Source organism: Streptomyces sp. NBC_00273 (assembly GCF_036178145.1).
GTDB lineage: Bacteria > Actinomycetota > Actinomycetes > Streptomycetales > Streptomycetaceae > Streptomyces.
The window spans coordinates 1-461373 of the sequence record NZ_CP108067.1; the positions used below are offsets into that span (position 1 = coordinate 1).

The window sequence follows — 461373 nt, forward strand, 5'->3', positions numbered from 1 at the left end:
CTTCGGCGGCAAGCCGCCGAAGAGCGACGCCCTCCGCTGCGCTCCGGGCAGGCTTCGCTGACGCTTCGCCAGATTCCCGCGCAAGCACGGGAATCGACGGCCGCAAGCGGCCGTCAAAGGAAAGGGCCGGCGCAAGCGCCGGCCTGGTGGCGCTGACGCGCCACCAGTTGTCCGCGCAAGCGCGGACAATGAAGGGATGTCCGCTGACGCTCCCACCCCTTCAGGTCCTTCCGGCTCCGCCTCCAGGACCAGGCCCGCTCCCGCGGGTCAGCTAGCGGCGGTGAAGGGCCTGGGTGGTCTGTCGGGTGCCGGCGGCGGTGTCAGTGGCCCCGGCTAAGGTCCACTTCGACGGGGTCGGTGGCGAAGCCTCCAGCACGGGAAACCCAACGGCATAAACCTCCCGGTCTGCGCTGGGGTGGTCACGGCCCAACCGGCGGCCGGGGAAAAAGGGCCGTGCAAACGCCTGCCAGCACCGACCCCGTCCCAACCCAGCCCAGAAAGCAGCAGGCGGCTACGCCTGCCCTCTCCAGGCTTGGGTCTCCGGGGCGGTCTGTCGGGTGCATGCCCTGATGGCGGCCATGCACCCGACAGACCGCCCCAGGGCTACATCCGCTCCCCGCCAGGGCAGGGAGTCTTAACTGCTTCTGCCACTGCGCACCAGCGCGGCGATAGCACCAGGCGCCACAACGATCGCTGCCCCGAGCGTCGCCAGCAATACAGGTGACGGCCCCTCATAGCCGATACCCACATCCGCCGAGGCACCGAAAAGAGCCGCGGCCAGCACGATCAGAACAGAGACACCCAGGACACCCCTCCCCCACGCCCTACGGGCGGAAGGACTCCGCATCGGTACCAACGCGATCAATAACCACACCACCGCGAAACCCAGCACCACGGGCAGACTGCCCATTGACCCTCCCCAAGTCACCTTCAAAACAAGCTAGATGACCATGTCACGCTCCCCGCCCGACGTCACCACCTCCACCCGAAGCCTCCAGAGCGCACCCCCAGGCCTGGACCCGCGGCAGCGCGCCAGCCAGGAGTAGTGGAGGGGGCGGGGCCGACTGTCGGCTGCAGGCGCTGCATGATGGACCGGCAGATGAGATGAAGAACAAGTGGGGGCGCCATGAGCCGGATCAAGCGATGGACGATCATCAGCGCGACACTATGCGTGGTGATATGGGCTGCCGTCGCCGTCATCATGCTCAGCTCTGCCGCCCAAGGCATCCAAGACGCCCTGGGGAAATGGATCAAAGCCCTGGCCGTGGCACCCGCAGTCATCTCACTGACCGGCTTCTGGGTCATCGGAGCAAGCGGCGGACCCCAAGACGGCACATGGGGCAGCACCCCCGGCCCCACCTACGACGGCAACGAGGGCACCCACTGACCGTCGCTGACACATCGTCCGGTGCCACGAAGAACTCAAGGGTGACAGCCATGACGGGATCATGGCAGGCGTGAGCGTACAGGTGTCGGGAGCGTCGATCGGCCTACCGTCCTCCTGCTGCTTCCTTCCCTCAAAACTTTCCGGGAATCTGGATGCGGAGGCCGTGCCTCTGTGGGAGGGGGGCCTGTTCATCGTGGGGCCGCGCAGTCCGGACATTGCTGTCGGCGGGGTCAGGCGAAGGCCGGGGCAGGGTCTTCGTCGGTCCATTCGCCGTCGAAGAGTGCTGCGACGAGTTGGGCGTGTTCGGGGTCGAGTTGGCCGGCGCGCATCTTGGTGCGGGTCTTGGCGAACCAGGGGCCGATGTTGACGGTGTCGCCGTCGACGGTGATGGTTTCGCGGGCCGTGGGGGCGCGGTGTTCTCGGTGGAGGAAGAGTTCGAGGAGCTGGACGGTCTGGGGGAAGGTGCGGCGGGCTGTCGGGCGGGGGGCCAGGCTGGTGGTGGTCGGGGTGATGCCGAGGGCTTCGAGGAGCTGGCGCTGGCCGGTGGCCAGGGTGGTCCAGTGGGTGAGCTGGCGGATGGCCCAGCCGCCGAGGTTGATGCTGCCGGTGGTGGTGTCGGGGGTGAGGGGGCGGCCGGTTTCGAGGTGGTGGCGCAGTTGGTGGTATTTGCGGTGCCAGTCGGGGCCGTGCGGGAGTTGCCAGTGGGGGTCGAGTGCGGTCAGGTCGGCGGCCCGCTGGGGGGCGAGCTGGTCCTTGGCGGCGTGGGAGCGCTGCTCGGCGAGCCAGGCGCCGATGGGGGTGGTGGCGGGGGCGGCGAGGTGGCCGTGGGTGTGGTGGTAGTCGGCTGCGGCGGTGAGGCGGGCGCGCCAGGCGGCCTGGTGTTTGTCCCAGATCATGCCGAGCGCGTCGAGTTCGGCGATCCACTCCGGGTCGAGGCGGCCGGCTGTCGCGGCTTCGCGCATCGTGTTGATGAAGCGGCCCAGTTCGAAGCCGGTCGGGTCGGTGTGGTCGGCGGGGACGTCGAGGTGGCCGTAGTCGTCGTGGAAGGCCTGTGCGGCGGCGAGGCCGGCGCGGCGTGAGCGGGTCAGCGGGCCGTGGGGGTTGAACGCGATCAGGTCCATGGCGCGGGCGATGCGTTCGGGGTGGAGGGTGAAGTCGAAGTGCCAGCGCTTGGCGACCAGCGTGCTCGTCTCTTTGGGGAGCCGGTTCGCTTTGTCCGGGAGGCGTTCGACGATGCGGTGGTCGTGGCTCGCCAGGGCTGTGGTGATCGCCCACACCGGCTCGTAGGCGGTGCCGAGGATGTCTTCGGGGTCGGCGCCTGGTGGGAGGTAGACGGGGACGATCAGGGAGGCGGTCTTCCCGGAGACGTCCAGGCGCAGGGCGCGGCCGAGGGCCTGGACACAGCGGATGACGCTGCGGGTGGGATCGGCGAAGACGATGGCGTCGACGCTGGGGATGTCGACGCCTTCCGAGATGAGCTTCGCGTTTGTCAGGATGGCGTGGTCGGCGGCGGCGAAGGCTGCGAAGGTGGCGGCCCGTTCGTCGGGGGTGTGGTCTCCGTGGACGAAGAACAGGGCCGGGTCGAGGTCCGGGCACAGGTCTGGGGCGTTGCGTTTGAGTAGGCGCAGGGTGTGGCCGAGCTCGCGGGTGAAGCGTGTGGCGTCCTCGACGAGGTGGAAGTACACCAGCACTCTGCGCAGGCTGTGCTGGGTCATGGCCTTCAGGACGGCCAGGTGCAGCGCGGTGGTCCGTGCTGCACCGTCCCCGGATTCTCCATGGGCGGTGCCGGTGTCCCTGGCCGCGGCATCGGTGTTGCCGGGCGTGGGAGGGTTGAGGGCGGCGCGGAGGTCGGTGTCGGTGATGGTGGGGACCACGATTTGGTAGTCCGCGGCTCGGCCGTCCGCGATGGCGGTCGCCAGGGGATATTCGAAGATCTTCCGGCCGTAGACGGCCTCGTTGTTCATCGAGTTGGCGGACGCGTCGGCCGGCTCGGCGGCGGGACGGTGGCGGCGCGGGCGGATCAGGCTGGCGGACTCCGCCACCTCTGGGGCAGCAAAGCTGCGCGGGGTCGCGGTCATGTAGAGGCGGCGGTCCGTGTGGATGGCCGAGGCGTCGTTGATGACCGTCCACTTCTTGTCCGCGCGGCCCGCGATCCGGTGTGCCTCGTCCATGATCGCCAGGTCGAACGGCGGCACCGGGCGGCCGGTGTGCTGGGCGTCGCGGATCTTGTCCAGGGAGTCGTAGGTGCACACCACGGTGAGAAACGGGATCCGGTCCGGGCCCGGGCCGACCACCGACAGCAGCGCCGCGAGCGCGGTCGGGCTGCCGGTCGAGCCGACCTGTGCGGCCGCCAGCTTCGTGTGGCCGGCGGTGTCCATGGAGGACACGATGATCAAGTGGCGCGTGTAGCCATCCGCCCGCCACGCCAACGCCGTCTGCGCCGCCAGGTCCAGCGTGGGCACCACCACCAGGACCAGGCGAGCAGACAGCGCGAGCGCGGCCCGGATCCCGACGACCGTCTTGCCCGTACCCGTCGCCGCCACATACAGGCCACGGGTACCGGGGCGCTGCAGGTGCCTGACCACCGACTCCAGCCCCCGGACCTGATCCGGGAACAGTGCGCGACCGGGCTCGTGGGACACGGACGACTTGACGACGGCGGTGGTACTCACCAGCCCATCATCACGCACACCCCACCCTGCACACGGCCAGATCCGGCAAACGCCATCCGGAACTCCCCATACGTCTGCGGGACTCCCCTCTAACCTGCGGCAGCACAGGTCAGGCCCGCTGGCCACCCACTGAAGCGACCACGCGGTGTCTCATCCGCTTGCGGCACCGCGAGTCAGAGCGACGGCTCCACCACAACATGAATGAGAACTGACATCACGCAACGACGGAACTGGGACGGTCTGACCGCGTCGGCGGCCGCGGGTGCCGGTTGCTGCCGGGTCGTGTCGGCGAGGCCGGCTGGTCGTTCATCGTGATGGTCGGCATGAGAACGACGTGGCCATTCGTCACTCGTGTCAGCACCAATGCGTCATGGCCCGTCAGTGTGAACTACCAGATCGCTGGGGCTACACCGCTGACAACCAGCCGACGAATCTCCACTGACACTCCCCCGCAGACCATCACCACGGCATGGGCATCGGACGATGGCTCGCCAAGCAGTGCCAGCACACGGTCTGGGCACGGCTCATGGACGGGCAACGCGAACGCCTGGAACAACTCGGCATCCAGCCCCTACCACCGGAACAGGAGACACCCGCAAAAGCCCGCAAGGGCGGTCCCGGGGCCTTCGAGCGCGGCGTTGCAGCCTTCGCGCAGTGCAAGGCCCGCACGGGCTCCCTGACCGTCCCCAGGGCACACAGAAGCCGTCGCCGTCGACGGCCAGGAGTATGCCGTGAAGCTCGGAGTATGGCTCACCAACACATAGACCAGGCGCGCCAAGCTCACCCCCGAGCAGCTCGCAGCGCTGGCCCGCCTTGGTTTTGAGTGGGCAGCGGTGTGACACTGCTCCATTTCCTCAACCCCAATATTCGTCATCGTGAGAAGGCCCCCGTGTCGGACTGCAACGATGAGGCCATGTGGGAAGGCATGGCCGCTTTGGCCAACTATGAGGCCGGCCGCAGGGACGACTCGTGAGCAGCGCAGGCGAGGTCGTGGCTGTCGGCTCGCCCCGGTTTACCCTGCACACTTTGGGCTGGCGGGCCTTCCAGGACTTGTGCGCGGCTGTCCTGCGGGAGGTATGGGGGCAGTCGGTGCAGGCGTTCGCCGACTCCAACGACGGGGGCCGGGATGGCGCGTTCTATGGCACCTGGCAGCCGCCTACCGCCCCTAATGGTGTGCGAGACATTCCACCCGGGCCGTTCGTGCTGCAGTGCAAGCACACCAAGAAGGCCGACGCCACGCTCGCCCCGTCCGAGCTTGAAGACGAGTTCGATAAGGTCAGCGCCCTGGTGAAGCGCGGCGTGTGCGGAACGTACGTGCTCCTGACCAACGCGAGGGTCACCGGCACCTCTGAGGAGGAGATCCGCCGTCGGCTGCTCGCGTGTGGGGTCGCGCATCCGCTGGTTCTGGACGGCCAGTGGCTGAGCGACATGATCGCCATGCACCGCGGGCTACGGATGTTCGTTCCCCGCGTCTACGGGCTCGGCGACCTGTCGCAGATCCTTGACGAGCGTGCATACGCCCAGGCTTCGGTGCTCATGGCGTCCGCGCCCGAGCAGGTGACCACGTTCGTCGTCACTGGTGCTTACCGCAAGGCTGCTCGTGCGCTGCGTGACCACGGCTTTGTGCTGCTGTTGGGCGACCCGGCGGTCGGCAAGTCCGTCATCGCGTTGATGCTGGCCATCAGCGCGGCTGACAACTGGGGCTGCGCGGCCATCAAGGCCCGGACTTCCGAAGAACTTGTGCAGCGCTGGAATCCGCATGAGAAGGGGCAGTTTTTCTGGCTCGACGATGCCTTCGGCGCTGTCCGCCACGAGGAACACCTCACCCATGCTTGGGCACGTGATTTGCCGCATGTAATGAGCGCGGTCAAGAACGGCGCCCGCGTGGTGCTGACCTCCCGCAGCTACATCTACAACGAAGCCCGGCCGCTGTTGAAGCCGTACGCATATCCCCGGCTAGACGAGCAGCTCGTCACCGTGGACGTCGCCGACCTCACGCCCACTGAACGGCAGCAGATCCTGTATAACCACCTCGCCGCTGGCGACCAGCCCGCAGACGTGCGCGCTCGGATGAAGCCCCACCTGGAAGCAGCTGCTGACGCCGCACCCTTTCGCCCTGAGGCCGCGCGTCGCCTGGGGCTGCAGGTGTTCACTTCCGGTCTGTCTCTGACTCAGCAGGGCATCACAACGTTCATGGTCCACTCTCAGCAATTGCTACGCGATGTATACGACCAGCTGGACACCCACGCCCACGCAGCGCTCGCGCTCACCTACGCCACGGCCCGAGACAAGGCGCTAACTGGCCTTCCGAACCCGATCGTCTTCGATGCCGGCAACAGTGACATCGTCGAACGGGCTGGATCCACGCCGGCTGGCGTCAGTCGAGCCTTAACCGCGCTCACGGGCTCTTTCCTCCGTCTCAACACGTCTTCCGACGGACAGGAGTACTGGACGTTCCATCACCCCACTCTCCGGGAGGGCTTCGCCGCCTGGCTGGCCACCCAGCCCCACCTCATGCCCATGGTCCTCATCGGCATGACCGATCAGGCTCTTCTGTCACGCACCGACTGCCTCACGCCCGACAGCGAACAGCATCGAGGCACCCTGCTGCGTATCCCGCCCGCGCTGTACGCGGATGTAGCCCGCCGCGTGGCCGCCCTCCGCCAGCAACCCCGGGGACGCGAAGAAAACTGGCAGCAGTACCACGACCGCGAACGAGCGGTTTTCGCCTACCTACGGCAAAACACCGGTTCGGGATTCTTGCGTGTATACCTGACAGCTGATCCTGACATTTGCGCGACGCTCGTGAACTTCGATGCCCCGACCGCGTACGATCCTGGCCCGCCTGTGCTGGCCCGCCTCCACGAAGCGGGCCTACTGCCCGAAGACATCCGGCAGCAGACCATTGCTCGAATGACGGAGTTGGCTGTCGCGGCGCCTGACGCCGATTGGGCCGATACCGGAGGCGGCGTAGGACCATGGGACGTCCTCCTTACCGACGGGGATCGCGAGGCCATGTTGGAGCATGTGCGCCAAGAGCTTGTCCCGCACCTGAATGTCATGGTGGATGACTGGGCTGAGGAGTTCGCCGGTGACGAAGACAACGATCCAGTTGAAGATGCCCTGCGGTTGTATGAAGAGGTGTTCAAGGAAAGGCACGACACCGACACGGCCTCAAAAATTGACTGGGCGATCGACAGTTACCAGCAGATGCGCCAGCCGCCAGAAGAAGCCAGCGACTGGACGCCCAGCAATACCCAGAGCCTTCGCGAACGCATGTCACAGCTCCGTCAGCGTGCCGGGGAACAACGCAGCCTCTTCGACGACATCGACCAGTGACCGGCCCCAGACCACAACGACGCCCAAACCTGTGCTCGCACGGCAGGCCCGTTGCTCAGTCGACGAGGGCTACCAGGGCGGTAGCTGTGACCGGCAAGGCGGGCACTCCCGGCCCGGCAGCTCCGCCACCGCCTTCTGGCGCGTCGAGCACTCCCGCCACTGCACGGCGTCCGAAGCGGGATGAAGCGGACTGCGGAACGTTCACGCACGGGCCGCACCACCACCCCCGCCAGCAGGCTGACGATCACCGGGCGGGGACTGCAGCGCGGACCAGGCGCAGCAGGACATATCGCTGGAACTCTGGACGTGGGTCGACAATCAGCGCCGCCAGCCCGCGTCGCTGACCGCCGGAGCAGGTGGCGCAGCTGTCCAAGGTCGGGATGAGGTCGGCATATACGACGGCCAGCGGGGCCGGGCAGGGTGTTCCTGTCCGGCCCCACTGCGGTCGTCAGGCGCCCGCTCACTCATCTGGCGGCGCGTCTGCAGGCTGCGCGTCACCAAGTTCGGCAGTGGGCATGGGGACGAGTCGGTCTGTGTCGGACAGCTCCAGCGGCCGGTGAATGCCCTCGATCGGAGGGGAGTCGTTGTCGGTGACGATAAACCTGCAGGCGGTCGACGTGTTCGGTGGCAGTGCGTAGGAGGCTGGCGTACATCTTGCGCAGGCGTTCAAGGTCGACGCCTTCCTACCAGCAGGCCCACCGTCTCGCCGAGCACAGAGTCCTCGATGCCGCAGGCGGCTTTCCCGGCGCCGATGACCGGCTGGCCGCCTGGCTGCATGCCCAGTGCCTGCTGTTCGGCGAGCTGCGGAACCACTCCGCAGGTCTCCTGCTGACCCTGCTCCTCGCCGAACAGAGCAGCTCACACCCGTCCCTGACCGTGCCGGGCGAAGCGGCCGGGGAAGGAGCCGCCGGTCTGCACACCCGCATCCCCGCCCACCGCTGACGGCAGCATCCGGTCCGGGCGGGCACCCTTCGGTGCTCGCCCGGACCGGACCCACCCCGGGGCAAAGCCTCTTCAGGAGGCGCGGCACCGCGCCCTGGCCGCCTCACCGAGGACACCGGCCGCACGAGGACAAGGCCCACCGGGAGCCGGCCGACGCCACGCGCCGAAGCCCGTAGCTCTGCACCACGGCTTCGAGAACATCGCGTACCGGCAGCCGCAGCCCAGACCGGCGTACGCCCGGCCGCTGCCGGCTACGGGGACCCCCGGTCGCCGGCCCGCTCGGGCTCACCTTCGGTACGCCTCCGCGCCCGCGCCCACCGACCCCGCAGCGTGCTGCCCCACGACGCCCGGCACCTCGGGGAACTCCAACCACTCCACTCCAAGACCACCACCCTCGAACGCCCCAGTGAGGTTCAGCGTGCCCCGCATCACCACCGACCCCACCACCATCCAGACGCCCGCCACCCCTGCCGCCCCGCAGGAGACCGCCCCCGCCACGAACACCCCCACGAGGACCGTCAAGGTCATGGCGATCCTCATCGCCGTCCTCTGCGGAGCTCTCGGCGCACTCCTCGCCTTCGTCCTCACCCGTCACCTCGGAGCGACCGCGCTCGTAGCGATCGGCTCGGCCGGCGTCACCTTTCTCGACGTCACCAGCACGGTGAAGCACATCGAGGAGAAGCTCAACCTCTTGTGACGGTCCCTCAGAAGGCCGCCTGCAGGGAACGGGCGGCCCCGAATCCGGAGATGGGGCCGGGACCAACATGTCCGTACCCCCTTCGGTGGATCCTGGTACGCGGCCGGACCTCTCGGGGCAGCCTGGATGTCGCGGGTCGGCTGATGAGCGGCCGGTCGCACAGCTGGGAGCGAGGTGATCGTGGTGGACAGGGTGCTCTAGGCGTTGGGAGCCGCGCACGAGGGGTCGGTGGGGGTGCTGCTGGCCGACGGCAGCGAGCCCGGACCGGTCTACTTCGACGTGGGCAGCGGCCCGCATGTGCCGTCGTCGACCGAGTGGCACGCCTACGACGGCCGGTTCGGCCGACCGCGGGCCGCGGTCCTGCGGGGCAGCTGCTCCTGCGGCTGGCGGGGAATGGCCGAGTACCCGCTCGACTGGACCGTCCTGACCGCGGACGAGCCGCTGTACGAGGCGGACGTCGACCTGTCCGGGCCAATATCGGACTACGGCGCGCACCTGTCGGTGATCCGCGACGCCGCCGTCCCACTCCCCACGGAGCTCACCGGGCTCCTGACCGTACTCCTCCGCCGGCTCGACGGCCTGGCCGCCGAGCAGCCGCTGGTGGCGTTGAAGGCGCTGGCGGACCTGCGGTACGTCATCGCCCAGGTCGGCCAGGACGCGGCAGGCGAACTCGCCGCCCAGCAGGTACCGATCGAGCAGATCGCAACCGGGTTCGGCCCCAGCGAAGCCGCGGCCCGTACCTACCTCAACAGCTACCTCCGGCTCTGATCCACGCCCCTACGGTGGCCTGCCGCGCCTGACAGGGCGAGAGCGGACCCGACGCGAGCCAAGGCCCTGAAGCATCCGGACCGGCGCGAGGCCTCCTGCCCCGATCCGCCCCCGGCACCACGAACTGCCGGTCCTCGCGGTTCGGGGGCAGCCCGTCAAGCGACTGATCCGTGCGGGGCGTCCTGTCACGGGGGCGGGTGCTGCGGGGTGCTCGGCGACGTCGACAACGGTCACGTCCGGGCAAACGATCATGTTCCAGGGGGTGGGGCAGGCCGGCTCGACCGCGCGGGCGCGCACGGGTCGCCCCGCCAGGGCCGCCTGACGCGACGCCGACGATTCCACTCCCGCTGTCATCGCGGACGGGGCGGTTGACGGCGCAACGGGCAACACCAAGAGCATTGTTCGAGGGGCTGCAGCGTCTGGAGGTGTGTCGGACCAGCGGGGCTCCCAGGGGGCCGAGGGGTGCTGCGGTGATGCGGGGCCCCGCCACCGTCGTCCGGCTGCCCCCTCGGCCAGGGCCCTGCCTGGTCAGGCTGCTCGGGCGACGGCCGGGCCGAAGACGTTGTCGAAGGAGTGGGCGCGGTGGGTGCTGACCAGGTGGTAGGCGCCGCTTGAGTGGCGCAGGGCGTGGTCGGTGTAGTGGAGGACTTCGGCGGGGGTGAGGACTTTGAGGTCGCCGAAGACGTAGTAGAGCGGGGTTGGTGCGTGGGCGGCGGTTAGGAGGAGACCGGCGTTGAGGGTGGCGGTGCTGATCGCGTAGCGGTCGGAGTGGGTACTGGGCATGCGGTCTTTGGCGTCGATGGTGATGAGTTCGCTGCCGCGGGCGGCGATCAGGTCGGGGAACTGCCGCAGGGCGGAGCGGGTCCGGCGCAAGGCTTCGCGGACTGCATGGGGATAGGTGCCCTGTCCGCAGGGATGGACGGTCCAGCCTCTGGCGTGCAAGGCGGCGGCGACTCGCTGTTCGTGCAGGTCCCCGACAGCCTTGCGGTGCTGCCACTGCGTCACGGTGGTTTCCCCTCCGACGAGTTCCGCATGCGTGATACGAACAGCTGTCTTTTCGTATTCCCTCATCTCTGGCTATGATGCCGCACATGGCGGCATACGTTGACCCACGCTTTCGTCCCACGCTATGGCCCGGAACACCCGTTCCCGCACCGCAGTTGAGCCCCCTCACCGACGCGCGGGTGGATGGCGAGTGGATCGTCTGGAGCCCCCAGCTCCGCTCCCCCGGCGATGGCACCGTGTCACTGCCCGAGGACTTCTACCTGCGCGAATTCATGGAGCTCGCCCCTGCCGACCTGGAGGCGGTCGCCGCCATGATGCGCGCCTACGGGCATCTGGGAGGCCGCGTGGGGGCGTTGAGCCTGGACGTCGAGGAACACGAGCACTTCACCGCGCTGGCGGACAGCCTGCACCCCGAGCGCGGGCCGTTCGCCCTCTACGGCGAGCTGGCGACGCTGTTCGTCTCCGAGGCCCAGGACGCCATCGCCACCTGGCTGGCTCTGCGTCACGAGGGCGGACTGGACGCACTCGTCGAAGCCGAGGCCACCGAAGAAGAGCTCGCCCAGTGGCAGGCCGCCAACAGCGACAAGGCGGAGACGTGGCCGCGCGACCTGGACCACATGCGTGAGGAGCTGCTGGCGCTGAAGGTCAGCGACCTGGCCAGCACCCTCAACGCGGCCCTGGAGCCTTTCAGTATCGGCATCGGCGGCCTCGAGGACCGCTACCCCACACTCCTGGCCGTGACGTTCCTCCAGCTCTACAACCACCTCGCCGAGAACGCCACCATCCGCGAATGCGCCAACGAGAACTGCCGGCGGGCCTTCGTCCGCCAACGCGGACGCGCCGAATATGGACAGAACCGCACCACCGGCATCAAGTACTGCACCCGCGAATGCGCCCGCGCCCAAGCACAACGCGAACACCGGCGCCGCCGCAAACTGCAGACCGCCCCACACAAGCCCAGCTGACTACGAGATTCCGGCTGAACCCCTGAACTCCATGTCACCACCGACCGCCAGATGACCCCCGGGGCTGCTGCGGCCGGTCCCGGCCGTACCGGAGGAGGACATGGCGGGCCTGTTGTGGCCTCGTCGCGAGACCGCGTCACGCCTGGTGACAGCTCTCGTTGGGCATCTGTGCAGCCCTCGACACCCCCAGTGCCGGCAGCAGGCTTCCGGCTGATGGCCTGCGTTCGTTGCCTGGCACCGCTGTCAGGCTGCGGCGAGGGCCAGGAGTTCTGGGACTCCGGCTGCGGTGCGGTAGGGCTGGAATTCGGGCACGAGCTCCTGGACGAGTCGTTCGCAGCGCGGGGCACCGATTCGGCGGGAGAGTCGGATGGCTTCTCCGGCGGTGTGGGCTGCCAGTTCGGGTTGCTTGAGCTTCAGGTGGCTGGCTGCCTGATAGGCGAGGAAGACTCCTCGGGTCTTGTCACGGGTGGCAGGCAGAAGGGCTTGGCCCTCGCCGATGAGCTGGTGGGCGCGGGCGGCGTCCCCGAGGTCGAGGAGGGCTTGGCCGGAGTCGACGGCGAGGTCGGCTTCGGACATCCACGCGCACCATGCGGGCAGAGGCAGGCCGGACGATGCGCCGAGGTGGTGCTCAGCTGCGGCAAGGGCATGCAGGGCGGGCTGCTTCTCTCCCTGCGCGGCGAGGGTGCGGGCGAGGCGGAGGTGGAGGAGGGAGCGCGCGGCGGGGTGCTGGGTGCGTTTGAGGGCGTGCTGGAGGATTCCGGCGGCTGTGGTGTGGTCCTTGCGCCAGGCGGCTTGATAGGCGAGGTCGCCGAGCATGGCAGCGCCGAGGTCGGGGTCGTCGGTGGCGTGGGCGCTGTGGAGGCCGGCGATCCAGAGTTTGCTGGCGGCGGTGTGGTGGCCGTGGTCGAAGCGGTGCCAGGCGACGGTCTGGGCGAGGGTTGTGGCCAGGGTGTGGAGGCGTAGGCCGGTGATGCGGTCGTAGCGGCTGTGGGCGATGAGTTCTGTGACGGTCGTGAGGTGGGCGTCCAGCAGGGCTGATACGTGCTGGCGTTGCTCGGTGACCAGGCTGTTGAGCTGTCGGCTGGTGTCCTCCAGCAGGCTGACCGTGTCCTCGCCGACGAGTTTGCTGCCCTCCGACTGTGCGGCGAGCGCGATCCCTCCGCTGGTGGCCCAGGCGGCGGCCAGTGTTGTGAGGGCGGTGCCGGAGATGGTGAGGAAGGTGCGGCGTTCCATGGCGGTGTTGAGGGCCTCTCGCAGGGCGGTGACGGTGCTGGACGGGCCGAGGGGAACGACGCCTCCGTCGCTGCCGGGCAGCCAGTTCGGCCAGTTGCCGGGGTCGACCAGCTCGACGGGTAGCCCCAGCGCTTCAGCGATGTAGATCTGCGTTTCGGGTTCCGGGGTGACCCCTAGAACTTCCCACTTGCGGACCCGGTGCTTGTCGGTGCCCGAGCGCAGTCCCCGGCGCTGCGCCGCCGCGGCGATGAGGTTCGCCAAGTCGACCCGGGTCAGGCCTTTGAGCGCGCGCCGGTAAGCCAGCGGATGCGAATGCTCGGTCACGTAATCAGTCAAGCACTCCCTGTGGTTTCCCAGGGGCCGTTCCGGCGGGCGGGACCCCCGCGGGACCCCCGTCTGGCCATCGCATCGGACGTGCTGGTGCCCGAAACTCGATCCTCTGATCGGCCGAACGATCTGCTCGGCCTGGTGCCTGGCCTTGGCACCTGTCCCCCGACCCCTCGCAGATGAAGGGACCTCTCATGCCGTTTCGCGCTGGTGCCCGCTCGGGCGCCTTGTCACTCGTGCACGACGGTTGTCCGGACGGGACTGCGGCAGCCTCAATGCTGCAGACCTCCCCGTACCTTTCCAGCGTTCGTCCGAGCACCCGCTCCGACCTGGTGTATCTGTCGGACACCGCCGGGCCTGAGGCCCCCACGGGCTCTCCGCCTCTGGAGAGCACTGTGTTCGGGGTCGTGGGTCTGGACCGGGTGATCGTGTGGCAGGACGACGCTGAGGTACTCCAGCTCCTGCGGTACGCCTCCGAACGCCCTCACGACAGCACTGAGCTCTCGGCCCGGTTCGGGGCCAGCCGGGTGGCGGCGGCGGTGGCACGAGAGTGGCTACAGGATCCTGTAGAGCTGTGCCGGTCGTACCGGATCGAATCCGGGGAGATCGAGGTGACGGCCCACTGCAACTGGGGCTGCGTCTCCTGCCCGGTGGCGACCGACCCCAAGCCGCGTCGGACCATGCCGATGAGCCTGTTCGAGGAGATCGTCGGCAAGCTCACCGCGGCCGGCGCCTCGTACGTGACGTTCCAGTTCTTCAACGAGCCGACCCTGGACCGGTACCTCTCACAAAGGCTGGAGGTCCTGGCCCATCACGGGATGCCACTTGCTCTGTACACGAATGCTTCCGCGCTGACCACGGCGAAGATCGAGGATCTGAAGCGCACCGGGGTGCTGAAGGACCTGATCGTGAACATCCCCGCGGTCGACGAGGCCGAGTTCGCCAAGCTCACCGGGTCACGGAGCTACCACCACACGATGGGCAACACCGAGGCTGCCCTGCGCGCCGGGCTGCCGGTGCACGTCGTCGTCAACGGGGTCGGCGCGCGTCGGGAGCGCAACCTCGAAGAGGTCGAGCGGCACTTCGTTCCGCTTGGCGCGCAGGTGTACCCGAGCCTGACGTGTGACCGGGCCGGTGAGCTGGGCGGCGAGTACGCCCAGGGCGTCCGGGTGGAAGGGCGGCTGACCGGCTGCGGCTGGCCGGTGCAGCACGTGAACATCTCCGTGACCGGGGCCCTGTTCCTGTGCTGCAACGACTACTACCAGCGCGAGGTGTTCGGGCACGTCGGGGACGGTTCGATCGACGAGCTGCTGTCCGGCGAGCCGGCGGTCGCGCTGCGCCGCAAGGTGTTCGGCGTCGACGAGGCCCCGGAGGACTTCCTGTGTCGACGCTGCCACAACCAGCTGCCCGACTTCCCCGCCAGGGACTTCAGGCCGATCGCGACCTTCGGATAGAGGGAGGGCTCCCATGCGTGATCCGGTGCGGATCTGGTACGTGGCCGGCCAGCGGCTGTGCAATCTGGCCTGCGACTACTGCGTGTCCATCGGCGACTGGGCCAAGAGCCGTCGCCACGACTGGAAGAACCCTGAGGACCGCAAGGTCTACGAGAGGGTGGTGACCTGGATCGGGACGCGCCCCTACCCGGTGAAGGTCCGACTCGGCACCCTCGGCGAGCCGTTCGCGAGCCCCTTCTTCCTGGAGAGGGCTGCCTGGCTGACCCGGCAGAACGGCGTCGAGCATGTCGAGCTGGTCTCCAACGCGATCCTGATGCCCCGTCGGCTACCCAGGCTGGAGGCAGCGGCCAACTTAGGCAAGCTCTCCCTGTGGCTGACCTGGCACGATGGCCAGGCCGACCTTGGCCGATTCATCGCCGCAGCCTCCTTCGCACAGGAGACCTTCGGCTGCTTCGTCGTCGTCAACGCCCTGCTGTTCGAAGACAACGCGGACGCTGTGGCCCGCGCCGGGGAGGCCGCCCGCGCAGCTGGGTTGCGGTTCAACGTCGACCTCGGCTACGACCCGACCACTGCCACCGACCCGCAGGATCCGTCCAACGCGGTGCCCGCGCTCAAGGCCGGTAGTGCCCTGGAGACGCTGGCCGGCCTCGGCGGAAACCGGGCGCTCGCCGAGACGGCCCTGATCGCACTGACGTCCTGCCAGGGGATGTCCTGCCGGGCCGGCTACGACGCTGTGTTCATCGACATCCATGGCCAGGCCTACCGCTGCTCCAACTATTCAGCCCAGGAGCGCCCGGCTCTGGGCAGCGTCCTGACCGACGGCTTCGAGCTGCCGCTGCGTCCCGACCGCTGGGCTCCGTGCGCGGCCGCTGGCGGCTGCGGCAATAAGGAGGACTTCCTCAACCTCCAGATCGCCGCCCCTCTACGTCCTGAGACGGTCCCCAGCCTCGGCTGGACCGACGCCTGATCTACCGACCCGCTCTGGAAGGGAATCCGCTCTCGTGCTCATCAGCGACCTGGCCTGGCCCGACCTGCAACCCGGCCCGGAAGACCACGTCATCCTCCCCGTCGGCGCCCTTGAACCGCACGGCCCGCACCTGCCACTCGGCTCCGACACCATGATCAGCGACCACTTCGCCCGCCGGCTCGCTCACGACATCGGGGGCCGCGTCGCACCCACCCTCGGCTATGGCGTGGCCACTCCCTCCCAGCGGCTCGGCGGCACCTTCCCCGGCGTCATCAGCATCAGCGGCGACACCTTCACGGCCGTGGTCACCGAGGTCCTCGCCTCTCTGGTGCGTCACGGCTACCGCCGTCTGCTCCTGGTCAACTCGGCCATCGACAACATCAGCTTCCTGTGCGAGGCCGCCCGCGACCTGACCGAACGGAGCCCCGGCGTGCGGGTGATGATCGTGAACTGGTGGGACGTCGTCGGCGAGGACTTCCGTAACGCCCTCGCCCGCGAGAGCGGCACTGCCCGCCAGGATGACCACCATGCCGGGATGGTCGAGTCCAGCCTCGTCATGCACATCAGCCCGCACGCCGTCCGCACCGACCGGCTAACCGCCGACGGCGGCGTGGAGCAGCCCCGCCGGATCAGCTACCACCTGTACCCGCAGCCGGCCGACACCGCGACCAGCAGCGGCATCGTCTACACCGCGGCTGGGGCGGGCGCCGGGGTCGGTGAGCGGGTGGCCGACCAAGTCGCCCGGCGGCTCGCCGACGCCGTGCGCCGCGAGTTCGCCGCACCCCTTCCGTCATGACCCCGGACAGCGCCCGGGCCCGCCCGGGGACGTCTCGCAGAAGGAGAGCCACTTCGATGCCGTCTTCCGTCGACCAGCTGTACGTGTTCTCACCGTCGGCTTCCTACCCCCGCCCGTTCGCGTGCGTCATCGACAACCGGGCGCGGCTCGTCCACGCTTGGTCCAGCCCCATCGGCCAGCCCGACATCGAGACCAGCCCGCCCTCCTACCTGCGGGGCTGGAACCACGTCGAGGTCGGGCCCGACGGCAGCCTGTACGCGATGGTGCCGCTGCACGCGCTGCTCAAGCTCGCCCCGGACTCCACCCTCACCTGGCGGGCCGACCTCCCTGCCCACCACGACCTCGCCCTCAGCCCCGCCGGTGAGATCTACGTCCTGACCGAGGAACCCCGCCCCGTGCCCTGCACCGGCGGCTCCCACGTCCTGCTGGACAACTCCGTCACCGTCCTCGGCCCGGACGGGCTACTGCGGGCCGCGTATTCCCTGTACGAAATCCTGACCACCGACCCCCGGCTGGAGGCTCTGATCACCGGCGTGATCGACGAGCATCGCGTGGCCGGACGGACCGCTGATCCTGCCGTCCTCGCCCTGCGGCTGGAAGGAGCGAACGGTTGGAGGCGCGGCCGCGACGTCTCCCGCCTGCTGCGGGCCCGGCCCGGATCGCCCAGCGACATCCTCCACGCCAACACCGTCGAGATCCTCACCACCGCCCATCCCGCCGGGCTGTGGGCGGCTGGGAACGTCCTGGTCTCGCTGCGCAACCTGAACCTGATCGCCGTTTTGGACCTCGGCGCCCGTGCGGTGCGCTGGTGGTGGGGGCCCGGCGAACTGTCCGGCCAGCACCAGCCCTCCGTGCAGCCTGACGGCACGATCCTGGTCTTCGACAACGGCCGGGCCCTCAGCCGTTCCCGGGTCCTGGAGATCGAGCCGCTGACCCAGTGCGTCACCTGGCGGTACGAGCCGGGCCTGTTCTGCGAGATGGCTGGCGGCTGCGAGCGCCTGGACGACGGCGCGGTCCTCATCAGCGACGCTCAGGCCGGTCGCGCCCTGATCGTCGACCGCGACGGCCGCGAGCGGTGGACCGTTCATGTCTCTACCCGCGCCAGGTCCGCCGGGCGTTCCCGCGCGGAGTTCTACCGCCTGTCCGCCATACCCCGCCCCGCCGCCCGGTTCCTGGGTGCAGGTGACCGGCCGGCCCGTACCCTGGCCGAGTCCCAGGTCAGCTGCCACGTCGGCCAGAGCGTCCGGGGTGCCCTGTGATCAGCGTGATCGTCCCGACGCGGGACCGCCCCGGGCCGCTGCACCGCGCCCTGCGCAGCCTCGCCCGCCAGACCTACCGCCGCTTCGAGGTGATCGTCGCCCGCGACGGCGGCATGCCCGTCGGGCAGGTCATCGCCCGCTGGCAGCGCGAGATGCCCATTACTCTCCTCGACGGCGACACCCCGTACGGGGTCTCCCATGCCCGCAACCGCGCTCTGGCCGTGGCCCAGGGCGAGAACGTCGCACTCCTGGACGACGACGACGTGTTCCTGCCCCACCACCTTCAGGTCGCCGACGACGCCCTGCGCACCGGCCGGGCCGACACCGTCTACGGCCAGGCCCTCGTCAGCCCCACCTGGATCGAGGACCTGCCACGCGGCACCCACAGCCTGCCACGCAAGGACTACCCCTTCGACGCAACGTTCCTCGGGATCGCGAACACCATTCACACCGGCTCGATAGTCGCCCGCAACCCTGCGGCCTCCCCGGTTCGCTTCGACGAGACGCTGCAGCACTGCGAGGACTGGGACTTCCTCCTCGCCCTCCACCACACCGCCGGCCATCGCTTCGCCCGCCTCGACAGCATCACCAGCGTCTACCACCAGGTCCCCCGCCCCGGCGCGGTCACCTCCGCCTACCGGACCAGCCCCACCCCCTTCACCCTCGCCCGGGACACCCTCTACCGGCGCTGGCCAGCCGTCGGAGACCTCGCGGAGGAGTACCGGCAGTGGTTCCGCCACTTCGACCAGCGACTCGACGGCCGCATCGCCCTCGGCCTGCCCGCGCCGGCCCACGTCTACGAACAAGCCGTCCGCGGCCTGCACGCCACCTTCACCGCACACCGCCCGCCCGACCATGCCCTCCTCGACCGTCTACTCCCCAACGACCTCGCCTCCCGGACCGGGCAGATTCCCGAGGCCGATATCCCGCTGAAGGGAGCCGTTCATGCAGCCCGCTGACGCACCGTACGACGGCTTCGCCGACACCTTCGCCCGCGAGGCCGCCATCAGCCCTTACAACGCGCACTACGACCGCCCCACCGTCCTCGAACTCCTCGGCGACGTGAACGGCCTGCGCATCCTGGACGGCGGCTGCGGCCCCGGCCTGTACCTCTCCGAGCTCGCCGCGCGCGGAGCCGACACCGTCGGCATCGACCAGAGCGCGGACATGGTCCGCCTCGCCCGCGAGCGCCTCGGTTCGCTCGCCCGCATCCGCCAGCATGACCTCGACGAGCCTCTCACCTGGGCCGCCGACGCCAGCTTCGACATCGTCCTGCTCGCCCTGGTCCTCCACTATGCCCACGACCGTGTCCGCGCCCTGACAGAGATCGCACGCGTCCTACGGCCCGGCGGGAGGATCATCATCTCCACCAGCCACCCCACTGCGGACTGGCTCGCAGACGGCGGCAGCTACTTCGACGCCCGCCACGTGGAGGAATCCTGGTCCGACGGCATGACCCACCGCTACTGGCGTCAGCCCCTCCAGACATGGTTCGACGAGTTCACCGCCGCGGGCCTCGCCGTCGACCGCCTCGTCGAACACCGCCCCGCCCACTCGATGACCCGCCACCACCCGACCGAGTACGAGAAACTGGCCCACCAGCCCGGGTTCATCGCCTTCCAGCTCCACAAGCCGCCAGGCGCCCCCGATCTCCGTCCCGCCCAGCCGTGATTGCCTGCATCGGAGTGCCGCCCATGCAAAACCGTCCGACCCTCGTCGTAGTCAGCGGCCCTCCCGCCACAGGGAAGACCACGCTCGCCCGCACCCTCGCCCAGCAGCTGGGCTGCCCGGCGATCATCCGCGACGAGATCAAACAGGGCATGGTCATGAGCACCCCACATCACCAGACCGCCGGCGACGACCCCCTCAACATCCCTACGCTGGACCTCTTCTTCAAGACCATCACCGTCCTCCTTCAGGCAGGGGTCACCCTCGTCGCGGAGGCGGCCTTCCAGGACCGGCTCTGGCGACCAGGCCTGGAGCCCCTCCTGGACCTCGCCGACCTCCGCATCATCCGATGCACCACGCCCACCTCGACGATCACCGAACGCATCACCGAACGCGCCCGCACCGACAGCCACCGGGCGGCCCACGGTGATCAGGCCCTCCTCGCCGACATGGCAGCCGGCGCCTACGACCCCGAGCAGTTCAAGGCCATCAGCCTCGACGTCCCGACCCTCGTCGTGGACACATCGGAGGGCTACGCGCCCGGAACCGACGAGATCCAGGCATTCCTGCGGACACCACAACCGTCACTCAGCCCTCGGAAATAGATCCTCGGCAGAAGCTGACCAAGCGCGGGCACGGCTGCCGACGGCGCTCGCGCGTACGTTCATACCTACACGTTCTGAGCCCCTCGACCGATTCCAGTGATCTAGATCCTCGTAGAAGCGGCGCTCATCCGGGATCCACTGGCTTCCCGGTTTGTGGGCAGCTGGGTCGCACTGAACATCCGCGGCGCCGCCGCCTCGTTGGAACGCCAGGCGGCGGCCCACGCCGAGCTCGCGATGCCCGCACGAGGGGAACTGGGTTCGCCCAGGCGAGTGGCGTCAGCCGGGTTCTACCGGTTCATGGGCGCCTTGATCGCTCTGTGCGGGATCGTCCTCACCTGAGCGGCCTGCGTCTGCCCGGGGCGTGTGGGTGGTGGCGGTGGTAATGACGGACGGGGCGTGATTGGCCCGGGCTCGGTGGTCGATGCGGTGCGATGCTGTCGAGGACGCCGAAGTCGGCTGCGCCCTGCTAGGAGTGATGGGACACAGCAGCACTGCGTTGCCGCGCGAGTGCCGCACACGACAGGGCCGACCCGTACCCGCCGGGCCGAACCTGTCGCCATTCCCGACTCCCTGAGCCGCCCAGTCGCTCCGTAAGGCGCCTTACGGACCTTAAACCGATTACCCGTACCCGCCCAGGCTCCCGGGCGGCACGAGGACCCGGCGGGTGTGCGTACGGACGGTGCTCCGCCGCGCTGACCTTGGCGCACCTCGTCACAGCACGAAATGGGCAGCCAGAGCATCATGCGTCCGGCCCACCCTGGATGCAGCAGCTGCCGTTCTCGATGACGATCACATTGATGGGTGGCCGCGGGCGAAGGAGGAGCCTTGACTTACTTGGCTCGGATTGCCTTGGCGGACGGTGGCTCCCTGCTGGTCGAGGCTCCTACGGCGGCGTAACTGATGGGGATATTTGGATTTCCCCACTTGTCGCTCTGGGGTGGGGCAAACCTGCTCTCTTGATCTCCCCATCCATTGTGTGATCCTCCCGGCGTGTCGAGCTGGTGTCGGCGTGTCGTGGAGAGCCTGCGTGAGCTACGAGTTCGGCCTGTTCGGGGGCCTGAATGCTCACTCGGGAGGAAGACCTGGACGCTCATGCTCTGCGTCGTCAGGGATGGACGATCTCGGCGATCGCTCGGCATCTGGGCCGTGATCGCAAGACGATCCGTGCCTATCTGAACGGCGAGCGAACCCCCGGCGAGCGACGCGAGGGCCCGGACGCGTTCGTGCCGTTCCTGCCCTATTGCCGCCAGCGCCTCGCCGACGATCCGCATTTGTGGGCCTCGACGTTGTTCGACGAGGTGTCCGAACTGGGTTATGAAGGCGCGTACTCGACCTTCACTCGGGCCCTGCGCCGGTATCAGGTCCGGCCGCATTGCGAGCCCTGTCACGCCTCCACCGGCAGGAACGTCGCGGTGATCGCGCATCCGCCCGGCGAGGAGATCCAGTTCGACTGGCTGGAGCTGCCGAGCCCGCCGGAGGGGTGGGGAGTGGGTGAGGTGATCCCTGTGGTGTGGACACGCCTGACAATGGATCTTGTTGATCCTGGAAGGTGTAGATCCACGTGGCAAGGCCCTCGAAGTACGGTGCGGAGTTCCGGTCCGACGCGATCGCGTTGTGGCGGGCCTCGGCGGGCAGGCGGACGTATCGGGACGTCGCGGCCGATCTCAATGTCAACCCCGAGACTTTGCGGACCTGGGTGCGTGATGCCGACGCATCGCCGGCCGGCGCCGGAACGTCACAGGACACCGAGGTCGAGCTGACCCGACTGCGTGCGGAGAACGCCCGGCTGACCAAGGCGGAGAAGGAATGGCAGCTCGAGCGGGAGATCCTGCGCCGGGCAGCGGCGTATTTCGCCCGGGAGATGAAGTGAAGACCGCCGCTTGGGACTTTGTCTCCGCCCACGCCGACACGTTCGGCATCAAGCGGATATGCCGGGTGCTGGGAGTCTCCCGCTCGGGCTACTACCGGTGGATTGCCGGCGCCCAGGCGAGGGCGGAACGGCAGGCTGCCGAGGATGCCCTGGTCGAGGAGATCCGTGAAATCCATGCCGAACACCGCGGGAACTACGGCGCGCTTCGCGTCCATGCCGAACTGCGAGGCTTCGGCCACACGGTCAACCGCAAGCGGGTAGCCAGGCTGATGCGCAAGCACGGCATCGTCGGCCGTCACCTGCGCAGGAAGAAGCGCACTACGGTTTCGGACCGGCTCGCGCCACCGGTGGCGGATCTGGTCCAGCGGGACTTCACCGCCGGCGCTCTGGACGAGAAGTGGTGCGGTGACATCACATACGTGCAGGTCGGAGTGGCCTGGCTTTACCTCGCCTGCGTGATCGACATCCGCTCGCGCCGGGTGCTCGGCTACTCGATGGCCCCGCACATGCGCGCCGGGCTCGTCATCGAGGCGCTCCAGTCTGCGGTCGCGGCCCGCGGAGGTGACGTCGCGGGAGTGATCTTCCACGCGGACCGCGGATCGCAATATACGTCGGCCGCGTTCGCGCAGGTCTGCGACCGGTACAGCGTTCGCAGGAGCATGGGCAGGGTCGGCTCGAGCTATGACAACGCTCTGGCCGAGAGTTTCTGGCAGGGCCTGAAGCGAGAAACGATGCACGGGAAGCTGTTCTCGACGTTCCGTCAGGCGAGGCTGGAGATCTTCGAGTGGCTCGTCTACTACAACGCCCGCCGACGCCACAGCGCGCTGGGCTACCTCTCCCCGATCGAGTTCGAACAGCAGCACTACAAGACAGCTAAACTCTCACTCGCAGCATGAACCCTTGTGTCCGCACTCCGGGGGTCACCTCATCAGAGCTCGTAACACGATCTTGGTGAGATGTCCTGGTTGGGCGTGACCGGTGTGATGATTCGGCCGTTTGGGAGGGTGTGAGTACTCGGCCGTGGATCGTGGACGACGACTTGTGGGCACTGATTGAGCCGCTGCTGCCGCCCTGGCCGACGAGGTCACCAGGGCCTCGACCGGTAGCTGACCGGCTGTGTCTGCAGGGCATCCTGTACGTGCTCTGCAACGACATCGCCTGGCAACTCCTGCCGCCTGAGCTGGGATTCGGGTCCGGACAGACCCGCTGGCGAAGACTGGAGCGTTGGCAGCAGGCAGGGGTCTTCGACCAGCTGCACCGGATTCTCCTTGCCGAGCTGAACGCGGCAGGCCGGCTCGACTGGTCCAGGGCCTGCGTGGACGGCTCCCACATCCGGGCGAAAAAGGGGGCGCTGACACCGGTCCGTCACCGGTCGACCGGCGGAAGACGGGCAGCAAACACCACCTGATCTGCGACGGACGCGGCACCCCGCTCAAAGTCATCACCACCGCGGCGAACGTCAACGACGTCACCCAGACCCTCGCCCTGGTCGACGGCATCCCGCCGGTGGCGGGTCGGCCAGGCCGGCCCCGCAGGCGTCCCGAGGCCCTGCTCGGAGACAAGGGCTACGACTCCAACCCCAACCGCGATGAGCTGCGCAAACGCCGGATCCTGCCCGTAATCTCCCGCAAGGGCTCCCCGAACATCAAGGGCATGGGCAAGCTCCGCTACGTCGTTGAACAGACCTTCGCCCTGCTCCACCAGTTCAAACGACTCGCCGTCCGATGGGAACGCCGCACCGAACTCCACGACGCGTTCGTCTCCTTTGCCTGCAGCCTCATCTGCTGGAGACGCCTCAACAAGCCCGACTCATGATCGTGTTGCGAGCTCATAGCCGCGTGACCCGGACGGCACCGAGGCTGCAGCCCGCACCGACTGCGCGTCGATGATGCCTGCCGAAGGCTCCGCCTGGCGGCCCTCGCGCTCCCTCACCCGGCCGCGGAGCCGGTCGTGGAACTCGGTGATCAGTCCGTGCTCGCGCCACCGGCGGAAGAAGGCATAGACCCGGCCCCAGGCGGGGAAGTCCGCGGGCATCGCCCGCCAGGAGATCCCTCCCGCGACCAGGTAGCGGATCGCGTCCAACATCTGGCGGTGGCAGTAGCCCTCGGGCTGCCCGCCTCGGCCCTGAAGCCACGCTGGCACCGGTAGCAGCGGGCGGATGGCCGCCCACTCCGCGTCCGTCATGTCCGACGGATACCAGCGTTCCCGGTCCGGATGATCAGCCGCATTGCCGTACACGTGCGCGAGGCAATCGCACGACACGGCGGACGAGTTGAACTCGGTAGGCGCGGGCGAGTACAACAACGACAACAGGGCCTCCCGGCATCGCTCGGTCAGATTCGCATCCCCGAGCTACCGAGAGGCCCTGCCTTCATGCGCGTACAGCCGGAAGATCACCCGACCAGGAACACTGTTCGACCTGCACGTTCCATGATCGGTTGAGATACGGCTTCTCAGCTGCATCGTTCGCCTCACCACGGACTACGAGCCCCGCCATCATCATCGGCTGCTCTGATCGACGACCGGGGAGCACTGGTAGTTCAGAGAAGTGACCAGGCCAAACGAGATGGCGCCGCTCCAGATGGGTCGCACGTCGGAACCTTCCGCCTGGGCCCCTGAACCCAGGGTCGCACCAGCGGAAGACGGCTGCGGGGCGCGTACGCCCAGGTGAGTGCGGAAGCGGATGGGGGTGCGCGGGGTGCGGCCCCGTCGCGGCCTGGATGGCCAGGCCGCACCCCGCACCAGGGAACCTACCCGCCCGCCTCTGTCCCACTTGTGGTCGGGTAGCCGGGCCGCGGGCACTCGGTCGGCTCAGGTTTCCAGCATCCCCAGCCCGGAGTCGGCCCGGCAGATCGCACACGCCTCCACCCCTTGGGCGAGGGCCTGGACGGCCTGCTCGCGGGAGGCGGGGCGGGAGCGCGCCATGTCCATGGAGCAGTCCCCGGTGTGCACCATCACGGGCCGGCGTACCGCGCCGATGCCGTACTGGATCCGCCACTCGACCTCGGGCACGGGACGGTGCTCGGTCTCGGCCAGGCGCTGATCGCGGCGGGCCTCGGCGATCAGCGTGCGGACTTCGACGAGCAGCGCCTGGAGCTGCCGCTCCACCACCTCGAGCCGGGCCAGATCCGGTGGGAAGAGCGCGCGCGGATCACGCCCGGCCACGGCAGCTACCCCGCAGCCGGCTCGTGAGCCCGCTTGAGCGCCATCCGCGCGGCCACGACCTTCTCGCGTTCGACGCTCTGCCAGAACGCGTCCGTCATCACGACGCCGGTCAGCCGCCGCAGTCGTCCCTCCAGTTGCCCCAGCGCCGCCTGCTGCTCCGGGGTGTAGCCGGGGCTCGGCGGTACGTCGCCGCGCGGGGAGTAGCGGCCCTCCTGGACCGTCCAGCCGGGGAGGGGTTCCGCCGACCAGGGCAGGGTGGAGCACAGGGCGGTGTGCTCGGCGCGGACGCGGTGGAGCTGTGCCTGCAGGGCCCGCAGACGGGGAGGGAAGTCGAAGGACATGACGACATCGTACGTCTGTTCGAATTGACGCGGCCACACGCCACACCCGGACCGAAAATCGAACAAATGATGTAATCAAGCCATGGCGCAAAACCGTTTCCCGGAGGATTTGATCAAGCTCAAGCAGCAGCAGATCCGCACCTTCAACCGCCTGGCCCTGCAGCCGGCGACGGGAACGGCCGAGCTCCGGAGCGAGCTGACCAGGCTCTTCTGCCTCATCGGCTCCCACCCCCACTGGCGATGCGAGCCCCTGACCGGCCGGGCGCGCTCCGACCTGCACCACCAGGCCGTCGCCGCGCCCGGCGGGGAACCCGAGCTCGTCGTGGAGTACCGCGACGGCGAGTTCACGGTGCGCAAGCCCGAGACCCGCCCGCACTCCTGCGACTGAGTTCTCCCAGCACGCCGGGAGCGTCAGGGTGCGCTCTCGTAGACGACGGTGGTGTTCGGGCAGTCCTCCGCGACGCCGAGCAGGGCCTGGCGTTCGGCGTCGTCGGCGGCGAGGTTCCAGCGCAGCTTCGTCGCGGTCCACTGGGCGACGTACTCGCAGTGATAGCCGCCGGCCGGGGGAAGCCACTGCGCGGGGTCCTTGTCGGCCTTGGACCGGTTCGACTTCGCGGTGACCGCGATCAACGTCAGCGGAGACGCCTGGTCGTTCGCGTACGCCTCACGCCGGGCTGCGTCCCAGGCGTAGCCGCCAGCTGGCGGGGAGCGTCATTCGAGGTGTGCGGTATGCATGCCGGATGGTCGCCATCTTCCCCGTGGTGGCTCTTTGAGCCGTCGAGGGCAACTCCGTCCTCTTGCTGGCAAAGGCGCATGACCGGTGTCGGGGGTTCAGGAAATCTATCGAGCCGAGGAAACCGCCACGGCCCGGCTGGCGGCGACGGTCGGTAGGTCGTCGTCGTCGTCGTCGTCGAGGGAGGGGAGCCCTGGTGGAGGCTCCCCTCATACGCGGGTAGTCGGGAACCGCGCTTAGGGGAGGCCGGGCCAGTTGCCAGCGATCGGCTTCGGGTAGCCCTCGTCGACCTTGTCGGCCGCGATGTCATACCGCATGTACTCGGAGCCGCGGAAGAAGAACGCCTTGCCGTTGTTCCACACCACGCCGCCGTCGAGGTCCGACGCCCACAGGCCGGGCCAGTTGCCGGTGATCGGCTTCGGGTAGCCCTCGTCGACCTTGTCGGCCGCGATGTCGTAGCGGACGTACTCGGAGCCGCGGAAGAAGTACGCCTTGCCGTTGTTCCACACCACGGAGGCGTCGATGTGGTCCGGGAACAGTCCCTTCCAGTTGCCGGTGATCGGCTTCGGGTAGCCCTCGTCGACCTTGTCGGCCGCGATGTCGTAGCGGACGTACTCGGAGCCGCGGAAGAAGTACGCCTTGCCGTTGTTCCACACCACGCCTGCGTCGACGCGGGATGTGAACAGCCCTGGCCAGTTGCCGGCGATCGGCTTCGGGTAGCCGGGGTCTACCTTGTCCTTGGTGACGTCGTAGCGGTAGTAGTTTCCGCCGTCGAACAGGTACGCCTTATCTTTGTTCCAGAGCACTGGTGCGGTGACCATTTGCCGAACACCTCCTGAGTGTCGCGGTCGCGTTTCGGGCTTGCGCTGACAACGTTCCACACCCGTCGAGCGTGAGCAGGGGCCGCCCGGAGCTTGATCGTTCCTGCAATGGACATGACCACCCGCGCGGCCCAGTAGTCCGCCCGGATCGCCACGCTGTAGCACGTTCTTGATCACGCAGTGGGTTATAGCGGTACCCCTGCGGCCAGGGACAGGCCCGGAGGCCACAACTTGCCCGGCCGAGGGTCGGGTTTCACCGCAGAAACGATCAGGGGATGGGTCGATCGGCACCGGACAGCTACAGCGCGCTGCCTCCTATTACTGACCTCGGCTCATCAGGGTGAGGCCGGGTTGTCGAGGGTGAGGCCGGTGCCGGCTATGAAGCCGTCGAGGGTGTGGGGCCGGTATTGAAGGCGTTTGAGGCGGTTGCGGACAAGGGCTTCGAGGCGGTCGAGGGCCATGACGGCGAGGTTGGCGAGGCTTCGTTTGACGTGTGCCCATACCCACTCGACCGGGTTGAGATCGGGTGAGTAGGCGGGCAGCAGGAACACGGTCAGCCACTCCCGCTCGGCGACGAAGCCCTGCATCCTGCGGGAAACGTGGGTGTTGAGGCGGTCCCAGACCAGCACGATCGGGGCCTTGACCAGCTGGTGGACTCCGTCGAGGAGTGCGATGAAGTCCTGCTCGCCCATGCTGCGACGTGCACCCTTGGCTGCCGGGTGGGTCCGCAAGCGGTGACACAGCCGGGTCCTCGAGCCTGGTCGCATCGCGATCAGGCCGGCCACCGAGAGCCGGCCCGAGCGTCGTCCGCTGACCGTCACGACCGGGGTGATCCCTCGCCGGCCCCAGGTCCGTCCCCGGGGCGGCCTGCGGGTGAAGCCGGCCTCGTCCTCGAAGCAGACATAGCCCCCGCAGGCCGCCCTCGCCCTTTTACCTCCGCCCAGGTCGCCTCCTTCCACACGGCGACGGCCTGCTCGTCGCGTTCGGCAACCCGCCGGGCGGGGACCTGCGGACTGAAGCCCAGCCGGTGCATCAAGCGCGTGGCCCCCGAGACGCTGTAGGTGATGTGGAACTTCCGGCCGATCAGCGTGGCCACCCTCGAGGCAGTCCACACCTGGTCCTCCACCCAACCGTGCGCGGCCGGCCCTTCCTCCAGATACGCGGCCAGCTTCTCCAGAGACCGCGGAGACAGACGGCAACGCGACCCGCTCGGACCACGAGAGGCCAGGGCCTGGACACCACCATCCCGCCACAGCTGGTGCCACTGGTAGGCCGACTTCACACTCACCCGCAGCCGCCCCGCAACCTCCGACGGCTTGATCTGCTGTTCAAACAGTTCCGCCGCCTGCATCCGTACTGACTCCCGACGCCGGCGCCCCGTCGAAGTCAGCCCGCCCCCATCCGCATATCTCACACACCCACGGATACAGCCACCCGCCCACACCCGTCAGCGACTTCACACAGATTCACCCCGACGAGCTGAAGTCAGTAATAGAGTCTGGCGGTCCAGTCGGATGGTGAGTCGCGGCGCCAGACCGTTCTCACCCCGAGGCGACGGCTCGGCTGTCGCTGGGGCAGCTTGTCCGCATCACCTTGAACGTCACGTTAAGTCCAGAACCGGACACTTCCGGACACGAGTGCCTCATCGTGCCTGGAATACCAGCAGATTCCACGCCCGCTCCATGGTTGCAGTCGATGCAACATCGTGGCTTCAGGTACCACCACCCCAGGCGAGAGACGTTGTCGTCACCGGAGCAACCGACGGCGGAACGTCACTGACCAGGTCAGGAACGGTCAGGAGGCCGAGCGAAATAATGGCGTGCACCCCAACACCGCCCACTTCGAATCCCAGGCCTCGGCAAGCGGCACCATGTGGTCGATGTCCAGCGCACCGGCCGGCGTCACCTCCCGCTCGTCGTAGTAGCTCCACCACACCCCGCCGGTCAGGGTGCAGCCCGGCCCGATCTCCGGATACACGACAGCCTCGGCCAGGAGGACCTCCTGGCGGGTGTTGCATCCGTCGGCGGGGATGTCGCCGGCGTTCCAGTGGCGGAAGGAGGTCCGCTGGTAGCCGGTGCGGTCCTCGACCGCAAGGGGGAGCGCGGACACCGCGACCCCGATCGGCAGCACCTGCGGCACCAGACTCTCGGGGGCGGCGTGAGCGGGAGCAGCGGGAAGGGACAGGGCAAGGGCTGCTGCGGCCGCGGTGGCGGCCCGCACGATCATGATCATCACTCGGCGGTTCTACCGGCCTCAACCACGGCACAGCCAGGCCGCGAGGGGACGTTCACTCGTCTGAGGCGCTCGATTCACCGGCGAAACGCCACTGCACCCGCCACCCGCCCTTCGATAGATCCGTCATGGGGTGCGTGGCTGGTGTTGGCATCGGGCGAGGACATCACCAGCCGACGGCCTGCGGGCCCTGCACGCGTGAGTTGCCCCAGCTCGGTGTGGGGAGTAAGAAGGGGCAAATCTCCCACCCGGTACCGCGCGTCCGCAATGGACGACCTTCCCCGGGGGGCGACTACGACCTTCAGGCGAGCACGTGTGCACGCGACTGTTACTCGGCCCTCGCGATGTCCTCGGCGAATGCATCCATGTACACGCGGTGTTCCACGTGGATCATGGATTCTGGGATTTCTCCCAGTGGTGACAGGTCGACACCTTCGAGCTTCCCGCATCCGTCGAGATCGCTCAGCGCGTGCAGTAGGGCCTCTAGGGCCACTCGTGACTCTTCGCGCGGGGCCAGCATGGCGATCAGGTCCCCTACTACTCTGGCTTGGGTGACGGAGAGCAAGTTCACGAAGTCCTGAACGCAATTACTCGCTTGCGTGCGCACCGTTTCGTCGAGGCTCAGAAGGTCCCGGAGGAAGTCGACGTAATCCCTATTTTCCACATTTCCTACTTTCCGGATCAGTGCGGATATGGTAGCGGAAGGTGGCTGGGCCACGGAATGTGAGTATCATTGACCGCCGCCTCATCAAAGAAATCACTGTTCGGGTTTCCGATTTTCCTGTGGTAGAGCTGGCCCGCCTCGTCCTGGTATTGATTCCCGATCTGGATGCGGTAGATAGGTCCACTGCTGGCGTTGGGGCCAGCGTGTGGGCCGAGGTCGGCCTCGTGGACGCGCAAACGCGCCGTCAGCCCTGTGACAGGGTCCTTCCAGCTCCACTTGATGCCGTGCTCGACACCACCGGGGATCGGCCTCCACGCTTCCTGCACAGCGTCCTTCGGAAGGATGCTCAGCGGGTCTGCACCCCCACGGAGGTCCCAGCCTCCACCCGGGATCCGGGGCGGACAGGGACTGAGCCCGAGCGGGTCGCTCCACGTGTGTGGGTTGTGGACGTACGTGACCGGGTTGTCGGCGGGGCCGAGGCCGAGGGGGTCCTGGCTGAGGTAGCGGGCTGATTCGGGGTCGTAGTAGCGGAAGTAGTTGTAGTGGAGGCCCGATTCGGGGTCGAAGTGCTGGCCTGGGAAGCGGATGGGGGTGTATGTCGTGGCGTCGCGGTTCCACGTCGTCGTGCCCCAGAGGGTGGTGCGGGTTCGCCAAGCCAGCTCACCAGACTCGTCGACGAGTTCCGTCGGGGTGCCGATCAGGTCGGTGATGATGGCGAAGAAGCGTTCGTCGTCCGTGTCCGTGCGGCGTTCCGTCTGGGACAGGGGCCGCTGGCCCGCGTGGTCCCAGGTCAGGACGACGTTCGCGGTCGTCTGCTCGCAGAGGGTCGTGCCGTCCCAGGTGAAGTGGACGGTCTCGGAGGGGCACTGCTTGGATATTCGTCGACCCAGGGGGTCGTACGCGTACTGCCAGAGCGTGCCGTCCGGTGTCGTCACCGCGGTGAGACGGTCCTCCGCGTCCCACTCGTAGCGCCAGGTGTCGGGCTTCCGGGACAGCCGGGTCCTCTGGCGCAGCACGACCCGGCCCTGGCCGTCGTGTTCGTAGCGGACTGCACCCGCGCTGGCGATCCGAGTGCCCTCGTAGGTGCGGGCACCCGTCGCGGAGTGCGACGGGTGGGTCGCCGGCCACGAGGCTTCCGTCTGGTTTCCGGCGTCGTCGTACGCGTACCGCTCGGTCCATCCGTGCGCGTGGACGGCCGTAACGCGACCGGCCGAGTCCACGTCGAAACCGCGGGCACCGGACAGTGCGTCGCTGACGCCGACGAGACCGCCACCCGCGCCGTAGGCGTAGGCACGGTGCTGGAGGCGGCTGCCCCCGGATGTGATGGTCTGGGCCTTCAGCCGGTTCATCTCGTCGAAAGACGACGTCAGCGCCACGAAGTCGGATACGGTGCGCCCCACCTCACGGCCCAGGGCGTCGAAGGAGAAGGAGATGTCGCGCCCGGACGTGGTGAGCTTCGTCCTGCGGCCCGCGGCGTCGTACGACCATTCGCTGACCGCACCGCCGGGCGTCGTCCTTCCCACCCTGCGGCCCAGTTCGTCATATTTGTATGTCAGCGTCCGGCCGTTGACCGTCTCGGACTGCAGGTGGCCGTAGCGGTCTCGCAGGCGTTCCAGTTCGGCGTCCGGGCTGGTGGCCACCGCGAGTTCGTCGAAGATGTCGTATTCGAAGGTCGTGGCCCCGGTGCCTTCGACCTCTTTGCGGATCACCTGGCCGAGCGCGTTGTGCGTGAAGTCGATGCGCTGGCCCAGGCCGTTCGCCCGGGAGACAAGACGGCCCGAAGGGTCGTAGTCGTAGCTCAGCGCCCGGCCGTCGAAGTCCGTCTCCGTGACCAGCCGGCCTGCCGCGTCGTAGGTGTATTCCCAGGTCAGGCCCTGGGGGTTGGTCACGCGCGTGAGCCGCAGGTTGGTGTCGTAGGAGAACTCGTGGCGGATACCGTCTGGGGCCGTGCGGGCCGTCAGCAGGTCGAAGTCCGTGTACGCGAAGCGGGTCGTGCCACCCGTCGAGTCGGTGTGGCTGAGGCAATTGCCCTCGCCGTCGTACGTCCAGGACTCCACCGTGCCGTCGGGTGCGGTGCGCCGCGACGGCCAGCCCTCTACCGTCCACTCCGTGTGTGTCTGCGCGCCGAGGGCGTCGACGACCTGGACCCTACGGCCGAAGCCGTCGTGTTCGTATCGGGTCGTGGCACCCGACGGATCGGTGACCTCGACGGGCAGACCCCGGGGGTCCAGGACCAGTCGGGTGATGGACCCGAGAGGATCGGTCACCGCGGTGAGCCGGCCGGCCGCGTTGTAGGCGAACTGCGTCGTCGCCCCCGAGGGGTCGGTCACCGAGGTGCGGTTTCCGCGCTCGTCGAAGGTCTGGCGCGTGACGTTTCCATCGGTCCCGACGATGCGTATCGGCATTCCGTTGTCGTCGTATTCGGCGCGTGCCTGCCGTCCGTCCGGGCGTTCCAGCACTGTCATACGGCCGCGCTCGTCATGGGTGAAGCGGCTGATGTGGCCCAGCGGATCCGTTCGCGACAGCAGTCGGTTGTGGCGGTCGTACTCGAACTGGGTGACCGCTCCTAGGGGGTCGAGTTCGGCGACGATCTGGGAACGCTCGTTGACCATGAAGCGCTTCGTGTGGCCGAGGCCATCGGTGGTGGAAGTCATACGCAGGCCGGTCGCAGGGTCCGTCTCGTCCCAGGTGAATCGGGATTCGACGTGGCCGTTGGTGCCGGTCTGGTAGGTGCAGCGGTCCTGGTCGTCGTAGACGTAGTCGTAGCGGCTACCGTTGGTGTCGGTCCACGCGGTGATGCGGCCGTGTTCATCGCAGTCGAAACGCAGCGGGCGGCCGGAGGAGTTGGTGACCTCGGTCAGGTGGCCGTCGGTGTAGCCGTAGCGGAGGATCTCCTGGTCGGAACCGTCCGCAGCCGCTCCCGCGAGGTGGAGGGCCGTCACTCGGCCGTCACTCGTGGTGAGCTTCAGGTGGTAGCCACCATGGTGGACGATCGCGGTCGGCGCGCCCGCTTCGTCGTGTTCGAAGCTGATCGAGCGGCCGTTGCGGTCCTCGATCTGGGCCAGGAGCGCGAGCTCGTCGCTGTGATCGACGAAGCGCCAGACCCTACCGGTGTCTGGATCGGTGAGGGTGTAGCCGTCTTGGACCCGGTCCAGCGGCCACCGTCGGCCGTGTGTGGGCATGACCGGGACGCCGGGGGCCGGGTGAGGGTACGCCAACAGACTGCCCTCGTCGCAGCTGAAAACCACGCCTTCGGTGTCGATCTCCAGCCGCTGGTCCACCGTGCTCGACCAGGCCGGACCGAACCAGCGGCCCGAACGGTGCGAGGAGTCGAAAGTACGCTGGAACACGAGGGGAAGTGATCCGGGAAGTGTGATGTCCGTCTGCGGCAGCAGCATACGGCCGGTCGCCATGTCCACCGGGTCGCCGTGGCAGACGTTGTCGCGACACTTGTTGCTGTTGTGGTTCGGATCCTTCTCGTGATCCCCGCGGCTGCCGCCCGGCTTCGTGTCGTCCAGGTGCTTCGCCTCTGAGCCGAACCGTTTCCCGGCGCCCATGCCCTTGCCGCCGAGGAAGTCCGGGATCATCCTGCCGACGCCCTCGTTCGAGTCCTTCATGAACTCGTCGAGCATCTGCATGCCCGCGCCCCATGGGTCGTTGGCCATGGTGATCAGGCCCATGGCCGTCGAGTTCAGGTTTGTCCGGTACTCGGCGGGATGCGTGATGTTGTAGAGGTCAAGCGGGTTGATCCCGCGGGCGAAGTTGAGTGTGCCTGCCGTGCCCTTGAGGACACCGCCCACGAGGTGTGTCTTTGCGAGGTCGAAGTAGTCCAGGCCGTCGCTGAGCTGCTCCGCGTACGAGGGCTTCTTCGGGGCTTTGTCGCGGGCCGCACAGACGGCTGTACGGGTCGTCTCGGCGACCTCGTCGCGCTGCTTGCGGGCGCTGGCGAGTTTATCCCTGGCCGCGGCGATCAGAGGCTTGCCGGGGTCGACGAAGTCCTCCGGGTCGACCGGCCTCGGCGGCAGATGGTCCTTCTTCGCCTTCACCGCATCGCGGTAGGCATCGGCCTGCTTGCTGTAGGCGTCGCGAGCGTCGGTCGAAACCTTCTGCGCGTGGGTGTAGTCCTCTAGGGCCTCCTTCGCCTGCCCCTGCGCCCACTCCACCGTCTCGGCGAAACGGCCCATCGCGTCGGCGGCCTTGCCGAAGGCCTCCGCGGCCTCGAACCAGCGCGGCGGCTCCTTGGCCACCGCCGTCCGGAAGGCTTCCGCCGACTTGCCCTTGAGGCCGTCGGGCTCCCCGATGCCCTTCAGACCGTTGCCGACCTGCTCGAAGGAAGCCTTGAAGTCGTTCAAATGTGAGACCTGGGCGCGTATCTTGGCCACACTGCCGTAGACCAGCTTCTTCGGATCCTCGGTCTGGCCGAGCTCGAGTTCCCCCACGTCCGCGCCGAGCCGGTTGGCGGCGGAGCGGCTCTTGTCCCGGATCCAGTCGCCGGCATCGTCGAGGCCTACTTTCTCCGCCACGCCGGCCGTCTTGTTGCCGCCCCACTCGATGGCGTCGCCGGTCGCCTCGACGAAATCCTCGGCCAAATCCTCGGCCGAGTCGGGTATGTAATCGCGCCAGCCCATCAGTTACCGCCCCCGTTACCGTCCACCTGGTCCAACAGATCCCTCAAGGAACGCACCCTGCCGGTGGAGGTCACCGTGTCCTTGGTTTCCGACCAGGTCTTCCTCATGTCCTGATCGCCCTTCTCGAAGGACTCGGCGCTGTAGTCCGGCTTGTAGACGTCCCACCGGAAGAGGTCACCCCAGGCCTTCTTCTCGATCTCGTCCTCACTGGCATAGGGATTGCCGTACGCGGAGTTCACGACCACCTTGAAGGCACCCTGCGTGTACTGGTCCTCCTCCCAGACCGTGCCCGCGGCGATCCCGAGGGACTGGGCGAGAGTGCTCGCATCCTGTACGAGGCTGCGCACACCCCACTCCCAGCGCTCGCAGAAGTCCTCGAAGTCGGTGGCCAGCCCCGCGTGCCCGGCTTCCATCCCCGTCATCGACAGGTCGCTGAAACCCGCGCCCTGCGCAGCGCCCGCCGCGTCCGACGACTCACGCAGCTCCGAGATCGCCGCACGCAAACCGTCCTGGATGCTCTTGACCGCTGCCGGCGAGACCTCAAGGTCCCCGTCGCCCGCCATCAGGCCACCACCACTGCGTCAACAGCGCACGCATCGGGGACGATCCCCACAACCGGCGGGAAAAACATCGAACCGGCCTCGTCGGCGACGTCGACGGCTATGCCCGCAGGGCCGTCAACCATCGGGACCACGGCATCAACGAGTCGCGCGCCCAGGATGGAGAGGTATGTCCACTCCCGGTCGGCGTCGCCACGCGCCTCGGCAAACCGGGCCAACGCCTCCTCGTCCGTGAACGCGTACAGCCAGCGAATACCGCCCCGGACAGCGGACATCAGGCCACCATGGGAACCGGCAGAGGCAGCGGAACCTTCCGCAGGAGCAACGAGAGGCACGAGCAACACAGCCCGCCGGAACTCACCCATCAACCGCGCCGGATCACCCTTGCCATCCCGAACGGCTGCTATCTCCCCAGTCAATTCCATGATCCTCATCCCCCAAGTGCTGCTCAGCGCCCTACAAGAAACCCTAACTTGGGTGTTTGCTCCGCCTTCAGGGGGATCTCTGCCATGTTCCCGACAGCAGGCTGAATATCAGTCAGCAGTCCACGCCGCCGTACCCGGCGTAGCCCGCGCCCCGCCGCACCCTGTGAGGACCGACCGGCCAGAGCGCCGCCCCGCAGCCCAGGCCACCGTGCGCCCTACGGTCGGGTCAGGTGGCCCCGAACCGAAGGACGTACAGCTCACCCGTGCTGATAGGCCGCGCGTCGGTAAACCGGGCAGTGCGCGATGACAGCACCACCGAGCGGTAGAGCGGCCGTGCAGCTCCGTGCCGCCGGGGCTGAGCCGACGCGTGACATCGCAGGCACCCTTGGCGGGCAGGAGCCATCCGAACCACACCCTCAGCTGTCGGACGGACTCAGGCCCCCGGCTCACCGCGCAACCAGGTGGGGAACGCGAGCCGCCCTAAGCAATTTTGACGAATTCTCATCGCCCTGTCGTCGCCACCCAGTGCGGGCATGCTGGTCCTCGGCGACCACTGCGCTGGAGCACCCCGGTGGGCGCCGCGACCGTGCTGGCGGGCGACGCCCTCCCCCAGACCTGCCCGACACAAGGAAGGCTGCTAACCTCCGGGCGATCATCACACCACTCGGAAGCACCTTGAGCACAGCTCTCGTCCTGCTGATCGTCGGACTAACGCTCTTCGCCGCGGGCAGCTGGGTTGCGCTGAACATCCGCGGTGCCGCCGCCTCGCTGGAACGCCGGGCGGCGGCCAACGCCGAACTCGCGATGCATGCCCGGGGGGATCTGGGTCCGCCCAGGCGGGTGGCGTCCGCCGGGTCCTACCGGCTCGTGGGCACCTTGATCGCTCTGTGCGGGATCGTCTTCACCCTGGGCGGCCTGCTCGAGTCCCTCTGACGGGTCCAGGCTCCCGGATTGCCGGCACGACCGCGGCTCGGCACGAGCCCCGTCAGTCGTACCGCCCGCCAGCCACACCCGGCCGAACCACCATGGCACGCCAGCACGTGCGGTGCCCCTCGCCCCACTCGGCGCACGCTGTCACCTCCTCTCCCTCAGCAAGGTGGCCGGGGCGGGCAGAGCCGCCCCTATCCGGCCCTCCGCCCGTTCTACTGGACCCGGAGATAATTCCCGATTGCCTTGACGGCCTCAACAATGACTGCGGGGCCGACTGCGCCCTCTGTTAGGGGGCCTGCGTCTGCCCGGGTGGTGTGGGTGGTGGCGGATGGTACTGACCATTGGCCGTCCGGATATCGTGTCGCGCCGCGGACGGGGCTGATCAGCCCGGGCGCGGAGGTCGATGCGATGTGATGCTGTCGAGGACGCCGAAGTCGGCTGCGCCTTGCCAGGATTGATCTCCTGGCAAGGCGCTCGCGGTCACCGCTGTTCGTCCCGGCTATCCGATGGTCAGGAAGGCGTTCCAGCCGTCCTCGTCACGACCGGTGGGGTTCCCGATGGTGTTGGTTCCGCCCTGGAAAAGCCATTGGTTTCCGTTGTCTCCAACGGCCCAGATGTCGGGGACGCCGTCACCGTTGGCGTCGGGAGTGCCGAGGATCTTGGGGTAGGCGGCTCTGCCCCAGCCGGTGGTGCCGTAGGTGTAGTCCTGGCCTCCTTCAGAGTCGGCAGAGGAGGCAATGGACTTGAGGTCCACTCCGCCGTTGGCGCCAGGCTTGCCCTTGCGGAGGAGGAGGCCGCGGCTGGCGTTGGCGTTGTCGCGGAAGAGGAGGTCGGGGACCTTGTCGCCGGTGACGTCTCGGACTCCGATGAGGTCACGCGGCGTCCAGACCACACTGGCCAGCTTCTTGTAGGAGGTGAAGCTGGCTCCGGTGTAGCCGGAGAGGATCCAGAAGCCGCCGTCGGTGTCGAGGGCGAACATGTCGGCGAACCCGTCACCGTCGGTGTCTTCGCTGACGACGATCTGCCGGAATGTGGCTGGGTTGGGTGCGCCTGTCGGCAGCAGGATCTCCATGCGGCGGTCGACGTCGAACTGGCCTGTGCCGAGGCCTGGGTAGGCGTACAGCTTGCCGTCGGGCATGCGTGCGATGAGGTCGGTCAGTCCGTCGCCGGGGAACCAGTCGGTGGAGTGGCCGATGAGTGCGGGCGGCTTGCCGTTCTCGGACTTCCAGTAGCCGTTGATGGGCACGCCGTTGTGGACGGCGCCGAGGATGTAGTGGTCGGTGTCGCCGACCTGGTCGCCGCCGTAGGTGAGGAGGTTTCCATCTGCGTTGATGGCCAGGATGTCGGGGTATCCGTCACCGGTGACGTCGCCTGGCTTGTCCTGGCCCGGTCGTGGCTTGACGAGGAACTTGTAGAGGGTCGGATTGGAGATGTTGCCGAACTTGCTGACAGTGCGGGCGTAGATGATGTTCGGTCCGGCCGTGTCCACCTGGATGGATGGCTGGGCCTCGCCGGTCGCGTCCGGGACGACTTTCTGGTCGAAGACCGGCCGGTTCAGGCTCCACTGGTACTCGCGGATGTCCTCAGGCTTGGCGCCGTTGCCCTTGAACGTGATCGTCTGCCCCGGCGTACTGGCCGGCTGCACGCTCCACTCGGTGTAGTCGTCGCCGTGTGGGGGAAAGGCGGTGGAGCTGACTGCTGGGTTCTGCGGGACAGTGTGGCTGACGGTGAAGGTGCACCAGCCGCCGCCTCCGGAGTCACGTGGCCCGCTGCCGGGCGCCCCCCAGCCGTCCTTGTCTCTGGCACGGGCGAGCCAGTAGTACGTCTGCCCGTCGGTGAAGGTGTCCATTGGTACTTCTGCGGTGACGACGCCTTCGCTGTTGACCGGGAACCACTGGTCGTAGACCGGCGGTCCGCCGGCCGCATTCCATACCTCGATCTGGAGCTGGTCGAGGTTCTGTTGGCCGGGGAGATCGTCGCGGTCGGTGCCCTTGACCTGGAAGGTCACGTTCGTCTTGCCGATGCTGGTGCCTGAGCCGCTGGTCAGGCACGGGCCACCGGGGAAGGTCTGCATGTTCGCCGCGATCGGGGTGTCCGGTGGGGTGTGGTAGACGACCTCGATGTAGGGGGCGGTCTCGCCGTTGGCGATGAACTTCTTCCAGTAGTACGGATCCGACTCGTTGGGGGCGGCGAAGCCGAGGGACAGTGCTCCCCAGCCGCTGTTGGCGGCGTCGGTGACGAGGCCCTTGATGTCGGGTGCGATCCAGTTGTCGGGGCACGAGCTGTTGTAGCCGTATCCCGCGTACTCCGACGCGACCACTCTGCCCCAGTGGGCCGCGTCGTTGGTGCTGTTCCAGGTGCTCGACGACGTGATGTACGGGGTCGAGAAGATCAGCATCTGTTTGCGGTCGCACGACCACGAATACGTCTGCAGGGCCCGGACGACGGCCGAGTCGATCCCGACTCCATGCAGTTGGCTGCCGAAGTCGAAGTTGAAGATGGAGCGGGAGGTGCCTCCGGTCGTGGACTCGTAGCCGACGCGGGCTTCGTTCGTGCCGCTCGCGTTGTAGTTCTGCCCGTTGTAGAAGCTTGAGTTGCCCTCTGTCTTGTAGAGCAGGGTCCAGGCGTGCTTGCGCCCCTTGAACGAGGGGTCGATGAACACCGGGTACACCGTCTCCGCAGCGTTCAGCAAGGACACGTCGGGGGTGATGGAGAGGGTGTTGTCGGTGAGGGCCGCTGTGGCGGGTTTCAGGCGTGCGCCTTCCGCGCCGGCGAGGCCGGGCAGTGCCAGTGTCGGGTGCTGCTTCGCGGTATCGGTCGGTTTCCAGGCCGGCTCGTTGTCGGTGGTGGCGACCTTGCCGCTGGAGTCCCACATCATCGGGGTGGGCGAACCGGCGACTTCCTCGTTCTCGCCGTCGCGGGCGCTGACCGCACTGGACTTGGTGTCCAGTTGGAAGGTGAGGTCGGGTGAGGCGAGGCGGTACTTCAGCTGTTCGAGGAGCGGATCGGCTGCCACCTGCTTGTCCTTGACGACTAGCAGGTGTGAGTAACCGCCGTCCTGTGCGGTCATCAGCAGGTCGATGCCGGGGCGGACGTTCTCGTAGAGGGCGCGCGGGCCGTCGACGACGGGCGGTGGCAGGGTGCCGGGCCAGCTGACGACCAGGTCGTGACCGTCGGTGTTCAGTCGGACCAGTTCAGTCCATTCTTCCGTGGGGGCGTCCTGCCTCAGTGACACCCTATTTACGCCACGTGTAACGCGTTCCTGGCTGCCTGCACGTTGCGAACCTGCGCTGAACACCACGCGACCGTTGACCGCTTTGGCCGCATAGCCGTCTTTGACGCGTTCCAGGGTGGTGTCAATAGGCTTCCACCGACCGTCCACCTTGGCTCGAAAGGCTGAGCTGAAGATTTGCTTTCGGAAGGTGCCGTCAGGCAGGGCGTAGGTGGTGGTGTTCGCGCTGCGCTCTGCGGTGGCTTCCACCTCCTTGCCGGTCTTCTCTGCTGCACGCCTCGCTTCGTTAGCGGCGACGGGTACGTCTCTGTCTGGCTGGACCTGCGGTTTCGCGCTCCCGGTGACGTGGACGCCGACGGGTATCGCGACTGCTGCGGCCAGCAGAGCGGCGAGGCCGCCCAGGGCTCGGCGACGTCTGAACCACGGACGGGCCAGCATCGCAACATCTGGCGTCCTAGCAGCTGTTGGCGGTCTTTCGTCCATGGATTCACTGGCTGACACAGCTGTACTTCTCCCCCCTCGGGCAGGCTTCTGCGGCCCTCGGCACTCACACGTGGTCTCGGTCACTGGCCTGACAGCGTGAATGGGAGGTTGCCCTCCCCATCTGCCGGTCCCTCAGATGACTCGTGCCCCGAGCATGGACTATCCGTCCGGCATCCTCACCACTCCGCCGGCTGCCTCACCTGCCGCCAGAGTGCGATTTGTATCGATTGCCCTAAGGTATGCGGGTAGCAAAGTGATTAATTGCACACCCGATATCAGAACCGTGGTATTTCTGGTCCGGTGGCCGCAGAATCAGCTGGCTATTTGTCAGTTTCCTGTCGTCCGCGTGCCGTTGCCGCGGCGGCAGATCTTGGGGGGGTCTACATGTCGCCGTTTTCGGCGAACAACTTCCGCCTGCCCGGAAACAGAAAGGCGCGCGCAGCACGCGCGCGCCTGGCCGGGCGCGCCGGCATCACACTCTCCGTGGTGCTGGTGGCGACTCTTTTGCCATCACAAGCCTGGGCGGCGCCGCCAGACGACCGCGGCGGGATCACCCTGCCTGGTCTCCAGAAGGACCTCAAGGTCAAGCTCGACCAGATCGCAGCGGCTCGGATGGACGACTGGGCGCCGCCCATTGATCCTCCCCCGGAGTACGAGCCCAATGCGGTGGCACCACCCGGTCCCGCCTCCGTCCCGGTGCCGCTCAGCGGCAGTGAGCTCGTCCAGGTACCCAGCCTTCCGGTGAAAATCGGCAAGGCCACGGGGGCGACGACGGATCCGTCTGGAACCTGGACCGTGGCGCTCGATGCGCGTACCGCCAGTGAGGCCGCGGACATCGACGGCGCCCTCATCGTGCTCACCCCGCCGGCCGGCAGCGCCACACCGGTCGATGTCCAGCTGGACTACACCAAGTTCAAGGACATCTACGGCACCGAGTGGGCCTCGCGCCTGAAGTTCCGGCAGCTCCCTTCATGCTTCCTAGAGAAGCCTGTCCGTGACGAGTGCTCGGCTGCCAACTCCAAGACGGTTCCGAGCCGCAATGACCGGTCCTCGGGCACTGTCAGTGCGACTGTGGATCCGGCGACGTCTCCGGGCCAGGGCCTGCGCACCATGGCTGTCAGTGGTGGTGGCGGCCCCGTGGTACTGGCGGCCTCCGACAGTGGTTCCGGTATGGCCGGCAGCTACAAGGCGACTTCGCTCTCGCCTTCCGGTTCCTGGACCGCGGGAACCAGCGGCGGTGGCTTCTCCTGGACGTATCCGCTGAGCGTGCCGGCTCCGCCGGCCGGTCCCGCGCCCAAGATCGCCTTCTCGTATTCCTCCCAGGCAGTCGACGGCAAGACGTCCGTTGCCAACAGTCAGGCCTCCTGGATCGGTGACGGCTGGGACTACGAACCGGGGTTCGTCGAGCGCCGCTACCGTTCCTGCTCCGACGACGCCGAAGCCAACCCCGCTGGGGCGAACAACACCAACGCCGCTGACAAGAAGAAGGGCGACCTGTGCTGGGCCGGTGACAACGTGGTGATGTCGCTCGGCGGCTCCACCACCGAGCTGGTCCACGACGTCGCGACCGGCAAGTGGATCCCGGCCAACGACGACGGCTCCCGGGTCGAGCTCAAGACCGATCCCGCCGAAACCAACGGAGCCCGGGGCGGCGAGCATTGGGTCGTCACCACGCGCGAGGGCACCCGCTACTTCTTCGGACGCCACGACGTCGACGGCCCGGGTGGCAGCCGCCCCGTCACCAACTCGGTCCTGACCGTCCCCGTCTTCGGTAACCACCCCGGCGAGCCCTGCTACACGCCGACGTTCGCCGATTCCGCCTGCAACAAGCAGACCGCCTGGCGGTGGAACCTCGACTACGTCGAGGACGTCCACGGCAACGCCATGATCATCGACTGGGCCAGGGAAGACGGCCGCTACGCCAAGAACGAGAAGTTCAAGGCACCGGTCACCTACCACCGTGCGGGCTACCCCACGCAGATCACCTACGGACTCCGCAGCAGCAACCTGTCCGGTGCACCCTCCGCGAAGATCGAGTTCAGCGTCGATGAGCGCTGCCTCGAGGAGGGCAAGTGCAATGCGGCAAAGTTCGAGTCGAAGAACTACGGGGACAAGCAGTACTGGTGGGACACCCCCTCCACGCTGCACTGCAAGGCTGGCTCCGACTGCTTTGTCGGCTCGCCGACGTTCTGGACCCGCAAGCGGCTGACCGCCGTCACGACCTCCGCGCAGCGCACTGAGGGCTCCACAGCCCTGTCGTTCGTCGACAGGTGGACCCTGGCTCACTCGTTCCCCGAGCAGCGAACGGACACCTCCCCGCCACTGTGGCTGGACTCCATCTTGCGTACGGGCTACAGCACCGAGCGCGATAGCCAGAACAAGCAGCTGAGCGCGTCGCTGCCTCTGGTCTCCTTCCGCCCCAACGGGAAGGACATGCCGAACCGTGTCAGGGACGGGGAGGACGACCGCAGGCCCGACTTCGACCGTCTGCGGATCGAGACCATCGCGACGGAGACCGGCGGGGACATCCACGTCACCTACTCCGCGCCCTGTTCGGTCAGCGCGCCACGCCCGCAGCCCGCTGCCAATACCAGTCTCTGCTACCCCGTTCACTGGTCGCCAGACGCTGGCCTGGAGAACCCGCCTCTGGCCTGGTTCAACAAGTACGTCGTTACCGAGGTCACCGAGAAGGACCGCGTTGCCCTCCAGCCCGACGTCACCACCAAGTACCGCTACGAAGGTGACGCGGCCTGGGCCAAGGACTCCGATGAGTTCTCCATCCCCAAGATGCGCACCTACAGCCAGTGGCGTGGTTTTGCCTCCGTCGTCACTACGCGAGGTGTCACCACGACGGGCAAGTACGACGCGACCGAGCAGGCCGAGACCCGGACTCGGTACTTCCGCGGCATGTCCGGCGATGCCGGCCGCGCCAAGATCACGGTCACGGACTCCTCGGGTGCCGCAATCGCCGAGGACCTTCCCCAGTACCAGGGGATCCCGGCCGAGACCACGACGTACACGAAAGCGGGCGGCAGCCCCGCCTCGCGCATCCTGACCTGGCCGTGGCACCAGAAGAGCGGTGAACGGTCCAGGCCCGAGAACACCCCGCTCTACGCCTACCGCTCCGGTACCTCACGTACGGACGAGATCACATGGATCAGCGACGGCTCCACCCGTACGGTCCGTAAGCGCAACACCTTCGACAAGACCTACGACCCTGGCTTCGATACGTCCTACGGGCTCATCCAGGCCGTCCAGTCCGAGGTGGTGACGCCCAATGGCACGGGCGGCGAGAAGAGTAGCGACCAGAGCTGCGCCAGCACCACCTACGTCCACAACACCGGCGCGCACCTGATCGGCCTGGTCGCCGGCGTCCGCACGACTGCGGGTGACTGCTCCCAGAAGGCCACCGGGGCGCTGCTCTCGGAGACCCGTACCTCCTACGACGCACTCAACGCGTTCGGATCAGCCCCCAGCAAGGGGCTCGTCCACCAGGTCGACACCAACGACGGGGCCGGGACCGGCTGGATCACCACTGCGCGCACCGAGTACGACGCGCTCGGCCGCCCCACCAAGGCCCTCGATGCGGCAGGTAATCCCGTCACGACGACGTACAGCCCCGCCGCCGGTCCTGCGTTCACCGTGAGCAGCACCAATGCTCTGGGGCACACGGCCACCACCAAGAACGACCCCGGACGCGGAGTGCCGGTGGAGCAGGCCGACGCCAACGGGCGGAAGGTCACCATCGCCTACGACAGTCTCGGTCGGACCACGGCCGTCTGGACGCCCTCGCAGAAGCCGGGGAGCGACAAGGCAGCCCGCACTTTCGCCTACGAGATCAAGGAACATGTACCGCCGACCGTCATCAGCTCCACGCTGGAGGACGACGGCACGTACAAGCAGTCGATCGCGATCTATGACGGTCTGCTGCGCCTCCGCCAGGGACAGACCGAAGCCCTGGGCGGCGGGCGTCTGATCAGCGACACCTTCTATAACGCCAACGGCGCCGTCCGCCAGGCCAATAGCGCCTATCTCGCCGATGGCCAGCCCGAGAAGAAGATCTTCGTCCCTGAGTCACAGACCGCCGTGGCCAGCTCCACTCAAGTGGCATACGACGGTCTCGGCCGGGCGGTACGTAGCACCACCTTCCACGGAGCGACCGCGAAGGACTCCAGCACCGTCGAGTACGGCGGTGACTGGACGAGATCCCGAACCGGCATGTCGGCCGACGGCAAGACCCCCCTCAAGGGCAGCCGCGCGGTCAAGACGACCACCGACGCCCTCGGCCGTACCTCACAGGTCGAGCACTACACCACCACCAAGCTCGACGTACCCACACCCGCTTCGACCAAGACCAGCTACACCTACGACCTGCGCAACAAGCTGACCAAGGTCACCGACACAGCCAACAACACCTGGTCCTACACCTACGACGCTCGCGGCCGGATGACCTCGTCCGACGACCCCGACACGGGAACGACCAGCTTCACCTACAACAACCTCGACTTGCAGGTCTCGGTAAAGAACCAGGCCGGCCAGGCCCAGTTCACGACCTACGACGTACTCGGCCGCAAGACCGAGCTGCGGGACACCTCCGCCACGGGCCCCAAGGTCGCCACGTGGACCTACGACACCCTGCCCGGCGCCAAGGGCCAGCCGGTCGCCTCCATCCGCTGGGCAGGCACCAACGCGTTCACCAGCGAAGTCACCAACTACGACAGCGAGTACCGGCCCACCGGTTCGAAGATCACGATCCCGGACACCACGGGCACCCCGGAGTTCCCCAGCACCAAGGGGCTCGCCGGCACCTACACCTACAGCACCACCTACACGCCCACGGGCAAGGTCCAGTCGACCACCCTTCCGGCCACACCCGGCGGGCTCGCCGCCGAAAAGCTGATCACCCGGTACAACACCGACGGCATGCCCCAGACCATGTCAGGCCTGGCCTGGTACACCGCCGAAACCATCTACAGCCCCTACGGCGAGATTCTGCGCACTGCGTCGGGTAGCGCCCCGAACCGGGTGTGGACGACCAACACGTTCAACCCGAACACCGGTCGGCTCAGCGGTACCCAGAGCCACCGCGAGACCGCGCCGAACCTCCTGTCCAGCACCGCCTACACCTACGACACCGTCGGCAATCCCACCTCCATCACCGAGGCCCGGCCCGACACGCGGTCCGGCTCGACGGCGCAGTCGCCACCGGTCACCGATCGCCAGTGCTTCACCTACGACGCCATGGGTCAGCTGGTCAAGGCCTGGACCGGCAAGACGGAATCCTGCACGGAACCCACGGATCTGGATCCCACGCACGCAACCGCAGGCCCGGACGGCGACGGCTACTGGCAGGAATACCAGTTCGACGCGATCGGAAATCGAACCCAGCTCCTCGACAGGGACCCCTCCAACGGGTCCACCCGTGAGAAGACGACCTACACCTACGGCATAAGCCTCGGAGCCGGCGCCAAGAAGCAGCCCCATGCCCTCGCCCAGGCCGAGAAGACCACGACCAAGCCAGGCCTGACGGTCAACTCGCTTGCCACCTACGCGTACGACACGGCCGGGAACACCACGACCCGCCGCATCGACGGCGACACCCAGACCCTGAACTGGGATGCCCGCAACAAACTCACCTCAGCCACCAGTCCGGGCATCGGCGCTGTGGCCGTCACCGGCCTCGCAGGCAAGTGTCTCGACGTTGACAGCGGCGCCGCCCCTGACGCCGGAGGCGGTCTCCCCGTCCAACTGCTGACCTGCAACGAGTCCAAGACTCAGCAGTGGCGCCTCACCGGCGGCACCGTCCAGGCTCTCGGAAAGTGCCTCACCGCCGAAGGCGACAAAGCACTCCTGAAGCCCTGCAACAGCAACAACGAGGCCCAGAAGTTCACCTACCGGGCCGACAAGACCCTCTACAGCGACCAGGCCAAGGCCTGCGTCACCGTCCCCAACGACAACCCCGCCGAGGGCAACGACCTCGACATCTATACCTGCGCCGCGGGTTCCGCAGCCCAGCAGTGGACCTTCAGCAACACCACCCAGTACCTCTACGACGCTTCCGGCAACCGCCTCATCGAGGAAACCGGCAGCTCCCGCACCTTGCACCTCGGCGAAGCCGAGATCACCGTCAACAAGGCCGGCCAGGCCATGGATGCCGTCCGCTACTACAGCAGCCCCGGCGCCCCCACCACCGTCCGCCGTACCAACGGCAAGACCACGGGCCACAGCCTGTCCGTCCAGCTCACCGACCACCACAAGACCGCCACCACCAGCGTCGATCAGGCGGCTGGTCAGACAGCCACCCGCCGCAAGTCCGACCCCTACGGCAACCCCCGAGGTGCCCAGCCCGCCGACTGGCCCGGCAGCCGTACCTTCCTCGGCACCGGCAACGACGACAACACCACGGGCCTCACACACATCGGTGCCCGCGAGTACGAGCCCACCACGGGCCGCTTCATCTCCATCGACCCCGTCATCGACATCACCGACCCGCTCCAAATGAACGGGTACACCTACTCCAACGGCAACCCGATCTCCAACTCCGACCCAAGCGGCCTCAAATACTTCGAAGGTATGAGCGACGGCGGATTCCAGTCCGCCCCGCAGAACGTCGTCCAAGCCGCCACCCGATACGGCCACTACAGCGACGGAAGACAAGACGGACCAGTCAAATCAACTGGACCAGTCAAATCAACTGGACCAGTCGCATCAACTGGACCAGGCAAGACTGGCAAGGGCAAAGACTGCGGCTTCTTCTCGAAGTGCAACATAAATAAGGCTGTCAAGGGCGTCCAGGAATTCTGGAACGAGAACAAGGTGATGATCGTCTCGGTCACCACTGAAATCGTCGTCGGAACCGCATGCGTGGCCACAGCAACCGCAGCAGGTGTCGGAACAGGCGGAGCCGGATTCGCCCTGGCAGCCGGCTGCGGGGCCCTCGCAGGAGCCGCAGGCGCATCAGCAGCAAACTGGATGGACGACGACGCCGACCACAGCACGCTGGGCGTGCTCTCGGACATGGCCGAAGGCGCCATTTGGGGCGCCGCAGCCGGAGCAGCAGGCGCGGCGGCAGCACCCACTGCAAGGGCAATCGCTTCCAAGATCAAGTGCCTCGTCAACAGCTTCACCACCGGCACCCTCGTACTGATGGCGGACGGCACGACCAAAGCCATCGAAGACGTACAGCCGGGGGACAAGGTACTGGCCACCGACCCCGACACAGGTGAGACCGCAGCCAAGGAAGCCACGGCTACCATCTTCGGCGAGGGGGCCAAGAACCTTGTTGAACTAACCGTTGACTCCGACGGGAACGCAGACACGCCCGCTGAAAAAATCACCGCGACGGATAAACACCCGTTCTGGGTCGTCGATGACACCAAGTGGAAGAACGCTACTGACCTCCAGCCCGGCGAGTGGCTGCGCACCAGTGCTGGAACGCACGTTCAGGTCGCAGCTATCAAGCGGTGGACAAGCCAGCGCACGACCGTCCACAACCTCTCTGTCGCCGACCTCCACACGTACTATGTGCTCGCGGGAGCCACTCCGGTTCTCGTGCATAACTGCGGCACTAACCCGGTGCCAATTCAGGCTATTGAGTCCGTCGCGGATGATCTCGCTGGCAAGAAGATCACTACCGGACAGGTGATCGATGAGGCAGGCGCGAAGGTGGGGCCGACGGTAGAGAGCGGGGAAAAGGGATCCTGGTCGAATATCGCATCGTTCCTCAGATCGACCGGTTTGCCGCATCCGCCCAATGGACAAGCTTTCCCGGCCGCATCTCATGTTGAGCCAAAAATCGCCTGGGCCATGCGCAATAGACGCATCCAACGGGCAAGCGTTGTCATCAACAAAGACGATGGAGTTTGCTCTGTCGGCCCAGGAACCTGCTCCGCCGCCGTGCCCGAGATCCTACCGGTGGGATCGAGTCTGACAGTGTGGTGGCGAGGGACCTCGGGAGAAATCGAAGGAGTTACCATCCTAGGTAAAAATTAAGTGGCGATGTAACTCGTACACGAAATTTTCCCCACCCACCAGAGCAGACCCCAATGTCCGACCCTCGATAGATTCGCTAGCGATGTATTCCCTGCGGCAATCAATGCCGTGAACGTGTCGGGCCCCGTTTTCAGAAAGGGGCCCGACACGTCCGGCCGGAAGTTACTCACTTCGAAATGATAGAAATGAACGCAACTTGCAGATGTATAGTGGGATACTGTTGAAACATGCAGCACGCGAGCTTCGATGACCCCCAAGTCGCGTCTCGCATGGAACTAGGTTTCGAGGAGTTCGATTTGATTCTAAATATATTCACAAACGGCCAGGCCTACTATGCGGCGGAATGGTCAACTATTCGAAAAGTCCTTGATGAGCTTTTCGGAAGTTTCCAAGAAGTGCAAGAATACGACGCCATCCCGGCAAGTCTGCGCCTGACCGCCGGGTTCACTCTGTCCAGGAACCGGGAAAATGGAATCGAGGCAGCGCAGAGATTTGACAGCTACCTTCACGTCGCAGTCAATAATCAGACAGGATATGGGGCTCTAAAGTGGATGCTGTCTCCAGATTCCGCGGTTTCGGTCGATACCAACATCGCAGAATATGTTTGGATCTCCAACAATCCGACACCACCCGGCGACGATCCGTACGTAATTTCAGATCCAGACCTAGGCCGCTATCATGACCGACTGAGCACACTGCCAATTTCTACAATCCGTGACGCCGTGGAGGATTTCTGTCGGGCTGGAAATGGAAAGCGCCCTTCACGCATTGACTGGACTCCTGGCGACCTGAGCGGTAAGCGCCATGATTCCCTTAGGTCGGAAATCACTGCTGTCTATTGCGACGATCCGTGGTGTGAGATCGCGGAGTCCGATCACCTACAACACTGAGCTTCTTCAGGGTTGCCGCTCCAGCGCGAGGATGGGCCTTGGCGATTGACGTCATGCGGTTGGGGCTGCATCGGGACCTGCGGAAGATCCGCCAGGACTTCAGGCGGGCGACGCTGCGTTCGACGGGTGCCCGTGTCACGGCCAAGGCACGGTTGCGGGTCTTGTCGGTGGGAGTGAGTTCCTGCAGGGGCCTGCGTTTGATGCCTGTGGTCAGCCAGGGACCGCCGCCCTGGTAGGCGAGATCGGCCACGATTGGAACGCCCTGGCGCTCGCAGATGCGGATGATCCGGTGGGTGCCGAACCGGCCCTCATCGACCCCTGAACTCTCCTGTGTCGGGCCGGAGCTCGATACGCCACCCACCGGTGAGGCGGGAGGCTAGGCGGTAGTTCACCCCCTCTTTGCCGATTGCCCGTTGCAGGTGGTCAGCAGGCACGATGGCCAGAGCGGAGCGGGCCGCCACATCGATGATCTCCACCTTGCTGACGTGAGCGGGGGAAAGCGCGTTGGCCACCATCTGGGCCGGGTCGTCCGACCAGTCCACGACGTCAATCTTCTCGCCGTGCAACTCAACGAGCACTTTGCGCACGCGGCTGCCCATCGGCCCGATGCAGGCGCCTCTTGCGTCTACGCCCGACCGCATCGACCGCACGGCGATTTTCGTGCGGTGACCAGCTTCGCGGGCGATGGAGGCGACCTCCACCGAGCCATCTGCGATTTCAGGAACCTCCAGCGCGAACAGCTTTTTCACGAGATTTGGGTGAGAGCGGGAGAGCCAGACGGCTGGCCCCTTCGTGCCCTTCGCCACTCGTACGACGTACGACTGCAGATGCATGCCAGGCGTGTACTTTTCGTCGGCTTGTTCTTGTGTGGACAAGATGGCCACCAGCGTCCCGATGTCCACGAGGACGCCATTCGGGTCCTTGCTCTCCACTACACCGGCGACGAGATCGCCCTCTTGCGGGACGCTGTTCGGGAAGGACGGATCGCTTCCGGCCACGGGCAGGTGCCCTTCTGCGGTCGACGTGGCCAAGCGGGCAACCTGATTCCGTGGCTTTGGTGGCTCCGCTGCCTTGATCAATGAGGCCGGGAAGGCGGCCGGCTGATCGGTCTCGGCATGCGGGGGCAGCGGGTAGTCAAACAGTCCAGCTACCACTCGACGCCAGAGCGAGTAGCCCTCTACATGCCGCTTAGCCGACTCCGGGGCTGGCCCGAGCAAGGCATCCCAGGACCGCCGCAGCAGGGAGCCGTTCACGAGGCTCCCTCCTCTCCCGACGTTCCGGTTTCCACGCCGTCTGTGTTCAGCATGCCACTCGGGCTCTGCTCGGACTGTGTCTTGGCCTCACCGAGTTTGCGCAGCGTGGCTGGTGCAGCAGCGCCCGCCGCGATCATGGCGGCAAATCCGGTCACCTGCGTGTGGAACGCCCATCCAGCGATGCACCCGAGCAGCGCCCGCCAGAACATACATAGGGCGTCGCTTGGCGGGTCGTAGTAGTCCATCAGAGGCGGGCGATCAAGCTTTGTCGCTGCCTTCTGGCGAGCCTTCTGCCAAGCAAAGGCCTGGCTGCCCAGACGAAGAAGTTCGACGATGGCCCCTCCGGCGGCTCCGTAGAGCATGCCTGCCCACCAGTCCATAGAGCTCGTAACACGATCATGAGGTGGGCTTGTTGAGGCGTCGCCAACAGATGAGGCTGCAAGCGAGGGAGACAAACGCGTCGTGGAGCTCGGTGCGCCGTTCCCACCGGACGGCGAGTCGTTTGAACTGATGGAGCAGGGCGAAGGTCTGTTCCACGACGTAGCGGAGCTTGCCCATGCCCTTGATGTTCGGGGATCCCTTGCGGGAGATGACGGGCAGGATCCGGCGTTTACGCAGCTCATCACGGTTGGCGTTGGAGTCGTAGCCCTTGTCCCCGAGCAGAGCATCGGGACGTCGGCGGGGCCGGCCGGGGCGGCCCGCCACCGGTGGGATGCCGTCGACCAGGGCGAGAGTCTGGGTGACGTCATTGACGTTCGCCGCAGTCGTGATGACTTTGAGCGGAGTGCCGCGTCCGTCGCAGATCAGGTGGTGTTTGCTGCCTGTCTTCCGCCGGTCGACCGGCGACGGACCGGTGTCGGCTCCCCCTTTTTCGCACGGATGTGGGAGCCGTCCACGCAGGCCCTGGACCAGTCGAGCCGGCCGGCCGCATTCAACTCGGCGAGCAGGATCCGATGCAGCTGGTCGAAGACCCCGGCCTGCTGCCACCGCTCCAGGCGCCGCCAGCAGGTCTGCCCGGACCCGAATCCCAGCTCAGGTGGTAGGAGTTGCCAGGCGATGTCGTTGCAGAGCACGTACAGGATGCCTTGCAGACACAACCGGTCAGCTACCGGCCGCGGCCCTGGTGACCTCGTCGGCCAGGGCGGCAGCAGCGGCTCGATCAGTGCCCACAAGTCGTCGTCCACGATCCACGGCCGAGTACTCACACCACCACGAACGGCTGAATCGTCACACCGGTCACGGCTGACCAGGACATCTCATCAAGATCGTGTTACGAGCTCATAGGACCTCCTGGCCACAATCGAGATATTCCCCTCATTAGTATCTGATCTATGAAAAAGTTCGCGACCCAGATGGTCGTCGCACGGACTCTCGGCACCTGCTGCGGCGAACCGGCGACACCAAGACAACCGAGCTCCTCCTGCGTCACTGCTGGGACCAAATCACCGAGCGCGAGCTCGCCGAGCAGCAGAGGGAACTGACTGGGATGGGCCGGGCGCAGTAAGGTAGCCGCCCTGCGCGATCGTGCCTGGATCAGGGTCAAGGTGAGAGACCGTGAACGGGAAGTCCGACGGACCGTGCGGCCTCACAACAGGCGGCAGATCGGCAAGATCGACAAGGAAGGGCCACCCATCAAAGGCGCCAGCACCACCAGGGCTGGGGGGTTCGACGAAGATGCGGGGCGGGGTGCCCCGTGATTCCACGCGTACTTCCAGCTTGCTGATGATCACGGCACGATCAACCGTGGCCTCGACAACAAGATCCACAGTCGTTGACTCCAGGCAGACCTCCGGGGAGCCGAATTCCACCCAGTCCCGCACGCTCATCTCAGACCGAAGTCTGAGGTCTCCCCTCAAACCGCCGGACTGGTGAGCCTTCACGATGATGGGGGCCGGCGATGCGGGGTCCAGCACAGCGTCACGGCCCCGCTTGATGGCCTTATCGGCGCTGCGGGCCACGAGCCCGCCGAGAGCTGAGGCGAGGCCCGTGAGGACTGCTGCCACGATCCACTTGCCGACTCCCGGCACCGCGACAGCCACAGCAACTGCGGCAATCAGCAAGACAGCAGCACCAGCTCGAAACCAGTGTTGACGAGACCCCACGGCTCCCTCCTCGCTCCCCTTCCAAGCCCCATACTGCCTGGGCACCCAAGCCAACGACTGGATTGGAGGAGACACGCCTGGTTTCAATGAGAACGGACACCCGGCCGGAGAAGGAGCGGTCGCCCCGCTCCGTGTCCTGTGCCATCGAACCTTGACTTCGTGCCACCGAACTTTGAGTGCCCGGCACGGCAGAGTGGCCGTAGTCTGCTCCGCAATAGGGGGACGCGACAGGCATGGATGTGGAAAAGACTTTGATCCCGGCGCTCGCCATTCTCGCAACAACGGTGATGTCGATCGCCACGCTCTGGCACCAGCGGCGTTCAAGCGAGCAGGCGAGGCTCTGGGAGCGACGTACCCAGTTGTACGTTGACTTGCTTGCCAACCAGCATCCCTACCTTGCTGAGTCGGACATGGATCCAGCCATACGTTCCTACTTCGGCCCGCAGACGTGTGAGGAGCGGGAGCTTCTCGAGTCGCTATCCGCGCGTGCCGATGCGTTTGCCACTGAGCCAGTGGCCAGGCTGTGGCGCGACGCAGTGTTTCGCGTCCACGTCGTGAGCACATTCGTCACCGAGGGGATGGGCGACCCGCGCTCCCCGACCCCAGAGGAGAGAACGGAGATTGCGCCGCTGTTGGAGCAGAGAGCTGCCGCCAGCGACGCCCTGCGAAAGCAGATCCGCACCGACCTGAAGACCTACAGCAGGCGACGAAGTCTGTGGGGCCGTCGATCGAGAGCACTCCCTGATGGGTGACCAGGCACCAGGATCAAGATTCAGGGGCACAGACTCGCGGCCGTCATCGGTGGCACGAAGTCAAGGTTCGATGGCACAGGACACCTCCGCGTGAACACGCCGTTCCGGTTTCGCTTGCATCGAAAATCGAACAAATGGCCTAATCTGGGTATGTTGCGCTCCTTTCCCTCACGACCTACTCCAGCTCGAGCTCGACGCGATCCGCACGTACGAGGACCTGGCGCAGTTCGCCACGCTGTCCGAAGAAGATCTTCCGGGCGAGGCGGTGGGGGGCCTCGGTGATGTTCAGCTGCTTGCCGATCATCCGGCGGTAGCCGTCGTCGGAGATGAACTGCAGCAGGTGCAGGGTCTTGAAGATCCGTCCGTAGTTCGCGAACGCGCCCAGGCCGGTCGGGCGCCCGTCCCGTGACAGCATGCGGATCAGGTCGTGGCCTCGGACCTCGCCCAGGGTCAGGGAGCCGGCCACGCGCAGCATATCGCCCCAGTGCGCGCGGATCCGGTCCAGGCGGACCGTGTGCCGGGAGATGTCCTGCAGCGGCCCGTAGTCGGCGCTCGCGTGGGTGCGCCACAGGCGGGCGTCGGAGATGTCAGCGATCCGCGGGGAGAACTGGTAGCCGCAGATTACGAACAGGCCGAACACGATGTCGCTGTAGCTCGCGGTGTCGGTGACCACGGTCTCCGGCTTCGGCCCGCCGTCACGGCCCAGCAGCGCGTCCAGGATGAACAGCGAGTCACGTAACATGCCGGGCACCACCACCCCGCCCAGGCCCATGACCTGGTCGTTGACCACGTTCAACCAGGTGGCGCCCTTCTTGCGCAGCCCGAAGTGCAGCGGGCTGTAGCCGGCGTGCAGCGTCTGCACCGGCACGGTGAAGCGGACCCCGTCCGCGGAGGCGACCAGCCCGCCTCCCCAGGCCCGGGCGATGTCGACCTTGGCCTGCGCTGCGATGAGCATGCCGTTGGCGGCGCTGATGGTCTCGGCCCGCAGGCATCCCTGGTCAACCTGGATCAGGCGGGCGCGGGTGAGCGCCGATACGTTCGGCTTGGCCACCGGGGTCAGGCCGACGTTGCAGGCCTCCGCGAGCAGCAGCGCGCAGACGCTGACCTCGAAGTCGTCCATGTGCGGATCGGCGCCGGACATGTGGGTGAACGCGGTCGTCATGCCGGTCAGCTCGGCGACCTCCAGCAGCAGCAGCTCGGGGAAGTCGGCCTTCGGCAGCATGCCGTTGACCAGCTGGCGGAAGGCCTGCATCAGGTGCGGCTCGGGGGCGGGGCCGAGGCGGTCCAGCAACAGCCTGCCGTCCTTCACGATCACCGCACTGTTGGTCGGCAGCACGGCGACGACCTGGTGGTAGGCGCCGTGCAGGGCCGAGGCGAGTTCGGCCAGATGCGCGGCCAGCTCCGTCTCCAGCCCGAGTGCGGTCGGCTCGGCCGTCTCCCAGCGGTCGCCCGTCAGCAGCTTGGTCCGCGGGTCGCCCCACCGGTCCCCGTCCCTGGCGAACACGTCGCGGAGCCGAAGAGCGCGGTGCAGGTGCTCCAGCACGCAGAACGAGTACGCCGCCTTCTCCACGCAGCCCGGTTCGACGTCTGGGTTGGCGAACACCAGGCGCCGCCACGAGCCGGTCACCAGCTGCTGGTCCACCTCGGAGGCGGCGACCTTCCGGCGGCCGACCAGGTGCGGCAGCTGCTTGAGCGCCGTCACCACCGGCGCCCCGGCTTGGACCGCGCCGAAGTCAACGGTGTCCACCAGCAGGTCACGGCCAAGTCCAACCGGGCCAAGGCCGACAAGGACCCGGCGGAGTGGCTGCCCCCGACGGCCACCTACCACTGCACGTACGTGACGGGCTGGGTCGAGACCAAGCTCCGCTGGGGCCTGGCCTCTGACGAGCGGGAGCGCGAGGCGCTCCTCGGGCTGGCGGAGGACTGCCCCGGCGCCACCGTCACCTACGAGACCGTCCCGGTCGACACGAAGTAGACGCGTTTGCTCTCACATGGGCAGGGCCAGCCGGGACCCGATTCGGAAGCGCATCTCCCCGGCAGCGTGTCGAACCTTCTCGGGATGTGCGGCATCGTCCAGCAGCCCGAGGAGAACCATCAAGGCCCTGGCCTCATCCTCACTGATCAGCTTCAGGCGCGGCTCGGTAAGCCCGTCGAGGAGCACGTCCAGCATCTCGTCCATGCCGGGAACAACGCGGGACCGAGCCGCGCGTCACCCGCACGGCGCGGGGACTGGCGATGATGCTGTCCGGGATCGAATGCCATGGAGTGAATGGTGGAGGCGTCGCAGTCCCAGGACTGCCGCTCACCCGGCCGGACACACTCTTTAAGTGCGCAGCAGTACTTCGTTCGATCTCTGCTCGGCCGTCCTGTTCGGGTGGTGAAGGGCGGCTGCACGTGGTCTTGGATCCACGAGTGCCGAGGGCGTGTCACATAGGGTTGCCGGCGGGGTGGTCGTGGATCCACGCCAGGCCGCCGAGGTCGAGGCAGCCCCTGGCCCGGGTCACAGCGACGTAGGCCAGGCGTGCTTCTGCATCGTCGATGGGGCCGGGTACGGGGCGGCCTTGGGCATCGGGTTCCTCGGCGTCTTTAGGTGGCCTGAAGTCGTTGCCAATCTGGACCGTTGGCCATTCACGGCCCTTGGCCTTGTGGGCCGTGGACACAGTGACCTGCGCGTGTTGTTCGTCGACGAGTTGGCTGACTGCGGCGAGGAGTGCGTCGGGGGTGTGGGTGTCGATCAGGTCGACGAAGGGCTGGAGGTCGGCGCCGGCCGGGTCGTAGGCGGCGTAGTCCTGAAGTTCGCCCCAGGAGGAGAACAGGAGGAGTTCTGGGTGGCTGGTGGGACGGCCGTTCTTGAGGTCGCGGGCGGCGAGCGCGAGGCTGCGCAGGCCTTCGCCTCCGCCGGTGAGGGCGACCTGCCGGCCGGCCTGGAGGTGGGTGAGAACCTGGGTCATGGCGCCGATGTTGGTACGGCACAGGACGGCGTCGGGGGTCTCGACGGTGTCGAGCCGGGTGGGGATAGTGTCTGTGCCTTGGAGGCGGATGGGTGCGCCGGCGAGGGCGAGCCATCGGTTGGCTTCGCGGGCGAGGTGGGGGCCGAAGCGGAAGGACTGCGTCAGGGCCAGGGGGGTGCCGTCGAAGCGGGTCATGACATCGGTGGCGCCGCGCCAGCCGTAGATGGCCTGGGCGGAGTCTCCCACCATGACGAGCTGGGCGTGTCCGCGCTGGGCGGTGAAGACCTGCTCGAGGACGGGGTTGGTGTCCTGCGCCTCGTCCAGGAGGAGAAAGTCGGCGTCGATCTTCGGCTCGGACAGGGCCCACATCTTCAGGTAGTGATCGTGTTCGAAGCGGACGACGCCCTGTTCGGGGCGCTGCAGGTCCTTCCAGGCTTTACACGCGAACGGGAGGACGGCGGCGGCGAGTTGTTTGTGGTGGTCGGCGTTGTCCAAGCCGCGCAAGTGCGGGATATGCCGGCTGGTGATGGCGGGGTCTGCTGAGTAGCAGAAACGGGTGAGGGTCTTCAGAACGGTGTGGGAGAGGACTTTGACCGAGAGGTCGTTGTCTCCGACACGGACAGGTTTGGTGATGCCGAGGGCTTGTCCGGTCTTCCAGCTGGGCCAGCGTGCGCTGCCCAGACGGGACCGGTAGCGGTGGCCGACCGCGGCGTAGGCGAGGGAGTGTGCGGTCTTGCACGTGACGTGGGCGGGGAAGCGGCTGGCGGCGTCCAGGGCGATGGCTCTGTTGAAGGCGAGGTAGCGGCCGCAGCGTCTGGTTCCTGTGGCGAGCAGGGCCAGGGTGGTGGTCTTGCCGGTGCCCGCCCCTGCTTGGAGAGCGATGTGGTCGCCGGCGCGGAAGCGGTCGGCGGCGTGGGCCTGTTCGTCCGTGGGGTTGAGCACGTGGTCGCTCCATCGCGTGGGCAGGGGCGGTTGGGTGGGGGTGGTGCGGATTCTCACCGCAGGTCAGGGTCTTCCCCGTTGGCTGTGGTGCACGGCCTCGGTGTGGCCTTCACGCTCGTCCTCGAGGCCGGCCCTGAGCGCCGACTGGCAGCCGGGTGGCGACGTGCTGACGGTGGAGCAGGGGATCGAAGATCTCCCAGTCATCCCGGGCCATGTCTGCGGCTTTGGGAATCAGGGCGTGGGTGGGGCAGCGCTGGGCGCGCCAGCGCTGCTGCTCGGCGTGGGCCAGGTGCCCGAGGTCGTAGACGGCGATCTCGACTGCGGGCAGTACCGGTGGGCGGCCTGGTAGGAGGGTGGTGAGCCTCCAGGTGCCGTGCGGTTTCCGCGATGCGAGGACACGGTTCAGGCAGCGGGTGCCTCTGTGGGTCCGGGCCACGCATCGGATCTCCTGGATGGGCTGTTTAGCGAGGTAGCGGCTACCGAGGACGTCCACGACGGGCCTGGCGGGCCGACACGGCGGCATGGGCCGGGACCCTGCAGGGGCGTGTTGGCCGGGTGGTGTGAAGGCGCCGTCGTCGAGAAGGCGCCGGGTCTGCAGGGCAAGGCGCTGGCGCAGCCTGACGAGGGGCTGCGTCAGGTGTTCGGGGGTGTCGTGTGCTGGGCAGAGGGTGCGGTGGGCGATGCGGCACCAGGGGCTTCCGTCGCCCGCCGGATAGGCGACGCCGGCGCCGATGTGCCAGCGGTGGACTTCGGGGACGGCTGCGGTGGGCAGTTCGTGTGGGTGGAGGCGGACGGGCTGGTGTTCGATGCCTCGGTACCAGTGGACCTGGTTGCCACAGTCGGGGCACAGGCCGCCCTCAGCCGTTCGGAGCAGGCAGCTGGGACTGTCCGTGGCGATTCGCAGAGCGCGGTGGCGGTGCCGGGGTGAGCTACCGTCCCGGAGGTGGCCCAAGTGGGTGTTTGTGGAGCGCATGGCCGCGAAGATTCCAGCCGACACGCTGCGATTGTGGGGCCGCACCGCTGCTGTCGCCCGACCGGCCCAACCGTGGTGGGCATACATCCGAGCATCGCTTGTTCGTTCCCGCTGCGTCACCGGTTCGGGTGGTCTGCGGGCAGGAGCAGTCGGCGCCTAGGGGCTCTTGCCGCCGGGCGGTTCGTGGCCGTCGCAGAGTGCTACGAAGAGGCCGCCGAGCGGGACATCGAAGGCATGGCCGAGGGCATGCCAGGTGGGCAGGGAGCCAGTGGTGCGACCTTGCTCAATTTCGATGAGGGTGCGCCTGGACAAGCCAGTCCGGCTGGCCAGTTCGTCATAGCTCCAGCCGCGCTCACCCCTCAGGCGCGCGAGTTCCTGGCGCAGCGCTTCGAGGTTCGGTTCGGGCGGCAAGATCGTCACCACACCATCGGACGGTGCAGACCCCTGCCCTGTCAGTGCAGACCTCTGCCCTATTTCCGCAGGTGACACCGACCTCGCGCAGGGCAGATGTCTGCACTACGGTGCGGCCGTCACCTCGAGTCCCCGGTGGTGTCCCGTCTACGGCTCAGGCCTGGCGGTCGATAAGGAAGGCCGGCCGATGAGGCTCTGGACGCCCCACCTGGCAGTGCGGCGCACGTGGACCGTGGAACTGCGACCGCAGCCCCACGGCCCTCAACTCGCCTGCCCCCAGTGCGGTCCCGCTGCCGCGCGTGTGCGTAGTGCGACAGCCCGCTCGGCAGCACTCGCTCACCTGGCCGGGCACGCCAGACTCGAGGCTCTACCGCGACATCTGCGGACCTGCCAGTGCCACGAACGGGGCTGCCGCTGGCACCCCCGCCATCGCGGCTGCGGTGGCCCGGTGGTGCTGGCCTTGGCCCGCGAACGCGGCGGCCGCCTATGGCGGCTGGCTGACGTCTGCACCAGCTGCGCCGCCGTTACTCACGATGCCGCCGTTGTCCCCGAGACACCGGCTGGCACCCCGCCTCCACGGAGCGGGCGGCGCCGCTCCCCCGCGCCTCCGGGCCTCAGCCCTCATGAGCGAATCCGCGACATGCTCTCGTACCTCGCGGCCGCCCTCCCCCCGTCCACCGACCCTCAGGCCCGCCTGCTCGCCCTGCAGTGCGCACTGCGCGCGGACCGGCACGGACGCTTGCGTATGCCCAACGGTCTCCTGCGCGGCATGCTCCTGGCCGGCCGGGAGACCGGAGCGTGGCAGCAACTAGAGCAGGCCTACTGGCTACATCACACGCAGGAGCCTTCGGGCGACCGCCAGGCGCAACTGCTGGATGCGACGGTCCTCACCCAGGCCCCGGGGCGTGCCCTCCGTTCGCGGGCAGCCGGCCTGGCCCTGTGTTGGGCACACTGCCCTGCCATGCGCGCGCAGCCAGCCACGGTGCGACTGATTGCTGTCACGTTGGCTGCTCACCGCTCCCCCGGAAGTGCCTGCGGCACTGCCGATCTTGCCGACCTGGCCCGCATCTGCGCCCTTTCCGAAGCGCGCTTCAGGGCGGAAGTGGAGAGTCTGGTCGCCATCGGTGCGTTGGCTGCCTGGTCGTTTGACTCGGCTTCTGGAGAGCTGCAGTGGCGGGACGGCCGGCACGGATGCCTTCGAAGTGGCGGTGGAGCCCACCCAAACCCGGTCAGCCCGTCGACCCATCGGGTCCACGGCGCGATGGGCTGAGATCGGTCACGTGCGCGCTCGGCCGGGAGGCTTCCGGCGCAGGGATGCGACCGGGTCCCGATCCGCATCTGCCGCGTTCTTCCCGCGGACCATCAACTGGGCCTGCAATGACGTCAGATGGTCTTCTGCAAGGTCGGGACCCGGGCCCATACTGTCTTGCCTCCCGTTGGGGAGAAGGTCCACCCCCAAGCCGTGCTCAGCACGGAAACGAGCACGAGTCCTCGTCCGCTCTCGTCCATGATGTCGGGGCGGACCGGACGGGGAGGCTGGGGGTTCGGGTCCGAGATGGCGACCAGAATGGCGCTGTCCTTGCGGACCAGGCCGAGCCAGGCTCCGCTGCCCTGGTGGCCTTCACGAAGTGCGTGCCGGATCGCGTTGCCCACGAGCTCCCACGCAACGGTCAGCGTGGCGTCACGGCTAGGGCCGGGTCCAATGCCCCATTCACCCAGTACGGCCTCGATGAAGCCTCGGATGCGACAGCAGGTCCGATCGGAGTCGGTGAAGCTACGGGCAGCGAAGCCCGCGGTGCTGAGCCCCAGCGCAAGTCCCCAGTCCGGGGCGCCCGACACGGCCAGATTACCAATTTCGAGTGGGATCATTCCGGCCAGGTCCCGCGCCATTCGGCCATCGCTCCCGTCGCACTGCGTAATCGCGGCTGGTGTACGCACTGCCCATCTCCCCAGTCGGTGCACGTTTGTTCAGAGTCGGCGGCTGCCTGGTGCGGCTAGTATCCAGCCCACTCCACCGCCCGTGCAATTGCATCGGTAATTGCATGCACGAAAGAGGGATGTCAGATCTGCCGCCCACCGTGATGACCGCCAGGCATTGCAGTGGGACCGCACCAACACCGAAGGGGCATAGCGTCATGGCGAGCTACAGCAATGGAATTCCGGCCGATTCACTCGAAGGTGTGACGTGGGTGAAGAGTCGGCACAGTGGACCGACGGGTAACTGCGTAGAGTTGGCGGCGCTTGGGAACGGTGGGATCGCGATGCGCAACTCGCGCTTCCCTCAGGGGCCGGCCCTGGTCTACACGCGCGCGGAGATCGTTGCCTTCCTCGATGGAGCACGGGAAGGGGAGTTCGACTCCCTGATTGCATAACAGCCCTGGGAAAATAGGGGCGTTCGGATGTTGCGCTGGCTCCTGCGTGGGATAATTCTTGCACTCGTCACCGCGCAGGAGACCCAGTGTCCGCCGTTCCAGATCCTCTTGGCCATCCGCCGCTTGAGCGCTACCTCACGCTTCCCGGCTTCACCCCGACCGTATTGACGATGATCCTCGGCTATCGGCTGAGGGCGCTTCGTGAAGCGGCAGAGATTTCAGCCAAGGACGCGAGCGAGGTCCTCGACTGCTCCGAAGCGAAGATCAGCCGTCTTGAGCGGGGCGAGTCCCCACTCCGCGAGGGCGACATCGAGGTCATGCTGCGGATGTACGGCGCGCAGCATGAGCTGGAGACGGTCTGCGAGCTGGCCCGGCGGTCGAAGGAGGCGGGCTGGTGGGAGCGGTACGGCTCGGCGATCATCCCGAAGTGGTTCGACAAGTTCGTCGGGCTCCAGGAGGGTTCGAAGGTCATCCGCACCTTCGAGGTGCAGCTGGTTCCCGGGCTTCTGCAGACCGCGGAGTATGCGTACGCCGTAGCTCAGGGTGGTTTCCCGGCCACGGCTGAGGAAATCCGGGCGAAGGTGGAGCTGCGGTTGCGCCGGCAGGACCTCCTGGAGCGGCCCGATGCCCCTCACCTGTGGGCGGTGCTCGACTGGCCCGTGCTGCAGCGCCCCGTGGGCGGCCGGGAAGTGATGCGGGGCCAGATCCAGCACCTGATCACGATGTCGCGCCGGCCGAACATCAAGATTCAGGTCCTGCCGCCGGGCTGTGTGGCGATCGGCTCCCCTGTGACGCTGCTGCGGTTCGAGGAGTACGGCCTTCCCGATGTCGTCTATTTGGAGCATCCCACGGGAGCCAACTACCTCGACAAGCCGGAGGAGACGGGCCGGTATCGGCTCATGCTCGACGACCTGGCGGTGATGGCGCTCAGCCCGGCGCAGACGCGCAAGGAGCTGCGGCGGATCGCGCGGGAGCTCGAGTAGGACCTGGCCGGGCACTGGTTGAGAGCCCGATTCCGTGGGCCCTGTTCCAGGATCACCCTCGTTCTTGGTCGCGGTGGGGTGACCCGACCGCGCCGCAAGGTGCCGCAGCCCGCGTCCCCCGGCCAGGTCGCCTGGGCGGGTCTAGCTGCGTTTGCGGGCTACAGCCCCGAACTCGAGGAGTGGGCCGGGGACGACCCGGTCGAGTTCGGACTCGGACTGCCAGGCGGTGACGGGGCCCGGTGGCGGGCCGATGATGTCCATGTCTTCGAAAAAGGCTGCGGCTTCTCCTGAAGTGCGGACCCGGCCCCAGTGGCCTCCGGTGGAGTCGCGCATGAGACGGGTAACGCTTTCGCGCAGCAGGGCGTCTTCGCTGACGAGATGACTGGCGATGAGGTAGCTACCGGCTGGTAGCTGCCTCATCAGGTCGTTGACCAGGAAGTGGGGTTCGTCCCTATCGGGCAGGCAGTGCAGCACGGAGACGAGCAGGAGGGCCACGGGCTTCGTGAAGTCGATGAGGTCGGTGGTGTCTGGGTGGGTCAGGACGTCTCGGGACTCGCGTAGGTCGCCGTGGACGACCGCGCTCGTTCCCTCTTCTTCCAGCAGTGCCTGCCCGTGCGCTACGACCGTCGGGTCGTGGTCCACGTAGAGGACGGTGCTCGCAGCATGGGAGCGCCGTGCGACTTCGTGGGTGTTCTCCCAGGTGGGCATGCCGCATCCGAAGTCGATGAACTGTGTCACCTGGTGGTTTCGGGCCATTTCCCGTACGGCCCTCAGCTGGAACCGTCGCTGTGCGCGGGCCAGTGTCTGAATCTGGGGCGCGATGTCCATGAGCCGGTGGCAGGCTCTCTGGTCGGCCGGGTAGTGATCCTTCCCGTCCAGGAAGAAGTCGTACATGCGTGCCGTGCTGGCCACGAAGGCGTCTGTCCCGCGAGATGTGCGGGCCGGAGGCATTTCGACGGTCTTCGACAACGGTCTCTGCCCCAGGCCCATTAAGTGCTTCACCCGCGTATCCCGTTCGCCGACCCGTGATGGGAAAGCATCCCATGTCCGGTACACGGTGCGCAGCAGGTAAGCGGATCAATCCGTCTCCGATGGGGGCGGATTGACGATATCCATGTGTCTTTGGCATATGGCGTGCGCCGGCAGTGCGCCGGGGCTTACGTGAACACGGAGGTGCTGCCGCTCTCAGTGTCGGCGTCGGTGAGCCGGCTGATGCCCCTGGCGAGTTGGAATGCCACCTCTGATTCCTCCAGGCCCATCAGTTCGGCGGTCTGTGCCCAGCTCAGGTTGAGCCGGTAGCGCAGCAGCAGGACGTCGGCCTGTTCGGCGGGAAGCGTCGAGTGCATGGTGTCGCGGACCCGGTCTTTGCGCTGGCGTCGTGCCTGGCGGGTGGCGGCGGCGACCTGGGTGCTGAGCATTCGCCATGCCACTGAGGCCGGTCGGTCGCTGGCGATCACGGTGGGCCAGATGACGACCAGCGCGCTGAGCACCGACTCCACGATGCGGCGGGCCAGCTGTGCATCCTGCGAACGGGCTCGGGCGTAGGTGATGTATGCCTGCTGGTTGCGTACGCAGAAGGCGGTGTAGTCGGCGGGGAGGGTGACGGTGAGCGGGGTGTCGCGGATGGGGACCCCCGCCGCGGGGACCGCGATGGGGGCGGGCGGTGCGCTGTGGTGTGAGCTGGTCATCGCGTTTCCTCTTCAGGGTCGATGAGGCCGTGATGTTGGGAGGGCGGTTCGGGGTCGCAGGCGGTGAGGAAGGCGTTGTATACCGCCTCCCACAGAGGTCTGAAGTCTGCGGGGCAGCCGCCGACGGCGGAGATGAAGATGCCGGTCTTCTCCCATGTCGGGATCTGTCCTCCATTGAGGATGTCGGCGATGTCCTCGGCGTCGAGGTCTCCACGGGTTTCATCGCAGATGTCCTTTACGGGGGGACAGCCTGCCGACAGGTGCAGGCCGCGCAGCGCGCCGTTGAGGCGGACGGTCGTCTCCACCAGGTCCTGCGGCTGAGCAGCGAGGCCCTGGGTGTTCTCCCACAACACCCGCAGAGCCTCCGGGTCACCGCCGAACAGTTCGGCCAGCTTGCAGACGACCTGCCAGGACGGGGTCCGCGCCACCGACAGGATCCTGGAGACATAGGAGGGAGATCGTTCGATGTTGTCGGCGACCTCACGGATGCTGAGTCCGCTCTCCTTGTAGAGGTAGGACAGCGCGCCGGCTAGCTGGCGGGAGGCGCGGCTGACGGCCAGGGGCTCTCCTTCCGTGCCCCTGGATGGGGTCAGCACCGGCTGCGCCTGCCGTCGCATGGTGTTGCGTTCTCGGGAACGGGCTGCCATGCGCCGCATGACTTGAGCTTCGTTCCAGCGGGAGCGTGCGGTGGTCTCCCCGACGACGGCGGCGCGTGCGACCTCCTGCCAGCTGGCGCCGGCCAGGCGAGCGTCGTGGACGGCCGCGCTCGTGTAGTGCTCGGTCTCTCTGGCGATCGCCGATGCCTTGGTCATCAGTTCCTGCAGGGGGATTCCTTCGTACTCCGCGTCCAGCAGGTCTAGCGCCATGTTCACGAGCTCCTCGGCAACGGAGCGGGCGATGGGTCGTGACCCGCGGGGTGTCGTGTCCGCCTGCTGGGGGGCTCGTCCGGTGCGGTGGCGCTGTGCCCTGCTGCGGCAGAGCCGTCCGCAGTACGTCTTCCTGCGGCCTCGGCCGCTCTTCTGTTCAAGTTCCACGCCGCACTGCCTGCACAGAGCCTCGTGGGGGGCTTCTTTGCTTGCCACTTGCTCTCCCGCTATGCCTGATCGATTCGTTTTCTCTCCGCTGCCGCCGACCTGACCACCCCTCGACAGGGAGGAATCGGGCCTTTCGAAACGTGATGAGCGGACTGGCCGGACGCTGGTCCGGTTCCGGCCCGTGTGGGAGCGGGAACCGGACCAGGGCATGGTCAGCTGAGGCGAATCCGCTGGTAGCGGAAGTGGGAGCGGCGTACGGCCATGAAGACCATGCCGCAGAGTCCGACCGCGGCCGGGGCCTGCCAGGCTCCGGTGATCATGATCAGCGGAACGATGACGATGGCGATGAAGGCGCCGACCTGGATGGTGACATCCCAGGCACGGAAGGTTCGGGTTTCACCCACTGCAAGGTGAGGAATGTTAGCGTCGGGACCTGCCGCGGCCTGGAGACGGATTGCGGCGGGAATACGGTCGAGCCACATGTCTGGCACTTCCTTCGTGAGGTGTCGATCGGCTTGGTCAAGTAGTACGAGGGGGCCCTGTGTTGGTTCCTAGCCCGTCCGGGGCCCCACTCGCATCACGAAACGCTACTCCCCCGAAGCCCTCGCCTTGCCATTGATCCACGGAATCCGCAGAGATCTGGCCGCCGGGGCAGACAAATTAGCGGGAGTCCCTGCGGTAGCGATCCCGGAAGGCTTCGAAAGCGAACAAAATCGATCAACATTGCATGAGCGCTAAACACTCTCCGATGAATTCAGCAACTCATGCAATTGCACGCGCATGACGGCGTGTTGGAATTCGAAGTGACGAAGATCTCATCCGGCACTGAGTGCCTCGCATCGCACAGCACCACGTTCCCCCACCTGCACATTAAAGGGATGAAGAGGCACTGCGTGCCGCACCCGACGACTTCGGATGTCTGCTTGTCGGCTACTCGGCCACCGCAACCGCCCGGACCGGTAGATGCACATGACTGATCAGTCATGGCATCGCAGATCACGACGGGTAGCCGCCCCACCTATCCGACTTCTTAACTCACCTATGCACAACGGTAGTTCGCTGACGAGTGCGTCTGGAGAGCCTTGAAAGCACACCCGATGTCGCTGAGGACGAAACCTGCCGGTCGCAGAGGTAGGCCGGCCGATGAGACATTGGCCGGCCTACCTGGCGATGCAGCGCACGTGGCCCGTGGAGATGCTCCTACAGCCCCACGGGCCTCAACTCGGCTGCACCAATGCGGTCCGCGTGCTGGAGGCCACATCCTGCGGCCGCACTCGTCCGTCTGATTGGGTGTGCCAGGGTCGACGCGCTGCCGCCGCCTCTGCGGATAAGCGGCACGGCGTCATTGGCGAAGCGTCGGCTTCGTTCGTTGGCTCGGGACGTCGGCCGCAGTCACGCTGGTGTGGTGGGGCTCTGCGCGAATGATGCTGCGTTGCCTGATCGCAGGGGGTCGGTGCGGCTGGGGCCAAGCAGCATGTCGATGATGGCGATGTTCTCTTGGAAGACTCTGCCCTCTCCGCCGCCACGGCCGTGAGGGGTTTCGTGGTCTTTGTTTTCGCTGCTGGCGCATGGGAGTCGGCTCCAGTCGGGCTCGGACTCAACAGCGCTGCGATGTGCGGCATCGTCCATGGCGACAAGCGTGGCGCGGTAGCGAGTGTGGACGGTGGCGGCAATGGCGTGCCCCCATGGGTCGTGGTCCCCGGCGTAGTCGATGGAAAGGCCCCCGGCGTGGGCGAGGGCGAGCAGGGTGTGGTCGACGGCGCTGAGGGTTCCTCGCGTGCAGGCAATCGGTTTGGTGAAGCCGCGTTCCAGCGCTTCGTCGATGAGAGAGACGTTCTCGACCACGAGCAGCCTCTGGCTGGACTCAAGAGTCGGAGGATGTGCAGTGAGGTCGTGCAGTGTGAGGTGGACAGTGCGCCGGTCCTCGTAGGCAAGGTTCAGTGCTCGATCGCTGGGGCCGTCGCCGATGGCCTGGATGTTCAGCAGGAGAACGGTCTGGGACAGGCGGTCGGCGAAGATGCCGAGGCGGGCCAGGAGTCCGCGTTCACCCGCTGGAGTGTCGGGGTGTCCTGCGTTCAGGAGGTCCCGGGCAAGGAGAACGAGTAGCGAGCCGCGGCCGTTGTCGTTGAGGTCGAAGTAGTGGGAGTCGCGGGCGCAGTGATAGGCGAGCCGGGCCAGCGAGAGCGGCCTGGGCAGGGGCAGGAGTGCGCGAGCGCGCGCCAGGGCGTCGATGAGGAAGCGTCGTTCCACAATGCTGTCTTCGCTGATGCCGTAACAGCGCAGGCGTTCTTGGAGGAGCGGGGTATCGGGCAGGGAGCGTACGGCGTGTGCGTCGATTTCTCTTCGCAGGCGGCGGGCTGCTGTTCGCGTGTCGGCAGTGTCTGGGATGTGGAGCCCTGCAGCCTCAACGAGGTTGCGCAGGTCGTGGTGTGTGTATCCGAGGGCGGCCAGGAGTTGGGGTACGGGAATCGTCGTGCCGTTGGCACCGGTCCGAAGAGACCGGAGGCGTCCTCGGCTCGTGGTGTGGGCGAGCCAGCCAGCAACGCGTGCGCGGGCTGGTCGGGCGAGCGGGACGGTGACAGTCTTGATTGTCTCGGGGGCGTCTCCTTGGCCTAGGCGGTTTGCCAGGGACTGCCACAAAGGGCGGATGTCGGGGTCGAGGAGATCTGAAGGCATCAGACGCTCCCTTCGGTCTCAGACTGGTCGTGCGTCCGCGGCGTGGGAACGCTTGCGCAGATGCGAGTGGTGTGGGGCGTGCCTGCGCCGGTCCAGATGCTCGGGATGGTGTAGCGGGCGGTGCGGGTCTTGTGGATGCGGTGGATGCCGATGGACTGGGTCTCGGCGACCAGGAGCGGGCGCATGGAAGGCAGGGTGACAACGGCGTCGAGGTCCCAGGTCCGCAGCAGTTCGAGGAGCTTGCGGAGGTTGTTTGAGTCGAGGGCGGCATCGAGTTCGTCGATGAAGACCATGTGAGGTCCCTCGTAATCCTCGGTGGCGTAGAAGGCGTGTGCCGCTGCGAGCAGCGGCAGCATGGTGACCAGTCTCTTCTCCCCTCCGGAGAGGCTGGCGAGGGGGTTGTTGCGGGTGGTCAGCGTGCGGAAGACCTCCGTGTCGCTGCTGGGGTCGTCCCGGAAGTCGTTGTGGGTGAGTGCGATCTCCCATGTGAACCAGTTGCGGTAGTTGAAGACATGTTCTACTCGTTTGGCCCATGTGGGGTAGTTTGCTTCTTCGTTCTTCAGCTGCTCGATGAAGAAGTCGTACATGCGATCGAAGTTGCCGGTGAGGTCGGCTGCCTGGATGAGTTGGAGTGCTTTGGCAGCGACAGGGTCTTTCTTGGGCAGCCACTGGAGACGGATTCCGACGTTGGCTACGCCTGTCCGGACGCCGTCGAGGGTTCTGGTGATGTCGTCGACGATGCCTTGGGCCGTGTGGATGCGGGTGTTGATGTCTCTGCGGAGCTCGGAGAAGACGACGCCCTTGACTTCGTTCTGCACTTGTTCGCTGAAGTCGTTTTCCAGCTTGGTGATGGTGTGTGTGAGGCTGTCCAGAATGGCGCTGAGCGGCTGGATGTGGGGTTGAGCGGTGCCGGTTTCGCTTGCGTGGCCGAGGTGGGTGACGGTGATGCGCCGCCAGGTGGTGCCGGGGATGTCCTCGGAGACGACGTGCCGGTTGATTTCCAGGAGTCGGTTGAGGTTGTAGCGGATGCGGCGGTCGAGTTGTGTTCTGGCTTCGCTCTCGGCTGTGCTTGCCTGTGCGCGGGTCGGCGCGTTGCCAAGGCCTCGTTGCTCTAGGACGGCCCGGGCGATGTCGAGTGCCTCTCCGGGTTGTTCGGGTCGGTGGAGGCTTTCATTGTCTGGGAGTTCAGCGATCAGGCCGTGGTCAAACAAGGCTTGCAGTTGAGTTAGGGCCGCTGCTCGGTCCTGTGTCGCGGCCGCGAGACGCGTAGCGCAGGACTGAGACTCATCACCCTTGCGCGAGTGGTCAAGGCGGGCCTGGTGATCAGCATTGCGGCGCGCGGCAAGGTGGGTGTGAAGGTCGCTCTGTTCTTTGAGGCGTTGTTCGAGTTCGACGGAGAGCTGCTGGTATGGGCGCTGATGCTGGCGTACCTCCTCGTCATGGCGGTGGCGCGCGCGGTCGGCGGCGCGTTGATCGTCGTTGGCGCGCCGGCGAAGGCGGTCCGCCTGCGCTTGGGCGGCGGCTGCGTGGCGGAGGCTGTCTGCGGCGGTCTGGGCTGTGAACTGCGCGCGCAGGGCGGCATCGCCCCAACCGCTGAGGGAAGCGACGAGCGTTTGTAGGCGGCTGCGGTAGCGCCCCAGGGCTTCTGGTTCTACCGGGAGCTGGGCGAAGGCGTTGTGTGCCTGGGCGTGCAGGCGGGATGCTGATCCACTGAGCAGGTGTGTCTGCCGGCCGAGTGCTTCCTCGGCTGAGGTGGCTTCCTTCGCTGTCTCTTGTGCACGCCGGTGCGCTCGATCAGCCGCTTCCTGGGCTGGGCGTACGAGGTTGAGTTCGTTCGGGAGGTTTCTCTGATCTTCTTCCGTTTCGTGTGCGGCCTGACGTGCCTGGTTGAGCGCGTGGTGTGCTTGGACGGCCTCGGCCTGGGCCTTGGCTGCGTGCTCGTTGGCTGCGTGCAGTGTGCGGGTGGTTGTGATCGCGGACTTTGTGGCGACTGTCGTGGTGGTGATCTGTCCGGTCAGCTCGGTGCACAGTGTCAGGGCGGCTTCCGCGGCCTGCTGGCTCATGGTGAGGCTTGCTTTGGCGCAAGTCTGCTGTGCGGTGCGGGACGTGGATTGCCGGTCCTCCTCCGCGGCGGCGGCGGTTCGTGCCGCGTCGATGGCGGCGGAGTTCTTGGCATTGGCTTCGAAGACGGAGTTGGAAGCGGCTTCTTCAGCGCTGCGCCATGGTGTCGGGTCGGGGCTGGCCTGTTCGCGGTCGGCGTTGATCAGGTCGTGCTTGAGGGTGTCAACAAGCGTGCGGGAAGCGGAGAGTACCGTCGCCGCGTGGTGGCGCTTCTCGTTCAGGTCTGTGAGGAGTTGCTGACGAGCGCGTTCGCGGGCTGCGGCACCGATGTGACAGGCGTCCCAGGTGGCGGGGGACGTGGCGGTCAAGGGGCCGATGTATGCGGTGCCGTCCACACAGACAGCTGCCTGCCCGGGTAGAGGTCGTTCGCCGGGCTGCAGGAGGCGGATCCCGGCCAGGAGCCGGCGGACCAGTGCCGGGTCTACCGGGGTGTGGGAGTCGGGCACGAGGACGTCGGCCAGGGACGGTCCTTGGTGCTCGGGGGTGAGGGCGAGCGTGGTGTCACCGGCTGCCAGTTCGCCCGTGGGCGAGATCCAGGCGTCCAGGAGGCCGGCTGCGAGCAGTGCTCCTTCGAGTTGGCTGGCTTCGTCGGGCTGGAGGTGCTGGGCGAATTCGACGGCCTCCCATAGGGGCGTCCCGGCCCGGCCGTGTCGGGAGTCCCTCCAGTCCGGTGGGGTGGGAGGTGTGCTGCCCTGCTGGGCGTGGCGGATCTTCTCGTCAAGGTTTTCCAGGGATGCGCGGTCTGCGTTGAGGCGCAGTTCTGCTTCGGCGAGGCGGCCGGAGAGGACCTCCACGGCGCTGCGGTGAGCTGTCGCGGCGTCCTGGGCGAGATGGTGCGCCGCGTTGAGGTCAAGGGGAACGCCCGCGAGGTCCGGGAGGCGCAGGCTGGCTGGGTCGAGAACCTTCAGGTTGTGGGCCCATTCGTGAACATGGCGTGCCCAGGTGTGTGCTTCCTGGTCCGCGCTGCTTCGTGCGTCGTGGGCTGTCGCTTCTGCAGTGTCTGCAAGGGCTTGTGCCAGCTGGGCCTGGGTGCGTGTGGTGGACGCCCGGTCCTGGGCGCGTGCGGCGTCGGTGAGGTCGCGGGCGGCTTGCTGGATCAAAAGCCGACGGCGACTGAGGTCGCTGTGAGCAGTCTCCACAAGGGTGTCGAGGAGATGCTCCTCTTGCTCGCCGGGCTGCGTATGTGTCGTCGAGTTGGGGCGGGGAGATGCGATGCGGGCAGCCTGGCGGGCGGCGTGTACGAGGTCGCGCAGGGAGCTGGGCGTATCAGTCAACGCGTCGGCTTTGTCGCTCAGGCCGTCTGCGATGGACATGGCTTGCTGGGCTGCGTTGGCGGCGAGCTCGCTTGCTGCCGCGGCACGCTCGGATGCTTCATCTGCGGCCTGGGATCGGGCATCTGCTCGTTCCTGGCAGGCCCTGACGCCGAGCTTCGTGAGTGCGTCGGCGGCCTGGTCACTGACCCAGGTACAGATGGCGGCTGGGTCGAGCGGGGTCACATTGTACAGGTCGTCTGGGAGCGCCGGAAGTCGCTTGAGGTGGGTGCTGTAGTGCGATAGAGCGGCGCGGGTGACCTCTTCGGCTTGTTCAAGTGCGTCGGTCGCATCCTGTGCGCGTGCGTCTGCTGCTTCGGCGTGCTGCCGCTTGTTCTCGTAGGTTTCTTGAGCGGTGCTGTGCTTGTCCTGCTCATGCGTGAAGTGGTCCAGCGCTGCCTGGACACGTTCAGCTGCCTGGGACTGTGCCTGGCCCCAGGCGGCTGCTTGCTCGCGGGCGGCTACGGCGGTTCCGTTGTCGGCAGAATCCGGGTGCTGCCGGGTGCCGCCGAGGGCCCTGGCCAGCGGCTCGTGAAACGCTGCTGCACCCAGGTCCCGAGCGAGTGCGCCTAGGTCATGTGTCGTCTTGGCCCAGGCCGCCAGGGCTCGGTCGGCCGTCTGCTGGTCGGCCGCGCTTTGTGCCAGGCGCTCTTGGCAGTTGGCCCCTGCTTGTTCGGCGTACTGCAGGCTGTCGGTAGCCCGGTCTTCACACTCCTGGGCCTGGTGGCTGAGGTCTGCCAGGTTCGTTCCGGGATGCTCGGCGATTCGATTCTCAAGGCTGCGGACCGTGTCACGTAGGAGTTCTGCTCGCTCCTCGTCCTCCTGAAGGGCTGCGGTAGCCTCGTCTTGCCGCTGTTTCGCGTCAGTCTCTGCGCGCAGCGCCTGGGCGCGGGCGGTGACGGTGTCGGCGTGCAAGGTGTGAACGGTCTCGTATGCGGTGGCCGTCGTGGTGGCGGCAGCGGCGAGGTAGCGGCGGTAGCTCCCTCGGATGTCGGACAGGATGCCCCGCTCGGTGTGTGCGGCTTTCAGATGGCCCTGCAGCTGTTCGGCCTTACTCAGAGCTTCGGCAAGGCTTTGGACGCGGCGGGTCTCGAGGGCGGGCAGCGCGGAGGTGAGGGTCTCCTCCATGATCCGAGGACTGATCTTGTCTCCCGCCTGAACGCTGCGCAGGGCGCGCAGCACTGTGGCGAGGGCGTCGGTCTGTGTGCCGTCCAGCGGCTGGTACATCAGCTCTCGAACTGTCTCCGGATAGTCCTCTTCCTTGCGCAGCACGGAGGGGTGGTCCCGGCATTGTTGTTCCAGGCGGGGCGATGAAGTGAACAGCAGGCCGTCGAATGCCGCCAGCTGGGCGGCGAGGTCGGTGATGGTGACGGGCATGCCGTCCCGTTCGAGGATGAGCTGAGCGTGGACTCGGGCGGGGACGAGGAACCAGGCCCGGTCCAGGGAGTTGCGCTGGCCTCCCCCGCTGTGCAGCCACAGGCCGGCTGTGAGCCATCGTGTGCCGGTGTGCTGGCCGTCGGGGTCGGTTCGTCCGTACTCCTGCCACCAGGTGCCGCTCTTGGGTGGTCCTGGCCTGCCGAGAGTGTGGATGGCGGTCAGTGTTCCTGCGGCCTCTGCTGCCGCAGAGAGGTTCTTGGCGGTGACGTTGCCGTCGATGAAGGTCGGGAACAGCACGGCGCTGGTTAGGGATTTCCCGGAGCCGTTCATGCCGACCAAGGCGAGGCTGCCGTTGGCGTAGGCGAACTGCTCGTTGGTCCAGAGCCATGAATTGACCGCTCCGGCCCGGGTGGGCTGCCACCGCCCGCGGGCGGTGGGATGCGGGTCGAGGGTCGGTACGTCGGTGAAGGGTCCCGCCGCGTCGGCGAGGTGGCGGTGGCGGGGGGTGTCACTCATCTCGGCTGTGTTCCTCAAGGGCTTCGGTGGCCGGGTTCGGGCGGGGAGCGTCAGTGATGCTGAGTTGCCAGAGGTGGATGGCGGGTGTGGGCTGCCAGCCGATGCCGGGCGGCGGGTCGGCGGTGCAGGCGCCGATGGAGAGCAGGTGGTGTACCGCGGTGGTGGCAAAGTTTCTGGTCTTGCCTGTGCCTTGGTAGTTGCGGGCCCACCACGGCCGCTGTCTGAGGTGCTCGGCCAGTACGTCAGTGGCCCAGTGGAGGCCGAACCAAGCCATGGGGTCGTCCCGGCATGTCAGGGCCTGGAGCAGGAGCAGAGCCGCTTGCTGCTCGACGGTGCGGCTACGGGGGAAGGCCAGGTCTGTGGTGCGGCCGGCCGGGTCGGCGATGATCCACCAGTCCTGGCGGACCGTGCAGGCGAGACCGGCGGCCGCGGCAACATTCAGAGCCTGCTCGCGGCCGCTCCAGGAGGAGAGATAGGCGCCTGGCCCGGTGGCAGGGTCGGGCGCGAAGCCGGGATTGTCCAGCACGGCGCGCAGTGCCGTGTGGCGGTGGTGGCGTGCCGTGTCGACGGGGAGTGCGTCTGGGTGCGGGGGTGCCTGGTCTGGGCACAGGGTGGCGACGTGGCTGTCGGGGTCGTCTAGGTCGATCGGGAGGAGCGAAGGTGCTGGGCAAGCGATCAGCAGGGCGAGACGTTCACGACGTGCGGTGATGGCGAGGTCTGCGTCGGTGTCCTGTTCAAGGGCGTTCAAGGGCTGGTCGAAGGTGAGGAAGTGCCAGGACTCCAGAAGGCGCAGCGCGTCGATGAATGCCATGCGGTGTGCTGCGGCAGTGGCTTGCTTCTGTCCTGTGGTCGCGACCGGCTGGAATCGGGGTAGCCGGCCGGTTGGGGCTTCGGTGCCGCATGCCTGGATGACGGCGCGCTGGAGGTGGTTGAAGGTGGTCTGGGCGACACGCCACATCTGCTCGCAGATCAAAGCGGTCAGGACCTGAACGAGAGGTGAGACGGGTGTGCGGGCGGAGGGCTTTCCGCGGTGCAGGAGAGGGACGCGGCCGGCCGGGGGGTCGGAGTCGCGTTTGTAGAGGCGGCCGATGCCTGCCTGGCGTTCGACGTGGAACCGCCAGCCGGGGTACTCGCTGAACCAGCGGGTGATCTCGTGCCGGTGGTGGCAGACCAGGCGGAACTGTTCAGGGTCGGCCTCCTCTGCCAGGATCTGGTGGTTCAGCAGTGCTGCCACGACCGGCTCTACTTCGGGGCTGAGCGGTGGTTGGTTGCCGGTTAGGGCGGTGTGTGTGGTGGTCATGCCGCTTCCTCTGCGTCTCGCGGCGGGGTGCATCGGATGCGGATGCGGAAGTCGGGGGCGATGAGCTCTCCTTCTTCCAGCACGACGCTCACCGCGTGTCCTGGTGAGCCGATCCACAGCGTGAGCTCTGCTCCCACCGTCGCAGCTGTCCCCTTGCCTGCCGTGTCGTCGAAGCTGTTGAGAGCTTCCTCAAGCAGGTCCACGAGGACTTCGGCGTGCGCATTGCTCAGCCCGGTGAAGTGGGTCAGCGGGACCACGCCGGGCGTGGCCAGTGCTCTGGCGATCGTTTCCGTGCGCGCGATTTCGGCTTCGTTGGCGGCTTCTGCCGCGCGCCGCTGCTCGGTGAGATCGGCGACTTTGCGGGGTGCGCCAGTGGAGCGCGCACCTCGGTCATGGGGCCGCAGGACCAGCTTGATGGTGTGCCTGCCTGCGCTGTCGGCGGTGTGATGTGGGGCGAGAGACTCTTCGACGGTTTCCACGGGATGGCGAGCGGGCCAAATCCCGAAGGCTGCGGCGAAGACCTTCTGCGTGCCGGCCTCGGTTGGCTGTGCGTGGAGCATCCGGGCGATCTGGCGGAAGTCCTCGCCAACGTCGCTGCCCCGAGCACTCGCGTAGAAGCGTCGGTCGATGGCTCCCAGCAGGGCGTGGATGGCGTCCGCTGCGGCGTTGACCAAGCGCTCGACCGAGCCGTGGGGTACGAACCATGCCTCGAGGTCGGCTAGGTCCCGCTCTCGGTCGGCCGTCCATGCTTGTCGCTCGGCCGGGTCGAGGATGCCGGCGCCGGCAATCGCGCGATGGACGACGTTCTTGGTGCCGACCTCGTCCAGTGCGTCGAAGGCCGCCCGGACCTGGGTGAGGGACTGTTCGGTGCGGCGTGCGAAATGCTGCAGGGCCAGGAGAATATGCCGGCGGCTGGTGATGAACACAGTGTCATCGGTGACGTCTCCCTGTGCGAGGGAACCGACTGCACTGTAGAAGTCCCCGCCTGCTTCCTGTAGTTGTTCCAGGTGTGCGCGGATCTGGTCCAGGGTCGGGTCCAACATTTCAGCGTCCTCGTGGTACTGCTGCAGCAGGGCCTGCAGGGTCTGCTCGACGGCGTCGAGCAGACGTGGTGGAAGCCGCAAGGATCGGTTCAGCCGGCGGGCGATGTCCCGGATGCCAGCCACAACTACCCGGCCCTGTCGTGTGAGCGCCCACGCTTCACGGCGCCGGCGTCCGTCGCTGAGGCATTCCACGGCTGCGCTGTGGTCAACGCTCGGCGTGACGTACCCATGGGTCTTGAGGACCTCAAGTACTTCGACAAGGTCTTCATTGCTGACCGCGTTCTCGTAGTCCACCTCGGCCAGCAGCTTCCTGATGTCGGACAGCGTCCACATCGGGCCGCGGCTGCTCGCCACCAGCAGAGCCGCTAGAACAGCGCCGGTCAGGCGTTGTTTCCCAGCCTGTTTGTCGTCGGTGAAGACATCGAAAAGGCCGGTCTCCAGAACGCTCCACCAGTCTTCGGCCACCTGAGTTGCCCTTCTCCCTGAACACGTCCTGCTACGGGTGCCGTTCGCAGCTGTTCGCACCCCCTTCGGGCAGGGCAGACAGCCCCGTCCGGCAGTCCGGACGCGACGACTGCAACGACGGTAGACGAGAGGTCTGACAATCCATCTGAATGGAACATAATCCCGACATTTAGATCAGACGTGCGACGCATAGTTGAACTCGCTTTGCGGGCCAGGAGGCTCTGCTCTGCCTCCTGATGCCTACCGAACGAGTCCGGGTCAGTGGGCGCCGGCGCCGCTCGTAAGCGCCACGCCCTCCATCAGCGCCTTCCCGGGAGCACCGTTTCCTGGAGCACTGCAGCCATTGACCTGGAAAGAACTCCCTGGCCGTGGCGAGCAGCTCGATACCGCCACCGGCAGGACGCTGAGACGCGGACAAGGAAGGTTGGGAACTCCCTTGGAGGGATAGCGGCGAACCGCAGCAAGAAACGCCAGGGCCCACTCGCTATATGAGGCTGAGCGGATGGAGAGGGGTGGGCGCCGGCGGGTGACCCATGCAGAGCAGCGGCTGGCACGATTAAGCAGTTGGAAGCGCACGAACCCAGACCTGATAGAGGCGGCCCAGCTGGAATTGTGTCGGTCACAGCACGACCTCAAGATCGCAACCAATCTTGTCTTTGCCCTGCTGCACAGCGACGACAGGGAATCGGAGCGGCGGCTGCGTGAGCGCGAACGGAGCGATGAAGGTGAGGGCTTGGCCGTCTTCCGCAGGCCGACCATCGGGGTGGTCGATATGCGGGTGGTGCTGGCCGGGCCTACCGAGCAGTAACCAGGCGGACGGCGCAAGGTGTATCGAGGGGACCGAGCCGGCTGGCGAGAAGGGGCGGGCAGTTGGCTAGCAGCCTGGGAAGAGCCCCACAGCCACGTGTGGCGGCCAGTCCCGATGTCACGTACATCCGAGCGTAAGAGGAAGAGGCTGCGTAACCGTTGATCTGGCGCGAACCCCAGCCTGATCGGTGTGCACGTCAGCCGGTCTCCATCGGTTCCTCCCATGACTCTGCACTGGTCCACCATGGTTCATTCGCGTCGCTCGAAGTGGAGCTGGGGGGCAGTTCCCGGAAGAGGGGATCGGTGTCGATCCCCAGAGCGGCCAGGGCTGAGATCTGCGCTCCGGTCAACAGCGCGGTCTGTTCACGGCATTGAGAGATCCAACGCCCGAGACGGACAGGGTCTCCGTGAAGGTCTTCGCGGTGGGTCGACGGGACCTGGAGGTGGCCTTCCCGCTGCAGATACTGACGCGCCGCCCGCAGCCCACGGTGAAAGGCTCGCATGCGCGGGCTTGGGGCATGCCTGAGCAGCAGCGCGTGGGGGTGGGGGTCGGGATGCTGGTTGACGAGCTGGACGAGCAGGGCGACCTGTTGTGGGTGCAGTTCGCGCTGTTGGGTGATCTGCCGGTCGAGCCACGTTCGCGCGTCTTCGCCGGAGCTGGGTGTGGGGGCGAGGCCGGCGTTTCCACGTAGGGCGGTCTGCACGCAGACATGGGTGTAGTCGTGCTGCCAGTCGATACCCCAGAGTGGGTTCCACCAGGGGTCGACGGCGGTCAGGGCGTCCAGGCGAGCGGTGTGCATGCGTCCGCTGTCGTGGAGGGCTCTTTGGCGGTTGAGCCAGCGGATCAGAGAGCCGTCGCTGCTGCTGGGCGCCTTGGCGACGGCGAGAGTGCCGTGGGCGTCGGCGAAAACGGCAGCTTGCGCGAGGCGGTCTTCGAAGCTTCCCGGCGGGTGGGGCCAGGCGATGCGAAGGCTGGACAGGGCCAGAGCACGGTCGGGAGCGAGGATACCGTCGGCGTAGAGGGAGCGCTGTTGACCGATCCAGAGGCCGAGGGGGTAGCCGGAGGAGTCTTCGTATTCGCTGGGAACGTTGAGGTGCTGGTGGTGCTCGTAGTATCTGATGGCGGCGGTCCAGCCGGTTGCCCATACGTGGGTGTTGACCTCGTGGGCTCGCAGGCCGGTGAGTGGGGCGATCTCGGCGGCTCGCTCAGGTGCCGGAGGAAGCGACTCCTTGAATCTGACACGCTCTGAGGTGCTGCCGAGGCGCCGCCAGACTTTGGTGTCATGGTCACGCAAGCCGTTGAGTACCTCCCACAAGATCTTGAACTCGGATGATTCGAGGGCCTTCTCTGTGGTTTGCCGGCGGCCGACGTAGATGGGGATGATCAGAAGGGCAACCTTGCCGGATCCGAGTGGCTGGCGGAGCGCACGGCCGAGGGCCTGGATGATGTCCGAGGGGCTGCTCTTGGGGTCAGCGAACAGGACCGCGTCGGCGTCAGGTACGTCGACGCCTTCTCCTAGCACTCGGACGTTGGACAGCACTGCGCCGTCGACGGCGCCGGGGATTCTCGTGTGGTTGGCGAGAAGGGGAACGTTTTCAAACTCGGTAAGGCGGCTGGTGCGCTCGCTCAGAGGTTGGCGGCTGTGGAGGGGGTAGGTCCACAGCTTGCGAATACCCGTACTGCGCGCGGCTGCGGTAACGGTGGTCGGCAGGGTCCGGCTGAACTGATGGGCGTTGGCAATGCGGCTGTGGAAGCTGATGACGCGGCGCACTTTGTGGGTGGCCATGGCACGTAGAAGGCTTACCTGGAGAGCGGACAGGCGCAGTCCGTCGATGTGCTGTGTGGCGCCGCGGCGTTGGAGCACTTCGCGAAGTTCTTCATCATTGATGACCGGGACGACGATGCGGTAGTCGGCCAGAATGCCCCGGTCGATGGCGTCGGCCAGACCTAGGCGGTAGACAACGGGGCCGTAGATGGTGGGGTCGTCCATGGAGACGAGTGGCTCGGGTGTCGTCTGCGGGCCGGTGGTCGGTCGACGACGCTTCTTCTTGGGGTCGGGGAGCGTCCAGGTGCGGGGGGTGGCGGTCATGTAGAGGCGCCGCCGGGCGGGTATGACACTGTCTTCGTGGATGGCTGTCCACTGTTTGCTGCTGCTTCCGCTGCTGCGGTGCGCTTCGTCGATGATCACGATCGACCAGGGGGGCACCCGGTGCTGCTTGTGTGCGCGGGCGAGTGCCGGCAGGGAGTCGTAGGTAGCGAAGACAACCGTGGATCCGGTGTTGGACGTTATGTGGTGGGCAATTCGGCGGGCGTCGGTGGTCAGGGGGAGCCGGATGGTGCGTGCCTGGCTCGGAGGGAGGGAGCAGACACCGAGCATGTTCTCGATGACGCTATGCCTGGCCCAGTGGGATGCCGTCTGGCTGATCAGGTTCAGTGACGGTACAACGACGAGGATGTTGCCGAGCTCGGCAAAATACTCGCCGACCCGCATGGCAGTGAGCGTCTTACCGCTTCCGGTGGCGGAGTACATGGTCACGCGAGGCATGTGAGTCAGTCCGCGCACGACGGCTGTGTACGCCTCACGCTGGTGATCCCGCATTTGGATGCCAACGCGCTTCATGAGGTGCGGCCTTCGATCGGTTTCCTGCAGAGTCGGGCGTCTGGGGTTTGAGGACAAGATACTTCCCTGAGTGCCACGTTCGGGTTGGTCTCAGCGAAGTACTCTGTTCCATATTGAGCCCACCATTGCGGAGTTCACAGGACACGGGACCATAGATGGTCTGCGAGCGGAAATAGGAATGCATTTGGTGCACATACGTCCACTGCCACTGCAGATCCGGTTCATCGTCGGAGAGTCCACGGGTTCGTATCTGACACGACTCGCGTCCCGCAATGGGTTGACGGTAAGCCGGCTGCTGGACAGCCTTGGTAATGGCCGTTCCTCACCAGAGGTGGATCCACGCTATACAGAGCTGTACGTGAACCGGGCCGCCCGGGACCGTCTTGCCGCGCTGGTGGCACGGTCCGTGAAGGAGCTGGTCAGAGCACTGCCCAGCACTGGAGACGAGCACCTGCTGCGAGAGGGGGGTGGCCCGGCGTGGAGGTGGCCGTGGGCACCACACGGCGGGTTCCTGGTGAGGGGGTGTGCGCTGTGCGCCGCCTCGCGGGAGGCCGACGCACCTGTGTGGCTCATACGCCCCGACATGTGGCATATCTGTGTACGGCATGGTCGCTTCAGTGACAATTCGCGCGATGACAGTATCCCCTTCATCGATCTTTCCCCCGGCCCGCAGGTGGTGGCGGCAGAACGCCAACGCCAGGACCTCATCCGGCAGCTTGGGCCGGCGGGGCGGGTCCTGATGGCCGATGCCTTCGGCGTCCTCGCCCACGGCGCGACTCATCTGCCGCGCCTGGGAACCGACCGCACCACGCCCCTGCGCCTACTGCCCGCTGCAGTGAATCTGGCCGCTGCGATGGCATCGGTCGAGCGCCGCCGCCTTGAGGGACGCATCACGCCCAAGGACTACGCGCAGTGGGTTGAGCAGGCCCCGTCGCGGTTCGGTCTGTTCGTGGGCAGGGTCCTCGGAGTGTGGGCTGCGAAGCACCCCCTCCTCGACACGCCGGTTCCCAAGGAACAGCCCGGAACGTACCTGCCTCTTGCTGCTCCACACGAGCGAGTGGGCGGCATGCAGTCCGTCGACGAACTCACCTGTGTGCCGTGGGATGTCCTCGCGGCTGGCGAGCGCCCTTATGGCTGACCAGGGCAGTCCCGGCGCCCGCGGACTGGAGAAGCCCGGTCCGCTCGCATCGGACGAGCAGGGAGATCTGCCAGTGAGCATGGAAGTACGGGTGCGCTACCGCAGTGCGGCGGGTCGCACCGTTGTTAATGACCCGAGTGTCTTGCGCGGTGTCCCGCTCGAGGAGGGCACCCCCTTGTCCGAGCCGCGTGCTTACCGGGGGCGGCGGTCCATCCTGACTGACTGGTTCTCCTCAACGAGCGGACTGACTGTGTGGTGTTCGAGTACGGTCCAGATGGACGCGGCCATGCTCCTCGACTTTGATGCGGACATCGTCTGCTTCCAGTCCGGGGTCGCCGAGCTGCACTGGCGGCATGAGGGACAACAGGGAACGGTCCGGCCTGCGTTCTTCGCTCGCACACGCGATGGCCGGCGGCTCGTCATCCCTCATAGCTCCGTGGCCAGGCAAGCCGGTCTGGAGGAGCGGGTACTGCATCAGGCAGCTGCCGCGGCGAACTGGCAGATCCGTCCGCTTCAGGTACGCGAAGGAGTGCTTCAGTCCTCGCTTCGGTGCGCTGCCCACTTCCGCGGTGCCGAGTTCGCTCCTGGGGTCCAAGCCCGCCGGACGCTGCTGGACGTCTTCGCCGCGCCGCGCCCGCTGCTGGAGGGCGCGACCGCCGCAGGCCTGGGTCTCCAGGCTGCCGGTCATGTGTGGCACTTGCTGTGGACGGGAGCTCTGGACTTCGACCGGACCCTGCCGCTGCTCCCCACCTCGCGTATATGGGCTGCCAGCATCGGAAACGACTCTTCAAAGGACGACGGATGACCACGGCTGGACCGCAGACCGCAGCGGCGCAGCAGAATCGGCTACCGCTGGGTGCCCGGGTGCGGTGGCAGGGCGGTACGTACCAGGTCCTCGTCCTGCAGGGCGCGGAAGTGCAGCTGGGTTGTCTGGACGGACAGGGACACGACGCCCGTGCCCTGGTGGCTACTGTGGTCGGCGCTGACGACTACGCCCTGCTGGACGAGGGCGGGCAGGTGCAGGACGCCGTGCAGGTGGCGGACACCAGCGGACTGTCGTTGTTGTCGAAGGCCGAGCTTGCGGCGGTACGAGACTGGGAACGTCACCTGCGGGAGATCGACGACGGGATACCGCCGGATGCCGCAGAGGGCACGCTGCCGCGTCCCGGCTACGATCCGGCACGCTTCACGGTCCGCCAGCGCATCGCAGCCAAGGCCGCCGAGCTGAAAGCGCTGGGTTTCAAGAGCTCCTCGGTCAGCACGATCGAGCGTCGTCGGCGTGCCTACCAGGCACGTGGTGTATTCGGCCTGGTCCGTGACATCGTCCCCGGCTCGCCCTGGGGGCGTACGGACGAACGAGTGGTGCGGCTCCTGCTGGCCGAGGTAGAGGCGGGACGGGACGAGTCCGACGGACACGGCACCCGCCTGTACGAGCGGGTGCAGGCGGCCGTGGAGCGGGAGCATCCCGAGGAGTACGACCGGCTGATGATCTCCCGTGCCACCTTCTACCGGCTGCTGGAGCGGCTGGGTATCTCGGTGGACTCGCTGCGGTGGCCGACCCAGCGGCGGATGGACACGGCGAACGGCGCTACTGCCCCATACACGCCGACGTGGGCGCTCCGGCTGGGCGAACAGGTCCAGATCGACTCCACGGGTCTGGACATCATCGCGATCGGTGACGACGGCCGGCCTGTGCAGGTCGAGCTGACCGCGGCGATCGACGTGGCGTCGCGGTCCATCATCGGGGCGATGATCGTGCCGAAGGTTCCCGGTCGCGGCCCCAGGGGCCGGCGGCTGGGCGGGCGCGGCACCCGGTCCTTCGACGCGGTGCTGATGCTGGCGCAGGCCCTCGCGCCGATGCCCGGTCGGCCCGGCTGGTCGACATCGGCCATGGCAGAGAGATCTGAGATGCCTTATGCGGACCTGGTGGCCTGCGATCCGCGCATGGCCGGCGCCGCGGCCCGGCCGGTGATCCGGCCCCGGATGATCGTCGTCGACCACGGCAAGATCTTCAACAGCGAGCACTTCGACGATGTGTGCCGCATGCTCGGCATCAACGTGCGCCCGGCCCGAACTCGCACCGCCACCGACAAGGCCGTCATCGAAAGCACCTTCGGCGCGGTCAAGAAGCGATTCTCGCAGTACGTCGCCGGATACACCGGTTCCGATCTCGCCCGGCGCGGCAAGCACGTCGCCGAGGGCCCGCTGTGGAGCCTGAACGAGCTACAGGACCTGCTCAACGAGTGGATCGCCCTGGACTGGCAACAGAATCCGCACGACGGACTGCGCAGCCCCTTCCTGCCGGGGATCACGATCAGCCCGAACCGGATGTACGCGACGCTGGTAGCCGCCGAGGGCCACGTGCCGCTGCCGCTCACACCCCGCGAGAACCGCAAGCTGCTGCCATTCAAGCGGCTGAAGGTGACCGACAAGGGCATCACCATCGACAACCGCACCTACAACAGCGAAGCCCTGCAGGAGTACAGGAACCGGCACAGCCAGATCCCCGGACAGGGCATGAAGTGGCAGATCCGCTACAGCCCTTACGCCCCGCGGTTCGTGTGGCTCTACGACCACACCATCGACGACTGGGTGGAGGCCGAATTCATCCATCAGCGCCTGATCAGTGATGCCTGGACCCAGTGGACCTGGGAGCAGGCCACACTGCGTGTGCTGGAGGACGGCGGCCGCAAGGAGGACCAGCGACGCATCTCGCGTGAGGTGTCCGCGCTGCGTGAACGCGCCCGGCGCGGCCCCGACCCGAGGGCGAAACGGGTGCCTCACCTGTTCACCGGCCCCGTCCTGGACCTGAATGTGGACGTCCCCGATCCCTACGAAGGGATTCCGGACCCGGACCCGGCGACGGTCGTACGGGCACCGTCGCTGGCCATGGACGCCAAACACGTCCTGGCCGCGGGAGACACCACTCCCCCGGCTGCCCCGGCTATTTTGGAACAGTCGCAGGCGGCTGTACTCGCCGTCCCTGACAGCAGCGACAACGACAATCACGAGGACGAGCAAACCGACTGGTCTCGTCCGTCCGGTGCGGACCCGCTCAGCCTGCGCGGCAGTGCGGCCGACATCTTCGCCTTTGGCTACAGCCAACCTGCAACCCAGCCCATGACCAACAGCCCGAGACCCCACAGCAACGCATCCGACGATGACGCCGAGGACGGAGAGGTCTTGTGAGCCGAGAAGAACTGATCCGGGCTTTCAGCCCGGAGGTCGCTCATGCCGTGAGCCGGCCTATCGAGGCACCACTGCTGACCACTCGGGAGGGCTGGGACGCCGCTGCCTCACGCACGCTCAAAGCACCCGACCTCACGGACTGCGCTCCCAAAGGCACCCGGGTAGGGCCCCGCGACCCGCGGCTGATGTACCACGGCGAGATGCTGCCGGTGATCACCCCTGCGCTGCGCCGCGGTCTGCTCGACGCGCGGCGTCAGCTGCGCAAGAACCGCTTCAGCAGTGTCGGCCGCAGTACCAACATAATCATCGACGGGGACCGTGGTACTGGAAAGACCACCCTGCTCGTCCAGATCGGCCGCGGCTTCCAGGGGCTTATCGAGGCTGACCTCGGGCCCGACTCCAACCGCATCCCCGTCATGTACATCAGCGTCCCGCCCGAGCGGGAGACCAACCTGCACTGGTCTCTGCCCTTCGCCGAGTTCCTCGGCCTGAGCCACACCCTCAACCCAGGCGACCGCACCCGCCGACCGGCCGACATGACCGAACCCATCGCCCACGTCATGGCCCACGCCCGAACCCAGCTGATCCTCGTCGACGGTGTGGACCGCATCCAGGACCACGAGATCGTCGGCGCCTTCGACTACTTCGAGGCTCTCCAGGACCGCACCCGTACGACCTTCATCTTCTGCGGCACTGGGGCTCGAGAGATCGTGCACGACGCGCGCAACAGCAAGCGGCGCAAAAGCCTGCCGCCAGACGTCAAGGGCAGGAGCTCCTTCAGCGACCTTCCTGTGCTGTGGGCTGGCGCCATCCCCTACGGCGAGGACTGGCACAGCTGCGTCAAGGGGTTCGAAGAAGACCTGCGCCTACACGACCACCAGCCTCGCACCCTAGTCAGCCTCTCCCGCTACCTCCATAAGCGCACCGGCGGCTACATCGACTCCCTCAACGACCTGATCTGCCAGGCCGCCCAGGAAGCCATCGAAACCGCGCACGTGACTGGAACCGAAGCCATCACCAAGCATCTCCTCGACGACATCCGCATTGGCCGCGGCGACAGCCGCTGACCGCCCGGGTGCCGCGGGGAAACCGGCGGTACGAAAGACGATCGCGTCCGCTCTACTCCAGCCCCGATACGACTGCCGGCCGTGGGAGACAATCTGATCTGCTGGCCTGCCCAGAGGCCAACCCCCGGTGCCTGCCGACATTCTGGGTCATGAAGTGAAAGCTAGCCGTCTTCACTGGTGAGGGACCGATGCAGGACGAACATATCTACATGATCGGCGTCGTCCGTCCAATAGCCGTATCGGTCACCGAGCACACGGAGCAGTACTTCAGGTTTAAGGCTGCGTCGGCGGATAACCAGACCCAAGTTGCTGGCCGTAGCCAGGGCGGCACCGTGAAGATGTGATCTTAGAGCGCTTACCGTGAAGGCGTGGACCGGCACGGGCTCGTCATCGGGACGCTCGGCCGCCATCATGACGGCCCTGAGCCGCGTGCGGCATTCAGCGGAGTCGTTGAGGCCCGGCCGAAGGCCCTGCTGCTGAAGACGACGGTTGCCGACGAGATTGGCGATGGCAGTCAGAAGGTGCCAGTCCTTCCAGCCCTCTTCGCGTAGTAGCGCCGCAGTGCGGTTGAATTCCGGGTCAGCGCTCAGGCCCGGCAGTGTGTAGCGGATGATGGGCACCAGGGCCGCATAGCGGTGGCGGACATCCTCGATCGCGGCGCTGTGGTCGTATCCAGGACCCGGACCGGTCTTGGCTTCGAGGGCAGCAGACTTGGGCCGACTGTTGAGAGGTGCGTCGGCGCCGACGGCTAGATCAGGCAGTGCCGACATGGCTTCGTAGTCATCAGGCTTGAGGAAATCTGCCAGTTCGCCATAAGGGCGGCCGGCGACGAGCTTGTGCCACAGACCGCCTGCAAACCCCTCCTCAATGAGCTTCATGAACGCCTCGTCCGGGAGCAGCGACTGGGAGAGAAGCACACTCACGGTTACAGCGGTCAACTCCTTAGTAAGTGTTTCCAGTTCCTGGCTGCCGGCTGCGGCAAGTCGCACGATCCACCGATTGGCATCTGGGTCGGCGACCTGTTCACAGTCGGGATGCTGGTCGCGTGTCGCGACGGAATCAGCATGCACGTCGACTGTAAGACGGCCCGGCAGAAGCAGGGGGTCACGGGTAGCGAGCTCGGCAACGAGTACCTGCACCGCGGCGGTGAAGCCCTCGGCAGCCAGGACCGACAGCCGATCATTGGCACACGTGATCTCCCAATCGACACCGAGCGCGCTCCAGGCGTAGCGACGCCTCGGGCCGGCGTCGCTGAACGGCCTCCCCACTCCTTGAGTGTCGGCTTCGTCGATGTACACGCTCTCGGCCTCAGCGGACTTGCCGGGAATCGAGGCGACGATCTCGTCGATGGCGGCGTCGAAACCCACTGACGCCATGACTTCGCGGAGGAAGGGAGCGAAACGTGGGCGTACGGCGAGCGCAGCGCTCATCGTCAGGGCCTGGTTGGCCATCACGTCCCAGACGTACGGATAACGCTCAACGTTGAACGGTTCGTCAAGGTAGGCGTTTTGTGCCATCAGACCGATACGGAACAGATGGGTCGCTGACAGCGAGTTCCCGGCCTGATGGTCGTATTGGGCAGCAAGGATGATGCCTTGCGGGACGAAACGCGTCAGTTCCTGGTCTGGTGCAGACCCCGATGCAGCGGCGGCGGCCAGTGCGCATTGTTTGGCCGCCACTGCCAAGCCGAGCTCACTGTAGATCCGTGAGCACAGCAGCAGCATCGTCAGTCCCCCCTCCAGGGTTTCGCCGTGCCACCAGTTGATCTTGGCATCGTGGATCTCCCGCAGCGCGTCGAGGAGGCGGTCGCTCTTGGCCAAGGCCAGGCCGCGGGCCTGCGCCCGCTCACCTCGCGCCGACTGCCCGGCAACCCGGTCGGTTGCTGTATCGAGCAGGTCGCGAACCTCCCGGTACAGCGGATGGTCCACCAGCAGAGGTGCAAGCAGGTCAAAGAAGTCCGCGACATGCTCGACGGGAAACAGCGGGGCATCGTCCAGGTGCCGTCCCAGCCGTGCCAGCGTCTGCATGCCGGTTTCGATGTCGGCGAAAGCCGGCCGAGTGGTCTCAAACTCGGGCATACACTGCCTGCCCGCCATCGCCTCGCGAACTCGAGCGGTGACCTCTGCAATGGTAGGCAGATCCTGCGGGATCTCTCGCGGCTCAGCAGGCACCTCCGGATGCAGGGCCAGCCGCGCCCGCAGCGCGAGAAGGTGCGCTGTGGCGTTCGGTGCGGGGCTAGCCTCCAGCAGGCGGTCGGTCTTCTCCTCCAAGTTGCTTTGCAAAACCCGCAGTTCATCCGAGGTGATAGTGGTCAGGGCGCGTCTCAGAGCCCCGAAGGTGTACCCGAGGAGTACGACAGCATCCTCGAGCAGCCCGGGGTCGTCGAGCGAGTCGTCCGTTATCACCCCGGTGAAAAAGTCGCGGGCCAGATCATCCACCGGCCGCATCGTCTCAAGGCCGCGCAGTGTTGCGACCACGATCTCGTAGCGGGTGCGCAGCGCAGTATGTCCCCCGGACGTGGCATCAAGCAGAGCACGGGCGTGGCCGAGCCAGTCCGGCAGATCAGCACGGGCTTCGGCGTGGAACGTGGCGTGGCGCAGTGGCACCTTCAGGTCGATCAGGTCACCCAGAGTGGAACCTGGCTCCTCGCGCTCGTGCCACCGCTCGCGGGCCTGGATGTACCAGTCGGGAAGGGCCCCGGCGCTCTCCGGTCGGGCAGGGGCAAGGTCCGACGACAGATGCAAGTACTGCACGGCGAGGTAGAAGAGGTCGTGGTCGGCAAGATGCGCAGCGAGCGCAGGTGCATCCCAGATGTCCAGCTCCACCCGGTGTGCCCGCGCCGCCTCCTCGATCAGTTTGTGTTTCTTCCCGGAAGGGATAGGAGCCACCGTGAAGTAGATGACACGGTGAACAGCCGTGCCCTGGCCGCAGATCGACGCAAGGTCGTTGCGGATCTTCGACGGCACCTCAGCCTTCTGGATCGTGCAAGCCATCACGACACGCTCCATCGAAGCCAGTGCTTCGAAGACAGAGGTTCCCGGCAGCTCGCGAGGAATGTTCGTCCAATGGCTCTCAGCGTCCCGGCCCTGGTCGCCCCCGCTGCTGACAGGCCCCGTCGCAGGATGCATGTTGCTGGTGATCCGCCGACGCGCCAGGCCAAGGCACAGCAACTCGAACTCGTGGTGGCTGTTGGTCTCAGCAAGGGTGTCCAGTTCGAACCGGATACGTCGCTCGAGCTGCACGGCATCGTCGGCCATACCCCTACCCCCACATCGAACCAGTCACAGCACCGCTCCCCAGTGTCAGGCACGACACTGACAGCGCCTGAATCAGCATCGTCCGCTGACGCCGAACCCGCCCGGGACCCTAGGCGCCAAGGTAACGCCCCGCCCGCCTCAAGCCTCGGTGTTTGGCAACGCTCAACTAAAGAGCGAGGCACGTCAGGGGCGCTTACCTGTCTCTTGGACGAAACTGCACTTCAAGCCTGCGCTCCCTCCCGCCGTCAGCGCCCCGCCAACGGACCGCCACGGCTACACTCCCAGCATCCTGCCCAAACTTCTTCGACACATAAGGTCATCTCAACCGAGATGACGAGGCCTCTCATCCTTTGAAGTCGTGCAGTTCATGGGCACATTGCACGCGGCAAGCCCAGCAAATCACCCTGGCAACGCCAGAATTACGAACAAAGATCATCTTCTCAGTTTATGAAGTGTCGCAGGTCAAAGGATTAGAGCTCGGGAGGCTGCTTCAATCTCATTGAGAGGACACACCCGATCAGGGAACGCCGGGGCTCGTCGGGGGCTGTCAGCTTCCCGTTCGCCGCAGTGCAGGCGATCCACTGGAGCAGGGTGGTCTTGCCGCTGCCGGCCAGCCCTTTGATGAGCGTCGGGCCGCTGCGCCGCAGGGCCCGCTCGGCGCGCTCCACCCGCTGGCCCCGGCCGTCGGGCTCGGACAGTTCCAGGGAGAGGTATGCGGCGTCAAGCGGCCAGCTCGACGCGGCGGGCCCGCGGAGGTCCAGCCCGACCACGGTGAGGCTGCCGTGCCGGGTCTTGAGGTAGTTGCGGTAGCGGGTCTCGAAGTCGGCGTCCCCGGCGGGGGCCCGCCGGGCGGGCCGGGTCCGGTCTGGCGGCGGGACGGTGAGGCATGCCTGCCGCATGGTCAGCAGCGCCTCCAGGCTCAGGCCGAGCACGGGGGCGAGGGCGGCGAGCGTCTCCTTGCTGGGCACCGACTCGGAGTTGAAGGCCTGGCTGACGGTGGTCCGGCTCAGCCCGGACAGGGCGGCCACGGAGGTGGCCGTCTGTCGCTTGCGTAGCTTGGCGCTCTGCAGGACCGCGCGCAGGTTGGCCAGCGGGCTCTGTTCGTCCATCGGCCCTCGAACCTCCGGGTGTTCAGGACTGTTCATTCTGGACCGCCCGCACAGCAGCGCACAGCGGAACGCGGAAGGTGGTGGTCACGGGCGGTGCCGGACAAGCCGGAACCGCCCTCCACAGAAGGAGAGTTCCATGATGATGGTGACCTTCGGCGCCCGGGACGTGCTCTTCGGCATGGCCGTCCTCGTCGCACTGCTGCTCGCCCTTCTCGCGGCCGTCGCGGCTGGGGTGCTCGCCCGGTCGGACGGGGCCACGGTGCCGGCTGCGGTCTCCCGGGCGGGGGTGGCCATCGCCACGACCCTGGGGGTGGCGGCGAGCCTGCTCGCGCTCTTCAGGCGGTGAAGCGCCCAGTTGCCAGTGGGCGCCAGCGGGGGCGTCCGCCACCGCCGTACGGCCAGCATCCGAAGCGGAGCTCGCTTCCGCACGCTGACCAGAAATGACACGCCCCTGTACTGATCCCGGGATCAGCAGGGCGCGATGTCCTCAGAACCGCTGAGAAACAGGGCGTTTGGGTAGGAGGCGCCGGGGTCAGACGCGTGGGTGCCGCAGGCCGCCTCTGAGCACCCTCAGATGTCGGTGTACGGGGGGATCACGCGGACAATGGCGATGAGGTGGAGGCGGGGCAGGGGAAGGGCGTAGAACCATCCGTCGGTCAGGAGGGGGATGCGGCGCAGGCCTCCGGGGACGCCTTTGCGAGCCCCGTCACCGATGTCGGTGACGTCCACGCCGACGTCGGCGAGTGCGACGAGTTCGTGGGCCAGGCGCTCGACCTCGGCGATGACGTGGTGGGGCAGGCCTTTGACGACGTGTTCGGCATCCGGGTCGTACTCCCACCGCCAGCTGCTCAAGACTCCCCGCCGTGTGGCAGGCCGGCCTCGGCCGCGGCTTTGTCGAGGATCCGGCCGATTTCGGCCGCGATCATCCGCCCGTCCTCTGGGTCGGTGACGTGCGCGGCGCGGGCTTCAAGGTGGCGCAGCCGCGCGGCTAGTTCCGGATGCCGCTCGATGGCAATCTGCAGGGCCCACTGCCGTAGGAAGCGGTGCATGGGGGCGGAGCTGACCTGTTCGCGGGCGCGAGCGACGGCGGCTGCTCGTTCGGCGTCGAAGGTGGCCACCGCGTCCGGTGCGATGCGGGTCAGTGTGGCCCGCAGTTCCTCGACCGTGGTCGGCGGCTGCGGGGCCCAGCCGTGCGGATGCTCGGCTGCGGTACTCACGCGGCATCCTGCTGGTCGTCGCAGTCTCGGCGGCGGTGAGCTGCAGCGAGTGTGGACACGTGCTGGCGGGACCACCCGACCTGGGCGGCGACCGCGGCAGGTCCGCCCCGCTCGTAGCCGGCAGCAATCCGTCCAGCGGCCTCGCTCAGGGCAGCGCGTGCCTGGTCCAGCGTGGCCGCAGCCTCTTCAACTTTTTGTGTGAGCTGGTCCAGCTCACGTGTTTCATCCGGATCCAGCGCCAGGCGGGGCGGCCGGGGGGCAGTCGTCATGGACCGAGCCTGCCTCACCCCACCCACAAACGCAAGCGCACTTGACATTGACCGCATGGTGGCACCTTCCTCCGCACACGGTGCCATCCACCATGCTGCCGCGATCCACCCCGTCCAGGCCGCCCTCCTCAAGGCCGGCCCTCCCCGGACCTCCCCACAGCCGCCAACTACGAGCTCGGGCAGCACCACACCCGCCGCGCCCACACCGCACCGGACCCGGCACAGCCGGCCGCCGGGGGCCGCCGGCCGCCGATATGCAAGAACCGCAGCCCCCGCCAAGACCGACTGACTGGCAACCGGCTCGGACAGCGGCGGGTATCCGGACGTCATCAGCAAGGACTCCCTGGGGGTGGTGGTCAGCGGGTGTGGGCGGGACCCGGCCGGTACGGCGGACTCTGACCGGGACGCGGGCGGGCCGGTGCACCGGTATCGGGTCCGGCCGTCTGCAGGCCACGGCCCGCGGTGCGCGTCACCCGGCCGGTACGGGACTTCGTCCCCGGCGGCCGGGGCGGGGTACCCGCAAGGCCGGCGGCCTCGCGCACCCGCACGGCCGCCTCGGCGGCGGCTTTCGCCTGCGCCCGGAACTCCTGCGCGCGATGCCAGGCAGCGGCCCTCCACCGCCTCCACGAGCGCGATCAGGAGCGTCAGCACCACCGCGGCGCCGCCACCCCGGGCCACACGCGGCGCGTGCTCCAACGCCCGTGTGGAGGCCCGCCAGCCGGGGCGCGGCCCTCCAGAGCCCGGGCGCCGGGGGCGCGGGCGGCCTGCTCGAAAGCATCGGCAGCCGCCCGGACCCGGTCTCGGACAAGCGCCGGGAGTGTGCGGCTGCGACGGCCAGGAGGTCGCCGAGTGCGGCGACATCACCGGCACCCTCCGCTTGTCCGGCGCGGCCCAGCAGTGCGGAGGCCTCCCGGATCCGGTGCTCCGCTCGCGCCCAGTCCGCGGGGGGGCGACGTGTGGGGTGAAGCGCTCGCGGACCCGGGGCAGGGACAGGTCGTAGGCGAGGGTCGAACCGGCAAACCACACCGGACGGGAACCGCGGTCCGCCCGGTCACCGGGCAGGGCCACCGAGTACCCGACGAGGGTGCCGTCGTCGCCGTGTCGCTCGCGTACACGCAGGCCCGCGTCGCGCAGCCGGTCGAGGAAATCGGAGTCGCTCTGCGCGAGGGCGGCCGCCGTCCGGACGGTGCGCTGCAGCACCTCCCGGGCGGCCCAGGCGTGGACGAGGTTGGGCCAGATCTACCGGACGGTGATGGACCGGTCGCTCAGGGGGCGGCTGTACTTGGCGTCGACATGACTCTGGTCGACCGGGTAGATCTCCATGCGGCTGCCCCGGCCGTCGTTGTCAAGGTGGCGGACAAGCCATCCGGAGCGGATCAGGTTCTCCCGCCGGCGCCACCAGTACGCCCCCGTCCCTGGTGAGTCGGGAGCGGATCGACGCGGATGCTTAGACCGTGTCCTACATGGTGAGGTTGAGGAAGCGTTTGTAGCAGCAGATGGCTGCGGCCAGGCCGAGGAAGGCCAGGTAGTTGCGGGGATGGCGTTCGTAGCGGTGGTTGAGCCGGCGGTAGCCGGTCAGCCAGGACATCGTCCGCTCGATCACCCACCGCCGACGCCCTAATCGTTCGCTCGACTCGATGCCCTTGCGGGCGATGCGGACGCCGATCCGTTTGCCGCGGAGCCATCTCCGCAGTTCAGGTATGTCGTATGCCTTGTCGGCATGGAGGCGCTGGGGCTTGAAGTGGCGGCCGCGGTGGGGGTCATGTCTCGTTTGGTGACCGAGCACCATGGGCTTCAGCGCCTGGCTGTCGTGGGCGTTGGCGGCCGAGACGCCGACGACCAGGGGCAGTCCGGCCGCGTCCGACAGGACGTGCATCTTGGAGCCCGGCTTGCCCCGGTCCACGGGACTCGGGCCTGTGAGTTCGCCCCCTTTTTGGCCCGTACGTGGGCGGAGTCGAGGACGGCTCGGGACAGGTCGAGCAGACCGGCGTCGTCGAGCCGGTACATGATCTCTTCGTGCAGCTGGCCCCAGACTCCGGCGGTGAGGTCGACGGTCATGGGGCGACGCTGGCTGTGGCTCGGCGTGGCTGGGGACAGGGTGTACGTCCGATGGGTAGTGCCGTCCTGGTCACCCGTTGCTTTGTGGCAGTGAGTTGCCTGGCACGTTGACGCCTTCGATACCCCGTGACATCGGCATCGCCATCGAAGATTCTTATTCCTGAGAGGGCGCCACCAAAACGGCGCACTGCCACAACTACGGGAAGAGGTGTCACGGATGAACGAGAACGTGATTGTCGAGAACGAGATGGGGACCATCGAGATCTCCGACGAGCAGATCGAGGCCCTGCTTTGGCCGCGCTGCCTGTCGGCGATCCCGGCGGACGTCCTCTCTCGGATTTCCTAGCCTCATGATATGACGCTTGAAGGCGTCCTGAATCGGAAGGATTCTTCCTGATGCGCGTCACATACAGTGACAACACCTGTTTGGTGGTGGATGACTTTCTTGATCAGGACGCCTTTCGGCGTTTGAGCAAGAGCGTTCAGTACATTGATTACTCCTCTATCCATGGCACTGGATGGAACAAGCCGTATGGCCCGCCGGGACTCCCGATTATTCAAAGTGCGGGGGTGCTGCGCGGCGAGAAGGAGTCGACGCCTGCGGGCCTGGGGCTCATTGGCTCGTTCGTCGAGAACCTGCGCAGCGCGCAAGCGCCTCTGAGTAAGGGGCCGGGCGCTGACGTGGTGGGGAGCCGCATCCTGACGGGGAAGGTGGTGGCCATGGGGGCTGGTGCCGGCCTGTTCTGGCATGCAGACACCGATCAGGTGAGCGGTGCGTACATCTACTACCTGCATCCGCGCTGGGACTCGTCCTGGGGTGGCGAGCTCATGGTCATGGATGGCGACTCCCAGCTCGGCGTCGCAGCCCAGACCCAAGCCGCGGTCGACGACGGCGGCCAGCCGGACTACGAGGCCGTCGGTGCCGTGATCGGGCCGGACTTTCGCACCGATCCGGCCGAGGAGCGTCGCATGCAAATAGGTGCTGGCCGCTTCTACGCCGCACGCCCCAACCGTCTGGTAATCATCAACGGTCAGGCGGAGCACCGCGTCAATCCGGTTCTCCCCGCAGCCGGGGATAATTTTCGCTGCAGCCTCGTCGGATTTGCAATCAAGTGAACCAAACGACACTCGTCACGCGGCATGACCGTCTGCCGGTTTTCGACCTCACCGAGGATCCTGGTGATGTGTTCGCGGAAACTGCCTATCAAGCTCTCGCGTCCGCGCCGCCCATCGCGCGTACTTCGCGGGGAGAGTTCTTGGTGACCGGGCATCCCGAGGCAGTTCGGATTCTCCGTGACCCTCACGCCGAGCCGCGGTTCGACTATCCGACCACCGGAAGTCGGTGGAACCAGCTCGCAGAACGGTTCTTCGTCTTCCTCGACGGCCCTACTCATCGGCGCCTGCGGTCCGCGTTCGATGTGGAGTTCACGCGTCGGGCGATCGAGAAGGCGCCGCTGCAGACGATCAGTGAGTTTCGAGCCGCAGCGTTCATGGCACAGCTCGGCCGGCAGGGGACGGCTGACGCCATCACGGATTTCGCCGTGCCGTGCACGGTGGAGATTCTCTGCCGTGTTCTTGGCGTCGAGGACGCGGCGGTCCCGGGTGTGGTGGACCTGGCTGCCCGTGTTCGCTCGACTGGAGACCAGGACGGTGGCTTCCTCGATCGAGTGGCTTCCGAGCTGGAATCGGTGGCCGATCTCCTTGTGGAGGCAGGCCGAATCAATCATCGGATGTTGACACGTATCGAGGAGGCGTGCGGAAACGATCGCGCGCTCGTGCGTGCGACTGTTTCTCTGTTGCTTCTGGCAGGGTTCGAGACCAGCGCCAACCTGTTCGCGAACATCGTGTTCGCGCTCCTGTGGGACCCGCGCCGCGTGCGGACGCTCGTCAGAGCGGGGCCGGAGGTCCTGCATACGGCTGTCGAGGAGTTGCTGCGCCTGTACTCCCCCGCCCATGTGGTGGCACGCACGGCGCGCCAGCCCATCGAGGTCAATGGCACTGTGCTGCCGGAGGGAGCGCGCATCGCTGTGTTCCTGCGGCTGTGCAACACGGACGGTCGTGTCTTTCCCAACCCTCACCTGATGGACCTGCAAAGAGCCCCGAATCCTCACCTGAGCTTTTCCCACGGCCGCCACTACTGCCTTGGGGCGACGTTGGCGCGCATCGAGATGGCGGAGATGCTCCGGGCCCTCATGCCGTTTCTGGCCGGACTGGACCTCGCTGGATCCGCCCCTGCGTGGACCGAACAGGCCCTGGGGCGCTCGCTCGTCACCCTCCCTGTCCGGCTGAGGACGCCGGACACCGACGCATCGTTAGGAGATGGGCCGTGAACGTCGCTACGCACGTCACCATCGGCAACTTGCGGTCGGTGTATCGCGTCGGGCTGGGCGGCAACAAGCTCTGTGGCCCCGACGTCTGGGGTCCCCCGCGTGATGTCGACGGCGCGGTCGCCATGGTGCGTGTGGCCTGCGACAGCGGGATCGAGCTCATCGACACTGCGGGCTCCTACGGTCCCGGTTGGTCCGAGGAGATCATCGGCCGGGCATTGGACGGTTGGGCCGACCCGCCGCTCGTGGCGACGAAGGTGGGGAAGCACCGCGGGGCCGACCGCGGCTGGGTTCTCGACGCCACGCCGTCCAGACTCGTCGGGGAGGTCCATGCGTCGCTCGCCCGCCTGAAGCGGGAGCGTCTCGACCTTGTGCAACTCCACGGTGTCGATCCCCGGGTGCCGCTCGACGAATCGCTCGGCGCTCTGTGGGACCTGCGTGCCAAGGGCTCCATCGGTGAGGTCGGCGTCTGCAACGTATCGGCCGGGCAGCTGACGCATGCATTGGGCACCGGGCCCGTGGCGTCGGTGCAGAACCGGTTGTCCCCGCAACAGGTGGACTCGTCCACTCTTGCGGTACTGGACACGGCCGCTGCCGCCGGAGTCGTCTTCCTGGGGCACCAGCCGTTCGACCACGGGCGTGTCTTCTTGTCGGACGTCTTGGGGCACGTACCCCACCGATTGGGGCGTAGCGCCCCTGGACAATTGCTTTTGAGGCTGCTTCTGCAGCTCGGGCCCCATGTCGTCCCCCTACCCGGTTCGGGCGACGTGGCGCATGTCCGGGCCAATCTCGGTGCGCTGCGTCTCGCGCTGGCCGAGCCCGAACTGATGGGCATCCTCCATGAGTTGCCGGACTCGGTGGTGTTCCGGGAGCGGATCGGGGGAGGTCGCGGTATAACCGATCCCCTACCGCCTCGGTTGGGCGCGGTCCCGCGCACGACCCTCGAGGTGCCGCAACAGCAGATATCCCAGAACGGGGATCCTCGGGCCCGCGACGAACTCATCCGGCGCACGGAACAGCTGCCGGGGGTCCGTGTCCAGCGCACACTTCTGGCGATCCCCGGCAGCGTCGCCTTCCATGTGACCGGCGATCCCGGGCAGCACGGGCTCATGGCAGGGACGGAGTTCTTGCACTTCCACCCTCCCCACGATGGCTCCCTCCATGCTGTCTTCAGCCCCGAGGACCATGCCGAACTGCTCGCCAAGGGGTGGGCTCTGCCCCATCTCCTCGCCCGGCACGTCGTCCACGAACGGTCGCTCCTGATCTGGGCGCCCCGGGATGCGGCCGAGCTGGAGGTCTGCTGGCACATCGTCCAACGCGCTCATCGGTACGCCATGTCGGTCACGCGCCGGCAGGAAGCAGGGGCACTGCCATGAATGTCGGCATCATAGGAGCCGGCCCCTTCGGGTTGGCCCTGGCGGCCCGCTCGGCACGACACGGGATCAAGGTGCGGGCAACGACTCGGGACCTGGAAGGCGCGGCAGCACGCGCCCACGTCCATCCCGAGTTGGCCGGGTGCTCCTCGTTCCTCACCAGCATGGCCGAGCTGTTGGCGACGAGCGATCTGCTGGTACTGGCAGTTCCCCACCCCGTGGCAGTGCGTCTCAGCCGGCGCTTCCCCGCTTTCGCCGCAGGACGGACGATCGTCGATGCGACCAACCCCTGGAGCCCGGCGCCAAGCGCCCCCTTCACGGCGGGGGCCGGCTGCCTCGACATAGCCCGTGCCCTGCCCTACGCCCGGGTCGTCAAGGCGTTCAACACGGTGAGCGTCGCGAGCCTGCGGTCCGACACGGTCAGCACCGTTCCCTATGCCACGGACGAGGCCTCAGCCGCCCGGGCCGTCGAGGATCTGGCGCGCCGCCTTGCACTGCGTCCGGTGCCCGTGGGGCCGCTCGTTCATGCCACCCACCTCGAAAGCTCGGCCTTCATCCGTCACTTGATCTCACAGGAGTCACCGTCATGACCTCAACAGCGCCCGGGCGGCCGACCGACTGCACCCGCCGGATCATCGTGGTGGGGACCGGAATGCTGCCTCCCCGAGACCTCACCGCCGCAGGAGCGGAGGCTATTCGTTCGGCCGATGCCGTCGTGTACTCGGCCACCTGGCCGGGCATCAAGCAGTGGCTGTCGAACGTGGGCGGACGACAGATCATTGACATCTCCCACCTCTACCAGCTCAACGAAGTCGACATGGACAACTACGACGCCATCCTTCGCGCCCTGCTCGACCTGGCTCGTGAGCACCGGAGCGTTGCCTACCTCGTGCCGGGCACCCCGCACCTCGGTGTGTCGAACACCAGCACCCTCGTGCAGATCGCGCGCGACACCGACGGCTTGGAGGTCGAGGTGATCCCCGGTGTCTCCAGCTTCGACACCATCGCCACGGACCTCGATGTCGACTACCTGTCCCGCGGCACGACCGTCATCGATTCCAACCGTCTTCTGATGTACCGGGTCAAGCTCGACCCGACTTTGGGCGTCCTGATCTACCACCCCGCCTCGGTCGGCAACGCCCGCGTCGACTACGAGACGCCGTGGAGCTCGAACAACCTGGTACTGCTGCAGGACTACCTGCTGAACGCCTTCGACGCACAGCACCCCTACTACGCCGTGCTCTCCGCCTCTGCCCCCGGGCGCCACGCGGAGGTCACGCGGGGAGAGCTGGGCCGGCTGGCCGCTGATGCTCGGGTCTTCCAGTACGGTTCCTCGCTGTACCTTCCCCCGTCCACGGACTTCGACTTGGATGAGGAGTTCGTCCGTCGCCTCGCGCAGACCATGGCCGCCTAGTTACGGACCGGTCCTTCCCGCCCGTCCTGCGGCCACGACCCCATCGCCGGGACGCAGCTGTGCGATCACTTTCGTGGACCTGTGGCCACCGCCGTTGCGCAACCAGCAGTAGCCGTTCCGGGTCCCTGCGCCTCCCGGAACGGTCGTGCCGCAACGAAAGCCTTAGGCCAGCAGGCACCTGACGCTTTCGGTGGTCCCGAAGAGCCGCGTGTAGCGTCACGGCACGACCGTACAAGTTCGTCATGGGAGAACGACGATGTCAGACTCGACACACGATCAAGCAGCCTGGCGCGGGTTCCGGCGATTATGGGCATCCACGGCCACGTCGAACCTCGCCGACGGGATGCTGCTGTCCGCCACGCCACTGGTCGCCCTGACCATCACCCGCGACCCCCTGGCCATCACCACGATCACCGCCATGCAGTACCTGCCGTGGCTGCTGCTCTCGGTACCGCTGGGAACTCTGGCGGACCGTGTTGACCGCGTGCTCCTGCTCCGCATGGCGAGCACCGCCCGGGCCCTGGGCGTCGGCTTCCTGGCCGTGGCCCTGGCCACCGGGCACGTGCACATCCTCCTGCTGTACGCCTTGTCGTTCCTGTTCGGCCTGGCCGAAACCCTGTATGACAACACCTCCTCGGCGCTGGTGCCCACCCTCGTCGAGGACCATCAGCTCGAACGGGCCAACGGCAGGCTCCAGGCGACCTACACTGTCGCCAACAACTTCGTCGGTCCCCCGCTGGGCGGCAGTCTCTTCGCGCTCGCAGTCGCCGCTCCCTTCGCCCTGGGCGCGGCTGGGTATGCCGTGGCCGCAGTGCTGTTGACCGTGCTTCCCCTCACGCGCAGCAAGCGGGCGCACGGCAGGGCCACGACCACCTTCGCGGAAGACCTCAAAGCGGGAGTGCGTGGCTTCACCGGCTCGCCCCTACTCGTTGCCCTGTGTGTGCTGTTCGGCGTGGGGAACCTGGCAAGCTCGGCCACCTACAGCCTCATCTCCCTGGCCGTGGTCGAACGTCTCGACGCGAGCCCTTCCGTCTTCGGTTTCGTCCTCGCCGGCGGTGCGGTCGGAGCCTTCCTCGGCGGCGTGTACGGCGACCGCATCGGCAAACTCACGCGCCCCGGTACGACCCTGCTCTGGACCACCGTCGTGTCCGGCGTGGCGACCGTCGCCCTGGGGCTGGCCGACCATGTCGTCGTCCTCAGCGCCCTGATGGCGCTGGACGGATTCGTCGTGGTGACCCAATCGGTCATCGCCGTGAGCCTGCGGGCCCGGCTCATTCCGGACCACTTGCTCGGTCGAGTCATTGCCGTCTTCCGTACGCTGTCGACCGGCGCATCCGCCCTGGGAGCGGTCCTGGGCGGTCTCTTGGCCCGCGCACTCGGCTTGTCCTGGCCCTTCATCATCGCCGGCGCCGTCGTCGTCGCTCTCGGGCCGGTCCTTTTCCACTGGCTCAGCAACGATCGCATCGCAGCAGCCCTCCCCATCAAGCAAACGGTTGAGGAGAAGGTCTGATGTTCGAGGGTGCACCACCACGCACGCGCCCTCAGCAGCCACCGTGCCGCAGCGTTCACGCGCGGGGTCACTCGTACGTCGTCCGCCCCTCATACGCCTCCGCCGTCACGATTGGCTACCGCTGCGCCCAGTGACGCTTCACGTGCTGCTGGGCCTGCACCACCGCGTGTGGCGGAGCGCAGGCGGTGTCGGGAGCCGCCGACGGGACGTAGGGCAGCCGTGCGGCCGGGCCGCTGACGGGGTCTATCCGCACCGGCGTCCGCCACCACAGCTCGCACCTCAGGCACGATCCGATGGCCCCCGCTCCCACGCTGGTACACGGGACTTCAGGGGTGGGTGCCTGCCGCGGCGCCATGGGGCGCAACCCAGCCGGCGTCGCGCCATGCGCGGCCGCTGGCCCCCAGCAGCTGTTCGGATCAGGGGCTCAGATCCAGCCTCGTTTCGTGGCCTGGGCCCCGGCCTGGAACCGGCTCGTGGCCTCAAGGCGTTCCATCAACGAGGCCATCATGCGCCGGATCGTGCGCAGCGACACCGCCAGGCTGCGCGCCGCCACCTCATCCGTGTCGCCAGCGGCGATGATCTCCAGCAGCTGACGTTCCATCGGGGTGAGGCCGTGGTCGTCCTCCTGTGCCGACTCGCCAAACGGAGCAGCGACGTTCCAGAGCTGATCGAAGAGGGCCTGGGCAAGTGCCACCACACCGGGACTGCGGACTTCAAGGGCCCCGTCTCGGGGCTGCTGCGGGTTCAGAGGGAGTACCACGGCTTTCCGATCGATCACGACCATCTGCAGCGGCACGATCGGTACGGTACGCATCCGCCCACCATGATGCGTGAGCCAGTGCACATAGGCGAGTGTGCCGCTGTCGTTGCGGAAGCTATCCCGGCATATTGCTCTGATAGCAACACCTCGACGCAATGCCTCCTCGTTGAGAGGCGTCGCTGCAGCCCTGGCGTCCGGTCGATGGGCGCCCCCCGGATTGAGCGAAAGGCACTCGAACTGTGCTGAACGCTGCAGTTCCTCTAAACGGGCTCGAACGGCATCGATTCCCTGCAGGACGACGGCTCCCTCTCCGCTCTGCTCCATCTGGTGATCCGCTGCAATGACGGCTATGGCGGCACGCGCCGTCTCCACCTGTGCCTGCCGCATGGCCACGTCCGCTTCCATCGAAGCGAGGAGGGAAGCCAGTCCGACGCTCGGGCTCACCGGGCGCACGCCCCCCGCCACATCATCCGACGGGCGCAGCAACGCCAGTTGCCCCAACTCGTCCAAGGCTGCCCGAAGGTCTGCCTCGCGCAGGCCCGTTTCCGCCGCCAGTCCAGCCACTCTGTGCTTCGGATGACGGAGCATCGACAGGTAGACGGTCTCTGCCGTTTTCGACAGCCCCAGCAAGTGAAGCAACGTGCCCCCAAAGAGGTGATCAACAAACCTGCCCGATGAGGATCACTTGTAAGTGAAGGAGTCTTCAAGAGCAGATGGAGCCAGGCACCAGCCTGGCCTTAACACCTTGTTTCGGGTCTGGCACGAGTTCCGTGGTGGGGACACGTAGCGGCCGATGGGCTGCTTCTTCCACTGGTCCAGGGTTCCGGTGCCGGACGAGCCACGGTGTCGGCGTTTCGGTGTCCTGCCGGGCAGTAGGTCCGGCACGGAGTGCGTCTCGGCGTCGATCACCACCGTTCCGTAGGCATGGCTCCTGCGCAGAGCGAAGTCGTCAACGCCCACCGCCCGCGGCTGGACGGCCGGCGGGTCGGGCTGGTTTCTCTTCTCGGCGTAGTGGTGTCGTGCGGGCCGTGATCCTCGTCTGCCGTGCGAGCCGGGCCCCGGTGGGCCGGCAAGGGTGGCCCGATCGCACCCAGTAGCGAGCGGAGCCGCTCGGTCGCCCGGCCATGACGATGAGTCAGGCCCTCCGGGACCTGCTCAGAGGATCTCCGCCTCTGGCACGAGGCATCAGCGCAGAGGAATCGTCGGACGCTCGGCTCGTCCTGGCCGCATGGGGGTACTGGCCCGGACTGATGCACCACGCGCCCAGCCTCAATGGTTGGCTCGCGTCTCACGCCGGATCCTCGACAGTGTCTATGGCGACCCAGCCGGGGCGGCTCACGCCTCCCGTCATGCCTCGTTGTGCGACGCCGCCGCCCGGATCTCCCCCGCGCTCACCTTCCCGGCCTTGGGGAGGTCGGGGATCTCCTGGTGGGGGTCGGGGATCTCGTCCGACCAGTGCAGCGTGTGCACCGCCAGGAGCTCTTTGTCCACCTTCAGGGCGAGGAGGTACTCGCGGCCGCGCATGACGAAGGTGGCGATCCCGGCCAAGGGCAGGGCCCGCCAGGCCGAGGAAGACTTCAAGGACGCCTTCCGCCATTGACCGAACACGGTATGCGGCCGTCGCGTCGGCGGGCCCCGACCTCCTCACCCCGGGTCGGGGCCCGGCCACGTTCCGCGCCGCAGCAGCTCGGGTTCAGCCCAGACGGGAACTGAGGCGCAAGCGCATCTCCCCCGCAGCACGACGGACCTCCTCGGACTGCGCGTCGTCGTCGAGCATCCCGAGGAGAATCATCAAAGCCCTCGCCTCGTCCCCGCTGATCAGCTTCAGGCGCGGCTCGGTGACTCCGTCGAGGAGCACGTCCAGCATCTCGTCCATGCCCGGCACAACGCGGTGCCGGCCGGGGCGTCACGAGTGGGCACAGTCTCGGCCTCTGGTTCCGCATCGCGGCCGCACTCCGATCGCCGCCCCGTCAACTCAGGTGCCCCTTCCTCGCGTTCACCCGCGGACACGGAGTTCACAGGGGGTATGACGTCCGCCACATGGGCTTAGGCAAGCTTCACAGGGGTCGACGGCGACTCACCGCCTATCCGAGACCCACCCGCCGCCCGCAACCTTAGAAGAGAAGGGCAATGTCAACCCTTGACGGGTGGCGGCTCTCTGTCATCGTCTCCATCGCGTGAAGGAAACGACACGTCCGATCCTACTGCGGCCGCGCCGCAGACCTCGGCGTCCCCTACCTCCGGCCAGCGGTACCGGCGGCGGGTGAAGGCGTTGGTCTGGCGTGCAGCGCTCAGTGCTGCCGGCATGGTTGGTGGGCGTGGTCGTCGTGACCGCGCTCGCGAACAGGTTCGCCCCCCTCTTCTGAACCGCTTGACCTGCGGGAACGGGGCGCAGGGGTCCGTTCCTGATGGTCGTGAACCGGGCGGTCGGACGGGGTCGGGGTTGCCTGCGCGGGCGGAATCGGTGACCGGTCCGCGGCGGGGGTGGTGGCCGGTGGGCCAGATGTCGGGGTCGGCGGGGGCCGATGCGGGTGAGGATGTCGCCGACGGTCTCGGCGTCGAGTCCGCCCTGCAGGAGGGTTTCCCATCGGTCGTGCAGGCGCCGGTACGGGAACCCGTCCGGGTCGTCGTCGAGCCGGGCGTCCTCTTTCCAGCGGCGCCACGCGCGGACCGGGCAGAAGTGCGCGCGGGAGCCGAACGGGACCTCGGCCATGCGCGGGGGGCCTTCGAGACCCGCACGTCCACGATGAGTCCCCGGTCTTCGGGGTCCTCGGCGACGTCGCGTCCCCGGTCAGCGGCCGCCCGTTTCGCGTCGTTTATCGCGTTGGATCAGGGGAGCTCATCCGACGCGATCCACAACCTGGCGGGCCGGCGCCGCGGCTCGCCCCCGACTGGGCCGGATAGTGGTTGCCCGGGGGCCACCCAGCCCGGCATGCATGCCAGGACTGGGACGCCGTCGCCGACCTCGGCGCGGTGCTCAACCGTGGCCGACGAAGCGGCTCACCGGCGTAGACCTTTACGGGGCGGGGGCGGGGTGCAGGGGGGTCGAGCCGAGGTTCTGCTGGTCCTGGGTGCCGAAGGTGGACCAGAAGGCTGCGGTGAGCAGGAGGAGCGTGCCGAAGGCGAGGTAGACGGGCCTGCCTCCGAAGCGGTCGAAGAGGAAGCCGGTGGCGAGGATCGCCCCGGCACTGACGACGCGGATGACGGCGTCGAGGAGCCCGTGCCAGGTGCCGAGCAAGGCGGCGGGGGCGCGAAGCTGAACGAGGAGTCCGGCCGACCTGAGGTACACGGTGAAGCCGAGACCGAAGAGGACGAGGGCGCCCGCGAGGATCCACTGTGTCCCGCCGAGTAGTGCCGCCGTCAGGGTGCCGGCGCCCGCGAGGGCGGTAGCCCAGCGGAGGCTGGAGTAGATGCCTTCCGGGCCGGCCTTCGCGACGACGAGGCCACCGATGATGGCTCCGATGGTGGAGAACGCCAGGAAGGAGCCGGCGCGGGCCGGCGACATGTCGAAGGTCTCCCTCATGAGGGACAGCAGGGAAAGGATGACCGTCGAGAGGGCGAGCACGGTCAGGGCGTGGAAGGTGAGGAAGCGGCGCCAGGCCGGGCTGGTGGCAAGGGTTCGCGCCACCGCGCGGCGGGACGGGAGGGGGGCGGGGGCGGGTTCCTCTTCGGGCGCAGCGCTGGCGGTCTTCACGCTGGTCGCGGCGTCAGACCCCTGCGCGTGGACGGACTTCGGGTGCGCGGATCCTGGCTGTCGGGCCACGACGGTGATGAAGGTAGCGAAGACGGCTAGGGCGATGACCTGGAGGCCAGCGGCGACGAGGAGGGCCTGGGACCCGGGGAGCAGGGCGATGACCAGGCCCGCCACGACCGGGGAGAGTAGTTCGGCGGACGAGCGGATGGTTGCGCCGATGCCCTGCACCCGGACGAGGGTATTGGCGTCGAGGATCCGCGGCATGAGCACGAACAGGGCCATTTCCCCGATGTGGTGGACCATGTCCACCGTGGCCGCCGCGACGACGATCGCCCACAGGTGGGAGGAGAGGAACGTGGAGCCGATGCCGATGAGGACGAACACGCCGATCTTGACGAGGTAGGCCACGACCAGGACGGTCTTCGGGTTACCTCGGTCTAGCAGGGGGCCGGCCGCGATAGAGGCGATGACCTCCACGCCGTAGCCCACGCAGTACACCAGGCCGACCGTGCTGACCAGGCCGGAGAGGTCCAGGGCCAGGTTGGCGAACGCGATGTCGTAGATGCCCTCGCTCATGGAACGGGAGGTGACGAGCACCGCGAAGACCACGAGTAGCAGCGTCAGCCAGCGTGACGCGGTGGGGAGCACGGCGCGGCCGGTCTTCGGCTCTTGCTGGGTCGTCGTCACTGGTAGGCCAGCTCTCGGACGACGTTGCCCGCGAGAGCGGCACCCGGCGCGTCAAAGGTCGGCAGTAATCCGTCGGCGTGGACCGGGACGAAGAGCTCGGGCAGGCGCGCGCCGCGGGAGTCGTGGACCTCGTACTCCACCCGGTAGTGGAGCGTCCCCCTGCCTCGGGCCCGCATGAGCACACCCGGTTCGATGGTCAGGACGGCCCGCGAGTCCTGCGGGAAGGGGAGGATCTGGCTGGCCCCGAAGGTGGGAGAGTCCGCGCGGCGGTCGACGAGTTGGAGGTCCATCTCGGGATTGTCGTACAGCAAGGGGGATAGCTTCAGAGTGAGATGGGGATGGGAGCTGAAATACTGCGGCCAGGATGCCGGAATGTCGTAAACCATGGTGTCGGCCAGCCCGTTCTCGACGTTGGAGCCGATGCCGTACGAGTCATCACGGATCGACTGGTATGAGCCGATCCCGGTGGTGACGGTGGCGAGTTCCGACGCGGGCAGAACGGGTTGCTGCCCTGTGAGGTCCCGGTCGATGAAGTAGCGGTGGAGCTCGCCGCCGATCTCGGCGGAGGCGACGACGCCCTGCTCGGTCGCGCCGCCGAGCCAGCTGCGGGACACCACTTTGGAGATCAGGAACTGGGCCGCCGTCGGCAGCTCGACGGTGTTGGCGACGGTCCGGGGGCGCGCGCGGTCCATGTCGGCGACGGAGTAGGTGGCGTTGTCGTCGAGCGGGGACCACTTTGAGGCGGGGTCCTGTGGCGCGTGGAGGGAGTAGTCGTTGCGGGTGGTTACGGTGCCGAGCTGCTCGAACCAGTGCGCGTAGCCCGGCGGGATGGCCAGTACGCACGATCCGTCGGCCGGGACATCGATCTTCAGCTTCCGGTCGTACTCCGGTGAGTCCGCCCGGCAGTCGTACATGTGGACGGTGACGGGTCCGGCGCCCGCCGGGCCGTAGAAGGAGAGCCGGTCGTACTGGCCGAGGTGCACCGCGTACTCCTCGTACGCAAAGTGCGGGCTGTGCACCATGTAGTGGTACGGCCGGTCGTTGCGGGAGGACCGGATGTGCCGCGCTCCCGGGAGGCCGGAGTCCGCACCCATCGTGCGAGTCTTGGTCATGATCAGGTGCGGCTTGGGGAAGGCGGACATGGACGTTCCTCTCTGCAGTGCTGGGATCCGAAGTGGTCGCGCGTGCCTGGGGCGGGTACACCGGACCGGTGCACCCGCCCCCAACGACTACCGCGGTGATCAGACGGTGGTGACGACGACACCCTCCGGGAGGGCGGCCTTGAACTCCGCCAGGTCGCCGAAGGAGCGCGAGGTGATCTGCTCCTCCGTGTCGGCGTCGATCATTGCCGAGGCGATCTTGCCGAGGATGCTGCGGAAGTACTCCGGGGTCTCGAAGTAGGGCTCCAGCGCGGAGCTCAGGCTCTCCAGGGCAGCGCGGGCGGCGGGGTCCGTGACGTCACCGGACATGGCGGCGAGCTCGGTCTTCCAGGCGGCGGTCTGGACACTGGTGATCGACATGATGTGTTCCCTTCGGTGGGTTCTTCGGTGGGGTTTCAGCGGGTGAGCGATATTGCTTTGGCTTCCATGCGCGCCAGCGCATGGAGAGCCGGTCCGGGCAGGTAGCGGTCGCTGTCCTGCTCGGGCCTGCTGGCGCCGGCATCGGACGGATCGGTGGTGGTGACGTCGCGGCCGAGAGGGTGGTCCAGGGCCCAGGGTTCGAGGTCCAGGAGTTCCATCTCGGAGCGGAGCCAGACACGGCCGGTTCCGGTGAGCCGGTACCAGGTACTAGGGGGGACGCGGACCCCGATGGTGGGGTCCCCGAGGCGGATCACGGAGTGTTCGCCGTCCGCGGTCACCACCTCGATCTGCGCGTCCGTGCTGCCCGCCAGCCACGTGAGGCGGCGGCGGGAGTATTCGTGGCGGACGAACCGGCCGCCGGCGCTGCCCTCGCCTGCGTCGGGGCTGTCCTGGGCCCGGCTGCCGTCCAGGTCCACTTCGAGGACGTCGGAGGTGCAGCTGTCGGTGGAGGGCACGACGGTGAAGGACTCGGGGCCCGTCAACACGAAGTTGTTGCGTGAGGCCCACGGGTGGATGTCGCTCCCCGTTTCGGCGGCCCGCCACGACGGCCTGAGCGTCGCGTAGGTGGTGTTGCCGCCGATGGAAACGCGGTATCGGGCGGCGTAGGCGCCCTGATCCTGCGCGTTGGTCTGCTGGGACATCCGGGAGAGCAGCAGGTGCGCGGCGACCGGCAGCTCGTGGCGGTTGGTGCGCACCACTGGAGCCTGCTGCGAGGAGCGTAAGAAGGACACGAGATCGTTGTCCGGTTCCCAGTCGGGGTTCTGGTCGGCGTACCAGACGGGTTCGTCGCGGGTCACGACTCCGCCCAGGCCGTCGAGGGTGTGGGCGATGCCCTTGGGGATGATCAGGACCCGGTAGGGCGAGACGGCCATCTTGATGGTGATCTCGTCGCCGAGCTGGGGCGAGTCTTCGCGGCAGTCGATCAGGTGCACGGTGATGCGCTGGCCCTCGCCGAAGAAGGTGAGTCGGTCGTCCTGGCCTACGTGGATGCCGTAGGCGGAGTAGGCGAAGTCCTTCTCGTGGGTGACGTAGTCGGTGATGCCCGGCCCGTTCGAGATGCGGGTCACCCGGACGACGCCGTTCGTGCCATCGCTCTCGCTCACGTTCGTGGTCTCCAGCCGCGCTCCTGGCAGGCAGAACTCCATGGAGGTGACGTCGTCGGGAACCTGGAAGGTCCCGATGTGGCGGCGTTCGGTGGTGCGGTCGAGCGCCGTACGTGACCCTGCGTCAGCGGTTTCGAGCATGGTGGGTTCCTCTCTCTTGCCTTCGTGGTGGTGGCCGACGCGCGGGCCTGGGGGGTGGAGAAGGGTGGAGGCATGCGTAAGGGCGGGGCGGGTAGGCAGGCGGGTGTCCTGCGCCGTTACCAGAACTCGCGGCCGTCACCGGCGTCGGCGGTGTCCGACAGCCTCCAGGCCGCGAGCCGTGGTGTGTGGGCGATGGCCCGCAGACACGCCGCGCGAGCGGTCAGTAGGGCCTCGGCCTCGCATCCGGCCAGGACGAAGAAGACCAGGTCGATCCGGTCTCCGTCGCCGCGTGTCCAGAGGTGCTCGATCCGGTCCACGGGATCGAAGTGGGCGGTGAGGAGTTCCCTGAGGTCGTCGGGCGCCGCAGGCGTTCCGTGGGAACCGACCAGCCGCATTGTGATCATGTACATGGCGCTCTCGCGTGACCTGGCACCGTCGGACTCCGGGTGGGATCGGCGTCAGATCAACTGGCCTGTGCCAGCTCCCTGACCGGTGTCGGTTCCGCCCTGGGGTGTCACCCAGCCAAACCCATCGTCGGCCCTGATCTGGTGCGTCACCCATCCGAACCCGTCATCGGCCACTACCTGCCCCGTTCCCCAGCCGAACCCGTCGCCGGCGGACGCACGTCCCGCGTCCTGCGCTCCATGAGAGACGGCTCCGGAGGTTGCGACGGCGACGATGAGAGCGGCGGATGCGAGCAGGACTGCGGCGATCCGGGACATGGAAAACTCCACCCTTCAGAATCAGCTTCTTTGTCTTCGTTGTCGCGTCCACCCCGTTCTGCGGGGTGTTGCGTTCGATGGCATAAGGCTGTCCCACGGCGGTGGCGGTGTCACTAGCCGCAGACGGGCGTCAAAACGCCAGGCGACTAGACGCCACCTCGGATCGCCTGCGGGCTTGAACACGTCCTGTCATATGCGGAAGGTTGCGCTCATGGGTGATCCTGACCAAGTCCTAACCAAAGGGGGACCACATGCTGCAATTACTCGGGCTCTCGCCCCATGCCGAGACCGTTTACCGGGCGACCCTGCTGCACCCCGACCACGGGGTCACCGATCTGATGGCGGACACCGGACTTCAGGAGAGGGTGATCCGCGCCGCGTTCGACGAACTGGCCGCGCTCGCCCTGCTCAAGCCGTCCGACCAGCGCGGGGGAAAACTGCGTCCCGTCAGTCCGGAAGTCGGCCTCACTACGCTGCTGGCCTCTGCCGAAGCCGACCTCGCGGCGCGCCTGGCCCAGGTGGAGACCACCCGGGCCGAGATCGCGGCGATATCCGCCGAACACCTCGGCACACGCATGTCGGACAGTGCCACGCGACTCGAAGGTCTCGACGCCGTCCGTACCCGGCTGGAAGAACTCCAGCGGACGACCGAGTTCGAGTGCCTATCCCTCAACCCCGGTGGCGCGCACAGGCCCGACGCCCGCAATGCCGCAACCCCGCTCAACGAGGAGGCTCTGCTGCGGGGCGTGGCCATCCGGGCCGTCTGCCGCGACAGCTTCCGCAACGACCCCGACACCCTCGCCTACGCCCGCTGGCTCATCGAGCACGGCGGGCAGATGCGTACCGTCCCCACCGTGCCCATCCAGATGATCATCGTCGACCGCCGGGCCGCGATCCTGCCCTTGGACCCGGATGACCCGCGCAAGGGCGCGATCGAGGTACACGGCTCCGGCATCATCACCGCCCTGTGTGCCCTGTTCGAGCTGTGCTGGTCAGCGGGGACGTCCTTCGGCGAACAGCCGCCCGCCAACGACAACGGGTGCACCCCGACGGAACGCGCGCTGCTGGACATGGTCGCCGCCGGAGACACCGATGAGGCCGCGGCCCGCAACCTCGGCATCTCGGTGCGCACGGTCAGCCGGATGATGTCGAGCCTGATGGAACGACTGGACGCGGCCAGCAGGTTCCAGGCCGGTGTAAACGCGACGAAGCGCGGGTGGCTGTAGAGCCACACCCCGATCCCATCAGAAACCCGCCACGGGATGGTCTCGGAGCCCGAACAGCTCGCCCCGACTCGGAGGGCAGCCGGAATGCGCCGGAAGCAGGCGATCGGCGGGTTGCGGCTCAGTTCCCTTCTGCCTGGACGTCGCGCACGCTCACGCCGCCTCGCCGAGGACTGCCCCACCACCACCGTCGTCTACGAACCGGCGCCGTAGGAGCCGATCAACCGCACCGGGCGGTCAGCGAAGTGACACAGCCAGACCCCGGGGCGCGCGTCCCGGGGCCCCGTGCTGCTCGGGGAATGCAATGGGGGCTCCGCAACGACGTCAGCCCGAACAAGGACCGCATCTAGGGCCTCACGGCTCCCCCACGCCGAGGAGAACGTCACCCGGCCCACAGATGCTCCGGACCGGCCGCGGTGAAGTGCTCGGCAACCTACTGGGCCGCATCCGGGCGCAGCGGAACCGTCCGGCATCAGGCACTTGCAAGTACGGCCTTGTCCGGCGCCCCTCACCCCTTCCGTGCCGCCTTCGTCGAGCAGCGACCAAGCGCAGGCAGGGCACGACCATTGCACATCGGCCTCGAACCGGGGTGCGACGCCAGCGTGTTCCTGATCGCCGCTGCACGCTTCCTCGCCAGCGCCTACCAGGGGTGCTCTGCGGCACTCGCCAATCGGCAGCCCTCACCGTTCCAGCAGATGCGATCGAGGGCTCCGACCCCCGTTGGGGCTCGCGTCGTTGCACGGGAACGTCACGCGACGTCGAGCGCGGCCCCGCCGCCCACCCGCCGGACACGCACCCCGACGCGCCCGTTCCCCCGAAGCACGGGCGACCGGCCCCGAACCTTGGCAGACTATTCCGCAGGCACAGTGCGCATTGGGGGTGCGGATGGCGGGGATCGGTCTTGCCGCAGCGATCGAGGAACTGCGGCAGGAGCTCTATCGGGCGCAGGATCAGGGGGCAGAGCAGCAATTCGCGTTCGGCATCGAGGAGGCCGAACTGGAGCTGCAGCTGGAACTGCGCAACAGCGGCAAGGGGGACGGAAAGGTCAGCTTCGGTGTGGCGACCGTCGGCGCGGGCGGTGAGCACTCCACCATCCGCACCCACAGACTGACGCTGAAACTTTCGGTCCGGGACCGAGCCCGCGGCGGCTCCAGTCCCGAGATCAGCGACACCGAAACCGGGTCCTGGGACGAGGAGTGATGGACCCGCACAGACTGGTGCTGATCCGCAGCGGTACCACGGGGCTGCGCCATCGCGTCGGCTCTGGTTATCTCGTCGCACCCCGCCTGGTGCTCACCGCCGGACACGTCCTCCGGGACGGCGAGAGCGGCGCCTACGGGGAGGAGATCCAGGTCAGAGTGGGACACCCGGGCCGCGGTCAGACGCTCCGCACCAAAGCGGAGCTGATCTGGACCCATCCGCAGGACCTGGACGTCGCCCTGCTGCTCACGGACGACGAGATCGACGTACCGGGGCCGGTTCGATGGGGCCACCCCGTGGACACGGCCCCACTGCGCTACGAGGGACTGGGCTTTCCGCTGGCATCCGCGGAAGGTGGTCGTGACGCCGAACACCTCCGCGGCGTCCTGCCTCCGCTGTCCTCCGGGGCCCGCGGCCTCTACGTGCTCGACCAGGAGCCCGCGCCCGACCTCCGCGACGACGGCCGCAAGGCCTGGGGAGGCGCCTCGGGAACCGCAGTGTTCTGCGAGGACCACCTGGTGGGCGTGGTGATTCGCGATGACCGGTCCTACGGCAACCGCCGCCTGCGGGCCCTCCCGGCGCATCGCTTCGTCCAGGACGGCGGCTTCGAGGCACTCCTGCGGCAGTACGCCGACGGTCCGCCCCGCCTGACCGAGATTGGTGCCGCCCTCCCGACGGCCCAGCCCGCGGCGGAACGCAGCCCGGCCGAGCAGGAGACCGAGCGGCTCCTGTGGTCGCTGCTCGGCGGCCGGACGGCCTACGCGGCACATGCCCGCGCCCTCGTACGGCGGCTCGGATACGCCGTCCCCGACAGCCATGAACCGACCATGCCCGACCTCGCGGCACTCGTGGCGGCCCATCCCCGCGCCCTGCCTTCTCTGAGCAACACCCTGGCCCCGGCCCTCACGGGCCATGACGAGCGCACACGCCTGACGGACGTCCTCACCCGCGCCCGTGCCGGCGGACTGTGCCTGCTCCTGTCCTTGGACGAATGCGAGCACTTACTGGAACTGCTCCGCGGCATCTGCAAGGGGCAGCCCACGCTCATACCGCGCGCCGCCCGCGAGGCCCTGCGCTACGCCTGGCTGCCCGAACCGCTGAACCGCACGCATCTCTGCGCCGACGACCTCGAACACGTCGTCGAGCACCTGGAGTCCGTCTCCGACAGCGAGCGCGTACCGGACTGCACACCGCCCGTACCGGCCCTGCTCCGCCTGGTCGAATGCGTGGCTGCCGCCCTGGGAAGCGAAGCGGGAGCGGAGCTGCGCAGCTGGTCCGATCAGGTGGCCGCCCGGACCGGCATCCACCCGGCGGCGCTCGCCGAACGGCGCACCGACGCTGGCCGCTGGGCCGCCCGGCAGACGTCCCCCTTCTCCCGTGTCGTCGTCGAGGTTTCCCGCGCGCGGACCGAAGCACGCGAGAGTTACTACTGCCGCATCCTGCTCGCCCGCGCCGACGGCACGCACACCCCCCTCCACGAGGCGGAGAGCTCGCCGAGGACACCCGAGGAAGTGGCCCGGCGGGTCCGCGACGCCGTCGAGGTCGTCGCGGACGAGCTCGGCCCGACAGCCGCGCCCCACGCGACGGTTCTGGTGGCCCGCGACAGCCTCCATCTGCCCATCGACGAATGGAACCCCGGGGCACCCAACGAGTTCGTGCCCGACCAGCCGATCGGCGCCGAGTTCTGCATCACCCTGAGCTGCCCGGAGATGAGCGACCTGGTGCGCGGCAGAGAACGTGAGCACCGGCGGCGCTGGGAAAGCGGACATGCGGCCCCCTTGGTGGTCGACGACGAACGTGTCACTCGGCCACGGCTTAGGCGGCTGCTGCAGAGCACTCACCGTGACGTTACCCAGGTCGTGCTCCACGGTTCCCCGGATCAGCGGGACGCACTGCTCGAACTCTGCCTGGCGCTCGGTGTCCCGGTCGTCCTCTGGGACCGGCGGGCCGACTCCCCCGCGAACGCGGCCGGTCTGCAACAGCTGGACCCCACCGGGCCGCTCGCCGATCTGCCTGAGCGGGTCCGCGTCTTCCGCGGGACGGCGTTCGACGAGCCGGAGACGCTCCCCGCGCGCCCCGCGCTCGTATGGGAGGAACACGGCCTGCGACCGCGGCCCGGATCGCTGACCCTGCAAGACCCCCCAGAAGGAGCCCACGCGTCATGACTGCCGCAGAATCCGCTGCCACCGGCCAGCCCACCCCGTCCGGCGACGGGGACTGGCGGCTCTTCCGGGGCAATGGGGTGCCCCGCTCTGTCGTCTTCCCGCCCGCCCCGCCCTGGCGACGGCTCCACCCGCAGGAGCCCGACGGCTCGCGGACCGCACGCCCGCGCCCGTACCTGATCGGCCCCGACGACGCGGACGTCGTCAGCGCCGCCCTCCACCTGCGCCGGCCTCTGCTCGTCACGGGACACCCCGGTACCGGGAAGTCCTCCCTGGCCCACGCGATCGCCCACGAGCTCGCCCTCGGCCGCGTCCTGTACTGGCCGGTCAATAGCCGTTCGACGTTGCAGGACGCCCTCTACCACTACGACGCGATCGGCCGGTTGCGGGAAGCGAACCTCCGCCGGGACGCGGTCGGCTCCGAACCCGGCATCGGCCAGTACGTCCGGCTCGGCCCCCTGGGCAACGCGCTGCTTGCCCGGGACCGGCCCAGGGTCCTGCTCATCGACGAGTTGGACAAGGGGGACGTCGATCTGCCCAACGACCTGCTCACCGTGTTCGAGGAGGGCGAGTTCGAGATTCCGGAGATCAGCCGCCTCCCCGAGGAGCACTCCACGGTCCACGTGCGGACTGACGACCCGGACGCGCCGGCACCGGTGGTCCGCGGCCGCGTCCGCTGCCATGAGTTCCCCGTCGTGGTCATCACCAGCAACGGTGAACGCGAGTTCCCGCCCGCTTTCCTCCGACGGTGCGTCCGTCTCGACCTGCCCGAGCCCGACGAGGAGCGGCTGCGGGACATCGTCGCCTCGCACCTCGGCCACGAGGCGCTCCACGACATCGACGACCTGCTGGAGGAGTTCCTCGGCCGCCGCGCGCCCGGAGAACTTGCGACCGATCAGCTCCTCAATGCGGTCTTCCTACGCGCGGGCGGCATCGATCTGGACGCTGGCCGACTGCTCGACGCCGTCCTGCACCAACTCGGCGGGGCGGTATGAGTGCATGTTCGGACGTCTGAGAGAGATCCTGGCCAGGAGCGGCGTCGACCTCGCCGACGAGGAACTCCTCGACGTCCTGTGGCTGGCCAGGAACCTGCCGAGCGACGTCCGTCCGCTGGCGCGACGTCCGGCCCCGGCCGCCCTACGGCAGAGCGCCGGGCAGGGTGAGCCCCGGGCCGACGGCGCCGACGATCCCGCGCAATGTGGCGCGCCCCCGCCGCCGGACCTCGCCCCGTACCGTCTGTTCCCCCTGCACGCGGCCCCGCAGGGGAGGGGGAACAGCAGGCCGGAGCCGGTCCCGCGCCGGGCGCACGCCGTACGCACCCCGGGCCCCCATGTCCTGCCCAGCCGTCATCTCACGCTCGGCAAGGCGTTACGGCCGCTGCGGCAGCGGCTCCCCGACCGGCGCCGTCAGGAACTGGACGTGGCACGGACGGTGGACGCCATGGCTGAAACGGGTCTGCCCGAGACCGTGACGAGCCCCGCCGGTAGCCGCTGGCTCTCCCTCGCTCTGCTGATCGACGACGGCGTGTCCATGTTGCTGTGGAAGCGTCTGGCCTCGGAGATCCGCACGCTGATGGAACGGGCCGGGTCCTTCCGCGACATCCGCGTGTATGGACTGAACACCCGTGGTCCCCGAGCCCCGTTTCTGAGCAACCGTCCCTACCGGCAGCAGGGTCCCTACCTTCCGCCGGCCGCGCTCTGCGACCCCACCGGCCGCACCCTTGTCCTCGTGGTCAGCGACGGCGTCGGCGACGCCTGGTGGGACGGCCGGATGAGCGAAGCGGCGGCCATGTGGGCCCGACGGCAACCCACCGCGATCCTGCAGGCGCTGCCCGCCCGGCTGTGGGTGAACTCGGGCATCACGACTGGGCCGTGGCACGTCACCAGTGTCCGCAGGGGCGGTCCCACCACCGCCTGGCGCGTCACCGACCCGAGACTGCCGGCGGATCTCGTCGGCTTCGACTCCGTCCCCGTCCCGGTGCTCGAACCCACACTGGCCGCCGTCGGCGACTGGGCCCGGTTGGTCGCCTCACCGAGCGCGACCGCGGTGCTGCCGCTGTGGAACATCGGGCGGTCCGTCACCCAGCCCTGGCGCGCCGAGAGCCGGCAGGGTCCGGACGCCGAAGCCGTTCTGCGCTTTCGCGGCGCGGCCAGCCCGGAGGCGTATCGGCTCGCCGCCCACCTCGCGGCCGTGGCGCCCGTCACTCCGCCCGTCATGCGCATGGTGCAGGAGGCGCTGGGCCCTCCGACGGACACCGGGCACCTCGTGGAGGTCTTTCTCGGCGGCCTCATGCACAACGCCGCCGTGGACACCACCGGCCGGTTGCCGCGGCCGGAGTTCTTCGACTTCTCCGACGACGCACGGCGTATCCTCCTCGGCACGCTCCCCGCCCGCGAGTTGCTGCGCACCACACGACTGATCGCCGACCGCCTGGCAGCGTGTGTCCGGCACTCGCCGAGCTTCACCGCCTGGGTGGCGCATCCGGGAGGCGCCGCCGCCGTCGGCGCACCCGAACGGTCCTTCGCCCAGCTGGAGGAGCGGCTGCTGAAACGCCTCGGCGTCGCCACGCACATCGGCGCCCCACCCGCCGACTGGCCTCCCCCGGCCCCGGAACCTCGGGAACGGGCCCTGTCACAGCCACCTGTGGCTCAGCGGACGGATGCCGGGTCCCCCGCGCCGTCCTTTGCGGCGGGCGGGAAGGCCAAGATCCTTCTGGTCGACGACCAGCCGGAGAACGTGCTGGCCATGGAGGCCATCCTGTCCACGCTCGACCAGACGCTCGTCGCTGCCTCGTCGGGGGAGGAAGCGCTCAAGGCGCTGAACGTCCACGAATTCGCCCTCGTTCTAATCGCCACCCAGATGTCGGGAATGGACGGCTACGAGACCGCCGCACACATCAAGCGTCGTGAGCGGACCCGCGACACACCGATCATCTTCGTCAGCTCGTACGGGATGGGTCCCCACGCCATCTTCCGGGGGTATGCGGCCGGTGCCGTGGACTTCGTGTCGCGGCCGTACGATCCTTGGGTGCTGCGCGCCAAGGTGACCGTCTTCGTCGACCTGTACCAGAAGAACGTGCAACTGCGCGAACAGGCGGTTCTGTTGCGCACCGGGGCCGCGAACGATCTGCTGGCGCAGCTGTCCACCTTGTTGTCCGGTGTCGAGACGCAGGCACGCGACCTGGCCAGAGAGCTCCAGGCACAGGCATCGAGCACGAGGGTGGGGACCACGACCGCCCGTCTGGATCGCGCGATCAGGAGCCTGCGCCAGGTGCTGCAGGGTGCGTTGGAGCTGCGGGAAGAACCTGGTGCTCCGCCGGCCTCGGCTTCCCTGCACTCACCACGACATCGAGACCAGTGAAGGCAGCCCGGCCGTGCGTCATCGTGCGCCGCTGTCCCCGCTCCCCGCTCCCGGCTGCCCGCCGGGTCGGCCGGGGCATGGGTCTTCCAGTACTCCAGCAGACTGTGGAAGGGCGGGGTCGGCGGCCGGGAGGGCCAAGAGGGCGGCCGGTTCCAGTTCACCGGCCGGGATGGTCTGTAGGAGCCGGGCGGCCCGCTCGGTGGTGGCCGGGTAGGGGGTGACGGTGCGGACCAGGCCGGGCACGGCTGCGTTGTGTTCGGTCGGGTGGGCCCCAGGCGGGGTGCGCTGGAGGCCTCTGGAAGATGGTCGGTCCGTGCCCCATGAGTTGTGCGTACCACCATGGGGCATGCGGTGCGGGCACGCCCTGCTCAGGGCCGGTGAGCTGGTGGCTTCGCAGCGCGGCGAGCAGCACTACGGCTAGGGCAGAGAGTTCTTCGGGGGACGGAGAGCCGGCCTTTACCACTATCAGCGGCTCGGGAGTGGGCCCGTCGTGCCTGGTGGCGTTCATTGCGGTTGGTTGCCGTGCTTGCGGGTGGGTAGGGGGGCGTTCTTGGCGCGCAGCATGGCGAGGGCGTCGATGAGGCGTGCCCGTGTCTCGGCGGGGTCGATCACGTCGTCGACGAGCCCGCGTTCGGCTGCGTAGTACGGGTGCATCAGGTTCTCGCGGTACTCCTCCATGTACTGCTTGCGGGCGAGTTCCGGGTCACCGGCGGCGGCGATTTCACGTCGGAAGATGACGTTGGCCGCACCTTCCGCGCCCATCACGGCGATCTCGTTGCCCGGCCAGGCCAGCGACACGTCGGACCCGATCGACCGCGAGTCCATGACGATGTAGGCACCGCCGTAGGCCTTGCGCAGGATCAGCTGGATGCGGGGGACCGTCGCATTGCAGTACGCGTAGAGGAGTTTGGCGCCGTGCCGGATGATGCCACCGTGCTCCTGGTCCACGCCGGGGAGGAATCCCGGCACGTCCACCAGCGTCACCAGTGGGATGTTGAAGGCGTCGCAGGTCTGCACGAAGCGTGCGGCCTTCTCGCTGCTGTGGATGTCGAGCACCCCGGCCAGCGCGGAGGGCTGGTTGCCGACGATGCCCACGACATGGCCGTCCAGTCTCGCCAGGGCGCACACGATGTTGCCCGCCCAACCCGCGTGCACCTCGAAGAAGTCCCCGTCGTCGACGAACTCCTCGATCACCTGGCGCATGTCGTACGGGCGGTGAGGGTCGGCCGGCACGAGTTCCCTGAGGGCCTGCGTGCGGCGGTCTGCCGGATCGGATGAGGGCTCCACCGGGGGCAGTTCGCGGTTGTTGGCCGGCAGAAGCGACAGCAGGTAGCGGACGTCGCCCAGGCATTCGGCCTCGTCGTCGTAGGCGAAGCCCGCCACTCCCGACACAGTGGTGTGCGTGTCGGCTCCGCCCAGTTCCTCCTGGCTGATCTGCTCTCCGGTCACCGCCTTCACCACGTCCGGCCCCGTGATGAACATCTGCGAGATGCCGCGGACCATGAACACGAAGTCCGTGAGGGCGGGCGAGTAGGCGGCGCCGCCCGCGCACGGTCCCATGATCACGCTGATCTGTGGGATCACTCCTGAATTGCGGACGTTGCGCTGGAAGATGCCGCCGTAGCCGGCCAGCGCGGTGACGCCCTCCTGGATCCGGGCTCCGGCACCGTCGCAGAGTCCCACCACCGGGGCACCCGCCGCGGCCGCCATGTCCATGATCTTGTGGATCTTCTCGGCGTGCGCTTCGCCCAGGGAGCCGCCGAAGATCCGGAAGTCGTGCGCGTAGGCGAAGACCACGCGTCCGTAGACCTGCCCCCAGCCGATGACAACGCCGTCGGTGTACGGGCGTTTGTCCTCCAGTCCGAAGCCGGTGGCCCGGTGTCGGCGAAGGCCCTCGACCTCGGTGAACATGCCGTCGTCGAAGAGCAGGGAGAGGCGCTCGCGGGCGGTGAGTTTGCCTTTGGCGTGCTGGGCCTCGGTGGCCCGCTCGCTGGGGCCGCGCCGCACGTGCGCGCGGATGTTCTCGAGTTCGGTGATCCGGCCGTCGACGGCCCGGAACGGGTTGTCCTCCAGAATGGTCATGCTTCCCTCTTCTCGTAACCGATGTCGCCAGCTTGGGACGTGTGCGTCGAGAGCTCTTCGAAGGACGTTGAGGTCCCGACGGTCACGGTGGTCACGACCAGGCCGTTGCGGATCAGCCAGCGGCCGGCGAACCGTCCGACGGGGCCGCCTTGCGGCAGGCACGCCGTGAACGTCCCGGCCCGCTTTCCCGTTGCCCGGGTGAGGGTCACGACCACATCCTGAAAGCCGAGCGGCAGCCCGGTCAGCGGCGACCACGCCTTGTACACGGACTCCTTGGCGCTGAACAGCAGGCATCCGCCGTGCAGTTTGGGTTCAGTGCGGCGGAGCCGTTCCAGCACCGGATGCTCCTCGGGACGGGTGATGCGCTCCAACAGTGCGGGCGGCAAGGGCCGATGCGGCTCCGCGTCGATGCCCAGGCCCATGAGGTCCTCGGCGCGGGCGAGCGCCGTCGCGGCGTAGCCGGTGCAGTGCGTGATGCTCCCTACCGTGCCCGGCGGCCAGGTGGGCGCCCTGTCACGTGCGGGCAGGATCGCAGCGGGGGGAAGGCCGAGCGCGGCGAGCGCCGCCCGCGCCTGCTGCCGAGTTTGGGTGAACTGCTGGCGCCGCTTCTTTGATGCGTGGCGCAGAGCTGCCTCCTCCTCCGGGAAGAGACCGCCGCGGGAGCCGGGCCATTGGCCGTCCCCCGGGCCGTTCGCGTGCGTCACAGTTGCCCGGTCCGGCGACCCCTCCCGTGTGGTGATCGAGTCGAAGGCCGACACGGTCGACGGCAGGATCTCCTCGATCACCGCATCCTCCCCGGTCAGGCGTGGCAGATGGGGAGACCACCGTGGAACTCCAGCATGTGCCCGAACGCGCCCATCTCGTCGATCTGTTCACCCAGCACACCGCCCCGGTTCTCTGCGTACGCCCGTACGAGGTTGGGCACCAGCCGCTCCGCGTCGATCAGCTCTGACCACTCCCCCAGGTCCGTGTCCCGCGCCACCTCGAGGGGCGACAGCTCGGCCGAGATGCCGTCCTCGGCGAGCCTTTGGACCCAGCGCAGATAGCGCGTACAGGTGTCGAACACTTCGGGGCCGCAGACCGCGCCGTGGCCGGGGACGACGACCGCGGGATCCAGCGCCCGCAACTGCTGGATGACACGCAGTGTTCCCTCGACGGAACCCATGAGGCAGAAGGGCGTGACGCCGTTCATCACGATGTCGCCTGTGAACAGGACCTTCTGTTCCGGCACCCAGACGACGGTGTCTCCGGTGGTGTGCGCGGGGCCGGGGTGGAGCAGTTCGACCGTGCCCGGGTCCAGATGCAGCGTCATCCGGTCGGTGAAGGTGATCTGCGGCGGCGTGAGGTGGACCTCTCCCCAGTGCACGTCGGGCCACAGCTGCTGCAGTCCCAGACCGGACTTCACGATGTCGCCGCGTGCGGTCTCGTGTGCGATGAACAGGGCCTGCGGGGCGAAGACACAGTTCCCGAACGTGTGGTCGCCGTGCTGATGTGTGTTCACCACGACCTGTCGGGAGTTGTTCCCGAGCCGGTCGACCTCCTTGCGCAGCAGGTTCGTCCGCTTGATGGTTGCCGCGGTGTCCACCACGAGGGTGAACTGCCTGCCGGGTACCACCCCCGCGTTGCTCAGGCACCACCCGCCGTCCGGCTGCACGAAGGCGTACACGCCGTCGGCGACCTCCTCCAGCCGGGTCTCGCGCACTCCTCGCAGGTCCGCGCCCGTCACCCCTCGCATGCCCACTCCCTCCAGCGCCGCTGCCCAGACCACACCTTCGCGGCCCGATGCGCGTTAAGCCTGCGACAACCGGGTCGAAGGCGGTTAGAAGTCCGGGCTGCGATACGTCCAGCGGGGACGGGAGGTGGTGGAGCCGGCCACGCGATTACTTCTCGTTCTCTTGTCGACGAAGGTGCGCGAGCCTCACCTGGAGCACGTCGTACAAGGCCTATCCGTCGTGCGTGTCATAGGAGTTGTGCGCGTCCCAAGCGGCGTACGCGCCAACGCAGTCGCCGCACATACGAAAGGAGGGCCCGCCATGAGCAGCAGCGCAGTCATCACGGGCGGAACCCGTGGGGTCGGGTTGGCCGTTGCGCGCAAGTTGTGTGCGAACGGCGCCGACGTACTGCTGGTGTACGGCCACGACGACACGGCCGCCAAGCACGCTGTCGACTTGCTGTCCGGGCTGCCGGGCACCGCATGCACGGTGAAGGCGGATCTGGCCGTCCCGGGCAGCATCAGCTCGGTACTGGACGTGGCGCGGGAACGATGGGGCGGGCTGGACGTCCTCGTCCACTCTGCCGCCGCCTGGCGGCCGTCGCTGACTCTGGAAGCCACGCTGCGCGATGCACGCGACGGCCTCACCGTGGCCCTCGCACCCCTGCTCGCCGCCGCACCGGCCCTCGTCGAGCTGATGTCCGGCCGGGCGGGCAGGATCGTCGCGGTCTCCAGCAGCGGTGCGCGGCAGGTGGTCAACCGCTACGCGACCCAGGGAATGGCCAAGGCCGCCCTGGAGAGCCTGGTCCGCTACCTTGCCGTCGATTTCGCCCGCTCCGGCATCACCGTGAACGCCGTGTCCAGCTCGAAGCTCGACAAGGGGGCCGCCACCGCGGGCCCGTCTGAGGTGGCAGCGGCGCTGGCCGCCCGTACGCCTGCCGGTCGGCTCACCACGCCCGAGGACATCGCGAACGTCGTGTCCCTGCTCTGCCACGCCGACGCCGGCTGGATCCATGGTCAGGTCATCACCGTCGACGGCGGGCTGTCCCTGCTCGGCTGACCTGCCCGCTCCATGAACTGGCCCATCAGCGCTCTCATTCCCCCAAAGGGCGCTGATGGGCCCTCTGCTGCCCCGAAAGCGATCAGGGCCGACTCCAACCCGACCCACCCCTGCGCACCCGGAATGCCGATGGGGACAACCGACTGGAAGCCTGGCGAAACCTGAGGATGTTGTTGCAGGCGGCCACGACGTTGGTAATGCCTTTGCGTAGACGTGAGGCGGGTGGTTCGTCGTCGGCAGCGATGCGCGAGCGGTGGTTGGCCGTCGATCAGGAAGTGGCGGCAGCCTTTCTCCGAGGCAAGCTGGGGCCACTTCTGGGGGTTCTCGCCCAGGGTGCGGTTGAGGAGGGTGAGGATGTGGGCGTACTCCTCGGAGTACGCCGTCGACGGGTCCAGGGGTCGGCGATCGTGACGGCTTCGATAGCCACTGGCTCGGCCTTGCTGATCGCGTACGCGACCTGGACCTCGCAGCGCGCGGCGAGACCCGCGGCCACCACGTTCTAGGCGACCTCGCGCATCGCGTACGCGGCCGAACGGTCCACCTTTGACGGGTCCTTGCCCGAGAAGGCGTCATCGCCGTGACGGGCCGTACCGCCGTACGTGTCGATGATGTTCTTGCGGTCGGTCAGGCTTGCGGCGCCCATGGGACCGCCGCTCTCGAAGCGGCCGGTCGGGTTGACCAGCAGGCGGTGGTCGTCCGTCTCCAGCGTGATGCCGTCGTCGGCGAGCTGTGCCAGTAGACGCTCGACGAGGTGTTCGCGGATGTCCGGGGCGAGCAGCCCCTCAAGGTCGTTGTCGCCCGCGTGCTGCGAGGAAAACACGACGGTGTCGAGGCGGACAGGGCGGACTTCCCAGGTACTCGACGGTGAGCTGGGTCTGGCCGGCGGGTCGCAGGTAGGGAACCGTTCCGTCCTTGCGTACCTCGGTTGGGCGGTGCGAGAGACGGTGGGCCGGCTCGATCGGCCGCGGCTGCGCACCGATGGACACCGATACGCTGCAGGAGGCGCCGTCGAAGCCAGGCGCAGCAGCGCATCGAGGATCGTGTCACTGGTCTGGTCAGCGATTTTGTCGGGGTGGCTCTCGGTCACGGATTCCGAGGTGAGTAGACGGCCGGGCATGATGGTCCCTCCTAGCGTGGGGTGAGGACTGCCTGGTGGGACAGCAGGCGATGGGGTACGGCGGTCGGCGGTCGTCAACGGGTGACGCAGTCAGGGTGGTGAGAAGGCGGCTCGTACCGGCGTCGGGTTTCGTCCGTGCCCTCTCCGGTATCTCGACGAACCCTTGAACCGGTTTCGCGACCATCGGGGCTGTCATCCGAATTCCCGAAGGGATGTGAGGAAGCTCCATGACCATCAGTGACACCACCGCCCGTCCTCTCGACGCCTTGGCGATTTCCCGGCTGAGCGCGTCGTACGCCGAGGCCCGTATCCTGCACAGCGCGGTCGAGGTGGGCCTCTTCGAGTTGCTCGGCCAAGGGCCGTTGGGGCTGGACGAGATCTGCGCGCGTCTTGGCCTGCACCCGCGCCTGGCCAGGGATTTCCTCAGCGCGGTGACCGCGCTCGGACTGCTGGAGCGGGACGGTGCGGTCTTTCGCAACGCTGTGGCGGCCGAACAGTTCCTGGTGCCCGGCGGTCCGGTCTACCTGGGTGCTCGCATCAAGACGGCGGCTCAGCGCCACTACCAGACCTGGGGCCGGCTCACCGAGGCGCTGCGCGACGGTGAGCCCAAAGCCGATGTAGGGGCTGACGCGTTCGCCACGCTGTACCGCAACCCGGAGGCCACCCGTAACTTCCTGATCCACATGGATGCCAACAACGCCCTGGTGGGCCCCCAGTTGGCGGCTGCCGTCGACTGGTCGCAGTACTCCTCGTTCGTCGATATCGGCGGCGCGCGCGGCAATGTCGCCTCGCAGCTGGTCAAGCACCATCCCCACCTCACCGGTGGGGTGTTCGAGCTCCCGGCAGTCCAACCGTTTTTCGAGGAGTACATGGAGGAACTGGGCCTTGTCGAGAAGGTGCTCTTCCACGCGGGTGACTTCTTCACGGACGCGATGCCGGAAACCGATGTCCTGGTCTTCGGCCATGTACTGCACGACTGGTCGGCCGTGCAGCGTCAGGAACTCCTGGACCGGGCGTACGCCGCGCTGCCGGCGGGCGGGGCCGTGGTGATCTACGATCAGATGCTCGATGAGGACGCGCCGGACCTGCGCAGTCTCATCGGCAGCCTGAACGTTGCGCTGATCACCCCGGGCGGTGCGGAGTACACCGTGGCCGAGGGGCTTTCCTGGGTGGAGAAGGCCGGTTTTACCTTCCGGTCCGCCACCCGGCTCAGCAGCGGCAACGACACCGTGCTCGTCGCCACGAAGGGCGTGTGAGGCGTCTGCAGCATCATGGCTCGGCCCCGGAACCAGGACGGTTCCGGGGCCGAGCGTTGGTGGACGCGCACCGATGGGGGTCCGGCCCGCGCTGTCATCGGATTGCCTCAGCGGACCGGCGCATACGGGCCGGACCGCGCAAACCGGGCGATCTGGTCGCGGACGTCGGCTTCGAGCTGCTCACGTGCCCGGGCTGCTTCCTGGGGCGAAGGCCTCCCGGAGAGCGTCACCGTCCTTCGGAGCCTGACGGTGGTGCCGTCCGCCTCCTCTGTGCGCCGGTATTCACCAGTGGAGGTGTGGAGGTGTGGCTCCAGTCCCGCGTGCTGCTTGAACACCAGCAGCCCGTCGGCGAGTTCAAGCAGCGCCCATTGCGCAGGGTCGCCGAGGGAGCTGGCCGCATTCTCGGCAAGGGAGGCGGCGGGCGCGTCCACGCGTACGGCCCGCTCGCTGGTGAAGGTGTTCGCGCGCAGCACGTCGATGTGGCAAGCCAGTGCGGCAAGGTTGTCCAGTTGCGCCGGCACATTGTCGTCCAGTTTCGCGCATACCTGCTCGGCTGCTTCGGCCGGGGTTGTGGTGGCGAGCTCGAAGGTGTGGCGGACGCGGACGTGGGTCCCGCCGTCGGCGAGTGCCTCGAAGGTCCAGTTGCCGCGCATGCGGGTCAGCGGCGGCTTGGGGGCCTCGTGTTCGAAGCTGATGGCCAGCGCCTCGGTGTCGCGGGTGCGCCACAGTCGCCAGCCCCGGACCGTGCCGTTGTCGACCACCCATCGGCCGACCAGGTCGCGGTGCGCACTTTCGATGCTGGCGATCTCTGCGTACAGGTGGGTGGGAAAGTACTGGGGGGCTTCGACCACGTCGGCGATCAGGTCGAACAGCTTTCGGGCGGGGGCCGGCACAACGATCTCATGGAGCAGTTCCGTCATCGGGTTTCCTCATTCCTCTCGTTCGGACGGCTCTTGTGTCTGGCGGGAATGTCGCGCGGTGCTCCCCTTCACAGGCGTGCGGCCGAGCCGAGTGGGTCAAGCGTGAGCGAGGGATCGCTGCGTACGACGGGGGTGACGGCGGCGTCGATGCGCTGGAGGAGGTCGTCGTCGAGAGTCACCTCGACCGCCTTGACGTTTTCGAGGAGCTGCGCGGCACGGGAGGCGCCCATGACCGTTGCGTTCACTCCCGGCCTGCCCAGCACCCAGGCGATGGCCAGTTGCGGCAGGGTCAGCCCGGCGTCGGCCGCGACCGGCTCCAAGTCGGCGACTGCCGCAAGTACCTTCTCGTTGAGGTAGTCCCACCGGCCGATGGACTTGGCGCCTCCTGCCGTGGCCTCGGCCCTGCTGCCGGTAGGAAGTGCCTGGCCTGCCCGGTACTTGCCGGTGAGCGCACCACCTGCCAGGGGCATCCACACGATCTGGCCGACGCCGGACTCCTGGCTGGCCGGCAGCACCTCGGACTCGATGACGCGCCACAGGATCGAGTACTGAGGCTGGTTGGCGATCAGTGGGACACCGAGTTCGCGGGCGAGCCGGGCTGCCTCGCGGATCCTGTCTGCGGGCCATTCGGAGACACCGATGTAGAGCGCCTTGCCTGCGCGCACGACGTCGGCGAAGGCCGTCAAGGTCTCCTCCAGCGGGGTCTCCGCGTCGTGGCGGTGTGCCTGGTAGAGGTCTACGTGGTCGAGACCGAGGCGGCGCAGGGAACCGTCGATCGACTCGCTGATGTGCTTGCGGGACAGACGCCCGGTGTTCGGATCGTCCGGCCTGGCCCACCGTCCCACCTTGGTGCAGATGACGAGGCTGTCGCGGCGCTCGCCCGCGAGTGTGCGGCCAAGGATCTCTTCCGCCCGGCCCCCGGCGTAGGCATCGGCGGTGTCGAAGGTGTTGATGCCGCTGTCCAGCGCGGCCCGTATGCATTCCTGGGCGACCGACTCGTCGACCTGGTCTCCGTGGGTAACGGCGTTTCCGTAGACGATCCGGCTCACCAGGAGGCCACTGTCGCCGACCCGCGAGTACTCCATCACGAGGATCCTTTCGTTTCGTTCATGGGGGTTGTCACTTGCGTCAGCGCCGATCGAGCTCGGCGGTGACGACGTGCACGGGCAGCGGGTCGACACGGCGGATCGAGATCTCTCGGTATCCGCTCGCGGTGAGCATCCGACGTGAGGCGGCACGGGAGTGCGCCTGTCCTGCGGGTGTGGCGACCAGCATGAGCAGAGACAGCACATGTGCCGCGTGCTCCTCCACCGGGTGCTTGTCTTCCACGGTGAAGCCGACGGTCACCAGACGTCCCCCAGGCTTCAGGGCTCCTGCCAGCCGGCGCAGCAGGCGTGTGCCTTGCTCCTCGGAGAACATGGGGAGGACGTTCGCGACCACGATCAGGTCGTACGGTCCGTCCAGGGGGGTGGTGAAGGCGTCGCCGGGGAGGAAGGTGGTACGTGCGGTCAGTCCCATGCGCTCCGCGTGGGCCTTTGCTTGGACGAGCACCTCGGCTCGATCCAGGCCGTGAAGCTCGGCCTGCGGGTGCTGCCGGGTGACTTCGAGACCGAACAGGGCGTGTCCGCAGCCGATGTCGAGCACCCGCAGATCGGGGCGTCCTCCGGCCCATTCGTCGATGTCTTCGAGCAGGGCCGCAGTGGCCGCACGGGTCACGAAGGTGCCTTCTGCCGCGAAATCGGTCCAGTAGGAGAAACCTTCTTCTGTGGCGTCGGGGACGAGTCCGGTGCCGCCCTTGCGGACCACACCGGCCAGATCGCGCATCGCTTCCCACTCCCACTCGCTGGTGTTCACTTTGACGGCGTGTCCGGCGTACTGGGGGCTGCTGCTCACCAGCAGGTCAGCGGCGCCTGGTGGCAGGGAGTACCGGGCGCCGTCGGTATCAAGCAGTCCGATGGCGGTGATGGCACCGAGCAGGATGCGTACCGCCCGGGCATCGCCGTCGATGGCCTCGGCCACTTGGTGGGCGTTCCTCGGTCCGTCGGCGAGGGCGTCGAAGAGGCCCAGTTCGACGGCTGCCTTGAGCAGGCTCGTCCGCTTGAATGCCTGGAGTGTCTCCAGCAGGCTGTTCTTGGTAACGGTGGGTGCGGGATGGGTCATCGCTTGATCCGTTCGTCCAAGTCGTCTCATGAGGGCGTCCCGGGTCAGATGTCGAGGAACCCGTGGGTGTGGTCTGCCGTGGCAGGTCCGGTCACTGGCGCGGGACGGAGGTCTGTTCCTGGTCCGGGACCATGGCTGGTGCTTCGTCGGTGGGCTCCATGCCGAGCCCGCCGAGGGTGTGGAGCAGTCCGTGCCGTCCGCTCAGCGGCCCCTTGCCGGCGAGGTGGCCGTCGGGCCTGATCAGGGCGAAGCCGCCCGCCTCGATGCCCAGTTCTCGACGTAGCGTGCCGTGCGGGTCCGGCAGTTGGTTCGGGCCGCCGCGGTCGTCCACGAGGTCGCGGACGGTACGGACGGAGACGGCGGTGCCGTATCGGCGGTCGACGTGGTCGAGGAGTTCTGTGGTCTGCGCGGGGCAGGGGTCTGCGGCGACGAGGAGGGTCCAGCGGGGATCGCGCAGTTCCTCGTGCAACCCGCGCAGGCCCTCGTCTTCGCTGGCGTCCTTCGAGGGTGCTGCGGCGCTCACCCGCTGCCCCGGCTGCGGTCCCCGCCGTGCGGGTTCCGTGCCGGAGGGGGCTGCGGCTCGAAGGCTCAGGGGGCTGCTGGCGTATTCCACGGTGAGGCCGCAGAAGCTGCGGATCATTTTCCGTTCAATCCGGTGCTTGAGCGGTGCGATGCTGTTGACGAGCCGGAGGGCGACCGGCAGGAGCACGGGCCCCACCGCGTTGCGCAGCGCGACGAGTGCGGTGGCTGTTCTGGTCGAGCGGAGCAGGCGCGCGCCGACGGGCACGCGCTCGGCGCTGTAGCTGTCCAGGAGTGCTTCGGTGGCGTGGCCGCGTACCACGTCGGCGAGTTTCCAGGCCAGGTTGTACGCGTCCTGGATGCCGGTGTTCATGCCCTGTCCCGAGGCGGGACTGTGTATGTGTGCAGCGTCTCCGGCGACAAAGCAGCGGCCTACCCGCATCTTGTCGATCATGCGCTGTTGGACGGTGAAGACCGAGATCCAGGTGGGCGCGGACACTGTGGCGGGGCGGCCGAGGGCTCTGGCGACCTTGGCTTCCAGGCGGGCTCTGACGGCTTCGGGGTCGTCTGCGTCGCCTGTGTCCTGGGTGTCGACCACCCTCCACTTGCCGGACTCGGGAAACGGTACGAGCAGGAGGGTGCCGCTGCCGGTATGGAGGAGGTGGTTGCTGTCACCCGGCAGGTCGATGTCCAGTTCCACGTCGGCGTTCAGCCAGGTCTCGGTCGTGTCCCCGGTCAGGTGCAGACCGAGGTTCTTGCGCACCGTGCTGTGGGCGCCGTCGGCGCCGACCAACCATGGGACCGAGAGGGCAGCGGGGCCGTCTGGGGTGGCGAGGCGGACGTCCACTTGGTTCTCGTGCGGGGTGAAGGAGTCGAGCCGTACGCCCCATTCCACCGTAACGCCGAGGGTGGCCAGCCGATCCCGTAGCACCTTTTCGGTCACTACTTGGTCGACCATGAGGCTGAAGGGGTAGCGGGTGGGCATGTCGGAGTAGTCGGTGTCGAACCTGATGAGGGTGCGCCCGCGTAGGTGCAGGGTGAAGTGCTCGACCTTGCGGCCCTGCGGCAGCAAGAGGTCCAGTACGTTCATCTGGTCGATGATCTCCAGCGTGCGCGCGTGCACGGCGAGCGCGCGGCTGGTGGTGGCGGGGCCCGGGGCGCCGTCGATCACACGGACCGCTACTCCGCGGCGGGCCAGTTCGTGGGCCGTGGTCAGGCCGACCGGCCCGGCGCCCACGACGAGCACCTCGGTGCCCGTCGTCGTCGGCGCGTCGGTCGAATCGTCAGCCATGGTGCTGTTCCGCGAAGGTCTTGGCGAGGGCGAGGGTCGCCGCGCTGTTCCCGCCGACCGCCCTGCGGATGAACTCCTTCGCTTCGTGCACGGTGGCGTCGGCCCCGAGTACGCCAACGATGGCGTCTTCGTTCAGCTGGACCCGGTGCCAGGAGGTCGCCCGCGCACCCTTGTCCGTCGGCACCACCGTCCACTCACCGATGTGGGTGGTCATCAGCGGGGGCGTGACCAGTTGCTTGTAGACGATGCGTCGGGAATCGGGGAAGCAGATGCGGACCGATTCTGTGGTGTGGGCCGAGCCGTCCTTGGTGACGGTGTCCATCACCATCCACTGGATGTTCTCCACGTCCTCGGTCAACCGCATGCGGGAGACGTGCGGCAGCCGGTCCGGCCAGGCTGCGGCCTCGTGCAAGAAGCGGTAGACCGTCTCCGGGTCGGCGTCCGCCACCAGGGTGGAGTCTTCGAAGTCGAAGACGAGTCCGTCGGCGGCGCCGATCCCTTCAGCGAGCGTCTTGATGTTCGCAAGTTCGGTGCCACTGTTGCGGTCGGTGGCCTTGGTGATCCACTCGATTCCGGCCGGATCGTCGTCGACGGCACTGAACTCATGTCGCAGGGTGAGCCGTACGGTGCCCGCAACGTCCCCGGGCGTCACGATCCACTCGCCGCCCATCGAAGAGACCGGGGGCGAGGAGACCTCCTGTTGGAAACGGATTCGGGCGTTGTGCGGGTCGAGCTCCCTCTGCGAAGTCCACGTCTTGACCTCGCCGTTGGCGGTGGCCCAGATACGCAGCCGTTCCCGTGCCTCGTGAGCGGTCTGTCCTGTCTGGGACTCCCCCGCTCCTTCGACGCGTTCAACGTGGAGCGTGGGGGCGAAGCGGACCGGCCAAGCGGGGGCGTCCGCGATGATTGCGTAGACGGTCTCGGCGGGCGCGGCGATGTCGATCGAGTGGGTGGTGCGGTGGGTTCCGGTACGCAGCATTGCTCAGCCTTTCTCGCGCCGGCCTGGGCCGGGGTCTGGGGTCAGAAGATGCCGAGTCCGCCGCAGACGTTGAGTGCCTGCGCGGTGATGGAGGCGGCGGTGTCCGTGACGAGGTAGTCCACGAGGCCGGCCACCTCTTCGGGTGTGGAGTAGCGGCCCAGCGGAATCTTGGCGTGGAATTCGGTGAGGACTTCTTCTGTGGAGATGTCGCGAGTGCGCGCGTAGGACTCCCGGACGCGGACTGCCATCGGTGTCTCCACGTACCCGGGGCAGACCGCGTTGACGGTGATGCCGACGCCGGCCAGCTCTTTGGCGAGAGCCTTGGTGAAGCTGATGACTCCGCCCTTGGCCGCCGAGTAGGGGGCTCCGAAGGGAACTCCCTGCTTGCCGCCGGTGGATGCGATGCTGATGATGCGTCCGTCGCCGCAGTTCTCCAGGCCGCCGTTGGCGAGTACCTCGCGGGTGACGAGGAAGACGCTGTTCAGGTTGGTGTCGATCACGTCGTACCAGAGTTCGTCGCTGATCTGCGAGGTGCGGCCACCGCCGCTGCGGCCCGCGTTGTTCACGAGCACCGTGATGGGCCCGTAGCGTTCGACGGCAGCCCGCACGAGGGACTCGACCGACTCCGCGGACCGTACGTCCGCCGCCTGGCCGTCGACCTCCAGGCCCTGTTCGCGGAGCTCCTTGACGGTGGCCGAGACGTTCTCGGCGCTGCGTGCGCACAGGAACACCCGGACTCCGCTGCGGGCCAGGCTGGTCACCACCGCGAGGCCGATTCCGCTGGTCCCCCCGGTCACGAGGGCGACCTTCGTGGACCGGGCCCGCTCCGCTGGGTCGGAAAATCCTGCACCTGTCATCTCGTCCTCCTCCGTGGAATGGCTGGAGCTTCCTGGAGCGGGTTCGAGATCGGGCCGAGGATGGTTCGAGGCTTCTGGGCGGTGTGGACGGGTCAGTGAAGAGGTCTCCAACGGTTCTCGAAGCCCTGGTGTCAGCCTCTGCGGAACACCACGTCACCGTGACCGGAGGGAAACCGTCATGCAGTTGTCGGAACCGCTCGTGGACAGCGCTCAAGGGAGTGTGCTGTACCAGGAAGTCCTGCACTTCTACGCCCGACAGATGCGCCACCTCGATGAGGGGAGGGTCACCGAGTGGGCTGAAACCTTCACCGAGAACGGCGTGTTCGCCGCCAACGCCCACCCGCTCCCGCAGACGGGCCGTGCGGCCATCGAGCAGGGGGCGGCGGAGGCCGTCCAGCGGCTGGCGGAGCAGGGAGTCCAGCGCCGGCACTGGCTCGGCATGCTGCAGGTGACGCCGAACGTCGACGGATCGGTCACGGCACTCTCCTACGCCCAGGTGCTCGCCACCGCGCAAGGTGGCCGGACCGCGCTGGAACTCAGCTGTTCCTGCGAAGACCTGCTGGTGCGTGAAGGTGACCGGCTGCTGGTGCGTAGGCGCCAGGTGTATCGCGACGACCTTCCCCGACCGTGACCGCGCCTTCCACGTCCGCGACGGCACAGCCTTCGCCGAGGTTCACAGGCGGACCTGGCTTCGAGAAAGGCCCCAGGCCATGACACCCTCCCCGTCGGATTCCGTGTCGGACGGCATCGCGACCGGTGCTTCGCTGGACACCCTGGCGGAGCTACTCGGCCCGGTGCAGGTCGGTGACCTGCTGCGGCGCGCCGCGCGCTCCGCCCCCGACCGCACCGCCGTACGCGTCCCCGAAGGGGACATCAGCTACGCAGAGCTGGCAGGTCTCGCCGTCAGCTATGCCGCCGCCCTGCGCGTGCTCCTGGACGGCCCGGGGGCGGTGGTGGCGCTGACCACAGCGCTCGACCGGCACTTCCCGCCGGTCTTCTTCGGCATCTCTCTGTCCGGGAACACCCCCGCTCTGGTCAACCCGCTGCTCAAGCAGGATGGGCTGGCGCATGTCCTTCGCATCAGCGGGGCGAAGTGCGCGGTGATTCCGCCCGCGCTGTACGAGCGGCTCAGTGCTGTTCGCGACCAACTGCCCGCGCTGGAGCACATCGTCCTGACCCACCGCGCCCCCGACTCTCCCGCCGACGTGCCGACCCTCGACGACCTGGCCGAGCGGCTGGGCACACGGCCCGGGCTCCCGGAATGGGACGCGACCTCGCAGCCGGGCACGGGCCCCGAGGAGGTGGCATGCATCCAGTTCACCAGTGGAACCACGGGGGCGCCCAAAGCGGTGCTGCTCAGCCATCGCAATCTCGTGGTCAACGCCGCGCAGTCCGCACAGGTGCACAGGGTGAGCGAGTCGTCGGTGGTCTTCGACTATTTGCCGACGTTCCACCTGATGCACCTGACCATTACGGTCGTGGTGGCGGGCACCCTCGTCCTGTGCGAGGAGCCCGACCCGGCTGAGGCAATGGACGTGGCTGAACGCTACCGGGCCACGCACTTTTACAGCTTGCCGGTGCGGCTGGCTCGGCTGGCCGTGCACCCCCGGTTGAAGGAGCTGAAGGGGTCCGCCCTGCGGGCCGTGCTCTCCGGCGGCTCGACGCTGCCGCCCGCAGCGGCCGCCGCGCTCAGCGCGCACTTCGGCGTCCCGGTGGTCCAGGGGTACGGGCTGCAAGAGACCTCGCCCTCCACTCACTTCAACAGCCTGGACGCCCCGCGGCCCCGTTCGTCAGGCCAGCCGGTGGCCGGTACCCAGTGCCGGATCGTGGAGGTCGGTTCTCGCACCGTGTGCCCGGTCGGCGAGAAGGGTGAGATTCAGGTCCGCGGACCCCAGTTGATGATGGGGTACCTGGGACGGAGCCTTTCAGAGGACACCGATGCCGAGGGGTGGTTCTCCACGGGCGACATCGGGCTGATGGACAACGACGGTTACCTCTACGTCGTCGACCGGATCAAGGACGTCTTCAAGCGCGACAACTGGCTGGTGTCACCGACGGAGATCGAGCGGGTCCTGTTGCGGCACCCCGCGGTCGCCGACTGCGCCGTTGTCGACCGTCCCCACGAGTTCAGCGGCGCCGTGGCGTACGGATTCGTGGTGCGGGATTTCGGCGCCGCTCTCGTCGATGCGGCCGACGTGGCAGCCGACGTGGCGGCCGACGTGGCGGCCGAAGTCAATGCCCAACTCCCCTATTACGAGCACGTCGAGCACATCGAGTTCGTCGACCGCATTCCCCGCTCGCCCACCGGCAAGGTGCTGCGCCAGGAACTCCGCGCCCGACTCGCGGGCGCCTCAGCCCCCCATGAACCGTCCCAACCCAAGGAGCAGGTCCCCATGCATCACTTCGTCAACCGCTTCACCGTCACCGGCGACACGGAGGAGTTCGAGCGTCTGCTCGACAAAATCACCGACTACATGGCCGAGCAGCCCGGGTTCCGCTCGTACCGCCTCTACCGGTCTGTCGGGGCCCCCAACATCTATGTGGAGACCGCCGAGTGGGCGGATGCCGCCGCGCACAGGGCTGCGGTCGGCGGAGAGGGCTTTCGCGGCCCGGTTGCGGAGATCAAGAAGCTGGCGCAAGCCGAGCCGGGCCCGTACGCCCTCGTCACCGAGCGGAAGACGGACGCGGCCGCGTAGCCGCCTCGGCAGCACCGCAGTCGCCAGCCCCGTTCCCGATGTCGGTGCGACGTTCCGTGCCGGCATCGGGAACTCCCCAGGAGGATCTCGTGTCATCAGCCGGTACGTCCGCGCGTTCCACCGCCCCCTCGGCAGCAGTGGCCCCGCCTCGGCCCGTCGCGCTGCTGCTGCCCGGCCAGGGCTCCCAGCACCCCAGCATGGCGCGGGGGTTGTACGGACACGAGCCGGTGTTCACGGCCGTCATGGACGAGTTCTTCATGTTGATGGAGCATGAGGGCAAGGAGCTGCGCGAGGACTGGCTGAGCGAGGAGCCGCGAGTTGCGTTGGACGACGCCTCGCGCGCCCAGCCGCTTGTGTTCGCCATCGGGTACGCCGTGGGCCGCACTCTGCTGGACCGGGGCATCGTGCCCTGCGCCGTGCTCGGGCACAGCGTCGGAGAGCTCGCGGCGGCGGCGCTGGCCGGTGTGTTCGGCCTCGCCGACGCCGCGAGGATCATGTCGGCGAGGTCGTCCGCGATGGCCACCACCGCGCCCGGCGGCATGCTGGCGGTGGCGGCAGGGCCGGAGGAGCTGGCCCCTCTGCTGCCTGCCGGGCCGGACGGGCGCCCGGGTGCGGTGGCCGTCGGGGCGGTCAACGCACCGGCACAGACCGTGCTGAGTGGTCTGGAGGCCGATCTGTCGGCAGTCGAACAGGTGTTGAGGGAAGCCGGGGTCATGTGGCGCAGAGTGCCCGCCCTGCAAGCCTTCCATTGCCCGGCGGTCGCGGGGGCCGCCGATGCCTTCGAGGTGGCACTGCGCGAGACGCCGCTGCAGCGCCCCTCGATCCGGCTGTGGTCGACGAGGACGGGCCTGCCGGTGCGGGGCCCCGAGGCTACCGATCCCGCTTTCTGGGCGCAGCAGCTGGCCGCGCCGGTGCTGTTCTGGCCTGCGCTGGACCACCTTCTGCGGCACGGGGACTTCACGCTCGTGGAGACTGGGCCTAGCCAGGGGCTGTCGATGCTGGCACGTCGGCATCCGCAGGTGCGGGCGCGACGCAGTGACGTCGTTCCCCTGCTGCCGCCCCGTGCCGGCGCAGAGCTGGAGTTCTTCGGCGCCGCAGTGTCCCGTCTGGGCGCCTGACCAGGGGTTCGGCCCCGTCAGGATCTGGTCGCCGACAAGTGCAACCGGCTGTACTTATTGACTGCGTCGATCCGGGAGACCGCACCCAGCTTGCCGAAAATGCTGTGTACGTGCCGTTTCACGGTCCCTTCAGAAATGGATAGACGACTGGCTATCTGACTGTTGGTGAGACCGTCCGAGATGCGCTTGATGACATCCTCCTCGCGTTCAGAAAGCTCGCCGCCACCTTCGGTCCGACCGAGTCGGGTAATGCTGGAACGGGCTACGGAAAGAACCACGCAGCCATCACGCGCAATGACGGCTCGAATAGCAGAGACAAGCTCAAGAACGGTAACCGCCTTTGCTAGAAAGCCGCTTATGCCGCACTGTAGTAATTCTTGGAGAAGCGCCGGGTGGTCCTGCGAGCTGAGCACCAGGAAGCGAGAATCGCTGGAGGCGTCCCGGAGTAGCGCAAATGCTTCCATCACTTCTTCTGGACGGTCCGCGTCCAGGATTATTACGTGTGGCTCCACGCTCTCCGCGATGCTCACGGCCTCGGCACCGAAACCGACGCAGCCGACGACCTGCATATCAAATTCACCGTTCAACGTCACGCCGAGTGACTCGCGAAACAATGCTTGATGATCGACGAGTAAGACTTTGATGTCCCGCGCGGTCATCCCTACGCCCCCCGTTGGCATATGAAGTACGTGCATCAGTCAATCAGACGGATCGCGCCCATCCTAAGCAGGCAGGGTTCAGATCAAGCAAGTCCAAGACAATGGGTTTGTAAACCTTTCGCAAAATACCTCATCCACCTAACGGTAGGTGCACAGAAAGATGGTTGGACACCACGCAGCGCACTCTCTCTAAATATCGAGATAGTGCTGTTGGACTTCGAGAGCTGGGCTACCTGAATATACGTGTGCGGGCAGCCGGTGCGCGGTCGCGCTCTCGGATGACATGTGAATGGCTCAAATGAGTGGTCGTCAATTCATCGTCTCCGGTTTAATGCCTGCGGGTGCGGTAGAGGCGTACGGCGAGCGGAGCGAAGACGGCGAGCATCGCCAGCGAACAGATCATGGTTGCGGCCTCGGGGTGTTGCATGGGCCATGCCGGGGCCGCGTCGGCCGGGTGAGGGGCGCCGAGCTGATTGCGGACCGCCACGGTCAGTACGTTGAGGGGATTCCAGTGCGCCACCGTCTTCAATGCGGACGGCATGTTGGCAGTGGGGACGAACGCGCTGGACAGGAGGGTCGATCCGAACGTCAGGAGGAGTCCGAACTGCTGCAGCCCCTCGGCGCTGCGGAACAGCATGCCGAGACAGGACATCCCCCAGTTGAGCGCGTACGCGAACAGTAGGATCAGGCCGAATGCGGCCGCGACGTGAGGGGCACCGGCGTGGACGCGCCATCCGATGGCCGTTCCGGTGACTGCCAGCAGAGCGGCGGCGACCGCTGTGGTGAGCAGGGCGGCCAGGCTCTGCCCGACAAGCACACCGGCCCCCGACATGGGTAGTGACCGGAAGCGGTCGATGATGCCGTTGGTCATGTCGCTGTTGACGGCAACCGCTGTGCCCGTGGCCGCCGAGGCCACGGTCATGGCGAACATGCCGGGCACCAGGTAGTCGTGATAGTCGATGCCCCCTGGCAGGCTGACCGTGTCGCCCAGGACAGCCGCGAACAGCAGGGTGAGGGCGACCGGGGTGAGGGCGATGCCGATGAGCGTCTGCGGCCGACTGAGCGTACGGGCCAGGAACCGGCGCGCGAGGACGAGAGCGTTGCTGATCATTTGACGTACCTGGCCCGCCGGAGGGCGGGGGTCCGGGTCAAGTCCGGTGCCGGATGGGGCGAGAGCAGACATCTGTGCGGCAACTCCCTTGGCGTGACGAGGTCAGTGGATGACAGCCGCGGCACCGTCGCGCGCCGTCGGATTCCTGTGCTCAGCGGTGAGGGCGAGGAAGGCCTCGTCGAGGGAGGGTCGGCGTAGCGCACAGTCGTCCAGGCTGATACCGGCTGCCTGCATCGACAGCACGACGTCCGTGGCCAGTTGGGGCCGTTCGTCCACGTGGACGAGAATGCGGCGGGTCACCGAGTCGATGGTGGCCGGCCCGGTGGTGAAGTCACCGAGCACGAACGCCGCGGTGGGCAGGTCGCCACCCGACGAGACGCACACCTCCAGTCGGCCGGGGCCGGCCGCGGCCTTCAGGCGGGCCGGAGTGCCGTCAGCGACGACGCGGCCCCGGTCGAGGATCACAAGGCGGTCGGCGAGTCGGTCGGCCTCTTCCAGGTGTTGCGTAGCCAGAACGAGGGTCGTGCCCTCGGCCACCAGTTCCTTCACTGCGTCCCACATGGCGTGCTGGCTGCGGGGGTCGAAACCAGCGGTCGGCTCGTCGAGAAGCAGGATCCGGGGGCGGGCGACCAGGCAGGCGGCCAGGTCCAGCCGACGCCGTGCAGCACTCGAGTACGACTTCACCGGCCGTTCGGCCTCGGCCGTCAGGCCGAATTCCCCGAGGAGCTCATCGGCCCGGTTCCTCGCCGCCGTACGCCCCATCCCGGAAAGCCTGCCGATCATGGTCAGGTTCTCCCGGCCGCCCAGAAACTCATCCAGGGCCTCCCGCTGCCCGGCGAACCCGATGGCCCTGCGCACCGCCGGTGCAGCACGGCACACGTCGTAGCCGCCGACGGCGACCCGGCCGCTGTCCGGCTTCAGGAGGGTGGCCAGAACTCGCAGCGTGGTCGTCTTTCCAGCTCCACCGGGGCCGAGTACCCCCACCACGCTGCCGGTATCCGCTGTGAAGCTCACGCCTCGCAGCGCCTGCGTTCTACCGAAGCGCTTGGTCAGTCCTTCGACACTGATGGCAATGTCCTGCCGGGTTGCATCAGACATAGCGGTTCCTTTCCATGCACGCCGTGTGCGGCACCGGGGACCTCGTAGGCCTGCGATGCGACCCGCTGACAACGGTGTGCTTCGCGATGCTGCGGCCCGCCCTGGATTCACGCGATGCGATCGTTGCGACCGGCCATCAGGTAGCAGGCTGGGGCTTGCCTTTCGGCAGCAGGAGAGCCGGGACGACAGCGAGCGAGGTCAGTGCCAGGGCCCACGTGAAGGTGTGAGCGAAGGCGGAGTCGGGGGTCGCAGCCGTGCCGACGGCCTGCTGGAGGAGAACGGCGAGGAAGACGGTTCCGAGAGTGCCGCCGACTTGCTGGAGGATCCGGCTGGCGCTGGTGGCGGGGGCGATCTGCGCCGGGGAGAGTCCGCGGTAGGTGCTGGTGAAGGCGGACAGGGTGACCGTGCCGAGCCCCAGGCCGGTGACGAACGTCGCCGCGCCGAGCAGAAGGGCGCTGGTGTGCGGTCCCACCAGAGCGAAGGGCACAATCCCGCCGGCAGCCAGCACCATGCCGGTGAGGGTGATGGTGCGTTCGGCTCCGGTCCTGTCGATGAGCTTGCCCACCTTTGACATGGCCAAGGCCATGCCACATCCGAGCGGCGCCAGCAGCAGGCCCGCGTGCAGGACGGAGGCGCCTCGGGCCTGCTGGTAGTAGAGCGGGAGCAGGAACAGTGCGCCGTAGAACGATCCGCCGAAGAGGAACAACATCATCGAGGAAGCGGTGAAGGAACGTACCTTGAACAGCCTCAGGTCGAGGATCGGGGTGATCTTCGTCTGGAGGGCGTGGAAGGTGTAGCAGACCAGCAGGACCGCGGCGGCGGCCAGGCCGATCAGCGCGGTTCCCGAGAGATCACCGCCGTTGTTGCCGATCTCGGAGATGCCGAACACCAGGCTGCCCAGCCCGAGCGGCAGCAGGATCAGACCCAGCCCGTCCAGACGGACGGTGGCGGTGTGCTCGTGGTCCCGGGGCAGCATGCGCCAGGACAGGGCCAGCGCGAGGAGGCACAGGGGGGCGTTGATGTAGAAGGCCCAGCGCCAGTCGAGCGAGTTGATGACCAGGCCGCCGAGCACGGGACCCAGAACGGGGGTGAGGCTGCCGGGGACCGCTACGAAGACCATCGCCCGGCCCATGCGTTCCTTGCCGGCGGCGCGGGCGAGGATCGTGCGGACCAGCGGCAGGAGCATGCCACCGCCCAAGCCCTGCAGGACCCGGAAACCGATCAGGCTGCCGGTCGACCAGGCCATCCCGCACAGCATCGAGCCAGCAAGGAAGACCGTCAGCGAGGTCAGCCACATCCTGCGGGCACCGAAACGGTCCACCGCCCAGGCGGTGAGCGGCACGATCATGGTCAGTGCCAGGAGGTACGCCGTACTGACCCACTGAATGGTGCCGACTGCGGCGTGGAAGTCGGAGCGCAGTGAGTCGATCGCGACGTTCACGATCGTGGTGTCCAGGCCAGCGGCGAAGCTGCCCAGCATCAGGACCAGCGCGAGGCGGACCAGGGCCGGGTCCAGGGGGTCCTGGTCGGGCTGTCGGCCAGCGGTTTTCCTGCGAGGGAGGAGTCCGGCACGGTTCATTGCGTCTCCAGGTTTTCAACTAGACCGTCTAGTCTTCTCACAAAGTAGACTGGACCGTCTGGTCTAGGCAAGTGGTACGATCAGGCCATGTCAGAGACGAGCGCCACCACCGACACGGGCCGCTCGCCGGCCAAGCGCCGAGCAATCCTCCAAGCGGCGAGCAAAGTGTTCGTGCGCGAGGGCTACAAGGGTGCGAGCGTGGATTCGATCGCCGCTGCGGCCGGGGTGGCCAAGCAGACGGTCTACGGCCACTTCGGCAACAAGGAACAGCTCTTCCTCGCCGTGGTCGAACAGGCCCGCAACTCCGGCGGTATCGGTCCGGAACGCCTGGCCACGCTCATCGCGGACACCGGTGACGCGCGCACGGACCTGGAGGCCGCGGGTGAACGCCTACTGCGGGCCATCACCTCGCCCGAGCAGGCCGCCCTGCACCGCCTGACGATTGCGGAGGCCCCGCTCCACCCCGAGCTGCAACGGTCCTGGCGGGACGACGGGGCCACCCAGGCGATCGCGGTGGTCGCCGCGTACCTGACTGCCTGCGCGGCACGGGGGGAGCTCAGCATGCCCGACCCGGCCCGCGCGGCACGCCAGTTCACGATCTTGCTCAGCGCGGAAGGGCAGGTGCGCTCACTGCGCGGCCTGCACCAGCTGACCGATTCCGAGCTCCGTGACATCGCCCGGGACACGACGGATCTCATCATCCGCGCCTACCGCCCGTAGGCACGGAGAGCAGAAGAGCACAGAAGACGGCCGGGGGCGTCTTCTGTGCGAGCCGACCGCGATGCGGGGCCGGAATGCGCGTCCACCGCGGAGCGGATCATTCCAAATGCTTGGCCGAAAGCGGACCATAACGGTCAATCGGCCTTATTCCACAGGGCCCCGTTACATCGAAAGGTACACAGGGGGGTACACCGTGCGATCGCCCACCGCACAACCTTCAGGACCTCCCATTGCTGGTGATCCTTGAAGAAGGTTAGCGTTCCGGGCACACCCCCCAGCAGAAGGACACCCGGAATGGAATTCAAAATTCTTGGCCCTCTCGAGGTCTCGCACAACGGGCATCTATGCACGCCACGCGCCCCCAAGGTCAAGCAGGTCCTCGCTCTTCTGCTGTTACGGGCGAACCAGGTGGTGAGTCTGGATTCGTTCATCGAGGAACTCTGGGGAGAAAAGTCTCCCCAGACCGCTGTCACCACCACCCAAACCTACATCTACCATCTGCGCAAGGCCCTGATCCGTGCGAACGACAAGAATCAGACGGAGGAGAAAATCCGGACTGCCGCACCCGGCTATATCCTGCGGGCGGAAGAGGAGAATCTCGACATCAAAAGATTCGATTCCTTCATCGCTCGTGCTCAGTCGTCCATGGCGGTCGGAGAGTTCGGACGCGCTTCCCAATACGCCAGCCAGGCACTCGCCCTGTGGCGCGGGGCCCCCCTCGCCGGAGTGGATTGCGGAAACATACTGCGCGGCTACACGGTCAACCTTGAGGAGCGGCACATCGCCGCGCTGGAACTCCGGGTACGGGCCGAGATGGAGCTCGGCAACTACCGCGAGATGATCGCCGATCTCCGCTCCCTGGTGACCGTCCACCCGCTCAACGAGTGGTTGCACGCCCAGCTGATCATCGCGCTGAACAAGTCGGGACGGCGCAGCGAGGCCCTGCACGCCTATCAGACGGTGCGGGACCTGTTGCGTCGCGAACTCGGGCTGGAGCCTTCGCTCGAGCTGTGGCGGCTTCACCAGGAGATCCTCGCAGCAAGCTCACGGTCCCACCCTGCGCACGGTCCGGTCCCCTCTTCGCACGGTCTGGTCCCCTCAGCGCCCCGGCGCAGCCCGGCGCATCGAGCGTCCGTACCCGCCCTCTGAGCGAGGGAGAACCGGCGGGCAGCAGGAAGCAGCGCAACGCCGCGAGGGGAAGGCGGCTGCAGCATGCGACCCCCGAGATGAGCGTGTGGATCGGTCTTCGAGTCAGCCTCGATCCCGCCATCGCATTCTCTGATCCAGCCCGTCAATTTGACCGCTGGAAGGCGTGGCCTGGGAATAGTCAGCGGAGGGAGTTATGGTGACTGGAATACCCGAGGGGCGCCGCGTCGTCATCACGGGAATCGGCGTGGTGGCCCCTGGTGGAATCGGCAGGAAGCAGTACTGGGAACTGCTCACGTCAGGACGTACGGCGACCCGCACCATCTCGTTGTTTGACGCGTCGCCCTTCCGTTCCCGGGTGGCGGCAGAGTGTGATTTCGACCCGCTCAGTGCAGGCCTCAGCCGTCGGCAGATCCGACAGTGGGACCGCACCACGCAATTCGCGGTCGTGGCCGGCAAAGAGGCGTTGGAGGACAGCGGAATCCTGGGCCAGTCAAATCCGCACCGGACCGGCGTGATGATGGGGACGGCTTGTGGCAGCACCATGAGCCTCGACAGCGAGTACGCCCTCGTCAGCGATGAGGGCAAGTCGTGGCTGGTGGACGAGTTCCACGGCTCGCCCTATCTGTACGACTACTTCGTGCCGTCCTCCATGGCCGCGGAGCTCGCCTGGATCACTGATGCGCAGGGCCCGGTGGGCGTGGTGTCCACCGGTTGCACCTCCGGCATCGACGTTCTGGGGCACGCGGCGGACCTGATCCGCGAAGGCCACGCCGACGTGATCACTGCGGGCGCGTCCGATGCGGCGATCTCGCCCATCACCGTGGCCTGTTTCGACGCCATCAAGGCGACCTCCGCGCGCAACGACAGCCCGGAGACCGCTTCCCGGCCGTTCGACCGCACGCGTAACGGCTTCGTGCTCGGTGAGGGCTGCGCGGTGTTCGTCCTGGAGGAGCTGGAGCACGCGCGGCGACGTGACGCCCATGTGTACGCCGAGCTCTCCGGCCATGCCTCCCGGTGCAACGCGTACTCCATGACCGGGCTGAGCGACGAGGGTCTGGAGATGTCGGACGCCATCACCGCCGCCATGGACATGTCCCGCTTCAACCCCGGCGACATCGACTACGTGAACGCCCACGGGTCGTCCACCAAGCAGAACGACCGGCACGAGACCAGCGCGCTCAAGCGCAGTCTGGGACATCACGCCTACCGCACGCCGGTCAGCTCCATCAAGTCGATGATCGGGCACTCCCTGGGCGCGATCGGCGCCCTGGAGACGGCGGCCTGTGCGCTGGCCGTCGAGCACTCGGTGATCCCGCCGACGGCCAACCTGCACGAGCCGGACCCGGAATGCGACCTCGACTACGTGCCGCTGGTGGCCCGTGAGCGCACAGTCGACACGGTGCTCAGCGTGGCCAGCGGCTTCGGCGGCTTCCAGAGCGCGCTGGTGTTGAACAAGCCGGAGCGGAGGATGGCGTGAGCAGCGCCACCGGCACGACGGTACGGTCCGTGATCACCGGGATCGGCGTCGTCGCCCCTACGGGGCTCAACACCTGCGACTACTGGTCGGCCGTGCTGCGCGGTGAGAGCGGCATCCGCCGGATCACCCGCTTCGACCCGTCCGGCTACTCAGCTGAACTCGCCGGTGAGATACCGCAGTACGAGCCCTCCGCGCACCTGCCCAGTCGGCTGCTGCCGCAGACCGACCGGATGACGCGACTCGCGCTCATCGCGGCGGAGGAAGCCCTCACGGATGCGGACGCAGCGCCCAGGGACATGCCCCCCTTCGCGTGCGGGGTGGTCACCGCGGCCTCGGCGGGGGGCTTCGAGTTCGGGCAGACGGAACTCCAGGCGCTGTGGGGCAAGGGCGGCAAGTACGTGAGCGCCTATCAGTCGTTCGCCTGGTTCTACCCGGTCAACAGCGGCCAGATCTCCATCCGGCACGGGCTGCGCGGCCCCGGCAGCGCCATCGTGTCCGAGCAGGCCGGCGGTCTTGACGCCATCGCCAAGGCCCGGCGCCATGTCCGCTCCGGCACCCCGCTCATGGTCACCGGCGGGGTCGACGGCTCGCTGTCGCCCTGGAGTTGGCTGTGCATCATCCGCTCCGGGCGCCTGAGCCTCTCCCGCGACCCGCGCAGCGCCTACGTCCCCTTCGACCGGCGGGCGCAGGGTTCGGTCGTCGGCGAGGGCGGTGCCCTGCTGATCCTGGAGGACGCCGCACAGGCAAGGGAGCGCGGCGCGGCGCACCGCTACGGCGAGGTGGCGGGCTACGCCTCGACCTTCGACCCGCGCCCCGGGTCCGGCCGTGAACCGGGTCTGCGTCGGGCGATCGAACTGGCCCTGTCGGATGCGTCGATGGCGCCCGACGACATCGACGTGGTGTTCGCCGACGCGTGCGGCGTCCCCGAGCTCGACCGGATCGAGGCCGAGGCCCTGGCCGCGGTCTTCGGCCCGCGCGGGGTGGCGGTTACCGCTCCCAAGACCATGACGGGCCGGCTGCTTGCGGGCGGTGGGTCCCTCGACGTCGCCACTGCCCTGCTCGCCATCCGCGACAAGGTCATCCCCCCCACCGTCCACGTCGATGCCCCCGCTCATGGGGAGCTGCTCGACCTGGTCCGTGACGTCCCGCGCGAGGGAAAGCTCTCCAACGCGCTGGTTGTCGCCCGCGGCCTGGGCGGTTTCAACTCCGCCCTGGTCGTACGCCGGGCCACCTGAGACCGGCTCCGCCTGGCCTCGGGACTACTCGAGGGCCACCTGCCACGGGCTCCCTGACAAGAGCCGCTTTCCTACCCCCCTTGAAAGGAACTGATTGACATGGCCGCGTTCGAAATCCAGGAACTGGTGCGGTTGCTGAGGGAGTGCGCCGGTGAGGAGGAGTCCGTCGATCTGGAGGGCGACATCCTCGACACCACCTTCGAGGACCTCGGCTACGACTCGCTCGCGCTCTTCAACACGGTGAGCCGGATCGAGCGGGACCACTGCGTCGAGCTGCCCGACGAGGTCGTCACAGAGGCCAGGACGCCGGGCGAGCTCCTCGGTCTGATCAACGCCCAACTCGCCCAGCGGGTGTAGGCGTCCACCTCAGTCGAATCGCTGTCGCAGGCACCGGCACCAGCACCGGCACCAGCACCAGCACCAGCACCAGCACCGAGCAGGCGCCGGTGCCTGCGGCCGGCACTTCACCCGAAGGAGAGATATCGCGATGTGTGGCATTGCAGGATGGGTCGACTTCGAGCGGGACCTCTCCCGGGAAGAGGCCACCGCGACGGCGATGACACGGACCATGTCGTGCCGGGGCCCGGACGCGGAAGGGCTGTGGATCCGAGAGCACGTGGCGCTGGGCCACCGCCGGCTGGCCGTGATCGACCTCGAAGGCGGCGTACAGCCCATGACTGCCGAGGACGGCGACAACCACACACTCGCATCGCTCACCTTCTGCGGTGAAATCTACAACTACCGTGAACTGCGCGCTGAGTTGACGGCCCTGGGGCATACCTTCCGCACTTCCAGCGACACCGAAGTGGTGCTGCGCGGCTACCTCCAATGGGGCGCGGACCTCGCCGTACACCTCAACGGCATGTTCGCCCTCGCCGTCTGGGACCCCCGCACCGAGGAACTGCTGCTGCTGCGCGACCGCATGGGCGTCAAACCGCTCTTCTACCTGCCCACTGAACACGGTGTGCTCTTCGGCTCGGAACCCAAGGCCATCCTGGCTCATCCGCTCGCGCCGCGCCGCGTCGGCGCCGAGGGCCTGTGCGAGCTCCTCGACATGGTCAAGACCCCCGGCGTCGGCGTGTTCAGCGCGATGCACGAGGTCCGCCCGGGGCACCTGGTCCGCATCAACCGGCAGGGGCTTGCCACCCGCGCCTACTGGAAGTTGGAAGCCCAGGAGCACACCGACGACCTGGACACCACGATCGGCACGGTCCGCGGCCTGCTCGAGGACATCGTCGCCCGGCAGATGGTCTCCGACGTCCCGCTGTGCCTGCTGCTCTCCGGCGGCCTCGACTCCTCGACGGTCACCGCGCTCGCCGCCCGCTTCTCGGCGGCGCAGGGCCTCGATACCGTGCGCTCGTTCTCCGTCGACTTCGCGCAGGCCGCCGACCGTTTCCTGCCGGACGCCGTACGCGGCATGCGCGACGCACCGTTCGTCCAGGACGTGGTACGCCACGTCGGCTCAAACCACACCGAAGTGGTCCTCAACAGCGGCGACCTCACTGATCCCGTGCTGCGCGGCGCCGTGCTGCGCGCCGTCGATGCTCCCCCGGCGTTCTGGGGCGACATGTGGCCCTCCCTCTATCTCCTGTTCCGGGCCGTCAAAGAGCACTCCACCGTCGCGCTCTCCGGGGAGGCCGCCGACGAACTCTTCGGCGGCTACCGCTGGTTCCGCAACCCCCACGCGGTACGCGCCGACACCTTCCCCTGGCTGACCTCGGGCTCGACCCGCTACTTCGGCGGACTCGGCCTTCTGGACAAGGGATTCCTCGACAAGCTCGACCTTCCCGGCTACCGCCAAGACCGCTACCACGAGGCCCTCGCCGAGGTGCCGGTACTACCCGGCGAAAGCGCCGACGAGCGTGTGATGCGCAAGGTCAGCTATCTCAACCTGACCCGGTTCGTCCAGACGCTGCTGGACCGCAAGGACCGGATGAGCATGGCCGTCGGCCTCGAGGTTCGAGTGCCGTTCTGCGACCACCGCCTGGTCGAGTACGTCTTCAACACCCCCTGGGCCATGAAGTCGTTCGACGGCCGCGAGAAAAGCCTGCTACGGGCCGCCGCGTCCGACCTGCTGCCCGCCTCCGTCACCGAGCGGATCAAAAGCCCCTACCCCGCAACCCAGGACCCCCTCTACGAGCAGGCACTGCGCGCAGAGCTCGCCGACATCGCCGCCGACGCCAACTCCCCCGTCCTGCCACTGCTCGACCGGGCCCAGGTACGCAAGATCGTGGACCGTCCGCTGGGCGACGTCAGCCAGCCCTACGACCGGGGCGGCCTGGAGATGGCCCTGTGGCTCAACGCCTGGCTGACCGAGTACGACGTCAGCCTCGATGTGTGAGGTGCGGCAATGAGCGAAATACCCACCGACTTCTGCATCGTCGGCGCCGGCCCCGCCGGCCTGACGCTCGCCCTGCTCCTCCTCCGCTCCGGAGCCCGGGTCACCGTCCTGGAACGCTCCCGATCCCTGGAACGCGAGTACCGCGGCGAAATCCTCCAGCCCGGCGGCCAGTCACTCCTACACGACCTAGGAGTCCTAGACGGCGCCCGGGCCCGGGGCTGCTACGAGCACGACCGGTTCCTACTGGAGGAAAACGACCGGATCCTGATCAACGGCGACTACCGCAAACTACCCGGCCCCTTCAACTGCCTCCTCAGCATCCCCCAGCAGCACATCCTCCAGGAACTACTCGAACAGTGCCGCACCCACACGAAGTTCAAGTACCTCGAAGCAACCAAATGCTCCACCCTGATCACGGACAGCGCAGGGCAGGTACGCGGTGCGATAGGCCGCGGCCCCGCCGGAGACCAGGTGGTGCACGCACACTGCGTCATCGGGGCGGACGGCCGCTACTCCAAGGTGCGACGGCTGGCTGGCGTGGAATACGACCGGATGGAAGCCTTCGACCAAGACGTGCTCTGGTTCAAGCTCCCCACCGACAGCAACCTGCCCCACGACGTACGCATCTTCCGGGCGGGCGGCAACCCCGCCCTGGCCTACGCCTCCTACCCCGGGAACATCCAAATCGGCTGGACACTCCCCCACAAGAGCTACCAACAACAAGCAGCTCTAGGACTCGACCACATCAAGGCCCAACTGTGCAATGCCCTACCCGAACAAGCGGACCGCATCCAGGCCGAGATCACCAGTTTCAAAGACCTCTCACTGCTCGACGTGTTCTCCGGCACGGCCCGCGAATGGGCCAAGCCCGGTCTACTACTGATCGGGGACAGCGCACACACACACGGGCCGATCGGCGCCCAAGGCATCAACGTAGCCATTCAGGACGCCGTCGCCGCCCACCCCGTACTACTGGCCTCACTACGGGCCGGCAACGCCAGCACCGACTTCCTGAACCGGTTCGCCACCCCCCGCCGACACGACATACACCGCATGATGAAAATCCAGGCAATGCAGGGCAAGACGATGCTGTCCACCGGCACGATCTCCTCGATGATCCGCCCCCGAATGGCCAAGCTGGTCTCCCACACACGCCTCTACCACACCGTGCTAAACCAACTCGCCTTCGGCAACCAAACAATCCGCATCCGCCACGAACTATTTGAGCCCGGCCAACAAACACCCCAGTAACAACACCTGGACGACACACCACCAGGCCCCAGCCGCCGTCGGGGCGGCCCGGACCCGACGCAAACACCACTACGCAGTACAGCCGAACAGGTACCGACCCGTTCACTAGGCGCTACTCCGGACGCGAAAAGAGCAGTGCGCGGGCCAGTTCACGCTCCACCGCACTGAACGGCACATCAGGGCACAACCACTCCGGATGCCCGCCGGACGGCCCACACGGCATGCTCCGCAACACCTTGACCTTCCCCCGCCAGCGAGGACTCACCGAGCAAGCGGCCACTTCCGCGGTCGACCAGGCATGCAGGATGCTCCGGTTGCCCACCATCCGGTCCCAGTTCCCCGAGCTCGCCGCGACAGCCGAACGCGAGCAGATGTCCTACCTCGGCTTCCTCGCCGAACTCCTCCTCGCCGAGTGCGACGACCGGGCCCGTCGACGCTCCGAACGCCGCATCAAGGCCGCCGGTTTCCCCCGCGACAAGTCCCTCCGAAAGTTCGACTTCGATGCCAACCCCAACATCGACGCAGCCATGATCCACACCCTCGCCAAGTGCGAATGGATCAAGAAGAGCCTGCCGCTCTGCCTGATCGGCGACTCCGGAACCGGCAAGTCCCACCTGCTGATCGCCCTCGGCACCGAAGCCGCAATGGCCGGCTTCCGAGTTAAGTACGTGCTGGCGACGAAGCTGGTCAACGAGCTCGTCGAGGCTGCCGACGAGAAGCAGCTGACCAAGACAATCGCCCGCTACGGCCGCGTCGATCTTTTGTGCATCGACGAGCTCGGCTACATGGAACTCGACCGCCGCGGCGCCGAACTCCTCTTCCAGGTTCTGACCGAACGGGAGGAAAAGAACAGCGTGGCGATCGCCTCGAACGAGTCGTTCTCTGGCTGGACCAAGACCTTCACGGACCCTCGGCTCTGCGCGGCCATCGTCGACCGCCTCACCTTCGGCGGCAACATCATCGAGACCGGCACTGACTCCTACCGCCTCGCCACCACCCGCGCCCGCGCCGAACAACAAGCCGCAGCTGTGTGATCGCAGTTTCCGAGAGCATGCCAAGTCGGGGGTCTCTATCGGTCAGCGCTCTCGGATTCGCCACCACCACCAACGACCCGCCGTCCACTCGCTCATCCGGCCAGGGTTCGGCAGGGTGCGGCGCTCGAACTCGGCATCTATTCGCTGCACCAGTCGGCCCAGGTCATGCCGGGCCCCGCGAGGCAGGCGACGCATCGCTTCTTCCAAGGTGTCACGCGCATCTTCGACCTCCAGGCCGGGCTCCCACACCTGAGAAGCGTTCAAGTAGCGACCAGGCTGCTTGAACGCCCACTCAAACCGGGACAGTGCCTCGGCGACGGCATCCCGCTCCATCCGCTCGTCTTCCAGGCGCCGAACGGCAGCACGAGTAAGGGCGGAGACACCAGAGATCCGTGGCACCGGAACATATCTACGTGGCCGCCATCGCTCAGCGCGGACAGCCTTCGGACGCCTACGCGGCATCGGCCTTTCGGATCAACATGCCGTCATCCTGCCACGGGCTGGGCTACCTCCGCACGTGATCATCGAGAGCCTGCACCACTTCCGGTGCTCTTACTTCTCACCGACATTCATGCACTCTCGGGACGCCGAGTGATGCTGGAACCCACTGACAACTGCTCTCGCTTGAGACCTACGCAGCCAGCCACCAGACAGCGCAACACCACATACCAGCAACCCCGAAACACTCGACCACACCAACCGAAAGCATCCATCCCCAACTCCTCCGCCAGCTACCGACCGTGTCATCACACACCGCGCCAACCAACGTTCGGAGACAGATAGACGATCATCCGCACGTCGTTAGAGGGAGGAGCCCACATGCACGAGACATGCACCTCGAAAAACGAGCGGGTCAACGGCCCGGAACCATACGGACACCCGCCCCTCATCCCCGGCGAAGACGAGGAAGACACGGAGCCCGAGCCACACATCTGGCGCGGCATCGACTGACTGACACTCCCCCACACCGGCCGGAACCAGGCACCCACCGCGCCCCCAGCCCTACAGCAACGGCAAACCCACCGGCAGCTACAACCCAGACCACCACCCCAAGTCGCCTACCTCGGCGACGCCCTGGTCCGCTGCAGCACCGTGCGCCCGCCCACCGGCGACAACGGCGCGACCGCCACAGTCATCGCCCGCGTCCTGCCTGAGTACCGCCGCCGCGGCCTCGGCACCCGCCTCTACCAGCGTGCCCTGGGCCAGGCCCGCGCGCTGGACGCCCAGGTCATCGAGACCGTGGTCCTGGCTTCCAACCCGGACGGACTGCGCTTCGCCAAGCAGCACGGCTTCACCGAAGTCGAACGCTACCTGCTGCGCGAAGACAACACCGTGCCCTGGATCGACCTGCGCCTGACCTGACCCGCAGGACCGGAGCGCGGCGCTGGACGCTGCCGACCGGGGCGTTGCCGGCGCCGTGTGACGGCAGCCGGGCCTGCCCGCGGTCGACAGCGTCACGGGGGCCGGGAGCAGCCCGTCCGAGGGCGGCTCCACAGCAGTCGCCATTGCATCCTGTGTCCGCGTGGGACCGGGCGTTGCCGCGCGGGGCGACGGATGAGCCCCACCCGGACAGAGTGCTTCCTCGGCCGGTCGGGGCGACGCTCCGCAGATGTTCGATGCCTCCGCACCCGTCCGTGTTCCCCGCCCGCAGGGCGTCCGCCCTCACCCCGGCCCGGCCGGCCACGCATCCGCCGGCTGACGGCCCTGGGGCACGGCGGGCGCCGGTCAGCCCGTCGGCGCATCGACGTCCTCACACGCACTGTTGGCGGCCGTCTCGGGCGCAGTGGCGATCGCCTCCTGCCAGTGCTGCCGCTCCCCCGCCAGGCCCCGCGCGGCCGGTTCGGCGTACCAGGCCCACGCCTCGGTGCCCGCGGCACCGGCCGTCGATCCGGACTGGACCGCGATCACGTACCGGCGGCCGGGCTCCAGCACCGCGTAGCGGTCCGGGTCCTCGGTGGCGTACCGGCCCGGGCTCCCGCCGTTCTTCACCCCCTGCGTCACGTCCAGGACGTCGCCGAACTCGCCCTTGAGAGCCTGCAGGGTCTTCACCCGGGTCGTAAGGTAGGCGCTGCCACCGTCCTCCCGGTAGCGGGTGTTCTCGACCGCCTCCACCACGGCCACGGCCTGGGACCGGGCCGCGACGACGTCGTCACGGCCCAGGTCCGGGCCGCACACCTCGTGCGTGGTGCTCCCGGCGTCCGGGGCGATGGTGAACCAGGCGGCGCCCGCCGCGGCGACGGCCGCGACGAGGCAGCCGCCGACCCACACCTTCACGCTCATGATCATCCCCACAGCTTCTTCAGGCTGGCCTTGTCGACGTCCGTCGGGGCATCGGGGTACTGGGCGACGTCCGGCCACATCACCGAGGAGACCGCGCTCTTCCCGCTGCCCGACTTGTGGCACAGCCCGAGCGCGTGCCCGAGCTCGTGCGCCGCGACCATCCGGCGCGTGGCCGGGTCATAGGTGTCCATGCGCGCCTTGTTGAAGCGGATCAGATCCGTCGCCGCCAGCCCGGGACGTCGCGACCACACCCCGGCCGCAGAGCTCCGCGGGTCGGAGAAGTCCTCGTAGTCCAGGTCGTTGACGGTCGTCGCCGCATCCGGCGCAATCCTGATCCTCGCCCCCGGATACGACCACGCCCTGTTGGCGTGGGAGTACTCGGCCTTGTACTTCGTGCTCGCGGTCCACCGGATCTCACCGTCATCGACCGAGCTGTCCTCACGCGTCTCGGTGGCGTCACTCCCCGACCTCGCGATGCACGGCGCCGCCACCGCAGCATGCGCCGGGGCCGGCGCGAGAAGCAGCACCGCGGCGCAAACCGCCGGGCCGAGCAAGAAGTTGCGCATCCCATCAACGGTAGGACAGCCCCCGCCGAGGACGATCGTTTCAGCACCGCCACCGGCCACCCGAACATGCCTGCGCAGGGGCCCCTCGTGGGTGTCGGCTCCGCCGGAGCGCAGGCGGGGCCGCCTGGTGCGGCGGACTGCGGGTACGGGTGCCGGTGCGGTCAGTCGAAGATGCCGGTGACCACCAGGACGCCGGGGACCACCGTGAGGGACGGGCGGACCTCGGGCACCAGTGGCGGCCAGGCCGTACGCTCGGGCTTCTCGTTGATCAGGACGGGATCGTCGCCGATCTGGACGCCCAGGCCCGCGGCGGGCGCGCCGACGTGCCAGCCCCAGTGCTGGTAGAGGGATCCGGGATCCTCAGGCGGCCACGCCGGCGATCAGCTGCCTGCGGAGAGGTCCCCGTCAAGGAGCCGTGCCGTGAGTTCCATGCACCGCGTCCGGGCCGGAGAGAATCCGTAGGGCATCTTGGTTACCGCTTCGAAGGCACTCATCTGGGCGTCGTCCTCGCCGTTCGCCTCGGAGTCGTAGATCTCGAAGAGCTTCTCCTCGGCCACGTCCAGTCCGGTCGCTTCAATGGCCTGGAGCAGGGCCTTGTGGTGGGCGCAGTGTTGCGCGGCGAGTTCCTCGACCTGCGGGTCGTGGGCATCGACGGTGTCGTCGAGGGCGGCGTCGACCGCGTCAAGGCCGTCTGCCTCGGCCCGTAGGCCGGGATGGGTCGCCAGGGTGATGAACATGCTGGCCTGGATTGCGGCTCCCAGCGGCCCGAGGCTGGTGTTCAGCCGGTAGAGAGCAAGTGGATGCCTCTGATCTGGACCATCGCCACGTCGACCTCGGAGAGCTCTTCCCAGCCGTACTCGATCGACAGCCTCGAACGGTGCGCCACAAGCTCCAGCGGAGGCGCGAGGCAGGCGACTTCACGGAACAGGCCTGCGACGTACCACCACACACTCGTCTGCCACGCAGGGTTCGGGTTCGAGCACCCCGAGACGGGCGCCTCTAGCCAGGCGTCTTCCGGGTGTCGGCTTCGAGCTGGCGGGGCATGGCACCCCACCCGAAGTTCCTGGAGGTCGTAGAGGGGTGCGCGGGGAGACGCCCAGCAGCATGGCGATCGAGGTGATCGAGCGCCCCGAGTCGGACCCCTTGGGGCATCACCAAGACCCGCCAACGCGAGACGAGTCGTCTCGTATTGACATTCCCCGACTCTCGGGCCATGCTGATGCAGCAATAGCGAGACGGTTCGTCTCGCCACAAGTCGAAGGAGCGGCGCGGTGCAACAACGGATCATCCGTATCGACGACGAAGTGCAGCTATGGGCGCAGGAGCTCGGCGATCCGCGCAACCCCGCACTGCTGCTGGTCATGGGTGCCGGGGCCTCCGGCCTTGGATGGCCCGACGAACTGGTCGCGGCCCTCACCAAGGAATACCGCGTCGTCCGCTACGACCACCGCGACACCGGACGCTCAACCTATTCCTTCGACGACCACCCCTACAGCGTGCTCGATCTCGCCGCGGACGTGGTCGCCGTCCTCGACGCCTACGAGATCCAGCGCGCCCACGTGGTGGGCATGTCCATGGGCGGCATGCTGACCCAGCTGCTGATGGCCAATCACCCCGAGCGAGTGATCAGCGCGACCCTGATCGGAACCTGTGCCCTCAGCGGCCGCCCGCTGACCAACCCGGACGGCAGCAGCACCCCCGCTGATCAGCTTCCCGGCATCGACCCAAAGGTCCTCGATCTCTGGGCACGCCCCGTGGAGGATCACGGGCTGGAAGCGGAACTCGATCGCAGGGTCGAGCACTGGCGGCTGCTCAACGGCAACCAATCCACCTTTGACGCCGAGGAGTTCCGGGCACTGGAACGCCGCATCATTGATCACGCCGGTCGGTACGACTCCCCCATGACCCACGGCCGTGCCGACCACTCGGGCATGGACCGCACCGCCGAGCTGGGCCGCAACCAGGTGCCCACTCTCGTCATCTCCGCCGGCGCCGAACCGGTGTTCCCTCCGGCCCATGCCCGCCACATGAGCCAAGTGATCGGCAACTCGCGGATCGTCGAAGTCCCGGCGATGGGCCACGCCCTCCCCCTGGCCGTACTGCCCCGACTGGCCGACGCGATCCTCACACACACCGCCCAAGCGGACGACACACCGTGATCGACCCAATCGACCGGCCCAGAACGCCTGATCGGTCTTGTTCACGAGCCGCGATCGTGAACAAGACCGCCCGCCCCACACCAGAGCTCAACCGAGCGCCGGGTCGCCCGGGCCGCCGCGGCGACCTCGACGTCCTCGGCCGCCCGGTGGAAGGTGCCGTACTTGTCGATGACGGCGGCCGCGTATCCGGGGGGGGTGGAGCAGGCCGGGAACGACGTGGGAGCAGTACACGCGGAAGGCGCGGGTCCGCTCGACCAGGTGTCTCCTCCCCGGCCGCGATGTTCACCACCGCCCCGGCGTGGCTGTAGCAGGAGCACTCCAACACGATCCGGACCCGGCGCACGGACACCCCCCGCGCCGTGGTACGGCGCACCAGACCGGTCCAGAACACCCAGTACCCCGAGTCCGAATCCGTGTTCCGCCGGCCGGTGGCCAGCCAGCCGGCAAACCCCGATGACTCCCGAGCAGACCACCACCAAGCCCCGCCCGCAGGTCGCCACCTGGGCAGCCGGCAAGACCGGCCCCTGCGCCCGGTGGTCGGTTGACTGCACCAACTCGGTCATCGGGTCAGGGTCCGGCACCTTCGACCGTGCTATAGAACCACAGGTCGTCCAGTCGTAACCCTCTGGAACGATCAGTAAGAGAGCAGTGCCATCAGAGGTCTGGCCTGAGACCCAGATCCGGATGATGGGCCTCGACGGCCCGCCGGAGCCGCTCGCGGAGGTGGGGATGGGCCAGTACGCCGCGGGCGAGGGCGAGGACCGTGTCGCTCGGGAGGGCTGAGCCGTCTCTGCCGAGCATGTCGGCGAGCAGCCGGGTCACCGGTTCCCGGGCGGGTGAGTCGTCGGGCAGGAGCGCCACGGCGTGATCCACCCTGAGGTACAGCGCTGCCAGCTCATCGCCCGCAAGTCCGGCGCTGCCGCCGATCAGCAGCCGCAGCACATCGTGGGCTAGTGAGGTTGCCTGCTGTCCCTCACCGAGGGAGGTGAAGACGGTCACGGCCGGCCCCAGCCACTCCATGACCGGATCCATCGCATGCCGTACCACCAAGTCGTTCGTGCCTCCGGACACATCCATCTTGTGCCACACCGCCTCCCAGTAGGGCCGGGACCACTGCACGATGTCGCGCCGGGGGAGGCGGTACAGCCAGTACATGTCTAACGGGGGCGGCGGGGACAGCTCCCCCGTGCGCAGACGGATCTCCAGTCGTCGGCCGCCCTCCGCACGGCTACGGTGAACCGAGACCGACAGTGCGAAGTCCGCCCACTGCTGCTCGTCGAACGACGACCGCCAGAGCAGGGCATGCCGGTGCCAGGCATCGCCCGGATCCGATGAGTCCGGGAATAGCCTGTCCGCGGTGATGCCCTCCGACAGCAGCAGTAACACGACCAGGACGAGGTTGGCACCGTAGACGCCGTGTCGTGCCGACGTGCGGCTCTCTGCGGGCCGGTACGCAGGGTGGGGGTGGTCCGTCCGTGTTGCGTGCTGCTGGAAGACACGTACGAGCAGCTGACCCAGCCGCTCGCGTTCGCCGTCCGGCAACCGACGCACCATCGATTCCCCGAACCGCAAGATCTGCCGTGAGGAGAGCGGGGCGTACGACAGCAGCGCGTAGGCCAGGTCGTCGTTGACGCGGCTCGTGCCGAGCGACAGGGCCGGCCGGTCCGTGAGCAGGCCGGTCAGGACGTGCAGCGCCAGCCGTACGACCAGGTACTCGCCGAACGTGGCGTGCAGGAATTCGTACGTGGACAGTACGCGGCCGTCACGGACGGACTGGGCGCGCTGGACGAAGAAGAACCGACCCAGCGCCACCTCGGCCGCACCCAGGGGGGCACGGAATCCGAAGGTGCCGGTAGAACGGCGGCCTAGGAGCGCCGTGAGGTCCTCGTCGAGCTCCGCCGCCGACACCCACTGCCGACGCCGGTTGAGCTGGGCGAACGCGATCAGGGAAAGGCGCTGGAGCTCCTGCTCGACGCGCTCCGCCAGTCCGTCCTCCGGCGTGGCCCCGAAACCGGTCTTGTCCACCTCCCGGCGGGCGAACGAGGTGAGCAGTGCCTCGTACAGCTCGGCCTCGTCGAGCGGGGCGTCCCCTTCGTGGCCATCGCGTCCCTCGCGCCTGTCGCGTCGTAGGCCGTTGTCCGTGGCGTCGTACAGCGCCATCATCAGCAGCAATAGCGGCTGCGCGGCCAGCGACTCGTGCCGGGCGATGGCATCCCAGGGCAGCGGTTGCAGCCCCCGGGCCGCGAGGCTGCTCGCGTTGGCCTCGTTCCACAGCTCCAGCCAACGGCGGATCTGGGCGGGACGGAACGGTTCCAGGCGGAGGGCGACGACTCCCTCCGGGTACCGGGTGCGATCGGCGACGGCCGTACGGCTGGTGACCAGCGCTCGCACCGGGCGGCCCTGCTCCGCTTCGCGCTGCTGGAAACGGGCGACGCGTACGAGGAAGTCGCTGTGGTGGACGCCGGTGGTCTGCAGCAGCTCGTCGAAACCGTCCAGGAGCAGCACCGGGACCACACCGCCGGCCGAGCGGACCAGCTCCGGCCAGGACACCCGCTCCCCTGTGGCCGCCCGTACCGCCTGCTCGAGTTGCTCCTGCAGGTCGTCCTCGGCGCGTACGTCGCGCAGCGGCACCCGAACGGGAAGGAATCCGGCAGACGGCAGCCGGGCAGCGAGGACCCGGGTCAGGACGGACTTGCCGGCGCCGGGCTGGCCCAGCACGAGCAGCGGGGAGCCGACTCCGGCGGGGGAGGTGAGGGCACCTGCAAGGTAGCCCGTCAGGTCGCGGCGTACGGGCATCTCCTCCCACCAAGCCTCGCTCGACGGGGCGTCGGTGCCGGCCACTGCACGCACTCGGAAGTCCGGATCCAGGTACATGTCCTGGAGGGCGGGCACACTGATGCCGTCGGGCGCGGTCGAGGCGTCCAGCACGGGCCGGGTGAGCGCGGCCTCATGGGCGAGGGCGAGGGCGGCCGCGACGTCTGTCGGAGGGCGCATCGCCCGGGCTACTTCGGACAGCAGCTCCTCCACGCCGACCAGCGCGAGCCGTACCCGGTCTCGGGTGGCCTGGTGCTCAACCTGTGCCACCCAGAATCCGAACTCGGGTGCCTGCTGGGCCAGCTGCGCGTAGAGGCCCTCATATTGCTGGACCGCCCTGCGGGGTAGCTCGGTGGCCAGCACCCGCCGTGCCGAGGTCCGGTCGAAATCCGTCAGGTCGCCCCAGACCCGCAGCCCTTCGACGAAGCCGAGGAACCTCTCCGACAGCCCTCCGTACCAGAGCCGCATCTCCGCCGTCACGTCCTCGAACGGGCGGTGGGGTGCGGGGTGGGGCGCGTCGACCGCAGCGAGCGACTGCGCGAACGCCGCACCGCCCGGCGGATCCGGGGCGCCCGCGAGGGCGAGCTGTTCGCTGCGGGTCAGTTCCAGGTCATCGACGCCGAACGGCAGGTCCGACTCACCAAGCGCTTGGAACCATGCAACGACGACGATCACGGTATGGGCGGCCTGCAACAGTTCCGTGCGCTCGGAGCGCCCTTCTGACCGGCCCAGGCGCCGCCCCAGATTCCGTACTGCGTCGCGGCCCAGGCCGACGATGCGGCCCCGGGCGTCGGCGATTCGTAGCACCCCGTCCCCGATACCGCCCGTCGCGGCGTTCAGCGCTCCGCCCAAAGCCCGGTCCAGTGCGGCGACGGCGGGCGGATCGCCGCCGAGCAGCACCAATGCGTCCGAGAACGACAGCAGTCTGCGCACGCTCATCCTGCCCCCATGAAGACCCATCCGTCGCTGACACGCCCGCGCTGATCTCCCCACCTACGTGCAGGGGCGCTACCGCGTGGACCCTGCCCGGACACTCTCGCATGGGGGAGTCCGGGGGACCTGCGGTTCGGGACAAGACACCCACCACGGGGCTCGCGTTCGTGCCGGCTGGCACGCTGGGGAGGCGCTGGCTCCGAGGGGTGGAATCTGCGCCGGCCCCGGAGCCCGGTGGACGAGCCACTCTGCGACTCACCCCCTCGATGTCCTCCAGGGGCGGCATCTACAACGCGGGCAGGTGATCACCATGCACGAGGACCAAGCCGTGTGTGGCACGGCATTCATTGTCAAGGCTCAGCACCCTGCTGCTACACCCAGCTCATGAGACGAGCCGCACTTCCTGGTGCCGTGGTGCAGAGAAGGGTGCTGTGGGCGGTGGATGTCGGCTGGGAACAGGCGACCGAGGCGGAGACGACCGCTATAGCCGGCTGGCTGCGTACGGCGCCGAATCCGCAGCGGCGCCGCTCGCGGCCGGACTCGATGCCCGCGGGTGTGGCCATCCAAAGTCGGGCAAGTCCACGCTGCTGGATGGGTACGCGCCGAGGACGATCGCGCACGCGTTTACCGTGGTGCACGGCTTCTACGCCTTCCACCAGCACTACGGCCGGGGGCCGGCGGTCAACCCGGTGCCCAGAAGCCGGGACCGTCGGGCCCGGCTGCGGCCGAAGGTGCGCGAGCGCCAGCCCCGGGCGATTCCGGATCGGCTGTGGGACGAGCTGTTCGCGCAGATAAGATGCGATCGGGACCGTGCCCTGCCGGCCTGCTACGTCGGCTCCGGCGCCCGCGCCAGCGAACTGCTCGGGGTGCGCCTGGAGGACGTGGACTGGTCGGCCGGGCGCCTGTGGGTGATCACCAAGGGCACGGGTCAGCAGGGCTGTTGATACGCCCTTCGGGTGATGCGGTTGTGATGGGTGTGTCGCGGACGGTGCAGAAACGTTGATGCCTGCGTGGAGCCACGTGAACAATGGGAACGCAACGCGCTGCTGGCCGAGGCGTTCTGCAGCAGGGACGATCGGGTGCGTGAGGCGCAGGCAGTGATGGACGAGGCGCTGGCGAGCCGGACCAGGGCACTGGCCGCGTTGGCCGTGACGGTCGGCAGCGACGCCGCCGTGGCCGACCTGATGGGGTTGAACGAACGCGAGGTACGAGTCGCACGCCGCACGGTTGGCAAGGACGACGCCCGTACCGTCGCCGACCAGCTGCTCAACCCTCCTGCTTCGCCGGTCAGCCCTCCGGCTGAAACGTCTCCCCAGCCGTCCCCAGCTGAAACGTCTCCCCAGCCGCCCCCACCCGTCAGCCCTCCCGCTGAAACGTCTCCCCAGCCTCCCCCACCCGTCCCGGATTCCGGATGGGCGCCGTACACGGAAGCAGTGCGCGCGCATATGCCCCAACCGCGCCCGGAAGCGGTGGCGCCGGCCCATAGGCCTGTGATGGAGAGCGGTACTCCTGCTGCCGGGGTGACCTGGACGACCGGGATGGACTCCGTATTGCAGTGGAGCTGGCAGTCCGGCCTTGATCTTCAGACCGTGGCGGAAGAACTCGGCCTGAACCCCAAGGACCTGCTCCTGCGGGCACAGATGCTTGCCACCGAAGGACGACTCCAGCCGAAGGCCCCGGCGTACGACGTGAGCCAGCCCGGCCGCCACCGTCGGCACGACTCCATGCAGTACAGCTTCATCCCCGACAGCCCGGAGACCCTGTACACCTCGTACAGATCGGCAAGCCCCTACATCTGAACCGCCACCGCATCGCCGCCTCGGAAGGACCTGCCTCTTCGGCTCGCGCACCGCTTGTCTCGACCGCCCCGGCGCGACCGGCTCCGGACTATCGGACACCGCCACCGGGCACCCTCAGCTCACTTCGGCGACAATCCTGTTCCTCACCGCCCAGCCGAGGTGCACTCGGCTGGGCGCACCCAAAGACGTCGCAAAGCACCGCCAGCACCGGCAGCGACCGCCATGAGGGTTCAGGTGACGAGCACAGCTGCAGGCGCCTCGCGGACCTTGACGGCTTGGTGCAGAGAAGTGGATCTCCCTGCGCACGGTACGGCGCTCCGGCGTCACCGCTCTGCGTTCCCTGTAGGCAGGCCCGGCAAGAGCTGCTGGCCCGCCCCTGACCGTGTCCGATGCCTCTCCGTCGGCCCCGATCACTCTGGTCCTCCCCGACGGGCAAGCCATCGAGCGGGTACCGCTCTACGAACGCCAGCAGCTCGACACCGGACTGTGGATGTACCGCATAGGCGTTCCCCTGTGGTAGACGGCCGCCGGCGGCGGGGTCGAGCCGGCCGAGTACAGCACGTGGGTCACCGCCGCACAGCTGCGCCTGCTCCCCGGAACCGACCTCGGCCGTATCCCCGCCCACCCCCGCACCCACACCTCGACGCCGACCCGATGGGCGTGGCTGCTCGACGGCCGCACCCACGGCCGGCCCTCCACCGTCCACGCCGAAGGCTGCTCCGGCGCCACCGACCGCGCACCCGCTGGGCACCATGCAGGCACTCGACGCGCTCGCGCGGCCCGGCACCATCGCCTGCACCGTGTGCGACGCCGCCGAGGCGCTGCTGCCGATCCTCACCCACGGCCAGAACGAGGGACCGGCCTCCGGAGACTGATCAAGTCAGACGGTCGGGGAAGCGGTGTAGTCGTGGCGTTGGTAGCCGCGTCCGTCGCCGTGCCAGTCCAGGAACAGAACCGAGTCACCGACGCCGCGCCGGCCCGGCCGCTGACAGTCTCGGGCCGGTAGGTATCGGACCGCGACCCGCCAGACGTGCTGTCCTCCAGCCGCGCCTCCAGGCCCGGGAGATCCCGCTCGACCACCACGGGGTCGGTGCCCTGCCAGAGCATCTACCGGGCGCTGATGGTTGCCGACCAGCCGCTGCGGCTGAGATGGCAGGTGCCGTCCGGGTCGATGCGCACCGCCGCGCCCGCTACGGGCAGGTCGCCGTCGATGACGAGCCAGGTGCGGATGCGGTCCAGTTCGTCCCAGAGCCGGCGCGGGCCGCCCTGGTGAACGGTGGGGACCTTGCGGGCCCCGGGGGCCGTGGCGCGGGCCCAGGAGCCGTCCGGGTGCAGCATGTAGGCGGTACGGGTGCCGTCCGCGGCCGTCTCCATGCGGTGCTCGATGCCGGGGACCGTGAGTTCGAGGGTGGAGCGCACGTCCCAGGTGCGGCTGACCCGGATCACGGGGTAGCGGCCGGTGGTGACGGACTCGCCGTCGGCCTTCCGTGCGGTGGCCCACAGGTCGGCGTTGTCGGGCGTGGGGGGGTAGTCGTCGCCGTGGCGGGTGCTCATGAAGGCGGCGGGCTCGGGGGCGACCTTGCCGGTGGCGCCGCCGTCGGTGGTCTTGTCCGCGACGATGAGCAGTCCGGTGCCGGACAGGGCGGTCACCATGCGGCCGCTGGGGGCGAGCGCGGTGAGCCAGGAGGCGGGGACGGCCGGGACCGAGACGGTGGAGACGATGCGGTCGTAGACGCCGGGCAGCTCGCCGGTTACGTCGCAGACCTCTAGCTGCGGCCGGTGCCCGGCCGTGGTCAGGCGGTCCCGCGCCGCCTGGATCAGGTACGGGTCGACGTCCACGCTCGTGACCCGCGCCTCGCCGAGGCGTCGGCACGCCAGCGCGGTCGAGTAGCCGCTGCCGCAGGTCACCATGAGGCGGGAGGTGTCGGTGAGGAAGGCGTGCTGGTACATCTTCACGACCAGCGCGGGCAGCGTGGCCGACGAGGTCGGCCACGCCTCCGGGACCACGGCTGCGTGGTCAGCGTGGTCGGCGTGGTGGGGGCCGACGCGGGTAATCACGCTGAGGCTCTTGTCGTAGGCGCTGCTCATCCACACGGCGGGGTCGTCGGCCCCGTCGTGGAGCTTGTAGACCCATGTGCCGTCCTGCTCGGCCGGCGTCCACCAGCGGGGCACGAACAGGTGCCGGGGCACGGTGGCCAGGGGCCCGTGCCAGCGGGACTCGGGTCGTACGGTCGCGTTGGCCATCCGTGCGGCATGGGTGTCCCAGCCCGCCGGTGTCCTCTCCATCAGCAGGGCCCCTTTCAGAGGAGCGTGGGCACGGCGGCCGCGGGCGCGCCGAGCGTCGCGGGTGCGTAGCCCATCGGGTCGCAGGGGTCGTTCTTGCCGGGGTCGCAGGAATCGGAGTTGGAGGGCTGGCAGTCCGGGTGGCAGGCCGTCGGGTCCGTCCGCCGCGGGATGCTCGCGCTCGCCTCGGCCCACCGCGGGCTGGACAGAACCGAATCCAGGCCGGCGTTCAGGACGTTGCCCGCGGTCAGGAAGCGCCCGATCTCGCAGACCGCCACATCCCCGCCCGGCAGGACCGTGGCCCGTTGGTCCCCGCACCGCCCGCACAGCTCGGCGGTGGACGGCAGCGCGGTACCCGCCGCGTTGCCGACGGCCCGCACCGTTCCGACGTGCACGTCGCGGACGCCGAAGGCCTCCAGCTCCGCGCGGGCCCGCTCGGCCCGCTCCTGGTCGCCGGCGTGAAGGACAGCGACCTTCAACGCGATGCCGCGCTTGACCGCCTCGACGATGTTGGCGCGCGTCGCCTGGTGCGAGCCTGGGCGGCCGGTGACCTCGTCGTGCTCGGCCGCGACGCTGCTGTGGTACGTCGTCGCCAGCCGGACCCTGGGGTGCTCCAGCAGCCGCCAGTGCTCGTCGCGGATACGGAAGAGGTTGCTGTAGACCCGGACCCGCAGGCCGGAATCGACCGCGTGCCGGGCGATCGAGGCGAAGCCGGGGTGGAGCGTCGGCTCGCCGCCGATCATCTGGACCTCCTCGACGCCAAGAGCGACGGCCTGGTCGATGGTCCGGAACCAGTCGCCGTCGCTCATGCTGGCGTGGCTGCGCGTCGGCCCCGAGCCGGCGTAGCACAGCGACGGGCAGGAGAGCTGGCAGCGACCGGTGATCTCCAGCGACAGAAACCGCAGCCTGGTAGGGGCCTCACGGGTGCTCGTCATGCTGCGATCGTAGGCCGCGGGCCGTCAACCCGTCCTGCAATGTGGCTACTTCGACCGACAGGCGCCCTTCCCCACGCCCAGACCAGATACCGGCTCATCGTGCGGTGCCGGGAGACGCGGCCGCCTCCGGCCCCCGCCACGTCAGCCCGTTCACCAACCGCGACCACGATCCGCGGAGGTCAGCCGGCGGCCGTCCGGGCGGCGTCGACCTCGCCCGTGGGGCGGGGCAACTGGCGACTGTGGAGCCCTCGCGATCACGGCCCTTCCAGATCGAGTACACAACGGTTCAGACGTCCTCGACCGCGGTCGTCACTCGGGTGGTTCTACGAACGAGGCGATAGGACACCGCGGGCGGGGCGTGCACCCGGCACCACTCAAGTCGTTCCAAAGCCTCGTCCCGCTCATCACAGGCCCCTGAAACCGAACGCCACTGCCCGTCTAAACCAGACTCGACCGACCAGACAACCTGGCAGTCCGTCTCGGTCTCTCCCCCGTCACCTCCAACCATGCAGCAAGGCTATCCCCGCTCGACCGGGCCCAGTTCGAGAAATACTCGCCAACGAGCGGCTCGCGTGACGCGATGTTCTACCGATCCTCCGAGCACGTACGGGGCGCGAGCAGAGGCCGGAGTCCGGGTGGGCGGATGGGTGGATGGGCTGGATGCTGCCGACCGGGGCGGTGTCGGCGCGGGGCTGGGACCGGCTGGGCGAGGAGCAGCGGAGCCGGCTCGCCACGCTCGGCGTGAAGCCCCAGAAGGCCTCACAGGCCCGCAAAGCGGCGGCGAAGACGACGACGGCGTCCCGGCCGCGCGCGGGCGGGGAAGCCTTTCAGAAGGGCCTTCAGGCCCTCCAGCAGTACGTGGCGCGTACGGGGTCCGTGGCGGTCCCCAGGGGCCACGTCGAGACCATGGACGTCGGCGGCCAGGAGCACGCCGTGAGGCTCGGAGTCTGGCTGAGCAACACCAAGAGCAGGCCCGACAAGCTCGACCCAGCGCGGCTCGCCGCCCTCGCCGAACTCGGCATCCACTGGGCCCGGCGAGGTGGCGCTGTTGCGTGAATCCGGTACTGATCCGGTGCTCCGGCCGCCTGAACGGCCCCCTGGTGGAGGCGGCCGGTCAGGCGGCACGTAGGGCTCGGCTATCGCAGGATCACGTCGCAGGTGGACAGGAAGAATTCGCCCGTCTTGCCGCCGTTCTCGCCGTTCGGGGTGTCCGGTCCTCCGTGGCCGCCCCAGATACTCACGATCGCCGCGCGCCCGGTTCGGCGCGGGAGTGACGCGAACTCCCAGCTGGTGGATTCGTCTTCACGGGGCGCGCCGTGCACCTCGACCAGGAACGGAATGGGCTCCAGGTCGTGCCAGCTCAAGTGCTCGGAAGGCACCCAGTCGGCACGGGTGATGAACCACCGGTGGGACCAGCTCTCGCCCTGGTGGTACGCCATGTAGTCATAGGTGAAGGTCTGGGTGGGGGCTGAGGTGTCCAGCTCCGTCAGGGGCCAGTCCCCGAGCGTGTCGTCCGGTGCCAGATCCAGACCGCGGAACGCCGGGTTCCCCGCGGACGCAAGGGTGCCCTCTCCGAAGAACTTGCGGTACTCGAGGTACTTCTGGGCGTCGTTCCACGGATAGTCGGCGAGCATCCGGGCAGCCCCCGGCACCACTTCGTGCCAGTCGGTACTGGTGTTGACGCGGCGCGCCTCGACACAGATCCGTGAGGGGTCCTCGTCTCGGATTGCGGCGCCGGCCCTGCTGCGCGGGTCGTTGGCCGTGCCGTGCCGCGGGTCCGCCATGGCGGCGGCCCTGGGGGCCCGCCGGCGAGGCTGGCGCGCCGCCCACTTACGGGAGTAGACCTGATCCGAGCCGATGGTGACCAGGTTGGTGAACGGGGTGAACTGATCGCCCACCTTGGCGCGGATCTTCACCTGGAACTGCCCTTCCGGCTCCTCGTCGCCCAGGTCCACCCAGTGGGAGTTGGACTGGATCCAGTTCCATGCGGACCAGTGGAGGAAGACCGTCTGCCGTAGCTCGTTGTTGAGCCACACCTCGTACTGGTGCGGGTAGGGCGCGTTGCCCTCTTCCCAGTCCGCCGGAGGGGGCCAGGCCCCCTGATCGGGGGCGTTCTCCCCGATCTTCCATCGCAGACTGATCCCGTACATCGTGTACTTGCCGTCATCGCGGTACCTGATGTCCGCGCGAAGGTCGGACGGAGCAGACAACCGGGTTGCGCTCACAGCGTCCCCTTCTCCTAGATCGAATCTATCCCTGAGGCCATCAACCACGGAGCAACGCGCACAACCGATAGTTACAGGCCGTGACAGAAAGTCACTGTAGATCATGCGGGGCACCCGGACAGACGGATCGCAGCCACCGCGCGCCGGTCGTCCAGCCCCAGCGGGCGGCTGTTCCAGAAGTCTGGAACAGCCGCTCTCGTCCCGGGCCGGACGACCTGTCAGCGCCCGCGCCCCGCTCCCTTGGTGGGCGCGGCCTGCTGTCGGTGGGCGGGGACGGCGGCTTCGGCCGGAGCCGGCCGGCCGCGACCGCGGGGGTGGTGGAGCGGGAGCGGGCCGCCATCGGGGAGACCCACAGCCGGGAAACGGACGCGGGCGACGCGGACGGCGGCGTGGTCAGAGAGTGGTGGGCCGCGTCCACGACGCGTCCCACCAGAGCCGTGCCCGTGGCCTGCTTCCAGGAGGTGTCGGCCGTCAAGCGGTTCAGGTGCCGGGCCACAACGTGTGTGCCCTCGCTCTCGCCGATCTTCTGCATGCAGGCGGCCAGCAGCGGCCACTGACGTGAGCTGACCAGGAGGCCCGCTTCCCGCTCCGGCAGGATGTCCATGACCACAGTGAGCCGCCCTCCGCCACCCCGAACAGGCCAGCAGCAACCCTCACCACGTCAAGAACTGGGCACGTTCATTGGCTCTGTCGCTGATCTTGTGATGCTGTGCGGCTGAACTGGGCAGCCTCCCGGTGTGCGGTTCTGGGGGTTTGGTGCGGTTGTTTCCGCATCTGTCGGGTGTGGTGGTGGAGTCGATCTCACGGGACGCGGGTGTGGTCACGTTTCGTACGCGGGCCCGGGCCGACGCGGTGAGATGCCCGAGGTGCAAGTCGCTGTCGTGGCGGGTGCACGGCCGATACGAACGGCGTCTGGCGGACGCCGCCGTGGGGACCACACCGGTGGTGATCCGGTTGGTGGTCCGCAGGTTCAAGTGCCTCAGCTCCGGCTGCCCGACGGTGACCTTCGCCGAACAGATACCGGGACTGACCAGCCCTCACGCCCGACATACCCCGGTCCTCCGCAAGCTGCTGGCGCGGGTCGCAGAGGCTCTGGCCGGCCGGGCCGGAGCCCGCCTGGCCCGACGGATGGGGATGCCGGTGGCGAAGGACACCCTGCTACGGCTTCTTCGAGCCTCTGACCTCGAGGAACCCGGCGCGGTGCGGGTCCTGGGGGTGGACGAGTTTGCCCTGCTCAAGGGGCACAACTACGCGACGCTGCTGGTCGACCTCGAAGCCCGCCGGCCCATCGACGTCCTGCCTGGCCGGGAGGCCGGGACGGTCGCTCGGTGGCTCGAAAGCCATCCGGAGATCGAGATCATCTGCCGCGACAGGGCCTCCGCCTACGCCGAGGCAGCCAGGGCAGCCGCGCCTCAAGCGGTCCAGATCGCAGACGTGTGGCACCTCTGGAACAACCTCGCCAAAGCCGTCGAGAGGACCCTCACCAGCCATTACGCCTGCATCCGCGCCGGCCACGAGGCCGCCAGGCAACCTGACGAGGACGCTCCCGTGGCACCACCGGACGGAACGCTCGACGTCAACGGGCGCCCACGCCGGATCGTCGGACGGATCCGCGAACGACACCGCCGCGTCCATGAACTTCTCGCCCAAGGCCGATCCCTCCGTGGCATCAGCCGGGACCTCGACCTGGACTACTACGCCGTCCGCCGATACGCCCAAACACCGGACGTCGACCAACTGCTGGTCAAGGTCACCCAGCGCCGCACCCTGCTCGACGACTACAAGCCCTACCTCTACGAACGCTTCACCCAGGGCTGCCGCAACGCCAGCCAGCTCTTCCGCGAAGTCCGTGACCAGGGATTTCGCGGCGAACGCACGGGGGTCAACCGATACATCCGTCAGCTGAAGCAGGGCATCGAGACCGCCCCTCCAGCACCCGCCCTACCCAAACCGCGGCGGGCACTGCGTTGGGTGATGACGCACCCCGACCGGCTTCGGCCACATGAAGTCCTCGGCCTCAAGTTGGTCCGGGCCGCCTGCCCTGAGCTCGACACGGCCGTCGAGCACGTTCGAGACTTCGCCGCCCTCATACAGGAACGACGCGGCCAGGACCTCTTCGACTGGATCGAACAGGTCCACAACAGCGGCCTTGCATCGCTACAGCAGTTCGCCCGCGGCCTCCTCCATGACCAGGACGCCGTCGTCGCCGGCCTCTCCTCAACCTGGAGCTCAGGACAAGTCGAAGGCCAGGTCACACGCGTCAAGTTGATCAAGCGAGCCGGATACGGCCGAGCCAAACTCGACCTCCTGCGAACCCGGATCCTCCTCAGAACCTGACCACCAGCCGATCACAAGATCAGCGACAGAGTCCGTTCATGTGTACGCCGACACCGTTCGATGGAAGCCTGCCTCAGTCCACGACACGAGCCCTCGGCGCCTGGCCAGCAACAGCCAGCGCCTGCGGAGCACCCAGAGCGACCCACGGCAGTGAACACACCCCGAACTCGCCCCCATCTCTCTTCCTCTCCCACGCACAGGGGTAAGTCAGCGCAGTCACCACCCGCCGGGCGGGTGGTGACCTGCAAGAACGGTCAGCCGCCGGCGGCTGACCTTCCCCCTCAACCTCCCCCTCAGGTTCCCCCCGAGTTTCCCCCCCAGCTTCCCCGTCAGTTTCCCCCACCGCGATACGAGGCTTCAGCCCCTTGCGATCTCTCGCTTCCATGTCAGTACGTGACCTGCACGTCTCTCACCCGATGACAGTGGACCGATCCCGGATCCCTCACTTCGTGACAGTCAAAGCGGCAGCCAGCACCTGGCCCTGACCAACGCCGCAGGCCCCTACCGGACACACCCGCCGCTGACACTCAACTCACTGACACGAAACCGAGAGATCGCACCCAGTGATCGGGGTGGCGCCGGTCGCCGCGGCGGACACTTCCCAGAGCCGTGCTGCCGCGTCCGGGTCGATGGCGTACGCACGGACGCCGCCGGCGTCCATGGGCTCGTCGGGGGCGCAGACGCGGGCGACGTCGCAGTCCTCCAGGTAGAGCCCGCCATGGCCGTCGAGGAGGGGGGACGTGGCTGCCCAGAGCCCGGTGGCGGCACCTTGGGAGGGTGTCTTGAAGCCGGCGCCGATCACGTTGCCGTGCTCGTCCACCCAGCCGCGTTCGATCTGCTCCCGGAGGGTCATCTCTCGCTGGAGACCGGCGATGATCTTCCCCGGGTGGAGGGCGAACGCCCGGACGCCGTCGTTGCGTCCGAGGACGTCGAGCTGCACGGCGAACAGGGCGTTGGCCGTCTTGGACTGGCCGTAGGCCAGCCACTTGTCGTAGCCCGTGCGGAAGTGCGGGTCGTACCGGCGGATGCCGGTCAGTGCGTGCCCTGCGGAGCTGTTGACGACGACGCGCGCACCGTCGGCGGCGGCCAGGAGCGGGTAAAGCTCGCAGGCGAGTGTGAAGTGTCCGAAGTGGTTGCCGGCGAGCTGGCCTTCCCAGCCAGGTCCGACGCGTCGCTCAGGGGTGGCCATGACTCCGGCGACGGCCATGAGGAGGTCGAGCCTGTCGATGGAGTCGCCGATGTGCGCGGCGGCGGCACGCACGCTGTCGAGGTCCGTCAGGTCCATGGGGACGACTTCGCAGCCGTTCACGTCCGCGAGAGCGGCGCGGGCTACCCCGGGTCGCCGTGCCGGAACGACGACCCGGGCCCCGGCGGCTGCCAGGCCCCGGGTGGTCTCCAGGCCGAGTCCGGAGTAGCCCCCGGTCACGACGGCGGTCGCGCCGGAGAGGTCGAGGCCGGCCAAGACCTCCTCGGTGGTGCTGGTGGCGGAGAAGGGCGAGCCGAGCGGTTGCTGAGCAGTGGTGGTCATGCCGACGACGCTAGGTTCTAGAGCGAGGTCTAGAACAAGTCCTAGGCTGGGCAGCATGACGACTGCCGAGACCCGCGCGGAATTGGCACCTCCCACCGGACCGTCATCCAGTAGTTGAAAGGCCGGGTCGACGGTCCGTCACCCCCCGGCCTCCCAGCAGCTGTACGTCGCTCTGGTAAGCGTTCCGAACTCTACTCCGGCCGGGTGACAGATCACGGGCACTGACCGGTACGGTCGGGCGTTGCAGAACCCGGAGTCCGGACCAACCACAGGTCTCTGACGTCAGGTGCGGGGGCCGACCCCGAGGCTGCGCCGTACCGTCACGGGCTCAGCCTCGATCTGAGGGGCGGGCGGGGGTAGCTATTCCCTCACCGCGCCGGCCTGGCAGGCGTACTTCAGCACCAGCACGCCCCAGCACCTGATCGCAGCCTCCGCAGGATTTTCGGCGTCGTGCCCTACGAGCCAGCCTGCAGGCGTCATGCTGGTCGTTGGGACAGCGCGAAGGGAACGATGTTTTGCGGGGAACGAGTGCGCGGGCCGGGTCGGCGGTCGCGGTGGGCGCGGCGTTAGTCGCGGCTGGGATGGGCGTGATCACGAACTACGTGACGGCAGTGGTTCCCACATGGGCCCAAGATCCCCGGCTCGTGTGGCCCGCATTCGGTGTTCTGATCGTTGCGGCGGTCGTACTTCAGTTCTGGGCCAAGAGCCTGGACGCCAGCGCGGGACGCGCGAATCCGCGGCAGCTTCCTCTGGAACGGGTACTGCCCAACAGGCACGGGTCTCTCGCACCCGCGCACACCGGGGGGCCGGTGCGCGGCCGGGACGCCGACCTCGCCACGCTGAGAACGATGTTGCGTCGTCCCGACGGCCGGTTCGCGGTGCTGTGCGGCACGGGGGGAATGGGCAAAACCACCTTGGCCGCCCTGCTGGCTGACCAGGCCATTGCCGAGGGGACGCCGGTGTTCTGGGTACCCTGGCGCGACGAACGGGACCTTGCCGAGCAGATGACCCGGGTTGCACTCGCCTGCGGGCTTTCGGAAGAACAGCTGGAATCGGTCCGGTCGGGCCGGGCAAGCCTGCCGGACGTGGTGTGGCAGCAGCTCGCCCTGGAGCGTTCATGGCTGCTGGTCGTGGACAACGTCGATCAGCCCGCTGCCGTGGGTCCCGACAGGGAGCTCGTTGCCTCCTACCGGGGGTGGATCCGCCCCGGCGGCAGCGGCCTCCTGCTGATCACCAGCCGCGACACCGACCCTGACACCTGGGGCGGCCGCGCCGTACTGCACCGCCTGGCCCCGCTCGACCCGGATGCCGGCGCCCGCGCTCTGCTCGACGGCGCACCCGAGGCGGGCACCCTGGAAGACGCACGGCTCTTGGCCGACCGGCTCGGCGGTCTCCCCCTCGCGCTCCACACCGCCGGTCGCTACCTGGCCGCCGTCGCCAGCCGACACCGTACGTTCACCGCCTACAGGCAAGCCCTGGACCACGAACTGTCTACCCTACTCGGTGCCGAACACCCCGACGCCGCCGACCCCGACGTCGCCCGCAGCCTCGTCCGCCATACCTGGGACCTCTCCCTGGACCAGCTCACCGCCAGGGGCACCACCCGGGCACGCCACATCTTGCGCCTGCTCTCGCTGTTCGGCACTGAGCCCATTCCGTTGTCGCTCATCACGCCGAGCCTGGTTACGGCGGCCACCGGCCAGGCGACGACCGCGACCGACGTCGAGGCGGCGATCAACGGCCTGCACACCTACGGTCTTGTGGACACTCCCGCAACCGGTCCGGCCAGCTCGGACATCGCCCAGGTGTCACTTCATCCCCTGATCCGTGAGATCTCCGCCCTTGCCCTGACCAGCGAGTCCCCTGACCCGAGCCGCTGGTACCGGGCTCTCGCCGATCACATGGTGACCACAGTGCGAGGCCTGAACGACATGGGACGTACGGGATGGCCCATCGGCAGGCTTCTGGCACCCCACGCACTGGCCCTCGCCGAGCTCGAGGGATGCCGTGACGACCTCGAACTCGCCGGCGCACTGTACTCGTTGGCACGTCTTCTGGACGATGCCGGCGAGGCGACCGAAGCCCTGCGTCTGGATCGTCAGGCAGTAGCCACACGCACCCGGCTCCTGGGACCGGACCACCCCGACACGCTGAGCAGCATCGACGGCCTCGCCGTCACACTGCAAAGTGTGAGACAGCACGCAGACGCCGTCGAGCTGCTCGAGCAGAACGCCATCGATCGCGCACGCGTTCTCGGACCGGACGACCCGAACACCCTCCGCAGCCGCCACAATCTCGCGAACGCGCTGGGCGGTATCAACCGTCATGCCGAAGCAATCGATCTGCATCGGCAGAACCTCACTGACCGAGCACGCGTTCTCGGGCCGGATCATCCCGACTCCCTGGAGACTCGCAGCGGTCTGGGGCGTGAGCTGGGCTGCCTCGGCCAGTACACCGAGGCGTTCGAACTGTTTGAGGTGAACCTCAACGACCGGACCCGGGTGCTGGGTCCGAATCACCCCGACACCCTGGAGAGCCTCGACAACCTCGCAGCCGCGCTGGTCAGTCTCGGTCGACTCGAGGAAGCGGCGAATCTGTACGTGCGGATTTCGCTCCACCGTATGCAGGTGCTGGGACCGGACCATCCAGACACCCTGCTTAGCCAGAGCAAGCTCGCTCTCGTACTAGGCCTCCAGGGCCGGCATGCGGAAGCAATCGACTGGCACCGTCGAAGTCTCACCGACTGCACACGGGTGCTGGGACCGAACCACCCCGACACCCTGAGCAGCCGCAACAACCTCGCCAACGCCCTCAACGAACTGGGACGGCACGCGGAAGCAGCTGATCTGCACCAGCAGAACCTCACCGACCACACACGCGCTCTGGGCGCGGACCACCCCCTCAGTCTGACCAGCCGCACCAATTTCGCCATGGCACTGAACCACCTCGGCAGGCACACGGAAGCAGTCGAGCAGTTCCGGCAGGTCCTCGACGACCGCACCCGTGCACTGGGCCCGGACCACCCCGACACCGCACGAAGTCGCAACAATCTGGCCGTCGCGGAGAGGCACCTGGCATGGTCGCGCCGCTGGTACGTCAGGCCGTGGCGCCGCCTCGGCGCCAGCTGACCGTCACCGGTACGAATGTCGAGGCAGCCGACGCCTGCGCCGCTTATCCGCCCGTGAAGCGCCGAACTTCACGCCCGTCCACGGGTGTCCGGGCGCGGCCGCAGTGAGATGTTCGGCGACCAGCCGGGCAGCGTCCGCGCGCAGCGGTACGGTCCGGCCGACCGCGCGGAGCCGGCCATCATGGTCGCGGCGGCCGAGGACAAGGAGTTGCGGGCGGGTCAGGGTGCCGGTGATCGCGCCGACGACGGCTTCGGTGGTATCGCGTCTTCTGATCTTGGTCCACCCCCGGTACCCGGGCAGGTAGCGGCCGTTCAGGGGCTTGACCAGGATCCCCTCCACCCCGGACACGTCCGTCCAGGTCTCCAGCCACTCGCGCGCCTTGGCCAGGTCCGTCGTCTGCGGGCAGAGCGTCCAGGGGGCGGTCAGGGCATGTTCGGAGAATAGGTTCTCCAGGAGGGTGCGCCGCTCGGCGTACGGGCCCGCGAGGAGCTCCTGGCCGTCGTGCTGCAAGAGGTCGAAGGCGACGAAGTAGGCCGGCCACCGGGCGGCCAGGACAAGGCGCCGCGCGCGCGGGTGGCGGCCCGGCGCTGCAACGCCTCGAACGACAAGCGCTCCGCTTCGGTGTCCCAGACGACCAGTTCGCCATCGAGGACCAAGCCATACGGCAACTGCGCCTCGGCGGCCGCCACCAGGTCCGGCCACCGGTCCTGCACCAGCGCCCCGCGCCGGGTCTGCACCACCACCGTGCCACCCGGCCCAGCCGCAGTGAACAGCAGCGCCCGGTGACCGTCCAACTTCTGCTCGTACGCCACCCCCGCCCGCACAGCGGCCGGGCCGGGCACGCCTTCCGCAGCCTGCGCCAGCATCGGCTCCACCGGCGGCCTGAGCATCACGAGGGCCTCCCTCACAACGTGCGCGTCCCCCTTCCAGGGTCCGCCAGACCAGCCGGAGGCGACTACCCGCGCGTGATCAAGTTCGCCGGAACAGGGCCGATGACAGGCGTGGGCACTCGCCGAGAAAATCGAACACGTGTTTCACTTGAGGTGTGAGACCACCGTTCCGCTTCCCCGAGGACCTGATCACGCTCCAACGGGCGTGGCAGCAGACCTACGCCGAACTCGCGCAGGCACCCGCCGGGGCCGGTACGACCGCGCTGCGGCGCCGGCTGATCACCCTCTCCGGGACCCTGTGCACCCATCCCCACTGGGCGGCCCCCGCCGCCTGGCGGGCCGGCGGCGTCGAGCTGCGGCGCGCCGCCCGCACCCACACCTCCGCACCAGCGGAAGGGGAGGCAGCAGCATGAACGAGCAGACCACCACGCCCCGCCCGCAGGTCGCCACCTGGGCAGTCAGACCGGCCCCTGCGCCCGGTGTCACGTTAACTGCACCTTTGGGCGCGTCAGAGCCGTCAGCTGACCAATGGGCCTCCGGACGATCTCTGACACTTGATCGTCAACGCCGGTGGTGCTTGGGGCGGGTGTCTGGGTGGAGCCACCTCTCGGTGTCACACTCCTCGGGTGCTGTCTTTTCTGGAATGTTCAGCGCACCTTTGAGGTCTGTCTCAGAGAAGCTCGCGCAGTCCAGGTTCGCGCCATCTAGGTTCGCGCCGTTTAGGTTCGCGCCGTACAGGTTTGCATCTCGCAGGTCCGCGTCGTACAGGTCCGCGTCTCGCAGGTCCGCGTAGCCGAGGTACGCGTCACGCAGGTCCGCACCGCCGAGTGTCGCCTGGCGCAGGTCCGCTCTCGCCAGGATCACGCCACGCAGGTCCGCTCGGCTCAAACTCGCGCCGGACAGGTTCGCGTCGCCCAGTGTCGCGTCGTACAGGATCGCTTCACGCAGATTGGCTTTGCGCAGGTCCGTCAGGTTCAAGTTGGCGTTGCTCAGATCACCACCAGTCAGGTTGACCCTATGCAGGTCGGCTTCAAATAGGTTGACGCGCGTGGTGCCGTCATTGCGGCTGTCTCTGGATGCGAGGACAGCAGCTGCCGCGGTGACGTCGCTGGTCAGGATCGTCTTCAGGCTCGTCTCACGATCTCCTGACTTCGGCTTCTTGCTGTGGGCACGGATGAAGGATGAGAGGACGTCGATCACGGTGGCCTGGTCACGCGGGGAGTCCTGCATGAGGCGTTGGAGAGCGTAGACACCACCGAGACGCATATCTTCGGATCCCTTGTTGCCGAGGTCCTCGACGGCATCGGTGTACCGATCGGTGATCTGACCTTCGCGGGTAAGGGCCTGCTCGTTGTTGACCTGTGTGATCGATTTCCAAGTGAAGCCGACAACGGCAATTGCACTCAAGGCCGCCAGAAGGGTGGCGGACCGCTCCAACCGCGTCAACCAGGTCGTACGCTCGCGGGGCGCGGCGCTTATGGTCGGCCTGCCGGAGACGGCAGGCGCCCGTTCGGCTGCCCCTCGGCGCTGTCCGCGTTGCCTTGACCCCAACGGAGCACGGGCGCGGGGAGGCGATCGCCGCCCTTTCCGGTCCGCGATCCGATGTAGCTGCTTGCTGCGTGCTCCGGCCCGGGTGGCCCCCGTAGTAGCCATATGGTCATTTGACCTAACTGATACAGGTCGCGCGATTTGAGACAGCCTGAAAGTGCAGAGAAGCCACACCCCCACGTGTCGATACGGGGTCGGCGCGTCCCCTCTCTGCACGTCGTGCCGGCAGGCTCGGCAGGAGCTGTTCGCCCGCCCCTGACCGTGACCGAACCCCCGCCACCACCTGCACCGATCACGCTGCTCCTGCCCGACGGACAGGAAATCGGGCACGTACTGCTCTACGAGCGACAGCAGCTCGACTCCGGACTGTGGATGTACCGCATCGGCGTCCCCCTCTGGCAGACAGCCACCGGGGGCGGGGTCGAGCCGGCCGAGTACAGCACGTGGGTCACCTCAGAGCAGCTGCGGCCGCTGCCCGGGGTCGACCTCGGCCGTATCCCGGCCCACCCCCGTACCCACACCTCGACGCCGACCCGGTGGGCGTGGCTGCTCAACGGCCGCACCCACGGACGGCCCGCCACCGTCCACGCCGAAGGCTGCCCCAGCGCCACCGACCGCGCACACCCGCTGGGCACCACGCAGGCACTCGACGTGCTCGCACGGCCCGGCACCATCGCCTGCGCCGTGTGCGACGCCGCCGAGGCGCTGCTGCCGATCCTCACCCACGGCCAGAACGACGGGCCCGCCCCCGGCGACTGATCAGGTCAGACGGTCGGTGATGCGGTGTAGTCGTGGCGTTGGTAGCCGCGTCCATCGCCGTGCCAGTCCAGGAACAGCACCGAGTCACCGAGGGCGGACGGACCGGCCCGGTGGCTGATGGTCGCGGTCCGGTAGATGCCGGAGCGCGCCCCGCCGGCCGTGCCGTCCTCCAGCCGCGCCTCAAGGCCAGGGAAGTCACGCTCGACCACCACGGGGTCGGCGCCCTCGCGGGACTGTTTGATCTGCACCCGGACCTTCGCACCGTCGAAAATCGTCGGATCGTCCACGGGGTAGAAGCTCGCCCCGTCCCAGCGCACTTCGGCGTACGCGTACACGGTGCCCCCGGCCCGGGCCGCGCACGTCTTCACCGTCACCTTCCAGTTGTCCGGCCACGGCCCGTCATAGCTGGTGTCGTCGATGTCCTTCGTGCTGGACGCGCACTTGTAGGCGTGGCGGCCGTGGCAGTGGGGGCGGCAGGCGCCGCCACCGCCGCCACCGCCAGCGCGGCCACCGCCGCGCGAGCCGCGAATCGGGATCTGACCCGCGCCCTGAACCAGCGCGGATATCCCGACACGGGTGAACCCGGGCACGGTCCGCCGCATCCTGTCGGCCGGCGATCCGTGCCCGGGTTCCGTGGCTGGTCTGGCGGTTCAGGCCAGGGCTTCGGCCGCGTTCTGCACCTGGTCGCTGAGGGCGGCGAGGTAGCGCTCGGAGTCGAGGGCTGCGGCGCAGCCGGAGCCGGCTGCGGTGATGGCCTGGCGGTAGGTGTGGTCGACGACGTCACCGGCGGCGAAGACGCCGGGGATGTTGGTGCGGGTCGAGGGCGAGGCGACCTTGATGTAGCCCTCGTCGTCGAGGTCGACCTGTCCGGTGAACAGCTCGGTGCGCGGGTCATGTCCGATCGCGATGAACAGGCCGGTGACGTCGAGGTCGCGGAGTTTGCCGGTGAAGGTGTCGCGCAGGACGACACCGGAGAGCATGTCGTTCGTGTCCTTGATCTCGGCGATTTCGCTGTCGAAGGCGAAGGAGATCTTGTCGTCGGTGAACGCCCGGTTCTGCATGACCTTGGAGGCGCGCAGGGTGGAGCGTCGGTGGACGACGGTGACGGAGCGGGCGAAGCGGGTGAGGAAGGTGGCTTCTTCCATGGCGGTGTCGCCGCCGCCGACCACGACGATGTCGCGGTCGCGGAAGAAGAACCCGTCGCAGGTGGCGCACCAGGAGACCCCGCGGCCGGAGAGCTCGTCCTCCTTGGGCAGACCGAGCTTGCGGTAGCCGGAGCCGGTCGCGATGATCACCGTCTTCGCGCGGTGGACGGTGCCCTCGGAGTCGGTGAGTTCCTTGATGTCGCCGGTGAGGTTCACGGAGACGATGTCGTCGTCGATCATCTCGGCGCCGAACTTCTCGGCCTGGGCCCGCATGTCGGCCATGAGGTCCGGGCCGTCGATCCCGTCGGGGAAGCCGGGGAAGTTCTCCACCTCGGTGGTCGTGGTGAGGGAGCCGCCAACGAAGATGGAGCTGCCGAACAACAGCGGCTTGAGCTGGGCGCGGGCGGTGTAGAGGGCGGCGGTGTATCCGGCGGGGCCGGAGCCTATGACGATGACGTCGCGGACGTCGTCGGTCGGAATCGTCTCGGTCACGTCAGGTGCCTCAAGCCTTCGACTTGGCGTCGATCTCGGCGATCAGGCCCTCAATGAGGGACTTGATCTCGTCGCGGATGGGGCGGACGGCCTCGACGCCCTGGCCGGCCGGGTCCTCCAGCTGCCAGTCCAGGTAGGTCTTGCCGGGGAAGTACGGGCAGGCGTCGCCGCAGCCCATGGTGATGATGTAGTCCGATGCCTGGGCGGCCTCGGGGGTGAGGACCTTCGGCTTCTGGTCGGAGATGTCGATGCCCAGCTCGGCCATGGCGGCCACGGCGGAGGGGTTGATCTGCTCACCGGGCACGGAGCCGGCGGAGCGGACCTCGACGCGGTCGCCGGCGAGGTGGCGGAGGAACCCGGCCGCCATCTGGGAGCGGCCCGCGTTGTGGATGCAGACGAACAGGACGGAGGCGGCAGGAGCGGAGGACATCTGTTCTTCCTTGGGGTGAGGCGACTGCGCTGGGGATCTGTGGGGCTTCAGGGGGCGAGCTGGGTGAGCAGCTCGGTGATGCGGGCGTCGATGTCGTCGCGGATGTTGCGGACGACGGCGATCGGCGCCCCGTCGGGGTCGGCCACGGGCCAGTCGAGGTAGCGGCGGCCCGGCACCACGGGGCAGGCGTCGCCGCAGCCCATCGTGATCACGATGTCGGCGGCCTGGACGACCTCTTCGGTCAGCGGCTTGGGGTAGGCGTCGGCCAGGTCCACGCCTGCCTCGGTGAGAGCCTGCGCGATGTGCGGCGCCACCTCGCCTGCGGGGTGGGTGCCCGCGGAGGAGACGGTGACCCGCTCGCCCGCGCGGTGGGCGAGGAGAGCGGCGGCCATCTGGGAGCGGCCGGCGTTCTGGCTGCACACGAACAGCACCCGCATCGGCCCGCTCACCAGTCCCTGGGTGTGGGCGAGGGCGCCGAGGCGTTCGGCGGTGAGCCGTTCCGCGAGCACGACCAGGTGCGTGTGGACCCGGGCGTGCTCGGCGAGACGCGTGTAGGAGTCGGCGAGCAGGCCCAGCACGGTTTCCGGCGCGAAGTGGCCGGCGTATCGGGTGGCGAGACGGGCGGCCCCGGCGGCCAAGCGTTCGTCCGGCAGGAGGGGCGAGGAAGGCGAGGGCATGGCGATCCCGTCCAAAGGAGCCAATAGGATCAGCTCGGGCTGGTGTCAGCCCCAACTGATGTGACAGTATCAGTCCATGATGACGTCAGTCGACACTGATCTGATCCGGGTTCTAGCCGACCCGCTCAGGCTCCAGATCGTGACCCTGCTCGCCCGCGAGACCCTCTGCACCACCCACCTCGTGGAGGAAACGGGCGCCAAGCAGACGAACCTCTCCAACCACATGAAGGTGCTGCGGGAGGCGGGAGTCGTGGATACCGAGCCGTGCGGGAGGTACATCTACTACCGCCTGCGCCCGGAAGTCATCCAAGCCCTCGCCGGTCAGTTCGCCGACCTCGCCCAGACCGCGCGAGCCACCGCCGAAGCGAACCTCAAGCGGTCCTGCCCATAGCCTTCCGCGCTTTGCTCACCTGCCCGAGGAGAACCCGCCTTGACCGCCACCGAGCCCGTCGCCGCCCCCGCAGCGGAGAGCGACATAGCCGCCGACGCGCCCCAGCCCGCCCCAGGCGCCACCCCGCCCCGCACCCCGCTGATCGCCCGCGCCGCCGCCGAGCTCGTCGGCACCGCAACGCTCGTCGCGGTCGTCGTCGGCTCGGGCATCCAGGCCACGAAACTCACCCAGGACGTGGCCCTCCAGCTCCTGGCCAACTCCACCGCCACCGTCTTCGGGCTCGGCGTCCTCATCGCGCTCCTCGGCCCGGTCTCCGGCGCCCACTTCAACCCGGCCGTCACCCTGGCCGAATGGTGGACCGCCCGCCGCGGCGGCGCCGGAGTCACCGCCCGCGAGCTCGCCGTCTACGTGCCCTCGCAGATCGCCGGCGCTATCGCGGGCGCCATCCTGGCGGACGCGATGTTCGGCGAGCCCCTGGTCAAGTGGTCCACCCACGACCGCTCCGCCGGCAACCTGCTGCTGGGCGAGGTCGTCGCGACCGCCGGCCTGATCCTGCTGATCTTCGGCCTGGCCCGCACCGACAGGCTCCGCTTCGCGCCCGTCGCCGTCGCCTCGTACATCGGCGCCGCCTACTGGTTCACCTCCTCCACCTCCTTCGCCAACCCGGCCGTCACCATCGGCCGCGCCTTCACCGACACCTTCGCCGGCATCGCCCCGGCCTCCGTGCCCGGCTTCATCGGCATGCAGCTCGTCGGCGCCGTGGTGGGCCTGGCCCTGGTGGCGGTCATCTTCATGCGCGGCAAGACGGACAGCGGGACGCCTGCGGCATGACGCAGCGCACGGACGTGGTGGTGATCGGCGGCGGCCAAGCAGGGCTCGCCGCCGGATACCACCTGCGCCGCCTGGGCATCGAGCACGTCATCCTCGACGCCCAGGCGGCGCCCGGCGGAGCCTGGCAGCACACCTGGCACTCCCTGCGCCTCTTCTCCCCCGCCCAGTACTCCTCCCTGCCCGGCCGGCTCATGCCCGTCCAGGAGGGCGAGCTCTACCCGGACGCCGCCCACGTCGTCGACTACCTCACCGACTACGAGAAGCGCTACGAACTCCCCGTCCAGCGAGGCACCTGGGCCGAGAGCGTGCACCGCGACGGGCCCCGCCTGCGGGTCGAGACGGACTCCGGATCCTGGACCGCGCGGGCCGTCATCAGCGCCACCGGCACCTGGACCCGCCCCTTCCTCCCGGCAGTTCCCGGCCGGCGCGACTACCAGGGCCGCCAGCTGCACACCGTCCAATACCGCAGCCCGTCCGAGTTCGCCGGGCAGCGCGTGATCGTGGTCGGGGGCGGCAACTCCGGAGCCCAGATCGCCGCCGACCTCACCCACGCCGGCATCGACCTGACCTGGGTCACCCAGCGCCCGCCCCGCTACCTCGCCGACGACATCGACGGCCGAGCACTCTTCGACGCGGCGACCGCCCGCCGACGCGCCCTCGACGAAGGCCGCACCGACACCGGCGGCGTCGCCTCCCTCGGCGACATCGTCGCCGTCCCGCCCGTACGCGCCGCCCGCGACACCGGACTCCTCAGCGCCCGGCCCATGTTCGCCCATCTCACGGCGACCGGGGTCGAGTGGGCAGACGGCACCCGGGCCGAGGCGGACGCGGTCATCTGGTGCACCGGCTTCCGTCCCGCGCTCGCGCCTTTCGCCTCCCTGCGCCTGCGCGGCACACGCGGCCGCATCGCGACCGTCGGCACCCGCGCCGCGGACGAGCCGCGCCTGCACCTGCTCGGCTACGGCGACTGGACCGGCCCGGCCTCCGCCACCCTCATCGGCGTCGGCCGCCCCGCCCGCGACGCCGCCCGCGAGATCGCCGAGCTCCTTCGACCATGAAGACGGGCTCCCCGGTCAAACGGCCCGCCGACCTGCTGGGTATCAGCATCGACGTTCCGGAGCCGGTCACGGTCGCGTGAGGATGGTGCAGATCTCGCCTTCGGAGCAGGTGTCGGGGTCGGTGACGGCGGCCCGCCGGGCGAGCTCGCGCAGCGCGGTGCGGGTCTGGCGGAGCTCGGCCATCCGCTGCTCGATATCCCCCAGCCGCTGACCGATGAGGCGTGTGACCTGCCCGCACGGGGCCTGCCCGCTGTCTCTGATCTCCAGGACCGACCGGATCTCGGCGAGCGTCAGGCCCGCGCCCTGGGCGTCGCGGACATCGACGCCCTCGGTATTTCCGCGATGCTCGGCCAGGACGTGACCGTCTCCTCCACCGATCCCGTCGACGGCCGCCCAGTGACAGTCACCTTCAGCAACGGCGCGCCAATCTGGGAGCCTGCCGCGGCGGTCGTATTCGTCGGGCGTCGCAAAGGTGCAGGCCCGGCCGCCACGGTGTGCTGCGACGCCCTCAACTTCTTCACCGGCCAGTCCTCGGCCGAGCAATGGCAGCTGGCGCACCCCGAGGTGCGCGGTGAGATCGTCGGCCAGTCCCGCGCCACCCAGATCGGGCAGCAGACCTTCGGCCCGCTCCTCCAGGACGGCTGACCATTCGGCCGCATCCGCCTCCGTTACGCCCCGGCCTGCAGTGGGCATCATTGCCACCCCGGCCGACTCGTCGAGTGCGGCCCAAAATGGCAGGCCATGATGAACGCGATCGCGATGGACCGGCAGGCCGTGCACGAGGACTATGAGCGTGCCCGCCAGACCTTCCACCGCCTGCTCGACAGTGCCTCCGAGGAGGAACTCTCCAGTGCCACCCACGACACCAGGTGGACCAACGAGCAGCTGCTGTGGCACATGCTGTTCGGCTACATGCTCATCTTGCGTCTGCTGCTCCTGGTCCGCGTCTTCGGCCGGCTGCCACGGCGCGCGAGCAGGGCTTTCGCCCGAGTGCTGGACGCGGCGACCGTGCCGTTCGACTGGGTCAACTACGTCGGCCCACGCGGGGCGGTGAAGTTCTACGGGCCGCAGCGGATGGGTGCCGCATTCGATCGCATCATCGACTCCCTGCACCGCCACCTGATCTCGGAGCCGGATGCCCGGCTCGCCCGGGGCATGCACTACCCCGTCCGCTGGGATCCGTTCTTCAAGGACTTCATGACCCTCGCGGACATCTACCGCTACCCCACCCAGCACTTCGACTTCCACCGCCGCCAACTCACCCTGCACGACGCTGACTGACGCCCGCGGCCAGACCGGCAGTGTCAGACAATCTGTGGACTGCGGCGCTCCAGCAACACCACGTCCCGCCACGCCCCGTGGTGCCGGCCGATGCGCTCACGCGTGCCGATGACACGGAACCCGGCTCGTGCGTGGAGGGCCAGGCTGGCGGTGTTCTCGGGGAAGATCCCGGACTGGATGGTCCAAATGCCGTCCGCCTCCGTCGAGGCGATCAGAGCGTCCAGCAGGGCGCGGGCGACGCCGCGGCCACGGCCATCGGGGTGGACGTAGACGGAGTGCTCGACCACGCCCGCGTACGCGCACCGGTCCGAGACGGCACTCGCCGCGACCCAGCCCAACACCCTGCCGCCGTCGTCGAGGGCGACGAAACGGTGGCCAGGCAGCTTGGCCTTGTCGAACACGGCCCACACGGGGGCCTGCGTCTCGAAGGTCGCTTTGCCCTCGTCGATCCCCGCCTGGCAGATACCCAGCACCTGCTCGGCGTGCGCGGCAAGCAGCGCCTCGATCCGCACCACGGTCACGCCGTCTTCGCGGCGCCGGCCAGCAGCGCGCCCATGGCAGCGAGCACGGACGGCTCGACCCGGTAATAGACCCACGTCCCCCGGCGCTCGGAGGACAGCAGACCCGCCTCCTTCAGCTTCTTCAAATGGTGGGAGACGGTGGGCTGGGAGACCCCGACGTCGGAGATGTCGCACACACATGCCTCCCCGCCCTCGTGGGAGGCGACAGCGGAGAACAGGCGCAGGCGCACGGGGTCACCGAGGGCCTTGAACATCTTCGCCGCGACCTCGGCCTCCTCGGCCGACATCGGGCGCTCGTTCAGCGGCGGGCAGCAGGCCGCGACGACGTCGGGCTCCAGCAACGGCAGAACCTTCACATTCGACATACGTCTATGTTGACACACATCGAACTAAGAGGGGAGTGGGTCAGGCGCGGGCCAGGTGGGCGGCCAGTCGGCGGGCCGCCCGGGCGGCATCACGGCCGACGCCGCGCAGCGTGTTCGAGGACAGGCTGCGCTGCCACTCCAGCCCGACGAACGCCAGGCTCGAATAGGCAGGGGAGGCGCCGCCGCGGTGGTGGGGGTGTCCGGCCGGGTCGAGGGCGCCTTCGAGTCCGGCGAGGTAGGGCAGGTGGGGGCGGTAGCCGGTGGCGAGGATCAGCGCGTCCAGCCGCTCCGTGATGCCGTCGGCCCACGTGACCCGGTCGTCGGCGAGGCGGGTGAACATCGGGCGGCGGTCGGGGGCGCCGGCGGTGAGAGCGGCGCGGTAGCGGCCGTCGTCCAGGACCGGCGGGGCGGGCGGAGTCTTCAGCAGCCATCCGAGCGGGGCGGTGTCCAGGCCGGTGCGGGTGAGCCAGAAGTGCAGGTCCTTGCCCAGCAGGTGCTGTCGGGTGAACCTCACCGGCGCCCGCATGGCCAGGCTCGTGCGGCTTTCGAGGGCGAGCTCGGCGGCGATCTGCACCGCGGAGTTCCCCGCCCCGATCACCACCACACGCTGCCCGGCAAACTGGGCCGGGCTGCGGTAGTCGGCCGCGTGCAGGACCTGGCCGGCGAAGGTCTCCAGGCCCGGCAGGTCAGGGCGGTGCGGGCGGCCGAAGCTGCCCGAGGCGGCGACCACCGCCCGCGCCCACAGCTGCCCGCCGCCCTCCAGCTCGACTTTGAACCCGGCACCGTCGGCCCGGATCGCGGTCACGCGCCGGCCGGTGCGGATGTCGGCCTGTAGGCGGGCGGCGTAGACGGTCAAGTAGGCGACGACCTCGTCCCGGTGCGGGTAGCGGTCCGGATCCCCGCCGAACAGCAGGCCGGGCAGAGCGCTGAACCGGGCCGGCGAGAACAGGGTCAGGCTGTCGTAGTAGTGCGGCCATGAGCCGGCTGCCCGCCCCGACGCCTCCAGCACCACCGGCTTCAGTCCCGCCCTGACCAGCGCATGCGCAGTGGCCAACCCCGACTGCCCGCCCCCCGATGACGACGGCTTCCACCTGCTCCACGGCAACCCCTAAGAATTAGATGAACGTCTATGTTGACGTCCATCGATACAGATGCCATGCTGATCACGCAAGCCATAGACAAACTTCGAAACACAAGGGAGTCGTCATGAACGAGCCGATCAGCCCCACCAGCCCGAACCGCGCCGCGACGACGGGCTCCTGTTGCGGCACCGCCCCCGTACCCGCCGCCGAAGTGGCGCCCGCCCAGTCCTCACCCTGCTGCGGCACCAGCGAGGGCGCGGAGGCGGCCGGAGCCTGCTGCGACCCGCAGGCCAAGCGCGAGGCCGTCGCCACCGGCGCCGGCTGCTGCTGACCATCCGAAGTCCCCACCCGCCCGCCTGCACGAAGACCCGGAGACATGCCATGAGCGAGACCACCACCGAGCTGCCCGTCGTCGTCATCGGGGCCGGCCCCGCCGGACTCGCGGCCGCCGCCCACCTCCTCGACCGCGACATCGCGCCCCTCGTCCTGGAAGCCGGCCCGCTCGCCGGGGCCGCCGTGCGCGAGTGGGCTCACGTACGGCTGTTCTCCCGCTGGGGCGAACTCGTCGACCCGGCCGCCGAGAAGCTCCTGGCCCCGACCGGATGGACCAAGCCCGCCGAGGACACCTACCCCTCCGGGGGTGACTGGGCAGAGCGCTACCTCCAGCCGCTCGCCGACGTACTCGGCGAACAGATCCGCTACGGAGCACGCGTCACCGGCGTCTCCCGCACCGGCCGCGACCGCATCGTCGACGCCGACCGCGACACCCAGCCCTTCGTCGTCCACTACGAGAACGCCGACGGCCACGAGCACCGCCTCTTCGCCCGCGCCGTCATCGACGCCTCCGGCACCTGGTCCACCCCCAGCCCCGCCAGCGGCAGCGGACTCGCCGCCCTCGGCGAGAAGGCCGCCGCCACCCGCATCACCTACCGCGTCCCGGACCTGAAGGACCCCGCCATCCGCGCCCGCTACGCGGGCAAGCGCACCGCGGTCATCGGCTCCGGCGCCTCCGCCTTCACCGCCCTCGCCTACCTCGCCGATCTCGCCACGTCCGAGCACGGCCAGGGGACTCACGCCACGTGGATCCTCCGCCGAGGGATCTCCGGCTCGACCTTCGGCGGCGGCGAGGCCGACCAACTCCCCGCCCGCGGCGCCCTCGGCCTGGCGGCCAAGGCGGCCGTCGACAACGGCTACGCCGACGCGATCACCGGTTTCCGCACGGACGCCTTCGAGCGTGACGGGGAGGGCCTCGTGATCCTCATCGGCGAGGACGGCCGCCGTCTCGACCCGGTGGACGAGGTCATCGTCCTGACCGGCTTCCGCCCTGACCTGTCCTTCCTGGACGAGCTGCGCCTCGGCCTCGACGAGCGCCTCCAGGCCCCGACCGCGCTCGCCCCGCTGATCGACCCCAACCAGCACTCCTGCGGCACCGTCTACCCCCACGGCGTGAACGAGCTCTCCCACCCCGAGAAGGACGTCTACCTCGTCGGCATGAAGTCCTACGGCCGCGCCCCCACCTTCCTCGCGATGACCGGCTACGAGCAGGTCCGCTCCATCGCCGCCCACCTCGCTGGCGACCAGGAAGCCGCCGAGCGCGTCGAACTCACCCTCCCCGAAACCGGCGTGTGCGGCGGCGCGGGCCTCTTCGACGAGCCGGAAGCCTCCGAGCAGAACGACGGTGGTGGCTGCTGCGCAGCTCCGGCCACCCTCACCATCGGCGCCGCTCCCGCTCCCGCTTCCTCGGGCGGCTGCTGAGGTGAGCGACCTTCAAAGCGGCCTGGCCGCGGCCGGGACGGGGGTCCGGTCGCGGCCACGCGCCGTCCTGCCCGCCCTGTGCCTCACCCAGATCACCAGCTGGGGCATCGTCTACTACGCCTTCATCGTCCTCAACCCGGCCATCACCGCCGACACCGGCTGGAGCGCGGGCGCGACCACCGCGGCGTTCTCCGCCGCCCTCGTCGTCTCCGCCATAGCGGGGATCTACGTCGGCCGCGTCCTGGACCACCGCGGCCCCCGCACCGTCATGACGGCTGGCTCCGTCCTGGGTTCGCTGAGCCTGCTGGTGATCGCCGCGGCCCCCAACCTGGCCGTCTTCTTCGCCGGATGGCTGCTCGCCGGAGCGGCGATGGCCGCGATCCTCTACCAGCCCGCCTTCGCAGCCCTCACCCGCTGGTGGGGCCCCGACCACATCCGCGCGCTCACGATCGTCACCCTCGCCGGCGGGCTCGCCTCCACCGTCTTCGCACCCCTGACCGCGATCCTCGCCGACCACATGTCCTGGCGCGCCACCTACGTCGTACTCACCGGCATCCTCGCGGCCCTGACCGTCCCGGCCCACGCGATCGCGCTGAAGGCCCCGTGGCCGCAGGCCCCGCCGAGCCCGCCGCACGTCACCGGCGGCCACGAGCAGGTCGTGCGCAGCCGGGCGTTCTGGATGCTGGCCGTCACGTTCACCCTGTCCGCGTTCGCGATGTACGCCGTCGTCATCGGCCTCGTCCCCCTCCTCCTCGAACGCGGCTACACCATCACCCAAGCCGCCTGGGCCCTCGGCCTCGGCGGCGCCGGCCAGACCCTCGGCCGCACCCTGTACGCCGCCCTCGCCCGCCATCTCGGCGTCACCGCCCGCACCGTCACCCTGATCGCTCTCGGCGCCCTCACCACCGCAGCCCTCGCCACCGTGGCCGGCCCCTACACCCTGCTCGTCGCCGTATCCGTCCTCGCCGGAGTGATCCGCGGCAACCTCACCCTCCTCCAGGCCACCGCCGTCACCGACCGCTGGGGCACCACCCACTACGGCCGACTCTCCGGACTCCTCGGAGCACCCGCACACGCCGCAGCCGCCCTCGCCCCCTTCGCCGGCGCAGTCCTGGCCAGACCCCTCGGCGGCTACCCCGCCCTGTTCACCCTGCTCGCCGTCCTCTCGGCCGCGGCTGCTGCCACCGCGCTCGGGGCACGCCCTGGGTGTGGGTCCGTAAAGTTAACGGTGGTTTTGGAGTTGTTGGGGTTTCAGCGGCGGGCGGCTGAGAGCCGGCCGTCGAAGGTGATGTCGAAGGCGTTCAGAGCGGCCTTCCAGCGCTGGGTCCAGCGTTTGCCTCCCTGGCCGGTGGGGTCGAGGCTCATGATGGCCATGTAGACGCACTTGATGGCGGCCTGCTCGTTCGGGAAGTGCCCACGGGCCCGGACGGCCTTGCGGATCCGTGCGTTCACGGACTCGATGGCGTTCGTCGTGCAGACGATCCGCCGTATCTCGGTGTCGAACTGCAGAAACGGCACGAACTCGGCCCATGCGTTCTCCCACAACCGGACGATCGCGGGATACTTCTGGCCCCATTCCTCCTGAAACTCCAGGAACCGTTCCATGGCGGCGTCCTCGGTCGGCGCCGTGTAGACGGGCTTGAGCGCCTTCGAGATCTTGTCCCAGTCCTGCCGGGCCGCGTAACGGAACGAAGCCCGCAGCAGGTGAACGACACACGTCTGCGTGATCGCCTGCGGCCAGACGGCCCCGATCGCTTCAGGCAGCCCCTTCAACCCGTCACAGACGACCATGCAGACGTCTTCCGTGCCGCGGTTCTTGATCTCCGTGAGGACCTGGAGCCAGTACTTGGCACCCTCGCCCCCGTCGCCGGCCCACAAGCCCAAGATCTCGCGAGTGCCCTCGACGGTGACCGCCAGGACCACGTAGACCGGCCTGTTCGCGACCTTCCCGTCCCGCAGCTTCACGTGGACACAGTCAATGAACAAAACCGGATAGACCGAGTCGAGCGGCCGGTTCTGCCACTCGTTCATGCCGTCGATCACCTTGTCCGTGATCGTGGAGATGGTCGTCTTGGAGACCTCGGCGCCGTAGACCTCCGCTAGACGAGTAAGTCCGAAGTGCTGGTCAGTGGTCGTAGGCGATCAGTGATCGTGCGACCGGTGTTTCGTTGGATCGGTTGTGCCAGATGGCTGCGGTGAGGGCGAGGATGCGTTGTCCGACGCGGGCCAGGACTCCAGCTGGGGTTCTGGCCCCGTGTCGTTCGAGGTCGAGCTGGCCTTTGAGGGTGTCGTTGACCGACTCGATGAGCTGCCGGATCGGCTTGAGGAGGTGCTCACCCGGCCGGGGCTTCTTGTTGCGGTAGCTGGGCCGCAGCAGGGTCAGGCCGTGGTCGGCCATGAAGGCGTCCAGGTGCTTGGAGACGTAGCCCTTGTCGCCGACGATCGTCTGCCCGGGATGGGTGGCCAGCAGGTCCTGGTCGCCTGTGAGCATGTCGGCCAGGACCTCGCGTTCGTCGGTTTTAGGGTTGGCCAGGGCCCAGGCGATTGGCAGGCCGCCGGGTGTGCAGAGCAGGTGCAGGCGCAGGCCCCAGAAGAACCGTGAGTGCGAGGGGCAGTAGGAGTAGGCGGCCAAGCCGGCGAGGTCGGATCGTTTGACGGTGGGCCGGGAGCGTGCACATTCGACGGGTGTGGAGTCCACGACCCATACGTCGTCGTGCCACAGGTCGGTGTCGCGGGCGAGGGTGCGGATGAAGCGGCTGAGCAGGGTGTTTGCGGCCCGTAAACGCTTGTTGTAGCCGGACTGTTCGGGCAGGTAGGGGAATTCGGCGGCTAGATGGGTGCGGGCGAACCGCAGCCAGCGTGCCTCAGAGACGAAGCCGAGCAGGGCCTGCATGACCGCGAGTGTCAACAGTTCGGCGTCCGTCAGCCTCGGCGGACGGCCTGTCCGCCGCGTTCCTGCCAGAGAGTCATCGATCCTCACGTACAGTGCAGTCGCGAGGGTCTCCAGGTTTGTCGTCACAAACGAACCAACGAGACCCTCGCTTCATGCGCCCGAAGACTTCGGACTTACTCGTCTAGGTGAGCGGAGATCTCCCCGTGGGTCAGGCCGCGGGCCGACAGCGAGAGCACCATCTCGTCGACGCCGGTCAGCCGGCGCTGTCGCTTCTTGACGATCTGCGGCTCGAACGAGCCCTCCCGGTCCCTCGGGACTTCGAGAACGACCGGGCCGACCTCGGTCACCACGGTCTTGGACCGGGTCCCGTTCCGGGTGTTGCCCGAGCCAGCCTTCTCATGCTTCTCGTGCCCGAGGTGGTCGGTGATCTCGCCTTCCAGGGCCGACTCGAGGATCCGCTTCGTCAACTGCTGCAGCAGACCACCCTGGCCCGTCAGCTTGATCCCGTCAGCCTTGGCCCGGTCCACCAGCTGACTGATCAGCTGGTCGTCCAGAACATCCGGTGCCAACCCGGACGGCTGCACCTCCGCCACGGCCTCCGCCGACACGGTCACGTCTGTCATCAGGTGTCACTTCCTGTTCGAAGATCCACCGTTGACCGTACAGACCCCTGAAGGGTTCTCGGTAGGAACCCAGGGGTCCGGCAGCTGATTCTGCGCGAGAAGGCCTGGGTTCACGACGAACCTGGGTGCGGGTCCGCCTACAGGGGTCGGTAGGCGCCGTAGTTCCCGGCAAGGGAGTTCGTGGCGGCTTCGGCGACATCGGATCGAGGGCTGGAGACGCATGAGGTGAGGAAGTGGTGGACTCGCTGCCCCGTCCAGCCGGCCGCGGCAACAGTGGGCCAGAAGTAGATCCCATCCTGTGGGGACCTAGCTTCGATGAAGTCGATGATGTCGGTCACGGTTTCCTGGTTGAGGCCAAGCCGGAGCATGGCCACGGCCTGCAACGCTCCGCCCACAAGAGTCTCGTTACCGGTATTCAGGCACCAGCGAATCGTCTCAGTGTGGGAGTGCTCCATGTAGCTCAGCCGGACGATGGCGTCGCCCCCGGCAGTGTGAACCGCATGGAGAGTTTCGCGCTGAAGGACGAGATCTCGCAGGTAGGGAAGGTCGGAGGGGGAGCCGCATGTACCGAGCGCCATCGTCATCTGGTACTGGGTTTCCCAGGTCCGTGAATCCCTCACCTCGTTCTTCAGGGCTTCTAGCAGGGCAGGGCCTGCATATGAGTCGCCCAGTTTCCGAAGTCGCTTCGCGGCTGAGCGGCGCTTGGCGGAACTGCGGTCTTGAAGCTGGCGGATCGCCTCAACGGTGTCGAGAGCCACGGTCTCTCCTACTGGATACGGACGTCACTGGACCCTATTCGGCTCCTCTGACAGTTCCGCCGAGGGTCTCGCCGGGTGAGACCAGAAGCAGCTGACGGGCCGAGTCGGCGTAACGCATCGCGGTCTTCTCGTCGAGGCCGAAGACCTCGGCAAGGTGGAGTGGGTCAGGGCCGTGAACCATGGCCTCTTCAAGCTGTCGGTCGACGCGGAGCCGCTCCAGGGTGGCGTCCTGTGTCCGCGCATCGGCGCGCTGATCCAGTGGTTGCTGGCCCGGCTGGTCGTGTTGGCGGTCTGGTTGTTGATCAGCAGGTGGAGGTTCGCGGTGCTGGGCCACCGGCAGCGCCGGTGGCCCAGCCAGTCCGTCAGGAGCTTCAGGGTGAGGTCGTCAAGAGGCCGGACGCGTCCGGCGATGGTCAGCCGGCGGTTGCCGAGGTCGACGTCGTCGAGCGTGAGGGTGGCGATCTGGGCGACCCGGGCGGCGTGGACCGCCGCGAGGGCGAGGACGAGCCGTGCCGCCGGGGTGGTGGCCGCCGCGACAGAGCTCTCGACCTGCTCCGGAAGGAGCGGTTGGAGCACGCTGTACTCGTTCTGCCCGACCTTGATGCGGCTGGTGGGGTCGCGGAAGACCAGCCCGTGCCGTTTGGCCCAGGTGAACAGCGAGCGCAGGGCGACGTGTTGGTCACGCCGCTGGTGACCGTGCAGTGTCTTGACGTAGGTGAGGACGTCGTCGCGGGTTACTTCCCGCAGGTGGTGATAGCGGTTCGACCACTCCAGCAGGGCAGGGCGGACCTGGTTGAGGGAGAGCCAGACCGTTCCTTCGCGTCGTGGGAGACTGCGGGGGCCGCCGTCGCGCAGGACGCGGGTCCAGCGCTCGGCTTCCGAGCGGATGCCGGGTGCGAGTCCTTCCAGGCGCCCGACGAGCCAGCGTTCGAAGGACGGTTCGCTGTCGTCCTCAAAGATCCCCATCTCCTCCAGGACCGTGACGACGTGGCCGACGGGCAGGTCCAAGGCCCGTAGCGGGGCGAAGATCTCCGTATGCCGGATCACGTCGCCTTCGACGTGGCCGGTGAGGACGACGGCCAGGCCCCGGTTGACGGCGAAGCGGATGTTGCGTCCCCAGCCGCGGGCCTCGGCGAATCGGTGGGCGAGGTACTTCGCCCAGGCCAGCCACGGGCTAGCCAGGTCGGCGTCTGCCGGATCGAGTCGGCCGAAGTCCCGAGGGATCTGCTCGAACAGCGGCGGCTGCCGCCAGCCGGCATCCGGGCGCCAGGCCGGCGCGGGAGGTGGTTTGCGCGGGGCTCCACGCCGTCCTCCCTTCCGCCGGGCCGGGGGCGTCGGTCTCCTGCGGTAGTGCATGCCGACGAAGAACAGCTGGTGATGTCGGACGACGGCGAGCCGGTCCCGCACGTCCGTCTCGTCGGTGGGATGGCCGATGACGGCCTTCGCGCTGAGGCGGGCCTGGCACCAGCACAAGCGGCAGTAGTCCCACTTCAGCGGCTGGACGCGACGGCAGCCGGTGCATTCCGCCGCGTCGTGTCCGCGGCCGAACATGTAGCAGGTGTGGCAGAGCCGTCCGCGGAAGTCGCCCCAGGCCAGGCAGCCAGGGCAGGAACTGGTGGGCTTGACGTAACCCTTCGGGAAGCGTGTCACCGGATCACTCCGGGGGCAGCGACCGGCCGTCCCGGCGCTTGGGGATCACCTTCGGCGCGGCGGTCCCCGAGCCGACAGCCGCCCGGACCGTCTCCTCCTGACCGGGGCGGTGCACCTTCTCCGGCTCGGGGATCAGGAGGTCGCCGATCTCGCAGCCGAGGACGACGCAGATGACGTCCAGGTCCTCCAGCTTCAGGGAGACCGGCTGGCCAGACCACAGCCCGGACATCTTCCCGGCCGAGATCACCAGGCCGTGCTCGGCGAGGCTCCGCTGGAGCTCGGAAGCTTTCCAGATCCCCTGGTTCGCGGCGGTCAGCCGCAGATTCCACTTCATTGCAGAAGTCCTTCCAGACGCTTCGCGGCCCGCTGCTGCCCGGCCACCCAGGCGTCCTCGACCCGGGTCTGCTGGACGTGGACGTATCGCATGGTCGTGGCGATCCAGGAATGTCCGAGGACTTCCTGGATCGCGATGAGGTCGAGTCCACCCAGGTAGAGCTCGGACGCGCAGAAGTGCCGCAGGACGTGCGGGGTGAGCTTGTCGCCCCAGCCCGGCAGGTGCGCCGTGGCCGCGGCCTTGAGCCCACCGCGCAGAGCATCGTCGCCGACCCGGCCCGAGGAGCCGTCAGCGCATCTGCGTTCGGAGGGGAACAGCGGGGCGCCGGGGCGGGTGTGGTCGTCGTCGAACTGGCCCCAGACGTCCTCGATGAACCAGCGGAGCGTGCGGTCAGCGCCGTTGATCAGGGGGACCATCCGCTCGCGCGGGCCCGAGCCCCGGGCGCCCTTGCCGTGGCGGACGTGGAGCTTGCCGAAGCGGCCCAGGTCCCACTTGATGTCCGCCAAATCGAGCTTGCACGCCTCGCTGACCCGCAGCCCGACCTGGGACATCAGTTTGGAGGCGGTGTAGTTCCGGGCGGTCGGGGCGAACTTCCGGCAGGTCGCCAGCTCGCCGCCCCACGCGGTGAACAGCGTCCTGACCTCCGGCCCGGACGGCGGAATCCGCAGTGCCGCGTCCTTCGACCCGCGCGGCCGGTTCATCTCGTCGATCGGGCACTCGATCACCCGACCGGTCATCCGGTGGATCTCGACCTTGTGCCGCAGCTCCAGGAACAGGAAGTACGTGGTCAGCGCCTGAGAGCGCCCCAGCCGGGTGCCGCTCGGCGATGCCCGCAGTACCTTCCCGAAGTACGCGTCGGCGTCGGGCGGCTCCATCTCCCACAGCGGTCGGCCGAACCAGGACCGCATCTGCTCCAGGTGCCCGACGTCCCCGCGGATCGTGCCGTCCGCCAGCCCGGCCGAGGCCCGCGCCAGCACGAACCCCGCCAGCACGTCGGTCTCGAACTGCTCCAGCTCCTCCGCCGTGGCCAGCGGCCGGACATCGCGCAGGTCCCGTACGACAGCCAGCGCCAACCCGAGCCCCCTCACCTTCACCCCGATCGTGAACCGATCAGGCATGGTGAGAACGCTTCAGGAATCCCGAAGTTACGTCAGCCCGCGAACCGCTGCCGGAGAGAAGACGAATCCCCTGGCCACGAGGTCGAGGACTCAGCGCGGCTCAGAGCAACCCACGGGATGTCGCACACCTCAACCAGACAAAGGAGCGACTCACCCGAACCGGCGATAGCACCACACCTGTTGCACCAACTACGGTGAGCAATCCGCGCGTCGAGCTGCACAAACGCTCCGTCCGCTGCCTCGTGCCACAGTCGTAGCCCCAGAGAACCCCCTTTGTACGGCTTGTCGAGAGGCCCGGCAGGAGCAGTTCACCCGCCCCTGACCGTGACCGAACCCTCCCCTTCGGCCGCGATCACGCTGGTCCTTCCCGACGGGCAGGCCATCGAGCGGGTACGGCTCTACGAACGCCAGCAACTCGACTCCGGCCTATGGATGTACCGCATCGGTGTTCCCCTGTGGCAGACGACCTCCGGGGGCGGCGTGGAGCCGGCCGAGTACGGCACCTGGGTCACCTCCGAGCAGCTGCGCCCGCTCCCTGGGGTCGACCTGGACGGCATCCCGGCTCACCCGCGTACCCGTACCGCGCCGGCCCGGTGGGCGTGGCTGCTCGACGGCCGCGCCCACGGCCGGCCCGCCACCGTCCACGCCGAAGGCTGCTCCGGCGCCACCGACCGCGCGCACCCGCTGGGCACCATGCAGGCACTCGACGCACTCGCGCGGCCCGGCACGACGGCGTGCACCGTGTGCGACGCGGCCGAGGCGCTGCTGCCGATCCTCGCGCATGGCCAGAACGACGCGCCCGCCCCCGGCGACTGATCACGGGTCAAACGGTCGGGATGCGGTGTAGTCGTGGCGTTGGTAACCGCGTCCGTCGCCATGCCAGTCCAGGAACAGCGCCGAATCGCCGAGCGCGGCCGCGCCAGCCCGGTGGCTGATGGTCGGCGTCCGGTAGATACCGGACCGCGCACCGCTGGACGTGCTGTCCTCCAGCCGCGCCTCAAGGCCAGGGAAGTCGCGCTCGTCCACCACGGGGTCGGTGCCTTCGCGGGATTGCTTGATCTGCACCCGTAGCTTGGCCCCGTCGAAGATCGTCGGGTCGTCCACGGGGTAGAAACTCGCCCCGTCCCAGCGCACTTCGGCGTACGCGTACACAGTGCCCCCGGACCGGGCCGCGCACGTCCGTACCGTCACCTTCCAGTTGTCCGGCCACGGCCCGTCAACGGCTGACAGTCCTGGCAGCCCCAGGGGCCTCGAACGGGCGTGCGGGGCAGGATGGCGCGATGGCACAGCAAATCTTGCCCCCGTGGAGTCCTGGGGCGTGCTGCGGGAGATCGCCCGGTACCTGCTGCTGACGTACTGGGGGTAGCAGGACCCGGAAGGAGGTGTGAACGGCAAGGGCGACGGTGGCCCCACCGCAAGCCCCGGCATGCGCTGGCGTGCACCTTTGCAACGGCTGCTGGCCAGGCTGATCACGGCGGTGGTACGGCGGGGAGCCGGGTTGGCGGTGACGTCCGGTGCGAGAGAGCGCTGGCGGACGAGGTGTAGGCCGATGCGCAGCGGCCTGCTGACCTGGCCGAACGTCGACGCTCGGGGGCGGAGAAGCAGGGGTACAACCGAGCCCACCTCCTTGCCGCGCAGCTCGGCGGATCCAACTGGGATCCGGCGAATTTCGTCACCATGCACGCCTACGCAAATTCCCCCGTCATGCGGAAAATCGAGAACCAAGTAAGGGCCGCAGTGGAAGCCGGGGAGACAATCCAGTACAGCGTCACCCCCCGATACAACGGGACCGATAAAATCCCCACCGGGGTATACATCGAGGCTTATGGATCGAACGGCTCACGTTCACCCAGCACTGGAGCACCGGAATAACTGAATCAGGCAACACCGCATTCATTCCCAATCAGCCGAAGGAATGACGAGAGTAGTCGAGTAGGTGCGACTCGCCGCCACCTGCCCGCCTACTATCATCCCGTCCGTCCGGACTCGCCAACCTTTAGAAACAGGACCCCCGCCGTGAACAACGCCCTTGCACGTCTTCTCGAAATCGCCCCGGCGCCGAGCCAGCCCCGCGACAAGGATTGGGGCGAGGTCGAACGCGCCCTCGCAGTCGAGCTCCCCGACGACTACAAGGAGCTCATCGGCGTTTACGGGGGAAGCTACTGGGACAACTACCTTTACGTCCTGGAGCCCGACTGCCCCAACAAGCACTACGACCTCCTCAAGTGGGCCAAATACCAGTTCGAAGACCTGCAAGACCTGTGGACGGTCGAGAAGAAGCCGGCGGAACTGGAGACCGAGGAATCCGTGCTCATCCCGTGGGCGACCACGGACAACGGGGAATGCCTGTACTGGCTCGTTCTTCCGGGCCTTGCGCCGAACGAATGGACCGTCATGGTGAACGAGGTGAGCGACCGATGGGAACATTACCCCGTATCGTGCACGCAATTCCTCGCGTCCGCCCTCACCGGAGAGCTGCAGTCGAACATTCTCTCGTCACTGTTCCCCCTGGCAACCCATGAATTCAGCCGCCTCGATGAAGTGTGATGATGCGACGCTCGGCCGACACGGGCACGCGCGGCCTGGCGGGACATCAACAAGTGGTTCAACCGGGACGTCTGGACGGCCGCCCTCAACGACACGGGATACGGCGTCACCCGAACCTGATACCCGTGCCCTCATGAGTCACGTGCCAGAGCGTCCGTCTGCCCTGCGAAGACTCGCCGGATGGGCCCCTTGTTCTCAGCCCCGCGAGCGACGCTGACGGTGGGCGCGGAGGGGCGGCGGTGCCCCGGTGAGGGATCAGGAGCGGCCTCCGGTGAGGAGAACCCGCCGGGCACCGCGGCGCGCTGCGCCGGCTGCTCCACGGCCGGGGCCGCGGGGATGAGGGCGGCCAAGGGCCCCGACAGGGCGGGCCGAGGGCTGGGGGCGGCGACGCCTAGTGTTCTGCGCCAGAAATCTCAGGGTTAAGTCTGCGCCTGGTTGCCCGGGTTGGATGGGGTGATCTTGGTGAGGTAGTCGGCAACGGACTTGAGAATCTCGTCGGCGGTCTTCGTCCAGGCAAAGGGTTTCGGGTTCTCGTTCCAATTCTCGATCCAGGCCCGGATGTCGTCTTCCAGTGCTTTCACCGAGGTGTGGACTCCGCGGCGGATGAGCTTGTCGGTCAGCAGACCGAACCACCGCTCGACCTGGTTGATCCAGGAGGAGCCTGTGGGGGTGAAGTGGACGTGGAAGCGGGGGTGTCTGGCCAGCCACGTCTTGATCTCAGAAGTGTTGTGAGTGGCGTAGTTGTCGCAGACCAGGTGCACGTCGAGCTCGCGGGGCACGGCTTTGTCTATGGTGACCAGGAACTTCTTGAACTCGATCGCGCGATGGCGGCGGTGGAGTTCGCTGATGACGGTTCCGTCGGCGACGTTGAACGCGGCGAAGAGGCTCGTGATGCCGTGCCGCAGGTAGTCGTGGGTGCGTCGCTCGGGCATGCCCGGCATCATCGGCAGCACCGGCTGTGAACGGTCCAGCGCCTGGATCTGGCTCTTCTCATCCACGCATAACACCACCGCCCGCTCAGGCGGGTTGTGATACAAGCCGACGACGTCGACGACCTTCGCCACGAACTGCGGGTCGGTGGACAGCTTGAAGGAATCCTGCAGATGCGGCTTGAGTTCGAACCGTTTCCAGATTCGGCCGACGGTCGACTTCGATAGCCCCGTCCGAGCTGCCATCGAGGCCCGCGACCAGTGAGTATCCTTCCCCGGCGTGGACTCCAGCGTCGCCACGATCACGTCTTCGACCTGGTCAAGGAGAATCGACGGCGGCCGGCCCGGACGGGGCTCATCGACCAGGCCTTCAAGACGATGGGCGATGAAACGACTGCACCAGCGGTCGACGGTCGAGGCATCCACACCGAGCTCGACCGCGGCCTGCCTGTTCGTCCCGCCCTCCGCGCAACGCAGCACGATCCTCGCCCGCAGAGCCAGAAACTGGGCGGTCTTCGCGCGCCGGGCCCATCGGACCAACTGGCCCCGTTCGTCCGCACTCAGAACCAGATCGGCCTTCGGCCGACCGATTCGGGCGGCATCCTCAAGTCCGGCCAACCCATCGGCGGCGAACTTCCCGCGCCACTTCCTCACCGTCGCTACGGTCACCCCGACCTCGACCGCCACCTGCGCGTTCGGCGCCCCGCCTGCACACGCCAGCACGATGCGCGCCCGCTCCGCGAACCGCGGCGCCACCACCCCACTCACCCAGCGGGACAACTCAGCGCGTTCCTCATCGGACAGGCGGACTTCAACGGCACTAGGACCCGGCGACATGACAACAGGCTACAGACTTAACCCTGAGATTTCTGGCGCAGAACACTAGGTGGTGGGGAGGAGGTCGGCGACGAGGACGGCGAACTCCTCGGGGTCGAGGATGCGGATGCCCAGTTCTTCGGCCTTGGTGCGCTTGGAGCCGGCCTTCTCGCCCGCCACCACGAGGGTGGTGCGCTTGGACACCGACGATGACGCCTTTCCGCCGGCCCGCTCGATCAGTTCGTTCATCTCGTTCCGGGACAGCACCGCGAGGGGGCCGGTCATGGAGCCGGTGACCACGACGGCCTGTCCGGCCAGCGGGCCGCCCGCCTGGTCCGCGCCGTCGTCGTTCGCGTCGGTTGCGGGCTTCTGCGGCTCGGCGACCTGGATGCCGACCTGCTGGGCCTGGAGCTTGTCGAGGAGCGGGGCGAGTTCGACGAGTTCGGCCGCGATGACGCGGGCCTTCTCGGTGCCGATGCCGTCGACCCCGGCCAGCGTGTCGGCGTCGGCGGCCCGGATCGCGGCCATCGAGCCGAAGTGCGCGGCGATCCGGCGGGACATCGTGCGCCCGGTGCCGCGGACCCCGAGGGCGCAGAACACGCGGCTCAAAGCGGCTCCGCGGGCGGTCTCGATCGCGGCCAGGAGGTTGGCGGCGCTGGTCTGACCCATCCGCTCCAGGCCGAGGAGCTGCTCTCGGGTCAGTGTGAACAGGTCGGCGATGTCCCTGACGAGACCGGCCTCCACCAGCTGGATCGCGCGCGTGCCGCCGAGACCTTCGATGTCGAGCTGGTCCCGGCCGGCGGCGTAGATGACCGAGGCCACGGCCTGGCAGCTCCGGCCGCGTACGCAACGCCACCGCTGCTCGGAGGTGTCGATCGCGTCGCCGCAGCGGGGGCATACCTCGGGGAAGACGATCGGGGTCTCGGCGCCGGTGCGCTGGTCGACCAGGGGTGCCTCGACGCGGGGGATCACGTCGCCGGCCCGGTACACGAACACCTGGTCGCCGATCATGAGCCCGCGGCGGGTGATGTCGGACGGGTTGTGGAGGGTGGCGTAGGTGACTGTCACCCCGTCGATGATCACGGGCTCCAGGACGGCGCGCGGGGCGATGATTCCGGTCCGGCCGACGTTCCACTCCACCGCCAGCAGGCGTGTCACCTTGTGTTCGGCCGCGAGTTTCCGGGCCACGGCCCACCTCGGGGCGCGCGAGCCGTTGCCGGCCTGGCGCTGGTCCTCGGCCGTGTCGGCCTTGACGACGACACCGTCGATCCCGAACGGCAGGTCTGCGCGCAGGCCGGCGATCACGTCGATACGTTCCTGCACCTGCTCCACGGTCTCGCATCGCATCGGGGCGGCGGCCGTGCTGGCCGCCGTGTTCGCGCCGAGTGCGGCCAGGTTCTCCAGCAGAGCGGCGTGGCCGAGGTCGTTCAGGCCGATCGCGCTGTAGGCGAAGAAGGTCAACTCGATGCGGTAGGGGCGGTCCTTGGCCCGCAGGGTGCCGGCCGCGCCGCTGCGCGGGTGCGCGAAGGGCGTGGCCTCGTGGGCGAGCCGGATTCGGTTGGCTTCCTCGAACTGCGCAGTTGTCAGCAGTACCTCGCCGCGCAGTTCGACGTCGATCGGCTCGGTGAGGACTGGTGGCAGGCCGAGGACGGCGTCGGCGGCGTGGGTGATGTCCTCGCCGGCCAGGCCGTCGCCGCGGGTGAGGACCTGAACGAGCCGGCCACCCCGGTAGCGGGCGACCACCGCGAGGCCGTCGAGCTTCGGCTCCACACACCACCCGGCCACGGGGTGCCCGAGACGCCGTTCCAGCCCCGCGGCCCACTCGGCGAGCTCGTCGGCGTCGAAGACGTTGTCGAGGGAGAGCATCGGCACCGAGTGCGGCACGTCGCCCTGCACCGCCCCGCCCGCCACCTTCCCGGTCGGCGAGTCGGCGAGCACCTCGTCCGGGTGGGTCGCCTCGTAGGCCGCGATGGCGCGCAGCAGCCCGTCGTACTCGTCGTCACCGAGCGGGGTGGTCCCGTCGCCGTAGTACGCGGCCGACGCCGCCACGGCAGCGTTCACGGCCTCCGTGTAGGCGGCAGGAGAGAGCAGGGCACTATTTTCGGTCATGAAGGTCATCATCGCGCCCCGCACTGACAACGCCGCCAGTGCGTCGGTTCAGTGGACACGGACGACCGTGGCCAGTGCGTGCCGCGTCGTCCCGCCCGCTGCTTCGACCACCAGGCAGGCGGCGGCCTGCTGGTACGGCCCCTGTCCACGGTGTGGGCCACCGCGCCACCGTCTGCCGCACGGCGGTACCGGGAGTGGGGTTTCAGCGGCGGTGGGGCGGTTGTCGCCCGGAGGGGAATATCGGTGACGGTCCACAGCGCCGAACTCCACCGCCGGGTCCTCGCCGCTGTCGCGCCCTACGCCGATCAGGTCGTGCTCGACACCCGGATCGCGGAGGAGAAACCCAGCGGGGCCGGCTCAGAGCATTCACCGAGGAGTGACCAGCCGGGCGAGAGGCCGCGAAATGGCTGACCGCCGGCCGGGGAGAGCAGGGGCCGTCTCGCCTGACTCAGCCCCGAGACCGCCGAGGACGGTTGGGTCGGTGCGGGCGACGCTGTCCCGGTACGGGATCAGGTGCAGCCTCAGGTGAGGAGAATCCACCCGGCACCGCGACGCGCTGCGCCGGCTGCTCCACGGAAGGGGCCGCGGGGGTGGGGCGAGCTGGCTTGCCCGTGGCCAGGATGGTGATGTGCGGGATGTGGCGGGCGCAGGCCTGGCAGACGTCTGCCAGGGTCCAGACCTGGCCGACGGCCGGGTTGTGGACAAGCACCAACAGGCTGGTGCCGGCACAGTGGACGGGGGTTTCGTGGAGGGCGCACTGCGCGTTGCCACAGCTGCAGGCGGCGTTGGGGCGGGCGCCGGCGAGGCGTCCGTGGGCTTTGATGTGCTCGGCGGCGAAGCGGCGCATGCTCGCGGCGTCCTTCGAGCGGGGCGGCATCCGGCACGCGGCGGTGCTGCAGGTGACGGACACGGTGTGATCGGGGTGGCCAGTGATGCGGACCGTCCAGGTCCGTCCCGGCACGCGTGCTCCTGGCATCAGGGTCAAGTCGGGTCCTGTCATCGCGCTGGTTGTGGCTGGGCTTCCTGCTGGCTCGTGAAGGAGCTGGGTGCGTGCCCCGTGTCGCGGAAGGCTCGCCAGCGGCGCGAGGTGCTTTGGGCCAGCGCGCCCGGGACGGCGACCACCTTGCCGAGAATAGGGACAGTAACCCGCATCCCACCTGGCGCGGAACATCATTTCGACAACAGGGTGTGGTGACCTCACAGCGGGTGGTGAGGAGGATCAGGGGTGGCGGCCGCCCCTGGCCCGCGGCTTGCAGTAGAGGTTCCGACCGCTCATGATCCGCATGTGCCGTTCCACGTCAGACTTCGCTCGGCCCCCATCCCTCCCCCGCCGTCACCGACACCTGGGACAACTCCGAGACCGCCGAGCGGAAGTTCAGGGGACTCATCGGCCGCTATGGCAGTCAGGCGGAAGTTCGAATCGAGCTGGTCGAGGACGGGCCCCAGGGAGAGCACACCGTGCGGTCCTGGACGCGGGAGGGCGGCGAGGTGGAAGGGCCCTGACAGCGCCCCGGCGAGGGCTTCCCTGCCCCATCGGAAGGCGGCCGGCGGCACTGCGGTCTGGCTGCCGTTGCCGGTGGGGGTGATGGGGCGCAGGGTGGGAAGACGCCCAGGTCGAAGGGTGGTGCGGGCGATGGCCAGACCGGTGTGGACGGGGGTCTTGGGGTTCGGGCTCGTGAGCCTTCCCGTGGGCCTCTACACGGCCACGGACAGCCACACGATCCGCTTCCACCAGCTCCAGCGCGGCACTGCGGACCGGATCCGCAACCGGCGCGTGAACGAGCGCACCGGCGACGAGGTGGACCTCGCGGACATCGTGAAGGGCTGCGACACCGGGTCCGAGTACGTGATCGTCGAGCCGCAGGAGCTCGACGAGATCGCTCCCGGCCGATCCCATTCGATCGACGTAGCCGGTTTCGTCGACCTGGACACCGTCGACCCGGTCTTCTTCGACAAGACGTACTTCCTCGGGCCCCGGGGAGCCCAGTACGGGAAGCCCTACGCTCTCCTGGAGCGCGCCCTGGCCGAGTCGAACAAGGCCGGCATCGCCACGTTCGTGATGCGCGGGCGGGAGTACCTGGTCGCCTTGAAGGCGGAGGAGACGGAGGGCCTGCTCACGCTCCACACACTGCACTGGGCCGATGAGCTGCGCGATCCGCACGCCGAGGTGCCCGACCTGCCGGGGACGGTCGAGGCGACGGCGGCGGAGGTGAAGATGGCCATGCAGCTGATCGACGCCCTGGCCATGGAGTGGGAGCCGGAGGCCTTCCACGACTCCTTCTGCGAGAAGGTCGAGGCCCTGGTGAAGGCGAAGGCGGCCGGGGAGACGGTCGAGAAGGCCGAACCGGCGACGGAGCCGACTGGCGCCGTCGACCTCATGGAAGCCCTGCGCGCCAGTGTCGAGCGGGCCCGCAGTCCTAAGGACACCGGCGAGAAGGCCGCCTCCCCCGGCGCCCGGGCGGCCGGCGGCAGGAAGGCGCCGGCCGCGAAGAAGCGGGCGCGCTCCGGGCCGGCGGCCAAGGGCGGGGAGCTGGCGGCGCTGACGAAGGCCGAGCTGTACGAGAAGGCGGCCGCGGCCGGCACCCCGGGCCGCTCGTCCATGAATCACGACCAGCTCGCCGACGCCCTCGCCCACACCGGCCGCGACCGGCGCAAGGCCTGACCTCCGCGTGGTGGGAGGTCTGACGGGCACAGCCGTGGTCAGGCCACCGTGACGCGCAGGACGTACGGCTCGCCCGTACTCATCGCCTGCGCCTGTTCCCGGAGGTCCGCCTCCGTGAAGCCGAGCAGCGCCTCGTCCGCGGCCCGGCGCAGCAGCGGGAGGATCTCGGCGACGGGCTGGCCTCGGTGCGCTGCGGCGAGCTGGGCGAAGGCCCGCTGGTAGGGGGCTCCGTACGTGCTCGCGCTGTCGGCCAGCAGGTGGTCAAGGTGCTGTCGCTCGATGCTGATCTCGCCCATGGCCCGCTCCTTCGGTCCTCCGGGGCCCCGTCCGGTCCGGGGCCTCGTCTTCGACGCTACGAGGCCGGTCTGACATCGCCCCCTACCCGGCAGAGGGCGCGTCCCGGCCGATGAGCTCTTGGAGCTGCTCGCGGACGGGTGGCGGCAGCAGCCCCTCGGTGGCGAGGAGGTGCCACTGGCAGCCGGGAATGAGCCGGTCGAGTCGGTGGAACTCCCCGAGCTGGTAGAGCAGCACCAGGGCGTCGAGGGCGTGCTGGACGGGGGGCCGGTCGCGCTCCTTCAGGGTGCTGAGCACGGCCAGGCCGGCCATCGCGTAGCGGCCGTTCATCCACTCCAGGGCCGCCTCGCCCAGCTGCCCGGTGGCGAGTTCCCCATCGACCCGGTCGCACAGGTCCAGGGCCCACTGCCGTACGCCGGCGGCGGTCTTCCAAGTCCGCGCCAGGTCCTGAAGCGGAGCGGTGGCGGCCAGGTCGCGCAGATGGTCGCGGGCATCGCGCACGGGGCCAAGGGCCAACTGGTGGTCGTCGGTGAGGACCGCGTCGGCGAACTCGGGGACGTCTTTGCGGGTGGTCTCGACGAGGGACGCGATCGGGTTGGCCGTCGCGGTGGGGTTCATCGCGCGCAGCAGGTCGCTGATGTCCTCCAGGGACATCGTCCCGTTGATGGCCGCGGCGGCCGCGGCCAGCGCGGCGTCCTTGGGTGTGCCGGTCGGCGTGCCGGGGTTCTCGTCGAAGGCAGTGAGCTCAGCCGGGGGCCAGGTGTGTCCGCCGGCTCGGGCAAGGCGGGCGATGCCTTCGTCGATCCGCCGGGCCCGGGCGGGGACCAGGGTCACGGTCAGGCCGGCGTCGGCGATGTGGTCGGCGAGGTCGTCGAGCCGTTGTTCCGGGTCGGTGTCCGGGTCGTCGTCGCCGGGGACGGTGAGGGTGTCCACCGCGGCGGTGAAGGCGGCCCGTACCGTCTGCTCGGGTACGGGGAGCTCTTCGTCGAACAGGAGCAGTGCCACGTCGTTCGGGCGCTTGCCGCGGCCGGCGTGACGGGCGAGGCCGAGGACGAGGTCGAAGCTCTCGGGCGCCGGAGTGGAGGTGCTGCCCCTGCCGCGGCCCAGGCCTCCGCCGGGGACATTGCCGGGCAGCAGGCGGCGGCTCCTCCAGACCTCCAGCATCTTCGCGGTCACGGTGAAGCCGTGGCGGTGCGCGTGGTCGAGCAGCAGCTGATCGGCCGCGCTCGGGGTGTCAGTGGACATGCCAGGGAAGGTACCGACGCCCTTCAGGGCCATGACCGAGCTTTCACCTCATCCGGTGACTCCCCGCGGAATTGAAGCCAAAGGGCTACCCCATGACGTAACGGTGGCGTCCTTTTAGAGCCCCCCTACCTCCGCCCGGTCACCGCGGAGATCGTCCGCTCAAATGGCGTAGACCTGAAGGGGGTTGCGTGGCTAACCCCCCGCACCAGCACTGTCCCGCCCAGGACGCGACGTCAATGCGCGGCGCTTCATGCTCCGCCCCGTCATCACACAGAGACAAGGACACCACCATGCTCACCGACGTGCTCACCGGCTGGACCACGGAGACCCTGGGCGGCCTCACGCTGCTGGCGGGGGCCACAGCCTGGGGCTGGCTCCGCCGGCGCCGGAACCAGGCCAGCCCCGGCGCGACCCCGGCCATCGCGGCCAGCGAGGCCGTGCGGCCGGTCCGCACCTACACCCTGCTCGGAGCCCGTGCCGCCGACGGCCAACCCGTCCACTTGCCCAGCAGCCGGCTCGCCGGCACCCGGGTCACCTGGAATGACCCCACAGGCAAGCGGGAGCAGTTCGAGTTGACCGACGCGGTGCTACCGGACGGCACCTACGCGGCGGAACGCGTATCGGCGTACCTGGAGCGCGGCGCCCTGTGACTCGACCATCGGATCGCCGGCCGGGATGGGGCTGGGGTCGTGATCTGGGGCAGTCAGGGACGGCCGACGGAGGTGTACCGGAACCCGATCTCGCGCATATGGGCGGGGTCGAGGAGGTTGCGGCCGTCGAACATGACCGGGGTGCGCATGGCGCTGTGGGCCTCGGCCCAGTTGACTTCGGCGAGTTCGGGCCACTCGGTCACGATCACCACCGCGTCCGCTCCGGCCAGTGCCTGCTGCGGGGTCGAAGCGCGTGTCACGGAGTCCCACGGCTCCCCGGCGGCCGGGCGGGCAAGGGGGTCCCAGGAGCGTACGTGTGCGCCTTCGGCGAGCAGGCGGCCGGCGAGCACGGTCGAGGGTGCCTCGCGCATGTCGTCGGTGCCGGGCTTGAAGGCCATGCCCAGGAGGGCGATGTGCTTGCCGGCGAGGTCGCCCAGTTCGTCCTTGAGGTGTTGGATCGCGCGGCGCTTCTGGATGTTGTTGACGTTGATGACCGCGGTGAGGAGCTGGGGGTGGAAGCCGGTGTTGGAGGCCATCTGGCGCAGGGCTTCGCTGTCCTTGGGGAAGCAGGAGCCGCCCCAGCCGATGCCCGGGCGCAGGAAGTGGGCGCCGAGGCGGTGGTCCATGCCGACGGCTCCGAGGACTTCGGTGACGTCGGCGCCGGTGTTCTCGCAGAGGGTGGCGATCTCGTTGGCGAAGCTGATCTTCGTGGCGAGGAGTGCGTTGGAGGCGAGTTTGACCATCTCGGCCGACTTGACGTCCATCGTGGCCACGGGGGCGTTGATGCCGGTGTGCAGGGCGGCGACGAGGGCGCCGGCGGTGTCGTTGTCCTGGCCGATGACGATGCGGTCGGGGGCCATGAAGTCGGTGATGGCCCGGCCTTCGGCGGTGAACTCGGGGTTGGAGACGTAGCCGACGTGGGCCAGTCCGATCTCGTCCAGCAGGAGGCGGGCGCGGGCGCCGGTGCCGACGGGGACGGTGGACTTCATGACGACGGCGCGCAGGTCGTGGGCTGCGGTCAGGGAGCGGACGACGGCCCATACGCGGGTGAGGTCGGCGTCGCCGGAGGCGGAGGGCGGGGTGTCGACGCACACGTAGGCGATCTCGGCGCCGGTGAGGGCCTGGTCGAGGTCCTCGGTGAAGGTGAGGCGTTCCTTGTTCCGGGCGATCATGTCGCCGAGTCCGGGTTCGTGGATGGGGACGTCGCCGGCGCGGAGGATGCGGACGCGTTCGGGGTTGATGTCCCGGACCGTGACGTGGTGGCCGAGCTCGGCGAGGCACGCGCCGGTCACCAGGCCGATGTATCCGGCGCCGAACACCGCGATGCGTCGCTCTGCCATGGTCTGTCCATTCTCTTCGTGCCGGTTCAGGCGGGTTGTTCTGGTCTGCCCGGATGCCGCCCTGATCACGGGCGACACCCTACTCGGCTGTGCTCGGACTGCCGGAATCGCGTCGCAGGGGGTGGGACGTCAGGGCGTGGCGCGGGCTGCTGGGTGGTTCAGGGCCGGTCGGCGAGGACGCGGTCGTAGATGTCGTGGTAGCGGGGGGTGAGGGAGCGCCAGGAGTAGTGGTCGTGGGCGAAGCGGCGGGCGGCCTGGCCGCGGCGGGTCAGCTCGGCGGGGTCGGTGAGTGCCTGCTCGATGGTGGCGGCGAGGTCGCCGGGGGCGGGGAGCCAGCCGGTGGCGTGGGGGCCGGTGGTGGTGACGTAGCTGAGGGGGCCGCCGCTGGCGGAGGCGATCACGGGGGTGCCGGAGGCCATCGCTTCGAGGTAGATCAGGCCGAAGGGCTCGTCGACGGACGGGGCGGTGAGGAGGTCGGCGCAGTGGAGGCCGTCGATGAGGTCGTGGTGGGGGCGCCATCCGGCGAAGTGGACGTCGTCGGTAATGCCGAGTTGGGAGGCGAGGGTGTGGGGGTGGTCTCCCTCCCATTCGCCGGGGTGGCCTCCCAGGATGAGCAGCGCGGGGCGTACGGCGGTGCGGTCGCGCAGGACGGCGACGGCCTGCAGGAGGAGGTTGAGGTGTTTGAAGGCGAGGAAGCGTCCCATCCACAGCAGGAGCGGGCGGCGGCGGCCTTGGTCGTCGTGGAGGATGCGGCGGACGTCGGCGGTGGTGTATCGGATGGTGCCGGGGCCCTGGCCGGGGAGCCATCCCTGGGGGTCGTCGACGAGCCACCGGTGAAGGATCTTGTAGCGGTCGGTGTCGTCGAAGGCCGAGGGCGGGGTGAACCGGTCGGTGTCGACTCCGTTGGGCACGAGGTCGATCCGGCTGTCGGGGATCTCCACCAGTGACTGGGCCAGGGCGCGATCCTGTTCGGAGATGACCACGATCCGGTTGCTGGTGCGGGCGTATGCGCGCATGCGGTCGACCCAGTGGCGGGCATGGGTCCACATGTGCCAGTGGTCGGTGAGCAGGGCCTGGGCCTCGTCGAGGTCGGGGGTGCCTGCGGTCCGGGTGATGCGCCGCAGGGTGGCCTGGGGGGCGTCGCGGTAGTGCCGGCCGAGGTCGGCGATGGACAGGTCCAGGCGCTCGGCGAGGTGGAGGCGGCGCAGGGCGTTGTCGAGGAATTTCAGTTCGGTGCCGTGCAGGGTGGTGACCACCGGCCGGTCCCGGCCCTGGGCGATGCCGTGCAGGGGGGTGAGGTGGTGCAGGTGGAGCAGGCCGGCTTCGCCGGCGTGGTGGGTGGTGAGGTGTTGCCGCCAGTAGGCCTCGATGGCGTCGGCCGTGGCCGGGTCGACGGCGGCGAAGACCCGGTCGGGGGCGGCGGTGCGGTCCTCGTAGCTGGGGTGGAGGGGCACGGTCTGGGCGAGGGCGTCTGCCCCGGCCGCGTGGGCGGTGGCTGCCGGGCTGTAGTCGGAGACGACCAGGGGCAGGTCGCCGTAGAACGTGGCGGCGTGGGAGGTGGTGCCCGGCTCCCCCAGGGACCCGCAGAAGATGCGGGCGGGGCGGCCGGCGGCGATCGTCTGCTCGGTGAGGTTCTTGACGACGAGGGAGGAGCCGCCGCGGGGGAAGAAGAGGATGCCGTGGTCCACGGCCGGGAGGGCGTTCATGCCGGTGTCCTTCGGGTGGTGGGCGTGTGGGGTCAGCGGGGGATGTCGACGAGGACTGGCGGCGTCGCGGTCCTGTGGGCGGCGGTGTCGGCTTCGTGGCGGGCTGCGATCAGCCGGTACATCGCCGCGTAGATGCGCTGGGTGAGGGTCTGGCCTGCGAGGTGGGTCATGCGGCGGGCGACGGACTGGTCCGGGGTGCATCCAGCCGCGGCGCGCAGGAACTCGGCGGTCATTGCCTGGGGGGTGACCTTGCTGGCGCTGTGCGCGTTCTCGTACAGCGTGTCCGCGTGGCGTCCGCCGGAGGGGTCGATCAGGGGGTTGCGGCGGTGTTCGAGGCGGATGCGGTAGCGGTCGCCGACGACGTCGTTCTTGCTGACGCGCACGTGCTGGAGCGGGCCTTGGTGGATGTCGATGACGAACTGGGACATGCGGCCCTTCTCCCGGAAGGGCAGGTGTCCGGCGCGGTCGGCGTCGAGGAGGCCGATCTGGCGGTGGGAGTAGCTGTTCGAGGTGAAGGTGTAGGTGAGGTATCCGTGGACTCGCCGGGCGTCGTCGAGGAGTTCGAGGGTGAAGGCGAAGTCCATCTCGGCGAGTGCGGTGCGCCGGTCGAGGTCGGCAGGCAGGGCCGGCGCCTCGGATCGGGGGCGCAGGAGGGCTTCGAGGGCCCGGTTCTGGCCGGTGCCGAGGTAGTCGCCCACGCGCCGCACGTAGTGGTTGGTGATGCGCAGGGCGGTGACGGGGCCTTGGGCCAGGCGCAGGTACCAGGCCATGAGGTCGATGTAGTGGTAGCTGGAGAAGGCGAGCGCTCCGACGCCGTTGGTGTAGCCGTGGGCGTTGCCGAGGGCGTATTCCTCGGGTAGGCGGAAGTGGCCGCCGGTCACGGTGAAGTTGCCCATGGTCAGGGGCTGCTCGTGGTTCTCGTAGACCTCGGCGATGAGCTGGGAGGAGTCGACGAAGGCGTCGTTGGCTCTGCGTCGCATGGGCAGGGCGAACAGGTGGCCGGGGCTGTCGAGGTGGGCCTTGAGCAGGGTGTCGAACTGGGTGTCGATGGTGGCGGCGGCGTGTACGTCCCAGGCGGCGTCCGCGACGGCGATGATCGGCTTGTCGCACAGGACGTGGATGCCGCGGCTGGTCGCCCAGTGCAGGTAGGGGTGGTGGGCGACGGGGTCGCAGGCCACGATCGCCACGTCGAAGGGCCGACGGGCGTGCGCGGCGTCCAGGCGGCGCTCCAGGTCCTCGGCCGGCTCGCCGGGGCGGGGCTGGATCCACTGGGGCCGGTCCCAGCGGAGGAGGTCCAGCAGGTCGGGCATGTGGCGCAGCAGGTTCTCGTCGTAGGGGTCGCGCAGGTCGCAGATGGCGCCGACCCGGGCGGGAAATCCCTGGCGTTGCAGGGTGAGGATGGCTGGGATGTGGTTCTCGGTGGCGGCCCAGTGGCCGCAGCCGCCGATCAGCAGGACGTTGATCGGGCGGGGCGTGGTCGAGGGCATGACGAAGTCGACCCTTCCGGTCAAGGTGTCGGGATCAGGCCCGGGGCACGCGCCGTGCCGCGGGCCCGGGTGTGCGGGCCTGGTCGGTCAGAGGCCCAGGAGGGCGGTGACGTGCTCCGTGAGGCGGGAGGTGCCGCCGGTGGTGAGGGCCTCGTGGCGGATCGCCTGGCGCGCGTCGTGGTCGAGGCGGGTGAGGGCCTCGTGGACGGCGGGGAGTGCGGGGAGCGTGACGGTCAGGCCGCTGATGCCGAGTGAGGCCAGTACTGCGGCGCCCACGGGGCTGGCCGCGAGGCCGCCGCAGGCGGTGACCGGCACACCGGCCGCGTGGGCGGTGTCGGTGACGTGGCCGACGGTGCGGCTCACCGCGACGTGCAGGGGGTCGATGTCGCGGGCGAGGGCAGGGTTGGTGCGTGAGGCCGCCAGGAGGTACTGGGTCAGGTCGTTGGTGCCGATGCTGAGGAAATCGACGTGCTCGACGAAGCGGTCGACGGCCAGCGCGCAGGCCGGCACCTCCACCATCACCCCGAGCGGCACCCTCGGCGCCCGGATCCGGGCCCGGACGTCCTCGGCGATCTCCGCGGCCCGGGTGAACTCCTCGGCGGTGGTGACCATCGGGAACATGATCCGCAACCGTCCCCCGGCTGCGGCCACGCGGTAGAGGGCCCGCAGTTGGGGGATCAGGAGGTCGTCCGGGCGGCGCAGGGCCAGGCGGATACCGCGGACTCCGAGGAAGGAGTTGTCCTCCTTGGGCAGGTTCAGGGCGGGGACCGGTTTGTCGCCGCCGATGTCGAGGGTCCGGACGGTGATCTCCGCGTCCCCCACCGTCCGGGCCAGGTCGCGGTAGGCACAGTGGTGGGCGGCCTCGTCGGTGATGTCGGCCTCGCGTCCCAGGAAGAGGAGTTCGGTGGCCAGCAGCCCGATCCCGCTGGCGGCACTGCGCGCGAGTTGTTCGGCCTGGGATGGCTTCACGAACGTGGTGGAGAGGGTGACCCCGCCCGGGGCGGGTCCTGCGGCCAGGGCGGCTTCGCGTCGCAGCCGGTCCCGCTCGCCCCGCTCGCGTTCGCGGGCCGTCGCCGCCTGGAGGTCCGGGCCGTCCAGTCCGGCGTGCAGGAGGCCTCCGTCGCCGTCGAGCGCGCACAGGGTTCCCGGCCGCAGGGTCAGAATCCCGGAGCCCGCCGCGACGACGGCCGGGATGCCCAGGCCGTGCGCCACCTGCACCGTGTGGGAAGTGGGTCCCCCCTCGGCGGTGCAGAACCCGGCCACGAGGGCGAGGTCGAGGGCGGCGGTGTCCGTCGGGGTCAGGTCCTGGGCGACCAGGATGTACCGCCCTTGCGGCGCCGGGTCACCCAGGCGCCCCAGGGGCGCGACGACCCATCCCCGAGTCCCGGGGACGCCGCGGTGGGACTCCGCATTCTCGAACAGTCGCGTCACATCAGGCCTCCGGGGCGGTGTGGTGGCGGAACGCCCCGAGCCTTTGGTGGTCCCACCCGGCGGCCCGCCAGCGGTTGGGGTCCAGGCAGCGGCGGGCGTCAATGACAGTCCGGGTGGTGCTGTCGACGAGGGAGGTAGGGTCCAGCGCGGTGTAGCGCGGCCAGTCAGTGGCCACCACCAACACACCCGCGCCAAGGAGAGCCTCCGCAGGAGCGTCGACCACCGTGAGGTCGGGGTGACGACGCCGCACCAGGTCATTGACGCTTGGGTCGTGAACACGGACGTCCGCTCCCGCACGGCGCATCCGCAGGGCGACGTCGAGCGCAGGCGAGTCGCTGATGTCCCCGACGAACGGTTTGAACGAGGCCCCCCAGACCGCCACGACCGCCCCGTCCAGACCACCAGGCAGTACGACGGCGGCGTGCTCGACAGCGAGCATTCGGCGCCTGGTGTTGGTGGCGTCCACGGTGGACAGGAACTCGGCAGCCGAACTCTCGCCCAGATCCGCGGCGCGCTCAGCGAAGGCACGGATGTCCTTGCCCAGGCACGAACCGCCCCAGCCGAGGCCTGCCGTCAAGCCAAACGACCCGATCCTCGGATCCAGCGCCATCGCTCTGGAGACGATCCCGAAGTCCGCGCCCGCCGCCTGGCAGACGTCGTCCACCAGGTTGGCGAACGACATCTTCGTGGACAAGAAGGCGTTGGAGGCCGCCTTGGTAAGGTCGGCGGTCACAAAGTCAGTGCTCAGGAGCTCCACTCCCGCCTCCAGCCAGCCGCCCCACACCCGTCGGACGACGCCCTCCACCACGGCCCGGTCGGCGTCCGACGATCCCAGCACGAGCCTTGCCGGGTGCAGCGTGGTCTCCATGGACAGCGCCTCGCGCAGGAAATCCGGGCTCCACCCCACCCTCAGCCGTACGCCCTCCGGGGCCTCGGCGGCCGCGAGGGCCGCCAACCGTGCACCGGCCCCGACCGGCACCGTCGACTTCCCGATCAACACCGCGTCCCGACTCAGGCGGCGGGCGATGGAGATGATGGCGTCCTCGACCGCGCTGAGGTCCATGCTCATGGCCCCCTCGCGCTGCGGCGTCGACACCGCGAGGAAGAAGGCCTCGCCATGGGCCGCGGCCTCGTCGTAGGAGTCAGTGAAGCGCAGCCGGCCCGCCGCGGTGTGCTTGGCGATGTAATCCGTGACGCCCGGCTCGTCGAACGGGCAGCGTCCAGCCCGCAGCTCCTCCAGCGTCTCGGGATTGATGTCGACGCCGAGAACGTCGTGCCCCAGCTCGGCCAGGGCGGCCAGATAGGGCACACCCAGACGGCCCATACCGATGACGATGACCTTCATCCTGTTCCTCCCGTGATCCCGCGCCGTGCGCGGGGTTGTGGTTGCGGCGATACCGGATCCGGCATCGCCGGGCGGCCGCCATACGCGGGCGCGGTCTCAGCCCGCGGCTGGGCGGCGGCCGACGATCACGGCGGCCTGGAGGTCGGCTTCGAAGACGCCGTCGGGGCGCGCGGCCATCAGCGTCCGGCGCATGTCCTCCTCGAACGCGCCCTGCCGGTCACCGAGCGTCGCCGCCGACGAGTAGGCGTACGTGCTCTGCAGGCCGACCAACTCATCGAGGGTGTAGGTCCGCCGGTAGTCCGCGCGCAGGACGGACAGCTGACGGAAGACGGACCGGCGGATGACCTCCTCGTGGCCACCGGCCGGCTCCACGTACGCGGTGGCCGGGCCCGCGAGGTTCACCGATCCCAGCCAGCGCAGGCGCAGCTGCTCAAGCAGCGGATGCCACCACTCGCGCTGCGTACCGGGAGCCCGGTACCCCACGACGGCGACGAACCCGCCCGGCCGGACGGCGCGGTCGAGGGCCGCCAAGACGCGCGGCCGGTCCATCCAGTGGAACGCGTCCGCGACGGTGGCCCCATCGAACAGCCCCGTGTCCGTCGCCAGGTCCGCCGCTTCGGTGGCATCGGCCTGACACCAGGTGACCGACCGGACGCCGCGTACGTCCGCCCAGTCGCGGCCGGCGGCCAGCATTTCCTCCGACACGTCGACTGCGGTGACGGAGGCGCCGCGTTCGGCCAGGTCGAGGGCCAGAGTGCCCGGACCGCATCCAAGATCAAGGATGCGGGGCACCGTCGCGCTGCCGAACTGGCTCGCGATGTAGTCGACGACGGCTGGGGGGTGGGGGCGACGGTAGGTGACGTACGGCGCACCGCACGAGGCGAAGATGCCGCCGGCGTTCGTGTAGCCGGCGGTGCTGTGGACGTCCTGATTCACGGAAGCCTCCAAGGCCCGCCCGTTTGCAGCGGGCAGGCTGAAGCAGGTGTGCAGTGACAAGGGGTGGTCGCGCCCGACCGCGCGGCCGAAGGAGAACTCCTGAAGGACGGCCAGCGCCGGGGACACCGACCAGTACTGGCCCGGGACGTTCCGTGAGCGTGTCCCCCACAGGGGTCGTGCGGCGGGCCGCTCCTTACCGGTGCGGGACGATCCTTCTTAGCCGTCGACAGGCGCGCCGGGAGTGGGACGCGTCCTCGAAGCGCCGCACGTGGCCCCGGGTCCGTCGCCTTGTCCCACTGCCTCCTCGTCCGCAGTCAGCGGGTCAGGGTCGTCGAGCGTGAGGAAGCGAGCCCATCCGGCCTCGGCGCGGGCGAGCAACTCCGGGCTGGGACCTAACGGAGAGGGAAAGGGCGGTCCGGGCATGGGTGTCCCTCCGCGGACGAAAAGGGGGTGCAGCGGACCTCGGCGCCTTGGGTCCAGCGGCCGACTGCATCAGGGGGAGGCCATCCGGATCCGGCGGCCGACAGCCAGTGAACGCCTCCGCACACCGTGCAGGAGACTCCAGCAGGTGACTCCAACCCGGAGTCGGCTGTCGGCGCCGGGCCCTAGCATCGAACCAGCCGCGTGAAAGGGGCCCATGATGGGCAGTCAGGGACTGGATCCGCCGACTGTCGCCGCCGGCCTACTCGACGACGAGCGCATGCTCAAGGCCCTGGCCGAGCGGGACATGGGCACCCTGTTCACGCTCCTCAACACCCGCGGCGTGAGCACACGCAAGCTCGCCGCCGCCGCGGACATCAGCCAGGGCCGCCTCTACGACTACATGAACGGCAACTGCCGCGTGGAGAAGCTCTCGGTATTCGAGCAAATCGCCGACGGACTCCGCATCCCCGGCCACCTCCTCGGCCTTGCCCGCAGGCCCTGGGAACCCGCGCCCGAGCCCTCAGCGCCGGCCATCAGCGATCTGCCCGCGGACACCAGTGATCTTGAGGCGATCGACGCGTTCCGCGACGCGGACCGCCGAAGCGGCGGCGGCCTTCTCTACGCGGCCGTGACCCGGCACCTGACAGACCAGATCGCACCCCGCCTCGTCGACACCGCCAGCGGTCCCGGCGTCTTCGCGGCGGCCGCGGCCATCACCGAGATGGCCGGCTGGATGGCCCACGACTCCGCCCACGACGACCTCGCCGTCAAACACCTCACCCGCGCGCTCCCGCTCGCCAGGGTCTCCGGCGACGCACCGCTCGCCGCCAACATCGCCGCGAGCACCAGCCACCTCACCCTGCACACCAACGACCGACCGGGAGCAGCCCGCTGGGCCAGGACCGGTTTACACCTTGCCGCCCAGGGTCCCCGCATCCCCGCCCTCACCGCGCGCCTGCACACCATGACCGCCCGCGCCCTGGCCGCAGCAGCCCAGCACTCCCCCGCCCGGCAAGCCCTCGACCAGGCCGAAGCGGCCATCGCGGAACCTGCGGACGCTGTACACCCCTGGCTCAGCCCGTTCGACACCGCCGCGCTGGCCAGCGAATCCGCGCTGATCCTCAAAGACCTCGGCCGCTACGATCAGGCTCTCGGCCAGGCCGAGTATGCCCTCGCCCTGCGCGAGGCAGGCCGTGCCCGCTCCCTGGCCCTGACCCGGATCACCCTGGCCGACATCCATATCCGCCGCGGCGACCTCACCGCCGCTGTGAAGGTCGGCCACGACCTCCTCGCCACCAGCCCCACTCTCAGCTCCGTACGCGTCATCCAACAGCTCGACGACCTGCGCCGCCGCCTCGAACCCCACACGGCGTACGGGCCGGTCGGCCAGTACCTGGTGCGATTCGACGACGCGCGCCGGGCCAGAAGCTCCTGATGGCCGACATCATCACCGCGCCCAGGAGAAACGCCGCCCATGAGGCCCACGCCCGATGACCCCGATGCCTGGTACGCCTACCTCGCCGAGGGCAACCGCACCCAGGCCCGCAAACGCGTCGCGGCCGACGCACTGATCCGCAATCGGGCTGGCCACGTGCTCCTGGTCAAGCCCACCTACAAGCCTGGCTGGGACCTGCCCGGCGGAATGGCCGAGGCCAACGAGGCGCCCGAAGCCGCTCTCGCACGCGAACTGCGCGAGGAACTCGGCCTGGACGCAGCTCTCCGCGGACTCCTCGTCGTCGACTGGGTGCCACCCCACGGCCCGTGGGACGACCAGCTCTCCTTCGTTTTCGACGCCGGAACCCTGGATGACGACGAAGCCGCCCGAGTCCGCCCGCAAGACGACGAGCTCTCCGAAGCCGCTTTCCTCCCCATCGATAAAGCCCTCGTACTTCTTCGCAACCGGATGCGGAACCGGCTCGCCGCCGCCGTCCAGGCCCGCAAGGCCGGGCGTCCCGTGTATCTGCACGACGGCCACTCAAACCTCCCCACGCAGCTGGATCCCAGCTGAGCCTTACCGTCCCATACCTGGCACAACGGCCGCCTGACCCACCGTGACCGGCCTGGAGACCATCCGCGGCGGAACCGCGGTCACGAGGCGAGGGCAACAGCCGAGCTGGAACCGCCAATGTACGCCCCGCACGCCCGGATCCTCGCGTCCGGGCACGTCATCGCCGGCCTCACCCCGACAACGGCCCAGCAGGTGACCGAAGCGCTGAACACCCGCCCGGCGCCCGCTGCTCCGCCGCTGCGGGCTCGGGCACGGCTGGAAGGCATCGAGGCCAGCCGCTGAACGGCCCGGACTGCCGGACTCATTCAGTCCGTACTGCTTGACGTGCTCCGTCACCGCGTCACCGAAGACGACCGCCGCCTCCAGCCAGTGGCGCCACTGCTCCGCCGAGTACGGCTCCTGCAGCGCCTCGATGCGCGCTGCCTCGCTGGCCAGCTTGAGCTCGACGAGTCTCTGCCGGGCCGTCGGTTCGTCTACTTGTTCGTCTGCCACGCCCGGATCCAAGGCGCCGGGTACGACAGTGCCCCGTAGCCACTCGCCGAGGATCTCCTCCTACCCAGGTGTCCCCGTGCGGCCAGCCACCACGAGCTCCGAATCGCATCGCTGATCACGGGGAGATACCTTCTCCAACGACATCGTGCCCACCGCGATGATCGACCGGCTCGTCCACCACGCCGAGGTCCTGACCCTCACCAGCTGCTCCTACCGCACCCGCCAGTGACGTGAACTCCTCGCCAAGGAGAACCGCGTGCCCGCCGCGGCTGATCCAGTCCACACCGCTGCACACCGCTGGTCACAGGGACCACTGGCAATACAGGCGAAGGCCTGCAGCCCCAGCGCGCCGGGCCAGGCCCGCCAAGGCCTCCAGGACGCCAAGTGCCGTCTGAGCGTCAACCTGGCACTGCTGCAGTTCGGCCGTCATGGACCACGACTCGGCAGCGCGCGCCAAGTCGGCGGGCGCTGCCGCAGCGAGAGCCCCGCCCAGGGAGTCCGACAGGCTGAACACCAGCGAGACGTCGTCCTCCGGAGAAGACAGCAGCTGCCCTGACCGGGGGCGTTGGCTGGCTTCCTCATAGCCGCAGTCCGTGAGGATCGCTTCGAGCTGAGCGACGACGACCACCGGGTCGATGTTCTTAGAAGCGATTCCCAAACCGAAGGTAGCGTCACGTTTTCCCAGGTGAGGTGGTGTGTCCGTCGCCCGGTAGGCATGCTCGTGCCGTCGTGTCGGTGCGGGGTGTGCCTGGAGGTGGCGGATACCGTCGGTGCTGGGGGTGTTGGAGAGGCGCGAGCGAGTGGCGCTGGCCCAAGCGGAGGAGTTGCGGGCCGAGCTGGAGCGGGTTCAGGCTGCCGTGGTCGAGGCGGATGAGGCCGCACGGCGCGCGGTCATCGCTCGCGAGGAGATCGTCGCGGCCCTGGCCGAGGCGGCCGAGGAAGCCGGCGCGTCTGGTGCGGCGGTGGATGTGCCGGCCATGGGGGTCGCCGGGTCGCGGGTGGAGGTCCCTCTGTGGAGCGAGGGGTTGGAGATCGAAGTGCTTCCGCATGACTGCGCGCGGATCGTGGCCCTGGTCGAGGAGGACGCCGCCGGCGGCGGGCAGGGGGTGCGGGCCCGGGCAATGCGCGAGCATCTGGGCTGGCCGGCGAGTGACGCGAAGGAGCAGGCCGCGCGGTTTCGGGCGAAGCGGTTGGTCGAGCGGGGCTGGCTGACCGAGGGGCGGCCGGGGCTGTTCAGGCCGCGGACCGCTTGACGCGGCGGGGCGCCGGCCGGCCGGAGCGGGCCAGGCGGCGGGTGGCCGGGATGCTCGCGGCCCACCAGGCCATCGCCTCGGCGCTGTCGATGCGGGTCTCGTAGTCCCGGGCGAGGCGCCGGGCCCGGATCAGGTGGGAGAAACTGCGCTCCACGACCCAGCGGCGCGGCAGCACCACGAACCCGGCGGCGTCGTCACTGCGCTTGACGACGGTCAGCGCGAGGGCCAGGACGGTGTGGGCGAAGGCGACCAGCCAGCCGGTGTAGCCGCCGTCGGCCCAGACCAGGGTGATGCGGTGGTGGTCGGCGCGCAGGCGTTCGAGGAGGTCTCGGCCGACGTCGTTGTCCTTGACCGAGGCGGCGGTGACCAGCACGACCAGCAGCAGACCCAGAGCGTCCACCGCGATGTGCCGCTTCCTTCCGTTGATCTTCTTCCCGGCGTCGTAGCCGCGGGTGGCCGCGCCGACGGTCGCGTCGGCCTTGACAGACTGGGAGTCGATGATCGCGGCGGTCGGCTCTTCCTTCTTCCCGGCCAGCTCGCGCAGCATCTTGCGCAGCCGGCCGTAGAGTTCCTTGATGTAGTCGTTGTCGCGCCAGCGGCGGAAGAACCGGTAGACGGCCCGCCATTTGGGGAAGTCGATCGGCAGACTGGCCCAGCGCACGCCCTCGGCGACCAGGTAGCGCACCGCATCGAGCAGTTGGCGGTGGCAGTAGCCCTCGGGGCGGCCCCCTTGTCCGTTCAGCCAGGCCGGGACCGGCAGCAGCGGCCGCACGATCGCCCACTCCGCGTCGGTGAGGTCGGAGCCGTAGCGGCGGGTCCGGTCCGGCTGGTCGGCGGCGTTCCCGAGCCGGTGTGCGAGGCAATCGCACGACATGCCGGAGCTGGACGCGGACGGAGCAGGCACGCCAGAGTGGGACACCAGGGCCTCCTGATGGTTCGTTGACTCGACATCACCGAACTGTGCGGGAGGCCCTTCTCCTATGCGCCGGCTGCGGAGCGATCACCCGAGCGAGGCTGATGCGAGCGGAAGTTCGAGCAGCCGCCGTATCCCTCGGTTTGGGAATTGCTTCTAATGCATTCCGCGGTCGGAATGGAAGATCACCGGGTCTTGGGGTCGCCGTTGGCGGCAAGCGGCTTTGAGGGCGTCGGCGGCCAGGGAGGTGCCCAGGTGGTCGGCGGTGGCCCAACCGATGACCTTGCGGGTGGAGATGTCGATGACGGTGGCGAGGTAGAGCCAGCCCTGGCCGGTGGGGATGTAGGTGATGTCTCCGCACCAGCGGGCCGTGGCAGTCTCCCGGCCCGGAGCGAAGTCGCGTTGCAGCAGGTCAGGACGGTCAGCCGCCCGCGGATCGGGGACGGTGGTCGAGCGGTGCCGCCTGCGGTGAAGGCCCTAAAGCCCGACTGCCCTCATCAGGCGTGCAACCCTGCGCCGGCCGCAGGCCTGGCCCTGGCCTTTGAGAACGGCGTGGACGCGTGGGGCGCCATATGTGCCGCGTGAGCGGGCGTGCACCTGGGTGATCTGCTCGGTCAGTTCCCGATCGCGGACAGCCCGAGGCCCTGGCGCGCTGTTCAGGCGCATAGAAGGCGGACCGGGAGACCTTCATCAGCTCACACACGCGTTTGACGTTGTAACCTGCACGCTTCTCCGCCTCGATGAACAGGTGGACCGTCACCGGGCCTCCCTCGCGAAGAAGGCCGTGGCCCGCTTGGGGATCTCGACGTCATCTCGTAGACGGCGGTTCTCCCACTGAAGAGCGGCCAGCTCGGCGCGCTCATTCAGCTCCAGATCGCTCTCCTGGGCCCTGGGCTCGCTCTCCTGTCCCTGCGCCTGAGCCACCCACAACCGCATGGCTGTCTCGGTGAGATCGAAGTCCTTGACGACCTCGGGCACCGACCTGTCACCACTCCGGCGCAACTCCACGATCTCCGCCTTGAACTCCGGCGTGAACTGCCGCCGCGGCCTCCGCGGCTTCCTGTTCGCCATGCTCTCCATCACGGACATCCCTCCCGGGCACACACCCAGGTCACCAGATGTCCGCCAAACCGGAACAACCTCACAGGGCCGTTGCCCCGGGGCAACGGACGGCAAAGCCCCACCTCTCATACATGGAGAGAGGTGGGGCCTTATGGGTCAACTTCCTTCGGCTACCACATGCCAGGTGCGGCGTACCAGGATGCGCGGACGCCGTCGAAGCCGCCGTCGGGTCGGCTGGTCAGGGTGAAGGCCCTGGTGTCGCCGGCCGCGTAATTATACATCATGACGATGTCCGCCCGGCCGTCACCGTCGGTGTCCCCGGAGATCGGGGCGCCGCTGCTGATGGCCCACCAGTTACCGTCACCGGACTTCCAGCTCGCGAGGGGGACGTTGAAGCCTCCGTCGGGCTTGGCGGTGAAGGTGTGGGTGCCGGTGGCGCCGCTGTAGTCATAGACGATGGCCAGGTCACCGCGGCCGTCGCCGTTGTAGTCCCCTCCGGTGGACTCGATGCGGGCGGACTGGAATGCCTGGCCTGTCGCGGACCAGGACTTGAACGGCGCTTCGAAGCCGCCGTCCGCCTTCGCCTTGAAGGTCCACATCGCCGTCTCGACCGTGCCGTTGAAGTACACGGCGGCGATGTCGGAACGACCGTCGCCGTTGGAATCGACCACTTGGTACTGCGCGGCGGCGTTGTGCCAGCCGCTGGCCGAGCGCCAGCTGTCGAGCCCGGCGTTGAAGGTACCGTCCGGCTTGCTCGTGAAGGTGGTCGTGCCGGTGGATCCACCGCCGTGGTCATGGACGACGGCCACGTCGGCGCGCTTGTCGCCGTCGAAGTCGCCCGCGAGCACGGCCACCTTGTTCCAGTCCCACTTGCCAGACGGGATCTGCAGGGGCGTACCGGGTGTGGTCAGACCGCCGTCGGGCGTGCTGAACCAGGTGAAGAGGGCGTTGCGTCCGTCGCCGTAGGCGTAGAGAGCCGCGACGTCGGTGCGCTTGTCACCGTTGAAATCGCCGGTGGCCCACTTCGCATTGCCGGCGTTGAAATTCCCGGCACCGCTGGTCCAGAGCTCTCGGGGTTCGGCGAGCCCACCGTCCTGCTTGGCGTCCAGGACGTAAAGGCCAGTGGTCTCGTTGCCGTAGTCGTAGACCGTAACGAGATCGCTGCGCTTGTCGCCGTTGACGTCACCGCCGAGGTCGGTGCGCAGGTGTGCCGTGCGATCGTTCGGCTTGTGGGCCGTAGTGGTGTAGCTGCGACGGTTCCACTTGATGTAACCGCCCTCGAAGTCCGACCGGATCGATGCGTTGTTCGTTCCGTACTCGGCTGAGGTTGGAAAGCCGAGCCAGCCGTTCTCCGAGTTCTCCGCGGAGTACTTGGTGCGGTTCGCGTTGCTGACGGGCCAGGCGCCCGTGGAGCTGCTCCAGAAGAAGGTCGTCGTGACCGCCGAGGCACCGACTGCTTTGAAGTGCTGGTGTGCGCCGGCCTTGGGGCTGGTCGGGGCCTCCGCGTCCATGGGGAACCCGAACACGCTTACTCCGCCGAGCCTGAGGAATGACTCGTAGATTGCACCCCTGACCGGCTGACTGCCGGTTGCCGTGGAGCAGTAGAGGGCGCTCTTGGCGCCGTTCTTGCTGAAGGTGTTGACCCACCCGGTTCCGCCGGGGGTCACCATCTCGTCGGAGGTGGGGTATCCCAGGGTGCCGGACTCGCGGAGCATCTCGGACCACTTGTTGCGAATACCGCCCTGGATAGACCAGGCCCCGGTTTCCGGGCTCCAGTAGATGGAGCGGTCCTCTGTGCCACCGGAGTTCTTCAGGTGGATGTAGCGACCCTTGCCGTCCGGTGTGACGACGACGTCGGAGGTCGGGTGCCCGAAGGTGAGCCCGCCAAGTGCCTTGAACTTGGCCAGGACGGGACCGCACAGGCTGCGCTTGCCCCCGGTGTGCGTGCCCTCGATGGCCTCGCACTCGTTCCAGGGGGTGCCAATCTTGGCCAGGAGGCGCGGCTCGCCGAAGGCAGAGCCGTTCTGCATCGCCCGGCCCGGGAACTCGTACAGCAGGCCGTCGGTGCTCAGCGCGTAGAGATCTGCGAAGCCGTCACTTTCGAAGTCACCGTTGCTGAGCGGCATCGGGTAGGTGCCGGCGGGGACGGTTCCGAGGGAACTCGTGCGTACTGCTGCATCGGCGTAGACAGTGAGATCGGCGCTGACGCCGCCGAACTCGTCGGTGCTCTTGCGGCTGGTGTACTGATGCACCTTGCCCGTGATCTTGTCTCGGGCCCAGATTTCGGAGAGACCGTCACCGTTGAGGTCGCCGGGAACTGACAGGGTCATGTTCTGCCAGTCGGCGTTACCCAGGGGGACGGGGGTGATGCCGTCCAGGTGGCTGTCCGCCCGGGAGCCGAAGAAGAGATACAGCTGACCGTCCTTGCGAATGAGGAGGTCAGGGTCGTCGGCCTCGTTGATGACCAGATCGTTGTTGTCGTCGTTGGTGCTGGCGATTGCCAGTACCTGGTCGGCATTGGTCCACAGGCGGTTGGTCTCGTCGTAGACGCTGAACTGGAAGGAACTTGAGTCACCGCGCAAGCGGCCGGATCCGTCGTTCTTGTAAAGCCAGAGTTCCTTCTCCTGCGGGTTCTGCGCGCTGGGGCGCAGTGCGATGAGGTCCTCGTAGCCGTCTTCGGTGTTCCAACTGCCGCGGTGGGTGATGACGGAGCTGGCAAAGCTGCTCTGTGCGGCAGGGACGCCCGCGCCGAGGGTGCCGCCGGTCGCACCGTCCCGCTGCCACGGGTAGGTGCGAAGGGTTCCGGTGCTCGGGTCCACGGCCCACAGGTCGACGGTGGCGTCACCGTTGAGGTCGCCGGGCTTGTCCGGGCCGGGGGTGCGTTCGGGCTGGAAGTGGTAGGCGTACTGGTCCGACTGGTTGCCGGCCGCGTCGACGCTGCGAACGTAGAGGTACTGGGGACCGGCGCTGTAGGGCTTGAAGGTCACAGGCTCGGACGGGCCGCCCTTCCTGGTGGCCTTGACCTGGCGGAAAGTGCTGTCCTGGTCGGACCACCACACGTAGCCGGTTACGTCGTCAACGCCGTTCGTGTCGAAGATGAAGGTGCCGTTGGTGCGGGCTGGTTTGCTGGGCTTGTCGCTGCCGGTTGGCGGGAATTCTACTGAGCTGACGGAGGGCAGTTCGGAGGGCCTGGAGCGATCGATGGTGAACGCACACTGGTCTGACGTCGGACTATTGGCTGTCCAGTCCGTTGTGGCAACTTTCCACCAGTACGAGCCGTCCAGTGTCGAAGCGTTGATCCGGACGACGGCGGTTCCGTCGCTGCTGACGTCCACGTGCTGCGACCCGGAAGCTGCGGCGCCGGCCTTGCCCCATTCGAAGTATGCGCGAAGGTTGTTGTCCTCGTCGTCGTGCACGCGGGCGCGGAGCTCGACTTCGCTGGTCAGACCGAAGACGCCGCCGGTGCAGGCCACGGAGGGGTTGGTGGCGAGGTCCGAAGGCTTTGCCGGTGCGGTGTTGTAGCGGGTGGAGACGCGCGCTGAGTTCGGGTCGAACTTGCGCCAGGAGGTATCGACAGCGTTCGAGACCGAGCGCAGGCCGAAGGACCAAGTGCCCCAGTTGTTGGCTGCTGCCTTGCTGACTGCGGGCAGAACGTCGAACTCGATCAGGCCGTCGTTGGCGTTGGGGCAGTTGCGTCCGCCGAAGGATTGGCCGGAGCGGTCCACGGTGCCCCTGTTGGCGGGCTGACGGTTCCAGGTGATGTTGTTCGGCAGGTCAGGGCCGATGTCGAACAGCTCGACATCGCCGGAGTTGCAGGACCAGGAACCGGCGTACTGCTGCTTGATCCGCATGACGGATTCCAGGATCTGCTTGCCCTGGAGGTTGCTGGTGCCGACCCGGAAGTATGAGTTGCTCGATGCGGTGTTGCCTTTGTTGTCCTTGGCGACGCCTACGCGGGCGAATTCCTTCATCGTCGACCCGCCGTTCCAGAACACCATGTCGGCGCTACCGCTGATGCCGGTGTTCTTGTAGGCGAGGGACCAGGCGTTCCGTGCTGCGTCAGGGGCCCACTTGGGGTCGATGACTACCGGGAACACGGTGTCCGGTGCCTTCAGTAGGGCGGCGTCCGTCTTCAGAGAGAGTGTCTCACCGTGTAGTTCGACACCGAGGTCGGCCTGCTTGGACCCCTCGGTCGTGCCGGACAGTACGTCGTCCAGAGGGCGCGGGGTGGGGGCGGCCGGCGGCGCCGTCGCGTCGGATGCCGATGAGGCAAGGCTCCGGGCAGCGGGGACGCCGTTCTTGATACCGGCGGTCTTGCCCTCAGCCGGCACCTTCGCCTCGGGGGGTTTCTGGCCGGGTCCCGAGGCCCCGACAGGTTGTGTGGCGGAGGAGTCCCACATGGCGGGCTCGGGCGTCGAAAAGACGGACCGACCCGTCGGGTCGAGGGCGCGCAGCCGGCCGTCAGGCTCGGCTTTGACCGTCAAGCCCATACCCTTGAAGCCGAAGTCGATCTTCGCGAGAGCGGGGTTCTTAGCCGCCTCGGCAGACTTGACGACCAGCGAGTGACTGAAAGAGTCCGCAGTGGCCTTGACCGCGAGGTCGACGCCCGGCAGTACTTCCGGGTACACGGCGGTGTCCCCGGAGAGCTTTGGCGCGGGCAGCTTGGCCGGCCAACTCAACTGGATCTCACGGCCGTTCTCGCGCATGACGGCGAGCGGACCGGAGCCGCCGCCGGAGAAGGTCACATCCGTACGGGCCGCCTTGGGGGCGATGCGGCCCTGCGCCTTCACCTGGAGGGTGGCATCGACGGCGACGAGGGCAGCTCCCTGCCGCACCCGGACCGGGAACAACGCCCGGTCCAGTGTCATGGTGCCGTCGGGATTGGCATAGAGCTCATCGGTCTCGGTGCGCCCACTGACGACTTCGACGCGCTTCCCCGACTTCTTCGCCGACCTCTTCGCCGACTCGAGCTCCTCCGCCTGCCGCACGCTAGTGGGCCGGCTATCTGATTTAGGGCCAGAAGGTACTGGTGGTGCGGCCATTGCTATGGGGGCCGCTGCCAGCGATCCGCCGGCCAGGGCGGTGGATATCACAACTGAGATTGCTCTCAGTCGACCTTGGCCGCGTCTGCGACGCGGCTTTTCTACCTGCTTCACTCTCATCCTTCACTCGCACCAGCGCCGTCCCTGAGCAGACGCCAGTGGCTCCTGTAGTGGCTCGCCTACACCCCGGGGTCACCCAATGTCCGAATCGATACGTTTATGACTTTAGGTTCACTTCGCCCGCCATGGCGTGGTCGAAACCCGCGGCGATCAAGTCAAGTTACTCTCTGGTAGTAATACACGATGTCACATTCGTTCCTGTCAAGGAGGTACGCTTGATACGCCGTCGTCCGCTTTCCCGTAAGGGGAAACGGCACAGAAGCTGGGCGGGAGCAATCTCGCCAATCCGGCCGGGCTGGACCGCGTCCGCCGTCATCACCGCACTACTTGTGACAGGCCTTCCGGCCATAACGTCAAATGCCTCGGCAGCATCACTCCCTGGCACGCAGAAGCTGACCAACGTTCCCGGCAAGAAGCTCTCAGGCTCAACCACTTCCAATGCCTCGGAGAAGACCGGTGCAGCCAAACGGACGTGGAAGGGCGCTCCGCTTGTAGAACTGCCCAAACCGGGGGAGGTGGAAGTCTCCCTGCCCGTCAAGGGCGGGAACACTCCGCCCGCGTCACCCGGATTCAAGGTCTCGCCGTTCCTTGCGCCGCCTGCGCCGCAGGTTTCCGCCGGAAAGCTGCCGGTCAAGGTACAGGCCGTACCGAAGGCGACCGACCCCGCGCCGGCCACCGTCTCGGCCAAGGTCGAGGTCAAGAACGAAGCTACGGCCAAGTCCCTCGGCATCGACGGCGTCGTCATGGCCGTCAAGCCCGCTGACGAGGCTTCCGCCTCCGTTCCCCTTGCCGTCGAGCTGGACTACCGAAAGTTCCGCAACGCTCGCGGCGGCGACTGGGGTTCGCGTCTCCAGTTGGTCGAGCTCCCCGCATGTGCCCTGACCTCCCCGAAGAAGCCGGAGTGCCAGAAGCGCACCCCGATTGCATCGACGAACAACTCGGTCAGCGGTACGGTCACGGCCACGCTGACCTCAGCCTCAGGCATGCGGTCTCGCTCGGCCGCCTCTGCACCGACGGTACTCGCAACGACGTCCAGCGCGAGCGGCAGCAACGGCAGCTTCACCGCGACCTCGCTGAGCCCGACTGGCTCCTGGGAGGCGGGAGGCAACTCCGGTAGCTTCTCGTGGTCGTACCCGATGGAGATCCCTTCATCACTCGGCGGTCCGGCGCCCACCCTTGGCCTCGGCTACTCATCGGACGCAGTCGACGGCCGCACCTCCGCCTCATCGGGGCAGTCCTCTTGGGCCGGTGACGGCTGGGACATTGCCGGGGGCTCGAACTTCATCGAGCGCACCTTCGTGCCCTGCATCAACGACAAGAAGGCCGGCTCCGGGTTCAACAACCCCAAGCAGGCGACCGGAGACCTGTGTCACGGTCCTCCGACCATGACAATGTCCCTCAACGGGGCCTCGACCCAGCTGGTCCTTGCGGACGCGGACGCCAGCAGGAAGACGTGGCGGCCCGCCCAGGACGACGGCTCCCGCGTAGAGCTGCTGGACGGCGCTGTCAACGGTGACACCGGTGGTCAGCACTGGCGCGTCACCACGGTCCAGGGCATCCAGTACTACTTCGGCCTCAACCGGGTACCGGGCTGGACCTCGGGCAAGGAGGAGACCAACTCCGCCTTCACCGTGCCCGCCTACGGCAACCACCCCGGCGAGGAGTGCTACAAGGCCTCCTACAGCGACTCGGTCTGTGACCAGGCCTGGCGCTGGAACCTCGACTACGTCGTGGACCCGCGCGGGAACGCGATGACGTACTGGTATGGCAAGGAGCGCAACCACTATGGCTCCAACGTCCAGGACGACGGCAAGTCCACCGCTCGCGGATACGACCGTGGCGGCTGGCTCAAGCACATCGACTACGGTCTGCGGTCCGACAACCTGTTCACGCCCGCCCCGGCGCGCATCGACTTCGCCGTCGACGAACGCTGTATTGCCACCAAGACCTTCGACTGCGCCCCGGGCAAGCTCGTCGACGGTGCCCCGTGGGACGTCGCCAAGAACTGGCCCGACGTTCCCGCCGACCAGATCTGCGACAGCGGCAAGGTCTGCAAGGACCGCTACACCCCCACCTTCTTCACCCGCAAGCTCCTCAAGGACGTCACCACCAGCGTTCTGAAGAACGGCAAGCACGACCCGGTGGACACCTGGGCCCTCACCCAGGACTTCCGCCCCACCGGCGACGGCGGGGTCGCGCTCGAGTACCCGATGTGGCTGGCGCAGATCCAGCACATCGGCAAGAACGGCGACAGCGACGACGTACCCATGCCCCCTGTCGTCTTCGAAGGCATCCAGCTGGAGAACCGGGTCGACAACAACGACGACGGCAGCCCTCCGTTCCTGCGCTGGCGCGTCGAGAAGATCCGCACCGAGACCGGCGCGGTCATCGCGGCCAAGTACGCGCCGACCGAATGCAGCGCCAAGGAGCCGAAGAAGCTCCCCTCATCCCACGAGAACAACGGGCTGCGCTGCTACCCAGTGATCAAGGAGATCCCCGACCCGGCAGATCCCAAGGGCGAGAAGAAGCTCTACGTCACCGACTGGTTCCACAAGCACCGCATCGACCAAGTCCGCGAGGAACAGCCCAACGCGATCTCGCCGACCAAGGAAACCAACTACGAGTACATCGGCGCCCCTGCCTGGGCGTACGACGATGACAGTGAGCAGTTGCCGGAGAAGTCCCGTACCTGGTCGCAGTGGCGCGGTTACGAACGCGTCCGCACCGTTGTAGGCTCAGCCCCCGATCAGCGCTCCCAGGTCGAAGCAGTCTTCTTCCGTGGCTTGGACGGCGACAAGGCCCCTTCCCAGCCTGGCGGCAAGCGTTCCGTCAAGGTCAAGGACTCCGAGGGCGGCGAGATCGCCGACAACAAGCTCTTCGCCGGCCAGACACGGGAGACGCTCTACTACCACGGCGTGGACGGCGCTCTCGAGTCTGCCTCCGTCAACACCCCCGTGGCCCGCGGCCCCACAGCAACACGAAAGCGCGCCGACGGCGCGGCACCACTGGAATCGTGGATCATCGGGACCGATAGGGTCTCCTCACGCTCGGTCCTGTCCGACAACCGCGGACAGCGCCGGACCGCCGTGGAGCACGCCTACGACGACCGCGGCCGCATCACCAAGACGACCGACCGCGGCGACCTGTCCAAGACCACGGACGACACCTGCACGCTCTACGAATACAAAGACGACGCCACCAAGTGGATGTTCGACTTCCAGAGCCGGGTCGAAACACTCAGCAAGGCCTGTGACGCAACCGGCATAACCAGGCCCGCAGACGTCATATCCGACACGCGCGTCGAGTACGACAGCATCGGCAACGTCGTCAAGGGCGAGTCCCTCGCCTCCTACGACGGGGCCACGCCCAAGTACACGCTCACCGGCACCAGCACCCACGATGCCTACGGCCGCCAGACCTCCACCACGGACGTCTACGGCAAGACCACCCGGACCGAATTCACCCCCGCCTCCGGTGGCATCGTCACCCAGGTCGTCACGACCAACTCGCTCAACCACACCTCCACCAACGAACTCGACCCCGGCCGCGGACTACCCCTGGCCAAGGAGGACGCCAACAAGAAGCGCAGCACCTTTCAGTACGACGCTCTCGGCCGACTGGTGAAGGCCTGGTCCGCCGAGCGCAACCCGGCCACCCAGATCCCGAACGCGGAATTCTCCTACGACATCCGCCCCGGATCAGCCGACGCCCCCGTCGTCATCACCAACAAGTACCTGATGGAGAGCGGTACCTACCGCACCCGGTACGACCTCTACGACGGCTCCCTGCGACTGCGCCAGACCCAGCAGCGCGCGCTGGACAAGGGACGTGTCATCACCGACACGTTCTACGACAGCCGCGGCCAGGTCCGCATGCAGAACGGCGGCTACTACAACGACCAGGACCCCTCGAACCAGATCTGGCTACCGGTCGAAAGCAAAATCCCTTCATCCACCGCCACCACGTACGACGGCATGGGCCGCCCCGTGGCGACCATCGCCCGCAAGAACGGACAGGAAACCTGGCGCACCACCACCACCTACGGTGGTGACTGGGTCGCCGTCGACCCGCCGAAGGGCGACACCCCCACCAAGGCATTCCTGGACGCCCAGGGCCGCAAGACCGAACTCCACCAGTACGCCGGCGACGGCCCCACCGGCACAGTCGCCAACGCCATCAAGTACGCCTACACCTCCAAGGGGCAGCTGGACAAGGTAACCGACCAGGCCGGCAACGTCTGGTCCTACAAGTACGACCTGCGCGGCCGACCGTACGAGGTCAGTGACCCCGACAAGGGAGTCACCACCACCACGTACGACATCGGCGACCGGCCTCAGACCGTCACCGACGCCCGCGGCAAGACCGTCGCCTTCGCCTACGATGCGCTCGGCCGTGGCATCGCCACGCATGAGGGATCCCTCCAGGGACGCAAGCTCACCGAGCAGACTTACGACACACTGCCTGGCGCTTTGGGCCTCCCCGTCTCATCGGCACGCTACGACGAACAGGGCAACGCCTACGTCCAGGCCGTCACCGGCTACGACACCGGCTACCGTCCTCTCGGCAGCAAGGTCGTCATCCCTGCCAACGAAGGCAAACTCGCCGGCACATACAACTACAGCAACACCTACACCAAGACCCTCGGCATGCCCTCCTCGGTGCTGCACCCCGCCACGAGCGGGCTGCCTGCCGACCGGGTCAGCATCACGTACAACGGGCTTGACCAGGCCTACATGGCCGCCATCAACGGGCGCGCCTTCCTCACCAGCTCCGAGTTCAGCCCGCTGGGCGATCTCACCCGCACGCATGTGGGTGAGGCGAACAAGCAGATCGTCTCGACCTTCGAGTTCGACGAGCAGACGCGGCGGCCGACCCGCTCCTACATCACTCAGCAGTCGGGAACGACTGGATATCGCCAGATCAGTGACGTCACGACGAAGTACGACGACACCGGCAATGTCCTGAAGATCACCGACAAGCAGGACGGAACGCCGGCAGCAGCTGACACACAGTGTTTCGCCTACGACCATTTGCGCCGGATGACCGGCGCATGGACCGCAACGGACGACTGCACCAGCCAGCCGGGCAGCAACGGTCCGGGATCCGCTCCCAAGGTCGGAGGCCCGGAAGCCTATTGGCACTCCTACACCTTCGACGCCGTCGGCAACCGCACGTCGGAGACCAAACACGACCCGAGCGGCAACACGTCCAAGGACGTCACCCGCTCCCACACCTACTCGACCGCAGCCGGAACGAAGAACCAGCTGCTCAAGGTCGACACAAAGGGACCCGAGGGCACCCGAACCGAGAGCTACGCCTACGACGCCGCAGGCAACACCACCCGCCGCGACCTCTCCCACGGCGCACAACAGCTTGACTGGGATCTCGAAGGCCGCCTCAAGAAGGTGACCGCGGGTGAGGGAACCTCGGCGAAGGACACCGAGTACCTCTACGACGCTCAAGGCAACCGGCTCATCCGCCGCGACCCCACCAGCACCACCCTCTACCTGCCCGGCACCGAACTTCAGATCACCAAGGCCACAGAAGCAGTCAAGGCCACCCGCTATTACTCCGGCCCCAACGGCGCGGCCATGGTCCGCACCGTCGAAGCCGGCAAGACAACCAACTCCTACCTACTCGGTGACCACAACGGCACCGCCACCACCGCGGTCGACGCAGCAACCCAGACCGTCACCCGACGCAAATTCACCCCGTTCGGCGAGGCGCGCGGAGCAAGCCCCTCCTCATGGCCAGGCGAGAAGGGATTCGTTGGCGGCACCCTTGACGAATCAACCGGACTGACACATCTCGGGGCCCGAGAGTACGACCCGGCCATCGGCCGGTTCATCTCAGTCGACCCCGAGATGAACATGGCCGAGTCACAGGCCATGAACCCATATGGGTACGCCAACAACAGCCCGATCACCTTCAGCGACCCCACCGGACGCTCCTGGCTCGGCAACATCGGTGCAGTGCTGGGTGGTGTGCTCGGCACGGTCCTGAGTGCAGTGGACCTCGCCCTTTCGAGCTATCACAAGTACAAGAACCAGCTTCGCGGCGGCAGCGCGCCAGCCCCGGCCAAACCCGTATCGACTGTCTCGACGGCAGACGTAGAACGCGCCAAGCAACTCAAGGCGCAAAGCAAGGCCGACATCGCCCTATCCATCGCCAAGGAAGTATTCAAGGGCGTCACAGGCTACGACGACATCGTCGCCTGCATCGGCGGCGACCTGGGCACCTGCGGCATGCTCGCCCTCGAGCAAGCCTTCGGCATCTTCGGCAAGGCCAAGCGCTTCGCCAAAGCCATGGCCCGCGCCGTCAAAATGTTCAGCAAGTGGGCCGACGACATCGGCTGGGCCACCCGAACCCTCACACGCGCAGACGACGAAGCCAAAGCACTCGCCAAATACAACGACGACCTCTCCTCGTGGCAACGCCGCGCAGACGCAGACGCAGCGGCAGCCAGAAAAGCAGACGAGGTAGAAGCCCCAGCGTCCGGAAAGTCCGACTCCGGAGGTAGCGGAGGTAGCGGGGATGGTGCGGGTGCTACTGGCAGTGGAAGCGGGAAGCCCGAATTTGTCGAAAAGGCACACAGTGAGCTCGCCGACAAACGCCCCACCACCGGCCGCATATTCGATTCCTCCGGAAACGCTCTAGGTGGGGCTGACGGTGTGCACGAAATAACCAGCGGCACGTCGAAGCTTTCCAAGCAAACCACCGCATACTTGCACCAGGCGGCAAGGGAGAGGCGAGGAGTCAAACCGATTCACCCGAAGTTCCGCTACCCTCAGGACACTCACGTAGAATCTCAGTACGCCACCTACATGCGCGACAACGGAATCACGAGCGCGGATGTTGTGATTAACCACACAAAGATGTGCGATGATTCGCTGAATTGCTTCACCGGGGTACCAGCCATTCTCCCTCGGGGTTCGGTGATGCGAGTTTGGGTCGCCGGGCGAGAAAGTCCGATCATTCGAAGAGGTACAGCTTGATTCTCAACGTTCAGTCCGGAAATACCTACCGTCACGCCAAGACTCTGCCGGAAATGCTGCGCCTGATCGATTCGGTCGTGAGTGAGCAGCGCGTCTCTATTCCAGGTATTGGTGCTGGCGACAATGATCTTTTCTCGTTCTCTGAGAGGCCGCACACGATTGATGCCACCGACTGGTGGCCGGACAACAGCCTGCACGTTTCCGTAAACCTGGAAACGGGATACGGTGGACTCGTCTGGTACGTCAGTCCCGACCGGGCCGACCAAAGCCACGATGAAGTAGACGAGCACATTTGGGTTTCCAGCAACCCATCGCCGCCGGGTTTTGACCCCATGGTCCTGTCTGATCCAGGGAGCCCCCTGTGCCATGCGCCAGAAAGCACCCTACCGTTGGCGCAGATCCGGGCGGCAGTGGAGGAATTCTGCCGCACGGGAACCGGAGATCGACCCCGCTGCATTTCATGGGTTAAGGGTGAAATCAATGGCGAGATTCTTTAGCGGATCCCGTCTAACATGATCAGATGCACCCGTAAATAGGTAAACCGCAGCCCCCACGACACATGCGTGGGGGCTGCGGTGCTACGCAGCGCGATTCAGCGGACCGTCCATGCTTGCTGGGGGAGAATGCGCTGCGGGTCATCCAGTACATGCTCCGCGAAGAGCACAGGACGGGTTACCAGGTGATCGCCGAAGCGTTGAACGTTCGCGACAAGACCGAGACTCCACGGGCTCGGAACGCCAATCCCCAAGTAGCCGAACTCGTCCTCATCTTCCGGGAACCGAGTCTTCGCTCTATCAATAATCCAGCACTCCACCTCGGAAGGCACCTGTCCCGTCAATGCCACGCCTTCTGCGAGAACCTGCGGCCCAATCAGGGTTCCCGTGCACCACCGGCCTGCCTACCAAGAGCTCGTAACACGATCTTGATGAGATGTTCTGGTCAGCCGTGACCGGTGTGACGATTCGGCCGTTCGTGGTGGTGTGAGTACTCGGCCGTGGATCGTGGACGACGACTTGTGGGCACTGATCGAGCCGCTGCTGCCGCCTTGGCCGACGAGGTCGCCAGGGCCGCGGCCGGTAGCCGACCGATTGTGTCTGCAGGGCATCCTGTACGTCCTCTGCAATGACATCGCCTGGCAACTCCTGCCGCCTGAGCTGGGGTTCGGCTCGGGCCAGACCTGCTGGCGGCGCCTGGAGAGGTGGCAGCAGGCCGGAGTCTTCGACCAGCTGCACCGGATCCTGCTTGCCGAGCTGAACGCGTCCGGCCGGCTCGACTGGTCGAGGGCGTGCGTGGACGGCTCTCACATCCGGGCGAAAAAGGGGGAGCCGACACCGGTCCGTCGCCGGTCGACCGGCGGAAAACAGGCAGCAAACACCACTTGATCTGCGACGGCCGTGGCACCCCGCTCAAAGTCATCACAACCGCGGCGAACGTCAACGACGTCACCCAGACCCTCGCCCTGGTCGACGGCATCCCGCCAGTGGCGGGCCGCCCCGGCCGGCCCCGCAGGCGCCCGGACGCCCTGCTTGGCGACAAGGGCTACGACTCCAACCCCAACCGGGAAGAGCTGCGCAAACGCCGGATCCTGCCCGTCATCTCCCGCAAAGGAGCCCCGAACATCAAGGGCATGGGCAAGCTCCGCTACGTCGTCGAGCAGACCTTCGCTCTACTCCACCAGTTCAAACGACTCGCCGTCCGATGGGAACGCCGCACTGAACTCCACGACACCTTCGTCTCCCTTGCCTGCAGCCTCATCTGCTGGCGACGCCTCAACAAGCCCGACTCATGATCGTGTTACGAGCTCCAAGGCAGCCCGTCCGGGAATCCCTTCGAGGAGTCGCCGGGTGGCGGGTCGTGGTCCACGGGGAAGAGGGGCAGGGCGCCGGTCATCTCCAGGAGGCGCTGGAGCTGGTGGTTGGGGGCTGCCAGGCGGACGACGGTTCCGGCCTCCTGCGCCGTGAGCCGCGCGGCGAGGAGTGCGTTGAGCGCGGAGGAGTCGCAGAAGGAGACGCGGCTGCAGTCGACCGTCTGCTCACCAGACACAGCTGATCACTCCCTCTTCGGTGGAAACGCCTGATGTGCAGCAGACCGTTCGACTCCAGCGTGGATAAGGAGCTGATCAGGTTCGACCACCAGTGCCGTGACCTCGTGTCCGCCCATGGCGGATCTGCCAGGGGCAGAGGAACGGCGTTCGGGGGGTTCCCGAGGTCAAGAGTGGAGTCGACGGCATCCCGCCTCGACAAGGAGAAGAGATGACTCCCCTCACCATGCTCGCGCCCCGCGCGGAGGAGGGCGACACACCGCCCGGCCACTTCGACGACCACCTCGCGGCAAGGCTGCTCGACCAGCGGATCGTCCTCCTGGGCACCCAGGTCGACGAGGTGTCGGCCAACCGGGTGTGCGCACAGCTACTGCTGCTGTCGGCGCAGGACCCGCGCTCCGACATCGGCCTGTACGTCAACAGCCCCGGCGGATCGGTCACCGCAGGTCTCGCCATCTACGACACGATGCGGCTCATCCCGAACGACGTCTCGACGCTGGCGATGGGCTTCGCCGCCAGCATGGGCCAGTTCCTGCTCACCGTGGGGACGCCCGGCAAGCGGTTCGCGCTGCCGAACGCGCGGATCATGATGCACCAGCCCTCGGCGGGCATCGGCGGTACCGCCGCGGACATCGAGATCCAGGCGGAGAACCTCCAGTTCACCAAGAAGGCCATCGAGCGGATCACCGCCCAGCACACCGGGCAGAGCGTGGAGACGATCGCGCGGGACGGCGACCGGGACCGCTGGTTCACGGCCGAACAGGCCAGGGAGTACGGGATGGTGGACCGGGTGGTGGAGTCGCTCGCCGACATCCGCCCGGCCACGCCGCGCCGACGGACGGGGCTGTGACATGGGGTCGTACACGGTTCCCTACGTGATCGAGCGGACCGCGCAGGGCGAGCGGTCCTACGACGTCTTCAGCCGGCTGCTGAACGAGCGGATCATCTTTCTCGGCACCGAGATCGACGACGGGGTCGCCAACGTGGTCATCGCGCAGCTCCTGCACCTGGAGTCGGCGAGCCCGGAGCAGGAGATCTCGATCTATCTCAACTCGCCCGGCGGATCGTTCACTTCGCTGATGGCGATCTACGACACGATGACGTTCGTGCAGGCTCCGATCTCCACCTTCTGCGTCGGTCAAGCGTCGTCGACGGCGGCGGTGCTGCTGGCGGGCGGAGATCCCGGGCGGCGGTTCGTGCTCCGGCACGCGCGGGTGCTGCTCGGTCAGCCGGCCAGCGGCGGCCGGCAGGGGACGGTCTCCGACCTCAGCCTCGCGGCCAAGGAGATGGTCCGTATCCGCTCGCAGGTGGAGGAGGTTCTGTCCCGGCACACGCACCACGACGTGGCGACGCTGCGCGCGGACATGGACCGGGAGAAGGTGTTCACCGCCGAGGAGGCCGTGGCCTACGGGCTCGCCGACGAGGTGCTGAGCCGACGGTTCGCGTTCGTCTGAGCCCGCGCGGTCGTGGCCGAGGGCCTGCGAGGCGGCCCGTACGGCGGGGGCGCGCCCCGTCGTACCGGCCGTCGGCCCGGTCCGGTCAGGCGGCGAGGCAGAAGCCGTCGTACCGCGCCGTGGGCGACGTGGGTGACGTGCGGGCCCGGACCACCCGGCTCCGGGCGTGCCGGGCCAGCTCGTCACCGGCGAGCAGGAGCAGGTCTGCGAGGCCGAGCCCGAGGGCCTGGGCGGCGGCCGCGAGCACCTCGGAGGATGCCTCCTTGCGTCCGCGCTCCACCTCCGACAGGTACGGCATCGAGATCCGGGCCGCCTCCGAGACGTCCTTCAGCGTGCGCTCCTGGGCGAGCCGCTCGCGCCGCAGCACGTCGCCGACGAGGTCACGCCACAGCGGCTCCCTCGGCGCGCGTGGCTGTGGACCCCCCATGGGGCGCCGCGGGGCGCCGGCCGCCCCGCCGGAACCGGGCGACGGGGCCTGCGGGCGCAGGGAGATGACGCGGGACTCGTTCGGCGCATGAGTGCTCACCCCCTCACCCTAGGGATCCGGGGCGCGGGGGGAAGGGAGTGGCCTTCTGCCCTGGGTGAAGCCGCGCCAGTGCCTGGGGCGACTCGGGTTCGGCGCTAGAGCGTGTCCGCAACGCCGGAAGGAACCAGAGAGCCGACCGGGCGTACGGCTCCCTCCCGGGCATGGTGCCGGTCAGTCCTTCTGTCGCGGACAGCACGGTCAGGGCGGCCAGAACGGTGGAACGATGCGCCGGGGGTTTGAGGCCGACTCGGCATCGAGGTCACAGCCCTCGGGCGCGGCACACGCGAGGCCCAGTCGGTTTCGGGGCGTGCGCGTTCGTAGCGGCGGTGGAGTCGGCGGTAGCCGGCGAGCCAGGCCATGGTCGTTCTATGGTCCAGCGGTGGCGTCCGAGCCGCTTCGAGGACTCGATTCCCCTGCGGGCGATGCGGTGGCGGATGCCGCGCTGGCGCAACCTCGCGGGCGCACCTTGTGGTGCTGCCGTACATCCTCGCCCGGGCCGCGACCGGCAGTCAGGCCGGAGGCGGACCGGGCCGCGGCCGGTACTCGGCAGCACCACAAGGTGCAGGGTGACTGCCGATGGCTCGCCACGGTGGTCATGGACGGAGCGCGGGCCCGGTCAGAACACGTCGGTGGTCCACAGGACGTGCATATCCCATGCGATGTCCAGGGATTCCTTCGCTCCCTGATACCACGCACGTTGCGCGGTGTCGTCCGGCACGGTGTGAAGGGCCGCGAGCACATCGGCCGGCATCCATGCTCCACCCCAGTGGCCCAGCCAGGTCCCCGGCGTCTCGGCGGATTCTGGGGTTCGCGGTATGGAGTAGCCCTCGCTCCGGAGAATCTCCAGAGCGGTATCCCGTTGATTCCTCATCAGATGCTTTGGGGAGAAGATCCCGTAGGCATCTAGACTGATTCTGTTCCCGTTCAGGTAGGCCTCCCATGCCGCCTCCGCCGTGGGCTGATCGCGCCAGTCGACCACGGGGATCTCCACGGAGGGCCGCGCCGCCCAGGGGCCGCCGGTACTCGCGCGCACCTCCTGCGGTGTGGATCCCACCACGACGAATGCGAGCTCGTGGCGCGGGACAGGGAGCTCGATGCTCTGTCCCGTCCCGCTGTCCCAGCTGGTCGTCATTCCCGCCGCGATCCGGACGATGTACTCGCCATCGTCAAGCCCCTCATGCGCGTCGAACAGAGCGCCCTCGCGTATCTCGTCCGGCACGCCGTCACAGTTGAAGAACCTCTGGATCGGAGGGCCCCCCGTCGCGGAAACGATCTCGAAGTCGTAGTTGCCCGGGCTGCCCAGGTCGCGGCCGAGTGCGTAGGACGAAACCCGACAGGCAATACCGTCCTTCACCACGTACGTCTTCCGGGCCAGACCGCAGGTGATGAACTTGCGACCCTCAGACGTAGGAACTCTCACCTCCAAGCGCGTCTGCATCAGGTGCAGGCCGTCCTGAGACACCGTCTCCACCCAGTCGGTGCGGATCTTCCCGTTGGTCATGCTGCTCTCCCTGCCGTTCGGTGCGAGTGGATTCGATGCCCGGCCGCGGGCAGGGCCCGATGCCGCCCGGCCCGGAGGTGGGCGATCACGGCGTGCCGGACGTCGGTCTCCGGGGTGAGGGACAACGCGACGGTGGCCTTGCCGCTGCTCAAGGCACATCTACGGGCTCGTAGAGCACGTCGGTTCTGAGTATTGTTTTCGTACCCTCAAGAAGCGGGGCCGAGTCGTGAAGTGTCCGATGCCAGAAGAGGAGCGCATCGCCCGGTTCGGGGCGGTGGGCACTCAATATTTCCTCAGGCTTCGCGAGCCGCGGCCAGTCAGAGAAGTCACGTTGCGCAAAGGGAAGATCGTTCTGCTTATCGGCGATGAACCGCGTTTCTCCGCCCACGGCCTCATACGACAGGTAGATGACGACCGTCAGGAGAGTGCGCCTTCCGTCGGGGGCGAAATAGGGCGAATCGTAGTGCGGGACAATGAATCCGCCGTGTTCGTACGTGATGAAGCGCATACGCGGATTGACGGCCGTCGGCCTCCAGGGCCTTCCGTCCGAATCCGTCGGATCGCCCGATCCCACTTCAAGCGATAGAAGCGTCCGCAGCCTGCGGTAGAATTCAGCCGCCAGGAATGTGGATTCGGCCGTGGCGCGGAGATGAGCGACCGGATCTCCCTTTGCATAGTTGGCGGCAATGCCGTCTCGGCCGACCGGGGCAAAGCGCTGGGCGGCCAGTTCGGTCGCGAATGCCTCCACTTCGGCCGGAGTGAGGAAATGGCGAATCACCTTGGCGTTGGCCTTTGGGATCTCCGACTCGATCGGGGTCCATGAGTCATCGGCAGATATTCGGCTCAGCGCTTCTTCGGAGAGCTCAAAGGGATTTACCGGCATTTCGAACATGATCACTTCTCCGTGCTGAGGCCGCCGTCGATCCCAACGTGGTCGTGGGCCCCACCGCCCGGAACGGCCGCGGGCAGCATTGAGGTGGACGGCGGGACCGCGGGCCACGTACTTGTGCGCTTCGAGTCCGTGGAGGGACTCGAAGCCCCTGGAGTCAATGCCTGCAGGGAGGGGGCCACTGGGCGATTATCGTCATGATGACGATATTAGGCCGGGGTGAGCCCACAAAGCAAGCAGGACGACCCAACGCGGCGGAAAGGGCCGGGAGACGGGGCGGGGACCGGCTCAGGGGACTACCGAGGCGAGGTAGTCCCACGCGGCGCTGGGCCGCTCCGTACCGGAGCGGCTGACGCCTTCGAGGGCGTCGACCTTGCCGGGCACCGACCAGGTACGAGTTCCCTCAGCGGGCGCCCTTCGCGCGCTAAAGGTTGTCCCGTAACCGCCCCCTCGCTTCCGCGTTGGTCACGGCATGGGTGGGGTGATCTCGGCGAGCGATCCGATGTGGATCGAGCCGTTCTCGGGGTTGAGTGAGGCGCAGTTCCGCAAGCTGGTCGCGCTGGTCCGCCGTCGTGGCGGTGACGTCCAGCGTGGCCGGCCGTGGCGGCTCTGCTTGGAGGATCGGGTGCTGCTGGTGGCCACGTACTGGCGAACCAACCTGACGTTGCGGCAGGTCGCGCCGCTGTTCGGGATCTCGAAGTCGGCTGCGGACCGGGTGCTGGACCACCTTGCACCGCTGCTGGCGATCTCGCCTGCGCGTCGGCCGCGGCAGGACACCGTGCTGATCGTGGATGGCACCCTGGTGCCCACCCGGGACAGGACGATCGCTGCTTCCAGCAAGAACTACCGGTATTCGACCAACCAGCAGGTGGTGATCGACGCCAACAGCCGGTTGGCGGTCGCTGTCGGCCTGCCCCTGCCTGGCAACCGCAACGACTGCCGGGCCTTCACCGAGTCGGGCGTCGACCGGGCCTGCCGGGACGCGCCGGTCCTAGCGGACGGCGGCTACCAGGGAACCGGCGCCCTGATTCCGCACCGGCGCCGTCGCGGGCAGGACCACCTCACGCCCGAGCAGGAAGCCGACAACGCCGTCCACCGCAGGGCTCGGGCCCGGGTCGAGCACGTCTTCTCACGGATGAAGAACTGGAAGGTCCGCCTGATTCGCTCTGGAACCTGACTTTCTGACCGTCCACCGCGGCCGACGAGGCCCCAGATGGCCGTGCCGCGATGCTGGTCGGCTTGGTTGCTCACAGGCCCTCGGGACTGGTAGGCCCGCATGTTCCGGTGTCGCGTATTCGGGGTAGATGCCCACGGCTCATGACGCTGGGTGAGCAGTCGGGCCGGTTGATTGAGGTCTGGCATGATCGCGCGGTGATGATGCGAGGGTGGTGGCCGCAGAGGCCGTTGAGGCACATGTCCGGGCGTTCTTCGAGGGGCATTCTGTAGAGGTCGTTGTCCGCGACCTTGGGTCGGACCGGCGCGAGATCGTGTCCGACCTGCGGGTTCTCGTTGTGGGCCCTGGTCCGCGTAGCGACAGTTGGGCCTATGTGACCGCCGGATGCTGGGCCGCCATGGAGAAGGACGGTCACGGGCTTGAGTTCGTCTTGACGGCTCACGTCCGCGACCAGCGGTTCATCGACCTCATGGCCATGATCGCCTATTACCTGGCTTTGTTCATGAGAACGGGGTTCTGGCACAGATCTTGGGGAGCGGTCGCGGAGGGCGACGGTGTCGTTCGATTACAGGGGGAGGGTCACGAGCCCAGGGCCCCTGTTTCAGTGCACGTTGGTCGCTCGTCCGGCACTCGTCGGTCGCATGGGCACAGGATCCGGTGTGCGTCGATCAGTGTGAAGGTGTCTTCGTTCCAAGAGCAGACCTCGAGCCACGCCAGATACCCGTCCTCGGCGAACACCAGAACCTCGCCGACGGTCTCGCCGTCCGCGCCGAACAGTTCCATGTCGACCACTACCTGCGTGCCCGTAAGCGCGGGTGCGGGTGAAACACCGTCCGCATCGAGACTGAAGTACGTCGAACCGCAGCCGCACGCACAGCACTTCTCCACTCGGAGATGCCGCATCTGCCGATGCAGCGCGAGACCTGGGTCCACCACCATGCTCAAAGCGGTGTCCAGTACGTGAGCAACGTCGGTAGGCAACGCTCTGGTCATGTCTGCAAGGTATCCGACCTGCGCAGTACTTCTCGGTTCTCGCGCAGCTCTTGGGGAGCGTCTCGTAGTGCTACTGGAGCAGGATCATCTTTCGGAGAAGTTCGAATCCGGCGCGGCCATAGAGCTGCCGCTTGATCTTCTTGATGCGGTTGACGGCTCCCTCGATACTGCCGGAGCTCCAGTTGAGAGTGAGACCGGCTGTCACTGCGTCGAGGTCTCGGAGCAGATGGAGTGCGAAGCCGGTGAGGCCGGGTAGCTGGCTGGCGTCGACGGCATCGATCCAGGTGGGGAGTGTGGCGCCGAGGCGTCCGGTGAGGATCTCGCCGAACTCGCGGACATGCCTGGAGGCCGTGTCAAGTTCAGGGCAGCGGGCAAGGATGCTCTTCAGTCCGGCGCGGTCATCTTCGGTCAGGGCGGTGGGGTGGCGAGTGAGCCAGCCGGTCACCTGCCGCACCGACGGCGGCCGCGGTGCCGCGTCGGCCAGAGTCCTGCGGAGGGTCGCGATGTGGGCGCGGACCATCTGGTAGGTGACGGGCGCGTTGGCGGCAATGAGTTCGCCGTGCAGTCGGGTGACGCTGGTGCATCCCTCGGCGAATCGCCGCTCCAGGTAGGGCTTGTAGGGGTCCAGCTTGCTGGACCGGGGCCGGTTCTCGCGAAAGGTGTCCTGCCAGCGTGCGGCGTTCGCGTACCGGAGCACGGTGTTGAGACCCCAGCCCAGGTGCCGAGCAATCGCCCGGCGTGAGTGGCCTTGGGCGAGGAGCTCGTGGACCAGGGCGTGTGCTGCCTTCTTCCGTTCAGCCCGCCGGCCGACAGGTGCCGAGTCGTCCTGCGGCCGACTGGGGTCGGGACGGGATTCGCCTGACAGTGTGCTGGTGGGCGACGGGCTGCGCAGGCAGTCGCGGTGGGCGGCGACGCAGGTCTCAACGGCTCGGCCGAGGCCCTGCCACAGATGGAACCGGTCGGCGACCTGCAGAGCGTCGGGGGCGCCGCGGCGGGCGCCCTCGGCGTATGCGCCAGCTCGGTCCCGGCAGATGATCTCCACGCCTGGGTGCTGGATCAGCCAGGCGGCCAGTGGCCCGGCTTCGCGGGTCGGGAGCACATCGACCACGCGATGGTCTTCGACGCTGGTCAAGACGGTGGAGTAGGTCTGGCCGCGACGGATCGCGAAGTCGTCCACGCCCAGCACACGCGGCGTGCTGAACTGTGGATCGGGCAATGCCATGACCCTGCGTAACAAGGTCATCCGGCCGGCTCCGAAGCCCAGCTGGGCGGCTAGCCGGGCGCCGGCCCGCCCGGCCAGCGCGAGCCCCACTCGCTCCAGGGCGTGGTTGAGCCGCGTGGTGAACCGTGCGTGAGGGACGGCCGGCCGTGAGAACGGCTCGGCGAACGTCCGGCGCGGGCAGTCCGCCGCTCCGCAGATGAAGCGCCGGACCGTCAGCAGGATCACGAAGCCCTGTTCAGCGAGCGGAAGGTCTTTCAGCCTGCGTTGGTACCGGTCGTGGACTCGGTCCGAGAAGCGACCACAGTCCGGACATGCCGCCCCCACCGCGCGGCCTCTCGCCATCACCTCGACTGTGCCGAACGCGGCCGTCACCGCCTCGACGTCCACATCGCCGATCCCGTCGAACACCAGCGAGTCCCACAACGGTGCATCGGTCTGTATAACCAGCACCATCACCGCCCACAACCGAGCGCAGCAGCGGCAGGCAAGCACCTGAGGGAGCGTCAATTCCGATCGACGGATGACAAGGCGTACGCGGTCTCACGCGAAGCGTCTCCTCGCAATCGAACAACGGGGTAACGCTCCGCGACGACTCCCCAAGATCTGTGCCAGAACCGAGAACGGACAGCAGATGTTCACGACTTCGGAAGGCACCAGAGCCTACTCGGAATTCGCACGCTGTCTGAGTTGCGACCCGAGAGGCCGCCTGGACGCGCTCAGTGATCGCTTGCGTGTGGGGGCACGGCACGTGGCAGTGGCTGACGCCAGTCGCCCAGCCTTGTCAGGAGGACCTGGCGGGCGAGAGATCGTATGTCGTCCCACGCTGGATCCGTGGTCAGAGCGTTGTCCCAGAGGCCGACGCGGCAGGTGGCATCGATCTTGCCGAGGCGACGTTCGATGGCCCGAAAATTACGCAGATCCTCGGGCTCGAAGGCTCCGCGCCCCGTGAGTTCTTCGGAGACACGGCAGAGCAACTCCACCTCTTCGACGACGTCCTTCGTCTCCAGTTCACGCTCACCCAGCCAGGCAAGCTGATCTTGGGCCTCGGCTGCCAGGAGAGCCATGAAGTACAGCGTCCAGGTGCGCAGGTGCGCCTCGCCGAGATGGTTCATGGGTCCAGGATCGCATCCAGCCGCCGCAACCGTGTTCGATGGTGTGGAGGGGCGGCATCGGCCGGCGCGACGCCTGCGGAGGTTGAGGCGCGAGCACTGCTGCCGCGATCGAACAGGGCCGGACCACAGTGCCTTCCGAAGTCGGGTTCTGGCTCACATTCCGGGCTCTGTCGCTAATTTGGGGGTAACGGCCTCTTGATCATGGTGAGAGCAGGATGCGGCGTCGTAGGAGATCGAAGTTGGCGCGGCCGTACATCTGTCTCTTCAGGAGCTTGACCCGCGTGACGTTGCCCTCGACCGCTCCGGAAGTGTAGGTCGTGGTGAGGGCGGCCTGGATGGCCGCGCGGTCGCGTCGCATGCCATTGGCCAGGGTGCGGAGTTCGCGTTGTCCATCGAGGCGGACGTCGGCCATCCAGACGTCGAGAGCGAGGTGTTCACTGCGGCGGTCGCGGACCATGAGTGCCAGGCGGCGTGCGTAAGCGACGGTCGTCGCCAGCGCTGGGTTCCGCTCGCACAGCTCGTCGAGACCCTTTCGCTCAACATCGTTGAGGCGCTCGGGTCGGCGCATGATCCAGTCGGTGACCCTGCGGACGGTCAGGTGTGGCAAGGGGGCGGTGAGTGGGATCGCGCCGTGGCGGTAGGGCTTCAGGTGCCGGCGGACGGTGTTGACGTTGCCGCGGTAGCCCAGCCGCTGGATTTCCCGGGTGAGCGCGGAGGCGTTGGTGCAGCCTTCCATCCAGCGATGGTGCAGGTAGAGGCGGTAATCATCGATCAGCGCGGGTCGATGAATGGCCGCGAGGAGAAGCTCATCGACTTCTGCGGCGTGCGCGAAGCGGTTGACTGTGCCGCGGCTGAGCCGCAGGTCGCGTGCGATGGCGCGAAGGCTGTCGCCACGTTGGATGCGTTCGTGGATCTGTTGGTGGCGTTCGCGGGTGCGGGCGACCAGAGGTCGTGGCCGCCCGTTGAGGTCCAGCTCTTCGCGGTCGCGGCCCTCGGAGGCCGGGCCGTCGTCGGTCCGGTCATCGTGTGAGGTGAGAGGCTGTCGCAGGTCAGCGCGATGCCGTCCGATGACCCGTTCGACTGCTTGCGCCAGGTTGTTCAGGAGGTGCCAGGCATCGGCTACCTGCATGGCCTGCGGGGCACCGACCTGGGCCCCGTCTCGGTAGGAGCCTGCACGGTCACGGCAGACGATCCGGACCTCAGGATGGTTTTGCAGCCAGGACGCGAAAGTCGCTGCGGCCCGGTCGGCCAGGACGTCGATCGGGCGGTGGGTTGCCATGTCGATGAGGATCGTCGCGTAGGTCCGTCCCCTGCGAACGGCGAAGTCGTCGACGCCGAGATGCGGCACCGATCCCGACGAGGGGAGCGGCAGCTTACGGATCAGCCGGAGCAGAGTGTCCTTGCAGGTGTCGATGGTCATGCGCTGGAACAGGCGAGCGCCTGGCCGGCCGCCCAGGAACAGGGCCACGTCGGTGAGCTGGGCGGTGAGTGCGTCGGTGCGGCGTGCATGGCGATGCGTCAGGCCCGGTATCTGTTCGGCGAACGTCCGGCGGTCACACTGCTCGTTCCCGCAGACGAGTCGACGCGCCCGTAGCTCGATCCGCACACGCCGGCCGGCGACCGGACGATCCGCCAGAGTCCGCTGGTAGTAGCAGTGCACTCTCGAAGATCTCCGCCCGCATCCGGGACAGGCCGCCGACACGGCCCTTGATCGCACGGCGACCCGGACCTCCACATCCGTCAGAACCAGCTGGTCGATCTCCACTGCGACACCCGGCAGAAGAAGATCCCCGACCTGAACCCCACCCATCACACCGGATAGTTGCCCAACTACCCCCAAATTAGCGACAGAGCCACATTCCGTGGAGTTGTTACGGAGAGTCAGATCTTCGGGGCCATGCGATGGCGGTTGGGGTGGGCGCGGAGCCGGGGTGAGGTGAGTTCCAGGGCCCGGTTGTCGCGTCCGGCACTCATGTGGTTGAGCCAACGTTCGTACCAGTCGAGGAAGTCTGTGGCGGAGGAGACGTTGGGACCCCAATACCCGTCGCCGTTGCCGATGAGGACGCGGCCGGTGAGGGGACCGGTCACCGCGATGACGCATACGTCGGTGCAGCCCATTTCGATGATGTGGAGGAAGAAATCGCGCCCGTGGGTCTCAGATCCTGTGCCGCTGAAGCCGCGTGGTGCCCCTGGTTCTCCGCGCGGATTCATGACCAGCAGGGAACACCGCTCCAGCGGCATGAGGCCGTAGAACGGCGCCGCGCCTGAGCCTCCGAGGTGCATGAGGAACTGCCGATAGGTGTCGGGTAGGACGATGTTGTGCTCGGCCTCAAACCCAGCGACGCGTGCTTCCGCCAGCTTCGGACCGAGGCGAAACTCGTGTTGCTCTTCCCCGAAGGAATGGCTGCGCAACGGTTGGAACGGGATCGCGGCCAGCTTGCGACGCAGGCGGGATATGCGGGGATCCATGGTGCATCTTCTCTCGTCCCCGTCACCCTATGAGCTCGTAACACGATCTTGATGAGATGTTCTGGTCAGCCGTGACCGGTGTGACGATTCGGCCGTTCGTGGTGGTGTGAGTACTCGGCCGTGGATCGTGGACGACGACTTGTGGGCACTGATCGAGCCGCTGCTGCCGCCTTGGCCGACGAGGTCGCCAGGGCCGCGGCCGGTAGCCGACCGATTGTGTCTGCAGGGCATCCTGTACGTCCTCTGCAATGACATCGCCTGGCAACTCCTGCCGCCTGAGCTGTGGTTCGGCTCGGGCCAGACCTGCTGGCGGCGCCTGGAGCGGTGGCAGCAGGCCGGAGTCTTCGACCAGCTGCACCGGATCCTGCTCGCCGAGCTGAACGCGTCCGGCCGGCTGGACTGGTCGAGGGCGTGCGTGGACGGCTCTCACATCCGGGCGAAAAAGGGGGAGCCGACACCGGTCCGTCGCCGGTCGACCGGCGGAGAACAGGCAGCAAACACCACTTGATCTGCGACGGCCGTGGCACCCCGCTCAAAGTCATCACAACCGCGGCGAACGTCAACGACGTCACCCAGACCCTCGCCCTGGTCGACGGCATCCCGCCAGTGGCGGGCCGCCCCGGCCGGCCCCGCAGGCGCCCGGACGCCCTGCTTGGCGACAAGGGCTACGACTCCAACCCCAACCGGGAAGAGCTGCGCAAACGCCGGATCCTGCCCGTCATCTCCCGCAAAGGAGCCCCGAACATCAAGGGCATGATGGGGATATTTGGATTTCCCCACTTGTCGCTCTGGGGTGGGGCAAACCTGCTCTCTTGATCTCCCCATCCATTGTGTGATCCTCCCGGCGTGTCGAGCTGGTGTCGGCGTGTCGTGGAGAGCCTGCGTGAGCTAGGAGTTCGGCCTGTTCGGGGGCCTGAATGCTCACTCGGGAGGAAGACGTGGACGCTCATGCTCTGCGTCGTCAGGGATGGACGATCTCGGCGATCGCTCGGCATCTGGGCCGTGATCGCAAGACGATCCGTGCCTATCTGAACGGCGAGCGAACCCCCGGCGAGCGACGCGAGGGCCCGGACGCGTTCGTGCCGTTCCTGCCCTATTGCCGCCAGCGCCTCGCCGACGATCCGCATTTGTGGGCCTCGACGTTGTTCGACGAGGTGTCCGAACTGGGTTATGCGGGCGCGTACTCGACCTTCACTCGGGCCCTGCGCCGGTATCAGGTCCGGCCGCATTGCGAGCCCTGTCACGCCTCCACTGGCCGGAACGTCGCGGTGATCGCGCATCCGCCCGGCGAGGAGATCCAGTTCGACTGGCTGGAGCTGCCGAGCCCGCCGGAGGGGTGGGGAGTGGGTGAGCACGCCCACCTGCTGGTGGGGGCGCTCGCTCATTCGGGCCGGTGGCGGGCGGTTCTTTCGGAGTCCGAGGACTTCCCGCACTTGGTCCAGGCCCTCGACGAGGTCATGCGCAAGCTCGGCGGGACGGCCCGTCGGTGGCGTTTCGACCGGATGGCGACGGTCTGTTACCCCTCCAGCGGGCAGGTGACCTCCTCCTTCGCTGCCGTCGCCAAGTACTACGGAGCCGGCGTGGATATCTGTCCGCCCCGCCGCGGCAACCGCAAGGGAGTGGTGGAGAAGACCAACCACTCCGCCGCCCAGCGCTGGTGGCGCACGGTTCCGGACGGGTTGACCGTCGTCCAGGCCCAGTCCGGCGTCGACAAACTCGCCGTCCGGATGGACGAGCGGCGGCGCCGCATCGATGGCGTGGCCACCACGATCGGTGAGCTCGCCGTGGCTGAGCCGATGCTGGAGATCCCGGTGCGGCCGTTTCCTGCCGAGCTGGAAGTCGAGCGGACGGTCAGCCCGCAGAGCCTGGTCCAGTTCGACGGGAACTTCTACTCCGTCCCTCCCGGCCTGCCAGGAGTCCAGGTCAAGGTGCTCAACCGCCTGGGCGACGACGTCCTGCGGATCGCCACCGCGGGCCGGGCGGTCATCGCCCAGCACCGCCGGGCCCCTCGGGGATCCGGGCAGACCATCCGGGACGACGGCCACGTCATCGCGCTGGAGCGAGCCGTGCTCGCGTCGTTCTCCGACCGGGCCCCCTGCAAAACCAAGGTCCGAAGGCCGCCCTCGGCCGCTGCTCTCGCGGAGGCCGAGCGTCTGCGCGGGCTTCCGGCGGCCGGGGATCCGGCCGAACGGGTCGTGATCGACCTGTCCCACTATGCCGCCGTGGCCGACCGGCTGCGGACAGCTCCCTCACCGAAGGAGGAGAACGAGGAGTGAGCACGCCATCGTCGCCGATGCAGATGAGCGAAGCACGCCGCTTCCAGCAGCTGCGAGGCCACCTGTCCTACCTCAAGCTCAACGATGCCGCCGAGGCCCTCAACCGGGTCCTCGACCAGGCCCGGACCGAACGGATGTCGCTGACCGCGGCCCTCGAACGGCTGCTGGAGATCGAGGTCGAGGCCACCGAGGCCCGCCGACTGGCGGCCCGGCTCCGGTTCGCCTGCCTGCCCGAACCTTGGACACTCAACGACTTCGACTTCGCCGCCCAACCGGGCGTCGATGAGAAGCTCATCCGAGACCTGGCCACCCTCCGCTTCCTCGACGACGCCTCCAACGTCCTGTTCGTCGGCCCGCCCGGAGTCGGCAAAACCATGTTGTCCGTCGCACTCGGCCGGGCAGCGGTCGAAGCGGGGCACCGCGTCTACTTCACGACCGCCGCCGAGCTCTCGGCCCGCTGCCACAAGGCCGCTCTCGAAGGCCGGTGGAAGTCCTGCATGAACTTCTTCGCCGGCCCGAAACTGCTGGTCATCGACGAGTTGGGCTACCTCCCCCTGCCCGAGGACGGCGCGTCCGCGCTGTTCCAGGTGATCAATCAGAGGTATCTCAAATCGTCCACGATTTTGACCACAAATGTCGGCATCGCGGACTGGGCAGGCGCCTTCGGTGACGCCACCGTCGCCGCAGCCATGCTCGACCGGCTCCTGCACCGGGCCGCCGTCGCCGGCATCGACGGCCCCTCCTACCGACTGCGCGGCCACCGGAACCAGGCCGAAACGCTCCGAGCCGGGGTGAACGCTCGTGTCTCCTGACAGCTCCAGCCCCGACACCACCGAGGTTCCATCCGAGATGGCCCGGCTCTGCCCGCAATGCGAGACCATCTTCACCGTCGCCGAGCGCACCAGCCGCCAGGTGTTCTGCTCTCCCACCTGCCGCGAACAGAACCGCCGCCGCATTCCCGTCCAGCGGACCTGCCCGCAGTGCAAGAACGAGTTCACCACCGACATCAGCCCCCGCCGGATCTTCTGTTCCCCGGAGTGCCGGACCGCGGCCCGCGCCAGCGAGAACGCGATGGAGAGCCGGACCTGCCCGGTCTGCGACGGCACCTTCGACTCGCCCAAAACCATCCGGAAGGTCTACTGTTCCCCGACCTGCCGCAGGGATGCCGAACGCTACCGTGACCAGGCCCGAGAGCAAGACCGAGCCCGCCGCCTCGGCGAAACGCCTCACCCGGCCACGGCCTCGCCTCCCGTGCTGCCCGGCCTGCCGGCGACACCCAAACCCGCGGCACGACCCGCCTACCGCCAGGCTCCGGAACGGGACCCGCTGGAGCCCACGGCAACCCGCAACTGCCCCCACTGCCAGCAGCCCGTCACCATCGTCGCTCTCCTGGCGACACCGGAAGCCGCCCGTCCTTCGGTTCCCACCGGCCTCCCCGATGTCGTCCCACTCCGCAGGGCTCCGTGACAGCACCATCAACCGGTCGGCAGCCGGGAAATCCGGCTGCCGGCCGCAAGGCCCTGATGGCAGAGTCTGCCCATGGTCTTCTTGCGCTGTGAAGCGGTCCGATGGGTCGATGACGAACCCCAGCCCGGCCTGGTCGAGGTCCGCTTCACAGACGCCCACCACCAGCAGTGGGCCTTCATCGACAAGTGGCCCGTCTTCTCCGGAGGCGACGACCTGGCCCCCGACTCCCGCTACCCCGTCGAGGTCGGCATCCTCTGCGACATCCTGACCACCAGCAACACCGCGGACACCTCGGACACGGTCAAGATCTCCGTCACTCCTTGGGGAATCGAATCCCTCGAAGGACGCGTCGAGTTCGAAGTGCGGGCTGATCAATTGACCACCAGCTGAGGTTCACGATCACAGGGGCCCCGCCGACCTGACGGTCGGCGGGGCCCACGCATGCTCTCGGGCTCCCCACCTTCCCCACACCGTTCAAGCGGCAACGAAGTGAGGCGAAGAGCGCCAGCGGCCGTTTTCAAGGCTCTGACCGGAGTTTTGTGATTTCCAAGGTCAGGGCTCGCGTGCGGGAACGTTCCGCCAGGGCATGTCTGGCTGGTGGGGGTCTGCTCGCTGGATGATGTGTTGTTCCCGGACGTCGATGTTCGCTTGGAGGCCGTGGAGTTCACGGCGGAGGTCCTGGTCGTGGTGGCGGCCGCGTGCGGTCCGCCACCCAGGTGCCCGGGGTGCCGTGCCCGGGCCCGGAAGGTCCACTCCTTCCTATGTCCGAAGCCTGGCCGAGCGGCCCCTGGCTGGGAAGAAGCTGCTGGTCAGGCTGAGGGTCCGGCGGTTCTTCTGCGAACGGCAGTCATGTCGGCGACGGACGTTCGTCGAGCAGGTCAGCGGGCTGAGCGAGCGGTATCGCCGCTCCAGCCTCGGGCTGAAGGTCTGGTTGCGCCAGGTCGCGGTCGAGCTTGGCGGGCGGGCCGGCGAACGGTTGTGCCGCCGGATGCATCTCGTCGCGGGTCGCACGCGGCTGCTTGAACTCTTGGACCCTCCCACCGCGCCCGAACGGTCCCCGCGGGTGCTGGGCGTCGACGAGTTCGCCTTTCGAAAGGGCCGCACCTACGGAACCCTCCTGGTCGACGTCGAGGCCGGCCGCGTCGTGGACGTTCTGCCCGATCGCACTTCGGAGACCTTTGCCGCCTGGCTGCGCGAGCACCCCGGTGCCGAGATCATCTGCCGGGACCGAGCCACTGCCTACACCCGGGCGATCAAGGAAGCCACCCCCGACGCGGTGGAAGTCGCCGACCGCTGGCACCTGCTGCAGAACCTCGCGGCCGCGGTAGAGAAGACCTGTCACCAGCATCGTTCCTGCCTGCGCAAACGAGCCGACGAAGAGACAGCCCGCATACCCGAGGCACCCCCGCTGATGCAGCTTCCGCTGCACGAGCTGCCGCGAACGCAGATCATCGAACGGACCCGCCACCGTTACGCCGACGTGCACAAACTGGTCGCGGCCGGCTGGACCGTCAGCGCAATCGCCCGTCGGCTCCACCTCGACCGCAAGACCGTCCGGCGGTTCCGCGACACCGATCTTGACCAGCTCCTGGCCTCCGCTTACGAACGCCGTCCGGTGGGAGTGCTGGAGCCGTTCAAGCCGTACTTGAACAGCCGCTTCACCGAGAGCCTCGGCCAGGTCAGCGGCAGCCGGCTGTTCCTGGAGCTCCGCGAACGCGGCTATCGCGGCAGCCGCCAGGTCGTCCGCAAGCACCTCGCCGCACTCCGCGCCGGCGCCGCCGAACCCGTCCGCGCGGACATCCCCAGCCCTCGCAAGATCACCGGATGGATCATGCGGCCGCAGGACACCCTCCCGCCCGACCTCGTCCGCCGTCTGCTGGACGTGCGGATCGCTTGCCCGGACATCGCCCGAGCCTGTGACCTGGCCCGTGCTTTCGCCGAACTCCTCCGGCACCGGCGGGGCTTCCTGTTGACCGAGTGGATCCGCCAGGCTGAGCAGGACGCACCGAAGCCCATCAGTGGATTCGCCGGCTTCCTCCGCGGCGACCTCGCCGCCGTCACCGCGGGACTGACTCTCCACTGGAGCTCAGGAGTCGTCGAAGGCCACGTCAACCGCGTGAAAACACTCAAGAGGGCCATGTATGGGCGCGCGTCCTTCACCCTCCTCCGGACCCGCATCCTCATCCAGGATGAGCAGTGGTCAGGTCACCGCAGCGGTTCGAGAGTCCGGCGAGCTTCTCTGCTCACGTCGCTGTCCACATCCGATGTCAACGCTGAGCACAGTTCCGCGAGCCGTCCCTCGTCCTCCTTCGACTGACGGCAGACATTGAGGATCGCAGCATCAAGGTGATCGCCAGTGTCGTCATCCGCGCTGGCCAGCGCGGCCAGCACCATGCGCAGACCAAGAACGTCCCAGCGTTCGAGCAGAGCCTCCGCGGTCTCTTGGGTCACGAAGGTGTCGCTGCCATCCAGCAACAGCCGGCGCAGGACCTCGGCTGCTTCGGGAACCTCCGCGACGGCTGCCAGACTCCGGCCTGAGGCTGCTCTCACGGACCACGACGCCGAAGCGGACCCCTGAAGGAATGGGGTCAGGTCGGCATCAAACTCGGAACCCGTCATGGTTCTCACTCTGGCACACCCCCTTTTACCTCCTCCTCTCGACCATCACGCAATCGCGGTCAGAGCCGTTTCCAAGAATCGCCATCAGGCATGGGCAAGCTCCGCTACGTCGTCGAGCAGACCTTCGCTCTACTCCACCAGTTCAAACGACTCGCCGTCCGATGGGAACGCCGCACTGAACTCCACGACACCTTCGTCTCCCTTGCCTGCAGCCTCATCTGCTGGCGACGCCTCAACAAGCCCGACTCATGATCGTGTTACGAGCTCGTAGCGAATGAATAGCAGATGCCGGATGCGCCCTCTGGTCGTACGCACACGACCCAACTACCACCGCAGCCGGACAGCGAGGTTTCAACCCGCCCTACGCGTCTTTGCCGAGGAAGTCCAGGAGGATCTGGCGGCTGGTCTGTGCGGTCAGGCTGCCGTAGACGTCGTCGAACGCGTGCTCGGCGAAAGGCAGTTCCTCCACCGTGACATCGACGCCTTCGGCTCGGAGCGAGGCGCCGAAGTCCTTGATGGTTTCGGGGCGGGAGCTGCGGTCGCGGTCTCCCACGACGAGCAGTGTGCGCTGCAGACCCCTCCGAACGTCGGTGGTTGGGGAGACATCGCGGTAGCGCTCGGGGTATTGGGCAGGCGTACCGCCCGTGAACAGCTCTGCGGCCTCGCGGGTGCCCGCGACGTCGTCCTTCCACATGTTGTCGACGTCGGTGCCGGGGTAGAAGCCGACCACCGAGAATGGCGGCTTCGGGGTGGTCCCGTCGGTGGCCTGCATGGTGCCGTTCTGAAGGCGGTAGGCGGTGTTCATGGCGAGGGTGCCGCCGGCCGACATGCCACCCAGCGAGATACGGGAGCTGTCGATGCCGTACTGGTCGGCGTGGTGCTGCACCCAGCCCAGGGCGGTCATGAGGTCGTGCGGGGCCTTGTCCCACGTGGGGCGGTCGGGGGAGGCCAGCCTGTAGTCGACCGCTATCACAGCCACACCGTGGTCCGCCAGCCAACGGCCGGTACCACGCAGGTCGCTCTTGTCGAAGGTGTGGAAGCCTCCGGCATGGGCGAGCACTATGGCCGGCGCCTTGTTCCCCCGGCCTTTCCCGGCCAGGTATACATCCGCTTCGAGTGCCTCGCCGTCACGGGTGGCATAAATCTGGGTTGTGTCCGGCGTGGCACCCCCGGAGGAGGCGAGCTGGCCGAAGACCTGGCTGAAGGAGATCTTCGTACCGGCGTCGCGAGCGGCAACGAACTGAATGCTGCTGATGACCAGACCGGCGGTAGTCGACAGAGTGGTCACCGCGGTGAGGACACACCCCCAGCGCACCAGGCCGCTGCGCCAAGCCAGGGCTCCCAGGGCAGCGCCGGCCAGGGCGAGGAGCGCCAGGTGGAAGGGGTACTGTCCGCCGATGACCGGGCCGATCACGCCGGCCTTGGGGATGGCCGGAAAGTACGCGCCCAGCATGATCGCGCCTGTGAGGAAGGCCAAGATCGAGGCGATCGAAGCGGCGACGACACTCAGGAACCTCTTGATCTTGCCAGGAGGCGTGGCCTGCGAGGCAGGTGATGGGCGCCGGGCTATGGACATGGTTGCGTTCCTTGGGGTGGGCGTGGTGCGGGAGGCGGACGGTGCCTCCGGACTGGACGCCACAAGGTTCGCTTTCAGGGCCGGTGATCTACGTCCCCCGGAGGGGCCAACCTGCCGCGTAGCTCTCCAGGGCTACGCCGACACCCGAGGAGCCGTTCCGGCTGTCGGCAGGCATGACCGCATGCCGTCGCAGGTCGGGACTGTCCAGGGGCCGGGAGCGGCATGGGCACGCCGGTCTACGGGGCGGCCCGAAGCGACGGTGCCCAGCGGGCACCGTCGCCGGGGGCGACCAGGCCGGATTCGTAGGCGAAGACGGCGGCCTGGGTGCGATCGCGCAGCTGCAGCTTCCGCAGGATGCGGCCCACGTGAGTCTTGACCGTCTCCTCGGCGACGACCAGCACCTGGGCGATCTCCGCGTTGGAGAGGCCCTGTGCCACCTGTGCGAGAACTTCGGTCTCGCGGTCGGTAAGGGCATCGATACGCACGCCGGTCGGCCGCTTGGCACCAGGACTCACGCGGGAGAACTCGGCGATGAGCCGCATGGTGATGTCGGGTGCAAGTAGAGCCTCGCCCCGGGCCACCACCCTTACGGCTTCCGCGAGCTGGATGCCGGAGGCGTCCTTGAGCAGAAATCCGGAGGCCCCGGCGCGCAGTGCCTCGTAGACGTACTCGTCGAGGTTGAAGGTGGTCAGGATGAGGATCTTCGCTGATGTTCCGGGCGTCGACGTGATCTGGCGGGTGGCCTCGATGCCGTCCAGGCCGGGCATCCGGATGTCCATCACGATCACGTCGGGTGCCAGTTCCGCGGACCGGGCGACGGCGTGCGTGCCGTCCTCGGCGGTGGCAACGACCTCGATGTCGGGCTGGGCACCGAGCAGGACGGAGAAGGCGTCCCGGACCATGGCCTGGTCGTCGGCGATGAGCACGCGGATGGTCATGCGCAGGTCTCCTTGCCGACGGCGGGCGCGATACAGGTGGGCAACGCCGCGCTGACCTCGTAGCCGCCGTCGAGGGTGGGGCCGATGGCCAAATCACCGCCGAGCATTGCGATGCGCTCCCGCATGCCGATGACGCCGTGCCCGGCCCCGGGTGAGGGGGCAGCGGGGAGCGCGGCAGGCCCGTTGACGACCCTCAGACCCAACGCATCTCGTGTATAGGTGAGTTCGATGCTCGTCTCGGCACCGGGGGCATGGCGCAGAATGTTGCTGAGGGCTTCTTGGATGATGCGGTAAGCCGACAGTTCCACGCCCGGGGGCAGATGGCGGGCAGTGCCTTCGATCCGGGTGGTCGCGGGAAGGCCGGCAGCGCGTACGTTGCCGAGCAGCCCGTCAAGCTGTGCCAGGGAGGGCTGCGGGCTGGTGCCGGTCGTGCTGTCGCCGGGGCCGTTCGACCGCAGCAGACCCAACATGTGGCGCAGTTCGGCCAGTCCTTCCAGGGCGTTGGCGCGGATCGAGGCCAGCTCAGTGACCAGTTCTGGTGGTGGAGCCTGGACCCGATAGGGCGCGGCATCGGCTTGGATGGAGATGAGTGACAGGTGATGGGCCACGACGTCGTGCAGCTCGCGTGCGATCCGAGTGCGCTCTTCCAGGACGGTGCGCAGTGCTCGTTCCCGGGCTGTGGCGGCGATCTGCTCGTTGAGGCGTGCGTGGTCCTCGCGGCGGCCGCGTACCACGGCTCCGATGAGCACGGCCAGAGCGAACAGCACGAGGGCCCCGGTGATCATCTTCCATGAGCCGACGGAACAGCCGGACAGCTTCAGCAGAACAGCCAGCAGGGTGCTGAGTACGGCCGCAGTGATCGCCGCGAGCAAGCGCACCCGCAGCGCGAGAAGGAAGAGGACCCCTGCGTGCACCATCCACACGTAGATCTGAGTGTCGTGGGTGGGCGGATACTCCAACGTGATACCGGTGACGAAGGCCATCGACAGCCACCAGGCGGACGTCGGCCAGCGCAGGGCCACCACCAGCATGGCCGCGTGCCCGATGGCCGAGATCGGGGCGGTCGTGCCCGCCGCCGCGGCAGTCAGAGCGGCTGCGAGCAACACGAGGCCGTGGGGTAGCCAGCGTAGCCAACGGGGCCAGGCCAGAGGTGGCATAGGGCAGCCTCGTATGGTGATGAGGTCAGCCCGCAGGATGCGAAGGCTGGGGAGGTCCGCCATCGCGGTGGTCGTCTCGGGCACGTGTTCATTATCGGACATCGCAAGTACTCCGGCGGGGTGTCCGGAAGCGAGGCGTTCAGCGAACGCGCCGACATACAGAGGCGCGGTGACGAAGACGGCCGGCAACCCCCGCCGCAGCTGCACAGATCGTTTCACTCGTTCATGACGCCTTCCATTCCGAGATCCGTGAACGAACCTACGGGGCAGCCCCATGGTCAGCATCCCGCTGGGGAGCCATATCAGCATGTAGCTCTTCAGGGGGACGAGACGCTTGTCGAGCAGGCCCACGACACGACGCCGCGCTGCCGCCCTGCGCCCCGGAGCCGATCAACGCCTGCCGACGAGCCACCGACGGCTGTGTGAACACCCGGTCTGACCATCCGGGCGGATCGTGTGAGGCGCTGTCAGAGCCCCATGTCAGGATCCTCCCCAGGTCGGTGACGTCGATGCCGTCCCCGGATGCGACCCATCGGGCGCACCCGGGGCAGCCCGGTGCCCGGCCCGGGCCACCCACCCGGGGCGGCGCGTCAAGAAGGGGTGCGGATGGACATCGACGGCGAGGTCGCGGAGGCGTGGCGCCCGGCCACACCGCTGTCACGGCTGCGGGAGCTGGCAGCGCAGGCTCCGGGGCCGGCCCGGATCGTGGCGTCCCGGATAGGGCTGCCGGCCGAGCTGGCCGAGGAGGTGGCCGTTCGGGCCGTCGCGGGCGGCCCCGACTGGTTCGGGGTGCTGCGCGCGCTCGCCGCCCACCCGGCCACCTCGGCCGAGCGGCTGGCCGGGCTCGCCGCCCACCCGGAGGAGTCGGTGCGCCGGGTGGTGGCAGTGCACCGCGCGACCCCCAAGACGGCGCTCCAAGCGCTGGCCCGGGACGGATCGGCAGCGGTGCGCCGGGCCCTGGCCGGACGTGAGGAACTCCCGCGTAAGGCGGCCGCGCTGTTGGTCACCGACACCTCCGCCGAAGTCCGGCTGACCCTGGTCCGGCGGATCGACGCCCGGCCGGAGCACCTGCGGGCCCTCGCCACCGACCCGGACGCGCGGGTCCGGCGGGTGGTGGCCGCACTCGGCCACGCCGGCGACGCGGACCTCACCGACCCGGACCCCGGGGTACGCCGCACCGCCGTCACCAAGCGCTCAGCAGGAGAACTCGCGCCGCTGCTCGACGCCCTGGCGCAGGACCCCGACACCCGCGTCCGGGAGCTGATGGGCCGGCAGTGCCACAACCGTACCCCGGCCGTGCTAGCCCGGCTCGCGGCCGACCCCGAACCATGCGTCCGGGCCGCCGCGGCGGCCAACGCGTTCACCCCCGTCCGGCAGCTCACCGAACTGGCCGGCGACCCGAGCCTGGCCGTGCTCGCCGCCATCAGCCAGAACACGACGGCCCCGCCCGAGACACTCGCCCGGCTGGTCGACACGATCACGCGCTCGTTCGGTGACGGCGAGAGCATCGCGCACGGGCAGGAGCAGGACGTCCAGCGCCTCACGTATGCGGCACTGGAACACCCCGCCACCCCGCCCGAGTCACTGCGCGCACTGCACACACTGGGCCTGTGGCCGTACTTCCACCCCGGGAACGCGATGGACCAGCCGAACTGGCCCGCGGACCTACTGGTCGAGTTCGGGCTGACGTACTGTGCGGGCACGGTGTCGGGCAAGGCGGAAATCGAGAGCTTCGCGGCGATCGACGACGCCCAACACACCGAGCCGCTGGGGGACGTGCTCGCCGCCATGGCACGCAGCCCGATCTACTACTTGCGCCGCGCCGTCGCCAACCGGCACACCCCACCGGACGCGCTCGCCGAATTCGTTCGCGATCCCGCCCGCGCCGAGGACACCAGCCTCCTCGACGACATCGCCAAGAACCCGGCGACCCCGATCGAGATCCTGCTGGCCTGGGCCGAGGCGGGCGTGCGCCAATACCGCATGCTGGAGAATCCCGCCCTGCCCGAGCCCGTGCTCGCCGCCATCGCGGCGGGTACGGACGCCTCGGACGCCGCGCAGGCCCGCGCCATGCTGGAGGTCCGGGCACTCCGGGCCGGAACGGAGACCCCGTGCTGACCATGTCCTCCTGGCGGGCCCGGTTCGACCGGCTCGCCGACACCTCCGCGGTGGCCGAGCGGCTGGGCCCCCAGGTCAACATGGCCGACTACCTCCAGGACTCGGGCATCGCGTGGTACCACCACCAGGGCGATCTGGTGGTTCCGGAGGACCTCGACCTCGACATCGCGCTGGTCATCGACGGCGACCTGATCGTGCACGGCTTCCTGGACGACTACGTCTCCGGCATCGGCATGCTGGTGGTGCTCGGCGACCTGGTGGTACGCGACCTGGTCTCCTGGGGTTCCGTGTACGTCGCGGGCGACCTGCGGGCCGAGGGCATCGTCTACGGCTACTACAACGACTTCACCTTCGAGGTGGAGGGCGCGGTGCATGCCCGGGCGCTGGTGCTGTACGACAAGTCCGCCTCCTACCGCTCGGGCGAGCTGGAGGTGGAGGTGGAGTCCTACCACCCGCCCAAGGAGCAGCTTCGGGCAGCCCGCGACATCCTCGTCCCGCAGGTGTACGACGGTGGCGCGAAGCGGGCAAGGCAGGGACGACCGCCGAAGCTCCGCCGCCCGAGCTACCAGCGGGTCTGCCGCCGACTGCGGGAGGGCAAACCGCTGTTCCGCAGCGCGTAGGGCGCCGCCTGCTTCCTGACGACCATTCTCCCCAGCGCGGTGTCCTCATCCGGCCGCGGGGTCGCTGGAACCGTGGTCGGCGCCGAGATTGATCATGCTGGCTGTGGTGGTCGGAGAGACTGGGCCGTGTCCTTCCCGCCGCCGTCCCCGTTGGTCGGATCGACGCGTGCATCGGTTTGGATCCCACGTCGGGCCGATGCAGTCCGCGGCCCCGGATTCCGCGCTCTGGCATCGGGGCCGCGTCAGCTTGGCATACGAGGGCCCTGATCCCCCCGAGCGGTCAGGGCCTTCGTGCTGCCGTGCGTTGTCCGTACAGCCCGGCCGCCGGCAGACTGCTGGGGCTGCCGGACCGGGGCCGATGCGCCACAGGCTCCAAGGGCTCAGGAGCAGCGGTCACGGCCCGACTTGCAGCCGCATCCGCCCGCAATCTCAACAGGGTCTGGCGCGGCGGCCTGCGCAGTCGGTGCGCAGCAGTCCTTGCCCTGCCAGACGTCGCGGCCTTCCTTGAGGGCGATGGCTGAGATGACGAGGGCGGCAATCGGGTCGGCCCGGGTTCAGCCGAGGGTGGCGTTGAGGAGACAGACGAGCAGGACGGCTGACAGGTATGTGCACCGCAGGGTCTGCTTGGGGTCGGCGACCGCGCCGGCGGAGCCGAGTGCGCGGGCCGTGCGGCGTTGGGCGGCGGACAGGAAGGGCATGACCGCGAGGGAGAGGGCGGCGATGAAGATGCGCGGCCGACACTCGCCACGCGGTCGGGGTGGAGGCAGCGGGGCCGAACACGTCGCGCTGGTCACGCAGTACGGCCAGGTCTCGGATTGCCTAGCCTCCGTCGGCGAGCATCACTGCCAGGTCCACCACGACGCAGCCCAGGTCGTGCCGGGTCCCGTGCGGCCTCAGCCGGTGCAGAGCCGAGTACTCGGCTGGCGGTTGCGCTCTATGATCACGGCGGTCATCGACACGGGGGTAGGGGTATGGACGGCTGGCGTTCGACGCGCAGATGGTCACTCGATGAGAGGAACTGGTCGCGGAGGTGGTGGATTCCTCTGGTCATCGTCGTCCTGGCGGCCGCGACCTGGGGCTTCCCGGCCTGACCGCCGACCGATGGCCGCCTGCCCTGGGCGTCGCTGGAGGCGGCGCGGCCTGCGGGCTCTACACGCTCGCGCAGGGCCACACGGCCCCACACCTCATCGTGGCGGCCGTCCTCTTCGCCCTGGCCATCACGGCACCGGCACTGTCCTGGCGACGCCCACGGGCAGCGCAAGCGGCGTAAGAGCGGCCACGCCGGCTGGCACTGACCTTCCTGGTAGATCCCGGTCAAGATCGTTCACGGAATGTGCGCCAGAACCGAAATTCGGGAACATCCAGCGCAGGCCGCGGCCGCCGACCGCCTCCCAAATCGCCGTTCAAATGCTGCCCGTTCTCGTCGTAGACAGAGCCAGGCGACCGGCAGCCGTCTTCAGACCTCCGTCAACGGCGACGCGTGGCCCAGCCCACCACCTCTACGAGCCCGAACCCGAGTGGCGCAGCCGTTCTGTTCACCGAGTGCGTGAACGACCTTGACGCACCGAGCCTCTCGGCAGTTGGCACGAGATTAACGCCGACGGTCTGCTCAGACTGGAGCGGCCGCGTAGGGCCGTTCAGATCCGTTGGGCGCGGTGGAGGAGGCTGTGGAGTCCGTGGGCTCGTAGGGCAGCCCGGGCGGCGTTCGCACCCGGGGCGCCGTGGACGCCGCCGCCGGGGTGGGCGGCCGCGGAGGCGAGGTAGAGGCTCTTCACGGGTGTCTCGGGCCGGCCGGTGCCGGGAGTGGGGCGGAAGATCGCCTGTTGGTGAAGAGCCGTGGTGCCGTTGTTGATGGCGCCGTTGTGGAGGTTCTCGTCCAGCGCCTGGAGGGTCGTGGGGGCGAGCGGCTGGGGTCTGCCGTGGTCATCTGGCCGAACAACGCGAAGGGTTCGTCGGGGAGCTGCCCCATGGCGATCTGCGAGGCAAACCGGGTCAGGCCATCGACGCCGTCGGCCACGTGGACGGTCCCCGCCCCGGCGGCCTGCGGCGCCGTCCACGGCACCGAGCCGGTCAGTGCCCAGTCGACCTTGAACGTCGCGAAGTCCCACTGGAAGCGTTCCAGGTCCCGCAGGAGCCGGGACGGGAGGTGTTCCGCTCCGACGAGGTCCCGGTACAGGGCGGGTGCTGACGTGTCGGCCAGTACGGCACGCCGCGCGCCGACGGTCTCCCCGCCCGCAGTCCTGACCCCGACCGCCGTGCCACCGCGTACGACGACGGACGCGACCCGCTCACCGCAGCGCAGAACGCCACCTCGGCTCTGAAGACGGCTCACGAGCGCCCCGGTCAGGGCGCCGGCGCCACCGACGGGCACCGGGAAGCCGTGGCTCTGTCCGAGCATCGACATCAGCCAGCCGAATCCGCCGCTACCCACAGCCTCGGGGGCCAGGTCGGCATGCAGGGCGTTCCCGGCCAACAGGAGCCGGCCGCCTTCTCCGGCGAACTCCTCCTCACCGAGGCGACGCACCGGCAGGGCAAGGTTCCGGGCCAGCCGAAGTCCACCAGCAACCCGCGATTTCGCCGCGAGCCGGACACCGGACCGGACCGGAGGGAATGGGGTGAACAGGGCTCCTACCAGGTCGGGACCGACCCGGCTCCACACCTCGTACATGCCCCGCCAGGCGTCCCCGTCAGCTGCCGCGAATCCTGCCAGCCCGGCCGAGGTCTCTTCCACGCGGCGCTCCAGTACAGCGCACCTGCCGTCCTTCAGCGGGTGGGCCAGTACGGACGGGGCTTGACTCCACCGCAGGCCCTCGGCCGCGAGGTCGAGGCGTGCAAGGACCTGGAAGGCGGCGGCCAGAGGGTAGAACGCGCTGAAGAGGTCCGAAACGTAGTCGGGGCGGACGCCGCGGTCACTGCGCACGGCCCCTCCGGGCTCCGGCTGCGCCTCAAGCACCTCCACGCTCCAGCCGGCGTCGGCCAGGAGGTTCGCGGCCACCAGCCCGTTGGGGCCCGCGCCGATCACCACCGCGTCAGGCATAGGGGACCCTTGCTTGATCCAGTTCCACGATCCTGGCCAGGCGGGCCAGCATCCCCCGGTGCCGAAGCTGGAGCAGCGCTTCGATCGCGGGGTTGTGGAGGGTTCCGCCCAGGCCGCGCAGGGGGTGCTCGTCGCAGACGACCAGGGTTTCCTCGCCCCACGGCCGGAGCTGGAGGAAGATCCTCGCGGTGCCCAGCGACTTGAACGACGCTTCCAACTCCAACTCCCTGCCGGGCTCCCGGTGTCGGACCGTGGTCACCCCCTCGGTCGACCAGGGGCCCAGCCGCACGGTGTAGCGCAGCCGGGATCCGACCTCGGGCCAGGCCTGATCGAGCGGTGTGGACTCGGACGGGCCGACCACCCACTCGCCGTACAAGGTCGGATCGGCGAGCACCGCCCACACCGCCTGCGGGGACCGGTGAATCAGCTGGTTGCGGACGGCCATGAGAGAAGTCCTCCTGCCGGGAAACGGACGGTGTGCCGGGACTGCGCGAGCCGGACAGTGCACCGCCTGTGTGTGCTTGCCCCTCGGCCGGCGGTCTTTGGATCGGCGGCCGGGCGACCCTGATCAGTGGGCATGTCACATCGTGTGCCCCACCGGCGCTCATGGTCAGACACACCGGGCCGCGACACCGACCTCCGCCTCCCGGCGCCTCTTGCTTTCGGCCGTGTCCCGGCCCTGCTATCCGCCGCTGCGCTTGCCGGGCGGGTCCTGGGGGTCCACTCCTGTGGAGGCGGAGGCGTCCTTCGTTCCGCTGGGACGCTGCGACCGGCCCCGGGGGCCCAGGTCGTGCATGCCCTTCGCCTCAGATCCCTTGCTCTGGTCCTCCCCGCGTGCCCCCCTGCTCTTCACCGGTTTGCCGTGGGGGTTTCCGGCCTCTTCCTTGGAAACCGTCCGGCCGGGACCCTTGTCCGGGGCGTACTCGTCCGGGTGGAAGGAACGATGGGCACTCGGGTTGTCCTGCTGACGGGTCTCGTCCACGTCCGGCGACCAGCCGTGCTGCTTGGTGCCCTCGTGGCGACTCGGACTCTTGCCGTGGGCGGGCTGGGACGGCTTCGGCTGCTTCGTCATTGGCCTGGCCTGCTGTCTGTATGGGAGAGGCGCGCGCATCGTTGCCAGCGCGTCTACCGTTGGCCTTCTCATCGTCCCACCGTCCACCGAAGCGGTCGCGTCGACTCCACACACGGCACAGGCAGCGAAAGCCTGGTCACGTGCCAGACCCATGGCTGATCGGCCCCTGCTCGGCACGACGAGTCAGGTCAGGCTGCAGCGGTCGTGCGCGCCAGCTCACTCACCATGGCGCCTATGTCCTGCGGCTACCCCGCCCCGTCGGCTGTACTCCATGGCACGCCGACAGTGCCGGACGCGCCTAGGCTGAAAGGAGAGTCACAGCGAAATCGGAGGTGACCATGATCATCCTCGGCGTCATTCTCCTGGTCATCGGCTTCGTCGCGGGAATCAGCATCCTGTGGACCATCGGCGCCATCCTCGTCGTCATCGGAGCCATCCTCTGGATCCTGGGCGCCCTCGGACACTCCGTCGGCGGACGCAAGCACTACTGGTAGGACCTCTACCGAGCGCGAAGGGGGTCTTCTATCCATCGCAGGAAACGCAGGAAGACCGGCGCCCAAGCCAAGGAACCGAAGCCATATCGGCCCCGCACGGAGGGATTCCCAGCTCAGAGCACCCACTCGCGATCGCATCGCAGCTCCGGGCATGCCCGCGCTGACGGCGCAGTCGGGCCTGCTGGACTTCGTAGCCTTCGAAGACCGGCTGACACTCCATTCCCCCATCGGCGCCACGCACATCATCTGCACTTCTCGTGGACCGGCATGGGCCCGCCAGACGCGCCGACATGGCGTGCGGCCCGCTCCGGTGCCGTCCGAGATGGCCGAGATGGCCGACCGAGCAGTAGGCCGGTCGTCAGGATGAGCGCCGCCCGAACATGCGGGCCCGGACTTCTTCAGTGGGGCCGCACGTGGGACCGGATGACTACGGGCTCCGGCCGGTGTGCGCGCGGGGTCGGCGTACGCCCTGGGCAGGTGACCCGTGATCCAGCGCAAACGGGCTTGAACAGGGCTCCGACTCCAGCGGCAGGGATGACATAGCTGATGGTGCGGGGCATGCCTCCGCGTGACGGCCATCAAACGCGGAGGCGTCACCTCTGATGCAACGGCGTAAGGGCTTCCGGCGTCCACGGCAAGCACTCGCCGTTCCGGTGCTGGTTCGGTGCTGACCGCCCCCACTCAGAAGAGCGGAAGGCACAGGTCATAGCGCCGATCGGATGAGTTGTCGTACCACTCGATGGTGGTCCCGATGAGGCTCGCGGCGACGATCCTGCGGATTCCGGTTGCTGATGGTGCGGCTGTTGCGGGGGAGGTCATGTGCACCACTTCCGGGGTCTGCGGGGACGTTTGGTGTGGCCACACCGTAGAAGCCCTGAGCTTGCTCCGCTTTGACGGACACCATTGGTGTGGTGGTCAGGCCGCGAGTACGGTCTCGTATTCGGCGGGACTTCGGTAGCCGAGGCTGCTGTGTAGCCGCTGCAAGTTGTACCAGCTCTCGATCCACTCGAAGATCGCAGTGCGGGCGAGAGCCCTGCTGGGCCAGGGTTTCGTGCCGAGCAGTTCCCGTTTGATCGTCGCGAAGAAGGACTCGGCGAGGGCGTTGTCCCAGCACTGTCCGGTGCGGCCGACCGATAGCTGGACGTCGAACTCACCTGCCAGGGACGCGAATTGCTGGCTGGTGTACTGGCATCCGCGGTCCGAGTGGAAGATCACCGGCCGGGCGGGGCGGCGCCGCCGGCAGGCGGTCGTAAGGGCTTCGGCGACCAGGTCGGTCCGCAGATGATCGGCGGTTGCCCAGCCGACGACACGGCGGGAGGCGATGTCGATGACGGTGGCCAGGTAGAGCCAGCCCTGATCGGTCGGGATATACGTGATGTCGCCGCACCAGCGGACGTCGAGTGCGGCCGGGTCGGGTGCGAAGTCGCGCCCGATGAGGTCGGGCCTCGCGGCGGCCCGCGGGTCGGGGGCGGTGGTCACGTGTCGCCGCCTGCGGTGCCGGCCTTCGAGTCCGGCGTCCCGCATCAGTCTGGCCACGCGGCGCCGTCCGCATCTTTCGCCCTCGCGTTGCAGAACGGCGTGGAGGCGTGGGGCCCCGTAGGTGCCACGGGAGTGCTCGTGGGCCTCGGTGATCTTCACGGTCAGCTCCAGGTCGCGGACCGCGCGGGGGCCGGGAGTTCCGTTGCGGCGGGCATAGAAGGCGGTGCGGGAGACCTTGAGCAGTTCACACGCGCGTTTGACGTTGTGGTTGCTCTGCTTCTCCGCCTCGATGAACGGGTGCACCGTCACCGGGTCTCCTTCGCGAAGAAAGCCGTGGCCCGCTTGAGGATGTCGACGTCCTCGCGCAGGCGGCGGTTCTCCCGCCGCAGCGCGGCCAGCTCCTCACGCTCGCTGCTGGTCAGCCCGTCTCGCTCGCCCGCGTCGACCTCGGCCTGCTTGACCCAGTCCCGCACCGCGGTCTCGGTCAGATCGAAGTCCTTGGCTATCTGACCGACCGAGCGGTCACCGCGCCGGCACAGCTCGACGATCTCGGCCTTGAACTCCGACGTGAACGAACGGCGAGGGCGAGGCTTCTTCTTCCCCATGCTCTCCATGATGGACATCCTCCCGGGGACGAACCCCTGATCTCGAATGTCCGTCAAAGCGGATCAAGCCCACCCACAGGTCGGCAGCGTATGTGGCGGGACATCACATTCAGGCGCCACCTTGTGTCCCCCACCACCACATCGCCGCCTCGGACACCTTGAAGGCTTCCGGAACCCCCGGTCGACGCCTGCCGCAAACACGTGGATCAGCCCGTTCTGCACCCTTCGTGGTGGCTCCCGTGCTGGTTCGGTGCTGACTACGCAGCGTTGAACTCGGTCATTCAGGGGCGGATCGGATCGGCGCATCGCGATGGCGCCACCGGGCGTCAGGCCGCTTGGACCACGGCCTCGAACTCGAGCGGCAGGCTCAGCTCGGTCTCGCGTGTGAGGACCGAATCCATCAGGGCCCTCAGCCGTCCCGGGGCGTCCGGCATCACGTGCGCGTACGTCTCGTGGGTGATGCGTGGATCCCGGACCCGAGCCACTCGGCCACGTCCGTCACCGGTACGCCCTTGGACAGTCCCGCCGAGGCGAAGAAGTGGCGCAGCTCCCGGCCGTGGAGGCCGCCGACCTCCTGGACCACATGCCGACCCTCGCCGCCTCTACAGGCTCCGCCTGCAACACCGGCTCCGCCGAACCGTCCCACGTCCTGACTGCGATCGGCCTGTCCCGGGCCGCAGCCCGCCGGACCCTCCGCCTCGGCCTCGGCCGCACGACCACCAGCTCCGACATCGACCTGGCCCTCAAGATGATCGTCGGCGCCGCCGCGCACCCGCTCATGGCCTGTACGCCGGTCGGCGGAATCGACCATTCTCGGTTGCCACCGCCTCCAGGCCGGCGCCACCACCACTCCCCCTGGACCGTTTGGGGTCAGCGCTGCCCCCTTCGGCCGGGGATGTCAGAGATCGCAGCCCTCGCCCGAGCGCACTGACCTCCGATCGGCAAGCCAGTCTGCCGGCTCCGGCCCCCGACAAGACAGGGAATGAGCCATGGGCTGGCTCGAAGTGGATCAGTTGCCCGCGTCCTGCGTGCTGTCGGCGTAGCTGTTGAAAACGTCGAGCTCGTCCTGCTCGAAACGGCGGATACCACTCCGGATGGAGTCGTAGCCCGCCACGACGGAGGTCGCGGTGGCGTAGACGCGCTCGTCGTCTTTCACCTCGAAGTGGAAGGTGGAGACCCGCTTGACGTCGGTCACCCAGGCTTCGATGCGGACCGGGGTCTCCCAGGTCTCGAGCGGGTGCTTGTAGCGGATGGTCGGCTCGCGCAGGAGGAAGTTGCGGGCCAGGCGCTCGGCGGGGTCCTTGGGGACCAGCATGCTGAACATGCGCATGCGGGCCTCTTCCAAGAGGACGCCGTAACGTGAGCTGTTGAGATGTCCGTTCGCGTCGAGGTCCGACCAGCGAACGGGGCAGTGGTAGCTGTGTCGAGACACAGGGGCTCCTGAGAGTTGTGGGACCTGCCGCGCCATCAAGGCGCCCGGCCGATCCAAGGAGGGGCTGGCGCATCCCCCGTTGCCGATGGCCCAGGAGCCGCGGGCATCGGCCGTCCGGACGTTCCGTGTCGTCCGGACGACCACGCCCCGACCTCCCAGCCCCCCAGACAGAGACAGCACCAGTCGTGACAGTAAGTGGCTAGCTCTGGTCAACGAGCTGGCCACACCAGTTGGCGGGGCAGGTCCTCCCCCTGTTGGAGGTCGTTGAAGATCTCGCGAAGGAGGGTGGCCCGGAGGTCCACCTGGGGCAGGTGCTCACTGAGTCGGCTGAACGCCGCTTGGACGGAGTTCGGCAGCCAGGCGCGCAGCAGCAGCTTCAGCTCCGCTCGGGCCTGGGGGTCGACGATCGGGTGGTGGATGCGGTCGATGACGGCTCCGGCCCCCAGCTGCGTGTCGCCCCACTCTCCAGGCGCTTCCCGGATGGCCCACACCACGAAGTGGTTCTCGGGCGACAGGGTGAGCTGGCACTCCGGACCGGCCAGCGCACTGAGTGCGGGGAGCGGGATGCCGTGGGGGCCGGCAAGCGCTGCGGCTTCGTTGGCGCTGTCGACGACCAGGCGGGCGGTGAGCGCACGGGCCGCACGGCGGCGGGCGGCATCGGCTTCGGCCTGGGCAGAGGGCTGGGGGGCGGACAGGCTGGGTTCGGCATGGGCCCAGGCGTTGCGCTTGCCTCCCAGGGCGTCGGTCTCGTCGTTGGAGGACTCGGTCTCGACCCAGGTGATCACTACGAAGCGGCAGTGGGGCATAGAGGCCGGGTACAGGACGTGGGAGACGACTTCGACGGTCTCCCAGCCCAGGGCGGGGATGATCATCCGGAAGACGTGGCCGTCCCGGTCGGCTTCCAGATTGGCCTCGGTGCGCCAGATCCGCTCGACGTCCGAGTTCTGGCGCACCTCGGCGAGTAGGTCCACGAGCTCGGTGTTGTCCTTATGGGTGGCCTGGGCGAACTTCAGCAGGCGGACGTAGGCCGCGGCGTGCATTTCCCAGTCGTGGTACTGGGTGCGCGCCTCGGGGTTCGTCAGGGCGTAGAGCGAGCGGGAAGTGCCATCCGCGGCGAGCGTGCCGCGGAGCGGTCCAGGGTCAGCGAGGGCGTCGAGATCACCATCGAGCGGACGCATCGGCCCCGCCTCCGCGGCCGTTCTGGGGCAGCTGCACCGTCAACTACGTATGACTGATGGGCTTTTCGACCTGGTGCCGCCCTCGCCGGATGTTCGGGAGCGTAGGCCCGGCGCGGCCTCGTCGCCGAGTGGGGCGCGCCGCTGCGGCGTCGGGCGGCGCGGGTGGAGTGCGATGGCGGCGGGGGCCGCGGTGAAGACGGAGGAGTAGGTGCCCACCGTCAGGCCGATGAGCAGGGCGAGGGCGAAGTCCATGAGGGCGTCGTCGGCGAGGACAGCCAGTGCGGTCAGGTTGAGGGCTGCGCCCATGCCTGTGTTGACCGTACGCGGGAGGGTCTGGAGTATCGCCCGGTTCGTCGAGCAGGGCAGCGGTGTGGTGCGGTCGCGGGCGAGTAGTTCACGGATGCGGTCGAAGAGCACGACGGAGTCGTTGACCGAGTACCCGATAACGGTCAGCAGGGCGGCCAGGAAGACGGCGTCGACGGGCTTGCCGAGCCATGCGAACACACCGACGAGGATGAGCACGTCGTGGACGAGTGCGCCGACGGCTGCGGTGGCGAACCGCCATCGGAAGCGGACCGCGAGGTAGGCCAATTGGGCGGCGAGCGCGAGGCCGAGGGCGATGAGGGCGTTGCGCCGCAACTCCTCGCCCAGCGTGGGACCGACGAGTTCGTCGCGGATCTTGCGGGCGTCGCCGCCGAGCCGGCTGATGGTTTCCGCGACGGTGGCTGTCTCGGTGTTCGTCAGCGTCTGGGCGCGGATCGTGAGCTGATTGTCGCCGGAGGGCTGGACGGTGGCGCGGGGGAATCCGGCCTCGGACAGTGCGGTACGGGCTCGGTCGGGGTCGACGGGACAGTTGGTGGTGTACTCGATGAGCCGGCCGCCGGTGAACTCGATTCCGAGGTCGAGGCCTCGTACGACGATGCCCGAGCCCGTGGCGAGGAGAAGGGCGGCGGAAACGGCCAGCCAGCGGCGCGGGTGACGCATCAGGTGCGGGTTGCGACGCATCAGCCGGTCCCGTATCCAGCCGGTGTCCGCGATGCCCGTGATGCGGGGGCGGCAGTGGACGAAGGGGCGGCTCGCCGCGTAATCGGCGCATACGCGGGTGATCAACAGGGCGCTGATCATGGAAGCCAGGACGCCGATACCGAGGGTGACGCCAAAGCCGCGGACCGGGCCGGAGGCGAAAGCGAACAGCAGTCCCGCGGCAATGAGGGTGGTGACGTTGGAGTCGGCGATGGCACTCAGTGCCCCGCGGAACCCGGCGGTCAGTGCCGAGCGGGCAGTAGGGCGGCTGCGGACGGCGAAGTCTTCACGGGCGCGTTCGAAGACCAGGACGTTGGCGTCCACGGCCATACCGATGGTCAGGACGAATCCGGCGAGACCGGGCAGGGTCAGGGTGGCGCCCAGGGCGGCCAGAGCGGCGTAGGAGATCAGGCCGTAGCAGGCCAGGGCCATGGTCGCGAGCAGGCCCATGAGGCGGTAGACGGCCGTGACGAACAGCGCGGTCAGGACGGTGCCGATGCCGACGGCCCAGGCGGCGGCATTGATGGCCGCGTCCCCGAGGGTGGCGCCGATGATGCGCTGTTCGATGATCTCGACGGGTACGGGGAGGGCGCCGCCGGAGATGAGCAGGGCGAGTTCGCGGGCTTCGGTGTCGTTGAAGGACCCGGTGATCTGGGTCGTCCCTCCCCCGATGCCGACTCCGCAGGCGACGGACGGGTCGATGCGCGGAGACGAGATGATCTTGTCGTCGAGGACGATGGCGATCCGCCGACCAGGGTCGCCGGCCGGATGGCAGGCGGCCTCGGCGGTGGCTTTCGCCCACCGGATGCTGCCGTCATCGGTGAAGTCGACGGTGATGTGCCATCCGGCGCCGCTCTGCTGGTCGAACCGGGCGTCGGCGCCCTTGACGTCATCCCCCCTCAGGTCGGCGGCTTTCAGTCGCAAGGGCTGCCCCGTCTCGTCGGGCAGGATGCGTGCGGCGGCCGGGTCGATCGCGGGGCCGACGGCGTCGGAGGCCCGGGCCGGACCGAGTACGGCGTGGACGGTGAGCTGTGCGGTGCGGCCGAGGACGTCCGCGGCCTTGCTCGGGTCCTGTACGTCGGGCAGTTCGACGAGGATGCGGTGGTCGCCAGAGCGCACGAGGGTGGGCTCGGCAAGGCCGAGCGCGTCGATGCGGCCGCGCAGTACCTCCACGGTGCGGTCGGTGGCTTCGCGGCTGGTGCCGGAGGTCGGGGTGGAGCGGGTCTCCAGCACGATCTGAGTGCCGCCGCTCAGATCGAGTCCGAGGCGGACCGGCACGGTGAGGGCGATGGTCAGTGCTGCGGCGATCAGGGTGAGGGCGAGCAGCGCTCGCGTGCGCAGCGAGCGGTGGTGGCGTGGCAACGGGGTCTCCGGCAGGCGGGCCGCGGAAGCCGTGGGTGCGGCCGCGGCGAGGAAAGGGGGTTGTCAGGTGCCGGGAGGGACCGGGGGTGCCCGGTTGCGGTCGTGGAGCGGGGTGCCGGGGGAGGTAGCTGTGCAAGTGGACTTCGCAGCGAAAGTCCCGGCGGCCTGGGCTGCACCGGTGGTGCGGGCAATGGTGGCGTGGTGGTCCGGGACAGAAGGGCGTTCGCCGAGGTGCACGTAGGCAGCCGTGGCCTCGGCGGGGCAGCCGTATGCGTGCGGGTCATCGGCGCGGAGACTGGTGTGGGCGCGCTCCGCGCTCCCCGCCCCCGCCACGGCGGTCAGGGGTGGCCGGCCCGGTGCGGCGGGTGTGGCGGAGGCGGCGACCGTCGTCGTCAGGAGGGCGAGGAGGACGCAGAGGGTCGCCGCGACGGTGGCCGGGACGGTGCGGAGCGCGGGGTGCATGCACCGTCCCCTTTCTGGGGTGTCCGGGTACGGCGAGGGTGGGTCCGGGGTTCGGGTCGGGAGGAACGGAGGGCCGATGCCCCGGATTGTGGGGAGGGGACGGAGCGAGCTGGGTCAGGGTTCGACGAGCCCGGCGCGGATGGCGTACCGGGTCAGCTCCAGCCGGTCGCGCATTCCGAGCTTGTACAGCAGGTTGGCCCGGTGACGGTGCACGGTCTTGATGCTGATGAACAAAAGCTCGGCTATGTGCTTGGAGGAGTGACCCTCGGCCACGAGTTTGAGGACTTCCTCCTCGCGCGGGGTGAGGAGACGCTCGCGGTCGTCCGCACCGCGGAGGCCCCGGTCCAGGTAGTTGCGGATCAGGGCGGTGACCGCTCCGGGGTGGAGGAACGGCTCGTTGCGCATCGCGGCCCGGCAGGCGCTGACCAGGTCCCGGTCCGCGACCGATTTCAGTACGTATCCGCACGCTCCGGCCTTGAGGGCCTGGAACAGGTACTGCTCGTTGTCGTGCATGGTGAGCATCAGGATCCGCAGGTCCGGCTGGAGGGCGGCCAGCTCGCGGGCGGCCTGCAGGCCAGTGAGGCGCGGCATGGTGATATCGAGGACGGCCAGGTCGATGGGTGTGTCCCGGGCCGCCTCGATGGCCTTGGCCCCGTCCCCGGCTTCGGCGACGACCCGTAGGTCCGCTTCCCGGTCGAGGATCAGGCGTACGCCGCGGCGTACCAGGGCGTGGTCGTCGGCGAGCAGGATGCGGATCGGTCCCGGGGTGGGTGCGGCGGGCGCGGTGACTGTTGCGGTCGGAAGTGCGAGCTCAGGCATGGACACGGTCAAGGCTCCTTGGCAGCGGGGGCGGCGAGGCGGATCCGGGTGCCGGAACCGGGCGCCGAGGTGAGGTGCAGAGTGGCGCCGACGAGCAGGGCGCGTTCGCGCATGCCGCGGATCCCGGCGCCCTCGCAGGCTCCCCCGATGCCGCGGCCGTCGTCGGCGATCTCCAGCACCACCGCCTCATCTGCACGGTGCAGGCTCACCCCGATGCGGCGCGCGTCCGCGTGGCGGGCTGCGTTCGTCAGGCTCTCCTGCGCCACCCGGTACAGAACGAGTTCGGTCTCCGGTTCCAGGGTTGGTAGATCGGTCTCGAAGTCGCGCACCACGTGCAAGCCGCTGTGGGTGGAGAAGTCCTGCGTGAGTGAGGTCAGGGCGCTGACGAGGCCGAGGTCGTCCAGGACACCCGGGCGTAGACGGCGGACCAGGCGGCGGACCTCGTCCAGGCTGTCGCGGGTGATCTCCCGGGCCTGCTGGAGCTCTTCGCGCAGGGGTGTGTCCGCTGTCTCCGCGGCGCGGCCCAGCACCAGCAGGATCGCGGTCATGCTCTGCCCGACCTCGTCGTGCAGTTCTTGGGCGATCCGTCGGCGTTCCGACTCCTGGGCGAGCAGCACCCGCGCGCTGGACGTGACCCTTTCCTGCTCCAGCCGTTCCAGCATGGCGTTGAACGCGCGGATCAACTGGCCCATCTCGCCGTCTGCGCCTCCGCTGGTGACCGGCATGGGCAGGCGTTGCCCGGGGTGGAGCAGGTCGACGGTACCCATCAGGCCCTTCAGCCGGTCCAGCGGTGTCAGGCTCCAGCGCAGCAGGGCGGCATTGGCGACCAGCATGACAGCCAGGCCGCCCACCAGGATGACGGCCTCGGTCAGCAGTACCGGTACCGAAACGGTTACCGGCGCCCACAGAAGCAGCGCCGTCGCGGCTCCCAGCATCACACCGTTGAGCCCGAAGATCCGCCAGAACAACGACACCGGAGAAACTCCTGTTCCTACGATTTAAACCCGATCACCACCAGCTTGGCTTCACTTCTGAGGGTTGTCGATGGGTCTTGACCCCCATTTCTCAGACTCCTACCCGGCCCCGTGGTCATCGCCAGGCGCGTGAGATGGGGCCTGGCACCCATGTCTTTCCGACGGCGGGACGGGCACAGTCGAAGGACCGAACCGCCGGACGGTCGGTAGCAGCCCCTGACCGCACGATGCCATCGGACCGGGCGCCACCGTAGCCGCCAAGAAGGGACTCTTCCCGTGCCTCTCGACGCCTCCCAGACCGGCCCCCGCTCCGGCCGACTGACCACGAACGACGCTCGCCAGCGTCTCGAAGACGCCCGCAGCAGCCGGGCGGCCCAGCTCCAAGCACTCCTCGGAGGCGGGCAGAGCGCGGAGGGCCACCTGATGTCCGCGCAGGCGGAAGCCAACAGGCGGGTGCTCAAGGAGATCGAGGAGGCGTTCACCCGCATCGAGGAGGGTTCCTACGGCACCTGCCTGAAGTGCTCCCGGCCCGTCCCCGCGGAACGCCTGGAGATCCTCCCCTACACGCGGTACTGCGTAGCCTGCCAGCACCGCGCCGCCACCTGACCCGCCCAGTCCGCATGTCCCGCCCTGCTCACAAGGGGTGAAATCGTGAACCACCAGACCATCAGCCGCCCGAGCGCGCACCTGTCGATCGAAGACCTCGCCGCCATTCAGGAGAATCTGCACGACCAGCTCCTGTTCCGCCAGGAGCAACTGCGGAGGATCGCCGCGGCATCCCGGACAGAGGAACTGCGGCAGCGCCGCTCCCCGGCGCAGACCGAGGTGCAGGTCAAACTCGCCGCCTCGGCCCGCATGGTCCTCGCCGATGTCCAAGCGGCGCTGCAGCGCATCGCCGAGGGCCGCTACGGCACCTGCCACCTGTGTCGGCGACCGATCGACCGCGGACGCCTGGCCATCGTGCCCCAAGCCCGGTATTGCACGCGCTGCCAGCAGGTACGCGAGGCCGGACGGTGAGCGCCGTACGCCGACTCGGCGTCGCCCTGGCCGGCGGGCACCGGACTCGGCCACTGTGCCCGTGCTGCCCCGGCCTTGCCCTTGACATGGGCAGTTCCCGCACGCGGGCCTGGTTCTCCGGGCGCGGATTGGTCCTCGATGCGCCCACCATCACTTTCGCCGACGCGCGGATCGTGCACCCGATCCAGCGCGGCGTGATCGTGGACGTACCAGGAACAGCCCGCATGCTCGACCGACTGCTCGGCCACCACATGCCGCGCCGTGCCCGCCCCCTGATCGTGATCACCACACCCGTGTTGCACGGCCCCGCCTACCGGGAACAGGCCCGCACCGTCGTGCAGGTTCTGCGCCCGCGAGCAGTCCTGACCGTGCCCACCGCCCGCGCCGTCGCCCTCGCGGCGGACGCCGATCTCACCCGGCCGCTACTGGTGGTGGACATCGGCGCCCACCTCAGTGAAGTCGTCCTTCTGGTCGACGGAGCTGTCGTCGACGCACGCAGTACCGCCCTGGGTACCGGCGACCTGGTCGGCGTCGACGCTTCCGAGGAACTCAGTGAAGCGATCATCGCCATGGTCACGTCCATGCTCCGTCAGGACCGCACCGCGCTGACCGCCACCGCCCTGAAACGTGGCGCACTGCTGGCCGGCGGCGGAACGTTGCGCCCCGACCTCGCCCCCCGCCTCGTCGCCGCTCTGCAAGCGCCGCTGACGGCAGTCCGCGCGCCGCACACCGCCGCACTCCGCGGCGCCGCCGGACTCCTTACTGATCTTTTCGTAAGTTCGGCGGGTGTAGTGGGTGGATGGTCAGGCCGGTGTGGGCGAGGAAGGACCATGGCAGTTGTGGGTTGTGGTTGATGCGGTGGACGCCTTGCTCGGTGGCGTCGGCGACATCGGCGAGGTGGTCGCCGGCGAGGTTGGCGAGTTCACGTTTCTTGAGTGAGGACCACAGCAGCTCCACCAGGTTCAGCTCGGGCGCGTAGGCGGGTAATCGCTCCAGGGTGAGCCAGTCCTGGCCAGCGACCCAAGCCCGCATCAACCGGCTCCAATGGGCGGACAGGCCGTCCCAGACCAGGACCACCCGCTCGCCGCGGTAGAACGCCTTCATCTGCTCCAGGACCTCGATGAGGGCGGCGGTGTCGTAGCTTCCAGGCTTGAGACGGAAGCACAGGCGAGCCCCTCGATCGGGGTCGGTGGAGTGGTATCCCAGAGCCCCGGCCATCGACGCCCGCTTCCAGTTCAGCCGGTGCCGCAGCAGTGGGGTCCGACCTCGGGGTGCGTAGGTGCGGCGGATCTGAGGCAGCAGGGAGATGCCTGATTCGTCGAGGAACACGATCCAGGCACGTGTGTTCACGGCCCCTTTTTGATGCGCGGCCACTCGTGCGCGATCCAGCGGGCGATCTCCGACTCGTCCCTCTCGACCGCCCGCCGCTCGGGCCGCTGCAGACTCCATCCGAGCCGGCCGGTCAGCAACCGCCACACCGACGCCCTCGACAGCACCACTCCCGTCACCCGCTCAACGACGGCGCCAACTCGCTCCAGGGTCCACAGGTCGGCCTCGAAACCATGGGCCTGGGCACCCCGCTCCAACGCGGCCCGGACGGTCTCGACCTGGGCGTCGTCCAGCTTGGGCGGGCGACCGGTGGCCGCACGCCGACGCAAGGCCGAAGCACCACCTTCCTCCCACGCCCGCCGCCATCGCCGCACGCTCTCGGCGCACACCCCCACCGCCCACGCGATCTCCGCATTCGAGACACCGTCCTCGAACAACTCGACCGCCCGAACACGACGCGCCTCCGCCAACTGAGGCCGCAGCAACGGAGGAAGGGAGGCGCCAGCCGTAGAAGGCGAAGGTTGATAAGCCACCCCGACAGCCTCCCACCCACACCGCCACTACACCCACCGAACTTACGAAAAGATCAGTAGTGGCGTACTTCGTCTTCAAGGCCGCCCGGCGGGTGCACCCCGGGACTCCGGGAGTCGGCCACATGGTGGTTGCGATCACCACTGGAGCAGCGGTGTTTGGCGTCCTGTACGTCCTGCTGGGTACGGGCATCACGGCCGGCGCGCCGCGCGAGGCTGGGCCTGTCCAGCTGGCTCCGGCTGTGGGCAACACCACCACGCCGGTCGTCGTCTCGTCGGCCGACTAAGACCGTGTCCTATGTGGTGAGGCGGACGAGTCGCTTGTAGCAGCAGATGGCCGCGGCCAGGCCAAGGAAGGCCAGGTAGTTGCGGGGATGGCGTTCGTAGCGGTAGTTGAGCCGGCGGTAGCCGGTCAGCCAGGACATGGTCCGTTCGATCACCCACCGCCGACGCCCTAATCGTTCGCTCGACTCGATGCCCTTGCGGGCGATGCGGACGCCGATCCGTTTGCCGCGGAGCCATCTCCGCAGTTCAGGTATGTCGTATGCCTTGTCGGCATGGAGGCGCTGGGGCTTGAAGTGGCGGCCGCGGTGGGGGTCGTGTCTCGTTTGGTGACCGAGCACCATGGGCTTCAGTGCCTGGCTGTCGTGGGTGTTGGCGGCCGAGAGGCCGACGAGGAGGGGCAGTCCGGCCGCGTCCGACAGGACGTGCATCTTGGAGCCCGGCTTGCCCCGGTCCACGGGGCTCGGGCCTGTGAGTTCGCCCCCTTTTTGGCCCGTACGTGGGCGGAGTCGAGGACGGCTCGGGAGAGATCGAGGAGCCCGGCGTCGTCGAGCCGGTACAGGATCTCCTCGTGCAGCCGGCCCCAGACTCCGGCCCGGGACCAGATCAGGAACCGGCGGTGGGCTGTGGACTTCGATATCCCGAAGCAGGGTGGCAGGGCCCGCCAGGCACAGCCGCTGACCAGCACGTAGATGATCGCGGCGAACAGCGTCTCATCAGGCGTGTCCTGCATACCGCCGCCCTGCGGCCGCACTCTTGACGGTGGGATCAGCGGCTTCGCGATCTCCCACAGCCCGTCCGGAACAATCCAACTCCACGTACCCCGCCCCATGAACAGCCCAACGACCCACGACCACATAGGACACGGTCTAAGAGGCCATCTCATTTGGGTGGTTGGGTAGGCTGTCGGTCATGGTGGGGATTGTTGAGCGGCTGGTGCCGGATGAGTTGTGGGTGCTGTTCCAGCGGGTGGTGCCGGAGGCGCCTTCGCGGCCTCAGGGCGGTGGCCGACGTCGGCATGGCGACTGGGAGGTACTGGCCGCGATCGTCTTCGTTGCCACCTCGGGTTGCACCTGGCAGCAACTGCCCACAGCGTCGTTCGGGCCGTCGGGAGCGACAGCCCACCGGCGGTTCTCCGAGTGGAGCAAGCCGCGAGTGTGGGCCAAGCTGCACCGCCTGGTCCTCGACGAGCTCGGCGCTCGCGGCGAGCTGGACTGGTCGCGCTGCGCGATCGACTCGGTGAACATGCGGGCCCTGAAAAGGTGCCTCTATGGCTTTCGTCAAGCCGTAGTGGGTGTGGGTGGTTGGTAGAGGGTGCCGTCGCGGAGCATGGCGAAGTGGACGTCGATGCGGCGTCGGGCGAGTGCGATGAGGGCGGCGATGTGGTGTTTTCCCTCGCTGCGTTTGCGGTCGTAGTAGGCGCGTGACTCGGGCTGGGAGAGCGAGGCGAACGCGGCGAGGTAGAAGGCTCTCTTGAGCTGTTGAGCTTGCTCCGCTTTGACGGACACCATTGGTGTGGTGGTCAGGCCGCGAGTACGGTCTCGTATTCGGCGGGACTTCGGTAGCCGAGGCTGCTGTGTAGCCGCTGCAAGTTGTACCAGCTCTCGATCCACTCGAAGATCGCAGTGCGGGCGAGAGCCCTGCTGGGCCAGGGTTTCGTGCCGAGCAGTTCCCGTTTGATCGTCGCGAAGAAGGACTCGGCGAGGGCGTTGTCCCAGCACTGTCCGGTGCGGCCGACCGATAGCTGGACGTCGAACTCACCTGCCAGGGACGCGAATTGCTGGCTGGTGTACTGGCATCCGCGGTCCGAGTGGAAGATCACCGGCCGGGCGGGGCGGCGCCGCCGGCAGGCGGTCGTAAGGGCTTCGGCGACCAGGTCGGTCCGCAGATGATCGGCGGTTGCCCAGCCGACGACACGGCGGGAGGCGATGTCGATGACGGTGGCCAGGTAGAGCCAGCCCTGATCGGTCGGGATATACGTGATGTCGCCGCACCAGCGGACGTCGAGTGCGGCCGGGTCGGGTGCGAAGTCGCGCCCGATGAGGTCGGGCCTCGCGGCGGCCCGCGGGTCGGGGGCGGTGGTCACGTGTCGCCGCCTGCGGTGCCGGCCTTCGAGTCCGGCGTCCCGCATCAGTCTGGCCACGCGGCGCCGTCCGCATCTTTCGCCCTCGCGTTGCAGAACGGCGTGGAGGCGTGGGGCCCCGTAGGTGCCACGGGAGTGCTCGTGGGCCTCGGTGATCTTCACGGTCAGCTCCAGGTCGCGGACCGCGCGGGGGCCGGGAGTTCCGTTGCGGCGGGCATAGAAGGCGGTGCGGGAGACCTTGAGCAGTTCACACGCGCGTTTGACGTTGTGGTTGCTCTGCTTCTCCGCCTCGATGAACGGGTGCACCGTCACCGGGTCTCCTTCGCGAAGAAAGCCGTGGCCCGCTTGAGGATGTCGACGTCCTCGCGCAGGCGGCGGTTCTCCCGCCGCAGCGCGGCCAGCTCCTCACGCTCGCTGCTGGTCAGCCCGTCTCGCTCGCCCGCGTCGACCTCGGCCTGCTTGACCCAGTCCCGCACCGCGGTCTCGGTCAGATCGAAGTCCTTGGCTATCTGACCGACCGAGCGGTCACCGCGCCGGCACAGCTCGACGATCTCGGCCTTGAACTCCGACGTGAACGAACGGCGAGGGCGAGGCTTCTTCTTCCCCATGCTCTCCATGATGGACATCCTCCCGGGGACGAACCCCTGATCTCGAATGTCCGTCAAAGCGGATCAAGCCCACCTGCAGCCTGGTCCGCATTCGGCAACAGGGCACCGCCGAACGCCTCGGACTCACCCAGTCCGTCGTCCCCCGCACGATCAGGCAGCTGCAGGCCAAGGGAATCCTCAGCGAGCGGTAGCGCATGGCACCGTCCTCACCCACCCGCTCCTGGCCGGCTACGAATCCCTCGCCCACATGGTCAACCACCTCAAGGACCCCGAGACCTTCGTGTGGCCGCTGAACTTCCCCACCGGCGACATCCGGCCCCCGCGGGCCCGAGACGCGCGGACAGGCACCGGCTTCGACCCTGACCCGGACGGCGGCGAGGACGCCCCGACCCCCGAGGCCCGCCCCAATCTCCGGCTCGCTGGCTGAACCGCCGCGAGACCGCCCGCACCACCACGGCGCCCTCCCCACCGGGAGCGGCGCCGTCGTCGTTCCCAGCCGAGGCCGGGCCAGTGCGGTAGCACCAGCTACACCGGTTCGTTCTGGTGCAGCAGAACAAAACAGCGCCGCCCTGCTGCACCGGCCGTGCCGGCAACAGTCGTGTGCTGCCTGGGTCCATGCAAATGCTGTGCTGTACCCACGACATTCCCCGTACAGTTTCTAAGAGCTCGTAACACGATCATGAGTCGGGCTTGTTGAGGCGTCGCCAGCAGATGAGACTGCAGGCGAGGGAGACGAACGCGTCGTGGAGTTCGGTGCGGCGTTCCCAGCGGACGGCGAGGCGTTTGAACTGATGGAGCAGGGCGAAGGTCTGCTCCACGACGTAGCGGAGCTTGCCCATGCCCTTGATGTTCGGTGCTCCCTTGCGGGAGATGACCGGCAGGATCCGGCGTTTACGCAGCTCTTCCCGGTTGGGGTTGGAGTCGTAGCCCTTGTCGCCGAGCAGAGCGTCCGGGCGCCTTCGGGGACGGCCGGGGCGGCCCGCCACTGGCGGGATGCCGTCGACCAGGGCGAGGGTCTGGGTGACGTCGTTGACGTTCGCCGCGGTCGTGATGACCTTGAGCGGGGTGCCGCGTCCGTCGCAGATCAGATGGTGCTTGCTGCCCGCCTTCCGCCGGTCGACCGGCGACGGACCGGTGTCGGCTCCCCCTTTTTCGCGCGAATGTGAGAGCCGTCCACGCAAGCCCTGGACCAGTCGAGCCGGCCGGCCGCGTTCAGCTCGGCGAGCAGGATCCGGTGCAGCTGGTCGAAGACCCCGGCCTGCTGCCACCGCTCCAGGCGCCGCCAGCAGGTCTGGCCCGAGCCGAACCACAGCTCAGATGGCAGGAGTTGCCAGGCAATGTCGTTGCAGAGGACGTACAGGATGCCCTGCAGACACAACCGGTCTGCCACCGGCCGCGGCCCTGGCGACCTCGTCGGCCAGGGCGGCAGCAGCGGCTCGATCAGTGCCCACAAGTCGTCGTCCACGATCCACGGCCGAGTACTCACACACTCACGAACGGCCGAATCATCACACCGGTTACGCCCGGCCAGGGCATCTCACCAAGATCCTGTTACGAGCTCTTAGCCATCTGTTCCCGAAGGCTGTCTACCTCGTCCTCGATCTCCTGACACGCAGCCTCGCATCTCACTTGTCGAATGTGATCGTCATCAATGAGTGCGATATCGGCAATCTTGCCATCGAGGAACCTTCTCAGTCGGGTAAGTTCCTCTTGGTGACTGTCTTTGAACAAGGCTAGCTCGCGTGTCGGAATAATCGCTGTGGGAGCTGGTAGGGCCCTCATGATGGCCGCGTACCTGAGTTTGCCAAGTCGTGCCTGCGGATCCCGATCAGGCGGGGCAAGGTCGGCGATGTGTTGAACGCTGTCCGTGATAGGAAATAGTCCTTCACGAGTTCCGCAAATGACACCTGCGAGGTACGTCATGTAGAGATCGGCAGTGCGCTCTTCGACCTCCCACCAGTCCCACCCAGGGCCTTGGCGGGCAAGCCCTCTCGTTGCCAGGCGGTCGAAGACGCCGTACTGCGCCTTCCCCGCGTGGACCAGCGTCCAACCAGGTCTGAGCGGGCCTCCTCCCTCGGCCATTCGCCGCCACCGCCAACGGTCGCTACCGGGCATCCCGTCAAAGGAGCGGAGCACCTCAAAGAAGCCCGTTTCGAAATCTCCGGACATATCCCAGACTGTCTCGTCAGGCGAGATCGTTTCGACAAGGCCTTGTTGTGTGAGATCGGACATGTATGGACCGAATACTTCGTCGCGCTCGCGGAGACTGGCGGGCACGATCGTTGCCGCTTTTTCCCAGTACAGGAGAACCTGCGTGAACCACGACGTCTGCGGCGCTCTCATGAAAGGAAAGTAAAGTGCTGTTTCCATTTCCTATCACCCCGCTCCAGCATCTTTCGCTTGGCCTCTTCGGGTGTACTTCCAGCTCAGCACATGCCTTAGCTCCGTGCGCGCTGGAGCAACAGAAGACGAGTTGGCAGCCGCGCTCGACGAGGTTGGTCCGACCCCGATGCCGCGCACCAGTATCTGACCAGAAGTCTGATCAATGGGACGGAGCCGTTCACACCATTGGGTTGAGAGCACTCGATTCAGCGGTAGCTTCCCATAGAGCTCGTAACACGATCATGAGGTGGGCTTGTTGAGGCGTCGCCAACAGATGAGGCTGCAAGCGAGGGAGACAAACGCGTCGTGGAGCTCGGTGCGCCGTTCCCACCGGACGGCGAGTCGTTTGAACTGATGGAGCAGGGCGAAGGTCTGTTCCACGACGTAGCGGAGCTTGCCCATGCCCTTGATGTTCGGGGATCCCTTGCGGGAGATGACGGGCAGGATCCGGCGTTTACGCAGCTCATCACGGTTGGCGTTGGAGTCGTAGCCCTTGTCCCCGAGCAGAGCATCGGGACGTCGGCGGGGCCGGCCGGGGCGGCCCGCCACCGGTGGGATGCCGTCGACCAGGGCGAGAGTCTGGGTGACGTCATTGACGTTCGCCGCAGTCGTGATGACTTTGAGCGGAGTGCCGCGTCCGTCGCAGATCAGGTGGTGTTTGCTGCCTGTCTTCCGCCGGTCGACCGGCGACGGACCGGTGTCGGCTCCCCCTTTTTCGCACGGATGTGGGAGCCGTCCACGCAGGCCCTGGACCAGTCGAGCCGGCCGGCCGCATTCAACTCGGCGAGCAGGATCCGATGCAGCTGGTCGAAGACCCCGGCCTGCTGCCACCGCTCCAGGCGCCGCCAGCAGGTCTGCCCGGACCCGAATCCCAGCTCAGGCGGCAGGAGTTGCCAGGCGATGTCGTTGCAGAGCACGTACAGGATGCCTTGCAGACACAACCGGTCAGCTACCGGCCGCGGCCCTGGTGACCTCGTCGGCCAGGGCGGCAGCAGCGGCTCGATCAGTGCCCACAAGTCGTCGTCCACGATCCACGGCCGAGTACTCACACCACCACGAACGGCTGAATCGTCACACCGGTCACGGCTGACCAGGACATCTCATCAAGATCGTGTTACGAGCTCTAAGAGGGCCTGGCCGAAGGTTACCTTTAATGGAATAGGTGGAGTCTTGGCAGCCGCTATCGCGACCGCCTTGCCCCTCACTGCGGGTGGAGGAGCCCTTGCAGTGGGCCTCGGGGCAGGAGCCGGCCTTGTCGGAATCGGCACGGCAGCGTACAACGCCACTGAGATACTGCGTTCTCCCCGATATGACCGACGTGCACCGCTCGTTTACGCCGTCCTTGCCCACGGGCTTTAACAAGCGGCCCGTCCCGCCCGGATACGGGCAGCTCAGGGCATCCTTTCATCCTGTTCTGCAGCTGAGTCGACTGCCGCGCTGGTGTAGCGAAGGCTGGCCTTGGCACCCAGGGAGAAGACGTGGGCAAGGTGGAGAGGGTCGGCGCCGGTGACCGCGGCTTCTTCGAGGATGCGGTCCTGCCGCAGCCGGTCGAGCCCGACGGGCAGTTGCCGGACCAGCCTGTCCATCCAGAAGGTGCCGACGGCCGCCGTGGTGGTGGCGGTGTTCCGGCTGATCAGCAGGTGCGGGTTGGTGCTGTTGGGCCAGCGTTCGTGTCGGTAAGCCACGTAGTTGATGATCGCCTCGGCGGTGTAGTCGTCCAGGGGACGATCCAAGCCCTCAGGGTCGAGTCGCCGTCCGGGCAGGTCCACCTGCTCGACCAGCATCGAGCGAATCTGGCGGGCGGGCAGTGCATGGATGCCGGACAGGGCCACTACCACGCGAAGGGCCGGATCCTGCAGTGCGGCAAGAGCGACAGACTCCACCTCGTCCGCGGTGAGTGATACGGGGATCTTGATCGCGGGCTGGCCGCCCTTGATGCCTCGCATCGGGTTGGCGAAGATCAGCCGCTCGGCCTTGAGCGTGCTGAACAGCGAACGCAGGGCACTGGCGTCGTGTGCGCGATAGGGCCGGTCGGCGAGCCAACTGGTGATGTCGTCGCGGGTAGCCTGCCGCAGGGTTGTGTACTTGCCGGCGTACTCGGTCAGGAACGGCAGGATGCTCCTCAGGTTCGTGATGACCGTTGCGCGGGCACGTGGCCTGCGGCGCGGGGTCCCGTGTCTCAGGATGTCGATCCAAGCGTCCAGCTCAGAGCGGACACCTGGGGCCAGGAAGGAAAGGTGTTCCTCGCACCAGGCGTCGAGAGAGTCGGGCCGGTCGTCGAGGAAGATGTCGAGTCCCTCGAACACCTCCAGGACGTGGTTGGCTGGCACTGCCGTATGGGTGAGCTGAGTGATGGTCGAGGCCCGGATTCGCTCCCCTGGCCGGTGAACCGCGCAGAGAATCCGGATGCCGCGTTGCACTGAGCCGAGAGTGCGGGGCGGCCAGCCGCGCAGTTCCGCGATCTGGATGGCCCGAGCACTCAAGGATGCGAACAGTTGAGGGTCCAGCGGTGGGGCCTTGCTACTGACTCCGCGAAGATCGCGCGGCATCTCGAACAGCAACAGCTCCGTCCAGCGTGCCGGAACACGGTGTGGCCGCGGAGACCACGGTTCCGACCGAACAGGCTGAGGCTGCGGGCCGCCGCGCGGTCGCAGGGTGCCGATGATGAAGAGCTGGTGTCCGGTGCGGGCGGCTACTGTCAGGTCGACACGGGTCTTGTTGTCCGGGCCGGCGATCAGGCTGGCCTGGCGGCGGCAGAGGCGGCAGATCCCGTCTATCGCGGCGACCTCGCGTGCGCAGACGTCGCAGTGGCGGCTGGTGGCTTTCGAGGTGAAGCCCCAGCACGCTTTGCAGCGAGGGCGGTCGATCCAGCCCCATCCAAAGCAGTCCCTGCAGCTGCGGGTGGCCCAGGGTCGTGATCGCCGGACTGGCGTACTCATAGCGGCGGTCCCGAGCGACCCGGTCGGCGCTGGTGTGTGATCGGGCTGCCGCCGACGGCCTGCTTCTCCGTCTCCGGTGTCGTGGTCTCCTGCCGGACGCTGGCCTTCTCCGGGACGAGGAGGTCGGCGGTTGTGCAGTCCAGTACCTCGCAGATGATGTCGAGGTCGGCCAGGCGTACGGTCAGCGGCCGGCCGGACCACAGGTGGGACATCTTGCCAGCAGAGATCACCAATCCGGCGTCCGCGAGCATCCGTTGGAGCTCGGATGCCTTCCAGATGTCGCGCTGGGCGGCGACCATCCGCAGGTTCCACTTCATCGGCGTGTCCCCCCGAATCGGGTTGTGGCCCGTTGCCCCGCTCGGATCCAGGCATCTTCGACGTGGGACTTCTCGACGTGCACGTAGATCACGGTCGTGTTGAGCCATTCGTGTCCGAGGATCTCTTGGATGGCAACGACGTCCATGCCGTTGCGGTAGAGGTCGGAAGCGGCGAAGTGCCGTAGCACGTGCGGTGTGAGCTGGCCGACCTGGTGCGGCAGGTGCCGGGCGACCGCCTCGGCGAGCCCGGTCCGCAGAGCGTCGTCCGTCACGGCCCTGCTGGATCCGTCGCCGTATCTGCGTTCCGAGGGAAACAGCGGGGCACGGGGGTCGTTGACCTTGTCGTCGAACTCCCAGCGCGGCCCAGTGATCCACCATTCGAGCAGGTCACGGGAGCCGTTGATGAGCGGGACGAGCCGTTCCTTCTTGCCACGGCCCTGGCTTCCCTTGCCCTTGAGGAGGACCTTGCCGAACCGCCCCAAGTCCCAGCGAACATCGCCGATCCGCAGCAGGCACAGTTCCGAGATCCTCGGCCCGATGAGGCTGGCCAGCCGCGAGGCGGTGTAGTTCCGGGCGGCCGGAGCGTACTTGCGTGCCTCTTCCATGTCGCACCGCCAACCGCCGAAGAGCGTCGTGACGTCCGCTTCTGGCGGCGGGATCCGCAGCCTCGCAGAGGTGCCGCCGCGCGGCCGGTTCATCTCGTCCAGCGGGGACTCGACGACGAAGCCGGTGGCCGCGTGGATGCCGGCCTTGTGCCGTAGTTCGAGGAACTCGAAGAACACGGCGAAGGCCGCGGCCTGGCGGACCTTGGTGCCTGAGGCTGAGTCGCGACGGTGCCGCCCGAAGTACCGGTCGAGGTCCTTGGCCTCCATCTCCCACAAGGGCCGGCCGAACCATTCCCGCAGGCCAAGAACGGGGCCGACGTCGCCGCGGATGGTGTCGTCGAGGACTCCGGCGGAGGCCCGGGCGAGGACGAACTCAGCCAGCAGATCCTGCTCAAAGGCAGCGACCTCCTCGGAAGTCTCCAGCCGGAGCTCCGGCCGCAGGTCGCGCACGACGGCCAGTGCCATCCCGTTCCTCCCCTTCAGCTATCCAGCGACTCCGCCATGACAGCTGAGGAGACTTCAGGATTTCTGAGGAACGAGCAGCAATCACCCGATCGTGTCCAGGAGACCGGAAGCCCCAGATCAGGCAGTCATCGAGGTCGCTGGCGCAGTCGGGAGGCTGCGGGAACCCACGGGAACACCAGTTCTCCGCGTTCTACTGCGCGCCCGGCGAGGACGGGGCCCACGAGAAGGGCGGGGTGGAACACGAGGGCGGCAGGTTCCGCCGCAAGCACTTGGTCCCGCCGCCCGCGGTGGACTCGCTGGCGGAGCTGAACGAGCGTCTGGCCGCGATCGACGTCGCGGAGGACGCCCGGCACATCCATGGTCGGCCGACCTCGATCGGGTTCGACTTCGAGGCCGAGCGGGAACGGCTGCGGCCGCTGCCGGTGGACGACTACGACTGCGGGATCGACCTGACGCCGGTGGTCGCGCGCAACTCTCGGATCACGGTGCGGCAGTGCTACTACTCGGTGCCGGCGAAGTTCATCGGCACGAAGGTCCGGGTCAAGCTGCGGGCGAACGAGTTGTGGGTGTTCGACGGGCGCAAGGTCGTCGCCCGACACCCGCGCCTGACGCGCCGTTACACCTACCACGACCTGCTGGACCACTACCTGGAGATCCTGCTGGTCAAGCCCGGCGCGTTCGCCGGGGCCTCAGCACTCGCGCAGGCCCGCGCGGAGGGCGGCTTCACCCAGGTCCATGAGGCGTTCTGGGCGGCGGCGAAGAAGAAGGCCGGCGACCGCGAGGGCACCCGGATGCTGATCGAGGTGCTGCTGCTGCACCGCCAGCTGCCCGCCGAGGCGCTTGTTGCGGCGATGGAGACCTGCCTACGGATCGGGTCGGTCTCCACCGACCTGGTCGCCATCGAGGCCCGCAAGGCGATGGAGGGCACCGACGCCGACGACGCCGAGCTGCTGGCCGACGCCAAAGAGGAGACCCAGGACGGCCCGGCGGCCACGGGCGGCGGGGCCCGGGTGATCTCCCTGCACGCGCGCCGCCTGCCGCCCGACCCGCGCCAGGGGTTGCCCGACATGAGCAAGTACGACCGGCTGCCGACGCGAACCGCCGCCTGTCCTCCGTGATCGCCCGTTACAGCAAGATCGACCTGCTCTGCCTGGACGAGTTCGGCTACCTCAACCTGGACCGCAAGGGCGCCAAGCTGCTGTTCCAGATCTTCACCGAGCGCGAGGAACGCAAGGCCACCGCGGTCGCCACGAACTCGCCGTTCACCGAGTGGGACAAGACCTTCGGCGACGCCCGCCTCTGCGCGGCCATCGCCGACCGGATCACCTTCCGCTGCACGCTGATCCAGACCGGCACCGAGTCCTACCGCTACCAGGCCACCCAGGAATCTCTCTTCCCGGCCTCGAACTGATGGACGGCGAAGTCTCGGTGACCCCCGGGAGGGCATGGAGGGCCGCTGAGGGGCCACTCGGATTTCCAGCTGACCACAGAGCCACTGGGTTGGTGTGGTGACCGGCTCAGCCCACGCCCCTGTGGGTGACGGCCGAGCCGGTCTCCGTGCCTGCGGCGATGCCTTGGCGCTTACCGCGGAGGCCGGCGCACCCTCGCAGCAGCCGTCGTGGTTGTCGCCCAGTGGCTTCGTATAGAAGCCCGCCTGGCATGCTGGCCGCATGGACGCTGACGATCTGACTCCGGTTCACCTCGACAAGGTGATGGACGGGTTGGCGATGAATCCCGCCCTGCCAGCTCCTATGGTCCGGCGACTATTCGCATGGCGGCGGGGCTTGGGGATGGTGGCGAAGCGTCCGGATCTTACCGAGGACATGATCGCCGAGATCGTCGCGATCGACGATCACTGGCTCCTGCACAGCCTGGCGCTCAACGACCGGCTGCCGGACCAGTTCCGCATCGAACTGGCCGCTCATCGGGACAGGGCGGTGCGGGCCGCACTCGTTGTCCACACCGCGACCGCACCGAGGAAAATGCTGGAACAGCTCATCAACGATCCCGATCCACGGGTCCGTGAGTACCTGGCTCAGGGCCCCCACACGCCGCCCGACCTCCGGGCCCACCTCGCCGCCGACTCAGACCCCGCAATCCGCGCCGTGCTGGCGAAGCACTGGCCACAAGCACCGGAGGCAGTCCGCCGGATCCTGCTGACCGATCCCGAGACCAAGGTCCGCGCTGCGGCCTGTTCGACCTACTACGCGCATCAGCCACATCCGACACCGCCCGCGGACCTACTCCCGGCGCTGTTGGCGGACCCGGTGACTCGGGCGGGCGCGGTTATTCACGCTGTTCTCGACGCGGACACCCTCCAGCGGCTCGCCGCAGATCCGGACAGCGAGGTTCGCGCCGAGCTCGCCCGGCATCCCGACCTGCCACCGTCGGCTCGCAACGCCCTTGCGGTCGATCCAGCTTTGAGCGTCCGTGTGAAGGTCTTCGCCCGACCGGACACGCCCGAGCACGTGCGGGCACAGATCCACGCCTCGGTCCACGAGCTGTCGCGCTCGACAGCTGATCCGGACCCTGCCGCGGACGACGAAACGGTCCTGCAGTGGTTCCAGAACGAGTTCGCGCCCACGGAACTGCGGATCCTGCGGCTGCCCTGGGTGACGGCCGATCCGCTGCCGTACATCGACTCGCCCTACGTCAGCTTCCGAGTCTCCGCGGCCGCCAGCAAGGCCCTTCCCGCCAACGCGGTGGCCCGACTGCTCGACGACGAAGAGGAGATGGTCCGCCTCACCATGGCGCACACCGCCCCGCACCTGGTCGATCTCGCGACCGCCGAAAGCATCGAGCGCCGCTACCGGCCCCGGCGGGACAAGTTCACGTTCTGGTGGGACAAGGAGGAGGTCCTGACGTTCCCGCCCACAGCCTTGCGCCGCTTCGCCACCGACCCTGAGCCCCGGCTTCGCTCCTTCGCACCCCGCGATCCGAACCTGCCCCCGGAACTCGCCGAGAAGCTGGCCGCCGACCCCGAAGACCGCGTCCGCCGCGCGGTCGCGCCCCACCGCAACCTCCCGCTCCAATCCCTGCTCCGACTCCTCGCCGACTCCTCGGAGCGCGTCGCAGAAGCCGCCGGCGCCTCACCATTCCTTCCGGGCGAGCACATGGAGTGGCTGCTGAACCGGGCGGGTCTGTAGCCGCCGACTGGCCCGGGCCCCGCTGGTCCGACAACGACCACCCCATACGGAAGATCTTGCTCAGCCTCTGCCGAGTCTCACTGTCCAATTTGCTGCTATAGCCGGAAGGGGTTGGGCCCGTGGGGTCCAACCCCTTCCGGCACATCCAGGGTGAGGCCCCGGCCGCGACTTGTCAGGGAGGCGACCCGGGCCCTCACTCACACGCTACCGACGCCACCACTCTGGCCTCCACGGACACTCCGCCCATGCCTTGGCGGGTCACCCGATCAGTGGCTCCCAATCTCGCCGGAACGGCTCCCGAACTCGCCGAAGAACGCCCAGCGAGGTCGAGTACATCACCGTCACGAACGACCTACATGTGGCTCCCGTTCACACCGGAGCAGTGGCTCCCATATGACCCGACAAAATCACGCACCGTCACCTGACACACCCGCCACCCACTCAGGCCCCTGCAGCACTGAGCGCGCTACCTGGCCGAAGAGCCAAGTAGCGCGCTCATGCGGTCCGTGGCGGACAGTGATACTTCGGTCGCTATCTGATTGGCTTGGGTATGCAACGCTGCTCAGCGGCCGAAGGAGGCCCTGGGCTTCCCTGTCCCGCCCAGAGAGGAGCCAGCCGATATGCGAGCAAGTGTGGGCGACCGCCTTTTGGTTCACGGCCGCACGGTCGGTCAGCATGACCGATCCGCAGAGGTGGTTGAGGTGCTGGGCCCGGACGGAACGCCGCCCTACAGGGTGCGGTTCGAGGACGGGCACGAAACGCTCATGTCGCCTGGTCCTGACACTGTCGTCCGTCACCTGACGGAAGACACCTGAGCCGACGCACAGGGGCCTGAAACCCTGGCTCCCTGCCGCGCCAATCTCCTGGACAGTCTCGCCAGACAACCCGCGCGCCCTATCTCCTCTTTCCCCGCGTCACTGGGCTCCTCCGTGACGTTTTGGGCACGCGCGGCGCAGGCTTACAGGTTCCCGCCGCAAGCAGGGCGACGGCCCGGTCTCTACGCGGAGTCGACGCTGCGGCCCCGCCCGCCGGCGAGTACCGCGGCGAGCCGGAGCGTCGCGCCAGTTGGCCCTTGGGGAGGATCGGACCGGTGAGTAGCGACTCCGCTCGGTGTCGCAGGGCGCTCGTACAACGATCCCGCCACCGGCCTGGACGTCGAGGAACACGCCAGCCTGCGGCCGGACTGCGGGCGGCGGCCTGGTGGCTGGCCCACGTGTTCCCCGGGCACTACGGGCCGAACGCCCGTTGCTGGGAGCAGATCCTCGACGCGCACGCCACCCGTCGCAGCCTCGGCGCCCACGTCGTCGGGTCAGCGCTCGGCCGAGGACCTCCGGGGCCCGCGAAGTCCGTGACGGTGTCTTGCGCCGGTGAGCAGCGTGGGCAGGCTCGCCGGATCCGGAGAGCACCTACGCCCCGAAACCAGAGCACCGCCGCGCAGCGCGCACGCGAAGCCCGGAGGACGGCAGGGGAAAGTAACCGCTGTACTGATGTTCCCCGAGGCCGAGCGCGGACGGGACGTACACGGACGGCAACGTGCAGCCGCTCTGCCGTCCGTGCCACCGACTCAAGAGGCTCGAGAACGCTGGGGGCCGCTGGTGCCCCGTTCGAGGCTGCCGGGCTACCTCGGTGCGGAGAGGATTGGGTTCAACAGGCTGCCAATGACGGGGATTCCGCCCGCCCCCGCGCAGGTGACATCGCCGACCGCACCGGCGATCGGCAATCCGTGCAGGGTCTTGCAGAGGTCTAGCCCCCCCAACCCCCCGATCCCCGGCATTGGTGCGGCGCTGGCGGGTGCGGCCAGGGCCCCGAGGAGAGCGGCGGTCCCGAGGGAGAGGGCGGCAAGCGCCCGGCTGGTGTTATTCATGCCCCGCCAACGATCTCCATCCCGCCGGAGTCACGCCCGGCTCACAGCCATCGCCCTGTGCGAGCCCTGACCAGGCCTGTGCGGTGCACGCGCTGGACGACGCTCCCCACAGGCCTGCCCAACGATGCCTTAGTGGTCAACGCTCGAAGTCCTTCAAGGGTTGACCCGAGAACAGGGTTTGTGGCGAGACCGGTCCGGGTTGTCTTGGTTGTAGAGCGAGGCTGGCACTAAGGTCAGGCCGCCGTGTCAGCCCCGCCGCTACTGGTCGCAGGGCCCGGTCACTGTTCACCAGAAACAGCAGCCCGACTCCTGGCAGCCGCGACGTCACCGAGCTGAGGTGATCGGCGGGTTGCCCAGTTCTTTGATGAGTTGCCGGTAGGTCGTGAGGGCTGGCTTGGGGGTGTAGTCGTCGCGCAGGAGGCCGAAGTGGTGGAAGAGCCCTTCGGCGTTGCTGTCGGCGTCCCGCAGGGCGAAGAGCGAGTAGCCGTCGATGTTCAGGTCGGTGGCGAGGGCGGCGACGGTCCGGATGATGGTGTCGAGGGCGGCGGCCTGCCGCTGCTCGGTGCGGCCGGGGCCGGTGGGCCAGCCGTTCTCGCAGATGCGGATCGGGACGGTGTTCGGGATGCCGGCCTGCGGCAGGCTGGTGCGGCGGAACGCCGTGAGGACCGCGGTGACGGCGTCTGCCAACTGGTCGGCCGCGATGGGCCGGAACACGTCCGGGAAAAAGTCCAGGCCGACGTAGTCCAGGTTCTGTCGGAAGCGTGCGTCGGCCAGGGCGCCGAGGTCGGACCAGAAGGTGTCGGCCGGGTCGAAGGTCGGTACGGCGTTGAAGCCGACCGCCACACGGTGGTCGAGGGATTGGGCCTCCTGCTTGGCGGCGACCACACCCTGGACGAGCGCGTTCAGGACGTTGGGGATGCTGCCGTCGACGACAGAGAGGTTGAGGTTGGGCTCCTCGCAGATCTGGACCGATGCCAGCTCGGGTCCGCCAGTCCGGACGGCCTCGCGGACGAACTCCGGCCAGCCGTCCAACTCGCCGGACGGCTCGCGGAACTGCAGCACGAGGTCCAGAGTGCGGCCGCGCTGGAGGTAGGCGTGCGGATCGGCGGGTGTGGGCTGCGGTGGTGTCACGGTGGCGGCGAACGAACGGTAGGCGCGCACCGCCAGCGTGGCCGCGTCGCCCTGGAGCTCGTCGAGGGCGTCGATGATGCGGTCCGGTGCGTCCGGTCGGACCGGATGGATGATGCCCTGGTCGTCGCCCAGGATGCCGCCGGGATAGATGCCGAAGGTCATGGTCATGTCGCCCCAAAAATCTTGGTGTCACGCCAATTTTGTGGTGACACTATCATGTGAGCCATGGGCCTTCGAGAGATCAAGAAGCAGCAGACCCGCACGGCGATCGCCAACGCGGCCCTGCCTCTCTTCCTGGAGCACGGCTTCGACCAGGTCACGGTCGCCGAGGTGGCACGGCACGCGGGCGTGTCCACCAACACCGTGTTCAACTACTTCCCCACCAAGGAAGACCTGTTCTTCGACCGCCAGACCGAGGTCGAGAACCACCTCGCCGCCCTGGTGCGCGACCGAGGACCGGGCACCTGCCCCATCGAGGCCGTCCGCGACGACCTGCTCTCCGCGCTACGGCAGGACCACCCCATGCTCGGGCTCCAGCCCGGAGCGCCCGCGTTCTGGCAGGTCATCCAGGACAGCCCGGCCCTACGCGCCCGCGAACGCGAGATCGGCGAACGCATCGAGGCCGCTCTGGCGACCGCTCTGACCGAACATCCGCCGAACGTCGCGGACGCACCCGGCAATGCTGGCTACGCGTTGCCCGTGCTCCTCGCGGGCGCCATCGCCGGAACACACCGCGCCGCTCTGCGCGAGCTCCGACGACGCATCATGTCCGGCGAACCGCCCGCGCGCGCCCTCAATGCCGTCGCCTCGGCGGCCCTCCAGGCATTCAACCTGCTCTGCTCCGGACTTCACGCAGGTGACGAACGGACGTCGCAGGAGCCACAGCTCCCTCAGTAACAACCACTAACGAAATGAGTAGCGGGGGACGCTAGGCTCCCGTGGCATGAGTCAGAGTGGTTCGCAAGCGGCAGCGTTCTTCCGAGAGGCCCGCCAGAGCGGAGTGGTCTGGTTTGTCCGGGATGACGAGGGAAGCCCGGCTCCCCTCTCCGCGGACGGCACGCGGAATCTTCCCTACTGGTCGACCATGGCCCGCGCCCAGAGGGCGGCGAAGATCTGGGGGCACGGGCTACGTGTTGAGTCCATGCCCCTCGACGCCTGGCGGGATAGCGATCTGCCCGATGCCGCCCAAGAGGGATACATGATCGGGATCAACTGGAGCGGACCGCGCCTCGTCGGCTGGAGCTTCACCCCGGTGGAAGTCCTCAACCGGCTCGCAGCGGGGTGATTAGCCCGCGGCGCCGCTCAATACAGAGCGCAGCCGCCGCCAACAGATCAGCGCGCATCCGAGGGTGAGGAAGGCTTCGTGGATGTCGTCGCGTATCTCCCAGCGGATCCGTAGGCGGCGGAACCAGTGCAGGTGAGCGAACGCGCGCTCCACGACCCAACGTTGGGTACCCAGGCCGGAGCCGTGCTCGATGCCACGGCGAGCGATCAGCGGCTTGACACCCAGGCCCCAGACCAGACGGCGGTACTTGTCGTGGTCGTAGCCGCGGTCGCCCAGCACCACGTCAGGCCGGCGTCGAGGTCGGCCACGCTGGCCGCGCACGGGCGGCACGGCCTGGAGGAGCGGGATCAGCTGGGTGACGTCGTTGCGGTTGCCGCCGGTCAGGGTGGCTGCAAGCGGGATGCCGGTGGCGTCGGTGATCAGGTGGTGCTTGCTGCCCATCCTGCCCCGGTCCACTGGGCTTCGTCCGGTCTTGGGTCCCCCTTTAACGCACGGATGTGGGACCCATCGACCGCCGCACGGGAGAAGTCCAGAGCGTTCGCGCCGCGGAGTCTGGCGAGGAGTACCTCGTGCAGCCGGGACCACACGCCAGCCTCGGTCCACTCCGCCAGGCGTCGCCAGCAGGTCATGCCCGAGCCGAAGCCCAGTTCCTGCGGCAGGTGTTCCCAGGCGATCCCGGTATGCAGCACGAACAGAATGCCCTGGAACACCAGCCGGTCCGGATGCCGCTTGCGTCCCGCATGCCGGGTCCGACGCTCGACCTTGGGCAACAGCGGCTCAACCACCACCCACAATGCGTCATCGACTTCCCACGGCTTTGGTCGAGCCACCCCGCACCCCCAGATCACCGGTCCGGAACAATCCAACCACCTCAAAGATCATTTTGTTAGGAGTTCTTAGAGGCCCTAACAGAAGTTGTTGATCATGTGACTTTCAGTTCGGGTGGTCGTTGGTCTGGTCGTGGGGAAACGCCAGTCACGGCCGTGGATCGTGTCGGATGAATTGTGGTCGCTCGTCGAGCCGTTGCTTCCGGATCCGGCGCCGAAGCGGGTGGAGGGCCGTCCGCGGGTGCCGGACCGGCAGGCACTCTGCGGGATCCTGTTCGTGCTGCATACCGGGATCCAGTGGGAGTACCTGCCGCAGGAGCTAGGGTTCGGTTCCGGGATGACCTGCTGGCGGCGTCTGGCCGCGTGGAACGAGGCAGGTGTGTGGGACCAACTGCACCTGGTGCTGTTGAAGAAGCTGCGGGTCGCAAGGAAGCTGGACTGGTCGCGGGCGGTGATCGACTCCTCCCATGTCAGGGCCGCTCGGCGGGACCCAAAAGCGGTCCCAGCCCGGTCGACCGCGCTCGGCCGGGTAGCAAGCACCACCTGATCGTTGACGGGCAGGGCATCCCGCTGGCTGTCTCGCTGACGGGCGGGAACCGCAACGACGTCACTCAGCTGATGCCGCTGCTGAACAAGATCCCGTCGGTCGCCGGCCTCGTCGGCCGGCCCCACAGACGCCCGGACAGTGTTCTGGCCGACCGCGGCTACGACCACGACAAGTACCGCCGCCTGGTCTGGGCGCTCGGCGTCAAACCCGTGATCGCCCGCCGCGGAGTCCCACACGGCTCCGGCCTCGGCGTCTACCGGTGGGTCGTGGAACGGACCATCGCCTGGCTTCACGGCTTCCGCCGGCTACGGATCCGATGGGAACGACGCGACGACATCCACGAGGCCTTCCTCGGCCTCGCCACCTGCCTCATCACCCACCGCCACGTCCAACGCCTTTGTTAGGACCTCTAAGCAGGGTGACTTTCGGTTGCAGCAGGTCAGGCGCCGCTGCCACCGCCCCTGTAGCGGCGTCGCGTGCCTCCTTCCGGCGGCCCTGGATCAACTTCTTGGCCAGCAGATACGCGGGCTGGTACTCGGTGGGCGAGACCTCGCCGCTCGCGTGCAACCGTCCTCCGGCGTAACCGACAAGCTTGCAGATCCGTCCCAGCTCGCCCTGCGCGCGCAACTGCTCGACCACCTCATGAGCAATGGCCGGGCGGCGCGAATACACCCGGTTCCCGGCAAAGGTGACAGCGGATCCGGTGGCTCTCTCGCCGCGACACCGCGGGGATCGCTTTCCCGGGCAACGACTTCTGGATCTTCGACGACGCCCAGGTTCTCATCCAGCACTTCGCAAGTGATGGGACGATCAAGGCTGAGTGGCGGGAGCTGACCACTGATCCCGTCGTCCTGGGGTTGTGCCGCAGCGCGTTCGCGGCGGTATGGGAGCGAGCCGTCCCGCACGCCAACTACAAGCCGACGTAGCCCGATCTGTCATGGTCGCGTCGCCGTTCCCGCTATCGATGAGGCCCGTCGGAGCCTCGGGGTACGCCTGCGGGACCTGCGTAGAGCCGGTGGTTTCAAGACGGCACGGGCTTTCGCGGCCCGTGCCGGCTGGAGTGAGTCAAAGGTCTCCCGGATCGAGCGCGGCATCACCTCGCCCAGCGAGGCTGACCTGCGCGCCTACGCCGAGCACAGCGGCGCCCCGCAGGACTACAGGGACTTGCTGGCGACCGCGAGCAGCATCCATGAGATGTATGTCGAGTGGAAGCGCGTCTTCGGCAACGGCCTCATGCCGGTGCAGGAGGCCGCGCTGCCCCGGTACGAGCGCACCCGCCACTTCCGGATCTACGAACCGGACGTCGTCCCGGGCCTGCTCCAGACTCCCGCCTACGCGCGGGCACTGATGGGGCGGGTCATCGCGGTCTGGGGCATCCCCGATGACGCCGAGCAGGCCGCCGAAGTACTCGCGGTACGCAAGGCCGCTGTCCTACGCGCGCCGGCCGCCAGTTCGGCATCGTCGTGGAGGAGACCGAGGATGCATGCCTGGCTCAACGACCCGGCCTCTCCAGCGTCACTGCGAACATTGACGAGTTCAAGCAACGAAATTGTGAGCCGGGAGGGAGGTGTCAGACGGTTACCGTCAGGCCTGACTCGGCCGCGAACCGTTGCTGACGGTCTGGAGCCGTCGTCGCGTTCCTGCGGACGTTGACGAGCCAACTGCCGTCGCAATCAAGCTGATCGGGCTGCGCCCCCTGGGTATCGGGGTGCCGCTGTGGCATCCTGTGGCCACTTGTACGATGACAGGGGGCGTGTGTGGGCGAGCGTGACAGTGTGGGCGAGGGCGACGGACTCGATCTGACCGACGCGGTCGGACTGCTGCGCGAACAGCTGGCCGCCGCCCAGCGCGAGGCCGACGGATCGGACGTCCGGTTCCGGGTCGGTGACGTAACCGTCGAGTTCGCCATGCAGCTGACCCGTACGGGTTCCGGCGGCGGCACCCTGCGGTTCGGCGTCGTCGGCGTGGACGGCAAGCGGGAGCGCGCAGAGAGCACCACCCACCGCATCCAGCTCACCCTGCATCCCCGGTCCGCCTCCGGCGGCGACGTGGAGATCGGCGACAACGACGACTGAGGGCACGGTGACCCGGCCCCGGGAGTGGCGGTGAAGTTCGAGCGGGTGGTGCAGGTACGTGGGCGGGACGGCACGGGCCCCGGCTCGTTCGGGACCGGCTGCCTGATCGCGCCCGGCCTCGTCCTGACCGCCGCGCACATCCTGCGCACTGAGGAGGGCGTGGTCCGCACGCCCACGGTCACTTTTCCGGCCGACGGTGAGCCGGGTCCCTGGGACGCCCGGGTGCTCTGGCTGCGCTACGACGCGAGCGTGGACGCCGCCCTGCTCGCAGTGAGCGGCCCGGCCGCGACGCGGGCGACAAACCCGGAACCGCAGCGGTGGGGTGACCTCGTCACCCGCGCCGCTTCCCATCCGGTGGACTCGTACGGCTATCCGCGCAGCCAGCGCATGCCCGCGGGCACCACCGGCCCGGCCCGCACGGAGGAGCAGTTCGCCGGCCGCGTCAGCCCCGGCACCGGCGGATCGGCGCGCCGCTGGGAATTGCTGAGCAACGACCCGTTGCCGCCCGCGGACCGCCAGGGCCAGGGCTGGGCTGGCATGTCCGGCGCCCCGGTGTTCAGCGGCGACCTGCTCCTCGGCGTGGTCCGGCAGGACCGGCGCGCCGAAACCGGCACCCGGCTCACCGCCACCCGCAGCAGCGAGATCGTCGCCGACGAAGGCTTCCGCACCGCCCTGCGCACCCAGGCGGCGCACGGGCCGCGCGCACCGGTCGTCGAGCCCGCCGAACTGGCTCCGCTGCTCGACCCGGCCGCCCCCGAACGCGACCTGCGGTCCCCGGCGATGCTGTTGCGCGCCGATGTGGAAGCCACCCCGTTCCGGGGCCGCGTCCAGGACTGGGAGAAGTTGCGGGAGTGGTGCCTCACCCCACGCAGGACGCGCCCGTGTCCCGGCGCACCGGCCGGGGACCTGACGGTCCGGGTCCTCACCGGACCCGGCGGTCAGGGAAAGAGCCGTCTGGTGCGGCGGCTCGTGGAGGCCGTGCGCGCGAAGCCCGGCTGGACCGCGGGCCTGCTCCGCAGCGACCTCTCCGACGAGGACCTGCGTGGCAACGGATTCCCGCCCTCTGGCGGAACACCCGCCTCGGCGCTGCACGCCCTCGGCGACTGCGCCCGCGACCTGCTCCTGGTCGTCGACTACGCGGAGTCCAGGCCGCGCTGGATACGCCGGCTGATCGACCGGGCCCGCGCGGCGGCCGCAACCGGGCTAACCGTCCGCGTGCTGCTGGTGGCCCGCTCGTCCGGCGGATGGCAGTTCGACCCGTACGACACGGGCGTGGCCACCCACGAGATCCTCGCCTCCGCGCTGACCACCGAACTCGGCCCGCTGGACGTGACATCGGACGGCCGCCGGGAGGCGTTCGCCGCGGCGCTGCCCGGACTTGCCGAGCACCTGGAGCGCACCGACGGCCAAGAGGACTACGACTGGGCCGCCCTGGTCGGCGGGCTGAGCGTCCCGTCGGACATGTCGGGACGCCGCTACGCCACCGCCCTCAACGTCCAGATGGAAGCACTGGCCGCACTCCTCCAGGCGGGCCCCGCCCCCCTCGACATCGTGCCCGGCGAGGCGGTCGAGGCGACGCTGCTGCGCCACGAGGAGCGATACTGGGCGCGCACGCTCGCCACCGACGGGGAGCGCCCGCTGCCGATGCCCCTGATGCGCCGGGTCGTCGCCGCGGCGACGCTGTGCGGTGCCGCCGACGAGGACGAGGCGATGAAGGTCGTGGCCCGGGTGCCGGCCCTCGGCCGGGGGCGGGAGTGGGAGCTCGCTGCGGCGATCGGCCGGCTGTACCCCGGAGCCGGGGACACCTACTGGGGGATGCTACAGCCCGACCGGGTGGCGGAGTTCCAGGCCTCGCTCACCGTGGCGGATGTGCCGACGCTGCTGCCCGCCCTGATGGCGGGCGCGACGGCCGCCCAACAGGTGCAGGCGCTGACGGTACTGAGCCGGTCTGTGGTGGCCCACGCCAACGGCGCCCGCACCCGGCAGCGCGACCTCGTCCTTGCGCGGCTCGACGCGCTGCTGGAGCAGCAGGACCTGGCCGCGGAGGTACTGCGCGCCGCCGCGGCCGCGCTGCCGGAGGCCTCCGACGCGCTCACCCGGTTCGCCGTCCGCCTCACCCAGCAGCTGGTCGAGCGCTACCGCGAGTCCGCGCGCGGGGAGGCCGACCTGGACGGGCTCGTCTGGGCCTTGGGGGAATGGGCGAGGCGCAAGGCGCGGACGGGCGACTGGCGTACGGCCGTGGCGGCGGGAGAGGAGGCGCTGGTGATCCAGCGCGCCCGAGCCGCCGACGGGTCCCCCGCAGAGGAGCGGGTGCTGGCCGGTACCCTGATCCAGCAGGCCTCCGACCAGTGGACCGCAGGTTCCCGTCAGACGTCGCTCGCCCTTGCCGAGGAAGCCGTGGAGCTGTGCCGCAAGCTGGAGCGGAGCGGTCACGACGCGGACCCGGAGCTGCTGGCCAAGGCCCTGAACTCGCTGGCGGTGATCTACGAGGACGCGGTACGCCTGCCGGAGGCGGTGGCCGTGGCCGAGGAATCGGTCGCCATCCGCCGGGCGCTCGCCGGGCGCGACCCGTCCCACTCGGCCGCACACGCCGCGTCCCTGCGCACCCTCGCCAGCTGCCGAGCGAGCTCCGGGCTCGCCGAGGAGGGCCGGATCATCGTGGAGCAGGCGCTGGCCATTGAGCGCCGGCTGGCCACGGAGAACCCGGACGCCCACGCGGACGGCCTGGCCCACACGCTGAACTCGGTGTCCTGGCACTACTGGCGGGAGGGCGCCAGCCCGGTGGGCACGCGCGCCACCCTTCAGGAAGCGGTCACCCTGCGAAGGCGGCTCGCCGCCGACAACCCGGACACTTACAACAACAGCCTGGCGATCTGCCTGGTGAACCTGGCCACCGAGCAGCCGAACGAACAGGCGCTGGAGACGCTGGCCGAGGCGCGGGAGCTGTACGACCTCATGCGCGACAGCGCCCCCGGGGCGAACAGCTCCAGGCTGCGACTCCTGCTCAGCAACCGGTCCTGGGTACTGAACGACATGGGCCGCGTGGACGAGGCCGTGGACACGGTCTCCGAGGCACTCCGGTACGGGCGGTCGTTGTACAGGGACAACCCGGTGACCCACGGCAGGGATCTGGCCGACGACCTGTCCAAGGCCGCCGGATTCCACCAGGGCGCCGGGCGCCGGGAGGAGGCGATCTCCCTGATCGAGGAGGAGATCGGCGTTCGGCGCGAACTCGTCCGTCTCCACCCGGCACCAAACGAGGTCGGTCTGGCCGAGGCGCTGCACGACCAGTCCGTAGCCCTGGCGGGCTACGGCAGACCCGAGGAAGCGCTGCGGGCGGCGGACGAAGCGCTGGAGCTGTACGAGCGGCGCTGGCGCGAGGCACCCGACAAGGAAGCCCTGCCCTACGCAGCCGGGCTGGCTCTCGTGGCCTGGCTGAGGGAGACCACCGGCAGGGGAGGCGATCCGGTCCCGCTCAGGAAGCGGGCCGTCGTTCTGCTGCGTCCGGAGGCGAGGCACTCCGGCGAGGCGCGCAGAGCGCTCGCGTGGAATCTGCTGCAACTGGCCAACCACGCCGCTGCGGCCGGAGGGATGTCTGCTCTGCTGCGGGCGCTGCCCCTCGCCCGCGAGGCCACCGAGCACTACGTCCGGGCGTCGGGGCGAGGCCCCCACCCGAACGATGACGTGACGGGAGCGGCGGCCCGCTGGGTTCAGTTACTGGAGGGCTGCGGGCGCAGGACCGAGGCGATGGACGTACGCCGCCGGTACGGGCTGCGGCAAGCCTGACCTACAGGCACCGCCGGACCGGCGGAAGAGACACGATCGTGCGCTTCGACAGGAGAGACACATGCCGGACCCGCAGGAGAAACAGGACGCCCCCGTCGACGAGGGCGCCGCCGCGTCCATGGGAGCGCCGCCGCCGGAGGCCGAGGACGACGCCGAGATGGTCTTCGCGTCGGTGGAAGAGTTCTACGGCCACTACCTCTCCCAGATCGTGAAGCGTCGGGTGGACGGCGTTCATCTGGCCTGGTGCCCGGACTGGTGGACCCATCCCGAGGCGATCGCCCGGATCGCCGCGCTGTGGCGGGCCTTCGAGTACCTGCGGCTCGACGCGGCCCTCGGCATGTCCCACTGGTGGCTGCAGCACGCCGATCCCCATCTCGCCGCGCTGATGCATCCGCTCACCGGCCCGTTCGCGCTCTGCTCCGGGCCCGAAGGACACACCGCGGAGCTGGGCCCGTTGCCCGGTAACCCGTCGCCGCCGGAGATGTGGGACCACCCCGCCTTCTCGATCCACGCGGCCGAGGAGAAGAAGGCGGAGGAGGGGGCGGAAGTGCCTGAGCAGAACGTCGGCTGAGCGCCGCCCGCGCTACTCGCGGCGCAGCGCCTCCAGCTGTTCCAGGAACCACTGCTGCTGCGGCGGCAGCGCGGTGGCGGCCTCGGCCAGCCGAAAGCCGTGTCGGCTCAGATGACCCCCTTCGACGACGGCTCGGGCCTGGTCATCGTCGCCGACGGAATCTTCGGCATGTGCTCCAGCTACTGTCAGTACTTCGCTCTCTGCGCCGACAAGAGGTCCCACGTCACGGCCCACGGCCTTCTGGCGGCTGCTGCGCGACCTGGGCAAGGGGGAGCTCTTCGGGTATGAGGATGTGCTCACCGCCCTGCTGCGCTACCACACCGCCCATCAGCGAATCCTGGCCGTGTCGACGCAGTTGGGGGTGCGGCTCAGCCCGGGAGGCGAGCGGTACGCCGCAAGGGGGCATCATCTCCCCGCTCCTGGCGAACATTGCCTTGTCGGCGCTCGATGAGCACCTGCACCGGGCATGGGAGCCGGACGGGGAACTGTCCACCAGCAGTCGGCGTGAACGGCGGGTTGCCAAGGGCCTGCCCTCGTGGCGGCTGGTCCGCTACGCGGACGACTTCGTCGTCCTGGCCAAAGGGACCAGGCAGGACACCGAGGCACTGCGTGAGGAGGTCGCCCAGGTCCTCGCCCCGATCGGGTTGCGGCTCTCGGAAGCCAAGACCCAACTGGTGCACCTGAGCGCGGGGTTCGACTTCCTGGGGTTCCACATCCAGTGGCGCCGCAAACGCGGAACGGACAAGTGGTACGTCTACACCTTCATCGCCGACCAGCCCGTCCGATCGGTGAAGGCGAAGATCCGTACTCTCACCCACAGAACGTCGCAGCAGGACCTGGCCGTGGTCCTGGTGAACCTCAACCAGGTCACCCACGGATGGGCCAACTACTTCAGGCATGCCGTCGCGAAGCGCACCTTCAGCAACCTGGACAACCTCGTCTGGTGGCGAGTCATCCGGCTGCTGCAAGAGCGGCATCACTGGAACTGGACGGACGTCCGCAGACGGCTCACCACCCCCACCGGGCGGTGGCGGCCGATCAGCGCGGGCGAGATCGAGTTGCGGAAGATCAGCGCGATCCCGGTCACCCGGTATCGCTACCGCGGCAACACGATCCCCACCCCCTGGACCCCTGCAACCACCTGACGGCAGAGACCGTGGAGAGCCCGTTGCCTAGTAATGGGCACGGCGGGTTCGGCGAGAGGTCCGGGGAAACGGACTGGGAGCAATCCCGGCACCGCGCCCCGGGCCTACTCAGCGACGAAGTCGGATTCTCGATGACGCCGCCGACCTCCCGCACCTGGAGCCGCCGCGGAATCACCCCGGTCATCCGGGTCCCGCGGACGCTCCCAACGCCGCTTCTCCATCGCTGCCCTGTGCTGCTACAAACCCGGCGAACGCTCCCGCCTGATCTACCGGCCGAAGCGGCATACCGATCACAAGGCCGGGGGCCGCAAGAGCTTCGCCTGGACCGAGTATCGCGACCTCCTCATCGCCGCCCACCAACAGCTCGACGGACCGATCGTCCTCATATGGGACAACCTCAACGTCCACAAAGACCGCCGCATGCGGGCCTTCATCGAAGCGCACGACTGGGTCACCGCCTACCACCTGCCGCCCTACGCACCCGACCTCAACCCCGTCGAGGGCATCTGGTCCGTTCTGCGCCGGACCAGCCAGGCGAACACCGCCTTCACCGACCCCGACCACCTCATCCGCCGACTTCGACACGGCCTCCGCCAGATCCAGTACCGCAGCGACATCATCGACGGATACCTCACCGGAACCGGACTCATCCTGACGACACCACAACTACAAGGTCAGTAGACTCCGCCGGCGCTCCGATCTGTACCTGGCGGGAGAACTACCCGTACGAGCGCAAGATCCGTCGTGCGGAGTACGAGCGGACCAAGCGGATCCTGCAGATCGAGCTGCTGAAGCTGCAACGCTGGGTCCGGGAGACCGGTGCCCGGCTGGTGGTGATCTGCGAGGGCCGGGACGCGGCAGGCAAGGGCGGCACGATCCAGCGGTTCACCGAGCGGCTCAACCCCCGCGGGGCACGGATCATCGCTCTGTCCCGGCCGACCGAGCGGGAGACGGGCAGTGGTACTTCCAGAGGAAGGGAACAGGTAGCAGTAAGGGAGTACGCCTGACCTGCGGTTTCACAGCAATCCCTCGGGATATGACCACACTTGGTGTGCCCGGAGTAGCCCCGGGTCACCCCGCGGATTCCCCGATCTCGCGCACCGCCAGGTGCCCGGGAGTGCCCGGAATCCGACGGTGCGTCAGAACCAAGGGGCGCGTCCTCATGCCGCCCCGATGGGGTCACTGCGGTCCCTAGAGACTCCGTTGCTGAATGAGGAAGTTTCATCGTGATTCGTGCTGGTCACCGGGCCTGGTGACCTGCACGAATCACGATGAAACTTCCTCAATTAGCGGTCGAGTCGTCGCGGGGCCCCGGGCGGCCAAGTCTCCTGAGCCATCCAACGGCGTCACTGTGCCAGCCATACCCAGGACCCCTGGGTCCCACCGATCTTACGAATGACCAGTTCAGACCCACAAGAAGAAGGTAGGACAGCGGTGAGTGCGGGGGCGCAGTCGAGCGTGATCCACCCCGCGACGGTCGGTGGGCCTGCGCCCTGGCCACGAGAGGACTCTCGTGGCCAGGGCGGTGCTACTTGGTGGTGCGGATGTCGACGAGGACGTGGTCGCGTCGCTGGGGGTCGGCGGCCTCGCCGACCGGCTTCCACTGGTTCTTGTCCACGTCGATGTTCTGCTCGGGCGCACCCTCCGCGGTCAGCGTGACGCTCGTCTGGTGGGTGGCGTCGCCCCGGATGCCGTAGACGGCGGGGATCTCCACGGTCAGTTGGCCCGAGCCGCCGGCGGCGCGGAAGCAGATCGTCCCGTTGGTCCGGGAGAAGACCTGGATCTGGCTTTCCGAGGAGGCGCAGTCGGCGAGCATGATGTGACCGTCGCCCCGCTTGAGGACGATGCCGAGTTCGGCACCGATCCGCGCGCCGTCGGGGTACTCGAACGTTTCGATGGCGTAGCCGGGGCCATCGGCGGCCACGGGCACCGCGGCGGGAGCCTGGGGGGTCTGAGCGGTCGCGATGGTCACCGCCGCTGCGGCGCAGATCGCGGTCGCTGCGGCCGTGGCGATGATCCGTCGTGAGATCTTCATCGTTCTTCCTTCTTTGTCTTTGTCGGAACGGCTCTTCAGATGAGATAGGCGACGCCGATGAGCGCGGCCAGGAATGCGAGGAGGAACACGAAGGTCTGTCCGCGGGACATGTCCTCCATGGGTTTCCCCGCGCGCTTCAGGTCGAGCTGGCGGGTGACGTACCCGGCGAAGACGATTCTCAGAATGACCAGAATGATCATGGTGGCGGTGTAGAGCACCAGCGGTGTCCTGCCCGCGTAACCGCGTGCGGCGGAGCCGCCGGCAATGGACACGGCGCCGACCAGGGGCAGCGACCAGGCGATCAGCCGGTCCCGTGGGGTCGTGGTCATGGACTGCGCGGCCAGGCCGAGGGCGAGGCCGGACACGAGCGCGGCGATCCACCACTGACCGGCGGACAGGTTCGAGGTCAGCATGGAATCCCTTGTCGTGTGCGGCGCGTGTACGACCCGGGCGGGCGGGGAGAGACTAGGTGCCCTTCCCGCCCACCCGGGGAGGTGACGGTCTACCAGGTGAGCCAGCCGACGACGGTGGTCGTCGCGTCGGCCACCGCGCCCGCGGCACTGGACACCTTCTGGCCGACCGTCTTGGACACCTGCTCGCCCATCTTGCCGAGCAGCTTCCCCTTGCCGGTCAGGATGCCACCGAGCACGAACGCGCCGAGTGCCTGGTGGAACCGCGCGTCGTCCCAGCCGTAGCTGATGCCGTTGAGCAGCGCGCTCGCCCCCTGGAGTCCCAGGGAGACGAGGCCGACGACGCCGGCGGCCGCGGCCAGGGGCGGGAAGAACAGGGCGCCGACGCCCAGGACGACCGCAGCGCCTCCGGCGACCGTGCTCCAGTGGCCCGTGACCAGGGCCCAGTCCTTGGTGTCCTTGACGTCCTCCGGCCACAGCCCCCAGAGCTTGGTGTCGCCGTCGTCGTCGGCCTCCGTGGCCGGGGTGGTCCCCGCCTGCTCGTGCTGCTTCGCCTCCACGGCGGCCTGCTTCGCCGCGGCCACGATCTCGGCGTCCCGCTTCGCGGTCGCGATCCGATGGGCGTCACTGGCGGCCGTGGCGGCTTCCTGCGCGTCCTTGCCCGCCTGCTGGGCCGACGCCTGCGCCTGGGTGGCGGAGGACTGCGCATCGGCCGCGTAGGCCACCGCCTGCTGCGCGGACGCCACGGCGCGCCGCATGGAGTAGTTCGCCGTGCGGGCGGCGCCACGGGCGACGGACGCCGCGCTCTTCGCCTGCTGCGCCGACTGCGCGGCGGAGGCCGCCGACCTGTCGGCCGCGTCCGCGCTGTCACGCGCTTCCTTGGCAGAGTCCGCGGCGTCCTGGGCGTAGCCCTGCGCCTTGAGCGCCCAGTCAGAGGCCTCTTGCGCGGCCTGGCGCGCCTCGGCCGCCGCCTGGGCGGCGAGTGCGGCGTCCTGCTGCGCCTTCGCGGCGATCCGCGCGCCGTGGGCGATGGAGGCCCGAATCGCGGCGATGTGAGTGGCCCGGTCGTGGTCGAGGCGGGCGATGTTGTACTGGTCGTGCAGCACGAAGTAGCGCCGCATGCGGGCGGAGCCCTCCAGCACGATCTTCGCCGCGGACTGCATGTAGGGGCCGTCGCTGCCGAGGAGGCGGAACACCTCGACGTGGTCGTCCTCCTTGACCGCCTCCGCCAGCTCGATGTTGAGGAAGCGATGCAGCGCTTGGGCGCTGCCGTCGCGCAGCGCCGCCTCGGCCTTCGCCGTGACGGCCTTGCCGGGGTTCTCGCCCAAGATCCTGAATACCGTGACCCGGTTGTCCGTGGCGGCCGCCTCGATCACACCCTGATCGAGGAACCTCCGGGCGGCGTCGGGGTCGCCGCTGGCCAGGGCCTGATGTGCGGCCCCGGCGACCGCGGAGGTCGTCACCCGGGCGACGGCGACGACGTTCTCGCGGTCGTCCTGCTTCTGCGCGAGCAGGCGGTCGGTGTCGATCCAGTTGGCCACGTCGGCGTCGGTGCCGGCAAGAGCGAACTCCGCGGCCTCCCGCGTCCACGTACCGCCCGAGTTCAGGAGCCTGACGGCGGCCTTCCGGCCGGACGCGGCCGTGTCGGGGGCGCCTGCCTTCAACGCCGCCTCCGCGGCGGCGATCAGGTCCTTGGTCTCCGTCGTGGTCTGGTCCGCCTGTGTCCGCGCCCGGTCGGCCCGGACCGCGTCCTCGGTCTCCGCCTGAGCCCGCAGCCGCGCCTCCAGGACACCGAGCTTGGTGTCTTCCTCGATACGGGCGCTCTCAGCGGCGCGGGCCGCGACCTCGACCGCCTGGGCCTCCTTGATCGCGTTGGCGGCGGTGGTGGCCGCATCCATCGCGGCCTCCGCGTAGGCCGTGGACCGCTTGGCGTACTCGATCGCCTCGCCCGCGTTGTCCGCCGCTTCCTCGGCCGCTTCCGCAGCTTTGATCGCGTGGGCGGCGGCACTGCGGGCAGCGTCACGGGCGACACGTGCGGCGCTTGCCGCCCGGTTCGCGAGCGACTGCGCGGTGCTCGCGGCCCGCGTGGCCCGCGCGGCGGCGGCGTCGGCCTCGGCGGCAGCCTGCCGCGCCTTGGCGGCCTGCGACTGCGCGATGCCCGCCGAACTCGCGGCGTCAGCAGCGGCGTTGGCAGCCTGCGCGGCGTTCTGGGCCGCACCCGCCGCGGCGGAACCGGCCGCCGACGCCTGCTGCGAGGCGGAAGCCGCCTGATCGGCCGCGGCGGCCGCGGTGGTCGCGCGCTCGGCAGCCGCGCGCGCTCCCTGCGCCGCCTGGCGTGCGGCGCCGGCCTTGCTCGCGTCCGCCGAGGCGGCGATCGCGGCGTGGTAGGCGCGCGCGGCCGCGTTGCCTGCGGACGCCGCCGCGGCAGCCGCGGCCTGCGCCGCAGACGCGGCCCGACCGGAAGCGGCCTGCGCCATGCGGGAGGCCCCGATCGCGGTGGCAGCGGCGTCCGCGGCGCCGCGGGCGGCACTCGCCGCGTCGTTCGCGGCCGAGGCCGCCTTGCCCACGTCCTGCTGGGCAGCCCTCGCCTCGTCGGCCGCCTTCAGCGCGGCGGCCTTGGCCTCGGAGGCGGCCTTCTTCGCGTTGTCGGAGGCGGCGACGGCCTGCTCCGTCTGCAACTGAGCCCGCAGGCCCTCCCGCTCGACGATGGCGACCAACTGGTCGATGGTCGCGGCTTCCTCGTCACGGGCCCGCGCAATGTGCTGGCCGGCGCTCAGGAACTGGCGGATCGCCTCGGGCGTCCCCTCATTGAGAGCCCGTTCCGCGTACTTCTTCACCTCCGGCGAGGCGGTGGAGAGCACGGAGAAGACCTCGAACCGGTCGTCCTCCTGCTGCGCGGTGTACTGGGTGGTCGTCAGGAAGGTGTCGTACGCCTTCGCCGTCCCCAGGTCCAGCGCCTTCGTCGCCGCACGCTTGACGCCGCGACCGCTGTAGCTCATGACGGTGAAGACGGCGGCCCGCAGATCCGTCTCGAGCGCCTTCGAGTAACCGCCCGCCAGGAAAGCGGCGACGGCGCCCTCGCCGGCGGACAGTGCCGCACCGGCCGCCTGCTGCACCGACTTCCCCGCGTAGGGAAGGGCGGAGAGGATCGCGAAACGGTTGTCGTCCGCCTTGGCGGCGGGCAGTTGCGAGGTGAGGAACGCGGTGACGAACGCGGGGGATCCGGCGAGTGCTGCGGCAGCTCCTTCGCGGACGGCACGGCCCCCGGTCTTGTACGCCCATACTGCCTTGCCCCGGTCGGTGCCGGGCAGGCCGGTGGCCCCGCTCGTGCCCTCGGCGGCCCGCGCGGGCGCGGCGGCCAGGGTGAGGAGGGAAGGCAGCGCGGGAACGGCTGCGACACCGGCCGCGGTGCTGAGAACCCGGCGCCTGCTCCAGAATGCCGGCGGTAAGTCGTTCATGGTTTCCCCCGTTTTCGAACAGCGGCGCAGGCATGACAGCGGCATCCCCATCGCGCTGTTCAGTGAAGGTGGTTGGGCGACTGCGACATCGGTCTGCAGTGCGAATGCGATCACCGTATGCCGCGGCAATCTGGAAATCAACCGTGGTTGATTGGCGATCATTTTCAGACGAGACTGTCCGGAAACGAGCCAATGGGTGTCCCGGGGCCCCTTGGTGAGTCGATCGAACTGAAATCAGAAGACGTAGTTCAGCCTTGTTCTGACGGGCAGTCCGATTGCATGCGGTAGCAACTGATCATTGTGGAATCCGCTTGCGGGCCGACGCGTGGTAGCCGATGCTGAGCCCGGTCATGCCGCGGCCTGCGCCCGACGCCCGACTGCCGGCGCAGCGTAGGCTGTGCGGCAATTGCGCCGCTGATCTTGAGCGTGCATGATGGCGCAGTGGGCGGCTGCCGACAGCCTGTGGAGCCTCGACCCAGGGGGAGACTTCATGATCCGGCTTTCCGCAACGCCCGTAACCCGGGTGGACACCGGGGGCGGCATCACCCGGTCCAGCCCCGCTTTTAGGAACCCCCGCCCGTCGTCCGTATCCGTGGCGGAACGCATCAGGGCCGCGGATTCCATCTGCGTGCATCCACCGATGCAGAATCGGCGCTTTCGGGATGGTGCGCTGCCGCCCGAAGGCCTTTCGCCTCGGTCGCCGGCGCCGCAAAAGCACGGTTGCGCGAGCAGGTCGAATCTCCGGTCGACGCCCCACCAGACATGAGCACGCGACGGAGCATCGCCGTGTGCCGGAATTTCGAATTCAAGGAGGAAGCATGCTCGCATTCCGTTCGCGCGCGGCGCGGATCAGCGGCGCCCTGGCCGCCACCGCGTTAACGACTCTCGTGATGGTCCCCGCGACTTCCGCGACGGCGGTCACGGGTCCCGAGCCCGCCGCCGACACGCACCCCTACGCGGTGCGGCTCCAACTGGGCGGCGAAGTCGACTCCCGTGCCTGCACAGGCACTCTGGTCGACCGGTTCTGGGTCCTGACCGCCACCAGCTGCTTCGCGCCCGTACCCGGCAGCGAGGTCGCCGCCGGCAAGCCGGCCCTCAAGACCACGGCCATCCTGGGCAACGGCCAGGCTGTCGAAGTCACCGAGATAGCCCCGCGCAGCGACCGCGATGCCGCCCTCGTCCGGCTGGCCACGCCCGTCACCGACATCAGGACCGCTCGGCTTGCCACCTCGGCCGCGGCTTCCGGCGCCGACCTGACGGCCTCAGGGTTCGGCCGTACCAAGACCGAGTGGGTACCGGGCAAGCTCCACACCGGCGCCTTCAGCGTCACCGCCACCGACGCCACCTCCCTCACCGTCACCGGCAAGGGCGCAGACGCCCTCTGCAAGGGCGACACGGGCGGCCCGATGCTGAACGCCGCAGGCGAGCTGGTGGGCGTGAACAGCCGCTCCTGGCAGGGGGGATGCCTGGGCACGCCCGCCACGGAGACCCGTACGGGAGCCATCTCCACGCGCGTCGACGGCCTCGCCGACTGGGTACGGCAGGCCGGCCTCACCACCGCTTCGGTCCGCAACGCCCACAGCAACCTCTGCCTGTTCGTCGGTTGGCGCACGCCCGACAACGGCGCCCCAGCCCAGCAGGCCGACTGTGACCCGAAGTACGCCGACCAGCTGTGGAAGTTCGAGCCGGTCGCCGGTGGCGGCTACCAGATCCGCAACACCCACAACAACCGATGCCTCCTGGTGTCGTGGCGCACCCCGGAGCCGGGCGCGCCCGTAACGCAGTACGACTGCAACCCCGCGTACGCCGACCAGGTCTGGAAGCTCGATCCCGTTGCCGGTGGGGGCTACCAGATCCGCAACTCACTGAACAACCTGTGCATGTACGTATCGTGGCGCACCCCGGAGTGGGGCGCCCCCGTGGTGCAGGTCGACTGCGACGCGCAGTACGCCGACCAGGTCTGGAGGATCTGACCGGCCACCGGTGTTCTGCGAGGTTCCCGGCCTGCCACATCCGGTCGGGGACCTCGCCACGCCTTGGCGCAGACGGATGAAGCCCGCAAACCCGCACACGCCTGCCGAAGGAAGAGACATGCCTGCGCCCCGCCCGCGCACCGCGCGGACCCCCGGCCTGCTGACCGTACTCACCATGGTCTTGCTGCCCCTCGCCATGCCGGTGACTCCCGCCATGGCCGTGAGCGGCCCCGAAACGGCCGCCGGACAGCTTGCTGCCGTCGTCAAACTCGCCATCGGCGATGAAGACCATGCACGTGCCTGCACGGGTACTCTCATCCATCAGCTGTGGGTCCTGACCGCCGCGAGCTGCTTCGCGGCCACCCCCGGCACGCCGGTCCCAGCCGGCAGGCCGGCCCTGAAGGCCACGGCCGCGCTCAGCGACGGCACGACAGCGGACATCCTTGAGATCGTCCCGCGGGACGACCGAGATCTCGCCCTGATCCGGCTCGTCACTCCCGTCACCACTGTCCGGCCCGCGATCCGGGCGCTTGGCCTGCCGGCCGTGAGCACCGATCTGACCGCGGCCGGGTTCGGCCGAACCAGAACCGAGTGGGTGCCGGACAAGCTCCGCTCCGGAACGTTCACTCTCGACGCGAGCACTCCCACAGGCCTGGGGATCACCGGCAAGGGCACAGACGTTCTGTGCAAGGGAGACACGGGCGGCCCACTCCTGAACGCCGACGGACAGATTGTCGGTGTCAACTCCCGGTCCTGGCAGGGAGGCTGTCTCGGGTCCCCCGCAGCCGAGACCCGCACCAGCGCCCTTTCCGTCCGCGTCGACGACCTGGCCTCCTGGTTCCAGCAGACCCAGACCGCCGACTGGAAGGGCCCGCTGGTAAACGCCAACAGTGGCAAGTGCCTGGAGATCGAGAACTCACTGCGGACCGACGGCGCTCGCGTCCAGCAGTGGACCTGCCGCGACATGCCCACCATGCGATGGAACCTGCACTGGGCCGGAAACGGCTGGGAAGTTCGCAACGTCAACAGCGGTATCTGCCTGGAGATCGAGGACTCGCAGATGACCGACGGCGCCCGGGCCCAGCAGTGGACCTGCCACGACATGCCTACGATGCGTTGGGACCTCGTCAAGGGAAAGTGGGGCTACTGGCTCAAGAACCGCAACAGCGGCAAGTGCCTGGAGATCGAGGACTCGCAGATGATCGACGGCGCCCGGGCCCAGCAGTGGACCTGCCACGACATGCCGACCCTGGAGTGGACCTTCACGTCATGACCGGACCACTCACGGCACAAGGCCCCGGCTGCGACGCACCGGTTTGGTGTCAGAAGCCGTTGTCCTATCGATCTTGAGTGCGGTGTGATCGAAAGTGGCCGGTGGGGCGGGTGATTCTGCCGTGGCCGTGCATGAAGACAGGGCCTCTGGTGCAGTTCGGAGTTGCTGAGACACCGATCACGCCAGGAGGCCCTGTTGTCACCGTTGTACGTGGTCGAGGGTGTCCGGTTCAACTCGTCCGGCGGGGCGTGCGATTGCCTCGTTCACCGGTTCGGGAACGCGGCTGATCAGCCCGACCGGGTCCGGGCCTATGGCACGGACCTGACGGACACCGAGTGGCAGGAGATCCGGCCGCTGCTGCCGGTGCCGGCATGGATGGAGGGCCGGGGTGGCAGGCCGGAGAGCTACTGCCATCGCGTGATGTTGGACGCGGTCTTCTACGTTGTCGACAACGGCATCAAGTGGCGCAATCTGCCGGTCGACTTTCCCGCCTGGGACCGGGTCTACGCATTCTGGCGGCGCTGGCGCCGATGCGGGCTGATCGGTGAGCTCCACGACCGGCTGAGGGGGAAAGTGCGCGAGGCGGCCGGGCGCGATCCGGAGCCGACGGCCGCGGTGATCGACTCACAGTCGGTGAAGGCCGACGCGGTGGTGGGGGCCGACAGCCGCGGCTATGACGGAGCCAAGAAGATCAACGGAAGGCGCCGGCACCTGATCTGCGACACGATCGGCCTGCTCCTGGCCATCCGGGTGCTGCCCGCGGATGTCACCGACCGGCAGGCCGCCACCGACATGCTGCCCGCGCTGCGGACACGGTTCCCAACGATCACGAAGATGTGGGCGGACTCCGGCTACACCGGCGTCCTGGTCGTCTGGGCCCTGGCCGTCCTGCGGCTGATCGTCACCGTCGTCAAGCGCAGTGATGACGTGAAGGGGTTCGTGGTGCTGCCGAAGCGGTGGGTGGTGGAGAGAAGTTTCGGGCGGCTGTTGCGCTCACGGCTTCTGTCCCGCGACTTCGAGCGCCGGTGCGACTCCAGTGAGGCGATGATCCTGTGGTCGCTGACGATGCTCATGACCCGCCGCCTCGCACACCGGTGCTGAGCGCGAACCGGCCCGAGGGCTACTTGACCAGCCAGCCTCGCCGCACCAGACGGTTCGCCTTCGACCGCACCCCTCCACCTTCGCCGCCACCGGCTCCACCCCGAGCCCGGCAGCGAGTTCCTTGCAGGACAGTGCCCCTTCCGCAGCGGCCAGGACCGCCGTGATCCGCTGATACTCCGCCGACAGCACCGCCACCACGAGCCCTTCACACCATGCGGGCACCACCGACCCCGGCACCGCACTCGACGGCGACGGCGACGGCGACGGCGACGGCGACGGCGACGGCGACGGCGACGGCGACGGCGACGGTTCAGAATCCCCCAACGCCAGCGTGTCAGCCTCCTCCACGCTATCCGGGCCGGCGAGAACCTCGACCACGGTCTCCCGGGAGACAACGAACCGCTCCCAGTCGAGTTCCGCTTCCCGCAACGCGACCAGCACCCGGTCCGCCTCCGCCCGCAGCACTTCCACCCGCTGAGCGGCAGCTCGTTCCCGCTCCTCCAGCAGCCCGATCACCGACGGCATTCCGCTCCTCCACAGCCACGCCAACACGCGGCCTTCTGCTGATTTCCGGATGACCGTTGCGGCGGGCTTGTCAGTGGTGGATGAGCGCGGCGAGTCCCGCGTAGGAGGAGACCAGCAGGCGGCCTCGGGGTGTCATGGTCTGGGCTTCGGAGAACCACGGACCGTCCACCACCTGTCCGGCCGGCTCCCGGCAGGACAGGTCCCACACCCGCAGGACACGGTCCGTGTTGTCGTAGCGCGGCCCGTCGGCCAGGACGTACTGGGCACTGGTGACCGCCACCGGACGGCCGTCCACCAGTCCGGCCGAAATCGCGAACGGCTCAGTGGTGGGGCAGCTGTCGATCTGTTCGCAGGTGGCCAGGTCCCATACCCGCATCGTGTGGTCCGCGCCCCCGGTGACGGCGATCGGGCGGCCGTCCAGCACGGTCGTCGCCACGGCTTGCACCGGTCCGTCATGACCGGTCAGCTCCCCCAGCGGCCGGCCGGCGGCCAGGTCGATGACCTGCAGGGGTCCCTCGTCCTCACTGGTGACGGCGATCGGGCGGCCGCCCAGCACCGCCGTGGCCACCGCCCACACCTCACTGTCGGCGTAGACCAGATGGTCGCCGATCTGTTCGCAGGTGGCCAGGTCCCACAGGCGCGCCGTCCCGTCATCGCCGGCCGTGACCACCACCGGACGGCCGTTCAGGACCGTTGTCGCAACCGCGTTCACCGGGCCCCTGTAGAGCTCGAGCATCTGCGCGATCTGCTCGCCGGCACCCAGGTCCCAGACACGCGCCGTACCGTCCCCGCTGCCGGTGACGGCGACCGGACGGCCGTCCAGTACCGCCGTCGCCAGGCCCCGTACCGAGTCTTCGTGGCCGGTGAGAGGTTCACCGACCGGAAGCCCCGTGGCCATGTCCAGCATCCGCACCGTTGCGTCCTCGGTCCCGATGACGGCGACCTCTCGGCCGTCCAGGACAGCGCTCGCCACCGCATTGGCCCAGCCGTTGCCCGAGACAGCCTCGATCCTGCTGTCCCAGTCCGTCCGCCACCGCGCACCGCAACTCTCGCCCGCGTGCCCGGCAGGCGTACCCCCGGAACCCGCCGGGAACACCGCTCCTTCCCGGGCAGGGGCCACTGCGGCCGGAAAACCGTAACTCTGCTCAATATGGGACATGCACGCCACCCTAGAACGGGCCACTGACAGCCGTGAGACGGGCATCTCTCCCGCATGGGCGGAGCGTTCAGCGGTAAGCCGATGCCGGTGCAGAGCGACCGCGGAAGGCAGGGCATGAGCCGGGCGGAAACAGCTCAGCACAGGCGGGCCTGCCCGGCAGCCGCGGTGGGCGGGAGGGGACAGGGCCCGACCGTGGCCGCCTCCGTCGAAACCTGGCCAGGACGGCCGCGCTCGCGTTTCCGGGCGGGGGCAGCGGGCCGGGTATCCGGCGTTACAAGGCGGCGCCAGCCGGACCCGGTGCCTCCTGGGCCTCCGGTCCGCCGGCAGCGACGATCCGGCGCAGGACCACGTGGCAACCCGGCCAGTCCTGGCTGCGAAACCACCAGTCCATCTCGACCACATGATGCAGATGCAGCCGCATCTCCCGCAGCGCCATGTCCTTCGCCGCAGCCACGGGCCGGCGGCTCTCCTCGCTGTCGGTGGCACCGTCGAGGACACCACGCAGAGCCCGCTCCCAGCGCATGACCCGCACTGCCGCGCCCATCGCGTCGTGGCCGTTCGCGTGGTAGCCGATCTGCAACAGATCTGACTGTTGCCGTGTCAGCTCTCCCCCGAGCACCCAGGAAACAGCGACCGCGGCCGCCTCCTGAACCAACTTCACATCATCAGGACGATGGTTGTAGATGTTCGTCTCATCCATGATCACGACCCTATTCGGACCAGGGCGGATGGCGCGCCGCCCATACCGACGGACACTGCGTCCCCGAGTCCGTGGCGACGCAGAAACCCCAGGCCCTCAATGTGTGTGCACTCTCCCTCGCATGAACAGCACCAGGTACGACGAACCCTGCCCCCTTTGCCACGCACCGCTGCTCTTGGACCTGCTCCAGGTGCGCTCCGCTCGGTCCGACTTCCCCGTCGCCGAGCGCGTCACAGGGCGCCGGTGCCCCGGCTGCCAGGCGGCCCGGCCCGTGTGGTGGGTGGAGGTGATGCGGGAGCACTACGGCGACACCTGATGGCGCCGTGCGAATGCTGCGCCCCTCCCCCACGAGCCCCACCCGCCCCGGAATCCCACTCCAATCCACCGTCATCGAGCGCACACCAGCACACGACGGCCCCAACCACCCACCACCGCTGAGCACACCACGTCACCGACGCCCTTCAACACGAACAGCCACCCACACCCCCGCACCCGGCAAGGGGGCTTCGTGCTTCCTGGAGGAGTTCGCCGTGCCGTGAACACCCGCCCGGCGGGCTCTGCTGGTCAGCTGGCTAGTGTCCCCGGCGTCGTAGACCGCGCGGGCCGAGCTCTGCTTGGACGGGTCGCCGTACAGCAGGGCCGCGAGGTCTGCCCACGACGTGCCGCCGTCGCGGAGCCGGACGACCATCGCGCGCAGCCGGCGCTGCAGGTCCGCCGGGAGGTCGGACGACGAACCGCTCCAGTGGACGCCCCAGCTCCCTGCCCACGCACTGCACCGCCTCGATCTTCCCGGGCCGGACCCGGGCAGCATCAGGGTCACCCGGCTCCATCAGGCCGTGCCCGGCGGAGGCTTCTCCATCGCCCGGCTCGCACACACGCTGAACACCACCACCTACCACGTCATCTGCCTGCTGGCCCAGCACCCCGTCGACTGGAGCCCACCCCGATTCCGCCGCACTCAGCACACCGCCACCCGCCTGAAACAGTGGCGCATCTGGTACGAGCAGGACCACCTGTCCCTGCAAGCCATGGCCAACCGGGAAAGGACCAGCCTCGCCGCTGTCCGGCTCGCGCTCCTCAGCCATGGCATCTGCCTACGCTCCGCCGGGTCCTACCCGGGCCGCCCAAGGAGAAAATGACCCCTACGGCAGACACGTCATGGGCTGGTGACGACACGCAGACAGAACTCGAAGGGCCTGAGCTGACCACGATCGCAACTGCCTCCCTTGCCAAGTGGCACCGGACCTGCGACGCACGCCGCCTCGATAAGCACGGCAGCACGATCGGGGTCACAGCGTCGCTGCCTGTCTCGGAATAGGAAGCCCACGACCCCGAGCAACTTGCCTCCGAGGGCTTCGAGGAAGCTTCCGAGAACGGAAGGCACGCATAGGCAGCGCGGTACTGCGGTGGAGAGCGGAACGGCCCCCGCCCAGGACAGGGTGTTTTGGATAGTCAGGCGTACTGGCCGTTGATCCGGGCGGCGTCGGTGTAGGCGGACGACCGTGTTGGCGGCGAGGACGGCGCTCTGCTGAGCGTGCCACCTGAACCAAATGGCGGCGGCCACCGCCCCGGGGGAGGTGGGGACGGTGGCCGCACTTGTGCTATCGGCGGTCAACCGAGCGTGACGTCAGTCGACGTTCACCCAGTACGGGTCCTCTACGGGCCAGGCAAGGATCCGGTCGTCGACATAGAAGTTGCTGAGATTGGTGCCCGCCGACCGGTTCTCGCCCAGCTCGATGTTGCGCACCGAAAAGTCCCATTCGATCGACGATGCGCCCTCATAGGTGGAGCTGAAGGGGTACTCGTCGCAGTCATCGACCGAGGTGTTGTACGGCGGAAGGCCGGTCGCGGCGTTGTAGTCCGGGCCCCACGGGTTGGACGCGCGCTTCTGCCCGCATGCCGCCTTCTTCACCTCCTCGTTCGCCAGGGCGATCGCGCCGCCCTGCCCCCGGCTTACCACGCGGTGCAGCGGCGCGCCCCGAGACCCGGCGGTCGGCGACCACTTGCCGGGGACCTTCTTGGGGTGGTTCTCCTTGGGGTAGGTGACGCCGTCGGTGGCCGGGGCGTTCTGCGCGTCGCGGATGTGCTGGCGAATGTTGGGGTGGTTGCCGTCGTAGGTGAGGAAGGGCAGCGCCCCGGTGTAGATGCAGGCGTGCGGGTAGCGCTTGACGCCGTGGGTGAAGTAGTCGGCCGAGTCGCAGCGGATACCGATCGGGGGGCCCTCACCGCGCTCGGTGCTCTGCTCGTATCCCGGGCTCGCGCCGTTCATGTAGAGGCGCCACTGGTGGAAGGCGACCTGGTCCTGGCCCTCGCCGCCGATGGAGGAGACGTCCCAGTAGACCCAGTCAGGGAAGTTGCTCCACTGGGCCCATTCCATCTTCGCCGGAGACCGCCCGACGCCGCACGTGGCAGTGGTGGGCTGATTGGCGCCCGGCACGCATTCGGGGGTGATCTCCAGCTTCAGGTTCGGGGCGACGGTCCGCTTCTCCAAGGGGTTCCACCCGTCGTAGTTGACCTGGCCGGTTTTGGCGCGGAAGAAGACGCGGGTGGCGCGGGTGTCGTTGTAGCCGATGGCGGCGGCCTGGAACTTGATCGTGTTGGTGCCCTTCAGGACGGGCTTGCCGTCCACCTTCTTGTAGTACCTGTTCTTGAATTCGTATTCCTGGCACCACTTGAACCGGTTGTAGACGCGGCCGTCGGGGTCTTGGGCGTCCGAGGAACCGAGACAGTCGTTCAGCCACTCGGTGCCCGCGGGGTTGTCGGGGGATATCGGCATCTCCGCCGTCCCCTTGCCGTTGCTGCTGCGCTGAGCACCGTCGCCGGGCTTGGCCGTGTACTCGATGCCCGGGGCCGACGCGGGGGGCTTGGGGCTTGCGGCGGCGACCGGTGAGGCACCCACGGCGCACAGGGCTGCGGTGAGGGCGAGCGGGGCTATCGCTGCCAGGCCGCGTCTGACGTGTTTCACAAGGTGGTCCCTTCCTCCGGTGGCCCGTTGCGGGCGCACCGAAGGCATGGAACCGGTCAACTCCCTTTCATACCAACCGAGAACGCGACAGTTTGTGATCGTATTTGGCTAGTTGCGGTACAGACCTGCCGCCTCCGGCGGCGCTAGTTTCACTCACACTCACCTCACAGATCACACACAGGGGGAAAGCAATGATGCGCCGCACAAAAACCCGCCTGAGTAGAGGGCTCGGAGCGCTCATAGCCACCGCGACGGCCGCCGTGGGCCTGGCCGCCACCCCGGCCGCCGCCACCCCGGCCGCCTCCGGGCAGACGGTCCAGCCCGGCCAGGCCTGTACCGCAGCCGATCTCGGCAAGCGCCACCCGATCATCAAGAGCACGGAGGTCGCCCCGACGATCACCCACTTCAAGGGCTGGTACGTCACCGCGGGCTCGACCGGCTACCAGAACGTCACCACCAGCACCCAGACCACCATCTCGGTCTCCGTCGGCCTCAACGGCGAGATCAAGGGCGATTTCGCCGTCGAGGCCCTCGGCACCGTCGGCGCGATGCTGGGCCTGAACGTACAGGTGAACTACTCCTCCACCAGCAGCGAGTCGACCTCGGTCAGCTGGAACTTCAACGACCCCGGCTACTACGGCGTCTACAAGGGCACCAAGAAGGTCACCGGCACCTACGGAAGCCTCAACTGCAACCGCGTCCAACAGGGCGACGGCAGCTGGGTGCTGAAGTGGATCGAGGGACCCGACAGCGGCAGCTACACCACCTACACCACCCTGGAAGAGGGCGCGGTGCGCTGCGAGGACAAGGTGCCCGCCAACAGCATCATGCGCAAGGCACAGGGTCTCCTGGACTGCGAGACCCCGCCCCGGGCTGGACACGCACCAGGGCCGGTGGCCTCTGCCAAGGCCACCGCGGCCAGGAACGCGGCAGCGAAGGACACGGTGAAGGGCACAGCGGGCAAGGCGGCCACCGCGAGGACCAGTGCGCCCGCCACGCGGGCTGCCCTGAACTGCCAGCCTGACGTCTACAGGATCCACGTCCCCGGCAAGCCCCTGAACTGGAGCGCACCGGTCCTGGCCAACGATGGCATCCGGCTGCGCGAATCCAACTGGACCAGCGCCCACCTGGACAACTGGCGGCTGTGCAACGTGACGGAGCGCAACGGGGTTATCGAGGCGTCCCTGTGGAACTGGGGCAATGGCGGGTGCGCGACCATCCCGGCCAACATCGCCAACCAGGAGCAGGCCTACCTCACAACGGCCCCTTGCGGGGAGGACGACCTCCAGCGGTTCTACATCTATCGCGACGTACCTGGCGGCTCGAAGATCGGCCTGCAGAACAAGTACACCGGCTCGATGCTGGGCCACAGCCGGTACGCGGACGGGGAGTTGATCCGCCAGTACTCCAGCGGCAGGCAGGACGGTACGGGTACGTACGACCTGGTGAAGGTCTGACCCTTCCCCACCTGACGCGGTCCCCTCTGGCCCAGGTCGCCCAACTTCCATCTCGCGTGCACCGAGGTCGGGCGACCTGGGCCTACGCCACGGACGTGCCGTAGGCGCCTGAGCGGCTCTGAGTTCCCAGCGGGCGCCGAGCCCGCCCGCACCCACCTCTTTCGCCAGAGAGACCTTTACTTGAGAGGGTGGTTCGTGAGTCTTTGAGCTGCTCTGTCGTCGCCTGATGGGGTGGGTGCGGGGCGGAATCCGCCGGTCCGCAACCGCTCGCCTGCTGGTGTGATGGTGTGACGGAACGCAAGCCGTACCCCAGCGACTTATCGGACGAGCAGTGGGCTCTGATCGAGCCTGTGATCACCGCATGGCAGGACCGGCACCGCTCGGTCAGCGGCCACCAGGGCGCCTACGCGATGCGGGAGATCGTCAACGCGATCCTCTACCAAGGCCGGACCGGCTGCCAGTGGGCCTACCTCCCGCACGGTCTTCCGCCGAAGAGCGCGACGTACTACTACTTTGCCGCCTGGCGGGACCACGGCACCGACCAAGTCATCCACGAACTCCTGCGCTGCCAGGTCCGTGAACGGGCCCGCCGATTAGAGGACCCGACCCGACCCTGGTGGTCCTGGACACCCAGAGTGTCCACGCGGCCTCCGGGGTCCCCGCCTCCACGACCGGCCGGGACCCGGCGAAGAAGGTGCCGGGCCGCAAGCGGGGGCTGGCCGTGGACGTGTTGGGCCTGGTCATCGCCGTCATCGTCCTGGCTACGAACACCCACGACAACGCAGCCGACATCGCCCTGCTGGATCAGGTCGCCGAGCACACTGGCGGCACCGTCCGCAAAGCCCTGGTCGACCAGGGCTTCAAGAGGGCCGTGGTTGCCCACGGCACCGCGCTCGGCATCGACGTGGAGATCGTCGAACGCAACCCGCAGGACCGGGGGTTCGTCCCGCAGCCGAAGCGGTGGAGGGTCGAGCAGACCTACGGGATCCTCATGCTGCCCCGACGCCTGGTCCGCGACTACGAGCACCGCTCCTCCTCCGTCTCCCGCGTCTACTGGGCGATGACCCAAGTCATGGCCCGACGGCTCACCGGCGCGAACACCCCCACTTGGCGCGGACCGCAGGCGGCGGCCGCATGAACCTTCAACCCCTGCTCGACGTCCCCGGCATCCAGAAGGAAGCCGCCCGGGCCCTGGCCGACGACCTCCGTGGACAGATCACCGAACTGCAGGACCGCCTGCGGGAGGCTGAGACCCACCTCGAACACCTCGAGATCACCCGGAAGACCATTACCGCCTCGCTCACCGGCTCCCGGCCGCCCCGCCGGACCTGCCCGAGCACCCGGATTACCCCAGATCCTCGCCGTCTTCAACGAGGCTACCGGCCCCCTGCGAGCCCGTGACGTCTGCGAAGCCCTTGGCCACGAACTGCTACCGAAGAACATCGAAGGCACCCGCGCCGAGCTGAAGCGTCTGGTCAGACTCGATATCCTCGCCGAAGCCGACACCGGCAACATCACCAGAAAGCCACGTCCGTGAATCCGTGGCACCTCTTCTCGCGCTGGATCAGACGTGCTCGGCGATCACATAGACGGAGTTGACCCCGCTCGCCCGAGCGACAGCGACGGAAGCGGTGACGGTTCCCTCGGCTGGTCCCTGAGCTCCGCGCCAGGAACTGCCCGGGAACCTCCAGCCGAAACGCTGCCCCTCCCTGCCGTCCCAGCCGGCAGGGAGGCCAGGCGTGAGTGGCCCCACGCTGAGGGTCTGAAGGAAGGACGTCAAGCCGGCGTCGGAAACCTTGATGTGAAGGAAGAGGGTCCCTTCGGAACCGATCAGCGATTCTTCGTCATGGAAGCGCACGTCCGTCGCCTCGTCGGGCAGGCTCACGTCGTAGTGCGCAAGCACGGTTGCCAGCGAACCGTCGCCATAAACCACGTCGTCCCGCTCTCGGAGATAGTCGTGCGGGTCTGCTTCACCAGGACTCAGTAGCCAGGCGGCGGCACCTGCCAAGATCGCGCAAACGACTACGCTCAATACGCCATACCGCCAACGGGCCCAGCCCCGCGTCCCCTCCGACATGCGCCTATCTAAGCGCGCAACGATCCGGAACGCCAACTGTCAGCAAGCAAACCAGTGTAGTCACCTGATACTCGCGCAGCCGAGCACAGCCCCGCCCGCCACCAGCCAACCTCACCCAACCCAGCCCTGAAACGGACGATCACTCGCGAACCGCCCTCTGAGGGTCCTGGCTCCCGAGCAGCGGGCGTCGGGCTGAAGCCGGAGCCGAAGACATGGCTTTCTGCACCAGCGCGGAACAGACCGTGTAGATGTCCTTCAACGCCGACCGGCGGGTCCTAACATCACCCGCGCCGTTCGATGGAAGCCGGCTTCAGTCCACGACACGAGCCCTCGGCGCCGCGCCAGCAACGGCCAGCGCCCTGCGGAGCACCCAGAGCGACCCACGGCAGTGAAACACCCCGAACTCGCCCCCGTCTCTCTTCTCCTCCCGCGCACAGGGGTAAGTCGGCGCAGTCACCACCCGCCGGGCGGATAGTGACCTGCAAGAACGGTCAGCCGCCAGCGGCTGGCCTCCCCCCTCAACCTCCCCCCGAGTTTCCCCCCAAACTTCCCCGCCAGCTTCCCCCCACCGCGGCAAACGAGGCTTCGGCCCCTTGCGATCTCTCGCTTTCATGTCAGTACGTGACCTGCACGTCTCTCACCCGATGACAGTGGGCCGATCCCGGATCTCTCACTTCGTGACAGTGAGAGCGGCAGCCAGCACCTGGCCCTAACCAGCGCCGCAGGCCCCTACCGGACACACCCGCCACTGACACTCAACTCACTCACACGAAACCGAGAGATCGCACGCGCCCCGCGTCCCTTATACGAAGTTCTTGTCGATCAAGAGCTTCATGATGTCGGGGCGGTAGTTGGGGAAGTCCATGGGCACGATGCCGAAGCGGGCTCGCTGGGTCTTCCTGGGCTCCAGGTACGCGTAGACACTCGGGAAGATCTTCTGGGCCCCGATGGAAGGTTCGGGGACGGGCCCCTTGGCGGTGCTGGTGAAGTTGATGAACATCTTGGAAGTGGTGCGGTCGGACCACGCCGCGTCGAAGCAGCGGACGATCGCCTTCCTCTTCTCGTCGTCCGAGACGTTGTAGTCGTCCTGGATGATGCAGTGGGTGTCCCACTTGAGGACGGTCCAGGTGTGGTCGAAGTCGGTGAGGAGCACGATCTTGCCGCGGGCTTGGCCCAGGGTGGGCCAACTGTCGCCGGTAAAGAAACGCGGACGGAAATGCATCGACGGATCGTCCAAGTGCCAGTTGAAGCGGCGCCTGAACTCCTCCGCGTCAAGCGCCTGGCCCCCCGAGTTCTCGTTCTTGACCCGCATGATGATCACTTCCTTCGGGTTGTTCCGCAGGAAGTAGTCGCAGTCGTTGAGGACGTCCGCGAACCGCTTGTTCATGAAAAAGGCGGCGTGATAGAGGCCCATCTCGTTCGCGGAGCCCTGCAACCCGTTCAAACGGATGTCGAGAAAGCGGATGCCGTTGCCGAGCTGTGTCCCCAGGTCCCAGTCCTGGCATTTGGCGGCGGGCCAGCCACTGTTGGCGCAGGTATTGTGGGTTCCGGGGATCGTCAGCCCCGTGACGGGCAGGCTGTTGGAGAGTTGTCCCATCCAGGACCGGGCGGACCAGCTTGCGGCAGTTGCCGTACTCGGGAGGCCGAGCGTGGTGGCAGCGGCCAGGCCACCGGCTCCGGCCGCCCACTTCAGGACGTCACGGCGGGTAGGACTCATGTCTGTTCTCCAATTCATTAAAAAACGCGAGGAAGAGCGCACTCTGACCTCCGATGCAGGCACACGGGTTCCACAACTCACGACTCACGGAGCTGACCAATCAACGAAGAATGGAACTCTCACTTCCACCGAGCCGGGACAGGGCCCACGACCACCCAACCGACGGCGGATAGGACCCGCCGCCCCCGTCTCCCGTTCTTCAGGGAGGCCTAGTACTCCCGGGCCGGGCAGGTGGCGTCGCCCCAGGCGGTGGTCACGATGCAGTCCTTGCCGGGGTCGAGCCACCCGGGAAGCTCCGTGTCGGCACGGACCCGGTGCCCGGCCGGCCCCTCCCCAGCGGCGGAGGCGGCGCCGCCGCCCCACCCGATGCCCGCGGCCAGTACAAGGGCCACCAGTGCCCGGGTCGTGTTTCCCCGCATGTGCGTCAACTCCTGCTGTAGCCCGGCGACGGTCAGTCCCGCCGGTGACGTGCTCCGTTCGCCAACCGCATATCCCGGCTGTGATCACCACTGTGCCGACCCGGCGCCGCCCGCGGCAGCCCTAACGGGCATCATCTGTGTGCCATGCACTTTTAGGAGGGGTTCCATGGCCGAATCACCGGTCGGCGGCGGGGCGGCGGGGCGGCGGGGCGGCGGGCATACCCGAACTGGACAGCGCCGCGGTCCTGCTCTACCGCTGGACCGTCGTCCACGAAAGCCTCACCCCCGCGGACCTGCCCCGGGCAGCGGCCGAGACCGGAATCGGCGAGCACGAGAGCCGGCAGGCGCTGGACTCCCTCCTCGACGCCTGCCTCCTCCAGGAACTCCCCGCCGCGCCCGGGGATCCCGGTATGCGCTGGCAGCCGGTGAGCCCGCAGGCTGCCGCGAGCCAACTGCTCTCCGACCGTGACTCCGCCCTCCGCGCCCAGGAGGAGTCCCTGCGCACCCAGCGCCGGCAGATCCAGGAGCAGCACGACGGGCTCGCGGCCCTCATGCCTGTCTACCTCCAGGCCCGCCAGCACGCCTTCCCCCAGGGCACCATCGACCACCTGCCCGACAAGTTCGCCGTCCGCACGCTGCTCACCGACGTCATCGACTCCTGCCGCAGCGAGGTCCTGGTCTCCAAGCACGGCGGCTCCTTCCCCGCGGCCGCCCTGCGCGAGGCACTCCCGCGCGACCTGGCCCTACTCGCCCGCGGCATCCGCATGCGCAGCCTCTACCAGCACGCCACCCGCTTCGGCCAGCCCACCCACACCCACGCCGAACATCTCGTCGCCGCCGGCGCCCAGTTCCGCACCCTGTCCGAAGTCCTCCCCCAGATGATCATCGTGGACCGGGCCCTGGCCCTGCTCCCCGCCCGGTCCAGCGGCGCCCTGATCATCCGCGAACCCGACCTCCTCGCGTACCTCCTGGACGTCTTCGAACGGGACTGGGCCCAGGCCACGCCCTACGCGACGGGCCCCCAAGCCGCGCACGGCGTCTCCCAGACCATGAAGCAGACCATCCTCGTCATGCTCGCCAAGGGCCTGAAGGACGACACCATCGCCCGCCGCCTCGGCATCTCGCTGCGCACCTGCCGGCGACACGTCTCCGAACTCCTCGAGACCCTCGGCGCACACAGCCGTTTCGAAGCGGGCGTCATCGCCGAACGCCAGGGCCTCCTCACCCACCACCCGGCGCCCCCGCCCGCGCCCGTACCCCCGCCCGCAATCGAGGCCCCGGTGGCAGCCCCGCTGAACACCCGGGTGGACGCCGCCCACCCGGCCCCGGACACCGCCCGGTCTGGCCCGGCGGCCGAGTGCCTGGCCTGCAGCCAAGCCCTGCCGGCACGGCCCCCAGGGCAGCCAACCGGACGACCGGCCCGCTACTGCTCCCCCAAGTGCCGCTCCCGCGCGTACCGTGCGCGAAGGCCCTCTGGAGACGCAACGAAACGGGCCGGCGCCTGACGGACGTCACGAAACCCCCGCCCACGTGACGAAACTCCTGCCGGCGCGAGCGCGTCCTGCGTTCAGAGCGCACCGAGAATGACGTACGCCGTTCATCGGGGCGGTGTGCTTCCCTCGTAGCGTGGAGTCTTGACCCGACAAGGAGTTGAGGTGGGGAAGCGCCGTATGGCTCCGCCCGGGCACGGTCGCCGACACCATTCCAACACCAAGAGCCGACGCTACAAGCTCACCGCCGACCAGCACGCCGCGCCAAGCTCGGCGTCGACTGGGCGTGACACGCCACCTCGCCCGTCGTTGAGCTGGGACGTCAGCGAAGTGGAGGCCCCGGGACGTCGTGACCCCCGGGGCCTTCGCCTTGCAATCCGGACGTCTTCACCTTCGGGGCCGTCGGGATCCCACTGGGTGAAGCCCCACGGGTCGGCCGCGGCAGCGTCGAGGAGGTCCCAGACCGTCTCTTCGGCGTGTTCGGGGAGTTCGGGGAGGACCTTCGCGGCCGGTGTCGAAAGGCGGACCACGTACGGCTGCACGGTCACCGGCACCGCCGGCCGCGGAGCTCGGCCATGTGCACGAACCCGGTCTCGTCGAACTCGGAGATCGTGAAGGCGACGAACGCATCGACCGCGGGGGCGGAGGCGAGACGGGCCTGCCAGACATGGACGACCTCGTAGAGGGTGTTTAGGGCCTGTCCGACGGATCATGTGACCTGTCCCGGGTTCAAGTCGTTGGCATGTTCATGGGGCGGGGAGATCTCACGAATGAGGAATGGTTGCGGCTGAAGCAGCTTCTGCCGAAGTGCGGGCAGTGGGGCGGGCGTTGGGAGAGTCATCGCAGGGTGATCATCGGGATTCTCTTCCGACAGCGCACCGGGGTGCCGTGGCGGGGTCTGCCTGCGCGTTTCGGCAAGTGGAAGACCGTGTACGAGCGGCACAGGCGCTGGTCTGCGGACGGCATGTGGGACAGGATCTTCAAGGCCGTCCTGGCCGACGCGGACGCACGGGCTGCATCGACTGGTCGATGGTGAGCGTGGATTCAACGTCCTGCCGCGCTCACCAGAACGCCGCCGGAGCACACAAGAAGCTACCCCGGGTTCCGGGAAGACAGACGCCCCGGCAGCACCGCCCCGATGAGGGGCTCGGACGCTCCCGGGGCGGGCTGACCTGCAAGATTCATCTGCTTGGTGAGGGGGGTTGCCGGCCTCTCGCCTTCCTCATCACGCCAGGTCAGTGGGGCGACGCACCGCAGCTCGTTCCCGTGATGGAGCGTGTCCGTGTCGCCCGCCCGGACGGTGGGCGCCCCCGGACCCGGCCCGATCATCTCGGCGGTGACAAGGCGTATTCATCCCGGCGGAACCGCCGCTACCTGCGCCGACGCCAGATCAAGCACACCATCCCCGAACCGAAGAACCAGCGGGCCAACCGCCAGCGCCGCGGCAGCAGGGGCGGCCGGCCCACCGGCTTCGACACGACGATCTACAAGCGCAGGAACGAAGTGGAACGCACCATCAACGCGCTCAAGAACTCCCGGGCGGTCGCGACGAGATACGACAAGAGGGCCTACATCTTTCACGGCAGCGTCACCGTCGCAGCCATTCGGCTCTGGCTCCGGTCCCTATCGGAGTGAAGGAGCTGGCACCCGTCACGAGAAAATCGCGTGCACCTGATCGACCGCTTCGGGTCCGTAGCCAACCGTGCCCACGGGGACTGCGCCGTTGATCGCCTCGATCACACGCCCGGCCCATACCGGCCCGAATCCCCCGCACAGTTCAATCAGCTGCACGCCCTCGCCCACCAGACGCCGCGCGGCCTCGATGCCCTCCTCGGGCTTCTCCACCCCGACGAACACACTGCGGCACGTACCCGTGTCCACGACGCTGACATCGCCACCTGCCGCGCTGCCGTCCGCCGTGTAGATGAAACCCCAGTGAGTGAGCGCCATACGTATCGACCTCCTGTGATCGTCAGAGCCACCAGCCAAGCAGAGCCAGGGCGGGAATGGCCTGGAACGGAGACAAGCCGTGAGTGATCTACGCCGCACTCCCGATGCCCGCACCGTCCAAGTACAGCAACACGGCCCGCTAGCGCATGATCCGCCGGACAGCTCCTAAGAGGTCCTAACAAAGGCGTTGGACGTGGCGGTGGGTGATGAGGCAGGTGGCGAGGCCGAGGAAGGCCTCGTGGATGTCGTCGCGTCGTTCCCATCGGATCCGTAGCCGGCGGAAGCCGTGAAGCCAGGCGATGGTCCGTTCCACGACCCACCGGTAGAGGCCGAGGCCGGAGCCGTGTGGGACTCCGCGGCGGGCAATCACGGGTTTGACGCCGAGCGCCCAGACCAGGCGGCGGTACTTGTCGTGGTCGTAGCCGCGGTCGGCCAGAACACTGTCCGGGCGTCTGTGGGGCCGGCCGACGAGGCCGGCGACCGACGGGATCTTGTTCAGCAGCGGCATCAGCTGAGTGACGTCGTTGCGGTTCCCGCCCGTCAGCGAGACAGCCAGCGGGATGCCCTGCCCGTCAACGATCAGGTGGTGCTTGCTACCCGGCCGAGCGCGGTCGACCGGGCTCGGACCGCTTTTGGGCCCCGCCGAGCGGCCCTGACATGGGAGGAGTCGATCACCGCCCGCGACCAGTCCAGCTTCCTTGCGACCCGCAGCTTCTTCAACAGCACCAGGTGCAGTTGGTCCCACACACCTGCCTCGTTCCACGCGGCCAGACGCCGCCAGCAGGTCATCCCGGAACCGAACCCTAGCTCCTGCGGCAGGTACTCCCACTGGATCCCGGTATGCAGCACGAACAGGATCCCGCAGAGTACCTGCCGGTCCGGCACCCGCGGACGGCCCTCCACCCGCTTCGGCGCCGGATCCGGAAGCAACGGCTCGACGAGCGACCACAATTCATCCGACACGATCCACGGCCGTGACTGGCGTTTCCCCACGACCAGACCAACGACCACCCGAACCGAAAGTCACATGATCAACAACTTCTGTTAGGGCCTCTAAGGGCAGCAGCCTGTCCGGCCACACCCGGGACCACCTCGACGCAGTCGCTGCCGAACTCAACAGCCGCCCACGCAAGACGCTCGGCTGGGAAACCCCAGCCGAGCGCCTGTCTAAACTGCTCGCCACCACACGTCGGTGATCACGTGTTGCAACGACCCCTGGGATTCGCCTATGAGCTGGACCTTCGCCGTGGAGCGGGCGACGGGAATCGAACCCGCGCTCTGAGCTTGGGAATCACCGGGCCGACACGGAGGGGTTGACGCTGACCAACGCAAACGGCCTCTGGTGATTAATCGCGAGGCGTCTCACTTGACTGCTCTTGACCACTGGGATCCGCTCTTTCTGGCACGGATGCGGCACGGGCTTCCATCGGCTCTGACGGGTCGCGTCACCGACCCCGCACCCGACAACACTGTCACCCGAATGGCCCACCATAACGTGCCACCCACATGGGTGAAGATCAAGCTGGCTAGTGCCCCAACCGAGGCAATCTGTGAAAGGAGAACCAAATGCGCATTCGACGAATCCTCGCCGCGGTCTTCGCCACGGCAGCCCTCGCCGGACTCGGCCTCACAGGCGCCGCCCCCGCCACCGCCGCCGCCGGCAGCGTCACCCCGGCCAGCGTCACCCCGGGTGAGTGCACGGACAACGGCGGAACGATCGATCGGTCGACGCCCGTGCTCCCGACCTGCAGGGGCGGCATGTACGACGGGCAGACGGTCGACTAAACCCCACTAGGCCCGTTGCGAAAGTGGATCGGCGCCCCGCAGCCACGCGTTGCGGGGCGACTCCCTCGCGAGCGTTCTCCCTCGGCTGACGGCTCAACGTACCTAGGCGGTGTCTTCAAAGGGGTCTGAGCCAGAGGAACAGGGACGCGATGGTGACGGCTGCCTGGTAGGACTCGCGGGTTTTGTCATAGCGAGTGGCGATCGCGCGGTACTGCTTGAGGCGGTTGAAGCAGCGTTCGACGACGTTGCGTTTCTTGTAGAGCTGTTTGTCGAAGGCAGGTGGTCTGCCTCCGTCGCGGCCGCGGCGGGATCGGTTGGCCCGCTGGTCCCGGCGTTCGGGGATGGTGTGGCCGATCCCGCGTTTACGCAGGTAGGCGCGTATCTTGCGGGAGCTGTAGCCCTTGTCGCCCAGGACGTGGTCCGGGCGGGTTCGGGGCCGCCCGGGCCCGGCCCGGCGGACCTTGATGGTGTCCATGACCTCTTCGAAGCGGGTGCAGTCGGCGGCGTTGCCGCCGGTGAGGACGAAGCCGAGCGGCCGGCCGCGGCCGTCGCAGGCCAGGTGGATTTTCGTGGTCAGTCCGCCTCGGGATCGTCCGAGGGCGTGATCACATATTTCGTCCCCCTGCCCTGCCCCTTTTTGCGGGCGCCCGCAGCATGCTGATGGGCCCGCGTGACCGTGGAGTCGACCGACACCAGCCAGTCGATGTCACCGGTCGCGTCCTTCTCCGCCTGGACCGCGGCCAGCATCCGCGTGAACGTCCCGTCCAGCGCCCACCTGCGAAAACGGGTGTACAGAGTCCTCCAGGGCCCGTACCGTGCCGGCACATCACGCCACGCCGACCCCGTCCGCAGCTTCCACACGATCCCGTTCAGGACCCGCCGGTCGTCCAACCTCGGCCGCCCCGAGGACGACCGCGGCAACAGCCCGGACAGCGCTTCCCACTCCACATCCGTCAGCTCATGACGACGCACCATGCCGACATGATCCCCCATCAGAACCATTTGAAGACACGGCCTAGTACTGCAACGGTGTTTGCAGTGATGGTTTGTTGGGTTCTGGTGGTGTGTGGCCGTGTCGTTTGTAGTGGCTGAGGCGGGCTTGGAACTGTCGTCTGCGGCGCCAGTTTGACCAGTGCAGGACGTGCTCGATGGGTGCTGGGCGGCGGTGGGTGAGGCGGTGGATCAGGCGTCGGAGTTCGGGGAGGGTGAGGGGTATGAGCTGGGAGGATCCGTTTCTGCTTTCCCTGTGTCAGCCTTGCGGGCCTTCAGGACGGTGAGGCAGGCGTGGGCGGCCATCGCGAGGGTCATGTGGCGGTGCCAGCCGTCGTAACGGCGGACCTGGTAGTCGTCCAGGCCGCACTCCTGTTTCGCACTCTGGAAGCATTCCTCGACCGCCCACCGGCTTCCCGCGACACGGATGAGGTCGTCGAGTGTGGTTTCGGCTGGGCAGTAGGCGATGTAGTAGGAGATCTCCTCGGGCCGGCGGATGCTTCGGCGGGCGATCACCCAGTGCTTGCGGTCCTTGCGGTGCCAGGGCCGGACCTCCACCCTGGCCCAGTCGTAGGTCCTCGGGCCGTGGGCGCCGTCGCCGCAGGAACGGCGTTTCCATTTCTGCCGGGGCAGCCCGGGAAACAGGTCGTGGACGGGATGGTCCAGGGCCCAGCGGGAAACGACGGTGTCATGCCGGGTGGTGGCCATGACGTGGAAGACATCCGCCCGCTCGAGCTCGGTGCGCCAGCCTTTGGAGAAGCCGTAGGCGGCGTCCGCGGTCACCCAGCGGAACGGGATCTTCTCGGCGATCGCCCGGCGGACCATGGCCTTGGCCATCACCACCTTCGTCTCGAAGGCGATGGCGTCATCGATGCCGGCGGCCCGGCACCGTTCCCGATCGTCCGTCCATGACGTGGGCAGATACAGACGCCGGTCGATCAACGTGCGGCCCCGGCCGCTGGCATAGGCGAGGAATACCCCGATCTGGGAGTTCTCCGTCCGACCGGCGGTTCCGGAGTACTGGCGCTGGACCCCGGCCGAGCGGACACCCTTCTTTAGGAACCCGGTGTCGTCCACGATCAGCACCGCCTCCGGATCGCCGAGGTGCTCGACGACGTAGACCCGCACGTCGTCCAGGACCTCGTCCGCGTCCCAGTCGATCCGGTTCAGTAACCGGTGGATTCGATCTGGACCCGCATGCCCCGCTTCCTCCGCGAGCGTCCAACCGTTTTTCCGCTCCAACGGAGCTATCAGCCCCTGCATATAGGCAAGAGCCGACTCCCGCGGCTCTGACCTGGAGAAACGGTGCACAAACCGCTCATGCAAAGCCTTCAGTTCACCAGCCCACAACCGGGCATCAGCAAGTTCCCCACCCATGAACTGACAAACGATCCACCTGCCCAACCGTCACGGCAAACACCGTTGCAGTACTAGGAGGCGTGACGATCGCACACGGGCCCGATGAGGTCGGCGGGAGCGGCTTTGGGCTGGAGCTGCCATGAGGCGAGAGATAGGGGCCCGTACGCTGGTCGCGAATCGGGCAGCCTCTAGGACAGCAGCCTGTCCGGCCACACCCGGGACCACCTCGACGCAGTCGCTGCCGAACTCAACAGCCGCCCACGCAAGGCGCTCGGCTGGGAAACCCCAGCCGAGCGCCTGTCTAAACTGCTCGCCACCACACGTCGGTGATCACGTGTTGCAACGACCCCTGGAATTCGGAGCGCCGACAACGACGAGGGACCCGTGCGGCACAGTTCTGCAGCCCGCGCCCCGGGGCGACCCGGGCACACGATGCCTCCAGTTGCCTCGCATTCGCGCAGGTCAGAGAGCTGCCGCGAATTTCGGCTCAGGCATTTCAAAAATTCTTCAAATCACGTGTGACATTCGCAGGTTCCCGCCGCACATCAGCCCCTACAAGAGGCGACTGCTCATGGCCGCACGCGACACCTTGCCGGGTGGGGGAAGAGAGTAAGGGGCCCCGACCGGCCGGGGGGGGAGGGCCAGGTCGGGGCCGCGCCCCGACCGGCGGGGGGTGCCGGGCGGAGCGGTCAAGGGGTGGGGCGGGAAAGGGTGTCGCCTCACGGCGGAGGGCTCTGCAGGGCTTCAGCCGAACGATCTTCCCCACAGGCACAGGTCGGGCTCGGGGACACAGTGCCCTTCCCGCATCCCACACGTGGATGAACGGTCAACCAAACCGGAATGTTCCCTCCGATAAGAGGTATACCGCCGCCCCGGTCAGAAGATGACGGGAACACGCAGGCCGAGAGCAACCGCCGCGCGCCGGCACCCCGCGCGTACGGCAGCCAGCTCAGCCCGCGCATCCGTCTCCGGCCGCCCGCCGGCGGCCTCGAGGGCCCTGGCGGCCGCCGTGTGCAGCTCGGCCCGCACAGTCGCGCCGTCGCCGGGGAGCACCGTGACCTCGGCAGCGTCCGCGACCGCACCGACCAGCCGCACAACCTCCGCCGGCCCGGACACCGACCGGTGAACATGGACACCGAGCACCCCGGGCACCCACCCGGCGAGGGCCCCCGGATGTCCTCACACAACCCATCGACACCCGTGTGTGGGCCCTCGGGCGCGATACCGGCGCTCATCTCCCCATGGTCGCCGCCACCACCGACATCCCACTTCGGTGCCGCCGCCGGCCCAGCAGTGCGGGCCGTCGCCCGATGAGGCGACGGCCCGTGCGGTCATGTCAGCAGGACCCGACATCGTGCGGGGCCTGCGGTCGCGGTCCTAGCGGCGGCGGCCCCAGGACTCGGTGTCGACGGTGCGACCGCGGTCGTCGCGCAGCGTCGCGGTGTCGGAGCCGTTGTCCCAGACGTAGTCGCGGCGGTCCTGGAAGAGGTCGGTACGGGTGTCACGGCCGTTCCCGGTGTGGATACGGAACGTGGCACGGCCGGCGATGCGGACGTTGTCGAAGCGGTAGCGGTTGCCGTCGCTGTCACGCAGGGTCCAGCCGCGGAGGTTGATGGTGTCGCGGGTGGTGTTGGTGATCTCCACCCACTCGTTGTTCAGGGAGCGGTTCGAGCGGTCGTCACGTCCGGGGCTGTCGGCCTGGACCCGGCTGATCTCCACCCGCGGGTGCCGCTGCTGGTGGCGGTCCCCGTCGTGCGCGGCCGCCGGCAGCGCCGCGGCGGAGACGATCACGCCGGCCGCCAGGACGGTGGCGGCGATACGGTGGACGGAGGAAGAAGCAGAAGACATAGGTGGCGCCCCTCAAGAACCGCACCCCACCAGCCGAAACAGGGTGGTGAAGGCGCTTTCGGAGTCGGCCCGGATGAGCCGAGGGCCACACTCTCGACCCGACACGGGCCCCACGGCAGCCCCTGCCGACGGCGGTTACCAGAGGTGCAAATATCCGTCACAGTCGACTGCCGGATGCACGCATTCCGCCCGAACGTGCCCCTGACATTCACTGACCGCTACACCCACCCGCCCCACACACCGCGCCCATGGCGCGGCGTACTCCGGCGCACCACCGGGCGCACTCCTCCCCCACCTCACCCGCCCGGACCAGCCGATCAAGTAACAGGCGTTCTGCGGAACTCTTCGCACTCAAGTCCGGCATTCGCACATACATCCCGCCCGGCGACGGACCTCGCGCCCCTCACCCGGGGACGCGTACACCCGATGCCGCCGGGTACGGTCATCCGTCCTGCGCGGCCAGAAGAAGCACCAAGGCCTTGGAGCGGGTGGTCCCGAGCCCGGCGGCCACCGCCTCGGCCGAGACGCCGGCACCCTCGCCCCGACCGGCAACCTTGGTGTGGACGCCGCCCTGGACGCGGGCTTCGACATCTACTACAACGCCAAGACCGGCACGAACAAGGGCTTCGCCACCCTCGGCACGGGCAGCTCCTACAGCCTGTATGAGATCAGCATCCTCAACGGCAAGGCCACCAACCGGGGCACGTTCCCGAGTCGGCAGCGGGTCACCGACATCGCTCTGCCCCTGAACCAGGAGCGCTAGGGCCTGTCTCTCAGATCCGTTTGTGGCATCGTCGTACTCATGAGCGAGTCTTGGTTGACTCGGCGATTTCTAGGGCCAGCACCGCCTGGCGCAGGGGGAAAGGCATGGCTCACAGCTCATTCGACGTCTCTTTGGCGCATGGCCAGAGCATGCACTGGAAGCTCGGCGGGTCTGGGTGGGCCACCTGGTCGTGGTCGGTGAATGCTGCGGAACAGAAAGTGCACGCCTCCTATGTAGGGCCTGAGGTTTTGGCCGGGTTCATGAACGGTGTCCGGGCTCTGCTCCTTGGGTGCAGCGCGACCTTCGTGACGTTCGTGGACGAGCCGAGCGGGACGAGAGTCTTCTTCAACCAAGCAGAGAAGGAGGTCTTCGTTCAGATAGTGGAGTTCGCGGACTTGAACGAGCCGTCGTCCTGGTGGTCGGACGCGAGGCTGGTCTGGGCAGGTCGGCTACCAACAGAGGCATTCGTCGGGTCCTTCATGGCCATGATTAAGGAGCTCCTCTCCGAGCACGGGACAGACGGGTATCGGAGGCGCTGGGGCTACGAGTTCCCCGCCCTGGAGTGGGCGGCCCTCCAGACAGCGCACAGTTCCCGCTGACCCGAACCTAGACCCGCGTCCAGATCAAGATGGCTGCGAGGTGGAGTGCGCCCTCGTAGGCGATGGCGAGCTTGTCCGTTCGCATGGCCAGGCCGCGCCACTGCTTGAGACGGCTGATGCACCGCTCGACGGTGTTCCGTTGCTTGTATGCCTGCGCGTCGAAGCCGGGCGGACGACCGCCGGCCCGGCCTCGCCGGAGGCGGTGTCCGATCTGGTCAGAGGGCTGCGGGATGACGGCCCGGATGCCTCGGCGACGAAGATGCCGGCGGATAGCCCGGGACGAGTAGGCCCGGTCTGCGAGGACGACGTCGGGCCGGGTTCGTGGCCTGCCCAGCCCGGTGCGCGGGACCCTGATGCGGGCCATGACCGCCTCGAAGGCAGGCGCGTCCCCGGCCTGGCCCGCGGTGACATGGACGGCGAGGGGCCGTGCCTGAGCGTCAGCGGCGACATGAACTTTCGTGCTCAGGCCGCCTCGGGAACGTCCGAGTGCGTGATCGGCGGGTTCAGCCGTGTCGAGCGCCCCCTTTTCCTGGCCCCAGCCGCGTGCTGGTGAGCTCGGCAGACAGTGGAGTCCACCGACACGGCCCATCCCACCTCGTCAGAAGCGTCCGCTTGGGCGAGGACGGCAGCGAAGATTCGTTGCCAGGTGCCGTCGACGGCCCACCTCATCAGGCGCTTGTGAGCGGTCTGGAACGCACCGAGCTCGTGGGGCAGGTCCCGCCAGGGGGAGCACGTGCGGTACTTCCAGGCGATAGCCTCCAGAGTTCGGCGGTGGTCGGCCCACCGCCGTCCACGGGCCGGATCGGCTGGCATCAGCGGCTCGATCCGGTCCCACATTGCATCAGTGATCACTAATCGCACGGACACGTCCGATCAACTGATTAGCCCATCAAAGAGACACGCTCTAGCCGCCACACACCTCGGGCGCGGCCGCTTGGGGGGCGGCCGCGCCCGTACTCCGGATGCCTAGGACAAGGCGGTACCTGGGGCTAAGTATGTCGGCCGAGGTGACTGATGACTTCACTCGACCCCCTTTCGTAACAGGACGTGACTTCCTCGACGCGGAAAGTGGCCGGTGACCTATCCTGGTGGTCGCCGTAGCCGCGACACATGGGGGCGCAACCCGGGCGTTCGACGGCGGCAAGCAATGTGGTTCGCATGCGGGGTCGACCCGCATCTGAGTGGGGGAACACCCATGGACTGGTTTAGTGACCTGGCACAGGTGGCGGCCCTCGTCGGCCCGACGGTGCTCACACTCGCGGTGACCGACGGGTACGAGACGAGCAAGGCACGGTTCGTACGGCTCTTCGGCCGAGGTGACGCCGACTTGGAGAGCGCGACCCGGGCCCGCCTGGACGGAACCGCCGCCGCGCTGGCCGCCGCCCCGGACGACGAGGAGCGGGAGCGGGTGCGGGCGGAGCACGCTCAGCGGTGGGAGGAGGACTTCACCCGGCTGCTGCTCGACCTCAATGCTGCGGACCGGGAGCAGGCGGCAAGCGAACTGCGGCAGATTTCAAGGGTGTTGGAACCGGTGGCGGAGACCGCGGGCATCTCGATGTCCGGCGTCACCTTCCACGGGCCCACCAACGTCCAGGTGGGCCACCACGGTCACCAGGTGAACCACTTCGGATCTGCGAGGTGACCGGTCCGGGTACGCCGACGCACAACGAGTTCCGCGGTCCGACCATCGCGCAGGTCGGCAACAACAACGAGCAGGTCAACAACAGTTACACGCTCGCCAGTTACACGCTCGTGCCGTCACGTCTGGACGAGACGGCCGACAACCTGGCCAAGTCCGTCCGGGGGTGGTGGAACGGGGAAGCGTACCGGCGGCGCCTGCTGTCACCCCCGCCGTTGCCCCTTCGATGGCAGGTGAGCGAGGAGGGGCTCACCGGCCGGGTCGCCGCAGCCACCGCCGAGCGGACGGAGTCCCGGTTCACCCCGCTCCCCGGGCTTCCGGCGGTCACGGAACAGCAGCTTGGGGCGGGTGGCGAGATCGCCGAGCTGTACGAGGTCTACGGCGGGCTCGCCTCCGGCCGGATCCTGCTGGTCGGCCCGGAAGCAGCCGGCAAGTCAGCCGCCGCCGCGCTGCTGCTCGTGAGGGCTCTCGACCGCCGGGACGCGACCAAGGCACCGCAGGACAGGGCGCGCATGCCCGTTCCGGTGCTGTTGTCGCTGAACGGCTGGGAACCGCTGGAGGAAGAGCCTATCGACTGGGCGGTCAGGGTGATCTCCCGGCGGTACCGCCAACGGCACGTTCGTGAACTGCTGAAAGCCGGGCGTATCGCGCTGTTCCTGGACGGCTTGGACGAGGTCGCCAAGGAGGTGCGCGCCAAGGCCATCACCGCGCTGGCGGCGATGCCGTCCCGCGTCCTGCTGGTGTCGCGCACGGTGGAGGCTCTGGAGGTGGCCGGCGGGGCGCAGTTGAGTGACGCCGTCGCCCTGGAGCTGCAGCCGATCCGTCCCCGCGACGCCGTCGACTATCTGCTCAGCCGCATGAAAGATCCGCCTCCCGCCTGGCAGGAGCTCGACCGCCGGCTGCGGAAGGAACGCAAGAGCCCCCTGGCCAAGGGGCTGAGCAGGCCCCTGGCGATCAGTCTGTTGCACGAGCAGCGATCCGACCTTGCGATGGTGGAGGAGATCCTCCGCCTGCGCAGCTCCGCTGCCATCGAGAACCGTCTGCTCGATCACGCGGTCAGGTTCGCGTACACCCAGGCGGACGGCTGTAAACGCCCCGCCTACAGCCCCGAACAGGCGGAGCGGACGCTCAGGTACATCGCCGAACGGCTCACCGAGGAGGGGGCACAAAACCTGTACTGGTGGCATATTCCAGGCTGGGGTCGCCCGCGGATCAGAGCATGGGTCACCTGGTCGCTGACCATGACGATCTACCTGGCCGTTGCCACGTACATCCTGGTGTCCGCGGACAGTGTTCTCGCAGTCCCGGCGGCCCTGGCCATGCTGATCGGCGCCGCCGTCGATGTGGCCCTGCGGCTGCGGCAACTCAACCATCCGCAACCGCTGCAGAGCGCGGGCTGGCGGGATGTGTTCCCCCGTGGTGCGATCGCCTTGGGGGTCGGCTGCTATCTCACGGCGATCGCGCTCCTGGAAGGCCTACGGTGGTTCCTCGGCAGTCCGGCACCGTTGTGGTGGTCCTGTTTGAGCGCCGTCCCGTTTGGTCTCGGCGCCGCGCTGGGCAAAGGCAGCGGGGCCACGCTGATCGGCCGGACCCTGCTCGCTCCGTACAAGCGGTTCCCGTACGAGATCGCTCCGGAGGAGTTCCTGCCGCCCCCGACTGCAGCGAGCCGGGTCATCGATCCGATCGACGTGTGGAATCACCACCTCCGACTGCGCTTACCCCTCGGTCTGCTGGTCGGCGCGGCCATCGGCATCTTCTACGGCGCCCAGGCCGGGGAACTCGGCGGGCTCTGGCTCGGCGTCGCCTTCGGTGTGGCAACCGCCATCGGTCCTGCCGTCAGGTGCGGTGTGGTGCCCAACCTGGCCGTCGCGACCAGCCTCACTGCCGTACAGCTCGCCCGACGCGAAGGCACCCCCATACGCATGATGGCGTTCCTTAAGGACGCCCACGAGCGCAACCTTCTGCGCATGTCCGGACCTGCGTACCAGTTCAGGCACTCCCGGCTCCAGAAGCGTCTGGCCACGCCGCCGAAGTGATCAGCAGGGAGCCGCGCCCTTGGCCGGCTCCCTGCTGCCCTTGGCCGGCTCCCTGCTGCCCTTGGCCACCGCCCGCACGACGGGCGGACCCGCGGTCCCTGCAGGACGTACGACAGCCCAAAGCCCGCGCCGACCACCACCGCGCCGCCGACCGCGTCCAGCACCCAGTGGTTGCCGGTGGAGACGACGGCCAGGCGGTGAGGAGGGGATGGACCAAGTGACGACGCTCGGGGAAGCCCAGTACCAAGCGATCCGTCATCGGAAACAGGTGGCTGAGCTCGGGACGGCAGACAGATTAATCCCTATTTACCCAAAACGCCGTACAGATAAGAGTGATGGCACGCTTCCCGCCCTGGCACACACCTTGGCCCATTGCCTCGCCCGCTGAGACGCGACCATCACGCACCACCATCCCAAGCAACATCTGCGGCAAGAGGATCCGCGGCCAAGAGCCGGGGACGGACGGGCCGCGGATGGCCAGGCCGTGTCCGCCGAACAGGGTCCAAGTCGACCCTCGCCAGCCGCCCCGCTGGGGAGCTGCTGGGGAGTTTCACCGTCGCTCGGGGAGTCCCTGGGGAGTTTGAGCCGCGTAAACAGGAAAGCCCGCGAAAGGACCCGAAAGAAGCATCCCTGCAGGTCCCGAGATCATCGGCCTCGACGATCCCCGACAGCGAGCCGCACTACTCGACGTCGACGCTGAAGTGGAACAGGCCAGCCGCACATCGATGACGTCGCCGCCCCCGTGCGGGCCGATCGCTGGTACGCGCCCGACCTCACCACGGAGGTGGCCACCGCCCATCTGACCTTCGTCGCGATAGACGCCGAGGGCCCACCATCAGGCCCGCCAGCGGAGGTCCAGGATGTCGCCGACCGGTGGCGGGCGGCCGGTGAACCGGACGTCTACCGGCTCGACTTCGACGCCGACGGCAGCCAGCGGGCCACCAGCCCGAACGGCGCCCTGACCTGGCAGCTTTCCCCTGGCGAGACTGGAGATTCACGATGACCCGCCCCGATCACCCGGCCTCTGCGGCGGTCTCAGACGATGCCCTGTTCGGGCCCGAGGCCGCAGACTACGCCCGCCACCGTCCCGGCCTTCCGGACGCCGCGGTCCACCTCCTGGCCTCCACCCAGCACGGTGTGCCCGCCCCCGTCCTCCTGGACCTGGGGACCGGCACCGGCCAGGTGCCCCGCGCGCTGCTGCCAGTCCTGCACCGCATGGTGCATATCGACCTGGTCGACGTGAACCGGTCGATGCTGGAGGCGGCCCGCGCCATCCTCGAACCGGTCCGCGGAGCGTGCACGGTCGACGTCTTCACCGGCGCCGCCCACGACTTCGCCCCCGCAGCGCCCGGCCGGGCGCCCACCCTGATCACCTGCTGTCGGTCCTTCCACTGGATGGCCCGCCCGGAGGTCCTGTCCATGGCCAACCGGGTGGCCGCGCCGCGCGCCGTCGTGGCGATCATGGGCGACGGCAGTCTCTGGACCCATGGGGCCGACTGGACGGCCGACCTTCGGGAGCTGATCCAGAGCTACCTCGGCGAAGACCGGCGCGCGGGCACCGGTGGCACGTACGCCGGGCCGGGCCGCTCCTACGAGGACGACCTGGCCGACTCGGCGTTCAGCGAGGTGACCGAGCACAGCTTCCCCGTCTCCCGCGCCTGGGCGCCCGAGGACGTGATCGGCTACCTGCGCACCACCAGCTTCGCTCGCCCCGCCCTGTTCTCCGGCCGCTATCACGAGTTCGAGGCCGCTGCTCTCCAGCTGCTCCAGGACCATGCCAGCGGCGGCGTCCTGAAGGAGAACGCGGTGTTCACGGTGCTGCTCGCGCGTCGCCCCGACGGTGACGCGTGAGCAGCACCCAGCGGCACACCGAGCCGCTCGATGTCCACCTGATCGCCGCGCGCGAGGGCGCGGCGGGGCTTGAGGTGCTGCTGTCCCGGCGGGCCGGTGACGTGTACACCCTGGCGCGCTTGCGCACCGCGCAACACCTCTGACTACCACCCGCCATTACGAGGAGCAACACGTTGACGTACACAGCCCGCGACGAGTGGGAGCAGCACTACGGCGAGGGGAAGGGGTGGCGCCGGCTCGGTGAGCGCGAACAGCAACTCCTTGCCGAGCACGCCCCGGTCCCTGAGGGTGCGGGCCGGGCCCTGGATGTGGGCTGCGGGACCGGGGAGCTGGCCGCCCACCTGGCAAGGGTGGGCTACACCGTGGACGCCGTCGACCTCGCGGGCAACGCGATCGCCCGGGCCCGCGAGGAGCACGCCGGCATCGAGGGCGTGCGATGGCTGCAGCTGGACATCGAGCGCGACGACCCGGCCCCGCTGCACGAGGAGGGGTACGACCTGATCACGCTGCGGCTGGTGTACCCGTTCGTGAGGGATCGCGGCCGGATCGTTCACGGGCTGGGCGAGCGGCTGCGCGACGGCGGCGCGCTCGTCGTCATCACCCCGGTCGTCGAGAACACGCCGGAGGAGCGGCGCGGGATCGCCCTGGACGAGGACGAGATCACGCTGCTCGGTGCCGGCTGGAAGACGGTGGAGCGGCTGGACGCGGATGGTCTGGCCTTCTTGCTCCTTCGCGGACCGTGCCACGTCGACACCCGGGCTGTCGAGAAGCGGCCAACCACCGGTCACGGCCTGACCGGTGCGCTCGCCGTGATCACCGACGACGCCGGCCGGGTCCTGTTGGGCCGCTCCCGGCGCGGCATGCTTGAGCTGCCCGGCGGCAAGACCACCGGCCGCGAGGACTTCGCCGCCGCTGCGGTGCGCGAACTCGCTGAGGAAACCGGGCTGGTCGCCGATCCGGCCGACGCGCACGTGGTGACGATGCTGGTCGACGACAGCCACGGGGTCCCGCGGCTCACGGCCGTCGTCCGCATCACCGCCTGGACGGGCACTCTGGCCAACCCGGAGCCGGATAAGTTCGACCGCTGGGAGTTCTTCGACCTCCACGCCCTCGCCTGCGTCGGGGACGTGTTCGCCCCAGCCGCTCTCGCGCTCGATGCCGTGTGGCCCGGCGTCCTTCCCGGCGTGCCTCCGGCGACCTCCTACCCCATCGCCGCCGACCAGCCACGCGTGCCGGGGGAACCGGCGGAGGCTGCCAGGCTGCGCGCGGCAATGACCCAGATGGTCATCGGCGGCGGCTGGGCCCCCTCCGCGCCGGTGCAGGAGGCGCTGCGGACCGTGCCCCGGCATCGCTTCGCCCCAGAGGCGAACCTCCTGGCCGCGTACGACGGCGGCGACCGGGCCGTCATCACCCGCTACGACGAGGCCGGGACGGCGATCAGCTCGGTGTCCGCGGCCTGGCTCCAGGCCGACATGATCGAGCACCTGAGCCTGGAGCCGGGCGCGGTCGTGTTCGAGGCAGGATCCGGCGGCTACAACGCCGAGCTGATCGCCCACGTCACCGGACCCGACGGACGCATCGTCACCGTCGACATCGACCCATGGGTCGTGCGCCGCACCCGCCGGTTCCTCACGGAGGCTGGCAGCGGCCGCGTCACCGCCGTCGAAGCCGACGCCGCCCTCGGCGCACCCGGGCACCTCGTGCCGCGCGGCGGCTTCGACGCTGGCATGATCACCTACAACTGCTGGGACATCGCCCCGGCCTGGCGGGAGCAGCTGTCCGAGGGCGGCCGCCTGGTCCTGCCGCTGGAAATCGGCGGCTACACCCGAGCGGTTACCTTCGAACGGAGCGGCCAGGTGCTGCACGCTCGCCACTTCACGTACTGCGGTTTCGTCCGCGACCAAGGGCAACAAGCCCGCACCATCCCGGCCCTCTCCTTCCTCGACGGCGGGCTGACGCTTCGCTTCGAGCACGGCACCGCCGCCGATACGACGGGCTTGGAGGAGGCGCTGCGCGGGCCGCGGCACGAGATCCCCACCGGCGTGACCATGGGAGCGAACGCCCACTTCGGGTCCCTGCAGCTGTACGCGGCCACCACCCTGTCGGGCTTCTGCCGGCTGGCCGCCCACCAGGAACCGGATGGGGCCGTGACCGGTATCGCGAAGGACCACGACGCCCCCGCGATCACCGGCGAGGCCTCGCTCGCCTACCTGATCCACATCCAGACCAAGAACGGCGACAGCCCGCAGGGCAAGGCGTGGGAGTGGGTCGTCCACGCCTTCGGCGAGCAGGGTCCCGCGCTCGCGGAGCGGCTGGCGGCCACGGTCCGGGCCTGGGACCGCCACATCCGCGCCGACGAGAAGCACCAGCACGCCGATCCCGTCCTGACGGTCCACCCGGCCAGCACGCCCGACGATGAGCTGCCCTCCGGTGATGTCATGAACAAGGAGCACTGCCGTCTGGTGTTCCGGTGGCCGGGGCGTAACGTGGTGCTGCCCGGGCCCGTTGAGCGGCCCGAGGCCGAGGTCGTAGCGGAGGGGGTGTGACGGTGGAACGGGCCCTGTGGGAGGCAGTGTTCGTCGCTCCGGCGGAGCGCGACGAGCGGGACCGCATGCGGCGCGCGCACGCGGCCGCCGCGAAGCAGCCCCAGGTGTCCGCGTCGGGGCCGGCGGTGTGGGGGTGGCAGGGCCGCACCCTGGGGCGCCGGGCCGAGGATTGCTGGCTGCGCATCGTCTCCGCCGAGGTGGACAAGGCGGGCGGACGGCTGTGGAGGGGACGGCGACCGCGGACACGCACGTGCCACGGACGGTACCGCGGCCCCGGCTTCGCGACGTCCTCGACTGGACCTCCCGGGACACTGCCTACCAGGCCGAGCTCACCGAGTACGTGTCCGTCCCACCGGTCACCAGCAGCACTCCCGCCCTCGACCAGGACATCGCTCTGCCCGACTCGTGGTGGGCGGAGCTGAAGTCCGCGCTCGGCGCGCTCGCTATGGTGCCCACCGACCGGGAATCCGTACGGCAGAACTGGGTCGACCGGAACCTCCGCCGCTTCCTCGGCATCTACCCCGTCCGTATCCGCGATACGACGACCGGGCACGCCGATCTGCACTGGGCGAACCTCACCCGCGCGCCCCTGGTCCTGCGCGACTGGGAGAACTGGGGCCGCCTGCCCGTCGGCTACGACCTGGGTCTGCTTCACGCGTACTCGCTGGCCGCACCGGCGACCGCCGCCCGGATCCGGCACGAGTTCGCCCACGTCCTCGACACGGACGCCGGCCGGACCGGGGAGCTCATCGCCCTCGGGCAACTCCTCCAAGCGTGCTCCCGGTGCGTCCACCCTCACCTCGCCCCGCTCGTCGCCCGCCAGGCCGAGCACCTCACCGGCATCCCCGTCCCCACGCCCTGACCACAACACGGCCCCGACGGCCTGGAGGAACCCATGCCCCGCCCACGCGTCGACGTCGTCGTTCTGACCATGAACGACCGCCCTGCCGAGGAAGCAGCCGCGCAGGCGACACTTCTTGCCCAGAGCGGCGTCGACGTGCGGGTGCTGGTGGTCGGAAACGGCTGCAAGCCCGAGGTCGTGCCACCCGGTGCGCTCACCGTGTCCCTGCCCGAGAACATCGGTATCCCCGGTGGCCGCAACGCTGGCGCCGCCGCGCTGCGCAACGCGGGCGATCCCGCCGCCTGGCTCTACTTCCTCGACAACGACGCCAGCTTTCCCCGCCCCGACGTCCTGGCCCGACTCGTCGCCGAGGCCGAGCGGCACCCAGAAGCCGCCTGGGTTCAGCCCCGGCTGACCGGCCCGGACGATGTGACCACGCCACGCCGCTGGGTCCCCCGGCTGCGCGCCTCGAACCCGGGGCGGCCGGGGAAGGTCGCTTCGATGACCGAAGGCGTCGTCCTGATCCGGCGCGACGCCTTCGACGCGGTAGGCGGGTGGGAAGATCACCTATTCCTATATCACGAAGGGTTCGACCTGGCCTGGCGACTGTACGAGGCGGGCTGGAGCGGCTGGTACGCGGCGTCGATCCGCATGCACCACCCACTCACCGAACCCGCCCGTCATGCGCTCTACCACCGGCTATCCGCCCGCAACAGGATCTGGATCGCCCACCGCAACCTCCCCGCCCCGCTCCTCCCCGTCTACCTGAGCGTTTGGACCACGATCACCCTGGTCCGGGCCGTGCGCGGTGGCGGACTGGGCCAGACGCTGCGCGGCATGCGCGAAGGGTGGACGACCCGACGTACGCAGCGGCGGCGTCCGATGAGCCGGCGCACCATCTACCGGCTCACCGCCGCCGGGCGGCCGCCGATCATCTGACCTCTTTGCCCCATCCGCCACAACGAGGAGTCTTCTTCGCCATGAACCAGCCGACTTTGCCTTCGCTGATGGGGGTGTTCGCCCATCCCGACGACGAGAGTCTGCTGGCCGGAGGCGTGCCCGCACAGCACCACGCCGCCGGCGCCCGCACCTCCGTCGTCACCGTCACCTGGGCGCCAACGAGCCAGCGAGCCCCCGAACTCTCGGACGCCCTCGCAGTTCTTGGAGCCGGCTCACCGCGGCTGCTCGGCTACGCCGATGCCCGCAACCCCGCCTCAACGCCCATCGGAGCCGTACGCCTCGTCGAGCGCCCCTCGACGAAACCGTCGGACGCCTGGTCGCACACATCCGCGAAGTCCGGCCCGACATCGTCATCGGCCACGACGCCCTGGGCCAGCTCACGGGCCACCGGGACCACCGGCGCGCCCACCAGATCACCCTCCTCGCCGTCGAGGCCGCCGCCCTGCCACACCTGTATCCCGACGCCGGGGAGCCCTGGCAACCTGCCGCGCTGTACGCGGCCACGCACTCCGAATCCGGGATGGGCCGGCTCGGCCCGCTCCTTCAGAGCGTGGGCAAGACGCTCCTCGCGGTGCCGGACGCGTACGTGACCACGAGCGTCAACGTCTCGCCGTGGGCCGCGGTGAAGTGGGAGGCGATCTGCGCCCACCGCAGCGAGGTCGCCCGCCCGCGGCCCCTGCCCGGCCTGCTCGCCCGCCTGCCCGAACCGGAACGCAACCAGATCATCAGCACCGAGTACTTCACCCGGCTCTCCCCCGGCCCCGCGCCGGGCGATACGCACCAGCTCGTCGCCTGACCGGCCCACCGTCCGCATGATCTCGCCCGCACGATCGGAAGACGAGATGACCACCACGCCCTCCCCTGACGCCTCACCCGGCACGATAGTGACCGACGAGGAGTACGGGGCCTTACGCGCCTCGGCCGCCCTGTGGGCCGGAACGTCCGTGCTGATCACCGACGAACGCGGCCGGGTCCGCGGCGGCACCCGGGCCGCGGGCGGCGGCATCTCGGTGCGAGGGGTCGTGGATGGGCGTGAATCGCCCGGCGGCCCGGGCCTGGTCGAGGGCGGTGGCGCCGGGCAGGGCACCCGGTTTCCGAATCAGGGCCTCGAGGTAGTGGTCGAGTTCGAGGCGGGTGGCACCGCGGGCGATGAGCCGTTCGTGGCGGGCGACTTCTTCGCGGCCGTCGTAGACCACCAGCTCGGAGGCGTGGAGCATGACGCGGACGGTCCGTCAAATCAGCCGGACCGGCACCGAGTAGCGGTTCATCCGGACGCAGATCTGGCTGTAGCGGTCGACCCGCGATGTGGAGAGCCTGCCGGTCTCGAAGGATCTTCCGGCAGCGGTGCCAGCAGCGGCTGTTCCGTCGCGAAGTACTCGCCGATCGTGTGCGGCCGGGACCGGATGCGGGGCCGTCGTCCTCCTGGTCCCATCGGTCGATCATGGCGTTGAGCTCGGCGAGCGTGTCGACTTCGGGGACGGGGACGATGTGGTTGCGGCGAAACCAGCCGGTCTGGCCTTCGACGCCGCCCTTCTCGTGGGCGCCGCGGATGCCGGGCTGGCAGTAGAAGGCTTCCAGTCCGTAGTGCGAGCGGAAGGCGGTCCAGCGTTCGGCCTCCACCCGGCTGCGTGAGAGGCCCAGCACCTGGGCGACGGCGGCCCTACGGTTGTCGTAGCGGACATTCCCGGTCGGCACCCCTCTAATATGCGGGTCTCGATGTCAAGCCCCGGAAACCCGCTGGGGCTTCACGTAGGCATCCGGCAGGATGTCGGACGTGATCCTGAAGTATCCCTGCGTGTGCTGCGGCCACCTGACGATGAACGACGGGCCAGGCTCGTATCAGATCTGCCCGGTCTGTTTCTGGGAGGACGACGACATCCAGCTGCGCTGGCCGGACTACTCAGGTGGCGCCAACAGGCCTTCCCTGATCGAGGCCCAGCAGAACTTCCAGGACTACGGAGCATGCGACGAACGGTCCATGGAACACGTCAGGTATCCCGAGGACGACGAGCCGCTGGACTCGAGCCGGCGTCCCATCGATACAGACCGCGATCGCTTCGAGCCCAAGGCCGTGCAGCTAGCCGCCTGGCCTGACGACCGCACTGTCCTTTCCTGGTGGCGATATAGGAGCACCGGATTCTGGCGTCCTGCCCTGTGACGTCGTCACCCGGCCGGTTCGTCGAGTCGGCGAAGGAGCCCGTCGAAGATCTACTCGCGGGCAACCTGCCCCTTCGCTGCCGCGTCGTCCCGCTGGCGTTCGAGCGTTGGACGGAACTCGATCGTGGTGACGAAGAACGTGCAGGACTCGCAGATCGACTCGAAGTGGCAGTCCATCTCGATCGGGCTAGCGCAGTACCCGTTCCCGAGCATGCGACGGTGCATTTCTCGGCGGAGCTTGGCCATCTCCGAGCCCTCGGCGTCGGCCGGGGCGGACGGCGTGCGGTCGTGGTCGGGGCTGCCGTGGCCGGCGCCGAGGACCAAGGGGTGGCGGATGCCGCTGCGGGTCTGGACGGTGATGGTGTCCTCGCGCGGGCCTGGCGGCGTAGAAGTCGGGTTGGTTGAGGATCGCCGCGGCGACGGCTTCCGTCAGGACCCGGGCGGGGAGAATGTCGTCGTCGGTGGGCTCGGCTTCCCCCAGCGTGAGGCTGAAGTGGAGGCCCGCGAGCGGTCCAGCGTGCCGCGCTGGCGTGTCGTGAGCTTCGTGTCGATCAGGTCCTGGACCAAGCCGTAGCGGAACAGGCCCACCTGCCGGGCCCGCTCAGCCCGGCGACGGTCCTCGTCCTCACTCGGTGGCATAGGCAACCCACCTCGCGTCTCGAACAGAGCCCGCCGCTTCGCCGGCGGACGCGATCAAGCCTTGCGGCACCTCCAGATCCCGCCCAGGGGCGGCCCGTGTTGATCAAATGGCTGTAGAAGGCGAGGCCAGGACCGTGCTGTCTATGGCCCGGCCGGCGAACTCCCACCGCGACACCGTGAGCATCTGCGGCCACTTGGCCGAGGCGGCCCGATGGGCCGCGGCGACCGCCGAGACGGCATCAGCGAGCGTCGACTGTGTCGCATCCGGCATCACCGGGTCATCGGCGAGTGCGACAAGAGCGACGGTGAAGTGGCGTCGCACGTCCTGCGCCCGCCCGGCGAACGCCCGCAACCAGCCACGGACCGTGCCCTCGGCCAAGCCCAGACGGGCGGCGACCTGGCGGTGCCCCATACCCAACGCCGCTATCTCCAGGCAGGCCCCGATCACCACGGCCGCATCCACCCGACGCGGCCAGAGGGCCTGCGCCAGCAGAATGTGCGTGACCTGGCAGCCGGAACAACGCGTACGACGTGGCCGCAGAAACAGCCGGGACCCGAGATCACCCCGGACGGTGCGAGGCGCCCGTGTCCCCACGGGTGCGAGTGGGCCGAGCAGGAGGGACACACCAACCGGCCGTCCCTCAGCTGTCGTTCCACCGAGACCGGATCCGTGTCCACGATCAGCGCGTGGGCGCCCCTCAGCTCAGCGGCGAGACATGTAAAGGTCGAGGGCTTTGTGGAGGAGCCTGTTGAGCGGGAAGTCCCACTCGCCGAGGTACTCGGCGGCCTGGCCGCCGGTGCCGACCTTGAACCGGAGCAGGCCGAGCAGGTGGTTGGACTCCTCCAGGGTGTCGGTGATGCCACGCAGGTCGTAGACGCTCGCGCCCAGTTCGTGGGCGTCGGACATCATCCGCCACTGGATCGCGTTGTTCGGCTGGACTTCCCGCTTGCGGCTAGTGGAGGCCCCGTAGGAGTACCAGACGTGCTCACCAACGGTCAGCATCGTGGCCGCGGCCAGCACCTCACCCTCGTGATGGGCCAGATACAGCCGCATCCGGTCGGCGTCCTCCGCCCGGAGCGCGGTCCACATCCGCTGAAAATAGGCCAGCGGCCTGGGGATGAACCGGTCGCGCTCCGCGGTCTCCCTATAGATCTCGTAGAAGGCGGGCAGGTCCTCGTAGCCGCCCTGGACGACCTTGACGCCGGCCTTCTCGGCCTTCTTGACGTTGCGGCGCCACTGCTGGTTGAAGCCGCGCTGGACCTCCTCCAGGGACTTTCCGGCGAGCGGGACCTGGAAGACATAGCGCGGCTGCCCCGCGCTGAACCCGTCCTCACCGCCCACTTCGCCCTGCTGCCATCCCAATCGGCGCAGCCGGTCAGCGACATCGAAAGCCCGCGGCTCGCACGAGCTGGCCTCAACATCGCGCAGCCGGCCTGCCTGCGGGTCCGCAATGGCGTCCTTGACCGTTCCCGCATCCCAGCGCCGCACGATCACGGGCGGACCCATCTTCACCGAGAACGCGCCGCGGGTCTTGAGATAGGCCAGCATCGGCTCGAGCCACCGCTCAAGGTCTGGGGCGTACCAGTCGATGACCGGACCTTCGGGAAGGTAGGCCAGGTACCGCTTGACCTTCGGCAACGGCCGGAACAACACGAGCGCCACGCCGGCGATCTGTCCAATCTCGTCGATCCATCCGAGGCTCTCCGCCCGCCAGTCCGGCTTCACATCCCCCCACGAGGGCACCTGCATATGACTCGCGGAAGACCGACCCTTGATGAAGGCCAGATGCTCGTCACGGCTGATCGCTCTCAAGCGGAAGGTCATGCGTAGTGCTCCTTTGTTCGACACGCCAGCCTACTTCGCAGACTTCACGCCCCACCTCGCCGTGTGCACGCTGTCGTCGCACACGAACCAGCACGAACCTTCCCAGCAAGATCATCAATCATGTTCAACGTGAACGTCGCGAACCCTCACCTACGTGCTCACACAGAGAGTCGTCTAACACTCGGGCAGCAATTCCGCCTTGTCGCGGACGAGGGACAGGTGCGCGGTCCATTCCGCCAGCGGTCCGGTCAGGCCGATGTCCGCCTCGTACAGCGGCCGGTCACTGACCGTCGCCCAGTCCAGCGGGTATTCGGCAGCACCACGCCATCCGCACGCGCACCCCGCCCGGAGCGCCACGACACGCGGCCGGCCGGCCCGGCCGTCGTCATCGGCACCAAGGTCCGCACCCTGGCCGACCGCGGTGCCGTCGGCGATCTGATTGACGTCCACGCGGCCTCTCACCACCGCACACCAACGAGCTCGAAGGCCTCGGCAGGCGGATGGCCGCAACGAGTTCCGGCTCCACGCCCTCCGTGACCGCCTCGCCGTTGCGGACCGGGCCGATGACGAAGAGTTTGCCGCGTACGGCCCTCCCGAACCGCCGACCGTGATCCTTCGGCCCCGCTCCGGTCACTTCGGCAGATCGGCGGAGAGGAAGGGAGCAAGGAGCGCGAACAACCTGTCGGGTCGGTCCAGGGGGATGATGTGGCCGCAGTTCTGAAGGTGGTATCCGACCAGGTCATCGGCAATGGGACGGAGTTGGCGATCGAGCCCGCGGCCGACGGGACGGGACCCGACGGCCATGGTGGGCATGGTCAGCCGAGCCGTCGCGGCTGCGTCCTGGATCTGCTGCGCGCTGGTGGGCAGGGCCCGGTAATAGGAGAACGCACAGCGCAGGGCCTCACCCCCGGTGTACGCGTGGACGAAGGCCGCACGGATATCGTCGGGTACTCCTCGCCCGAGCGTCCCCGAGTTGAGGAACCAGTCGACGTACGGGGCCTCGTTACCGGCCAGGACGGTCTCGGCGAGGCCGGGGACGGCGTGGAAGCCGAACCACCACGGGGCACCGCCCGCGACGACGTCCTCTGCTCCGGGCAGGCGGCCGAGCAGTGCCTCCATCACGACCAGGCGCCGGACGAGGCCTGGCCGGCGCAGCGCGAGCAGGACGGCGGGGGCCGTGCCCGCGTCGATGCCGACCACCGCTGCCGAAGGCTCGCCAAGTACGTCGAGCAGCCCTTCGGCGTCGGCAGCGAGGGTGCCTGCGTCGTAGCCCTCGACGGCGCGGGCACTGGCACCGAAGCCTCGAAGGTCTGGTGCGATGACCCGGTACTGCCCGGCCAGTCGGCCCATGATGCCGCTCCAGAGTTGCCAGGTGTGCGGGAAGCCGTGCAGCAGGAGAACCGCAGGTCCCTGCCCGGCGATTGCGACATTGAGTTGGACGCCGTTCGTCGCGATGCGGCGCAGGTGGTGTGCGGTGGTGACGGGCATGATGGCTCCTCCCTTGTGGTTACCATTGGTGACCACAGAACGATAGGTAACTGACCGACCGCTTCCTAGACGGCACTTTCAGGGAAGGTGGTGAGCCACAGGTGACCACCCGAGGAGCCCGGGCCCCTGGTCACGGCGTACGCGGCGATCTGTTCGATCCCCATTGCCCGACACGGCAGTTGTTGGACCGCATCGGTACGAAGTGGACGTCCATGGCCGTCAAGACGCTCGCCGATGCCGCACCGGACGAGGTGCGCTTCGCGGAGCTGAGACGCCGGATGCCCGGCGTGTCACAGAAGATGCTGTCCGTGACGCTGCGAAACCTGACCCGCGACGGGCTGGTGGCGCGCAGGGTCGAACCCGCCGTGCCGCCGCGGGTCTTCTACCGACTCACCGGACTCGGGCTGTCCCTGGAAGCCGTGCTTGCGGGGCTGCGGACCTGGGCGGAGGAGCACATGGTCGAGATCGACTTCGCCAACGAAGCCGCCGCCCAGGAGGCCGATGAGGAGTAGGCAGGCCGATTCCGCGCTCAGTACCGGTGGCTGGGGTACTCGATGTAGCCGGCATCGCCGCCCTGATACCACGTCGCTTTGTCTGGTCGACGCCAGAAGAGGACACGACGCGAGGGTGCTGGGCACGTCGTTCCACTTCGACGGGCGGGGCACAGCGACGGCCGTCGACGCGATGAAGCGGTACTGCGGGGTGCTGGACGAGCAGGAGATGGAAGGGAAATCGCCGGCGCAGTGGCTGGCGACGAAGGAACTGGTGAAGGACGACGGGGAGATGGTGTTCGAGGACGACATCTCCCAGTTCTGCCCGAAGCACGCCAAGATCCTGAAGTCGGCCGTTGAGAGCACCTATCCGGGGTTGTTCTTAGATACTGCCGTTCGTCCCTCACCCCAAACCTAGGCAATGACCGAGTGCGGCACGGCGCGCTTCCCGGGTGCGAGCGGACACGACGATCGAAGTGCTGCGCCGTTCAGCCCAGGCCTCGGCCGTGCCTCCTGCGCCGCGGCGAGCCAGGCCGCAGCGTGGGAAGCGGAGTCCGCCCGGGAGCCCTTCGCACGTCGACCGGGCGGACCGCCTTTGGAGTCGCTTTGTCCACTAAAACGGGTTCTGGCTCAGCTTCTGGGCTCTGTCGCTAATTTGGGGGTAGTTGGGCAACTATCCGGTGTGATGGGTGGGGTTCAGGTCGGGGATCTTCTTCTGCCGGGTGTCGCAGTGGAGATCGACCAGCTGGTTCTGACGGATGTGGAGGTCCGGGTCGCCGTGCGATCAAGGGCCGTGTCGGCGGCCTGTCCCGGATGCGGGCGGAGATCTTCGAGAGTGCACTGCTACTACCAGCGGACTCTGGCGGATCGTCCGGTCGCCGGCCGGCGTGTGCGGATCGAGCTACGGGCGCGTCGACTCGTCTGCGGGAACGAGCAGTGTGACCGCCGGACGTTCGCCGAACAGATACCGGGCCTGACGCATCGCCATGCACGCCGCACCGACGCACTCACCGCCCAGCTCACCGACGTGGCCCTGTTCCTGGGCGGCCGGCCAGGCGCTCGCCTGTTCCAGCGCATGACCATCGACACCTGCAAGGACACTCTGCTCCGGCTGATCCGTAAGCTGCCGCTCCCCTCGTCGGGATCGGTGCCGCATCTCGGCGTCGACGACTTCGCCGTTCGCAGGGGACGGACCTACGCGACGATCCTCATCGACATGGCAACCCACCGCCCGATCGACGTCCTGGCCGACCGGGCCGCAGCGACTTTCGCGTCCTGGCTGCAAAACCATCCTGAGGTCCGGATCGTCTGCCGTGACCGTGCAGGCTCCTACCGAGACGGGGCCCAGGTCGGTGCCCCGCAGGCCATGCAGGTAGCCGATGCCTGGCACCTCCTGAACAACCTGGCGCAAGCAGTCGAACGGGTCATCGGACGGCATCGCGCTGACCTGCGACAGCCTCTCACCTCACACGATGACCGGACCGACGACGGCCCGGCCTCCGAGGGCCGCGACCGCGAAGAGCTGGACCTCAACGGGCGGCCACGACCTCTGGTCGCCCGCACCCGCGAACGCCACCAACAGATCCACGAACGCATCCAACGTGGCGACAGCCTTCGCGCCATCGCACGCGACCTGCGGCTCAGCCGCGGCACAGTCAACCGCTTCGCGCACGCCGCAGAAGTCGATGAGCTTCTCCTCGCGGCCATTCATCGACCCGCGCTGATCGATGATTACCGCCTCTACCTGCACCATCGCTGGATGGAAGGCTGCACCAACGCCTCCGCGCTCACCCGGGAAATCCAGCGGCTGGGCTACCGCGGCAACGTCAACACCGTCCGCCGGCACCTGAAGCCCTACCGCCACGGCGCGATCCCACTCACCGCCCCCTTGCCACACCTGACCGTCCGCAGGGTCACCGACTGGATCATGCGCCGACCCGAGCGCCTCAACGATGTTGAGCGAAAGGGTCTCGACGAGCTGTGCGAGCGGAACCCAGCGCTGGCGACGACCGTCGCTTACGCACGCCGCCTGGCACTCATGGTCCGCGACCGCCGCAGTGAACACCTCGCTCTCGACGTCTGGATGGCCGACGTCCGCCTCGATGGACAACGCGAACTCCGCACCCTGGCCAATGGCATGCGACGCGACCGCGCGGCCATCCAGGCCGCCCTCACCACGACCTACACTTCCGGAGCGGTCGAGGGCAACGTCACGCGGGTCAAGCTCCTGAAGAGACAGATGTACGGCCGCGCCAACTTCGATCTCCTACGACGCCGCATCCTGCTCTCACCATGATCAAGAGGCCGTTACCCCCAAATTAGCGACAGAGCCAGCTTCTGTGGTGCAGCCACGCCGAGTGACCGGATCGGCTCGCGGGTGATCCCGGTGGCGAGAACGAACCGCTGGCCAGGGCCCCGCTTAGGCTGCCGACCCCTTGCTAAGGAACTGCTTCGCTGCCTGAACCGCTTCCCCCTTTGAGTTCCTCGACGGAGACTCCCCCCTCCAGCACCTGGTGCCGGAGCGTCGGGCTCTTCGCTCCGGAGGAGACGCCAGAGCCCGCCGAGGATTCGAGCGGTGCTGCTCGGCGTCGTGGCTGTGCCTCGGCTCCACAGCGGATTGAAAACACGTTGGCCGGTCTGCCACGGAGCTGCGACGATGCCCCCTGTTTCCCGAGCGGAGGACGTTTGTTCGTTTTCGTGTGTGTGCGGTGTGGCGCCGAGCTGACCGCCCCGTTGTCCCAGGTCGCCCTGCCGGCTCACGCTCGTCAGCAGTACGGGAACGGGCTTCAGCTCCCGGTGCTTATGGAATCGGGGACGTTCGCCGTGGAACCGGAGCCCTGGGGGCCACCGTGGCGAAGGTGGGAAGAGATCGATCCGGATGAAGCGGCTGCCCGCGGCATCTACGCGCCGCTCCAGGCCCTGTCCGACGGCGCGCCCGGCGCGGTTGTCATCGCGCCGGGAGACACCCGTGGCACTGTGCTGATCCCCGAGAAGCGCGGCGGCGCCTGCTGCGGCTTCGCCGGGGGCGACGGCCCCAATATGGCCTGCGCGGCATGCGGTCTTCCCCTAGCGAGCAGGATCGACGACTGCTCGCTCTGGCAGGCGGTGTGGCTCGCCCCGAACGCCGTGCGCCGCCGTCCCGCCGAAGGCGCCGACGCCGGACCGCTGTCCTGGAGAGAGCTGCTCGCGGAGGGGACGGGTGTACCCCCGTCCGAGCCGATCGCCTCCTGGGGAGAGCCGTTCCGGGCAAGCGACCGGTGGCACTGGAGCCCCCAGTGGGTGGCGGCAGCCGGACTGGGGCTCGCCCACCTCCTGGTGGCCTCGGAAGGCCAGTCGGTAGCCGTTCAGGACGGCTTGACCGCAACGATGTTCCAACGCGCCCTCGACACCCTGCTGCCGGGCGGCAAGCCGACGCGGCGCGCCGTCCTGGCCGGACCGGGGCAGCCGGCCCGCGACGCTGACGCAGACATCCTCCTCGTGCCGTCCCACCCTCAGACCGGAAAGGCATGGACCCCCGCCGCTCCGGCGTACCTGGTGCCGTTGCCGTTCGGGGTGTGGCTCCGGCTGGTCTTCCCCGAGCCGCAGCTGCCCGTCCCCGCATCGGGTCGGGTACCCGACGGCGTCCTTCGCGACGACCCGCCCACGCCGAGTGTCCATGACGTGTTCCGGATCGACTGGGGGGTCTTCCAGCGAACCCTGGCCCGTCTGCCGGCCGTCCGCACCCCGTGGCTACGCGAGGTCACCGAGAACCTCACGCAGCACATGCGCACCGGCCGCTTCTAGTGTTCTGCGCCAGAAATCTCAGGGTTAAGTCTGCGCCTGGTTGCCCGGGTTGGATGGGGTGATCTTGGTGAGGTAGTCGGCGAGGGACTTGAGAATCTCGTCGGCGGTCTTCGTCCAGGCAAAGGGTTTCGGGTTCTCGTTCCAGGTCTCGATCCAGGCCCGGATGTCGTCTTCCAGTGCTTTCACCGAGGTGTGGACTCCGCGGCGGATGAGCTTGTCGGTCAGCAGACCGAACCACCGCTCGACCTGGTTGATCCAGGAGGAGCCTGTGGGGGTGAAGTGGACGTGGAAGCGGGGGTGTCTGGCCAGCCACGTCTTGATCTCAGAAGTGTTGTGAGTGGCGTAGTTGTCGCAGACCAGGTGCACGTCGAGCTCGCGGGGCACAGCTTTGTCTATGGTGACCAGGAACTTCTTGAACTCGATCGCGCGATGGCGGCGGTGGAGTTCGCTGATGACGGTTCCGTCGGCGACGTTGAACGCGGCGAAGAGGCTCGTGATGCCGTGCCGCAGGTAGTCGTGGGTGCGTCGCTCGGGCATGCCCGGCATCATCGGCAGCACCGGCTGTGAACGGTCCAGCGCCTGGATCTGGCTCTTCTCATCCACGCATAACACCACCGCCCGCTCAGGCGGGTTGTGATACAAGCCGACGACGTCGACGACCTTCGCCACGAACTGCGGGTCGGTGGAAAGCTTGAAGGAATCCTGCAGATGCGGCTTGAGTTCGAACCGTTTCCAGATCCGGCCGACGGTCGACTCGACAGCCCCGTCCGAGCTGCCATCGAGGCCCGCGACCAGTGAGTATCCTTCCCCGGCGTGGACTCCAGCGTCGCCACGATCACGTCTTCGACCTGGTCAAGGAGAATCGACGGCGGCCGGCCCGGACGGGGCTCATCGACCAGGCCTTCAAGACGATGGGCGATGAAACGACTGCGCCAGCGGTCGACGGTCGAGGCATCCACACCGAGCTCGACCGCGGCCTGCCTGTTCGTCCCGCCCTCCGCGCAACGCAGCACGATCCTCGCCCGCAGTGCCAGAAACTGGGCGGTCTTCGCGCGCCGAGCCCATCGGACCAACTGGCCCCGTTCGTCCGCACTCAGAACCAGATCGGCCTTCGGCCGACCGATTCGGGCGGCATCCTCGAGTCCGGCCAACCCATCGGCGGCGAACTTCCCGCGCCACTTCCTCACCGTCGCTACGGTCACGCCGACCTCGACCGCCACCTGCGCGTTCGGCGCCCCGCCTGCACACGCCAGCACGATGCGCGCCCGCTCCGCGAACCGCGGCGCCACCGCCCCACTCACCCAGCGGGACAACTCGGCGCGTTCCTCATCCGACAGGCGGACTTCGACGGCACGAGGACCTGGCGACATGACAACAGGCTACAGACTTAACCCTGAAATTTCTGGCGCCGAACATTAGCGGTCAAGCGCGTAAGTCCTTCAGGGGTTATGCGACCTGGTCGAGTACGGCAGGCCGTACTCACTGGTTCCCGATGATCAGGGACAGGCCCGCATCGAAGACGTCGGTGGCGGTCAGGCCGACGCGGCGGCCCTCGTTCATGACGCGAGCCACGGTCGGGTAGGCCAGCTCGAACTCCTCGGTGGGCTGGGCTTCGGCGGAGTCCTGCTCCTCGATGACGTGGCCGAAGGTGTAGTGGACGGCGGTGTAGATGACGGTGGCCGCCTGCGACAGGGACAGTCCGCCGTCTTCCAGTGCGCGCAGCCCGTATTCGGGGATGCGGGCGAGCGTGGGCGTGTTCGGCGGCCGGGCGCCGGCCACGACCCGGGCACCGTCGGGGTAAGCGAGCATGGCGCGGCGCAGGCGGCGCAGCATCTCGTGTAGCCACGGCCGCCAGTCCTGGCCGGGCGGCATCGGCGTCAGTTCGCCGAACTCCTCCCGCAGCATCGCCTCGGCCATGGCCTCCAGCAGCTCGCGCTTGTCCTTGAACCGCCAGTAGATGGCCGGCGCCGTGACATGGAGGCTGGTGGTGAGCTTGCGGAAGGTCACACCGGCCAGTCCTTCCTGCTTCAGCAGTTCCAGGCTCTGGCTGACGATCCTCTCTGCGTCCATGGACACCATCGTATAGCGGTGTTACATTCACCTCCATATAACGACGTTATAGAGAGGTGCGTCATGAATCAGGCACTCGTGGACAGCATGTGGACCTACCTCAAGGCCGGACTGGCCATGGACGTGGACGCGCTGGACCGGATCTACGATCCCGAGTTCCAGAACGTGCGGATCGACCAGGCAGGGCAGACGATCACCCTGACCAAGGACCAGTTCATGGCCCGCTTCCGGGCGCTGCGCGAGCAAGGGCAGAAGATCGGTGAGTCCGTCGACGACGTGACTTTCCCGGCCACCACCGACCTTGGCGACCAGGCCGCGATCATGATGCGGCGGGTCGAGGGCGGCGAGCCGGTGCTCTACACCTTCATCTGGCGGATGGCGGACGGGCGTCCGACCACGATCCTGCGCGAGCTCACCTTCGACCGGGACATCAGCCACCTGCTGAGGCTGACCCGCTAGGCCCCCGCCGGGAGTCACTCGCAATCTCGGGGGATCCCCGTGAAGATCCTCCCGGAGGGTCCCTTCGATTTCCCGTGTGTCACGCCCGCCAGACCGCCCTGTTCACTGCCGAACGCCGGCGGCTTGCCCTTGCGGGTGATGCGAGCGAGGGTGGCGAGGATGTGGATGTGGTCGGTGGCATGCCGCACCGCGATCCACCGGCAGGCCTGCTCGTCACCGGGCTCGGCGATGCCCGCGGCGTGCACCATGGCGGCGGCGACCTCCGCCCAGTCGGCGTCCGACTGGGTGCGGCCGTCGGGTTGGTTGCGGACCGGCACGTACCACACGTGCTCCGCCGGCCGTACGCCGCGCAACGCTTCGACGGGAGCGTCCAGGAGCAGCGCCAGGTCCGCGCGTGTGATGCGTTCCGGGTGGCGGGCCGGCACGGCAGATCTGGATCCCAGCCGGCGACGAGGTGCGGGTCGGTGTGCTCGTCGCGCTCGCCGGGGCCGAAGAGGTAGTCCAGGAGATCGACGGTCGTCGACCCGCCCGGGGCCTTCTTCGGCATCACGAGCGGGAGCGCCTCTCCCGCATCACCGCGCATGTGGCCGCATCCACCCGGGCCACCGCCCCCAGCGCCTCCTCCAACACCCGCGTGGCCGTGTCCGGGAAGCCCGCACCCGGGGTCTAGGAGGGGTCACGGCGCAGCGCGGTGACGGTCTCGCGCAGCACGTCCCCGGCGTCCCTCGAGACCGGTACCAGGACCCCCCTGCGCGACCGCCATCACCTGCCGTCCCACCCACGACGCCGGCGACATCCCCTCCCGGCCCGCTGCCAGCCGCACCACCTCCAACTCGGTCTCGTTTAACGACAGATTCACCCGCCGTCCGCGGGGAGCGGACGTCAGCCGCTCACGCCGCCGTGCCCCGCCACCAGACTCTGCGACACCCACCGAAGATCGCTCCCGAAAGCCGCCCAGCACCCATCGAGCACGTCCTGCACTGGTCAAACTGGCGCCGCAGACGACAGTTCCAAGCCCGCCTCAGCCACTACAAACGACACGGCCACACACCACCAGAACCCAACAAACCATCACTGCAAACACCGTTGCAGTACTAAGCCTCCACTGAAAGCGACCGGGGCGGCTACTGGCCAGCTTCACCGGGACGATCTCGACGTCGCTCACGCCGTCCTGCGCCTGCTTGCGCGCCTTGTAGGCCCCGGACTCCTACCTCGGACACCAGACGCAAAGTAGGCACGTCTTCGCTGGTCAGCGGTTCCGGCCGACTGGGAAGGAAGAACGCCGTCACCAGCCGCAATGGACAAGTACCGGGAAACAAGGGTCGGCACTCAGCCGGGTAGAGAATTTCCGCAGGTCGGCAGCGTCGGCGACCCATGTCGGGAATCAACGTCGGCAAACGGCGGGCACCACAATTCTACTCGCGGGTTACTTGTTTCCTGTTGTCCTAGGTGGAAGTCCTCGCAGCGACGTGGGCGGGCCGGGCGCTGACTTGCAGGGCCGACCGGGCTCGCGTCACCCTGATAGTCGAGGGCAGGTGCTGACGTGCACACGAGTAACGAGATCTACCACCGGGTGATCTGGGACCCGCGCTTCGACCCCGAGCGGTTCGTGATGGGGATCGCCGAGCGCGGGGCTCCGCCGAAGCGGGTCCTGCTCGGCGACTTCGTGCCGGGCGGGGAGGTCCCCTGGCACCGGGTGGTGTTCTTCGAGGCGGACGGACAGGTCGTCTGGGACCGCGCCTCCGGCATCGAGCGGCTCGAAGAAGCCCTCGTCGAGCCGGTCGGTCCCGTGCCGGTCCCGGCCCCCGGCGACGTCCTCGCCGTCCCGTCGACGAACCGCACCTCCGTCGCCTGGCTGCCGCCGGCGGAGTTGTGGCCGCCGATCCAGCACATTCGCCGCGAACACGACCGGCAGATCCGCCGCTGGCCGCCGCACGTCAACGTGTTCTTCGGTTTCGTCCCCGAGGCCGAGTTCGCCCGGGCCCTGCCGCTGGTCGCCGCGGCGCTCGCCGAGACGCCGCCGTTCACCGCCCGCCTGGCGGGCGTCCACTGGTTCGGACACCGCGAGGGCGCCACCGTCTGGCTCAACCCGGCCGCCGCCGACCCCGAGCCCTGGGAGCGGCTGCGGGAGTCCCTCGAGCTTCGCTTCCCGCTCTGCGCATCGCACTCGCACGGCTTCACCCCGCACCTGTCCCTCGGCCGTACTCCGAACCCGCACTCCCTCGCCCGCAAGGCGGAGGCCCTCCTCGGCCCCATGACGGCCCGGGTCGACGAGCTGGTCCTGCTGTCCCGGCGCGGCGACGAGCCGATGCGGGTCCGAGCCCGCGTCCGGCTCGGCAGCGGCGACGTACGTCACCCGGAGAACCCGGCCCTTCCGGACGGCCCTCCGCCGCCACCGCCCGCCTAATCAGACGCTCACCGGTCTCCACGATCGCGGCCCCAGCGGGGACTGCTCGCACGAGTACGGTGAACCGCTGTGGTCGATGCCTGTGCACTGCGGTGGTCAACGGGCGTAGCGTAGTGGGGTATGAGCGAGGTTGTGGAAGCCAGGGGTCCGAAGGTTCCGCCAAGTTTTCCTCCGAAGTCGCCGCCGCCGCAGAAGAAGCCTGTGGAGCCGCCGCGGCCGCAGCCGGCGACGAAGCCGAAATCCCTCACCGGGGTGCCGCCCCGGCTGGTCGTCACGAGCCGGCGGGCCAGGGTGCTGGCCTTCCGCGCGGACCAGTGGGCGGCCAAGAAGGCCGCCGCACAGGCTGCGCTGGCCGTTGCCGAGTGGGACTACCCGCTGCTGGACGAGCACGACTTCCTCAAGACGGTCCACGGCCTGGTCCACACGGCCGTGGCAGCCGGCGGCAAACGCGTCAGCATCCACCTCGCCGACCAGGACGACAAGATCCTGATCATGGTCCTCAACCACCAGACCGACGAACACCACGATGCGGGACCCGTCCCGGCGGAGGTGGCGGTGCTGCGCACCGTCGACGCCTGCGGCACCCACACCGACCACGACGGCCACGCCTGGTGGGCACTTCTCGACGCCCAACCCAGGCCGAAGAAGCACCTGGCCTAGCGCCACAGGCCAGACCCCGGACTGCCCCCGCCTGCATGGGGCCAGCCGACGGCGCGAAGGGATGCCGCCCCGACAGGGTGCAGCCGGGTATCGGGCAGAACACCGCTTGCCAGCAAAGACCGTTCTGATGGCGGACAAGACACGCAGCGCCCCCTCCCGGAGCATCGACACCACCCGGGAGTACGTGGCCGGGTGCACCTTCAGCTGCTTCAGGGCGCGGGCCCGGTTGTTGAGGTCGAGGTCCGGGGGGACGTCCATGCCCTCGGCCAGGGGCCCCAGGAGCGCTTCGCGTCCGGGTGTGCCAGCGGTGACGCCCACCCGGTACCGCCACCCGCGCATTCACACAGACGCGGCGTAGCACTGCGGCAACTGCTGCTACGCCGCCTCCCGCTGTCCAGGCCGACTCACCGCGGCGTGATATATCCGGCGTTACGTCGATGTTGCGCTGTGAATGAAAAGCCTTGGCCGTCGATCGGGGCCGCGACTAGTTTTGCCGCCATGCGCGAGTTAATCACGGACGACTATCGGACGTTGGCGGTGGAGGAATGGGGGGACCCCACTGGGATACCGGTGGTCTACCTGCACGGCACCCCGATGAGCCGACTGGCCCGATACCCGAACGATTCCCTGTTCCACGAGCTCGGTGTTCGGCTGATCACCTATGACCGGCCCGGGTTCGGGGGCTCCACGCGGAACCCAGGGCGTCGGGTCATCGATGCCGCCGCTGATGTCGCCGCCATCACCGCCGCACTCGGCCTGCACCGCCTCGCGGTGTTCGGGGTGTCCGGGGGCGGCCCGCATGCCATGGCTTTCGCGGCCCGGTATCCCGAAAGAGTGACCCGGCTGGGGGCGCTGGCGAGCCCGGCGCCGCGTGACGCGGCTGGGCTGGACTGGACCGCCGGCATGAGCGAGGGAAACCGCCGCAGCGCCGCTGTGGCGCTGGCCGGAAGGCAGGCCGTCGCGGAACACCTGGCAAATCTCGGAACGGCCGGTTTCCCGACGCTGCCGGAGATCGAACAGGCGGTCGTTTCGCGGCCGGAGATCAGCGCGATGATGGGCCCGGCGTTCGCCGAAGCGGTCCGACCGGGGCTGGACGGCTGGGCGGACGACGTCACCGCCATCTTCGGCACGGAATGGGGGTTCAACCCGGCAGACATCACAGTTCCGACGCGGATGTGGCACGGTGGCCTCGACACTCTGGTGCCCCCTGCGCACGGCGAGTGGCTCGCTGCACGCATGCCGACCGCGACGCTGATCAGGCAAGCCGATGCCGGGCACGGCGGCCACTTCGACGCCACCCCCGCGATGCTCGCCTGGCTGATCAGCGACATCAACGACGAAGCCCACGCCCCCGGAAGCTGACCTCAGAATCACAAGTGCGGCGGTCACGCTGACCGGCTCGAAGAGGCTGGCGTGACGGCTCTCCGCGTGTGGGAGAGGCTGCGGAAAGCGCTCCGCGAGGGAGGTGCCCATGTGCCACTTCTTCCGCCCGCCGTACCCGTGGTGGGCCTGGGCGTTCCTCATCATTCCGATGATGGTGGCGCACTCGCGAAGGCTGGCTACTGGTCGTGGCGCTTCTGGGACTACGCCCAGCAGGCCACCGGCCCCTGGTAGTGGTCCACCGGGGCCCGACGGTCGCAACCAGAACGGCGAGGCCCCTCTGAGATTCGCGGTCTCGCCTTTGCTATCGGCACCGCCCCGCCCGAACATGCGCCCGCAACTACACAATCAGGGAGATCACTGCCGAACCAATGGCGCGAGACTCGGCAGCCAGTGGCCATCACCCAGGATCTGCCCAGTGGAGGGCGTTCCAGGGGCCTTCGAGGGCGCGAGATTTGATGGGGTATCACTCATACCCGGGACTGGGCTCCATGAAGAAGCCCTGAGTGAAGGCGCCCGCTCGGCCGCAGACCTCAGCCTTAGACCAGCCGGTAGCGGGGTCGAGATACGGGACGAAGCCCTCATAGCGGTCGGCTTCCACGCTGATCACGTCTTCGGCCCGCCAGATCGCCACGAACTCCTCGCCACCTTGGTCATGAGCACCGTGGCCTACCAGCCTGATGGGGACGACCCCCTCAACATCCCAGCCATGCACGCCTTCTTCACACCCTCGGCGTACTCCTCGAGGCTGGCGTCACCGTCGTCGCCGAGGCCGCCTACCAGGACCGACGCTGGATCCCGGCCTCGAACCCCTCACGAAGATCGCCGACCTGCGGATCATCCGTTGCACCACCTCAACACCGACCACCATCGAACGCGTTACCGAGCACGCCGACTCGGACCGGCATCGTACCGCCCACGGCGACAGGCAGCTCCTCACCGACATCGACGCAGGTGCCTACAGCCCCGAGGAGTTCGTCGACATCTCCCTCGACGCACCCACCCTGCTCGTGGACGCGTCCGACGGCTACCGGCTTGGCACAGCTGAGATCGGAGCCTTCAACCGAGCGCGCTGACTCCAAAGCGGAGGGCAGGTACGCAGGTGCGAGTAGTCGGCTCCCTGGTCACCGGGCGGGTACGGGCGTACAACCTGCTGCGGATGTTCGGCCGCGAGGGACGCCCTACTCCGCTGGGCACCGCGTTCGCGGAGTACGGACGGATCGCCAGAACCCTGCATCTGCTGCGTGTGGTCGATCCCGTCGACGACACCGACCGGCGGCAGATGAACCGGCAGCTCACCGTGCAGGAGTCCACACACACAAACTCGCCCGGGACATCCGCCACGGCAAGCGCGGGCAGATCATGCAGGCGTACAAGACGGGCCAGGGGAACCAACTCGGCGCCCTCGGTCTCGTGCTGAATGCCGCCGTGCTGTGGACGACCCGCTATCTCGACGCCGCAGTCGAGGAGTTGCGGACCCTGCCCGCCGAGGAGCGCGAGCACGACGCCCTGGACGAGGACGTCGCCCGCGTCTCCCCGCTCAAGCACGCCAACCTCGACATGCTCGGCCGCTACGGCTTCCGCGCCTCCACCCTGTTCGACGGAGGCCTGCGCCCGCTGCGCGACCCGGGGCCGCCGGTCTCGACGAGGACGACGGCGCCGACGAATGACCCACGGTCCGCCGACCAGAAGCATTGACGGAGTGAGTACTCACTCCGTACGGTTGAAGGTATGACAGAGACCTCTCCCACTCCCTCCCGGCGCCGTGCGGCGCCCATGGAACCCGACCAGCGCCGCGCGATGATCGTCGCCGCGGCCCTCCCCCTCGTCATCGAGTACGGCGCATCTGTGTCCACAGCAAAGATCGCGCGCGCGGCAGGCATTGGAGAGGGAACGATCTTCCGGGCCTTCGCCGACAAGGACGCCCTGCTCGCGGCCTGCATGGCCGAGGCGGTACGTCCCGACGACACCCTCGCCCACCTGGAATCGATCGCACTGGACCAGCCACTGGCGGCCCGGCTCACCGAGGCGGCCGAGGTGATGCGCGGCTACATGACGCGCATGGGCGCCGTGGTCGGCGCCCTCGCGTCGGCCGGGCGACTCGAACGCCCTGCACCTGCCAATTCCGGCAAGGACGGCCGTTCCCCGGATCGCGAAGCGAGCCTCGCAGCGCCCCGCGCGGCCCTGGCCGCCCTGTTCGGCCCCGACCAGAACTCCCTGCGGCTGGCCCCGGAACGGCTCGCGGACGCCTTCCAGCTCATGCTCATGTCTGCCGGCCGCCCCGGCGCCCCGGATCCACTGACTACCGAAGAACTGGTGGACCTCTTCCTCAACGGCGCGCTCACCACCCCGGGGGAGGCCCGGTGACCACAATTGATGCGTACGACGCGCTCGCGCCCCGGCGCCGGACGGCGATCACGTTTGGCCTACTGGGCTGCGCCTTCCTGGCCATGCTTGACGGAACCGTGGTCGGCACCGCCCTGCCGCGCATCGTCGAGCAGATCGGCGGTGACGGTTCCTGGTACGTCTGGCTCGTCACCGCCTACCTGCTCGCCTCCTCGGTCAGCGTCCCGGTCTACGGCCGCTTCTCCGACCTGTACGGCCGCCGCCGGTTACTGCTCGGCGGACTCACCGTGTTCCTGGTCGCCTCGCTCGCCTGCGGCCTGGCCGGGTCCATGACGGTGCTGATCGCCTCCCGTGCCGTGCAGGGTCTGGGTGCCGGAGCCCTGCTCGCCCTCGGCATGACCCTGATCCGCGACCTCCATCCGCCCTCCCGGACGCTGGGCCTCATCCGGATGCAGACGGTCCTGGCCACGATGATGGTGCTCGGCATGGTGGGCGGTCCGATCATCGGCGGGCTGCTGGCCGACCACGCCGGCTGGCGCTGGGCGTTCTGGCTCAACCTCCCCATCGGCCTCGTCGCCTCGGCCGTCCTGGCCCGGTTCCTGCCCGACCACCGCCCCACTACGGCGCCATCCGGCCGCCTCGACGTGGCAGGGATCGCGCTGCTCGCCGCCGGTCTCTCCCTGGCTCTGACCGGCCTCAGCCTCAAAGGCAACACCGCCGCCGGGCACCCCCCGTCCTGGACCGACCCCGCCGTCGCGGGGTGCCTGCTCAGCGGCCTGGCTCTGCTCGCCCTGCTCGTTCCCGTCGAGCGGCGCGCGGCCGTCCCCGTACTGCCCATGCGACTGTTCCAACACCGCACCTACAGTGCCCTACTGGCCGCCGGCTTCTTCTTCCAGGTCGCCGCGCTGCCGGTCGGAGTCTTCCTACCGCTGTACTTCCAGTACGTTCGCGGCCACTCGGCCACTGTCTCCGGCCTCCTGCTCCTCCCCCTGCTCATCGGCATGGTGCTGGGCAATCGGCTCACCGCCACCGCCGTCCTGCGCAGCGGACAAACAAAGCCCGCGCTCCTGGCCGGCGCCGGGCTGCTCGCCCTCGGCACATCCGCCTTCTTCGCCCTGGACACCACGACACCGCCGACGTGGACGTGCGTATGGCTGCTCATCGCCGGACTGGGCACCGGACCGGCCATGGGCGGCATCACCATCGCGACCCAGAACTGCGTCCCGCACGCCGACATGGGCACCGCCACCGCAGGCTCCACCCTCACCAAGCAGATCGGCGGCGCATTCGGTCTGGCAAGTGGCCAGTCCCTGATGAGCCATCACGCCACTCCCGCGTCCGCGATCGGATCCACCATCGCCTGGAGCGGTGCCATCGCCGGATTGCTCGCCCTCGCGGCGCTCCTCCTCATGCGCAACATCATCATCCCCACACCCGCGAGCCGTCGTATCGTGCCAACGGCCCGCACCGCGACGCCGACGACCGGCGAGTCCCCTGCATGACCCACAGCCCTTGTCGGCAGCGCGGATCCAATCAGATCCGATGGCGGCTGATGACGGGGTTTACTGAAAGCCAGCCTCGCGGTTTCGCTTGGGTGTGGCTGCTGTCGAGGCGGAAACGCGAAAGTGCCTTCCTGACCTGGGATGATGAACCTTGCTGACAGGCTCTGTCGATCCAAGCGGAGGGCACCTTCTACGTGCAGGCTGTCTTGCGTCCCACGGTTCACGTCAGTACCGATGGTTCGGGGGTGGCCAGTCATGCCGGGGCACGGTTGCTGGCAGGTCTTGCCGATGCCACCGGGCTGACCACCGCGTACTCCACTGTGCTCCGGCCGCTTCGGCCACGCGGCACCGGTCATGACCCGGGCAGGATGCTTGCCGACCTTCTCCGCGAGCGTGGTCAGGTACTTCACCTGCGCCTCGGTGGCCCGCTCCGTCTTCGCCTTCTCGGCACGCTCGCGCCGCGGAGCGTAGATCCGCTCGTTCTCGGCCTTGCGGGCAGCTTCCGCCTCCGGACTGCGCCAGGTGATGTGCACGGACTCGTACCAGGTCTGGGTGCCCGGCTTGCCAGTCACCGCCTCCCACAGCGCGTCCGCCGTCAGCTTCTCCTCGTCCACGCCCTTGGTCAGGCCGGGTCCGACGAGCCCGTAGCTGGGACCCAGGTCACCTCATTGCTTCGACCGGACAGCCGAACGCGGCGACTGTCGACTTGCCCGGTACGACACCGGTGGACGGGCAAGCCGACAGTCCTACGGTCTCAGGGTGTGCGTCACCACCAGTTGACGACGGCGTTCTGGTACTCGGGCGAGGCGGCGAAGCCGGTTTCGGCGTCCTGGTGGTTCAGGCCCGCCTTGAGCCGGCCGGTCCAGCCGTCCCAGCCCCCCTGTTCCGGTTCGCGACGCAGGTAGCGCAGGTAGAGGCTGCGGGCGTAGGCCCGGCAGTACTCGTCGGACAGGACGAAGCCACGGGCCACCTCGTAGCGGCTCATCCCGCCCGTCATCGCGGACTTCCAGTACTGGAAGCCGCCGGCGTCCGGCGGGCGGCGTAGCAGCCGACGGTACAGCGAGTCGATGAAGGCGTCGTTCGCCGGATACTTGCCGCGGTACTCGGCGCTGTCCAGGAAGGCGACGATCGCGGCCTGACGGCCGAGGCCACCGGCTAGCTGGGTGCGCCAGTGATTCAGGCCGGCCGGCTCGGGGGCGCGGTCGAGGAGCGTGAAGTACAGGTCGGTGGCCAGGCGGCCCGAGTTCTCCAGCGAGTACAGGAAGGCGCGGGCGACCTGGTCGACGCTCGTGTTGGAGAACAGCTTGCGTACCCAGTAGTCCAAGCCGTTGTTGTCGAACCGACGGCCCAGTACGTCTCGGTAGAGGGACGAGGCCCAGATGTGGCGCCGGTAGATGTTCCGTACGCCGGCCCGGTCATCCGTCGCCGGTGTGCTGGGCGTGGGATAGAACGGGTTCATCGTCGAGTTCGGCACGGAGGTGTGGTTCAGGCCGAGCGAGTGCCCGAACTCGTGGACGGCGACCGTGAACAGGTCGAAGCCGCCGGCCCGGATGCCATCCTGCCAGCGCTCGTCCTCGTCGAAGTGGGCGTCCCCGGCGAGGGCGCCGCCGTTGGGCGGCGGGAAGAAGGCATGGGCGAGAACGTTGCCCGGGCCGTCGAAGGGCGAACCGTCGCCGTGCGTACCCGTGGCGAACCTGATCTCGACGTCGGGCGTCGCGGTGGTCTCCTCGAAGACCAGCGGGACGACCGCCGCCCAGCGTGCCCAGGCCTCGCGGATGAGGGTCCGCTGCCGGGCCCCGTCGAAATCGGGGCTGAGGTTGTTGATGCGGTAGGTGATCACCGCATGGTCCCAGACGGTGCCGAACGCGACGAACTCGCCGACGCCGCCGGGCAACTTGGCCTGACCCGGCTCCTCGGTGCCCTGCCGGTCCGGGAACCCGCAGCGGGGCTGCTCGAAGACCTTGCGGGTGGCCTCGTCGACGACGCCCGTGGTCGGCAGCAGTGCCATGGCCTGTGAGGCGCGTAATGCGGCGCGTCCGGCGTCGCTCGCGAGCGGGACGTCCTCGGGGAGATAACCGAAGATGCGCAGGTAGTCCGTGGCGACTTTGGCATCGCCTGGAGTGGGTGCGACGGCGGGTGGGTCACCCGCGGCCTTTCCGCTTTGGGCAGACATGACGCTCCTTGCTCAAGGTGCGGATGCGATGAAGTGCGGGTGCGGTCGTCGGCCGGTGCGCAGATGGCTGTCGGCGCTCGATGGCGGCGACCGGCTACCAGGTGGTGCGATCCTCCGCGGGCCGCGGAGTGCTGTCCATAGGCCGGGCGGATAACGTCCCCCCTCCGGTTGCGTGCGCGAGCGACGGGTGAACACTCCCGGGACGCCGCCGAGGAAAGTCCCAGGTGACGCACGGCCGTTGGCCCTACGGCGGATACGACGCATGGAGCGCCGTCCGGTCGTCGGGCAACGCAGGCCCGTGAGTGTCCGCATATGACACGCACCTTCGCAGTTGCGTGAGGCAGGCCCCTCCCGGGAGTCGATCCTGGACGTCCGGAGGGTGCTGGAGTGGATCCAGCACAACGCGGACGGGGACAGGCCCAGATCGAAGGAGCTCGCCAGCCAGTGCGGCCAGACCGACCGCTGGTGGCGCATCCAAGACGCCCTCTCAGGGGGTTTCGGCGGCGAGTGAGGTGACCCCTGGAGTGTGGACACAGGGGTTCATGCTGCGAGTGAGAGTTTGGCTGACCTGTGCTGGTGTTGTTCGAACTCCATCGGGGAGAGGTAGGCGAGCGCGCTGTGGCGTCGGCGGGCGTTGGAGTAGGTGAGCCACTGGAATATCTCCAGCCGCGCCTGCCGCATCGTCGTGAACCGTTTCCGGTGCACCGCTTCTCTCTTCAGTCCCTGCCAGAAGCACTCGGCCAGGGCGTTGTCGTAACTCGAGCCGACCCTGCCCATGCTCCTGCGGATGCCATGCCGGTCGCGGACCCGGGCGGACGTACATTGCGGTCCGCGGTCCGCATGGAAGATCACTACGGCGACGTTGCCGCCGCGGGCCGCGACCGCGGCCTGGAGCGCGTCGACGACGAGCATTCTGGAACAGCCGCCCCTGCGGCGCTGCCTGAGAACACCGAACCGTCTTTATGATCACGCTAGGCACAGACCTGGGGGGAACATGCCAAAGCCCGAGAACCGCGCTGTCGTCGATCCGGAGATACCTGAGAAGGACCGGAAAGTACTCCTCTGCGTCGACGACGCCTTGCTGCCGTCGCCGGACGGCCGCCGAGCACCGAGCCCAACAGTGAACGAGGTACAGCGTCGTCGAAGAGTGGCACAGCGCGCACGCAACCCAAAGCAGCAGAACGTCTCCGTCGGCCCGGCGGGGAGCGGCTGCTTCGCCATCTTCTTCGGGGCAGCCGCCATTCAGATGGCTGGCCCCTACGGCTCTTGGTGGGGCGTACTACGGCTGGCGCCTCCCTTCCTCCGTTGCTGCGGCCTCAGTTGGCGGAGGCGCGTCGTGTTCGGGCGGTCGAGTTGTTCGAGGACGGTGTCTCGAATGCGGAGATCGCGCGGGCGGTGGGGGTGTGCGCCGAGAGCGTGCGGCGATGGCGGCGGGCGTGGGAGGAAGGTGGTGCTTCGGCCTTGCGTCGGCGTGCGGCCACCGGTCGCCCGCCCAAGCTGGACGACGCCCAGGTCGAGACCGTCCGGGCCGCGTTGGAGCAGGGTGCCCAGGCCCATGGTTTCGAGGCCGACCTATGGACCCTGGAGCGAGTTGGCGCCGTCGTTGAGCGGGTGACGGGAGTGGTGCTGTCGAGGGCGTCGGTGTGGCGGTTGCTGACCGGCCGGCTCGGATGGAGTCTGCAGCGGCCCGAGCGGCGGGCGGTCGAGAGGGACGAGTCGGAGATCGCCCGCTGGATCGCGCACGAGTGGCCGCGCATCAAAAAGGGGCCGTGAACACACGTGCCTGGATCGTGTTCCTCGACGAATCAGGCATCTCCCTGCTGCCTCAGATCCGCCGCACCTACGCACCCCGAGGTCGGACCCCACTGCTGCGGCACCGGCTGAACTGGAAGCGGGCGTCGATGGCCGGGGCTCTGGGATACCACTCCACCGACCCCGATCGAGGGGCCCGCCTGTGCTTCCATCTCAAGCCCGGAAGCTACGACACCGCCGCCCTCATCGAGGTCCTGGAGCAGATGAAGGCGTTCTACCGCGGCGAGCGGGTGGTCCTGGTCTGGGACGGCCTGTCCGCCCATTGGAGCCGGTCGATGCGGGCTTGGGTCGCTGGCCAGGACTGGCTCACCCTGGAGCGATTACCCGCCTACGCGCCCGAGCTGAACCCGGTGGAGCTGCTGTGGTCCTCACTCAAGAAACGTGAACTCGCCAACCTCGCCGGCGACCACCTCGCCGATGTCGCCGACGCCACCGAGCAAGGCATCCACCGCATCAACCACAACCCACAACTGCCATGGTCCTTCCTCGCCCACACCGGCCTGACCATCCACCCACTACACCCGCCGAACTTACGAAAAGATCAGTAAGGGCTGTTTCCGAAGCTGTGGTTGCGGGACAAGGCGCTCAGGTTCCTCCAACGCGACCTGGTCCTCCACGTGACCAAGAGCCTCAGGAACGCCGTCGGCGCGGATGCCCGGCGGCAGGAACTGCCGGACTCCAAACAGCTGAAAGGTCTGCGCCCCCGGCTCATGCGTGCGATCCATCCCACCTCGGAAGGCGACGAAAAAGGCCGACCATCGGGCGGCCAGGGTCAGGGCGCCTCGGGCGCGAGTGGCGGCCCGGCGCTGCAACGCCTGGAACAACAGCCGGCCGACCGCGGTGTCCCAGACGATGAGCTCGCCGTCGAGGACCAGGCCCCTCGCCGACCTCCTGTCGCTACCCATTCCCGCCGACCGCACCACGCCCTAGACTGCGACCGCTCCAAGACCTGGCGATCATCAGGAGGGCGCGCAAGATGAACCGAGCACTGATCAGCGCATTTGCGGCCGTGACGTTAGTTGTGTCCGGGGGAAGTGCCGCCACCGCTTCCGACGGCGCTCCGCCGCGCACCACGCACGGCCCTTGCCAGTACACACAGACCCCGGACGAGCCACCCGCGCGTCATGTTCCGCTGCCGCCTGACCCGCGGCGCACCCCTAGCCGTGGCACGGTTGACATGGCTGTTCCGACCAGCCAGGGACCGCTCCCGCTGCGTTTGGACCAGGCCAAGGCGCCGTGCACGGTCCAGAGTTTCCTGCACCTGGCACGGCATGGGTTCTACGACCGAACGGTGTGCCACCGTCTAACGGCATATCCGACGCTGAAGGTCCTGCAGTGTGGCGACCCGACCGGTACCGGTGAGGGAGGGCCCGGGTACAAGTACAAGGACGAGCTACCGGTGGATCTGCCACCCGCACCGACCGATCCGACCGGCGCGCGCCGCCTGTACGGGCGCGGCCTGCTCGCGATGGCCAACGCCGGTCCGGACACGAACGGCTCACAGTTCTTCGTCGTCTACGGCGACTCCGCACTGCGCCCGAACTACACGGTGTTCGGCACGGTCGGCCCCGACGGCCTGGCAACTCTCGACAAAACCGCCGCCGGAGGAATCGAGCCGACCGCGGAAGAGCCGGCACCGGTAGACGGCACACCCGTGCTGCGGACCGAACTGCTCCGCGTCCGGCCGTCCTGCTGGCATTGAGTCCCCGCGGCCCGCGCTCAAGCCGCGGCCGCTGCGGTGGCGTCTGTCCAGCGGTGGAGCGGGAGCGGGCCGCCATCGGGGAGACCCACAGCCGGGAAACGGACGCGGGCGACGCGGACGGCGGCGTGGTCAGGGAGCGGAGGGCCGCGTCCACGACGCGGCCCTCCAGGGCCGTGCCGGTGGCCTGCTTCCAGGAGGTGTCTGCCGTCAGGCGCTTCAGGTGCCGGGCGACGGTGTGTGCTGCCGCTCTCGCCGATCTTCTGCATGCGGGCGGCCAGCAGCGGCCACTGGCGCGAGCCGACCAGGAGACTCGCTTCCCGCTCCGGCAGGATGTCCATGACCAGCGACACCATCTGGGAACGCGCGGCCGGGTGCACCCTCAGCTCCAGGGCCCGGGCGCGGTCACCGAAGTCGAGGTCGCGGGGGCGGTCAGGGGCCCCAGGAGCGCTACGCGTCCGTGCTCGCGGGCGCAGCCAACGAATCGGCGGCCTCCCGCACCCGCAGCGCAGCAGCAGGCGCGGCGGCGAGAGGGGCAGGCTCTCGGGTGGTGGCGGCCAGAGCGGGTGCGGGAACCCGCCGGGCGGCCGCGGTGACGGCGGGACGGCCTGGCCCACGCCGACCCCCGCCCGGTGGGCGTCGGTGAGGATCCGGACCTGTCAGGTCCCCCCTTCAGGCCCACATGTTCACCGAGTCGATCGCGCTGTGGACGTTCACGTATTTCCCCAGGCTTCCGGTCACGTAATTCCCCACCTGGTCGGCTGGCGCGGCATCTGGGCAGAGGGGGTCGCCGGCTGGGCAGCGGCTTCTGGCAGACTTTGCGGCATGGGATTGTTCAAGCGGGCCGGCAAGCCGGAAAGCCCTGCTCAGGGAGTGGATCCGACTGACCTGAGCACGCTGCTGCTGCAGGGCGAAGACATCATCGACCAGCTGACTCGCGCGCACGTGTCCTGGGGGCTAGGCTCGGCGGACCGCTGGGGCCTGGACCAGAAGACCGGCCTTATCACGTGGACCTTCCCTGACAAGACCGCGACGGCGCCCGCGCAGATCCTGGCCAGCTTCAGCCCCTCGTCAAGCTCGTGGCTGTGGGCCTGGGCGAACGAGAGCATCCTCCCGGAGATGAGCCGCGACGCTCGAAGCGTGCGGGACTGGGCGGAAGCCCATGGCCACCACGCTCTGGCCCAACCGAAGGTCGATGCCGACGAGCAGGCGGCGGCAACTCTCGCGGCTCTGGCCGTCCGGATCACTAGGGCGACCGGCTTCTATCGGGGCCCGGGTGGCAACTCCATCGTGATCATCACGTTCGGGCCGGTCACCCTGACCGCTGCGGATGGCAGCACGTCCACCTTCAACATCACTCTCGACTAGAGGAACCGGCGGCGCGATGCCATGCGAAATCGGTGCCTGGCCTTCAGCAGGACAGGCACCGATTCCGCTGATTCGGGTGGTAGACCTCTCTATGAGGTTGTTTTTCCGTCCCTGTCGGTGGGGTTCTTGGGGCGTTTGTTCGGCCGGTAGCTGGGGCCGTTCATGATGACCTGGTGGCTGGTGTTGATCAGCCAGTCCAGGAGTGACTCGGCGACGACGGGGTTGGGGAAGAGGGGATACCAGTCGCTGGGCGCCCGGTTGCTGGTGATGATCAGGGACCGGCCCTGCCGCTCGCTGACCAGTTCGTAGAGGTCGTCGGCCTGGGCCGCGGTCAGCTGGCGCATGGCGAAGTCGTCGAGGATGAGCACGTCCGGGCGGACCAGTTCCCGCACCCTCTTCTCCCATGTCCGGTCCGCGTGGCCGCCGGCCAGCTCGGCCAGGATCCGGCTGGTCTTCGCGAAGCGGACGTGGGCCCCCAGGCGGATGGCGAGGTGGCCGAGGGCCTGGGCTACGTGGGTCTTCCCGACCCCGACTGGCCCGAACAGAATTACGGACTCTCCGGCGTGGAGCCAGCGCAGGGCGGCCAGGTCGCGGATCTGGGCCGCCGGCAGCTTGGGCGAGGCGGAGAAGTCGAACTCCTCCAGGGTGACCTGCTGTTCGAATTTCGCCCGCTGGAGCCGTCGCTGGAAGGCGACGGTCTCACGGCGGGTGATCTCGTCCTGGCAGAGGACCTGGAGGAAGTCGCGGTGGCCGAGTTCACCGCCGGTGGGCCTGGGCCAGGCGGGCGTCGAGTGTCTCCAGCATCCCGGAGAGCCTTAGGGCCTTGAGCGACTCGCGCAGGGCGGTGTCCATCACGCTCATCGCGCGGCCTCCTCGGCGTCGTCGTGGCCCTGGTCACCGTGGAGTTCGTCCGCCGTCTGGGTGGGGATGGCGGCGGCGAACAGCCCCTCCGGCCCGTGAAAGAAGGCCGCGGCTCCCGCGTCGCCCGTCTCGGGCTCCGGGTCGGTCTCGGTCCCGGCGATCAGGATGCCCTTGATGGTGCGGTAGGACGGGTCGCCGACCGTGATGGCCTTGGTGCAAGCGGCCTCCAGACGGCCGTCGCCGTACTTCTTGGGCAGCCCGAGGATGCCCTGGGCGGCGCGGAGCCGGTAAAGCGCGTTGACTTCCAGCAGCTGGTCGATCACCTCCCGGCAGGCGTCGCCGACCTCGGACGCCTGGCTGCGGCACCAGATCGGCGTCCGCATCTGGAAGGCGATCTTCTCCGGCGGGTAATCGTTCTTGTCGGTGCGTTTTCCCTGGTCAAGGGCAGTGTGTGTCTTCACTAGCTCGCCCTCGTAAAAGACCTGCACCATGGTCGCGGTGGAGCGGACGTCGACCTTGCGGCCGATCAGCTTCCAGGGCACCGAGTAGAGGGTGCGGCCGACCTTGATGTGGATGTCCGGGCCGACGGTGGCGGCCGACCAGCGGGCCAGCACGAACGGCTTCTCCGGCAGCGGGAGCAGGGCTTGGGCCTCAACCGCGTCGAACACCGCCAGCGGGGCAGCCCCGCCCAACGGCCGGCACTGCCGCTTGCCCGCCACATTCCTCGCCCAGGCGATCGCCTCGGCCTGCATCTGCTCGATCGAGGTGAACTGCCGACCACTCCAGAACGAGTCGCGGACGTAGGGCATCGGCCGCTCAACCCGGGGCTTGTCCTTCGGATGCGCGGCCCTGGCCGGATCCGGCAGGGTCCCGTAGTAGGAGGCGAGTTCGCTGTACGACTTGTTGATCTTCGGGTCGTAGAGGTCGGGCCGGTCCACCGCTGTCCGCAAGTTGTCCGGCACCAGCCGGCGCGGGATCCCGCCGAAGTAGCGAAACGCTTCAACGTGGGCCTCGGTCCACGCGTTCTGGTCCATGTAGACCACCGGGCGGACGAACATGTGCCGCGAGCAGGGCAGCACCATCACGAATGCCCAGATCCGGTGGCGCTTCCCGGTGCCCGGGTTGATCCACTGACCGAGGAATCCGTAGGCGATCTGGGCTTCCGAGCCGGGCTCGACCTCGTCCCGCAGCCCCGTGACCCGAGACCTGGCCGCCTCGTCGGGAAGGTTCTCGTGCACCCACCGCCGGAACGACGACAACGACGCCTTCAGCTTGTGCTCGTCCCGCAGCCGCTGATGGATCGTAGTCACGCTGGTTGTCTTGAGCAGACCCTTGACGTAGTCACGATAGTGCTCGATCTCCGGCCAGGTGATCTGGTTCAGCCGCCGGCTGACCAGTTCCGGGAACCAGCTTTTGATCATCTTGGCCCAGTCGGCCTCGCTCATCGGCGGCCCGCCTGGGGCCATTCCAGCTTCCTCCGCCGGCCGTAGGTACTTCCTGACCGTCTTGCGGTCCAGCCCCAAAGATGCCCCGACCTGGCTCTTTGAGCGGCCCGCGTACCAGTGGACGTAGATCTCGATGATGTCGACCACGGCGAATGTTCTCCTTGCCATCCCGCGCGTCCGTTGACCTCTCGGCCCGAAGGCCGAGAGACGACGACTCCGAGGCGGTCAGGCCCCTCAACCCGGCTCCGGCATGCCCATGGGGAAACCAGAGGAATCGAAAGAGAAGACGGCTCAGCGACCAAACCACCCGAAACGGGGAACACAAGCCCAGACCTGAGCAACAACGGCCGGCGGTCGTGACCGCCGCCCCCATGGGGAAACGTGACCACACAGGTGGGGAATTAGGTGACGCTCAAGTCGCCGAACGTGGGGAATTGCATGACCGTCGACAGGTCCGGATGGAAGCGGGTGCGCCGATGGGCGGGGCAGTACGGAGATCGCCAAGGAGTTACGGGGCAGCGTCCGGTCGGTCCACCGGTGGCGACGGGCCTGGCGGGACGCCGGGCCGGACGCGGTTCGTTCCTGTGGTCCGGCCTCCCGTCCGAAGCTGAGCGATGTGCTGTTCGCCGTACTGGAGGAGGAGTTACATCCTCACCTAGGGCCGCCTGCTCTGGTGGCGCGGCGCCAAGACGCGCCGTTCCCGATCAGCCCCGAGGAGGAAGGCGGCATCGCCACCATCCGACGCGTGAGCCCCCGGATCCGCCGGGCCGCCAGAGCCCTCCCGCGGGTCCTTCAGGACGAAGGCGAGGGCGAGGGCGTGTGCGGTCCGGGGCTGGGGGCCGGGCCCTGGGTGAGGCGTCGCGTGTGCGTGGTGGTGGGCGTGGGCCGCTGGGGCTCAGGCGCGGTTTCCCGCGCCAGGCCGTTGAAGGTGGCGAAGACCAGACGTTCGGTCTGGCATTCGATGCCTTCCCGGTCATCGATGCGTACGAGGCCGTCGATGAGCAGGACGGCCAGGCCGTGGATGGCGGCCCAGACCGCGAACTCGGCGCCCGGGCGGGCTCCCGGGGGCAAGTGGCCCGTTTCGGTCAAGCGGTCGAGTTCGGTCGTGAGCACGTCGTGCGGGTGGGGTGAGATGACGGACTGCGCCGTTGTGGCGCCGCCGCGGAAGACGAGCCGGGCGACGGCCGGATCTTCGACGGCCCAGGTGACATAGGCACGCCCGCATGCGGCGAGGCGTTCGGGACCCTGCTCCAGCGCCGCGTCCATGGCGTCGCGCAGGCGGTTCCCCAGCCGGGCCAGCACGACCTCGGACAGGGCGGACACGAGTGCGTCACGCGAGCCGAAGTGGTGGTAGGCGGCGCTGGGGCTGACACCGACCCGCGCCGATGCTTCACGCAGCGACCAGCCGTCGGCCCCCCGCTCCCGTACGAGGGTCTCCGCCGCGTCGAGCAACGCGCCGTGCAGGTCCCCGTGGTGATATCGCTCCTTCGCCATGGCTCCATCTTAGCTCTGTTCAGATTGAGTGTTACGCTCGGGCCAAAATCTCAACACTGTTCAGATTTGGAGTTGTGTCATGTGCGCCACCGACCCCGCGCTTCTCGCTTCCGACGGCGCGCCGGATGTCCTGCACAGCCCCCCGCCCGTCGTAGCGGGATCTCCCGTCGAAGTGTCCGAGGGCGTCTTCGTCATCTCGGACCACCGCGTCGAGTTGGTGCCCAACGTCGGCATCGTCCTTGGTGAGAAGGCCGCACTGGTCATCGACACCGGCATCGGCCCCCGCAACGGTGCGCTGGTGCTGGAACAGGCCCGGTGCCTGGCCGGCGGCCGCCGCCTGTACTTGACCCTCACCCACTTCCATCCTGAGCACGGCTTCGGCGCGCAGGCGTTCAAGGGCGCCGCCACGACCGTCTACAACCGCGGTCAGCGTGCCGAACTGCGGCGCAAGGGAGCCAGCTACCTCGACATGTTCAAGGGCCTGAGCCCCGCAGTCGCTGCCGAACTCGAAGGGGTCGAACTGGTCGACCCCGATCTGGTCTACGAGGGCGAGGCCGAGATCGACCTCGGCGGCCGTACCGTGTTGCTGCGAGAGGTCGGTCCCGCGCACACCCGATCCGACCAGATCGTCCTCGTGGACGGCCGAGTGCTGTTCGCCGGCGATCTGTTGGAGACCCGCATCTTCCCGATCGTCCCGTACTTCCCGCCCCACGACACCGATGTGGACGGCGAGGGCTGGATCGGCGTGCTCGACGAGCTTGCCGCACTCGCCCCGCAGACCGTCGTTCCCGGTCACGGCGAGGTGACCGACGCCTCGCTCATCCGCGACGTCCGCGACTACCTCGCCTACGTCCGCGACGAAGCACTGCGGCTGCGCGAGCGCGGCGCCACCGCCGACGAGACGGCCGCCTCCATCGCGGAGAACGCCCGTACCCGCTGGCCTTCCTGGGAACGCCCCGAGTGGATCGGCCTCGCCGCCCGCGCCTTCTACGACACCAGCGCACCGGCCTGACCCCCGCCACCCGCGAACATCACCACTCGGGCCCTGAGCCCCAGCGGCGATGCACCCGGCGCCACCATCACGACCAACCTGGCTCCGGAGCGGGGGCGCCGGAATCGCACGGAGAGGTCCCGTGGCGACCGCGTGCGTTCACCCCCTTTGGACCCGCAACCCCGCCGATTCTGCGCGGCGTTCTCGGCCTCGCCGCGCGGGCAGGAACCCGATCCACTTCCACAAGAGGACGTCACTGGATGTTCGGCCTTCCCCATGTTCTGAGAACCTCCTGGTTACGGCCCTTTCCCTTAGGCGGCAAAGGCCGTCCGAGCGGTCTGATCGCCGCCGGTCTCACGATCGTCCTGATCGTGTGCGGCCTGCTGGCCGTGCCCTCGGAGGCGAGCGCCGCCGAACCCGAACCGCCGCGGGCACTACCGCAGAACGCCACCGACAACGATGCGAAATGGCAGCCTGCCCTGGATTACGACACGGACGGTTGCTACAACGTGCCGGCGATCGGGCAGGACGGGACCATCGCCCAGGGCCTCGACCACAACGGCACGTCCGCTCCGGCCGATTGCCGTGACCAGTCCGACCTGGACAACAGCAACGCCTATGCGCGCCAGCGGTGCAATTCCGGCTGGTGCGTCTACCTCTACGACTACTACTTCGAGAAGGACGTCGCAGTCGAGCATTGGCCAGACGCCGGCGGTCACGTCCACGACTGGGAGCACATCGCCGTCTGGGTCCAGAACGACCAGGCGAAGTGGGTCTCCGCGTCGCAGCACGGCGGCTACGAGATCAAAGCGGCCGACGACGTCCTGTGGGACGGTACCCACCCCAAGCTCGTCTATCACAAGGACGGCGCCTCCACGCACAACTTCCGCTTCGCGTCATCGGGGGACGAGCCACCCGAGAACCACTACCACCGATGGATGCGCTCGCCTCTGGTGTCGTCCAACGGTTTCCCGAGCGGGCTGCGCGACAAGCTTTTCGACCACGATTTCGACCACGCCTCGATCGCCATCAAGGACTCGAGCTACCCGAGCGATCTCAAGAACGCCATGTTCCCGTTCGACTACACCCGCGACGAGAACTCACCGGGCGACCCCAACCCGCCCGCTGAGCCACCAGAAACACCGCGGCCCACTGACCCGCTCAAGGTGATGGTGGTGGGTGATTCCATGACACAAGGTCATGAGGGCGACTGGACCTGGCCATATCGGCTGTGGCAGTGGTTCAGGGACCAGGATGTATCGGTGGATTTCGTGGGCCCGTACACGGGGACCGTGCCGCCCGACGCCGCGTCGGCACCGCAGCCTCCCCCGCTCCAGGGCGAGCAGCAAGCGGTCACGCGACCGCCACAGACGTCCGGCGGGTACGCCAGGGGCGCGGAGGAGTTCGACAGCGACCATTTCGCCGTGTGGGGAAGGCAGGCGGCCCAGGACAAGACCCTGATCCGTGAGCAGGTGAAGAACCACCGGCCGGACCTGCTGCTGGTCGGGCTCGGGTTCAACGACATGGGCTGGTTCGTCAGCGATGCGAACGGCGCCCTGGCGAGCATGAAGTCACTGGTCGACGAGGCCCGCGCCGCCGATCCCGAGTTGAAGTTCGCGCTGGCCAACGTCCCCCAGCGCACCCGGATCGGCGGACGGGACGATCTGATCGCCAACACCGACACCTACAACCAGCTGCTGAGCGATGCGATCTCCCGGTGGAGCACCGACCGGTCCCCGGTCGAACTGGTCGACTGGCGCGGGGAGTACTCCTGCGAGCCGGACGGATGCCCCGCCGGTTACGACGGCCTGCACCCCAACGCGCTCGGCGAATACCAATCGCCCACGCCTTCGAGAAGACCCTGCACGACCGCTACCACCTGGGCACCGCCATACCGGCCGTCCCGGCGAACGTGCCCGCCCGGGCGACACCCGTGCCGGATAACATCGTCGCCTCCTCCGAGGACAGCGGCATCAAGGTGACGGAGTGGGAGTACCAGGTCCGCACCGACAACGGCGACACGGTGAAGTCGGACTGGTCGCCGACCGTCAGGGCCACCGCGCATCCCAGGACCGCTCCACCACCCGTCGGCATCGTCACCACGGCCACCGCGACCGGCGTCGATGTCGTGTGGGGCGCACCCACCGGCCCGTACACCGACACCATCGACCGCTACCAGGTGATCACCTTCGACAAGGACACCCCGGGCGCCTTCATCGACAGTACCTCGGTCACCGGCAAGTCCATCCACATCGACGGCCTCACACCCGGCCACCACTACGTCGTGGCCGTCGTGACATGGAATGCCGCGGGCGGCGGCCTGCCGGGCGCCGGGCGCGCCGTCACCATCGGGGCGGGTAGCCCGCCTGCGCCCCGCGACCTCCAGGTGACCTCAACCGACCCCACCACGGTGCAACTCACCTGGTCGGGCTCCCCGCAAGCGGCCGGATACCGCGTCTGGGTCCGCAACATCAACAGCGGGAGCCAGTCCTCCGCCGACGAGTTCATCGTCGACACCACGCACCGTGACATCGCGTACCTCTCCCCCGGCACCTGGAACTACGAGTTCTGCGTCACCGCCGTCAACGGAGCCCTGGAATCCGCGAAGTCCGACTGCGTCGTCGCACCCCACCCCGCGAGCGGCTAGTTCAGCGGGTGGCCGTGTAGAGGCCCACGGCAGGCCCATCAGCCCGAAGGAGAGACCCCCGACCCACACAGGAGGCGCCACACCCACCGCCTCGCTTCAGTCACCCCCGCTTCCAGCTCACGACGCCTACCCGGTCTGCGCCAGCCGCCCTCGCCGCCCCCTACCAGCAGTCTGCGGGCCCTTGCACGGGCGCGCGGCAAAAGCGGCAGTGCCAAGGGCCCGGTGGGCTGTGGCCGCCAGACGGCGAGTTGGGGTTGTTGAACTCTGATCGCGGCGTGTACAGCCTGGTCCGCTTGTGCTTCGTACGGGTCGCGGCGAGGGCGTCAGCCCAGGTCGTAGACCGGTAGCACGCGCCGTTGTCGGTGAGGCAGCGGCGGATCTGTGTGATGCCGTGGGCGGCGAAGGAGGAAACGGCCTGGTTCCGGAAGGCGACCGCGGCGACGGCCTTCTCATCGTCCAGGGCCGCGGTGTAGGCGAGCCGGGAGTGGTCGTCGAGCGCCGAATGGAGGTACGTGTATCCGTCCTTGCCGGTGCCGGGACCGGCGCGAGTGTGACGCCGTGCAGCCTCTGTAGCTCGGCGGCGAGGCGGGCTGGTCCGTGTTTGGTCTGTCGCCGCGCAGCGCCTCCACCAGGTCGGCGATGTCCTCGGGGGTGCGGGCGGGACTGGTGGCGGGGCGGGAGGAGTGGTCGAGCAGTCCGTTCTCGCCGTGCGCGCGCCAGCGGGCGTACCTCTTCGCCGGGCAGCGGCGGGAGATCCCGGCTCCCGCAGCGACGCGCGCGATCGGACGTCCGGTGTCGACCCGCGGACACGAACGCAGACGTCCTTCGGGGGTCAGCGGTGCGTTCCGATGTCCCCTGCTGGTGGCTCTCCTGGACTCGGCGGCCGCGTTCACCGGGAGCCCTGGGATCTCAGGGCTCCCGCGTGAGCGGCTGTGCGTGGCGTCAGCGTGCGAACCTTTCGATGGCCGCCGGGGTGACGGGGGTGAAGAAGTTGACGAGGTTGCCGTCGGGGTCGCGGAACAGCAGCGACCGGTTTCCCCAGGGCATCGTGGTGGGCTCGTTGACGAAGTCGGTGACGAAGCCGGTCAGGTTCTGGTGAACGCGGTCCACGTCGTCGACGAGGAACTCGGTGATCACGCTGTGATTGGCCGCCGGGCGGGCAGAGTCCGGGGCGAACAGCGGGACGGTGCGGATGCCGGCGATCGCGAGGGTGGCGCCCGCGGTCTGGAGTTCGGCGAAGTCCTCGGTGGACCAGGCCGCCCGCGCCCCTGTGGCTCGCTCGTAGAAGTCGACGAGGCGTGCGACGTCGCTGGTGATGATGCGGATCGAGACGAAGTCCATGGGAATCTCCTTGGCTGTGCTGGAGGCGTGCTCGTCGCAGGCTAGGAGAAATAGTGGACAGAATCGGTCCTGTATCCGCGTTAGGCTGCCAACATGCCTCGACCAACCGGCCGCGTGCTGACACTCCTGGAACTGCTGCAGTCGGGCGGCACCCGGACGGCCGCCGAACTCGCCGACCGGCTCGGCGTCGAAGGGCGCACCGTGCGCCGGTATGTGGACCAACTGATCGGCCTCGACGTGCCCGTGGAATCGGTGCGTGGCCGCTACGGCGGGTACCGGCTGGCTCCCGGGAGCCGCTTGCCTCCGCTCATGCTCAGCGACGACGAGGCGCTGGCCGTGGTGCTCGGCCTGGTCGCGGGCCGCCGAGCAGGGTTGACGACGACGACGCGCACGGCAAGCGAGACGGCGTCGGCGAAGATCCGGCGGGTGCTGCCCAAGCACGTCGCCCGTCGGCTCGACACGCTCCTGGAAGCGCTCGCCTTCACGGATCGGCCCGGCGAGTTCGACACCCCGGACGCTGGGGTCCTGCTCACGATCGCCGATTCGGTGCGCCACTGCCGACCGGTCTCGATCCGCTACACCGACCGTGACGGACGGCGCAGCGAACGCACGCTGCACGCGTACGGGATCGTCGCCCATGCGGGCCGGTGGTACGTCACGGGCAAGGACGCCCAGATCGGCAAGGACCGAACCTTCCGGCTCGATCGCATCGCGGATGCGCGGACCCTGCCCGGCTCATTCGAAGCGCCAGTGGGTCCCGGTCCGGAACAGCGCGTGTTGTCAGGGTTCGCCAAGGCCGAGTACCAGCATGAGGTGACCTTGCGGGTCCACGGGACAGTTGAGCAGATCCGCGCCCACCTTCCGGCCAGCGTCGCGAGCCTGGAGGAGCACGAGTCCGCGGCCGGCGAGAACCGCGCGACCGAGCGCTGGCTGCGCGTCGAGCTCCGGGCGGAGCGGCTCGACTGGATACCCCCGGTACTCGCCTCACTCGACCGGCCGTTCGTCATCGAGCGCCCCGATGAACTCCGTGACCTCGTCATCGCGCTCGCCGATCGTCTGACGTCCTACGCCGCCGAGCCTGACCGCAAGGAACCAATGTCATGAGATGGCACAAGTAGCAGGCGGAGCACAAACCCAAACCTTTCCGGCCGCATGTGCGATTCCCTTGCCGGTTGCTTTGCTGTACGTCTGGGACGCGGTGAGCGCCCTCTGCGAGAAGGAGCCGGCCCCGAAGGAGCGGGCGCGCCGGCCAGGCAGCCAGGTAGGCCAGGCCGGGAGCTGATGTCCGCTTCGTGGACGGAGCAAGTTCGGCGAAGGCCACACCAGTGGCAACATCCGCCGGCTGATTCGGTTCACCGCAGACACGATGCACCGCCGCCATGGCCGTCCCGGCCACGCGCGCTGTGCCGCGCGCCGCGGATTCACTTCTCCGAGCCGGTGAGGCTCTCCACTGCGGCAGCCGCGCGGTCCGCCAGCTCCTGCCCGACAGCCTGCGACGCCTCCAGGCGCTCCGTCACCGCCTGGGTCTCGGACAAGTCCACGCGAGTCACCTTCACCCGCTCAAGGCGCGCGCCTGCACGGCCCGCTTGCCCGTGCCCGGTTCCGGGGCCGGAACGTAATCCGCCGCGGATCCGGTTGGCGGGATGTCCTGCGCCCGTCCCGGCGGAGCTGCACCGGGCAGCGGTTCGAGGCCGGCGAAACCCAGCACCGTATCCGCGGACTTCACCAGCCGCCATTCCGCCCACTGCTCGGCAACGCCGGGATCGGCGAGGACCGCGTGGAGGATCTGCTCGACCTCGTGCAACACCGACTCGCTCACCGTCTGCCCGGCCTCGGCAGCCAGAGCACGCGCCGTACGCGTCACGAGCCGCGGTGAACTCCGACGGCAAGCTCTCGTACAACGCCAACGGCGCCTACCTCGGAACCGGGCTGCTCGTCCCGCACCGCAGAAGGGCCGGACGCCCCTCCTGCGCGGGCAGGAGGAGAACAACGCGGAACACCGCCGGGTGCGGGCCCGCGTCGAGCACACCTTCGCCCGCATGAAGAACCGGAAGACCCTCCGCGACTGCCGCCAGAAAGGAGACGGCCTCCCCCACGCGGTCCAGGCCGTCGCCGCCCTGCACAACCTCGCCATGACGGGCTGAAACAGCAGGTCAGGCGCCACTCAAGCCTGCCCGAAAGGACCTTCTGCAACAACCTTTAGGGCCTGTGGTGAAGTGCCGACGGGCCGGACGAGGTGATGCCCGGGTCCGGCCCGTCCGCTCGTCTCTACAGGTCGAGCTGGTACTGCAGTGTCGTGTGCGTGGGCAGGTAGCCGAGGCTGTCGCTGATGTGTCTCATGTGCGTGTTGCTGTCGGCGGTGTCGGTCAGGAGGCCGCCGAGGTCCGGGTAGTGCCCGTGGGCTTGACGGATCGACTCGGCCTTCATCCAGCGCCCGAGGCCGTGTCCGCGGTGCTCGGGCAGCACGCCGGTGCCGTAGTGCTGGGCATCACCTGTGCCGCCGCCGGGCACGACGAGTTCGGTGAACCCGGCGATCGAGCCGTTGGAGGTGTCGATGGCGACGACGGTGTGCAGGTGGTCGCCGCGCTGTTCGACGGCCTTCGCCGCAGCCCGGACCCTGTCCACGTCCCAGGTCGTGATGCCGTGGTCGGTGTCCTCCATGGGCATGTCGTCCATGGCGCGACGTGAGTCGGCGAAGGTCTGGGCGAGATCGTCGGGAACGGTTCCCTGCCAGGACGCCAGCCGGTAGCCGGAATGCGGACGCTCAATGATCTCTGCCAGGGAGGACATGTCCACATCGGCCAGGGGCAAGCGGGCGAACCTCAAGGTGAGGACCTTGCGGAAGCCGCGGGCCGGCAGGAAGTGGTCGCCGGGCGATCCCGCCCCGGCCTGCGCCACGACGCAGCGTCGGGCGTTGTCCCGGGCGGCGGCCACGGCAGTGTCGAGTAGCCGGGAGCCGATGCTCTTGCGGCGCTCCACGGGATGAACATGGAGGGCCAGTTCGGCCAGGTGCGCTTGTCCGCCATCGAACAGGCGTAGAAAGGCCGTTCCGACAGGGTTGGCATCGGTGTCGGACGCCAGCCATGCAAGGCGTCGGCTGTGCGCCCCGCGAGCGGGGTCGGTCAGTGGGGTGATGCGAAACGACAAGGTGTCTCCGTCGTGAGGAGGTGGCAAACGTCAGTACGCGGGCTCAACTGCTGGGCACTCCTGCGCATGTGCTCCACACCTCCTCCTCGACAGTGCCGGTCCGGATCAACAAGGACGGCTAGGCAAAGTTAGCTGGCCCATCGATTCCTCGGCAAAGGGTTAAGACCGTGCCCTATGTGGTGAGGCGTCGTTGGCCCCGGTATGGGGCGGGGTACGTGGAGTTGGATTGTTCCGGACGGGTTGTGGGAGATCGCGGAGCCGCTGATCCCGCCGTCGAAGGTTCGACCGCAGGGCGGTGGAACGCAGGACACGCCTGATGCGACGCCGTTCGCGGCGATCATCTACGTCCTGGTCTCCGGCTGTGCCTGGCGGGCCCTGCCGCCGTGCTTCGGGATATCGACCAGGGAACGGCGCACTTCGCCATCCTGTCCGCTCGGTCGATGTCATGCCCCACCCCAGGTGCCACCAGACGTCGTTACTCCAATGACGTTGGGCCGCACGGGTGAACTCCAGTGGCGGATTTTACAGTCACCTCGGCTGCGCAGAGAAAATACGCCCGGCCCGGCGTCGATACGGTCGCCCGGCATGTCGCCTCAGGCGAGCCCGCCACCCACAGTCGGGGGTGATCACCGCCGCCTCCGGCACGTTTCCGGCGTATTGATCAGAGGGGCTCGAAGATGTCGATGTGCATTGACAATGCTTGAGCGATGACGAGCGAGTGGCAACGCCAGGGCTACGGCACGCGCCTGATCACTCCTCGACCCGCGGAGACCCTCCGCTCCAGGCCGGTTAATCTCAGGACATGCGGATCTCCGTTTCCTCAGACATGGAAGAACCCGTGGCTCGAGCACTCCTCAGGCAACTGCGCGACCGCGGACACGATGTGGTGACGTACGGCGCGCTGAACCCCGGCGACGATCCACAGTGGGCAGCCTGCTCGGAGGCGGCGGCCCGCGAGGTCGCTGCCGGGAACGCCGACCAGGCCGTCGTGTGCTGCTGGACCGGTACGGGCGCGTCGATCGCCGCGAACAAGGTTCCCGGCGTACGCGCAGCCCTGTGCACGGACGCCTACACGGCGGACGGTGCGCGCCGCTGGAATGACGCCAACGTGCTCGCGCTCAGCCTGCGCCTGACCTCGGAACCGCTACTCAAAGAGATCCTCGACGCCTGGTTCGCCGCCGAGGCGAGTACGGACGCCGAGGACCGCGAGAACGTAGCGCGCGTCAAACGCCTCGACAACACCAGCACCACGCCCTGAATGAACTCGGCGGGCCTCCAGCCGCGTACGCGGAAGGTCTCGTTGGCGAGGTGCGTGCGGACGATGGCCGCCAACCCGGTGCTAGCGACTCGGCCGATGCCAACACGGCCTGCGGAACGGACTCCCACTCCGGCGGCGGAGTGGATTTACCGCAGGACGATGCGCTGCCGCCACGACCTTCCAGGCTCGCAATCTTCGCCGCACGCAGCGGGTTCGCCTTCACCCCCTCGGAACCAGTGAGCCTCTCGACCTTCCGGGCCGCTGCCTCCGCCTCCGGCCGCGCCTTCGTGGCCGGCCGCCCGGCCTCGGCGGCCAGTGTGCGCGCCGCACGCGCGGGCTCTCCGATCACCACATGCTGATCATGCGACAGCTTCCGCAACTGTCCCGCGTCCAGAGACCGGTGCGCGGCGCGCAGCGCCTCGCTGAGCTGGATGAGGCTGTGCGCCTCCTGTGGCCGACGGCGCGCCAGGAGACGGGCCGACCACGCCGCGACCGTCGGCTTCCGCAACGCTCCGATCGCGGCGGCGAGTTGCCCATCCCCCGGCCTTGCGGGCCCTGGCCGCGTACGCGCCCCGCGCCGCGGTGAACTCCGACAGCCGCAGCCCGTACAACTACACCGCAACCAACTCCACATCCATGCCAACACCTGTCAGGACACCGCGCGTCGACCAGCAGCACAAGACCAGCGGATGCCGTGGAGCCAGGCGATGGTCCGTTCCACAATCCGCCGGGAACGCCGAGTCCGATGCAGCACTCGCCCCACCCCTGCCAACAAGGCGGACGCTGGGGCGCGTGCCGCGGCCGGCGACGCAGTCCGTGCCTATGCCGCCAGGACCCACGAGAACGCCGACCGGCCCGCCGGAGTCCTCGAGGACATCGGAGCGCAGTGCGGTGATGACGTACAGGTCGCGGACGTCCTCGATCTCGTCGGTGTACTGGCGAAGCGCGGGCGGGGTGCCGTCGCCCGGGGATCGGTACGTTGATCTCGGGGTCGACGGCGATGGGCACCAGGGCGCGGTCCAGGGTGTGGAATTCGTGTTCGGTGGTGAGGTCTTCGAGCTGCTCGGCGACTGAGTCTCTGAACGCGATCCTGGCGCATCGTGGGGCCATCAGGCGACGGCCGGGCGCTGGGCGGCGAGCCGGGCGAGATGCGCCTCCCGCAGCTCTTCCCAGGGTGTGCACTCCGCCACCGACGGGAAACCGTTAGTGACAAGGCCGTCGCGAAGATCACCGAGGGCTGGGAGGAACTGCTGGCGTTCTACGACCTTCCAGCCGAGCACTGGATCCACCTGCGGACCGCGGGTAGCCGTGGCCCGGTGGCGGGTAGTTGCGGCCCGGGAGCCCGGCGGCGCCGTGGAGGACGATCCGCTCGAACTCCGGCCACTCCCCCGCCATGTGAGCCTTGTCGGCGCTGGCTTCGTCGATCGCCTTGAGAAGGCGCAGCGACCACTCCCGGTCCGTGTCCTGGCGCGCCACGGGCCCCGGCCGCCGCACGGTGTCCGGTGCCGGCGGAGCCGGGCACGGGAGGTACAAGCGACCGAGCACCACGCACCGGCCGGCACCACCATCCCCGCCAACAGGCTCAGGACCAGGCCGACAGTCCCGCGCCCGAACAGGTCGGCCCACCAGCCGCACGCGGCCGCTACCTCGTCCGGCATCCTGGAGCGGTGAGCACGACGACAACGCCTTCACTCAGATTCGTTCCCAACGCCAGAGACAAGTCATGGGGCCCTGAGTGGGTTCCCCTCGACGCTTTCCGCGAGCCCACGGTGATTGAGGAGCTCCCCCAGTCTGCCTTCATCTGGGACAACTTCAAGGTCGACGTCAGCCTCAGGATCGGCAACGGGGACTTCTCCGACGCCGCGACCTCCGTCTGCGCGCTGGACTTTGTCCTGATGCTTCACACCGCAAGGGTCACACTCCGCGAAGGCAAGCACGCAGTGCTCGAGCTGTCCGACCGACAGGACGAATGGCACTTCACGCGGGACAGCGAGCTCATCGGATTGCGCACTCGATACGCCACCCGCGAGGGCTGGCACTTCCGCCCAGCAGAAGGACACTGCCCAACAGGTGAGTTCAACAGCCTGGTGGAGCAGGCCCTGGAGGACTCCCTCGCTCTGATCTTCTCAAGGCAACCCGTGACACGGCGAAACCCTTACCTACAGGCCCTTGCAAACAGGGGCTTCGACGCTGACTGGGCACGCCCCTCCCCACTGGCCTGAGCACCTTCTGGAGTCACCGACACACAGCACCGAGCGTCTACCGGCCCCACCTCATGCCCTGGCCGGCGCGGCCTGCTGCTGGTGGGCCGGGGCCGCGGCCCCCGTCCAAGTTCTGCGCCTGGTCTTCCCGGCCGAACTCACGGCAGGTCCAGAGGCGCTGTTGGCTTCCTCGGCGGGCTGCGTAGCGTACCTGCGGTCATCGAACGAAGAAGATGTTGGACGCGGTCGAGTTCCCTCTTGGCGCTCGTGTGCGCCGGGCCCGGCGCTGGCTCGTGGCCACGAGCGCGGCGGGGGGGTGATAGCGGGAGCCGCCGCGGCATCCGTGGTGGCCGACGCCTGCGGCTGGGTGCAGGCGTCGCGGACGGTTCAGTCGGGCCTGGTGCTGGTGACGCTGTTCTTGCTGCCCGTCGCATGGGTGGGAGTGCACGCCGTGTGGGCGCTGCGCGGACGTGCCGAGCTGTTCGCCGCCGCCGGCGAACACCGCCGGCGACGTCCCACCGACCAGCAGCTGGTCAACCACCAGCGCAACGAGCACCCGCTCACCCCTCACGGCACGCTCTGTCTCGCGTTCGCGCTTCCGTTCGCCCTGGCAGACGGGGCCGTACTCGCCGGTGCACCGCTCGGCGCCAGGCTGGCCGCTTCTCTGACCGCTCTGGCCCTCGCCCTGCCCGGGATCCGCCGCGCCGACCGCCAAGGCGTGCAGGATCGGAAGCGGCGTACCGAGCTCTGGTCGCTGTCCAGCGCCGTCGAACGCCGGCTCACCGTCAGCCTCCTCAGCGCCGGCGACGGGACACACTCCGGCGCCTGAACACAAGGCCAGGACCGATTTGCATCCCCGCGAGTCAGCGAAGTTGATCAGCTCCGACGCGATCCGGCCCGTTCTTCCTTCGATCGGCCGCCCGAGCGGGGCGGGCGCGCTCCCCCTGCTCCGGCCGGATCACGCCTGGCTGAGGATGACCACCAGCGCGGTGGCCTCGGCGAAGATCTGGACAGCGAGCGCGGCCCGGCGCACCCGCACGGCTGGCGCGACGAGTGCAACGAGCAGCACCACCGCACCGAGGCCGGCGCTCCACTCGAACAGCCAGCCGGGCAGTCCCGGGGCACACTGCTCGCCGTAGGTCACGCACCGGGAAGCCTGCTTCGAGGCCAGCGTCAGGATGCCGGTCGCCGCGGCAGCCGGCACGAACAGGAAGGCAGCCACGGCGGCCCACAGCCGGGTACGCTCAGTCGGCGAGGGGGACGGCACCGGGCGGGCGGAGACGGAAGCGGATGCGTTCATGCCCTCATCCAATCCGGGTGCCTGGCGCTGCACAGCCGCCGGGCTACTCAGATCCGGGGGACCGCGTACTCAGACGTCGGCGGGTACGAGACAGCGCCGGTTGCCGGAGCCCGGTCGCGCACGCGAAGCGAGCAGTCGAACGGTTGTCCGTCGGGGCGGTGCGTGGCGTATCGGCCGCGTCAGCTGGGGCAGCCGTCGCCTCCTTCACGCCCCGCGGTGAACTCGGCGAACCAGCGGTCCGGGTGCCTGCTGGTGGGGATGCCGGTGGTAGGCGCCGCGGCTCGCGGCCATCCGTCGAGTCGGCGCAGGCCGGGTTCGCCCAGGGCCGGACCGCTGTCCGGGCCCTTCCGGTGCCAGGCGGCGGATGCGGGCGGTCAGCCGACCAACCATGCCGATGTCGCGGTACGGCCTGCGATGCGGGGTCGGCGATCGAGGCGGAGGGGATGCTCGCGTGCGTGGCGAAGCACGTCTCAAGACCGGTCAGGATTCGAGAAGCCCAGGCCGCCGCGCAGCCCCTAGCGTGATGGTCATGGCAACCACCACTTCCACCGCAGCCAACACGTCACTCGCGTCCGTCACCCTTGAGGTGGCCGGCCTCGAGGCCGCCCGCCGCTTCTACCGCGCCTTCGGCGTGGACACGTACCTACGCCTGCGGGCGTCCGATGCGCACTCCACCGGATTCCGTGGCTTCACCCTGGCGCTCACCGTGGCCGGGCCGGCCACCGTCGACAGCTTCGTCGGCGCCGCCGTGGACGCCGGCGCCACGGTGCTGAAGCCCGCCGCGAAGTCGCTGTGGGGCTACGGCGGGGTCGTCCTGGCCCCGGACGGGACGATCTGGAAGATCGCGACCTCGGCGAAGAAGGACACCGGCGCCGCCACCCGCGAAATCGAAGAGGTCGTCCTGCTGATCGGCGTCGAGGACGTGAAGGCCACCAAGCAGTTCTACGTCGGCCGGGGCCTGACCGTGTCCAAGAGCTTCGGCGGTAAGTACGCCGAGTTCGCCCCGGGTCAGGCCAGCCCCGTCAAGCTGGCGCTGTACAAGCGCCGTGCCCTTGCCAAGGATCTCGGCGTCCCCGCCGACGGCACCGGCTCGCACCGCATCGTCCTCGGCGGCACCGCCGAGGCCTTCACCGACCCGGACGGGTTCGCCTGGGAGGCTGCCGCGTCGCTCGCCCCCATGCCGTCCTGACGCGGCAACGACCGGGCCGAGCGGGTCTACACCGGTAGCCGCCATCTCCTGCCTCACCGCCGTCCAGGACAGGGGGTGGTCCCCGGTGTGGGAAGTGGGAGCGGCCATCCGAGCCGGGGCGGGGCCCGATCCGCGGAAAGCCCTTACAGAACAAGAGGAGAAGGATCATGAAGTTTCGGGCCTACGTCGAACCGCCCGAGCCCATGCGGGGCCTGGAAGTTCCGCCCGAGGTGGTAGCAGCGCTCGGCGGGGGTGCGCGGCCGCCGGTGACGATCACGATCAACGGGCATTCCTGGAAGAGCCGGGTCGCCATCATGCGAGGCCGCCACCTGCTCGGCCTCAGCAACGCCAACCGGCAGGCTGCGGGTGTCGCGATCGGCGAGGAGGCCGAGGTCGAGCTGGAGCTCGACACCGAGCCCCGGGTCGTCGTCGAGCCCCCGGACTTCGCCCGGGCTCTGGACGAAGACCCGGTCGCCCGCGGCGCGTACGACAACCTCGCCCACAGTCGCAAGCACGAACATGTGCGCGCCGTCGAGAGTGCGAAGAAGCCCGAGACGCGCCGACGGCGTATTGAGAAGGCCATCGCCACCCTGCGGGGCTGACCCCCGAAAGCAAGGACTCAGGCGGCACTGCAATCGCCGTGCGGCGACCTGACCCTGCCCAATTCCTATTGAAAGGACAAGCATGTCGAAGCGGCTCATGACCGGTCTGTACTGGTTCCTGGCATTCGAGTTCGCGCTGGGCGCCGTGACCAAGTATTGGCCAGGCGACACGATGTTCAGCTCGGCGTACTCCGCGAAGTTCGTCGATTGGGGTTATCCGTCCTGGATGCGCTTCGTGGTCGGCGCCCTGGAAGGTGTAGCCGCCCTCCTCCTGGTGATCCCCGACAGGCGAACACGCTTCCTGGGTGCCACGACGCTGATGTTCGTGCTCACCGGCGCGGTCACCACCCACATGGTCAACCACCACCCGGCGGTGGAGAGCTGGGCCGCGCCGTCCCACCTTGTCATCATGGGCGTCCTCGCGCTGGCCAACTGGCCTGCCGACTGGCGAGACCTCCTGCGGGCTCGTACCGCGTCTGCCGCCTCAGCGGACGGTGGCTACCGTTTGAGGTAGGCCAGAACGGCCAGTACCCGGCGGTTGTCGTCTGCGGACGGTTCGATCCGGAGTTTGGTGAAGATGGCGGCGGTGTGTTTGGCGACGGCGCTTTCGCTGATGAACAGGGTTTGCGCCACGGCCGCGTTGGAACGGCCCTCCGCCATCAAGGCGAGTACGTCCAATTCGCGCGGTGTCAGCTGGGCGGTGGTGCCCCGGGCCTCGCTGCGGGCCAGCAGCCGTGCGATGACCTGCGGGTCCATGACCGTACCGCCCGCGGCGACGGTGCGTACCGCGTCGATGAACTGGGCGGTGTGCGTGATCCGGTCCTTGAGGAGGTAGCCGATGGCGCCTTGGCCTCCGGCGAGGAGTTCGTGGGCGTAGAGCTGGTCGACGTACTGGGAGAGTACGAGGACCGGGAGCGCCGGCCGTGATCGGCGTGCTTCCAGGGCGGCTTGGAGGCCTTCGTCGGTGAAGGTGGGTGGCAGGCGGATGTCGACGACCGCGACGTCCGGTTGTTCTTCGAGGAGCGATTTGAGCAGGGCGGGGCCGTTGTCGACTGCGGCGATCACCTCGAATCCGTGTTCCCGGAGGGTGCGGGTCAGTCCGTCCCGGAGGAGGAAGAGGTCTTCGGCGAGGACGACGCGCACGGTATCTCCAAGGTCGCGGTGGTCGGGCCGCCCGGCGGGCTGTGCAGGACGAGGGTTCCGTCGAAGGGGTCCAGGCGGCGGCGTACTCCTTGCAGTCCGCTGCCGTCGGGGTCGGCGCCGCCGCGGCCTTCGTCGGTGACCGTGGCGCGCAGGGCGCCGTCGGTGTGGCTGAGGCGGATGTGCACCTCGGGGGCGCCGGAGTGTTTGGCGGCGTTGGCGAGGAGTTCCGCGACGGCGAAGTAGCCGGCGGATTCCACGGGGGCAGGGAGCCGGCCGGGCAGGGCTGTCTCGATGCGCACGTCGAGGTGGCTGTCGAGGGCCAGTGAGCGGACCGCGTCGCCGAGCCCGCGGTCGGCAAGTATCGGGGGCAGGACACCGTGGACGAGTTCGCGGAGGTCCTGGAGAGCCCTTTGGGAGGTGGCGCGTACCTCGTGCAGGAGTGCGCGGGCGGCTGCGGGGTCGCGGTCGATGAGCCGAGTGGCTTCGTCGAGGGTCATGCCCAGGGCGACGAGGCGGGCCTGTGCCCCGTCGTGCAGGTCCCGCTCGATGCGGCGCAGTTCGGCGGCCTGGACGTCGAGGATGTCGGCGCGGGATCCTGCGAGGTGTTCGATGCGGCGGACGAGTTCGGTGGTGTGCGGGGCGGCGAGCAGGCGTCGGCTCCAGCGTGCGTGGAGTCGCAGGGCGGTGGGGGCCAGCTTGAGTCCTGCGGCGATGAATCCGAGACCGAGCAGGAGCGCGGCGAGCATCATCGGGGTGGAGTCGACGAGGATGAAGGCGTACCAGTTGCCGTCGCCCAGGAGCCGCCAGACGAAGGGCTGTACGGCCGCGCCGAAGAGGCCGTACTCGACGAGGGCCAGGGGCACGGCGGCGAGCAGTGCGCCTGTCCACGGCTCTGCCCAGGCCCAGCGCAGGTCGTGCCAGAACCCGTCGTCGCCAAGGAGGGCGCGGGCCTGCCGGTGGCGGCCGGCGGAGTTCTCGGGTGCGGCCTGGCGGGACGGGAGCGGTTGTGGCGGGCTGATCTCGGTTCCCGTCCAGCGGGCGGCCCAGTCGCGGTAGCGGTCGGAGATGCGGCGCAGGGCCGCTGCGGCGGGCGGGAGCAGGAGGAAGCCGATGCCGATGGGCAGGAGGAGCAGCGCCCCGATCACGAGGGCGCCGGCCCCGGAGACGGCGAGCGCGGCGAGCGAGAGCAGCTGGCAGCGGCCGATGCCGACGAGCGCGCCCCTGAGGCCGATGCCGCGGCGCCTGTCTCCCTGTGCCATGCCCACCTGTGGTTCCGTCATGTCAGCGCGGTCCGTCCGCCGTTGCGGCGGCGATCCTATCCGGCGCGGTCGCCGCCCGGCGGGCGGAGGCGATCCACGGGAGTGCTGCGGCCAGGCAGGCGGCGCCGAACACCGCCATCGGCGCGGTTGCCGGGGAAGTCTCGTCCGTCACGAACAGCATGCCGAGGTTGACCAGGGTGTGGAAGCCGCCCGCGAGCAGCAGCCGGTTGCTCCGTACGCGTTCCAGGGCCAGGCCGAGGATCACGGACATCGCGACGGTGGCCGTCAGGAATCCGGCCGCGTAGGCCGGCCCTTGGGTGAGGGCCGGTACGTGCCACAGGCCCCAGGCCGTCCCGACCAGGACGGAGGCGGCGACCGGGCCGAAGCGGGTGCGCAGCAGTGGCTGGAGATAGCAGCGCCATCCGACCTCCTCGGCGCAGGCACCGATGAGTTGGGCGGTCACGAGCAGGGTGAGGGGGTGTGCGAAGGCTTGGGAGCTGGTGCCGGGGAGGGAGCCGGAGGTGAGCAGGGCGCCGCCGGCGGACAGTGCGATGATCAGGGCGGGGGTGAGGAGGAGCGCGGCTCGGTTGCCGGACGGCAGCCGGGCCTCATGGCCGGCCGGTCCTTGCCTGCGGGCGGGCAGCGTTCCCGTGAGCCGGTCCCTGATCCGGCCGGGCCACAGCAGTGCCACGGCCGCCACGGCGAGGGCCGGTCCGAACTGGGTCAGTTGCAGCACCTCGGGTGGTATACCGGTCGCGGGCTGGAGCGCCCCGCACAGTCCCGCCGCTAGGAGGGCGACGGTGAGGAACACCCCTGTCTGTGCCGCCCATCCACTGCGCGGTACTCGCCGCTGCCCCTGCCCCTCCTTCCGGTCCTGGTCGTGGTCCTGGTCTTGGTCGTGGTCCTGGTCGTGCTTGTGGTCCGGCATGGTGCCCGGCCTCCCCATGGATCGCTGGGGGCGCGGCTGTCACGCCCCGCGTTCGACTCTGCCGGTCGGAGTCGGGGCCGTCCTTGCACGTGGGTGCCGGAAGGGGTGTATCCAGGTACACCCCCTTCTCGGGGACGGGTCAGGTTGTGGTGGGAAGTGGTTCTTCCGAGTTCGGCAGTCACCGGCCGTCGCGGCCATGACTGCCGCGGCCTGCCGAATCGGAGGCGCGCATGAGGCGCTCGGTCACAGCGGTCGAGGGCCGAGCTCGCCGCGCGCTGACCAGGATCATGGTCGACAAGGCGGCGGCCTGGCCGACATCACCGTCGGCGACGTGATCGAGTACGACACCGAATGCCGCAGCCCCGCCCACCGGATCGACGGCCTCCCGCAGGACAGCGGGAGGCGCGACGGGCGCGGGTGCGGGAGCGGGGGGGCGGGAGCGGGGACGGGGACGGTGACTGTGAGAGGTCAAGCAGGCGACCGACGTCACCGTTTGATCAGTCCGCAACCTGTGTCGTCGATCCCCTGGCAGGACACGCCTTCCATATCTGAGGGCTTGCCGATAACCGGGAGTAGCGTCTGCTTGAAGACGTAGTCGGGTGGTAGCCATACCCGAGTGATCTGCCAGTTGAGGTGTGGAAGCTGATCCGGCCGGTCGTCACGGCGGGGAGGGCGGGCACCGCTACTTCGTGCAAGGAGGTCTCCATGGCACACGACGACCAGTTCACCGCCCTTGGGCCGCCATCGGCCAGTTCGGGATTCCCGCGTTCGGCATTCTCGACCAAGGCCACCGGCATGGTCTACGGGGGAAACGTGCAGGGCGTGAGGGCCGGCCTGTACGCCGAGAGCTCGCGCGGCGCGACACCGATCGCGAGGCTGATGTCGAGGGTGTAGGCGTTTTCGGTGTGGGTGACAGTTTCGGCATCTTCGGGAAGACCGCGCCCAGCCCTGGACGCCCAGGCATCGCCGGGCTGTTCGGCCAGCACAACCGGGGTGGTGTCGGTGCTATCGGGGCCACGATGCGGGGCGGCATCGGCGTCGTGGGCACGAGCGTGCAGGCGCTGGCCAACCCGCTGGAGACGTTCGGTTCCGGCCCCGGGCCGGGCGACGGGTCCGGAACCGGGGTGCTCGGCACGAGCGGCAACGGCGTCGGCGTCGGCGTGCACGGCATCAGCCACTCCGCCGAAGGCGTCCATGGCGAGAGCGCCCAAAGCGATGCCGTGGTGGGCCACAGCACCGGCGGACGAGGCGGACGTTTCCAGTCCGGCCGCACGGCCGCCGGTACCCCAATCGGCCTGATCGGCCTGGTTCCCCAGCCGCTGTCGGTTTCCGGCCGGATCACCGCCTCTCCCACGATGTACGTCAGCACGGCGCTGGAATTGCTGCCCGCCGAGGGCAGCGGGGGCGACCTGCTCGTCACCCAGTCTGATGACGGCACTTGCGCGTTGTGGTTCTGCACGAACTCCGCCCGACAGGACCGCCGCGCAGTCTGGCGAGAAGTACTGCTCGGCCCTCCGCCGGTACCGCAGGCGGTGGAATTGGTCGACTGGACCGTGGCCGAGGGTGACCCCGCGACGGGAACCGCACGGGGGACTTGGCACGGTGCCGATGTGCGGCTGGTGGGGCCAATGGGCACCGGCAGCGCTGTCGACGGGTCCTTCGGCGGATTCTCCTCCAACGCGTTCACTCCGTCGTTGCCATCCAGCGATGCTCTGGAGATCCGCGGCGGAACCGCACGCCTTCACTCTTACCTTCGCGGCTGCCATCAAGGACCCGGTGCTGTATCTCGCGTCGATGGGTTCGATCATGCAGTTCCCCGCCGGGACAGAGGTGACCTTGGTGAGCGGGCAAGGGATGAGCGTGTCCGGAAGCACCGTGACAGGTCTGGCTGGACCGGTCGACTCGAACGGAACCATCAGGCTTACGGGCGTGTTCACCACAATCTCGTTCACTGCCACGACGAATGTCCCCACGCCGGGGGTCATCGATGGGATCCTCCTGCAGATCGGTGGTCTCCCGACGTAGCGCCATCGTCGTCGCAGGAGCCCCCTCCAGCGGGCGGCACACAAGCGGGGCCCGCACGGCGGTCCAGGACCCGGGGTCCGCCCCAGGCAGGCAGAGGAGAACGGCAAGGCGTGCCCGGGACGGCGGGTCGGGTGCCGGCGGGTCGGCGACTTGTCCGGTGTGTCTGACTGCAACGTCGTCGTCCACCGCCACGCCCACGCCTGGCCAGGGGGCAGCAGATGATCGACCAGACGGAGATCGGGGAGCGCGTCCAGGACGCGTACGGCAGGACCGGGATCGTGCGGGACATCGACACCGCATGGGAGGACCCCTCCGACCCACCCGGCGGCCGCCGACGGCACGTGGTGCGATCATCTCGCCGGACCTGCTCTCCCGGTCGAGGTCACCGGCAGGTGCGAGGTACGCCGTCGGACCGTAGCGCCTCAGCACCACACGGAAGTCCATGTCGTCCCACCTCGCCGCGATCGGCAGGCTTGATGCATGCCTGCCCGAAACCGGGCAGCAGATGGCGCCCGAAACGATGGTCACGCTGCTCGGGACTCATCCGCAAGCCACCCCGCCGGGCCCAAGCCGTCGCGTCAGCGGTGAGATCCACGTCTTCAGCCATCGGACCGGTGCGTCGAGATCCTGGCGAGCCAGGTGTCCGGGCTCGTGCCAAGACCTGTTCCATCCAGTCCAGTGCGGTGCCTGCGTTGTCATACAACAAAGCAGCGCGAGACACCTTCGACCGCTATCAACCGTTCACGGTCGCCTTGGACGACGGGGACGGCGAAGTACCACACGCTCGGCTGCCCGTCAGCCCCGAACGGAAGGGCGGCCGCGATGACCGACAACACCGCGAGGAATGCCAGAGGGGCGGGAAGGGCTTGCCCCCGCCCCCCTGGGTCATCAGTCGAGCCTGGACGCCTCGACGCTGTTCACGCCTTCCCGAACTCTCCGACGGTGATGTCGGCCTGCTGTGAGTTCACTGCGGCCTGACGTCTCCTTGGTGTTGCCAGCCGGGGAGGTTCACTTGCGTCGCTGCCTAGTACGACAGGTCCTTCTGCTCTGTGATCAGGCGACCAGCGATGTGTAGGTTGCCGTCGGAGTCGAGTACCGCGATGACCTTCTTCGTGGAGCCGTGGTGGGTCGTGAAGTAGATCTTGTCCGCCTCCTGCGAGGTGGAGTAGTTCGTGTTCACCGAAAGTTCGATGCTCACCGGAGAGCTGATGAGCACATCCTTTGAGGTCGGGGTGATCTGGTTCTGCCGCAGTTTGATACGGCCGTGGTTGTCACCCTCGTCCCAGTCCGACGCCACCCCGAGATCGATCTCAGCCATGAGGTTTCCCCTCCAGTTCCGGCGGGCCGTTTCCTCTGGCGGGCTCCGGCCGCGTCGTTCCGTACACGAAGCCCGACAAGACGCGCCCACTCCCGAGTGAAAGAACTTCCTCGGTTGGATGACATGTGGCATCACCCGACCGGTTAGGAGCCTACGCAGCTCGGTCACCCGACGGGGACAGATTCCGAAAATCGTCATTTTATATTGCAGGATGACCATTTTTGATCAAATCGGTCACTGTGGTTGGAGTGCCGAATGCCCTGAAGGCTCACCGGACCCCCCTCCGTGTCGAGCCGGGCGAAGGCGGCGGGCCGGCGCACACTGAGGAGGCTCGTATCCCGCCTCCGGTCAAACCGCACTTCAGCAGCGTGACCGAACCGTGCAACTCTCTGCGGAATCAACGTCGATGTCGCCACCGGATCGCTCGATGGCGTGCACCGTCCGCCGCGCATACGGCGCGGCCCCGGCGCTCCGTTTCCGGAGTGCCGGGGCCGAAGACGGTCCGGTCGTACTGCCCCAGAGCGCTCTGGGCACCGGCCCTGACCCGCGCACCCATGTCGGCGCGGACTGCCCATGACCTTAGCCGCCCGCCCGGGACTGGCGGGCCCGGCCGGGCAGAGAGCCGGCCGGACCCACGGCTTCATCGCGCCCTAGGCAGCGCGGCCAGGGCGAGGCGTTCCTCGTCGTGGCCGTTGCCTCCGACCCGGCGCGCCCGCTCCTGGAAGGCGGCCTCCCTCGTGGTCGGTGCCGCACGACGCGGGGCTGGGGTAAAGACGAACTGGACCGCCGAGAAGGGCCGCTCCAGGGACGGCCCGGAGTAGGTCTCCTGCCAGTGACTACGCGGCGCGCAAGCGGCGTTCCCGCGGCCGGACGCCGGCGCGTTGCGGTAGGCGTCGTAGCGCTCCAGCTAGGCGACCAGGCGGGCGTAGGACATCGTGCGGTCGATCTCCACGAACGCGCTAGAGCCGTCGGGTACCACGTTCCCGGCCGGGGCGGAGTGGGCGACTTCCACCCGCCAGTCCGCATGGTCGGCCACCTCCGCCTGGTGGAAGGCGGCGACGGTGTCGACCAGGGCGAGGCCGTGCTCCCGCAGGCCCGTCTTGCTGGCCGCGCGCCTGCCCGTGGTCCGGCCGGCCAGGGCCGGGGATCGTCAAGCAGGTTGCGCAGCGCCGGCGTACGTGGTCGGTGCCCTGCTGGTGCGACAGCAGTCTGACGATCACCGTCGACGGGTGTCCGATTTCGCCTTGACTACCCCTGGACCGGGCCGGTTTGTCCGTGGCCGACACCACACCGCCCGGCCGTCCGGTCAGCCGAGCCAGTCCGAGGACCTTGAGCCGGTTCCGCTCGCCTGCCGCCGTCGGCACCAACGGGGCAGTGCGGCTGCAAGCACCAGGGTGGCGAACTGGCCCATCCCGACCAAGCGTCAGTTCTCCGGCTCGTCCGATCCTGCTCCGCCGTGGGCCCCCACTCTCCACCCAGTGCGCACGATGTCGGCCACTTCCACCCGGTAGAGCGCACAGCTGGGCGGGAGTGGACGCCACTGAGCCTCCGCCAACTGAAGGCGCTGGTCGAAGGGCTGGTGTGCCGGTCTGTCGGGTGCTCCGGCTGGTCGTGGTCGGCAGTCTGTGGAGAAGATGGTCTTACAGAGCGGTCGGTTCGCGTAGTGCGCGCGTTTGTCGCTCGTGCAGGAGCAGCTGACCGCCGCCCCGAGGCCCCTTCTGCGTCGGCCCAGGTGCGGGGCAGGGGGCCGTAGCCCACCGGTGGGCAGGCCTGCCGCGCCCGACCGGAGGCCCGCCCCCGCCCGGCCCACCGAGCTCAGTTGCTCAGGCGCGCCAGCAGGGCTGGGTGGTCGGTGAGAGCGGTTCGGAGCAGCTGGCGGGCGAAGGGCGCGTACTGGCCGCTCTCGGCGGGCGTCCAGTCGATCGGCCCGAAGGGCGGCTCGGGGTCGTACTCGATGAACAGCTGGACCATCCGTGCGACCTCCTCACCGGCGAGGCGGCCGACAAGATGCAGAGCCATGTCGATACCGGCCGAGACGCCGGCCGCGGTGATGAAGCGCCCGTCCTCGACCCAGCGTCGGGGGACCGGCGTTGCCCCGAAGCGGGTGAGCAGGTCTCGGTACATCCAGTGCGTGGTGGCCTGGCGGCCTTCCAGGAGCCCTGCCGCCGCGAGCAACAGCGATCCGGTGCACACCGAGCCGACGACCTCGGAGCGCGATGCCGTTTCGCGCAGGTTCTGCAGGAGATTCTCGTCGGCCATTGCGGCAAGGGTGGGGACGAGGCCGCCGGGCACGATCACCGCGCATGGATCCGCCATCTCCTCGAAGGTGTGGCTGGGCACCAGAGACAGCGGGGTGTCGCTTCCCATCGGCTCGATCCGCTCGCCGACCACGACGGTGCGGTAGCCGGGGACCAGTTCGGACAACGCGGCGAAGACCTGCAGCGGGCCGACGATGTCCAGCGGGGTGAGGCCCGGGTACAGCACGAAGGCGATGGTCTTCACCGGTGCCTCGGACGGCGCGGGCGGGGTTTCGGTCATGACGAGTCTCCTGAATCGATCGGTGGTGGTCGCGGGCTGGCGGTGAACCGCCGCACTGGCGACTCCGACGACTCTCACCCACAGCTGCCGCCGGAGGGGAAAATCTGCGGACCCGATGTCCGAAATCCTGGGATGCCTGTCCTACAGTCGGACTAGATAGTGTCGAACGCATGACGACAACTGTCCGCCACCGCGTGGTGGTCGTGGCCTACGACGATGTGGAGCTGGTGGAGGTAGCCTGCGTGACCAGCGCCTTCGACGGTGCGAACCGCCTCCATGCGAGTCCGCCCTACGAGGTCCGCCTGGTCACCCCGCAGGGCCGCCCGGTGCGCTGCTCCTCAGGACTGGTCCTGGGCGCGCAGGCCGCCCTGGAACGTACCCGCGGCCCGGTCGACACGCTTCTGGTCGTCGGCGGGCCGGGCCACGCCGCGGCGGCGCAGAACACTCGGCTGGTTGAGCACGTGCGTCGCCTGGCCGGAATCAGCCATCGCGTCGCGTCGGTATGCACGGGCACGAGCGTGCTGGCGGCCACCGGGCTGCTCGACGGCAGGCGCGTCACGACCCACTGGGCGTACGCGCGCAACCTCGCGCAGCGTCACCCGGCCGTCCACGTCGACGCCTCGCCGCTGTACCTTCGCGACGAGCACGTCTGCACCTCGGCCGGCGTCACCGGGGCGCTGGACCTCACCCTCGCGTTCATCGAGGAGGACCACGGCCCGGCCCTCGCCCGGATGCTGGCCCGGATGATGGTGACCTACCTCCAAAGACCGGGCAATCAGGCCCAGATCAGTATGTTCGTCGGCGCACCGGCTCCCGAGGACGGGACTGTGCAAAGGACCGTCGAGCACATCACCGGACACCTCGACGGCGACCTCAGCGCCACCACGCTCGCCACGTACGCGGGAGTCAGCGGACGTCATCTGGCCCGGCTGTTCCTCGACGACCTCGGGCAGACCCCAGCCCAGTTCGTACGCACCGCCAGAGCCGAGGCGGCCTCGCAACTCCTCGTCTCCACAGCCCTGCCGCTGGCCTCCATTGCGAGGCGCTGCGGGTTCAGCTCCGCCGAGACGATGAGGCAGTTGTTCCTGCAGCACTACGGAACCACACCCAGCCAGCACCGCACGGTCCACAGCGCTTCCCGGAGCGCACCCACAGCGGGGCGCCATGATCAATCGCAGCCGCTGGAGATCGACATGACGTGAGGCACGGAGTGCTCCGCACAGCGCGCACCGGACGTACGTCACCGCGACCGGGGGCGCGCATCCCGAACGACGGCTGCTCCATCTCCACGCCAGGCCCAACGCGGCGGCGTCACGCCGCACGCGCTGTGCCGGCCGGCTTGTGCGCGAGGGACGGGCAGCGGCGTTTCGGACGCAGCCGGTGGGCTTCCGGACGAATGGACCGGCACCACACGGGGTACGGCAAATGATGTCACTACCTGGCGTGGTGATCGTTGGCGTTGTGGCATCCTGCGGCCTCGATGGCTGGTCAGGAGTGTGCGTTCGGTAGCGCACGAGGAGAGAGACGTAGGAGAAAAGGTCCAGGAGGACGACCAGAACCTGTGGCGGGCGAGGTACACCTCCGAGGAGGGTTGGAGCCCCGGGGTCGTCTTCGCCGGCCACCTCAGCGCGGCGGCCCCCGCCCCCTCGCTGAAGTGAACGGCGCGCTCTACTGCGCCCACCGCGGCGCCCGCAAGGAGGACAACAATCAGCTTCCGCTGCGCTGGACCTCCTTCACACCAGCGGCGAGCAAGCCGTTCATCGCCGCCTTGGAGAAGGCGGCGAAGCCTCCGGCCGAGGGGGCCACCGAGGAGCAGGAAGCCCAGCGGCAGAAAGACATCCGGGGCGCGGCCGAGGCCTTGGAGCAGGCCCGGAAGCGGACGCCCGACATCCCCGCCGGCGTCTTCGAGGGCACCACGACTTTCGGGTCGTTCGACGCGGAGCGCCTGGACCGGATCGCCGAAGTGCACGGGTTCCCGAGGGTGGAGAAGCCCGCGCTGGTCGACGACAACGGCACCCTGCGGATGGTCTACCCCCGGTCCGGTGGCGGCCCGTCCGGCAGTAAGACGTCGCTGCGGGAGAACCACCTGACCGACAGGCGCGCCGCCGACTGGCTGCTGTGCTGGTCACGCGCCAAAGGAGCGAGGTGGACACGCACTTTCCCGTACGCCCCGAGCCTGGCCGTGTTGTCTGCCCGTGCTCGGCTGCCGTAAGCAGTCGGGGACTTCACCAGCGACGATCCGGAGCGTGAGGTCGGGTCGTCACTGGTTCGAGCCGCAGGCGCTGGGCCGGCCAGGGTGGTGACTCCGGCGGGCCGAACCAGATCCGGACGTCCTGCCCAGTACGAACCGGCAGGGCCGGGTAGTCGTTCTCGGCGTGCTCGGTGCGGTGCAGTGCATGGCACGGGCGCAGGTACCGCGCGGCGTACGCGTCGAAGGCGACGGCGTCGGACTGATGGCAGACGGTCGCGAGGACCTCATGAGTGCCCGGCTCCGGTGTGAAGCCCGGGCCGCGCAGCAGCAGGACGTCGTCGCTGTCGATCATGGTGGCGTTGGCCGCGTCGCGGTGCTCCCTCCAGACCGGGCCGGTGTAGAAGGCCTCCAGCGAGCGTCGGCGGCGCGTCATGTCGGGGAACGAGCGCAGCCAGACGAAGCGGTCCGGGTCGTCCAGATCGCGGAACCGGCCGCCGACGGTGATGCCGACCGACTGTTGGCCGGTCACGAACTCACGTTCGAACAACTCGATCAGCGTCTCCCGGGCTCCGGGGTGGAGCGTGTACTGCCGGAATTCGACGATGCTCATGCGCCGACATGCCCGGTGCGGGTGAGGTCCATGCTCCAGTTGAGCTCCCAGGTGCGGCCGCCGTCGGAGGAGAACTCCTGCTCCCAGCGGGCGGTGTCCGGGCCGAGGCGGTACCAGGTGAAGTGCACCCCGATCGGGCGGCCGTCGTAGGTGTCCTCGCCGTGGAAGTCCCCGCGGTCGCCGGTGAAGCCGCCGACCACCGGCGGATCCAGGCGGCCCGTCCGGCTGTCGGACCAGTGGATCGACCAGCGCCTCGTCTCGTGGTCGAACAGGCGCAGGGTCACGCCCTGGCGGCCGAGCGTGGGGAAGGTGATCTCGTCGATGTTGCCGGCACCCCCGAACAGCGGCCGGACCACCGCGTGCCCGGAGAACTCCGCCCAAGTGGCAGGGCCTGAGCCGAGCGGTGCGGTGAGGCGGCGGTTGGCCACGTCCCAGGAACCGTGCAGGAAGTCGAAGTCGTTCATGCGCCGCACGCTAGGGGCACTCCCCTGACATCCACTGTCAGTGGATACTGGGCAGCATGCGCGCGAGCCGGCTGGTCACCTTGCTCCTCCTGCTCCAGAACCGGGGCCGGATGACGGCCCAGCAGCTGGCCGAGGAACTGGAGGTCTCCGTCCGCACGGTCTACCGGGACGTCGAGGCGCTCGGCGCCGCCGGTGTCCCGCTGTACGGCGCGGCCGGACACGCGGGCGGCTACCAGCTGGTCGACGGATACCGGACCAGGCTCACCGGACTCACCCCGGACGAGGCGCAGGCAGCCTTCCTCGCCGCACTCCCCGGCGCCGCCGCCGACCTCGGCCTCGGCGAGGCGCTCGCCACCGCCCAGCTCAAGCTGCGGGCCGCCCTTCCGACCGAGCTGCGCGAGCACGCCGGACGGATCCAGAAATGCTTCCTGCTCGACGCCCCCGGCTGGTACGGCGACGCCGACCGCACGCCTCACCTGGCCTCGGTCGCCGCCGCGGTGTGGGCGCGGCAGGCCGTGGTCCTGACGTACCGGCGCTGGCGGGCGCCGGAGGAGATCGAGCGACGGGTGGAACCGTACGGGCTCGTGCTCAAGGCCGGCCGCTGGTACTCGGTCGCAGGCGGGCCGTCCGGGATCCGCACCTACCGGGTCGACCAAATCCTCGGAATCCGGCCGCTGGAGGAACAGTTCGTCGTTCCGGACGGGTTCGACCTGGTCGAACACTGGAACAGCCATCTGGCCGACTTCCGAACCCGGCTGCACACCGGGGAGGCCCTGGTACGGCTCACGCCGGAGGGCGCCCGCCGCCTCGGCGTGACACCCGCAGGGGACGGATGGACGCAGGCCCGGGTGCCCATCGAGTCAATCGACCACGCCCACGGGGAGTTCCTGCACCTGGGCGCCGACGTTGAGGTCGTGGAACCTGCCGAGCTGCGCGAGCGCATCACCGCGACCGTGCGGACCCTGGTTGCCCGCTACCAGGGTTGAATCTGGGCAGAAGGTTCTTCCGACCTGGAAGCCCCGCATGCCCGTCGCGGCGATGCAGACACGAACGACATCGGGATGACGGACGGCACGAGGAGGTCCGCAGGGCGGCGGGCGACCTGAGGTTCCGGCTCGGTTCACAGCTCGCCTGACCCTGCCCCTGGCCAAGGTCGTGCATGGCGAGGCTGGGGCGCGGTCTCGTAGGTGGCGGGCGCGCCGGGGCAGTCCTCGGCGAGACCCAGCAGGGCTTCGCGTTCGCGGTCGCCGGCGGCCAGGGACCAGCGAAGCTTGGTCCCCACCCAGCCCGCGGTGAAGGCGCTCCGGCAGTTGGAGGTGGTCCTCGGGGAAGGAGATGGTGTCGGCCACCCTTGAATCCGAGGCCGGTTCAGATGCGGCGGGAGTGCCTGCCCCGCGCCATTCCGGAGTTCACCGGCCACCAGGTCGACGACGTCACCCGGACCAACTCCCACGGCGGCCCCCACTGGACGAACACCACCCGCGCGCCCATGTCCTGGACTGGGAAGGATGGGGCAGCGCCCCGTGCGGCTACGACGCGGCCACCCTGTACATGTGCGCCCTGTTCACCCCCGAAACGGCCGCCCGCATCCGGACCGGCTGGCCCCCGTCCTCGACCGACCCAAGGCCCGCACCGGCCTGCTGACCGTCTGCGCCCAGGTCCGACTTCGACACCGAGCTGGCCGGCCCGTGCGCGGGCACCTGGCCCACCTGTAGCCGCGCGCGCCCACTCTTCTCGACGTTCTGGCCCCACACTCGCGCGAGATGGGAGCAGAGTTCGACGAATGCGAGAACCCCGGCGGCGGTGGCGAGGAGAACATGGTGCGACCGAGTGTGGGCCCGAGCTTTGCGGACCTCGGAGATCGCGAACGCCTCTGGCATTCGTTCGTGGATCCTGAGCAAGCCCGCAGGCGCTTCGCCTAGGTACTCCGAACTGCTGGAGACGGCGAGTGAACCGGAAGAAGGGTGAGGCCGCCCGCACGACGGTAACCGGCCCTCAAACGCCCTGGAGGCTGGGTCCACTGCTGCGAGAGGCCTCCACCGTCAGAGCTGTCACCGGGCCGCTCGTCGCATGCGGGACTGATGACTGCCCGGCACGGGGGTCAAGCGGCGTTCCCCCTGGGATCCTCCCGCCTGACGGGCTTCACTCACATGGCTGGCTCAGCCCCGGGGCACCCTCGACCGGTCCCGACCTGGACGATTTCGGGCCCGGCCATCGACGGTGACGCGCCCCCGTTCCGTTTCCTTGGTCGGCTCGTACGGGCTCAGTCGGGAGGTTCCGGCACCGGCGGGCGTTCGGTGGGTGAAGGCTGCTCCGGGGCCGGCTCGGCCGGGGGCGGCTTGTCTCCGGGGCCGGCGGGGTGCGGGTCACGGGGTACTGCATCCGGGCCTTCCGGAGTGGGCCCGGGGCCCTCTGGTTCCGGCTCGGTGGATCGTTCCATGTGGCTCACCTCGTGGTACGGGTCGTTCTCGTACGCTGCGTCTCCCCAGCAGCTCATCGCTCAAGCGGTGTGGTCCGGCGGTCTGCGCCTGTCCGTGAACGGACTGGTGTCGATGTGCTCGAGCAGGTCGGCGGGGTGCCGGTACACGGCGCGCGCCCCGGCCTCTTCGAGGTCACGCTGCGGAATGCCGCCGCAGAGGAGCCCCACGCACGCGACGCCGGCCAGGGAGCCTGCCTGCATGTCCCAGACGGTGTCGCCGACGAGTACGGCGCCCTGCGCGGGTGCGTCGGCGAGGCCGAGGGCGTGGTGCACCGGATCCGGAGCGGGCTTCCCCTCGCTCACGTCGTCGGAACTCGCCGTCGCGGTGATGGCGTCGTCCGCGTCGACGGCCCGTCTGAGCGCGTCGAGCTCGGCGTCTTCGGCCGAGGTCACGAGCACGACCCGCCAACCCCGTCGGTTCAGCTCGCGCAGGAGATCCGCTGCCGAGTCCAACGGGGGCAGCCGGTCGAAGTACGTTCCGTAGAGGGTGCTGTGAGCTGCGCTGAGCGTGTCGTCCTCGGTCGTATCCCGATCCTCGCCCAGCACGTGCGCGAGGAGGTCCTCACCGGGCAGTCCGATCGCGCGGTGGATGTCGTGCATTGCGATGGCGTGGCCCGCCTGCCTCAAGGCCTCCCACCAGCACACCACATGCAGATGATTGGTATCGGTGAGGGTGCCGTCGACATCGAACAACGCGGCGCGATTCATGTCCGCTTCCCGGCCGTCGTCACAGCTCCCCCAGAGCCGGCAGCAGCTTCGTCTCGGACCAGTCCAGGAAGGGCTCCTGCTGGTCGCCGCCGATCTGGATGAGGGCGACTTCGGTGAATCCTGCGTCGACGTAAGGGCGTACCGCTTCGACGAAGGCGTCCACGTCATCGCCGCAGGGGATGGCATCCGCCACGGCCTCGGGTCCGGTGGGCTGCGAAGCCTGGGCGAAGCTCGCGGGGCCGGGGAGCTCCGCGTTGACCTTCCATCCGCCGAGCGCCCAGCGGAACTGCTCGTGTGCCCGGGCCACCGCCGCGTCGCGGTCGGGGTCGTAGGCGACGGGGAGCTGGCCCACACACGGTTTGTCGGAGCCTCCGTACGCGCCGAACGCGGTCAACAGCTCCTGCTTCGGCTCGGTGGCGATGAGCAGGTCGCCGCAGCGGCCCGCGATCTCGCAGGAACGGTTTCCGGAGACGGCGATCCCGATCGGGGGCGGATCGTCGGGGAGGTCCCAGATTCTGGCGTCGTCGACGTCGAAGTGGCTGCCGTGGTGGCTGACGTGACCACCGGCGAACAGGGAGCGGATGATCCCCACGGCTTCCTCGAGCATGTCCAGGCGGACGTGGGCGACGGGCCAGCCCGCGCCGACGATGTGCTCGTTGAGGTTCTCTCCCGAGCCCAGACCCAGCCGGAAGCGCCCCTGGGAAAGGAGCTGCATCGTGGCCGCCTTCTGGGCGATCACGGCAGGGTAGCGGAACGTCGGGCACGTCACGTGCGTCATGAGCGGGATCCGGGAGGTGGCCTGCGCGGCGGCGCCCAGGACGCTCCACGCGTAGGCCGCGTGCCCTTGCGCCTCCAGCCAGGGAAAGGAGTGGTCGGAGATGACGGAGAAGCCGAACCCTGCCCGTTCCGCCGCCACCACGTGGTCGACCAGTTCGCGAGGACCGGCCTGCTCGGTCATCATCGTGTACCCGATTCGCACCATGTTCGGCGCCTAACCCGTTCGGCCCCGTTCAAACGCGCCCCGCCCCCGGGAGTGGGGGCGAGCGGCCCGGCCCGGGGCCTCAGGCCGGGTGGCCGGGCTCCAGGTCGCGCAGTTCCCGGTATCGGAGCAGTGGGGGCGGCGGGCCCTCGATCGGCGGGCAGACTGCTACCGGAGCCAGGAGGAAGCCCACATGGTCACCGCCCTCGATCCGCCCTTCGATCCGGCCGGTGAACCAGACGGGCGCCTGTTCCAGGACCGGACTGCCCGCTCGTCCCGGCCGCCAGCCGACCCGCGCGAACTTGTCCACCTCGTCGCCCGTCTCCCCTCCGAAGAGTTCCGCCAGCGCCCGGTCGTCGCGGCGGAGCAGGTGCACGGTGAGGTACTCGGCCTCACGCGCGACCTGGTAGGTGCGGTTGGCGACCGACAGCCAGATGGTGAACCTCGGCGGGTCGATGGAGCACTGCGAGGCGAAACCCACCAGGCAACCGTCCCGCTCGCCACCGGACGCGGCCGTGACCACGTACACCGGGCCGTCGAGCACGTCGGTGAAGGGGTTCAACTCCGTCACGGCTCCTCCTCGTGTTCCGAATGGTCCAGCGGCCCCCACAGCGGCTACCCCGAGCGGTGATCCGCAATCCGTCGGCGTCGCTCGGCCCCGGCCTCACAGGCCGAGGTCGAGGAGGGCGTTCTCCACGACCTCGGTGAGCGCGGGGTGGATCCAGTACGGGGACTTGGTGAGGGTCGTGGCGTCGATGCCGAGGGTCGCCGCCAGGACGAGGGGCTGGATGACCGTGGGGGCCTGCTCGCCCATCAGGTGGGCGCCGAGGAGGCGTCCCGTACGGGGCTCGGCCAGCACCTTGCAGAAGCCGGTGGTGTCCTCCATCGCCCAGCCGTAGGCGATGTCGCCGTAACCGGCCATGCCCACCCGGTAGTCCAGCCCGCTGTCGCGGCACTCCTGTTCGGTGGCACCGACGGAGGCGATCTGCGGACGGGTGAAGACCGCCGCCGGCACCAGATCGTGATCGGTCGCGATCAGGTCGTCCGGGTGCCGGAGATTGTGAGCCACGACCTCCGCCTCACGGTTGGCCACGTGTTTGAGGGGCACCGGTGAGCAGATGTCACCGAGTGCGAACACACCTTCCGCAGTGGTGCGCTGGTGTGCGTCGACGATCACACGGCCGTCGTCGTGGGTGGCGATTCCGGCCGCTTCGAGGTCCAGCCGGTCGCTGTTCGGCACGCGGCCCACCGCAACGAGCAACGCGTCCGCCTCGACCGTCGATCCGTCGTCCAGGGTCAGCCGTAGCCCGCCCGGCCGACCGCCGACCGCCGTGACCTCCCGGCCGAGCCGGAGGTCGTAGCGGGAGCGGACCAGGTCGGTGAACCGCTCCCGGACCGTCTCGTCCTGCGGGCCGAGCAGCTGCTCTTCCTTCTCGACGATGGTGACGGAGCTCCCCGTCCCGGCGAACACATCGGCCAGTTCCGCGGCGATGTAACCGCCGCCGAGGATCGCCAGGTGCCGGGGCGGGGCGTCGATGCGCATGATGGTGTCGGATGTCTCGTACGGCAGGCCCGCGTCCAGCACGGGCCCCGGAACCAGGGGCCGACCGCCCGCCGCGACGACGATCTGCCCGGCGCTGACGTCGACGGGCCCGTCCACCCGGTCGATGCGGAGGGTCCTGGGGCCGGTGAACCGCGCCCTGCCCTCGTAGAGGGTGACCCATTCCTGCTGCTCACGGTACGTACGGCCGTCTTCCCGTTCGGCGTCCAGCCGCGTGAAGACCCGGTCGCGCACCTCGCGCCACCGCACCGCTCGCAGCTCGGCGTCCACGCCGTACGCGCCTGCTTCCCGGACGGTCCGGGCGACGTGCGCGGTGTAGGTGAGCATTTTGCTCGGGATGCATCCGGCGTTCAGGCAGGTTCCGCCGAACCAGCGCTCCTCCACGATGGCCACGTCCAGATCGGCGAACGAGTCGTCGATGACGGCGTTGCCGGATCCTGCACCGATGACGACAAGATCGTGGTGACGCATCCGGCCAGCCTACGAGGCCGTTCGCCGAGCCGGCGCGCGGGCGCGCTGATCACGCTGATCACGCTGACGTCAACGGTCCTCGGCGTCCGCCTGCAGCGCGTCAGCGGGACGGATCTGCTCCTCACGGCCGATGCCCGGACGCTGGTGCTTGGCACGGTGCCCCCCGGCATCCGCGCTGTCCTCGGCCGTGCCCGAACGCCGCAGAACGGCATCGTCCGCCGGCTGCCGGGCCGCACGGTCACCGCTCTCGCCCGCTGCCTCGGACGCCTCGGTCCGCCGCGTGTGCTACCTGGGCTTTCCGTGGTCCGTAACCACCGAGCAGGAGCCCGGCGTCGTACACCTCTGTCCCGTGTGGCCGTGCGGGTCAGCCCGGCCAGGTGCCCGTCATACGACGCGTGGCCACGGCGCCGGAGCGGTCGACCGCGGCCTTGACCACGGCGAAGATCGCGCCCTGGATGGCGGCCGCGATCAGGATCTGCCGCCAGGAGCGGTCTTCGTCCGTGGCGCTGGGAGCGTCGTCCTCGCCCTCGACGATCTTCCAGACCTGCTTGAACGCGGCCCCCGCGATCAAGCCGCTGACGGCGCCCAAGGCCAGACCGACCGGCTTGTAGGCCACCTTCGACGCTTTCATCGCCGTGCCCTACTGCGCCGCAAGAGCAGGAGGAGGACGACCAGCGAAGCGCCGGCCACGAGCAGCGGCTTGCGGTTGGCGCGTGCCACCCTCGCGGCCTGACCCGCCTTGTCGAGCACCGGATCAGGTGTCGTGTCCTTCACGAGCTGAGCGGCATGCTGGGTCCACACGCGGATCTGGTCGGCGACCGCGGCGGTCTTCTCGGCGGCCTGTTCCTTCACGGCGGCTGTCTTCGCCTTCGCCTGTGCCTTGACATCGGCCTTGTATGCCAGCGCCTCGACGGTCTGCCCGAGCTCGTCGCGGGTGTGCTCGACCTGCTCGCGCAGCTCGTCAGGGGTGGACGTGCCGAAATTCGTTCGGGGTTGGTCGGTCATCGGTGCACCTTCTCCTTGATTTCGGCCAGATCGGCCTTGACGCTGTCCATGGTCTGCTCCGGGACGGGTCCGCCGGCCGCTGCGATCTGCTTCTTCCCGGCCATGGCGGTCACTGCGGCGACCACCGCCAACACCGCCGTGACGATCGGGGCCGATGCCCAGACCGGGAGCATGACGCAAGAGCTGCGATGCAGGCTGCGGTCAGGGCCTGAGCTGCCAGGATTCCGATCAGGCCCGCCGCGCCGAAAAGGCCGCCACCCTTGCCGAAGCGTTTGCCCTTCGCAGTCATTTCTACGCGGGCCAGCTGCATCTCCTCGCGGACCAGCTCCGAAATCTGCTGGGAGGCGCGCGAGACCAGCACACTCACGGATTCATCGGAGCTGTGGATCTGCCGCTCTATCGTGCTCATGCGGAGTCTCCCCTTCACGATGTGCACGCTGTTGTCGTGACGCGCCTACCCGGTATGCGAAGGGACACCCACACCATGAGCGGAAGCTTCAGCGCACACCTCGGTGCAAGGGCAGAACCACCAATGCCCCGGCCGGGTGCTGGTGCCGGACGAGTGGCCCGTATGGCCGATGTGGCCATCACCGCCATCCGCACCGCGTGATCGCCGCCGGCCCCTGCGGCCGAGCCGAGCCCCGCCGGGGGCGACAGGCCGAAGGCGCATCAGCGTTCGGCGTAGGGACGGTCGCCTGTACGAGGCATCCCCTTCGGTCATCAGTGTCACCAACGCACCACCGGGTACACGGGTCAGGGCGGTCGGCTGCTCGCGCGATGGACGACGGAAGGAGACCCGGTGGACGGGATCGTACTGCTCAAGGAAGACCACAAGACGGTGGAGAAGCTCTTCAAGCAGTTCGAGAAGGCCGGCGACGGCGCGCACATCACCAAGCGGAAGATCGCCGACGAGGTGATCGAAGAACTCACCACGCACACCTGGATCGAGGAGAAGATCTTCTACCCGGCAGCCCGCGAGGCGGCCCCCACCACCAAGGACCACGTCCTCGAAAGCATCGAGGAGCACCACGTCGTCCTGTGGATGCTCTCGGAACTCAAGGACCTCGATCCCGCTGACGAACGGTTCGACGCCAAGATGACGGTCCTGATGGAAAACGTCCGCCACCACGTCGAGGAAGAGGAGAAGGAGTGGTTCCCCGAGGTCCGCAAGGCAATGGGCCGCAACCGCCTCACGGAACTCGGCGAACAGATGAAAGCGGCCAAGAACGCCGCACCCGGCGACCCCTTGGCCGTCCCCAGCGCCGACCACTAGCACTCCCCCGCCCTGCCGAAGGCGCCCACCGTCCACCCTGGGCTTCTACCGCGCGCCTTCTCCGACTCGTCGGCGGCCGCTCCCAAGTCGGGAAGCAGGTTGGGGCGCGGGTCTTGTTCGTTCTTGGCGTTCATGATCGGCCGTCTCTCATTGTGGGTGGGCGGGGCCCTGCTGGCCGGCCCGGGCTTCGAGGCCATGAGGCCGGCCCGCGGTGCACTGGACGGCCTCGTGCAGTGCCTCGGGAGCGCAGGGTTGGCCCATGAGGATGCAGAGCGTGAACAGGGAGTCCTCGAAGGCCCGGCGTGCCTCCGGGTCGACAGGCTCGGCGGTCGGGCGCAGGCGGGTCTCGAAGAACCGGCCGAGGGCCTTCGCGGCGTCCTCCTGCAAAGGCAGCAGGTACGGGCCCGACGTCGAGGACGGTACGGGGACCGGGGTGCGGGCCGTGTGGCCAGCCTGGCGCAGCTCCTGCTCGGCGCGGGCCGAGACGGGTGTACCGCGGGAGGCGTCGATCGTCGCGGCGGCCGGAGCGCTCTCTGGTAGGCCGGCTCCTGCAACCGCGGCGGACAGGACGCGCTCGGCCTCGCGGGCCGTGGCCGAGCTCGTCACCATCAGCGTGCCCACCGCCCACGGGATTGCCCGTTCGGAGCGCGCGTGGGTGGTGGCGGTCTCGGGGATGCCGCGGCGGACTTCGTGGCTGTGGGCGAGGGGGACGGACGCCGTCATTGGGTTCGCCTGCTGTCGAGCGCACGCCTTCACGTGAGGAGGGAGCGGGTGTCGGTGAGGGTCAGGAGCCGCTCCACCCGGCAGCCGGCCACCGTGATGTGCAGGGTGCGTCCGGTCCGCAGGGCCGTGTGGCGGGCGGTCAGGAGGGCGTTGAGGCCGGCGCAGTCGCAGAAGGTCACCCGCTCCAGGTCCACGAGCAGGGTCGCGCGGTGGGAGAGGAGGGCGGCCAGGAGAGCCCTGCGGAGGAACGTGGCGTTGTCGAAGTCGATCTCGCCACTCACCACGACCTGGACCGTCCCGGGCCGTGGGCCGGGGGTCACCCCGACTTCCAAGCCGGCCGCACTCGAGGGACAGGGCCGGTGGTCGGACATGATGGCGGGCATGGCTACCTCCCCACACGTTCTGGGGCTGTTTCTGCTTCCAACAGCATGGTCGGCATCGGCCCGACATACGTCAAGAAATACATGAAAAACAGGACGTATATACGAAACGGGTGCAAGCTGGGGGCATGGGTGATGAAGGCCTTCCCCAGGGGGCGTGGACGTTCCTGACCAGCCATGCCCGTGTTCTGCTCGCTCTCGCCCGCGACCCCGAAGTCCGCCTGCGGGAAGTCGCCGAGACCTGCGTGCTCACCGAGCGGACCGTACAGGCGATCGTCTCGGACCTGGAGCAGGACGGATACCTCACCCGGGTACGCGAAGGACGACGCAACCACTACCGCATCAACCCCTACGCCCGGTTCCGCCACCCCGCCGAAGCGGGCCGCGACATCGCGGGGCTCCTTGCCCTCTTCGCCGACGACCCGCCCCCGAGCCGCCGCAAACAGCAGCGGGCCTGACCGACACCACGACAGCCCCAGGTCCGAACGGCGTCGGCCACGCCTCCCACCTCACGGCGGACGGTCCGGTCTCGCCCGTGGCACGGCGGCAGGGCGACAAAAGGTCCACGCACGCCGTGGGCACCGGTCGACGAAGCCACGCCGGCCGGGCCCCGCCACGGACGCCGGGACACTTCTCACCCCCTCGCACCGGGAGCCCCCACCCGTTCACGCTGCCGGTCGAGTGACCTGCCCGCGCGACGCGGCCGGTCCCACCGCAGCAAGCCCGGGTGCGGGCGCGGATGCCCCCGACCCCATCACGGCTGGGGATCTACGTGCTCGAACGCAAGCGGCTCACGGGCCGCACCAAGGTCACCTTCGTCCTGCCCGAGGACACACCGCAGGGGCCGGTCAACGTGGTCGGGGACTTCAACCACTGGAGCCCCGCCGCCCACCCTCTCGAACCCCGAGGCGACGGCACCCGCGCGGCCGAGGTCTCGCTCCCCGCGCACAGCAGCGACTCGTTCCGCTACCGCGCCGCCGGCGACCACTGGTTCGACGACGAACACGCCGACCACCACAACGGCACCAACAACCGCATCCGCACCTGATTCACGCATGACGGTCCCGCCTGCACCACGGCCAGTTCGGGGCCCCCGGCCCGAAAGCCCTCCACTCCGTCCGGGCGGGCGGGCGGGCGGGCGGGCGGGCGGGCGCACCAAGGAACACGGACTGCGTTGGACATTCAAGTCAGCCATCGTGTCATCGAACCCAGCCGGAGATCTTCTGGACCTTGGCGTGCCAGGATGCCGGGGACGCGACCGTCAGCACGTTGATGGACAGGGGCTAACCATGATTAGCGGTGCGCATGTCATCCTCTACAGCCAGGACGCCGAGGCGGACCGTGCTTTCATCCGTGACGTCCTCCACTTCCCCATGGTCGACGCGGGCGGCGGCTGGCTCATCTTCAAGTTGCCCCCGGCCGAAGTCGCCGTACACCCTGCCGATGGCCCACCCCGGCACGAGTTCTACCTGATGTGCGACGATCTTGATGCCCAGCTCCGCGAATTCCGCGCCAGGGACGTCGAGATCACCCGCCCGGTCAGCGAACAGCGCTGGGGCAAACTGACTGCTGTCCGGCTTCCCAGCGGCGCCGAACTCCCTCTGTACGAACCGTTGCACCCCACCGCCCACAACTTGTGACTTCGACAGCGCTCGGCTCGGCCCATCGCGCGACGGGACCGAGGCTGGCAGCCGCTCATCACGGCCGCCTGCGGCCTGCCGGCCACCGCCGTGACCATCGAGACCGCCGTGAACGGGCTCCACACTTACGGCCTCCTCGACGCCCCGCCCCCGTCGACGGCACGCCTGCAGTCGTGCAGGTCGTCCTCCACCCACTCGTCCGCAAGATCACGGCCCTCACCCTCTGTACAGAAGGCCCGGTGCCCGGGGAACTGGCACCGCGCCCTGGCCGAACGCGTGATGGCCGTCGTGGACGAGGTCGCAGGCGCCAATAGCTCAGGATGCGGTATCGGTCGACTCCTTGCCCCCCCCCCACGCACTGAGCACTGCAGAGCACGCCGCCGATGCCCGGATGGCGAGCCTCACCCTCCTCAGCCATCCAGGCGTACCGGTCGGTGGCGTCGGGGCGGTCTCCAGCGCCGTGGGCGCGGGTGAGCAGCTCAAGTCGGGGATGGCCTTGTACGCCCTCGGCCCAGGCCCTCGGACCGGTGCGAGGCCGACAAGGACCCGCCCGAATGGCTCCCACCCACCGCCACCAGGCTCCGCTGGGGCCTGGTGGCGGCGTACGCCTGAACGGGCTCTGTCGCTGATCTTGTGATGCTGTGCGGCTGAACTGGGCAGCCTACCGGTGTGCGGTTCTGGGGGTTTGGTGCGGTTGTTTCCGTATCTGTCGGGTGTGGTGGTGGAGTCGATCTCACGGGACGCGGGTGTGGTCACGTTTCGTACGCGGGCCCGCGCCGACGCGGCGAGATGCCCGAGGTGCAAGTCGCTGTCGTGGCGGGTGCACGGCCGATACGAACGGCGTCTGGCGGACGCCGCCGCCGTGGGGACCACACCGGTGGTGATCCGGTTGGTGGTCCGCAGGTTCAAGTGCCTCAGCTCTGGCTGCCCGACGGTGACCTTCGCCGAACAGATACCGGGACTGACCAGTCCTCACGCCCGACACACCCCGGTCCTTCGCAAGCTGCTGGCGCGGGTCGCAGAGGCTCTGGCCGGCCGGGCCGGAGCCCACCTGGCCCGACGGATGGGAATGCCGGTGGCGAAGGACACCCTGCTACGGCTTCTTCGAGCCTCTGACCTCGAGGAACCCGGCGCGGTGCGGGTCCTGGGGGTGGACGAGTGCGCCCTGCTCAAGGGCCACAACTACGCGACGCTGCTGGTCGACCTCGAAGCCCGCCGGCCCATCGACGTCCTGCCTGGCCGGGAGGCCGCAACGGTCGCTCGGTGGCTCGAAAGCCATCCGGAGGTCGAGATCATCTGCCGCGACAGGGCCTCCGCCTACGCCGAGGCAGCCAGGGCAGCCGCGCCTCAAGCGGTCCAGATCGCCGACGTGTGGCACCTCTGGAACAACCTCGCCAAAGCCGTCAAAAGGACCCTCACCAGCCACTACGCCTGCATCCGCGCCAGCCAGGAAGCCGCCAGGCAACCTGATGAGGAGGCTCCCGTGGCACCACCGGATGGAACGCTCGACGTCAACGGACGCCCACGCCGGATCGTCGGACGGATCCGCGAACGACACCGCCGCGTCCACGAACTCCTTGCCCAATGCCGATCCCTCCGTGGCATCAGCAGGGACCTCGACCTGGACTACTACGCCGTCCGCCGATACGCCCAAACACCGGACGTCGACCAACTGCTGGTCAAGGTCACCCAGCGCCGCACCCTGCTCGACGACTACAAGCCCTACCTCTACGAACGCTTCACCCAGGGCTGCCACAACGCCAGCCAGCTCTTCCGCGAAGTCCGTGACCAGGGATTTCGCGGCGAACGCACGGGGGTCAACCGATACATCCGTCAGCTGAAGCAGGGCATCGAGACCGCCCCTCCAGCACCCGCCCTCCCCAAACCGCGGCGGGCACTACGCTGGGTGATGACCCACCCCGACCGGCTTCGGCCGCATGAAGTCCTCGGCCTCAAGGCGGTCCAGGCCGCCTGCCCCGAACTCGACACGGCCGTCGAGCACGTTCGAGACTTCGCCGCCCTCATGCAGGAACGACGCGGCCAGGACCTCTTCGACTGGATCGAACAGGTCCACACCAGCGACCTTGCATCGCTACAGCAGTTCGCCCGCGGCCTCCTCCATGACCAGGACGCCGTCGTCGCCGGCCTCTCCTCAACCTGGAGCTCAGGACAAGTCGAAGGCCAGGTCACACGCGTCAAGTTGATCAAGCGAGCCGGATACGGCCGAGCCAAACTCGACCTCCTGCGAACCCGGATCCTCCTCAGAACCTGACCACCAGCCGATCACAAGATCAGCGACAGAGTCCGTTCACCTGTACGCGCCTGAGCGCTTTTCTCAGTACGTCCAGCATGTCGTCCGTGTCCCGAACAACGCCGGGCCGCCGGTCGGGGTCACCCCCGATCGGCCCGCCGCCGTGACGCCCCCGGAGGTCAGCCGTACCCGTGTGCTCCAGACTTGCCGATCCGGTCACCAGTCACCGTGCCGAACCTCCTCAAGCTGACCAAGCACGCTGGTGAGCCAAGTTCAGCGCCCTCCCCTGCGGGCGGTGCAGGGGAGGGCGGGGGTGGTTCAGTGGGTCGCTGCTTCGTCGATCTGGCGGCGTGCCCGTCGCGTGGCCCGGGTGGTGTCTCGCCGCAGGGTCGGGCGGGCCGGGAGGTCGCTGGGGCCGTCGGGTCGGTTGGCGGCCGCAGCCAGAAGAGTCCGGACCTTGTGCGCGAAGTCGGGGCCGGGCAGGGGCAGCTCGCTTTCGGGTTCGCGGAGGTAGCCCACGGCCACGGCGGTGGGCATGTAGGTCATCAGCTCAGCGACCACGGCGGACCGGGGCCGGCTGACGTGTCGGGCCAGGCCGCGCATGACACGCAGGAGTGTGGTGCTGGAAGCGCCGTCGTCGTGGTGGAGAACGAACGGGTCGCCGTCGCAGCGGATGGTCGTATGCACGGTGGGTGCGTCGGGTTTGGCTGTGTCGGTGTGCGTCTGATCGGTCTGGGTGCGCCACCAGCGGGCGGTGTGAGTCTCGCCGAGGGAAAGGTGGTGCAGGTAGAGGCAGTAGGCGGCGGCCGGATGGCCGGCGCCAGCGGCGTACTGCCACCAGAATCTGGCGCCGTCGTCGGTGTCGGTCAGCTGAAGCACGCAGGCCAGAATCAGGGCGCTTCGGGGTTCGGGTACTTGTTCGGTGACGAAGCCGGCGACCGTTGTGGCCGGGGTGTGATGGACCAGGGCCTCGCACAGTGCTCGCAGTTCCTCAGCTGCATTCGTCTTCGGGACCTCGATCGCCACCGGATGGTTGCGTGAGTTGGTCTCGCGGATCGGAACGATGTCGCGGGGCACGGCTCGGTTGGGGGTGAGCAATGCTCTGGACAGCAGGTGTTCGAGGGCGGTCATGGAGTGGGTCCTCCGGTTCGGGGCGGCAGCTCGATGGTGTCGTCCAGGAAGCGTCTGGCGTGGCGTTCGTCGGACCGGACGGCGGCTAGGGGGATACCGAGGAGATCGGAGACCTGCTTGGGCTGGAAACCGCACAGGCGCCGCAGCACCATGACGTCGAGTTGGGCGTCGGGCAGTTTGCTGATGGCAGTGAACAGCTCCAAGATCTCGGCCAGCCCTGTGGGCTGCTCCTCCGGGCCGGGGTGGCTCAGAGAGATGGTGTCGAAGGCGGCTTCGGTCAGCACCGGGCGTTCATCCCGGTAGTTGGCCTTGGCTTTGACGGTGGCGCGCAGGATGTTCCAGGTGTAGCGGCGGATGTCAGGGCTGGCGAGGGCCTCGTCGAAGCAGAGCCACAGAATCGCGAAGGTGTCATCCACTGCGGTCTTGTGAGTGCCGTCGGTGAGGAAGACTCCTGCGTAGGCGAGATATCCGTCCACGACGGTCTGGCACAGGGCCCAGTGTTCGAGGGGCTGGTCGGAGCGGGCGGTGGCCACGGCGGTAGTGCCCTCAGTGGACCGGTCGACCCAGTCTCGGCTCTTTCCGGCGTCCATGGCGGCCTGCTTCCACAGCCGGTACAGGGGCCATCCGGGGATGTCCAGCTCGCCGGCCAGGCGGTGGATGACTTCCCAGCGCGGGTAGTGTCCAACGCCGCGTAACAGCTCGGACAGCTTCGATTTGGCCAGGACGTTACGGCTGAGGTCGCTGAGGGTGCGGCCGCTGGCCAGGTAGTGCTCGCGGGTCGGCTCCAGCCAGGCGCGGTGCGAGCTGCTGACCGTGTCCGCGATGGGGCCGAGCTTGCGGCCGGGGCGGACCGGGGTCGGCTCGGAGGCCGGCCCCGGCGTGTTGAACGACGTCGTCACGGAGCGCCGTCCTCCTTGTCGGGCACCGCGGCAACGCGGTGCCCGGAACCCGCCGTGGTCCGCGAGCGGGTGCAGCGCACGACCTGGGTGACCGTCAGGCCCAGGACCGGAGCCAGCCCGGCTATCAGGCCCGCGTGGCCCATCGCCGCCATCACCGCGCTCCAGCCGAAGACCAGCAGCACCACCAGCGCCAGCGCCATTGCCGCCGCTATCTGCTTCTTGTTCATCACCGTTCCTTGATGTCGAGTCCGCAATCATCCGAAAGACCCCCAAGAGGGGGTACATCCAACGAGCGGGTGCCGAACCGCTGTTGGAGGAGCATCAGCATGGCCCCAGGCATGCAGATCACGCGACGTGATCAAGAAATTACGGAACATTAGGAGTCGGAGACGGTCGGCGCGTGGCCGGAGATGACCGTTCCGTTGCACGTAGAGGGCACTGAGAGCAGCGAACGCATTAAGTTCCCGGTTTTTCCTTGCAATCCCACCCCGACACCCCGTCATATGGAGACAGGACACCTCGGTGTCGGCCCTTCCATCCGGAAGAGGCGTGCTCCCCGTGCCGAAGATGGGGATCACGCCACGCGCCCTCGCCCGGCCTGAGATAGAGGCCGGGCGAGGACCACGCGCGCCCTGTGGGGAAGACGACCGTAGCGCAGGCCACTGACATCGATGCTCGTAGCGGGTTCCGGTGGTCGTGGCTATGCCGCTGACTGACGACGATGCTCCGGCGGCAAACCCTCGTGGTGCGGTCACGCCGAGTATCCGGTGGGGTCTAGGAGTCCTGAACGCTGCGGCTGGCCGACTGCACTGCCCCGAGGGGACATGAGCGGCCTCGACCGCGGCGCCGGGAGCCCGGCGGGCGACGGCGGTGGCGCGGGGCCCAGCGCACCACCGTCACCACGGCCACGATCAGGGCCATGCTGAGCAGCAGCAGCGGCACGGCCGACTGGCAGACGGACGCAAAGACCTTCTCGATCTCCTGGGACAGCGACGACGCATCCAGTGCGCCCGTGCGGGCGCGGTGTGTACCTGACGTGACTCGCGCCCAGCCGGCCACGGCCGGGAGGAACGTCGCCCCCACCTCGCCCACCATGATCCGCTCCGGTGAACCCCGCCCCTCTCACCCCTGCTCCGGCACGGCCCCTTCGCCGGCAGCCGTGTCTGCCCTACCCACAGGACAACGACCTCCGGCCCCGGCCAGCACGACCAGCACCGCCGGGGCTGGGTTGTGGGGGCTGCCGCTCACCGGCCGTCGCCGCGTCCCACGTCCCTGGCCGGGGCGGCCTGCTGCCGGTGGGTGGGGCCCGCGGTCTTGATGCGAGCCGTGTTCGCGGTGACGGCCTGGCGGACCCCGGCGGTCATCCAGCCCATCTGCGGCAGGAACACACCCAGGTCGACACCGGCCTACTGCAGGCCGACGCGCTGGCCGACGCGCTGGCCGGCCATCAGGGGCCAGTCCGCGCTCTGCATCAGCACGGCCATGACATCGTCGCCGCGGTGGCCGCGCAGCCTGCCGGCCGACCAGCCCGGCAGCTGTCCGAGCTCGTGTCCGATATGGACGCCTTGCGGGCCATGCTTGCCGCCTTCTAGCCTCGTGCGTGCCAGTCAGGAAACGGACAGGACGAGGTGCGCACGCGTAGAAGGCCCGGTCCCGGCCGTGGCCTCAGTCTGGTCATCATCGCGCTGACGGTGAACCAGAAACTCGGTCATGCTCGCCGACGAGGTTCTCTCGAGTTCACCGGAGCATGGCGCCTACCCATGTATGCACCATATTGCGCACGTCAGCGCAGCCGCTCGAAGAGCCCTACTGACTCAGTGAGGCTTCCTGAACCACTACTCGAAGGGGAACGCTGATGCGATTACGTCATGCCCTCACCAGCGCGGGAATCGGGGCCGCGCTCATCGTCGGGGCGGGAGTGACTGCAACACCGGCAAGCGCCAAGCCTGCTGGCTGCTGGAGCAATGGCAAGGGCTCGTCTTTCGGCCGAGGAGGATGCTCGGACATGTCGGCGGGCGGCCGGTGGCGGCTGGGCATCAGGTGTTCCGACGGTGACTACAAGTGGTCAATCTGGAAGGACACGACCACGCCCACCAGCCTGCGCTGCACCGGCGGAACCCTCATCACCCACGACTGGATCGACGTCCTGTAGCACTCGGGACATCAGGCCGTACGAGCCGGACGGCCAACCGCTGTCGTGCTTATACAGCTTCGTGCACCACCACTCGAAGGGGAGAACCTATGCGACTACGTCATGCCCTCACCAGTGCGGGAATCGGGGCCGCGCTCATCGTCGGAGTGGGAGTCACAGCATCACCCGCGAGCGCCACACCCCGCGGCTGCTGGAGCGAGCCGACCAACCCGACCTTTGCCCGGGGCGCGTGCTCAGACATGTCGGACGGCGGCATCTGGCGGCTCGGCATCAGGTGTTCCGACGGCGACTACAAGTGGTCCTCCTGGAAGCGGGACACCCGTCCGACCAGCCTGCGCTGCACGGGCGGAACCGTCATCACCCACGACTGGATCGACGCGAAGAATGAGACCCGTTAGCACGGACCACTTCGTCGTCGAGCCCGTGACTACAACGCGCACCACTGGCCCAGATCACTGGGCGCCCCTGTCTGGTGGACCTCACGTCCATGGCGATCACCGTCACCAACCTGATCGCAAGGAACGACCTGAGGGTGACGAACGAGCAGCAGCCGCTCTCGCACTCCACCAGGTCCCGGAACCGGTCCCCGGGACGCGGACCGGGTCCATGACGTTGTCGTGCCGTGCCGCGCACAGCGTCACGAGCCCCGCCGTGGCGGCGCTCTGCCACCAGACGCGTACGGCCGATGACGGGAGCGTGGCGCTCGCGGAGTCCCACGCACGGGCGGCGACCCTGACCATCTGGCGGCGAACGCATCGGCGTGGTGCTGCGGCTGTCCGGAGACGACCTCACGCTGCCGTACTCACTGCACGGGCGCACCGTCTGACGGCCCGCCGGGACCCCGCAGGGGCCGGACCCGGCGGGTCCGGCCCCTGCGGCCGTGTGTGGGGCGTCAGTTCTTGACGGGCTCCATGCAGAGGACGAACTTGTCCGTCTCGAGCTGCTGCGCGAGAGCGACCTCGGCCACGCCCTCACACTTGTCGATGTCGAAGGTGTTGTCGACGGCCTTGACGACCTTGTAGAGGTCGGCCACCTTCTCGGTGCAGCCCTCGCACTCGGCCTCGGGGTCGTTCTCCGGGCCGGAAACGACGACGCAGTCCCCCGGCTCCGCGTGCACCGGGCCTCGCCCGTCAGGTAGGGAAGGCCCAGGCGCCAGAACAGTGCGACCGCGATCGCCACGACGATGCCGAGGATCTGCTTTCCCAGGCCGCCCTTCTTCTTCGCGGGCACGGACAACGCGACGGGGGCGTCGAACGGGGCGGTAGCAGCGAGCTGTTCGGGGGTCTACGGCGCGGGAGGTGTGGCCATGGAGGGTTCCTTGGGGACGTGCACATGATCGGACGCACGTATGCTGCCGGCTCCTGAACACACGAAAGGGACTCTCCCCTTCCGCTTTCCAATCAGACACGGATTCGTGGAGTTGTGGTCCTGTCGACTCGTCAGGACCGCACCGCCGGATCCCGGCCTACAGGCGGGCCGCCCCGGGCCCGAGGCCGGCGTCGAGGACTCCTACCGGGCGTGGCCGAGGTGCGGCCCCGCGCCGTTCAGCGGTGGTTGCGCAGAATCACGCTCGTGAGGGGGCGAGTTGTTACGGCCAGCCCTGCTTCACTTTGGCGGGTGCGGTGTTCCAGCTCTTGGGTATGAAGGTGATGACGTAGGTTCCGCGGTCGAAGTCCGTGTATCCGGATGACCAATTACGGAACTTGCTCTCGTATACCTGCATGGGCCCCATACCGCCTTCCGGCGAGTGGTAATGGTTGGCGTGGGTCCATATGGTGTTGTCAGGGTTTGCTTCTTTTTGGTCCCCGAACCAGCCGTAGTCGAAGTTGACGTAGCTTTCGCCGGGCTTGGCGGGGCTGCGTGAGGTGTTCCTGTCATTCGACATGTCGACGAGGCCCGTGTTCTGGTTGGGACGGAAGGCGTCGGGGTCGCCGTACTTCCGCTTGTCGGCGGGGCTCCGGGGGTCCTGCCCGCTCCAGAAGTGCTTCGAGTAGATGACCGCCTTCATCTTGGACGGGTCGTGGTTGCCCCCGTTCCTGTCCTTGAAGGACGGGGTGTTCCTCAGGGCCGAGTAGAAGTTCGAACGGCTGTCTTCGGCGGCGAGAGCGTCGTCGTTCTTTGCGAGCTCTGCCTTGAGGTTGCTCAGGTAGGCACTCTCGTCATGGGCGCTTTCCAGGGCCTTGTTCATGACGGATGCCACATCTCGGGCCCGATTGAATCCCTTTGTCTCATCAAAGCTTTGCTTGGCGATGCGCCCCTCGAACTCCGCCCGCGTCTCGCCCGGCCGGGGGCTGGTGTTCTCCAGAGCGTTCCGGTGCTTCTCCTCGTCGAAGGACGCGAAGGCAAGTTTGTTCGTCGGATAGGGACCCGAATTGACCCAGGTGACGCCGACGCACCCGTAGGACAGCTGCTCCCGCTGCTGTTCGGTCATCTGCTGCACTCGTCCGTCGCGGTGGCTGTAGACCTGCTGCCACTTGCGTATGTAGTTGCTGATGCCGGTAGTGGCCCTGTCTCCATGGGCCCGGTACGCGTCGGGCATGCGCTCCAGCGACTCGGCAGGCGGCGTCACCCTGTCGCCGGCCGCCGCGGAGGCCCTGAGGGACTCGGTGGCGCTCGGCAGGTCCCCGCCTGGGGTCGTGCCCGGCCGCCCCAGGACCAGGGCCTCTTCGTTGAGCTCGTTGATGAGCCTGACGTCACCCGCTGTCAGGCCGTTGCTGTCGGCATAGGAACCCTTCCCGTCGGCGGTACCGCCGGCTGCCTGACTGACGGAGGGCGTGAGACCAGCGGTGCACAGCACGATGCCCACTGTGGTGAGGGCGAGGAACCCTGAACGTTTGTACATGAAATCCTGGAATTCCTTTCATTGAAAAGTGACATGAGAGAACGCGAAGCGTCTGCGCGGCGGCACGAAAGAGCTGCCGATGCCGGCGCGCCCCCTGCTCCCGCTTTTACCTAGATGCGTCTGGGAGCAGCAAGAAACCGGCACCGGTTGGGATTTCACTGCCCCTACTCCGGTTCCCACATGGATAGTCAGGTCGTGCGAGAAGTGATCATGTCCCGGCGCCGATTCCTCGACAACACTGCGGCTCCACATTCGGCCAGCAGGCCAACGGGGTGGTATTCGGTCACGCGGACCGGGCCTGCCCTACGCCGGTACATGCAGCGGCAGCGTTCTCTTGACCCCTGCCGCACCATCCGTGGCGCGACCGGAGCCGACCGCCTCGAAATCCCCGCGCAATGGCCTGTGGCGGCGCTGTCAGCCGCGCCGGGGAACGCCGGGCGCCGGCGGCGATACGGACGCGGGAGCTCCGGCCGACGCGTGCGGAACTCCGGAATGACGCGGCTCTGCCCGCCAGGAGGACCGCAAGGTCTTCGCCACTCTCCCTTGCGAACCTCGACCGGCTCACTGCCGGCCCGGCTCTGTCTTGAGCCGTCGTCTTCCGTAGAACGGCTGGTAAAGCCCACTCCGTGCGGAGTTCTCGGCGAGGCCGCCGGCGGCGGCAGCGTGCGCGGTGTCGCGGTGTCGCGGTGTCGCGGTGTCGCGGTGTCGCGGTGTCGCGGTGTCGCGGGAAGACGGTGTGAGCTTCTGCGTGAGGGGTCAGCCGATGCGGACGGTGATCTCGGGGAGGGGGATGTCGGAAAGGTTCAGCTGCAGCCCGGTCAGGGTCAGGTAGGTCTGCGCGTCGGTCAAGGCGGAGGCGCTGAACGCCGCCTGGGACTTGCCGCGCGCCAGGCGGGGCCGAGCCCGCCGTCTCCTCGCGGACGTTCTCGCAGCGGTCTGAGCGCAAAGGGTCCGCCTTCCGAAGGACGTCTCCTCACTCGTCATGAGAACGCGCAGGAAGGCGGACTCGTGTTCGCGCCCCTCCCTGGATTCCCGCCCCGAACGTGCTCACTGGGAGGGGACGGCGTCCTTCGGGGAGGTGTGCCCGTTGGTGGTGATCGGCTTGTCGACGGTGATGGTGCCGACGGGCGGGGAGATTGGGTCGGAGTCGCCGGTTCCGATGGCGCCGTACGCCCTCGACCACGGGCAGATCAAGGTCGACCGCGCCCACGGCTCCCTGCGGTGGGGCACCACCCGTGCGAAGACGATCAACCAGCGCACGCGGCCTTCCGGGACGTCCGCTGACCTGCGCCTACGCCGCGCGGGCGCTCAGGAGGAGGCGCTGAGCGTCGTGAAAAGGGTCTCCAACCGGTCCAACGTCGCATCGTCGACCTGGGCGAAGAATGCATCACGGTCGCAGGTCAATTGCTGCGCGGCACCAACGCGGTCGAACTTCCCGGGCTGGTGGCGCTTCTCCTGCGTGATCTCCAGCCGCATCAGGATCGCGGTGGGCACCTCGGTGACGACCAGGTCCGATTCTTCGGGGTTGATCACGTGTCCAGCGCGAGCGGGTCGTTGTTCCAGTCCCAGCCGACGAGGCTCTCCACCTCGACGCCGAGAAGGAGCGGTCGCGGCGCAGGCTGCATGCCCTGGACATCGTCGAACTCGCTGATCTGCAGCTTGTCGGGGTTGGCGGAGGACTCGATCAGCCACGAGCCTTCCGAGCTGTGGGTGTAGGTGACCACGGAGTTCACCGCCTGAGCAGTACCCGAGCCCGAAGCTGCTTCCCCATGAAGGCGCGGCAGCGGACCGGCGCGGCCGCCCGCCGGGAGTCCCGTCCCGGCCAGGGCCCCGCACCGGCCCACCGCCGACCCGCCGGTCAGGGGGCGTCGACGAGTACCCGGCCGTCGGTCGGCACGGTTGCCGCGAGCCCGTTTGCGTACGCGTTCTGCACGCGGGACCGCTCCGTCGCGTTGGGCACGGCGTTGGTGCAGGCCGTCCCGGCGCTGGACCCGGACATCAGCTGGGAGCACGGCCCCGGCTTGGTGTCCGGGAGGCCCAGGCTGTGGCCCAGCTCGTGCGCAGCGATGCGCGTCTTGTCGTACCCCTGGCTCACGGCCTGCGCGCCGAGTTCGACTCGGACCTGTCGCCCCGGCCGGACCGGGCCGAGGGTGGCTTGCGGCCAGCCGGTGGTGGCCACGATGACGATCTCGGCCCGGGCCCCGGGCGCGGCCTCCACCAGCCGTACGTTACTGACGTTCGCGTTCCAGGAAGCGACCCCGGCCGCGATGGCCGCTTCCCAGCCACCGGCCCGGCTGTCGTCGTAGCGGAGTGTCACTACCGCTGCGGTGGCGTCCGGTACGGGCGCGGGTGCCGCGGTCGCGGCGGTTGCTGCCGCGAGGACCAGCGCGGCGGCGGAGGTGCCGACTTTCAGCCAGGTGCCCAGAGACATGGTCGTCTTCCTTCACGCGTGGGGGGGGACCCGGCCCCTCGGCGGAGCCGGGGCACTGGAGACGCCGCCACCGCCCGCCTGTGGCCCGCGAGTTCGGACAGCCGCCCCTCCGGAGCCCTAAGAAGGTAGCCCCGCATCCCGCCAACCCGTCATGCACCTGCCAGCCAATTCCCGCAGGCACTCCAGCCGATGCCCGGTCAGCGGGCGGCCCGATCCAGGGACTCGCGCGGCCACGCTCGGCGAGCGGGTGGCACGTCCGATTCGGGAGGCCCCCCACCTGCGGTCGCACCCTCGGGCTCCCTCGGAAGTACGGGGTGCTGCCTGGCCACCGAGGCCGCGACGGGTCCGCACCCCGGCATCGCGAAAGTGTTCGGCCGGGCCGTGTCCGCAGGTTCCACTCCCTCGTGGGGGTGGAGCCGGGGTCGCCGGCGAACCGCTCCGCTTCCACCGCCGTCGCAGCAGCCACGAAGCCGATCGACGAGCAGTACACCGTGGAGCGGCTTGAGGACGGTAGGGAGGTCAAGCTCGGGGTGTTCCTGAGCAACAGCAAGAGCAGGCGAGCGAGGCTGGCGCCGACAAGGTCGCCGCGTTGGCCGGGCTCGGGCACGGGCTCAACTGGGGGTGAGCTGGTGACGAAGGGCGGGGCGCCGGTGTTGGTGCCCCGCCCTTCGACACCAGCCGTCGCGTCCGTAGCGCACGACGGGCTTCGCCCAAGTACCGCTTCAGCAGTGCGGACAGCTCGCGGTTCGAGCTGTCCGGGAACGTGCGCCTCGTGAGCGGGTCCGGGGTGTGGGAGGACACGTGCTCGCCCTCGCACTGCGGCTGGCCCCGGGCGGGCGGGTCGGGCGGGGGCGGGGCAGGCCTGCCGTCGGCCTCAGTTGGGGATGGAGCAGTTGGGGTCGGGGGCGCGGCCCGCGGGCCAGGCGATGCCGTCGAAGACCGCGGTTTTGGTCGTCGGGTCGAGATGGACGATGGAGACGGTCTTGTTGTACGGGTTGCCGTACTGGTCGAGGCAGATCCAGCCGCTGGCGCCCTCGACCCGGTTGTTGCCGTGCAGCCGCAGCCAGCTGTCGGCGACCTCGGAGAGGGACGGCATCTTCACGCTGCCCACGGCGTCGTTGCGGATGCCCGCGATGGCGGTGGAGACCGCGTCGTAGGTGATGATGACGCGGCCGTCGGAGAGGTTGGCGGGGCCGATCGAGTCGGGCTCCTTGGTGCCGAGCTTCTGGATCAGGTCGGCCAGCTCCTTCAGCGCCGCCTTGGAGCCGCCGGTCGGCGTCGTGCTTCGGTCCCCCCAGGCATCGGGGTGGGCCAGGCCCGGGTAGCGCAGGGTGATGCCGGCGCCATTGGTGAGGGCGCCCCACTGGTCGGCGAACTTTTCGTCGACCGTCAGGGTGGAGGCGTGCGAGCCGCTGATGACCGTGTAAGGCTTGTTGCACTTGCGGTTGCTCAACTCGACTAGGAACAGGCGCAGTTGCACCGGGCGGCCGGCGAAGTAGATGGTCTTCGCGTCGGAGGAGCAGATGTCCGGCACCATCTGGTGGAAGTCGTTGGCGAGGTTGCCCTCGTCGTTGAAGTCGGGCGGCGACCGGAAGGTCTCCGGCGCGTTGGGCGCGCCCCTGGCCAGCTTCTCGAAGGTCTGGCGCAGGCTGGCCAGGTAGTTGTCGCCCTCGCGGATGTCCTCGACCACCAGCGTCTCTTCGGGCTTTACGTCCGACCCGTACGAGGCGAGGGCGTCGGCCTGGTCGGTGTTGCCGGGGGCGATCCGGGCCAGGCCCGGGTAGCGGTGGGGATCGGCTGCGGTGTTCTTGATGTCGTCAGCGGTCATGGGGCCCGCGACGACCGGGATCCCCTTGTCCTTCGTGAGGTAGCGGACGGCCTCTTCGGTCTCGGTGATGCTGATGTTGATGCCGGCGACGGCGCGCAGGTTCTCCTTGTTGTCGGCCGCGGCCCGCGCGAGCTGGTCGGCGACGGTACGCCACTCCTTGTATCCCCGGCCTGGGTTGGCGAGCACCAGCCGGATGGGCGGCTGCTTGCCGTTGGCCTGGTGGTTGGCGCGGTACTGGGCCAGATAGGCGCCCTGCACCTGCTCGACGTACTCATGTTGCTCCGCTTGGGTGTCGGAGATCATGGGGATCATCAGCGCGATCGTGACGGGCGACTTCCCGGCGACGCTGTCGTTCTCCGCCTTGATGCGGCCTGCGACCTGCTTCAGCGACGGGGCGAATGCGTAGCTGCCGTCGGTGACGCCGACGCACTCGTGCCGGGGGCCCCGCTTCGCCACGCCGGGGGCGCAGGCCGGGTCCTCGACGAGCCACCGGTCATAGGAGACGTAGCCGCCGGTTCCCAGGACGACGGCGACGGCGGCGATCAGCAGGGCGCGGTTCAACGGTCCGGCGGGCCAGAGTGTCATGGGCGGGGCTCTCCGTAGGTCGGCAGATCGGGTGCCTGAATCCATTGGTTCAGCAACTGGGGCCACTCCTCGTAGGCCTGGTAGAAGACCTCCTGGGGGCCGACGGCGCTGTTCTGGGCCAGGGTGAGCAGTTGCAGCCGGACTGCGTTGACCTTCCTCGGGTCAGGGCGCGCGAGGGGGTGCGACTGCCGCCACAGGTTGAGGACGAGGAGCTGCACGGCCTGGCGCACGGGGTCGTTGTCGGCCGCGACCTGGTCTCCCACGGGATCCGCAGCCGGGACGGCCGGGTGCTCCGGGGGATGCGGTGCGGCGCAGACCAGGTTGAGAGTGGCGAGCCACCCCGGCGCGTCCTGCTCGGCCAGGCGGCGGTGCAGGGCGCGCACGACGACGTCGGTGTCGCCGATCGCGAGCGAGTGGTGCAGGTAGCAGGCATCGCGCGGGTCGGCGGCGCCCGGCGCGTACAGGAGGCGCAGCCGCCGGTGGCTGCCCCGCCAGTTCCAACCCCCGGGCGCCGCGCCGGTGCGGGTGCGGAGGTCGTGCACGAGCAGGGCCCGCAGGGTGGGATCACCGACGAAGGGCCCGCCGGTGCCCGGCCAGGGGTGATGGCTCCAGCAGTCCTTCCGCAACAGGCGCTTGGTCTCCGCCACTGGCACTCTGACGGTCGCCGCCACGGGCTGTCCGTCAGCTCCGTGCTGCGCGTGGTCGGCGTCGAGCGCGTGGGCGGCCGCGTCGTCGAGCGCCGGGGTGTAGGAGGCGAGGCGGGCCCGTGCCTCCCCGTCGGGGATCAGGAGCCGGAGCAGCCGTTCGTACACGGGCAACGTCGGCCCGTCGTCGAGGGGCAGCTCGAGCGGCAGGTCGAGCAGCGCGCGGTGGTCGACGGGCTCGTGGAGGCCGATCCTCTGCCGTACGGACAGCACCAGGGCGTGGGCTATCCCAGCGCGCCCGGCGCTGAGCCGGTGGATCACGTGGGCGGTGTCGGGCTCCGGCCGGTCGTCGCCGAACATCTCCTTGACCTCGTCGAGGTCGAGCTGTGCCATCGGCAGCCTCCACACCCAGCCGGCCGCCGTCTGCGGCCTGTCCTGCCGCCAGTACGGGCCCGCCGCACTCCTCGTCGACGGGGCGGTGCTCTCGGCGTCGGGCACTGCGGGCTCCTGGGCGAGGGCCGCCGCGACGACGCCGGGGTGCGTCCGCGTGGGCTCGTCGTGCCAGGCGCGGGTCAGCGCGTCCAGGACCGTCACACCCAGCGGGGTGTGGACGTTGTCCAGGAGCAGCAGCGGGCGCGGCACCCGGTTCTTCAGGCGCATCCAGGTGTAGTGGTCGGCCATGTCCTCCAGGAGGGCGGCCACCAAGTGGTGCTCCGCCCGCCGCCGGTCGCCCCCGTCACCGCGGAAACACATGGCGAGATCGGTCAACTGGGCGTGCCCGTCACCCTGGGGGCCGACCCGACGGCCGGCCCACCAGCCCATGCCCTGCCTGTTGGCGCGCGGGCCGAGCAGTTCGGTGGTGACGATGTCGGTGAGCGGCCCCACGAGTTCGCTCACCCCGGGTCCCAGCCCCGCTGCGGCGCCGACGCCCTGGGTGACCTGTCCGATCCAGCCCGACACCCGCTGGTTGCGCGCCTGCAGGTCGGGCTGGCTCTCCCGTAACAGCCCCGCGAGGCGGCGACGGGCGGCCTGCAACTCGGCGGGCTGGACGTCCTCGGACTGCCAGCTGGTGACCGCGAGCAGCCCCTGGGTAAGCCGGGGGAAGGACAACTTCCCGGCGAACTCGTTCGGCTTCCGGCTCAACCCGTCCATCAGGTAGAAGAGCAGGTCCGAGGTGCGCGAGGCGTTCGCCGTGGTCTCGTCGGCCAGGGAGGCGAGCCCCGGCTGGCCGAAGTCCGCCGCCCCGAGGTCGGCGTACGCCTGCGGTATGCGCTGCGCGTACCGCTTCGAGAGCTCCTTCAGCAGCGCGGTCTTACCGGTGAGCCGCCCGCCGCCGCACTCGATCAGCAGCGGACTCCCGCCCGGTATCCGCAGCCGGGCGGCCCCCTGCGACTCGAGCCCCACTAATGAAGGCACGACGGCATCGAGCACCGCCGCCCGTCCGTACAGCGTCACCATGACCCCCCAGTCATGCGGCTCGATGGTGCACCGCCGCCGCATGGCAAGGAGCGTAAGGGGCGGCTACATGTCGCCACCGACATTCGACGAAGCCGCACCTCTCGGTTATGCGTTCGTGACCCACAGCGGGCGGAACACTCCTTTGGCCCCTTGTGTCGCCTCTCCGAGCACTGGGGGACCTTCCGACACAGAGCCGGTGACGCCAGGCCCAAAGCCATCTAGCAGTGCTTTGTTAGCTGGTCCTGTCACGGTTGGTGTTAGGTAGTTCGCTGGTTGTGTGAGGGCTGGGGAGCTTGCTGCGGTGCGGGGCCGGTTGGAGGAGTCCGCCGGGGAGGTGTTCGCGCCGTTGGTGCGGCGGGACTGGCTGGAGAAGGGCCAGTTGTATCTGCGGGGCCTGCTGTTGGACGGCCGACGCAATTTGATGCAGCCGATGGCCGAGCGTCTCGGGGTGGACCATCAGCGGTTGCAGCAGTTCATGACGTCCTCGACCTGGCCGGTCGAGGACGTGCGGGCTCGGCTGGTATGGCGGGCGGTGCGGGTGGTGCGGCCCGAGGTGTGGGTGGTGCGGCCCGAGGTGTGGGTGGTGCGGCCCGAGGTGTGGGTGGTGCGGCCCGAGGTGTGGGTGGTGGACGACACCGGTTTCCCCAAAGACGGCATCGCATCACCCGGGGTGTCCCGGCAGTACTCGGGCACGTTGGGCAAGGTCGGCAACTGCCAGATCGGCGTCAGTGTCCGCGCCGCTTCCGATATGGCCTCGTGCCCGCTGTCCTGGCGGCTGTTCCTGCCCGAAGCTGGGACAGGCCCGAGATGGCCGGGCGGCGCAAGGCATGCCGGATCCCCGATACCGAGCACCACCGCCCGAAGTGGGAGCTCGCGCTGGAGATGCTCGACGAACTCGCAGGAACCGGGCTGCGGCCCGCCGCTCTGGTCGCGGACACCGGTTGCAGCGCGACCGCCGATTTCCGCCACGGCCTGGAGGACCGGGGTCTGGCCTACGTGCTGCAGGTCAAGGGCGAGATGACCGCCCACGGGCAGGACACCGAGCCTCACCGGCCCGCCTATGGCGGGCTCGGGCCGCGCCCGCTGCCGCGCTACCGCACCCGCCCGGTCTCCTTGCGCGAACACGTGATGGCCGCGGGCCGAGACCGGGGAGGGAACCTGACCAGGCGCAAGGGCTCCAAGGCGGCGATGAGCTCGCACTTCGTGCTCCTGCGGGTCCGCCTCGCCGGCCGACGGCCCAAACCCGCCACCGACGGCACGATCCGCTCAGCCGGCTGATCGCCCGGTGGCCCGAGGACGAGGCCGAGCCGGTGAGGTACTGGATTTCGAACCTGCCCGCCAACATTCCCGCCAAGGACCTGATCCGCCTCGCGAAGTCCCGCTGGCGGATCGAGCACGACTACCGCGAGCTGAAAACCTGCCTGGGCCTGGACCACTTCGAGGGCCGATCCTTCGCCGGCTGGCACCGCCACGTCACCCTCGTGACCGCAGCCCACCTGTTCCTGACCGAACAGCGGAGGACCCCCAAAGCCCCTGCCAGGGCCTGACCCTCTACCAGGCCCCCTGGACCTCCTACAACACCTCATCGCCACCTGGACCGGCACCTGCCCCACCTGCCAACAGGCCATCCCATGGCAGCCCTACGACACCACCTAACAAAGCACCACTAGAGCCTGTCCGGTCGATCACGTAACTCGCTAAGCTCTCCCTATCCTGAAGGGGGTGGCTGAAGCAGTGATGACTCGCGAGTCGGCCGTTGCCATGGTGCAGAAGATCATGGATGGGGACTGCGCCGATGACGCCGAGATCGACCGCGCGCTGGAGGCGCTGGACAGGGGTCTTGGCTGTCCGAGTGGCTATGCCAGCGACTTGATCTACTCGCCCGACGGGCCGGAGCCGACAGCGGCTGAGGTGGTCGAACTAGCCCTGGCCCACCGACCGTTCGCGCTGTGAGAATGACACCCGCTCGGGCGTTCTTCAGCTGTGACTCGTCCGGTTGATCATGTAACTATCGCCCGCCTTGGCCGTTGGATCGGACATGGGGCGGAGAGATCTCACGGATGCCGAGTGGGAACGACTGCGGTCGTTCCTGCCGGTCAGCAACAGGCATTGTGGCCGGTGGCGGCACCACCGGCAGGTGATCGACGGATTCTGCACCGGCTACGGACCGGAGTGCACTGGCGTGACCTGCCCGAGCGGTTCGGTCCGTGGGAGACGGTCTACGAACTCCATCGGCTGTGGTCGGCCGACGGGACCTGGGAGCGTCTGCTCCAGCGGGTCCAGGCGGAAGCTGACGCGGCCCGGGACATCGACTGGGACATCTCCGTCGACTCCACCATCGTCCGGGCCCACCAGCACGCGGCCGGCGCCCGTACCGATCCGCCACCAGCCCTTGATTCAAAGGGTGCTGGGCCGGGAGAACACCAGGACGAGACACTGTGGCAGAGCCTCGTCGCCCGCCTGGCGGAGGTGGTGCGGGAGGCGATGGCCTACTCGGGCACGGCGGACGCGACGGAGCCGCGGCCCGTACCCCTTCGGAAGGGTCCAGTGGTACTCGCCGAGAAAGCAACTGCGTACCCCCTGTTTCGCGCAGTCGCTGTCTGGGGGCCGAAGGCAGCGGTACGGTCGCAGGAGCAGAATCACGAGCCCGGGGGTGTGGGGATGCTGGAGGCGGCGTTGGCGGCAGTGGCCGCGGCGGGCGGAACCGCGGTGGTGCAGGCCGCGGGTACCGACGCGTGGAACGGGCTGCGGTCCCGGGTGGCCCGACTGCTGGGCCGCGGAGATCCGGCACGTGAGCAGGCGGAGCTGGAGCGCCTGGACCGGACCGCCACCGTCCTGCGGGAGCTGGAGCCGGCTGAGGCGGACCGGGTGCGGAACCGGCAGGAGGCTTCCTGGCAGACCCGTTTCGAGACGGTGCTGGAGAACGTGAGCGACGAGGTGGAACGAGCACGGCTCGCTGAGGGACTGCGGGCCCTGATCGACGAACAGAGCGCGCACACAGGCGGCGGGGGTGGGTCCGTCTCAGGCAACACCTTCTACGGCCCCGCCGCGATCCAGACCGGGAACAACAACCGGCAGGACAACCACTTCGGGAACGGGTCCTGAACGGCCCCGCCGACGACCCGCGCACACTCATGGAAGCGGCGGGAACACGTTCAATGGGCCCGTCGCCGGCCAGTACGGCGACCACAACGCGCAGAACACCTACTTCCCCACCACACGCCCCTCGGTGTCCTGGCCGCACCAGGTCGGCGTGATCCCACGCCGTGCCGACTGCTTCCAACACCGCCGCGCGGTGGCCCAGTTCCGCGTGGCCCTGGCTGCCGGGGACACCGCAGTCCTCGTCGGAGGACGCAGCGAGGGCGTTCCCGGCCTGGCTCGAACCCCGAGCCACAGCAGAGCCAGGCAGCCGGCTGATCGTCCTGGACGCCGTCTCCGCCCCTGCGGACCTCTCGGGCCTGTGGCCGCCGGCCGGCCCGCATGGGGCCGCTGTGGTCACCACCCGCAGCCGCGACAGCGCCCTCAGCGGACCCGGCCGACGCCAGGTACCGGTAGGCAAGTTCACCCCCGCCGAGCCCACCTCCCCCTGGCCTTGTCCCAGGCGGCCGCCTGTCTCATCGACGCCGAACCGGACTGCGCCACCTACCGGCAGCGCCTGGCCGACCACACCCGCTGCCTGGCTGATCTGCTCCCCGAGACCGACTGTCTGCCCGACGACCAGACCACCAGCACGACTGCGGCCTGGGCGCTGTCCATCGACCGCGCCAACCAACGACAGCCAGCCGGCCCGGCCCGCCCCATGCTCGAACTCGCAGCGATGCCGCCCGAAGCCCACAGCGTGCTCTACCCCACCTGTGCACGCCTTGGCGCGACTGGCCAGGTCACCACCGCCGCCACCCACTTCCGCCACCTCGCCGACACGGTCCACACACGCCGGGTTCTGCGAACGGATCCGGGATGGGCGGGGGGCCTGCGGCTCGTGATTGATCTTGCTCACACAAAGGGGCGGTTCATGCGAGATCAGACCGTCCCTGAACGGCCTGGAACGTTCCCGCCGCGGTGAACGCGTTGGTGATCGGCGCGATGAGCGAGGCAAAGCGGCGGGTACCCGCGGTGCCGATCGGCGCCCATAGCGCTGCGCAGTGCTCGTCCGTTTCCAGTTCGATGCGCTCGCGTGCCGCACTGCCAGCGTCGGTCACCATGCCGTGGGAGTCGAGCCAGCCGCGCGCGACGAGGCGTGCCGTCGCTGCGCTCCACTCCTCGTCGTCCCACTGACGGGTCGCTCGCGCGAGAGCTGTCGGGAGGCGTCCGGTTGCGGTGTGCAGAACGAGGCAGTCGCACGGCCCGAGGCCGTTGTCGGCGAGTACGACGAGATGGGCGTCGCCGCGCCACTCGCGCGCCACCGTGATCTGCTGCCACAGTGCGACAAGAGGATCGGACGGAAGCGCGACCGAGGCGTTCGCGGCGGCCAGCACCTTGCCGGCGTAGTCGGCACCGGCGACGACCGGGTCGATCAGCAAGCGCGCCTCGGCAAGGTGGTCGTCCGTGAGATGTACGTTGACGCGCCGCATCGCCCGACCGGCGGCCAGGAAACGGGCGGCCTGCCACCGCTCAGGCGGCGCGGCGTCCCACACGCCCGCCATGGCCCGAACTGCCCGCGGGCTGAAGTTGTAGAAGGCCGCGAGCGTGACTTGCCACGGAACCACGCCCATCGCGGCCGACCGGAAGGCCAGATACGCCGGCCCGCGGTCGGTCACGCCGAGCCCGGCGGCCTCCTCGGCGCTCTCGGGGGCAAGGTAGATGAACAGGTGGGCGGCGCTGACGACGCCGCTGACGTCACGGACGGCGTTCAGGTCCATCGGGCCGGCGCCGAGGAGGGTGGAGTCGGGAAGGTCGTCGAGGTGCATGGCAGTGGTGTCTCCGGGGAGTCGGGCGGCGCTGTCGGGCGGGTGTTTCGGCAGTGGCGATCAACACGGCGCGTCCGAGCATGTGATCGGCCACGGTGGAGCCGAGGACGGCCGGTGTGGCGTCGGCCGGGACGCCTGCGGTGAGGGTGTCGAGGGCGCGCACCACGATGAAGTAGCGGTGCGGGTCGTGTCCGGCCGGCGGGGCGGCTGCGATGTAGCGGACCACGCGGGCGTCGTTGGGCAACTTGTAGGCGTGCTGGGGCAGTTGTGAGCCGGTGTCGTCGCCGGCACTCTCGGGGAGCTCGGTGACGGTGGCGGGGACATCGGTGACCGCTCAGCGCCAGAACCCGGACCCGGTGGGGGTGTCGGGGTCGTTGGCAGGCACGGCGGTCGTTCCTTTGTAGATGAGGGCGTCCTCATCCAGCTATTGAATCGACAGTAACACAGATAATCGATTATCTGGTGGATCGTCTAGGATGGGCTCATGACTCAGACGGCGCACTCCTCCAGCCCGCCGGGGAAGCAGATGCTTTCCGAGCAGGTCTACGCACACCTGCGAGACGCGATCATGCGCGGGGACCACTCCCCCGGTGCCCCCCTCAAGCCGCAGGATCTTGCCAGGGAGCAGGGCGTGAGCTTGGCCGTGGTGCGCGAGGCGCTCGTCCGGGTGGTCGGCGAGGGGCTCGCCGACCGGCTGCCCAACCGCGGTTTCGCGGTCCCGTCCTTCTCCGACCGCCGCTGGCAGGAGATCGCGGAAGCCCGCCGGACCGTCGAACCGGTCGTACTGCGCATGTCCATCGAACGCGGCGACGTTGACTGGGAGGCCCGCGTGCGGGCCGCCCACCATCGCCTGGTGCGCACTCCGGCGTACGTGCCGCAGGAGAGCGAGTACTACACGAGCGCTTGGGCCGAGGCTCACAGGGCCTTCCACCGCACCTTGCTGGAGGGGTGTGGCAACAGCGCGCTCCTGGAGACCTTCGACCGGTTGTGGACCGCGAGCGAGCTGGCCCGCCGTTGGTCGGCCCACCGCAACCCCGACCGGGACGGCGCCGAGGAACATCGCAGGCTGGAGGAGGCGGCGCTGGCCCGCGACGCCGACACCGCAGCCGCGCTCCTGGTCCAGCACCTCACCTTGACCGCGGCTGCTCTGACCGACGATTCAGGCCTCTGAGGAGGATCGGGGCCCAGGCGCCGTAGCTCGGGGATGAACCGGGACAGCGGGTTGTCCGGGGATCGGACGGTGCGTGCCTCGATCACCTTGAGCGCGTCGCCGTCGCTGGTGGTGAACCCCGCCCGGCCAGCCATGACGCCGCTGCCGTCGCGGATGTTCTTCGCGTAGCCGTACTGGATCTCGGTGGTGCTGTTCCCGAAGACGCTGACCAGCCGGTCGGCACGGCGCCGCTGCTCGGGGGCCAGTCCGCCACCGGCCGCGGCGGACACCGGGCCGCGGGGTCGGGTGGAGGCACGGGCCCGAGGCGAAGACGAAGCCGATGGGGACGGTGGAGGTGAGGGCTGCTCCCACCAAGACGAGAGGCCGCGCGGGCAGCGGCAGCCGCTCCATCCGGCTTCAGCCGCGTAGACACGGACATGGTCGACCACCATGGTGGGCCGACTTGAGGGGTCCGGCCGGGTGCCGGCGGCGCCGTCGAAGTCGTCCGACCAGACCAGGTGTCAGGACAAGGGCGGAGGTGCCGACGACGGCCGCCACCGTGAGCGCCACGGCGGTCCGGCGGGTCAGTTCGTCCGCGTGACGGGCAGGCGGGCGTGCGGGAACGGCATCCCGGCGGACGGCGGGAGGACGAGCGGGTCCGTGACGTGGCGCCACTGGCTCACGCATGCTGTTTCGATGTGCCGACCGGACGGTCTCCACGCCGGCTTCGCCGCCGGGCCCAGGAGCTGTCGGGCCCAGGAGAGGCCCGGCTCCAGGCGGGTCGGGGCCGGTCTGTCAGGCGGTGCCGGAGACCAGTCCGGCGCGGTGGGCCAGGACGACTGCCTGGACCCGGTCGCGCAGGCCGAGTTTGGCCAGGATCCGTGAGACGTAGGTCTTGACGGTCTCCGGTGCGATGAAGAGGGCTTCGGCGATCTCCGCGTTCGACAGGCCCTCGGCCACCTGCCGGAACACCTCCAGTTCGCGCGGTGTCAGTGCCTTGACGGCCTTCTCTCGTTCGGGGTTGGTGTGGCGGATGTGCTCGGCGAAGTGGCCGATGAGGTGGCGGGTGACCGCGGGCGCGAGCAGGGCCTCGCCCCGGGCCACCGTCCGGATCCCGTTGACCAGCTCGGCCGGGCGTGCGTCCTTGAGGAGGAAGCCGCTCGCTCCGGCCCTGAGGGCGTCGTACACGTACGCGTCGACGTTGAAGGTGGTCACGACCAGGACCTTCGGCGGGTCCGCGGCATCGGGTCCGGCCAATTGCGAGGTGGCCTGGATGCCGTCGAGCAGGGGCATCCGGATGTCCATCACGACCACGTCGGGACGCAGCCGCCGCGCGGCCTGGACCGCCTCGTGCCCGTTCTCGGCCTCGCCGACGACCTCCATGTCGGGCTGCGCGGAGAAGATGGTCACGTAGCCTGTGCGCACCAGTGCCTGGTCGTCGCAGACGAGTACGCGGATCGGCGGCGGCGCGTCGCTCTGGCTCACGGGGCTACTCCTGCACGGGTTTGGTGGGAATCGTGGCGCGGACCTCGAATCCGCCCTCGGGCCGGGGTCCGGCCTCCAGTTGACCATCGAGCATCCGTACCCGGGCGCGCAGCCCGGCAAGACCTCGCCCGCCCTGCGGTCCCGGTGTGTGCGGTACTGGTGCGTGCGGTACTGGTGCGGCCTGCGGGGAGCCGGCGGATCCGTCGGTGACCACCGTGATCTCGATGCGTTCCCCGCCGTGGTGGACCGAGACCCTTGTCGGTTGCCCGGCCGCGTGCTTCATCGCGTTGGTGAGCGCCTCCTGCACCACACGGTAGGCGGCCAGTTCCACGTCCACCGGCTGCAGTCGCCGCTCGCCCTGCTCGCTGAACTCGACCGGCTGGCCGGACCTGTGGGCCCCTTCGACGAGGTCCGTCACCCGCCCCAGGGTCGGGGCCCTCTCCGCACGCGCCGCCTCTCCGGCCGCGCTCTCGCCGGTCGCCTCCAGCACGCCGAGCAGATACCGCAGCTCCTTCAGCGCACGCCGCCCGGTGTCGCTGACGGCGACCAGCCCCTCTCCGGCCCGTTCCGGCGCGGAAGTGATCAGGAACTGTGCCGCGTCGGCCTGGACCACCATGGCCGTCACGTGGTGGGTGACCACGTCGTGCAGCTCACGGGCGATCCGGGCCCGCTCGGCCGCCGTGGCCACCTCGGCGGCCAGCCGCCGCCGCTCCGCCTCTTGCGCCCTGCGCACGCGCACGCTGCTCCCCACCAGCCAGATCGCAGCCAGAGTCAGATAGAACGCGGCAAAGTCCGCGACGCCCAGCGGTGAGCCGAGACGGTTCAGGACGAAGGCCAGGGCGACGTAGCCCGCACTCGCTGCGGCCGCCGCGCCCCGGCGGAAGCGGACCTGATGGGCCCCGGCCGAGTACAGCGCGACATACAGGCCCATGCTGCCGAACGTCGTCGCGAAGCCCAGCGCCTGGTGCGCGGCGAACGCAGCGGCAACGCCGGCCAGACAGGCGGCGGGCCACCGGCGCCGGGCGGCCAGCGGCAGGGTCTGGGCCAGGGTCAACGCGATGCTCAGCGCGCTCGCCGGCCGCTCGGGCAGATCGCCGATCTGCGCGCCGATGTTCGACAGGGTCGGCACGAAGGCGAGCAGCGCGAGCACCAGGGCCAGGACGCCGTCCTGGAAGGAGGCGCCCTCTTCCCTCCACCAGTTGAGCGGCGCCCGGAGCCATGAGAGGCCCCAAGACGCTTGACGGGACGTCACTTCCGTATCCTCCGGTCGGTCTGTGTCAGTGCCGGGCCCGCCGCCGGGGCAGCAGGTTCTCGCCCCGGCGGGCGAGGACGAACATCGGGACGGTGATCAGCACGCTGAGGAGGATGGGCACGACCGATGCCTCCAGACCGAAGATACCGCCGGTCAGCAGCGACGAGCCGTGGGCCTCCACCGTGAACAGGCCGTCGGGGGTGTGCCCGGAGAGGGGAACGCCGGCCAGCTGCTGGACGGTGTTCCAGGCGAAGTGCAGGCCCGCGACGAACCAGATGCTGCGCCGCCACATGTACGCGGCGCCGAGCATCGCACCCGCCTGCAGAGCGATCGCCAGCGCGCTCCACAGGCCGGCCCCCGCCCCGCCCAGATGGGCGGCACCGAAGAACAACGCGGTCACCGCGATGGCGATCCGGCTGCCCCACCGCTGCTCCAGGCCCTGCAGGAACAGACCGCGGAACATCAGCTCCTCGGTGACCGCGGTACCGATCTGCACCATAACCGCGGACCCGACGACCGGGAGCAGGCTCTTCCCGGCCCAGGAGAAGGAATAGCCCCCGAACAACGAGATCAGCAGCAGGGACACGAGGATGAAGCCCAGCCCGATCCCACCGCCGAGCAGCGCCTCGCGCAGCGCGCCGGGCCGGGCGATCTCCGGCGTGGCACGCCCCGCGAGCCGGCGCATCACCAGTGCGTACACGGCCAGCGCGGCGGCCGCGCCCACCACCGGCACCGGACCGGGCCCCGTTGCGGTCACACTCGCGACCAGTCCGACCCCGAGCAGCCCGGTCACCGTCCAGCCGAGCGGGGAGCGCAGGATCCTGCCGAAACGGCCGCCCCGACCAATCGGATCGATGTCCGGACCGGGGTCCGCTTCGTGCTTCGCAGTGGATGTCGTGCTCATGATGGCCTCCCCTGTGGCGGCGGTCGCACCGGCGGCGACCTGACGACCACGCTAGGAATCCGGAGGCGTCCGCGAATCACCCGCTGATGGACAACCCTGGTAGCTCTCACGGGGGATGCGCCGCACCTGCCGACCCGTTCCAGCCCTCTCAACCACGGAACGCAGCCGAGGCACGAACAGGATGGGGCACCCTCCGAGGGCCGGGTCATCTCGGTCGCTACGACGGCGAGGTCGAGGTGACGGCCCCCGCCCGGGCCCCTGGCCTTCGCGCACCCCGGAGGTGGCCGCTGCCGTCAGGGGCATCACCATCCGTCACATGGGGTGATGCTCTGGGCCGGAATCGTCGATTCGCCTCACGTCCCGCCACGTCACCTGGCACTGTCGCGCGCGAATCACGCCGACGGTGCTCGCCGCCCGCTACAACACCATCGCCCGCTTCCTGCCCGGCCTGCTGGGGACGTTCACGTTCGAGGCGAGCCCGTCCGGCGAGCCGGTCCTGGACGCGATCGACTTCGTGGGAGTCGTAGGCCTTGTCGGCCCGGACCAGGGTCCGGGCGCATACGCAGCCTACCGAGCCCCAGCCGGGGAACCCGGATCGGTTCCAGCACGGGCTCGAACTGTGATCACAACGGACAAGCGCTTTTGGCCCTGCTCGACGGCGAGGTGGATTCTGCTGGTCAGACCCCCGCGGGAGCGTCCGAGCCCGTGGTCGGCAGGCTCGACGACGATCCCGCCGGCGGCTCCTCTTGGAGATCGCCCTTCCGCCGCCCCGGCGGCGTGCTGGTGGGCCCGGCAGATGGTGGAGTCGACGTTGACGGCCCAGGTGATCAGGCCCTTCGCGTCGGCTTCGGCCTGGAGCTGCGTGAGGATCCTTGCCCAGGTTCCGTCTCGCTGCCAGCGTCGGAACAAGTCGTAGACCCGGTCCCACGGGCCATAGCATTCGGGCACGTCACGCCACGGGGCGCCGGTCCGAGTTCGCCACCTCATGCCGTCTATCAGCTGCCGCCGCGTCCACACCTGCGGCCGACCCGGCTTGATGCCCTGCGGCAGCAACGGCTCGAGCCGGGCCCACTGGCCGTCCGTCAGATCCCCACGATCTACGGCATCGAAGGACCCGGGCGGTAGCGGTCAAGGCCATCGAGAAGGACTACGCTGTCCCCTCATGACCCTCTTGATCGTGGGTGGTTCCGGGTTCCTGGGCGCCGAGTTGGTTCGACAGTCGGTAGCGGCTGGGCACACGACGACTGCGACCTACGCGACCAGGCCCGGGACCGCTCGGGCGGTCGCGTGGCACGCCCTCGACCTACGTGATCCCGGGAGAGTGGAAGCGGTCGTGGCCGAGGCCAGGCCTCGTGTCGTCATCAACGCATCAAGCGGTAAGGCGGACTGGGCGGTCACAGCCGAGGGGCCCATCCGCCTGGCGCTGGCTGCGGCGAAGTCCGGGAGCCGTCTGATCCACGTCTCCAGCGACGCCGTGTTCTCCGGCAAGGCTCGCGTCGCCTACGACGAATCCTGTCTGCCCAATCCCATCACCCCGTACGGGGCCGCGAAGGCCGCGGCGGAAACAGGGGTTCTGCTCGTGCATCCAGACGCCGTGGTGGCCCGAACCTCCCTGATCATCGGCGACGGGCAGTCCGAACACGAACGTGCCGTTCACGACCTCGCCGCCGGCAACCGCGCCGGCGTCCTGTTCACGGACGACATCCGATGCCCAGTACATGTGGCCGACTTGGCCGCAGCTCTCATGGAACTCGCATCGGGAGAAGCAATCGGAATCCACCACCTCGGTGGCAGCGAGGCCCTGAGCCGTCACGAACTCGGCGTCCTCATCGCCAGGCGCGACGGACTCGACGACTCCCGACTGCCCACAGGTCTGCGGGCCCACAGCGCGCTTCCCGGTGCCCTCGATGTCCGCCTCGACAGCCGCGCGACACAGCGGAAACTGCGCACCATGCTGCGCGGCGCCCACCAGTTCCTCGCCCCGGTGGCCTAGAAGGCCTGCTCGCGCAAGGCCTCCACCCGCTGACGCGCCGCCAGTTCGGGATCCTCCAGCAACCCCAGCACCGATGTCACCATCCACGTCGCTGTGACGAGCCGATGCCCGACGCCTGAGCGGGCTCTGCTCACGTGGCAGGACTGCCGCCCTGTCCGTGCCCGGCTCGGCCTCCTTCAAGTGGGACGTCCGTGGGTGCCGGGTCCTCGCGGACTCGGACCATCCGCACTGTGTGGCGCCACCGCCCGTGATCGACAGCGGTGTCTCCTTCACACTCGACCACGAGGTCCGACTCCACCGTGCGGTACTCGAGCGGAACGCGGCTTCCCCATGTTGCGGAGGTTCCAAGGTCCGCGACCTGCCGTCCATAGACAGCAAGTTCACGGCAGAGGCCCCGTTGATCTGCGCAGACAGGTCAACGGGGCTTCTTCGAGTCCGCATTCGAGCGGCGGGAAACCGGGCGAGAACGGGTGCGTGAGCTGTGCGGGATTCTTTAGCCGGGCAGCCCTCGAACGAACCCGGCGACCAGCGTCGCCACCGCTTCTGGAGTCTCCATGTTCATGAGATGGGTGGCGTCGATCCGGTTGACGGTGATCGTCGGCCGGGTGCGGGTGAGGGTGGCCAGCTCCTCGGATACCCCTTGTGCGAACCGGGCGCTGAATTCGCCGAACCACTCCATGCCGGGCGCAGGCGGTAGCTGTCGGCCGGCCTGGACCAGCAGCAGGGGGAAGTCGACCTCGTCCAGCCATGGGGTGACACCGAGCGCGAAGATCCTGTTGAGTTCATCGAAGATCTCCAGCGCCTCCGCCCGCTCCGGCAGCGTCTGCCACGTGCCGTCGGGCAAGGGACGTGCGGCCGCGCGTGCAGTCGCCGCCGCACGGTCGGCGGGAATCCCGAACCGGGCGGAGTTGACGACCTTCTCTTCGATGTAATCGGGTGGCGCGATGGTCCCGGCCGACGCCAGCAGCCCCTCACTCACCCGGTCGGCGCCGGGGTACTCGCGTCCCCACCAGAAGCCATCGAGATTCACGGCGGCACGGGCACGGCCCGGGTTCGCTCGGGCGTACTCGACCGCGACCACTCCGCCGAGGGAATGGCCCACCACGACAGCCTCCGGCACGCCGTGCGCGTCGAGCGTGTCCGCGATGTGCCGCACAACAGCGGGGACGGCCCAGGGGGAGGTACCGGGAGAGTGGCCGTGCCCGGGAAGGTCGACGGCGAGGACACGGTGCCCGGCGGTGAGGAGGACGGCCGAGGCGTCCCAGTCGGCGAACGACCGTCCGTAACCGTGCAGTAGAACCAGTTGAGGGCCATCGCCCCCATAGTCATGAACCTGTAAGAGTGTCATTGGGCTTCACTGTAGGGGGCACACACTATGTCGAACACCGATTAAAGATCTCCGCCGAACGCGACGTGCGCACGTACGCACGTGCGGTGCACCTTGCACAAGGGCGTGCGAATGCTGGAGAGGGGGAGCGGCGATGCCGGGACCGGTCACCGAAGGGAAGTGACGAGAGGCGGCGTCGCAAGAGGTCGGACAGCCCGGAGTCGATCAAGGCGCCCACTGGTCGCTCCCGACGGCCCCCAGGGCGGATGCCGCATGCATCCGGTCGCCGGGCGGATAGCCCACGAGGAGAGCATCCGACTGAGGATTCGGAGGACGCTCCCCGGTTCGACCTCTGGTCAGCTTGGCCCATCACGTCACCCGTAGAGCAGTACTCCGGGAGGCGAGCCATGTAGTTCTCCCGCCGGAGTTCGGTGTTTCGCCTCGTCGGCGGCCTGGTGGTGGGCAGTCCGGGTTCAGGGTCGGCCGGGGTCCAGGAGGCGCCGGGCGAACACGGAGAGGGCCTGGGCGATGCGCTCGTGGGGGATGCCCAGGGTGTTGTGCTGATGGTGGTAGAGCTGCGGGGCCAAGGGGCCGAGGGCGATGTCGGCAAGCGCGTCGGGGTCCTGGGATCCGCCGGCGACGAGCAGGGTGCGCACATGGAGGCGCCAGAAACCGTAGGCGCCGGTGGCGTAGCGGGCGGACCCGGTTTCCGCGCCCAACGCGAGGGGCAGATGCCGCCGGATCAGGTCCAGGTAGGCGATGTAGAACGCGGCCAGTCGTTCGGCGGGGGGTGCCCCCGGCCCCAGCGGCGGGGGGCCGTAGATCATCTGCCCCTGTAGGTGGCGTTCGTGCTCGTCCAAGAGGGCGGTGGCGACCGAGGGCGGGTCGGGGAACGAGCGGTAGAGGGTCGCGCGGCCGACGCCCGCGGCCTTCGCGATCTGCTCCATCGTCACGGTGCTCGGATCGTGCGTAGTGAAGAGCAGTTCGGCGGCGGAGAGGATCTGTGCGCGATTGCGCACCGCGTCGGCGCGCTGCCGGGGCGCGGTGGCGCCTCGGGGTGCCGCCTGGAGATCACTGCGGAGGACTACCTGCGGGGCGGGATGCTCGTCGCCGTTGCTCATGCGGGTCACCTTACTTCCCGAAACCCTAAGTGGACGGCTTGTCCGTTTAGCAGCTCCTAGTCTAGGTTAAGTGAGACGATCGTCCATTTAACGTGGGAGAACGAGATGAACGCTGCGCTGCTCGCGGCAGCCCTCCTGGTTGGGTGCCTCCTGGCCGTCCAGGCGTCGGTCAACCTGCAACTGAACAAGGCCGTGGGAACCCCCTACGGCGCCTCCACGGTGCAACTGGGCGTGGCCGCCGGACTCCTGGTGGTCCTGGCGGCAGTGACCGGGTCGCTCGGCGCACTCGGGAAGCTCCCCGGCGTCGAGTGGTGGCATCTACTGGGCGGCCTGGCCAGCCCCCTCTACATCACGAGCGGCATCCTGCTCTTCCCCCGGCTGGGAGCCCTGGCCTCGGTCGGGTTGTTCGTCACGGGGCAGATGTTCTCCTCCTTGGTCCTCGACCTGGGCGGCTTCCTCGGGCTGGAGAAGAAGGGCCTGAGCCCGGGCATCGCGCTCGGCGCCCTCGCGGTCCTCGCGGGCATCATCGTGATCATCCGGGGGCAGCGGGCGACCGCCCCGCCCGGAGCCCCGACGATGTCGGGCCCTGGCCGGATCGGATGGATCGCCCTCGGCATCGTCGCCGGCGGTGTGCTCCCGGTTCAGGGCGCGGTCAACGCCGAGCTCCGGCATGGTCTGGGCGCCCCGATCACGGTGGCAGCCTTCAGCTTCACGGTGGCCACGCTCACCATCTCCGTCGTCCTGCTGGTGCTGCGCCTGACCGGCAAGACCCCCAAGCCGCAGTTGGCCCCGCTGAAGGCGATGCCCTGGTGGGGCTGGCTCGGCGGAGCGTGCGCCGCGGGCTACGTCACCGGAACGTTCCTGCTGATCCCCGAGATCGGCGCCGCGGTGACCGTCGGGCTGACCGTGACCGGCCAGCAGCTGACCTCCGCCCTGATCGACCACCGGGGCATGTTCCGGCTGCCGACCCGGGTGCTGAGCGTGCCGCGTCTGACGGGACTCGGCCTGCTGCTCGCCGGATCGCTGGCCATCCAACTCGTCTGAGCTCGCGCTCGTATGCCCCTGAGAGAGAAGGCTGTTCCTCGTGGAGACCTACGCCGTAGGGCCCGAACTGCACGCCCTGCCCTCTGCACTGCCGATACCCGACTCGGGCCTGCAACCGGTCAACGCCTACCTGCTGCGCGGTGAGCAGCCGATGCTGGTGGACACGGGCATGCCCGTGGACCGGGACGCGTTCGAAGAGGCCCTGTGGTCCCTGGTGGACCCCGCCGACCTGCGGTGGATCGCCATCACCCATGACGACCGGGACCACACCGGGAGCCTGGCGCGGATACTCGACCGCGCTCCCGGCGCCAAGGTCGTCACGAACGGGATATCGCTCACCCGGCTGTCCGAGGAGTTCGAGATCCCGCGTGAGCGGGTGGTGACGGTGAACTCCGGGAGCCGGATATCGATCGGTGACCGGACTGTCAGCTTCCACCGGCCGCCCACGTTCGACTCGCCGGGCACGCTCGCGGTGTTCGACCACGGGGCCGGCACGCTTTTCAGCTCGGACAGTTTCGGCACCGTCGTACCTGAAACCGTGCAGCACGTCGGTGACGCCGACGTGAAGGAATTCTTCGAGGGCTTCGACGTCCTGAACCGGGCGATCGCCCCGTGGACGGCCCTCGTCGACGCGGAGAAGTTCCGCCGCACCGTCCAGGCGGTGTCCTCCCTCTCCCCCGCCCGGCTGCTGTCCGCCCACGGGCCGACGGTGGAGGGCCGGATGGTCACCTCCCTGATGGAGGCCATGGCCCGCATCCCGTTCCTGCCGGCATGGCTCCCGGGCGCGGACGTCGACCTCGAAGCCGCCTTGGACGCGCACGGCGCCCGAGCCGCCCCCTGACTGTCCGGGCCCTCGACCCTCAGCCACCGTTGAGCTCTCGAACCTCAGCAACTGCTGAGCCCTGAACCACCATTCCACCACTTCCTCGACACCCCTCGGAGCCACCGTTGACCACCGCATCCCTGACACCTCCGCCGGGCATCATCACCGTCTTCTCGGACATCTGGTGTTCGTTCGCGCACATCGCCATCCACCGTCTGCACGCCACGCGCAAGCGGCTCGAGCTCGACACCCGAGTCAGCTTCGACCTGCGGGCCTTCCCCCTTGAGCTCCTCAACGACGCGCCCAGCCCCCGCCCCGGAACCGACAGCGAGGTGGGCCGGATGGCCAGCCTGGAGCCGGCGGCCGGCTGGCAGCTCTGGCAGGCCAAGGACTGGCTCTACCCCTCCACCATGCTGCCCGCGCTGGAGGCGATCCAGGCCGCCAAGGAGCAGTCCTTCGCGGCGTCCGAACAGCTCGACCTCGGCCTGCGGAAGGCGTTCTGGGCCGAGTCGCGGTCCGTGAGCCACCGCAAGGTCATCCTGGACGTGGCCGCGCAGACCGGCGTCGTCGACGTGACGGCGCTGGCGGAGGCCCTGGACGACGGCCGTGCCCGCAGCAACCTCTCCGGCCAGACCGCGGTCGCCCGTACCGAGGCGGTCAGTTGCAGCCCGCACCTGTTCCTGCCCGACGGCAGCGACTGGGCCAACCCCGGGATCGACGTGCGCTGGGAAGGCTCCTACGGCGTCGGCTTCCCGGTGATCGAATCCGACGACCCGACGATCTACGAGGACCTTCTCCTGGCGACTGCCACGGGCTGACGCTGCGGCCGGGCACCTCACCGGCCTGGGGGCAGTCGTCCACACGCAGAGCACCGACCAGAAGACCGCCGTCGTAGATGCCGTCCTGGCCGTCGCCGAGGAGATACGCGTAACGCCGGCCCAGATGTCGGTGGCCTGGGTGAGGGAGCGTGCCGCCCGGGCCGCGCCCTCGCTCACCCCGGTCATCGGGCCGCGCAAGCCACACCGCACTGGGTGGACACCCGCCCGAGCACGGTGGTGAGTTCATCTTCGGGCGGCCCGAGACCTGGGGCGAGGTCACCGCGGTGACTGTCACCAACACCGACCGGTACGGGACCGCGACCCCGCTGGCGTGGGACCGGCTCCAACCCCGGTTGACCGGCCGGGCGGGGTGGATCGACCACGAGGGACCGTTGCCGATCACCGAGGGCATCGTGATCTGCGAGGCGGTCGAGAAGCTGCCCAGCGGCGGGGTGAACAAGTCGGTCTGACTGTGGTGTTCGGTACCGGCGGAGTGCGTGCTCGGCAAGACCCGGCGGCCGAGGTCATGAGCGGCACTCCCCTGCGGTGACGTTCGCCGTGATCAGGCGGAGCAGGTATCTGGCGGTGGGTTCCTGTTCCGGAGTCAGGTTCATCGCATCGCCGATGGCGAGCGGGACGGTCCGCGCCTTGCCCTGAAGGGGCCGCACCAGCCTCGGTGAGACGCACGGCGACCGAGCGCTCGTCGTCCACGCGCCGCTCGAGCAGGACCATGCCGTTTGCTTCGAGGTGCTTGAGCAGCGGGGAGAGCGTGCTGGACTCCAGCTGGAGCGCGGCGCCCAGGTCCCGTACGGAGAGGGAGTCCCGCTCCCAGAGGGCGAGCATCACCGGAGGCGGCGACGGCCCGGCCGGCGCGGACTGCGAGCGTTGGCAGCCCTGCCCTCCCGAAACTCCCGTGCAGTACAGGGGTAGACGGGAAGAGGTTCCTCAACGGCGCGGGAACCTGAACCTGCCCGCTCAGGCTGGAAGTGCCGAGCCAGCGGGCAGGGTCCAAGTGGGCAGGGGACGCCGCAGTCGGCCCTCGCCCGGCACCCCCTTGCGGCGTGTTGGGGCGTGCGCCGGCGGGCCGGACGCAGGATTGCCGCCCGCGCAGCAGCTGTTCAGTCGAAGTAGTGGTCTTGGTCCAGATCTCCGATGAGGTCCGACTGTGTCGGCTGCCATCCCGTCAGCTCGCGGGTGAGCGTGCTGGAGGCCGGCTGGTCGGCCGCGAGGACGGGGGCCAGCCAAGCGAAGTGCTCGGCTGCACCCTCAGGAGAGACGGGTGCCACGGGCAGGTTGAGGTGGCGCCCGATGACCTCGGCGATGTCACGGAGAGGAACGCCTTCGTCTGCGACGGCGTGCAGCGTCGATCCCGCGGGCGCCTTCTCCAGCGCGAGGTGGAACAGGTGCGCGGCATCAAGGCGGTGCACTGCGGGCCAGCGGTTGGTTCCGTCGCCGAAATAGCCGGAGACTCCCTTGTCGCGGGCGATTCGGACGAGAGCCGCGATGAAGCCGGGGTCCCCGTCGCCGTGGACGGTCCGGGGCAGGCGCACGACGGAGGAGCGAACGCCGCGGGAGGCCAGGGAGAGCGCCCACTCGGAGGTGGCGGCGCGGGCCTGCGGGCCGGCGGCCTGGGCCGGGTCGAGGCCGTGCCCGTCGTCTTCGGTTGCCACGCGTCCGGGCTCCGCGGGCGTCCCGGCAGCGATGACGAACGGCCGGCCCGTACCCGCGAGCGCCTCGCCGATCGCCTGGACGCCGCGGCGGTCCGCTTCGGCGGCGCCCCGGAAGTCCCCCGAGAAGGCGATGTCGTGTTTGAAGGCGAGGTGGATCACGCCGTCCGATGCGGCAGCCGCGCCGCGCAGGACGTCGAGGTCGTCGAGAGTGCCGCGGACCGCCTCGGCCCCGGCCGAGGCCAGGGTGGCGGCTGAGGCGTCAGAGCGGGCGAGCCCGGCGACCTGATGGCCCGCGCCGATGAGCGCGGGTACGACGGCGGAGCCGATCCAGCCGGACGCACCGGTGACGAAAACGCGCATGTGAAAGACCTCCTTGACGGGCCACTCACCCTTGCCGCGAGATTTCACAGCAACATGGCGATGACAGTGACTGACATCGAGAGTACATCTGACGTCAGTCACTGTCATCACGTAGGATCGGTCACATGGGTCGATGGAAGCCAGACGCACGTGGACGGCTGGAGCAGGCAGCACTTGAGCTGTACGGCGAGCGCGGGTTCGAACAGGCCACCGCGAAAGAGATTGCCGAGCGGGCGGGGCTGACGGAACGGACCTTCTTCCGGCACTTCGCCGACAAGCGCGAGGTCCTGTTCCCCCACGCGAACCCGCTGCGGGAGTCCCTCGTGACCGCCCTCGACGACGTCCCCGATGCGGCGGCGCCGATCGACGCGGTGGCCGCGGCACTGGGGAGTGCCTGCGGCCTGTTCGCGGAACGCCGTGAACTCGCCCGACAGCGCCAGGCCGTCATCGACGCGAACACCGAGCTCCAGGAGCGCGAACTGATCAAACTCGCTTCCCTCGTCTCCGCCCTGGCCGAGGCACTGCGCCGACGCGGCGTCGCCGACCCGGCCGCGATCCTGGCCGCCGAGGCCGGTGTCGCCGCCTTCAAGGTCGCGTTCGGACGCTGGATCAACGAGCCCGACCAGCAGGATCTCGCGCGCCTCGTCCGCGCCTCGCTGGAGGAACTCAAGGCCGTGACCGCGGGCAAGTGATCATCGACGCCAGTGTCGGTCGTGCACCTGTTCGCACGGGTGCGCCCGCGCGTCGACGGGGCGGCAGCCCCCGTTATGTTTTTCGCGGTCCTGCAATGGGGCTGCTGGCCTCCGGGCCCGGTATGACTGTGTCCCCTCTGTCGAACGGATGACCTGGGGGGTGGTGTCGCCGGGCTCGTGGGGTGCCGTCGGAGACGCTGATGAGAGGTCCGGCCACCGCCCGGTCCGGCGTAATGCCGGGCAGTTCGCGGGCGGCAGGTCTGCATAACGTGGATGCGCGAGCACGGTGCCACTGCCGAGGCCGGCACGTTCAACGAGCTGGAGAGGGTGCGATGTTCGACACCGAAGGCATAGGCGTCTTCCTCGGGTTGGACGTCGGCAAGACCGCCCACCACGGCCACGGGCTCACCCCGGCCGGGAAGAAGGTCTTCGACAAGCCGATGCCCAACAGCGAACCGAAGCTGCGGGCCGTCTTCGATAAACTCAAGGCCAAGTTCGGCACTGTCCTGGTGATCGTGGACCAGCCCGCCTCGATCGGCGCCCTGCCCCTGACCGTCGCCCGCGATGCGGGCTGCGAGGTCGCCTACCTGCCCGGACTGGCCATGCGACGGATCGCCGACCTCTATCCGGGAGAGGCGAAAACCGACGCGAAGGACGCGGCGGTGATCGCGGACGCGGCCCGGACGATGCCTCACACTCTGCGGTCGCTGGAGCTGACCGACGAGATCACCGCCGAGCTCACGGTGCTGACTGGCTTCGACCAGGACCTCGCGGCCGAGGCCACCCGCACCTCCAACCGGATCCGCGGGCTGCTGACCCAGTTCCACCCCAGTCTCGAGCGGGTGCTGGGCCCGCGCCTGGACCACGCCGCCGTCACCTGGCTCCTCGAGCGCTACGGATCCCCGGCCGCACTACGGAAGGCCGGCCGTCGCAGACTCGTCGAGGTGATCCGGCCCAAGGCCCCGCGCATGGCCGCCCGGCTGATCGACGACGTCTTCGACGCCCTCGACGAGCAGACCGTAGTGGTCCCGGGAACCGGCACCCTCGACGTGGTTATCCCGTCGCTGGCCCGCTCGCTGGCCGCGGTCCACGACCAGCGCCGGGCCCTGGAAGCCCAGATCAACAGCCTGCTGGAGGCCCACCCTCTTCACCAGGTCCTGACTTCGATGCCGGGAGTCGGAGTCAGGACCGCCGCCGTCCTGCTGGTCACCGTCGGCGACGGCACTGGCTTCGCCAGTGCCGCCCACCTCGCCTCCTACGCCGGCCTCGCCCCCACGACCAGGTCGTCGGGAACCTCGATTCATGGTGAGCACGCACCACGAGGCGGAAATCGGCAGCTCAAACGCGCAATGTTCCTCTCCGCCTTCGCCTGCATGAACGCCGACCCGGCATCCCGCGCCTACTACGACCGGCAAAGAGCCCGCGGCAAAACCCACACCCAGGCCCTCCTCCGACTCGCCCGCCAACGCATCAGCGTCCTGTTCGCCATGCTCCGCGACGGCACCTTCTACGAATCCCGGACCCCCGACGTCACTCTCGCCGCATGACCACCCCAAACACCCGCATACCAGGCACCACGTCCTTGACGAAGGACATAGAGACACCCCCCCGGATGCGCATCCTCGTCCTGACCTCTGGGAACGCCGAGGCCGAGAACCGACCCAGGGCGAGGAATTGAGGGAGCGAGAAGACCGTGGGCCAGTCGTGGTCGACCTACGCGTGGCTCATTGGACCGGTTTCGGCGTGGCGGTCGCGGCGTTGGCGTAGCGGCGGGCCAGGTGGGCAAAGGCGTCCGCGAGTTCGGGCGGGCCGACGACCTCGATGTCGGCGTCGAAGCGGCCGAAGGCGGCGGCCAAGGCGGGCCATGACCAGGAGCCCAGGACGAGCCGGCAGCGGTCGCGGCCGAGTTCCTCAACGATGCCGTCGCGGGTGTGGCGGGAGACGGCGGCGGCGGGCATGTGGAGGATCACCTCTCCGCGGCAAGGCCAGTCGTCGGAGCCATCGGAGCCCCGGAACTTGCCGGCCACGAAGGCGGCCACATCGCCTCCGGGCAGTTCGTGTGGGGTGAAGCGGGGCCCCGTAGGGATGCGCGGGGTGATCCGGTCGGCGCGGAAAGTGCGCCAGTCCTCGCGGTCGAGGTCCCAGGCGAGGAGGTACCAGCGTCCGCCCCACGTGACGAGGTGGTGGGGCTGCACCCGGCGCGGTGGAGTTGCGGCGGGGTCATGGCCGTCGGCTCCCAGTGGGGAGGCGGGGGCGTAGTCGAAGCGCAGCACTTCGCGGGCATGGACGGCGGCACTGAGCGTCATGAGCGCACCGCTCGCCACCTGCGGGTCGGGTTGTGGTGCGGGCCGCTCGACGGCGGTGACCTGGAGGACATCGACGCGTCTGCGCAGCCGGGCGGGCATGACCTGCCGGACGGTGGTCAGCGCCCGCATCGCGGCTTCCTCGATGCCGGCACCGGTGGTGGTGGCGATCTGGAGTGCGATCGCGAGGGCGACGGCCTGCTCGTCGTCGAACAGCAGCGGGGGCAGCTCCGTACCCGCGTCGAGCCGGTACCCACCGTCGGGTCCCTTGAAGGCAACGATGGGATAGCCGAGCTCCCTCAGCCGGTCGACATCACGGCGTACGGTGCGCGGGCTGACGTCGAGGCGCTCCGCCAGGAGCGCGCTCGGCCAGTCGCGGCGCGCCTGGAGCAGCGAGAGCAGTGACAGCAGTCGCGCTGAGGTCTTCGGCATGCCTCCATGGTGCCCCGAGAAGCGGACACTCCCTGGCCGCTTCCCCTGTGATCGTCGTCCCGTACCCGAGAACAACCGGAAGGACCTGAAGACGATGACCACCACCGCAACGTCCCCGACCCTCGACGACGAGCGGGCCGACCTGCTCGACCAGCTCAGGGCCGCGCGATCCGCCCTGCTCACCACCATCCGGGGGCTCAGCGACGAGCAGGCGGGCGAACGCCCGACGGCCAGCGCCCTGTGCCTGGGAGGTCTGGTCAAGCATGTCGCGTCCATGGAGGACGAATGGATGCGCTTCGTGGCCGAGGGCCCGTCAGCGATGCGCTACGACCTGCCCGAAGGGGTGACCTGGGAAGACTTCGCGGCGGGCACCGCCCGTGAGTACCCGCAGTGGGCGATCGACCACCGGAACGGCTTCGAAGTGCTACCCGGCGAGACGCTGACCGGCATCCTCCAGCGCTACGAGCAGGTCGCCGAGCGGACCGTGGAGATCATCTCCGCTGCTCCCGACCTGTCGGCCACGCACCGGCTGCCGGAGGCGCCGTGGAACGAGCCGGGGGCCGTGCGCAGCGTTCGCCGGGTGCTGACGCACCTCATCGCCGAGACCGCCCAGCACGCCGGGCACGCGGACATCCTGCGGGAGGCGCTCGACGGGCAGAAGTCGAGCTGACCTGCCGACACCGCCGGATCGGACCGCCGTCCTGATCCGGCGCCGCGCGCCGGACGCGATGGGTCCGGCGCCGGCCGCCCGGCTCCATCAGGCCTGTCAATCGAGGATCAACGGAGAAAGAGGAATCAAGCATGTTCAACGTTCTGGGCGATGTGAACTGGGCCGGCGTCCTGGCCGCCTTCATCGCCTTGGTCCTGCTGGGAGGCGTGTGGTTCGCGTTCCTGTTCAGCAAGCCCTACAACATCTCGCTGGGGCGGGATGCGTCGGAGAAGCCGGTGGCCTCTCCCCTCTTCTTCGCCGGCCCGCCGCTGACCTCGCTGGTGGTCACTCTCACCAGTGCGTTCCTGATGGCGGTGCTGAAGATCGACTCATGGGCGGACGCCCTGGTGTTCGGCCTGGTCGTCGGCATCGGGTACCTGGCGGCGAACACGGTCACCATCGCCATCAACCCCAACTTCCCCCGCCCGCTTCAGTACGCGCTCATCTCGGGCGGCTACAACATCGTCGGAAGCGTGCTCGTCAGCACGGTCCTGGTGGTGATCTAGGGCCTGTGTGATGTCGTGATCAGTCGGCGGTTTTCACCAGGTCGTCGATCCAGATCACGGCGGCGTAGAGGTGGAGGCCGGCGAGGTAGCTGTCCGGGCTCTTGTCGGAGCGGGTCGCGATGCCTCGCCAGGCCTTCAGCTTGTCGATCAGGCGCTCGACGGTGTTCCGTTCCTTGCAGAGATCGGCTTCGCGGCTGAAGGGTCGGCCACCTCGTGCGCCCTTCCTCTTGCGGTTGGCGGCCTGGTCCCGCTTCTCCGGGATGACGGTCTTGATTCCGCGTGTGCGCAGGTAGTCGCGGTTGCCGCGAAACGAGTACGCCTTATCCGCGGCGACCGCGCCGCCCCTTTTGCCGGGCCGTCACCTGCTCCTGCGCGGCTTCTTCCAGGGCTTCATGAGGTGCCTGCTGACGCGCATCCCCGCGGCGTCGTCGTGAGCGCGGACCGTGGTGGAGTCCACGCTCACCAGCGACAGATCCGCTCTGCCCACCCGCGCGCACCCTCGGCGATCAGGCCCTCCAACAGCGCCGTGAACACACCGGCGTCCCGCCACACGCGGAAGCCTCCGTAGACAGTGGGCCAGGGACCGCACTCGGCGGGCATCTCCCGCCGCTGGCCACTGGCCACTGGACCGGAACCGCCAAATCACCCCCCTCGAACTGCTCCCGCAACCGCTCCGGGTACGGGACCTAGAACACCCCCTCCGAGCGGCTCGCGCTCATCGCGACGGGCCCGCACGGAGTCTGCCGTCCGACCCGTCGTCGTACGCAGGTCAGGCTGTGTCCTTCCCGCCCTGCCCGGCGGCCAGGCCATACGGGACGCGACACGGCCCTCAAAGGGGAGGCGGGTCATCCCGCGTGTCACCCTCCGGCGGTACCTCATCGCAACGTCATGCCATGGCGGGCGACGGGAGCCAACCGGGGACGGGCGCGTGCCGCCCACGAAAGGGAACCGCTGCCCTACCGTCAGGAGTCGCAGCCGAAGGAGAATCGAGCAGGGCCCAAGCTCCTCCCCACCACACCGACGGGCCGTGCACCGGAACAGTCACGTCCACGGCAGCCAGCAACCGCGGAGATGCGCTTCTTACGGCAAGCAGCTCGATCACTCCATGACAGCCATGATCAGAACCAATGGTCGGCGAACGCAGGCACAACCGCCCCAACCAGGCTGACGCCCACCCAGTGTCCACAAGCGCACCCGTTCCCAGAACGGACCGGCGGTGCTGGGTGACACGTGTACTCGAGGAAGCTCGGAGCCACCCTGCGTTTCAGCTACGCCGCACCCGCCGATCGCACGTGTCCACCGGTCGGTGGACAGCCGGTCCATCAGTCGATTGTCCAGGTCCACCCCTCCCGCTCCCTAGCCTTGGAGTGGAAGATCCGGGAGAGCCGCAAAGCGCCCCCGTACTCATCGAAACGAGGGGTTGCCCCATGAGCCCGTTCCTGACCGCCTTGATCGCCAGCGGGGTGATCCTGATCATCATCCTGTCCACCGACCTGGGTACCCGCCAGATCACCAACATGCGGCTGCTGCGCTCGATCATCGCGATCGCGATCATCATCGCGCTCTTCGTCCACACGCTCCCCCTGGGCGGAAACGACCCCTGGCTCCAACTGGCCGGTATCGGTGCGGGAGTCATCTGTGGCCTGATCGCCGCGGCTCTGCTGCCCGCCCACCGAGGCTCCGACGGTAACGTCTACACCAGGGGCGGCATCGCCTACGCGATCGTCTGGACCTTGATGTCCGCCTCCCGCGTGCTGTTCGCCTACGGTTCCGAGCACTGGTTCGCGCAGGATGTCATCCTGTTCAGCATCGAGAACAAGCTGAGCGGACAGGACGTCTACTCGAACGCCTTCGTGTTCATGGCCCTGGCCATGGTCCTCACACGCACCGTTGTCCTACTGGTCAAGCGCCGCCGGTTGCGCGGCACCCAGGCCCCGACGACCGACAGTTTCGTAGAAGCATAGAAGCGTTCTGCGGTGACGGGGGTTCCTTCGGTGCCCGCCCGGTCGCACTGCCGGAACAGCATGCTGGGCGGCACGCCCCCGGGACGTGGTCGACCGGTGCCACGTTCACCGGCTCGTGCAGGGCAATTGCGAGGTCCGCCTGTCGGGCCGGAGCTCGAAGCGGACGAGTTCCAGGAGCCGTCCCGTCCCCCTAGGGCCCTGTGCGATGTCGTGATCAGTCGGTGGTCTTGATCAGGTCGTCGATCCAGATCACGGCGGCGCGGAGGTGGAGTCCGGCGAGGTAGCTGTCCGGGCTCTTGTCGCAGCGGGTGGCGATGCCTCGCCAGGCCTTCAGCTTGTTGATCAAGGCTGAACGGTCGGCCACCTCGTGCGCCCTTCTTCTTGCGGTTGGCAGCCTTGCTGGTGAGTCCGCCCCGGGACCTGCCGAGCAGGGCTTCCTTCAGACGGAGCCTGCGTCTGCGCCGGATGCGCCGACGCTCGGCCTGTCCGTTCGGTTCCTCCGCGCCACCCCTCTTCTGCCGGGCCGTCACCTGCTCCCGCGCGGCTTCCTCCAGGGCCTCCATGAGGTGCCTGCCGACGCGCATCCCCGCCGCGTCGTCGTGAGCGCGGACCGTGGTGGAGTCCACGCTCACCAGCGACAAATCCGCTCCGCCCACCCGCGCACCCTCCGCGATCAGGCCCTCCCACAGCGCCGTGAACACACCGGCGTCCCGCCACACGCGGAAGCCTCCGTAGACAGTGGCCAACGGGCCGAACTCCGCAGGCGCCTCCCGCCACTGGCCACTGGACCGGAACCGCCAGATCACCCCCTCGAACCCAAGAATGATCACGACATCACCCAGGCCCTAGTCGTTGAGGTGGGCCAGGAGGAGATTGGGGTCCTTCGCCGTGACGTACGCGGCGCTCAGGACGTAGGCGGTGTCGCCGCGCAGGGCGATGGAGGTGGGGTTCTGCAGGCCGTCGGCAGCGGTCAGGACGGTGGAGTGGGTGCCGTCGGGCTGGACGAGGGCGACCTCGCCGGGGCCGTTGAGGGCGGCCAGGATCTGGTCGCCGTGGCCGGTGAAGGCGAAGTCGTCGATCCCGGCCAGGCCGGTGGCCCGGGTCTGGACCGGGCCGGCGCTACCGTCCCGCAGGACGGGTATGCGCAGGACGGTGCCCCGGTCGAGGTTGGTGACCCACAGCGCCCCGCCCCGGATCTTCAGCCCGTTGGCGCCGAGGAATCCGGTGGAGGACAGTTCGGGGGCGGTGGACCACGTGTGGGGGGTGCCGCCCGCGGTGGGCACGCTCGAGATGGTGCCAAGGACGGAGTCGGTGATGTAGAGGGTCCGGGTGCGCGGGTCCAGGGCCAGGCCGTTGGGCAGGCCGACCGCGGGCAGTTCTGCGATGCGCTGCGGGGTGCCGCCGGGGCGCAGGCGCCACAGGCCGGTCAGGTCGGCGGTGCCGGTGGCGTACAGGAAGTACAGAGTGCCGTCGTGCGCGCGGACGATGCCGGTGGTCAGGGCGAAACCCAGTACCGGGGTGTGGATGCCGCCGTCGGCGGGTGCGGGCAGGGTGGCCAGGATCCGGGTGGATCCCCCGGGGGTGACGTGGGCTACTTGGCGGGCGGCGGCGAAAGTGACGTACGAACTGCCGTCGGGAGCCAATGCGATGTTCTCGGGCGTCTGGTGCCGGGCCAGGTCGAAGTGCGCGGCGATGCGCGCGCAGCTCAGCGGGGCCGAGACGGCCGACGCGACGCCGGGGGTGGCCCCGACGACCGCTGCCGCGGTCAGTACGACGGCTGCCGCGGCGGTCTTGGACAACGTGAACTTGTTCTTGAACATGGTTCCTTCACTGTTTTCGGGCATGCGGCAGCGGTGCGCCGACGCGCGGAATTTGGGTTGAGGGGTTGAGGGGTTGAGGGGTTGAGGGGTTGAGGGGTTGGGGGTTGGGGGTTGGCTTGGGAGGCTCGCGGATCTCTGCGCGGCGTCTGGTGGTGTGTGCCGGGTCAGCCGGAGCCGGCCCGGATTCCCTGTCGCGCCGGGTCGTGCTGCGGGGTGACCTGGTCGAGCAGGGCCAGCGTGGTCCGCGCGGGCGAGTCGGCCTCGGTGGTGGCGACCACGATGTTCTGCCCCTGGTCCGGGCCCAAGCCCTGGCTCAGGGTCTGTTGGGTGACGGTCAGCGGGCCGACCAGCGGGTGCCGCATCTCGTAGGTCGCGACGGCGCACGCCGTGACGCGGTGGTCGGCCCACATCGTGGCGAAGTCGGAGCTCTTCGCGCTCAGTTCACCCACGAGCGCGTGGAGCGCGGTGTCGTCCGGGTGTCGGCCCGCTACCAGGCGCAGATTCCCCACCACGGCCCTGGCCTTGGCCGGCCAGTCGACGTACAGGTCACGGGTGTGCGCGTCGAGAAACACCAGCCGGGCCATGTTGGGCCGCTCCGCCGACCGGTCCGGGGCGCCCGGGTCCAGGTGCCCGGCGAGCAGCGCGTGGCCCAGCCGGTTCCATGCCAGGACGTCACTGCGGCGGCCGGTCACGATCGCCGGGACGTGGGCCAGCGCCTCCAGCAGCTGGCCGGTCGCCTCCGTCACCCGCTCCGGGGCGGGTCGTCGGCCAGGGCCCGTGGCCGACGACCGGGCCAGGTTGTGCAAGTGCAGGCGCTCGGCCTCCTCCAGCCGCAGGGCACGGGCGATCGCGTCCAGCACCTGTGGTGAGGCGTTGAGCGACTGACCCTGTTCCAGCCGGGTGTAGTAGGAGACGCTGACACCCGCCAGCGAGGCCAGTTCCTCGCGTCGAAGACCCGGCACACGGCGCCGCTCCCCGTAGCCGGGTATACCGAGATCCTCCGGTTGCAGCTGGGAGCGCCGCGTCTGCAGGAACTCCCCGAGCCGCACTTTTCCGTTCATGGATCCGAGTATGGGCCGGGTGTCACCGCACAGCCTGACCCTGGCACGGATAGGCACCAGCGGGTCTGGCTCCCCGGCGGGAGCGGTGGTGACGTGGGCGTCGCCGACATGGCCCCATCCCACCTCTCCAGGAGGACACCTTGAGCGCCAGCGCCACCACCAGCGAACACGACCTCTTCGAGGTCCTGGACGCATCGGATTTCAGCTTCACGCGGCGCGCCTGGGTCGCTGCCGTGCCCGCCCAGGTCTACGACCTGGTCAGTGACGTGTCCGCCATCGGGCGCTGGAGCCCCAACGCGAGCGACGTCACGTTCGACCAGGGCGTCGGCCCCCGGGTCGGGGCCTGGTTCAGCGGCCGCAACCACAAGGACGGCAAGCAGTGGACCACCCGCTCCCAGGTCGTACGGGCCGACCCCGGCGCCGCCTTCGCCTTCGTGGTCGGCGGTGCCGAGGACGGCATCGTGCAATGGAGCTGGACCTGCCACCCCCAAGGACGTGGAACCATCGTCGAGCAGTCCTGGCAACTCCTACGCCTCGACCCTGTTCTTGGCACCACCCGCGGCGACCTCGACGCCCTGCGCGACTACATGACGAACAGCGTCGAAACCACCCTGCTCTCCCTCGCCCAGTGGATCGCCGAAACACCGACCGGGTGAACGACCCCGCAGGCCGGTACGCCTGGACCGTCCAGCGATCCGCAGGAACTCCGCTGCCCGCAAGGGCAACCACGGCGGCCGGCCACCGGTGCTCACCGACCACATGCCGCACACCGCGCTCCGCGCTCCGCGCTCCGCCGCCACGGCGATAGCCCCGGATGCCGAACACCGCCCAGCCACCGCATCGACATCCTGGGCCGCGACGACCGGTCCTGCGTACGGTGCGAACCGTCGGCCCTGGGCCACGAGGGGGCCTCCGGCCTCGTCCGCCGCCCCGGAATGTGCCTCCGCGAGACACATGCTTTACAGTTCAACCGCTGCCCCACCCGTTCGGCCTGCCCCGAGCAGTCGAGGCGTCTGGGGCTCCGCAGACCACGGCCGCCGACACATCGCCCCGTATCCGGCGGCCCTCCACCGGGGGCTGGCGCCCTCCCCCCGTGTGCGCCAGCCCCCGCCCCCACTCCAAATGGCCACCAGCCGACCACTGGCCCTACCCGAAGTCATAGCCGTGTCGTCGCCAGCCAGGTGGTGACGCCCGCGGCGAGGAAGAGCGTGATGTTGAGGGCCAAGCCGGCGGCAGGTTGGGGGCGTTGCGCCTCATCGTGCGCGGTTGAGCCTGCGGGGTCAGCGTCTGGCCGCCGATGATCATGTCCTGCAGGTCTCGGAAATGCTGCACGGACAGGTCGGGGGCGAAAGTGCTGAGCATGACGGCCGGTTGGTCGGTCGTGTTGGTGAACGGCGGTCCCGGCGTGTGCGGGCGCCTTACTTCAGAGGTAATCGTCTCGGCGTGCCTGCGCTGGCAGGCTTGGTGATCTCCCCGCGTCGGAAGACGCGGACCGGGACGGAGAGGTCAGCCATGTCCATAGCCGAACCTACGAACACGGCAACTGTGGTTGCGGAGTTGCTGCGCCGAATCGGCGAGGGCGACCCCGAGCGCATCGCCGAGCTGTATGCCGAGCAAGGCGATTGGAAGCTCGACTGGCCGGAGGCCGAGCACGGCCGTACTGCCACGCCGTGGATCCGTCACAGGTCCACCCGGGCCGACGCAGCCGCCCACTATCGCGAGCTTGCGGAGCACCACGTGCCGGAGTGCGTGGCGACTGAGGTCGAGCGCATCCTCATCGACGGAAGCGACGCGGTCGTGCTCGGCGAGATCCGTCAGACCGCCCGACCCACCGGACGTGCGTATCACGCGCGGTTCGCTCTGCACCTCACCGTCGAAGACGGCCTTGTCACCCGGCACCACGTCTACGAGGACAGCCTGGCCGTCGCCCAGGCATTCGAGGCGGAGGATCGGTGAAGGGCCACCAGGACATTCGCGAAGATGCTGCTCACAGCCACTCGTCGATGGCCGCGACGAGGACGATCGCCTCGTAGCGGACCTCGAGCTTGTCGTACCTCGTGGCCACGGCCCGGTGCCTCTAGAGGCGGTTGATGCCGCACTCGACCGCGTGCCGGGCCTTGTAGTCCTGCGGGTCGAACTTCGGCGGCCGTCCGCCGCGCGAGCCGCGGTTCTTGCGGTTGCGGGCCTGGTCTACCTCGTCCGGGATGGTGCAGCGGATCCCCCGCCGCCGCAAGCAAGCAAGCACGATTCTTCCGGGAGACTTACGCCTTGTCGGCGCGCTCGCGACCTGGCCGGGTCCGCGGCCTGCCCGGCCCAAGGAGCGCGACAGTGATCTCGTTCAGGACAGGCTCGAACTGCGGGGAATCGCCCCGCTGCCCGGCTGTGATGACGATGGACATGGGCCTCTGGCCCTGTTCGTCGGCCAGGTGCAGCTTGCTGGTCCGCCGCGCGAGCGCCCGAGCCCGTGGTCGTCCGGCTCGACGGTGACTCGCGTCAGCTCGGGAGGGCGAAGTACGAACCCCACACATCGAGGAGCCGCCGTCATAGGCGGTCAGCAGGACAAGCGCCAGGAAGCGTGCAAGGGCCGCGAGGAACAGCGGCGCCCCCCAGCGGCCCGGTCAGGACCCGGTCCACCCCGCTCCCGGCGCCCCTTCCCGCGGCCAGAGCCCTGAGGAGAGGGAGCGGCGCCGCGAGGAGGACCTGCTCCGTAACGAGAGGGACCTGCTCGACGACGTCTTCTGAGCGCAAGCGGTACCCCACGCACGCAGAGCCCGGCCGAGCCCGTAGTCACCCCGGCCGGGCTCTGTCACGCCGTTGCCGCCGACTCAGGCAGGGCCGCGCCCGCTCCGGCCCCGAGCGCGGGCGTCCCCGCCTGCGTGGCGCAGCCCCGGGCAGGAGGTCCAGGGGCCACGCTCAGCAGGCCCGCGCCGTACTGCTGAGAACACACGGCCGCACTCCGGAGTCGGGCGGCTCGCCGTACAACGCCCCGCGCTGACCGCTCGCCGCGGCCGATCGAGGCACTGGTCGCCATCGAGCACTCGATCATCACCGCGATCTGGCACGTGCTCAAGGACAACGTGCCCTACGCCCGCCCCGGAGCACGACCGGCATGAACTCAATGAACGAAAGGATGACCTGAGCGCCCGCTACGTGCCATGGTCTGGGGACAGGCGTTAACCGGTGCCGGAATCACTCCTTCGCTGCCCGGATCCGGGCAGGGCATTGGCCCGGAATTCGGGGACATGACCGCACTGGTTCAATTCCCGTCCGCGCTCGGCACAAGATTTCGCGGGATTTTGCTAAACACCCACTCATCTTGCATGCCGACCCAGGCATGAATACGGTAATGACCCGGCCGGCCGGCCAAGCGACCGGCCGGCCGGGTTAATTCACGCGTGCGAGCACGGCGGCTACTGCGTCAGCCCCCAGCGGACCGGGGCTATCTGCTTGGACATGATGGTGATCAGCTCGTACGCGGCGTGGGACGCGGCAATCGAGGTAATTCCCGCGTGGTCGTACGCCGGCGCGACCTCCACGATGTCGGCGGAGACCAGGTGGCAGTCCGATAGGCCGCGCAGGATCTCCAGCAGCTCGCGGGAGGTCATGCCGCCGGCCTCGGGCGTGCCGGTGCCGGGCGCGTGCGCCGGGTCCAGGACGTCGATGTCGATGGAGATGTACAGGGGGCGGTCGCCGACCCGCTCGCGCAGCTGCTGGGCGATCTCGTCCACCCCGCGCCGCATCACGTCCGCCGAGGTGACGATGCCGAAGCCGAGCTTGGCGTCGTCGTCGAGGTCCTGCTTGCCGTAGATCGGGCCGCGCGTCCCGACGTGGCAGAGGGCCGAGGTGTCGACGACGCCCTCCTGCACGGCCCGGCGGAACGGCATGCCGTGGGTGTACTGCTGGCCGAAGTAGTCGTCCCAGGTGTCCAGGTGCGCGTCGAAGTGCAGGACCGCCACCGGGCCGTGCTTCTTGGCCACGGAGCGCAGCAGCGGCAGCGCGACGGTGTGGTCGCCGCCCAACGTCATCAGCCGGGCACCGCCCGAGAGCAGCTCGTCGGCGGCGGCCTCGATCGTCTCCACCGCCTCGCCCGCGTCGAACGGGTTGGCGCTGATGTCACCGGCGTCCGCGACCTGGCTGAAGTGGTACGGGTAGACGTCCTGCGCCGGGTTGTAGGGGCGCAGGGTGCGCGAGGCCTCGCGAATGGCGTTGCCGCCGAAGCGCGCTCCGGGGCGGTACGTGACGCCGCCGTCGTACGGGATCCCGACCACGGCGATGTCCGCCTTCTCCACCTGGTCCAGGCGGGGGACGCGGCCGAACGTGGCCTGACCGGCGAAGTGGAGCGTCCGGTCGGTCTCGGTCGGCGGCAGCGGCGGAGTCACTCCGTTGGGCTGGGCGGTCATGGTGCGATCAGTGCCTTTCCAGGGTGTGGCGGGGTCACATCGGGGGGTTGCCGTGCTTGCGCTGCGGCAGATCGGCGTGCTTGTTGCGGAGCATCGCGAGGGCGCTGATGAGCACCTCGCGGGTCTCGGCGGGGTCGATGACGTCGTCGACGAGGCCGCGCTCGGCCGCGTAGTACGGGTGCATCAGTTCGGCCTTGTACTCCTTGACCATGCGCACGCGCATGGCCTCGGGGTCTTCGGCGTCCGCGATCTGCTTGCGGAAGATGACGTTGGCCGCACCCTCGGCGCCCATCACGGCGATCTCGTTGGTCGGCCACGCGTAGGTGATGTCGGCGCCGATGGACTGCGAGTCCATGACGATGTACGCGCCGCCGTACGCCTTGCGCAGGATCAGCGAGATCCGCGGGACGGTGGCGTTGCAGTACGCGTACAGCAGCTTGGCCCCGTGGCGGATGATGCCGCCGTGTTCCTGGTCGACGCCCGGCAGGAAGCCGGGGACGTCCAGCAGCGTGATGATCGGGATGTTGAAGGCGTCGCACATCTGGACGAAGCGCGCGGCCTTCTCGGAGGCCTCGATGTCCAGGACACCGGCCAGATGCCCGGGCTGGTTGGCGACGATGCCCACGACCTGCCCGTCCAGGCTCGCCAGGGCACAGATGATGTTGCGGGCCCAGCGCTCGTGGATCTCCAGGACGTCGCCTTCGTCGACGAGCTCCTCGATGACCTTGAGCATGTCGTACGGGCGGTTGCCGTCGGCGGGCACCAGGTCCAGCAGGACCTCGCTGCGGCGGTCGGCCGGGTCGCTCGTCTCGTGGACGGGCGGGTTCTCGCGGTTGTTGGAGGGCAGCATCGAGATCAGGTAGCGGACCTCGGAGATGCAGGTCTCCTCGTCGTCGTACGCGAAGTGCGCGACGCCGGAGGTCTCGGCGTGCACGTCGGCGCCGCCGAGGCCGTTCTGGGTGATCTCCTCGCCGGTCACCGCGCGGACCACGTCCGGGCCGGTGATGAACATCTGCGAGGTCTCCCGGACCATGAACACGAAGTCCGTGAGGGCCGGGGAGTAGGCGGCGCCACCGGCGCAGGGGCCCAGCATGACCGAGATCTGCGGGATGACGCCCGAGGCCTTGGTGTTGCGCTGGAAGATGCCGCCGTAGCCCGCCAGCGCCGAGACGCCCTCCTGGATGCGGGCGCCGGCGCCGTCGTTCAGGGAGACCAGCGGGGCACCGGCCGCGATGGCCATGTCCATGATCTTGTGGATCTTCGTGGCGTGGGCCTCGCCCAGGGCGCCGCCGAAGATGCGGAAGTCGTGCGCGTAGACGAAGACCGTGCGGCCCTCGACCGTGCCCCAGCCGGTGATCACACCGTCGGTGTAGGGCTTCTTGTTCTCCAGGCCGAACCCGGTCGCCCGGTGCCGGCGCAGCTGCTCGACCTCCCGGAAGGAACCCTCGTCCAGCAGCAGCGCGATCCGCTCACGGGCCGTCAGCTTGCCCTTGGCGTGCTGCGCCTCGGTCGCCCGGTCACTGGGGCCACGCCGCGCCAGCTCGCGCAACTCGCACAACTCTGCCACTTTCCCGGTGAGGTTCGTCGTCATGTGCCCTCTCGACCCAGGCCCCGCGGATGCGGGCGTCATCGGTTCGCGCGGACCTCCAAAGGGCCGCTCCCCCGCCATTAAACGAGCGGCCGACGCGGCTTCTCCACCGCCTCCGACCCCTATTCTCCGCGCGGCCACCCCTAGAGCGGAAACAGTCGAATCCAGACGCATTTGAGGTTTCCTTGAGGTTTCCGATCGTGACGAAACGGAAGGTGGCGGATTTAGTTGAACCGCCTGCGCATCGGTTCCGTGCGTCAGGTGAAAGGAGCGCAGGCAGCCGACCGGGCCAAAGTTGGTACAGTTCAATCAACCCGCCGAACGGGAAGTGCCGTCCTGCCGTTTGACCAACGGTGAGCGCTGAATTCCAGGCGCTCCTCGGGCACCGCCTTCCTGTACGTGCGGTAACTCGAAGTGAATAGCCATGTCATGCCATGAGACCGACATGCGACGTTTCTTATCTCTCTCGGGGAGGCTTCCACAGTCATGTTGGTGGAGCGGGATGAACAGATCGCCAAGCTGACCTCCTGGGTGACCGGCGCCGCCCGGTCCCACGGAACCGGACACGGAGCCGCCTACGGAACCACACTCGCCGGTGCTCCCGACGACCACACCACGCCCGGCCGGACCGCCGTGATAAGCGGCCCGGTCGCCTCGGGCAAGACGGCTCTGCTGCACCGCGTCCTGGAGCGGACGGCCGACTCGGGCGTCCGGCTCCTCAGCGCCGTGACCTCTGCCGCCGAACAGGACATCCCCTTCGGCGTGGTGGAAGAACTGCTGCGCGACACCGCGGACGCCGCGGGCCCCCTCCCGCTCCACGGGCCGGCCGGCACCGAGGACCTCGTCCCCACCCAGACCCTCATGGCGTTCCACGCCCGGCTCGCCGGCCTCGCGGCGCGCGGGCCCGTCCTGATCGCGATCGACGACGTGCAGTACGCCGATCCGCAGTCCCTGCACTGCCTGTTGTACGCCCTGCGCCGTGCGCGCACGGCGGGGGCGGGCCTCTCGCTGATGGTCACCCGGGGCCCCGACGCGGGCGCGACCCCGCCGCACGTCCTGGAGGAACTGCTCCGTCAGATCGAGGGGCCGCGCCTGCGGCTGCGCCCGCTCAGCGTCCGGGGGGTCGAGGCCCTGCTGGCCCACCGGGCCGCGGAGACGGACCGTTCGGCCGCCCACGCGGGCGCGCCCGCACTCACCGCCCGGCTGGCCGCCGCCCTGCACGCGGCCACCGGAGGCAACCCGCTGCTCGTGCGCAGCCTCCTGGACGACCACGACCCCAGGCGGCGGGGCGCGGAAGCGGACGAGAGACCGTTCCAGCCGGGCG

General features: G+C 68.5%; 412 protein-coding genes and 37 pseudogenes (1 of these 449 only partly in view). 211 read left to right on the top strand and 238 right to left on the bottom strand.

Features of this window, described 5'->3' with window-relative positions; translation table 11 throughout:
* The first annotated feature begins 1174 nt into the window (after positions 1-1174).
* Positions 1175-1387 carry a hypothetical protein gene (locus OG386_RS00005; protein WP_328786120.1) on the top strand — a complete coding sequence of 71 codons (213 nt, stop codon included), beginning with the start codon at positions 1175-1177 and terminating at the stop codon, positions 1385-1387.
* A gap of 230 nt (positions 1388-1617) precedes the next feature.
* Here the strand turns inward: OG386_RS00005 and OG386_RS00010 are convergent, their stop codons facing one another.
* A complete protein-coding gene (locus OG386_RS00010; protein WP_328786121.1) occupies positions 1618-4059 on the bottom strand; it encodes a DEAD/DEAH box helicase in 2442 nt (813 codons plus the stop codon).
* 969 nt (positions 4060-5028) lie between these two features.
* On the opposite strand from OG386_RS00010, the gene OG386_RS00015 reads away from it, so the two are divergent.
* From OG386_RS00015 to OG386_RS00030, 4 genes are all read left to right on the top strand, one after another.
* Positions 5029-7398 (top strand): hypothetical protein, encoded by a 2370-nt coding sequence (locus tag OG386_RS00015; protein WP_328786122.1) that lies wholly within the window; start codon positions 5029-5031, stop codon positions 7396-7398.
* 654 nt (positions 7399-8052) lie between these two features.
* Positions 8053-8340, top strand: a complete 288-nt coding sequence (locus tag OG386_RS00020) for a hypothetical protein (RefSeq protein WP_328786123.1) — start codon at positions 8053-8055, stop codon at positions 8338-8340.
* Positions 8341-8758: 418 nt separating this feature from the next.
* Positions 8759-9037, top strand: a complete 279-nt coding sequence (locus OG386_RS00025; RefSeq protein ID WP_328786124.1) for a hypothetical protein — start codon at positions 8759-8761, stop codon at positions 9035-9037.
* A gap of 204 nt (positions 9038-9241) precedes the next feature.
* Positions 9242-9805: a hypothetical protein gene (locus tag OG386_RS00030; protein WP_328786125.1), complete on the top strand. Its 564-nt coding sequence runs from the start codon at positions 9242-9244 to the stop codon at positions 9803-9805.
* Positions 9806-10333: 528 nt separating this feature from the next.
* Here OG386_RS00030 and OG386_RS00035 read toward each other — a convergent pair.
* Positions 10334-10810 carry a hypothetical protein gene (locus OG386_RS00035; protein WP_328786126.1) on the bottom strand — a complete coding sequence of 159 codons (477 nt, stop codon included), beginning with the start codon at positions 10808-10810 and terminating at the stop codon, positions 10334-10336.
* 155 nt (positions 10811-10965) lie between these two features.
* Here OG386_RS00035 and OG386_RS00040 point away from each other — a divergent pair, with 155 nt between their 5' ends.
* A complete protein-coding gene (locus tag OG386_RS00040; protein WP_328786127.1) occupies positions 10966-11775 on the top strand; it encodes a CGNR zinc finger domain-containing protein in 810 nt (269 codons plus the stop codon).
* A gap of 243 nt (positions 11776-12018) precedes the next feature.
* Here OG386_RS00040 and OG386_RS00045 read toward each other — a convergent pair whose 3' ends face one another.
* The gene (locus tag OG386_RS00045) at positions 12019-13332 is read right to left on the bottom strand and encodes an XRE family transcriptional regulator (protein ID WP_328786128.1); all 1314 of its coding nucleotides are present in this window, start codon (positions 13330-13332) and stop codon (positions 12019-12021) included.
* 398 nt (positions 13333-13730) lie between these two features.
* Here OG386_RS00045 and OG386_RS00050 point away from each other — a divergent pair, with 398 nt between their 5' ends.
* The 11 genes and pseudogenes from OG386_RS00050 to OG386_RS00095 all read left to right on the top strand — a co-directional run bounded on the left by OG386_RS00050 (position 13731) and on the right by OG386_RS00095 (position 23769).
* Positions 13731-14789, top strand: coding sequence for a radical SAM/SPASM domain-containing protein (locus OG386_RS00050; protein ID WP_328786129.1), 1059 nt, complete (start codon positions 13731-13733; stop codon positions 14787-14789).
* A 13-nt stretch (positions 14790-14802) separates the two neighbouring features.
* Positions 14803-15756: a radical SAM protein gene (locus OG386_RS00055; RefSeq protein WP_328786130.1), complete on the top strand. Its 954-nt coding sequence runs from the start codon at positions 14803-14805 to the stop codon at positions 15754-15756.
* A 34-nt stretch (positions 15757-15790) separates the two neighbouring features.
* Positions 15791-16552 (top strand): creatininase family protein, encoded by a 762-nt coding sequence (locus OG386_RS00060; RefSeq protein WP_328786131.1) that lies wholly within the window; start codon positions 15791-15793, stop codon positions 16550-16552.
* A gap of 56 nt (positions 16553-16608) precedes the next feature.
* Positions 16609-17811, top strand: a complete 1203-nt coding sequence (locus OG386_RS00065) for an arylsulfotransferase family protein (RefSeq protein WP_328786132.1) — start codon at positions 16609-16611, stop codon at positions 17809-17811.
* Positions 17808-18770 carry a glycosyltransferase family 2 protein gene (locus OG386_RS00070; protein ID WP_328786133.1) on the top strand — a complete coding sequence of 321 codons (963 nt, stop codon included), beginning with the start codon at positions 17808-17810 and terminating at the stop codon, positions 18768-18770. The genes OG386_RS00065 and OG386_RS00070 overlap by 4 nt, the downstream gene beginning before the upstream one ends.
* Positions 18757-19482, top strand: a complete 726-nt coding sequence (locus tag OG386_RS00075; RefSeq protein WP_328786134.1) for a class I SAM-dependent methyltransferase — start codon at positions 18757-18759, stop codon at positions 19480-19482. The genes OG386_RS00070 and OG386_RS00075 overlap by 14 nt, the downstream gene beginning before the upstream one ends.
* A 23-nt stretch (positions 19483-19505) precedes the next feature.
* A complete protein-coding gene (locus tag OG386_RS00080; protein ID WP_328786135.1) occupies positions 19506-20084 on the top strand; it encodes an AAA family ATPase in 579 nt (192 codons plus the stop codon).
* A 153-nt stretch (positions 20085-20237) separates the two neighbouring features.
* Positions 20238-20423, top strand: coding sequence for a hypothetical protein (locus tag OG386_RS00085; RefSeq protein WP_328786136.1), 186 nt, complete (start codon positions 20238-20240; stop codon positions 20421-20423).
* 722 nt (positions 20424-21145) lie between these two features.
* Positions 21146-21256: pseudogene (locus OG386_RS46730) on the top strand (helix-turn-helix domain-containing protein); the annotation flags it as partial.
* Positions 21257-21645: 389 nt separating this feature from the next.
* Positions 21646-22850, top strand: a protein-coding gene (locus tag OG386_RS00090) for an IS3 family transposase (RefSeq protein WP_328786137.1) whose coding sequence is annotated in 2 segments (ribosomal slippage) — positions 21646-21886 and positions 21886-22850 — 1206 coding nt in all. Because the reading frame shifts where the segments join, the coding sequence is not laid out codon by codon here.
* A gap of 110 nt (positions 22851-22960) precedes the next feature.
* Positions 22961-23769 (top strand): IS5 family transposase gene (locus OG386_RS00095; RefSeq protein ID WP_328786138.1). Its coding sequence is split into 2 segments (ribosomal slippage): positions 22961-23278 and positions 23281-23769, totalling 807 coding nucleotides; the frame shifts between segments, so codons are not numbered across the junction.
* On the opposite strand, the gene OG386_RS00100 is transcribed toward OG386_RS00095, so the two are convergent.
* The 3 genes from OG386_RS00100 to OG386_RS00110 form a co-directional block, all read right to left on the bottom strand.
* Entirely contained in the window at positions 23764-24138 is a 375-nt protein-coding gene (locus tag OG386_RS00100) for a transposase (RefSeq protein WP_328786139.1), read from the bottom strand. The two genes, OG386_RS00095 and OG386_RS00100, sit on opposite strands and share 6 nt — an antisense overlap.
* A 627-nt stretch (positions 24139-24765) precedes the next feature.
* Entirely contained in the window at positions 24766-25119 is a 354-nt protein-coding gene (locus tag OG386_RS00105; protein WP_328786140.1) for a DUF6233 domain-containing protein, read from the bottom strand.
* A gap of 5 nt (positions 25120-25124) precedes the next feature.
* Positions 25125-25460: a hypothetical protein gene (locus tag OG386_RS00110; protein WP_328786141.1), complete on the bottom strand. Its 336-nt coding sequence runs from the start codon at positions 25458-25460 to the stop codon at positions 25125-25127.
* An 82-nt stretch (positions 25461-25542) separates the two neighbouring features.
* On the opposite strand from OG386_RS00110, the gene OG386_RS00115 reads away from it, so the two are divergent.
* Positions 25543-25848, top strand: coding sequence for a hypothetical protein (locus tag OG386_RS00115; protein ID WP_328786142.1), 306 nt, complete (start codon positions 25543-25545; stop codon positions 25846-25848).
* Positions 25849-25871: 23 nt separating this feature from the next.
* On the opposite strand, the pseudogene OG386_RS00120 reads toward OG386_RS00115, so the two are convergent.
* The 8 genes and pseudogenes from OG386_RS00120 to OG386_RS00160 all read right to left on the bottom strand — a co-directional run.
* Positions 25872-26159 (bottom strand): annotated as a pseudogene (locus OG386_RS00120) (GmrSD restriction endonuclease domain-containing protein); the annotation flags it as partial.
* A gap of 270 nt (positions 26160-26429) precedes the next feature.
* A complete protein-coding gene (locus tag OG386_RS00125) occupies positions 26430-27014 on the bottom strand; it encodes a hemopexin repeat-containing protein (RefSeq protein ID WP_328786143.1) in 585 nt (194 codons plus the stop codon).
* A gap of 335 nt (positions 27015-27349) precedes the next feature.
* A protein-coding gene (locus tag OG386_RS46735; RefSeq protein ID WP_443053035.1) for an IS630 family transposase occupies positions 27350-28428 on the bottom strand; the annotation gives its coding sequence in 2 pieces (ribosomal slippage) (positions 27350-27927 and positions 27927-28428; 1080 coding nt in all).
* Between the two features lie 380 nt (positions 28429-28808).
* Positions 28809-29249, bottom strand: a complete 441-nt coding sequence (locus OG386_RS00140) for a hypothetical protein (protein ID WP_328786144.1) — start codon at positions 29247-29249, stop codon at positions 28809-28811.
* Between the two features lie 325 nt (positions 29250-29574).
* Positions 29575-29910, bottom strand: coding sequence for a hypothetical protein (locus OG386_RS00145; protein WP_328786145.1), 336 nt, complete (start codon positions 29908-29910; stop codon positions 29575-29577).
* A gap of 17 nt (positions 29911-29927) precedes the next feature.
* Complete coding sequence (locus OG386_RS00150; RefSeq protein ID WP_328786146.1) at positions 29928-34538, bottom strand: putative T7SS-secreted protein; 4611 nt, start codon at positions 34536-34538, stop codon at positions 29928-29930.
* Positions 34538-35101 (bottom strand): hypothetical protein, encoded by a 564-nt coding sequence (locus OG386_RS00155; protein WP_328786147.1) that lies wholly within the window; start codon positions 35099-35101, stop codon positions 34538-34540. Before OG386_RS00155 ends, OG386_RS00150 begins: the two co-directional genes overlap by 1 nt.
* Positions 35101-35523 carry an SseB family protein gene (locus OG386_RS00160; protein WP_328793111.1) on the bottom strand — a complete coding sequence of 141 codons (423 nt, stop codon included), beginning with the start codon at positions 35521-35523 and terminating at the stop codon, positions 35101-35103. Before OG386_RS00160 ends, OG386_RS00155 begins: the two co-directional genes overlap by 1 nt.
* Before the next feature lie 675 nt (positions 35524-36198).
* On the opposite strand from OG386_RS00160, the gene OG386_RS00165 reads away from it, so the two are divergent.
* On the top strand, positions 36199-36456 hold the full coding sequence (locus OG386_RS00165) for a hypothetical protein (RefSeq protein WP_328786148.1): 258 nt from the start codon (positions 36199-36201) through the stop codon (positions 36454-36456).
* Between the two features lie 496 nt (positions 36457-36952).
* Here the strand turns inward: OG386_RS00165 and OG386_RS00170 are convergent, their stop codons facing one another.
* The gene (locus tag OG386_RS00170) at positions 36953-39688 is read right to left on the bottom strand and encodes a DNRLRE domain-containing protein (RefSeq protein ID WP_328786149.1); all 2736 of its coding nucleotides are present in this window, start codon (positions 39686-39688) and stop codon (positions 36953-36955) included.
* Positions 39689-40552: 864 nt separating this feature from the next.
* Here OG386_RS00170 and OG386_RS00175 point away from each other — a divergent pair.
* Both OG386_RS00175 and OG386_RS00180 read left to right on the top strand, forming a co-directional pair.
* Positions 40553-48160: a polymorphic toxin-type HINT domain-containing protein gene (locus OG386_RS00175; protein ID WP_328786150.1), complete on the top strand. Its 7608-nt coding sequence runs from the start codon at positions 40553-40555 to the stop codon at positions 48158-48160.
* A gap of 227 nt (positions 48161-48387) precedes the next feature.
* Positions 48388-49050 carry an Imm1 family immunity protein gene (locus OG386_RS00180; RefSeq protein ID WP_328786151.1) on the top strand — a complete coding sequence of 221 codons (663 nt, stop codon included), beginning with the start codon at positions 48388-48390 and terminating at the stop codon, positions 49048-49050.
* A 6-nt stretch (positions 49051-49056) separates the two neighbouring features.
* Here the strand turns inward: OG386_RS00180 and OG386_RS00185 are convergent.
* From OG386_RS00185 to OG386_RS00200, 4 genes and pseudogenes are all read right to left on the bottom strand, one after another.
* A pseudogene (locus OG386_RS00185) lies at positions 49057-49345 on the bottom strand (transposase family protein); the annotation flags it as partial.
* Between the two features lie 13 nt (positions 49346-49358).
* A complete protein-coding gene (gene nusA / locus OG386_RS00190; protein WP_328786152.1) occupies positions 49359-50303 on the bottom strand; it encodes a transcription termination/antitermination protein NusA in 945 nt (314 codons plus the stop codon).
* Positions 50300-50665 (bottom strand): hypothetical protein, encoded by a 366-nt coding sequence (locus OG386_RS00195; RefSeq protein ID WP_328786153.1) that lies wholly within the window; start codon positions 50663-50665, stop codon positions 50300-50302. Before OG386_RS00195 ends, nusA begins: the two co-directional genes overlap by 4 nt.
* A 34-nt stretch (positions 50666-50699) precedes the next feature.
* Positions 50700-51508, bottom strand: a protein-coding gene (locus OG386_RS00200) for an IS5 family transposase (protein ID WP_266607329.1) whose coding sequence is annotated in 2 segments (ribosomal slippage) — positions 50700-51188 and positions 51191-51508 — 807 coding nt in all. Because the reading frame shifts where the segments join, the coding sequence is not laid out codon by codon here.
* A gap of 1130 nt (positions 51509-52638) precedes the next feature.
* On the opposite strand from OG386_RS00200, the gene OG386_RS00205 reads away from it, so the two are divergent.
* Positions 52639-53157 (top strand): hypothetical protein, encoded by a 519-nt coding sequence (locus OG386_RS00205; RefSeq protein WP_328786154.1) that lies wholly within the window; start codon positions 52639-52641, stop codon positions 53155-53157.
* Positions 53158-53332: 175 nt separating this feature from the next.
* On the opposite strand, the gene OG386_RS00210 is transcribed toward OG386_RS00205, so the two are convergent.
* Positions 53333-54904, bottom strand: a complete 1572-nt coding sequence (locus tag OG386_RS00210) for a Tn3 family transposase (RefSeq protein ID WP_328786155.1) — start codon at positions 54902-54904, stop codon at positions 53333-53335.
* On the opposite strand from OG386_RS00210, the gene OG386_RS00215 reads away from it, so the two are divergent.
* Positions 54875-55132: a hypothetical protein gene (locus OG386_RS00215; RefSeq protein WP_328786156.1), complete on the top strand. Its 258-nt coding sequence runs from the start codon at positions 54875-54877 to the stop codon at positions 55130-55132. The two genes, OG386_RS00210 and OG386_RS00215, sit on opposite strands and share 30 nt — an antisense overlap.
* Before the next feature lie 12 nt (positions 55133-55144).
* Here the strand turns inward: OG386_RS00215 and OG386_RS00220 are convergent, their stop codons facing one another.
* The 5 genes from OG386_RS00220 to OG386_RS00240 all read right to left on the bottom strand — a co-directional run bounded on the left by OG386_RS00220 (position 55145) and on the right by OG386_RS00240 (position 60324).
* Complete coding sequence (locus OG386_RS00220; protein WP_328786157.1) at positions 55145-55336, bottom strand: hypothetical protein; 192 nt, start codon at positions 55334-55336, stop codon at positions 55145-55147.
* 247 nt (positions 55337-55583) lie between these two features.
* The gene (locus tag OG386_RS00225) at positions 55584-57050 is read right to left on the bottom strand and encodes a UvrD-helicase domain-containing protein (protein WP_328786158.1); all 1467 of its coding nucleotides are present in this window, start codon (positions 57048-57050) and stop codon (positions 55584-55586) included.
* A gap of 109 nt (positions 57051-57159) precedes the next feature.
* On the bottom strand, positions 57160-58047 hold the full coding sequence (locus OG386_RS00230; protein WP_328786159.1) for a DUF6083 domain-containing protein: 888 nt from the start codon (positions 58045-58047) through the stop codon (positions 57160-57162).
* 132 nt (positions 58048-58179) lie between these two features.
* A complete protein-coding gene (locus OG386_RS00235; RefSeq protein ID WP_328786160.1) occupies positions 58180-58443 on the bottom strand; it encodes a helix-turn-helix transcriptional regulator in 264 nt (87 codons plus the stop codon).
* 1374 nt (positions 58444-59817) lie between these two features.
* Positions 59818-60324: an ATP-binding protein gene (locus OG386_RS00240; RefSeq protein ID WP_328786161.1), complete on the bottom strand. Its 507-nt coding sequence runs from the start codon at positions 60322-60324 to the stop codon at positions 59818-59820.
* 245 nt (positions 60325-60569) lie between these two features.
* Between OG386_RS00240 and OG386_RS00245 the strand changes: the two genes are divergently transcribed.
* Positions 60570-60806 (top strand): DUF397 domain-containing protein, encoded by a 237-nt coding sequence (locus OG386_RS00245; RefSeq protein WP_328786162.1) that lies wholly within the window; start codon positions 60570-60572, stop codon positions 60804-60806.
* An 86-nt stretch (positions 60807-60892) separates the two neighbouring features.
* Positions 60893-61789, top strand: coding sequence for a helix-turn-helix domain-containing protein (locus OG386_RS00250; RefSeq protein ID WP_328786163.1), 897 nt, complete (start codon positions 60893-60895; stop codon positions 61787-61789).
* Positions 61790-61930: 141 nt separating this feature from the next.
* On the opposite strand, the gene OG386_RS00255 is transcribed toward OG386_RS00250, so the two are convergent.
* The 8 genes from OG386_RS00255 to OG386_RS00290 form a co-directional block, all read right to left on the bottom strand.
* Positions 61931-62779 (bottom strand): SAM-dependent methyltransferase, encoded by an 849-nt coding sequence (locus OG386_RS00255; RefSeq protein ID WP_328793112.1) that lies wholly within the window; start codon positions 62777-62779, stop codon positions 61931-61933.
* A 167-nt stretch (positions 62780-62946) separates the two neighbouring features.
* Entirely contained in the window at positions 62947-63477 is a 531-nt protein-coding gene (locus tag OG386_RS00260; RefSeq protein ID WP_328786164.1) for a sigma factor-like helix-turn-helix DNA-binding protein, read from the bottom strand.
* A complete protein-coding gene (locus OG386_RS00265; protein ID WP_328786165.1) occupies positions 63474-64343 on the bottom strand; it encodes a helix-turn-helix domain-containing protein in 870 nt (289 codons plus the stop codon). The genes OG386_RS00260 and OG386_RS00265 overlap by 4 nt, the downstream gene beginning before the upstream one ends.
* Positions 64344-64723: 380 nt before the next feature.
* Complete coding sequence (locus OG386_RS00270) at positions 64724-64915, bottom strand: hypothetical protein (RefSeq protein WP_328786166.1); 192 nt, start codon at positions 64913-64915, stop codon at positions 64724-64726.
* Between the two features lie 988 nt (positions 64916-65903).
* Positions 65904-67187, bottom strand: coding sequence for a DUF2399 domain-containing protein (locus tag OG386_RS00275; protein WP_328786167.1), 1284 nt, complete (start codon positions 67185-67187; stop codon positions 65904-65906).
* On the bottom strand, positions 67187-72511 hold the full coding sequence (locus OG386_RS00280; RefSeq protein WP_328786168.1) for an SbcC/MukB-like Walker B domain-containing protein: 5325 nt from the start codon (positions 72509-72511) through the stop codon (positions 67187-67189). The genes OG386_RS00275 and OG386_RS00280 overlap by 1 nt, the downstream gene beginning before the upstream one ends.
* A complete protein-coding gene (locus OG386_RS00285) occupies positions 72504-73811 on the bottom strand; it encodes a DUF2398 family protein (protein WP_328786169.1) in 1308 nt (435 codons plus the stop codon). The genes OG386_RS00280 and OG386_RS00285 overlap by 8 nt, the downstream gene beginning before the upstream one ends.
* Positions 73808-75319 (bottom strand): DUF2397 family protein, encoded by a 1512-nt coding sequence (locus OG386_RS00290; RefSeq protein ID WP_328786170.1) that lies wholly within the window; start codon positions 75317-75319, stop codon positions 73808-73810. The genes OG386_RS00285 and OG386_RS00290 overlap by 4 nt, the downstream gene beginning before the upstream one ends.
* A gap of 526 nt (positions 75320-75845) precedes the next feature.
* Between OG386_RS00290 and OG386_RS00295 the strand changes: the two genes are divergently transcribed.
* Positions 75846-76127 (top strand): hypothetical protein, encoded by a 282-nt coding sequence (locus OG386_RS00295; RefSeq protein WP_328786171.1) that lies wholly within the window; start codon positions 75846-75848, stop codon positions 76125-76127.
* Positions 76128-76323: 196 nt separating this feature from the next.
* Here OG386_RS00295 and OG386_RS00300 read toward each other — a convergent pair whose 3' ends face one another.
* Entirely contained in the window at positions 76324-78747 is a 2424-nt protein-coding gene (locus OG386_RS00300; protein WP_328786172.1) for a DEAD/DEAH box helicase, read from the bottom strand.
* Positions 78748-78925: 178 nt separating this feature from the next.
* On the opposite strand from OG386_RS00300, the gene OG386_RS00305 reads away from it, so the two are divergent.
* The 4 genes from OG386_RS00305 (at position 78926) to OG386_RS00320 (ending at position 84141) form a co-directional block, all read left to right on the top strand.
* Positions 78926-79885: a TniQ family protein gene (locus tag OG386_RS00305; RefSeq protein ID WP_328786173.1), complete on the top strand. Its 960-nt coding sequence runs from the start codon at positions 78926-78928 to the stop codon at positions 79883-79885.
* Positions 79886-80159: 274 nt separating this feature from the next.
* The gene (locus tag OG386_RS00310; protein ID WP_328786174.1) at positions 80160-80690 is read left to right on the top strand and encodes a hypothetical protein; all 531 of its coding nucleotides are present in this window, start codon (positions 80160-80162) and stop codon (positions 80688-80690) included.
* A complete protein-coding gene (locus OG386_RS00315) occupies positions 80687-83074 on the top strand; it encodes a Mu transposase C-terminal domain-containing protein (RefSeq protein WP_328786175.1) in 2388 nt (795 codons plus the stop codon). Before OG386_RS00310 ends, OG386_RS00315 begins: the two co-directional genes overlap by 4 nt.
* Before the next feature lie 200 nt (positions 83075-83274).
* Positions 83275-84141 carry an AAA family ATPase gene (locus tag OG386_RS00320; RefSeq protein WP_328786176.1) on the top strand — a complete coding sequence of 289 codons (867 nt, stop codon included), beginning with the start codon at positions 83275-83277 and terminating at the stop codon, positions 84139-84141.
* A gap of 161 nt (positions 84142-84302) precedes the next feature.
* On the opposite strand, the gene OG386_RS00325 is transcribed toward OG386_RS00320, so the two are convergent.
* Together OG386_RS00325 and OG386_RS00330 are read right to left on the bottom strand one after the other, a co-directional pair.
* Positions 84303-87398 carry a hypothetical protein gene (locus OG386_RS00325; protein ID WP_328786177.1) on the bottom strand — a complete coding sequence of 1032 codons (3096 nt, stop codon included), beginning with the start codon at positions 87396-87398 and terminating at the stop codon, positions 84303-84305.
* A 470-nt stretch (positions 87399-87868) separates the two neighbouring features.
* The gene (locus tag OG386_RS00330; protein WP_328786178.1) at positions 87869-88507 is read right to left on the bottom strand and encodes a helix-turn-helix domain-containing protein; all 639 of its coding nucleotides are present in this window, start codon (positions 88505-88507) and stop codon (positions 87869-87871) included.
* 136 nt (positions 88508-88643) lie between these two features.
* Between OG386_RS00330 and OG386_RS00335 the strand changes: the two genes are divergently transcribed.
* Complete coding sequence (locus OG386_RS00335) at positions 88644-88853, top strand: hypothetical protein (RefSeq protein WP_328786179.1); 210 nt, start codon at positions 88644-88646, stop codon at positions 88851-88853.
* A gap of 224 nt (positions 88854-89077) precedes the next feature.
* Here the strand turns inward: OG386_RS00335 and OG386_RS00340 are convergent, their stop codons facing one another.
* The 3 genes and pseudogenes from OG386_RS00340 to OG386_RS00350 all read right to left on the bottom strand — a co-directional run.
* Positions 89078-89359 (bottom strand): hypothetical protein, encoded by a 282-nt coding sequence (locus OG386_RS00340; RefSeq protein ID WP_328786180.1) that lies wholly within the window; start codon positions 89357-89359, stop codon positions 89078-89080.
* Entirely contained in the window at positions 89356-89724 is a 369-nt protein-coding gene (locus OG386_RS00345; protein WP_328786181.1) for a DUF6247 family protein, read from the bottom strand. Before OG386_RS00345 ends, OG386_RS00340 begins: the two co-directional genes overlap by 4 nt.
* A 1728-nt stretch (positions 89725-91452) precedes the next feature.
* A pseudogene (locus OG386_RS00350) lies at positions 91453-92033 on the bottom strand (IS5 family transposase); the annotation flags it as partial.
* A gap of 235 nt (positions 92034-92268) precedes the next feature.
* On the opposite strand from OG386_RS00350, the gene OG386_RS00355 reads away from it, so the two are divergent.
* The 7 genes from OG386_RS00355 (at position 92269) to OG386_RS00385 (ending at position 98675) form a co-directional block, all read left to right on the top strand.
* On the top strand, positions 92269-92397 hold the full coding sequence (locus tag OG386_RS00355) for a hypothetical protein (protein WP_328786182.1): 129 nt from the start codon (positions 92269-92271) through the stop codon (positions 92395-92397).
* Between the two features lie 50 nt (positions 92398-92447).
* The gene (locus tag OG386_RS00360) at positions 92448-93167 is read left to right on the top strand and encodes a 2OG-Fe(II) oxygenase (protein WP_328786183.1); all 720 of its coding nucleotides are present in this window, start codon (positions 92448-92450) and stop codon (positions 93165-93167) included.
* A complete protein-coding gene (locus OG386_RS00365) occupies positions 93164-94381 on the top strand; it encodes a cytochrome P450 (protein WP_328786184.1) in 1218 nt (405 codons plus the stop codon). The genes OG386_RS00360 and OG386_RS00365 overlap by 4 nt, the downstream gene beginning before the upstream one ends.
* Complete coding sequence (locus tag OG386_RS00370) at positions 94378-95754, top strand: aldo/keto reductase (protein ID WP_328786185.1); 1377 nt, start codon at positions 94378-94380, stop codon at positions 95752-95754. The genes OG386_RS00365 and OG386_RS00370 overlap by 4 nt, the downstream gene beginning before the upstream one ends.
* Positions 95751-96341, top strand: a complete 591-nt coding sequence (locus tag OG386_RS00375) for an NADPH-dependent F420 reductase (RefSeq protein ID WP_328786186.1) — start codon at positions 95751-95753, stop codon at positions 96339-96341. Before OG386_RS00370 ends, OG386_RS00375 begins: the two co-directional genes overlap by 4 nt.
* On the top strand, positions 96338-97165 hold the full coding sequence (locus tag OG386_RS00380; protein WP_328786187.1) for an SAM-dependent methyltransferase: 828 nt from the start codon (positions 96338-96340) through the stop codon (positions 97163-97165). The genes OG386_RS00375 and OG386_RS00380 overlap by 4 nt, the downstream gene beginning before the upstream one ends.
* Before the next feature lie 256 nt (positions 97166-97421).
* On the top strand, positions 97422-98675 hold the full coding sequence (locus OG386_RS00385; RefSeq protein ID WP_328786188.1) for an MFS transporter: 1254 nt from the start codon (positions 97422-97424) through the stop codon (positions 98673-98675).
* Between the two features lie 424 nt (positions 98676-99099).
* On the opposite strand, the gene OG386_RS00390 is transcribed toward OG386_RS00385, so the two are convergent.
* The 8 genes from OG386_RS00390 to OG386_RS00425 all read right to left on the bottom strand — a co-directional run bounded on the left by OG386_RS00390 (position 99100) and on the right by OG386_RS00425 (position 107050).
* Positions 99100-100065 (bottom strand): LuxR C-terminal-related transcriptional regulator, encoded by a 966-nt coding sequence (locus OG386_RS00390; protein WP_328786189.1) that lies wholly within the window; start codon positions 100063-100065, stop codon positions 99100-99102.
* 717 nt (positions 100066-100782) lie between these two features.
* Entirely contained in the window at positions 100783-101016 is a 234-nt protein-coding gene (locus OG386_RS00395; protein ID WP_328786190.1) for a hypothetical protein, read from the bottom strand.
* 112 nt (positions 101017-101128) lie between these two features.
* Positions 101129-101311 carry a hypothetical protein gene (locus tag OG386_RS00400; protein WP_328786191.1) on the bottom strand — a complete coding sequence of 61 codons (183 nt, stop codon included), beginning with the start codon at positions 101309-101311 and terminating at the stop codon, positions 101129-101131.
* Positions 101312-102451: 1140 nt separating this feature from the next.
* Positions 102452-103816: an MFS transporter gene (locus tag OG386_RS00405; protein WP_328786192.1), complete on the bottom strand. Its 1365-nt coding sequence runs from the start codon at positions 103814-103816 to the stop codon at positions 102452-102454.
* Positions 103813-104958: a hypothetical protein gene (locus OG386_RS00410; RefSeq protein WP_328786193.1), complete on the bottom strand. Its 1146-nt coding sequence runs from the start codon at positions 104956-104958 to the stop codon at positions 103813-103815. Before OG386_RS00410 ends, OG386_RS00405 begins: the two co-directional genes overlap by 4 nt.
* Before the next feature lie 99 nt (positions 104959-105057).
* Positions 105058-105336, bottom strand: a complete 279-nt coding sequence (locus OG386_RS00415; RefSeq protein ID WP_328786194.1) for a hypothetical protein — start codon at positions 105334-105336, stop codon at positions 105058-105060.
* A gap of 35 nt (positions 105337-105371) precedes the next feature.
* Complete coding sequence (locus OG386_RS00420; RefSeq protein ID WP_328786195.1) at positions 105372-106640, bottom strand: hypothetical protein; 1269 nt, start codon at positions 106638-106640, stop codon at positions 105372-105374.
* 116 nt (positions 106641-106756) lie between these two features.
* Complete coding sequence (locus OG386_RS00425; protein WP_328786196.1) at positions 106757-107050, bottom strand: hypothetical protein; 294 nt, start codon at positions 107048-107050, stop codon at positions 106757-106759.
* A gap of 563 nt (positions 107051-107613) precedes the next feature.
* Here OG386_RS00425 and OG386_RS00430 point away from each other — a divergent pair.
* The 6 genes and pseudogenes from OG386_RS00430 (at position 107614) to OG386_RS00455 (ending at position 115307) form a co-directional block, all read left to right on the top strand.
* The gene (locus tag OG386_RS00430) at positions 107614-108588 is read left to right on the top strand and encodes a helix-turn-helix transcriptional regulator (RefSeq protein WP_328786197.1); all 975 of its coding nucleotides are present in this window, start codon (positions 107614-107616) and stop codon (positions 108586-108588) included.
* Positions 108589-109470: 882 nt separating this feature from the next.
* On the top strand, positions 109471-109785 hold the full coding sequence (locus tag OG386_RS00435; RefSeq protein ID WP_328786198.1) for a trypco2 family protein: 315 nt from the start codon (positions 109471-109473) through the stop codon (positions 109783-109785).
* On the top strand, positions 109785-111950 hold the full coding sequence (locus tag OG386_RS00440; protein ID WP_328786199.1) for a VMAP-C domain-containing protein: 2166 nt from the start codon (positions 109785-109787) through the stop codon (positions 111948-111950). The genes OG386_RS00435 and OG386_RS00440 overlap by 1 nt, the downstream gene beginning before the upstream one ends.
* A complete protein-coding gene (locus OG386_RS00445) occupies positions 111947-112942 on the top strand; it encodes an AAA family ATPase (RefSeq protein ID WP_328786200.1) in 996 nt (331 codons plus the stop codon). The genes OG386_RS00440 and OG386_RS00445 overlap by 4 nt, the downstream gene beginning before the upstream one ends.
* A gap of 4 nt (positions 112943-112946) precedes the next feature.
* Positions 112947-114374, top strand: a pseudogene (locus OG386_RS00450) (SAV_2336 N-terminal domain-related protein); the annotation flags it as partial.
* A 216-nt stretch (positions 114375-114590) separates the two neighbouring features.
* The gene (locus tag OG386_RS00455) at positions 114591-115307 is read left to right on the top strand and encodes a response regulator (protein ID WP_328793113.1); all 717 of its coding nucleotides are present in this window, start codon (positions 114591-114593) and stop codon (positions 115305-115307) included.
* Positions 115308-115811: 504 nt separating this feature from the next.
* Here OG386_RS00455 and OG386_RS00460 read toward each other — a convergent pair.
* Genes OG386_RS00460 through OG386_RS00470 form a run of 3 tightly spaced genes read right to left on the bottom strand, consistent with a single transcriptional unit; the run spans position 115812 to position 119124 of the window.
* The gene (locus OG386_RS00460; RefSeq protein WP_328786201.1) at positions 115812-117389 is read right to left on the bottom strand and encodes an acyl-CoA carboxylase subunit beta; all 1578 of its coding nucleotides are present in this window, start codon (positions 117387-117389) and stop codon (positions 115812-115814) included.
* On the bottom strand, positions 117386-118174 hold the full coding sequence (locus tag OG386_RS00465) for a 4'-phosphopantetheinyl transferase family protein (protein ID WP_328786202.1): 789 nt from the start codon (positions 118172-118174) through the stop codon (positions 117386-117388). The genes OG386_RS00460 and OG386_RS00465 overlap by 4 nt, the downstream gene beginning before the upstream one ends.
* Before the next feature lie 14 nt (positions 118175-118188).
* Positions 118189-119124, bottom strand: a complete 936-nt coding sequence (locus OG386_RS00470; protein WP_328786203.1) for an MBL fold metallo-hydrolase — start codon at positions 119122-119124, stop codon at positions 118189-118191.
* A 298-nt stretch (positions 119125-119422) separates the two neighbouring features.
* Between OG386_RS00470 and OG386_RS00475 the strand changes: the two genes are divergently transcribed.
* On the top strand, positions 119423-120160 hold the full coding sequence (locus tag OG386_RS00475; protein WP_328786204.1) for an SDR family oxidoreductase: 738 nt from the start codon (positions 119423-119425) through the stop codon (positions 120158-120160).
* Between the two features lie 406 nt (positions 120161-120566).
* Here OG386_RS00475 and OG386_RS00480 read toward each other — a convergent pair.
* A pseudogene (locus tag OG386_RS00480) lies at positions 120567-121277 on the bottom strand (methionine adenosyltransferase domain-containing protein); the annotation flags it as partial.
* Between the two features lie 227 nt (positions 121278-121504).
* Between OG386_RS00480 and OG386_RS00485 the strand changes: the two are divergent.
* Entirely contained in the window at positions 121505-122533 is a 1029-nt protein-coding gene (locus tag OG386_RS00485) for a methyltransferase (RefSeq protein WP_328786205.1), read from the top strand.
* Positions 122534-122640: 107 nt separating this feature from the next.
* Here the strand turns inward: OG386_RS00485 and OG386_RS00490 are convergent, their stop codons facing one another.
* From OG386_RS00490 to OG386_RS00515, 6 genes are all read right to left on the bottom strand, one after another.
* The gene (locus OG386_RS00490) at positions 122641-123453 is read right to left on the bottom strand and encodes an SRPBCC family protein (protein ID WP_328786206.1); all 813 of its coding nucleotides are present in this window, start codon (positions 123451-123453) and stop codon (positions 122641-122643) included.
* 68 nt (positions 123454-123521) lie between these two features.
* Complete coding sequence (locus OG386_RS00495; protein WP_328786207.1) at positions 123522-124538, bottom strand: aldo/keto reductase family protein; 1017 nt, start codon at positions 124536-124538, stop codon at positions 123522-123524.
* A 43-nt stretch (positions 124539-124581) separates the two neighbouring features.
* Positions 124582-125613, bottom strand: coding sequence for a class I SAM-dependent methyltransferase (locus tag OG386_RS00500; RefSeq protein ID WP_328786208.1), 1032 nt, complete (start codon positions 125611-125613; stop codon positions 124582-124584).
* Between the two features lie 91 nt (positions 125614-125704).
* Positions 125705-127423 (bottom strand): FAD-dependent oxidoreductase, encoded by a 1719-nt coding sequence (locus OG386_RS00505; protein ID WP_328786209.1) that lies wholly within the window; start codon positions 127421-127423, stop codon positions 125705-125707.
* Positions 127416-128402, bottom strand: coding sequence for an aromatase/cyclase (locus OG386_RS00510; RefSeq protein WP_328786210.1), 987 nt, complete (start codon positions 128400-128402; stop codon positions 127416-127418). Before OG386_RS00510 ends, OG386_RS00505 begins: the two co-directional genes overlap by 8 nt.
* 41 nt (positions 128403-128443) lie before the next feature.
* Positions 128444-129259 carry an SDR family NAD(P)-dependent oxidoreductase gene (locus OG386_RS00515; protein WP_328786211.1) on the bottom strand — a complete coding sequence of 272 codons (816 nt, stop codon included), beginning with the start codon at positions 129257-129259 and terminating at the stop codon, positions 128444-128446.
* Between the two features lie 178 nt (positions 129260-129437).
* On the opposite strand from OG386_RS00515, the gene OG386_RS00520 reads away from it, so the two are divergent.
* The 3 genes from OG386_RS00520 to OG386_RS00530 all read left to right on the top strand — a co-directional run bounded on the left by OG386_RS00520 (position 129438) and on the right by OG386_RS00530 (position 133073).
* Positions 129438-129890, top strand: coding sequence for a nuclear transport factor 2 family protein (locus OG386_RS00520; RefSeq protein WP_328786212.1), 453 nt, complete (start codon positions 129438-129440; stop codon positions 129888-129890).
* 79 nt (positions 129891-129969) lie between these two features.
* Positions 129970-131955 (top strand): AMP-binding protein, encoded by a 1986-nt coding sequence (locus OG386_RS00525; protein ID WP_328786213.1) that lies wholly within the window; start codon positions 129970-129972, stop codon positions 131953-131955.
* Positions 131956-132044: 89 nt separating this feature from the next.
* The gene (locus OG386_RS00530; protein WP_328786214.1) at positions 132045-133073 is read left to right on the top strand and encodes an acyltransferase domain-containing protein; all 1029 of its coding nucleotides are present in this window, start codon (positions 132045-132047) and stop codon (positions 133071-133073) included.
* Between the two features lie 17 nt (positions 133074-133090).
* Here OG386_RS00530 and OG386_RS00535 read toward each other — a convergent pair whose 3' ends face one another.
* From OG386_RS00535 to OG386_RS00550, 4 genes are all read right to left on the bottom strand, one after another.
* A complete protein-coding gene (locus OG386_RS00535; protein WP_328786215.1) occupies positions 133091-133732 on the bottom strand; it encodes a response regulator transcription factor in 642 nt (213 codons plus the stop codon).
* 328 nt (positions 133733-134060) lie between these two features.
* Positions 134061-134843 (bottom strand): ABC transporter permease, encoded by a 783-nt coding sequence (locus OG386_RS00540; protein WP_328786216.1) that lies wholly within the window; start codon positions 134841-134843, stop codon positions 134061-134063.
* Between the two features lie 102 nt (positions 134844-134945).
* Entirely contained in the window at positions 134946-135941 is a 996-nt protein-coding gene (locus OG386_RS00545; protein WP_328786217.1) for an ATP-binding cassette domain-containing protein, read from the bottom strand.
* A gap of 136 nt (positions 135942-136077) precedes the next feature.
* Entirely contained in the window at positions 136078-137520 is a 1443-nt protein-coding gene (locus OG386_RS00550; protein WP_328786218.1) for a DHA2 family efflux MFS transporter permease subunit, read from the bottom strand.
* Between the two features lie 87 nt (positions 137521-137607).
* Between OG386_RS00550 and OG386_RS00555 the strand changes: the two genes are divergently transcribed.
* From OG386_RS00555 to OG386_RS00585, 7 genes are all read left to right on the top strand, one after another.
* Entirely contained in the window at positions 137608-138240 is a 633-nt protein-coding gene (locus OG386_RS00555) for a TetR/AcrR family transcriptional regulator (protein WP_328786219.1), read from the top strand.
* A gap of 294 nt (positions 138241-138534) precedes the next feature.
* Entirely contained in the window at positions 138535-139389 is an 855-nt protein-coding gene (locus OG386_RS00560; protein WP_328786220.1) for an AfsR/SARP family transcriptional regulator, read from the top strand.
* A 193-nt stretch (positions 139390-139582) separates the two neighbouring features.
* Positions 139583-140866 carry a beta-ketoacyl-[acyl-carrier-protein] synthase family protein gene (locus OG386_RS00565; RefSeq protein ID WP_328786221.1) on the top strand — a complete coding sequence of 428 codons (1284 nt, stop codon included), beginning with the start codon at positions 139583-139585 and terminating at the stop codon, positions 140864-140866.
* A complete protein-coding gene (locus OG386_RS00570; RefSeq protein WP_328786222.1) occupies positions 140863-142101 on the top strand; it encodes a ketosynthase chain-length factor in 1239 nt (412 codons plus the stop codon). The genes OG386_RS00565 and OG386_RS00570 overlap by 4 nt, the downstream gene beginning before the upstream one ends.
* A 99-nt stretch (positions 142102-142200) precedes the next feature.
* Positions 142201-142458, top strand: coding sequence for an acyl carrier protein (locus OG386_RS00575; protein WP_328786223.1), 258 nt, complete (start codon positions 142201-142203; stop codon positions 142456-142458).
* A gap of 130 nt (positions 142459-142588) precedes the next feature.
* Positions 142589-144442 carry an asparagine synthase (glutamine-hydrolyzing) gene (asnB, locus tag OG386_RS00580; protein WP_328786224.1) on the top strand — a complete coding sequence of 618 codons (1854 nt, stop codon included), beginning with the start codon at positions 142589-142591 and terminating at the stop codon, positions 144440-144442.
* A 9-nt stretch (positions 144443-144451) separates the two neighbouring features.
* On the top strand, positions 144452-145693 hold the full coding sequence (locus OG386_RS00585; protein ID WP_328786225.1) for an FAD-dependent monooxygenase: 1242 nt from the start codon (positions 144452-144454) through the stop codon (positions 145691-145693).
* 112 nt (positions 145694-145805) lie between these two features.
* On the opposite strand, the gene OG386_RS46740 is transcribed toward OG386_RS00585, so the two are convergent.
* Complete coding sequence (locus OG386_RS46740) at positions 145806-146018, bottom strand: DUF6059 family protein (protein WP_443053039.1); 213 nt, start codon at positions 146016-146018, stop codon at positions 145806-145808.
* Between OG386_RS46740 and istB (OG386_RS00590) the strand changes: the two genes are divergently transcribed.
* The 3 genes from istB (OG386_RS00590) to OG386_RS00600 all read left to right on the top strand — a co-directional run bounded on the left by istB (OG386_RS00590) (position 145930) and on the right by OG386_RS00600 (position 148089).
* Positions 145930-146727 carry an IS21-like element helper ATPase IstB gene (istB, locus tag OG386_RS00590; protein WP_328786226.1) on the top strand — a complete coding sequence of 266 codons (798 nt, stop codon included), beginning with the start codon at positions 145930-145932 and terminating at the stop codon, positions 146725-146727. The two genes, OG386_RS46740 and istB (OG386_RS00590), sit on opposite strands and share 89 nt — an antisense overlap.
* A gap of 819 nt (positions 146728-147546) precedes the next feature.
* Positions 147547-147678, top strand: a complete 132-nt coding sequence (locus OG386_RS00595) for a hypothetical protein (protein ID WP_328786227.1) — start codon at positions 147547-147549, stop codon at positions 147676-147678.
* Positions 147679-148089 (top strand): GNAT family N-acetyltransferase, encoded by a 411-nt coding sequence (locus OG386_RS00600; RefSeq protein WP_328793114.1) that lies wholly within the window; start codon positions 147679-147681, stop codon positions 148087-148089. It begins immediately after the preceding gene.
* A gap of 363 nt (positions 148090-148452) precedes the next feature.
* Here the strand turns inward: OG386_RS00600 and OG386_RS00605 are convergent, their stop codons facing one another.
* From OG386_RS00605 to OG386_RS00615, 3 genes are all read right to left on the bottom strand, one after another.
* Positions 148453-149013, bottom strand: a complete 561-nt coding sequence (locus OG386_RS00605) for a hypothetical protein (protein ID WP_328786228.1) — start codon at positions 149011-149013, stop codon at positions 148453-148455.
* A complete protein-coding gene (locus OG386_RS00610) occupies positions 149010-149573 on the bottom strand; it encodes a matrixin family metalloprotease (RefSeq protein ID WP_328786229.1) in 564 nt (187 codons plus the stop codon). Before OG386_RS00610 ends, OG386_RS00605 begins: the two co-directional genes overlap by 4 nt.
* A gap of 380 nt (positions 149574-149953) precedes the next feature.
* Positions 149954-150310: a hypothetical protein gene (locus OG386_RS00615; RefSeq protein ID WP_328786230.1), complete on the bottom strand. Its 357-nt coding sequence runs from the start codon at positions 150308-150310 to the stop codon at positions 149954-149956.
* A 534-nt stretch (positions 150311-150844) separates the two neighbouring features.
* Here OG386_RS00615 and OG386_RS00620 point away from each other — a divergent pair.
* Entirely contained in the window at positions 150845-151732 is an 888-nt protein-coding gene (locus OG386_RS00620) for an alpha/beta fold hydrolase (RefSeq protein WP_328786231.1), read from the top strand.
* Here OG386_RS00620 and OG386_RS00625 read toward each other — a convergent pair.
* Together OG386_RS00625 and OG386_RS00630 are read right to left on the bottom strand one after the other, a co-directional pair.
* Positions 151698-152240 (bottom strand): DUF6879 family protein, encoded by a 543-nt coding sequence (locus tag OG386_RS00625; RefSeq protein WP_328793115.1) that lies wholly within the window; start codon positions 152238-152240, stop codon positions 151698-151700. The two genes, OG386_RS00620 and OG386_RS00625, sit on opposite strands and share 35 nt — an antisense overlap.
* Before the next feature lie 146 nt (positions 152241-152386).
* The gene (locus OG386_RS00630; protein ID WP_328786232.1) at positions 152387-155485 is read right to left on the bottom strand and encodes an NACHT N-terminal helical domain 7-containing protein; all 3099 of its coding nucleotides are present in this window, start codon (positions 155483-155485) and stop codon (positions 152387-152389) included.
* Between the two features lie 623 nt (positions 155486-156108).
* Between OG386_RS00630 and OG386_RS00635 the strand changes: the two genes are divergently transcribed.
* The 4 genes from OG386_RS00635 to OG386_RS00650 all read left to right on the top strand — a co-directional run bounded on the left by OG386_RS00635 (position 156109) and on the right by OG386_RS00650 (position 158153).
* Positions 156109-156423 carry a hypothetical protein gene (locus OG386_RS00635; protein WP_328786233.1) on the top strand — a complete coding sequence of 105 codons (315 nt, stop codon included), beginning with the start codon at positions 156109-156111 and terminating at the stop codon, positions 156421-156423.
* Between the two features lie 594 nt (positions 156424-157017).
* Positions 157018-157278: a hypothetical protein gene (locus OG386_RS00640; protein ID WP_328786234.1), complete on the top strand. Its 261-nt coding sequence runs from the start codon at positions 157018-157020 to the stop codon at positions 157276-157278.
* 382 nt (positions 157279-157660) lie between these two features.
* A complete protein-coding gene (locus tag OG386_RS00645) occupies positions 157661-157798 on the top strand; it encodes a hypothetical protein (protein ID WP_328786235.1) in 138 nt (45 codons plus the stop codon).
* A gap of 232 nt (positions 157799-158030) precedes the next feature.
* Positions 158031-158153, top strand: a complete 123-nt coding sequence (locus OG386_RS00650) for a hypothetical protein (RefSeq protein WP_328786236.1) — start codon at positions 158031-158033, stop codon at positions 158151-158153.
* A 232-nt stretch (positions 158154-158385) separates the two neighbouring features.
* On the opposite strand, the gene OG386_RS00655 is transcribed toward OG386_RS00650, so the two are convergent.
* Both OG386_RS00655 and OG386_RS00660 read right to left on the bottom strand, forming a co-directional pair.
* Entirely contained in the window at positions 158386-159564 is a 1179-nt protein-coding gene (locus tag OG386_RS00655; RefSeq protein WP_328786237.1) for a methyltransferase domain-containing protein, read from the bottom strand.
* A gap of 14 nt (positions 159565-159578) precedes the next feature.
* Positions 159579-160496, bottom strand: coding sequence for a radical SAM protein (locus OG386_RS00660; protein ID WP_328786238.1), 918 nt, complete (start codon positions 160494-160496; stop codon positions 159579-159581).
* A 651-nt stretch (positions 160497-161147) separates the two neighbouring features.
* Between OG386_RS00660 and OG386_RS00665 the strand changes: the two genes are divergently transcribed.
* Complete coding sequence (locus tag OG386_RS00665) at positions 161148-161552, top strand: helicase associated domain-containing protein (protein ID WP_328786239.1); 405 nt, start codon at positions 161148-161150, stop codon at positions 161550-161552.
* 80 nt (positions 161553-161632) lie between these two features.
* Here the strand turns inward: OG386_RS00665 and OG386_RS00670 are convergent, their stop codons facing one another.
* Together OG386_RS00670 and OG386_RS00675 are read right to left on the bottom strand one after the other, a co-directional pair.
* Positions 161633-162721, bottom strand: coding sequence for a lytic polysaccharide monooxygenase auxiliary activity family 9 protein (locus tag OG386_RS00670; RefSeq protein ID WP_328786240.1), 1089 nt, complete (start codon positions 162719-162721; stop codon positions 161633-161635).
* Between the two features lie 91 nt (positions 162722-162812).
* Positions 162813-163325 (bottom strand): hypothetical protein, encoded by a 513-nt coding sequence (locus OG386_RS00675; protein WP_328786241.1) that lies wholly within the window; start codon positions 163323-163325, stop codon positions 162813-162815.
* A gap of 212 nt (positions 163326-163537) precedes the next feature.
* Between OG386_RS00675 and OG386_RS00680 the strand changes: the two genes are divergently transcribed.
* Positions 163538-165058, top strand: a complete 1521-nt coding sequence (locus OG386_RS00680; protein ID WP_328786242.1) for an ISL3 family transposase — start codon at positions 163538-163540, stop codon at positions 165056-165058.
* Positions 165059-165590: 532 nt separating this feature from the next.
* On the opposite strand, the gene OG386_RS00685 is transcribed toward OG386_RS00680, so the two are convergent.
* The gene (locus OG386_RS00685; RefSeq protein ID WP_328786243.1) at positions 165591-166586 is read right to left on the bottom strand and encodes an SDR family NAD(P)-dependent oxidoreductase; all 996 of its coding nucleotides are present in this window, start codon (positions 166584-166586) and stop codon (positions 165591-165593) included.
* Positions 166587-167173: 587 nt separating this feature from the next.
* On the opposite strand from OG386_RS00685, the gene OG386_RS00690 reads away from it, so the two are divergent.
* On the top strand, positions 167174-169714 hold the full coding sequence (locus OG386_RS00690) for a tetratricopeptide repeat protein (protein WP_328786244.1): 2541 nt from the start codon (positions 167174-167176) through the stop codon (positions 169712-169714).
* 3 nt (positions 169715-169717) lie between these two features.
* On the opposite strand, the gene OG386_RS00695 is transcribed toward OG386_RS00690, so the two are convergent.
* Positions 169718-170224, bottom strand: coding sequence for an ATP-dependent DNA ligase (locus OG386_RS00695; RefSeq protein WP_328786245.1), 507 nt, complete (start codon positions 170222-170224; stop codon positions 169718-169720).
* Entirely contained in the window at positions 170137-170604 is a 468-nt protein-coding gene (locus OG386_RS00700) for an ATP-dependent DNA ligase (RefSeq protein ID WP_328793116.1), read from the bottom strand. The genes OG386_RS00695 and OG386_RS00700 overlap by 88 nt, the downstream gene beginning before the upstream one ends.
* 155 nt (positions 170605-170759) lie before the next feature.
* Between OG386_RS00700 and OG386_RS00705 the strand changes: the two genes are divergently transcribed.
* Positions 170760-171017 carry a hypothetical protein gene (locus tag OG386_RS00705; protein ID WP_328786246.1) on the top strand — a complete coding sequence of 86 codons (258 nt, stop codon included), beginning with the start codon at positions 170760-170762 and terminating at the stop codon, positions 171015-171017.
* A 148-nt stretch (positions 171018-171165) separates the two neighbouring features.
* Here the strand turns inward: OG386_RS00705 and OG386_RS00710 are convergent, their stop codons facing one another.
* Complete coding sequence (locus OG386_RS00710; protein WP_328786247.1) at positions 171166-172011, bottom strand: pentapeptide repeat-containing protein; 846 nt, start codon at positions 172009-172011, stop codon at positions 171166-171168.
* Between the two features lie 402 nt (positions 172012-172413).
* Between OG386_RS00710 and OG386_RS00715 the strand changes: the two genes are divergently transcribed.
* Entirely contained in the window at positions 172414-172911 is a 498-nt protein-coding gene (locus OG386_RS00715; protein ID WP_328786248.1) for a DUF6233 domain-containing protein, read from the top strand.
* A gap of 5 nt (positions 172912-172916) precedes the next feature.
* On the opposite strand, the gene OG386_RS00720 is transcribed toward OG386_RS00715, so the two are convergent.
* From OG386_RS00720 to OG386_RS00735, 4 genes are read right to left on the bottom strand one after another with little or no spacing between them, the layout of a single operon-like run.
* A complete protein-coding gene (locus tag OG386_RS00720) occupies positions 172917-173501 on the bottom strand; it encodes a hypothetical protein (protein ID WP_328786249.1) in 585 nt (194 codons plus the stop codon).
* Between the two features lie 60 nt (positions 173502-173561).
* Entirely contained in the window at positions 173562-174548 is a 987-nt protein-coding gene (gene trxB, locus OG386_RS00725) for a thioredoxin-disulfide reductase (protein ID WP_443053043.1), read from the bottom strand.
* Positions 174549-174558: 10 nt separating this feature from the next.
* On the bottom strand, positions 174559-174978 hold the full coding sequence (locus tag OG386_RS00730; RefSeq protein ID WP_328786250.1) for an arsenate reductase ArsC: 420 nt from the start codon (positions 174976-174978) through the stop codon (positions 174559-174561).
* Positions 174979-175025: 47 nt separating this feature from the next.
* On the bottom strand, positions 175026-175655 hold the full coding sequence (locus OG386_RS00735; protein WP_328786251.1) for an arsenate-mycothiol transferase ArsC: 630 nt from the start codon (positions 175653-175655) through the stop codon (positions 175026-175028).
* Positions 175656-175731: 76 nt separating this feature from the next.
* On the opposite strand from OG386_RS00735, the gene OG386_RS00740 reads away from it, so the two are divergent.
* The 3 genes from OG386_RS00740 to OG386_RS00750 are packed head-to-tail and all read left to right on the top strand — an operon-like array spanning position 175732 to position 177935.
* Complete coding sequence (locus OG386_RS00740) at positions 175732-176046, top strand: ArsR/SmtB family transcription factor (protein ID WP_328786252.1); 315 nt, start codon at positions 175732-175734, stop codon at positions 176044-176046.
* Positions 176047-176085: 39 nt separating this feature from the next.
* Positions 176086-176877, top strand: coding sequence for an aquaporin (locus OG386_RS00745; protein ID WP_328786253.1), 792 nt, complete (start codon positions 176086-176088; stop codon positions 176875-176877).
* The gene (locus tag OG386_RS00750; protein WP_328786254.1) at positions 176874-177935 is read left to right on the top strand and encodes an ArsO family NAD(P)H-dependent flavin-containing monooxygenase; all 1062 of its coding nucleotides are present in this window, start codon (positions 176874-176876) and stop codon (positions 177933-177935) included. The genes OG386_RS00745 and OG386_RS00750 overlap by 4 nt, the downstream gene beginning before the upstream one ends.
* A 66-nt stretch (positions 177936-178001) precedes the next feature.
* Here OG386_RS00750 and OG386_RS00755 read toward each other — a convergent pair whose 3' ends face one another.
* Positions 178002-178313, bottom strand: a complete 312-nt coding sequence (locus OG386_RS00755; protein WP_328793118.1) for a MerR family DNA-binding protein — start codon at positions 178311-178313, stop codon at positions 178002-178004.
* Between OG386_RS00755 and merB the strand changes: the two genes are divergently transcribed.
* On the top strand, positions 178278-178580 hold the full coding sequence (gene merB / locus OG386_RS00760) for an organomercurial lyase (RefSeq protein WP_328793119.1): 303 nt from the start codon (positions 178278-178280) through the stop codon (positions 178578-178580). The genes OG386_RS00755 and merB overlap by 36 nt on opposite strands.
* A 96-nt stretch (positions 178581-178676) precedes the next feature.
* Entirely contained in the window at positions 178677-179216 is a 540-nt protein-coding gene (locus OG386_RS00765) for a DinB family protein (protein WP_328786255.1), read from the top strand.
* Between the two features lie 23 nt (positions 179217-179239).
* Here the strand turns inward: OG386_RS00765 and OG386_RS00770 are convergent, their stop codons facing one another.
* From OG386_RS00770 to OG386_RS00780, 3 genes are read right to left on the bottom strand one after another with little or no spacing between them, the layout of a single operon-like run.
* Positions 179240-179737, bottom strand: coding sequence for a GNAT family N-acetyltransferase (locus OG386_RS00770; RefSeq protein WP_328786256.1), 498 nt, complete (start codon positions 179735-179737; stop codon positions 179240-179242).
* The gene (locus OG386_RS00775) at positions 179734-180102 is read right to left on the bottom strand and encodes an ArsR/SmtB family transcription factor (RefSeq protein WP_030724816.1); all 369 of its coding nucleotides are present in this window, start codon (positions 180100-180102) and stop codon (positions 179734-179736) included. Before OG386_RS00775 ends, OG386_RS00770 begins: the two co-directional genes overlap by 4 nt.
* Positions 180103-180142: 40 nt before the next feature.
* The gene (locus OG386_RS00780) at positions 180143-181156 is read right to left on the bottom strand and encodes a flavin-containing monooxygenase (RefSeq protein WP_328786257.1); all 1014 of its coding nucleotides are present in this window, start codon (positions 181154-181156) and stop codon (positions 180143-180145) included.
* Between the two features lie 152 nt (positions 181157-181308).
* Between OG386_RS00780 and OG386_RS00785 the strand changes: the two genes are divergently transcribed.
* From OG386_RS00785 to OG386_RS00795, 3 genes are read left to right on the top strand one after another with little or no spacing between them, the layout of a single operon-like run.
* On the top strand, positions 181309-181515 hold the full coding sequence (locus tag OG386_RS00785) for a hypothetical protein (protein ID WP_328786258.1): 207 nt from the start codon (positions 181309-181311) through the stop codon (positions 181513-181515).
* 50 nt (positions 181516-181565) lie between these two features.
* Entirely contained in the window at positions 181566-182939 is a 1374-nt protein-coding gene (locus tag OG386_RS00790; protein WP_328786259.1) for an NAD(P)-binding domain-containing protein, read from the top strand.
* 1 nt (position 182940) lies between these two features.
* Entirely contained in the window at positions 182941-184317 is a 1377-nt protein-coding gene (locus OG386_RS00795) for an MFS transporter (RefSeq protein ID WP_328786260.1), read from the top strand.
* Here OG386_RS00795 and OG386_RS00800 read toward each other — a convergent pair.
* The 7 genes and pseudogenes from OG386_RS00800 to OG386_RS00830 form a co-directional block, all read right to left on the bottom strand.
* A pseudogene (locus tag OG386_RS00800) lies at positions 184200-185039 on the bottom strand (IS256 family transposase); the annotation flags it as partial. The gene OG386_RS00795 and the pseudogene OG386_RS00800 overlap by 118 nt on opposite strands.
* Before the next feature lie 25 nt (positions 185040-185064).
* On the bottom strand, positions 185065-185958 hold the full coding sequence (locus OG386_RS00805) for an IS982 family transposase (protein ID WP_328786261.1): 894 nt from the start codon (positions 185956-185958) through the stop codon (positions 185065-185067).
* A 50-nt stretch (positions 185959-186008) separates the two neighbouring features.
* Positions 186009-186455, bottom strand: a pseudogene (locus OG386_RS00810) (transposase); the annotation flags it as partial.
* Positions 186456-186592: 137 nt separating this feature from the next.
* On the bottom strand, positions 186593-187213 hold the full coding sequence (locus OG386_RS00815) for a HEAT repeat domain-containing protein (RefSeq protein WP_328786262.1): 621 nt from the start codon (positions 187211-187213) through the stop codon (positions 186593-186595).
* Positions 187214-187237: 24 nt separating this feature from the next.
* Positions 187238-188863, bottom strand: a complete 1626-nt coding sequence (locus tag OG386_RS00820) for a hypothetical protein (RefSeq protein ID WP_328786263.1) — start codon at positions 188861-188863, stop codon at positions 187238-187240.
* 4 nt (positions 188864-188867) lie between these two features.
* A complete protein-coding gene (locus OG386_RS00825) occupies positions 188868-189197 on the bottom strand; it encodes a helix-turn-helix domain-containing protein (RefSeq protein WP_328786264.1) in 330 nt (109 codons plus the stop codon).
* Positions 189194-190315, bottom strand: coding sequence for a tyrosine-type recombinase/integrase (locus OG386_RS00830; RefSeq protein ID WP_328786265.1), 1122 nt, complete (start codon positions 190313-190315; stop codon positions 189194-189196). The genes OG386_RS00825 and OG386_RS00830 overlap by 4 nt, the downstream gene beginning before the upstream one ends.
* Positions 190316-190639: 324 nt before the next feature.
* On the opposite strand from OG386_RS00830, the gene OG386_RS00835 reads away from it, so the two are divergent.
* The gene (locus OG386_RS00835) at positions 190640-191131 is read left to right on the top strand and encodes a DUF6233 domain-containing protein (protein ID WP_328786266.1); all 492 of its coding nucleotides are present in this window, start codon (positions 190640-190642) and stop codon (positions 191129-191131) included.
* Here the strand turns inward: OG386_RS00835 and OG386_RS00840 are convergent, their stop codons facing one another.
* The gene (locus OG386_RS00840; protein WP_328786267.1) at positions 191132-191419 is read right to left on the bottom strand and encodes a hypothetical protein; all 288 of its coding nucleotides are present in this window, start codon (positions 191417-191419) and stop codon (positions 191132-191134) included.
* 465 nt (positions 191420-191884) lie between these two features.
* On the opposite strand from OG386_RS00840, the gene OG386_RS00845 reads away from it, so the two are divergent.
* Together OG386_RS00845 and OG386_RS00850 are read left to right on the top strand one after the other, a co-directional pair.
* Positions 191885-192187, top strand: coding sequence for a DNA/RNA non-specific endonuclease (locus OG386_RS00845; RefSeq protein ID WP_328793120.1), 303 nt, complete (start codon positions 191885-191887; stop codon positions 192185-192187).
* 144 nt (positions 192188-192331) lie between these two features.
* A complete protein-coding gene (locus OG386_RS00850; RefSeq protein ID WP_328786268.1) occupies positions 192332-192862 on the top strand; it encodes an SMI1/KNR4 family protein in 531 nt (176 codons plus the stop codon).
* Between the two features lie 419 nt (positions 192863-193281).
* Here OG386_RS00850 and OG386_RS00855 read toward each other — a convergent pair whose 3' ends face one another.
* The 3 genes from OG386_RS00855 to OG386_RS00865 form a co-directional block, all read right to left on the bottom strand.
* Positions 193282-194628, bottom strand: coding sequence for an IS630 family transposase (locus OG386_RS00855; protein WP_328786269.1), 1347 nt, complete (start codon positions 194626-194628; stop codon positions 193282-193284).
* Between the two features lie 45 nt (positions 194629-194673).
* Positions 194674-196725, bottom strand: a complete 2052-nt coding sequence (ligA, locus tag OG386_RS00860; RefSeq protein WP_328793121.1) for an NAD-dependent DNA ligase LigA — start codon at positions 196723-196725, stop codon at positions 194674-194676.
* A gap of 439 nt (positions 196726-197164) precedes the next feature.
* Positions 197165-197677 (bottom strand): hypothetical protein, encoded by a 513-nt coding sequence (locus tag OG386_RS00865; protein WP_328786270.1) that lies wholly within the window; start codon positions 197675-197677, stop codon positions 197165-197167.
* 672 nt (positions 197678-198349) lie between these two features.
* Between OG386_RS00865 and ku the strand changes: the two genes are divergently transcribed.
* Positions 198350-199378, top strand: a complete 1029-nt coding sequence (ku, locus tag OG386_RS00870) for a non-homologous end joining protein Ku (RefSeq protein ID WP_328786271.1) — start codon at positions 198350-198352, stop codon at positions 199376-199378.
* 38 nt (positions 199379-199416) lie between these two features.
* Here ku and OG386_RS00875 read toward each other — a convergent pair whose 3' ends face one another.
* Positions 199417-199674 carry a hypothetical protein gene (locus tag OG386_RS00875; RefSeq protein ID WP_328786272.1) on the bottom strand — a complete coding sequence of 86 codons (258 nt, stop codon included), beginning with the start codon at positions 199672-199674 and terminating at the stop codon, positions 199417-199419.
* 82 nt (positions 199675-199756) lie between these two features.
* Positions 199757-200917, bottom strand: coding sequence for a hypothetical protein (locus OG386_RS00880; RefSeq protein WP_328786273.1), 1161 nt, complete (start codon positions 200915-200917; stop codon positions 199757-199759).
* A gap of 290 nt (positions 200918-201207) precedes the next feature.
* Here OG386_RS00880 and OG386_RS00885 point away from each other — a divergent pair, with 290 nt between their 5' ends.
* Positions 201208-201567 (top strand): hypothetical protein, encoded by a 360-nt coding sequence (locus OG386_RS00885; protein WP_328786274.1) that lies wholly within the window; start codon positions 201208-201210, stop codon positions 201565-201567.
* A 53-nt stretch (positions 201568-201620) separates the two neighbouring features.
* Here the strand turns inward: OG386_RS00885 and OG386_RS00890 are convergent, their stop codons facing one another.
* From OG386_RS00890 to OG386_RS00915, 6 genes are all read right to left on the bottom strand, one after another.
* Positions 201621-202907, bottom strand: coding sequence for a UDP-glucose dehydrogenase family protein (locus OG386_RS00890; RefSeq protein WP_328786275.1), 1287 nt, complete (start codon positions 202905-202907; stop codon positions 201621-201623).
* A gap of 158 nt (positions 202908-203065) precedes the next feature.
* Positions 203066-204613, bottom strand: coding sequence for a glycosyltransferase family 4 protein (locus tag OG386_RS00895; RefSeq protein WP_328786276.1), 1548 nt, complete (start codon positions 204611-204613; stop codon positions 203066-203068).
* A 32-nt stretch (positions 204614-204645) separates the two neighbouring features.
* Entirely contained in the window at positions 204646-206100 is a 1455-nt protein-coding gene (locus OG386_RS00900; protein WP_328786277.1) for a Gfo/Idh/MocA family oxidoreductase, read from the bottom strand.
* Between the two features lie 87 nt (positions 206101-206187).
* Positions 206188-207531, bottom strand: a complete 1344-nt coding sequence (locus OG386_RS00905; RefSeq protein ID WP_328786278.1) for a putative PEP-binding protein — start codon at positions 207529-207531, stop codon at positions 206188-206190.
* Between the two features lies 1 nt (position 207532).
* Positions 207533-208876: a UDP-glucose dehydrogenase family protein gene (locus tag OG386_RS00910; RefSeq protein WP_328786279.1), complete on the bottom strand. Its 1344-nt coding sequence runs from the start codon at positions 208874-208876 to the stop codon at positions 207533-207535.
* Between the two features lie 96 nt (positions 208877-208972).
* Positions 208973-209812 (bottom strand): class I SAM-dependent methyltransferase, encoded by an 840-nt coding sequence (locus OG386_RS00915; protein WP_328786280.1) that lies wholly within the window; start codon positions 209810-209812, stop codon positions 208973-208975.
* 637 nt (positions 209813-210449) lie between these two features.
* Between OG386_RS00915 and OG386_RS00920 the strand changes: the two genes are divergently transcribed.
* From OG386_RS00920 to OG386_RS00935, 4 genes and pseudogenes are all read left to right on the top strand, one after another.
* Complete coding sequence (locus OG386_RS00920) at positions 210450-211670, top strand: XRE family transcriptional regulator (protein WP_328786281.1); 1221 nt, start codon at positions 210450-210452, stop codon at positions 211668-211670.
* 39 nt (positions 211671-211709) lie between these two features.
* The gene (locus OG386_RS00925; RefSeq protein ID WP_328786282.1) at positions 211710-212243 is read left to right on the top strand and encodes an NUDIX hydrolase; all 534 of its coding nucleotides are present in this window, start codon (positions 211710-211712) and stop codon (positions 212241-212243) included.
* Between the two features lie 117 nt (positions 212244-212360).
* A complete protein-coding gene (locus OG386_RS00930) occupies positions 212361-212525 on the top strand; it encodes a hypothetical protein (RefSeq protein ID WP_328786283.1) in 165 nt (54 codons plus the stop codon).
* Positions 212526-212871: 346 nt separating this feature from the next.
* Positions 212872-212964 (top strand): annotated as a pseudogene (locus OG386_RS00935) (ATP-binding protein); the annotation flags it as partial.
* A 72-nt stretch (positions 212965-213036) separates the two neighbouring features.
* Here the strand turns inward: OG386_RS00935 and OG386_RS00940 are convergent.
* Positions 213037-213363 carry a hypothetical protein gene (locus OG386_RS00940; RefSeq protein ID WP_328786284.1) on the bottom strand — a complete coding sequence of 109 codons (327 nt, stop codon included), beginning with the start codon at positions 213361-213363 and terminating at the stop codon, positions 213037-213039.
* 172 nt (positions 213364-213535) lie between these two features.
* On the opposite strand from OG386_RS00940, the gene OG386_RS00945 reads away from it, so the two are divergent.
* Positions 213536-213988 (top strand): hypothetical protein, encoded by a 453-nt coding sequence (locus OG386_RS00945; RefSeq protein WP_328786285.1) that lies wholly within the window; start codon positions 213536-213538, stop codon positions 213986-213988.
* Here the strand turns inward: OG386_RS00945 and OG386_RS00950 are convergent.
* The 5 genes from OG386_RS00950 to OG386_RS00960 all read right to left on the bottom strand — a co-directional run bounded on the left by OG386_RS00950 (position 213969) and on the right by OG386_RS00960 (position 221056).
* Complete coding sequence (locus OG386_RS00950; RefSeq protein ID WP_328786286.1) at positions 213969-214907, bottom strand: IS5 family transposase; 939 nt, start codon at positions 214905-214907, stop codon at positions 213969-213971. The two genes, OG386_RS00945 and OG386_RS00950, sit on opposite strands and share 20 nt — an antisense overlap.
* 150 nt (positions 214908-215057) lie before the next feature.
* Entirely contained in the window at positions 215058-215312 is a 255-nt protein-coding gene (locus tag OG386_RS46745; protein ID WP_443053293.1) for a DDE-type integrase/transposase/recombinase, read from the bottom strand.
* 66 nt (positions 215313-215378) lie between these two features.
* Entirely contained in the window at positions 215379-215567 is a 189-nt protein-coding gene (locus OG386_RS46750; RefSeq protein ID WP_443053050.1) for an IS3 family transposase, read from the bottom strand.
* 90 nt (positions 215568-215657) lie between these two features.
* A complete protein-coding gene (locus OG386_RS00955; RefSeq protein WP_328786287.1) occupies positions 215658-215972 on the bottom strand; it encodes a transposase in 315 nt (104 codons plus the stop codon).
* A gap of 161 nt (positions 215973-216133) precedes the next feature.
* A complete protein-coding gene (locus OG386_RS00960; protein WP_328786288.1) occupies positions 216134-221056 on the bottom strand; it encodes an FG-GAP-like repeat-containing protein in 4923 nt (1640 codons plus the stop codon).
* 584 nt (positions 221057-221640) lie between these two features.
* Here OG386_RS00960 and OG386_RS00965 point away from each other — a divergent pair.
* The 3 genes from OG386_RS00965 to OG386_RS00975 all read left to right on the top strand — a co-directional run bounded on the left by OG386_RS00965 (position 221641) and on the right by OG386_RS00975 (position 229909).
* Positions 221641-228120 carry a DddA-like double-stranded DNA deaminase toxin gene (locus tag OG386_RS00965; RefSeq protein WP_328786289.1) on the top strand — a complete coding sequence of 2160 codons (6480 nt, stop codon included), beginning with the start codon at positions 221641-221643 and terminating at the stop codon, positions 228118-228120.
* A complete protein-coding gene (locus OG386_RS00970; RefSeq protein ID WP_328786290.1) occupies positions 228117-228617 on the top strand; it encodes an Imm1 family immunity protein in 501 nt (166 codons plus the stop codon). The genes OG386_RS00965 and OG386_RS00970 overlap by 4 nt, the downstream gene beginning before the upstream one ends.
* Positions 228618-229100: 483 nt before the next feature.
* Positions 229101-229909 (top strand): IS5 family transposase gene (locus OG386_RS00975; RefSeq protein WP_328786291.1). Its coding sequence is split into 2 segments (ribosomal slippage): positions 229101-229418 and positions 229421-229909, totalling 807 coding nucleotides; the frame shifts between segments, so codons are not numbered across the junction.
* Between the two features lie 5 nt (positions 229910-229914).
* On the opposite strand, the gene OG386_RS00980 is transcribed toward OG386_RS00975, so the two are convergent.
* On the bottom strand, positions 229915-230163 hold the full coding sequence (locus OG386_RS00980) for an STAS domain-containing protein (protein WP_328786292.1): 249 nt from the start codon (positions 230161-230163) through the stop codon (positions 229915-229917).
* Between the two features lie 209 nt (positions 230164-230372).
* On the opposite strand from OG386_RS00980, the gene OG386_RS00985 reads away from it, so the two are divergent.
* Positions 230373-231011 carry an ATP-dependent Clp protease proteolytic subunit gene (locus OG386_RS00985; protein WP_229876972.1) on the top strand — a complete coding sequence of 213 codons (639 nt, stop codon included), beginning with the start codon at positions 230373-230375 and terminating at the stop codon, positions 231009-231011.
* A gap of 1 nt (position 231012) precedes the next feature.
* Positions 231013-231615 (top strand): ClpP family protease, encoded by a 603-nt coding sequence (locus OG386_RS00990; protein ID WP_189748386.1) that lies wholly within the window; start codon positions 231013-231015, stop codon positions 231613-231615.
* 85 nt (positions 231616-231700) lie between these two features.
* Here OG386_RS00990 and OG386_RS00995 read toward each other — a convergent pair whose 3' ends face one another.
* The 4 genes and pseudogenes from OG386_RS00995 to OG386_RS01010 form a co-directional block, all read right to left on the bottom strand.
* On the bottom strand, positions 231701-232141 hold the full coding sequence (locus tag OG386_RS00995; RefSeq protein WP_328786293.1) for a helix-turn-helix domain-containing protein: 441 nt from the start codon (positions 232139-232141) through the stop codon (positions 231701-231703).
* Between the two features lie 311 nt (positions 232142-232452).
* Positions 232453-232631: pseudogene (locus OG386_RS01000) on the bottom strand (transposase); the annotation flags it as partial.
* A 126-nt stretch (positions 232632-232757) separates the two neighbouring features.
* Positions 232758-233642 carry a hypothetical protein gene (locus tag OG386_RS01005; RefSeq protein WP_328786294.1) on the bottom strand — a complete coding sequence of 295 codons (885 nt, stop codon included), beginning with the start codon at positions 233640-233642 and terminating at the stop codon, positions 232758-232760.
* Positions 233643-233790: 148 nt separating this feature from the next.
* Complete coding sequence (locus OG386_RS01010; RefSeq protein ID WP_328786295.1) at positions 233791-234534, bottom strand: 2OG-Fe(II) oxygenase; 744 nt, start codon at positions 234532-234534, stop codon at positions 233791-233793.
* A gap of 469 nt (positions 234535-235003) precedes the next feature.
* On the opposite strand from OG386_RS01010, the pseudogene OG386_RS01015 reads away from it, so the two are divergent.
* Positions 235004-235684 (top strand): annotated as a pseudogene (locus OG386_RS01015) (transposase); the annotation flags it as partial.
* A 600-nt stretch (positions 235685-236284) separates the two neighbouring features.
* Here the strand turns inward: OG386_RS01015 and OG386_RS01020 are convergent.
* The 5 genes from OG386_RS01020 to OG386_RS01040 form a co-directional block, all read right to left on the bottom strand.
* Complete coding sequence (locus OG386_RS01020; RefSeq protein WP_328786296.1) at positions 236285-236698, bottom strand: hypothetical protein; 414 nt, start codon at positions 236696-236698, stop codon at positions 236285-236287.
* 70 nt (positions 236699-236768) lie between these two features.
* Entirely contained in the window at positions 236769-238373 is a 1605-nt protein-coding gene (locus OG386_RS01025) for an ISL3 family transposase (protein WP_328793122.1), read from the bottom strand.
* Between the two features lie 263 nt (positions 238374-238636).
* Positions 238637-239032, bottom strand: coding sequence for a hypothetical protein (locus tag OG386_RS01030; protein ID WP_328786297.1), 396 nt, complete (start codon positions 239030-239032; stop codon positions 238637-238639).
* A gap of 199 nt (positions 239033-239231) precedes the next feature.
* A complete protein-coding gene (locus OG386_RS01035) occupies positions 239232-240842 on the bottom strand; it encodes an ISL3 family transposase (protein WP_328786298.1) in 1611 nt (536 codons plus the stop codon).
* 71 nt (positions 240843-240913) lie between these two features.
* Positions 240914-241501, bottom strand: coding sequence for an SMI1/KNR4 family protein (locus tag OG386_RS01040; RefSeq protein WP_328786299.1), 588 nt, complete (start codon positions 241499-241501; stop codon positions 240914-240916).
* A 127-nt stretch (positions 241502-241628) separates the two neighbouring features.
* On the opposite strand from OG386_RS01040, the gene OG386_RS01045 reads away from it, so the two are divergent.
* From OG386_RS01045 to OG386_RS01075, 7 genes are all read left to right on the top strand, one after another.
* Positions 241629-242009 (top strand): transposase, encoded by a 381-nt coding sequence (locus OG386_RS01045; RefSeq protein WP_328786300.1) that lies wholly within the window; start codon positions 241629-241631, stop codon positions 242007-242009.
* The gene (locus OG386_RS01050; protein WP_328786301.1) at positions 242006-242317 is read left to right on the top strand and encodes a transposase; all 312 of its coding nucleotides are present in this window, start codon (positions 242006-242008) and stop codon (positions 242315-242317) included. The genes OG386_RS01045 and OG386_RS01050 overlap by 4 nt, the downstream gene beginning before the upstream one ends.
* A gap of 122 nt (positions 242318-242439) precedes the next feature.
* A complete protein-coding gene (locus OG386_RS01055) occupies positions 242440-243777 on the top strand; it encodes a Mu transposase domain-containing protein (protein ID WP_328786302.1) in 1338 nt (445 codons plus the stop codon).
* Positions 243774-244589, top strand: a complete 816-nt coding sequence (gene istB / locus OG386_RS01060) for an IS21-like element helper ATPase IstB (protein ID WP_328786303.1) — start codon at positions 243774-243776, stop codon at positions 244587-244589. Before OG386_RS01055 ends, istB (OG386_RS01060) begins: the two co-directional genes overlap by 4 nt.
* On the top strand, positions 244579-245244 hold the full coding sequence (locus tag OG386_RS01065; RefSeq protein WP_328786304.1) for a hypothetical protein: 666 nt from the start codon (positions 244579-244581) through the stop codon (positions 245242-245244). The genes istB (OG386_RS01060) and OG386_RS01065 overlap by 11 nt, the downstream gene beginning before the upstream one ends.
* A 72-nt stretch (positions 245245-245316) precedes the next feature.
* Positions 245317-245634: a hypothetical protein gene (locus tag OG386_RS01070; RefSeq protein WP_328786305.1), complete on the top strand. Its 318-nt coding sequence runs from the start codon at positions 245317-245319 to the stop codon at positions 245632-245634.
* 250 nt (positions 245635-245884) lie between these two features.
* Positions 245885-247561: an ISL3 family transposase gene (locus tag OG386_RS01075; RefSeq protein WP_328786306.1), complete on the top strand. Its 1677-nt coding sequence runs from the start codon at positions 245885-245887 to the stop codon at positions 247559-247561.
* Here OG386_RS01075 and OG386_RS01080 read toward each other — a convergent pair.
* Complete coding sequence (locus OG386_RS01080) at positions 247450-247863, bottom strand: hypothetical protein (protein ID WP_328786307.1); 414 nt, start codon at positions 247861-247863, stop codon at positions 247450-247452. The genes OG386_RS01075 and OG386_RS01080 overlap by 112 nt on opposite strands.
* A 90-nt stretch (positions 247864-247953) precedes the next feature.
* On the opposite strand from OG386_RS01080, the gene OG386_RS01085 reads away from it, so the two are divergent.
* Entirely contained in the window at positions 247954-248115 is a 162-nt protein-coding gene (locus tag OG386_RS01085; RefSeq protein WP_405790520.1) for a hypothetical protein, read from the top strand.
* Between the two features lie 109 nt (positions 248116-248224).
* Here OG386_RS01085 and OG386_RS01090 read toward each other — a convergent pair whose 3' ends face one another.
* The 3 genes from OG386_RS01090 to OG386_RS01100 all read right to left on the bottom strand — a co-directional run bounded on the left by OG386_RS01090 (position 248225) and on the right by OG386_RS01100 (position 251741).
* Complete coding sequence (locus OG386_RS01090) at positions 248225-249439, bottom strand: alpha/beta hydrolase (protein WP_328786308.1); 1215 nt, start codon at positions 249437-249439, stop codon at positions 248225-248227.
* Between the two features lie 236 nt (positions 249440-249675).
* Positions 249676-250377 (bottom strand): response regulator transcription factor, encoded by a 702-nt coding sequence (locus OG386_RS01095; protein ID WP_328786309.1) that lies wholly within the window; start codon positions 250375-250377, stop codon positions 249676-249678.
* Complete coding sequence (locus OG386_RS01100) at positions 250374-251741, bottom strand: sensor histidine kinase (RefSeq protein ID WP_328786310.1); 1368 nt, start codon at positions 251739-251741, stop codon at positions 250374-250376. Before OG386_RS01100 ends, OG386_RS01095 begins: the two co-directional genes overlap by 4 nt.
* A 399-nt stretch (positions 251742-252140) precedes the next feature.
* Here OG386_RS01100 and OG386_RS01105 point away from each other — a divergent pair, with 399 nt between their 5' ends.
* The gene (locus OG386_RS01105) at positions 252141-253652 is read left to right on the top strand and encodes a hypothetical protein (protein ID WP_328786311.1); all 1512 of its coding nucleotides are present in this window, start codon (positions 252141-252143) and stop codon (positions 253650-253652) included.
* On the top strand, positions 253646-254272 hold the full coding sequence (locus OG386_RS01110; protein ID WP_328786312.1) for a hypothetical protein: 627 nt from the start codon (positions 253646-253648) through the stop codon (positions 254270-254272). The genes OG386_RS01105 and OG386_RS01110 overlap by 7 nt, the downstream gene beginning before the upstream one ends.
* A 380-nt stretch (positions 254273-254652) precedes the next feature.
* On the opposite strand, the pseudogene OG386_RS01115 reads toward OG386_RS01110, so the two are convergent.
* The 4 genes and pseudogenes from OG386_RS01115 to OG386_RS01135 form a co-directional block, all read right to left on the bottom strand.
* A pseudogene (locus OG386_RS01115) lies at positions 254653-255006 on the bottom strand (cation transporter); the annotation flags it as partial.
* Positions 255007-255909: 903 nt separating this feature from the next.
* Positions 255910-257309, bottom strand: a pseudogene (locus OG386_RS01125) (phytoene desaturase family protein).
* Positions 257302-257754, bottom strand: a complete 453-nt coding sequence (locus OG386_RS01130; protein WP_328786313.1) for an SRPBCC family protein — start codon at positions 257752-257754, stop codon at positions 257302-257304. The pseudogene OG386_RS01125 and the gene OG386_RS01130 overlap by 8 nt, the downstream one beginning before the upstream one ends.
* 237 nt (positions 257755-257991) lie before the next feature.
* The gene (locus OG386_RS01135; RefSeq protein WP_328786314.1) at positions 257992-258381 is read right to left on the bottom strand and encodes a hypothetical protein; all 390 of its coding nucleotides are present in this window, start codon (positions 258379-258381) and stop codon (positions 257992-257994) included.
* A gap of 338 nt (positions 258382-258719) precedes the next feature.
* Here OG386_RS01135 and OG386_RS01140 point away from each other — a divergent pair, with 338 nt between their 5' ends.
* Positions 258720-258875, top strand: coding sequence for a DUF6131 family protein (locus tag OG386_RS01140; protein ID WP_244291040.1), 156 nt, complete (start codon positions 258720-258722; stop codon positions 258873-258875).
* A gap of 915 nt (positions 258876-259790) precedes the next feature.
* Here the strand turns inward: OG386_RS01140 and OG386_RS01145 are convergent.
* The 3 genes from OG386_RS01145 to OG386_RS01155 form a co-directional block, all read right to left on the bottom strand.
* Complete coding sequence (locus OG386_RS01145; RefSeq protein ID WP_328786315.1) at positions 259791-260663, bottom strand: IS3 family transposase; 873 nt, start codon at positions 260661-260663, stop codon at positions 259791-259793.
* Positions 260660-260968: an IS3 family transposase gene (locus OG386_RS01150; RefSeq protein WP_032759650.1), complete on the bottom strand. Its 309-nt coding sequence runs from the start codon at positions 260966-260968 to the stop codon at positions 260660-260662. The genes OG386_RS01145 and OG386_RS01150 overlap by 4 nt, the downstream gene beginning before the upstream one ends.
* Before the next feature lie 317 nt (positions 260969-261285).
* Entirely contained in the window at positions 261286-261444 is a 159-nt protein-coding gene (locus OG386_RS01155) for a hypothetical protein (protein ID WP_328786316.1), read from the bottom strand.
* Between the two features lie 53 nt (positions 261445-261497).
* Here OG386_RS01155 and OG386_RS01160 point away from each other — a divergent pair, with 53 nt between their 5' ends.
* Positions 261498-261890, top strand: coding sequence for a hypothetical protein (locus OG386_RS01160; RefSeq protein ID WP_328786317.1), 393 nt, complete (start codon positions 261498-261500; stop codon positions 261888-261890).
* A 78-nt stretch (positions 261891-261968) separates the two neighbouring features.
* Here the strand turns inward: OG386_RS01160 and OG386_RS01165 are convergent, their stop codons facing one another.
* From OG386_RS01165 to OG386_RS01190, 6 genes are all read right to left on the bottom strand, one after another.
* Positions 261969-262391 (bottom strand): acyl-CoA thioesterase, encoded by a 423-nt coding sequence (locus tag OG386_RS01165; protein WP_328786318.1) that lies wholly within the window; start codon positions 262389-262391, stop codon positions 261969-261971.
* A 209-nt stretch (positions 262392-262600) separates the two neighbouring features.
* On the bottom strand, positions 262601-263569 hold the full coding sequence (locus OG386_RS01170; protein ID WP_328786319.1) for an MmyB family transcriptional regulator: 969 nt from the start codon (positions 263567-263569) through the stop codon (positions 262601-262603).
* Positions 263570-263608: 39 nt separating this feature from the next.
* Positions 263609-265954: a protein translocase subunit SecD gene (secD, locus tag OG386_RS01175; RefSeq protein WP_328786320.1), complete on the bottom strand. Its 2346-nt coding sequence runs from the start codon at positions 265952-265954 to the stop codon at positions 263609-263611.
* A gap of 63 nt (positions 265955-266017) precedes the next feature.
* Positions 266018-266416 carry a hypothetical protein gene (locus tag OG386_RS01180; RefSeq protein WP_328786321.1) on the bottom strand — a complete coding sequence of 133 codons (399 nt, stop codon included), beginning with the start codon at positions 266414-266416 and terminating at the stop codon, positions 266018-266020.
* 114 nt (positions 266417-266530) lie between these two features.
* Complete coding sequence (locus OG386_RS01185) at positions 266531-267235, bottom strand: response regulator transcription factor (protein ID WP_328793123.1); 705 nt, start codon at positions 267233-267235, stop codon at positions 266531-266533.
* 8 nt (positions 267236-267243) lie between these two features.
* Positions 267244-268209: a sensor histidine kinase gene (locus OG386_RS01190; RefSeq protein WP_328786322.1), complete on the bottom strand. Its 966-nt coding sequence runs from the start codon at positions 268207-268209 to the stop codon at positions 267244-267246.
* A gap of 276 nt (positions 268210-268485) precedes the next feature.
* Here OG386_RS01190 and OG386_RS01195 point away from each other — a divergent pair, with 276 nt between their 5' ends.
* The 3 genes from OG386_RS01195 to OG386_RS01205 are packed head-to-tail and all read left to right on the top strand — an operon-like array spanning position 268486 to position 270080.
* A complete protein-coding gene (locus OG386_RS01195; protein ID WP_328786323.1) occupies positions 268486-268815 on the top strand; it encodes a TraR/DksA family transcriptional regulator in 330 nt (109 codons plus the stop codon).
* 42 nt (positions 268816-268857) lie between these two features.
* Entirely contained in the window at positions 268858-269226 is a 369-nt protein-coding gene (locus OG386_RS01200) for a TraR/DksA family transcriptional regulator (RefSeq protein WP_328793124.1), read from the top strand.
* Positions 269223-270080 (top strand): rod shape-determining protein, encoded by an 858-nt coding sequence (locus OG386_RS01205; protein WP_405790512.1) that lies wholly within the window; start codon positions 269223-269225, stop codon positions 270078-270080. Before OG386_RS01200 ends, OG386_RS01205 begins: the two co-directional genes overlap by 4 nt.
* Here the strand turns inward: OG386_RS01205 and OG386_RS01210 are convergent.
* Both OG386_RS01210 and OG386_RS46755 read right to left on the bottom strand, forming a co-directional pair.
* Entirely contained in the window at positions 269986-270576 is a 591-nt protein-coding gene (locus OG386_RS01210; protein ID WP_328786325.1) for a transposase, read from the bottom strand. The two genes, OG386_RS01205 and OG386_RS01210, sit on opposite strands and share 95 nt — an antisense overlap.
* The gene (locus OG386_RS46755; protein WP_405790510.1) at positions 270573-271088 is read right to left on the bottom strand and encodes a winged helix-turn-helix domain-containing protein; all 516 of its coding nucleotides are present in this window, start codon (positions 271086-271088) and stop codon (positions 270573-270575) included. The genes OG386_RS01210 and OG386_RS46755 overlap by 4 nt, the downstream gene beginning before the upstream one ends.
* Positions 271089-271147: 59 nt before the next feature.
* Between OG386_RS46755 and OG386_RS01220 the strand changes: the two genes are divergently transcribed.
* A complete protein-coding gene (locus OG386_RS01220; protein ID WP_328786327.1) occupies positions 271148-271372 on the top strand; it encodes a hypothetical protein in 225 nt (74 codons plus the stop codon).
* A gap of 9 nt (positions 271373-271381) precedes the next feature.
* On the opposite strand, the gene OG386_RS01225 is transcribed toward OG386_RS01220, so the two are convergent.
* A protein-coding gene (locus OG386_RS01225; protein ID WP_328786328.1) for an IS5 family transposase occupies positions 271382-272199 on the bottom strand; the annotation gives its coding sequence in 2 pieces (ribosomal slippage) (positions 271382-271857 and positions 271857-272199; 819 coding nt in all).
* Between the two features lie 80 nt (positions 272200-272279).
* Between OG386_RS01225 and OG386_RS01230 the strand changes: the two are divergent.
* Positions 272280-272642 (top strand): annotated as a pseudogene (locus OG386_RS01230) (transposase); the annotation flags it as partial.
* A 5-nt stretch (positions 272643-272647) separates the two neighbouring features.
* Here OG386_RS01230 and OG386_RS01235 read toward each other — a convergent pair.
* The 3 genes and pseudogenes from OG386_RS01235 to OG386_RS01245 all read right to left on the bottom strand — a co-directional run.
* Positions 272648-272845 (bottom strand): annotated as a pseudogene (locus OG386_RS01235) (IS110 family transposase); the annotation flags it as partial.
* Between the two features lie 44 nt (positions 272846-272889).
* On the bottom strand, positions 272890-273762 hold the full coding sequence (locus tag OG386_RS01240; protein WP_328786315.1) for an IS3 family transposase: 873 nt from the start codon (positions 273760-273762) through the stop codon (positions 272890-272892).
* Positions 273759-274067 (bottom strand): IS3 family transposase, encoded by a 309-nt coding sequence (locus OG386_RS01245; RefSeq protein WP_032759650.1) that lies wholly within the window; start codon positions 274065-274067, stop codon positions 273759-273761. Before OG386_RS01245 ends, OG386_RS01240 begins: the two co-directional genes overlap by 4 nt.
* A 238-nt stretch (positions 274068-274305) precedes the next feature.
* Here OG386_RS01245 and OG386_RS01250 point away from each other — a divergent pair, with 238 nt between their 5' ends.
* Positions 274306-274485: a hypothetical protein gene (locus tag OG386_RS01250; RefSeq protein ID WP_328786329.1), complete on the top strand. Its 180-nt coding sequence runs from the start codon at positions 274306-274308 to the stop codon at positions 274483-274485.
* A 250-nt stretch (positions 274486-274735) separates the two neighbouring features.
* Here the strand turns inward: OG386_RS01250 and OG386_RS01255 are convergent.
* From OG386_RS01255 to OG386_RS01280, 6 genes are all read right to left on the bottom strand, one after another.
* Positions 274736-275544, bottom strand: a protein-coding gene (locus tag OG386_RS01255; protein ID WP_328786330.1) for an IS5 family transposase whose coding sequence is annotated in 2 segments (ribosomal slippage) — positions 274736-275209 and positions 275212-275544 — 807 coding nt in all. Because the reading frame shifts where the segments join, the coding sequence is not laid out codon by codon here.
* 65 nt (positions 275545-275609) lie between these two features.
* Positions 275610-276401 carry a hypothetical protein gene (locus OG386_RS01260; protein ID WP_328786331.1) on the bottom strand — a complete coding sequence of 264 codons (792 nt, stop codon included), beginning with the start codon at positions 276399-276401 and terminating at the stop codon, positions 275610-275612.
* A gap of 279 nt (positions 276402-276680) precedes the next feature.
* A protein-coding gene (locus tag OG386_RS01265; protein WP_266607329.1) for an IS5 family transposase occupies positions 276681-277489 on the bottom strand; the annotation gives its coding sequence in 2 pieces (ribosomal slippage) (positions 276681-277169 and positions 277172-277489; 807 coding nt in all).
* Between the two features lie 342 nt (positions 277490-277831).
* Positions 277832-279379 (bottom strand): hypothetical protein, encoded by a 1548-nt coding sequence (locus OG386_RS01270; protein WP_328786332.1) that lies wholly within the window; start codon positions 279377-279379, stop codon positions 277832-277834.
* Positions 279376-279696, bottom strand: a complete 321-nt coding sequence (locus OG386_RS01275) for a helix-turn-helix domain-containing protein (RefSeq protein ID WP_328786333.1) — start codon at positions 279694-279696, stop codon at positions 279376-279378. The genes OG386_RS01270 and OG386_RS01275 overlap by 4 nt, the downstream gene beginning before the upstream one ends.
* On the bottom strand, positions 279693-280766 hold the full coding sequence (locus OG386_RS01280; protein ID WP_328786334.1) for a tyrosine-type recombinase/integrase: 1074 nt from the start codon (positions 280764-280766) through the stop codon (positions 279693-279695). Before OG386_RS01280 ends, OG386_RS01275 begins: the two co-directional genes overlap by 4 nt.
* Before the next feature lie 233 nt (positions 280767-280999).
* Here OG386_RS01280 and OG386_RS01285 point away from each other — a divergent pair, with 233 nt between their 5' ends.
* From OG386_RS01285 to OG386_RS01300, 4 genes are all read left to right on the top strand, one after another.
* Positions 281000-281884 carry a Mu transposase domain-containing protein gene (locus OG386_RS01285; protein WP_328786335.1) on the top strand — a complete coding sequence of 295 codons (885 nt, stop codon included), beginning with the start codon at positions 281000-281002 and terminating at the stop codon, positions 281882-281884.
* Positions 281881-282177, top strand: a complete 297-nt coding sequence (locus OG386_RS01290) for an ATP-binding protein (protein WP_328786336.1) — start codon at positions 281881-281883, stop codon at positions 282175-282177. Before OG386_RS01285 ends, OG386_RS01290 begins: the two co-directional genes overlap by 4 nt.
* Positions 282178-282436: 259 nt before the next feature.
* Positions 282437-283912, top strand: a complete 1476-nt coding sequence (locus OG386_RS01295) for a hypothetical protein (protein ID WP_328786337.1) — start codon at positions 282437-282439, stop codon at positions 283910-283912.
* A 620-nt stretch (positions 283913-284532) separates the two neighbouring features.
* The gene (locus OG386_RS01300; protein WP_328786338.1) at positions 284533-284727 is read left to right on the top strand and encodes a DUF1918 domain-containing protein; all 195 of its coding nucleotides are present in this window, start codon (positions 284533-284535) and stop codon (positions 284725-284727) included.
* A gap of 1373 nt (positions 284728-286100) precedes the next feature.
* On the opposite strand, the gene OG386_RS01305 is transcribed toward OG386_RS01300, so the two are convergent.
* Positions 286101-287075, bottom strand: coding sequence for a hypothetical protein (locus OG386_RS01305; protein ID WP_328786339.1), 975 nt, complete (start codon positions 287073-287075; stop codon positions 286101-286103).
* A gap of 57 nt (positions 287076-287132) precedes the next feature.
* Here OG386_RS01305 and OG386_RS01310 point away from each other — a divergent pair, with 57 nt between their 5' ends.
* On the top strand, positions 287133-287804 hold the full coding sequence (locus tag OG386_RS01310) for a TetR/AcrR family transcriptional regulator (RefSeq protein WP_328786340.1): 672 nt from the start codon (positions 287133-287135) through the stop codon (positions 287802-287804).
* 46 nt (positions 287805-287850) lie between these two features.
* Positions 287851-288192 (top strand): DUF2750 domain-containing protein, encoded by a 342-nt coding sequence (locus OG386_RS01315; protein ID WP_328786341.1) that lies wholly within the window; start codon positions 287851-287853, stop codon positions 288190-288192.
* On the opposite strand, the gene OG386_RS01320 is transcribed toward OG386_RS01315, so the two are convergent.
* Positions 288193-289022 (bottom strand): IS5 family transposase gene (locus OG386_RS01320; RefSeq protein ID WP_328793125.1). Its coding sequence is split into 2 segments (ribosomal slippage): positions 288193-288677 and positions 288677-289022, totalling 831 coding nucleotides; the frame shifts between segments, so codons are not numbered across the junction.
* A gap of 130 nt (positions 289023-289152) precedes the next feature.
* Between OG386_RS01320 and OG386_RS01325 the strand changes: the two genes are divergently transcribed.
* The 7 genes and pseudogenes from OG386_RS01325 to OG386_RS01350 all read left to right on the top strand — a co-directional run bounded on the left by OG386_RS01325 (position 289153) and on the right by OG386_RS01350 (position 295998).
* A protein-coding gene (locus OG386_RS01325; RefSeq protein ID WP_443053056.1) for an IS5 family transposase occupies positions 289153-289970 on the top strand; the annotation gives its coding sequence in 2 pieces (ribosomal slippage) (positions 289153-289482 and positions 289485-289970; 816 coding nt in all).
* A gap of 294 nt (positions 289971-290264) precedes the next feature.
* On the top strand, positions 290265-290492 hold the full coding sequence (locus tag OG386_RS01330; RefSeq protein ID WP_328793127.1) for a DUF6879 family protein: 228 nt from the start codon (positions 290265-290267) through the stop codon (positions 290490-290492).
* Positions 290493-290568: 76 nt separating this feature from the next.
* Positions 290569-290676 (top strand): annotated as a pseudogene (locus OG386_RS46760) (helix-turn-helix domain-containing protein); the annotation flags it as partial.
* Between the two features lie 84 nt (positions 290677-290760).
* Positions 290761-291219, top strand: coding sequence for a Scr1 family TA system antitoxin-like transcriptional regulator (locus tag OG386_RS01335; RefSeq protein WP_328786342.1), 459 nt, complete (start codon positions 290761-290763; stop codon positions 291217-291219).
* Between the two features lie 104 nt (positions 291220-291323).
* Positions 291324-291641: a trypco2 family protein gene (locus OG386_RS01340; protein WP_328786343.1), complete on the top strand. Its 318-nt coding sequence runs from the start codon at positions 291324-291326 to the stop codon at positions 291639-291641.
* A gap of 30 nt (positions 291642-291671) precedes the next feature.
* Entirely contained in the window at positions 291672-295427 is a 3756-nt protein-coding gene (locus OG386_RS01345; RefSeq protein WP_328786344.1) for a trypsin-like peptidase domain-containing protein, read from the top strand.
* 61 nt (positions 295428-295488) lie between these two features.
* Positions 295489-295998, top strand: a complete 510-nt coding sequence (locus OG386_RS01350; protein WP_328786345.1) for a DUF4913 domain-containing protein — start codon at positions 295489-295491, stop codon at positions 295996-295998.
* A 12-nt stretch (positions 295999-296010) separates the two neighbouring features.
* Here the strand turns inward: OG386_RS01350 and OG386_RS01355 are convergent, their stop codons facing one another.
* On the bottom strand, positions 296011-296265 hold the full coding sequence (locus OG386_RS01355) for a hypothetical protein (RefSeq protein WP_328793574.1): 255 nt from the start codon (positions 296263-296265) through the stop codon (positions 296011-296013).
* Positions 296266-296288: 23 nt separating this feature from the next.
* Here OG386_RS01355 and OG386_RS01360 point away from each other — a divergent pair, with 23 nt between their 5' ends.
* The 3 genes and pseudogenes from OG386_RS01360 to OG386_RS01370 form a co-directional block, all read left to right on the top strand.
* Positions 296289-297143 carry a reverse transcriptase domain-containing protein gene (locus tag OG386_RS01360; RefSeq protein ID WP_328786346.1) on the top strand — a complete coding sequence of 285 codons (855 nt, stop codon included), beginning with the start codon at positions 296289-296291 and terminating at the stop codon, positions 297141-297143.
* A gap of 113 nt (positions 297144-297256) precedes the next feature.
* Positions 297257-297824: pseudogene (locus OG386_RS01365) on the top strand (transposase); the annotation flags it as partial.
* Positions 297770-298116 (top strand): annotated as a pseudogene (locus tag OG386_RS01370) (polyphosphate kinase 2); the annotation flags it as partial. The pseudogenes OG386_RS01365 and OG386_RS01370, both read left to right, overlap by 55 nt.
* 555 nt (positions 298117-298671) lie before the next feature.
* Here the strand turns inward: OG386_RS01370 and OG386_RS01375 are convergent.
* The 3 genes from OG386_RS01375 to OG386_RS01385 form a co-directional block, all read right to left on the bottom strand.
* The gene (locus OG386_RS01375; protein WP_328786347.1) at positions 298672-299178 is read right to left on the bottom strand and encodes a hypothetical protein; all 507 of its coding nucleotides are present in this window, start codon (positions 299176-299178) and stop codon (positions 298672-298674) included.
* A gap of 35 nt (positions 299179-299213) precedes the next feature.
* Positions 299214-299591 (bottom strand): hypothetical protein, encoded by a 378-nt coding sequence (locus OG386_RS01380; protein ID WP_266607623.1) that lies wholly within the window; start codon positions 299589-299591, stop codon positions 299214-299216.
* A gap of 89 nt (positions 299592-299680) precedes the next feature.
* Complete coding sequence (locus OG386_RS01385; protein WP_328786348.1) at positions 299681-303046, bottom strand: ALF repeat-containing protein; 3366 nt, start codon at positions 303044-303046, stop codon at positions 299681-299683.
* Positions 303047-303864: 818 nt separating this feature from the next.
* Between OG386_RS01385 and OG386_RS01390 the strand changes: the two genes are divergently transcribed.
* The 3 genes from OG386_RS01390 (at position 303865) to OG386_RS01400 (ending at position 307393) form a co-directional block, all read left to right on the top strand.
* Positions 303865-305019 (top strand): RICIN domain-containing protein, encoded by a 1155-nt coding sequence (locus OG386_RS01390; protein ID WP_328786349.1) that lies wholly within the window; start codon positions 303865-303867, stop codon positions 305017-305019.
* 118 nt (positions 305020-305137) lie between these two features.
* Positions 305138-306292 (top strand): RICIN domain-containing protein, encoded by a 1155-nt coding sequence (locus OG386_RS01395; RefSeq protein ID WP_328786350.1) that lies wholly within the window; start codon positions 305138-305140, stop codon positions 306290-306292.
* Positions 306293-306487: 195 nt separating this feature from the next.
* Positions 306488-307393, top strand: coding sequence for an IS5 family transposase (locus OG386_RS01400; protein WP_328786351.1), 906 nt, complete (start codon positions 306488-306490; stop codon positions 307391-307393).
* On the opposite strand, the gene OG386_RS01405 is transcribed toward OG386_RS01400, so the two are convergent.
* The 3 genes from OG386_RS01405 to OG386_RS01415 all read right to left on the bottom strand — a co-directional run bounded on the left by OG386_RS01405 (position 307286) and on the right by OG386_RS01415 (position 309777).
* Positions 307286-307918, bottom strand: a complete 633-nt coding sequence (locus OG386_RS01405) for a hypothetical protein (protein ID WP_328786352.1) — start codon at positions 307916-307918, stop codon at positions 307286-307288. The two genes, OG386_RS01400 and OG386_RS01405, sit on opposite strands and share 108 nt — an antisense overlap.
* Before the next feature lie 70 nt (positions 307919-307988).
* Positions 307989-309077 carry a WD40 repeat domain-containing protein gene (locus tag OG386_RS01410; protein WP_328786353.1) on the bottom strand — a complete coding sequence of 363 codons (1089 nt, stop codon included), beginning with the start codon at positions 309075-309077 and terminating at the stop codon, positions 307989-307991.
* 271 nt (positions 309078-309348) lie between these two features.
* On the bottom strand, positions 309349-309777 hold the full coding sequence (locus OG386_RS01415; RefSeq protein WP_328786354.1) for a hypothetical protein: 429 nt from the start codon (positions 309775-309777) through the stop codon (positions 309349-309351).
* Between the two features lie 121 nt (positions 309778-309898).
* Between OG386_RS01415 and OG386_RS01420 the strand changes: the two genes are divergently transcribed.
* Complete coding sequence (locus OG386_RS01420; RefSeq protein WP_328786355.1) at positions 309899-310093, top strand: hypothetical protein; 195 nt, start codon at positions 309899-309901, stop codon at positions 310091-310093.
* A 520-nt stretch (positions 310094-310613) separates the two neighbouring features.
* Complete coding sequence (locus OG386_RS01425) at positions 310614-310916, top strand: hypothetical protein (RefSeq protein ID WP_328786356.1); 303 nt, start codon at positions 310614-310616, stop codon at positions 310914-310916.
* A gap of 488 nt (positions 310917-311404) precedes the next feature.
* Here the strand turns inward: OG386_RS01425 and OG386_RS01430 are convergent, their stop codons facing one another.
* The gene (locus OG386_RS01430; RefSeq protein WP_328786357.1) at positions 311405-312742 is read right to left on the bottom strand and encodes a NucA/NucB deoxyribonuclease domain-containing protein; all 1338 of its coding nucleotides are present in this window, start codon (positions 312740-312742) and stop codon (positions 311405-311407) included.
* A gap of 191 nt (positions 312743-312933) precedes the next feature.
* On the opposite strand from OG386_RS01430, the gene OG386_RS01435 reads away from it, so the two are divergent.
* The 3 genes and pseudogenes from OG386_RS01435 (at position 312934) to OG386_RS01445 (ending at position 315600) form a co-directional block, all read left to right on the top strand.
* On the top strand, positions 312934-314199 hold the full coding sequence (locus OG386_RS01435; protein WP_405790496.1) for a hypothetical protein: 1266 nt from the start codon (positions 312934-312936) through the stop codon (positions 314197-314199).
* A gap of 287 nt (positions 314200-314486) precedes the next feature.
* A pseudogene (locus OG386_RS01440) lies at positions 314487-315337 on the top strand (IS5 family transposase).
* A complete protein-coding gene (locus OG386_RS01445) occupies positions 315334-315600 on the top strand; it encodes a hypothetical protein (protein WP_328786358.1) in 267 nt (88 codons plus the stop codon). The pseudogene OG386_RS01440 and the gene OG386_RS01445 overlap by 4 nt, the downstream one beginning before the upstream one ends.
* Positions 315601-315763: 163 nt before the next feature.
* On the opposite strand, the gene OG386_RS01450 is transcribed toward OG386_RS01445, so the two are convergent.
* The 3 genes from OG386_RS01450 to OG386_RS01460 form a co-directional block, all read right to left on the bottom strand.
* Positions 315764-316276 (bottom strand): hypothetical protein, encoded by a 513-nt coding sequence (locus OG386_RS01450; protein ID WP_328786359.1) that lies wholly within the window; start codon positions 316274-316276, stop codon positions 315764-315766.
* A gap of 802 nt (positions 316277-317078) precedes the next feature.
* A complete protein-coding gene (locus OG386_RS01455; RefSeq protein ID WP_328786360.1) occupies positions 317079-317993 on the bottom strand; it encodes a phosphatidylinositol-specific phospholipase C in 915 nt (304 codons plus the stop codon).
* A gap of 209 nt (positions 317994-318202) precedes the next feature.
* Positions 318203-318412 carry a hypothetical protein gene (locus tag OG386_RS01460; RefSeq protein WP_328786361.1) on the bottom strand — a complete coding sequence of 70 codons (210 nt, stop codon included), beginning with the start codon at positions 318410-318412 and terminating at the stop codon, positions 318203-318205.
* A gap of 137 nt (positions 318413-318549) precedes the next feature.
* Here OG386_RS01460 and OG386_RS01465 point away from each other — a divergent pair, with 137 nt between their 5' ends.
* The gene (locus OG386_RS01465; RefSeq protein WP_328786362.1) at positions 318550-319917 is read left to right on the top strand and encodes a helix-turn-helix transcriptional regulator; all 1368 of its coding nucleotides are present in this window, start codon (positions 318550-318552) and stop codon (positions 319915-319917) included.
* 733 nt (positions 319918-320650) lie between these two features.
* Positions 320651-321537, top strand: a protein-coding gene (locus OG386_RS01470; protein WP_405790912.1) for an IS5 family transposase whose coding sequence is annotated in 2 segments (ribosomal slippage) — positions 320651-320909 and positions 320909-321537 — 888 coding nt in all. Because the reading frame shifts where the segments join, the coding sequence is not laid out codon by codon here.
* A 15-nt stretch (positions 321538-321552) separates the two neighbouring features.
* Here the strand turns inward: OG386_RS01470 and OG386_RS01475 are convergent.
* Together OG386_RS01475 and OG386_RS01480 are read right to left on the bottom strand one after the other, a co-directional pair.
* Positions 321553-321852 (bottom strand): DUF6506 family protein, encoded by a 300-nt coding sequence (locus OG386_RS01475; protein ID WP_269664218.1) that lies wholly within the window; start codon positions 321850-321852, stop codon positions 321553-321555.
* Positions 321853-322027: 175 nt separating this feature from the next.
* A pseudogene (locus tag OG386_RS01480) lies at positions 322028-322863 on the bottom strand (IS5 family transposase).
* Positions 322864-323418: 555 nt separating this feature from the next.
* Here OG386_RS01480 and OG386_RS01490 point away from each other — a divergent pair.
* Positions 323419-323637 (top strand): hypothetical protein, encoded by a 219-nt coding sequence (locus OG386_RS01490; RefSeq protein ID WP_328786363.1) that lies wholly within the window; start codon positions 323419-323421, stop codon positions 323635-323637.
* Between the two features lie 115 nt (positions 323638-323752).
* Here the strand turns inward: OG386_RS01490 and OG386_RS01495 are convergent.
* The 3 genes from OG386_RS01495 to OG386_RS01505 all read right to left on the bottom strand — a co-directional run bounded on the left by OG386_RS01495 (position 323753) and on the right by OG386_RS01505 (position 327834).
* A protein-coding gene (locus OG386_RS01495; RefSeq protein ID WP_328793131.1) for an IS5 family transposase occupies positions 323753-324612 on the bottom strand; the annotation gives its coding sequence in 2 pieces (ribosomal slippage) (positions 323753-324264 and positions 324264-324612; 861 coding nt in all).
* A 207-nt stretch (positions 324613-324819) separates the two neighbouring features.
* Positions 324820-326004, bottom strand: a complete 1185-nt coding sequence (locus OG386_RS01500) for an IS701 family transposase (RefSeq protein WP_328793132.1) — start codon at positions 326002-326004, stop codon at positions 324820-324822.
* 1359 nt (positions 326005-327363) lie between these two features.
* The gene (locus OG386_RS01505) at positions 327364-327834 is read right to left on the bottom strand and encodes a lamin tail domain-containing protein (protein ID WP_328786364.1); all 471 of its coding nucleotides are present in this window, start codon (positions 327832-327834) and stop codon (positions 327364-327366) included.
* 559 nt (positions 327835-328393) lie between these two features.
* On the opposite strand from OG386_RS01505, the gene OG386_RS01510 reads away from it, so the two are divergent.
* Both OG386_RS01510 and OG386_RS01515 read left to right on the top strand, forming a co-directional pair.
* The gene (locus OG386_RS01510; protein ID WP_405790491.1) at positions 328394-328597 is read left to right on the top strand and encodes a DUF4394 domain-containing protein; all 204 of its coding nucleotides are present in this window, start codon (positions 328394-328396) and stop codon (positions 328595-328597) included.
* Between the two features lie 149 nt (positions 328598-328746).
* Positions 328747-329196 carry a hypothetical protein gene (locus OG386_RS01515; RefSeq protein WP_328786365.1) on the top strand — a complete coding sequence of 150 codons (450 nt, stop codon included), beginning with the start codon at positions 328747-328749 and terminating at the stop codon, positions 329194-329196.
* Between the two features lie 7 nt (positions 329197-329203).
* On the opposite strand, the gene OG386_RS01520 is transcribed toward OG386_RS01515, so the two are convergent.
* Positions 329204-330063 (bottom strand): IS5 family transposase gene (locus OG386_RS01520; protein ID WP_328786366.1). Its coding sequence is split into 2 segments (ribosomal slippage): positions 329204-329715 and positions 329715-330063, totalling 861 coding nucleotides; the frame shifts between segments, so codons are not numbered across the junction.
* A gap of 328 nt (positions 330064-330391) precedes the next feature.
* Between OG386_RS01520 and OG386_RS01525 the strand changes: the two genes are divergently transcribed.
* The 9 genes and pseudogenes from OG386_RS01525 (at position 330392) to OG386_RS01570 (ending at position 339865) form a co-directional block, all read left to right on the top strand.
* Complete coding sequence (locus tag OG386_RS01525; protein WP_328786367.1) at positions 330392-330838, top strand: hypothetical protein; 447 nt, start codon at positions 330392-330394, stop codon at positions 330836-330838.
* Positions 330835-332871 carry a hypothetical protein gene (locus OG386_RS01530; RefSeq protein WP_328786368.1) on the top strand — a complete coding sequence of 679 codons (2037 nt, stop codon included), beginning with the start codon at positions 330835-330837 and terminating at the stop codon, positions 332869-332871. Before OG386_RS01525 ends, OG386_RS01530 begins: the two co-directional genes overlap by 4 nt.
* A gap of 742 nt (positions 332872-333613) precedes the next feature.
* Positions 333614-333874 (top strand): hypothetical protein, encoded by a 261-nt coding sequence (locus tag OG386_RS01540; RefSeq protein ID WP_328786369.1) that lies wholly within the window; start codon positions 333614-333616, stop codon positions 333872-333874.
* On the top strand, positions 333871-334722 hold the full coding sequence (locus OG386_RS01545; RefSeq protein ID WP_328786370.1) for a class I SAM-dependent methyltransferase: 852 nt from the start codon (positions 333871-333873) through the stop codon (positions 334720-334722). Before OG386_RS01540 ends, OG386_RS01545 begins: the two co-directional genes overlap by 4 nt.
* Positions 334719-334865: a hypothetical protein gene (locus OG386_RS01550; RefSeq protein ID WP_328786371.1), complete on the top strand. Its 147-nt coding sequence runs from the start codon at positions 334719-334721 to the stop codon at positions 334863-334865. The genes OG386_RS01545 and OG386_RS01550 overlap by 4 nt, the downstream gene beginning before the upstream one ends.
* Positions 334866-334895: 30 nt before the next feature.
* Positions 334896-337268 carry a methyltransferase, FxLD system gene (gene fxlM / locus OG386_RS01555; protein ID WP_328786372.1) on the top strand — a complete coding sequence of 791 codons (2373 nt, stop codon included), beginning with the start codon at positions 334896-334898 and terminating at the stop codon, positions 337266-337268.
* A gap of 250 nt (positions 337269-337518) precedes the next feature.
* Positions 337519-338130 carry a hypothetical protein gene (locus OG386_RS01560; RefSeq protein ID WP_328786373.1) on the top strand — a complete coding sequence of 204 codons (612 nt, stop codon included), beginning with the start codon at positions 337519-337521 and terminating at the stop codon, positions 338128-338130.
* A 33-nt stretch (positions 338131-338163) separates the two neighbouring features.
* Entirely contained in the window at positions 338164-339048 is an 885-nt protein-coding gene (locus OG386_RS01565; RefSeq protein ID WP_328786374.1) for a glycosyltransferase family 2 protein, read from the top strand.
* Positions 339049-339089: 41 nt separating this feature from the next.
* Positions 339090-339865 (top strand): annotated as a pseudogene (locus OG386_RS01570) (PIG-L deacetylase family protein).
* 112 nt (positions 339866-339977) lie between these two features.
* Here the strand turns inward: OG386_RS01570 and OG386_RS01575 are convergent.
* Positions 339978-340286 (bottom strand): hypothetical protein, encoded by a 309-nt coding sequence (locus tag OG386_RS01575; RefSeq protein WP_328786375.1) that lies wholly within the window; start codon positions 340284-340286, stop codon positions 339978-339980.
* A gap of 548 nt (positions 340287-340834) precedes the next feature.
* Between OG386_RS01575 and OG386_RS01580 the strand changes: the two genes are divergently transcribed.
* Positions 340835-341227, top strand: a complete 393-nt coding sequence (locus OG386_RS01580; RefSeq protein ID WP_328786376.1) for a CPCC family cysteine-rich protein — start codon at positions 340835-340837, stop codon at positions 341225-341227.
* A 50-nt stretch (positions 341228-341277) separates the two neighbouring features.
* Here OG386_RS01580 and OG386_RS01585 read toward each other — a convergent pair whose 3' ends face one another.
* Positions 341278-341550: a hypothetical protein gene (locus OG386_RS01585; protein ID WP_328786377.1), complete on the bottom strand. Its 273-nt coding sequence runs from the start codon at positions 341548-341550 to the stop codon at positions 341278-341280.
* Between the two features lie 10 nt (positions 341551-341560).
* On the opposite strand from OG386_RS01585, the gene OG386_RS01590 reads away from it, so the two are divergent.
* Positions 341561-341800 (top strand): hypothetical protein, encoded by a 240-nt coding sequence (locus OG386_RS01590; RefSeq protein WP_328786378.1) that lies wholly within the window; start codon positions 341561-341563, stop codon positions 341798-341800.
* A 168-nt stretch (positions 341801-341968) separates the two neighbouring features.
* On the opposite strand, the gene OG386_RS01595 is transcribed toward OG386_RS01590, so the two are convergent.
* The 3 genes from OG386_RS01595 to OG386_RS01605 all read right to left on the bottom strand — a co-directional run bounded on the left by OG386_RS01595 (position 341969) and on the right by OG386_RS01605 (position 344140).
* Entirely contained in the window at positions 341969-342316 is a 348-nt protein-coding gene (locus tag OG386_RS01595) for a hypothetical protein (protein ID WP_328786379.1), read from the bottom strand.
* A gap of 252 nt (positions 342317-342568) precedes the next feature.
* Positions 342569-343690, bottom strand: coding sequence for a lipid II:glycine glycyltransferase FemX (locus tag OG386_RS01600; RefSeq protein WP_328786380.1), 1122 nt, complete (start codon positions 343688-343690; stop codon positions 342569-342571).
* A 174-nt stretch (positions 343691-343864) separates the two neighbouring features.
* The gene (locus OG386_RS01605; RefSeq protein ID WP_328793575.1) at positions 343865-344140 is read right to left on the bottom strand and encodes a hypothetical protein; all 276 of its coding nucleotides are present in this window, start codon (positions 344138-344140) and stop codon (positions 343865-343867) included.
* On the opposite strand from OG386_RS01605, the pseudogene OG386_RS46765 reads away from it, so the two are divergent.
* Positions 344075-344411, top strand: a pseudogene (locus OG386_RS46765) (hypothetical protein); the annotation flags it as partial. The gene OG386_RS01605 and the pseudogene OG386_RS46765 overlap by 66 nt on opposite strands.
* Here OG386_RS46765 and OG386_RS01615 read toward each other — a convergent pair.
* Positions 344321-345178, bottom strand: a complete 858-nt coding sequence (locus tag OG386_RS01615; RefSeq protein WP_328786381.1) for an alpha/beta fold hydrolase — start codon at positions 345176-345178, stop codon at positions 344321-344323. The pseudogene OG386_RS46765 and the gene OG386_RS01615 overlap by 91 nt on opposite strands.
* 101 nt (positions 345179-345279) lie before the next feature.
* On the opposite strand from OG386_RS01615, the gene OG386_RS01620 reads away from it, so the two are divergent.
* From OG386_RS01620 to OG386_RS01635, 4 genes are all read left to right on the top strand, one after another.
* Positions 345280-345690 carry a winged helix-turn-helix transcriptional regulator gene (locus OG386_RS01620; protein WP_328786382.1) on the top strand — a complete coding sequence of 137 codons (411 nt, stop codon included), beginning with the start codon at positions 345280-345282 and terminating at the stop codon, positions 345688-345690.
* A gap of 115 nt (positions 345691-345805) precedes the next feature.
* Complete coding sequence (locus OG386_RS01625; protein ID WP_328786383.1) at positions 345806-346087, top strand: hypothetical protein; 282 nt, start codon at positions 345806-345808, stop codon at positions 346085-346087.
* A gap of 267 nt (positions 346088-346354) precedes the next feature.
* The gene (locus tag OG386_RS01630) at positions 346355-347965 is read left to right on the top strand and encodes an ISL3 family transposase (RefSeq protein ID WP_328786298.1); all 1611 of its coding nucleotides are present in this window, start codon (positions 346355-346357) and stop codon (positions 347963-347965) included.
* A 389-nt stretch (positions 347966-348354) separates the two neighbouring features.
* Positions 348355-349452 carry a hypothetical protein gene (locus tag OG386_RS01635; RefSeq protein WP_328786384.1) on the top strand — a complete coding sequence of 366 codons (1098 nt, stop codon included), beginning with the start codon at positions 348355-348357 and terminating at the stop codon, positions 349450-349452.
* Positions 349453-349476: 24 nt separating this feature from the next.
* Here the strand turns inward: OG386_RS01635 and OG386_RS01640 are convergent.
* Together OG386_RS01640 and OG386_RS01645 are read right to left on the bottom strand one after the other, a co-directional pair.
* Positions 349477-350822 (bottom strand): annotated as a pseudogene (locus tag OG386_RS01640) (IS630 family transposase).
* Between the two features lie 109 nt (positions 350823-350931).
* Positions 350932-351522: a TetR/AcrR family transcriptional regulator C-terminal domain-containing protein gene (locus OG386_RS01645; RefSeq protein WP_328786385.1), complete on the bottom strand. Its 591-nt coding sequence runs from the start codon at positions 351520-351522 to the stop codon at positions 350932-350934.
* A gap of 63 nt (positions 351523-351585) precedes the next feature.
* Between OG386_RS01645 and OG386_RS01650 the strand changes: the two genes are divergently transcribed.
* Positions 351586-351981 carry a hypothetical protein gene (locus tag OG386_RS01650; RefSeq protein WP_328786386.1) on the top strand — a complete coding sequence of 132 codons (396 nt, stop codon included), beginning with the start codon at positions 351586-351588 and terminating at the stop codon, positions 351979-351981.
* 14 nt (positions 351982-351995) lie between these two features.
* Here OG386_RS01650 and OG386_RS01655 read toward each other — a convergent pair whose 3' ends face one another.
* Positions 351996-352406: a hypothetical protein gene (locus tag OG386_RS01655; RefSeq protein WP_328786388.1), complete on the bottom strand. Its 411-nt coding sequence runs from the start codon at positions 352404-352406 to the stop codon at positions 351996-351998.
* 41 nt (positions 352407-352447) lie between these two features.
* Here OG386_RS01655 and OG386_RS01660 point away from each other — a divergent pair, with 41 nt between their 5' ends.
* The 4 genes from OG386_RS01660 (at position 352448) to OG386_RS01675 (ending at position 356410) form a co-directional block, all read left to right on the top strand.
* The gene (locus OG386_RS01660) at positions 352448-352651 is read left to right on the top strand and encodes a hypothetical protein (RefSeq protein WP_328786389.1); all 204 of its coding nucleotides are present in this window, start codon (positions 352448-352450) and stop codon (positions 352649-352651) included.
* Positions 352652-353524: 873 nt separating this feature from the next.
* The gene (locus OG386_RS01665; protein WP_328786390.1) at positions 353525-354388 is read left to right on the top strand and encodes an RNA repair domain-containing protein; all 864 of its coding nucleotides are present in this window, start codon (positions 353525-353527) and stop codon (positions 354386-354388) included.
* Positions 354389-354589: 201 nt separating this feature from the next.
* Positions 354590-355048: a hypothetical protein gene (locus OG386_RS01670; RefSeq protein WP_328786391.1), complete on the top strand. Its 459-nt coding sequence runs from the start codon at positions 354590-354592 to the stop codon at positions 355046-355048.
* Positions 355049-355495: 447 nt separating this feature from the next.
* Complete coding sequence (locus tag OG386_RS01675) at positions 355496-356410, top strand: alpha/beta fold hydrolase (protein ID WP_328786392.1); 915 nt, start codon at positions 355496-355498, stop codon at positions 356408-356410.
* Positions 356411-356894: 484 nt separating this feature from the next.
* Here the strand turns inward: OG386_RS01675 and OG386_RS01680 are convergent, their stop codons facing one another.
* On the bottom strand, positions 356895-357143 hold the full coding sequence (locus tag OG386_RS01680) for a hypothetical protein (RefSeq protein WP_328786393.1): 249 nt from the start codon (positions 357141-357143) through the stop codon (positions 356895-356897).
* Between the two features lie 390 nt (positions 357144-357533).
* Here OG386_RS01680 and OG386_RS01685 point away from each other — a divergent pair.
* The 3 genes and pseudogenes from OG386_RS01685 to OG386_RS01695 form a co-directional block, all read left to right on the top strand.
* Positions 357534-358098, top strand: a pseudogene (locus OG386_RS01685) (Tn3 family transposase); the annotation flags it as partial.
* A gap of 61 nt (positions 358099-358159) precedes the next feature.
* Positions 358160-358795: a TetR/AcrR family transcriptional regulator gene (locus OG386_RS01690; protein WP_328786394.1), complete on the top strand. Its 636-nt coding sequence runs from the start codon at positions 358160-358162 to the stop codon at positions 358793-358795.
* Positions 358792-360276 (top strand): MFS transporter, encoded by a 1485-nt coding sequence (locus OG386_RS01695; RefSeq protein ID WP_328786395.1) that lies wholly within the window; start codon positions 358792-358794, stop codon positions 360274-360276. The genes OG386_RS01690 and OG386_RS01695 overlap by 4 nt, the downstream gene beginning before the upstream one ends.
* 766 nt (positions 360277-361042) lie before the next feature.
* On the opposite strand, the gene OG386_RS01705 is transcribed toward OG386_RS01695, so the two are convergent.
* Both OG386_RS01705 and OG386_RS01710 read right to left on the bottom strand, forming a co-directional pair.
* A complete protein-coding gene (locus OG386_RS01705) occupies positions 361043-362449 on the bottom strand; it encodes a matrixin family metalloprotease (protein WP_328786396.1) in 1407 nt (468 codons plus the stop codon).
* A 540-nt stretch (positions 362450-362989) separates the two neighbouring features.
* Positions 362990-363358 (bottom strand): annotated as a pseudogene (locus tag OG386_RS01710) (integrase core domain-containing protein); the annotation flags it as partial.
* Between the two features lie 360 nt (positions 363359-363718).
* On the opposite strand from OG386_RS01710, the gene OG386_RS46770 reads away from it, so the two are divergent.
* The 4 genes from OG386_RS46770 (at position 363719) to OG386_RS01730 (ending at position 367328) form a co-directional block, all read left to right on the top strand.
* Positions 363719-364222, top strand: a complete 504-nt coding sequence (locus OG386_RS46770) for a winged helix-turn-helix domain-containing protein (RefSeq protein WP_405790908.1) — start codon at positions 363719-363721, stop codon at positions 364220-364222.
* Positions 364219-364809, top strand: coding sequence for an IS630 family transposase (locus OG386_RS01720; RefSeq protein WP_328786398.1), 591 nt, complete (start codon positions 364219-364221; stop codon positions 364807-364809). The genes OG386_RS46770 and OG386_RS01720 overlap by 4 nt, the downstream gene beginning before the upstream one ends.
* Before the next feature lie 629 nt (positions 364810-365438).
* The gene (locus OG386_RS01725) at positions 365439-365963 is read left to right on the top strand and encodes a peptidylprolyl isomerase (RefSeq protein WP_328786399.1); all 525 of its coding nucleotides are present in this window, start codon (positions 365439-365441) and stop codon (positions 365961-365963) included.
* A gap of 822 nt (positions 365964-366785) precedes the next feature.
* A complete protein-coding gene (locus tag OG386_RS01730; protein ID WP_328786400.1) occupies positions 366786-367328 on the top strand; it encodes a DUF6882 domain-containing protein in 543 nt (180 codons plus the stop codon).
* Positions 367329-367417: 89 nt separating this feature from the next.
* On the opposite strand, the pseudogene istB (OG386_RS01735) reads toward OG386_RS01730, so the two are convergent.
* Together istB (OG386_RS01735) and istA are read right to left on the bottom strand one after the other, a co-directional pair.
* A pseudogene (gene istB, locus OG386_RS01735) lies at positions 367418-368189 on the bottom strand (IS21-like element helper ATPase IstB).
* Positions 368186-369781 (bottom strand): IS21 family transposase, encoded by a 1596-nt coding sequence (gene istA, locus OG386_RS01740; RefSeq protein WP_328786401.1) that lies wholly within the window; start codon positions 369779-369781, stop codon positions 368186-368188. The pseudogene istB (OG386_RS01735) and the gene istA overlap by 4 nt, the downstream one beginning before the upstream one ends.
* A 340-nt stretch (positions 369782-370121) precedes the next feature.
* Here istA and OG386_RS46775 point away from each other — a divergent pair.
* A pseudogene (locus OG386_RS46775) lies at positions 370122-370199 on the top strand (helix-turn-helix domain-containing protein); the annotation flags it as partial.
* Positions 370200-370426: 227 nt separating this feature from the next.
* On the opposite strand, the gene OG386_RS01745 reads toward OG386_RS46775, so the two are convergent.
* A complete protein-coding gene (locus OG386_RS01745; RefSeq protein ID WP_328786402.1) occupies positions 370427-371128 on the bottom strand; it encodes a TetR/AcrR family transcriptional regulator in 702 nt (233 codons plus the stop codon).
* Positions 371129-371207: 79 nt separating this feature from the next.
* Here OG386_RS01745 and OG386_RS01750 point away from each other — a divergent pair, with 79 nt between their 5' ends.
* The 3 genes from OG386_RS01750 (at position 371208) to OG386_RS01760 (ending at position 374766) form a co-directional block, all read left to right on the top strand.
* Positions 371208-372140: an MBL fold metallo-hydrolase gene (locus tag OG386_RS01750; protein ID WP_328786403.1), complete on the top strand. Its 933-nt coding sequence runs from the start codon at positions 371208-371210 to the stop codon at positions 372138-372140.
* A gap of 239 nt (positions 372141-372379) precedes the next feature.
* Complete coding sequence (locus OG386_RS01755; RefSeq protein WP_328786404.1) at positions 372380-374101, top strand: NPP1 family protein; 1722 nt, start codon at positions 372380-372382, stop codon at positions 374099-374101.
* Complete coding sequence (locus OG386_RS01760) at positions 374053-374766, top strand: fibronectin type III domain-containing protein (RefSeq protein ID WP_328786405.1); 714 nt, start codon at positions 374053-374055, stop codon at positions 374764-374766. The genes OG386_RS01755 and OG386_RS01760 overlap by 49 nt, the downstream gene beginning before the upstream one ends.
* A gap of 160 nt (positions 374767-374926) precedes the next feature.
* On the opposite strand, the pseudogene OG386_RS46780 reads toward OG386_RS01760, so the two are convergent.
* The 3 genes and pseudogenes from OG386_RS46780 to OG386_RS01765 form a co-directional block, all read right to left on the bottom strand.
* Positions 374927-375283, bottom strand: a pseudogene (locus OG386_RS46780) (DDE-type integrase/transposase/recombinase); the annotation flags it as partial.
* On the bottom strand, positions 375216-375659 hold the full coding sequence (locus OG386_RS46785; RefSeq protein WP_405790474.1) for a leucine zipper domain-containing protein: 444 nt from the start codon (positions 375657-375659) through the stop codon (positions 375216-375218). The pseudogene OG386_RS46780 and the gene OG386_RS46785, both read right to left, overlap by 68 nt.
* Before the next feature lie 49 nt (positions 375660-375708).
* Complete coding sequence (locus tag OG386_RS01765; RefSeq protein WP_328786406.1) at positions 375709-376107, bottom strand: VOC family protein; 399 nt, start codon at positions 376105-376107, stop codon at positions 375709-375711.
* Positions 376108-376200: 93 nt separating this feature from the next.
* On the opposite strand from OG386_RS01765, the gene OG386_RS01770 reads away from it, so the two are divergent.
* Positions 376201-377211, top strand: coding sequence for a helix-turn-helix transcriptional regulator (locus tag OG386_RS01770; RefSeq protein ID WP_328786407.1), 1011 nt, complete (start codon positions 376201-376203; stop codon positions 377209-377211).
* 448 nt (positions 377212-377659) lie between these two features.
* Here the strand turns inward: OG386_RS01770 and OG386_RS01775 are convergent, their stop codons facing one another.
* Positions 377660-377926: a hypothetical protein gene (locus OG386_RS01775; protein WP_328786408.1), complete on the bottom strand. Its 267-nt coding sequence runs from the start codon at positions 377924-377926 to the stop codon at positions 377660-377662.
* 83 nt (positions 377927-378009) lie between these two features.
* Between OG386_RS01775 and OG386_RS01780 the strand changes: the two are divergent.
* Positions 378010-378251, top strand: a pseudogene (locus tag OG386_RS01780) (transposase family protein); the annotation flags it as partial.
* 124 nt (positions 378252-378375) lie between these two features.
* On the opposite strand, the gene OG386_RS01785 reads toward OG386_RS01780, so the two are convergent.
* Positions 378376-379254 (bottom strand): GNAT family N-acetyltransferase, encoded by an 879-nt coding sequence (locus OG386_RS01785; RefSeq protein ID WP_328786409.1) that lies wholly within the window; start codon positions 379252-379254, stop codon positions 378376-378378.
* 201 nt (positions 379255-379455) lie between these two features.
* Between OG386_RS01785 and OG386_RS01790 the strand changes: the two are divergent.
* From OG386_RS01790 to OG386_RS01800, 3 genes and pseudogenes are all read left to right on the top strand, one after another.
* Positions 379456-379668: pseudogene (locus OG386_RS01790) on the top strand (transposase); the annotation flags it as partial.
* A 388-nt stretch (positions 379669-380056) separates the two neighbouring features.
* Positions 380057-380512: an RpiB/LacA/LacB family sugar-phosphate isomerase gene (locus OG386_RS01795; protein ID WP_328786410.1), complete on the top strand. Its 456-nt coding sequence runs from the start codon at positions 380057-380059 to the stop codon at positions 380510-380512.
* An 894-nt stretch (positions 380513-381406) separates the two neighbouring features.
* Positions 381407-381586, top strand: coding sequence for a hypothetical protein (locus OG386_RS01800; protein WP_328786411.1), 180 nt, complete (start codon positions 381407-381409; stop codon positions 381584-381586).
* 35 nt (positions 381587-381621) lie between these two features.
* On the opposite strand, the gene OG386_RS01805 is transcribed toward OG386_RS01800, so the two are convergent.
* Positions 381622-381801 carry a hypothetical protein gene (locus OG386_RS01805; protein WP_328793576.1) on the bottom strand — a complete coding sequence of 60 codons (180 nt, stop codon included), beginning with the start codon at positions 381799-381801 and terminating at the stop codon, positions 381622-381624.
* A 378-nt stretch (positions 381802-382179) separates the two neighbouring features.
* Here OG386_RS01805 and OG386_RS01810 point away from each other — a divergent pair, with 378 nt between their 5' ends.
* Together OG386_RS01810 and OG386_RS01815 are read left to right on the top strand one after the other, a co-directional pair.
* A complete protein-coding gene (locus tag OG386_RS01810) occupies positions 382180-382734 on the top strand; it encodes a hypothetical protein (RefSeq protein ID WP_328786412.1) in 555 nt (184 codons plus the stop codon).
* 322 nt (positions 382735-383056) lie between these two features.
* Positions 383057-383542, top strand: coding sequence for a hypothetical protein (locus OG386_RS01815; RefSeq protein ID WP_328786413.1), 486 nt, complete (start codon positions 383057-383059; stop codon positions 383540-383542).
* Between the two features lie 129 nt (positions 383543-383671).
* Here OG386_RS01815 and OG386_RS01820 read toward each other — a convergent pair whose 3' ends face one another.
* Positions 383672-384013, bottom strand: coding sequence for a hypothetical protein (locus OG386_RS01820; protein ID WP_328786414.1), 342 nt, complete (start codon positions 384011-384013; stop codon positions 383672-383674).
* Positions 384014-384536: 523 nt separating this feature from the next.
* On the opposite strand from OG386_RS01820, the gene OG386_RS01825 reads away from it, so the two are divergent.
* The 3 genes from OG386_RS01825 (at position 384537) to OG386_RS01835 (ending at position 386318) form a co-directional block, all read left to right on the top strand.
* On the top strand, positions 384537-385202 hold the full coding sequence (locus tag OG386_RS01825) for a glyoxalase (RefSeq protein WP_328786415.1): 666 nt from the start codon (positions 384537-384539) through the stop codon (positions 385200-385202).
* Between the two features lie 167 nt (positions 385203-385369).
* Complete coding sequence (locus OG386_RS01830) at positions 385370-385804, top strand: YdeI/OmpD-associated family protein (protein WP_328786416.1); 435 nt, start codon at positions 385370-385372, stop codon at positions 385802-385804.
* Positions 385805-385886: 82 nt separating this feature from the next.
* On the top strand, positions 385887-386318 hold the full coding sequence (locus OG386_RS01835) for a DoxX family protein (protein ID WP_328786417.1): 432 nt from the start codon (positions 385887-385889) through the stop codon (positions 386316-386318).
* On the opposite strand, the gene OG386_RS01840 is transcribed toward OG386_RS01835, so the two are convergent.
* From OG386_RS01840 to OG386_RS01855, 4 genes are all read right to left on the bottom strand, one after another.
* Positions 386303-386947, bottom strand: a complete 645-nt coding sequence (locus OG386_RS01840; RefSeq protein WP_328786418.1) for a response regulator transcription factor — start codon at positions 386945-386947, stop codon at positions 386303-386305. The genes OG386_RS01835 and OG386_RS01840 overlap by 16 nt on opposite strands.
* Positions 386899-388227, bottom strand: a complete 1329-nt coding sequence (locus OG386_RS01845; protein WP_328786419.1) for a sensor histidine kinase — start codon at positions 388225-388227, stop codon at positions 386899-386901. Before OG386_RS01845 ends, OG386_RS01840 begins: the two co-directional genes overlap by 49 nt.
* A 1-nt stretch (position 388228) precedes the next feature.
* Positions 388229-389134 carry a CPBP family intramembrane glutamic endopeptidase gene (locus OG386_RS01850; RefSeq protein WP_328786420.1) on the bottom strand — a complete coding sequence of 302 codons (906 nt, stop codon included), beginning with the start codon at positions 389132-389134 and terminating at the stop codon, positions 388229-388231.
* Between the two features lie 800 nt (positions 389135-389934).
* Complete coding sequence (locus OG386_RS01855) at positions 389935-390330, bottom strand: hypothetical protein (protein ID WP_328786421.1); 396 nt, start codon at positions 390328-390330, stop codon at positions 389935-389937.
* A 511-nt stretch (positions 390331-390841) separates the two neighbouring features.
* On the opposite strand from OG386_RS01855, the gene OG386_RS01860 reads away from it, so the two are divergent.
* Positions 390842-391159 carry a hypothetical protein gene (locus OG386_RS01860; RefSeq protein ID WP_328786422.1) on the top strand — a complete coding sequence of 106 codons (318 nt, stop codon included), beginning with the start codon at positions 390842-390844 and terminating at the stop codon, positions 391157-391159.
* A gap of 1024 nt (positions 391160-392183) precedes the next feature.
* On the opposite strand, the gene OG386_RS01865 is transcribed toward OG386_RS01860, so the two are convergent.
* The 3 genes from OG386_RS01865 to OG386_RS01875 form a co-directional block, all read right to left on the bottom strand.
* Positions 392184-392477 (bottom strand): DUF6342 family protein, encoded by a 294-nt coding sequence (locus OG386_RS01865; RefSeq protein ID WP_327732956.1) that lies wholly within the window; start codon positions 392475-392477, stop codon positions 392184-392186.
* A gap of 907 nt (positions 392478-393384) precedes the next feature.
* Complete coding sequence (locus tag OG386_RS01870; RefSeq protein WP_328786423.1) at positions 393385-393513, bottom strand: hypothetical protein; 129 nt, start codon at positions 393511-393513, stop codon at positions 393385-393387.
* Positions 393514-394292: 779 nt separating this feature from the next.
* Positions 394293-395015 (bottom strand): DJ-1/PfpI family protein, encoded by a 723-nt coding sequence (locus OG386_RS01875; RefSeq protein ID WP_328786424.1) that lies wholly within the window; start codon positions 395013-395015, stop codon positions 394293-394295.
* Positions 395016-395185: 170 nt separating this feature from the next.
* Here OG386_RS01875 and OG386_RS01880 point away from each other — a divergent pair, with 170 nt between their 5' ends.
* From OG386_RS01880 to OG386_RS01890, 3 genes are all read left to right on the top strand, one after another.
* The gene (locus OG386_RS01880) at positions 395186-396217 is read left to right on the top strand and encodes a GlxA family transcriptional regulator (protein WP_328786425.1); all 1032 of its coding nucleotides are present in this window, start codon (positions 395186-395188) and stop codon (positions 396215-396217) included.
* Positions 396218-396511: 294 nt separating this feature from the next.
* Positions 396512-396673, top strand: a complete 162-nt coding sequence (locus tag OG386_RS01885; RefSeq protein WP_328786426.1) for a hypothetical protein — start codon at positions 396512-396514, stop codon at positions 396671-396673.
* Positions 396670-397227 (top strand): hypothetical protein, encoded by a 558-nt coding sequence (locus OG386_RS01890; RefSeq protein ID WP_328786427.1) that lies wholly within the window; start codon positions 396670-396672, stop codon positions 397225-397227. Before OG386_RS01885 ends, OG386_RS01890 begins: the two co-directional genes overlap by 4 nt.
* Positions 397228-397240: 13 nt before the next feature.
* Here OG386_RS01890 and OG386_RS01895 read toward each other — a convergent pair whose 3' ends face one another.
* Positions 397241-397816, bottom strand: a complete 576-nt coding sequence (locus tag OG386_RS01895) for an NIPSNAP family protein (RefSeq protein ID WP_328786428.1) — start codon at positions 397814-397816, stop codon at positions 397241-397243.
* Positions 397813-398280, bottom strand: a complete 468-nt coding sequence (locus tag OG386_RS01900; protein ID WP_328786429.1) for a hypothetical protein — start codon at positions 398278-398280, stop codon at positions 397813-397815. The genes OG386_RS01895 and OG386_RS01900 overlap by 4 nt, the downstream gene beginning before the upstream one ends.
* 56 nt (positions 398281-398336) lie before the next feature.
* Between OG386_RS01900 and OG386_RS01905 the strand changes: the two genes are divergently transcribed.
* The gene (locus tag OG386_RS01905) at positions 398337-399266 is read left to right on the top strand and encodes a helix-turn-helix transcriptional regulator (RefSeq protein ID WP_328786430.1); all 930 of its coding nucleotides are present in this window, start codon (positions 398337-398339) and stop codon (positions 399264-399266) included.
* A gap of 1514 nt (positions 399267-400780) precedes the next feature.
* On the opposite strand, the gene OG386_RS01910 is transcribed toward OG386_RS01905, so the two are convergent.
* The 7 genes and pseudogenes from OG386_RS01910 to OG386_RS01940 form a co-directional block, all read right to left on the bottom strand.
* A complete protein-coding gene (locus OG386_RS01910) occupies positions 400781-401467 on the bottom strand; it encodes an HAD family hydrolase (protein WP_328786431.1) in 687 nt (228 codons plus the stop codon).
* Positions 401468-401486: 19 nt separating this feature from the next.
* A complete protein-coding gene (locus tag OG386_RS01915) occupies positions 401487-402449 on the bottom strand; it encodes an LLM class F420-dependent oxidoreductase (RefSeq protein WP_328786432.1) in 963 nt (320 codons plus the stop codon).
* A 79-nt stretch (positions 402450-402528) separates the two neighbouring features.
* Positions 402529-403017: a flavin reductase family protein gene (locus OG386_RS01920; RefSeq protein WP_328786433.1), complete on the bottom strand. Its 489-nt coding sequence runs from the start codon at positions 403015-403017 to the stop codon at positions 402529-402531.
* 93 nt (positions 403018-403110) lie between these two features.
* The gene (locus OG386_RS01925) at positions 403111-404478 is read right to left on the bottom strand and encodes a mycothione reductase (protein WP_328786434.1); all 1368 of its coding nucleotides are present in this window, start codon (positions 404476-404478) and stop codon (positions 403111-403113) included.
* 364 nt (positions 404479-404842) lie between these two features.
* Positions 404843-405109, bottom strand: a complete 267-nt coding sequence (locus OG386_RS01930) for a DUF4235 domain-containing protein (RefSeq protein ID WP_328786435.1) — start codon at positions 405107-405109, stop codon at positions 404843-404845.
* Positions 405106-405483 (bottom strand): DUF3618 domain-containing protein, encoded by a 378-nt coding sequence (locus tag OG386_RS01935; RefSeq protein WP_328786436.1) that lies wholly within the window; start codon positions 405481-405483, stop codon positions 405106-405108. The genes OG386_RS01930 and OG386_RS01935 overlap by 4 nt, the downstream gene beginning before the upstream one ends.
* Positions 405480-405892: pseudogene (locus OG386_RS01940) on the bottom strand (phage holin family protein). Before OG386_RS01940 ends, OG386_RS01935 begins: the two are co-directional and overlap by 4 nt.
* A 390-nt stretch (positions 405893-406282) precedes the next feature.
* Between OG386_RS01940 and OG386_RS01945 the strand changes: the two are divergent.
* Positions 406283-406756, top strand: a complete 474-nt coding sequence (locus tag OG386_RS01945) for a hemerythrin domain-containing protein (RefSeq protein WP_328786437.1) — start codon at positions 406283-406285, stop codon at positions 406754-406756.
* Between the two features lie 147 nt (positions 406757-406903).
* On the opposite strand, the gene OG386_RS01950 is transcribed toward OG386_RS01945, so the two are convergent.
* Both OG386_RS01950 and OG386_RS01955 read right to left on the bottom strand, forming a co-directional pair.
* The gene (locus OG386_RS01950; protein WP_328786438.1) at positions 406904-407479 is read right to left on the bottom strand and encodes a DUF5133 domain-containing protein; all 576 of its coding nucleotides are present in this window, start codon (positions 407477-407479) and stop codon (positions 406904-406906) included.
* A 29-nt stretch (positions 407480-407508) separates the two neighbouring features.
* Positions 407509-407862: an STAS domain-containing protein gene (locus OG386_RS01955; protein ID WP_328786439.1), complete on the bottom strand. Its 354-nt coding sequence runs from the start codon at positions 407860-407862 to the stop codon at positions 407509-407511.
* Positions 407863-407987: 125 nt separating this feature from the next.
* On the opposite strand from OG386_RS01955, the gene OG386_RS01960 reads away from it, so the two are divergent.
* The 4 genes from OG386_RS01960 to OG386_RS01975 all read left to right on the top strand — a co-directional run bounded on the left by OG386_RS01960 (position 407988) and on the right by OG386_RS01975 (position 411771).
* Complete coding sequence (locus OG386_RS01960) at positions 407988-408317, top strand: helix-turn-helix transcriptional regulator (protein WP_328786441.1); 330 nt, start codon at positions 407988-407990, stop codon at positions 408315-408317.
* Between the two features lie 281 nt (positions 408318-408598).
* A complete protein-coding gene (locus tag OG386_RS01965; RefSeq protein WP_328786442.1) occupies positions 408599-408907 on the top strand; it encodes an isoamylase early set domain-containing protein in 309 nt (102 codons plus the stop codon).
* Between the two features lie 241 nt (positions 408908-409148).
* Entirely contained in the window at positions 409149-409499 is a 351-nt protein-coding gene (locus tag OG386_RS01970) for a VOC family protein (RefSeq protein WP_328786443.1), read from the top strand.
* A 748-nt stretch (positions 409500-410247) separates the two neighbouring features.
* Complete coding sequence (locus OG386_RS01975; protein ID WP_328786444.1) at positions 410248-411771, top strand: ISL3 family transposase; 1524 nt, start codon at positions 410248-410250, stop codon at positions 411769-411771.
* A gap of 297 nt (positions 411772-412068) precedes the next feature.
* Here OG386_RS01975 and OG386_RS01980 read toward each other — a convergent pair whose 3' ends face one another.
* The 5 genes from OG386_RS01980 to OG386_RS02000 form a co-directional block, all read right to left on the bottom strand.
* Positions 412069-412881, bottom strand: a complete 813-nt coding sequence (locus OG386_RS01980) for a hypothetical protein (RefSeq protein WP_328786445.1) — start codon at positions 412879-412881, stop codon at positions 412069-412071.
* Positions 412878-413780 carry a sigma-70 family RNA polymerase sigma factor gene (locus OG386_RS01985; RefSeq protein ID WP_328786446.1) on the bottom strand — a complete coding sequence of 301 codons (903 nt, stop codon included), beginning with the start codon at positions 413778-413780 and terminating at the stop codon, positions 412878-412880. The genes OG386_RS01980 and OG386_RS01985 overlap by 4 nt, the downstream gene beginning before the upstream one ends.
* Positions 413777-414007, bottom strand: a complete 231-nt coding sequence (locus tag OG386_RS01990) for a hypothetical protein (RefSeq protein WP_328786447.1) — start codon at positions 414005-414007, stop codon at positions 413777-413779. The genes OG386_RS01985 and OG386_RS01990 overlap by 4 nt, the downstream gene beginning before the upstream one ends.
* A gap of 547 nt (positions 414008-414554) precedes the next feature.
* Entirely contained in the window at positions 414555-414875 is a 321-nt protein-coding gene (locus OG386_RS01995; protein WP_328786448.1) for a hypothetical protein, read from the bottom strand.
* Positions 414876-415024: 149 nt separating this feature from the next.
* Positions 415025-415153 carry a hypothetical protein gene (locus OG386_RS02000; RefSeq protein ID WP_328786449.1) on the bottom strand — a complete coding sequence of 43 codons (129 nt, stop codon included), beginning with the start codon at positions 415151-415153 and terminating at the stop codon, positions 415025-415027.
* Positions 415154-415785: 632 nt separating this feature from the next.
* Between OG386_RS02000 and OG386_RS02005 the strand changes: the two genes are divergently transcribed.
* Positions 415786-415932: a hypothetical protein gene (locus tag OG386_RS02005; RefSeq protein WP_328786450.1), complete on the top strand. Its 147-nt coding sequence runs from the start codon at positions 415786-415788 to the stop codon at positions 415930-415932.
* A 239-nt stretch (positions 415933-416171) separates the two neighbouring features.
* Entirely contained in the window at positions 416172-416330 is a 159-nt protein-coding gene (locus OG386_RS02010; RefSeq protein WP_328786451.1) for a hypothetical protein, read from the top strand.
* A gap of 494 nt (positions 416331-416824) precedes the next feature.
* Here OG386_RS02010 and OG386_RS02015 read toward each other — a convergent pair whose 3' ends face one another.
* The 8 genes from OG386_RS02015 to OG386_RS02050 form a co-directional block, all read right to left on the bottom strand.
* Positions 416825-417049: an LppU/SCO3897 family protein gene (locus OG386_RS02015; RefSeq protein WP_328786452.1), complete on the bottom strand. Its 225-nt coding sequence runs from the start codon at positions 417047-417049 to the stop codon at positions 416825-416827.
* Positions 417050-417520: 471 nt separating this feature from the next.
* Positions 417521-418774 carry a protein-glutamine gamma-glutamyltransferase gene (locus OG386_RS02020; protein ID WP_328786453.1) on the bottom strand — a complete coding sequence of 418 codons (1254 nt, stop codon included), beginning with the start codon at positions 418772-418774 and terminating at the stop codon, positions 417521-417523.
* Positions 418775-419821: 1047 nt separating this feature from the next.
* Entirely contained in the window at positions 419822-420034 is a 213-nt protein-coding gene (locus tag OG386_RS02025) for a hypothetical protein (protein ID WP_328793577.1), read from the bottom strand.
* Between the two features lie 48 nt (positions 420035-420082).
* Positions 420083-420307, bottom strand: coding sequence for a hypothetical protein (locus OG386_RS02030; protein ID WP_328786454.1), 225 nt, complete (start codon positions 420305-420307; stop codon positions 420083-420085).
* Entirely contained in the window at positions 420304-420498 is a 195-nt protein-coding gene (locus OG386_RS02035) for a hypothetical protein (RefSeq protein WP_328786455.1), read from the bottom strand. Before OG386_RS02035 ends, OG386_RS02030 begins: the two co-directional genes overlap by 4 nt.
* A 134-nt stretch (positions 420499-420632) precedes the next feature.
* Positions 420633-421205 carry a snapalysin family zinc-dependent metalloprotease gene (locus OG386_RS02040; RefSeq protein WP_328786456.1) on the bottom strand — a complete coding sequence of 191 codons (573 nt, stop codon included), beginning with the start codon at positions 421203-421205 and terminating at the stop codon, positions 420633-420635.
* An 874-nt stretch (positions 421206-422079) separates the two neighbouring features.
* On the bottom strand, positions 422080-423618 hold the full coding sequence (locus OG386_RS02045; protein ID WP_328786457.1) for an ABC transporter substrate-binding protein: 1539 nt from the start codon (positions 423616-423618) through the stop codon (positions 422080-422082).
* Positions 423615-425762, bottom strand: a complete 2148-nt coding sequence (locus OG386_RS02050; RefSeq protein WP_328786458.1) for a hypothetical protein — start codon at positions 425760-425762, stop codon at positions 423615-423617. The genes OG386_RS02045 and OG386_RS02050 overlap by 4 nt, the downstream gene beginning before the upstream one ends.
* Positions 425763-425997: 235 nt before the next feature.
* Here OG386_RS02050 and OG386_RS02055 point away from each other — a divergent pair.
* The 3 genes and pseudogenes from OG386_RS02055 to OG386_RS46790 all read left to right on the top strand — a co-directional run bounded on the left by OG386_RS02055 (position 425998) and on the right by OG386_RS46790 (position 428825).
* Positions 425998-427267 (top strand): annotated as a pseudogene (locus tag OG386_RS02055) (IS701 family transposase).
* A 175-nt stretch (positions 427268-427442) separates the two neighbouring features.
* Positions 427443-427673 carry an e9imm peptide gene (locus tag OG386_RS02060; protein WP_405790451.1) on the top strand — a complete coding sequence of 77 codons (231 nt, stop codon included), beginning with the start codon at positions 427443-427445 and terminating at the stop codon, positions 427671-427673.
* A gap of 165 nt (positions 427674-427838) precedes the next feature.
* A complete protein-coding gene (locus OG386_RS46790) occupies positions 427839-428825 on the top strand; it encodes a transposase (RefSeq protein WP_443053294.1) in 987 nt (328 codons plus the stop codon).
* A 905-nt stretch (positions 428826-429730) separates the two neighbouring features.
* On the opposite strand, the gene OG386_RS02070 is transcribed toward OG386_RS46790, so the two are convergent.
* Together OG386_RS02070 and OG386_RS02075 are read right to left on the bottom strand one after the other, a co-directional pair.
* Positions 429731-430627 (bottom strand): SCO6745 family protein, encoded by an 897-nt coding sequence (locus tag OG386_RS02070; RefSeq protein ID WP_328786459.1) that lies wholly within the window; start codon positions 430625-430627, stop codon positions 429731-429733.
* A gap of 37 nt (positions 430628-430664) precedes the next feature.
* A pseudogene (locus OG386_RS02075) lies at positions 430665-431053 on the bottom strand (YbhB/YbcL family Raf kinase inhibitor-like protein); the annotation flags it as partial.
* A 58-nt stretch (positions 431054-431111) separates the two neighbouring features.
* Here OG386_RS02075 and OG386_RS02080 point away from each other — a divergent pair.
* On the top strand, positions 431112-431798 hold the full coding sequence (locus OG386_RS02080) for a GntR family transcriptional regulator (RefSeq protein ID WP_328786460.1): 687 nt from the start codon (positions 431112-431114) through the stop codon (positions 431796-431798).
* A 26-nt stretch (positions 431799-431824) separates the two neighbouring features.
* On the opposite strand, the pseudogene OG386_RS46795 reads toward OG386_RS02080, so the two are convergent.
* The 5 genes and pseudogenes from OG386_RS46795 to OG386_RS02100 all read right to left on the bottom strand — a co-directional run.
* A pseudogene (locus tag OG386_RS46795) lies at positions 431825-432229 on the bottom strand (chitosanase); the annotation flags it as partial.
* Between the two features lie 343 nt (positions 432230-432572).
* On the bottom strand, positions 432573-433262 hold the full coding sequence (locus tag OG386_RS02085; protein ID WP_328786461.1) for a response regulator transcription factor: 690 nt from the start codon (positions 433260-433262) through the stop codon (positions 432573-432575).
* Positions 433263-433266: 4 nt separating this feature from the next.
* Entirely contained in the window at positions 433267-434514 is a 1248-nt protein-coding gene (locus OG386_RS02090; protein ID WP_328786462.1) for a sensor histidine kinase, read from the bottom strand.
* 25 nt (positions 434515-434539) lie between these two features.
* A complete protein-coding gene (locus tag OG386_RS02095) occupies positions 434540-435418 on the bottom strand; it encodes a CPBP family intramembrane glutamic endopeptidase (protein WP_328786463.1) in 879 nt (292 codons plus the stop codon).
* 567 nt (positions 435419-435985) lie between these two features.
* Positions 435986-436471, bottom strand: coding sequence for an IS5 family transposase (locus OG386_RS02100; protein ID WP_328786464.1), 486 nt, complete (start codon positions 436469-436471; stop codon positions 435986-435988).
* A 109-nt stretch (positions 436472-436580) separates the two neighbouring features.
* Between OG386_RS02100 and OG386_RS02105 the strand changes: the two genes are divergently transcribed.
* A complete protein-coding gene (locus OG386_RS02105; RefSeq protein ID WP_328786465.1) occupies positions 436581-437411 on the top strand; it encodes an SDR family oxidoreductase in 831 nt (276 codons plus the stop codon).
* Between the two features lie 493 nt (positions 437412-437904).
* Here OG386_RS02105 and OG386_RS02110 read toward each other — a convergent pair whose 3' ends face one another.
* Positions 437905-438759: an alpha/beta fold hydrolase gene (locus tag OG386_RS02110; RefSeq protein WP_328786466.1), complete on the bottom strand. Its 855-nt coding sequence runs from the start codon at positions 438757-438759 to the stop codon at positions 437905-437907.
* A gap of 452 nt (positions 438760-439211) precedes the next feature.
* A complete protein-coding gene (locus tag OG386_RS02115; RefSeq protein ID WP_328786467.1) occupies positions 439212-439859 on the bottom strand; it encodes a TetR/AcrR family transcriptional regulator in 648 nt (215 codons plus the stop codon).
* Positions 439860-439964: 105 nt separating this feature from the next.
* Here OG386_RS02115 and OG386_RS02120 point away from each other — a divergent pair, with 105 nt between their 5' ends.
* The 4 genes from OG386_RS02120 to OG386_RS02135 all read left to right on the top strand — a co-directional run bounded on the left by OG386_RS02120 (position 439965) and on the right by OG386_RS02135 (position 443014).
* The gene (locus OG386_RS02120; protein WP_328786468.1) at positions 439965-440903 is read left to right on the top strand and encodes a DMT family transporter; all 939 of its coding nucleotides are present in this window, start codon (positions 439965-439967) and stop codon (positions 440901-440903) included.
* A gap of 40 nt (positions 440904-440943) precedes the next feature.
* On the top strand, positions 440944-441744 hold the full coding sequence (locus tag OG386_RS02125; protein WP_328786469.1) for an MBL fold metallo-hydrolase: 801 nt from the start codon (positions 440944-440946) through the stop codon (positions 441742-441744).
* Between the two features lie 107 nt (positions 441745-441851).
* Positions 441852-442544, top strand: coding sequence for a DsbA family oxidoreductase (locus OG386_RS02130; RefSeq protein WP_328786470.1), 693 nt, complete (start codon positions 441852-441854; stop codon positions 442542-442544).
* A gap of 284 nt (positions 442545-442828) precedes the next feature.
* Complete coding sequence (locus OG386_RS02135) at positions 442829-443014, top strand: hypothetical protein (RefSeq protein WP_405790445.1); 186 nt, start codon at positions 442829-442831, stop codon at positions 443012-443014.
* A 54-nt stretch (positions 443015-443068) separates the two neighbouring features.
* Here OG386_RS02135 and OG386_RS02140 read toward each other — a convergent pair.
* Together OG386_RS02140 and OG386_RS02145 are read right to left on the bottom strand one after the other, a co-directional pair.
* Positions 443069-443390: pseudogene (locus OG386_RS02140) on the bottom strand (MarR family winged helix-turn-helix transcriptional regulator); the annotation flags it as partial.
* Between the two features lie 272 nt (positions 443391-443662).
* Positions 443663-444574: an SDR family oxidoreductase gene (locus OG386_RS02145; protein WP_328786471.1), complete on the bottom strand. Its 912-nt coding sequence runs from the start codon at positions 444572-444574 to the stop codon at positions 443663-443665.
* 125 nt (positions 444575-444699) lie between these two features.
* Between OG386_RS02145 and OG386_RS02150 the strand changes: the two genes are divergently transcribed.
* Together OG386_RS02150 and OG386_RS02155 are read left to right on the top strand one after the other, a co-directional pair.
* The gene (locus OG386_RS02150; protein WP_328786472.1) at positions 444700-445266 is read left to right on the top strand and encodes a TetR family transcriptional regulator; all 567 of its coding nucleotides are present in this window, start codon (positions 444700-444702) and stop codon (positions 445264-445266) included.
* Between the two features lie 332 nt (positions 445267-445598).
* The gene (locus OG386_RS02155) at positions 445599-446813 is read left to right on the top strand and encodes an IS110 family transposase (protein ID WP_328786473.1); all 1215 of its coding nucleotides are present in this window, start codon (positions 445599-445601) and stop codon (positions 446811-446813) included.
* A gap of 177 nt (positions 446814-446990) precedes the next feature.
* On the opposite strand, the gene OG386_RS02160 is transcribed toward OG386_RS02155, so the two are convergent.
* A complete protein-coding gene (locus OG386_RS02160) occupies positions 446991-448001 on the bottom strand; it encodes a helix-turn-helix transcriptional regulator (protein WP_328786474.1) in 1011 nt (336 codons plus the stop codon).
* A 94-nt stretch (positions 448002-448095) separates the two neighbouring features.
* On the opposite strand from OG386_RS02160, the gene OG386_RS02165 reads away from it, so the two are divergent.
* The gene (locus OG386_RS02165) at positions 448096-448671 is read left to right on the top strand and encodes a DinB family protein (protein WP_328786475.1); all 576 of its coding nucleotides are present in this window, start codon (positions 448096-448098) and stop codon (positions 448669-448671) included.
* 131 nt (positions 448672-448802) lie between these two features.
* Positions 448803-449216 (top strand): DUF1761 domain-containing protein, encoded by a 414-nt coding sequence (locus OG386_RS02170; RefSeq protein WP_328786476.1) that lies wholly within the window; start codon positions 448803-448805, stop codon positions 449214-449216.
* A 19-nt stretch (positions 449217-449235) separates the two neighbouring features.
* Here the strand turns inward: OG386_RS02170 and OG386_RS02175 are convergent.
* A pseudogene (locus tag OG386_RS02175) lies at positions 449236-449899 on the bottom strand (transposase); the annotation flags it as partial.
* A gap of 744 nt (positions 449900-450643) precedes the next feature.
* Here OG386_RS02175 and OG386_RS02180 point away from each other — a divergent pair.
* Positions 450644-451180: a hypothetical protein gene (locus tag OG386_RS02180; protein ID WP_327387944.1), complete on the top strand. Its 537-nt coding sequence runs from the start codon at positions 450644-450646 to the stop codon at positions 451178-451180.
* A 280-nt stretch (positions 451181-451460) separates the two neighbouring features.
* Here OG386_RS02180 and OG386_RS02185 read toward each other — a convergent pair.
* From OG386_RS02185 to OG386_RS02195, 3 genes and pseudogenes are all read right to left on the bottom strand, one after another.
* Positions 451461-451995: pseudogene (locus tag OG386_RS02185) on the bottom strand (transposase); the annotation flags it as partial.
* A gap of 30 nt (positions 451996-452025) precedes the next feature.
* On the bottom strand, positions 452026-453000 hold the full coding sequence (locus OG386_RS02190; protein WP_328786477.1) for an SMP-30/gluconolactonase/LRE family protein: 975 nt from the start codon (positions 452998-453000) through the stop codon (positions 452026-452028).
* Positions 453001-453164: 164 nt separating this feature from the next.
* A complete protein-coding gene (locus OG386_RS02195; protein WP_328786478.1) occupies positions 453165-454061 on the bottom strand; it encodes a helix-turn-helix domain-containing protein in 897 nt (298 codons plus the stop codon).
* Between the two features lie 140 nt (positions 454062-454201).
* Between OG386_RS02195 and OG386_RS02200 the strand changes: the two genes are divergently transcribed.
* Together OG386_RS02200 and OG386_RS02210 are read left to right on the top strand one after the other, a co-directional pair.
* Complete coding sequence (locus OG386_RS02200) at positions 454202-454717, top strand: SRPBCC family protein (RefSeq protein ID WP_328786479.1); 516 nt, start codon at positions 454202-454204, stop codon at positions 454715-454717.
* Between the two features lie 856 nt (positions 454718-455573).
* Positions 455574-456017 (top strand): nuclear transport factor 2 family protein, encoded by a 444-nt coding sequence (locus tag OG386_RS02210; RefSeq protein ID WP_328786480.1) that lies wholly within the window; start codon positions 455574-455576, stop codon positions 456015-456017.
* A gap of 121 nt (positions 456018-456138) precedes the next feature.
* Here the strand turns inward: OG386_RS02210 and OG386_RS02215 are convergent, their stop codons facing one another.
* From OG386_RS02215 to OG386_RS02225, 3 genes are all read right to left on the bottom strand, one after another.
* Complete coding sequence (locus tag OG386_RS02215; RefSeq protein WP_328786481.1) at positions 456139-456306, bottom strand: hypothetical protein; 168 nt, start codon at positions 456304-456306, stop codon at positions 456139-456141.
* Positions 456307-457471: 1165 nt separating this feature from the next.
* Complete coding sequence (speB, locus tag OG386_RS02220) at positions 457472-458461, bottom strand: agmatinase (protein ID WP_327387938.1); 990 nt, start codon at positions 458459-458461, stop codon at positions 457472-457474.
* Positions 458462-458495: 34 nt separating this feature from the next.
* A complete protein-coding gene (locus OG386_RS02225) occupies positions 458496-460052 on the bottom strand; it encodes an acyl-CoA carboxylase subunit beta (protein ID WP_328786482.1) in 1557 nt (518 codons plus the stop codon).
* A 489-nt stretch (positions 460053-460541) separates the two neighbouring features.
* Between OG386_RS02225 and OG386_RS02230 the strand changes: the two genes are divergently transcribed.
* A protein-coding gene (locus OG386_RS02230) for a helix-turn-helix transcriptional regulator (RefSeq protein WP_328786483.1) crosses the window boundary here: on the top strand, positions 460542-461373 show its 5' end (the start). 2129 nt of this gene lie beyond the right edge of the window; only the first 832 of its 2961 coding nucleotides appear in the window; its start codon is at positions 460542-460544; its stop codon lies beyond the right edge, outside the window.

Coding starts and splice junctions, on each gene's coding strand:
- OG386_RS00055 (WP_328786130.1), top strand. CDS start 14,803: ATGCGTGATCCGGTGCGGATCTGGTACGTGGCCGGCCAGCGGCTGTGC.
- OG386_RS00065 (WP_328786132.1), top strand. CDS start 16,609: ATGCCGTCTTCCGTCGACCAGCTGTACGTGTTCTCACCGTCGGCTTCC.
- OG386_RS00075 (WP_328786134.1), top strand. CDS start 18,757: ATGCAGCCCGCTGACGCACCGTACGACGGCTTCGCCGACACCTTCGCC.
- OG386_RS00080 (WP_328786135.1), top strand. CDS start 19,506: ATGCAAAACCGTCCGACCCTCGTCGTAGTCAGCGGCCCTCCCGCCACA.
- OG386_RS00100 (WP_328786139.1), bottom strand. CDS start 24,138: ATGACGGACGCGGAGTGGGCGGCCATCCGCCCGCTGCTACCGGTGCCA.
- OG386_RS00110 (WP_328786141.1), bottom strand. CDS start 25,460: ATGTCCTTCGACTTCCCTCCCCGTCTGCGGGCCCTGCAGGCACAGCTC.
- OG386_RS00115 (WP_328786142.1), top strand. CDS start 25,543: ATGGCGCAAAACCGTTTCCCGGAGGATTTGATCAAGCTCAAGCAGCAG.
- OG386_RS00125 (WP_328786143.1), bottom strand. CDS start 27,014: ATGGTCACCGCACCAGTGCTCTGGAACAAAGATAAGGCGTACCTGTTC.
- OG386_RS00150 (WP_328786146.1), bottom strand. CDS start 34,538: ATGGGCTGGCGCGATTACATACCCGACTCGGCCGAGGATTTGGCCGAG.
- OG386_RS00155 (WP_328786147.1), bottom strand. CDS start 35,101: ATGGCGGGCGACGGGGACCTTGAGGTCTCGCCGGCAGCGGTCAAGAGC.
- OG386_RS00160 (WP_328793111.1), bottom strand. CDS start 35,523: ATGGAATTGACTGGGGAGATAGCAGCCGTTCGGGATGGCAAGGGTGAT.
- OG386_RS00175 (WP_328786150.1), top strand. CDS start 40,553: ATGTCGCCGTTTTCGGCGAACAACTTCCGCCTGCCCGGAAACAGAAAG.
- OG386_RS00180 (WP_328786151.1), top strand. CDS start 48,388: ATGCAGCACGCGAGCTTCGATGACCCCCAAGTCGCGTCTCGCATGGAA.
- OG386_RS00195 (WP_328786153.1), bottom strand. CDS start 50,665: ATGCTCTACGGAGCCGCCGGAGGGGCCATCGTCGAACTTCTTCGTCTG.
- OG386_RS00205 (WP_328786154.1), top strand. CDS start 52,639: ATGGATGTGGAAAAGACTTTGATCCCGGCGCTCGCCATTCTCGCAACA.
- OG386_RS00220 (WP_328786157.1), bottom strand. CDS start 55,336: ATGGACGAGATGCTGGACGTGCTCCTCGACGGGCTTACCGAGCCGCGC.
- OG386_RS00240 (WP_328786161.1), bottom strand. CDS start 60,324: ATGGCGCGGGACCTGGCCGGAATGATCCCACTCGAAATTGGTAATCTG.
- OG386_RS00245 (WP_328786162.1), top strand. CDS start 60,570: ATGGCGAGCTACAGCAATGGAATTCCGGCCGATTCACTCGAAGGTGTG.
- OG386_RS00255 (WP_328793112.1), bottom strand. CDS start 62,779: ATGGGCCTGGGGCAGAGACCGTTGTCGAAGACCGTCGAAATGCCTCCG.
- OG386_RS00260 (WP_328786164.1), bottom strand. CDS start 63,477: ATGACCAGCTCACACCACAGCGCACCGCCCGCCCCCATCGCGGTCCCC.
- OG386_RS00265 (WP_328786165.1), bottom strand. CDS start 64,343: ATGGCGCTAGACCTGCTGGACGCGGAGTACGAAGGAATCCCCCTGCAG.
- OG386_RS00275 (WP_328786167.1), bottom strand. CDS start 67,187: ATGCCTTCAGATCTCCTCGACCCCGACATCCGCCCTTTGTGGCAGTCC.
- OG386_RS00280 (WP_328786168.1), bottom strand. CDS start 72,511: ATGAGTGACACCCCCCGCCACCGCCACCTCGCCGACGCGGCGGGACCC.
- OG386_RS00285 (WP_328786169.1), bottom strand. CDS start 73,811: ATGACCACCACACACACCGCCCTAACCGGCAACCAACCACCGCTCAGC.
- OG386_RS00300 (WP_328786172.1), bottom strand. CDS start 78,747: ATGAAGCGCGTTGGCATCCAAATGCGGGATCACCAGCGTGAGGCGTAC.
- OG386_RS00305 (WP_328786173.1), top strand. CDS start 78,926: ATGCATTTGGTGCACATACGTCCACTGCCACTGCAGATCCGGTTCATC.
- OG386_RS00310 (WP_328786174.1), top strand. CDS start 80,160: ATGGACGCGGCCATGCTCCTCGACTTTGATGCGGACATCGTCTGCTTC.
- OG386_RS00315 (WP_328786175.1), top strand. CDS start 80,687: ATGACCACGGCTGGACCGCAGACCGCAGCGGCGCAGCAGAATCGGCTA.
- OG386_RS00320 (WP_328786176.1), top strand. CDS start 83,275: ATGCTGCCGGTGATCACCCCTGCGCTGCGCCGCGGTCTGCTCGACGCG.
- OG386_RS00325 (WP_328786177.1), bottom strand. CDS start 87,398: ATGGCCGACGATGCCGTGCAGCTCGAGCGACGTATCCGGTTCGAACTG.
- OG386_RS00330 (WP_328786178.1), bottom strand. CDS start 88,507: ATGGACGAACAGAGCCCGCTGGCCAACCTGCGCGCGGTCCTGCAGAGC.
- OG386_RS00335 (WP_328786179.1), top strand. CDS start 88,644: ATGATGATGGTGACCTTCGGCGCCCGGGACGTGCTCTTCGGCATGGCC.
- OG386_RS00355 (WP_328786182.1), top strand. CDS start 92,269: ATGAACGAGAACGTGATTGTCGAGAACGAGATGGGGACCATCGAGATC.
- OG386_RS00360 (WP_328786183.1), top strand. CDS start 92,448: ATGCGCGTCACATACAGTGACAACACCTGTTTGGTGGTGGATGACTTT.
- OG386_RS00375 (WP_328786186.1), top strand. CDS start 95,751: ATGAATGTCGGCATCATAGGAGCCGGCCCCTTCGGGTTGGCCCTGGCG.
- OG386_RS00380 (WP_328786187.1), top strand. CDS start 96,338: ATGACCTCAACAGCGCCCGGGCGGCCGACCGACTGCACCCGCCGGATC.
- OG386_RS00385 (WP_328786188.1), top strand. CDS start 97,422: ATGTCAGACTCGACACACGATCAAGCAGCCTGGCGCGGGTTCCGGCGA.
- OG386_RS00400 (WP_328786191.1), bottom strand. CDS start 101,311: ATGGACGAGATGCTGGACGTGCTCCTCGACGGAGTCACCGAGCCGCGC.
- OG386_RS00410 (WP_328786193.1), bottom strand. CDS start 104,958: ATGTCCGCCTTCCCCAAGCCGCACCTGATCATGACCAAGACTCGCACG.
- OG386_RS00415 (WP_328786194.1), bottom strand. CDS start 105,336: ATGTCGATCACCAGTGTCCAGACCGCCGCCTGGAAGACCGAGCTCGCC.
- OG386_RS00420 (WP_328786195.1), bottom strand. CDS start 106,640: ATGCTCGAAACCGCTGACGCAGGGTCACGTACGGCGCTCGACCGCACC.
- OG386_RS00425 (WP_328786196.1), bottom strand. CDS start 107,050: ATGTACATGATCACAATGCGGCTGGTCGGTTCCCACGGAACGCCTGCG.
- OG386_RS00430 (WP_328786197.1), top strand. CDS start 107,614: ATGCTGCAATTACTCGGGCTCTCGCCCCATGCCGAGACCGTTTACCGG.
- OG386_RS00435 (WP_328786198.1), top strand. CDS start 109,471: ATGGCGGGGATCGGTCTTGCCGCAGCGATCGAGGAACTGCGGCAGGAG.
- OG386_RS00440 (WP_328786199.1), top strand. CDS start 109,785: ATGGACCCGCACAGACTGGTGCTGATCCGCAGCGGTACCACGGGGCTG.
- OG386_RS00445 (WP_328786200.1), top strand. CDS start 111,947: ATGACTGCCGCAGAATCCGCTGCCACCGGCCAGCCCACCCCGTCCGGC.
- OG386_RS00460 (WP_328786201.1), bottom strand. CDS start 117,389: ATGACCATTCTGGAGGACAACCCGTTCCGGGCCGTCGACGGCCGGATC.
- OG386_RS00470 (WP_328786203.1), bottom strand. CDS start 119,124: ATGCGAGGGGTGACGGGCGCGGACCTGCGAGGAGTGCGCGAGACCCGG.
- OG386_RS00475 (WP_328786204.1), top strand. CDS start 119,423: ATGAGCAGCAGCGCAGTCATCACGGGCGGAACCCGTGGGGTCGGGTTG.
- OG386_RS00485 (WP_328786205.1), top strand. CDS start 121,505: ATGACCATCAGTGACACCACCGCCCGTCCTCTCGACGCCTTGGCGATT.
- OG386_RS00490 (WP_328786206.1), bottom strand. CDS start 123,453: ATGACGGAACTGCTCCATGAGATCGTTGTGCCGGCCCCCGCCCGAAAG.
- OG386_RS00495 (WP_328786207.1), bottom strand. CDS start 124,538: ATGGAGTACTCGCGGGTCGGCGACAGTGGCCTCCTGGTGAGCCGGATC.
- OG386_RS00500 (WP_328786208.1), bottom strand. CDS start 125,613: ATGACCCATCCCGCACCCACCGTTACCAAGAACAGCCTGCTGGAGACA.
- OG386_RS00505 (WP_328786209.1), bottom strand. CDS start 127,423: ATGGCTGACGATTCGACCGACGCGCCGACGACGACGGGCACCGAGGTG.
- OG386_RS00510 (WP_328786210.1), bottom strand. CDS start 128,402: ATGCTGCGTACCGGAACCCACCGCACCACCCACTCGATCGACATCGCC.
- OG386_RS00515 (WP_328786211.1), bottom strand. CDS start 129,259: ATGACAGGTGCAGGATTTTCCGACCCAGCGGAGCGGGCCCGGTCCACG.
- OG386_RS00520 (WP_328786212.1), top strand. CDS start 129,438: ATGCAGTTGTCGGAACCGCTCGTGGACAGCGCTCAAGGGAGTGTGCTG.
- OG386_RS00525 (WP_328786213.1), top strand. CDS start 129,970: ATGACACCCTCCCCGTCGGATTCCGTGTCGGACGGCATCGCGACCGGT.
- OG386_RS00535 (WP_328786215.1), bottom strand. CDS start 133,732: ATGACCGCGCGGGACATCAAAGTCTTACTCGTCGATCATCAAGCATTG.
- OG386_RS00540 (WP_328786216.1), bottom strand. CDS start 134,843: ATGATCAGCAACGCTCTCGTCCTCGCGCGCCGGTTCCTGGCCCGTACG.
- OG386_RS00545 (WP_328786217.1), bottom strand. CDS start 135,941: ATGTCTGATGCAACCCGGCAGGACATTGCCATCAGTGTCGAAGGACTG.
- OG386_RS00550 (WP_328786218.1), bottom strand. CDS start 137,520: ATGAACCGTGCCGGACTCCTCCCTCGCAGGAAAACCGCTGGCCGACAG.
- OG386_RS00555 (WP_328786219.1), top strand. CDS start 137,608: ATGTCAGAGACGAGCGCCACCACCGACACGGGCCGCTCGCCGGCCAAG.
- OG386_RS00560 (WP_328786220.1), top strand. CDS start 138,535: ATGGAATTCAAAATTCTTGGCCCTCTCGAGGTCTCGCACAACGGGCAT.
- OG386_RS00565 (WP_328786221.1), top strand. CDS start 139,583: ATGGTGACTGGAATACCCGAGGGGCGCCGCGTCGTCATCACGGGAATC.
- OG386_RS00575 (WP_328786223.1), top strand. CDS start 142,201: ATGGCCGCGTTCGAAATCCAGGAACTGGTGCGGTTGCTGAGGGAGTGC.
- asnB (WP_328786224.1), top strand. CDS start 142,589: ATGTGTGGCATTGCAGGATGGGTCGACTTCGAGCGGGACCTCTCCCGG.
- OG386_RS00585 (WP_328786225.1), top strand. CDS start 144,452: ATGAGCGAAATACCCACCGACTTCTGCATCGTCGGCGCCGGCCCCGCC.
- OG386_RS46740 (WP_443053039.1), bottom strand. CDS start 146,018: ATGGTGGGCAACCGGAGCATCCTGCATGCCTGGTCGACCGCGGAAGTG.
- OG386_RS00595 (WP_328786227.1), top strand. CDS start 147,547: ATGCACGAGACATGCACCTCGAAAAACGAGCGGGTCAACGGCCCGGAA.
- OG386_RS00605 (WP_328786228.1), bottom strand. CDS start 149,013: ATGATCATGAGCGTGAAGGTGTGGGTCGGCGGCTGCCTCGTCGCGGCC.
- OG386_RS00610 (WP_328786229.1), bottom strand. CDS start 149,573: ATGCGCAACTTCTTGCTCGGCCCGGCGGTTTGCGCCGCGGTGCTGCTT.
- OG386_RS00615 (WP_328786230.1), bottom strand. CDS start 150,310: ATGTTCATCACCCTGGCGACCCATCCCGGCCTACGGGCCGAGGCAGAC.
- OG386_RS00630 (WP_328786232.1), bottom strand. CDS start 155,485: ATGAGCGTGCGCAGACTGCTGTCGTTCTCGGACGCATTGGTGCTGCTC.
- OG386_RS00640 (WP_328786234.1), top strand. CDS start 157,018: ATGGACTCCGTATTGCAGTGGAGCTGGCAGTCCGGCCTTGATCTTCAG.
- OG386_RS00650 (WP_328786236.1), top strand. CDS start 158,031: ATGCAGGCACTCGACGCGCTCGCGCGGCCCGGCACCATCGCCTGCACC.
- OG386_RS00655 (WP_328786237.1), bottom strand. CDS start 159,564: ATGGAGAGGACACCGGCGGGCTGGGACACCCATGCCGCACGGATGGCC.
- OG386_RS00660 (WP_328786238.1), bottom strand. CDS start 160,496: ATGACGAGCACCCGTGAGGCCCCTACCAGGCTGCGGTTTCTGTCGCTG.
- OG386_RS00665 (WP_328786239.1), top strand. CDS start 161,148: ATGGGCTGGATGCTGCCGACCGGGGCGGTGTCGGCGCGGGGCTGGGAC.
- OG386_RS00675 (WP_328786241.1), bottom strand. CDS start 163,325: ATGGACATCCTGCCGGAGCGGGAAGCGGGCCTCCTGGTCAGCTCACGT.
- OG386_RS00685 (WP_328786243.1), bottom strand. CDS start 166,586: ATGACCACCACTGCTCAGCAACCGCTCGGCTCGCCCTTCTCCGCCACC.
- OG386_RS00700 (WP_328793116.1), bottom strand. CDS start 170,604: ATGCTCAGGCCGCCGGTGGAGCCGATGCTGGCGCAGGCTGCGGAAGGC.
- OG386_RS00730 (WP_328786250.1), bottom strand. CDS start 174,978: ATGTCCTCCGCTCCTGCCGCCTCCGTCCTGTTCGTCTGCATCCACAAC.
- OG386_RS00735 (WP_328786251.1), bottom strand. CDS start 175,655: ATGCCCTCGCCTTCCTCGCCCCTCCTGCCGGACGAACGCTTGGCCGCC.
- OG386_RS00740 (WP_328786252.1), top strand. CDS start 175,732: ATGATGACGTCAGTCGACACTGATCTGATCCGGGTTCTAGCCGACCCG.
- OG386_RS00750 (WP_328786254.1), top strand. CDS start 176,874: ATGACGCAGCGCACGGACGTGGTGGTGATCGGCGGCGGCCAAGCAGGG.
- merB (WP_328793119.1), top strand. CDS start 178,278: ATGCTCGGCCAGGACGTGACCGTCTCCTCCACCGATCCCGTCGACGGC.
- OG386_RS00765 (WP_328786255.1), top strand. CDS start 178,677: ATGATGAACGCGATCGCGATGGACCGGCAGGCCGTGCACGAGGACTAT.
- OG386_RS00775 (WP_030724816.1), bottom strand. CDS start 180,102: ATGTCGAATGTGAAGGTTCTGCCGTTGCTGGAGCCCGACGTCGTCGCG.
- OG386_RS00785 (WP_328786258.1), top strand. CDS start 181,309: ATGAACGAGCCGATCAGCCCCACCAGCCCGAACCGCGCCGCGACGACG.
- OG386_RS00790 (WP_328786259.1), top strand. CDS start 181,566: ATGAGCGAGACCACCACCGAGCTGCCCGTCGTCGTCATCGGGGCCGGC.
- OG386_RS00825 (WP_328786264.1), bottom strand. CDS start 189,197: ATGAAGTGGAATCTGCGGCTGACCGCCGCGAACCAGGGGATCTGGAAA.
- OG386_RS00830 (WP_328786265.1), bottom strand. CDS start 190,315: ATGCCTGATCGGTTCACGATCGGGGTGAAGGTGAGGGGGCTCGGGTTG.
- OG386_RS00855 (WP_328786269.1), bottom strand. CDS start 194,628: ATGTCGCCGGGTCCTAGTGCCGTTGAAGTCCGCCTGTCCGATGAGGAA.
- ligA (WP_328793121.1), bottom strand. CDS start 196,725: ATGACCTTCATGACCGAAAATAGTGCCCTGCTCTCTCCTGCCGCCTAC.
- ku (WP_328786271.1), top strand. CDS start 198,350: ATGGCCAGACCGGTGTGGACGGGGGTCTTGGGGTTCGGGCTCGTGAGC.
- OG386_RS00875 (WP_328786272.1), bottom strand. CDS start 199,674: ATGGGCGAGATCAGCATCGAGCGACAGCACCTTGACCACCTGCTGGCC.
- OG386_RS00880 (WP_328786273.1), bottom strand. CDS start 200,917: ATGTCCACTGACACCCCGAGCGCGGCCGATCAGCTGCTGCTCGACCAC.
- OG386_RS00885 (WP_328786274.1), top strand. CDS start 201,208: ATGCTCACCGACGTGCTCACCGGCTGGACCACGGAGACCCTGGGCGGC.
- OG386_RS00890 (WP_328786275.1), bottom strand. CDS start 202,907: ATGGCAGAGCGACGCATCGCGGTGTTCGGCGCCGGATACATCGGCCTG.
- OG386_RS00895 (WP_328786276.1), bottom strand. CDS start 204,613: ATGAACGCCCTCCCGGCCGTGGACCACGGCATCCTCTTCTTCCCCCGC.
- OG386_RS00900 (WP_328786277.1), bottom strand. CDS start 206,100: ATGCCCTCGACCACGCCCCGCCCGATCAACGTCCTGCTGATCGGCGGC.
- OG386_RS00910 (WP_328786279.1), bottom strand. CDS start 208,876: ATGAAGGTCATCGTCATCGGTATGGGCCGTCTGGGTGTGCCCTATCTG.
- OG386_RS00920 (WP_328786281.1), top strand. CDS start 210,450: ATGATGGGCAGTCAGGGACTGGATCCGCCGACTGTCGCCGCCGGCCTA.
- OG386_RS00925 (WP_328786282.1), top strand. CDS start 211,710: ATGAGGCCCACGCCCGATGACCCCGATGCCTGGTACGCCTACCTCGCC.
- OG386_RS00930 (WP_328786283.1), top strand. CDS start 212,361: ATGTACGCCCCGCACGCCCGGATCCTCGCGTCCGGGCACGTCATCGCC.
- OG386_RS46750 (WP_443053050.1), bottom strand. CDS start 215,567: ATGCGCCTGAACAGCGCGCCAGGGCCTCGGGCTGTCCGCGATCGGGAA.
- OG386_RS00955 (WP_328786287.1), bottom strand. CDS start 215,972: ATGGCGAACAGGAAGCCGCGGAGGCCGCGGCGGCAGTTCACGCCGGAG.
- OG386_RS00985 (WP_229876972.1), top strand. CDS start 230,373: ATGACTCCCCTCACCATGCTCGCGCCCCGCGCGGAGGAGGGCGACACA.
- OG386_RS00990 (WP_189748386.1), top strand. CDS start 231,013: ATGGGGTCGTACACGGTTCCCTACGTGATCGAGCGGACCGCGCAGGGC.
- OG386_RS01005 (WP_328786294.1), bottom strand. CDS start 233,642: ATGACCAACGGGAAGATCCGCACCGACTGGGTGGAGACGGTGTCTCAG.
- OG386_RS01010 (WP_328786295.1), bottom strand. CDS start 234,534: ATGTTCGAAATGCCGGTAAATCCCTTTGAGCTCTCCGAAGAAGCGCTG.
- OG386_RS01020 (WP_328786296.1), bottom strand. CDS start 236,698: ATGACCAGAGCGTTGCCTACCGACGTTGCTCACGTACTGGACACCGCT.
- OG386_RS01025 (WP_328793122.1), bottom strand. CDS start 238,373: ATGGTGCTGGTTATACAGACCGATGCACCGTTGTGGGACTCGCTGGTG.
- OG386_RS01030 (WP_328786297.1), bottom strand. CDS start 239,032: ATGAACCATCTCGGCGAGGCGCACCTGCGCACCTGGACGCTGTACTTC.
- OG386_RS01035 (WP_328786298.1), bottom strand. CDS start 240,842: ATGGGTGGGGTTCAGGTCGGGGATCTTCTTCTGCCGGGTGTCGCAGTG.
- OG386_RS01040 (WP_328786299.1), bottom strand. CDS start 241,501: ATGGATCCCCGCATATCCCGCCTGCGTCGCAAGCTGGCCGCGATCCCG.
- OG386_RS01070 (WP_328786305.1), top strand. CDS start 245,317: ATGGTCTTCTTGCGCTGTGAAGCGGTCCGATGGGTCGATGACGAACCC.
- OG386_RS01075 (WP_328786306.1), top strand. CDS start 245,885: ATGTTCGCTTGGAGGCCGTGGAGTTCACGGCGGAGGTCCTGGTCGTGG.
- OG386_RS01080 (WP_328786307.1), bottom strand. CDS start 247,863: ATGACGGGTTCCGAGTTTGATGCCGACCTGACCCCATTCCTTCAGGGG.
- OG386_RS01085 (WP_405790520.1), top strand. CDS start 247,954: ATGGGCAAGCTCCGCTACGTCGTCGAGCAGACCTTCGCTCTACTCCAC.
- OG386_RS01090 (WP_328786308.1), bottom strand. CDS start 249,439: ATGTCCATAGCCCGGCGCCCATCACCTGCCTCGCAGGCCACGCCTCCT.
- OG386_RS01095 (WP_328786309.1), bottom strand. CDS start 250,377: ATGACCATCCGCGTGCTCATCGCCGACGACCAGGCCATGGTCCGGGAC.
- OG386_RS01105 (WP_328786311.1), top strand. CDS start 252,141: ATGGACATCGACGGCGAGGTCGCGGAGGCGTGGCGCCCGGCCACACCG.
- OG386_RS01130 (WP_328786313.1), bottom strand. CDS start 257,754: ATGGCCGTCCGCAACCAGCTGATTCACCGGTCCCCGCAGGCGGTGTGG.
- OG386_RS01135 (WP_328786314.1), bottom strand. CDS start 258,381: ATGACGAAGCAGCCGAAGCCGTCCCAGCCCGCCCACGGCAAGAGTCCG.
- OG386_RS01140 (WP_244291040.1), top strand. CDS start 258,720: ATGATCATCCTCGGCGTCATTCTCCTGGTCATCGGCTTCGTCGCGGGA.
- OG386_RS01150 (WP_032759650.1), bottom strand. CDS start 260,968: ATGGAGAGCATGGGGAAGAAGAAGCCTCGCCCTCGCCGTTCGTTCACG.
- OG386_RS01170 (WP_328786319.1), bottom strand. CDS start 263,569: ATGCGTCCGCTCGATGGTGATCTCGACGCCCTCGCTGACCCTGGACCG.
- OG386_RS01180 (WP_328786321.1), bottom strand. CDS start 266,416: ATGCACCCCGCGCTCCGCACCGTCCCGGCCACCGTCGCGGCGACCCTC.
- OG386_RS01185 (WP_328793123.1), bottom strand. CDS start 267,235: ATGCCTGAGCTCGCACTTCCGACCGCAACAGTCACCGCGCCCGCCGCA.
- OG386_RS01245 (WP_032759650.1), bottom strand. CDS start 274,067: ATGGAGAGCATGGGGAAGAAGAAGCCTCGCCCTCGCCGTTCGTTCACG.
- OG386_RS01250 (WP_328786329.1), top strand. CDS start 274,306: ATGGTCAACCACCTCAAGGACCCCGAGACCTTCGTGTGGCCGCTGAAC.
- OG386_RS01260 (WP_328786331.1), bottom strand. CDS start 276,401: ATGAGAGCGCCGCAGACGTCGTGGTTCACGCAGGTTCTCCTGTACTGG.
- OG386_RS01270 (WP_328786332.1), bottom strand. CDS start 279,379: ATGAGTACGCCAGTCCGGCGATCACGACCCTGGGCCACCCGCAGCTGC.
- OG386_RS01275 (WP_328786333.1), bottom strand. CDS start 279,696: ATGAAGTGGAACCTGCGGATGGTCGCCGCCCAGCGCGACATCTGGAAG.
- OG386_RS01280 (WP_328786334.1), bottom strand. CDS start 280,766: ATGGCACTGGCCGTCGTGCGCGACCTGCGGCCGGAGCTCCGGCTGGAG.
- OG386_RS01295 (WP_328786337.1), top strand. CDS start 282,437: ATGGACGCTGACGATCTGACTCCGGTTCACCTCGACAAGGTGATGGAC.
- OG386_RS01300 (WP_328786338.1), top strand. CDS start 284,533: ATGCGAGCAAGTGTGGGCGACCGCCTTTTGGTTCACGGCCGCACGGTC.
- OG386_RS01305 (WP_328786339.1), bottom strand. CDS start 287,075: ATGACCATGACCTTCGGCATCTATCCCGGCGGCATCCTGGGCGACGAC.
- OG386_RS01310 (WP_328786340.1), top strand. CDS start 287,133: ATGGGCCTTCGAGAGATCAAGAAGCAGCAGACCCGCACGGCGATCGCC.
- OG386_RS01315 (WP_328786341.1), top strand. CDS start 287,851: ATGAGTCAGAGTGGTTCGCAAGCGGCAGCGTTCTTCCGAGAGGCCCGC.
- OG386_RS01335 (WP_328786342.1), top strand. CDS start 290,761: ATGTATGTCGAGTGGAAGCGCGTCTTCGGCAACGGCCTCATGCCGGTG.
- OG386_RS01350 (WP_328786345.1), top strand. CDS start 295,489: ATGCCGGACCCGCAGGAGAAACAGGACGCCCCCGTCGACGAGGGCGCC.
- OG386_RS01360 (WP_328786346.1), top strand. CDS start 296,289: ATGTGCTCACCGCCCTGCTGCGCTACCACACCGCCCATCAGCGAATCC.
- OG386_RS01375 (WP_328786347.1), bottom strand. CDS start 299,178: ATGAAGATCTCACGACGGATCATCGCCACGGCCGCAGCGACCGCGATC.
- OG386_RS01380 (WP_266607623.1), bottom strand. CDS start 299,591: ATGCTGACCTCGAACCTGTCCGCCGGTCAGTGGTGGATCGCCGCGCTC.
- OG386_RS01385 (WP_328786348.1), bottom strand. CDS start 303,046: ATGAACGACTTACCGCCGGCATTCTGGAGCAGGCGCCGGGTTCTCAGC.
- OG386_RS01390 (WP_328786349.1), top strand. CDS start 303,865: ATGCTCGCATTCCGTTCGCGCGCGGCGCGGATCAGCGGCGCCCTGGCC.
- OG386_RS01395 (WP_328786350.1), top strand. CDS start 305,138: ATGCCTGCGCCCCGCCCGCGCACCGCGCGGACCCCCGGCCTGCTGACC.
- OG386_RS01405 (WP_328786352.1), bottom strand. CDS start 307,918: ATGCCGTCGGTGATCGGGCTGCTGGAGGAGCGGGAACGAGCTGCCGCT.
- OG386_RS01410 (WP_328786353.1), bottom strand. CDS start 309,077: ATGTCCCATATTGAGCAGAGTTACGGTTTTCCGGCCGCAGTGGCCCCT.
- OG386_RS01415 (WP_328786354.1), bottom strand. CDS start 309,777: ATGGATGAGACGAACATCTACAACCATCGTCCTGATGATGTGAAGTTG.
- OG386_RS01420 (WP_328786355.1), top strand. CDS start 309,899: ATGAACAGCACCAGGTACGACGAACCCTGCCCCCTTTGCCACGCACCG.
- OG386_RS01435 (WP_405790496.1), top strand. CDS start 312,934: ATGATGCGCCGCACAAAAACCCGCCTGAGTAGAGGGCTCGGAGCGCTC.
- OG386_RS01445 (WP_328786358.1), top strand. CDS start 315,334: ATGAACCTTCAACCCCTGCTCGACGTCCCCGGCATCCAGAAGGAAGCC.
- OG386_RS01450 (WP_328786359.1), bottom strand. CDS start 316,276: ATGTCGGAGGGGACGCGGGGCTGGGCCCGTTGGCGGTATGGCGTATTG.
- OG386_RS01455 (WP_328786360.1), bottom strand. CDS start 317,993: ATGAGTCCTACCCGCCGTGACGTCCTGAAGTGGGCGGCCGGAGCCGGT.
- OG386_RS01460 (WP_328786361.1), bottom strand. CDS start 318,412: ATGCGGGGAAACACGACCCGGGCACTGGTGGCCCTTGTACTGGCCGCG.
- OG386_RS01475 (WP_269664218.1), bottom strand. CDS start 321,852: ATGGCGCTCACTCACTGGGGTTTCATCTACACGGCGGACGGCAGCGCG.
- OG386_RS01490 (WP_328786363.1), top strand. CDS start 323,419: ATGCGCATTCGACGAATCCTCGCCGCGGTCTTCGCCACGGCAGCCCTC.
- OG386_RS01500 (WP_328793132.1), bottom strand. CDS start 326,004: ATGGGTGGGGAACTTGCTGATGCCCGGTTGTGGGCTGGTGAACTGAAG.
- OG386_RS01505 (WP_328786364.1), bottom strand. CDS start 327,834: ATGTCTTCTGCTTCTTCCTCCGTCCACCGTATCGCCGCCACCGTCCTG.
- OG386_RS01515 (WP_328786365.1), top strand. CDS start 328,747: ATGCACTGGAAGCTCGGCGGGTCTGGGTGGGCCACCTGGTCGTGGTCG.
- OG386_RS01525 (WP_328786367.1), top strand. CDS start 330,392: ATGGACTGGTTTAGTGACCTGGCACAGGTGGCGGCCCTCGTCGGCCCG.
- OG386_RS01545 (WP_328786370.1), top strand. CDS start 333,871: ATGACCCGCCCCGATCACCCGGCCTCTGCGGCGGTCTCAGACGATGCC.
- OG386_RS01565 (WP_328786374.1), top strand. CDS start 338,164: ATGCCCCGCCCACGCGTCGACGTCGTCGTTCTGACCATGAACGACCGC.
- OG386_RS01575 (WP_328786375.1), bottom strand. CDS start 340,286: ATGCTCCACGCCTCCGAGCTGGTGGTCTACGACGGCCGCGAAGAAGTC.
- OG386_RS01580 (WP_328786376.1), top strand. CDS start 340,835: ATGTCGGACGTGATCCTGAAGTATCCCTGCGTGTGCTGCGGCCACCTG.
- OG386_RS01590 (WP_328786378.1), top strand. CDS start 341,561: ATGCCGCTGCGGGTCTGGACGGTGATGGTGTCCTCGCGCGGGCCTGGC.
- OG386_RS01600 (WP_328786380.1), bottom strand. CDS start 343,690: ATGACCTTCCGCTTGAGAGCGATCAGCCGTGACGAGCATCTGGCCTTC.
- OG386_RS01615 (WP_328786381.1), bottom strand. CDS start 345,178: ATGCCCGTCACCACCGCACACCACCTGCGCCGCATCGCGACGAACGGC.
- OG386_RS01630 (WP_328786298.1), top strand. CDS start 346,355: ATGGGTGGGGTTCAGGTCGGGGATCTTCTTCTGCCGGGTGTCGCAGTG.
- OG386_RS01645 (WP_328786385.1), bottom strand. CDS start 351,522: ATGGACGCAGAGAGGATCGTCAGCCAGAGCCTGGAACTGCTGAAGCAG.
- OG386_RS01650 (WP_328786386.1), top strand. CDS start 351,586: ATGAATCAGGCACTCGTGGACAGCATGTGGACCTACCTCAAGGCCGGA.
- OG386_RS01690 (WP_328786394.1), top strand. CDS start 358,160: ATGACAGAGACCTCTCCCACTCCCTCCCGGCGCCGTGCGGCGCCCATG.
- OG386_RS01705 (WP_328786396.1), bottom strand. CDS start 362,449: ATGTCTGCCCAAAGCGGAAAGGCCGCGGGTGACCCACCCGCCGTCGCA.
- OG386_RS01725 (WP_328786399.1), top strand. CDS start 365,439: ATGGCTGTTCCGACCAGCCAGGGACCGCTCCCGCTGCGTTTGGACCAG.
- OG386_RS01730 (WP_328786400.1), top strand. CDS start 366,786: ATGGGATTGTTCAAGCGGGCCGGCAAGCCGGAAAGCCCTGCTCAGGGA.
- OG386_RS01745 (WP_328786402.1), bottom strand. CDS start 371,128: ATGGCGAAGGAGCGATATCACCACGGGGACCTGCACGGCGCGTTGCTC.
- OG386_RS01750 (WP_328786403.1), top strand. CDS start 371,208: ATGTGCGCCACCGACCCCGCGCTTCTCGCTTCCGACGGCGCGCCGGAT.
- OG386_RS01755 (WP_328786404.1), top strand. CDS start 372,380: ATGTTCGGCCTTCCCCATGTTCTGAGAACCTCCTGGTTACGGCCCTTT.
- OG386_RS01765 (WP_328786406.1), bottom strand. CDS start 376,107: ATGGACTTCGTCTCGATCCGCATCATCACCAGCGACGTCGCACGCCTC.
- OG386_RS01770 (WP_328786407.1), top strand. CDS start 376,201: ATGCCTCGACCAACCGGCCGCGTGCTGACACTCCTGGAACTGCTGCAG.
- OG386_RS01795 (WP_328786410.1), top strand. CDS start 380,057: ATGCGGATCTCCGTTTCCTCAGACATGGAAGAACCCGTGGCTCGAGCA.
- OG386_RS01800 (WP_328786411.1), top strand. CDS start 381,407: ATGACGTACAGGTCGCGGACGTCCTCGATCTCGTCGGTGTACTGGCGA.
- OG386_RS01820 (WP_328786414.1), bottom strand. CDS start 384,013: ATGAACGCATCCGCTTCCGTCTCCGCCCGCCCGGTGCCGTCCCCCTCG.
- OG386_RS01825 (WP_328786415.1), top strand. CDS start 384,537: ATGGTCATGGCAACCACCACTTCCACCGCAGCCAACACGTCACTCGCG.
- OG386_RS01830 (WP_328786416.1), top strand. CDS start 385,370: ATGAAGTTTCGGGCCTACGTCGAACCGCCCGAGCCCATGCGGGGCCTG.
- OG386_RS01835 (WP_328786417.1), top strand. CDS start 385,887: ATGTCGAAGCGGCTCATGACCGGTCTGTACTGGTTCCTGGCATTCGAG.
- OG386_RS01845 (WP_328786419.1), bottom strand. CDS start 388,227: ATGACGGAACCACAGGTGGGCATGGCACAGGGAGACAGGCGCCGCGGC.
- OG386_RS01850 (WP_328786420.1), bottom strand. CDS start 389,134: ATGCCGGACCACAAGCACGACCAGGACCACGACCAAGACCAGGACCAC.
- OG386_RS01855 (WP_328786421.1), bottom strand. CDS start 390,330: ATGGACGCCTTCGGCGGAGTGGCTGATGCCGTGCACGCCGACGCCGAC.
- OG386_RS01860 (WP_328786422.1), top strand. CDS start 390,842: ATGCTCTGGAGATCCGCGGCGGAACCGCACGCCTTCACTCTTACCTTC.
- OG386_RS01865 (WP_327732956.1), bottom strand. CDS start 392,477: ATGGCTGAGATCGATCTCGGGGTGGCGTCGGACTGGGACGAGGGTGAC.
- OG386_RS01875 (WP_328786424.1), bottom strand. CDS start 395,015: ATGACCGAAACCCCGCCCGCGCCGTCCGAGGCACCGGTGAAGACCATC.
- OG386_RS01880 (WP_328786425.1), top strand. CDS start 395,186: ATGACGACAACTGTCCGCCACCGCGTGGTGGTCGTGGCCTACGACGAT.
- OG386_RS01895 (WP_328786428.1), bottom strand. CDS start 397,816: ATGAGCATCGTCGAATTCCGGCAGTACACGCTCCACCCCGGAGCCCGG.
- OG386_RS01900 (WP_328786429.1), bottom strand. CDS start 398,280: ATGAACGACTTCGACTTCCTGCACGGTTCCTGGGACGTGGCCAACCGC.
- OG386_RS01905 (WP_328786430.1), top strand. CDS start 398,337: ATGCGCGCGAGCCGGCTGGTCACCTTGCTCCTCCTGCTCCAGAACCGG.
- OG386_RS01910 (WP_328786431.1), bottom strand. CDS start 401,467: ATGAATCGCGCCGCGTTGTTCGATGTCGACGGCACCCTCACCGATACC.
- OG386_RS01915 (WP_328786432.1), bottom strand. CDS start 402,449: ATGGTGCGAATCGGGTACACGATGATGACCGAGCAGGCCGGTCCTCGC.
- OG386_RS01925 (WP_328786434.1), bottom strand. CDS start 404,478: ATGCGTCACCACGATCTTGTCGTCATCGGTGCAGGATCCGGCAACGCC.
- OG386_RS01930 (WP_328786435.1), bottom strand. CDS start 405,109: ATGAAAGCGTCGAAGGTGGCCTACAAGCCGGTCGGTCTGGCCTTGGGC.
- OG386_RS01935 (WP_328786436.1), bottom strand. CDS start 405,483: ATGACCGACCAACCCCGAACGAATTTCGGCACGTCCACCCCTGACGAG.
- OG386_RS01950 (WP_328786438.1), bottom strand. CDS start 407,479: ATGACGGCGTCCGTCCCCCTCGCCCACAGCCACGAAGTCCGCCGCGGC.
- OG386_RS01955 (WP_328786439.1), bottom strand. CDS start 407,862: ATGCCCGCCATCATGTCCGACCACCGGCCCTGTCCCTCGAGTGCGGCC.
- OG386_RS01960 (WP_328786441.1), top strand. CDS start 407,988: ATGGGTGATGAAGGCCTTCCCCAGGGGGCGTGGACGTTCCTGACCAGC.
- OG386_RS01965 (WP_328786442.1), top strand. CDS start 408,599: ATGCCCCCGACCCCATCACGGCTGGGGATCTACGTGCTCGAACGCAAG.
- OG386_RS01970 (WP_328786443.1), top strand. CDS start 409,149: ATGATTAGCGGTGCGCATGTCATCCTCTACAGCCAGGACGCCGAGGCG.
- OG386_RS01980 (WP_328786445.1), bottom strand. CDS start 412,881: ATGACCGCCCTCGAACACCTGCTGTCCAGAGCATTGCTCACCCCCAAC.
- OG386_RS01990 (WP_328786447.1), bottom strand. CDS start 414,007: ATGAACAAGAAGCAGATAGCGGCGGCAATGGCGCTGGCGCTGGTGGTG.
- OG386_RS01995 (WP_328786448.1), bottom strand. CDS start 414,875: ATGGTGGGCGAGGTGGGGGCGACGTTCCTCCCGGCCGTGGCCGGCTGG.
- OG386_RS02000 (WP_328786449.1), bottom strand. CDS start 415,153: ATGGGCTGGATGACCGCCGGGGTCCGCCAGGCCGTCACCGCGAACACG.
- OG386_RS02005 (WP_328786450.1), top strand. CDS start 415,786: ATGTCGGCGGGCGGCCGGTGGCGGCTGGGCATCAGGTGTTCCGACGGT.
- OG386_RS02010 (WP_328786451.1), top strand. CDS start 416,172: ATGTCGGACGGCGGCATCTGGCGGCTCGGCATCAGGTGTTCCGACGGC.
- OG386_RS02020 (WP_328786453.1), bottom strand. CDS start 418,774: ATGTACAAACGTTCAGGGTTCCTCGCCCTCACCACAGTGGGCATCGTG.
- OG386_RS02040 (WP_328786456.1), bottom strand. CDS start 421,205: ATGTCTCTGGGCACCTGGCTGAAAGTCGGCACCTCCGCCGCCGCGCTG.
- OG386_RS02045 (WP_328786457.1), bottom strand. CDS start 423,618: ATGACACTCTGGCCCGCCGGACCGTTGAACCGCGCCCTGCTGATCGCC.
- OG386_RS02050 (WP_328786458.1), bottom strand. CDS start 425,762: ATGCGGCGGCGGTGCACCATCGAGCCGCATGACTGGGGGGTCATGGTG.
- OG386_RS02070 (WP_328786459.1), bottom strand. CDS start 430,627: ATGCACCTCGACGACCTTCCCGACTCCACCCTCCTCGGCGCCGGCCCG.
- OG386_RS02080 (WP_328786460.1), top strand. CDS start 431,112: ATGACTCAGACGGCGCACTCCTCCAGCCCGCCGGGGAAGCAGATGCTT.
- OG386_RS02095 (WP_328786463.1), bottom strand. CDS start 435,418: ATGAGCACGACATCCACTGCGAAGCACGAAGCGGACCCCGGTCCGGAC.
- OG386_RS02105 (WP_328786465.1), top strand. CDS start 436,581: ATGACCCTCTTGATCGTGGGTGGTTCCGGGTTCCTGGGCGCCGAGTTG.
- OG386_RS02110 (WP_328786466.1), bottom strand. CDS start 438,759: ATGACACTCTTACAGGTTCATGACTATGGGGGCGATGGCCCTCAACTG.
- OG386_RS02115 (WP_328786467.1), bottom strand. CDS start 439,859: ATGAGCAACGGCGACGAGCATCCCGCCCCGCAGGTAGTCCTCCGCAGT.
- OG386_RS02120 (WP_328786468.1), top strand. CDS start 439,965: ATGAACGCTGCGCTGCTCGCGGCAGCCCTCCTGGTTGGGTGCCTCCTG.
- OG386_RS02145 (WP_328786471.1), bottom strand. CDS start 444,574: ATGCGCGTTTTCGTCACCGGTGCGTCCGGCTGGATCGGCTCCGCCGTC.
- OG386_RS02150 (WP_328786472.1), top strand. CDS start 444,700: ATGGGTCGATGGAAGCCAGACGCACGTGGACGGCTGGAGCAGGCAGCA.
- OG386_RS02155 (WP_328786473.1), top strand. CDS start 445,599: ATGTTCGACACCGAAGGCATAGGCGTCTTCCTCGGGTTGGACGTCGGC.
- OG386_RS02160 (WP_328786474.1), bottom strand. CDS start 448,001: ATGCCGAAGACCTCAGCGCGACTGCTGTCACTGCTCTCGCTGCTCCAG.
- OG386_RS02165 (WP_328786475.1), top strand. CDS start 448,096: ATGACCACCACCGCAACGTCCCCGACCCTCGACGACGAGCGGGCCGAC.
- OG386_RS02170 (WP_328786476.1), top strand. CDS start 448,803: ATGTTCAACGTTCTGGGCGATGTGAACTGGGCCGGCGTCCTGGCCGCC.
- OG386_RS02180 (WP_327387944.1), top strand. CDS start 450,644: ATGAGCCCGTTCCTGACCGCCTTGATCGCCAGCGGGGTGATCCTGATC.
- OG386_RS02190 (WP_328786477.1), bottom strand. CDS start 453,000: ATGTTCAAGAACAAGTTCACGTTGTCCAAGACCGCCGCGGCAGCCGTC.
- OG386_RS02195 (WP_328786478.1), bottom strand. CDS start 454,061: ATGAACGGAAAAGTGCGGCTCGGGGAGTTCCTGCAGACGCGGCGCTCC.
- OG386_RS02210 (WP_328786480.1), top strand. CDS start 455,574: ATGTCCATAGCCGAACCTACGAACACGGCAACTGTGGTTGCGGAGTTG.
- speB (WP_327387938.1), bottom strand. CDS start 458,461: ATGACCGCCCAGCCCAACGGAGTGACTCCGCCGCTGCCGCCGACCGAG.
- OG386_RS02225 (WP_328786482.1), bottom strand. CDS start 460,052: ATGACGACGAACCTCACCGGGAAAGTGGCAGAGTTGTGCGAGTTGCGC.